This window comes from Phyllobacterium sp. MT110 (assembly GCF_058792715.1).
Window position 1 is genome coordinate 1,151,060 of the sequence record NZ_JBXAFE010000001.1, and the last position, 452,992, is coordinate 1,604,051.

At 59.0% G+C, this 452,992-nt stretch carries 445 protein-coding genes, 11 tRNA genes, 1 pseudogene and 1 riboswitch (2 of these 458 cut by a window edge); of the genes and pseudogenes, 196 read left to right on the plus strand and 261 right to left on the minus strand.

The window, feature by feature from the left end; translation table 11 throughout:
* Both mfd and AC1Q5O_RS06035 read right to left on the minus strand, forming a co-directional pair.
* Window positions 1–1,549: the 5' portion of a transcription-repair coupling factor gene (gene mfd, locus AC1Q5O_RS06030; RefSeq protein WP_492562131.1), read on the minus strand. The gene continues 1,949 nt to the left of window position 1, outside the view; the window shows 1,549 of its 3,498 coding nt (coding positions 1–1,549); the start codon lies at window positions 1,547–1,549; the stop codon falls past the left edge of the window.
* A 6-nt stretch (window positions 1,550–1,555) separates the two neighbouring features.
* A complete protein-coding gene (locus AC1Q5O_RS06035; protein ID WP_105732742.1) occupies window positions 1,556–1,843 on the minus strand; it encodes an FAD assembly factor SdhE in 288 nt (95 codons plus the stop codon).
* Window positions 1,844–1,973: 130 nt separating this feature from the next.
* On the opposite strand from AC1Q5O_RS06035, the gene recG reads away from it, so the two are divergent.
* Entirely contained in the window at window positions 1,974–4,082 is a 2,109-nt protein-coding gene (gene recG, locus AC1Q5O_RS06040) for an ATP-dependent DNA helicase RecG (protein ID WP_492562132.1), read from the plus strand.
* Between the two features lies 1 nt (window position 4,083).
* On the opposite strand, the gene glmS is transcribed toward recG, so the two are convergent.
* The 3 genes from glmS to AC1Q5O_RS06055 all read right to left on the minus strand — a co-directional run bounded on the left by glmS (window position 4,084) and on the right by AC1Q5O_RS06055 (window position 8,218).
* Window positions 4,084–5,907, minus strand: a complete 1,824-nt coding sequence (glmS, locus tag AC1Q5O_RS06045; RefSeq protein WP_492562133.1) for a glutamine--fructose-6-phosphate transaminase (isomerizing) — start codon at window positions 5,905–5,907, stop codon at window positions 4,084–4,086.
* A 106-nt stretch (window positions 5,908–6,013) separates the two neighbouring features.
* Window positions 6,014–7,378, minus strand: a complete 1,365-nt coding sequence (gene glmU, locus AC1Q5O_RS06050; protein WP_464660471.1) for a bifunctional UDP-N-acetylglucosamine diphosphorylase/glucosamine-1-phosphate N-acetyltransferase GlmU — start codon at window positions 7,376–7,378, stop codon at window positions 6,014–6,016.
* Between the two features lie 93 nt (window positions 7,379–7,471).
* On the minus strand, window positions 7,472–8,218 hold the full coding sequence (locus AC1Q5O_RS06055; RefSeq protein ID WP_105732738.1) for a cytochrome c biogenesis CcdA family protein: 747 nt from the start codon (window positions 8,216–8,218) through the stop codon (window positions 7,472–7,474).
* A 291-nt stretch (window positions 8,219–8,509) separates the two neighbouring features.
* Between AC1Q5O_RS06055 and AC1Q5O_RS06060 the strand changes: the two genes are divergently transcribed.
* The 4 genes from AC1Q5O_RS06060 (at window position 8,510) to AC1Q5O_RS06075 (ending at window position 10,579) form a co-directional block, all read left to right on the plus strand.
* Window positions 8,510–8,585 (plus strand) — tRNA-Lys (locus tag AC1Q5O_RS06060).
* 147 nt (window positions 8,586–8,732) lie between these two features.
* Complete coding sequence (locus AC1Q5O_RS06065) at window positions 8,733–9,203, plus strand: hypothetical protein (RefSeq protein ID WP_223613308.1); 471 nt, start codon at window positions 8,733–8,735, stop codon at window positions 9,201–9,203.
* Between the two features lie 185 nt (window positions 9,204–9,388).
* Window positions 9,389–9,850: a GNAT family N-acetyltransferase gene (locus AC1Q5O_RS06070; RefSeq protein WP_472461122.1), complete on the plus strand. Its 462-nt coding sequence runs from the start codon at window positions 9,389–9,391 to the stop codon at window positions 9,848–9,850.
* Between the two features lie 237 nt (window positions 9,851–10,087).
* A complete protein-coding gene (locus AC1Q5O_RS06075) occupies window positions 10,088–10,579 on the plus strand; it encodes a histidine kinase (protein WP_223613306.1) in 492 nt (163 codons plus the stop codon).
* 35 nt (window positions 10,580–10,614) lie between these two features.
* Here AC1Q5O_RS06075 and AC1Q5O_RS06080 read toward each other — a convergent pair whose 3' ends face one another.
* Complete coding sequence (locus AC1Q5O_RS06080) at window positions 10,615–11,466, minus strand: LysR family transcriptional regulator (protein ID WP_492562134.1); 852 nt, start codon at window positions 11,464–11,466, stop codon at window positions 10,615–10,617.
* Window positions 11,467–11,556: 90 nt separating this feature from the next.
* Between AC1Q5O_RS06080 and AC1Q5O_RS06085 the strand changes: the two genes are divergently transcribed.
* From AC1Q5O_RS06085 to AC1Q5O_RS06095, 3 genes are all read left to right on the plus strand, one after another.
* Window positions 11,557–12,021: a RidA family protein gene (locus tag AC1Q5O_RS06085; RefSeq protein ID WP_492562135.1), complete on the plus strand. Its 465-nt coding sequence runs from the start codon at window positions 11,557–11,559 to the stop codon at window positions 12,019–12,021.
* Between the two features lie 26 nt (window positions 12,022–12,047).
* Complete coding sequence (locus AC1Q5O_RS06090) at window positions 12,048–12,836, plus strand: SDR family oxidoreductase (protein WP_492562136.1); 789 nt, start codon at window positions 12,048–12,050, stop codon at window positions 12,834–12,836.
* A gap of 80 nt (window positions 12,837–12,916) precedes the next feature.
* On the plus strand, window positions 12,917–13,294 hold the full coding sequence (locus AC1Q5O_RS06095; protein WP_472461118.1) for a nuclear transport factor 2 family protein: 378 nt from the start codon (window positions 12,917–12,919) through the stop codon (window positions 13,292–13,294).
* 9 nt (window positions 13,295–13,303) lie between these two features.
* Here the strand turns inward: AC1Q5O_RS06095 and AC1Q5O_RS06100 are convergent, their stop codons facing one another.
* Window positions 13,304–14,785, minus strand: coding sequence for an MFS transporter (locus AC1Q5O_RS06100; RefSeq protein WP_492562137.1), 1,482 nt, complete (start codon window positions 14,783–14,785; stop codon window positions 13,304–13,306).
* 119 nt (window positions 14,786–14,904) lie between these two features.
* On the opposite strand from AC1Q5O_RS06100, the gene AC1Q5O_RS06105 reads away from it, so the two are divergent.
* Window positions 14,905–15,444 carry a TetR/AcrR family transcriptional regulator gene (locus AC1Q5O_RS06105; RefSeq protein WP_492562138.1) on the plus strand — a complete coding sequence of 180 codons (540 nt, stop codon included), beginning with the start codon at window positions 14,905–14,907 and terminating at the stop codon, window positions 15,442–15,444.
* Between the two features lie 3 nt (window positions 15,445–15,447).
* Here AC1Q5O_RS06105 and AC1Q5O_RS06110 read toward each other — a convergent pair whose 3' ends face one another.
* Both AC1Q5O_RS06110 and AC1Q5O_RS06115 read right to left on the minus strand, forming a co-directional pair.
* The gene (locus AC1Q5O_RS06110; protein ID WP_346305117.1) at window positions 15,448–16,860 is read right to left on the minus strand and encodes an ATP-binding protein; all 1,413 of its coding nucleotides are present in this window, start codon (window positions 16,858–16,860) and stop codon (window positions 15,448–15,450) included.
* Entirely contained in the window at window positions 16,857–17,573 is a 717-nt protein-coding gene (locus tag AC1Q5O_RS06115) for a response regulator (protein ID WP_346305116.1), read from the minus strand. The genes AC1Q5O_RS06110 and AC1Q5O_RS06115 overlap by 4 nt, the downstream gene beginning before the upstream one ends.
* 319 nt (window positions 17,574–17,892) lie before the next feature.
* Between AC1Q5O_RS06115 and AC1Q5O_RS06120 the strand changes: the two genes are divergently transcribed.
* The 3 genes from AC1Q5O_RS06120 to AC1Q5O_RS06130 all read left to right on the plus strand — a co-directional run bounded on the left by AC1Q5O_RS06120 (window position 17,893) and on the right by AC1Q5O_RS06130 (window position 19,057).
* A complete protein-coding gene (locus AC1Q5O_RS06120; RefSeq protein ID WP_346305115.1) occupies window positions 17,893–18,186 on the plus strand; it encodes a hypothetical protein in 294 nt (97 codons plus the stop codon).
* 42 nt (window positions 18,187–18,228) lie between these two features.
* The gene (locus tag AC1Q5O_RS06125; RefSeq protein WP_403174638.1) at window positions 18,229–18,456 is read left to right on the plus strand and encodes a hypothetical protein; all 228 of its coding nucleotides are present in this window, start codon (window positions 18,229–18,231) and stop codon (window positions 18,454–18,456) included.
* A 346-nt stretch (window positions 18,457–18,802) separates the two neighbouring features.
* Complete coding sequence (locus AC1Q5O_RS06130) at window positions 18,803–19,057, plus strand: GlsB/YeaQ/YmgE family stress response membrane protein (RefSeq protein WP_105732726.1); 255 nt, start codon at window positions 18,803–18,805, stop codon at window positions 19,055–19,057.
* A gap of 78 nt (window positions 19,058–19,135) precedes the next feature.
* Here the strand turns inward: AC1Q5O_RS06130 and AC1Q5O_RS06135 are convergent, their stop codons facing one another.
* Both AC1Q5O_RS06135 and AC1Q5O_RS06140 read right to left on the minus strand, forming a co-directional pair.
* Window positions 19,136–22,219, minus strand: a complete 3,084-nt coding sequence (locus tag AC1Q5O_RS06135; RefSeq protein ID WP_492562139.1) for an efflux RND transporter permease subunit — start codon at window positions 22,217–22,219, stop codon at window positions 19,136–19,138.
* Entirely contained in the window at window positions 22,216–23,439 is a 1,224-nt protein-coding gene (locus AC1Q5O_RS06140) for an efflux RND transporter periplasmic adaptor subunit (RefSeq protein ID WP_464660492.1), read from the minus strand. The genes AC1Q5O_RS06135 and AC1Q5O_RS06140 overlap by 4 nt, the downstream gene beginning before the upstream one ends.
* A gap of 173 nt (window positions 23,440–23,612) precedes the next feature.
* On the opposite strand from AC1Q5O_RS06140, the gene AC1Q5O_RS06145 reads away from it, so the two are divergent.
* Window positions 23,613–24,191 (plus strand): TetR/AcrR family transcriptional regulator, encoded by a 579-nt coding sequence (locus tag AC1Q5O_RS06145; RefSeq protein WP_223613294.1) that lies wholly within the window; start codon window positions 23,613–23,615, stop codon window positions 24,189–24,191.
* Here AC1Q5O_RS06145 and tgt read toward each other — a convergent pair whose 3' ends face one another.
* From tgt to coaD, 5 genes are read right to left on the minus strand one after another with little or no spacing between them, the layout of a single operon-like run.
* The gene (gene tgt, locus AC1Q5O_RS06150; protein WP_492562140.1) at window positions 24,192–25,325 is read right to left on the minus strand and encodes a tRNA guanosine(34) transglycosylase Tgt; all 1,134 of its coding nucleotides are present in this window, start codon (window positions 25,323–25,325) and stop codon (window positions 24,192–24,194) included.
* Window positions 25,322–26,401 carry a tRNA preQ1(34) S-adenosylmethionine ribosyltransferase-isomerase QueA gene (gene queA, locus AC1Q5O_RS06155; protein WP_492562141.1) on the minus strand — a complete coding sequence of 360 codons (1,080 nt, stop codon included), beginning with the start codon at window positions 26,399–26,401 and terminating at the stop codon, window positions 25,322–25,324. The genes tgt and queA overlap by 4 nt, the downstream gene beginning before the upstream one ends.
* 17 nt (window positions 26,402–26,418) lie before the next feature.
* Window positions 26,419–26,928 (minus strand): peptidylprolyl isomerase, encoded by a 510-nt coding sequence (locus AC1Q5O_RS06160; protein ID WP_199537961.1) that lies wholly within the window; start codon window positions 26,926–26,928, stop codon window positions 26,419–26,421.
* Window positions 26,929–26,950: 22 nt separating this feature from the next.
* Window positions 26,951–27,535 (minus strand): peptidylprolyl isomerase, encoded by a 585-nt coding sequence (locus tag AC1Q5O_RS06165; RefSeq protein ID WP_105732720.1) that lies wholly within the window; start codon window positions 27,533–27,535, stop codon window positions 26,951–26,953.
* A gap of 38 nt (window positions 27,536–27,573) precedes the next feature.
* A complete protein-coding gene (coaD, locus tag AC1Q5O_RS06170; RefSeq protein WP_288191578.1) occupies window positions 27,574–28,065 on the minus strand; it encodes a pantetheine-phosphate adenylyltransferase in 492 nt (163 codons plus the stop codon).
* Between the two features lie 197 nt (window positions 28,066–28,262).
* Here coaD and AC1Q5O_RS06175 point away from each other — a divergent pair, with 197 nt between their 5' ends.
* Window positions 28,263–28,418, plus strand: coding sequence for a hypothetical protein (locus tag AC1Q5O_RS06175; RefSeq protein WP_492562142.1), 156 nt, complete (start codon window positions 28,263–28,265; stop codon window positions 28,416–28,418).
* Here AC1Q5O_RS06175 and gyrA read toward each other — a convergent pair.
* Window positions 28,415–31,135 carry a DNA gyrase subunit A gene (gyrA, locus tag AC1Q5O_RS06180; protein ID WP_492563096.1) on the minus strand — a complete coding sequence of 907 codons (2,721 nt, stop codon included), beginning with the start codon at window positions 31,133–31,135 and terminating at the stop codon, window positions 28,415–28,417. The genes AC1Q5O_RS06175 and gyrA overlap by 4 nt on opposite strands.
* A gap of 316 nt (window positions 31,136–31,451) precedes the next feature.
* Here gyrA and AC1Q5O_RS06185 point away from each other — a divergent pair, with 316 nt between their 5' ends.
* A complete protein-coding gene (locus AC1Q5O_RS06185; RefSeq protein ID WP_105732717.1) occupies window positions 31,452–32,081 on the plus strand; it encodes a MarC family protein in 630 nt (209 codons plus the stop codon).
* A gap of 1 nt (window position 32,082) precedes the next feature.
* On the opposite strand, the gene AC1Q5O_RS06190 is transcribed toward AC1Q5O_RS06185, so the two are convergent.
* Together AC1Q5O_RS06190 and AC1Q5O_RS06195 are read right to left on the minus strand one after the other, a co-directional pair.
* Complete coding sequence (locus AC1Q5O_RS06190; protein WP_492562143.1) at window positions 32,083–33,378, minus strand: NAD(P)/FAD-dependent oxidoreductase; 1,296 nt, start codon at window positions 33,376–33,378, stop codon at window positions 32,083–32,085.
* 51 nt (window positions 33,379–33,429) lie between these two features.
* On the minus strand, window positions 33,430–34,323 hold the full coding sequence (locus tag AC1Q5O_RS06195; RefSeq protein ID WP_492562144.1) for an AraC family transcriptional regulator: 894 nt from the start codon (window positions 34,321–34,323) through the stop codon (window positions 33,430–33,432).
* 19 nt (window positions 34,324–34,342) lie between these two features.
* On the opposite strand from AC1Q5O_RS06195, the gene AC1Q5O_RS06200 reads away from it, so the two are divergent.
* A complete protein-coding gene (locus AC1Q5O_RS06200; protein ID WP_492562145.1) occupies window positions 34,343–34,750 on the plus strand; it encodes a DUF2000 family protein in 408 nt (135 codons plus the stop codon).
* An 8-nt stretch (window positions 34,751–34,758) separates the two neighbouring features.
* Here AC1Q5O_RS06200 and AC1Q5O_RS06205 read toward each other — a convergent pair whose 3' ends face one another.
* Window positions 34,759–35,196: a YqaA family protein gene (locus tag AC1Q5O_RS06205; protein ID WP_464660508.1), complete on the minus strand. Its 438-nt coding sequence runs from the start codon at window positions 35,194–35,196 to the stop codon at window positions 34,759–34,761.
* Between the two features lie 31 nt (window positions 35,197–35,227).
* Entirely contained in the window at window positions 35,228–35,755 is a 528-nt protein-coding gene (locus AC1Q5O_RS06210; protein WP_464660510.1) for a single-stranded DNA-binding protein, read from the minus strand.
* A gap of 435 nt (window positions 35,756–36,190) precedes the next feature.
* Here AC1Q5O_RS06210 and uvrA point away from each other — a divergent pair, with 435 nt between their 5' ends.
* The 4 genes from uvrA to glnA all read left to right on the plus strand — a co-directional run bounded on the left by uvrA (window position 36,191) and on the right by glnA (window position 42,071).
* Complete coding sequence (uvrA, locus tag AC1Q5O_RS06215; RefSeq protein WP_403174707.1) at window positions 36,191–39,112, plus strand: excinuclease ABC subunit UvrA; 2,922 nt, start codon at window positions 36,191–36,193, stop codon at window positions 39,110–39,112.
* Window positions 39,113–39,190: 78 nt separating this feature from the next.
* Window positions 39,191–39,991 (plus strand): DUF72 domain-containing protein, encoded by an 801-nt coding sequence (locus tag AC1Q5O_RS06220; RefSeq protein WP_492562146.1) that lies wholly within the window; start codon window positions 39,191–39,193, stop codon window positions 39,989–39,991.
* A 258-nt stretch (window positions 39,992–40,249) separates the two neighbouring features.
* Window positions 40,250–40,588 (plus strand): P-II family nitrogen regulator, encoded by a 339-nt coding sequence (locus AC1Q5O_RS06225; protein ID WP_008123000.1) that lies wholly within the window; start codon window positions 40,250–40,252, stop codon window positions 40,586–40,588.
* Window positions 40,589–40,661: 73 nt separating this feature from the next.
* The gene (gene glnA, locus AC1Q5O_RS06230) at window positions 40,662–42,071 is read left to right on the plus strand and encodes a type I glutamate--ammonia ligase (RefSeq protein ID WP_223613278.1); all 1,410 of its coding nucleotides are present in this window, start codon (window positions 40,662–40,664) and stop codon (window positions 42,069–42,071) included.
* Between the two features lie 441 nt (window positions 42,072–42,512).
* Here glnA and AC1Q5O_RS06235 read toward each other — a convergent pair whose 3' ends face one another.
* The 3 genes from AC1Q5O_RS06235 to crcB all read right to left on the minus strand — a co-directional run bounded on the left by AC1Q5O_RS06235 (window position 42,513) and on the right by crcB (window position 44,792).
* On the minus strand, window positions 42,513–43,307 hold the full coding sequence (locus tag AC1Q5O_RS06235; protein WP_492562147.1) for an ATP12 family chaperone protein: 795 nt from the start codon (window positions 43,305–43,307) through the stop codon (window positions 42,513–42,515).
* 81 nt (window positions 43,308–43,388) lie between these two features.
* Window positions 43,389–44,378, minus strand: coding sequence for an RluA family pseudouridine synthase (locus AC1Q5O_RS06240; protein WP_403174733.1), 990 nt, complete (start codon window positions 44,376–44,378; stop codon window positions 43,389–43,391).
* Window positions 44,379–44,414: 36 nt separating this feature from the next.
* Complete coding sequence (gene crcB, locus AC1Q5O_RS06245; RefSeq protein ID WP_492562148.1) at window positions 44,415–44,792, minus strand: fluoride efflux transporter CrcB; 378 nt, start codon at window positions 44,790–44,792, stop codon at window positions 44,415–44,417.
* Between the two features lie 205 nt (window positions 44,793–44,997).
* Here crcB and AC1Q5O_RS06250 point away from each other — a divergent pair, with 205 nt between their 5' ends.
* Window positions 44,998–46,776 carry a glucan ABC transporter ATP-binding protein/ permease gene (locus tag AC1Q5O_RS06250; protein ID WP_223613274.1) on the plus strand — a complete coding sequence of 593 codons (1,779 nt, stop codon included), beginning with the start codon at window positions 44,998–45,000 and terminating at the stop codon, window positions 46,774–46,776.
* Window positions 46,777–46,867: 91 nt separating this feature from the next.
* Here AC1Q5O_RS06250 and AC1Q5O_RS06255 read toward each other — a convergent pair whose 3' ends face one another.
* The 39 genes from AC1Q5O_RS06255 to AC1Q5O_RS06445 all read right to left on the minus strand — a co-directional run bounded on the left by AC1Q5O_RS06255 (window position 46,868) and on the right by AC1Q5O_RS06445 (window position 73,111).
* Window positions 46,868–48,178 (minus strand): replication-associated recombination protein A, encoded by a 1,311-nt coding sequence (locus AC1Q5O_RS06255; protein WP_288191595.1) that lies wholly within the window; start codon window positions 48,176–48,178, stop codon window positions 46,868–46,870.
* Between the two features lie 17 nt (window positions 48,179–48,195).
* A complete protein-coding gene (locus AC1Q5O_RS06260; protein ID WP_374042635.1) occupies window positions 48,196–49,623 on the minus strand; it encodes a DegQ family serine endoprotease in 1,428 nt (475 codons plus the stop codon).
* Between the two features lie 98 nt (window positions 49,624–49,721).
* On the minus strand, window positions 49,722–50,144 hold the full coding sequence (locus AC1Q5O_RS06265) for a type II toxin-antitoxin system VapC family toxin (RefSeq protein WP_492562149.1): 423 nt from the start codon (window positions 50,142–50,144) through the stop codon (window positions 49,722–49,724).
* Window positions 50,144–50,386 carry a type II toxin-antitoxin system Phd/YefM family antitoxin gene (locus tag AC1Q5O_RS06270; RefSeq protein WP_492562150.1) on the minus strand — a complete coding sequence of 81 codons (243 nt, stop codon included), beginning with the start codon at window positions 50,384–50,386 and terminating at the stop codon, window positions 50,144–50,146. The genes AC1Q5O_RS06265 and AC1Q5O_RS06270 overlap by 1 nt, the downstream gene beginning before the upstream one ends.
* 136 nt (window positions 50,387–50,522) lie before the next feature.
* On the minus strand, window positions 50,523–50,951 hold the full coding sequence (rplQ, locus tag AC1Q5O_RS06275; RefSeq protein WP_223613272.1) for a 50S ribosomal protein L17: 429 nt from the start codon (window positions 50,949–50,951) through the stop codon (window positions 50,523–50,525).
* Between the two features lie 67 nt (window positions 50,952–51,018).
* A complete protein-coding gene (locus tag AC1Q5O_RS06280) occupies window positions 51,019–52,032 on the minus strand; it encodes a DNA-directed RNA polymerase subunit alpha (protein ID WP_112526662.1) in 1,014 nt (337 codons plus the stop codon).
* Window positions 52,033–52,141: 109 nt separating this feature from the next.
* Window positions 52,142–52,531, minus strand: coding sequence for a 30S ribosomal protein S11 (rpsK, locus tag AC1Q5O_RS06285; RefSeq protein ID WP_008124952.1), 390 nt, complete (start codon window positions 52,529–52,531; stop codon window positions 52,142–52,144).
* Between the two features lie 130 nt (window positions 52,532–52,661).
* Window positions 52,662–53,030 (minus strand): 30S ribosomal protein S13, encoded by a 369-nt coding sequence (gene rpsM, locus AC1Q5O_RS06290; protein ID WP_008124949.1) that lies wholly within the window; start codon window positions 53,028–53,030, stop codon window positions 52,662–52,664.
* A gap of 211 nt (window positions 53,031–53,241) precedes the next feature.
* Complete coding sequence (locus AC1Q5O_RS06295) at window positions 53,242–53,892, minus strand: adenylate kinase (protein ID WP_464660524.1); 651 nt, start codon at window positions 53,890–53,892, stop codon at window positions 53,242–53,244.
* Entirely contained in the window at window positions 53,889–55,229 is a 1,341-nt protein-coding gene (gene secY, locus AC1Q5O_RS06300) for a preprotein translocase subunit SecY (protein WP_492562151.1), read from the minus strand. The genes AC1Q5O_RS06295 and secY overlap by 4 nt, the downstream gene beginning before the upstream one ends.
* A 218-nt stretch (window positions 55,230–55,447) precedes the next feature.
* Complete coding sequence (rplO, locus tag AC1Q5O_RS06305) at window positions 55,448–55,924, minus strand: 50S ribosomal protein L15 (RefSeq protein WP_105732698.1); 477 nt, start codon at window positions 55,922–55,924, stop codon at window positions 55,448–55,450.
* A 20-nt stretch (window positions 55,925–55,944) separates the two neighbouring features.
* Window positions 55,945–56,145 (minus strand): 50S ribosomal protein L30, encoded by a 201-nt coding sequence (rpmD, locus tag AC1Q5O_RS06310; protein ID WP_105732697.1) that lies wholly within the window; start codon window positions 56,143–56,145, stop codon window positions 55,945–55,947.
* Window positions 56,146–56,211: 66 nt separating this feature from the next.
* Complete coding sequence (gene rpsE / locus AC1Q5O_RS06315; RefSeq protein WP_105732696.1) at window positions 56,212–56,775, minus strand: 30S ribosomal protein S5; 564 nt, start codon at window positions 56,773–56,775, stop codon at window positions 56,212–56,214.
* A 101-nt stretch (window positions 56,776–56,876) separates the two neighbouring features.
* On the minus strand, window positions 56,877–57,239 hold the full coding sequence (gene rplR, locus AC1Q5O_RS06320; RefSeq protein WP_105732695.1) for a 50S ribosomal protein L18: 363 nt from the start codon (window positions 57,237–57,239) through the stop codon (window positions 56,877–56,879).
* Between the two features lie 12 nt (window positions 57,240–57,251).
* Entirely contained in the window at window positions 57,252–57,785 is a 534-nt protein-coding gene (gene rplF / locus AC1Q5O_RS06325) for a 50S ribosomal protein L6 (RefSeq protein ID WP_105732694.1), read from the minus strand.
* A gap of 25 nt (window positions 57,786–57,810) precedes the next feature.
* Window positions 57,811–58,209 (minus strand): 30S ribosomal protein S8, encoded by a 399-nt coding sequence (rpsH, locus tag AC1Q5O_RS06330; protein WP_091876988.1) that lies wholly within the window; start codon window positions 58,207–58,209, stop codon window positions 57,811–57,813.
* A gap of 12 nt (window positions 58,210–58,221) precedes the next feature.
* Window positions 58,222–58,527, minus strand: coding sequence for a 30S ribosomal protein S14 (gene rpsN, locus AC1Q5O_RS06335; protein WP_223613268.1), 306 nt, complete (start codon window positions 58,525–58,527; stop codon window positions 58,222–58,224).
* Window positions 58,528–58,552: 25 nt separating this feature from the next.
* On the minus strand, window positions 58,553–59,116 hold the full coding sequence (gene rplE / locus AC1Q5O_RS06340) for a 50S ribosomal protein L5 (protein WP_223613267.1): 564 nt from the start codon (window positions 59,114–59,116) through the stop codon (window positions 58,553–58,555).
* The gene (gene rplX / locus AC1Q5O_RS06345; protein WP_105732691.1) at window positions 59,109–59,423 is read right to left on the minus strand and encodes a 50S ribosomal protein L24; all 315 of its coding nucleotides are present in this window, start codon (window positions 59,421–59,423) and stop codon (window positions 59,109–59,111) included. The genes rplE and rplX overlap by 8 nt, the downstream gene beginning before the upstream one ends.
* Window positions 59,424–59,434: 11 nt before the next feature.
* Window positions 59,435–59,803 (minus strand): 50S ribosomal protein L14, encoded by a 369-nt coding sequence (gene rplN, locus AC1Q5O_RS06350; RefSeq protein WP_008124924.1) that lies wholly within the window; start codon window positions 59,801–59,803, stop codon window positions 59,435–59,437.
* An 85-nt stretch (window positions 59,804–59,888) separates the two neighbouring features.
* Complete coding sequence (gene rpsQ, locus AC1Q5O_RS06355; RefSeq protein WP_099999158.1) at window positions 59,889–60,131, minus strand: 30S ribosomal protein S17; 243 nt, start codon at window positions 60,129–60,131, stop codon at window positions 59,889–59,891.
* A gap of 11 nt (window positions 60,132–60,142) precedes the next feature.
* The gene (gene rpmC / locus AC1Q5O_RS06360; RefSeq protein WP_105732690.1) at window positions 60,143–60,343 is read right to left on the minus strand and encodes a 50S ribosomal protein L29; all 201 of its coding nucleotides are present in this window, start codon (window positions 60,341–60,343) and stop codon (window positions 60,143–60,145) included.
* A 12-nt stretch (window positions 60,344–60,355) separates the two neighbouring features.
* Complete coding sequence (gene rplP / locus AC1Q5O_RS06365) at window positions 60,356–60,769, minus strand: 50S ribosomal protein L16 (protein WP_091877000.1); 414 nt, start codon at window positions 60,767–60,769, stop codon at window positions 60,356–60,358.
* 41 nt (window positions 60,770–60,810) lie between these two features.
* Complete coding sequence (gene rpsC, locus AC1Q5O_RS06370) at window positions 60,811–61,518, minus strand: 30S ribosomal protein S3 (RefSeq protein WP_105732689.1); 708 nt, start codon at window positions 61,516–61,518, stop codon at window positions 60,811–60,813.
* A complete protein-coding gene (gene rplV / locus AC1Q5O_RS06375; RefSeq protein WP_008124914.1) occupies window positions 61,518–61,907 on the minus strand; it encodes a 50S ribosomal protein L22 in 390 nt (129 codons plus the stop codon). Before rplV ends, rpsC begins: the two co-directional genes overlap by 1 nt.
* Before the next feature lie 2 nt (window positions 61,908–61,909).
* The gene (gene rpsS, locus AC1Q5O_RS06380) at window positions 61,910–62,188 is read right to left on the minus strand and encodes a 30S ribosomal protein S19 (RefSeq protein ID WP_008124912.1); all 279 of its coding nucleotides are present in this window, start codon (window positions 62,186–62,188) and stop codon (window positions 61,910–61,912) included.
* 15 nt (window positions 62,189–62,203) lie between these two features.
* Window positions 62,204–63,037 carry a 50S ribosomal protein L2 gene (gene rplB, locus AC1Q5O_RS06385; RefSeq protein ID WP_112526650.1) on the minus strand — a complete coding sequence of 278 codons (834 nt, stop codon included), beginning with the start codon at window positions 63,035–63,037 and terminating at the stop codon, window positions 62,204–62,206.
* Between the two features lie 20 nt (window positions 63,038–63,057).
* Window positions 63,058–63,351: a 50S ribosomal protein L23 gene (locus AC1Q5O_RS06390; RefSeq protein ID WP_223613265.1), complete on the minus strand. Its 294-nt coding sequence runs from the start codon at window positions 63,349–63,351 to the stop codon at window positions 63,058–63,060.
* The gene (rplD, locus tag AC1Q5O_RS06395; protein WP_223613264.1) at window positions 63,348–63,968 is read right to left on the minus strand and encodes a 50S ribosomal protein L4; all 621 of its coding nucleotides are present in this window, start codon (window positions 63,966–63,968) and stop codon (window positions 63,348–63,350) included. Before rplD ends, AC1Q5O_RS06390 begins: the two co-directional genes overlap by 4 nt.
* Window positions 63,968–64,705 (minus strand): 50S ribosomal protein L3, encoded by a 738-nt coding sequence (rplC, locus tag AC1Q5O_RS06400; RefSeq protein WP_105732685.1) that lies wholly within the window; start codon window positions 64,703–64,705, stop codon window positions 63,968–63,970. The genes rplD and rplC overlap by 1 nt, the downstream gene beginning before the upstream one ends.
* 25 nt (window positions 64,706–64,730) lie before the next feature.
* A complete protein-coding gene (gene rpsJ, locus AC1Q5O_RS06405; protein WP_008124902.1) occupies window positions 64,731–65,039 on the minus strand; it encodes a 30S ribosomal protein S10 in 309 nt (102 codons plus the stop codon).
* Between the two features lie 62 nt (window positions 65,040–65,101).
* Window positions 65,102–66,277: an elongation factor Tu gene (gene tuf, locus AC1Q5O_RS06410; RefSeq protein ID WP_105732669.1), complete on the minus strand. Its 1,176-nt coding sequence runs from the start codon at window positions 66,275–66,277 to the stop codon at window positions 65,102–65,104.
* Between the two features lie 65 nt (window positions 66,278–66,342).
* Window positions 66,343–68,430, minus strand: coding sequence for an elongation factor G (gene fusA, locus AC1Q5O_RS06415; RefSeq protein ID WP_403174869.1), 2,088 nt, complete (start codon window positions 68,428–68,430; stop codon window positions 66,343–66,345).
* A gap of 33 nt (window positions 68,431–68,463) precedes the next feature.
* Complete coding sequence (rpsG, locus tag AC1Q5O_RS06420; protein WP_105732683.1) at window positions 68,464–68,934, minus strand: 30S ribosomal protein S7; 471 nt, start codon at window positions 68,932–68,934, stop codon at window positions 68,464–68,466.
* Between the two features lie 60 nt (window positions 68,935–68,994).
* Window positions 68,995–69,366, minus strand: coding sequence for a 30S ribosomal protein S12 (gene rpsL / locus AC1Q5O_RS06425; protein ID WP_008121760.1), 372 nt, complete (start codon window positions 69,364–69,366; stop codon window positions 68,995–68,997).
* A gap of 501 nt (window positions 69,367–69,867) precedes the next feature.
* Window positions 69,868–71,097, minus strand: coding sequence for a YcaO-like family protein (locus AC1Q5O_RS06430; protein ID WP_492562152.1), 1,230 nt, complete (start codon window positions 71,095–71,097; stop codon window positions 69,868–69,870).
* Window positions 71,024–71,830, minus strand: coding sequence for a nitroreductase family protein (locus tag AC1Q5O_RS06435; RefSeq protein WP_492562153.1), 807 nt, complete (start codon window positions 71,828–71,830; stop codon window positions 71,024–71,026). The genes AC1Q5O_RS06430 and AC1Q5O_RS06435 overlap by 74 nt, the downstream gene beginning before the upstream one ends.
* Window positions 71,831–71,849: 19 nt before the next feature.
* Window positions 71,850–72,716 carry an McbB family protein gene (locus AC1Q5O_RS06440; RefSeq protein ID WP_492562154.1) on the minus strand — a complete coding sequence of 289 codons (867 nt, stop codon included), beginning with the start codon at window positions 72,714–72,716 and terminating at the stop codon, window positions 71,850–71,852.
* Window positions 72,717–72,829: 113 nt separating this feature from the next.
* Window positions 72,830–73,111, minus strand: a complete 282-nt coding sequence (locus AC1Q5O_RS06445; protein ID WP_492562155.1) for a phazolicin family TOMM bacteriocin — start codon at window positions 73,109–73,111, stop codon at window positions 72,830–72,832.
* A gap of 82 nt (window positions 73,112–73,193) precedes the next feature.
* On the opposite strand from AC1Q5O_RS06445, the gene AC1Q5O_RS06450 reads away from it, so the two are divergent.
* Together AC1Q5O_RS06450 and AC1Q5O_RS06455 are read left to right on the plus strand one after the other, a co-directional pair.
* The gene (locus AC1Q5O_RS06450; RefSeq protein WP_492562156.1) at window positions 73,194–74,936 is read left to right on the plus strand and encodes an ATP-binding cassette domain-containing protein; all 1,743 of its coding nucleotides are present in this window, start codon (window positions 73,194–73,196) and stop codon (window positions 74,934–74,936) included.
* Between the two features lie 24 nt (window positions 74,937–74,960).
* The gene (locus tag AC1Q5O_RS06455) at window positions 74,961–75,242 is read left to right on the plus strand and encodes a hypothetical protein (RefSeq protein WP_492562157.1); all 282 of its coding nucleotides are present in this window, start codon (window positions 74,961–74,963) and stop codon (window positions 75,240–75,242) included.
* Between the two features lie 110 nt (window positions 75,243–75,352).
* Here the strand turns inward: AC1Q5O_RS06455 and rpoC are convergent, their stop codons facing one another.
* The 11 genes from rpoC to AC1Q5O_RS06510 all read right to left on the minus strand — a co-directional run bounded on the left by rpoC (window position 75,353) and on the right by AC1Q5O_RS06510 (window position 90,121).
* Complete coding sequence (gene rpoC, locus AC1Q5O_RS06460; RefSeq protein ID WP_223613256.1) at window positions 75,353–79,561, minus strand: DNA-directed RNA polymerase subunit beta'; 4,209 nt, start codon at window positions 79,559–79,561, stop codon at window positions 75,353–75,355.
* A gap of 143 nt (window positions 79,562–79,704) precedes the next feature.
* Window positions 79,705–83,856, minus strand: coding sequence for a DNA-directed RNA polymerase subunit beta (gene rpoB, locus AC1Q5O_RS06465; RefSeq protein ID WP_472461097.1), 4,152 nt, complete (start codon window positions 83,854–83,856; stop codon window positions 79,705–79,707).
* Window positions 83,857–84,050: 194 nt separating this feature from the next.
* Window positions 84,051–84,428, minus strand: a complete 378-nt coding sequence (gene rplL, locus AC1Q5O_RS06470; protein ID WP_223613254.1) for a 50S ribosomal protein L7/L12 — start codon at window positions 84,426–84,428, stop codon at window positions 84,051–84,053.
* Between the two features lie 47 nt (window positions 84,429–84,475).
* On the minus strand, window positions 84,476–84,994 hold the full coding sequence (rplJ, locus tag AC1Q5O_RS06475) for a 50S ribosomal protein L10 (protein ID WP_105732675.1): 519 nt from the start codon (window positions 84,992–84,994) through the stop codon (window positions 84,476–84,478).
* 348 nt (window positions 84,995–85,342) lie between these two features.
* Window positions 85,343–86,041, minus strand: coding sequence for a 50S ribosomal protein L1 (rplA, locus tag AC1Q5O_RS06480; RefSeq protein ID WP_182552812.1), 699 nt, complete (start codon window positions 86,039–86,041; stop codon window positions 85,343–85,345).
* Window positions 86,042–86,045: 4 nt separating this feature from the next.
* Window positions 86,046–86,474: a 50S ribosomal protein L11 gene (rplK, locus tag AC1Q5O_RS06485; RefSeq protein ID WP_105732673.1), complete on the minus strand. Its 429-nt coding sequence runs from the start codon at window positions 86,472–86,474 to the stop codon at window positions 86,046–86,048.
* Between the two features lie 138 nt (window positions 86,475–86,612).
* Window positions 86,613–87,143, minus strand: coding sequence for a transcription termination/antitermination protein NusG (gene nusG / locus AC1Q5O_RS06490; protein WP_223613252.1), 531 nt, complete (start codon window positions 87,141–87,143; stop codon window positions 86,613–86,615).
* A 23-nt stretch (window positions 87,144–87,166) separates the two neighbouring features.
* Window positions 87,167–87,367 carry a preprotein translocase subunit SecE gene (gene secE, locus AC1Q5O_RS06495; protein ID WP_091886799.1) on the minus strand — a complete coding sequence of 67 codons (201 nt, stop codon included), beginning with the start codon at window positions 87,365–87,367 and terminating at the stop codon, window positions 87,167–87,169.
* Between the two features lie 225 nt (window positions 87,368–87,592).
* Window positions 87,593–87,668: transfer RNA gene (locus AC1Q5O_RS06500), tRNA-Trp, on the minus strand.
* 144 nt (window positions 87,669–87,812) lie between these two features.
* On the minus strand, window positions 87,813–89,099 hold the full coding sequence (locus tag AC1Q5O_RS06505) for a COG3904 family protein (protein WP_492562158.1): 1,287 nt from the start codon (window positions 89,097–89,099) through the stop codon (window positions 87,813–87,815).
* A gap of 74 nt (window positions 89,100–89,173) precedes the next feature.
* Window positions 89,174–90,121: a COG3904 family protein gene (locus AC1Q5O_RS06510; RefSeq protein WP_492562159.1), complete on the minus strand. Its 948-nt coding sequence runs from the start codon at window positions 90,119–90,121 to the stop codon at window positions 89,174–89,176.
* A 341-nt stretch (window positions 90,122–90,462) separates the two neighbouring features.
* Between AC1Q5O_RS06510 and AC1Q5O_RS06515 the strand changes: the two genes are divergently transcribed.
* Window positions 90,463–90,990: an STM3941 family protein gene (locus tag AC1Q5O_RS06515; RefSeq protein WP_346306323.1), complete on the plus strand. Its 528-nt coding sequence runs from the start codon at window positions 90,463–90,465 to the stop codon at window positions 90,988–90,990.
* Between the two features lie 80 nt (window positions 90,991–91,070).
* On the opposite strand, the gene tuf (AC1Q5O_RS06520) is transcribed toward AC1Q5O_RS06515, so the two are convergent.
* From tuf (AC1Q5O_RS06520) to AC1Q5O_RS06530, 3 genes are all read right to left on the minus strand, one after another.
* A complete protein-coding gene (tuf, locus tag AC1Q5O_RS06520; RefSeq protein WP_105732669.1) occupies window positions 91,071–92,246 on the minus strand; it encodes an elongation factor Tu in 1,176 nt (391 codons plus the stop codon).
* Between the two features lie 239 nt (window positions 92,247–92,485).
* Window positions 92,486–92,559, minus strand: a tRNA-Gly gene (locus tag AC1Q5O_RS06525).
* Window positions 92,560–92,681: 122 nt separating this feature from the next.
* Window positions 92,682–92,766: transfer RNA gene (locus tag AC1Q5O_RS06530), tRNA-Tyr, on the minus strand.
* 259 nt (window positions 92,767–93,025) lie between these two features.
* Between AC1Q5O_RS06530 and rlmB the strand changes: the two genes are divergently transcribed.
* From rlmB to AC1Q5O_RS06545, 3 genes are all read left to right on the plus strand, one after another.
* On the plus strand, window positions 93,026–93,889 hold the full coding sequence (gene rlmB / locus AC1Q5O_RS06535) for a 23S rRNA (guanosine(2251)-2'-O)-methyltransferase RlmB (RefSeq protein WP_492562160.1): 864 nt from the start codon (window positions 93,026–93,028) through the stop codon (window positions 93,887–93,889).
* Between the two features lie 113 nt (window positions 93,890–94,002).
* Window positions 94,003–94,617, plus strand: coding sequence for a cytochrome b (locus AC1Q5O_RS06540; RefSeq protein WP_492562161.1), 615 nt, complete (start codon window positions 94,003–94,005; stop codon window positions 94,615–94,617).
* Window positions 94,614–95,207 carry a YceI family protein gene (locus tag AC1Q5O_RS06545; RefSeq protein WP_492562162.1) on the plus strand — a complete coding sequence of 198 codons (594 nt, stop codon included), beginning with the start codon at window positions 94,614–94,616 and terminating at the stop codon, window positions 95,205–95,207. The genes AC1Q5O_RS06540 and AC1Q5O_RS06545 overlap by 4 nt, the downstream gene beginning before the upstream one ends.
* A 16-nt stretch (window positions 95,208–95,223) precedes the next feature.
* Here the strand turns inward: AC1Q5O_RS06545 and olsE are convergent, their stop codons facing one another.
* Both olsE and AC1Q5O_RS06555 read right to left on the minus strand, forming a co-directional pair.
* On the minus strand, window positions 95,224–96,210 hold the full coding sequence (gene olsE, locus AC1Q5O_RS06550; RefSeq protein ID WP_492562163.1) for an ornithine lipid hydroxylase OlsE: 987 nt from the start codon (window positions 96,208–96,210) through the stop codon (window positions 95,224–95,226).
* Window positions 96,211–96,586: 376 nt separating this feature from the next.
* Window positions 96,587–97,591 carry an alpha/beta hydrolase gene (locus AC1Q5O_RS06555; protein ID WP_492562164.1) on the minus strand — a complete coding sequence of 335 codons (1,005 nt, stop codon included), beginning with the start codon at window positions 97,589–97,591 and terminating at the stop codon, window positions 96,587–96,589.
* A gap of 288 nt (window positions 97,592–97,879) precedes the next feature.
* On the opposite strand from AC1Q5O_RS06555, the gene AC1Q5O_RS06560 reads away from it, so the two are divergent.
* Window positions 97,880–98,455 (plus strand): transglycosylase SLT domain-containing protein, encoded by a 576-nt coding sequence (locus AC1Q5O_RS06560; protein ID WP_403174967.1) that lies wholly within the window; start codon window positions 97,880–97,882, stop codon window positions 98,453–98,455.
* A 97-nt stretch (window positions 98,456–98,552) separates the two neighbouring features.
* Here AC1Q5O_RS06560 and AC1Q5O_RS06565 read toward each other — a convergent pair whose 3' ends face one another.
* Complete coding sequence (locus AC1Q5O_RS06565; RefSeq protein ID WP_464660545.1) at window positions 98,553–99,656, minus strand: ABC transporter substrate-binding protein; 1,104 nt, start codon at window positions 99,654–99,656, stop codon at window positions 98,553–98,555.
* A 273-nt stretch (window positions 99,657–99,929) separates the two neighbouring features.
* Complete coding sequence (locus AC1Q5O_RS06570) at window positions 99,930–100,451, minus strand: cupin domain-containing protein (protein WP_492562165.1); 522 nt, start codon at window positions 100,449–100,451, stop codon at window positions 99,930–99,932.
* Between the two features lie 239 nt (window positions 100,452–100,690).
* On the opposite strand from AC1Q5O_RS06570, the gene AC1Q5O_RS06575 reads away from it, so the two are divergent.
* Window positions 100,691–101,221, plus strand: a complete 531-nt coding sequence (locus AC1Q5O_RS06575) for a cytochrome b (RefSeq protein WP_492562166.1) — start codon at window positions 100,691–100,693, stop codon at window positions 101,219–101,221.
* A gap of 234 nt (window positions 101,222–101,455) precedes the next feature.
* Window positions 101,456–101,950, plus strand: coding sequence for a class I SAM-dependent methyltransferase (locus AC1Q5O_RS06580; RefSeq protein WP_463012396.1), 495 nt, complete (start codon window positions 101,456–101,458; stop codon window positions 101,948–101,950).
* Window positions 101,951–102,235: 285 nt separating this feature from the next.
* Here AC1Q5O_RS06580 and AC1Q5O_RS06585 read toward each other — a convergent pair whose 3' ends face one another.
* On the minus strand, window positions 102,236–103,048 hold the full coding sequence (locus tag AC1Q5O_RS06585) for a class I SAM-dependent methyltransferase (protein WP_492562167.1): 813 nt from the start codon (window positions 103,046–103,048) through the stop codon (window positions 102,236–102,238).
* A gap of 165 nt (window positions 103,049–103,213) precedes the next feature.
* Between AC1Q5O_RS06585 and AC1Q5O_RS06590 the strand changes: the two genes are divergently transcribed.
* On the plus strand, window positions 103,214–104,521 hold the full coding sequence (locus tag AC1Q5O_RS06590; RefSeq protein WP_492563098.1) for an Nramp family divalent metal transporter: 1,308 nt from the start codon (window positions 103,214–103,216) through the stop codon (window positions 104,519–104,521).
* 51 nt (window positions 104,522–104,572) lie between these two features.
* Here the strand turns inward: AC1Q5O_RS06590 and AC1Q5O_RS06595 are convergent, their stop codons facing one another.
* Entirely contained in the window at window positions 104,573–104,800 is a 228-nt protein-coding gene (locus tag AC1Q5O_RS06595; protein WP_492562168.1) for a hypothetical protein, read from the minus strand.
* A gap of 239 nt (window positions 104,801–105,039) precedes the next feature.
* On the opposite strand from AC1Q5O_RS06595, the gene AC1Q5O_RS06600 reads away from it, so the two are divergent.
* A complete protein-coding gene (locus AC1Q5O_RS06600) occupies window positions 105,040–105,426 on the plus strand; it encodes a YkvA family protein (protein ID WP_492562169.1) in 387 nt (128 codons plus the stop codon).
* Between the two features lie 113 nt (window positions 105,427–105,539).
* On the opposite strand, the gene AC1Q5O_RS06605 is transcribed toward AC1Q5O_RS06600, so the two are convergent.
* A tRNA-Thr gene (locus AC1Q5O_RS06605) sits at window positions 105,540–105,615 on the minus strand.
* A 155-nt stretch (window positions 105,616–105,770) separates the two neighbouring features.
* On the opposite strand from AC1Q5O_RS06605, the gene AC1Q5O_RS06610 reads away from it, so the two are divergent.
* From AC1Q5O_RS06610 to AC1Q5O_RS06625, 4 genes are all read left to right on the plus strand, one after another.
* Complete coding sequence (locus AC1Q5O_RS06610; protein WP_223613234.1) at window positions 105,771–106,544, plus strand: NAD kinase; 774 nt, start codon at window positions 105,771–105,773, stop codon at window positions 106,542–106,544.
* Window positions 106,545–106,606: 62 nt separating this feature from the next.
* Complete coding sequence (locus tag AC1Q5O_RS06615; RefSeq protein ID WP_492562170.1) at window positions 106,607–107,044, plus strand: cupin domain-containing protein; 438 nt, start codon at window positions 106,607–106,609, stop codon at window positions 107,042–107,044.
* Window positions 107,045–107,214: 170 nt separating this feature from the next.
* Window positions 107,215–108,744 carry a DEAD/DEAH box helicase gene (locus AC1Q5O_RS06620; RefSeq protein ID WP_288191616.1) on the plus strand — a complete coding sequence of 510 codons (1,530 nt, stop codon included), beginning with the start codon at window positions 107,215–107,217 and terminating at the stop codon, window positions 108,742–108,744.
* A gap of 9 nt (window positions 108,745–108,753) precedes the next feature.
* Window positions 108,754–109,155, plus strand: coding sequence for an NUDIX domain-containing protein (locus AC1Q5O_RS06625; RefSeq protein ID WP_492562171.1), 402 nt, complete (start codon window positions 108,754–108,756; stop codon window positions 109,153–109,155).
* Window positions 109,156–109,192: 37 nt separating this feature from the next.
* Here the strand turns inward: AC1Q5O_RS06625 and AC1Q5O_RS06630 are convergent, their stop codons facing one another.
* Entirely contained in the window at window positions 109,193–109,516 is a 324-nt protein-coding gene (locus AC1Q5O_RS06630) for a TfoX/Sxy family protein (RefSeq protein WP_492562172.1), read from the minus strand.
* 79 nt (window positions 109,517–109,595) lie between these two features.
* The gene (gene sufA, locus AC1Q5O_RS06635; RefSeq protein WP_492562173.1) at window positions 109,596–109,970 is read right to left on the minus strand and encodes a Fe-S cluster assembly scaffold SufA; all 375 of its coding nucleotides are present in this window, start codon (window positions 109,968–109,970) and stop codon (window positions 109,596–109,598) included.
* Window positions 109,971–110,095: 125 nt separating this feature from the next.
* Between sufA and AC1Q5O_RS06640 the strand changes: the two genes are divergently transcribed.
* Window positions 110,096–110,701: a hypothetical protein gene (locus AC1Q5O_RS06640; protein ID WP_492562174.1), complete on the plus strand. Its 606-nt coding sequence runs from the start codon at window positions 110,096–110,098 to the stop codon at window positions 110,699–110,701.
* A 7-nt stretch (window positions 110,702–110,708) separates the two neighbouring features.
* On the opposite strand, the gene AC1Q5O_RS06645 is transcribed toward AC1Q5O_RS06640, so the two are convergent.
* The 7 genes from AC1Q5O_RS06645 to AC1Q5O_RS06675 form a co-directional block, all read right to left on the minus strand.
* A complete protein-coding gene (locus tag AC1Q5O_RS06645; protein WP_223613228.1) occupies window positions 110,709–110,963 on the minus strand; it encodes a hypothetical protein in 255 nt (84 codons plus the stop codon).
* A gap of 144 nt (window positions 110,964–111,107) precedes the next feature.
* Window positions 111,108–111,521 (minus strand): SUF system Fe-S cluster assembly protein, encoded by a 414-nt coding sequence (locus tag AC1Q5O_RS06650; protein WP_492562175.1) that lies wholly within the window; start codon window positions 111,519–111,521, stop codon window positions 111,108–111,110.
* Entirely contained in the window at window positions 111,521–112,762 is a 1,242-nt protein-coding gene (locus AC1Q5O_RS06655) for a cysteine desulfurase (RefSeq protein WP_223613226.1), read from the minus strand. The genes AC1Q5O_RS06650 and AC1Q5O_RS06655 overlap by 1 nt, the downstream gene beginning before the upstream one ends.
* A gap of 78 nt (window positions 112,763–112,840) precedes the next feature.
* Window positions 112,841–114,112: a Fe-S cluster assembly protein SufD gene (gene sufD, locus AC1Q5O_RS06660; RefSeq protein WP_492562176.1), complete on the minus strand. Its 1,272-nt coding sequence runs from the start codon at window positions 114,110–114,112 to the stop codon at window positions 112,841–112,843.
* 11 nt (window positions 114,113–114,123) lie between these two features.
* A complete protein-coding gene (gene sufC / locus AC1Q5O_RS06665) occupies window positions 114,124–114,879 on the minus strand; it encodes a Fe-S cluster assembly ATPase SufC (RefSeq protein ID WP_492562177.1) in 756 nt (251 codons plus the stop codon).
* Between the two features lie 93 nt (window positions 114,880–114,972).
* Entirely contained in the window at window positions 114,973–116,502 is a 1,530-nt protein-coding gene (gene sufB, locus AC1Q5O_RS06670; protein ID WP_464660570.1) for a Fe-S cluster assembly protein SufB, read from the minus strand.
* Window positions 116,503–116,670: 168 nt separating this feature from the next.
* A complete protein-coding gene (locus tag AC1Q5O_RS06675; RefSeq protein WP_492562178.1) occupies window positions 116,671–117,846 on the minus strand; it encodes a cysteine desulfurase family protein in 1,176 nt (391 codons plus the stop codon).
* A 138-nt stretch (window positions 117,847–117,984) separates the two neighbouring features.
* Here AC1Q5O_RS06675 and AC1Q5O_RS06680 point away from each other — a divergent pair, with 138 nt between their 5' ends.
* Window positions 117,985–118,728: an alpha/beta hydrolase gene (locus tag AC1Q5O_RS06680; RefSeq protein WP_342588452.1), complete on the plus strand. Its 744-nt coding sequence runs from the start codon at window positions 117,985–117,987 to the stop codon at window positions 118,726–118,728.
* A 117-nt stretch (window positions 118,729–118,845) separates the two neighbouring features.
* Here AC1Q5O_RS06680 and AC1Q5O_RS06685 read toward each other — a convergent pair whose 3' ends face one another.
* Complete coding sequence (locus AC1Q5O_RS06685) at window positions 118,846–120,024, minus strand: anhydro-N-acetylmuramic acid kinase (protein WP_492562179.1); 1,179 nt, start codon at window positions 120,022–120,024, stop codon at window positions 118,846–118,848.
* Window positions 120,025–120,133: 109 nt separating this feature from the next.
* Between AC1Q5O_RS06685 and tyrS the strand changes: the two genes are divergently transcribed.
* A complete protein-coding gene (gene tyrS / locus AC1Q5O_RS06690) occupies window positions 120,134–121,387 on the plus strand; it encodes a tyrosine--tRNA ligase (protein ID WP_492562180.1) in 1,254 nt (417 codons plus the stop codon).
* A 167-nt stretch (window positions 121,388–121,554) separates the two neighbouring features.
* Here tyrS and AC1Q5O_RS06695 read toward each other — a convergent pair whose 3' ends face one another.
* Entirely contained in the window at window positions 121,555–124,893 is a 3,339-nt protein-coding gene (locus AC1Q5O_RS06695) for an RNA-binding protein (protein WP_492562181.1), read from the minus strand.
* 208 nt (window positions 124,894–125,101) lie between these two features.
* Between AC1Q5O_RS06695 and bcp the strand changes: the two genes are divergently transcribed.
* Together bcp and AC1Q5O_RS06705 are read left to right on the plus strand one after the other, a co-directional pair.
* Window positions 125,102–125,569 carry a thioredoxin-dependent thiol peroxidase gene (bcp, locus tag AC1Q5O_RS06700; protein ID WP_492562182.1) on the plus strand — a complete coding sequence of 156 codons (468 nt, stop codon included), beginning with the start codon at window positions 125,102–125,104 and terminating at the stop codon, window positions 125,567–125,569.
* Window positions 125,570–125,675: 106 nt separating this feature from the next.
* Window positions 125,676–126,968 carry a M23 family metallopeptidase gene (locus tag AC1Q5O_RS06705; RefSeq protein WP_492562183.1) on the plus strand — a complete coding sequence of 431 codons (1,293 nt, stop codon included), beginning with the start codon at window positions 125,676–125,678 and terminating at the stop codon, window positions 126,966–126,968.
* Between the two features lie 90 nt (window positions 126,969–127,058).
* On the opposite strand, the gene prfB is transcribed toward AC1Q5O_RS06705, so the two are convergent.
* The 3 genes from prfB to AC1Q5O_RS06720 form a co-directional block, all read right to left on the minus strand.
* A protein-coding gene (gene prfB / locus AC1Q5O_RS06710) for a peptide chain release factor 2 (RefSeq protein ID WP_346308020.1) occupies window positions 127,059–128,187 on the minus strand; the annotation gives its coding sequence in 2 pieces (ribosomal slippage) (window positions 127,059–128,117 and window positions 128,119–128,187; 1,128 coding nt in all).
* 113 nt (window positions 128,188–128,300) lie between these two features.
* Window positions 128,301–130,760: a penicillin-binding protein 1A gene (locus tag AC1Q5O_RS06715; protein WP_472461076.1), complete on the minus strand. Its 2,460-nt coding sequence runs from the start codon at window positions 130,758–130,760 to the stop codon at window positions 128,301–128,303.
* Window positions 130,761–131,049: 289 nt separating this feature from the next.
* Entirely contained in the window at window positions 131,050–132,318 is a 1,269-nt protein-coding gene (locus AC1Q5O_RS06720) for an N-acetylmuramoyl-L-alanine amidase (protein ID WP_492562184.1), read from the minus strand.
* Between the two features lie 767 nt (window positions 132,319–133,085).
* Between AC1Q5O_RS06720 and AC1Q5O_RS06725 the strand changes: the two genes are divergently transcribed.
* The 8 genes from AC1Q5O_RS06725 to AC1Q5O_RS06760 all read left to right on the plus strand — a co-directional run bounded on the left by AC1Q5O_RS06725 (window position 133,086) and on the right by AC1Q5O_RS06760 (window position 142,181).
* Window positions 133,086–136,007, plus strand: a complete 2,922-nt coding sequence (locus tag AC1Q5O_RS06725; protein ID WP_492562185.1) for an Rne/Rng family ribonuclease — start codon at window positions 133,086–133,088, stop codon at window positions 136,005–136,007.
* A gap of 185 nt (window positions 136,008–136,192) precedes the next feature.
* Window positions 136,193–137,587: a M48 family metalloprotease gene (locus tag AC1Q5O_RS06730; RefSeq protein WP_403177643.1), complete on the plus strand. Its 1,395-nt coding sequence runs from the start codon at window positions 136,193–136,195 to the stop codon at window positions 137,585–137,587.
* Window positions 137,588–137,639: 52 nt separating this feature from the next.
* On the plus strand, window positions 137,640–138,428 hold the full coding sequence (locus tag AC1Q5O_RS06735) for a DsbA family protein (protein WP_492562186.1): 789 nt from the start codon (window positions 137,640–137,642) through the stop codon (window positions 138,426–138,428).
* A 239-nt stretch (window positions 138,429–138,667) separates the two neighbouring features.
* Window positions 138,668–139,111 (plus strand): type II 3-dehydroquinate dehydratase, encoded by a 444-nt coding sequence (gene aroQ, locus AC1Q5O_RS06740; RefSeq protein ID WP_105732638.1) that lies wholly within the window; start codon window positions 138,668–138,670, stop codon window positions 139,109–139,111.
* Between the two features lie 38 nt (window positions 139,112–139,149).
* Entirely contained in the window at window positions 139,150–139,626 is a 477-nt protein-coding gene (accB, locus tag AC1Q5O_RS06745) for an acetyl-CoA carboxylase biotin carboxyl carrier protein (RefSeq protein ID WP_346306235.1), read from the plus strand.
* 12 nt (window positions 139,627–139,638) lie between these two features.
* On the plus strand, window positions 139,639–141,003 hold the full coding sequence (gene accC, locus AC1Q5O_RS06750; protein ID WP_403175109.1) for an acetyl-CoA carboxylase biotin carboxylase subunit: 1,365 nt from the start codon (window positions 139,639–139,641) through the stop codon (window positions 141,001–141,003).
* Window positions 141,000–141,614 carry a leucyl/phenylalanyl-tRNA--protein transferase gene (gene aat, locus AC1Q5O_RS06755; protein WP_492562187.1) on the plus strand — a complete coding sequence of 205 codons (615 nt, stop codon included), beginning with the start codon at window positions 141,000–141,002 and terminating at the stop codon, window positions 141,612–141,614. Before accC ends, aat begins: the two co-directional genes overlap by 4 nt.
* Window positions 141,615–141,773: 159 nt before the next feature.
* Window positions 141,774–142,181 carry a VOC family protein gene (locus tag AC1Q5O_RS06760; protein ID WP_464660589.1) on the plus strand — a complete coding sequence of 136 codons (408 nt, stop codon included), beginning with the start codon at window positions 141,774–141,776 and terminating at the stop codon, window positions 142,179–142,181.
* Window positions 142,182–142,225: 44 nt separating this feature from the next.
* Here the strand turns inward: AC1Q5O_RS06760 and AC1Q5O_RS06765 are convergent, their stop codons facing one another.
* The 5 genes from AC1Q5O_RS06765 to gatB form a co-directional block, all read right to left on the minus strand.
* The gene (locus tag AC1Q5O_RS06765) at window positions 142,226–142,600 is read right to left on the minus strand and encodes a DUF2155 domain-containing protein (RefSeq protein ID WP_346306276.1); all 375 of its coding nucleotides are present in this window, start codon (window positions 142,598–142,600) and stop codon (window positions 142,226–142,228) included.
* A gap of 147 nt (window positions 142,601–142,747) precedes the next feature.
* Entirely contained in the window at window positions 142,748–143,146 is a 399-nt protein-coding gene (locus AC1Q5O_RS06770; RefSeq protein ID WP_223613204.1) for an NADH:ubiquinone oxidoreductase subunit NDUFA12, read from the minus strand.
* Between the two features lie 70 nt (window positions 143,147–143,216).
* Window positions 143,217–143,705, minus strand: coding sequence for a GNAT family N-acetyltransferase (locus tag AC1Q5O_RS06775; protein ID WP_492562188.1), 489 nt, complete (start codon window positions 143,703–143,705; stop codon window positions 143,217–143,219).
* The gene (locus AC1Q5O_RS06780) at window positions 143,702–144,211 is read right to left on the minus strand and encodes a GNAT family N-acetyltransferase (protein ID WP_464660592.1); all 510 of its coding nucleotides are present in this window, start codon (window positions 144,209–144,211) and stop codon (window positions 143,702–143,704) included. The genes AC1Q5O_RS06775 and AC1Q5O_RS06780 overlap by 4 nt, the downstream gene beginning before the upstream one ends.
* A gap of 3 nt (window positions 144,212–144,214) precedes the next feature.
* Window positions 144,215–145,717, minus strand: coding sequence for an Asp-tRNA(Asn)/Glu-tRNA(Gln) amidotransferase subunit GatB (gene gatB, locus AC1Q5O_RS06785; protein WP_492562189.1), 1,503 nt, complete (start codon window positions 145,715–145,717; stop codon window positions 144,215–144,217).
* 201 nt (window positions 145,718–145,918) lie between these two features.
* Between gatB and AC1Q5O_RS06790 the strand changes: the two genes are divergently transcribed.
* Window positions 145,919–146,554: a cysteine hydrolase family protein gene (locus AC1Q5O_RS06790; protein WP_472461070.1), complete on the plus strand. Its 636-nt coding sequence runs from the start codon at window positions 145,919–145,921 to the stop codon at window positions 146,552–146,554.
* 708 nt (window positions 146,555–147,262) lie between these two features.
* Here the strand turns inward: AC1Q5O_RS06790 and AC1Q5O_RS06795 are convergent.
* Window positions 147,263–147,910, minus strand: a complete 648-nt coding sequence (locus AC1Q5O_RS06795; protein ID WP_492562190.1) for a TetR/AcrR family transcriptional regulator — start codon at window positions 147,908–147,910, stop codon at window positions 147,263–147,265.
* Window positions 147,911–148,017: 107 nt separating this feature from the next.
* On the opposite strand from AC1Q5O_RS06795, the gene AC1Q5O_RS06800 reads away from it, so the two are divergent.
* The 5 genes from AC1Q5O_RS06800 (at window position 148,018) to AC1Q5O_RS06820 (ending at window position 150,845) form a co-directional block, all read left to right on the plus strand.
* Entirely contained in the window at window positions 148,018–148,875 is an 858-nt protein-coding gene (locus AC1Q5O_RS06800) for an NAD(P)H-binding protein (RefSeq protein ID WP_492562191.1), read from the plus strand.
* A gap of 1 nt (window position 148,876) precedes the next feature.
* Window positions 148,877–149,362 (plus strand): anthrone oxygenase family protein, encoded by a 486-nt coding sequence (locus tag AC1Q5O_RS06805; RefSeq protein ID WP_346305993.1) that lies wholly within the window; start codon window positions 148,877–148,879, stop codon window positions 149,360–149,362.
* 131 nt (window positions 149,363–149,493) lie between these two features.
* Window positions 149,494–149,808 carry an ArsR/SmtB family transcription factor gene (locus AC1Q5O_RS06810; RefSeq protein ID WP_105732628.1) on the plus strand — a complete coding sequence of 105 codons (315 nt, stop codon included), beginning with the start codon at window positions 149,494–149,496 and terminating at the stop codon, window positions 149,806–149,808.
* Window positions 149,805–150,185, plus strand: a complete 381-nt coding sequence (locus AC1Q5O_RS06815; protein ID WP_492562192.1) for an SRPBCC family protein — start codon at window positions 149,805–149,807, stop codon at window positions 150,183–150,185. The genes AC1Q5O_RS06810 and AC1Q5O_RS06815 overlap by 4 nt, the downstream gene beginning before the upstream one ends.
* A gap of 36 nt (window positions 150,186–150,221) precedes the next feature.
* Complete coding sequence (locus AC1Q5O_RS06820) at window positions 150,222–150,845, plus strand: ATP-dependent Clp protease proteolytic subunit (RefSeq protein WP_492562193.1); 624 nt, start codon at window positions 150,222–150,224, stop codon at window positions 150,843–150,845.
* Between the two features lie 9 nt (window positions 150,846–150,854).
* On the opposite strand, the gene AC1Q5O_RS06825 is transcribed toward AC1Q5O_RS06820, so the two are convergent.
* Window positions 150,855–151,496: an HD domain-containing protein gene (locus AC1Q5O_RS06825; RefSeq protein ID WP_492562194.1), complete on the minus strand. Its 642-nt coding sequence runs from the start codon at window positions 151,494–151,496 to the stop codon at window positions 150,855–150,857.
* A gap of 114 nt (window positions 151,497–151,610) precedes the next feature.
* Here AC1Q5O_RS06825 and AC1Q5O_RS06830 point away from each other — a divergent pair, with 114 nt between their 5' ends.
* On the plus strand, window positions 151,611–152,564 hold the full coding sequence (locus tag AC1Q5O_RS06830) for a GlxA family transcriptional regulator (RefSeq protein WP_492562195.1): 954 nt from the start codon (window positions 151,611–151,613) through the stop codon (window positions 152,562–152,564).
* 212 nt (window positions 152,565–152,776) lie between these two features.
* On the plus strand, window positions 152,777–153,034 hold the full coding sequence (locus AC1Q5O_RS06835) for a YjhX family toxin (RefSeq protein WP_492562196.1): 258 nt from the start codon (window positions 152,777–152,779) through the stop codon (window positions 153,032–153,034).
* A gap of 237 nt (window positions 153,035–153,271) precedes the next feature.
* On the opposite strand, the gene AC1Q5O_RS06840 is transcribed toward AC1Q5O_RS06835, so the two are convergent.
* From AC1Q5O_RS06840 to AC1Q5O_RS06870, 7 genes are all read right to left on the minus strand, one after another.
* Entirely contained in the window at window positions 153,272–154,516 is a 1,245-nt protein-coding gene (locus AC1Q5O_RS06840) for a Y-family DNA polymerase (protein ID WP_492562197.1), read from the minus strand.
* Between the two features lie 98 nt (window positions 154,517–154,614).
* The gene (gene recJ / locus AC1Q5O_RS06845) at window positions 154,615–156,405 is read right to left on the minus strand and encodes a single-stranded-DNA-specific exonuclease RecJ (protein WP_223613191.1); all 1,791 of its coding nucleotides are present in this window, start codon (window positions 156,403–156,405) and stop codon (window positions 154,615–154,617) included.
* 71 nt (window positions 156,406–156,476) lie between these two features.
* Complete coding sequence (locus tag AC1Q5O_RS06850) at window positions 156,477–157,118, minus strand: hypothetical protein (protein ID WP_223613190.1); 642 nt, start codon at window positions 157,116–157,118, stop codon at window positions 156,477–156,479.
* A gap of 151 nt (window positions 157,119–157,269) precedes the next feature.
* Window positions 157,270–158,259 carry a class II fructose-bisphosphatase gene (gene glpX, locus AC1Q5O_RS06855; RefSeq protein WP_105732619.1) on the minus strand — a complete coding sequence of 330 codons (990 nt, stop codon included), beginning with the start codon at window positions 158,257–158,259 and terminating at the stop codon, window positions 157,270–157,272.
* A gap of 214 nt (window positions 158,260–158,473) precedes the next feature.
* Entirely contained in the window at window positions 158,474–159,790 is a 1,317-nt protein-coding gene (locus AC1Q5O_RS06860) for a homoserine dehydrogenase (protein WP_492562198.1), read from the minus strand.
* A gap of 74 nt (window positions 159,791–159,864) precedes the next feature.
* Complete coding sequence (locus AC1Q5O_RS06865) at window positions 159,865–161,082, minus strand: LL-diaminopimelate aminotransferase (RefSeq protein WP_105732616.1); 1,218 nt, start codon at window positions 161,080–161,082, stop codon at window positions 159,865–159,867.
* 186 nt (window positions 161,083–161,268) lie between these two features.
* On the minus strand, window positions 161,269–161,613 hold the full coding sequence (locus tag AC1Q5O_RS06870) for a flagellar basal body L-ring protein FlgH (protein ID WP_223613186.1): 345 nt from the start codon (window positions 161,611–161,613) through the stop codon (window positions 161,269–161,271).
* A gap of 515 nt (window positions 161,614–162,128) precedes the next feature.
* Between AC1Q5O_RS06870 and phaC the strand changes: the two genes are divergently transcribed.
* The 9 genes from phaC to AC1Q5O_RS06915 all read left to right on the plus strand — a co-directional run bounded on the left by phaC (window position 162,129) and on the right by AC1Q5O_RS06915 (window position 170,654).
* Window positions 162,129–163,949 (plus strand): class I poly(R)-hydroxyalkanoic acid synthase, encoded by a 1,821-nt coding sequence (phaC, locus tag AC1Q5O_RS06875; RefSeq protein WP_223613185.1) that lies wholly within the window; start codon window positions 162,129–162,131, stop codon window positions 163,947–163,949.
* Window positions 163,950–164,271: 322 nt separating this feature from the next.
* On the plus strand, window positions 164,272–165,498 hold the full coding sequence (locus AC1Q5O_RS06880; protein ID WP_492562199.1) for a YcbK family protein: 1,227 nt from the start codon (window positions 164,272–164,274) through the stop codon (window positions 165,496–165,498).
* A 145-nt stretch (window positions 165,499–165,643) separates the two neighbouring features.
* A tRNA-Glu gene (locus tag AC1Q5O_RS06885) sits at window positions 165,644–165,718 on the plus strand.
* Between the two features lie 685 nt (window positions 165,719–166,403).
* A complete protein-coding gene (locus tag AC1Q5O_RS06890) occupies window positions 166,404–166,526 on the plus strand; it encodes a hypothetical protein (RefSeq protein ID WP_264319114.1) in 123 nt (40 codons plus the stop codon).
* Between the two features lie 56 nt (window positions 166,527–166,582).
* Window positions 166,583–167,284, plus strand: coding sequence for a DNA/RNA nuclease SfsA (sfsA, locus tag AC1Q5O_RS06895; protein WP_492562200.1), 702 nt, complete (start codon window positions 166,583–166,585; stop codon window positions 167,282–167,284).
* Window positions 167,285–167,302: 18 nt separating this feature from the next.
* Window positions 167,303–168,133 carry a type I methionyl aminopeptidase gene (gene map, locus AC1Q5O_RS06900; protein WP_492562201.1) on the plus strand — a complete coding sequence of 277 codons (831 nt, stop codon included), beginning with the start codon at window positions 167,303–167,305 and terminating at the stop codon, window positions 168,131–168,133.
* 14 nt (window positions 168,134–168,147) lie between these two features.
* Window positions 168,148–168,939, plus strand: coding sequence for a RadC family protein (radC, locus tag AC1Q5O_RS06905; RefSeq protein ID WP_463012365.1), 792 nt, complete (start codon window positions 168,148–168,150; stop codon window positions 168,937–168,939).
* Window positions 168,940–169,023: 84 nt separating this feature from the next.
* A complete protein-coding gene (locus tag AC1Q5O_RS06910) occupies window positions 169,024–169,857 on the plus strand; it encodes an AraC family transcriptional regulator (protein ID WP_492562202.1) in 834 nt (277 codons plus the stop codon).
* A gap of 80 nt (window positions 169,858–169,937) precedes the next feature.
* Entirely contained in the window at window positions 169,938–170,654 is a 717-nt protein-coding gene (locus AC1Q5O_RS06915; RefSeq protein ID WP_492562203.1) for a 3-keto-5-aminohexanoate cleavage protein, read from the plus strand.
* Window positions 170,655–170,660: 6 nt separating this feature from the next.
* Here the strand turns inward: AC1Q5O_RS06915 and AC1Q5O_RS06920 are convergent, their stop codons facing one another.
* Both AC1Q5O_RS06920 and tig read right to left on the minus strand, forming a co-directional pair.
* Window positions 170,661–171,305 (minus strand): HD domain-containing protein, encoded by a 645-nt coding sequence (locus AC1Q5O_RS06920; protein ID WP_492562204.1) that lies wholly within the window; start codon window positions 171,303–171,305, stop codon window positions 170,661–170,663.
* A 119-nt stretch (window positions 171,306–171,424) separates the two neighbouring features.
* On the minus strand, window positions 171,425–172,849 hold the full coding sequence (tig, locus tag AC1Q5O_RS06925; RefSeq protein ID WP_492562205.1) for a trigger factor: 1,425 nt from the start codon (window positions 172,847–172,849) through the stop codon (window positions 171,425–171,427).
* 696 nt (window positions 172,850–173,545) lie between these two features.
* On the opposite strand from tig, the gene AC1Q5O_RS06930 reads away from it, so the two are divergent.
* From AC1Q5O_RS06930 to AC1Q5O_RS06945, 4 genes are all read left to right on the plus strand, one after another.
* Window positions 173,546–174,652 (plus strand): efflux RND transporter periplasmic adaptor subunit, encoded by a 1,107-nt coding sequence (locus tag AC1Q5O_RS06930; protein WP_464663265.1) that lies wholly within the window; start codon window positions 173,546–173,548, stop codon window positions 174,650–174,652.
* Window positions 174,649–177,822, plus strand: a complete 3,174-nt coding sequence (locus AC1Q5O_RS06935; RefSeq protein ID WP_492562206.1) for an efflux RND transporter permease subunit — start codon at window positions 174,649–174,651, stop codon at window positions 177,820–177,822. Before AC1Q5O_RS06930 ends, AC1Q5O_RS06935 begins: the two co-directional genes overlap by 4 nt.
* Before the next feature lie 142 nt (window positions 177,823–177,964).
* Window positions 177,965–180,046, plus strand: a complete 2,082-nt coding sequence (locus AC1Q5O_RS06940; RefSeq protein WP_492562207.1) for a prolyl oligopeptidase family serine peptidase — start codon at window positions 177,965–177,967, stop codon at window positions 180,044–180,046.
* Between the two features lie 89 nt (window positions 180,047–180,135).
* Window positions 180,136–180,218 (plus strand) — tRNA-Leu (locus AC1Q5O_RS06945).
* A gap of 62 nt (window positions 180,219–180,280) precedes the next feature.
* On the opposite strand, the gene AC1Q5O_RS06950 is transcribed toward AC1Q5O_RS06945, so the two are convergent.
* Both AC1Q5O_RS06950 and AC1Q5O_RS06955 read right to left on the minus strand, forming a co-directional pair.
* The gene (locus tag AC1Q5O_RS06950; protein WP_492562208.1) at window positions 180,281–180,838 is read right to left on the minus strand and encodes a GDYXXLXY domain-containing protein; all 558 of its coding nucleotides are present in this window, start codon (window positions 180,836–180,838) and stop codon (window positions 180,281–180,283) included.
* Window positions 180,835–181,947, minus strand: coding sequence for a DUF2157 domain-containing protein (locus AC1Q5O_RS06955; protein WP_492562209.1), 1,113 nt, complete (start codon window positions 181,945–181,947; stop codon window positions 180,835–180,837). Before AC1Q5O_RS06955 ends, AC1Q5O_RS06950 begins: the two co-directional genes overlap by 4 nt.
* 269 nt (window positions 181,948–182,216) lie before the next feature.
* On the opposite strand from AC1Q5O_RS06955, the gene AC1Q5O_RS06960 reads away from it, so the two are divergent.
* The 3 genes from AC1Q5O_RS06960 (at window position 182,217) to trmFO (ending at window position 185,107) form a co-directional block, all read left to right on the plus strand.
* Complete coding sequence (locus tag AC1Q5O_RS06960) at window positions 182,217–182,363, plus strand: DUF1127 domain-containing protein (RefSeq protein ID WP_091878374.1); 147 nt, start codon at window positions 182,217–182,219, stop codon at window positions 182,361–182,363.
* Window positions 182,364–182,659: 296 nt separating this feature from the next.
* Window positions 182,660–183,604 carry an aldo/keto reductase gene (locus AC1Q5O_RS06965; RefSeq protein WP_492562210.1) on the plus strand — a complete coding sequence of 315 codons (945 nt, stop codon included), beginning with the start codon at window positions 182,660–182,662 and terminating at the stop codon, window positions 183,602–183,604.
* An 81-nt stretch (window positions 183,605–183,685) separates the two neighbouring features.
* Window positions 183,686–185,107: a methylenetetrahydrofolate--tRNA-(uracil(54)-C(5))-methyltransferase (FADH(2)-oxidizing) TrmFO gene (gene trmFO / locus AC1Q5O_RS06970; RefSeq protein WP_492562211.1), complete on the plus strand. Its 1,422-nt coding sequence runs from the start codon at window positions 183,686–183,688 to the stop codon at window positions 185,105–185,107.
* 133 nt (window positions 185,108–185,240) lie between these two features.
* Here trmFO and AC1Q5O_RS06975 read toward each other — a convergent pair whose 3' ends face one another.
* Genes AC1Q5O_RS06975 through yajC form a run of 4 tightly spaced genes read right to left on the minus strand, consistent with a single transcriptional unit; the run spans window position 185,241 to window position 189,155 of the window.
* Entirely contained in the window at window positions 185,241–186,077 is an 837-nt protein-coding gene (locus AC1Q5O_RS06975) for a phytoene/squalene synthase family protein (RefSeq protein WP_492562212.1), read from the minus strand.
* A 27-nt stretch (window positions 186,078–186,104) separates the two neighbouring features.
* On the minus strand, window positions 186,105–186,494 hold the full coding sequence (locus tag AC1Q5O_RS06980; RefSeq protein ID WP_492562213.1) for an Mth938-like domain-containing protein: 390 nt from the start codon (window positions 186,492–186,494) through the stop codon (window positions 186,105–186,107).
* Between the two features lie 4 nt (window positions 186,495–186,498).
* Window positions 186,499–188,760, minus strand: coding sequence for a protein translocase subunit SecD (secD, locus tag AC1Q5O_RS06985; RefSeq protein ID WP_492562214.1), 2,262 nt, complete (start codon window positions 188,758–188,760; stop codon window positions 186,499–186,501).
* A gap of 56 nt (window positions 188,761–188,816) precedes the next feature.
* Window positions 188,817–189,155, minus strand: a complete 339-nt coding sequence (yajC, locus tag AC1Q5O_RS06990) for a preprotein translocase subunit YajC (RefSeq protein ID WP_346307354.1) — start codon at window positions 189,153–189,155, stop codon at window positions 188,817–188,819.
* 163 nt (window positions 189,156–189,318) lie between these two features.
* Between yajC and AC1Q5O_RS06995 the strand changes: the two genes are divergently transcribed.
* On the plus strand, window positions 189,319–190,182 hold the full coding sequence (locus tag AC1Q5O_RS06995; RefSeq protein ID WP_492562215.1) for an ATP-binding protein: 864 nt from the start codon (window positions 189,319–189,321) through the stop codon (window positions 190,180–190,182).
* A 56-nt stretch (window positions 190,183–190,238) separates the two neighbouring features.
* Here the strand turns inward: AC1Q5O_RS06995 and AC1Q5O_RS07000 are convergent, their stop codons facing one another.
* From AC1Q5O_RS07000 to AC1Q5O_RS07060, 13 genes are all read right to left on the minus strand, one after another.
* A complete protein-coding gene (locus AC1Q5O_RS07000) occupies window positions 190,239–191,579 on the minus strand; it encodes a peptidoglycan DD-metalloendopeptidase family protein (RefSeq protein ID WP_492562216.1) in 1,341 nt (446 codons plus the stop codon).
* Between the two features lie 145 nt (window positions 191,580–191,724).
* Complete coding sequence (locus AC1Q5O_RS07005; RefSeq protein ID WP_223613165.1) at window positions 191,725–192,378, minus strand: protein-L-isoaspartate(D-aspartate) O-methyltransferase; 654 nt, start codon at window positions 192,376–192,378, stop codon at window positions 191,725–191,727.
* Entirely contained in the window at window positions 192,375–193,133 is a 759-nt protein-coding gene (gene surE, locus AC1Q5O_RS07010) for a 5'/3'-nucleotidase SurE (protein ID WP_223613164.1), read from the minus strand. The genes AC1Q5O_RS07005 and surE overlap by 4 nt, the downstream gene beginning before the upstream one ends.
* A 9-nt stretch (window positions 193,134–193,142) precedes the next feature.
* Complete coding sequence (gene serS, locus AC1Q5O_RS07015; RefSeq protein WP_492562217.1) at window positions 193,143–194,426, minus strand: serine--tRNA ligase; 1,284 nt, start codon at window positions 194,424–194,426, stop codon at window positions 193,143–193,145.
* A 69-nt stretch (window positions 194,427–194,495) separates the two neighbouring features.
* Window positions 194,496–195,326 carry a twin-arginine translocase subunit TatC gene (gene tatC / locus AC1Q5O_RS07020; RefSeq protein WP_403175326.1) on the minus strand — a complete coding sequence of 277 codons (831 nt, stop codon included), beginning with the start codon at window positions 195,324–195,326 and terminating at the stop codon, window positions 194,496–194,498.
* Complete coding sequence (gene tatB / locus AC1Q5O_RS07025) at window positions 195,323–195,973, minus strand: Sec-independent protein translocase protein TatB (protein WP_492562218.1); 651 nt, start codon at window positions 195,971–195,973, stop codon at window positions 195,323–195,325. The genes tatC and tatB overlap by 4 nt, the downstream gene beginning before the upstream one ends.
* A 64-nt stretch (window positions 195,974–196,037) precedes the next feature.
* Window positions 196,038–196,259 carry a twin-arginine translocase TatA/TatE family subunit gene (locus AC1Q5O_RS07030; protein ID WP_223613161.1) on the minus strand — a complete coding sequence of 74 codons (222 nt, stop codon included), beginning with the start codon at window positions 196,257–196,259 and terminating at the stop codon, window positions 196,038–196,040.
* A gap of 190 nt (window positions 196,260–196,449) precedes the next feature.
* Window positions 196,450–197,181 (minus strand): SMC-Scp complex subunit ScpB, encoded by a 732-nt coding sequence (scpB, locus tag AC1Q5O_RS07035; RefSeq protein WP_464660679.1) that lies wholly within the window; start codon window positions 197,179–197,181, stop codon window positions 196,450–196,452.
* Entirely contained in the window at window positions 197,174–198,004 is an 831-nt protein-coding gene (locus AC1Q5O_RS07040) for a segregation and condensation protein A (RefSeq protein WP_223613491.1), read from the minus strand. Before AC1Q5O_RS07040 ends, scpB begins: the two co-directional genes overlap by 8 nt.
* 58 nt (window positions 198,005–198,062) lie before the next feature.
* Window positions 198,063–199,082 (minus strand): beta-N-acetylhexosaminidase, encoded by a 1,020-nt coding sequence (nagZ, locus tag AC1Q5O_RS07045; RefSeq protein WP_492562219.1) that lies wholly within the window; start codon window positions 199,080–199,082, stop codon window positions 198,063–198,065.
* A gap of 75 nt (window positions 199,083–199,157) precedes the next feature.
* Window positions 199,158–201,695, minus strand: a complete 2,538-nt coding sequence (locus AC1Q5O_RS07050) for an SPOR domain-containing protein (RefSeq protein ID WP_492562220.1) — start codon at window positions 201,693–201,695, stop codon at window positions 199,158–199,160.
* A gap of 168 nt (window positions 201,696–201,863) precedes the next feature.
* Window positions 201,864–203,621, minus strand: a complete 1,758-nt coding sequence (argS, locus tag AC1Q5O_RS07055) for an arginine--tRNA ligase (RefSeq protein ID WP_288194484.1) — start codon at window positions 203,619–203,621, stop codon at window positions 201,864–201,866.
* A 63-nt stretch (window positions 203,622–203,684) separates the two neighbouring features.
* The gene (locus AC1Q5O_RS07060) at window positions 203,685–204,893 is read right to left on the minus strand and encodes a deoxyguanosinetriphosphate triphosphohydrolase (RefSeq protein WP_492562221.1); all 1,209 of its coding nucleotides are present in this window, start codon (window positions 204,891–204,893) and stop codon (window positions 203,685–203,687) included.
* 159 nt (window positions 204,894–205,052) lie between these two features.
* On the opposite strand from AC1Q5O_RS07060, the gene erpA reads away from it, so the two are divergent.
* Both erpA and xth read left to right on the plus strand, forming a co-directional pair.
* Window positions 205,053–205,388 carry an iron-sulfur cluster insertion protein ErpA gene (erpA, locus tag AC1Q5O_RS07065; RefSeq protein WP_162800193.1) on the plus strand — a complete coding sequence of 112 codons (336 nt, stop codon included), beginning with the start codon at window positions 205,053–205,055 and terminating at the stop codon, window positions 205,386–205,388.
* A gap of 51 nt (window positions 205,389–205,439) precedes the next feature.
* On the plus strand, window positions 205,440–206,219 hold the full coding sequence (gene xth, locus AC1Q5O_RS07070; protein ID WP_403175380.1) for an exodeoxyribonuclease III: 780 nt from the start codon (window positions 205,440–205,442) through the stop codon (window positions 206,217–206,219).
* Window positions 206,220–206,267: 48 nt separating this feature from the next.
* Here the strand turns inward: xth and AC1Q5O_RS07075 are convergent, their stop codons facing one another.
* The 4 genes from AC1Q5O_RS07075 to AC1Q5O_RS07090 form a co-directional block, all read right to left on the minus strand.
* Window positions 206,268–207,062 carry a tetratricopeptide repeat protein gene (locus tag AC1Q5O_RS07075; protein ID WP_105732580.1) on the minus strand — a complete coding sequence of 265 codons (795 nt, stop codon included), beginning with the start codon at window positions 207,060–207,062 and terminating at the stop codon, window positions 206,268–206,270.
* Window positions 207,049–207,438, minus strand: coding sequence for a hypothetical protein (locus AC1Q5O_RS07080; RefSeq protein ID WP_492562222.1), 390 nt, complete (start codon window positions 207,436–207,438; stop codon window positions 207,049–207,051). Before AC1Q5O_RS07080 ends, AC1Q5O_RS07075 begins: the two co-directional genes overlap by 14 nt.
* 234 nt (window positions 207,439–207,672) lie before the next feature.
* Window positions 207,673–208,941: an OmpP1/FadL family transporter gene (locus tag AC1Q5O_RS07085; RefSeq protein ID WP_464660693.1), complete on the minus strand. Its 1,269-nt coding sequence runs from the start codon at window positions 208,939–208,941 to the stop codon at window positions 207,673–207,675.
* Window positions 208,942–209,338: 397 nt separating this feature from the next.
* A complete protein-coding gene (locus AC1Q5O_RS07090) occupies window positions 209,339–212,125 on the minus strand; it encodes a valine--tRNA ligase (RefSeq protein WP_223613151.1) in 2,787 nt (928 codons plus the stop codon).
* Between the two features lie 168 nt (window positions 212,126–212,293).
* On the opposite strand from AC1Q5O_RS07090, the gene AC1Q5O_RS07095 reads away from it, so the two are divergent.
* Entirely contained in the window at window positions 212,294–212,635 is a 342-nt protein-coding gene (locus AC1Q5O_RS07095; protein WP_223613150.1) for a hypothetical protein, read from the plus strand.
* Between the two features lie 14 nt (window positions 212,636–212,649).
* On the opposite strand, the gene AC1Q5O_RS07100 is transcribed toward AC1Q5O_RS07095, so the two are convergent.
* The 3 genes from AC1Q5O_RS07100 to AC1Q5O_RS07110 form a co-directional block, all read right to left on the minus strand.
* Complete coding sequence (locus AC1Q5O_RS07100; RefSeq protein ID WP_492562223.1) at window positions 212,650–213,477, minus strand: PopZ family protein; 828 nt, start codon at window positions 213,475–213,477, stop codon at window positions 212,650–212,652.
* Between the two features lie 216 nt (window positions 213,478–213,693).
* Complete coding sequence (locus AC1Q5O_RS07105; protein ID WP_492562224.1) at window positions 213,694–215,073, minus strand: TolC family outer membrane protein; 1,380 nt, start codon at window positions 215,071–215,073, stop codon at window positions 213,694–213,696.
* Window positions 215,074–215,233: 160 nt separating this feature from the next.
* Window positions 215,234–215,908: a protein-L-isoaspartate O-methyltransferase family protein gene (locus AC1Q5O_RS07110; protein ID WP_464663267.1), complete on the minus strand. Its 675-nt coding sequence runs from the start codon at window positions 215,906–215,908 to the stop codon at window positions 215,234–215,236.
* 572 nt (window positions 215,909–216,480) lie between these two features.
* Here AC1Q5O_RS07110 and AC1Q5O_RS07115 point away from each other — a divergent pair.
* The 4 genes from AC1Q5O_RS07115 (at window position 216,481) to AC1Q5O_RS07130 (ending at window position 219,190) form a co-directional block, all read left to right on the plus strand.
* Complete coding sequence (locus tag AC1Q5O_RS07115) at window positions 216,481–217,032, plus strand: GGDEF domain-containing protein (RefSeq protein ID WP_223613146.1); 552 nt, start codon at window positions 216,481–216,483, stop codon at window positions 217,030–217,032.
* A gap of 43 nt (window positions 217,033–217,075) precedes the next feature.
* Entirely contained in the window at window positions 217,076–217,513 is a 438-nt protein-coding gene (locus tag AC1Q5O_RS07120) for a hypothetical protein (RefSeq protein ID WP_492562225.1), read from the plus strand.
* Window positions 217,514–217,730: 217 nt separating this feature from the next.
* The gene (locus AC1Q5O_RS07125; protein ID WP_223613144.1) at window positions 217,731–217,892 is read left to right on the plus strand and encodes a hypothetical protein; all 162 of its coding nucleotides are present in this window, start codon (window positions 217,731–217,733) and stop codon (window positions 217,890–217,892) included.
* Between the two features lie 167 nt (window positions 217,893–218,059).
* Window positions 218,060–219,190 (plus strand): hypothetical protein, encoded by a 1,131-nt coding sequence (locus AC1Q5O_RS07130; protein ID WP_492562226.1) that lies wholly within the window; start codon window positions 218,060–218,062, stop codon window positions 219,188–219,190.
* A gap of 109 nt (window positions 219,191–219,299) precedes the next feature.
* Here AC1Q5O_RS07130 and AC1Q5O_RS07135 read toward each other — a convergent pair whose 3' ends face one another.
* The 4 genes from AC1Q5O_RS07135 to AC1Q5O_RS07150 form a co-directional block, all read right to left on the minus strand.
* Window positions 219,300–219,791 (minus strand): SRPBCC family protein, encoded by a 492-nt coding sequence (locus tag AC1Q5O_RS07135; protein WP_492562227.1) that lies wholly within the window; start codon window positions 219,789–219,791, stop codon window positions 219,300–219,302.
* Window positions 219,788–220,168, minus strand: coding sequence for an ArsR/SmtB family transcription factor (locus tag AC1Q5O_RS07140; RefSeq protein ID WP_492562228.1), 381 nt, complete (start codon window positions 220,166–220,168; stop codon window positions 219,788–219,790). The genes AC1Q5O_RS07135 and AC1Q5O_RS07140 overlap by 4 nt, the downstream gene beginning before the upstream one ends.
* 118 nt (window positions 220,169–220,286) lie before the next feature.
* Complete coding sequence (locus AC1Q5O_RS07145; protein WP_492562229.1) at window positions 220,287–221,315, minus strand: Ldh family oxidoreductase; 1,029 nt, start codon at window positions 221,313–221,315, stop codon at window positions 220,287–220,289.
* Between the two features lie 8 nt (window positions 221,316–221,323).
* Window positions 221,324–221,395 (minus strand) — tRNA-Gln (locus AC1Q5O_RS07150).
* A gap of 116 nt (window positions 221,396–221,511) precedes the next feature.
* Here AC1Q5O_RS07150 and AC1Q5O_RS07155 point away from each other — a divergent pair.
* Both AC1Q5O_RS07155 and AC1Q5O_RS07160 read left to right on the plus strand, forming a co-directional pair.
* The gene (locus tag AC1Q5O_RS07155) at window positions 221,512–222,057 is read left to right on the plus strand and encodes a hypothetical protein (RefSeq protein ID WP_492562230.1); all 546 of its coding nucleotides are present in this window, start codon (window positions 221,512–221,514) and stop codon (window positions 222,055–222,057) included.
* A 178-nt stretch (window positions 222,058–222,235) separates the two neighbouring features.
* Window positions 222,236–222,309, plus strand: a tRNA-Cys gene (locus AC1Q5O_RS07160).
* A gap of 190 nt (window positions 222,310–222,499) precedes the next feature.
* Here AC1Q5O_RS07160 and AC1Q5O_RS07165 read toward each other — a convergent pair.
* A complete protein-coding gene (locus AC1Q5O_RS07165) occupies window positions 222,500–223,249 on the minus strand; it encodes a GNAT family N-acetyltransferase (RefSeq protein ID WP_492562231.1) in 750 nt (249 codons plus the stop codon).
* A 117-nt stretch (window positions 223,250–223,366) separates the two neighbouring features.
* Between AC1Q5O_RS07165 and AC1Q5O_RS07170 the strand changes: the two genes are divergently transcribed.
* Window positions 223,367–224,263: a LysR family transcriptional regulator gene (locus AC1Q5O_RS07170; RefSeq protein ID WP_492562232.1), complete on the plus strand. Its 897-nt coding sequence runs from the start codon at window positions 223,367–223,369 to the stop codon at window positions 224,261–224,263.
* Window positions 224,264–224,300: 37 nt separating this feature from the next.
* Here the strand turns inward: AC1Q5O_RS07170 and AC1Q5O_RS07175 are convergent, their stop codons facing one another.
* Complete coding sequence (locus tag AC1Q5O_RS07175; protein ID WP_492563102.1) at window positions 224,301–224,564, minus strand: hypothetical protein; 264 nt, start codon at window positions 224,562–224,564, stop codon at window positions 224,301–224,303.
* A gap of 226 nt (window positions 224,565–224,790) precedes the next feature.
* Here AC1Q5O_RS07175 and AC1Q5O_RS07180 point away from each other — a divergent pair.
* Window positions 224,791–224,865, plus strand: a tRNA-Asn gene (locus tag AC1Q5O_RS07180).
* Between the two features lie 154 nt (window positions 224,866–225,019).
* Window positions 225,020–225,637: a LysE family transporter gene (locus AC1Q5O_RS07185; protein ID WP_492562233.1), complete on the plus strand. Its 618-nt coding sequence runs from the start codon at window positions 225,020–225,022 to the stop codon at window positions 225,635–225,637.
* 247 nt (window positions 225,638–225,884) lie between these two features.
* On the opposite strand, the gene AC1Q5O_RS07190 is transcribed toward AC1Q5O_RS07185, so the two are convergent.
* Window positions 225,885–226,145 carry a DUF982 domain-containing protein gene (locus tag AC1Q5O_RS07190; RefSeq protein WP_223613138.1) on the minus strand — a complete coding sequence of 87 codons (261 nt, stop codon included), beginning with the start codon at window positions 226,143–226,145 and terminating at the stop codon, window positions 225,885–225,887.
* Window positions 226,146–226,263: 118 nt separating this feature from the next.
* Window positions 226,264–226,464 carry a hypothetical protein gene (locus AC1Q5O_RS07195; RefSeq protein WP_492562234.1) on the minus strand — a complete coding sequence of 67 codons (201 nt, stop codon included), beginning with the start codon at window positions 226,462–226,464 and terminating at the stop codon, window positions 226,264–226,266.
* A gap of 115 nt (window positions 226,465–226,579) precedes the next feature.
* Here AC1Q5O_RS07195 and AC1Q5O_RS07200 point away from each other — a divergent pair, with 115 nt between their 5' ends.
* Window positions 226,580–227,458 (plus strand): LysR substrate-binding domain-containing protein, encoded by an 879-nt coding sequence (locus tag AC1Q5O_RS07200; protein ID WP_472461026.1) that lies wholly within the window; start codon window positions 226,580–226,582, stop codon window positions 227,456–227,458.
* A 19-nt stretch (window positions 227,459–227,477) separates the two neighbouring features.
* Here the strand turns inward: AC1Q5O_RS07200 and bla are convergent, their stop codons facing one another.
* Window positions 227,478–228,476 carry a class A beta-lactamase gene (gene bla, locus AC1Q5O_RS07205; protein WP_492562235.1) on the minus strand — a complete coding sequence of 333 codons (999 nt, stop codon included), beginning with the start codon at window positions 228,474–228,476 and terminating at the stop codon, window positions 227,478–227,480.
* A 198-nt stretch (window positions 228,477–228,674) separates the two neighbouring features.
* Between bla and AC1Q5O_RS07210 the strand changes: the two genes are divergently transcribed.
* Together AC1Q5O_RS07210 and AC1Q5O_RS07215 are read left to right on the plus strand one after the other, a co-directional pair.
* Window positions 228,675–228,929: a hypothetical protein gene (locus AC1Q5O_RS07210; protein WP_464660720.1), complete on the plus strand. Its 255-nt coding sequence runs from the start codon at window positions 228,675–228,677 to the stop codon at window positions 228,927–228,929.
* A gap of 63 nt (window positions 228,930–228,992) precedes the next feature.
* Window positions 228,993–229,298 carry a DUF6665 family protein gene (locus tag AC1Q5O_RS07215; protein ID WP_492562236.1) on the plus strand — a complete coding sequence of 102 codons (306 nt, stop codon included), beginning with the start codon at window positions 228,993–228,995 and terminating at the stop codon, window positions 229,296–229,298.
* Between the two features lie 33 nt (window positions 229,299–229,331).
* Here the strand turns inward: AC1Q5O_RS07215 and AC1Q5O_RS07220 are convergent, their stop codons facing one another.
* Window positions 229,332–229,580 (minus strand): DUF2171 domain-containing protein, encoded by a 249-nt coding sequence (locus AC1Q5O_RS07220; protein WP_492562237.1) that lies wholly within the window; start codon window positions 229,578–229,580, stop codon window positions 229,332–229,334.
* Between the two features lie 189 nt (window positions 229,581–229,769).
* On the opposite strand from AC1Q5O_RS07220, the gene AC1Q5O_RS07225 reads away from it, so the two are divergent.
* On the plus strand, window positions 229,770–231,260 hold the full coding sequence (locus AC1Q5O_RS07225) for an NAD(P)H-hydrate dehydratase (protein ID WP_492562238.1): 1,491 nt from the start codon (window positions 229,770–229,772) through the stop codon (window positions 231,258–231,260).
* Between the two features lie 361 nt (window positions 231,261–231,621).
* Here AC1Q5O_RS07225 and AC1Q5O_RS07230 read toward each other — a convergent pair whose 3' ends face one another.
* The 4 genes from AC1Q5O_RS07230 to AC1Q5O_RS07245 form a co-directional block, all read right to left on the minus strand.
* Window positions 231,622–232,590: a Csu type fimbrial protein gene (locus AC1Q5O_RS07230; protein WP_492562239.1), complete on the minus strand. Its 969-nt coding sequence runs from the start codon at window positions 232,588–232,590 to the stop codon at window positions 231,622–231,624.
* Window positions 232,587–234,911, minus strand: a complete 2,325-nt coding sequence (locus tag AC1Q5O_RS07235) for a fimbria/pilus outer membrane usher protein (RefSeq protein ID WP_492562240.1) — start codon at window positions 234,909–234,911, stop codon at window positions 232,587–232,589. The genes AC1Q5O_RS07230 and AC1Q5O_RS07235 overlap by 4 nt, the downstream gene beginning before the upstream one ends.
* A 73-nt stretch (window positions 234,912–234,984) precedes the next feature.
* Window positions 234,985–235,704, minus strand: a complete 720-nt coding sequence (locus tag AC1Q5O_RS07240) for a fimbrial biogenesis chaperone (protein WP_492562241.1) — start codon at window positions 235,702–235,704, stop codon at window positions 234,985–234,987.
* A 24-nt stretch (window positions 235,705–235,728) separates the two neighbouring features.
* Window positions 235,729–236,235: a Csu type fimbrial protein gene (locus AC1Q5O_RS07245; protein WP_492562242.1), complete on the minus strand. Its 507-nt coding sequence runs from the start codon at window positions 236,233–236,235 to the stop codon at window positions 235,729–235,731.
* A 652-nt stretch (window positions 236,236–236,887) separates the two neighbouring features.
* On the opposite strand from AC1Q5O_RS07245, the gene AC1Q5O_RS07250 reads away from it, so the two are divergent.
* Both AC1Q5O_RS07250 and AC1Q5O_RS07255 read left to right on the plus strand, forming a co-directional pair.
* A complete protein-coding gene (locus AC1Q5O_RS07250) occupies window positions 236,888–238,150 on the plus strand; it encodes a class I SAM-dependent methyltransferase (protein ID WP_492562243.1) in 1,263 nt (420 codons plus the stop codon).
* Window positions 238,147–238,509, plus strand: a complete 363-nt coding sequence (locus AC1Q5O_RS07255) for an MmcQ/YjbR family DNA-binding protein (RefSeq protein WP_223613126.1) — start codon at window positions 238,147–238,149, stop codon at window positions 238,507–238,509. The genes AC1Q5O_RS07250 and AC1Q5O_RS07255 overlap by 4 nt, the downstream gene beginning before the upstream one ends.
* Here AC1Q5O_RS07255 and AC1Q5O_RS07260 read toward each other — a convergent pair.
* Window positions 238,499–240,475, minus strand: coding sequence for a bifunctional 2',3'-cyclic-nucleotide 2'-phosphodiesterase/3'-nucleotidase (locus tag AC1Q5O_RS07260; protein WP_492562244.1), 1,977 nt, complete (start codon window positions 240,473–240,475; stop codon window positions 238,499–238,501). The two genes, AC1Q5O_RS07255 and AC1Q5O_RS07260, sit on opposite strands and share 11 nt — an antisense overlap.
* A gap of 95 nt (window positions 240,476–240,570) precedes the next feature.
* Window positions 240,571–241,059, minus strand: coding sequence for an Lrp/AsnC family transcriptional regulator (locus AC1Q5O_RS07265; protein ID WP_223613124.1), 489 nt, complete (start codon window positions 241,057–241,059; stop codon window positions 240,571–240,573).
* 154 nt (window positions 241,060–241,213) lie between these two features.
* Between AC1Q5O_RS07265 and ald the strand changes: the two genes are divergently transcribed.
* A complete protein-coding gene (gene ald, locus AC1Q5O_RS07270; RefSeq protein ID WP_223613123.1) occupies window positions 241,214–242,329 on the plus strand; it encodes an alanine dehydrogenase in 1,116 nt (371 codons plus the stop codon).
* A gap of 59 nt (window positions 242,330–242,388) precedes the next feature.
* Here the strand turns inward: ald and AC1Q5O_RS07275 are convergent, their stop codons facing one another.
* From AC1Q5O_RS07275 to AC1Q5O_RS07325, 11 genes are all read right to left on the minus strand, one after another.
* The gene (locus AC1Q5O_RS07275) at window positions 242,389–242,880 is read right to left on the minus strand and encodes a DUF1203 domain-containing protein (protein WP_492562245.1); all 492 of its coding nucleotides are present in this window, start codon (window positions 242,878–242,880) and stop codon (window positions 242,389–242,391) included.
* Between the two features lie 396 nt (window positions 242,881–243,276).
* Entirely contained in the window at window positions 243,277–243,834 is a 558-nt protein-coding gene (locus AC1Q5O_RS07280; protein WP_492562246.1) for an OmpA family protein, read from the minus strand.
* Window positions 243,835–243,943: 109 nt separating this feature from the next.
* Window positions 243,944–244,480: a GNAT family N-acetyltransferase gene (locus tag AC1Q5O_RS07285; RefSeq protein WP_223613121.1), complete on the minus strand. Its 537-nt coding sequence runs from the start codon at window positions 244,478–244,480 to the stop codon at window positions 243,944–243,946.
* Window positions 244,477–245,334, minus strand: coding sequence for a 3-mercaptopyruvate sulfurtransferase (gene sseA / locus AC1Q5O_RS07290; RefSeq protein ID WP_492562247.1), 858 nt, complete (start codon window positions 245,332–245,334; stop codon window positions 244,477–244,479). The genes AC1Q5O_RS07285 and sseA overlap by 4 nt, the downstream gene beginning before the upstream one ends.
* A 2-nt stretch (window positions 245,335–245,336) precedes the next feature.
* Window positions 245,337–246,083 (minus strand): alanyl-tRNA editing protein, encoded by a 747-nt coding sequence (locus tag AC1Q5O_RS07295; protein WP_492562248.1) that lies wholly within the window; start codon window positions 246,081–246,083, stop codon window positions 245,337–245,339.
* Window positions 246,083–247,117 (minus strand): cysteine synthase A, encoded by a 1,035-nt coding sequence (locus tag AC1Q5O_RS07300; protein ID WP_492562249.1) that lies wholly within the window; start codon window positions 247,115–247,117, stop codon window positions 246,083–246,085. Before AC1Q5O_RS07300 ends, AC1Q5O_RS07295 begins: the two co-directional genes overlap by 1 nt.
* Before the next feature lie 190 nt (window positions 247,118–247,307).
* Window positions 247,308–248,642 carry a DEAD/DEAH box helicase gene (locus tag AC1Q5O_RS07305; protein ID WP_223613487.1) on the minus strand — a complete coding sequence of 445 codons (1,335 nt, stop codon included), beginning with the start codon at window positions 248,640–248,642 and terminating at the stop codon, window positions 247,308–247,310.
* A gap of 332 nt (window positions 248,643–248,974) precedes the next feature.
* Window positions 248,975–250,171: an HPP family protein gene (locus tag AC1Q5O_RS07310; protein ID WP_492563104.1), complete on the minus strand. Its 1,197-nt coding sequence runs from the start codon at window positions 250,169–250,171 to the stop codon at window positions 248,975–248,977.
* Between the two features lie 141 nt (window positions 250,172–250,312).
* Window positions 250,313–250,603, minus strand: a complete 291-nt coding sequence (locus AC1Q5O_RS07315; protein WP_223613116.1) for a HigA family addiction module antitoxin — start codon at window positions 250,601–250,603, stop codon at window positions 250,313–250,315.
* A gap of 13 nt (window positions 250,604–250,616) precedes the next feature.
* The gene (locus AC1Q5O_RS07320; protein ID WP_223613115.1) at window positions 250,617–250,895 is read right to left on the minus strand and encodes a type II toxin-antitoxin system RelE/ParE family toxin; all 279 of its coding nucleotides are present in this window, start codon (window positions 250,893–250,895) and stop codon (window positions 250,617–250,619) included.
* Between the two features lie 70 nt (window positions 250,896–250,965).
* Window positions 250,966–251,829 carry a DMT family transporter gene (locus AC1Q5O_RS07325; RefSeq protein WP_492562250.1) on the minus strand — a complete coding sequence of 288 codons (864 nt, stop codon included), beginning with the start codon at window positions 251,827–251,829 and terminating at the stop codon, window positions 250,966–250,968.
* A gap of 129 nt (window positions 251,830–251,958) precedes the next feature.
* On the opposite strand from AC1Q5O_RS07325, the gene AC1Q5O_RS07330 reads away from it, so the two are divergent.
* The gene (locus AC1Q5O_RS07330) at window positions 251,959–253,383 is read left to right on the plus strand and encodes an aminotransferase-like domain-containing protein (protein ID WP_492562251.1); all 1,425 of its coding nucleotides are present in this window, start codon (window positions 251,959–251,961) and stop codon (window positions 253,381–253,383) included.
* Here the strand turns inward: AC1Q5O_RS07330 and AC1Q5O_RS07335 are convergent.
* The 6 genes from AC1Q5O_RS07335 to AC1Q5O_RS07360 all read right to left on the minus strand — a co-directional run bounded on the left by AC1Q5O_RS07335 (window position 253,351) and on the right by AC1Q5O_RS07360 (window position 259,484).
* Window positions 253,351–253,887 (minus strand): DUF1697 domain-containing protein, encoded by a 537-nt coding sequence (locus tag AC1Q5O_RS07335; RefSeq protein WP_464660751.1) that lies wholly within the window; start codon window positions 253,885–253,887, stop codon window positions 253,351–253,353. The two genes, AC1Q5O_RS07330 and AC1Q5O_RS07335, sit on opposite strands and share 33 nt — an antisense overlap.
* On the minus strand, window positions 253,884–254,432 hold the full coding sequence (locus tag AC1Q5O_RS07340; RefSeq protein ID WP_492562252.1) for a DUF1697 domain-containing protein: 549 nt from the start codon (window positions 254,430–254,432) through the stop codon (window positions 253,884–253,886). Before AC1Q5O_RS07340 ends, AC1Q5O_RS07335 begins: the two co-directional genes overlap by 4 nt.
* 9 nt (window positions 254,433–254,441) lie before the next feature.
* Complete coding sequence (locus tag AC1Q5O_RS07345) at window positions 254,442–254,687, minus strand: RDD family protein (RefSeq protein WP_223613110.1); 246 nt, start codon at window positions 254,685–254,687, stop codon at window positions 254,442–254,444.
* Window positions 254,688–254,765: 78 nt separating this feature from the next.
* Entirely contained in the window at window positions 254,766–256,025 is a 1,260-nt protein-coding gene (ilvA, locus tag AC1Q5O_RS07350) for a threonine ammonia-lyase IlvA (RefSeq protein WP_472461006.1), read from the minus strand.
* Window positions 256,022–257,836 carry an adenine deaminase gene (ade, locus tag AC1Q5O_RS07355; RefSeq protein WP_464660755.1) on the minus strand — a complete coding sequence of 605 codons (1,815 nt, stop codon included), beginning with the start codon at window positions 257,834–257,836 and terminating at the stop codon, window positions 256,022–256,024. Before ade ends, ilvA begins: the two co-directional genes overlap by 4 nt.
* Before the next feature lie 151 nt (window positions 257,837–257,987).
* Window positions 257,988–259,484, minus strand: coding sequence for an ArnT family glycosyltransferase (locus AC1Q5O_RS07360; protein ID WP_492562253.1), 1,497 nt, complete (start codon window positions 259,482–259,484; stop codon window positions 257,988–257,990).
* A 639-nt stretch (window positions 259,485–260,123) separates the two neighbouring features.
* Here AC1Q5O_RS07360 and AC1Q5O_RS07365 point away from each other — a divergent pair.
* From AC1Q5O_RS07365 to map (AC1Q5O_RS07375), 3 genes are all read left to right on the plus strand, one after another.
* A tRNA-Leu gene (locus tag AC1Q5O_RS07365) sits at window positions 260,124–260,209 on the plus strand.
* A 106-nt stretch (window positions 260,210–260,315) separates the two neighbouring features.
* Window positions 260,316–260,528, plus strand: coding sequence for a ParD-like family protein (locus AC1Q5O_RS07370; RefSeq protein ID WP_492562254.1), 213 nt, complete (start codon window positions 260,316–260,318; stop codon window positions 260,526–260,528).
* Window positions 260,525–261,319, plus strand: a complete 795-nt coding sequence (map, locus tag AC1Q5O_RS07375; RefSeq protein ID WP_492562255.1) for a type I methionyl aminopeptidase — start codon at window positions 260,525–260,527, stop codon at window positions 261,317–261,319. Before AC1Q5O_RS07370 ends, map (AC1Q5O_RS07375) begins: the two co-directional genes overlap by 4 nt.
* A gap of 5 nt (window positions 261,320–261,324) precedes the next feature.
* Here map (AC1Q5O_RS07375) and wrbA read toward each other — a convergent pair whose 3' ends face one another.
* Window positions 261,325–261,924 (minus strand): NAD(P)H:quinone oxidoreductase type IV, encoded by a 600-nt coding sequence (wrbA, locus tag AC1Q5O_RS07380; RefSeq protein ID WP_223613104.1) that lies wholly within the window; start codon window positions 261,922–261,924, stop codon window positions 261,325–261,327.
* 173 nt (window positions 261,925–262,097) lie between these two features.
* Between wrbA and AC1Q5O_RS07385 the strand changes: the two genes are divergently transcribed.
* The 6 genes from AC1Q5O_RS07385 to AC1Q5O_RS07410 all read left to right on the plus strand — a co-directional run bounded on the left by AC1Q5O_RS07385 (window position 262,098) and on the right by AC1Q5O_RS07410 (window position 270,263).
* Window positions 262,098–262,847, plus strand: a complete 750-nt coding sequence (locus AC1Q5O_RS07385) for a competence/damage-inducible protein A (RefSeq protein ID WP_492562256.1) — start codon at window positions 262,098–262,100, stop codon at window positions 262,845–262,847.
* Window positions 262,848–262,973: 126 nt separating this feature from the next.
* The gene (locus AC1Q5O_RS07390) at window positions 262,974–263,816 is read left to right on the plus strand and encodes a universal stress protein (protein ID WP_223613102.1); all 843 of its coding nucleotides are present in this window, start codon (window positions 262,974–262,976) and stop codon (window positions 263,814–263,816) included.
* Between the two features lie 159 nt (window positions 263,817–263,975).
* Window positions 263,976–264,473 (plus strand): xanthine phosphoribosyltransferase, encoded by a 498-nt coding sequence (gene gpt / locus AC1Q5O_RS07395; RefSeq protein ID WP_223613101.1) that lies wholly within the window; start codon window positions 263,976–263,978, stop codon window positions 264,471–264,473.
* Window positions 264,474–264,831: 358 nt separating this feature from the next.
* On the plus strand, window positions 264,832–265,266 hold the full coding sequence (locus tag AC1Q5O_RS07400) for an NUDIX hydrolase (protein ID WP_492563105.1): 435 nt from the start codon (window positions 264,832–264,834) through the stop codon (window positions 265,264–265,266).
* Between the two features lie 17 nt (window positions 265,267–265,283).
* On the plus strand, window positions 265,284–265,883 hold the full coding sequence (locus AC1Q5O_RS07405; RefSeq protein ID WP_492562257.1) for a tetratricopeptide repeat protein: 600 nt from the start codon (window positions 265,284–265,286) through the stop codon (window positions 265,881–265,883).
* A gap of 597 nt (window positions 265,884–266,480) precedes the next feature.
* Window positions 266,481–270,263, plus strand: coding sequence for a vitamin B12-dependent ribonucleotide reductase (locus tag AC1Q5O_RS07410; RefSeq protein ID WP_492562258.1), 3,783 nt, complete (start codon window positions 266,481–266,483; stop codon window positions 270,261–270,263).
* A 279-nt stretch (window positions 270,264–270,542) separates the two neighbouring features.
* Here AC1Q5O_RS07410 and AC1Q5O_RS07415 read toward each other — a convergent pair whose 3' ends face one another.
* Window positions 270,543–270,848, minus strand: coding sequence for a hypothetical protein (locus tag AC1Q5O_RS07415; protein ID WP_492562259.1), 306 nt, complete (start codon window positions 270,846–270,848; stop codon window positions 270,543–270,545).
* A gap of 93 nt (window positions 270,849–270,941) precedes the next feature.
* Between AC1Q5O_RS07415 and AC1Q5O_RS07420 the strand changes: the two genes are divergently transcribed.
* Window positions 270,942–272,489: an arylsulfatase gene (locus tag AC1Q5O_RS07420; protein WP_492563107.1), complete on the plus strand. Its 1,548-nt coding sequence runs from the start codon at window positions 270,942–270,944 to the stop codon at window positions 272,487–272,489.
* Window positions 272,490–272,833: 344 nt separating this feature from the next.
* On the opposite strand, the gene AC1Q5O_RS07425 is transcribed toward AC1Q5O_RS07420, so the two are convergent.
* Window positions 272,834–273,529, minus strand: coding sequence for a hypothetical protein (locus AC1Q5O_RS07425; RefSeq protein ID WP_492562260.1), 696 nt, complete (start codon window positions 273,527–273,529; stop codon window positions 272,834–272,836).
* A 292-nt stretch (window positions 273,530–273,821) separates the two neighbouring features.
* On the minus strand, window positions 273,822–274,808 hold the full coding sequence (locus tag AC1Q5O_RS07430; protein WP_492562261.1) for a hypothetical protein: 987 nt from the start codon (window positions 274,806–274,808) through the stop codon (window positions 273,822–273,824).
* Between the two features lie 492 nt (window positions 274,809–275,300).
* Here AC1Q5O_RS07430 and AC1Q5O_RS07435 point away from each other — a divergent pair, with 492 nt between their 5' ends.
* Window positions 275,301–275,450 (plus strand): hypothetical protein, encoded by a 150-nt coding sequence (locus AC1Q5O_RS07435; protein ID WP_492562262.1) that lies wholly within the window; start codon window positions 275,301–275,303, stop codon window positions 275,448–275,450.
* Window positions 275,451–275,877: 427 nt separating this feature from the next.
* A complete protein-coding gene (locus tag AC1Q5O_RS07440) occupies window positions 275,878–276,975 on the plus strand; it encodes a helix-turn-helix transcriptional regulator (RefSeq protein ID WP_492562263.1) in 1,098 nt (365 codons plus the stop codon).
* A gap of 198 nt (window positions 276,976–277,173) precedes the next feature.
* Here AC1Q5O_RS07440 and AC1Q5O_RS07445 read toward each other — a convergent pair whose 3' ends face one another.
* Entirely contained in the window at window positions 277,174–279,153 is a 1,980-nt protein-coding gene (locus AC1Q5O_RS07445) for a BTAD domain-containing putative transcriptional regulator (protein ID WP_492562264.1), read from the minus strand.
* Between the two features lie 176 nt (window positions 279,154–279,329).
* On the opposite strand from AC1Q5O_RS07445, the gene AC1Q5O_RS07450 reads away from it, so the two are divergent.
* The 6 genes from AC1Q5O_RS07450 (at window position 279,330) to AC1Q5O_RS07475 (ending at window position 285,591) form a co-directional block, all read left to right on the plus strand.
* Window positions 279,330–279,572 (plus strand): YjiS-like domain-containing protein, encoded by a 243-nt coding sequence (locus AC1Q5O_RS07450; protein WP_492562265.1) that lies wholly within the window; start codon window positions 279,330–279,332, stop codon window positions 279,570–279,572.
* Between the two features lie 287 nt (window positions 279,573–279,859).
* Window positions 279,860–280,435 (plus strand): dihydrofolate reductase family protein, encoded by a 576-nt coding sequence (locus AC1Q5O_RS07455; protein WP_492562266.1) that lies wholly within the window; start codon window positions 279,860–279,862, stop codon window positions 280,433–280,435.
* A gap of 334 nt (window positions 280,436–280,769) precedes the next feature.
* Window positions 280,770–281,252 carry a DUF2867 domain-containing protein gene (locus AC1Q5O_RS07460; protein ID WP_492562267.1) on the plus strand — a complete coding sequence of 161 codons (483 nt, stop codon included), beginning with the start codon at window positions 280,770–280,772 and terminating at the stop codon, window positions 281,250–281,252.
* 723 nt (window positions 281,253–281,975) lie between these two features.
* The gene (locus AC1Q5O_RS07465) at window positions 281,976–283,382 is read left to right on the plus strand and encodes a DUF1254 domain-containing protein (protein WP_492562268.1); all 1,407 of its coding nucleotides are present in this window, start codon (window positions 281,976–281,978) and stop codon (window positions 283,380–283,382) included.
* 14 nt (window positions 283,383–283,396) lie between these two features.
* The gene (locus AC1Q5O_RS07470; RefSeq protein WP_492562269.1) at window positions 283,397–284,407 is read left to right on the plus strand and encodes a DUF1254 domain-containing protein; all 1,011 of its coding nucleotides are present in this window, start codon (window positions 283,397–283,399) and stop codon (window positions 284,405–284,407) included.
* Between the two features lie 200 nt (window positions 284,408–284,607).
* Window positions 284,608–285,591, plus strand: a complete 984-nt coding sequence (locus tag AC1Q5O_RS07475; RefSeq protein ID WP_492562270.1) for a SphA family protein — start codon at window positions 284,608–284,610, stop codon at window positions 285,589–285,591.
* Between the two features lie 190 nt (window positions 285,592–285,781).
* Here the strand turns inward: AC1Q5O_RS07475 and AC1Q5O_RS07480 are convergent, their stop codons facing one another.
* On the minus strand, window positions 285,782–286,528 hold the full coding sequence (locus AC1Q5O_RS07480; RefSeq protein ID WP_492562271.1) for a spermidine synthase: 747 nt from the start codon (window positions 286,526–286,528) through the stop codon (window positions 285,782–285,784).
* A gap of 253 nt (window positions 286,529–286,781) precedes the next feature.
* Between AC1Q5O_RS07480 and AC1Q5O_RS07485 the strand changes: the two genes are divergently transcribed.
* The 3 genes from AC1Q5O_RS07485 to AC1Q5O_RS07495 all read left to right on the plus strand — a co-directional run bounded on the left by AC1Q5O_RS07485 (window position 286,782) and on the right by AC1Q5O_RS07495 (window position 287,928).
* On the plus strand, window positions 286,782–287,177 hold the full coding sequence (locus AC1Q5O_RS07485) for a DUF983 domain-containing protein (protein WP_492562272.1): 396 nt from the start codon (window positions 286,782–286,784) through the stop codon (window positions 287,175–287,177).
* On the plus strand, window positions 287,174–287,701 hold the full coding sequence (locus tag AC1Q5O_RS07490) for a GNAT family N-acetyltransferase (RefSeq protein WP_492562273.1): 528 nt from the start codon (window positions 287,174–287,176) through the stop codon (window positions 287,699–287,701). The genes AC1Q5O_RS07485 and AC1Q5O_RS07490 overlap by 4 nt, the downstream gene beginning before the upstream one ends.
* Window positions 287,702–287,805: 104 nt before the next feature.
* Window positions 287,806–287,928: a hypothetical protein gene (locus tag AC1Q5O_RS07495; protein ID WP_464660790.1), complete on the plus strand. Its 123-nt coding sequence runs from the start codon at window positions 287,806–287,808 to the stop codon at window positions 287,926–287,928.
* A gap of 21 nt (window positions 287,929–287,949) precedes the next feature.
* Here the strand turns inward: AC1Q5O_RS07495 and AC1Q5O_RS07500 are convergent, their stop codons facing one another.
* Both AC1Q5O_RS07500 and AC1Q5O_RS07505 read right to left on the minus strand, forming a co-directional pair.
* Window positions 287,950–288,162: a hypothetical protein gene (locus AC1Q5O_RS07500; RefSeq protein ID WP_464665203.1), complete on the minus strand. Its 213-nt coding sequence runs from the start codon at window positions 288,160–288,162 to the stop codon at window positions 287,950–287,952.
* A gap of 11 nt (window positions 288,163–288,173) precedes the next feature.
* Window positions 288,174–288,425 carry a rhodanese-like domain-containing protein gene (locus AC1Q5O_RS07505; protein ID WP_492562274.1) on the minus strand — a complete coding sequence of 84 codons (252 nt, stop codon included), beginning with the start codon at window positions 288,423–288,425 and terminating at the stop codon, window positions 288,174–288,176.
* Between the two features lie 83 nt (window positions 288,426–288,508).
* Between AC1Q5O_RS07505 and AC1Q5O_RS07510 the strand changes: the two genes are divergently transcribed.
* Both AC1Q5O_RS07510 and AC1Q5O_RS07515 read left to right on the plus strand, forming a co-directional pair.
* Window positions 288,509–288,772, plus strand: coding sequence for a helix-turn-helix domain-containing protein (locus AC1Q5O_RS07510; protein WP_113095787.1), 264 nt, complete (start codon window positions 288,509–288,511; stop codon window positions 288,770–288,772).
* An 80-nt stretch (window positions 288,773–288,852) separates the two neighbouring features.
* A pseudogene (locus AC1Q5O_RS07515) lies at window positions 288,853–289,593 on the plus strand (YoaK family protein); the annotation flags it as partial.
* Window positions 289,594–289,659: 66 nt separating this feature from the next.
* Here the strand turns inward: AC1Q5O_RS07515 and AC1Q5O_RS07520 are convergent.
* Window positions 289,660–289,953, minus strand: a complete 294-nt coding sequence (locus AC1Q5O_RS07520) for a multicopper oxidase domain-containing protein (protein WP_492563108.1) — start codon at window positions 289,951–289,953, stop codon at window positions 289,660–289,662.
* Between AC1Q5O_RS07520 and AC1Q5O_RS07525 the strand changes: the two genes are divergently transcribed.
* Entirely contained in the window at window positions 289,843–290,106 is a 264-nt protein-coding gene (locus AC1Q5O_RS07525) for a hypothetical protein (RefSeq protein ID WP_492563159.1), read from the plus strand. The two genes, AC1Q5O_RS07520 and AC1Q5O_RS07525, sit on opposite strands and share 111 nt — an antisense overlap.
* A 536-nt stretch (window positions 290,107–290,642) precedes the next feature.
* On the opposite strand, the gene AC1Q5O_RS07530 is transcribed toward AC1Q5O_RS07525, so the two are convergent.
* Window positions 290,643–292,073 (minus strand): cation diffusion facilitator family transporter, encoded by a 1,431-nt coding sequence (locus AC1Q5O_RS07530; RefSeq protein ID WP_492562275.1) that lies wholly within the window; start codon window positions 292,071–292,073, stop codon window positions 290,643–290,645.
* A 77-nt stretch (window positions 292,074–292,150) separates the two neighbouring features.
* Window positions 292,151–292,246: riboswitch (yybP-ykoY riboswitch) on the minus strand.
* Window positions 292,247–292,541: 295 nt separating this feature from the next.
* On the opposite strand from AC1Q5O_RS07530, the gene AC1Q5O_RS07535 reads away from it, so the two are divergent.
* The 5 genes from AC1Q5O_RS07535 to AC1Q5O_RS07555 all read left to right on the plus strand — a co-directional run bounded on the left by AC1Q5O_RS07535 (window position 292,542) and on the right by AC1Q5O_RS07555 (window position 296,695).
* Window positions 292,542–293,138 carry a TetR/AcrR family transcriptional regulator gene (locus AC1Q5O_RS07535; protein WP_492562276.1) on the plus strand — a complete coding sequence of 199 codons (597 nt, stop codon included), beginning with the start codon at window positions 292,542–292,544 and terminating at the stop codon, window positions 293,136–293,138.
* 30 nt (window positions 293,139–293,168) lie between these two features.
* Entirely contained in the window at window positions 293,169–294,506 is a 1,338-nt protein-coding gene (locus AC1Q5O_RS07540) for a glycosyltransferase (protein ID WP_492562277.1), read from the plus strand.
* Window positions 294,503–295,348, plus strand: a complete 846-nt coding sequence (locus AC1Q5O_RS07545; protein WP_492562278.1) for an arylamine N-acetyltransferase family protein — start codon at window positions 294,503–294,505, stop codon at window positions 295,346–295,348. The genes AC1Q5O_RS07540 and AC1Q5O_RS07545 overlap by 4 nt, the downstream gene beginning before the upstream one ends.
* 400 nt (window positions 295,349–295,748) lie before the next feature.
* Window positions 295,749–296,306 carry a DJ-1/PfpI family protein gene (locus tag AC1Q5O_RS07550; RefSeq protein ID WP_464660804.1) on the plus strand — a complete coding sequence of 186 codons (558 nt, stop codon included), beginning with the start codon at window positions 295,749–295,751 and terminating at the stop codon, window positions 296,304–296,306.
* Between the two features lie 26 nt (window positions 296,307–296,332).
* Window positions 296,333–296,695 (plus strand): ribbon-helix-helix domain-containing protein, encoded by a 363-nt coding sequence (locus AC1Q5O_RS07555; RefSeq protein WP_492562279.1) that lies wholly within the window; start codon window positions 296,333–296,335, stop codon window positions 296,693–296,695.
* A 174-nt stretch (window positions 296,696–296,869) separates the two neighbouring features.
* Here AC1Q5O_RS07555 and AC1Q5O_RS07560 read toward each other — a convergent pair whose 3' ends face one another.
* The gene (locus AC1Q5O_RS07560) at window positions 296,870–297,754 is read right to left on the minus strand and encodes a LysR family transcriptional regulator (protein ID WP_492562280.1); all 885 of its coding nucleotides are present in this window, start codon (window positions 297,752–297,754) and stop codon (window positions 296,870–296,872) included.
* A gap of 154 nt (window positions 297,755–297,908) precedes the next feature.
* On the opposite strand from AC1Q5O_RS07560, the gene AC1Q5O_RS07565 reads away from it, so the two are divergent.
* Entirely contained in the window at window positions 297,909–298,562 is a 654-nt protein-coding gene (locus AC1Q5O_RS07565) for a hydrolase (RefSeq protein WP_464660808.1), read from the plus strand.
* A gap of 104 nt (window positions 298,563–298,666) precedes the next feature.
* Here AC1Q5O_RS07565 and AC1Q5O_RS07570 read toward each other — a convergent pair whose 3' ends face one another.
* The 9 genes from AC1Q5O_RS07570 to AC1Q5O_RS07610 form a co-directional block, all read right to left on the minus strand.
* A complete protein-coding gene (locus AC1Q5O_RS07570) occupies window positions 298,667–298,939 on the minus strand; it encodes an usg protein (protein WP_346306607.1) in 273 nt (90 codons plus the stop codon).
* 416 nt (window positions 298,940–299,355) lie between these two features.
* The gene (locus tag AC1Q5O_RS07575; protein ID WP_492562281.1) at window positions 299,356–299,976 is read right to left on the minus strand and encodes a 3'-5' exonuclease; all 621 of its coding nucleotides are present in this window, start codon (window positions 299,974–299,976) and stop codon (window positions 299,356–299,358) included.
* Between the two features lie 101 nt (window positions 299,977–300,077).
* Complete coding sequence (locus AC1Q5O_RS07580; RefSeq protein ID WP_492563110.1) at window positions 300,078–300,821, minus strand: hypothetical protein; 744 nt, start codon at window positions 300,819–300,821, stop codon at window positions 300,078–300,080.
* A gap of 113 nt (window positions 300,822–300,934) precedes the next feature.
* Window positions 300,935–302,386: a metal-dependent hydrolase family protein gene (locus AC1Q5O_RS07585; protein WP_492562282.1), complete on the minus strand. Its 1,452-nt coding sequence runs from the start codon at window positions 302,384–302,386 to the stop codon at window positions 300,935–300,937.
* Between the two features lie 185 nt (window positions 302,387–302,571).
* On the minus strand, window positions 302,572–303,981 hold the full coding sequence (gene chrA / locus AC1Q5O_RS07590; RefSeq protein WP_492562283.1) for a chromate efflux transporter: 1,410 nt from the start codon (window positions 303,979–303,981) through the stop codon (window positions 302,572–302,574).
* 1 nt (window position 303,982) lies between these two features.
* On the minus strand, window positions 303,983–304,801 hold the full coding sequence (locus AC1Q5O_RS07595) for a chromate resistance protein ChrB domain-containing protein (protein WP_492562284.1): 819 nt from the start codon (window positions 304,799–304,801) through the stop codon (window positions 303,983–303,985).
* Window positions 304,802–304,963: 162 nt separating this feature from the next.
* Complete coding sequence (locus AC1Q5O_RS07600; protein WP_492562285.1) at window positions 304,964–306,283, minus strand: MFS transporter; 1,320 nt, start codon at window positions 306,281–306,283, stop codon at window positions 304,964–304,966.
* 13 nt (window positions 306,284–306,296) lie between these two features.
* On the minus strand, window positions 306,297–306,575 hold the full coding sequence (locus tag AC1Q5O_RS07605) for a metal-sensing transcriptional repressor (protein ID WP_492562286.1): 279 nt from the start codon (window positions 306,573–306,575) through the stop codon (window positions 306,297–306,299).
* Window positions 306,576–306,607: 32 nt separating this feature from the next.
* Entirely contained in the window at window positions 306,608–307,123 is a 516-nt protein-coding gene (locus AC1Q5O_RS07610; RefSeq protein ID WP_492562287.1) for a DUF8737 domain-containing protein, read from the minus strand.
* A 133-nt stretch (window positions 307,124–307,256) separates the two neighbouring features.
* Here AC1Q5O_RS07610 and AC1Q5O_RS07615 point away from each other — a divergent pair, with 133 nt between their 5' ends.
* Window positions 307,257–308,186 carry a LysR family transcriptional regulator gene (locus tag AC1Q5O_RS07615; RefSeq protein WP_492562288.1) on the plus strand — a complete coding sequence of 310 codons (930 nt, stop codon included), beginning with the start codon at window positions 307,257–307,259 and terminating at the stop codon, window positions 308,184–308,186.
* Between the two features lie 78 nt (window positions 308,187–308,264).
* Here AC1Q5O_RS07615 and AC1Q5O_RS07620 read toward each other — a convergent pair whose 3' ends face one another.
* Window positions 308,265–309,002, minus strand: coding sequence for a pentapeptide repeat-containing protein (locus AC1Q5O_RS07620; RefSeq protein WP_464660824.1), 738 nt, complete (start codon window positions 309,000–309,002; stop codon window positions 308,265–308,267).
* A 106-nt stretch (window positions 309,003–309,108) separates the two neighbouring features.
* Here AC1Q5O_RS07620 and AC1Q5O_RS07625 point away from each other — a divergent pair, with 106 nt between their 5' ends.
* Window positions 309,109–309,582: a VOC family protein gene (locus AC1Q5O_RS07625; protein ID WP_492562289.1), complete on the plus strand. Its 474-nt coding sequence runs from the start codon at window positions 309,109–309,111 to the stop codon at window positions 309,580–309,582.
* A 26-nt stretch (window positions 309,583–309,608) separates the two neighbouring features.
* Here AC1Q5O_RS07625 and AC1Q5O_RS07630 read toward each other — a convergent pair whose 3' ends face one another.
* Both AC1Q5O_RS07630 and AC1Q5O_RS07635 read right to left on the minus strand, forming a co-directional pair.
* Window positions 309,609–309,767 carry a hypothetical protein gene (locus AC1Q5O_RS07630; RefSeq protein WP_492562290.1) on the minus strand — a complete coding sequence of 53 codons (159 nt, stop codon included), beginning with the start codon at window positions 309,765–309,767 and terminating at the stop codon, window positions 309,609–309,611.
* Window positions 309,768–309,826: 59 nt separating this feature from the next.
* A complete protein-coding gene (locus AC1Q5O_RS07635) occupies window positions 309,827–310,465 on the minus strand; it encodes a hypothetical protein (RefSeq protein ID WP_492562291.1) in 639 nt (212 codons plus the stop codon).
* Window positions 310,466–310,682: 217 nt separating this feature from the next.
* Between AC1Q5O_RS07635 and AC1Q5O_RS07640 the strand changes: the two genes are divergently transcribed.
* From AC1Q5O_RS07640 to AC1Q5O_RS07660, 5 genes are all read left to right on the plus strand, one after another.
* Entirely contained in the window at window positions 310,683–311,408 is a 726-nt protein-coding gene (locus AC1Q5O_RS07640; protein WP_492562292.1) for a response regulator, read from the plus strand.
* Entirely contained in the window at window positions 311,405–312,664 is a 1,260-nt protein-coding gene (locus tag AC1Q5O_RS07645; protein ID WP_492562293.1) for an ATP-binding protein, read from the plus strand. The genes AC1Q5O_RS07640 and AC1Q5O_RS07645 overlap by 4 nt, the downstream gene beginning before the upstream one ends.
* 238 nt (window positions 312,665–312,902) lie before the next feature.
* On the plus strand, window positions 312,903–313,505 hold the full coding sequence (locus AC1Q5O_RS07650; protein WP_492562294.1) for an invasion associated locus B family protein: 603 nt from the start codon (window positions 312,903–312,905) through the stop codon (window positions 313,503–313,505).
* A gap of 212 nt (window positions 313,506–313,717) precedes the next feature.
* Window positions 313,718–316,096, plus strand: a complete 2,379-nt coding sequence (bamA, locus tag AC1Q5O_RS07655; protein WP_492562295.1) for an outer membrane protein assembly factor BamA — start codon at window positions 313,718–313,720, stop codon at window positions 316,094–316,096.
* 120 nt (window positions 316,097–316,216) lie between these two features.
* Window positions 316,217–316,957, plus strand: coding sequence for a polysaccharide deacetylase family protein (locus tag AC1Q5O_RS07660; protein ID WP_492562296.1), 741 nt, complete (start codon window positions 316,217–316,219; stop codon window positions 316,955–316,957).
* Here the strand turns inward: AC1Q5O_RS07660 and AC1Q5O_RS07665 are convergent.
* Window positions 316,942–318,333, minus strand: a complete 1,392-nt coding sequence (locus AC1Q5O_RS07665) for a sensor histidine kinase (RefSeq protein ID WP_492562297.1) — start codon at window positions 318,331–318,333, stop codon at window positions 316,942–316,944. The two genes, AC1Q5O_RS07660 and AC1Q5O_RS07665, sit on opposite strands and share 16 nt — an antisense overlap.
* Window positions 318,320–319,003, minus strand: a complete 684-nt coding sequence (locus AC1Q5O_RS07670; protein ID WP_464660842.1) for a response regulator transcription factor — start codon at window positions 319,001–319,003, stop codon at window positions 318,320–318,322. Before AC1Q5O_RS07670 ends, AC1Q5O_RS07665 begins: the two co-directional genes overlap by 14 nt.
* Window positions 319,004–319,134: 131 nt before the next feature.
* Here AC1Q5O_RS07670 and AC1Q5O_RS07675 point away from each other — a divergent pair, with 131 nt between their 5' ends.
* The 5 genes from AC1Q5O_RS07675 (at window position 319,135) to AC1Q5O_RS07695 (ending at window position 326,326) form a co-directional block, all read left to right on the plus strand.
* Window positions 319,135–319,836 carry a response regulator transcription factor gene (locus AC1Q5O_RS07675; RefSeq protein WP_464660843.1) on the plus strand — a complete coding sequence of 234 codons (702 nt, stop codon included), beginning with the start codon at window positions 319,135–319,137 and terminating at the stop codon, window positions 319,834–319,836.
* 290 nt (window positions 319,837–320,126) lie between these two features.
* Window positions 320,127–321,368 (plus strand): efflux RND transporter periplasmic adaptor subunit, encoded by a 1,242-nt coding sequence (locus tag AC1Q5O_RS07680; RefSeq protein ID WP_492562298.1) that lies wholly within the window; start codon window positions 320,127–320,129, stop codon window positions 321,366–321,368.
* Complete coding sequence (locus tag AC1Q5O_RS07685) at window positions 321,365–324,478, plus strand: efflux RND transporter permease subunit (RefSeq protein WP_492562299.1); 3,114 nt, start codon at window positions 321,365–321,367, stop codon at window positions 324,476–324,478. Before AC1Q5O_RS07680 ends, AC1Q5O_RS07685 begins: the two co-directional genes overlap by 4 nt.
* Before the next feature lie 194 nt (window positions 324,479–324,672).
* Window positions 324,673–325,083, plus strand: coding sequence for a DUF2147 domain-containing protein (locus tag AC1Q5O_RS07690; RefSeq protein ID WP_492562300.1), 411 nt, complete (start codon window positions 324,673–324,675; stop codon window positions 325,081–325,083).
* Between the two features lie 100 nt (window positions 325,084–325,183).
* Entirely contained in the window at window positions 325,184–326,326 is a 1,143-nt protein-coding gene (locus tag AC1Q5O_RS07695; protein ID WP_492562301.1) for a PQQ-dependent sugar dehydrogenase, read from the plus strand.
* Window positions 326,327–326,365: 39 nt separating this feature from the next.
* Here AC1Q5O_RS07695 and AC1Q5O_RS07700 read toward each other — a convergent pair whose 3' ends face one another.
* The 3 genes from AC1Q5O_RS07700 to AC1Q5O_RS07710 form a co-directional block, all read right to left on the minus strand.
* Window positions 326,366–327,214 (minus strand): universal stress protein, encoded by an 849-nt coding sequence (locus tag AC1Q5O_RS07700; RefSeq protein ID WP_492562302.1) that lies wholly within the window; start codon window positions 327,212–327,214, stop codon window positions 326,366–326,368.
* Window positions 327,215–327,360: 146 nt separating this feature from the next.
* Window positions 327,361–328,203, minus strand: a complete 843-nt coding sequence (locus tag AC1Q5O_RS07705) for an NAD(P)-dependent oxidoreductase (protein ID WP_492562303.1) — start codon at window positions 328,201–328,203, stop codon at window positions 327,361–327,363.
* A 72-nt stretch (window positions 328,204–328,275) separates the two neighbouring features.
* A complete protein-coding gene (locus AC1Q5O_RS07710) occupies window positions 328,276–329,157 on the minus strand; it encodes a LysR substrate-binding domain-containing protein (RefSeq protein ID WP_492562304.1) in 882 nt (293 codons plus the stop codon).
* 63 nt (window positions 329,158–329,220) lie between these two features.
* On the opposite strand from AC1Q5O_RS07710, the gene AC1Q5O_RS07715 reads away from it, so the two are divergent.
* Window positions 329,221–330,195, plus strand: coding sequence for a DMT family transporter (locus AC1Q5O_RS07715; protein WP_492562305.1), 975 nt, complete (start codon window positions 329,221–329,223; stop codon window positions 330,193–330,195).
* On the opposite strand, the gene sugE is transcribed toward AC1Q5O_RS07715, so the two are convergent.
* The 4 genes from sugE to AC1Q5O_RS07735 all read right to left on the minus strand — a co-directional run bounded on the left by sugE (window position 330,152) and on the right by AC1Q5O_RS07735 (window position 332,681).
* Window positions 330,152–330,469 carry a quaternary ammonium compound efflux SMR transporter SugE gene (sugE, locus tag AC1Q5O_RS07720; RefSeq protein ID WP_223613041.1) on the minus strand — a complete coding sequence of 106 codons (318 nt, stop codon included), beginning with the start codon at window positions 330,467–330,469 and terminating at the stop codon, window positions 330,152–330,154. The two genes, AC1Q5O_RS07715 and sugE, sit on opposite strands and share 44 nt — an antisense overlap.
* A 28-nt stretch (window positions 330,470–330,497) precedes the next feature.
* Window positions 330,498–331,247: a F0F1 ATP synthase subunit A gene (locus AC1Q5O_RS07725; RefSeq protein WP_492562306.1), complete on the minus strand. Its 750-nt coding sequence runs from the start codon at window positions 331,245–331,247 to the stop codon at window positions 330,498–330,500.
* Between the two features lie 221 nt (window positions 331,248–331,468).
* Entirely contained in the window at window positions 331,469–331,783 is a 315-nt protein-coding gene (locus AC1Q5O_RS07730) for a PepSY domain-containing protein (protein ID WP_288193173.1), read from the minus strand.
* Window positions 331,784–331,856: 73 nt separating this feature from the next.
* Window positions 331,857–332,681, minus strand: a complete 825-nt coding sequence (locus AC1Q5O_RS07735; protein ID WP_464660859.1) for a mechanosensitive ion channel family protein — start codon at window positions 332,679–332,681, stop codon at window positions 331,857–331,859.
* Window positions 332,682–332,987: 306 nt separating this feature from the next.
* Here AC1Q5O_RS07735 and ftsZ point away from each other — a divergent pair, with 306 nt between their 5' ends.
* Window positions 332,988–334,022, plus strand: coding sequence for a cell division protein FtsZ (gene ftsZ / locus AC1Q5O_RS07740; RefSeq protein ID WP_223613037.1), 1,035 nt, complete (start codon window positions 332,988–332,990; stop codon window positions 334,020–334,022).
* Between the two features lie 57 nt (window positions 334,023–334,079).
* Here the strand turns inward: ftsZ and AC1Q5O_RS07745 are convergent, their stop codons facing one another.
* The gene (locus tag AC1Q5O_RS07745; RefSeq protein ID WP_492562307.1) at window positions 334,080–334,688 is read right to left on the minus strand and encodes a PadR family transcriptional regulator; all 609 of its coding nucleotides are present in this window, start codon (window positions 334,686–334,688) and stop codon (window positions 334,080–334,082) included.
* A gap of 313 nt (window positions 334,689–335,001) precedes the next feature.
* Between AC1Q5O_RS07745 and AC1Q5O_RS07750 the strand changes: the two genes are divergently transcribed.
* Entirely contained in the window at window positions 335,002–335,643 is a 642-nt protein-coding gene (locus AC1Q5O_RS07750) for a glutathione S-transferase family protein (RefSeq protein ID WP_492562308.1), read from the plus strand.
* A gap of 79 nt (window positions 335,644–335,722) precedes the next feature.
* Here AC1Q5O_RS07750 and AC1Q5O_RS07755 read toward each other — a convergent pair whose 3' ends face one another.
* From AC1Q5O_RS07755 to AC1Q5O_RS07770, 4 genes are all read right to left on the minus strand, one after another.
* Entirely contained in the window at window positions 335,723–335,941 is a 219-nt protein-coding gene (locus AC1Q5O_RS07755; RefSeq protein WP_492562309.1) for a YjiS-like domain-containing protein, read from the minus strand.
* A 10-nt stretch (window positions 335,942–335,951) separates the two neighbouring features.
* Window positions 335,952–336,542: a TetR/AcrR family transcriptional regulator gene (locus tag AC1Q5O_RS07760; RefSeq protein ID WP_492562310.1), complete on the minus strand. Its 591-nt coding sequence runs from the start codon at window positions 336,540–336,542 to the stop codon at window positions 335,952–335,954.
* A gap of 117 nt (window positions 336,543–336,659) precedes the next feature.
* Window positions 336,660–337,154: a hypothetical protein gene (locus AC1Q5O_RS07765; RefSeq protein ID WP_289015974.1), complete on the minus strand. Its 495-nt coding sequence runs from the start codon at window positions 337,152–337,154 to the stop codon at window positions 336,660–336,662.
* A gap of 110 nt (window positions 337,155–337,264) precedes the next feature.
* Entirely contained in the window at window positions 337,265–337,639 is a 375-nt protein-coding gene (locus tag AC1Q5O_RS07770) for a hypothetical protein (protein ID WP_223613031.1), read from the minus strand.
* A gap of 189 nt (window positions 337,640–337,828) precedes the next feature.
* Between AC1Q5O_RS07770 and AC1Q5O_RS07775 the strand changes: the two genes are divergently transcribed.
* The 4 genes from AC1Q5O_RS07775 to AC1Q5O_RS07790 all read left to right on the plus strand — a co-directional run bounded on the left by AC1Q5O_RS07775 (window position 337,829) and on the right by AC1Q5O_RS07790 (window position 341,225).
* Entirely contained in the window at window positions 337,829–338,476 is a 648-nt protein-coding gene (locus AC1Q5O_RS07775; protein ID WP_288193163.1) for a response regulator transcription factor, read from the plus strand.
* Window positions 338,477–338,514: 38 nt separating this feature from the next.
* The gene (locus tag AC1Q5O_RS07780; protein WP_289015972.1) at window positions 338,515–339,132 is read left to right on the plus strand and encodes a hypothetical protein; all 618 of its coding nucleotides are present in this window, start codon (window positions 338,515–338,517) and stop codon (window positions 339,130–339,132) included.
* A gap of 2 nt (window positions 339,133–339,134) precedes the next feature.
* Window positions 339,135–340,370 (plus strand): sensor histidine kinase, encoded by a 1,236-nt coding sequence (locus tag AC1Q5O_RS07785; RefSeq protein ID WP_492562311.1) that lies wholly within the window; start codon window positions 339,135–339,137, stop codon window positions 340,368–340,370.
* A 111-nt stretch (window positions 340,371–340,481) separates the two neighbouring features.
* The gene (locus AC1Q5O_RS07790; RefSeq protein ID WP_464660873.1) at window positions 340,482–341,225 is read left to right on the plus strand and encodes a GGDEF domain-containing protein; all 744 of its coding nucleotides are present in this window, start codon (window positions 340,482–340,484) and stop codon (window positions 341,223–341,225) included.
* A gap of 586 nt (window positions 341,226–341,811) precedes the next feature.
* Here AC1Q5O_RS07790 and AC1Q5O_RS07795 read toward each other — a convergent pair.
* Complete coding sequence (locus AC1Q5O_RS07795; protein ID WP_464660876.1) at window positions 341,812–342,513, minus strand: antifreeze protein; 702 nt, start codon at window positions 342,511–342,513, stop codon at window positions 341,812–341,814.
* A gap of 453 nt (window positions 342,514–342,966) precedes the next feature.
* On the opposite strand from AC1Q5O_RS07795, the gene trhA reads away from it, so the two are divergent.
* The 6 genes from trhA to AC1Q5O_RS07825 all read left to right on the plus strand — a co-directional run bounded on the left by trhA (window position 342,967) and on the right by AC1Q5O_RS07825 (window position 349,043).
* Window positions 342,967–343,617, plus strand: coding sequence for a PAQR family membrane homeostasis protein TrhA (gene trhA / locus AC1Q5O_RS07800; RefSeq protein ID WP_492563111.1), 651 nt, complete (start codon window positions 342,967–342,969; stop codon window positions 343,615–343,617).
* Between the two features lie 210 nt (window positions 343,618–343,827).
* A complete protein-coding gene (gene osmF / locus AC1Q5O_RS07805) occupies window positions 343,828–344,739 on the plus strand; it encodes a glycine betaine ABC transporter substrate-binding protein OsmF (RefSeq protein WP_492562312.1) in 912 nt (303 codons plus the stop codon).
* Between the two features lie 71 nt (window positions 344,740–344,810).
* The gene (locus tag AC1Q5O_RS07810) at window positions 344,811–345,968 is read left to right on the plus strand and encodes an ABC transporter permease (RefSeq protein ID WP_492562313.1); all 1,158 of its coding nucleotides are present in this window, start codon (window positions 344,811–344,813) and stop codon (window positions 345,966–345,968) included.
* Entirely contained in the window at window positions 345,965–346,906 is a 942-nt protein-coding gene (locus tag AC1Q5O_RS07815; protein ID WP_403175904.1) for an ABC transporter ATP-binding protein, read from the plus strand. The genes AC1Q5O_RS07810 and AC1Q5O_RS07815 overlap by 4 nt, the downstream gene beginning before the upstream one ends.
* On the plus strand, window positions 346,903–347,655 hold the full coding sequence (locus AC1Q5O_RS07820) for an ABC transporter permease (RefSeq protein WP_492562314.1): 753 nt from the start codon (window positions 346,903–346,905) through the stop codon (window positions 347,653–347,655). The genes AC1Q5O_RS07815 and AC1Q5O_RS07820 overlap by 4 nt, the downstream gene beginning before the upstream one ends.
* Before the next feature lie 65 nt (window positions 347,656–347,720).
* The gene (locus AC1Q5O_RS07825; RefSeq protein ID WP_492562315.1) at window positions 347,721–349,043 is read left to right on the plus strand and encodes an LLM class flavin-dependent oxidoreductase; all 1,323 of its coding nucleotides are present in this window, start codon (window positions 347,721–347,723) and stop codon (window positions 349,041–349,043) included.
* Here AC1Q5O_RS07825 and AC1Q5O_RS07830 read toward each other — a convergent pair.
* The 3 genes from AC1Q5O_RS07830 to AC1Q5O_RS07840 all read right to left on the minus strand — a co-directional run bounded on the left by AC1Q5O_RS07830 (window position 349,040) and on the right by AC1Q5O_RS07840 (window position 351,723).
* On the minus strand, window positions 349,040–349,696 hold the full coding sequence (locus tag AC1Q5O_RS07830) for a methionine ABC transporter permease (RefSeq protein ID WP_492562316.1): 657 nt from the start codon (window positions 349,694–349,696) through the stop codon (window positions 349,040–349,042). The two genes, AC1Q5O_RS07825 and AC1Q5O_RS07830, sit on opposite strands and share 4 nt — an antisense overlap.
* A complete protein-coding gene (locus AC1Q5O_RS07835; RefSeq protein ID WP_492562317.1) occupies window positions 349,677–350,759 on the minus strand; it encodes a methionine ABC transporter ATP-binding protein in 1,083 nt (360 codons plus the stop codon). The genes AC1Q5O_RS07830 and AC1Q5O_RS07835 overlap by 20 nt, the downstream gene beginning before the upstream one ends.
* 118 nt (window positions 350,760–350,877) lie before the next feature.
* Entirely contained in the window at window positions 350,878–351,723 is an 846-nt protein-coding gene (locus AC1Q5O_RS07840; protein ID WP_464660888.1) for a MetQ/NlpA family lipoprotein, read from the minus strand.
* 304 nt (window positions 351,724–352,027) lie between these two features.
* Between AC1Q5O_RS07840 and AC1Q5O_RS07845 the strand changes: the two genes are divergently transcribed.
* On the plus strand, window positions 352,028–352,549 hold the full coding sequence (locus tag AC1Q5O_RS07845; protein WP_492562318.1) for a hypothetical protein: 522 nt from the start codon (window positions 352,028–352,030) through the stop codon (window positions 352,547–352,549).
* Between the two features lie 62 nt (window positions 352,550–352,611).
* Here AC1Q5O_RS07845 and cml read toward each other — a convergent pair whose 3' ends face one another.
* A complete protein-coding gene (gene cml / locus AC1Q5O_RS07850; RefSeq protein ID WP_492562319.1) occupies window positions 352,612–353,817 on the minus strand; it encodes a CmlA/FloR family chloramphenicol efflux MFS transporter in 1,206 nt (401 codons plus the stop codon).
* A gap of 438 nt (window positions 353,818–354,255) precedes the next feature.
* Here cml and AC1Q5O_RS07855 point away from each other — a divergent pair, with 438 nt between their 5' ends.
* Both AC1Q5O_RS07855 and AC1Q5O_RS07860 read left to right on the plus strand, forming a co-directional pair.
* On the plus strand, window positions 354,256–354,564 hold the full coding sequence (locus tag AC1Q5O_RS07855; RefSeq protein ID WP_223613014.1) for a PsiF family protein: 309 nt from the start codon (window positions 354,256–354,258) through the stop codon (window positions 354,562–354,564).
* 160 nt (window positions 354,565–354,724) lie between these two features.
* A complete protein-coding gene (locus tag AC1Q5O_RS07860; RefSeq protein ID WP_492562320.1) occupies window positions 354,725–356,266 on the plus strand; it encodes a malonate--CoA ligase in 1,542 nt (513 codons plus the stop codon).
* 169 nt (window positions 356,267–356,435) lie between these two features.
* On the opposite strand, the gene AC1Q5O_RS07865 is transcribed toward AC1Q5O_RS07860, so the two are convergent.
* Window positions 356,436–357,107, minus strand: coding sequence for an HAD family hydrolase (locus tag AC1Q5O_RS07865; RefSeq protein WP_492562321.1), 672 nt, complete (start codon window positions 357,105–357,107; stop codon window positions 356,436–356,438).
* 149 nt (window positions 357,108–357,256) lie between these two features.
* Between AC1Q5O_RS07865 and AC1Q5O_RS07870 the strand changes: the two genes are divergently transcribed.
* Both AC1Q5O_RS07870 and AC1Q5O_RS07875 read left to right on the plus strand, forming a co-directional pair.
* Window positions 357,257–357,694 carry a VOC family protein gene (locus AC1Q5O_RS07870; protein WP_492562322.1) on the plus strand — a complete coding sequence of 146 codons (438 nt, stop codon included), beginning with the start codon at window positions 357,257–357,259 and terminating at the stop codon, window positions 357,692–357,694.
* 129 nt (window positions 357,695–357,823) lie between these two features.
* On the plus strand, window positions 357,824–359,116 hold the full coding sequence (locus AC1Q5O_RS07875; protein WP_492562323.1) for an MFS transporter: 1,293 nt from the start codon (window positions 357,824–357,826) through the stop codon (window positions 359,114–359,116).
* Window positions 359,117–359,119: 3 nt separating this feature from the next.
* Here the strand turns inward: AC1Q5O_RS07875 and AC1Q5O_RS07880 are convergent, their stop codons facing one another.
* Entirely contained in the window at window positions 359,120–359,794 is a 675-nt protein-coding gene (locus AC1Q5O_RS07880; RefSeq protein WP_223613010.1) for a GntR family transcriptional regulator, read from the minus strand.
* Window positions 359,795–360,123: 329 nt separating this feature from the next.
* On the opposite strand from AC1Q5O_RS07880, the gene AC1Q5O_RS07885 reads away from it, so the two are divergent.
* Window positions 360,124–361,137 (plus strand): TRAP transporter substrate-binding protein, encoded by a 1,014-nt coding sequence (locus tag AC1Q5O_RS07885; protein ID WP_492562324.1) that lies wholly within the window; start codon window positions 360,124–360,126, stop codon window positions 361,135–361,137.
* An 8-nt stretch (window positions 361,138–361,145) separates the two neighbouring features.
* Complete coding sequence (locus tag AC1Q5O_RS07890; RefSeq protein WP_492562325.1) at window positions 361,146–363,023, plus strand: TRAP transporter large permease; 1,878 nt, start codon at window positions 361,146–361,148, stop codon at window positions 363,021–363,023.
* 50 nt (window positions 363,024–363,073) lie between these two features.
* On the opposite strand, the gene AC1Q5O_RS07895 is transcribed toward AC1Q5O_RS07890, so the two are convergent.
* Entirely contained in the window at window positions 363,074–364,006 is a 933-nt protein-coding gene (locus AC1Q5O_RS07895) for a LysR family transcriptional regulator (RefSeq protein ID WP_492562326.1), read from the minus strand.
* 245 nt (window positions 364,007–364,251) lie between these two features.
* On the opposite strand from AC1Q5O_RS07895, the gene AC1Q5O_RS07900 reads away from it, so the two are divergent.
* Entirely contained in the window at window positions 364,252–365,361 is a 1,110-nt protein-coding gene (locus AC1Q5O_RS07900) for an OmpA family protein (RefSeq protein WP_492562327.1), read from the plus strand.
* Window positions 365,362–365,501: 140 nt separating this feature from the next.
* Entirely contained in the window at window positions 365,502–366,452 is a 951-nt protein-coding gene (locus AC1Q5O_RS07905; RefSeq protein WP_492562328.1) for a hypothetical protein, read from the plus strand.
* A 62-nt stretch (window positions 366,453–366,514) separates the two neighbouring features.
* Here the strand turns inward: AC1Q5O_RS07905 and AC1Q5O_RS07910 are convergent, their stop codons facing one another.
* On the minus strand, window positions 366,515–367,891 hold the full coding sequence (locus AC1Q5O_RS07910) for an aminotransferase (RefSeq protein ID WP_492562329.1): 1,377 nt from the start codon (window positions 367,889–367,891) through the stop codon (window positions 366,515–366,517).
* A gap of 339 nt (window positions 367,892–368,230) precedes the next feature.
* Entirely contained in the window at window positions 368,231–369,145 is a 915-nt protein-coding gene (locus AC1Q5O_RS07915; RefSeq protein ID WP_288193125.1) for a GntR family transcriptional regulator, read from the minus strand.
* A gap of 293 nt (window positions 369,146–369,438) precedes the next feature.
* Here AC1Q5O_RS07915 and AC1Q5O_RS07920 point away from each other — a divergent pair, with 293 nt between their 5' ends.
* The 4 genes from AC1Q5O_RS07920 (at window position 369,439) to AC1Q5O_RS07935 (ending at window position 374,424) form a co-directional block, all read left to right on the plus strand.
* Window positions 369,439–370,059 carry a hypothetical protein gene (locus tag AC1Q5O_RS07920; protein WP_346307819.1) on the plus strand — a complete coding sequence of 207 codons (621 nt, stop codon included), beginning with the start codon at window positions 369,439–369,441 and terminating at the stop codon, window positions 370,057–370,059.
* 223 nt (window positions 370,060–370,282) lie between these two features.
* Entirely contained in the window at window positions 370,283–370,585 is a 303-nt protein-coding gene (locus AC1Q5O_RS07925; RefSeq protein WP_492562330.1) for a hypothetical protein, read from the plus strand.
* Between the two features lie 98 nt (window positions 370,586–370,683).
* A complete protein-coding gene (locus tag AC1Q5O_RS07930) occupies window positions 370,684–372,477 on the plus strand; it encodes a chloride channel protein (RefSeq protein WP_492562331.1) in 1,794 nt (597 codons plus the stop codon).
* A 147-nt stretch (window positions 372,478–372,624) separates the two neighbouring features.
* Window positions 372,625–374,424, plus strand: a complete 1,800-nt coding sequence (locus AC1Q5O_RS07935) for a GGDEF domain-containing protein (protein ID WP_492562332.1) — start codon at window positions 372,625–372,627, stop codon at window positions 374,422–374,424.
* Here AC1Q5O_RS07935 and AC1Q5O_RS07940 read toward each other — a convergent pair.
* Window positions 374,421–375,281 carry a LysR family transcriptional regulator gene (locus tag AC1Q5O_RS07940; RefSeq protein WP_463012256.1) on the minus strand — a complete coding sequence of 287 codons (861 nt, stop codon included), beginning with the start codon at window positions 375,279–375,281 and terminating at the stop codon, window positions 374,421–374,423. The two genes, AC1Q5O_RS07935 and AC1Q5O_RS07940, sit on opposite strands and share 4 nt — an antisense overlap.
* A 92-nt stretch (window positions 375,282–375,373) precedes the next feature.
* Here AC1Q5O_RS07940 and AC1Q5O_RS07945 point away from each other — a divergent pair, with 92 nt between their 5' ends.
* Window positions 375,374–376,393 carry a bile acid:sodium symporter family protein gene (locus tag AC1Q5O_RS07945; protein ID WP_492562333.1) on the plus strand — a complete coding sequence of 340 codons (1,020 nt, stop codon included), beginning with the start codon at window positions 375,374–375,376 and terminating at the stop codon, window positions 376,391–376,393.
* Here AC1Q5O_RS07945 and AC1Q5O_RS07950 read toward each other — a convergent pair.
* The 6 genes from AC1Q5O_RS07950 to AC1Q5O_RS07975 form a co-directional block, all read right to left on the minus strand.
* A complete protein-coding gene (locus AC1Q5O_RS07950) occupies window positions 376,390–377,553 on the minus strand; it encodes a TDT family transporter (protein ID WP_492562334.1) in 1,164 nt (387 codons plus the stop codon). The two genes, AC1Q5O_RS07945 and AC1Q5O_RS07950, sit on opposite strands and share 4 nt — an antisense overlap.
* Window positions 377,554–377,637: 84 nt before the next feature.
* A complete protein-coding gene (locus AC1Q5O_RS07955) occupies window positions 377,638–378,522 on the minus strand; it encodes a LysR family transcriptional regulator (RefSeq protein WP_492562335.1) in 885 nt (294 codons plus the stop codon).
* A 146-nt stretch (window positions 378,523–378,668) separates the two neighbouring features.
* Window positions 378,669–380,063, minus strand: coding sequence for a virulence factor family protein (locus AC1Q5O_RS07960; protein WP_492562336.1), 1,395 nt, complete (start codon window positions 380,061–380,063; stop codon window positions 378,669–378,671).
* Window positions 380,060–382,591 carry a bifunctional lysylphosphatidylglycerol flippase/synthetase MprF gene (gene mprF / locus AC1Q5O_RS07965; RefSeq protein ID WP_472460923.1) on the minus strand — a complete coding sequence of 844 codons (2,532 nt, stop codon included), beginning with the start codon at window positions 382,589–382,591 and terminating at the stop codon, window positions 380,060–380,062. Before mprF ends, AC1Q5O_RS07960 begins: the two co-directional genes overlap by 4 nt.
* Window positions 382,592–382,888: 297 nt before the next feature.
* On the minus strand, window positions 382,889–383,371 hold the full coding sequence (locus tag AC1Q5O_RS07970) for a hypothetical protein (RefSeq protein ID WP_223612993.1): 483 nt from the start codon (window positions 383,369–383,371) through the stop codon (window positions 382,889–382,891).
* A 316-nt stretch (window positions 383,372–383,687) separates the two neighbouring features.
* Window positions 383,688–384,383, minus strand: a complete 696-nt coding sequence (locus AC1Q5O_RS07975; protein ID WP_492562337.1) for a fumarylacetoacetate hydrolase family protein — start codon at window positions 384,381–384,383, stop codon at window positions 383,688–383,690.
* A gap of 154 nt (window positions 384,384–384,537) precedes the next feature.
* Here AC1Q5O_RS07975 and AC1Q5O_RS07980 point away from each other — a divergent pair, with 154 nt between their 5' ends.
* The gene (locus AC1Q5O_RS07980; protein WP_492562338.1) at window positions 384,538–385,842 is read left to right on the plus strand and encodes a glucoamylase family protein; all 1,305 of its coding nucleotides are present in this window, start codon (window positions 384,538–384,540) and stop codon (window positions 385,840–385,842) included.
* Window positions 385,843–385,911: 69 nt separating this feature from the next.
* Window positions 385,912–386,823, plus strand: a complete 912-nt coding sequence (locus tag AC1Q5O_RS07985) for a diacylglycerol/lipid kinase family protein (protein ID WP_492562339.1) — start codon at window positions 385,912–385,914, stop codon at window positions 386,821–386,823.
* A gap of 47 nt (window positions 386,824–386,870) precedes the next feature.
* On the opposite strand, the gene AC1Q5O_RS07990 is transcribed toward AC1Q5O_RS07985, so the two are convergent.
* The 8 genes from AC1Q5O_RS07990 to AC1Q5O_RS08025 form a co-directional block, all read right to left on the minus strand.
* Window positions 386,871–387,317: a hypothetical protein gene (locus AC1Q5O_RS07990; protein WP_105732466.1), complete on the minus strand. Its 447-nt coding sequence runs from the start codon at window positions 387,315–387,317 to the stop codon at window positions 386,871–386,873.
* Between the two features lie 128 nt (window positions 387,318–387,445).
* Window positions 387,446–388,324: an alpha/beta hydrolase family protein gene (locus AC1Q5O_RS07995; protein WP_464660933.1), complete on the minus strand. Its 879-nt coding sequence runs from the start codon at window positions 388,322–388,324 to the stop codon at window positions 387,446–387,448.
* 15 nt (window positions 388,325–388,339) lie between these two features.
* A complete protein-coding gene (locus AC1Q5O_RS08000; protein WP_492562340.1) occupies window positions 388,340–389,959 on the minus strand; it encodes an NTP transferase domain-containing protein in 1,620 nt (539 codons plus the stop codon).
* Window positions 389,956–390,669, minus strand: coding sequence for an XdhC family protein (locus AC1Q5O_RS08005; RefSeq protein WP_492562341.1), 714 nt, complete (start codon window positions 390,667–390,669; stop codon window positions 389,956–389,958). Before AC1Q5O_RS08005 ends, AC1Q5O_RS08000 begins: the two co-directional genes overlap by 4 nt.
* A 9-nt stretch (window positions 390,670–390,678) precedes the next feature.
* Window positions 390,679–391,011: an XdhC family protein gene (locus AC1Q5O_RS08010; protein ID WP_223612986.1), complete on the minus strand. Its 333-nt coding sequence runs from the start codon at window positions 391,009–391,011 to the stop codon at window positions 390,679–390,681.
* Between the two features lie 19 nt (window positions 391,012–391,030).
* Window positions 391,031–392,287: a vWA domain-containing protein gene (locus AC1Q5O_RS08015; protein WP_492562342.1), complete on the minus strand. Its 1,257-nt coding sequence runs from the start codon at window positions 392,285–392,287 to the stop codon at window positions 391,031–391,033.
* Between the two features lies 1 nt (window position 392,288).
* The gene (locus AC1Q5O_RS08020; protein ID WP_403176049.1) at window positions 392,289–393,215 is read right to left on the minus strand and encodes an AAA family ATPase; all 927 of its coding nucleotides are present in this window, start codon (window positions 393,213–393,215) and stop codon (window positions 392,289–392,291) included.
* Between the two features lie 18 nt (window positions 393,216–393,233).
* Complete coding sequence (locus AC1Q5O_RS08025; protein WP_374042771.1) at window positions 393,234–393,734, minus strand: flavin reductase; 501 nt, start codon at window positions 393,732–393,734, stop codon at window positions 393,234–393,236.
* A gap of 237 nt (window positions 393,735–393,971) precedes the next feature.
* Between AC1Q5O_RS08025 and AC1Q5O_RS08030 the strand changes: the two genes are divergently transcribed.
* From AC1Q5O_RS08030 to purB, 5 genes are all read left to right on the plus strand, one after another.
* A complete protein-coding gene (locus tag AC1Q5O_RS08030; RefSeq protein ID WP_492562343.1) occupies window positions 393,972–395,045 on the plus strand; it encodes a branched-chain amino acid ABC transporter substrate-binding protein in 1,074 nt (357 codons plus the stop codon).
* The gene (locus AC1Q5O_RS08035; protein WP_492562344.1) at window positions 395,045–396,052 is read left to right on the plus strand and encodes a P1 family peptidase; all 1,008 of its coding nucleotides are present in this window, start codon (window positions 395,045–395,047) and stop codon (window positions 396,050–396,052) included. The genes AC1Q5O_RS08030 and AC1Q5O_RS08035 overlap by 1 nt, the downstream gene beginning before the upstream one ends.
* A 68-nt stretch (window positions 396,053–396,120) precedes the next feature.
* Window positions 396,121–396,795: a ribulose-phosphate 3-epimerase gene (gene rpe, locus AC1Q5O_RS08040; protein ID WP_492562345.1), complete on the plus strand. Its 675-nt coding sequence runs from the start codon at window positions 396,121–396,123 to the stop codon at window positions 396,793–396,795.
* Window positions 396,795–397,532, plus strand: a complete 738-nt coding sequence (locus AC1Q5O_RS08045) for a DUF2259 domain-containing protein (RefSeq protein ID WP_492562346.1) — start codon at window positions 396,795–396,797, stop codon at window positions 397,530–397,532. The genes rpe and AC1Q5O_RS08045 overlap by 1 nt, the downstream gene beginning before the upstream one ends.
* A gap of 110 nt (window positions 397,533–397,642) precedes the next feature.
* The gene (gene purB, locus AC1Q5O_RS08050) at window positions 397,643–398,950 is read left to right on the plus strand and encodes an adenylosuccinate lyase (protein WP_492562347.1); all 1,308 of its coding nucleotides are present in this window, start codon (window positions 397,643–397,645) and stop codon (window positions 398,948–398,950) included.
* Between the two features lie 63 nt (window positions 398,951–399,013).
* Here purB and AC1Q5O_RS08055 read toward each other — a convergent pair whose 3' ends face one another.
* Complete coding sequence (locus AC1Q5O_RS08055) at window positions 399,014–399,913, minus strand: VOC family protein (RefSeq protein WP_492562348.1); 900 nt, start codon at window positions 399,911–399,913, stop codon at window positions 399,014–399,016.
* 172 nt (window positions 399,914–400,085) lie between these two features.
* Here AC1Q5O_RS08055 and AC1Q5O_RS08060 point away from each other — a divergent pair, with 172 nt between their 5' ends.
* Window positions 400,086–400,634, plus strand: coding sequence for an RBBP9/YdeN family alpha/beta hydrolase (locus AC1Q5O_RS08060; protein WP_223612977.1), 549 nt, complete (start codon window positions 400,086–400,088; stop codon window positions 400,632–400,634).
* On the opposite strand, the gene AC1Q5O_RS08065 is transcribed toward AC1Q5O_RS08060, so the two are convergent.
* Together AC1Q5O_RS08065 and AC1Q5O_RS08070 are read right to left on the minus strand one after the other, a co-directional pair.
* Window positions 400,629–401,393 carry an HpcH/HpaI aldolase family protein gene (locus AC1Q5O_RS08065; protein ID WP_492562349.1) on the minus strand — a complete coding sequence of 255 codons (765 nt, stop codon included), beginning with the start codon at window positions 401,391–401,393 and terminating at the stop codon, window positions 400,629–400,631. The two genes, AC1Q5O_RS08060 and AC1Q5O_RS08065, sit on opposite strands and share 6 nt — an antisense overlap.
* Before the next feature lie 195 nt (window positions 401,394–401,588).
* Window positions 401,589–401,906 carry a DUF1476 domain-containing protein gene (locus tag AC1Q5O_RS08070; RefSeq protein WP_223612975.1) on the minus strand — a complete coding sequence of 106 codons (318 nt, stop codon included), beginning with the start codon at window positions 401,904–401,906 and terminating at the stop codon, window positions 401,589–401,591.
* Between the two features lie 355 nt (window positions 401,907–402,261).
* Between AC1Q5O_RS08070 and purC the strand changes: the two genes are divergently transcribed.
* From purC to AC1Q5O_RS08095, 5 genes are all read left to right on the plus strand, one after another.
* On the plus strand, window positions 402,262–403,026 hold the full coding sequence (purC, locus tag AC1Q5O_RS08075; protein WP_105732451.1) for a phosphoribosylaminoimidazolesuccinocarboxamide synthase: 765 nt from the start codon (window positions 402,262–402,264) through the stop codon (window positions 403,024–403,026).
* A 33-nt stretch (window positions 403,027–403,059) separates the two neighbouring features.
* Window positions 403,060–403,299, plus strand: coding sequence for a phosphoribosylformylglycinamidine synthase subunit PurS (purS, locus tag AC1Q5O_RS08080; RefSeq protein WP_105732450.1), 240 nt, complete (start codon window positions 403,060–403,062; stop codon window positions 403,297–403,299).
* Window positions 403,300–403,302: 3 nt separating this feature from the next.
* Window positions 403,303–403,971 carry a phosphoribosylformylglycinamidine synthase subunit PurQ gene (purQ, locus tag AC1Q5O_RS08085; protein ID WP_130270331.1) on the plus strand — a complete coding sequence of 223 codons (669 nt, stop codon included), beginning with the start codon at window positions 403,303–403,305 and terminating at the stop codon, window positions 403,969–403,971.
* 77 nt (window positions 403,972–404,048) lie between these two features.
* Window positions 404,049–404,708: a glutathione S-transferase family protein gene (locus AC1Q5O_RS08090; protein ID WP_105732448.1), complete on the plus strand. Its 660-nt coding sequence runs from the start codon at window positions 404,049–404,051 to the stop codon at window positions 404,706–404,708.
* 32 nt (window positions 404,709–404,740) lie between these two features.
* The gene (locus AC1Q5O_RS08095) at window positions 404,741–405,157 is read left to right on the plus strand and encodes a hypothetical protein (protein WP_223612973.1); all 417 of its coding nucleotides are present in this window, start codon (window positions 404,741–404,743) and stop codon (window positions 405,155–405,157) included.
* Between the two features lie 45 nt (window positions 405,158–405,202).
* On the opposite strand, the gene AC1Q5O_RS08100 is transcribed toward AC1Q5O_RS08095, so the two are convergent.
* Window positions 405,203–405,424: a DUF1127 domain-containing protein gene (locus tag AC1Q5O_RS08100; protein WP_223612972.1), complete on the minus strand. Its 222-nt coding sequence runs from the start codon at window positions 405,422–405,424 to the stop codon at window positions 405,203–405,205.
* A 146-nt stretch (window positions 405,425–405,570) separates the two neighbouring features.
* Window positions 405,571–405,825, minus strand: a complete 255-nt coding sequence (locus tag AC1Q5O_RS08105) for a DUF1127 domain-containing protein (protein WP_492562350.1) — start codon at window positions 405,823–405,825, stop codon at window positions 405,571–405,573.
* A gap of 84 nt (window positions 405,826–405,909) precedes the next feature.
* On the opposite strand from AC1Q5O_RS08105, the gene AC1Q5O_RS08110 reads away from it, so the two are divergent.
* The 3 genes from AC1Q5O_RS08110 to AC1Q5O_RS08120 all read left to right on the plus strand — a co-directional run bounded on the left by AC1Q5O_RS08110 (window position 405,910) and on the right by AC1Q5O_RS08120 (window position 410,145).
* On the plus strand, window positions 405,910–407,331 hold the full coding sequence (locus AC1Q5O_RS08110) for an aminotransferase-like domain-containing protein (protein ID WP_492562351.1): 1,422 nt from the start codon (window positions 405,910–405,912) through the stop codon (window positions 407,329–407,331).
* Between the two features lie 305 nt (window positions 407,332–407,636).
* The gene (gene purL / locus AC1Q5O_RS08115) at window positions 407,637–409,868 is read left to right on the plus strand and encodes a phosphoribosylformylglycinamidine synthase subunit PurL (RefSeq protein ID WP_492563113.1); all 2,232 of its coding nucleotides are present in this window, start codon (window positions 407,637–407,639) and stop codon (window positions 409,866–409,868) included.
* A 43-nt stretch (window positions 409,869–409,911) separates the two neighbouring features.
* Complete coding sequence (locus tag AC1Q5O_RS08120; RefSeq protein ID WP_223612969.1) at window positions 409,912–410,145, plus strand: BolA/IbaG family iron-sulfur metabolism protein; 234 nt, start codon at window positions 409,912–409,914, stop codon at window positions 410,143–410,145.
* Window positions 410,146–410,158: 13 nt separating this feature from the next.
* On the opposite strand, the gene AC1Q5O_RS08125 is transcribed toward AC1Q5O_RS08120, so the two are convergent.
* Complete coding sequence (locus AC1Q5O_RS08125) at window positions 410,159–410,902, minus strand: phosphodiester glycosidase family protein (protein ID WP_403176100.1); 744 nt, start codon at window positions 410,900–410,902, stop codon at window positions 410,159–410,161.
* Between the two features lie 175 nt (window positions 410,903–411,077).
* On the opposite strand from AC1Q5O_RS08125, the gene grxD reads away from it, so the two are divergent.
* Window positions 411,078–411,410, plus strand: coding sequence for a Grx4 family monothiol glutaredoxin (gene grxD, locus AC1Q5O_RS08130; RefSeq protein WP_105732441.1), 333 nt, complete (start codon window positions 411,078–411,080; stop codon window positions 411,408–411,410).
* 140 nt (window positions 411,411–411,550) lie between these two features.
* Entirely contained in the window at window positions 411,551–412,756 is a 1,206-nt protein-coding gene (locus tag AC1Q5O_RS08135) for a multidrug effflux MFS transporter (protein WP_223613479.1), read from the plus strand.
* A 9-nt stretch (window positions 412,757–412,765) separates the two neighbouring features.
* Here the strand turns inward: AC1Q5O_RS08135 and AC1Q5O_RS08140 are convergent, their stop codons facing one another.
* From AC1Q5O_RS08140 to rpsD, 4 genes are all read right to left on the minus strand, one after another.
* Window positions 412,766–413,593, minus strand: a complete 828-nt coding sequence (locus AC1Q5O_RS08140) for an inositol monophosphatase family protein (RefSeq protein WP_492562352.1) — start codon at window positions 413,591–413,593, stop codon at window positions 412,766–412,768.
* Window positions 413,583–414,446, minus strand: coding sequence for a tRNA 2-thiocytidine(32) synthetase TtcA (gene ttcA, locus AC1Q5O_RS08145; protein WP_492562353.1), 864 nt, complete (start codon window positions 414,444–414,446; stop codon window positions 413,583–413,585). The genes AC1Q5O_RS08140 and ttcA overlap by 11 nt, the downstream gene beginning before the upstream one ends.
* Window positions 414,447–414,517: 71 nt before the next feature.
* Window positions 414,518–415,447 carry a glutaminase gene (locus AC1Q5O_RS08150; RefSeq protein WP_346305292.1) on the minus strand — a complete coding sequence of 310 codons (930 nt, stop codon included), beginning with the start codon at window positions 415,445–415,447 and terminating at the stop codon, window positions 414,518–414,520.
* A gap of 76 nt (window positions 415,448–415,523) precedes the next feature.
* Window positions 415,524–416,141, minus strand: a complete 618-nt coding sequence (gene rpsD / locus AC1Q5O_RS08155; RefSeq protein ID WP_105732437.1) for a 30S ribosomal protein S4 — start codon at window positions 416,139–416,141, stop codon at window positions 415,524–415,526.
* 295 nt (window positions 416,142–416,436) lie between these two features.
* Here rpsD and AC1Q5O_RS08160 point away from each other — a divergent pair, with 295 nt between their 5' ends.
* Window positions 416,437–417,333 carry an extensin-like domain-containing protein gene (locus AC1Q5O_RS08160; RefSeq protein ID WP_492562354.1) on the plus strand — a complete coding sequence of 299 codons (897 nt, stop codon included), beginning with the start codon at window positions 416,437–416,439 and terminating at the stop codon, window positions 417,331–417,333.
* A 193-nt stretch (window positions 417,334–417,526) separates the two neighbouring features.
* On the opposite strand, the gene AC1Q5O_RS08165 is transcribed toward AC1Q5O_RS08160, so the two are convergent.
* Window positions 417,527–417,943 carry a winged helix-turn-helix transcriptional regulator gene (locus AC1Q5O_RS08165; RefSeq protein WP_472460900.1) on the minus strand — a complete coding sequence of 139 codons (417 nt, stop codon included), beginning with the start codon at window positions 417,941–417,943 and terminating at the stop codon, window positions 417,527–417,529.
* Window positions 417,944–418,092: 149 nt separating this feature from the next.
* On the opposite strand from AC1Q5O_RS08165, the gene AC1Q5O_RS08170 reads away from it, so the two are divergent.
* On the plus strand, window positions 418,093–418,734 hold the full coding sequence (locus AC1Q5O_RS08170; protein WP_492562355.1) for an NAD(P)-dependent oxidoreductase: 642 nt from the start codon (window positions 418,093–418,095) through the stop codon (window positions 418,732–418,734).
* 138 nt (window positions 418,735–418,872) lie between these two features.
* Entirely contained in the window at window positions 418,873–419,937 is a 1,065-nt protein-coding gene (locus tag AC1Q5O_RS08175) for an LLM class flavin-dependent oxidoreductase (protein WP_492563115.1), read from the plus strand.
* 42 nt (window positions 419,938–419,979) lie between these two features.
* On the opposite strand, the gene murI is transcribed toward AC1Q5O_RS08175, so the two are convergent.
* On the minus strand, window positions 419,980–420,780 hold the full coding sequence (gene murI / locus AC1Q5O_RS08180; protein ID WP_288192477.1) for a glutamate racemase: 801 nt from the start codon (window positions 420,778–420,780) through the stop codon (window positions 419,980–419,982).
* Window positions 420,773–421,642, minus strand: a complete 870-nt coding sequence (locus tag AC1Q5O_RS08185; RefSeq protein WP_464660978.1) for an RNA methyltransferase — start codon at window positions 421,640–421,642, stop codon at window positions 420,773–420,775. Before AC1Q5O_RS08185 ends, murI begins: the two co-directional genes overlap by 8 nt.
* A gap of 214 nt (window positions 421,643–421,856) precedes the next feature.
* On the opposite strand from AC1Q5O_RS08185, the gene AC1Q5O_RS08190 reads away from it, so the two are divergent.
* Window positions 421,857–423,071 (plus strand): NADP-dependent isocitrate dehydrogenase, encoded by a 1,215-nt coding sequence (locus AC1Q5O_RS08190; protein ID WP_223612958.1) that lies wholly within the window; start codon window positions 421,857–421,859, stop codon window positions 423,069–423,071.
* 333 nt (window positions 423,072–423,404) lie between these two features.
* On the opposite strand, the gene AC1Q5O_RS08195 is transcribed toward AC1Q5O_RS08190, so the two are convergent.
* From AC1Q5O_RS08195 to recA, 3 genes are all read right to left on the minus strand, one after another.
* On the minus strand, window positions 423,405–423,959 hold the full coding sequence (locus AC1Q5O_RS08195; RefSeq protein ID WP_492562356.1) for a hypothetical protein: 555 nt from the start codon (window positions 423,957–423,959) through the stop codon (window positions 423,405–423,407).
* Between the two features lie 166 nt (window positions 423,960–424,125).
* A complete protein-coding gene (alaS, locus tag AC1Q5O_RS08200; protein ID WP_464660980.1) occupies window positions 424,126–426,783 on the minus strand; it encodes an alanine--tRNA ligase in 2,658 nt (885 codons plus the stop codon).
* Between the two features lie 348 nt (window positions 426,784–427,131).
* Entirely contained in the window at window positions 427,132–428,226 is a 1,095-nt protein-coding gene (gene recA / locus AC1Q5O_RS08205; RefSeq protein ID WP_182549139.1) for a recombinase RecA, read from the minus strand.
* Window positions 428,227–428,544: 318 nt separating this feature from the next.
* On the opposite strand from recA, the gene AC1Q5O_RS08210 reads away from it, so the two are divergent.
* Both AC1Q5O_RS08210 and AC1Q5O_RS08215 read left to right on the plus strand, forming a co-directional pair.
* Window positions 428,545–429,495, plus strand: a complete 951-nt coding sequence (locus AC1Q5O_RS08210; RefSeq protein WP_492562357.1) for a carbohydrate kinase family protein — start codon at window positions 428,545–428,547, stop codon at window positions 429,493–429,495.
* Between the two features lie 32 nt (window positions 429,496–429,527).
* On the plus strand, window positions 429,528–430,457 hold the full coding sequence (locus tag AC1Q5O_RS08215; protein ID WP_223612954.1) for a pseudouridine-5'-phosphate glycosidase: 930 nt from the start codon (window positions 429,528–429,530) through the stop codon (window positions 430,455–430,457).
* Here AC1Q5O_RS08215 and AC1Q5O_RS08220 read toward each other — a convergent pair.
* A complete protein-coding gene (locus AC1Q5O_RS08220) occupies window positions 430,450–431,109 on the minus strand; it encodes a YiaD family glycine zipper/OmpA-like lipoprotein (protein WP_403176163.1) in 660 nt (219 codons plus the stop codon). The two genes, AC1Q5O_RS08215 and AC1Q5O_RS08220, sit on opposite strands and share 8 nt — an antisense overlap.
* Window positions 431,110–431,179: 70 nt before the next feature.
* Window positions 431,180–431,704 carry a GNAT family N-acetyltransferase gene (locus tag AC1Q5O_RS08225; protein ID WP_492562358.1) on the minus strand — a complete coding sequence of 175 codons (525 nt, stop codon included), beginning with the start codon at window positions 431,702–431,704 and terminating at the stop codon, window positions 431,180–431,182.
* A gap of 322 nt (window positions 431,705–432,026) precedes the next feature.
* Here AC1Q5O_RS08225 and AC1Q5O_RS08230 point away from each other — a divergent pair, with 322 nt between their 5' ends.
* Window positions 432,027–432,740: an SDR family oxidoreductase gene (locus AC1Q5O_RS08230; protein ID WP_492562359.1), complete on the plus strand. Its 714-nt coding sequence runs from the start codon at window positions 432,027–432,029 to the stop codon at window positions 432,738–432,740.
* 180 nt (window positions 432,741–432,920) lie between these two features.
* On the opposite strand, the gene AC1Q5O_RS08235 is transcribed toward AC1Q5O_RS08230, so the two are convergent.
* Together AC1Q5O_RS08235 and cckA are read right to left on the minus strand one after the other, a co-directional pair.
* Window positions 432,921–433,616 (minus strand): ArsR/SmtB family transcription factor, encoded by a 696-nt coding sequence (locus AC1Q5O_RS08235; protein WP_492562360.1) that lies wholly within the window; start codon window positions 433,614–433,616, stop codon window positions 432,921–432,923.
* Between the two features lie 88 nt (window positions 433,617–433,704).
* Entirely contained in the window at window positions 433,705–436,293 is a 2,589-nt protein-coding gene (cckA, locus tag AC1Q5O_RS08240; RefSeq protein ID WP_492562361.1) for a cell cycle histidine kinase CckA, read from the minus strand.
* 337 nt (window positions 436,294–436,630) lie between these two features.
* On the opposite strand from cckA, the gene AC1Q5O_RS08245 reads away from it, so the two are divergent.
* Window positions 436,631–437,719: a hypothetical protein gene (locus tag AC1Q5O_RS08245; protein WP_492562362.1), complete on the plus strand. Its 1,089-nt coding sequence runs from the start codon at window positions 436,631–436,633 to the stop codon at window positions 437,717–437,719.
* A 73-nt stretch (window positions 437,720–437,792) separates the two neighbouring features.
* Here AC1Q5O_RS08245 and dksA read toward each other — a convergent pair whose 3' ends face one another.
* Window positions 437,793–438,209 (minus strand): RNA polymerase-binding protein DksA, encoded by a 417-nt coding sequence (dksA, locus tag AC1Q5O_RS08250; RefSeq protein ID WP_091877580.1) that lies wholly within the window; start codon window positions 438,207–438,209, stop codon window positions 437,793–437,795.
* A gap of 638 nt (window positions 438,210–438,847) precedes the next feature.
* On the opposite strand from dksA, the gene AC1Q5O_RS08255 reads away from it, so the two are divergent.
* The 4 genes from AC1Q5O_RS08255 to AC1Q5O_RS08270 all read left to right on the plus strand — a co-directional run bounded on the left by AC1Q5O_RS08255 (window position 438,848) and on the right by AC1Q5O_RS08270 (window position 442,636).
* Window positions 438,848–439,363 carry a SixA phosphatase family protein gene (locus AC1Q5O_RS08255; RefSeq protein ID WP_472460888.1) on the plus strand — a complete coding sequence of 172 codons (516 nt, stop codon included), beginning with the start codon at window positions 438,848–438,850 and terminating at the stop codon, window positions 439,361–439,363.
* Between the two features lie 78 nt (window positions 439,364–439,441).
* Window positions 439,442–440,905, plus strand: coding sequence for a YcjX family GTP-binding protein (locus AC1Q5O_RS08260; protein ID WP_492562363.1), 1,464 nt, complete (start codon window positions 439,442–439,444; stop codon window positions 440,903–440,905).
* On the plus strand, window positions 440,902–441,987 hold the full coding sequence (locus AC1Q5O_RS08265; RefSeq protein WP_492562364.1) for a YcjF family protein: 1,086 nt from the start codon (window positions 440,902–440,904) through the stop codon (window positions 441,985–441,987). The genes AC1Q5O_RS08260 and AC1Q5O_RS08265 overlap by 4 nt, the downstream gene beginning before the upstream one ends.
* A gap of 106 nt (window positions 441,988–442,093) precedes the next feature.
* Window positions 442,094–442,636: a hypothetical protein gene (locus AC1Q5O_RS08270; protein ID WP_223612944.1), complete on the plus strand. Its 543-nt coding sequence runs from the start codon at window positions 442,094–442,096 to the stop codon at window positions 442,634–442,636.
* Here the strand turns inward: AC1Q5O_RS08270 and folK are convergent, their stop codons facing one another.
* Together folK and folP are read right to left on the minus strand one after the other, a co-directional pair.
* The gene (folK, locus tag AC1Q5O_RS08275) at window positions 442,637–443,161 is read right to left on the minus strand and encodes a 2-amino-4-hydroxy-6-hydroxymethyldihydropteridine diphosphokinase (RefSeq protein ID WP_492562365.1); all 525 of its coding nucleotides are present in this window, start codon (window positions 443,159–443,161) and stop codon (window positions 442,637–442,639) included.
* Window positions 443,158–443,997: a dihydropteroate synthase gene (gene folP / locus AC1Q5O_RS08280; protein WP_492562366.1), complete on the minus strand. Its 840-nt coding sequence runs from the start codon at window positions 443,995–443,997 to the stop codon at window positions 443,158–443,160. Before folP ends, folK begins: the two co-directional genes overlap by 4 nt.
* A gap of 138 nt (window positions 443,998–444,135) precedes the next feature.
* Between folP and AC1Q5O_RS08285 the strand changes: the two genes are divergently transcribed.
* Window positions 444,136–444,756, plus strand: coding sequence for a DUF922 domain-containing Zn-dependent protease (locus tag AC1Q5O_RS08285; protein WP_403176209.1), 621 nt, complete (start codon window positions 444,136–444,138; stop codon window positions 444,754–444,756).
* A gap of 31 nt (window positions 444,757–444,787) precedes the next feature.
* Here the strand turns inward: AC1Q5O_RS08285 and AC1Q5O_RS08290 are convergent, their stop codons facing one another.
* The 3 genes from AC1Q5O_RS08290 to AC1Q5O_RS08300 form a co-directional block, all read right to left on the minus strand.
* On the minus strand, window positions 444,788–445,813 hold the full coding sequence (locus AC1Q5O_RS08290; protein ID WP_492562367.1) for an NAD(P)/FAD-dependent oxidoreductase: 1,026 nt from the start codon (window positions 445,811–445,813) through the stop codon (window positions 444,788–444,790).
* 109 nt (window positions 445,814–445,922) lie between these two features.
* Window positions 445,923–446,243 carry a 2Fe-2S iron-sulfur cluster-binding protein gene (locus tag AC1Q5O_RS08295; RefSeq protein ID WP_240370589.1) on the minus strand — a complete coding sequence of 107 codons (321 nt, stop codon included), beginning with the start codon at window positions 446,241–446,243 and terminating at the stop codon, window positions 445,923–445,925.
* A 105-nt stretch (window positions 446,244–446,348) separates the two neighbouring features.
* Window positions 446,349–446,723: an Hpt domain-containing protein gene (locus tag AC1Q5O_RS08300; protein WP_346308035.1), complete on the minus strand. Its 375-nt coding sequence runs from the start codon at window positions 446,721–446,723 to the stop codon at window positions 446,349–446,351.
* 301 nt (window positions 446,724–447,024) lie between these two features.
* On the opposite strand from AC1Q5O_RS08300, the gene AC1Q5O_RS08305 reads away from it, so the two are divergent.
* Window positions 447,025–452,253 carry an apolipoprotein A-IV repeat region-like domain-containing protein gene (locus AC1Q5O_RS08305; protein WP_492562368.1) on the plus strand — a complete coding sequence of 1,743 codons (5,229 nt, stop codon included), beginning with the start codon at window positions 447,025–447,027 and terminating at the stop codon, window positions 452,251–452,253.
* A 320-nt stretch (window positions 452,254–452,573) separates the two neighbouring features.
* Window positions 452,574–452,992 carry the beginning of an FAD-dependent monooxygenase gene (locus tag AC1Q5O_RS08310; RefSeq protein WP_492562369.1) on the plus strand. Its footprint extends 1,114 nt past the window's final position, so only the first 419 of its 1,533 coding nucleotides appear in the window; it begins with the start codon at window positions 452,574–452,576; its stop codon lies off the right edge, out of view.

Here is a 452,992-nt window from a genome sequence, read left to right on the forward strand (position 1 = left end):
AGCCGACAAACCGGCCGATGCCATGGTCGACGTGCACGACAATATCGCCCGCATTCAGCGCCGCCACTTCGCTGATGAAATCCTGATCGCGCTTGCGGCGCTTGGACCGGCGAATGAGCCGATCGCCCAGAATATCCTGTTCGGCGACCACAACGAGATCGCCCGCATCGAAACCGGTTTCCAGCGACAGGATGCCCGCCGTAATCTTGTCGCGCGCCAGCGCCTTGACCGTGCGCAGGTCTTCGACCAGCTCGATTTTTTCCAGCCCGTGCTCGTTCAGAACCTGGATGAGCCGGTCACGCGAACCTTCGCTCCATGCCGCCAGCAGCACTTTTTTGCCGGCTGCCCGCTCATCGGCGATATGCTTGACCACGCTGTCAAACACATTGGCGTCCTTGGCCGTGCGTTCCTCGACAAAGGTGCGCCCGCGATGGGCGCCGGCGTGAATGACGGAGCGGCCGGTCGCGAACGGCGCATCGAATGGCGAGAAGTCAACGCGCATGCCCGAGGCCACCGCCGCAGCTTCCACCTCTGCCGGTGTCAGGTAGAGCGAGCCCGGCTCGACGGGCTTGTAGGGCACCGCCTCGCCCGGTTCCGTGCCATCCGACTGCTTCTTGCGCGCCTCATAGTGATCGACCACCATCTTGTGACGTTCGGCCATCGCCTCATGCGCCAGATGATCGAAGATGACGGGCATCCGGCCCGCATGGTCGAAGACGGTTTCCATGCGCTCGTAGAACAGCGGCAGCCAGTGTTCCATGCCGGCAAAGCGGCGGCCTTCCGATATCGCCTGATACAGCGCGTCATCGCGCGACGGCGCCCCGAATTTCTGCACATAGTGCGAGCGGAACCGGCTGATCGTCTCAGGCGAGAGCGTGATTTCGCTCATCGGCTGCATCGAGAATTCGGTTTTCTGGCTGGATGTGCGCTGCGATGCGGCATCGAATGTACGGATGGATTCCAACGTATCCCCGAAGAAATCCAGCCGCAGCGGCTCTTCGGCGCCGGGCACGAACAGATCGAGAATACCGCCGCGCACGGCATACTCGCCCACATCCCGCACGGTTGAAACGCGCTCAAACCCATTGTTTTCAAGGCGTTGAACAAGCGCGTTCATGTCAATTCTGTTGCCGGGCTTCGCGAGAAAGAGCTGTTCGGCCAGGACTTTGCGCGGCGGCAGCTTTTGCAGCACCGCATTGGCAGTCGCAAGGATGACGCCGGGGTGTTTCTGGTCGTGCAGCGCGGCAAGGCCGGCCAGAGCCGCCAGGCGCCGCGCCGCCGTGTCCGATCCGGGCGACACGCGGTCATACGGCAGGCAGTCCCAGGCGGGCAGTTGCAGCACCGGCAGATCGGGCTGAACGAAGCTGAGCACCTGTTCGATGTCGGCAACGCGCTGACCATCGCTGGCGATGAACAGCACGGGACCGCCTGCTCCCGCCTCGGCGACCACCTTGGCAAGCGCAAATGCTTCATATCCGTCGACCACACCATCGATGACGACGTGTCCGTTGATATCCGGTTTCAGTCCGAGTTTGGAAAAGGCATTCATGTCGAATCAGAATTTCATTGCGTTGCGGGAAGCCAGAATCCTGTGAAAGATCGGCGTATTGAATTCTTCGGGAACCTCAGCCTCCCCGGTAACCCATTTCAGCAGGTCGCGGTCGAGCGCTTCCATCAGCGCTTCATACTGATCAAGTTCCGCCTCCGTCAGGCTTTCGATGTGCGCATCGGCAAACTGCCCGAGAATCAGATCCATCTCGCGCATGCCGCGATGCCAAGAACGGAAGAGGATTTTGCGCTGTCTTGGCGGCAGATCAACTGTTGAACGACTGCTTCCGGTCATGGACAGTCTCCCTTGAAATATCGTGAAAAGGCTTCGATGGGCGGGAAGCCAAAGGATTGCGGCTGGGTATAGCGCGCATTGACGCCGCTGTCAGCCTTGCAACACGCTTTGAAGACGTTAAACCTAGGGAATGCGTCCTTCACTGCTCGATCCCCTTTTTGCTTCCGTTCGCTCGCTGCCCGGCATCGGGCCGAAAGTGACGGGCCTGCTTGCCACGCTGCTGGGAACGCAGCCACCCGGAACCGAACCGCGCGTCGGCAATCTGGTCTACCTGCCGCCCAACAGCGTCATCGACCGGCGCAATCGTCCCGGTATCGCCCATGCACCGGAAGGCGCCATCGTCACGCTGGAACTGCGTGTCGACCGCCATCAGCCGGCACCAAGCGGGCGAAGCAATGTGCCGCACCGGGTCTTTGCCCACGATGACACGGGAGAAATAGGGCTTGTCTTCTTTCACGCCCAAAAGGCATGGCTCGAAAACGCTCTGCCCGTGGGTGAAACCGTCATCGTCTCCGGCCGCATGGAATGGTTCAACGGCCGTCCGACCATGGTTCACCCCGACCATATCGCCAGCATCGCCGATGCAGCGTCGCTGCCGCTGGTCGAGCCGGTTTATCCGCTGACGGCCGGCCTGTCGCCCAAGTTCCTGGCACGCGGCATACACGAAGCGCTGGCACGCACACCGGAAATGCCCGAGTGGATCGAAGCGCCCGTGCTGGCAAAACATGACTTTCCCGCGCATCGGCAGGCGCTTGAAACGATTCATCGTCCGCAGGACCCTTCCGATATCGCACTGGATCATCCCGCGCGCCAGCGGCTTGCCTATGACGAGTTTCTCGCCGGTCAGCTGGCTCTCGCGCTTGTGCGCCTGAAAACCCGCCGGCTGTCCGGCCGCAAGCTGGAGGGCGACGGCAGCCTGAAAGCCAGGGTCATCGCTGCTTTGCCCTATGATCTGACGGGCAGCCAGCAGCAGGCGATCAAGGAAATCATCGCTGACCTGCGCCAGCCGGAACGGATGCTCAGACTGCTGCAGGGTGACGTGGGATCCGGCAAAACCATCGTCGGCCTGCTGGCCATGGCGCATGCCGCCGAATCCGGCGGACAATCCGCGCTGATGGTGCCCACGGAAGTTCTGGCCCGGCAGCACTATGCCACCATTGCGCCGCTTGCGGCCAAGGCGGGCCTGCGGACAGCCCTGCTGACCGGCCGGGAAAAAGGCCGTGAGCGCGAAGACATTCTTGACGGCCTGCGTTCTGGCGCTATCCACATCGTCATCGGGACGCATGCGCTCTTTCAGGAAAAGGTGAACTACCACGACCTTGTCTTTGTAATCATTGATGAACAACATCGGTTCGGCGTACATCAACGTCTGCTGCTTCAATCCAAGGGATCCGCACCGGACATGCTGGTCATGACAGCGACGCCCATTCCACGCACGCTGGTTCTGACCGCTTTCGGCGATATGGATGTCTCAAAACTGACGGAAAAACCCGCCGGACGCCGGCCGATCACCACCGCCATCCTGCCGATGGAGCGCTTGAGCGAACTGGTCGACCGCATGCGCCGCGCCATCGCCGACGGCCAGAAAATCTACTGGATCTGCCCGCTGGTCGAGGAATCGGAGCTGGTCGACCTGGTTTCGGCCGAAGAGCGTTTCCAGTCGCTGCAGCCCTTGCTGGGCAATCAGATCGGCCTTGTCCACGGCCGCATGACCGGGCCGGAAAAAGACGCCGCCATGCTGGCCTTCAAGAATGGCGAGACACGCCTGCTGATCGCTACCACGGTCATCGAAGTCGGTGTGGACGTGCCGGATGCAACGATCATCGTGATCGAGCATGCCGAGCGGTTCGGTCTTGCCCAGCTGCATCAGCTGCGCGGGCGTGTCGGGCGCGGTGACAAGCCATCGACCTGCCTGCTGCTCTACAAGGGCCCGCTCGGCGAAGTGGCACGGGCGCGCCTGGAAATCATGCGCGAGACGGAAGACGGCTTCCGCATTGCCGAGGAAGACCTGAAGCTGCGCGGTGAAGGCGAATTGCTGGGCACCCGCCAATCCGGCACGCCGGGCTTTCGCCTCGCCAGCATCGAGGCGCATCAGGAGCTTCTCGAAATTGCCAGAAAGGATGCGCGCTATATTCTCGGGCGCGATCCGGAGCTGCAGAGCGCGCGTGGCGAAGCCTTGCGCGTCCTGCTCTATCTCTTCGAGCGCGATGAAGCCGTCCGGCTGCTTCGCGCCGGATGACCTATTCCACCGTGACCGATTTCGCCAGATTGCGCGGCTGATCCACGTCGGTTCCCATGAACACCGCCGTGTAATAGGCCAGCATCTGGATCGGCAGCGCGTAAATGATCGGCGTGATGATTTCGGGCATATCCGGCAAAATGACCGTATGCATGGTTTTCAGCGTGCTTGCCGCCGCGCCGCGCTCATCGGTGATCAGGATGATCTTGCCGCCGCGCGCCGCCACTTCCTGCATGTTCGATACGGTCTTTTCAAACCAGTGATCGTAGGGGGCAATGACGATGACCGGCATGGATTCATCGATCAGCGCGATCGGGCCATGCTTCAACTCGCCCGCCGCATATCCCTCCGCATGAATGTAGGAAATTTCCTTCAGCTTCAGCGCGCCTTCCAGCGCCAGCGGGAAACTCGTGCCACGGCCGAGATAAAGCGCGTGCTTCACCTGCGAGAGATCGCGGCTGATCGCCTCCATCTGCTGCTCGAGTTTCAGGGCCTGCGTGGCATAGCGCGGAATTTCTGACAGTTCATGCACCAGACGCCGCTCGTCTTCTTCCGAAATGGTCCCGCGCATCTTGCCGGCAATAACCGCAAGCGACGCAAGCACCGACAACTGGCAGGTGAACGCCTTGGTGGAGGCAACGCCGACTTCCGGACCGGCCAAGGTCGGGAAGATGGTGTCGGACTCGCGCGCCATGGTCGATTCCCGCACATTGACCACAGAGCTGATGGTCAATCCCTGCTGCTTGCAGTAGCGCAGCGATGCCAGCGTATCGGCGGTTTCACCGGACTGGGAGACAAACAGCGCAAGACTGTCCTTGGACAGGGGCATTTCACGATAGCGGAATTCCGAAGCCACATCGATATCGACGGGAAGCCGCGCGATCTGCTCGAACCAGTATTTGCCGATCAGTCCGGCATAATAGGCCGTTCCGCAGGCGGAGGCTGCAATCCGGTCGACCCTGGCAAAATCGACGGATGCCGCATCGCTGCGGATAATGCCCTTGGAAAAATCGAGATAATTGGCCAGCGTGTGGGAAATCACTTCGGGCTGTTCATGGATTTCCTTTTCCATGAAGTGCCGGTGATTGCCTTTGCTGACGAGGAACGCCGTACCGGCTGATTTTTCGATACGGCGCTGCACGGTTGCACCGGCCTCGTCATAGATCACCACACCCTTGCGCGTCAGCACGGCCCAATCGCCATCTTCCAGATAGGACAGGCGGTCAGTGAACGGGGCAAGCGCAATGGCATCCGAGCCCAGATACATCTCGCCGTCGCCGTAACCGACCGCAAGCGGCGGACCGTTGCGCGCCGCGATCAGCAGGTCGTCTTCGCCCTTGAACATGATGGCAATGGCAAAGGCACCGCGCAGTTGCGGCAAGGTCTGGCGAACGGCTTCAACGGGCGCAAGACCGCGATCCAGCGCACGTGTCACCAGGTGCGCGACCGTCTCCGTATCGGTTTCGGTCTCGAACACGTAGCCGTCTTTTTCCAGCATGCTGCGCAGTTCGGCAAAATTCTCGATGATGCCATTGTGAATGACCGCAAGACGCGGCGTGGTATGCGGGTGCGCATTGCGCACCGTCGGGGCGCCATGCGTGGCCCAGCGGGTGTGGCCGATGCCGATGGTTCCGGAAAGCGGCTGGTCTTTCAGCAGCGTATCGAGATTGACGAGCTTGCCTTCGGCGCGCCGCCGGTCGAGGACACCCTCGTCCAGCGTTGCAACACCGGCGGAATCATAGCCGCGATATTCCAAGCGTTTCAGCGCGTCCACCAGCAAAGGCGCAACCTGCTCGCGTCCGATAATTCCTACAATACCGCACATAAAAAGCTCCGATGGCTCAGGGTCTCGATTTCAACCTGCCTAAAGGGAATCCGTACAGGCAGGAAGTCAAATTCCGTTTCAATGTCTGGCATGAACTGCCAATGCGTTATTCCGCGGCCTTCTTGGCCTTTTTCTGCGCGGCATAGCCTGCGCGCAGCTGAACCGCCCGGCCTTCCTTGTTGACCTGATGTGCCCGGCCAAACGCCAGCGCATCCGCCGGGACATTCTGCGTAATCACGCTGCCCGAAGCGACATAGGCATTGTCGCCAACCGACACCGGCGCGACCAGCGACGTGTTGGAGCCGATAAAAGCACCGACCCCGATCTCCGTCAAAGCCTTGTTATAGCCGTCGTAATTGCAGGTGATCGTTCCGGCACCAATATTGGCATCGGCGCCGACCGTGGCATCGCCGAGATAGGTCAAATGGCTGACCTTTGCGCCGACGCCGATCCTGGTGTTCTTGACCTCGACGAAATTTCCGACCTTGGCATTGGCAGCAAGATCGGCGCCCGGACGCAGACGGGCGAACGGGCCGACATTGGCGCCCGGCCCCACCTTCGCCCGTTCCAGATGGGAAAAGGCATGAATGACGGCGCCTGTCGCCACCGACACCCCCAGACCGAAGACAATATGCGGTTCCAGCACCGCATCGGCTTCAATCAACGTATCATGCGCAAAAAACACGGTCTCCGGCGCCTGCATGCTGACCCCGGCGAGCATCATTGCCCGCCGCTTGCGGTTCTGCCAGATGGCTTCGGCTTCCGCCAGCTCGACGCGGGTGTTGATGCCGATGACATTGTCGACGGCAATATCGATGGCAACGACGGATTTTCCCAGTGCATTGCCGATTTCAACCACGTCCGTCAGATAATATTCGCCCTTGGCGTTGGCATTGGTGACTTTGTCCAGGAGCTGCAGGGCACTGTCGCCACGCAAGGCCATCAGGCCGCCATTGCAGAAACCGATTTTTTTCTCGTCTTCGCTGGCATCCTTGTCTTCGCGGATGGCGATCAGCTTGCCGCCCTTTTCGACCAGACGGCCATAACCCGCCGGGTTGTCCGGCCGGAAGCCCATGACAACGACGTCGGCACCCCGGGCCAATTTGGCCCGTGCCCGATCCAAGGCTGCAGTTTCAATGAGGGGCGTATCGCCGAACACCACAAGGATATCGTCATAGCCGCGCGCGATTGCATCGCGGGCGGCGAGAACCGCGTGGGCGGTGCCGAGCCGTTCAGTCTGTTCGTGCACCGTGACATGGGAAACCACCGATTGCACCGCGTCACGCACCGCATCGGCGCCACGGCCGACAACCAGAGCGATATCGCTGCCCCCGGCGCTGTGAACCGCCTTCGCCACATGCGCTACGATGGGCAGACCGGCGATCGGATGAAGCACTTTCGGCAGCGCTGATTTCATGCGCGTGCCCTCACCGGCGGCAAGAATGACCGAGAGGCAGGTACGTGATGTCATTGTCAGAATTCCGGATCCGTTTTGGCTCGACACAGTTTTACGCCCGATCGTGGCATAATCCCGGTTGCCAATGCATGAACAAGTTCCGCTTCTTTAGCCGAGTTGGCCAAGGATGGGAAATGTTTCAAGCAGCCAGAAAGAGAATGTCTGCAATCCGCCGGTCAGGAACAACACGCCGGTGATGACCAGCAGCCCGCCCATCACCTTTTCCACCTTGCCGAGATGCATGCGGAAGCGCGTGAGGAACCGCATGAAGTAGCCGGAAAACAGGGCGGCGATGATAAAGGGAATGCCGAGGCCCAGCGAATAGATGGCAAGCAGCAGTGCCCCGTCGGAAACCGTATCGCGGCCGCCCGCAAGGGCAAGGATCGGCCCGAGAACCGGCCCGATGCAGGGCGTCCAGCCGAAGGCGAAGGCCAGTCCCATGACATAGGCAGCCAGCGGGTTTGCCGGCTTGCCCTTGGTCTGGAACCGCGCTTCGCGCGACAGGAAGGCAAGGCGGAACACGCCGAGGAAATTCAGCCCCATCAGGATGATGACGACACCGGCGGCAATGGCGATCTCCTGCTGCCACATGCGCAGCAGTCCGCCGATCGTCGAGGCGCCCGCCCCCAGCAGCACGAAAACAGTCGAAAACCCGAGAACGAAACAGAAGGATGAAAGCAACAGCGCCTGCCGCACCGGTGAAACGCGGGCAGCGGGCTGATCGGAACGGAAATCCTCCACGGTCACGCCGGCCATGTAGCAGAGATAAGGCGGTACAAGCGGCAACACGCAGGGAGACAAGAACGACAGCGCACCGGCACCGGCAGCGGTCAGATAGGATACATCAAGCGCCATATGCGCTCCTCGTTTGGCATTTCAATTCTGATGGAAGCTGCCATAGGCCGAATCCCCCACAAATTCCAATCACCTTTTCGCCAGTTCGGCACACGGATGCGCTGTGATTGTCGCCACCAGCAGCGCCAACCCCGCGTAAAATGCCTCCGATGCCCGGAAAAACCGTGGGCAGGGCAAAAACAGGGCTTAATCTTGCAAAATCAGTGCACAATAGCTGTTGACCAATGCCGATGTCATCCCTATGTTCCGCCGCAATTCCCAAGGGGTAGCGCAAGCGCCTTCCCTGCCTGGGAGCGCGTAGCTCAGCCGGTAGAGCAACTGACTTTTAATCAGTAGGTCCGGGGTTCGAACCCCCGCGCGCTCACCATCAGCTCAACCATTCACCTCTACCAATTGCCAATCGGCCGCCCAAGCGCCCGACAGGGACAGGCGTGGGCCTATACCCGTCGATCAGACCGCAGTAAGATTGGGCCGGAACCGTCAATAAGCGGTGCCGTGGGGACCAAAACAAAAAATGAACGGAAACATCAAGGACAAGAACAGAGCCCTGATCCGGCTCGTCTACGAAAAAACACGCAGCGACGGGCCGCAATCAATGGCCCCGTTGCTTGACAGTGATTTCGTGGCCCGCATCGGCGACAGCGTGCCATGGGGTGGCGTTTACACCGGCCCGGAACACTATCTGAGCACGTGCGTGCGCCAGTATTCGCTCTACCTCGAACCGACATCCGTCGTCTATGAAACCCTGAATTGCCAGGATGACGAAGTACACGCACTCGTTCATCTCAAGATGCATGAAGGCGATGCGACGGTGCCCTTTCTCCACACCTGGACGATTCGCGGTGAAAAGCTCATCCATCTCAATTCCGTCTGCCTGCAGCCGGCTCTCCTGTCCGGCTCCCTCCTGTCGATCCGCAGAAGGCGGCCAAAACGTCTGAAACTCTACGAACGCCTGATGACGATCAAGCGGCGTCAGAATATATGAGCGCGCGAGCTGGACTAGCTGTTCTGGCACAAGATCAATAAAACCATCGCCGGCACGCGCGCCTGCCCCGCGCGCCGGCAACACCAAAAATATCTGAAATACCCATTGTCCCCGGGCCGTTTCGTGTTTTAGCTTCCTTTCGGCCGACCGCCCCTACACTTTCCCCGAGAATGCAGGATGAACACATGACCAACGATCTTCTCGTTCGCCCCGTCACCCGTCAGGATTATGACCAGTGGCTACCGCTTTGGGATGGTTACAATGCGTTTTACGGACGGTCGGGCCCGACAGCGCTGGCGGCGGACATCACCCGCACAACCTGGGAACGATTCTTCGATGCCTATGAGCCGGTCAATGCCCTTGTTGCGGAGAGCGGCGGACAGCTTCTGGGGCTGACGCACTACATCTTTCACCGCAGCACCATTTCGATTGCGCCAAACTGCTATCTGCAAGACCTGTTCACCACTGAGGCGGCACGAGGAAAGGGCGTCGGCAGAGCCCTGATCAACGGCGTTTACGAACGGGCGCAGCTTGCGGGGTCCCCTCGGGTTTATTGGCTCACCCACGAGACCAATCACACCGCCATGGAACTCTACAACAAAGTGGCGGATCATTCCGGCTTTGTAGTTTATCGAAAGATGTTTTGAAGGCGCCACTCCTGCTAAAGGTCAATCTTCAACCTATGGGCTGATATTCAACATACTCAGAAATAAAAAATTTTGTTCTTGGTGAAAATTACCACGAATTACTATTGTTATTGTTCATATATGTGCAATAACTTACCGATATACTTCTGATATATCCAGAAAACCTGAAAGAAAAAAGCGAATTGGGAATAGTCCGCAATTCGTGATGCTCTGCGTTACAACCCAAGGGGAATTCATATGAAGAAAATTTTGCTGGCGACCATGATCGCACTGGCGCCTGCTGCGGCGCCCGCCGCGACCCTCACCTTTCCGAGCGAGGCGCCGGTCGCGTCGATCACCATTCCGAATAGCTGGGGACCCAAGGAAACCGAAGGTGGGATCGACGCCACATCCGATGATTCGGCCATCTATCTCTCCGTCGATGTGGCCGATGCCAAAACATCCGACAAGGTGATCAGTGACGCCATCGATTTTCTGACGGAAAACGGCGTGAAGATCGATGACTCCACCAAGAAGACCTCAACGGACCAGATCAACGGAATGGACATGACCAATCTGGACTGGAGCGGCACGGACAAGGAAGGTGCCGTGAACATCGGACTGTCATTTGCCGCGCCCACACCGGACAAGCTCCTTGTCATCACCTATTGGGGTTCCAAGGGCACACAGGAAAAACACGCGCCCGAACTGCTGGCAATCATCGGTTCGCTCAAGCCGGCCGCAAAATAACATAACCCAAGACGGGAGTGTCCTGACTGCGGAAGTCAGGACACCAGTTTTTCCCGCAGAAACACCCCGAGTTCCCGCACGATCTTGGATGGGTCCTTGCCGACGAACAGTCCGAAATCGGCGCTTGGCGCCTCCGGCAGGTTGCGGCCGCTGTCAATCGTTTCGCAATCAGCTGGTATGCTTTCCGGCAGCATGAGACTGTAGCCAAGTCCGGCACGCAAGGCGCCGATGAGAGCACCATAGCTCGAGACCCGGCACGCCATGGACCATGCGACCCCGGCGCTGGCAAACGCCACCGTTGTCTTGTCCTGCCAGGTGCAGGAACCTTCGAAGACGATGAGCGGGATGGGATCACCCTCACCGACGTCGATCAAACGGCTGCCGCTCCAGACCAGTTGCCGCGACCAGTGAAAAAACGGCGCAAACGAAAAGCGCGATGGATCGGCAACAACAATATCCAGCTTGCCCGCCTGAAGATCATGGCTGAGCTCGCCGCTGTGCGCCGTGACGAGATCAAGTTCCACCTGTGGAAATCGCTTGCGAAATTCCGCCAGCAGAATGGGCAACCGTGTAACGACAAGGTCTTCAATCAGCCCGAGCCTCACCCGCCCGACCAGCTGGCGTCCCTCGATCTGCTGACGTGCATCTTCGCCAAGCGCAATGAGCCTGCGGGCGTAAGCGACGAGAATTTCGCCTGAATCGGTCAGTGACACACCGCGTGACGAACGCTTGAGAAGCTGCGTGCCGAGATCCGCCTCCAGCCGTTTGAGCTGCATGCTGACTGCCGCCTGCGTGCGCGCCAGTTTCTCCGCCGCACCGCTGACGGTACCCGTTTCGGCAACCACGAGCAGCGCTCGCAACAGGTGCGGATCAAGATTCATGTCCATTAAGAAACCTTATATCGATATAAGCAATATCAAGATACATTATCTCTATCAGGCATGGCAAGAAATGCTCCCCAGCATAAGGAGATTGCCTTGACGAGTTTCCGTGACCGTTTTGAACAGACCGGCCTGATCTGGCCGGATATCGTACCAGCCGACTTTCCCTTCGCACCGGCTATCCGCGTCGACAATGTCGTCTATATCTCCGGCCAGATACCCGAGGCGGGAGGAGACATCGCCTACACAGGCAAAGTCGGCGAAACGATCAGCCTCGAAGAGGCGAAACAGGCGGCCGCGATGTGCGCTGCCAACATCCTGTTCTGGCTGAGCCGGGAATTGGACGGCGATCTGAGCCGGGTCGTCCAGGTAGCCAAGATCACGGTTTACGTGAACGCCGTCGCCGGGTTCAGCGATTATTCAACGGTTGGCAATGGCGCATCCGAACTGTTGCTCAAAGTGCTGGGTGACAGGGGCAGACATGCCCGTGCGGCCATCGGCATGGCGGGCCTGCCCCTGAATGTCCCGGTCGAAGTGGATGCCATCATCCATGTCCGCTAACCCATTGAAAAAGTGAGAACTCTACCATGAACCTTGGACTGGAAGGAAAACGGGCGCTTGTGCTCGGCGGTAACAAGGGGCTCGGCCGTGGCGTCGCCAGCGCCCTGGCCGAAAACGGCGCGGTTGTCGCCATCGCCGGACGGGACGATGCGGCGTTGAACGCCACGGTCAGTGCGCTGCGCGTGCATTCGCCCCGCTCCTTCGCCCTCAACGCCGATCTTGCCGATCCGGTGGCTTTGGCTGCCATGCTTGATCGTGTTGATGAGGCGATGGGCGGCATCGACATCCTGCTGCTGAATGGCGGCGGGCCGCCGCCGTTTCCGGCCGCCTCGCTGAATATTGTCCAATGGCGCACCCAGTTCGAAGCCATGTTCCTGTCCGGCGTGCGTATCGCCGCGCATTTTCTGCCGGGGATGCGCGAGCGGCATTGGGGCCGCATCCTCGTGGTGTCGTCCACCAGCGTCCGGGAGCCGATTGCCGGCCTGACCGCATCCAACGCGTTGCGCGCTGCCGTTGCCGGCTGGGCAAAGAGCCTTGCCGGCGAAGTCGCTGCCGATGGGATAACGGTCAATCTGCTGCTCGCGGGACGCCTCGCCACGGCACGCACCGACATGCTGGATCGCATGGATGCCGAAGCACGGGGTGTTGACGTCGCCGTCATTGCCGCAGAGAGCCAGGCGGATGTGCCTGTCGGCCGCTACGGAACGGCGGATGAGTTCGGCGCAGTGGCTGCCTTTCTCGCCAGCGAAAAGGCTTCCTACGTCACCGGGGCGGCAATACCGGTGGATGGCGGCTTGTCGCACGCGATCATCTGAATGAAGCTTTGTTTATGCGGAGCCGGACCTGTATCATGGGCCGGCCACCGCAAAAATCATCCAATCGAAGGAACAGCCCCATGCCGGAACGCAGCCGCGTCGATGCTTTTGTTGCAACTGTCGTCAGCGGTGATCATGTGAAAGCAATCACCGATTTCTATCATGAAAATGCCTCCATGCAGGAGCCCGGCAAGGAACCGCGCCGCGGCCGCGAGCTGCTTGAAAACCACGAACAGAACGCGCTCGACCGGCTGGACCGGATGTATACGCACCCGGCCCGCGCCGTCCTCATCGACGGCGACACCGTCGTCATTCAGTGGATATTCGACGCGACATCCAGGGATGGCGTGACCCGGCGTCTCGAAGAACTCGCGCTGCAGCGCTGGCAGGGTGACCGCATCATCGAAGAACGTTTCTTCTATGACACCGCGTCGGCATGGGCCGTGGTCCAGCCATAACGCTGCAAATCAGCTTCTGCCTGCCCGTGTTGCCAGCTTGATTGCCGTTGCCGTGAGGATCAGCGTGGCGGAAGCCACAACAATGACCGAGGTGAACGCGCTTTCGAAGGCATCCCGGGCAAAGCCGACCAAGGCGGATGCGACGTCCGGTGCGAGCCCCTTCGCATAGATCAACGCCTCATCGAGGCTGTCATAGACCATCACCGGCGCATTCATGCTGTCAGGCAGCGTCAGGCTGATGCTGTAGATCGTCGACATGAGACTGCCGAGCAAGGCGACACCCATGGCACCGCCGAGTTCGTAGGACACTTCTTCAATCGAGGCCACCGTACCGGCGCTTTCTTCCGGCGTGTTGAGCATGATGGCGCTTGACGCCGCCGTCATGGCCGCACCGAAACCGAAGCCGAGAACGGCAAGGCTTGCAATCTGCACGAGCGGCCTCGCGTCATGGACATAGAGCAGGCTGGCAACGCCGAGCCCCGCCGCTGCAAGACTGACCCACATGATAGGTTCCGAGCCAAGGCGCGGCAGCGCCAGGCCCGCCAGCGGACCCGCTGCGAAGGCAGCGAGCGGCACCGGCAGGATCAGAAGCCCCGCTTCGAGCGGCGACAGGCCCATGACCAGCTGAAAACGCTGGCTCAGCACCAGTTCCATGCCCACGAGCGTGAGCGAGGCGATGAAGGCGGTCGCGACACCCGACGAGAATCTCCGGTTCCGGAACAATCTGAAATCAATCATCGGTTGCGCCGAGCGTCCCTGCCGCCGGACAAACAGCCACAGGAAGACGATGCCAATCATCGCAGCAACCAGTGCCGCCGCGTAAACCGGTGTTTGCTTGCCGAATTCCTTGATCGCATAGGTCACGCCGACAAGCCCGACCATGATCTGCGCGGACGCGACGAGATCCCAGGGGCGCGTCTTATCGCCCGCGCGGTTGGGAATGATCCACAGCGTGAAAACCAGCGCCACGACGACGATGGGGACGTTGATCAGGAAAACCGAGCCCCACCAGAAATATTCGAGCAGGACACCGCCCAGCACGGGGCCGACGGCCGCGCCGCCCGATGCAATTGCCGCCCAGATGCCAATGGCAAAAGCGCGCTCCCGCTCGTCGGCAAAGGTCTGCCGGACGATGGAAAGCGTGGCCGGCATCATCATGGCTGCACCCACGGCCAGCAAGGCGCGCGAAGCGATGAGCACCCCGCTTGTCGGGGAGAATGCGGCTGCCAGCGAGGCAACGCCAAACACGACGAGGCCGCCGGCAAACAATTTCTTGTTGCCGATCCGGTCACCAAGCGCGCCGGCACCGGGCAGTAAGCCGGCGACAACCAGCGGATAGGCGTTGACGATCCACAGCTTGGCCGAGGCCGAAGCATGAAGATCACGGGTCAGACGCGGCAGAGCCGTGTAGAGAACTGTCATGTCGATGACGACGAGGAACAGCGCGCTGGAGACGATCGCAAGGACCAGCCAGCGGTTTTGGGGTAGCATTTTTTCACCATTGGAGCTTTTGCCGCTCCCGTTATATTTGCGGTCATGCATTGATTGGATATCGCTGCATCGCGGTATATATAAATACGTTCGTATTGAAATGGAAGAGGAAGACTGTTTTGGGCCGGAAACGCACGATTGATCGGGGCAAGGTTCTCGATGCGGCAGAAGCCGTGGTGAGCAAGGTCGGCGCTGCGGCGCTCACCATCGATGCGGTGGCGAAAGCGGCCGGGATCACCAAGGGCGGCGTGCAATATTGCTTCGGCACCAAGGGCGCCCTTATTGATGCAATGCTGGAACGCTGGGGTGAAGCCTATGATGCGGAAGTCGTGCAACTCACCCAGGGAACCCCGGTTTCGCCGATCCGCGCCCATCTGGAAGCCACGCGCAAAGGCGACGAAAGCTCCAACGCCAAGGCGGCAAGCCTGATGTCATCCCTGATCCAGACACCGGAGCACCTTGCAAGCACCCGCGCCTGGTACAAAACCAGAATGGCGGATTTCGACCTGTCAACCGAAGCGGGCCGCCGCGCGCGCATCGCCTTCATCGCCACGGAAGGCATTTTCATGCTGCGCTTCTTCGGCTTCATGGAAATCGGCGACCGGGACTGGAACGCCGTCTTTGACGACATCCAATCCTTTGTGCTGGCCGGGCAATAGGCGTCAGGATGCCAGAGGGATTGTCAGCTCCGCCCGCAATCCGCCCTCGGGATCGTTTTCAAGCTTGATGTCGCCGCCGCTGCGCCGGGCAATGTTGCGAGCGATGGTCAGGCCAAGACCAAACCCGCCCGTTTGCCGGTTGCGCGACCCCTCCACCCGCCGGAATGGCTGGAACACCTCGTCCAGCTTGGCCTGCGGAATACCGGGACCGTGATCCTTGATAACCAGGACAATCTCATTACCGGCCAGCTTCAGACTGACATCAGCCCTTTCGCCGTAGGCCACCGCATTGTCAATCAGATTGGTGACACAGCGGCGCAAGGCGATCGGCCGCCCGGTGCAGATGAGCTTGCGCGAGCCGATGCCCTTCTTTTCAAACGTCACTTGCGGATAATTATCGACGATTGAGTCGACCAGAGACCAGAAATCGATCTTTTCCTGTTCTTCATCGACCACTTCATAGGTGGCGAAGTCGATGACCGAACGGGAAATCGCCTCGATATCGTTGAGATCCTGCATCAATGACTGGCGCAGCTGGGATTTGCGCAGCAATTCAAGCCGCAGGCGAATGCGGGTCAACGGCGTGCGCAAATCATGGGCAAGCGCCGCTGCCAATTGTTCACGGTCAGCCACATATTCGCGCAGTTGGGCCTGCATGGCATTGACGGCCCGCGCCGCCGATTTGTACTCGGTGCTGCCGAATTCCGGCAAAGGTGGAATTTTGACATCCTCGCCGATGCGCTTGACCGCGCTTTCCAATGCGCGATACGGCGCCGTCAGCCGGCGCATCGCCCAGATCGACAAGATGATGACAATGGCCGCGACCGCGCCGAACAATGGCAGTGTCTGCACGGTGAGGATCGGATCGATGGGCGAAACCGGCGTCACGAAGTTCAGCCATTGGCCGTCGCTGAATTCGATGGATGCGATCAGGCCGCCGCTCTTGCTGAAATCCTGCGCGAGCGCCGACAGCTGCTTTTCGACGACGCCGACATCGGCACCGGGCGTGCTGGAATCCGTATCGGTTTCCGGTGTGGCGTTGGGCGATTCGCGGCGAACCCGAGCATCCGTCACGCCAAAGGCTGAAAACCGCGCGACAAGCACGTCTTCAAGCTCGGCCAGATTGTCATCGGATGCAATCGCCGATGTCACGGCCGGATCATCCGACATATAGAGCGGGCTGGACGCATTCGACATGGCGCCGGCAAGACGGGTGCGCTCCGGCGGTGGTGCGGCGTAGAGCAGCTTGACCAGCGTGTACGCCCGCTCGCTCAGGCGAAACAGCTCAAGGATGTTGTTGCCTTCGCTGCGGTCACGCGAGACGATGGACAGTGTGGCGATCTGCGTGGTGATCAGTCCGGCAATCAGGATCAGCAGGATCCAGCTTGGCAGGGACTGGGGCAGAAACCGCTTCATTCCGCCACGACTTCCGGCACGAACTGATAACCGCCGCCGCGAATGGTCAGGATCAGTTTCGGCGACCGCGGATCGTCTTCCATCTTGCGGCGCAGGCGGCTGATCAGAATATCGATGCTGCGATCATATCCGTAAGCGACATTGCTCCCCGCAAGCTCCATCAACTGATCGCGGCTGAGCATGCGCTGCGCACTCTTGACCAGCGTTTCCAGCAGATTGAATTCGCCGCTGGTCAGTTCCACCCGCACATTGTCGGGCGACACCAGCCGGCGGCGCGAACAATCCATCGTCCATCCGGCAAATTTATAAACCTGCGGCTCGATCCGCCGGTCCGGGCCCGGGCCGTCCAGACGGCGCAGAACCGCCCTCACCCGTGCCAGCAGCTCGCGCGGATCGAACGGTTTCGACACATAGTCATCTGCCCCCATCTCCAGCCCGACGACGCGGTCTGTGGTTTCCGTGATGGCCGTCAGCATGATGATCGGCACGCGTGAGTGCATGCGGATATCCCGGCAAATCTCCATGCCGCTCTTGCCCGGCAGCATCACATCGAGAATGAGCAGGTCGACGGGCGTGCGCGAAAAGATGGCCTGCATCTCTTCACTGTCCCTGGCGACGGAGACACGCATGCCGCGCTTTTTCAAAAACTCGTGCAGCAGATCGCGAATGGCATCGTCATCGTCGACAATCAGGATATGCGGCTCAGATTTCATGCGAATCTTTCAACGTGTCAGGCCTAGTGGAACGAATTTGACATTCGCATCCCATTTGACATCACGCGGAACATGCAAATGTCAGAATCGGACCACTAGCTTTGATTATCCGGCAACAAGATAAAGGCCGAAATCCGCATTGACCAGCCGCCCCTGATCACTTCCCGGCGATTTACCGCCGCTTCCCGCTTTCAGAAACAATCCAGAAACAAAACACTACAGAGCGGAAAAACGCGCGCAATAGTCATGCCCGATAACAGGCACACCGGACCTGTTCGCAACCACTGAACAGGACAACACTCGAACGCCAAAGGGTTTTATGCGCAACGTTCTGACCATATCGACACTCATTCTGACCGGCGCGCTGTATGCCGCTGCGCCAGTCGACCTGTCGATGGCTGATGAAACGCTGACCCGTTCCGAGCTTTGCGGCAAACTTCAGCTGCAAACTCAACAAGCCATCACCGAACACGCCGAGGCAAAACGGGCAGCCAAGGCGAGAGCACTTCAACGCAGGGCGACAAGGTTTTGTGCAAGCAACAAGCAGGCACAAGGCATCAGAACGTTCGCACAAGCGTTGAAACTGCTCGGTGTGCAGCCGATTGATGACTGATCGACTGTGTCCCATGAGCCCACATCAAAAGGAAACTGACCTATGAAAAAGTCCCTCTACACAGCTCTCGGCCTTGCTGTTGCTCTCGCTGTTTCGGCTCCGGTTCTGACAGCTTCCAGCGCCAACGCAGCCACTGCTGCCGCACCGGCAGCCGCAGCAGCACCAGCTGCTACCAAGCACACTGCAAAGAAGCATGCTGTTAAAAAGACCCACAAGCACAAGACCCACAAGAAGGCCGCTGCCAAGAAGGCCCCTGCCAAGAAAATGTAATCTTCCTGGCCCGCAATTCTTGAATTGCCTGCAACTATGCCGGTCGTGGGAAACCATAGCCGGCATAGCTTTTTCAAGCGTTTCTCGCTTCTTCCCAAATTTTGCTGAGACCGCAAGAAGCGCAATGATTTCCGGGTGATAGTGCCTTGGCTGCCCGCCAGATTGCTTCAATGCACTATATATTGCGGTGTTTGATCGCCATCCATACAAGTTTTATTATCCAAAACAGATTTCCCATCGTAAAATCCTTGTGATGATTCTACGGCCGATCCCGGATCGCCCATGAAGAGCGGCATCCACGGTCTGCAGGACCATCGTAACGCAACCGGCATGTGGAGAGACGACTATGGGTGGAGAATCACTTCTTATTTTCCTGTTAGTGGGACTGATCGCTGGGTGGCTGGCGAGTCAGCTTGTCAGTGGGGGCGGCTTTGGCCTCATCGGCGATCTGATCATCGGCGTTATCGGCGCATTCATAGCGGGATATCTCCTGCCGCGTCTGGGCATATCGCTGGGTGCCGGAATTCTGGGCGCCGTTATTTCGGCGACAATCGGCGCCGTCATCCTCCTCATCATTCTTCGCGCCGTTAAGCGAGCCTGACGATACCAGCCATTGAAAACGACAAAGCCTCCGAACCGGCAAGGTTCGGAGGCTTTTTGTTGTGCAGCGTTCAACCGGTCAGGTACGGCCGAATTGCGCATCCCCGTTCGGCACGGGCGCCGCGGCTGGCTCAGCCGTGTGATCCCTGTGCGAAATGAAGGTGTAGAACATCGGCACCACGAAGAGCGTGAAGATCGTGCCGACCAGAATGCCGGAGAAAATCACCAGGCCGATGGAATAACGGGCTGCCGCACCCGCACCGGTCGCCGTGATCAGCGGGATAACGCCGAGCGCCATGGCGGCCGTCGTCATCAGGATCGGGCGAAGACGGGTCTTGGCAGCCAGAATGATCGCATCATGCCGCGATATCCCATGCAGTTCCCGCTGCTGGTTGGCAAATTCCACCATGAGAATACCGTGCTTGGTAATCAGCCCGACCAGTGTGATCAGCCCCACCTGCGTGTAGATGTTCAGCGTTCCCAGCCCCATGTTCAGCGGAACAATCGCACCGAAGATCGACAAGGGCACCGACATCATGATGATGAACGGATCGCGGAAGCTTTCGAACTGCGCCGCAAGCACCAGGTAAATCACGACAACCGCCAGAATGAAGGCAATGAGGATCGTGTTGCCCTGGGTGATTTCCAGACGCGACTGGCCGATGTAATCGAGGAAGAACCCATCCGGCATCAAGGGACGTGCCGTATTGATGACCGTCTGCAGGCCTTCACCTGTGGAGACGCCCGGCATCGGCAAGGCACTGATCGTTGCGGAGTTCAACTGATTGAACTGCTCGATGGCTGCCGGTGCCGCATTCTGCACGATTTTGACCACGGCCGACAAAGGCACCATGTCACCCGAGGCGCTTTTGACAAAATACTGGCCGAGGCTTTCAGGATTCGATCTGAAATCCTGCGGCACCTGCGGAATGATGTCATAGCTGTTGGAATCGCGGTCGAACTTGGCGATCTTGCCGCCGCCGACCAGCAATCCAAGCGTCTGGCCGATGTCACTCACCGGCACGCCAAGAGCCGCCGCACGGTCACGATCGATCGTTACCGTCGTCTGGGGTGCATTGAAGGACAGGGAATTCTGCACGACAATGAACTTGCCGGACGCCTGAGCCTGCCGCTTTACCTCTTCGGCGATTTCAAACACCTTGTCCGACGGACCGGTCGATTGAAGAACCACGGAGATCGGCAAGCCGCCGCCGCTGCCCGGAAGGGTCGGCAGGGCAAAGATATAGGCCTGCGCACCCGCCACCGGAGCAATCATCTTCTGCAGTTCCTGCTGAAGCTGCTTCTGCGACTTGGTGCGCTGTGACCAATCCTTGAAGACCCAGATGGCGAAGGCGGAATTCGTCGTGCCAAGGCCGGCAATGTTGAAGCGGGCCTTGAGCTCCGGCAGATCCTTCGTCAGCGCATCGATCTGGTTGGCATAGAGCAGCGTATAGTCGGTCGTTGCATATTGTGGAGCATTGACCAGCGAGACCAGGAAGCCGCCATCTTCTTCCGGTGCCAGTTCGGATGCCGTTTTGGTAAACAGAAATCCTGTCAAAGCCACCAGAATGATAACGATCAGCAATGTCACCGGCCGGAAGGCCAACGACCCGGCAACGCGCCGTTCATAGACACCTTCAAGCCAGCCGAAGCTTCTGTCCACGATGCGCTGGAAACGGCTGTGATTACCGGGTTTCAGCAGCAGCGCGCACATCATCGGCGAAACCGTCAAAGCCGCGACACCGGAAATGATCACCGCACCGGCGAGCGTAAAGGCGAACTCGCGGAACAGCGCCCCGGTAAGACCGGCGGTAAAACCGAGCGGTGCGAACACGGCAGCGAGCGTGATCGTCATCGCGATGATCGGCCCGGTGATTTCCTTCATGCCCTTGAGCGAGGCATCGAGCGGCTTCAGCCCCTCTTCGATGTGGCGATGGATGTTTTCCAGAACAACGATCGCGTCGTCCACCACGAGACCGATGGCCAGAACCATCGCCAGCAGGGAGAGAAGGTTGATCGAATAGCCCAGCAGGAACAGGAAGAAGCACACGCCGACCAGCGAAATCGGAATCGTGACGACCGGAATGATGACGGAACGGAACGAACCAAGGAAGAGAAGGATCACCAGAACAACGATGAGCACGGCTTCACCGATGGTCTTGTACACTTCATCGACCGACGAACTGATCTGTTCCGTCGAATCGTAAAGCATGATCATGGTCATGCCATCGGGCAGAGTTGCCTGGATCGCCGGCAATTCCTTGCGCACGGCCGCCGTCATATCCAGCGGGTTCGCCGAAGGTGTCGGGAAAATACCGATAAACGTACCGCTCGAGCCGTTGAAGGTCACGCGCGTATCCGTGCTCACCGCGCCAAGCTCGATCCGCGCGATATCGCGCAACCGCACGATGCTCTTGGCGTCGGATTTGATCGGCAGGGCACCGAATGCCTCTGGCGTCTGCAATGTGGTCTTCAACGTGATCGGCGAAGCCGTGTACAGGTTCTGCACCTTGCCCGGCGCCGACAGGAAGTTGGACTGATTGATGGCAGCCAATACTTCCGAAGCCGTCGTCGTATGCGCCGCCATCTTGACCGGGTCGATCCAGACGCGCATCGAGAAAACCTGACCGCCCAGAATCTGCGCGTTGGCAACGCCCTGAATGGTCGACATGCGCGGCTGGATGACGCGCTGCAGATATTCGGTGATCTGCTCGCTCGTCATGTTCGGGTTCTGCACGGCGAGGTACATCGTCGCAAAATTCTGCCCCGTGCCCTTGGTGATGACCGGGTCGTCCGCCTCCTTGGGCAGATTGCCGCGCACCTGGTTGACCTTGGAAATGACCTCGGTCAAAGCCGCATCAGGATTGGAGCCAAGCTTCATGTGAACGGTGACGGTGCTCGACGACGGTGACGACGATGACGTCACGTAGTCGATGTTTTCCGTCGTGGTCACCGCATTGGCGATGGGCGCAGAGATGAATCCCTGAATAAGATCGGCACTTGCCCCAGCATAGGCCGTTGTAACGGTGATGGCCGTTTCCTCGACCTTCGGGTATTGGCGAATCGAAAGGTTCGTCAAACCCTGCGCGCCAAGCAGAATGATCATCAAAGCGACAACCGTCGATAGAACGGGGCGGCGAATGAAAACTTCTGAAAAATTCATTTCTTGGGCAGTCCTGAATCGGTTGTATTTGCTGGGTTCACGTCATTGGCGATTGTGACCACCGAACCGGCATTAAGGCGGTTCTGACCGGCTGTCACAACGATATCGCCCTGTTTCAGACCCTTGGTGATTTCAACCAGAAGGCCGGAACGGCGGCCGGGCTTGACGAAAACCTGTGCAACGACAAGCTTGGGCTCTTTCTTCTCTGCAGTCGCACCGGCGGCAGCAGGCTTCGCCGCATCGGCAGGCTTGGCCGCATCCGCTGCGGGCTTTGCCGCATCTGCCGGCTTGGCTGCATCGGGTGCCGGGCGAACGACATAGATGTAGTCGCCGTAAAGGCTGGAGACGAGCGCCGTCTGCGGCAAGGTGAATACGCCTTCTTCCTTGGGAAGCTCGACACGAACCTGCGCGAACTGGCCGGGCCGCAACTTGCCTTCGGGATTATCGACTTTCGCCCGCACCGACACCAGACGCGTCGACGGATCAATGCGCGGTTCGATCGCCGTGATCTGGCCTTCATAGGGCTGATCGGCATCCGAAAGGCTCAGCTTGATCAACTGGCCCATCTTGATCAGATTGAGATTCTGTTCGTTGACGGTGAAATCCACACGCATGGTGGACAGGTCCTGCAGCGAAACGACGACCGTGCCCGGCGACAGATACTGGCCGAGCTCGATGCGCGGAATACCGACTGTGCCCTTGAACGGTGCCTTGAGCAGCTTCTGCTCCATGACAGCTTCCAGCTTGGCGATTTCAGCCTTCTTGGCCAGCGATGCGGCCTGGGCCGTATCCACATTGGATTCCGCGCCGACACCGCGTGTATTCAGGGTGCGGGCACGCGCCAATGTCTGGTCGTTCAGCACATCCTGCGCCTTGGCGGCGACGATATCGGCCTTTTCGATGGCGTCATCCAGCTGCAGCAGCGGTGCGCCCTTCTCGACGATATCGTTGGCTGTAAACGGGATGTCCTTGACAATACCCGCAACTTCCACGGCCAGCTCGACGCCCTGAATGGCGCTGACCGTGCCGATGGCTTCGATATTCGGCGTCCAGACGGCAGGCTCGACCGTGTAGGTCGAGACGGATTGCGCCGGCTGCTGCATGGTCGCGAAGAACTGCTTGATCATTCCGTCGCGGAAAAAGTTGAACCAGACCAGCCCTCCGGCAAGCACCACGACCAAAATGAGAATGATCACGGGTAGAATGTAGCGCTTAATCATCAGGAACCGCTCCGCAACAAAACAATGGCCAGCAAAGTTTGTTGCTAGCCTGTCAAATGAGAATAACGTGATGTGGACTTGATTGCCACGCGCACTTTACTGTACCGTCCGGACGGTAAAGTCAATAGAAGCGGAATCCCTTATGGACGCAAAGTTGTAGAAAAAGGAACGGAATGCGGGCGGCCACACTCACCACCAAAGATAAGATTCTGCAGGCTGCTGCGGAAATTGCCATGGAGGTTGGTCCGGTCCATCTCTCCCTTGATGCCGTCGCACGGCGCGCCGGGCTGTCGAAGGGCGGCCTGCTCTACACCTTCCCGACCAAAGCCAAGCTTCTGGAAGCGCTGGTCGAACACCACGTCGCTGAATTCGACGAATCCCTGCGCATGCAGGAAGCACGCCGCAACCACAAGGTGAACAGTGTCGTTCAGGCCTGTATCGAGGTCTATCGCGCTGAATTTGTGCTCAACGAGCCGGAGCCGTCAGGCATTCTGGCAGCCATTGCCAATGATCCAAGCTTCATTGATCCGATCCGCCGCTACAACAAGCAATTGCTGGACCGCATGAAGGAGAACTCGGAGGACCCGACCATGGCCCTCATCGCGTTCCTGACCATCGAGGGTTTGCGCAGTTTGAAACTGCTGGATATGGACACCCTCACCCACGAAGACCAGATCGCGGCCATTGACGGCCTGCGTCAGCTGTTCGCGCCGTGCGACCCCGACAAGCCGTCCCAGCCGGCTACCGGCTGATCAGGCATAGGGCTTGATGTCGCCCTCGGCCCAGGCAGCCTGGGTTTCCGCGCTGAAAGCATCAAAGCGCTTTGCTTCGATGGCATCGCGGATACCCTGCATATGCCGCTGGTAATAGGCCAGATTGTTCCATGTCAGCAGCATGCCGCCCAGCGCTTCACCCGATTTGACCAGATGATGCAGATAGGCGCGGCTGTAATCGCGTGCGGCCGGGCATGAGGATTCCTCATCCAGCGGGCGCGGATCATCCGCATGGCGCGCATTGCGCAGATTGACCTTGCCGCGGCGGGTAAAGGCCAGGCCATGCCGGCCCGCCCGTGTCGGCATCACGCAATCGAACATGTCGATGCCGCGCGCCACGGATTTCAGGATGTCGTCGGGCGTGCCCACCCCCATCAGATAGCGCGGCTTTTCCTCCGGAAGCTCGGGACAGGTCACATCCAGCATGTCGAGCATGACCTCCTGCGGTTCGCCGACAGCAAGGCCGCCAACGGCATATCCCTTCAGATCCATCGCCTTCAGCGCCTGCGCCGAGCGGATGCGCAGATCCGGCACATCGCCGCCCTGCACGATACCGAACATGGCTTTCCCCGGCTGGTTGCCGAACGCCGTCTTGCAGCGTTCGGCCCAGCGCAGCGACAGTTCCATGGCGCGCTGGATGTCTTTCGGTGTTGAAGGCAGGGCAACGCATTCATCCAGCTGCATCTGGATATCGGAGTCGAGCAGCCCCTGGATTTCAATCGAGCGTTCCGGGCTCATCTCATGGGCACGCCCGTCGATATGCGAGCGGAAAGTCACGCCCTTTTCGTCGAGCTTGCGCAGTTGCGCCAGGGACATGACCTGGAAACCGCCGGAATCCGTCAGGATCGGTCCGGGCCAGCGGGCAAAATCGTGCAGTCCGCCGAGTTTTGCAATCCGTTCGGCGCTCGGGCGCAGCATCAGGTGATAGGTATTGCCGAGAATGATATCGGCGCCGAGCTCGGCAACCTGGTCCATATACATGGCCTTGACCGTGCCCGCCGTGCCGACCGGCATGAAGGCCGGCGTGCGGACAGTGCCGCGCGGCATGGTGATTTCACCGCGCCGGGCCTTGCCATCGGTTGCGATCAGTTTGAATTCAAAATTTTCTGTCATGATGCGGATCGCCATAACAGGCTTGCATCGCCATAGGAATAGAAGCGGTAGTGATTTTTGATCGCATGGGCATAGGCCGCATGCATGCGCTCGAAGCCGCTGAAGGCTGACACCAGCATGAACAGTGTCGATTTCGGCAGGTGGAAATTGGTCATCAGCAGGTCAACCGCCCGGAACCTGTAACCCGGCGTGATGAAAATATCCGTCGGGCCCGACCATGCCCGGATAACGCCATCTTCGCCAGTCGCGCTTTCCAGCAGACGCAGCGAGGTCGTGCCGACGCTGACAATGCGGCCGCCCCGCGCCTTCACGGCATTGAGTGCATCCGCCGTCTTCTGGTCCACATGGCCGATTTCCGCATGCATCTTGTGGTCTGCAGTATCGTCCGCCTTGACCGGCAGGAATGTGCCCGCGCCCACATGCAGCGTAACGAAGTGCTCTTCGATGCCGCGCTTTTTCAGATCGTCCAGCAAATCAGGGGTAAAATGCAGTCCCGCAGTCGGTGCTGCAACGGCACCTTCCTCGCGGGCATAGACGGTTTGGTAATCCTCCTTGTCGCGGCCATCTTCCGCCCGTTTGGAGGCGATATAGGGCGGCAGCGGGATATGCCCGACCGCCGCAATGGCCTGATCAAGATCGGCGCCGCTGAAATCAAACACCAGCAGGACTTCACCCGCGTCGCCCTTTTCGGCGACTGTGGCCTGCAGCGACCCCAGCAGACAGGCATTGTTGCCGTGACCGAAATCGATCCGCTCGCCCTGCCTGATGCGTTTTGCCGGGCGCAGGAAGGCTTTCCAGCGATCCGGTCCCGTCCGCATATGCAGCGTCGCACTGATCTGAGCCTTTACACCCTCGCGCTCGCGAAACCCTTCAAGCTGTGCGGGTATCACCTTGGTATCATTGAAAACAAGAGCGTCACCCGGGCGCAGAAAATCGCCGAGATTGCGAACGGCACTGTCGTCAAATCCGGAACTGTCCGCTTTCACAAGCAAAAGCCGCGCTGAATCGCGCGGCTCTGCAGGTCTCAATGCGATGTTTTCTTCCGGCAGATCAAAATCGAAAAGATCAACACGCATGGTCTGTCAATGCGATCTTATTCGGCGTCTGCGGCAACGCGCATGGAAACGATCGAATCCGGATCCTGCACGGGCTCGCCGCGCTTGATCTTGTCGACATTGTCCATGCCTTCGATGACCTGGCCCCAAACCGTGTACTGGCGATTGAGGAAGCCCGCATCGTCGAAGCAGATGAAGAACTGGGAATTGGCCGAATTCGGGTTCTGCGAACGGGCCATCGAGCAAGCGCCGCGGCCGTGATTGGCGTTGGAGAACTCTGCCTTCAGGTCCGGCTTTTCCGAACCGCCCATGCCCGCACGCGACGGATTGAAGGACGAACCGCCCTTCTTGCCGAACTTCACGTCGCCGGTCTGCGCCATGAAACCATCGATGACGCGGTGGAAGACGACGCCGTCATAGGCGCCTTCGCGTGCCAGTTCCTTGATGCGCTCGACATGGCCGGGTGCGAGATCGGGGTAAAGTTCGATGACGACATTGCCCTTGGTGGTTTCGAGCAGGATCGTGTTTTCTGGATCTTTGTAAGCCATTTCCGGCATCTCCTTTGTTAGATTATTTTGCCGGACCGACAGTGACCTTGATCATCTTGTCCGGATTTTCAACGGCGCCATTCTGCGCTTCATTGCCTTTTTTGATCTTGTCGACCGCTTCCATGCCGCTCGTCACCTTGCCGACGACCGTATACTGGCCGTTCAGGAATGCGCCCTTGTCGAACATGATGAAAAACTGCGAATTGGCCGAATTCGGGTTGGAGGAACGCGCCATGCCGACGGTGCCGCGCACGAAGGGTTCCTTCGAGAACTCGGCAGGCAGGTCCGGACGCTTCGACCCGCCGGTTCCTGCGGCAGCCTGATTGTAGCCCTTTTCGGTATTGCCATACTGCACGTCACCGGTCTGGGCCATGAAGCCGGGAATGACGCGGTGGAACACGACACTGTTGTAGGCACCTTCCTTGGCCAGCGCCTTGATCTGCTCGACATGTTTCGGCGCAAGGTCGGGACGCAGCTCGATCTTGACGTCGCCGTCCTTCAGCTTGATCGTCATGGTGTTCTGGTCATCGGCCCAGCTTGGGGTCAATGCAGCAAAAGACAGGGAAGAAACGGCTGCTACAAGAAGCGCAGTGCGAAATACGGACATACAGAAAGTCTCCAACGGATGGGGATGAGAAGAAAGCCCTATTTGAATTTGGCCCTGAGCGCCTCGGCGACAAGAGCGGGAGCAAAATGCCGGACGTCGCCGCCCATGGCCGCAATCTGGCGGACCAATGTGGCAGTAATCGTGCGGACCGAAGGATCAGCCGGCAGGAACACGGTCTGCAGCTCCGGCGCCATCGTGCCGTTCATGCCGGCCATCTGCATCTCGTAATCGAGATCCGTGCCGTCCCGCAGGCCACGCACCATCAGCGAAGCGCCGTGTTTGCGGGCGGCATCAATCAGCAGACCATCGAAGGACACCACCTCGAGCCGCTGGCTGTCCTTGCCGAAAACATCCGCAGCAACCCGTTTGATCAGGTCCACGCGCTCGTCGAAGGAAAACAGCGGCGCCTTGCCCGGATGAATGCCGATGGCCACGAATACCTTGTCAGCAAGGCGCAACGAGCCCTGCAGGACATCCATGTGTCCATTGGTGATCGGGTCGAAGGATCCGGCGTAGATTGCGATTGTCATACCGTCTCCTAGCCGTTTTATCGGGCGCTTTCAATGGCCGGAAACAGTCCTCCCTTCATGATAAATGAACGGAAGATGAACGGGCACATCAGCAAGCATTCAGTTCCCGCCAACTATAAAGAACGCAGAAAATGAAACCTTTCGGCCCCTATTGCGTTGTTAATCACAGGAAAGCTGAAGATTGAAGGGATAAATGAATGTTTGTACTTCTGAGTGTAGGCATGATGATTGCGATGATGGTTTCCGCCGTCGTCATGATTCTGGAAGAAAACAAAAAGCGGGAAGCCAAAGTTAAGACATCCCGCTTCGGTGTTTATCCCATGAACGGCCAGAACGACCATCCGCGGTTCTAACTTTCGTCAGAACCGCTTTCCCCTGCCGTCTCGGCGCCGCCTTCGGCGGGAATGACTGCCTCAAGCTCTTCGTCATCGCTATCGGTTTCTGAAATCCGCTCGACCGACACAACCTTCTCGCCATCGGCTGTATTGAAGATCGTCACGCCCTTTGTGGAGCGTCCGGCGATGCGAATGCCGTTAACCGGAACGCGGATCAGCTGACCGCGGTCAGAGACGAGCAGGATCTGATCCGAGGCCTCGACCGGGAACAGCGACACAAGCTTGCCGATTTCATCGGTCTTCGATGTATCCGTTGCGCGAATACCCTTGCCGCCACGTCCCGAGACACGGAATTCGTAGGATGACGACCGCTTGCCATAACCGAACTCACTGACGGTCAGAACCGTCTGCTCGCGGTCGCGCAATTCGGCATAACGCTCGGCATTGAGATCAGCCACTTCCGTGGCTTCTTCGCCCACCAGTGCCACTTCCTCAACGTCATCCGCACCCTGTGCACGCCGGTCAGCCGCTGCCTGCTTGAGATAAGCGGAGCGTTCAGCCGGGCTTGCATCCACGTGGGCGAGAATTGCCATCGAGATAAGCGTATCCCCCTTGGCCAGTGTGATACCACGGACACCGATGGAGTTACGGCCGGCAAAGACGCGTACGTCAGTGACGGGGAAACGGATGCACTGGCCGCCGGCAGCGGTCAAAAGCACATCGTCAAACTCGTCACAGGTATCGACGCCGAGGATTTCATCGCCCTCTTCTTCCAGCTTCATCGCAATCTTGCCGTTGCGATTGACCTGAACGAAGTCAGAGAGCTTGTTGCGGCGCACGGTGCCGCGCGTCGTGGCAAACATGACGTCGAGATTGGTCCAGCTTGCCTCGTCTTCGGGCAGCGGCATGATTGTCGTGATGCGCTCGCCCTGTTCCAGCGGCAGCATGTTGATCAGTGCCTTGCCGCGGGACTGCGGCGTGCCGATCGGCAGGCGCCAGACCTTTTCCTTATAGACAATGCCGCGCGACGAGAAGAACAGCATCGGCGTGTGGGTATTGGCCACGAACAGCCGTGTGACGAAATCCTCGTCCTTCATGGTCACGCCGGAGCGGCCCTTGCCGCCACGGCGCTGCGCGCGATAGGTGGTCAATGGCACGCGCTTGATGTAACCCGCATGGCTGACGGTCACGACCATGTCTTCCCGGGCGATCAGGTCCTCGTCATCCATATCCGCGCCGCCATCGGTCAGTTCCGTGCGGCGGGGCGTGCCGAACTCGTCGCGGATGGCGGCAAGTTCGTCCTTGACGATGGTCATGATGCGCAGGCGCGATGCGAGGATTTCGAGATAATCCTTGATTTCAACGCCGATCCTGTTGAGCTCATCGGCGATTTCATCGCGTCCGAGGGCGGTCAGGCGCTGCAGGCGCAGATCGAGAATGGCGCGTGCCTGCTCTTCCGACAGATTGTAGGTGTTGTCGTCATTGAGCGTGTGGCGCGGATCGGCGATCAGCGTGATCAGCGGTGCCACGTCGTTGGCCGGCCAGCGGCGTTCCATCAACTGATCGCGCGCCGTTGCCGGATCCGGCGCCTGGCGGATCAGCGCGATGATCTCATCGATATTGGCAACGGCAATCGCCAGACCGACCAACACATGCGCGCGGTCACGCGCCTTGCGCAGCAGGAATTTCGTGCGGCGGCTGACAACTTCCTCGCGGAAGGCGACAAAGGCGCGCAGAATGTCCATCAGGTTCAGCAGGCCCGGCTTGCCGCCGTTGAGCGCCACCATATTGGCGCCGAACGAGGATTGCAGCGGGGTAAAGCGATAGAGCTGGTTGACGATGACATCGGCAACGGCATCGCGCTTCAGCTCGACGACCACGCGGTAACCGTCACGGTCGGATTCGTCGCGGATGTCCGAAATGCCCTCGATGCGCTTTTCACGCACGAGATCGGCCATCTTCTCGATCATCGTCGCCTTGTTCACCTGATAGGGCACTTCGGTGATGATGATGGCTTCGCGGTCGCCGCGCATGGCTTCGATGGCGACCTTGCCGCGCATCAGAATCGAGCCGCGACCGGTGCTGTAGGCGGAATGAATGCCGGAACGGCCGAGAACAATGCCGCCCGTCGGGAAATCCGGACCCGGAATGATTTCCATCAGTTCCGCCAGGTCGATGGCCGGATTGTCGATCAGGGCAATACAGCCATTGATGACCTCAGCCAGATTGTGCGGCGGAACATTGGTCGCCATACCCACGGCGATACCGCCGGAGCCATTGACCAGAAGGTTGGGGAAACGGGCGGGAAGAACCACCGGCTCCTGCTCACGGCCGTCATAATTGTCCTGGAAATCGACCGTTTCCTTGTCGATATCCTCAAGCAGGGATTCCGTCACTTTTTCGAGACGGCACTCGGTGTAACGCATCGCCGCCGGGGAATCGCCATCGATGGAGCCGAAATTGCCCTGCCCGTCGACCAGCGGATCGCGCAGCGACCAGTCCTGCGCCATGCGCACCAAAGCATCGTAGATCGAGGCGTCGCCGTGGGGATGGTATTTACCCATGACCTCACCGACCACACCGGCGGATTTACGGTAGGATCTGTTCCAGGATAGGCCCATTTCGTTCATCGCATGCAGGATACGCCGGTGCACCGGCTTCAGACCATCACGCACGTCAGGCAGTGCGCGGCTGACAATCACGCTCATGGCATAGGAGAGATAGGAGCTTTGCATCTCCTCGATAATGGAAATTGGCTCAATGCCGAAATTTCCGCCTGGTTTATCGTCTTCTGGGCCGGATGGTGGGGTTAGTTCAGACACGAGGCACTCATCTTTCGTATAGAATCAATCTTCATCTTATAGCGGCTTTTCAACGTAAAAGCCAACCGGTGGCACCACAGTACACAGATGAAAACCCTTTGTTTTCAATAGGATACAACAGTTCATTTCAATCGGTGAAAAACTTGGTTGCAAAATCCCAACTTTATCGACGCTTAACCCCGAATCCGCTACTCTGGCTCAGCTTCAATCAGAGAAGAAAAGCAAAATCGTGGCGCTTTATGACACCCTGCTCAATGCGCTCGTTACCCTCATGGTGACGATCGATCCACCGGGACTGGCGCCGCTGTTTCTGGCGCTGACCAGGGGCATGAATCGCAAGGAGCGCGGCCAGGTTGCCCTGCGCGCCAGCATCACCGCCTTTGTCGTGCTGACGATCTTCGCCATAGCGGGCGCACAGATCCTGGCGCTGTTCGGCATCACCATCGGCGCCTTCCGCATTGCCGGCGGCCTGCTCCTGTTCTGGATCGCCTTCGAGATGATTTTCGAAAAACGCCAGGAGCGGCACGAGAAGAGCGCCACCGTTGCCATCACCAAGGATCATATCCGTAACATCGCCGCCTTTCCGCTCGCCATTCCGCTGATCGCCGGCCCCGGCGCTATCTCCGCGACCATCCTGCTGGCCGGCACCTTGTCCGAGCCGACATCGCGGCTGGCGCTGATCGGCATCATCCTGATCTGCATCGCCGCATCCTATGTCGTGTTTTTCCTCGCTGAGCGCGTCGACCGCTTTCTGGGTGAAACAGGCCGCTCGATCCTGACACGCCTTCTGGGGGTCATCCTGGCGGCATTGGCAGTGCAATTCGTGGCGGACGGCATCAAGACCTTCATCACGACATGAATCATTTCAGGTGATCTTCCTCCGCGGCATCCTTCTGCGTGATCAGGCGGGCGCTGCGCGTGCCGCTGACGGAAATCCACAGCCAGCTCATGGCCACGGCGAGACGGTTGCGCACGCCGATGAGGAAGTAGATATGGGCAAGTCCCCATAGCCACCAGGCGACATAGCCCTTGAGCTTGATCCAGCCGAAATCCGTCACCGCCGCGCGCTTGCCGATCGTTGCAAGATCGCCCGCATGGCGATAGCGGAAAGGCTTTGGCGCGGCATCGCCGGCCAATCGCGCCCTGATGGTTTTTGCCACATGGATTCCCTGCTGCTTGGCAGCTGGCGCAATGCCGGGAACCATGCCCTTGCCGCCATTTTTGACCGTTGCCGTATCGCCGATGACAAAGATATCCGGATGCCCCGGAGCGGTCAGATCGTCGTTGACGGCAACACGCCCTGCCCGGTCCGCTGGTACGTCGAGCCATTTTGCCGCCGGAGAGGCTTGGACACCCGCGGCCCAGATGATCGTCGCCGCGCCGACAAATTGCCCGGCATATTCCACGCCATCCGCGGTGCAGCTTGTCACCGGATTGCCCAGATGCACCTGCACGCCGAGCTTTTCGAGCGCCCGCTGCGCATAGGCGGAAAGGTCAGGCGCGAAGGCGCCAAGCACGCGCTCCCCGCCTTCGATCAGGATCACCCGCGCCGTGGCGGGATCAATCACCCGGAATTCACCTTTCAGCGTATCCCTTGCCAGATCGGCAATCGTTCCGGCGATTTCCACACCCGTCGGCCCGGCGCCGATGATGACGAAGGTCAGCAATGCCGCCCGGCGCGCCGGATCGGGCTCGCGTTCGGCCTTTTCAAAGGCGGTCAGAATACGCCTGCGGATCGTCGTGGCATCTTCAAGCGTCTTCAATCCCGGCGCAAAGGGCTCCCAGTCGTCATGGCCGAAATAGGCATGGCGGGCTCCTGTCGCCAGCACCAGCGTGTCATAGGGGATGACCTCGCCATCGGCGGTCGAAATGGTGCATGCAGCCGTATCCACGCTTTCAACAGTTCCAAGCAATGTCTTGATATTGCTGTATTTGCGCAGGAGATGCCGGATAGGCCAGGCAATTTCCGAGGTCGCCAGCGTCGATGTGGCGACCTGATAGAGCAGCGGCTGGAAAAGATGGTGATTGCGCTGGTCGACCACGGTGACGGCGACATCCGCATTGCGCAGGGAATTGGCGGCTTCCAGCCCGCCGAATCCGGCTCCGACGATGACCACCCGGTGCGGGGTGTTGAGGGGCGTTGCGGTGTCTGTCATGACAGGCTCCTTGTGCACTGCACAACACGTATCAGACCTCGGGTGGAAAGGTCAAACATCACGGCTTGCGGTGGTCAACGCGGCCCACCGGCCTGGCGTGATGCCATAAGCTTTCTTGAACTGCCGGTTGAGATGGCTTTGGTCGGTGAATCCGGTTTCCACCGCGATTTCCGCCAGTGGTACGCCCAGTTTCATCAGATCCTTCGCGCGCTGCAGGCGGCGCATCAGCAGGAAGCGATGCGGGCTCGTGGCATAGAGGGCGCGGAAGTGCCGCGACAGCGCATAACGGTCAAGGCCGCTGACGGCCTCCAGCTCCCGCGAGCGCACCAGCCGCAGGGCATTGTCCGCAAGATAGTCGCGGGCCATGCCCGCCTGCCGCACTGCAGGTCTGCCCATCGGTTTCAACGGCTGCTTCGCGTGGCGCGCCAATCCCAGCGTCAGCCGCGATACGATGTCATCTACCAGCAGTTCATCCATTTCCGCATCGGGATTGCCGAACGCGGCGGATATGGCCGAGACAAGCGGCGCATCGGAAAAGACCGGCTCCCGCACGAAAGGCAGCGCACCATGATTGCCGCCAAGCGCCGCGATGGCCAGCGCCGGCTCGAGATAGATCATCCGGTAACGCAGGCCGTCCTCGGTGCCTGCCCCGCCATCATGCACCTCGTCGGGATGCAGGACCATGATGTTGCCGGGAAGGCTTTGCCGCTTTTCCCCGCGATAGCGGAATGTCTGAACGCCGTGCAGCGTTACGCCGATGGCATAGGTATCGTGCCGGTGCGGTTCGAAGGCATCGCCGGTGAAGCGCGCTTCCATGCGCTCGACACCCGGATTGGATGGCGCCGACAGGATGGCATCGTGCGCCGGACGCTCGCACAAACGTCCAAGACCGCGCAGCACTTCCTCTTTTAGATTTTCACCCGGCATCCGGCAGACTCGATCCATGAATGGAGACCTAGATTTGGTGTTTGATACGAAAATTACAATTGTCGTGCGTGACGATCTTGCGACATGGCAGAAACTCAACGTTTCGTCGTTCCTGGCAAGCGGCGTTGTCGCCCAGTCCCCCGGATTGATCGGCGCCCCCTATATGGATCGGGCCGGCCATCATTATCATCCCTTGCCCATCCAGCCGATGATCGTGCTCACGGCGGATCAGGCAACCCTGTCGGCCATCCACCGCCGCTCGCTCGAACGCGAGGTCAAATCCTGCCTGTATATCGAGGAGATGTTTTCAACCGGATATGATCAGGCCAATCGCGCCGTGTTTGCCCGGTTTGCACCGGATGATGCGAGGGTTGTCGGCATTGCGCTGCACGCGGAGAAGAAGATCGTCGACAAGATCACCAAGGGCGCCAGGATGCACCCCTAGCACCGGCGCTACCAGCCGGATACAAGTGCGAATACAACGAGATACCGCACAGTCTTGGCAATGGAGACCAAGAGCACAAAACTCCAGAGCGGCTCGCGCAACACCCCGGCAATCAGCGTCAGCGGATCGCCGATCACGGGTGCCCAGCTCAACAGCAGGGTCCACTTGCCATAGCGCTGGTACCAGCCCGTGGCACGGTCGAGCTGCGCCTCGCTCGCCGGGAACCATTTGCTGTGGCGGAACTGATCGATCCCGCGCCCGAGCAGCCAATTGACCACCGAGCCGAGGACATTGCCCACGCTGGCAACGGCGATCAATGCGACGGCTGGATAGGAATGCGAGAGCAGCAGTCCGGCAAGCAACGCCTCCGACTGCATCGGCAAAATGGTTGCGGCCGCAAAAGCGGCCGCGAACAATCCGGCATACACGCCCAGATCAACAAGCATGATCAAACCGGTAAAGGCTTACAGAACAGGCTCAGAACGGGATCTCGTCGTCGAGGTCACGCGAGAAATTGCCACCTGCATTGCTGCCGCCGCTGGACGGCGAAGCGCTGGAACGGCCGAAATCCGAACCATAATCGCCATTGTCGGAGACCTGGCCCCGGCTCGAATTGTCGAACGAGCGGCCGCCGCCAGAACCGGCACCCTCGCCACGTGAATCGAGCATCTGTAATTCACCACGGAATTTCTGCAGGACGATTTCCGTCGAATAGCGGTCATTGCCGGTCTGGTCCTGCCACTTGCGGGTCTGCAGCGCGCCTTCCAGATAAACCTTCATGCCCTTCTTGAGGTACTGTTCAGCCACCTTGGCCAGGTTGTCGTTGAAAATGACGACGCTGTGCCATTCGGTCTTTTCCTTGCGCTCGCCGCTGTTCTTGTCGCGCCAGCTTTCCGAGGTGGCAATGCGCAGATTGACCACCGGATCGCCTGAACCGAGACGCCGGACTTCCGGATCAGCGCCAAGATTACCGACCAAAATTACCTTGTTGACACTGCCAGCCATAAAAATACTCCACAAAATTAGCTTTTCGATTTGGCGCCATCATACAGAAGCCGCTCATTGCGCGGGCAACTGTCTGGCTCTATCCACAAAATACTGCTCGCCTCGACCTTCAATGCCGCCAACCTCCTGACAATTCAGTGGCAACTGACACTCTCCTGACAAATCTGTCAGTAGGCTTGCACGCGCACCTATCCGTTCACTGCCCTTATCCCGTATCAGTCTGGCTTGTCAGGCATGGAACTCCCGGATTTTACGCCGGTTTTACCCTGCCCGCAATATTTGTTCTTTTTTTGTTCTATCACTTGCTCTATGGATGTCAACATGGCTATGGTGATTCCAACCCAGGTACGGCCTCGCAATCTGCTGGAAACTTTCTAAATAAGGGAAAGACTCCGGCCAGCGAGCCAGTTCCTCCCCCATAACGGCGTGACAGTCATGAGCGATCAGAAATTTATATCCATTCGTGGTGCCCGCGAACACAATTTGAAGAACATCGACCTCGATCTGCCGCGCGACAAGCTGATTGTCATGACGGGCCTGTCGGGATCGGGCAAATCTTCGCTTGCCTTCGATACCATCTATGCGGAAGGCCAGCGGCGTTATGTCGAGAGCCTGTCGGCCTATGCCCGGCAGTTTCTGGAGATGATGCAGAAGCCCGATGTTGACCAGATCGACGGCCTGTCTCCGGCCATCTCCATCGAGCAGAAGACGACGAGCCGCAACCCGCGCTCCACCGTCGGCACCGTCACGGAAATCTACGATTATCTGCGCCTGCTCTATGCGCGCGTCGGCATCCCCTATTCACCGGCAACCGGCCTGCCGATTGAAAGCCAGACCGTCAGCCAGATGGTGGACCGTGTTCTGGCACAGGATGAAGGCACCCGCCTGTTCATCCTCGCTCCCATCGTGCGCGGCCGCAAGGGCGAATACCGCAAGGAACTGGCCGATCTGCAGAAGCGCGGCTTCCAGCGCGTGAAGGTCGACGGGATATTCTACGAGATCGCCGACGTTCCGGCCCTCGACAAGAAATACAAGCACGACATCGATGTGGTCGTCGACCGCGTCGTCGTCCGCCCGGACATCTCCGCACGTCTGGCGGACAGCCTTGAAACCGCGCTCAAACTCGCCGACGGCATCGCCCTGGCGGAGTTCGCCGACAAGCCGCTGCCCGCCGACGAGACGTCCGGGGAATCCGCCAACAAATCCAAGAACGAGACGCACGAGCGTTTGATGTTCTCGGAAAAGTTTGCCTGCCCGGTTTCCGGCTTCACCATTGCCGAAATCGAACCGCGCCTGTTCTCGTTCAACAATCCGTTCGGCGCCTGTCCGACCTGCGATGGTCTCGGCACCCAGAAGGCCATCGATCCCAACCTGATCGTGCCTGATGAAAGCCTGACGCTGAAGAATGGCGCCATTGCCCCGTGGTCGAAGTCGAGCTCGCCCTATTACAACCAGACATTGGACGCCCTGGGCAGCAGCTACGGCTTCAAGCTGGGCGACCGCTGGCGCGACATCAATGAAGACGCGCAAAAGGCCATTCTATACGGCACCGGCAGCCGCGAGGTGCATTTTTCCTATGATGACGGCTTGCGCTCCTACAAGACGACAAAGCCCTTCGAAGGTGTCATTCCCAATCTGGAGCGCCGCTGGAAGGAAACGGATTCGGCCTGGTCGCGCGAGGAAATCGAGCGCTTCATGTCCGGCACGCCCTGCCCGGCCTGCGGCGGCTATCGCCTGAAGCCGGAAGCGCTGGCGGTGAAGATCGGCGGCCTGCATATCGGCCAGATCACGGAAAAGTCGATCCGGCATGCGGATGCCTGGTTCAGTGACATCGACAAGAGTTTCAACGACAAGCAGACGGAAATCGCGGCGCGCATCCTCAAGGAAATCCGCGAGCGCCTGCGCTTTTTGAACGATGTCGGCTTGGATTACCTCGCCCTGTCGCGCAATTCCGGCACGCTGTCGGGCGGCGAGAGCCAGCGCATCCGGCTGGCGTCGCAGATCGGCTCCGGGTTGACCGGCGTGCTCTACGTCCTGGATGAGCCGTCCATCGGCCTGCATCAGCGCGATAACGAGCAGCTTCTGAAGACGTTACGGCATCTGCGCGATCTCGGCAACACGGTGATCGTGGTCGAACACGACGAGGACGCGATCCTCACCGCCGACTATGTCGTCGATATCGGGCCGGCTGCCGGTATCCATGGCGGTGAAATCATCGCTTCCGGGACGCCAGCCGATATCATGGCAAGCCCGAAGTCGCTGACCGGCAAATATCTGTCCGGCGCCATCGAGGTCGCCGTGCCGTCCGAACGGCGCAAGCTGAACAAGAAGCGCATCAAGATTGTCGGCGCGCGCGGCAACAACCTGAAGAATGTGTCGGCGGAAATTCCGCTTGGCACGTTTACGGCCGTGACCGGTGTTTCCGGCGGCGGCAAATCCACCTTCCTGATCGAAACCCTGTTCAAGTCGGCGTCGCGCCGCATCATGGGGTCGCGCGAGCAACCGGCAGACCACGACCGGATCGACGGCCTGGAATTCCTCGACAAGGTCATCGATATCGACCAGTCGCCAATCGGCCGCACGCCGCGTTCCAATCCGGCTACCTATACCGGCGCCTTCACCCCGATCCGCGACTGGTTTGCCGGTCTGCCCGAGGCCAAGGCGCGCGGCTATCAGCCGGGCCGGTTCTCGTTCAACGTCAAGGGCGGCCGCTGCGAGGCCTGCCAGGGCGATGGCGTGATCAAGATCGAGATGCACTTCCTGCCCGATGTCTATGTCACCTGTGACGTGTGCCACGGCAAGCGCTACAACCGCGAAACACTGGAAGTGCTGTTCAAGGGCAAATCGATTGCCGATGTGCTCGACATGACGGTCGAGGAAGGCGCGGAGTTCTTCGCTGCCGTTCCCGCCGTGCGCGACAAACTGCAGACGCTGGCAAAAGTCGGCCTTGGCTACATCCATGTCGGCCAGCAGGCCAACACGCTGTCCGGCGGCGAGGCCCAGCGCATCAAGCTCGCCAAGGAATTGTCGCGCAAGGCAACCGGACGCACGCTCTACATCCTCGACGAGCCGACAACCGGCTTGCATTTCCACGATGTGGCCAAGCTTCTTGAAGTGCTGCATGAGCTCGTCGACCAGGGCAATACCGTGGTGGTGATCGAGCACAATCTCGAAGTCATCAAGACGGCGGACTGGGTCATCGATCTTGGCCCCGAAGGCGGTGATGGCGGCGGCGAGATCGTTGCGGTCGGGCGTCCCGAGGATATCGTGGCCGAGCCGCGCTCCTATACCGGCAGGTTCCTGAAGGAATTGCTGCAACGGCGACCCGGCAATCGCGCCCAGGCGGCGGCGGAATAACAGACAAACCCGCCGGAAACGGCGGGTTTTGTTTATGGGCCGGTTTGAATGAATACGGATTGACGGGAGGACACCATCATGACCGCAAGCGGAACGATCAGAACAGGTATCGGCGGCTGGATTTTCGAACCCTGGCGCGGCACGTTCTATCCCAAGGGCCTGTCGAAGGCCAAGGAGCTCGAGTATGCCGGGCAGCACCTGAGCACGATCGAGATCAACAGCACCTATTACGGCACCCAGAAGCCGGAAACCTTTGCCAAATGGGCAAGCTCGGTGCCGAACGGTTTTATTTTTTCGGTCAAGGGCAACCGGTTCGTCACCAATCGCCGTGTTCTGGCGGAGGCTGGCGAGTCGATGGAACGTTTCATCAAGTCCGGCATCGCCGAACTTGCCGACCGGCTCGGACCGCTGCTCTGGCAGTTTGCCCCGACCAAGAAATTCGATGCCGAAGATTTTGGCGCCTTCCTTGATCTCCTGCCGGAGAAGGAAGGCGGTATTGCCCTGCGTCACGCGGTCGAGGTGCGCCATCCCTCGTTCATCGATCCCGATTTCATCGCGCTCCTGCGCCAGAAAAATGTCGCCGTGGTCTATGCCCATCATTTCGACTACCCCGAGATCGCCGATGTGACTGCCGATTTCGTCTATGCCCGCCTGCAGAAGGGCGACGATGCCGTCGAGACCGCCTATCCCGCCAAGGAGCTCGATCAGTGGGCAAAGCGGGTTAAACTTTGGGCAAAGGGCGATGCGCCGGATGACCTGCCGCTAGCCGCTCCCTTGGTCAAACCGGACAAGCAGCCACGCGATGTTTTTGCCTATTTCATCCATGAGGGCAAAGTGCGCGCGCCGCAGGCAGCCCAGGCGCTGAAGGACCGTCTCTGACGATTGGCAAGTCAAGTCGAAGGCCATGCAGCATAAAAAACAGGCAGATTGATTATAATTTAATCATAGCTGCCTTTTTCTGAATGTTTGTTGCCGTGGCTAAATGGCAGGGAGTTCAGAAAACTCCCCGCTCTGTCATCGGTAAAATCCCATTCCTCGAATAAATTCGCTTTAGGGGTCGACTTGGCATGCTTCCTGCTTTTTGTTGTGCAAGCGGGCAAGAGGTCCGCTCGCCATACATAGGGAGTTTATTCTCTGATGAAGAAAATTGAAGCCATCATCAAACCATTCAAGCTGGATGAGGTGAAAGAGGCACTGCAGGAAGTGGGGCTTCAGGGCATTACCGTGACGGAAGCCAAGGGTTTTGGCCGCCAGAAAGGCCATACGGAACTGTATCGCGGCGCTGAATATGTCGTCGACTTCCTGCCAAAGGTGAAAGTCGAGATCGTTCTGGGCGACGAGTCTGTCGAAGCAGCCATCGAGGCGATCCGCAAGGCCGCACAGACCGGCCGTATCGGCGATGGAAAGATATTCGTTTCCAACATCGAGGAAGTCGTGCGCATCCGTACCGGTGAATCCGGTATCGACGCCATCTAGTCCTGCTATCCCATTGCCGGTGCTCCCGCACCGGCCCATCCGCTATCATCGTCGCTGAACAAGGAAAATTGACATGACGACTGCAAAAGACATTCTCAAACAGATCAAAGACAATGATGTAAAATTCCTTGACCTTCGCTTCACGGATCCGAAGGGCAAGCTGCAGCACGTGACGATGGACGTCGCCGAAGTCGACGAAGACATGTTTGCCGATGGCGTCATGTTCGATGGTTCCTCCATTGCCGGCTGGAAGGCCATCAACGAATCCGACATGGTTCTCATGCCTGACACCGACACGGTGCACATGGACCCGTTCTTCGCGCAGTCGACCATGGTCATTCTCTGCGACATTCTCGACCCGATCTCCGGTGAAGCCTACAACCGCGACCCGCGCGGCACCGCCAAGAAAGCCGAAGCCTACATGAAGGCGGAAGGCGTCGGCGACACCATCTTCGTTGGCCCGGAAGCTGAATTCTTCGTCTTCGACGACGTGAAGTACAAGGCCGATCCGTACAACACGGGCTTCAAGCTCGACTCCACCGAACTGCCGTCCAACGACGACACCGACTACGAAACCGGCAACCTTGGCCACCGCCCGCGCGTCAAGGGCGGTTATTTCCCGGTTCCTCCGGTCGATTCCTGCCAGGACATGCGCTCGGAAATGCTCACGGTTCTGACCGAAATGGGCGTTCGCGTTGAAAAGCATCACCACGAAGTGGCGGCAGCACAGCATGAGCTGGGCATCAAGTTCGACGCCCTCACCCGCAACGCCGACAAGATGCTGATCTACAAGTACGTCGTGCATCAGGTTGCCAATGCCTATGGCAAGACAGCCACCTTCATGCCGAAGCCGATTTTTGGTGACAACGGCTCGGGCATGCACGTGCACATGTCCATCTGGAAGGATGGCAAGCCAACCTTCGCCGGCAATGAATATGCCGGTCTGTCGGAAAACTGCCTGTTCTTCATCGGCGGCATCATCAAGCATGCCAAGGCCATCAATGCCTTCACCAACCCGTCGACCAACTCCTACAAGCGTCTGGTCCCAGGTTACGAAGCTCCGGTACTGCTGGCCTACTCCGCCCGCAACCGTTCGGCGTCCTGCCGTATTCCGTTCGGCTCCTCGCCGAAGTCGAAGCGCGTTGAAATCCGCTTCCCGGATCCGACAGCCAACCCCTATCTCGGCTTTGCCGCGATGCTGATGGCCGGTCTCGACGGCATCAAGAACAAGATCCATCCCGGCCAGCCGATGGACAAGGATCTCTATGATCTTCCTGCCAAGGAACTCAAGAAGATCCCGACCGTCTGCGGTTCGCTGCGTGAAGCGCTCCAGAGCCTCGACAAGGATCGCGGCTTCCTCAAGGCCGGCGGCGTGTTCGACGATGACCAGATCGACAGCTTCATCGAGCTGAAGATGGCCGAAGTGATGCGCTACGAAATGACCCCGCATCCCGTCGAATACGACATGTACTACTCGGTCTGACGGGACCGGTCTGTCGACAGGGAAACCCCGGGCATGCCCGGGGTTTTTCATTAGACCAAGGTATGGTCTTTAAAATTCGCGGAAGAATGATATATTTGCCTTGGAGTGAGAGGCGAGCTTTCGCCCGCCTCCCTCTTCCTAGATGATGAATCGAACCCGGAGCAAGATTTGCAAGCCTGTCCGGGTTCTTTTCATTTCCAGGGTGATGACAAGCGGTTTAAACCACATCGCTTCACCTCCAAGTTCAAAGGCAAGGCCATTGCCATGGTCGAGAGGCCCGTCTTCTCGATGCACTGCTTGCTCAGTACTTGCTGCTTCGCCCTTGAAACCCTGTATTGAAATTATTGCGCTCAGTTTTGGTGAAAGCAATAAACGTACAGTTGAATCAACGCGATACGGGAAAGTTCTGATAGATCTTGGATAAAAATTCGGCTTCTTTGATTAAGAGCCGGAGAGCGCCTGAAGCACCTTCACGGCGGCAACCATCTCGCGCTCACGCAAAGCCCGCCGGGCTGATGCTTCCGCATCTTCGCCCCACTGCTCGATGGTCCAGTCTTCATCGACATGCGCCAGCATCCAGGCTTCATCGCCGGTGATACGGCCCTTTGCCACGGCAAGCGCCAGAATGGCCGATCCGGTCAGAGTCGTGATCGTGTGCAGGGCGGCAACGGTAAAGGCATCCCTGAATTGCCCGAGATGCACGCCGAGCGCGGCAAGCGTCTCGCGCGGCTGTTCCACATGCATGACGCCCTCGGCAAGGACGAAACGTGCGCCGAGATCGGAGGCAGCCCAATCGACAATGGGATCCCAGAGTTCCGTCTGGCGCTTGACCAGCCGTTCGGGCGAACCCGCGCGGTAGCACAGCATGTCCGAGGAGGCGAAACGCAGCACGTCCTCCAACACGACCTGGGGATCGCTGACAATGCCATCGATCGCCGTGTTGGCCAGACGGGTGGCAGGCATGCGCGCCGGGACGATATCCTTGTCCTGCGCCGCAAATTCATCGGCAATCATCTGCGCCAAAGCGCGGTTTGGCAGCAGCAGATCCTGCCGTGCCGGCGTCTTGACGCGTTTGCCATCCAGTTCAACGGCAAACTGACCATCCCGCTCCGCAACCGCTACTGCGTTGTAGAACCGTTTGGGAAACGGCAGGTTCGACTGGACCTGCGCCCGGCGCACCGGATCTGCATCCGACGGACCGTCCGGCGTGTCCATGTTGAAAAGATCATTGTTCATCGTCATCGTCCGTAAGCCTTGCCGGATTGCTGCAACCGCCGATTTTCCCGACCGACAGCCACACCTTGCAATCGGCCTGTTCTAATTCTCTTCGTCGCCGTCACTTTCGTCGAGACCCAGAAGGTTCCACGTCTGCACCATATGCGGTGGCAGTGGTGCCGTGACATCGATGATCCCGCCCGACGGATTGGGAATGCGGATACGGCGCGCGTGCAGGTGCAGGCGGTTCTGGATACCACCGGGGAAAGACCAGTTAGTGTCGGCCTCGAAATATTTGGGATCGCCGATGATCGGGCAGCCGATATGAGCGGCATGGACGCGCAACTGATGCGTACGGCCCGTATAGGGCTCCATTTCCAGCCAGGTCAGCACCTGCCCGGCGGATTCGATGACCCGGTAATAGGAAACCGCGTGATCGGAGTCCGGCTCCCCGTGCTGGGCAACGCGCATCCGGTCGCCATCGGGCGTTGTTTCCTTGACCAGCCAGGTCGTGATCTTGTCCTCGCGCTTGCGTGGAATACCCTTGACCAGTGCCCAGTAGGTTTTCTTGGTTTCGCGCTCGCGGAACGCCGCGGTCAAAGCCTGCGCGGCACCGCGCGTGCGCGCAACCACGAGAACGCCCGACGTATCACGGTCAAGCCGGTGCACAAGCCGGGGTTTTTCACCCTTCTTGTTGCGCCAGGCTTCCAGCATGTCGTCCACATGGCGATTGACGCCGGAACCGCCCTGCACCGCCAGGCCAGCCGGCTTGTTGAACACGAAAACCTTGGGATCTTCGTAGAGCAGCATCTGGGAGAGGACGTCACCATCTTCCCGGCCGCGAATGCTCTTGCCGGTCAGATGCTGGCCTTCAGCCTTGGCGTCCACCTGCAATGGCGGAATGCGCACGGTCTGGCCAGCCTGTAGCCGCGTATCGGACTTGGCGCGCGAGCCATCCACCCGGATCTGCCCGGACCGCAGCAATTTCTGCAGGTGTCCGAAGCCCAATCCCGGATAATGTACCTTGAACCATCGGTCGAGGCGCATTTCCGCTTCGCCGGTGTCAACTGTCTTCTGCTCTACCACTGCCATAAGTCATACCTTGTCTAATCAGGCATGCGCTTAGCACTAAGCGACCGCTCTTGCGAGCCATAATCCGAAAAACAACGCCCCAATGCTCAAGATGACGCTCGCAAGCACATAAAGCAGCGTGAAAAGTGCTTCTCCGCGGTTCCACAGCAGCGCAACGTCGAGCGAGAACGAGGAAAAGGTGGTGAAGCCGCCCATAATGCCAACCGCAACAAACAGGCGCAGCTCGGTGGAACCGTTGAAACGCCGGGCCAGAAGCTCAATGAACAGGCCCATCAGCAATCCGCCGGCCACATTCACGGTCAGCGTTCCCCAGGGAAAAGCCATGCCAAAAATCCGGGTCATCAGCACGCCGACGAGATATCGGGCAACCGAACCGATAGCTCCGCCTGATGCAACCAGTAATATTGCGTTCACTTTGCCTCACCTCCGGCAGTTTATTCTATGAAGTCAAATATTTGACTCATCACGGGACGTTAACAAACGTAGAAAAATGTTCCTTGAACAGACGCGGAACTGACACAACTTTAGAGCATTGAATATTGCAGCGCACAAGCACCTCATGCAGAGTCAAAAATTGAGGAATGTGCGCAGAAGCGGGCATAACGAGCGGAGTGGCAAAGTGTCATTGATACAGATCTATTGGAAATCTCTCCAATATCTTGGGGCGGAAAAGCGTGCAACCACGTTTATCTGCCTGGTCAACGTTGCGTTGGCCCTGACCATGCTGTTTGAGCCCGTACTTGTGGGCCGCGTCATTCAGGCTATCTCGACCAAGACAGCCATATGGCCGCCTCTGAGCCAGCTGGCTGGTGTTGGTTTGTTCCATATCGTCGCCAACGTTCTGGTTTCGCGTGAAGCGGACCGGCTTGCGCATCGCCGCAAACTGTCGGTGCTGACGGAATCGTACAACCGCGTGATCAGCATGCCGCTCGCCTGGCATCATCAGCGCGGCACATCCAACGCCATGCACACCCTTCTGCGCGCGATTGAAACCCTGTTCAGCCTCTGGCTTGAATTCATGCGCACGCACCTTGCCACCACCGTTGCTCTGGTCGGGCTTGTTCCGCTGGCTTTGGCCCAGGATTGGCGCCTCGCTTCGGTTCTGGCCGTGCTTGGCGTCATCTATGTCATCGTCAGCCGTGTTGTCACAGCCAAGACCAAGGACGGTCAGGCTCAGGTCGAGCGTCATCATATCAAGGCATTCAGCCACGTGACCGACTCCATGGGCAATATCTCCGTCCTGCAGAGCTATAACCGCATCGACGAAGAAACCCGTGCCTTGCAGTCCTATACAAAGCAGTTGCTGGATTCGCAGTATCCGGTTCTCAACTGGTGGGCCCTGGCTGCCGGTATCAACCGCATGGCGTCCATCATTTCGATGGTCGTCATCCTGTTCCTCGGCTCCTATTTCGTCATGCACAACCAGATGAATGTCGGCCAGGTTGTTGCCTTCACCGGCTTCGCCGCCCTGCTCATCGGCCGTCTCGATCAGCTCAGCGCCTTTGTGAACCAGATCTTTGCTGCCCGCGCCAAGCTGGAAGACTTCTACGAAATGGAAGATTCCGCTGCCTACCAGGCCGAACCGAAGGCCGTGCATGACCTCGACAACATCAGCGGCGAAGTCGAATTCCAGAACGTGTCGTTCGAATTTGCCAAGTCCACACAGGGCCTGAAGAATGTATCGTTCAAGGCGAAAGCCGGCCAGACGGTCGCCATCGTCGGTCCGACAGGCGCAGGCAAGACGACGCTGATCAACGTTCTGCAGCGCGTCTACGATCCCAAGGAAGGCCGTGTGCTTGTCGATGGCATCGATACCCGCACGATCAGCCGCCGCTCGTTGCGCAATGCAATCGCCACGGTGTTTCAGGATGCAGGCATGTTCAACCGCAGCATCGAGGAAAACATCCGCGTCGGCCGTCCGAAGGCTTCGGACGAGGATGTTGCGGCAGCGGCGGCAGCAGCCGATGCCAGCGACTTCATCCTGTCGAAGTCAGCCGGTTTCGACACGATGGTTGGTGAACGCGGTTCGCAGCTTTCCGGCGGTGAACGCCAGCGTGTTGCCATTGCCCGCGCCATCCTGAAGGACGCACCGATCCTCGTTCTCGATGAGGCAACCAGTGCGCTTGACGTCGAAACCGAGGCACGCGTCAAGGCGGCGGTCGACAAGCTGTGCCAGAACCGCACGACCTTCATCATCGCCCACCGCCTGTCGACGGTTCGCGACGCTGACATCGTGCTCTTCATGGATCACGGTGAGATCGTCGAGTCCGGCAGCTTTGACGAGCTGGCACATCAGAACGGCCGCTTCACGGCGCTGCTCAAGGCCGGTGGCCTGAAGCTGGATGATGACACGGCAAACGTCACGCCCTTCCCGCGCAAGCCGCCGGAAGCCGCGTAAGCCTGAAGATGATCAACCCGATAAAAAGGCCGCTTCCGATGAAGCGGCCTTTTTCTTGATTCCAGTCGGACGTGCAGACGCCAGGCGCGCGCTATTCGCCGCGCTCGACCCTCAGCCGGTTCCAGTATTCGATCCGTTTGCGGATTTCGCGTTCGAAGCCGCGCTCGGGCGGATTGTAAAAGGTCTGGCGGCCAAGCGCGTCGGGAAAATAGTTCTGCCCGGAAAATGCATCCGGCTGGTCGTGGTCGTAGGCATACCCCTTGCCGTAGCCCTCACCCTTCATCAGCTTGGTCGGCGCATTCAGAATATGCTTGGGCGGCACAAGCGAGCCGTTTTCCTTGGCCGTGCGCATGGCCGCAGCAAACGCCGTATAGACCGCGTTCGATTTGGGAGCTGTCGCCAGATAGACGCAGGCCTGCGCCAGGGCGAGTTCGCCCTCGGGTGAACCGAGATAGTCATAGGCATCCTTGGCCGCATTGCAGATGACCAGAGCCTGCGGATCGGCGAGCCCGATATCCTCACTTGCCATCCGCACCAGACGCCTGCCGATAAACAGCGGGTCTTCCCCCGCATCGAACATGCGGCAGAGATAATACAGCGCCGCATCGGGATCGGACCCGCGCACGGATTTGTGCAGGGCCGAGATCAGATTGTAGTGCCCGTCCTGCCCCTTGTCATAGACAGGGGCGCGGCGCTGCACGATCTGCTGGACGCGCTCGACATTGAAGATTTCGCCCGTGCGGGCCGCGCGCCAGACTTCCTCGGCCAGTGTCAGGATCGCCCGGCCATCGCCGTCCGCCATGCGCACCAGGCTCGCCCGCGCTTCCTCGTCCAGTGGCAGCGGCTTGCCTTCATGTTCCTCGGCGCGCTGCATCAGCGCCATCAGGCTGGCTTCGTCGTGCGGATGAAACACAAGGACGCGCGCACGTGACAAGAGAGCGGCGTTGAGTTCGAAGGACGGGTTTTCCGTGGTCGCACCGACGAGCACAATCGTCCCGTCTTCCATGACAGGCAGAAACGAATCCTGCTGGGCACGGTTGAAGCGGTGAATCTCGTCGACGAACAACAGGGTCTGGCGGCCCGACATTTTGCGGGCGCGGGCCATGTCAAAAACCTTCTTCAGGTCGGCAACACCGGAAAAAATGGCCGATATCTGTTCGAAGGCAAGATTGGTCTCACCCGCAAGCAGCCGCGCCACGGTGGTTTTACCCGTTCCGGGCGGTCCCCAGAAAATCATCGAACCCAGCGAACCGGATTCGATCATGCGCGTCAGCGCGCCTTCCGGTCCGGTCAGGTGCTCCTGGCCGGTGACTTCGCCAAGCGAGCGCGGACGCAAACGGTCAGCAAGCGGCCTGCTCCGGTCCGAAGCCGGATCCTCCTTTGCTGCAAACAGATCCGTCATTGTCCCATCTGCCTCATCTATCGAATGATCTGCCGGATGATTGCACCATCCCGCTCGAATTCAAAGCGCCACAGGACCGGCTTGGTTGCCATCACAGTCGCCAGATCGGCAGCGGTCGCAATATCACGACCATTGACCTTGCGCACGATATCGCCGGGCTGCAAGCCGATCCGTGCTGCCGGTGTATTGGCAAAAATCTTTTCCACCGCAACGCCGGTCGTTTCCGCCGACAGGTGCAGTCTTGTCGCGCTGCTGGGCGTGAGTGTGATGACCTGCGCGCCGGAAAGCGGATTCTTGCCCTGGATCACCGTCTTGTTGGCGGGATCGTCCGGCCGCGGCTTTTCCAGAACGAGGGAAATCACCTTCTCCTTCGACCGGCTCAAGACATTGAGCTTGACGGTCTTGCCGATCCCGGCAGTCGACAGGCGGTAACCCAGGCCGTCGAAATTCTCGATGCGGAAATCATCAACCGCCAGAATCACGTCACCAACCTGCAGTCCGCCTTTCTCAGCCGGTCCATCCTTGGCAACATTCGTGACGAGCGCGCCATAGGGCTGCTTCATGCCCAGGCCTTCGGCCACATCGGACGTCACGTTCTGGAAGGTTGCGCCGATATAGGGGCGCTCGAACTTGTCGCCGCCTTGCTTTGCCGTTTCAACCACTGCCCGCACCATATTCGACGGGATGGCGAAGCCGATCCCCACCGAACCGCCGGAGCGGGAAAAGATCGCCGTGTTGATGCCGACAAGCTTGCCATCCATGCCGATGAGCGCACCGCCGGAATTGCCGGGATTGATCGCCGCATCCGTCTGGATGAAGAAATCGAAATCCGAAATCCCCACCCGGGTACGTGCCTGCGCCGAGACGATGCCGCTGGTGACGGTCTGGCCCACGCCAAAGGGATTGCCGATGGCAAGAACCAGATCACCCACTTCAACCTTGTCCGAATCCGCCAGCTGCAGGATCGGCAATTGCTCCCCGGCCTCGATCTTGAGGATGGCGAGATCCGTTGATTCATCCTTCAGGAGAATGCGCGATTCAAACTCGCGGCCATCCGAGAGGGCAATCTTGACCGTTTCCGCATCGCGGATGACGTGGTTGTTGGTGACCACGATGCCCGAGGCGTCGACGATAACGCCGGAACCGAGCGATGACTGGATGCGCGGCGGGCCATTGAACTGGCCGCCAAAGAACTGCTCGAAAAACGGATCACCGGCAAAAGGCGAACGCTGCTGCACTTCCCGCGCCGCATAGACGTTGACGACCGCCCCGGCAGTCTGCTTGACGAGCGGCGCAAACGACAATTGTGTATCGACACGTGATGCCGGAACCTGCTTTGCCGTATCGGCCGCCGTCTGCGCATGCACCGGGACGATCATGGCCGAAACGAGTGCGGAGGTGACGAGCAGCGCCCGGGCCGATTGCGCGATTTTGGAACAACTCATGTCGATCTCCCGAACTGATGAATCAGTGAAACGTGTTAACCCAATGTGCTGAATTTCAACGCGGATACCAGCCATGAAACAAAGCAAATTTGAGACATTCAAAGCAGCTTCGTCATTGCGCCCATATTCTCGCCCGCTTCAGCAAATTTGCGGTCCAGGGTATAGATGGTGGCGCCGTGATGAATAGCAACCGCCAGATGGAGCGCACCACCCGCTCTTACCCCTGACACATGGCGATCTGCGATCTGAGCAGCAGACCGAAACATCAATGCCGTGATTGGCAGTGTTTCAAAGGATTCGCTCACGAGACGATGAAAGGCGGCAAGAGAACTGTTGCGATGCTGCACCTGCAGTTGCTGGGTGCGTACCTTGAGCGACAAGGCTGACGAGAACTCGGTGATTGTCCAATCGCTCACGGCCATTTTTTCGTTGTGCTGGCTTGCAAGCCAGTCAAGCACGCGTGCTGTCTGGCTTTCTGATGTCAGCGCAGCGACGAGAACGGATGTGTCGAGGTAAAGCATCAATAGCGGTCTTGATCACGCATCTCGCGGACAAAGTCACCCCCCGAGACCGGCTGTTCCGGCATATTTTCCGTGAGCTGTCGCAATGCCGCTATATCGATCGGCTTGCGCGGCGCGCCGGCTGGCACCAGTTGGGCTACCAGTTTGCCCCGGCGCAAAATCTGCACGGTCTCTCCCGCTACGACCTGATCGATCAATTCGCTGAGATGCGCTTTCGCTTCAACAAGATTGACTGTGCCCATCGGGCTCTCCTGACCATTTAACTAGTCATATATAGCGTCAATACAGTCCGATTTCAACGATGCGAAAGTCGAGCAAAAACAGAAAAGGGGCCCGCAAAGGCCCCTGTCCCAAAATCATCGATGCGGAAGCGCTGGATTATGCGGCTTCGGCTTCGTTTGCCTGTTCGGCAGCAACGCGGGCCAAATCCTTGGAACCCTTGGCGCTGACATCGCGGTCAACGAATTCGACAACGGCGAGCGGTGCATTGTCACCGGTGCGGAAGCCTGCCTTCATGATGCGGATGTAACCGCCGTTGCGCTGACCGTAGCGCGGAGCAAGCGTGTCAAACAGCTTTGCTACGAGCTTGGCATCGCGGATCGCCGAAATGGCCTGACGACGGGCGTGCAGATCACCGCGCTTGCCGAGCGTGACAAGCTTTTCAACGATGGGACGAATTTCCTTGGCCTTGGGCAGCGTTGTAACGATCTGCTCATGCTCAATCAATGATGCAGCCATATTGGCAAACATCGCCTTACGATGGCTGGCAGTCCGGTTAAGCTTGCGGCCTGAATTACCGTGGCGCATGAGCCTTCTCCTTCAATTTCTCAGTTCGGGCTCATTGCCCGGGCTTGGTTGTCGGGCAGAGCCCGGATTAATACTGGTCTTCGTAACGCTTCGCGAGGTCTTCAATGTTTTCTGGCGGCCAGGATGGGACTTCCATACCGAGATGGAGACCCATGGAAGCCAGAACTTCCTTGATTTCGTTCAGCGACTTGCGACCAAAGTTCGGTGTGCGCAGCATTTCTGCTTCTGTCTTCTGAATAAGATCGCCGATATAGACGATGTTATCATTCTTCAGGCAGTTTGCCGAGCGTACGGAAAGTTCGAGTTCGTCGACCTTCTTGAGCAGAGCCGGATTGAACGCAAGTTCAGTGACCTGTTCCTGCTGTACTTCCTTCTGCGGCTCGTCAAAGTTGACGAAGATCGCCAGCTGGTCCTGCAGGATGCGTGCTGCATAGGCAACGGCATCTTCGCCGGAGATCGAACCATCGGTCTCGATGGAAAGGATCAGCTTGTCATAATCGAGAACCTGTCCCTCGCGGGTGTTTTCGATCTTGTACGATACTTTGCGAACCGGTGAGTAGAGGCTGTCAACCGGGATCAGGCCGATTGGCGCATCTTCTGCACGGTTGCGGTCAGCCGGAACGTAGCCCTTGCCGGTGTTGACGGTGAATTCCATGCGGATTTCAGCGCCTTCGTCCAGCGTGCAGATAACGTGTTCCGGATTGAGGATTTCGATATCGCCAACCGTCTGAATGTCGCCAGCCGTCACAACGCCTGGGCCTTCCTTGCGGACGACCATGCGCTTGGGACCGTCGCTTTCCATGTGGATCGCGATTTCCTTGATGTTCAGGACGATATCCGTCACATCTTCACGAACGCCGGGGATCGACGAGAATTCATGCAGAACGCCATCGATCTGTACGGCAGTCACGGCAGCGCCGCGCAGCGAAGACAGAAGCACACGGCGCAGAGCATTGCCGAGCGTCAAGCCGAAGCCGCGTTCAAGCGGCTCGGCGACGACCGTTGCCTTTGTCTTCGAGCCGGAGGTCTGAAACTCGACCTTGTTCGGCTTGATCAGTTCTTGCCAGTTTTTCTGGATCATCTAGTTTTTCCCTATCCTTGCCTTGCCACCATCCAATCGTGGCAATGAAGCGTGGAAACCGCAGAGGAGCTGAATGTCAGCTCATGCGGCCAAATCTTGTCGAAACAGATTAGACGCGGCGACGCTTGCGCGGGCGGCAGCCATTGTGCGGGATCGGTGTCACATCGCGGATCGACGTGATCGTGAAACCAGCAGCCTGGAGCGCGCGCAGAGCCGATTCACGGCCGGAGCCCGGTCCGCAAACTTCAACTTCGAGCGAACGCATGCCATGTTCCTGTGCCTTCTTGGCACAATCTTCAGCAGCCATCTGTGCAGCGAAAGGCGTGGATTTACGCGAACCCTTGAAGCCCTGCGCACCGGCGGAGGACCAGGCAATCGCATTGCCCTGCGCATCCGTGATGGTGATCATCGTGTTGTTGAATGTCGAATTAACGTGGGCAACGCCCGACGAGATATTTTTACGCTCGCGGCGGCGAACGCGTGTGGCTTCCTTGGCCATAATAGTCCTTTCAGTTGATCTCGACGCCTCCGTATTTCCAGAGGCTCCACCATGGTTTCAGTTAAAGTGCGAAACCAGCACTTGTCTCTGCAACAGCAGAACCGGCGCAGCGAACCGCGCCGGCGTGATCTTACTTCTTCTTGCCGGCGATTGCCTTGGCAGGACCCTTGCGGGTACGCGCATTGGTATGCGTACGCTGACCGCGAACCGGCAGGGAGCGGCGATGACGCAGACCGCGGTAGCAGCCCAGATCCATCAGACGCTTGATGTTCATCGAAACTTCACGACGCAGATCACCCTCAACGTGGTAATCGCGGTCGATCGTTTCACGAATCTGCAAGACTTCGGCATCGGTCAACTGATTGACACGACGCTCCGCAGGAATGCCGACTTTCTCGACGATTTCCTGTGCAAACTTTTGACCAATCCCGTGAATGTACTGAAGCGCGATAACAACGCGCTTGTTCGTCGGGATGTTGACGCCAGCAATACGAGCCACGTCTGTTCTCCTTGTTAACCGGCAGAGCTGGGCAGTCAACGCGACCGGCCAGATGACGGGATGAAAATGATATCCGGGACAAACACAAACGATCAGCCCCGAACCTGCTTTACCGGATCGGCGCCGATCGCTTCATATCCAAGCGAATTTCCGCCGTCTTTGAAGGAATCGCTTCGAAAAGTCAACTCCTCCCGTACATTTTTGTCGGAATCTAAAGTTCCGCCAAAATCTTTTCGATCGATTTGGTGACTTCTTCGAAGTCCGCCATGCCATCGACCTTCTTCAACTTGCCCTTGGCGTAGTAATAGCCGATCAGGGGCGAAGTCTGCTTGTAGTAAGCCTCGAGCCGCGTGCGGACCGTTTCAGCATTGTCATCGGGACGCCGCTTGAATTCCGTCGAACCGCATTTGTCGCACACGCCCGGTACCTTGGGCTGCTTGTTGGTGTCGTGATAACCGGTGCCGCACTTGGCACACGTGTATCGACCCGAGATCCGCTCGACGAGCACATTGTCGTCGACCTCGAGCTCGATGACGCAATCCAGCTCAAATCCCTTGTCCGACAACATCTCCTCGACCGCATCCGCCTGGACGAGTGTCCGCGGATAACCATCGAGAATGAAGCCATTGGCTGCATCGGGCTGATCAATGCGCTCGGAAACGATCGCATTGACGATTTCGTCGGATACCAGCTTGCCGGCATCCATCACAGCCTTGGCGCGCAAACCGACATCGGTTCCGGCTTTGACTGCATCCCGCAACATGTCCCCGGTGGAGAGCTGCGGTATCCCTAGTTTTTCTACCAAGCGCTGAGACTGAGTTCCCTTACCTGCCCCCGGTGGTCCGAGAAGTATTAATCTCATCTGTTCCGCTTCCCTCCACGGAGCTTAGACTTCTTGATAAGCCCCTCATATTGATGCGCGATCAGGTGACCCTGGATCTGTGCAACCGTATCGAGCGTAACGCTCACGACAATCAGCAGCGATGTACCGCCGAGATAGAAAGGAACGCCAGCCCAGGAAATCAGGAACTCCGGCAGCATGCAGATCAACACGAGATAGGCTGCGCCAAGAACTGTAATGCGGGTCAGAACGTAGTCGATATATTCGGCTGTGCGTTCGCCGGGGCGAATGCCGGGAATAAAGCCGGAATGCTTCTTCAGCTGATCGGCCGTGTCCTTCGGATTGAAGACGAGCGCCGTGTAGAAGAAGGCAAAGAACACGATCATCGCGGCATAGGACGCCATATAGAGCGGCTGGCCATGGCCGAGCGAGGAAAGGATCGTCGTCGCCCAGCCGGGAAGACCTTCACTCTTGGCGAAGCCGGCAATGGTCGCAGGCAACAGCAGCAGCGAGGACGCGAAGATCGGAGGAATGACACCCGCTGTATTCAGCTTCAGCGGCAGGTGCGACGTATCACCCTGGAACATGCGGTTGCCGACCTGGCGCTTCGGATACTGGATCAGCAGGCGGCGCTGCGCGCGTTCGACAAAGACAATGATACCGATGACGGCGATGGTCAGGATGATGATCGCCAGAATGACCGGAGTCGACAGGGCGCCGGTACGGCCGAGTTCCAGCGTGCCGGAAATCGCCTGCGGCAGGTTGGCGACAATACCGGAGAAGATGATCAGCGAAATACCGTTGCCGATACCGCGTGCCGTGATCTGTTCACCCAGCCACATCAGGAACATGGTTCCGCCGACGAGCGTGATAACGGTGGAAAACAGGAAGAACGGTCCGGGACTGGTGACGATACCCTGACTTCCCTGCAGGCCGACGGCAATCGCATAGGCCTGCACCGTTGCCAGAAGCACCGTGCCATAGCGCGTATACTGATTGATGACCTTGCGGCCCTGCTCTCCGTCCTTCTTCAGCTGTTCCAGAGCCGGGATGACCGAGGTCATCAGCTGAACTATGATCGATGCGGAGATGTAGGGCATGATGCCCAGGGCAAAAATCGCCATGCGGGCCACGGCACCGCCGGCGAACATGTTGAACATGCCGAGGATGCCCTGCGCCTGATGGTTGAAGGCCTGGGCATAGGCGCCGAGATTGATACCCGGAAGCGGGATGTAGGTGCCAAGCCGGTAAACCAGCAATGCCCCAAGTGTAAACCAGATGCGCTTTTTAAGCTCTTCAGCTTTGGAAAAAGCAGAGAAATTAAGATTGGAGGCGAGCTGTTCAGCGGCTGATGCCATAAGTAGTCTCCGGTCTGCGCCCGTCAGGCACTGACGGTCCTACCCAGATATGTGCCGTTACTGCGCCGTGCTTTCCCAAAACGTGCAGGGAATGCATCAACACTAAGATTTACCCATCATATTTACCAAAAGAATGATGCGGGATTGTTTTGGTAAATATGATCGGGGAAGACAAGATACAAGCGGCGACCCGGAGGGCCGCCGCTCATTCAATAGAATTATTCTGCAGCCGCTGCAACAGCAGGAAGCTTGACCGAACCGCCAGCCTTTTCGATCTTTTCGATCGCGGCCTTGGAGGCACCGGCAACTTCGATCGTTACCGCAGTTGTGATGTCACCACCGGAAAGCAGACGGACACCGTCCTTGGCGCGGCGGATAACACCGGCAGCCTTCAGGGTTTCAATCGTGATCGCAACCTTGGCATCGAGCTTCTTGGCATCGATGGCAGTCTGGATACGGCCAACGGATACTTCATTGAAGTTCTTCATGAAGATGTTGGTAAAGCCGCGCTTTGGCAAGCGGCGGTAAACCGGCATCTGGCCGCCTTCGAAGCCGTTGATGGCAACGCCGGAACGCGACTTCTGGCCCTTCACACCGCGACCGGCAGTCTTGCCGGAGCCGGAACCGATACCACGGCCAACGCGCTTGCGCGCTTTGGTGGCGCCTGGGTTTTCACTCAGATCATTGAGTTTCATTTGATCAATCTCCGGAGTTCTTAAGCCTCGTCCACAACGCGGACGAGATGCTGAACTTTCGCAATCATGCCACGGACGGAAGGCGTATCTTCCAGAACCCGGCGACGATGCATCTTATTGAGGCCCAGGCCGATCAGCGTTGCGCGCTGTTCTGCCGGACGGCGGATAGGGCTGCCGATCTGTTCGACCGTAACCGTCTTACCCTTCTTCTTCTCAACCATGACTTATATCCTTTAGTCTACAGCTAGCGGGACCGAGATCCCTGCCCTGCTGCGCCAGCTTCTGGCCTATTCTTCCGAACCGACCACGTCGCGGCGACGAGCCTGCAGTGTGGAGTACTTGATACCGCGCTGGGCAGCGATGTCCTTGGGGTGCATCTGGTGCTTCAAGGCATCGAATGTCGCACGAACCATGTTGTATGGGTTCGACGAGCCGAGCGACTTGGCAACAACGTCCTGTACGCCCAGTGTCTCGAAGACAGCGCGCATTGGACCGCCGGCGATGATACCTGTACCAGCTGTGGCTGCACGAAGCAGAACCTTGCCGGCGCCATGACGGCCTTCAACATCGTGGTGAAGGGTACGGCCCGAACGCAGCGGTACGAAAATCATTTCGCGCTTGGCGGATTCGGTTGCCTTGCGGATGGCTTCCGGCACTTCGCGCGCCTTGCCATGACCGAAACCAACGCGACCCTTCTGGTCGCCAACGACGACGAGAGCTGCGAAACCAAAACGCCGGCCGCCCTTGACGACCTTGGCGACGCGGTTGATGTGAACAAGCTTGTCAACGAATTCGCTATCGCGCTCTTCGTTGCGGCCGCGATCCTCGCGGTTCCGTTTTTCCTGTGCCATGCTCCTAATTCCTTTTTCTTTTCCGGTAGCACGAATGATAGTAACGAAATCCGGCTTGCAGGAGACAAGCTCCTGCAGTTCCGGATTTCGGATGTCTTGCCTTAGAAGCTGAGACCAGCTTCGCGAGCAGCTTCAGCAAGCGCCTTTACACGGCCGTGGTAAATATAGGCGCCACGATCGAAGACAACTTCCTTGATGCCAGCCTTGACGGCGCGCTCTGCAACGAGCTTGCCGACGAGTGCTGCTGCACCCTGGTCTGCACCGGTCTTGAGCTGACCCTTCAGGTCAAGATCAAGTGTCGATGCGGATGCAATTGTATGTCCACGCGCATCATCGATGATCTGCGCATAGATATTCTTTGAAGAACGGTGGACGCTGAGCCGCGGACGGTCACCGGCAACCGCCTTGAGCTGGCGGCGAACACGCGCAGCGCGACGCTGAATAATTTCTTTCGGCGATGCCATGACACGAATTCCTTACTTCTTCTTACCTTCTTTGCGAACGATCTTCTCGCCCGCATATTTAACGCCCTTGCCCTTGTAGGGTTCTGGACCACGATATTCGCGGATCTCAGCGGCGACCTGGCCGACCTGCTGCTTGTCGATGCCCGTGACGACGATTTCCGTCGGCTTCGGTACAGCAACTGTGATGCCAGCTGGTACGTCATAGATCACTTCGTGGCTGAAACCGAGCGACAGCTGCAGGTTCTTGCCCTGCATGGCCGCACGATAACCAACGCCGTTGATCTCAAGGCGCTTTTCAAAACCGTCCTTAACACCTGTGAAGATGTTGACGATCATCGTGCGGCTCATGCCCCACTTCGACCGGGCGGTCTTGCTGCTGTCACGCGGATCAACGCGAACGGCATTATCTTCGAACTTGACCAGAACTTCGTCGTTGGCGACAAAGCTCAGTTCACCTTTGGGGCCCTTGGCCTTAATGGTCTGGCCGTCAACGCTGGCTGTTACGCCTGGCGGGACTGCCACTGGTTTTTTACCGATACGAGACATTTTTCAAACCTTTTCAAGCCAGCGGTTAGAATATACGGCAGAGCAATTCGCCGCCGACATTCTGTTCACGTGCCTCGTGGTCTGCCATCACGCCCTTCGGCGTCGACAGGATCGAAATACCAAGACCGTTAGCAACCTGCGGAATCGACTTGACCGAAACGTAAACGCGACGGCCAGGCTTCGAAATACGGGTAATCTCACGGATTACAGGTACGTTCTCAAAATACTTCAGTTCGATTTCGATCTCGGACTTGCCGTTTTCAAAATCTACCTGGCTGTATCCGCGGATATAACCTTCAGACTGCAGAACATCCAGAACGCGTGCGCGCAGCTTGGAGGCAGGTGTGGAAACCTTGCCCTTTTTGCGCATGATGGCGTTGCGGATACGTGTCAGCATATCGCCGAGAGGATCTGTCATAGACATCCGTCTTCTCCCTTACCAGCTCGACTTCACGACGCCGGGCACCTGGCCGAGCGAACCCAGCTGGCGCAATGCGATACGCGACATTTTCAGTTTGCGGTAATAACCGCGTGGACGACCGGATACTTCGCAACGATTGCGAATGCGAACCTTGGTCGAATTCCGTGGCAGTTCTGCCAGCTGGATTGTCGCGCGGAAGCGCTCATCCAGCGGAAGCGACTGGTTCATCACGATTGCCTTCAAACGGGCACGCTTTGCAGCATACTGCTTGACGAGCAAACCACGGCGCTTGTTCTTTTCGACTGCGCTAGTCTTTGCCATTTCAAATACCTCGCTACGCTTGCCGTTACTGCCGGAAGGGGAAGTTGAAGGCGCGCAGGAGAGCGCGGGCTTCATCATCCGTCTTTGCAGTCGTGCAAACGATGATGTCCATGCCCCAGATCTGATCAACCTTATCGTAGTTGATCTCCGGGAACACGATGTGTTCCTTGATGCCCATGGCGAAGTTGCCACGACCGTCAAAGCTCTTCGGGTTCAGACCACGGAAATCTCGAACGCGCGGCAGCGCGATCGTGATCAAGCGATCCAGGAATTCATACATGCGCTCTTTACGAAGGGTAACCTTCGTGCCGATCGGCATATTCTCACGTACCTTGAAGGTAGCGATCGAATTACGCGCCCGGGTAATAACCGGCTTCTGACCAGCAATCAATGCCAGATCTTCAGCTGCGACAGTTGGCTTCTTGGAATCAGCCGTAGCTTCACCAACGCCCATGTTGAGAACAACTTTGGTGATGCGGGGAATCTGCATCTCGTTGTCATATTTGAACTGCTCGAGAAGGTCTTTACGTACCACTTCCAGGTACTGCTTCTTCAAGCGTGGTTCGATCTTTGCACTGGTATTAGCCATCGATCAGGTCTCCTGAGCGCTTTGCTACACGTACCTTCTTGCCGTCTTCAAGAACCTTGAAGCCAACGCGGGTCGGCTTGCCATCCTTGGGGTCGGCGATCGCGAGGTTCGACAGATGGAGCGGCGCTTCTTTCGAAATGATGCCGGCTTCCTGGGTCTGTGTCTGCTTCTGGTGACGCTTGACAACATTAACGCCGCGAACGAGCGCCTGCTCGTCCTTCGGCAAAACTTTGATTACTTCGCCGGTACGGCCCTTGTCCTTACCAGCAAGAACGACAACGCGGTCGCCTTTACGGATCTTCTGCATCGTCTGCTCCTTTAGAGTACTTCTGGAGCCAGCGAGATGATCTTCATATGGCTCTTTGCGCGGAGTTCGCGCGGAACCGGTCCGAAGATACGCGTGCCGATAGGCTCTTTCTTGTTGTCGATCAGGACGGCGGCGTTCTTGTCGAAACGAATAACGCTCCCATCCGCGCGACGGATATCCTTGGCGGTACGAACAACCACCGCCTTCATCACGTCACCTTTTTTAACACGGCCGCGCGGAATTGCTTCCTTGATCGAAACGACAATAATGTCGCCGACCGAAGCATATTTCCGCTTCGAGCCGCCCAGCACCTTGATGCACATGACACGACGTGCGCCGGAATTATCCGCGACGTCGAGGTTTGTTTGCATCTGAATCATGACTAGCCGCCTTCTTCTTGTTCAACCGGACTGGGCTTTCCTTGCCCCTCGCGATTGTTGCGTACTTACATACAGATAATTAATATTAACTTGCTGGGGCGTCTGTAACGACAACCCAACGCTTGTCTTTCGAAATCGGCTTCGATTCCTGGATGGAAACGGCATCGCCGACTTTGAACTGGTTATTCTCGTCGTGCGCCTTGTACTTCTTGGACTGGCGCACAGTCTTCTGGAGGAGCGGGTGCGAATAGCGCCGCTCGACCTTGACCACGACGGTCTTGTCGTTTTTGTCGCTGACGACAACGCCCTGCAGAATGCGTTTAGGCATGGTTTTCTTCCTTAAGCCTTGCTCTCGACCGCTTTCTGGCGGGCGACTGTCTTGATGCGCGCGATATCACGGCGGATCTGCCGGACACGTGCGGTTTTTTCCAACTGGCCAGTCGCCTTCTGGAAGCGCAGGTTGAACTGCTCTTTCTTCAGCGTAGCCAACTCTTCATTCAACTGATCGAGGCTCAAGGCCCGGACTTCTGCGGATTTCATAGCATCCACCCCTTATTCTGCGATGCGCTGAATAAAGCGCGTCTTGACCGAAAGCTTGGCAGCACCAAGGCGAAGAGCCTCACGAGCCACATCTTCCGGAACGCCGTCGAGTTCAAACATGACGCGGCCTGGTGCTACACGAGATGCCCAGTAGTCCACGGAACCCTTACCTTTACCCATGCGGACTTCGGTAGGCTTCGATGTTACGGGCACATCCGGGAAAATCCGGATCCACACACGGCCGGCACGTTTCATGTGACGGGTAATTGCACGGCGAGCGGCTTCGATCTCACGCGCGGTAACGCGGTTCGGCTCGAGGGCCTTCAGGCCGAAAGCACCAAAATTAAGATCCGTGCCGCCTTTCGACGCGCCGTGGATACGGCCCTTGAACTGCTTGCGGAACTTTGTGCGCTTAGGCTGCAGCATTGTTCTCTACTCCAAAATTCTCTTTCCGGAAAGACGCTATTTTAAGCGTTTTCGCGGCGACGGTTCTGACCCTGATGACCATCACCTTCAACAGCGCGACGTTCGGAGGCCATTGGGTCATGCTCAAGGATCTCGCCCTTGAATACCCAGACCTTGACGCCGCAGATGCCGTAGGCGGTGTGTGCTTCAGCAGTTCCGTAGTCGATATCGGCACGAAGTGTATGCAAAGGCACGCGACCTTCGCGGTACCATTCCATACGCGCAATTTCCGCGCCGCCGAGACGACCCGAGCAATTGATACGAATGCCTTCTGCACCAAGACGCATGGCCGACTGAACGGCACGCTTCATGGCACGGCGGAATGCAACACGGCGTTCCAGCTGCTGAGCGATGGACTGCGCAACCAGGACTGCATCTGTTTCCGGCTTGCGGACTTCAACAATATTGAGCGCTGTTTCCGCGTTTGTCATTTCTGACAGCTTGCGGCGCAGCTTCTCGATATCGGCGCCCTTCTTGCCGATGATCAGACCCGGACGGGCAGCATGGATCGTCACGCGGCACTTCTTGTGCGGACGCTCGATCACCACCTTGGAAATGGCAGCCTGCTTCAGCTCGTCCATCAGATACTTGCGGATCTTCAGGTCTTCATGCAGCAGCTTGCCGTATTCACCTGTGTTCGCGTACCAACGCGAGTCCCAGGTCCGGTTGATGCCAAGGCGGAAGCCAACCGGATTAATCTTCTGGCCCATTATGCGGCCTCCCCTTTTTCCTCAGCTTCGCGGACAACGATCGTCAGATGCGAGAATGGCTTCTCGATCCGGCTTGCACGACCGCGACCACGAACATGGAAACGCTTCATCACGATTGACTTGCCAACGTAGGCTTCAGCAACAACCAGAGCATCAACATCCAGGTCATGGTTGTTCTCTGCGTTGGCGATAGCTGATTCGAGAGTCTTTTTCACCGTCCCTGCAATCCGCTTGCGCGAAAATTCCAGATCGGCAAGAGCGGCGTTAACCTTCTTGCCACGGATCAAAGCAGCCACCAGATTTAGCTTCTGAGGGCTGATACGGAGCGTACGGGCAACGGCTTTCGCCTCGTTGTCCTTAAGCTGGCGCGGAGCCTTAGCCTTGCCCATCTTTATTTCCTCTTCGCTTTCTTGTCCGCGCCGTGACCGTAATAGGTACGCGTCGGAGCGAATTCACCAAACTTGTGTCCGATCATCTCTTCGTTGACCGAAACCGGCACATGCTTGTTACCGTTGTACACACCGAAGGTCAGACCGACGAACTGTGGCAGGATCGTGGAGCGACGGCTCCAGATCTTGATAACTTCACTGCGACCGCCCTCACGTACCTTCTCAGCCTTCTTGAGAAGATAGCCATCGATGAACGGGCCTTTCCAAACTGAACGAGCCATTTCAGACTACCTCTCTTACTTCTTGCGCTGATGACGCGAACGAGCGATGAACTTGTCCGTCGACTTGTTGGAGCGCGTCTTCTTGCCCTTCGTGGGCTTGCCCCACGGAGAAACAGGATGACGACCACCTGACGTACGACCTTCACCACCACCGTGCGGGTGATCAACCGGGTTCATGGCAACACCGCGAACGTGCGGGCGCTTGCCAAGCCAACGGCTGCGGCCGGCCTTACCAAGGCTGATATTGCCATGGTCAGGATTGGATACTGCACCGACCGTGGCGAAGCACGAACCGTGGACGAGGCGCTGTTCACCCGAATTCAGGCGAAGAATTGCCATGCCCTGGTCGCGGCCGACGAGCTGCGCATAGGTACCGGCGGAACGGGCGATCTGACCGCCCTTGCCTGGCTTCATCTCCACATTGTGGATGATGGTGCCGACCGGGATCGACGACAATGGCATCGCATTGCCTGGCTTCACGTCCGTCTGTGCGCCAGCGATAACGCTGTCGCCGACAGCCAGACGCTGCGGAGCCAGGATGTAGCTCAGCTCACCGTCTTCGTAGCGGATGAGAGCAATGAATGCGGTCCGGTTCGGATCGTATTCAAGGCGTTCAACCTTGGCAGCCACGTCATGCTTGCGGCGCTTGAAATCTACAAAGCGGTATGTGCGCTTGTGACCACCACCCTGGTAGCGTGCAGTGACGCGACCGGAGTTGTTACGACCACCCTTTGAATGAAGACCTTCGGTCAGAGCCTTGACAGGCTTGCCCTTGTAGAGCTCCGAGCGGTCCACGATGACCAGCTGACGCTGGCTTGGTGTGGTTGGATTATAATGTTTGAGTGCCATTGTCTTTACTCCACGGCCCCTCAGAGACCAGTCGAAACATCGATCGACTGCCCTTCGGCAAGCGTCACGATAGCTTTCTTGACATCACTCTGGCGCCCGACGATGCCGCGGAACCGCTTCACCTTGCCTTTGCGCACAGCTGTATTGACTGCAGTTACCTTCACGCGAAACAGCGCTTCGACTGCGGCCTTGATTTCCGGCTTCGTTGCCTTGCGGGCCACGTTGAAGACGACCTGGTTATGTTCGGAAACCAGGGTCGACTTTTCGGTGATAACCGGGCTGACGATCACGTCGTAATGGCGAAGATCGGTCATTTGAAACGCTCCTCGAGAGCTTCCACTGCAGCCTTGGAAAGCACGAGCTTGCCGCGACGCAGGATGTCATAAACATTGATGCCCTGAATTGGCAGAACATCGATGTTCGGGATGTTCGAAGCAGCGCGACGGAAATTCGCATCAATCTCGGCACCGCCGATGAGAAGCGCATTTTCGAAGCCCAGCTTGGCGAACTGCGAAACAAGTACCTTTGTCTTGGCATCGGTAGCGGCCAGCTCATCAATGATGATGAGCTCGGAAGCCTTTACCTTGGCAGACAGGGCATGACGGAGCGCAAGAGCGCGCACCTTCTTCGGCAGGTCATGTTCGTGGCTGTGAACAACCGGACCATGCGCCTTACCACCGCCGCGGAACTGCGGAGCACGTGCCGAATGGTGACGGGCGCGGCCCGTACCCTTCTGCTTGTACATCTTGGCGCCGGTGCGTGCGATTTCCGAACGACCCTTTGCCTTGTGTGTTCCCTGCTGCTTGCGGGCGAGCTGGTAACGGACCATGCGCTGAAGGATGTCGTCGCGTGGCTCAAGGCCGAAAATCTCTTCCGAGAGCTTCACCTTGCCGGCGTCTTTGCCTTCAAGTGTTGTAATTGTGAGATCCATTATACGGCTCCCTCAGTCGTCTGAGCTACTTCTGCATCAGACACAGCTGCTGCGGCGTTTGCGGCCTGGCGAACACCAGCTGGCTTGGGGGCAGTTGCCGGCAGCGCTACCTTGACGGCATCGCGTACCAGGATCCATGCACCCTTGGAGCCAGGAACAGCACCACGAACGAGAATAAGACCACGATCCAGATCCGTCGAAACGACTTCGATGTTCTGGGTCGTCACGCGGGTCTGACCCATGTGACCGGCCATCTTCTTGCCCTTGAACACTTTACCCGGGTCCTGACGCTGACCGGTCGAACCGTGAGCGCGGTGTGTTACCGAGTTACCGTGTGTGGCGCGGTGACCACCGAAGTTGTGGCGCTTCATCGAACCGGCAAAACCTTTACCGATCGACGTACCCGTCACATCAACCTTCTGACCAGCAACGAAATGCTCGGCCGTGATCTCAACACCGACATCCAAGAGGTTGTCGGCAGAAACGCGGAACTCAGCCACTTTCGCCTTTGGCTCAACGGAGGCCTTCGCGAAATGACCGCGCAATGCCTGCGTTGTATTCTTTACTTTGGCCAGTCCAACACCGAGCTGAACAGCTGTGTAGCCATTCTTCTCGACTGTACGCTGAGCCACGACATGGCAATTCTCCATACGAAGAACTGTCACAGGTACATGCTCGCCTGCGTCATTGTAGACGCGAGTCATGCCCAGCTTCTGTGCAATTACACCTGAACGCATCGGTTCGTCCTTCCGTCCTCAAGCCTTACAGCTTGATCTCGACATCAACACCAGCGGAAAGATCGAGCTTCATCAGCGCGTCTACTGTCTGCGGGGTTGGGTCTACGATATCGAGAAGACGCTTATGAGTGCGCATCTCGAACTGTTCGCGGCTCTTCTTGTCGATGTGCGGCGAGCGGTTTACTGTGAACTTCTCGATCCGTGTAGGAAGCGGGATCGGTCCGCGCACATTGGCACCGGTACGCTTGGCAGTCGACACGATTTCCCGCGTCGAATCGTCAAGGATCCGATGATCAAACGCCTTGAGGCGAATGCGGATGTTTTGACCGTTCATTTCATCTTTTCCTTGTTTAGCGGAGACGCCTATAGCAGGCGCCTCTGCATAAAACCTTAATATTATTCAATGATCGAAGCGACGATGCCTGCACCGACGGTGCGGCCACCTTCACGGATAGCGAAGCGCAGCTTCTCTTCCATTGCGATCGGCACGATCAGCGTCACATCAACCGAGATGTTGTCGCCGGGCATGACCATTTCCGTGCCTTCCGGCAGCGTCACCACGCCCGTCACGTCGGTCGTGCGGAAGTAGAACTGCGGACGGTAGTTGGAGAAGAATGGCGTATGACGGCCACCTTCGTCCTTCGTCAGGATGTAGGCTTCTGCCTTGAACTTCGTGTGCGGCTTGACCGAACCTGGCTTGGCAAGGATCTGGCCGCGCTCGACGTCTTCACGGCCAACGCCGCGGATCAGCGCGCCGATGTTGTCGCCGGCCTGGCCCTGGTCGAGCAGCTTGCGGAACATTTCAACGCCGGTCACCGTCGTCTTCGTCGTCGGCTTGATGCCGATGATTTCAACTTCTTCACCAACCTTGACGATCCCGCGTTCAACGCGGCCCGTCACAACCGTACCACGACCCGAGATCGAGAAAACGTCTTCGATCGGCATCAGGAACGGCTGGTCAACCGGACGCTCCGGCGTCGGGATGTACTTGTCGACTTCCGCCATCAGCGCACGCACCGCGTCTTCGCCGATTTCCTTGTTGGAATCTTCCAGTGCGGCCAGCGCCGAACCCTTGACGATCGGCACATCGTCGCCCGGGAAGTCGTACTTCGACAGAAGCTCGCGCACTTCCAGTTCAACCAGTTCCAGAAGCTCGGCATCGTCAACCTGGTCGACCTTGTTCAGGAAAACCACGATCGCCGGAACGCCAACCTGACGGGCCAGCAGGATGTGCTCGCGCGTCTGCGGCATCGGGCCGTCGGCTGCCGATACAACCAGGATCGCGCCGTCCATCTGCGCCGCACCGGTGATCATGTTCTTCACATAGTCGGCGTGGCCGGGGCAATCGACGTGCGCGTAGTGGCGCGCTGCCGTCTCGTACTCGACGTGCGCCGTCGAAATGGTGATGCCGCGCGCCTTTTCTTCCGGTGCCGCGTCGATCTGGTCGTACGCCTTGAACTCTCCGAAATACTTCGTAATCGCTGCCGTCAACGATGTCTTGCCATGGTCAACGTGACCAATCGTGCCGATGTTGACGTGCGGCTTGTTACGTTCAAACTTGCTCTTAGCCATCTGAGCTCTCCGTTATATGTTCGCCTGCTCAGGCTTAACTCAACTGTCACGCGCAACCGTCAGGGTTACGCAAACTTCTTCTGAATTTCCTGTGCGACTGCTGTCGGAACAGGTTCGTAGTGATCAAACTGCATCGTGTACTGTGCACGACCCTGGCTCATCGAACGCAGCGTGTTCACATAACCAAACATGTTGGCCAGCGGCACGTTTGCATTGACGACCGTAGCAATGCCACGGGCTTCGGTACCCGAAATCTGACCACGACGTGAATTCAGATCGCCGATTACGTCACCGACATAATCTTCAGGCGTTACAACTTCGACCTTCATGATCGGCTCGAGCAGCTGGGCACCGGCTTCGCGGGCAGCTTCGCGGAATGCCGCACGGCCTGCGATTTCGAATGCCAGAACCGACGAGTCGACATCATGGTAGGCACCGTCGATCAGCGTGGCTTTCACGCCGAGCATCGGGAAGCCTGCGAGCGGACCCGCACCCATGACGCTTTCAATACCCTTCTGAACGCCCGGAATGTATTCCTTCGGTACAGAGCCGCCGACGATCTTCGATTCGAAGATGAAATCGTCGCCATCGTGGGGTTCGAAGATGATCTTGACGCGAGCGAACTGACCCGAACCACCCGACTGCTTCTTGTGGGTGTAGTCCTGTTCCTTCTTGCGTGTGATCGATTCGCGGTAGGCAACCTGCGGCTGACCAACATTCGCCTCGACCTTGAACTCGCGACGCATACGGTCAACGAGAATGTCGAGATGAAGTTCGCCCATGCCGGCGATGATTGTCTGACCCGACTCTTCATCCGACTTGACGCGGAATGAAGGATCTTCAGCAGCAAGACGGTTCAGCGCAATGCCCATCTTTTCCTGGTCGGCCTTGGTCTTCGGTTCGATCGCGATTTCGATAACCGGATCGGGGAATTCCATGCGTTCCAGGATAACCGGCTTCAGCGGATCGCAGAGCGTGTCACCTGTCGTTGTTTCTTTCAGGCCCGCCAGAGCAACGATGTCGCCGGCAAACGCTTCTTCAATGTCTTCACGCGAGTTGGAATGCATCTGCAGCATACGGCCGATACGTTCGCGCTTGTTCTTGACTGTGTTGTCGAGCGAAACGCCCTTGGTCAGCTTGCCGGAATAGATGCGGCAGAAAGTCAGCGAACCAACGAACGGATCGTTCATGATCTTGAATGCGAGCATCGACAGAGGCTCTTCATCCGAAGACTTGCGGGTTGTTTCGCCATCGGTCTTCGGGTCGATACCCTTGATCGAAGGAACGTCAACCGGCGAAGGCAGGTATTCAACAACACCATCAAGCAGAGGCTGTACGCCCTTGTTCTTGAAGGCCGAACCGCAGAATACCGGGTGGAACTCAACACGGCAGGTGCCGGTGCGGATCAGAGCGCGCAGAGCATCATTGTCAGGCATGTTGCCTTCCAGATACGCTTCCATCGCAGCTTCATCGACTTCAACGGCAGCTTCGATCAGCTTTTCGCGGTATTCTTCAGCCTTGGCTTGCAGATCAGCAGGGATCTCAACGACATCCCACTGCGCACCCAGCTGCTCATCGCGCCAGACCAGAGCCTTCATTTCGATCAGATCGACAACGCCCTTGAATTCTGTTTCTGCACCGATCGGCAGCTGCATGACAACAGCCTTGGCACCAAGACGGGTCTTGACCATTTCAACGCAGCGATCGAAATCGGCGCCGGTCTTGTCCATCTTGTTGACGAAGATCATGCGCGGAACATGATACTTCTCAGCCTGACGCCAAACGGTTTCCGTCTGCGGCTCTACGCCGGCATTGGCATCGAGCAGTGCAATCGCACCGTCGAGAACGCGCAGCGAGCGTTCGACTTCAATCGTGAAGTCGACGTGGCCTGGCGTGTCGATGATGTTGAAGCGACGCTTCTTGCCATCGCGGCCTGTCCAGTAGGTGGTGGTTGCAGCGGACGTGATCGTGATGCCACGTTCCTGCTCCTGCTCCATCCAATCCATGGTTGCAGCGCCATCATGGACTTCACCGATTTTGTGCGACTTGCCGGTGTAATAAAGAATACGCTCGGTCGTCGTCGTCTTGCCGGCGTCGATGTGCGCCATAATACCGAAATTACGGTAGTCTTCGATTTTATATTCGCGGGCCATGATATGGTGCCTTCAAGAATAGGGTTTCGACGATTACCAGCGGTAATGCGAGAATGCGCGGTTGGCTTCTGCCATGCGATGCGTGTCTTCACGCTTCTTCACAGCCGAGCCACGGTTGTTTGCCGCATCCAGGAGTTCGCCGGACAGGCGATCAATCATCGTGGTCTCATTGCGACCGCGAGCAGCATTGATCAGCCAACGGATGGCAAGAGCCTGACGACGCTCTGGACGAACATCGACCGGAACCTGGTATGTTGCACCACCAACACGGCGCGAGCGCACTTCGACGTGCGGCGCAACATTGTCGAGGGCCTGATGGAACAGGGCAACCGGCTCCTGCTTGCTCTTGGCTTCAACCGACTCAAGCGCACCGTAAACGATACGCTCAGCGATCGACTTCTTGCCATGATGCATGACTGCATTCATGAACTTCGTCAGAACGAGATCGCCGAACTTTGGATCCGGGTTGATCTCACGCTTTTCTGCACTATGGCGTCTGGACATACTTTTTGTCTCTTATCTGCATCGGGTTGACCTACCTGGTGGCCAAAGTCCCGGAAAATCTTACTTCGGACGCTTTGCACCGTACTTGGAACGGCGCTGCTTACGGTTCTTGACGCCCTGCGTATCGAGAACACCACGGATGATGTGGTAACGAACGCCCGGCAAATCCTTGACACGGCCGCCGCGGATCATCACGACAGAGTGTTCCTGAAGGTTGTGGCCCTCACCCGGAATGTATCCGATAACTTCGAAGCCATTCGTCAGACGCACCTTGGCAACCTTACGCAGAGCCGAGTTCGGCTTCTTCGGGGTCGTCGTATAGACGCGGGTGCACACGCCGCGCTTCTGCGGGTTTTCCTGCAAGGCAGGAACTTTATTGCGCTTTACCGGCGCAGTGCGCGGCTTGCGGATCAACTGGTTTACGGTAGGCATTCAACCTTCCCTCTTTGTAATGCGTATCAAAGCGCACGCGCTTCGGCACAAATCTCGTATCTTCGCCCGTCAGGGCCGTTTCAGCGCCATGCTCATGCACGAATTCGGGCAACTAAACCACCGCGAGGGTGGTTGCCCGAATAAAAGCAGAGGAAGCCTTAAGAGCTTCATGCGAGCGGCAAATTGCATTTCGATCGTAAAACGAACCCTGTTTGAGATGAACTCCAGAGCGTGTCGCTCCGAAACAGCCAATCTCACATCGGCTCAGATGTGCTGCTGATACTTTGTCCCCTGCTCCACGTCAAGCCTGAACACCAAATTTTATTAAGGTTTGGAGCGTTTTGGGGCGCTTTGCGGCCTGATGGTAAGATTGTTTCGCCGGACTGCCGTTAATTCAAGTTAAATTTCTCTTTCTTCACAGCGATTTTGAATGCCGCGGCAACAGGCAACACCGGCGAGTCGCAGAGCTGCTAGAATCATGACCTTCCGCACATTCTTGCACTAGCTGAAAGGCATAGACGTCAGCCGCAAGGGCCTATCCTTGGCAATTGTTTGAAGCCAGCGGTTCTGGTTGTTGTTGCCTGCCCCCGGATTCATGTGGATGAAGAAGTCCGGAGAGAACAATTTACAGAATGTGAGTTTGTTAAGCCCCATGTATTGGCTTTGTGAAAAGGCAAATATGCTCTTGCTTACGTCCAGCAGAGATTGCCTCAGTTCAACCAGAGACCCATCTTCACCGCTCATACCAGACAATGGAGCTACCTCCAGATCTAGGTCATAGTCGCTGCGGTTGGCTTTCTCAAAACGTTCCTTGAGTTCACCCCCGCCATACTCCGTGGAATCGAAGAAATTCATCTGTGGAAGTAGGACACTCGTCTGCCAAACCTCCGTGAGCGCCTTTGCAAGCGCGGCATGCCAAGAAAAGGCTGCTGAAGCGCCGCATGCAAATTGCACGAAGTCGGATTCGGACCGCGCCTTGTAGACCACAAACAAGACATGCGCGCCCTTGAGAAATGAAATGTTGTAGCAGCTCAGCATTCCCCGCATGCTCAACCGCAGCAACAATGTTTTGATCCTCCGATCTGCAACGTTGTCGGGCTCCAGCACGGACAGTGCCTGACATCGCCTCGAAGCCCACATCGCGGCCAGACTTTGCCGTTCGACAAATTCAAGGACAGCATTTTGGAACGCTGCCTCCTTGTTGACGTGAAGCGCGGATCCGGATGTGTCGCGGGTTGGAACAAATTGCTGATCCTTCGTAGGGTGAAGGGAAAACAATATCCGTGGTAGCCGCACTTTCTCGTCCGAGTTCAGATCAAGAACCTCAACAGTATCAAACCTGTGCCTGGCAACGAATTGGCTGGTTTGCTCGTCGCCACACGCCTCGGTTATCGCGGCGTTCAATGCATTCTTCGTTTCCAGCGAGACGTTCAATTCATCGATGGTCGCACAACCGTTTGACCTGATACTTCGGTAGGCAACAAAGCGCTCCATATACTCTCCGAAAGCCTTGAGATGTATATCTGGTCCGTAGCCAAATCCGTGTCCTTGTATACGGCTACTATCGTGCGCTCCAAAAACGCAAGGTTCCGATATGAGTGGCGGGCTCGATGCCTCAACGGCAAAGTGCGGTACCTCTGTGATCACCGGTCGAAATCTATGCTGGATTGTCATCTTGTTTCTTTTCGAACCCGAATGCCTGAACAATAGTCGGCAGCAGCAATCGGCCATCCAGATGACACATGTGTGCAATCTGGCGCTCGGGGAAGCCTGACAGGACGCGCGATGAAACGCCCGCTGATTGGGCGCAAGACAGCATGTTCTGGTACATCGATCCCACTTCAAGAAGTGAGAGCCTGTAACCGCGCGTACGATATTTGAAGATCGATTTTTTCAGGTTGACGCAGTAGAGAACATAGAAAGACGGATTTGGTACGTCGCTCAGGCTGGAAAAATCAGACGCTGAAACATGCGCGGTCAGTTGTTCGAATGCGTTTGACACGGGAAGAAAATGGAAGGCTGACAACCTCTGCCCTTCCTGAACCCGGGGGCCGGTAATCAAGATTGCCTCTACCGCATAGAGCGCTCCGCCGGAAGGATAGGGTCGCCGCTTCCGCTGATCGGCTGCCAGTGCCTGACTGAATATGCGGCCGATCAATGAAAACGCAATCTCAAGGCCTTCATCGCCATGGTGCAGAGACTCGAAACGTGTGACATCGCAAATGGGCTTTTCCTGCGGGATATCGATGGTCTGGGTAAGGTGCGAAAATCTCGCTTCGGCAAACTCGGCACGTTTCAAATGGCGGATTGTCACCGCGGAAGAACCAAACAGACTCTCAAATCCAGACCCGACGGGAGTCATGCAGGCCTGATGGAATTCCCTCACTTGGTATTCCACATCAGCATCAACGAACTGACTGGCGAAGCCGATTTGATTGAACGATGCGGTTTCGTCCGTTTTCATGATTGCTCCTCCCGGTTGGCTAGGTCGACGAGACGGCCCAGTCGCGCATGGACGAGCTGAAACTTGAGTGATTGGCGCGATGGCGTTGAATATGTCCGCTATCCAGATTCATCTCCGTGACTGTACCCAGATCGTCGGAGAAGACGGGAACCATTTCAGACGCGATCAATTGCCGGAAGCGGGTATAAAGCAAATGCAGGGCGGCGCTCTCTTCAAGCGACGACCTTGGCAAGGTTGGGATAGCAGTGGCGCTGACCGCGCTGGCATGAGCGAAGAAAACATCCGCCCAACTGGAGGGTTTGAATTTGGATGATCGATCGAGACCCGCAAGATTGTAGAGCGAACTGAAGTGGTCGGGCAGCGCCATCCGCACCGAATAAAACCCGTCAATCACAAAGTGCCTCATTACAAAGTAGGCGTGCAAAAGGAACAGATCCGGCTTTCGATGACAGAGATCGACAATGGCGCGCGCCAATCCATGATCATATTGCGCCTGGACACAGATGAGTATTGCTGACCCTGAGATGTCACCAAGGTTGTCGATGCTGATGACGTCGACAGCATCATTTCTCTCGATTTGCGCGGCAACCATTGCTGCAATGGCCCCGTCCGTTGAGTAGACCAGAACCCTCACATCATCACGATACCGCTTCAGTATGTTTATTCTTTCAAGAAAACTCCGGCCAGCCCTGGGGTCAATATTCTGATCTGCAAAGAGCTGATCAATGGCTGGTTGATTTGTCGAGACGCCCAATGCCTTGAGATGCGTCAGCACATCGATCATCGAGTGGTCATGCAGGCGTGTGACACCGGATGGCGTGCATATGAAAGGTATCCCGTCATCATCACCAACGATTTTGGCATAGGGCTGAATGTTAAATCGCATCCTCAACCTCCAGATTTGGAGTAGTCGGTGGCGCCTTGGATCAATGCAATGATGTTGTCAGCCAGAAAGAGGCTGTACCCGCAGCTTGGGTACCGCCCTTGGGCTTAGATGCTTCACCCCTTGCTAGAGGCCGAAGAACTGCTGCTTTTGCCGGATGCACCGCATCTGCTGCTGCTATCACATTTTGAGCTGCTATTCGATTTCGAGCTACTTGGGCTTACTCCACTCAGTCCACCGCTTGCCATGGTCGCGTTGTCATCATCATCGAACTCAACTTGATCGCCGAATTGTCCTGGGCTCAGAAAATGGATCAACATCCCATACCTCCTTGGAAATTTTGTAACAAACACACCATATCGAATTGTACCACGATGTATATTATACGTTAGTCGCATGGATAAACGATTGGAATTCAGCCAATATGGCTCGTATAATTACGATTGTAATAATATATTTCTTATATATTGGGGAAATTTCGTGAATGAATCCGCCGTGTTCAAATATTCTATTTTAATAATATTCAAAAACAGTAGGCAGCTCTTACTATTGCTGATCTTGATCGGAACAATCACTATAGTAAGCGCAGCGATGTCTGCTATTCCGATACTGTTCGCAAAGGGCATCGATCTCCTATCTGAGGGGCATGACATGGAAACCGGCATATCTCTTATTCTTGCGTTTTCCGTGAGCTTGCTTATCACCTCCATCATCTCGCAATTCGAATGGCTGACATTTGGTCCATTCAATCTCCGTTTGCAACGCCACCTGACACTGAACGTCTTCAACCATGCGTTGTCGCTTCCCTATCATGCGATGCGGGAACACACGTCTCATGAGCTAGGCCGTATCGTTGAAAAGGGGCTCGATGCCATCCGGGATATTACATCGAGCCTAGCCTTTTCCGTTGCACCGACGATCGTCGAGCTGATGATTGCGGGATTTGTCATCGCAGTCATGGTCGATCCATGGATTGCAGTCGTGTTGATCGCCGCCCTATGCGTCTATGGATACCTGGCAAACCTGTCGGCGATCCGCATACGGGCAGCGACTGAAGACGCCATGGAAAGCGGCACAGCCGCCTGGACATATGGGCTTGATGCCCTCGTTAACGCAGATCAAGTACAGCAAGCGAACTTACGCACGGCAATCATCGGACAGCTCAACAAAAAGCTGAAGACAAATGACCGGCACTGGAAAGTGACCTTTACCCAGCGTGTTTACTACGGCGTATTGCAGACGATCATATTCGGCGGCGTCGTGATTTGGGTTCTATGGCGCGGTGCGCTCGACATCTCAGTGGGCTCGCTTACGGTTGGCGAACTTGTGTTGATCAATACCTACATTATCCGGCTCTTGCAGCCCGTCGAGACATTGGCGCGTGTCTACCGGGAAATACACGCTTCTGCAGGAGAGGCGACTTTGTTGATGCGTCTTCTCGCGGAAAATCCGGTTCCTGCAGCGCAGAGTTCTGATTTACCGGTAGCCGACAGACCCTGGGCTTTGCAACTCACCAATCTGGGGATCACGATAGGCGCGACTCCCGTGATTGTCAGCCTGGACCTTTCAATCGCCGCAGCCGGCCGACTGTTCATCGTCGGTGCTTCCGGCACGGGAAAAAGCAGTCTTCTACGTGTTCTGGGGTGTCTGGTTCCCCCATCGACCGGACATTTCACCATTGAGAACGTCGATCTGACGCAGACCAACGCTGAAGCATTCCGCAATGGTATCGCGGTGGCTTACCAGGACAGTCTCTTGTTTGATATGACAATCAGAGAAAATATCACACTTGGTTCCGGCGCATCGAACGATGCAATTGAAGCCATCATGTCGGTATTGGGATTGCGTGAGATCCTGGACCGGCATGATGGCAGGAACGAGCCGACCGTGGGGGAACGCGGTAACAGACTATCGGGCGGCGAGAAACAACGCATATCCTTGGCTCGTGCACTCCTGAAACCTTCCAATCTCTTGCTGTTGGATGAGCCGACAACCGCACTGGATGAAGTAAATCGCTCGCGCGTGGTCCTGGCATTGAACAATCGTAAAAACAGGCAGACCGAGATTATAGTAACCCATGACATAAAGCTGATTGGACCAAATGACACCGTCCTCTATTTGATTGGACCGGGAAAAACTCTATGTGGGACCCATATCGATCTGCTTGGCCGCAAAGAATATTCTGATTTCATAAGTGGTACGATTTCAGTACAGAGAGAATGACGATTAAACTCTGGAATCAATTCTATGCCAACAGATAACCTCGAGCCAAAAACAGTCCACCTCATCGTTGCCGACGTCTGGAAGAAAGGCGAGGAAGAGCCGCTGCAGGTGCATGTTCTCCTGATGAACGACGATGCCGACGGGCTGGTTGAAACCGCCCTGCAGATTCTGGCCAATGAAGGCTATGAAGAGGCTGAACTCCTGGAGATCGGCACGCTGACAAGCGAGCCGGAGGAAGAACCCCACCTCTCCGCCTGGAAGACCGCCCTCACCGGCCAGGCCGCGCTGATCGAGTTTGACCAATGAACTAGAGGGGCTGGCATTACGCTCACCTGCCCATCAGCATTCACCTCACAGCTCAAACAAAAAGGCCGCCCCGAAAGGCGGCCTTTTCAATGTTGTCATGTGCAACCGGCTTATTCGGCCGGGGTGCCTGTCATGTCGGTCAGCATGGCGTCGACCTTGGCAGCACCGGCTCCGCTTTCCTTGCGGCGCTCGTCGATGATCAGCTCGTCGCGGGCACCGGCAATGCGGCGGATCTGCTTGACCGTTCCACCCGTACCAGCCGGGATCAGACGGCCAACGATGACGTTTTCCTTCAGGCCCTGCAGCGCATCCATCTTGCCGGCAACGGCAGCTTCCGTGAGGACGCGTGTCGTTTCCTGGAAGGACGCAGCCGAGATGAAGGACGGCGTCTGCAGCGAAGCCTTGGTGATACCCAGGAGAACCGGAGTACCATAGCCTGGCTTCTTGCCATCTTCCTCGAGACGTTCGTTGATCTCGTCCAGCTCGATCCGGTCGACATGGTCACCGGCGATGAAGCCAGTGTCACCGGATTCGGTGATTTCGACCTTCTGCAGCATCTGGCGAACAATCACTTCGATGTGCTTGTCGTTGATCAGAACGCCCTGCAGACGATAGACTTCCTGGATTTCATTGACGAGATACGAAGCGAGTGCTTCCACGCCCTTGATGGCCAGAATGTCATGCGGTGCCGGGTTACCGTCGAGGATGTAATCGCCCTTTTCGATCGCATCGCCATCCTGAAGATGGAAAGGCTTGCCCTTGGGGATCAGATACTCAACTGGCTCGAGCGTCTCGTCGTTCGGTTCGATGACGATGCGGCGCTTGTTCTTGTAGTCGCGGCCAAAACGAACCGTACCATCGATTTCGGCGATGATCGCGTGGTCCTTCGGACGGCGTGCTTCGAACAGTTCCGCAACGCGCGGCAGACCACCGGTGATGTCCTTGGTCTTGGCGCTTTCCATCGGGATACGGGCAAGAACGTCACCCGCCTTCACGTGCGAGCCGGGCTCAACCGACAGGATCGATTCAACCGACAGCTGGAAGCGTGCATCGCCGCCCTTTGCCAGTTTCAGAACCTTGCCGGCCTTGTCCTTGACAACGATGCAAGGCTTCAGGTCCGAACCGCGCGGTGTCGAACGCCAGTCGATGACCACGCGCTTGGTGATACCGGTGGACTCGTCCGTCGTTTCCGAAACGGAGAGACCGTCGACCATGTCTTCGAATTCGACATGACCTTCGACTTCCGTCATGACCGGGCGGGTATAAGGATCCCACTCGGCAACACGCTGGCCGCGCTTAACCGTATCGCCGTCATCGACATAGATGCGCGAACCGTAGGTGACGCGGTGTGTCGCCCGTTCCTTGCCTGTCGCATCAAGAATGACAACAGCCATGTTACGGCCCATGACAACCAGATGGCCGTCGGAGTTGCGAACCACATTGCGGTTACGGATCTGCACCGTGCCTTCATAGCTGGCTTCGAGGAACGACTGATCCACAACCTGCGCCGTACCACCAAGGTGGAACGTACGCATCGTCAGCTGCGTGCCTGGCTCACCGATCGACTGAGCGGCGATAACGCCGACAGCTTCACCCTGGTTCACTGGCGTACCACGGGCCAGATCGCGGCCGTAGCACTTGGCGCAGATGCCGCCACGGGTCTCACAGGTGAGAGCCGAACGGATGCGGATGGACTGAACGCCCGCCTTTTCGATGGCATCGATATCGAACTCGTCGATGATGTTGCCGCCGGTAACCAGAACGTCACCCGTCAACGGATGCAGGATGTCTTCGAGCGCCGTACGGCCGAGAACACGCTGGCCAATGGTCGCAACGACCTGACCGGCATCAACGATCGGCTGCATGGTGAGGCCCGTTGTCGTGCCGCAATCCACGGAGATGACGATGCAATCCTGCGCGACGTCGACGAGACGGCGTGTCAGGTAACCGGAGTTGGCCGTCTTCAAGGCGGTATCGGCAAGACCCTTACGGGCACCGTGGGTCGAGTTGAAGTACTCGTTCACGGTCAGGCCTTCCTTGAAGTTCGAAATGATCGGCGTTTCGATGATTTCGCCCGAAGGCTTGGCCATCAGTCCGCGCATGCCGCCCAGCTGGCGCATCTGGTTCGGCGAACCGCGGGCACCCGAGTGCGACATCATGTAGATCGAGTTCATCTGCTTCTGGCGGCCAGTGACAGGATCGAACTCGACAGCCTTAATGCGGGCCATCATTTCGTCAGCGACCTTCTCGGTGCACTTGCCCCAGGCGTCGACGACCTTGTTGTACTTCTCGCCCTGGGTGATCAGGCCGTCATTGTACTGCTGTTCGTATTCGGTCGCCAAAGCTTCGGTCTCGGCAACGAGCTTCGCCTTGGTTTCCGGAATGACCATGTCGTCCTTGCCGAAGGAAATACCGGCACGGCAGGCGTGGCTGAAGCCGAGCTGCATGATACGATCGCAGAAAATGACCGTCTCTTTCTGTCCGCAATGGCGATAGACCGTGTCGATCATCTTGGAGATGTTCTTCTTGGTCATTTCCTGGTTGCAGATGTCGAAAGGCACGTTGTGGTGCTTCGGCAGCAGCTCACCGATGATCATGCGGCCAGGCGTCGTGTCGAAAATCTTCGACGTCGGCTTGCCGTCCGCATCAATGCTCTTGAAGCGGCCCTTGATCTTGGTGTGCAGGGTGACAGCACCGCTGCCAATGGCGTGATGCAGTTCACCGATATCGGCAAAAGCCATGCCTTCGCCCGGCTCTTTCGCCGCAACGATCGACAGATAGTACAGGCCCAGAACCATGTCCTGTGACGGAACGATAACCGGCAGACCGTTTGCAGGGTGCAGGATGTTGTTCGTCGACATCATCAGAACGCGGGCTTCAAGCTGCGCTTCCAGGGAAAGCGGAACGTGAACAGCCATCTGGTCACCGTCGAAGTCCGCGTTGAAAGCGGTACAGACGAGCGGATGCAACTGGATAGCCTTGCCTTCGATCAGGATGGGTTCGAACGCCTGGATGCCAAGACGGTGCAGCGTCGGCGCACGGTTCAGGAGAACCGGGTGCTCGCGGATGACCTCGTCAAGGATGTCCCAGACTTCCGGCTTTTCCTTTTCAACCAGCTTCTTCGCCTGCTTGACGGTCGAGGAATAACCCTTGGCGTCGAGACGGGCATAGATGAACGGCTTGAACAGTTCGAGCGCCATCTTCTTCGGCAGACCGCACTGGTGCAGCTTCAGTTCCGGACCGGTCACGATGACCGAACGGCCGGAATAGTCGACGCGCTTGCCGAGCAGGTTCTGGCGGAAGCGGCCCTGCTTGCCCTTGAGCATGTCGGACAGCGACTTCAGCGGACGTTTGTTGGCACCGGTGATGACGCGGCCGCGACGGCCGTTGTCGAACAGTGCATCAACCGATTCCTGAAGCATGCGCTTCTCGTTGCGGATGATGATGCCAGGTGCGCGCAGTTCGATCAGGCGCTTCAGACGGTTGTTGCGGTTGATCACACGACGATAGAGGTCGTTGAGATCGGACGTCGCAAAGCGGCCACCATCCAGCGGAACAAGCGGGCGCAGGTCCGGCGGAATGACCGGAACGATCTTCATGATCATCCATTCCGGACGGTTACCCGATTCCAGGAAGTTTTCGACGATCTTCAGACGCTTCATCAGCTTCTTCTGCTTCAGATCCGAAGTCGTTGTCGCCAGCTCTTCACGCAGATCGCCGGCAATCTTCTCCAGATCCATGGAAGCCAGAAGCTCATGGATAGCTTCCGCGCCGATCAGTGCCGTGAAGGAATCTTCACCGAACTCATCGACAGCGATCATGTATTCTTCCTCTGAAAGCAGCTGATGCTCTTTCAGGGATGTCAGGCCGGGTTCGGTCACGATGTAGTTCTCGAAATAGAGAACGCGCTCGATGCCCTTGAGGGTCATATCGAGCAATGTGCCGATACGGCTTGGCAGAGACTTCAGGAACCAGATGTGCGCAACCGGGGCTGCGAGTTCGATATGGCCCATGCGCTCACGGCGAACGCGCGACAGCGTTACTTCCACGCCGCACTTTTCGCAGATGATGCCCTTGTATTTCATGCGCTTGTACTTGCCGCACAAGCATTCATAGTCCTTGATCGGCCCGAAGATCCGAGCACAGAAGAGACCATCCCGCTCAGGCTTGAATGTGCGGTAGTTGATCGTCTCCGGCTTCTTGATCTCACCGTATGACCAGGACAGAATCTTCTCAGGGCTGGCAATCGAAATCCGGATGGAATCGAATGCCTGTACAGGCACCTGAGGATTGAAAAGATTCATGACCTCTTGGTTCATGCCGTTTCTCCATGGGGCAAAAATTGCCCTCTGCTTGCGATGGAATAATCCGCCGTCGCGGGTCCATCTAGATCAAATGCCGCTTCTGCAGCGGCTCGAAACAAAATGGTCGGGTGCGCGGCAAACCGCGCACCCCAACTTTTTTACTCTGCCGCGTCAGGCAAAGCCTGCTGCTCTTGCTGGCGTGTATCGTCCAGCTCGACATTGAGACCGAGCGAACGCATTTCCTTGACGAGAACGTTGAAGCTCTCCGGAATACCGGCCTCGAACGTATCGTCACCGCGGACGATCGCTTCATAGACCTTGGTACGACCGGCGACGTCATCGGACTTGACCGTGAGCATTTCCTGCAGCGTGTAGGCCGCACCGTATGCTTCCAGGGCCCAGACCTCCATTTCACCGAAACGCTGACCGCCGAACTGGGCCTTGCCGCCCAGGGGCTGCTGTGTCACGAGCGAGTATGGTCCGATCGAACGGGCGTGGATCTTGTCGTCGACCAGGTGGTGCAGCTTCAGCATGTAGATGTAGCCGACAGTCACCTGACGATCGAAAGTTTCACCCGTACGTCCGTCATAGAGCGTCGACTGACCGGAAGCCTTCAGACCCGCCTGCTCCAGCATCACATTGATGTCCGGCTCATGCGCACCGTCAAACACCGGCGTTGCAATCGACACGCCGCGCTTCATCTGCTCACCAAGACGCACGATGCTTTCGTCGTCATAGTTGCGGACTGGCTCGTTCCGGTCGTTGTCGGGGATGATCGACTCAATCGTCGCCCGCAGCGGCTGGATATCGCCCTGACCACTGGCCGCATACTGTGCCTTGTAGGCCTCGATCAGATCGCCGATCTTCTTGCCCATTCCGGCGCAGGCCCAGCCCAGATGCGTTTCCAGAATCTGGCCAACGTTCATGCGGCTTGGCACGCCAAGCGGATTGAGCACGATGTCGACATGCGTTCCGTCTTCGAGGAACGGCATATCTTCAACGGCGGCAATGCGCGAGACAACACCCTTGTTGCCGTGACGGCCGGCCATCTTGTCGCCTGGCTGGATCTTGCGCTTCACAGCAACAAAGACCTTGACCATCTTCATGACGCCCGGAGGCATCTCGTCGCCGCGCTGTACCTTTTCGACCTTGTCCATGAAGCGCTGTTCGAGCAGCTTCTTGGAGTCGTCGTACTGGTTGCGCAGAGCTTCGATTTCGCCCTGAAGCTTTTCGTCCTCGACAGCGAACTGCCACCACTGGGAACGCGGGTGTTCACCCATGACTTCCGTCGTGACAACAGTGCCCTTCTTGAACGACTTCGGTCCGGCAACGGCAGGCTTGCCATTGAGAACGTCAGCCAGACGGCCATAGACGTTGCGGTCAAGAATAGCCTGTTCGTCGTCGCGGTCCTTGGCCAAACGCTCGATTTCCTCGCGTTCGATCGCCATGGCGCGTTCGTCCTTTTCAACGCCGTGGCGGTTGAAAACGCGAACTTCCACAACCGTACCGTAAGTCCCGGGCGGCATGCGCATCGAGGTGTCACGGACATCGGAAGCCTTTTCACCGAAGATGGCGCGCAGAAGCTTCTCTTCCGGCGTCATCGGGCTTTCACCCTTCGGCGTGATCTTGCCGACGAGAATGTCGCCGGGCTGAACTTCCGCGCCGATGTAAACGATACCGGCTTCGTCCAGGTTCTTCAGGGCTTCTTCCGAAACGTTCGGAATGTCGCGCGTGATTTCTTCCGGTCCGAGCTTCGTATCGCGGGCCATGACTTCGAACTCCTCGATGTGGATCGAGGTGAAGACGTCATCCGAAACGATCTTTTCAGACAGAAGGATGGAGTCTTCGTAGTTGTAGCCGTTCCAAGGCATGAACGCGACGAGCACGTTGCGGCCGAGCGCCAGATCGCCCAGGTCCGTCGAAGGACCATCGGCAATGATGTCGCCCTTTTCGATCCGGTCGCCAACGCGAACCAGCGGACGCTGATTAATGCAGGTGTTCTGGTTCGAACGCTGGAACTTCATCAGGCGGTAGATATCGACGCCTGATTTGCCCGGTACGAGATCTTCCGTCGCACGGATAACGATACGCGTCGCATCGACCTGATCGACGATACCTGTGCGGCGTGCACCGATGGCGGCGCCGGAGTCACGGGCAACGATCGGCTCCATGCCGGTACCGACGAACGGTGCCTCGGCGCGAACCAGAGGTACGGCCTGACGCTGCATGTTCGAGCCCATCAGAGCGCGGTTGGCGTCGTCGTTTTCCAGGAACGGAATGAGCGCTGCGGCAACCGATACGAGCTGCTTCGGCGACACGTCCATCAGATCCACGTTTTCACGCGGAGCCATCAGAACTTCACCCGCATGACGGCAGACAACGAATTCGTCCGTGAAGGCGCCGGAAGCGTCGAGTTCCACATTGGCCTGCGCCACGTGATACTTGGCTTCTTCCATCGCCGAGAGATAGACGACGTCGTCCGTGACCTTGCCGTCAACGATCCGGCGGTACGGGCTTTCGATGAAGCCGTACTTGTTGACCCGGGCAAAGGTTGCGAGCGAGTTGATCAGACCGATGTTCGGGCCTTCCGGCGTTTCAATCGGGCAGATACGGCCGTAGTGCGTCGGATGAACGTCGCGGACTTCGAAGCCGGCACGCTCGCGGGTCAGACCACCAGGTCCAAGTGCCGAAAGACGGCGCTTGTGGGTGATTTCCGAAAGCGGGTTGGTCTGATCCATGAACTGCGACAGCTGCGAGGAACCGAAGAATTCGCGAACGGCGGCGGCTGCCGGCTTCGCATTGATCAGGTCCTGCGGCATCACGGTGTCGATCTCGATGGACGACATGCGTTCCTTGATGGCGCGCTCCATGCGGAGCAGACCAACGCGGTACTGGTTTTCCATCAATTCGCCGACCGAACGCACGCGGCGGTTGCCGAGATTGTCGATGTCGTCGATTTCACCGCGACCGTCGCGCAGATCGACCAGCATCTTGACCACGGCAAGGATATCTTCCTTGCGCAGGATGCGGACAGTGTCTTCCGCATTCAGGTCGAGACGCATGTTCATCTTCACGCGGCCAACAGCCGAGAGATCATAGCGCTCGCTATCGAAGAACAGCGACTTGAACATGGCTTCAGCCGAGTCGATTGTCGGCGGCTCACCGGGACGCATGACGCGATAGATGTCGAACAGGGCGTCCTGGCGGCTCTCGTTCTTGTCGACGGCCAGCGTGTTGCGGATATACGGTCCGATATTGACATGGTCGATATCGAGAACGTTGATCTCGGCTACACCCGTGTCGAGCAGAACCTTGAGGGTCTTCTCGTCCAGTTCGTCACCGGCTTCGAGATAAACTTCACCGGTTTCCATGTTGACGATGTCTTCGGCAAGATACATGCCGAACAGGTCGTCTTCCGTTGCCTTGATGAACTTCAGACCCTTTTCAGCAAGCTGCTTGGCAGCGCGGGCTGTCAGCTTCTTGCCGGACTCGAGAATGACTTCACCGGTATCGGCATCGACAACGTCGGTTGTCGCCTTGAAACCGCGGAAACGATCGACGGAGAACGGAATGCGCCAGGTGTCGCCGTCACGGCTGAACATCAGCGAATTGTAGAACGTCGACAGGATTTCTTCGCTGTCCATGCCCAGCGCCATCAGCAGCGATGTCGCAGGAATCTTGCGGCGGCGGTCGATACGCGCATAGACCACGTCCTTGGCATCGAACTCGATGTCAAGCCAGGAACCGCGGTAAGGAATGACGCGCGCAGCAAACAGCAGCTTGCCCGACGAATGGGTCTTGCCCTTGTCGTGATCGAAGAAAACGCCCGGCGAACGGTGCATCTGCGAAACGATGACGCGCTCGGTACCGTTGACGATGAACGTGCCGTTATCGGTCATGAGCGGCATGTCGCCCATGTAAACGTCCTGTTCCTTGATGTCCTTGATCGACTTGGCGCCCGTATCCTCGTCAATATCGAACACGATCAGGCGCAGCGTGACTTTCAGCGGTGCAGCATAGGTCAGATCGCGCTGACGGCATTCGTCAACGTCGAATTTTGGAGCTTCAAATTCATACTTGACGAATTCAAGCATGGAAGCGCCGGAGAAATCCTGGATCGGGAACACAGACTTGAACACAGCCTGCAGACCTTCATCAAGACGCCCGCCTTTCGGCTCCTCAACCATGAGGAACTGATCGTAGGAAGCCTTCTGAACCTCGATGAGGTTCGGCATCTCTGCGACTTCAGGGATCTTACCGAAAAACTTGCGTACGCGCCTACGACCGTTAAAAGTATGGGTCTGAGCCATCGTCGCTCCTCGTCTTTGCGCCAGCGGAAACTGGCATGTTTCTTAAAACCGCTTTTGCGGCCCCGTGAACGGGACAAAACCCGTTTCCTGAAAGCATCGGAATTGCCGTCAGGAAAAGGGTTCAGTACCGGGTTGCCCAAAAAGGGCAGATCAGCGGACAGGGCTTGTCGCCCTGCCCGCCGAAAATGTTGGACTTACTTGAGTTCAACCTTGGCGCCAGCTGCTTCGAGCTGTGCCTTGATCTTGTCAGCTTCGTCCTTGGTAGCAGCTTCCTTGACTGGCTTGGGAGCAGCTTCAACGAGGTCCTTGGCTTCCTTGAGACCGAGACCGGTGATTGCGCGGACTTCCTTGATCACGTTGATCTTGTTAGCGCCGGCTTCGGTCAGAACGACGTCGAATTCAGTCTTTTCTTCAACGGCTGCAGCAGCTGCACCGCCGCCAGCGGCAGCAGCAACAGCAACAGGAGCAGCAGCAGAAACGCCCCACTTCTCTTCAAGAAGCTTGGAAAGTTCAGCAGCTTCCAGAACAGTCAGGTTGGACAGGTCGTCTACGATCTTTGCGAGATCAGTCATTTTGGTTTTCCTTTACAAGGTTCGATATATTGACAGCGAGAACGGCCTTATGCCGCTTCGTCCTTCCGGGCATAGGCGCCGAAAACGCGGGCAAGCTGGCCTGCCGGTGCGTTTACGATCTGAGCGATGCGCGTTGCTGGTGTCTGGATCATACCAACCAGCTTTGCACGCAACTCGTCGAGTGACGGCAGTGCGGCAAGAGCCTTCACGCCATCAGCGTCGAGAGTTGTTGCTCCCATCGAGCCACCGAGGATGACGAGCTTCTCGTTACCCTTGGCAAATTCGATGGCGATCTTTGGTGCCGTAATCGGATCATTCGAATAGGCAACAAGTGTCTGACCTGTGAACAGGTCAGAAATGCCTTCCGATTCCGTGCCCTGAAGAGCGATCTTGGCAAGGCGGTTCTTCGCGACTTTAACGGTGCCACCAGCATCACGCATCTTGGAGCGAAGATCGCTCAGCTGCGCAACGGTGAGACCGGTATAGTGGGCCACGACAACTGAACCGGAGTCCTTGAAGACGCCGTTCAGCCAAGTGACAAATTCGCGCTTTTCCGCTTTTTCCACTGTCTCTCTCCATTTGGCAGAAACGCACGGTGCGTCCCTGCCGGGTTGCCTTTTGTCGCAAGGCTTCAATCCGAAAACTGAAACCAAACAACACTTGAGGATCCTGTCCCCCCTGCTTCGCCGGAAATCCGGCTGCAAGCGAAAGGCAACTACGGTTCGAACCTTGTCTCGGTGGATTTTTCCACCCTAACAAAGCTGTTCCACGTCTCATGCAGGCTCATGACAATTAAGGCGAGCCACCTGCAATCTCGGACAGGATAACCGGACTTTCATCCGGTTATCCAGGCCCCGAAAGGCCTGGAATTCTTTAGAACTCAAGCCGTTAGGCTCGAGTTTTCACATCAGCTGTTACGCAGGGCGTACAGTCGACGGATCAACCTTGACGCCAACGCCCATCGTCGAAGAAATCGCGACGCGCTTGACATATTCACCCTTGGCGCCTGCCGGCTTTGCCTTGGTGACGGCATCGGTGAATGCCTTGATGTTTTCTTCCAGCGCCTTGACATCGAACGATGCCTTGCCGACGCCGGCGTGAACGATACCGGCCTTCTCGACGCGGAACTCGACAGCGCCGCCCTTGGAAGCCTTGACCGCCGCCGTAACATCCGTCGTTACGGTGCCGACCTTCGGGTTCGGCATCATGCCGCGCGGGCCGAGAACCTTACCGAGACGACCGACGAGCGGCATCATGTCCGGAGTGGCAATGCAGCGATCGAAATCGATCTTGCCGCCATTGACGATCTCGAACAGATCTTCCGCGCCAACAATGTCAGCACCGGCCTTCTTGGCTTCTTCAGCCTTGTCGCCGCGAGCGAAAACAGCAACGCGAACCGTACGGCCTGTGCCGTTTGGCAGATTGACTACGCCGCGAACCATCTGGTCCGCATGGCGGGGATCAACGCCGAGGTTCATCGATACTTCGATCGTCTCGTCGAACTTGGCAATGGCACGTTCCTTGACCATGGCAACAGCCGAAGTCAGATCATAGAGCTTCTCGCGGTCAACGCCTTCACGAACCTTGGCTACACGCTTTGATACTTTTGCCATCGTCTCAGCCCACCACTTCCAGGCCCATCGAACGGGCAGAACCTTCGACCATGCGCATGGCGGATTCGACATCCGCTGCGTTCAGGTCTTTCATCTTCGCCTGCGCGATTTCACGGACCTTGTCGCGCGAGATCTTGCCAGCAACCACCTTGCCTGGCTCCTTGGAACCGGACTTCAGGTTTGCAGCCTTCTTGAGGAAGTAAGACACCGGCGGCGTCTTCATCACAAAAGTGAAGGACTTGTCCTGATAGTATGTGATCACGACCGGAATGGGCGAACCCTTTTCCAGTTCCTGCGTGGCCGCATTGAAGGCCTTGCAGAATTCCATGATGTTGATGCCACGCTGACCAAGTGCCGGTCCGATGGGAGGAGACGGTGTTGCCGATCCTGCCGAAACCTGCAGCTTGAGCTGGCCTGCAATTTTCTTAGCCATAACTTCTCTGCCTTATCATTATGCCGGAAAACCGGCGGTTGCAGTTTGGTGGTACGGATTGAAGACCCGGCTAAAGGCCGCCTCACCTCCCACCATTGGCCACTGACGTGGCTGGCCGCCCGTCGGGCGGCCGATTGATCAGATCTTTTCGACCTGGCCAAATTCCAGATCGACCGGCGTAGCGCGGCCGAAAATCGAAACTTCCACCTTGAGGCGCGAACGCTCTTCGTCGACTTCCTGAACAACACCGTTGAACGAAGCAAACGGACCGTCGGCAACACGAACGCTTTCGCCGATCTCGAACGAGATCGAAGCCTTCGGACGCTCGACACCTTCCTGAACCTGCATCAGGATCCGGTCGGCTTCCTTGTCGGAAATCGCAACCGGCTTGTTGTCGGAACCGAGGAAACCCGTCACTTTCGGCGTGTTCTTGATCAGATGATACGCATCATCCGTCAGATCGGCACGAACAAGGACATAACCCGGGAAGAACTTGCGCTCAGCATCAACCTTGCGGCCGCGGCGCACTTCAACCACCTTTTCAGTCGGCACGAGGATCTTCTCGAAAAGATGCGACAGACCCTTCTGCCTCGCCTTTTCTTCGATCGACTCGGCGACCTTCTTTTCAAAGTTCGAATAGGCGTGAACGATATACCAGCGCGCGGTCATTCAAATTTCCTTGTCAGCCTGCGTTAACGACCAAGACCGAGAACGAGATCAATCCCGAAGGCCATCAACTGATCAGCTGCGAAGAAGAAAATCGCAGCAAAAAACGCCATCACCATCACCATAGCGGTGGAAATGAGCGTCTCACGGCGTGAAGGCCAGGTGACCTTTGCCGTTTCCGCGCGCACTTGCTGAAAAAAACTTATCGGGTTTGTCTTGGATGCCATTTACCGCTCGTGCGTGTCATGTTGTTGTAAACTCAATATGTTGCCATGGTAACAACACGCTTTGTTCACACCATTACGGCCCGTAAAGCTGATCGTTCAGCTCCACGCACCGCGTGTCTGTTGATGTTACATAGAACCGATTCCGGTAAAACACAAGTCCCCGGTTTCGTTTCTTTCCAAACATCTGTCAGCACACCATCCAATCGTGTGCGGGCAGACTATGAGTGGCAGGGGAGACAGGATTCGAACCTGCGACCTACGGTTTTGGAGACCGCCGCTCTACCAACTGAGCTACTCCCCTACAGTCCGGGGCGTACATTCCACAAAGCGCTGCGCTTTTCAAGCCCCTATTCCCGCCGCGCGCTGCTTTATGAGAAATTCGTCGCGTGACGCGCAGATTTGACGGTTTTCCCGCGCCGGCAGAGATGAAAGCCGCTGCCTTTTCTCAGGCTTTCGGTGGAACAGGCTTCAGTTCCACACAGTTGCCGGGCTTTGGATCGCGGTTGCAAATCCTGCCGGCAGTGAATGCACGAGAATCACCCTCGTCCGTCGCAAATTTGAAATCCGACAGCTCGTTATACTGCAATATGTAGATATCGCTGGCGGAAACGGCAAGCATCCGGTCGACGAGGCTGGGTTTGACGCCCATTTCCACGAAATAGGCAACGAGTTGCTTGCGATAGCCTTTACGCACCTCCGTGGTTTCATACGTCCCGGTTGGTTTCCGGCTGACAACTTTCCGATCAATGATTTTCTTCTTGCCGTTCACGATCCTGTAGCGCGTCTGATAGGTAATCATGAGATTTGTGACCGTGGTGGTGATCTGGTGAATCCCGACCCGCGCCTCATATCCGGCCAATCGCTTTAAGCCGCCCGCGGCAAAAAACGGACAGGCGGACAGACAAATCCCGCCGCCTGGAAAAGCATAACCGGCATAAGCCCCATCGGCAAAATCGGGTTTGCAACTCTTCGCGCCTGGCGTGCACCCCAAATACATCGTCTTGCCGATGGCAACGTCCAGACCGCGCTTGCGGATGATCCGCCCCATCTCGATGGCGGCATTCACGGCACCTCCCCTCGAGTCGATCACAAGTGGCAGCCGCCGCTTGCCGGCCTGGTTCAGGATTTTCCGCAGCTTTGCAGGCGTATCGGGCTTGATCGTCCCCGTAGCCGCAATCCATTCCGGGCAATTCGGCCTGCAAACCTCCACGTCGGCGCGCACAATCGCGAACGCCATGGGACTATCAGCCACGAGAAGATTCGACTGATACGTGTCTGGCAGTGGTTGGATCGGTTCTGGTCTGGGGATATTTCCCGCCTGCGGCGAAAAAAGCGGAGCATAGGCGGGCACGCCCGCCACACAATTCCTCGTCGGGTTGCAAATGGACGCGCGATCCGGCGTCCAGGCCGGGCATGACATATCGCAGAAGGGGCCGGTGCTGGGCGCCGATTGCTCTGGAGAGCTATACGACGGACCGGTTAGGTCAGCATCGCGCAGGATCGGCTGCACCGTTGTTGCCGGTCCCGAGGCAAGGCCGAGCGGTGGTGGAACATATGGCTGGCTGGTCGAGCCCGGGCCGGGCAACGCGGGCCGTTCGGCATCCGCGGCAAGCAACGGCGTTGTCAAACCTGCAAACAGAGCAAAAGCGAGGCTGAGAACAATCAATAAACGGGAAAAGCCATCGTGGCAGCGCAACCGGCAATCATCGAACGCAACTTTCGTCAACGCCATGCTCTTCCCCACAAGCAATTCCCCTGCCTATCTACAAGCGGAACGGCTTCGCTATCAATGGGGTGTCAGAAATATCAGTCCATTCTCGAAACAATCTTGGAACCGGCAGATTTGAGCTCAACGCAGTTTGCGGCCTTGGGCTCCTGCGCACAGATGCGCGTGGCCGCGAGATCGCTGACATCCCCCGTTCCCGACACGAGCTTGAACGCAACCAGTTCATCCTGCGTCAGAACCGAGATATCCTTGGCCGGGATGGAGAGCATCCGGTCGACAATGGCCGGGTCGATGCCCATGCCGGTGAAATAGGCGAGCAGCTTCTGGCGATATCCCTTGCTGAGATCGGTGCGTTCATAGGATCCGGCAGGCTTGCGCCCGACGATCTTGGTATCAAGAATCTTCTTCTTCCCGTTCACCATCCGGTAGCGCGTCTCATAGGTGATGCGTGTCTGCGTATAGACCTGCGTGATCTGGTGCACGCCGATCAGGGCCCAGGGGCCGACAAGACGCTTTTCGCCCGCCGCGAAGATATAGGGACAGGCGGAGAGGCAATAGGCGCCCGCCGGATAGGGAAACCCGGCATAGGCCCCATCGGCATAACGGTCGGGCTTGCACTTCTGGTCGGGGCTGCATCCTTCAAAGCGGGTCCTGCCGATGGCAATGTCGAGGCCGCGTTTGCGGATCATGCGGCCGACCTGCATGGCGGCGTCCACATTGCCGCCATTCGATTCCATGATGATCGGCAGGCGCCGTTTGCCCATGACCTTCAGAATTTTGCGCAGCTTGGCCGGCGTGTCGTCCAATATGGTGCCGGAGGCCCATATCCATTCCGGACAGGCGGGCTCGCAACTGGGCACCGCGCTGCGGACTATGGCAAAGCGCATGGACTGCAGGACGGGTGCCCCGGCCTGCTTCTTTCCCGCCAGAACGGGCGCAACAAGCGCCAGTTGGAGCAACAATGCCAGGAGAACACAGGCAGCCATGCCTGAAAGAACGCTGCATCCGGCCAAACGATAACCAAACATGTCAATCCCGATAACTACCAATTGCCCGCTGCCGGATCGCTGCGGTATCCTTGGAGCCGAATATGCTCTGTTGCGGCAAGGATAGACCAAGGGTCCGGAAGGGTAAACAGCAAGCATCTGCCCATTCGCCGCAGGGGCGCATTGCCCACGGCAGCAGCGTGTTGAAGCGCTAGCTCTCGATAAGTGTACAATTGCAATAAAGTGTGAATTGACGCGTCATAGGATTGTCATGCTCACGTCATGCATTTACGTCATCACATTTTCGTGAATTCAACCTGTCCCTTCCCGCGACCGGGCCCGGCATCGACCGGCCGTCACGGGGATTGACGAAAGAGATCAAAATGGACGCGCGCCAAACGATCAAAATCAAATCCTCGTTCTCGAAGCCATTGCAGCATATTGCCATGACGAGCATGCTGTCATTCTATTCAATCGGGGTCGTTATCTATGAATTGCTCGGCAGTGAGCCGGAAAACCTGATCGAGTACATCGCCTGTGCCGGTTCCGTGGTTTTCCCGCTTCTGACGGGTCGCCTGGTCTGGCGGCTGCTCAAGACCCGCGATGCAATCACCATCTCGCCGGAAGGCCTGTGCGACAGACGCCTGGCCGACGAGACCATTCCCTGGAAGAACATCAACGACGTGGCGTCATGGAATGACAACCGCGAACAGACAATCGTGCTGGGTATCGATCCCCATCAGGTGGATCAGCTCGGCCGGGGCATCAAATCGAGGATCGTCCGGGCATCGCTGTTCCGCATGCCGAAGGGCATCTACATCGATGGCCGGGTCCTGTCGATCGACTTCGATCGCCTGTTCGAACTCGTTGCCGCTTACCATCGCACCTACGGCAAACCGAAATCCGTCTGATTTCATCAGGCAATAGCTGCAGGCAAACAAAAAAGGCGGCCACTGGCCGCCTTTTCCGCATTCAACTTGTCTTGCGACAATTACTCGATGATCGAAGCAACAATCCCTGCGCCAACCGTGCGGCCACCTTCACGGATAGCGAAGCGCAGCTTCTCTTCCATTGCGATCGGCACGATCAGCGTCACATCAACCGAGATGTTGTCGCCGGGCATGACCATTTCCGTGCCTTCCGGCAGCGTCACCACGCCCGTCACGTCGGTCGTGCGGAAGTAGAACTGCGGACGGTAGTTGGAGAAGAATGGCGTATGACGGCCACCTTCGTCCTTCGTCAGGATGTAGGCTTCTGCCTTGAACTTCGTGTGCGGCTTGACCGAACCTGGCTTGGCAAGGATCTGGCCGCGCTCGACGTCTTCACGGCCAACGCCGCGGATCAGCGCGCCGATGTTGTCGCCGGCCTGGCCCTGGTCGAGCAGCTTGCGGAACATTTCAACGCCGGTCACCGTCGTCTTCGTCGTCGGCTTGATGCCGATGATTTCAACTTCTTCACCAACCTTGACGATCCCGCGTTCAACGCGGCCCGTCACAACCGTACCACGACCCGAGATCGAGAAAACGTCTTCGATCGGCATCAGGAACGGCTGGTCAACCGGACGCTCCGGCGTCGGGATGTACTTGTCGACTTCCGCCATCAGCGCACGCACCGCGTCTTCGCCGATTTCCTTGTTGGAATCTTCCAGTGCGGCCAGCGCCGAACCCTTGACGATCGGCACATCGTCGCCCGGGAAGTCGTACTTCGACAGAAGCTCGCGCACTTCCAGTTCAACCAGTTCCAGAAGCTCGGCATCGTCAACCTGGTCGACCTTGTTCAGGAAAACCACGATCGCCGGAACGCCAACCTGACGGGCCAGCAGGATGTGCTCGCGCGTCTGCGGCATCGGGCCGTCGGCTGCCGATACAACCAGGATCGCGCCGTCCATCTGCGCCGCACCGGTGATCATGTTCTTCACATAGTCGGCGTGGCCGGGGCAATCGACGTGCGCGTAGTGGCGCGCTGCCGTCTCGTACTCGACGTGCGCCGTCGAAATGGTGATGCCGCGCGCCTTTTCTTCCGGTGCCGCGTCGATCTGGTCGTACGCCTTGAACTCTCCGAAATACTTCGTAATCGCTGCCGTCAACGATGTCTTGCCATGGTCAACGTGACCAATCGTGCCGATGTTGACGTGCGGCTTGTTACGTTCAAACTTGCTCTTAGCCATAGCTGTCGTTCTCTCGTCATCACAACCGGTCTAGGGCCGGTACCATGTTTGTAGCTCAGACGAGACAGCAAGCCGTCCGTCAGCTCAGTCGCCCGCCCGGTCTGATCAACCGGATCGGATTGGTTTCGTCTTGTTCATGCTCGTTCATATGGGGACACATGAGCGGCGTGCAATGCTCAAGACAAAAATCGAAGAGCACCTCTGCGCGCTCACGCGTGCACGCGGTGCTCTTGCAAATCTGGAGCGGGTAGCGGGAATCGAACCCGCATATTCAGCTTGGAAGGCTGCTGCTCTACCACTGAGCTATACCCGCACATATTACAGTGCCGTGCGTGCGAAACGCACTGGAACCACCGTAACATTTTAAACGGCGCACAAGCCATACCAAAACCAGTTCCGGTTTTGGCTTGTGCATCAGGCGCTCGGTTCCGGCAGTGGTGGAGGAGGTTGGATTCGAACCAACGTAAGCCAAGCTAACGGATTTACAGTCCGTCCCCTTTAACCACTCGGGCACTCCTCCGGTCACTACCGATAGAACCGCGCCATCAGGCACTCTGCAAACCAGCTGCCGGATTTGTTTTCCAGCGGCGGCTTGCGGGTGGCCTTATGCCGACTAGCTTTCGTGGTGTCAACAGTCTGCGGAAGAAAATGACGGGTCCTGTGAAAATCATTGTCCCGGGCCGTTCGCCGGCACGGCCAAAGCGATCAAAGCGGGAGCATCTGCATTTTCGCCAAGAAGCATATATCGCCGGGCGGCATGAAGGGTTATAGGTTGCGGCATGAGCGAAGAAAAACCATCCCGTACACCCAAAGATTCCCACTATGCCACGCTGCGCCGCCAGTTTCGCGACAAGAAGGCCGGAGGGCTGCCGCAGGCCCAGCGTCCCACGCGGCCCGCTGCGGAAGGCACACAGGCGCCCGAAGGGCTCGTGCGCCTGTACGGCCTGCACACGGTGCGCGCCGCGCTGGACAACCCCCAGCGTCAGATCAAGCGCATGCTGGTGACGAAGAATGCCCTCGACCGGCTGGAGATCGCTGATTCGTCCGCCCTGCCCTTCGACGTCGATATTGTCGATCCGCGTGCGATTGATCGCGAAACCGGCTCCGAAGCCGTGCATCAGGGCGTCATGATCGAAGTCAAGCCGCTGAAGACCCAGTCGCTGAAGGCTTTGAAAGACAGCCAGCTCCTGCTGATTCTCGACCAGGTCACCGATCCGCACAATGTCGGCGCGATCATGCGGTCCGCCGTTGCCTTCGGCGCCGGTGCCATCGTGACCACCGCCCGCCACAGCCCACAGGAATCGGGCGTGCTGGCCAAGGCCGCATCGGGCGCGCTTGAACTCATTCCGCATATCGAGGTGCGCAACCTCGCCGACGCCATCCACGAACTGCACGAACTCGGCTTTGCCACCATCGGTCTTGATTCGGAAGGCCCGCTCGAACTCGAAAAAACCATGGCGCATGACCGCATCGCGCTGGTTCTGGGCGCCGAAGGCAAGGGATTGCGGCAGAAGACCCGTGAAACGGTGACCCACCTCGCCCGACTCGACATGCCCGGCGCGATCAAATCGCTCAATGTTTCGAATGCCGCAGCCATCTCGCTGTATGCGGCGCAGCGGTTTCTGAGCACAAAAGCCGGATAATCCGCGCCGCCGAACAAAAGAATCGGCGGACCGAATAATTTTCACCGCTGCGGTGTTCATTCCACATCAGGGTAGCCCCTCCCCAGGGGCTGCTTGTGCGATGGAGTGTACCGATGCTGCGAAATGATGCGGAATCCTATGGCGTGGTGACGATCCTCTTCCATTGGATCATTGCTGCCATTTTCCTTGGACAGATTCTGCTGGGCTATTTGATGGTCCGCACGGGCAATTACGCCCTGCAGTTCAGCCTTTTCCAGTGGCACAAATCCCTGGGCTTTCTCATTCTGCTGCTCTCGGGCGTGCGGCTTCTCTGGCGGATGGCAAATCCGCGGCCACGTGCGCCCAACAGCATGAGCCGGATCGAGCGCGCCGCAGCGCATGTGGCGCACGCGTTCCTCTACATCGCCCTCTTTGTCATTCCGTTGACCGGATGGGCGCTCGCCTCCAGTTCGCCTTTGCAGATACCGACCTATGCCTTCAATCTGGTGGTGATACCGCCATTGCCTCTGACGATCTCGGATCAGGCCGAAGCATTCTGGACAGCCAGTCACGCCTGGCTCGCCTATCTCTCCGCCATTGTCGCTGCCACGCACATTCTGGCAGCCCTGCACCATCACCTCTGGAAAAAGGACACTGTCCTCCTGCGCATGCTCGGCGCGCGCCGCCCGGCCCCAGTTCGGTCGCGTGCCGATCCCCTGCGCATTGCAAACAAGGATACTCGATCATGAAAATCGCCCGGGCTTGCATCAGCGCCGTTCTCAAGGCCGTCATACCACTTCTGCTTGCAATAGCGCCCGCACTGGCAAATGCCGACACGCTGGCCGATGTGGCAGGCCGTTACAAGATCGATGCATCGTCCCGCATCGGCTTCGTCGTCGAGCAAATCGGCGGCGGAGGCATATCGGGCGACTTCAAGAAGTTCTCGGGCGTGTTTTCCTTGAACAATGGCGATATCGGCCGGTCGAGCATTGAGTTCACGCTGTTTCCCGAAAGCGTCAACACCGGCCAGTCGCGGATCGAAAGTTTCCTGCGTTCCGACGCCGTGTTCGACGCGCAGAACTTTCCAACCGTCACCTTCAAGTCAACGCATATCACCCAGACCAGCCCCAACACGGCGACAATCGACGGAATATTGACAGCCCGCGGCAAGAGCAGCCCGGCCAGTTTCCAGGCCAGCCTGGCCACCCATGACCGCAACGCCATCGTCTTTCATGTCGAAGGCAAGGTGATGCGCTCCAGATACGGCATGGATGTCGGCACGCCGATCTATTCGAATGTCGTGCAGTTCAACATGATCATCCACGGCCAGCGCGGTTGAATGCGCGACTGCTGCCTCAATCCTTTTCGCCGGCCTTGTCGCCGGCGAGCACGTTCGCCGTGACCGATGAAGCTCCGGCCTCATCGCTCTTCTTCGGGGCATAACCGAGAATCTGCCGGACCCCCTTGGACGAAAAGGGTTGCGCAAGCTGGCCGAGAAAGCTCTTGGCCACCTTGCCGCTGATGCCGATATCGACAGGCGATGGCCGCGGCGGATTGAAATAGGTTCCCAGAATCTGATCCCACAGCACCAAATTCTCACCGTAATTGGTGTTGCCTTCCGACAATTCCTTGGAATGGTGCCAGCGATGCAACCGTGGCGTGCTGAGAATCCAGTCGAGCGGCCCGGTGCGCACGTCGACATTGCAATGGGTCAAAAGCCCGGTAAACGCGGTCACGGCGCTGATCCACAGGAACACTGGCAGCGGCGCGCCGAGCAGATAGAGCGGTATCTGGCTGAGTGCGATCTTGAACAGCGAATCGATCACATGGAAGCGGCCCGTGTTGACCACCCACAAACGCTCGACACTGTGATGCAAGGCGTGAAACCGCCAGAGTGCCAGTTTTTCATGCGCCAGCCGGTGCGCGATATACAGCCCGAATTCGGCGATGATCAGGCCGAGGACGACCTGGATCGCCAAGGGCCACTCGCTCGGCCAGATATGTGCCGACGTGCTGAGCACCGGCTGAGCGACGATGGCCACAAGCATGGGAAACGATGCGCCAATGGCCGCGGCGATCTGCACGGCGCCCTTTGTCAGCAACGTATGGGCGATGTCATTGAAGGTTTCGCCGTCGCGTTTCAGCCAGGTTTCCTCGTACGGCATGATCCGTTCGAAGACGGCAATGAGTGCCACCACCGAAAAATACACCACATTGAACCACAGAAGCGGCGCTTGCGTCTGAAACGCCGCATAGGTTCCGGCGAGACCGACGCAATAGAACAAGGGCCACAATGAATAGGAGAGTGCTGCGTAGAGCCATGAATTCCTGGGGATCAGCATAGGATTATTCCCCCGGCATGAATCATTGCTATCAACCTGTATTCGATGTTTGTCGCAGTCATAATGGGTTCACGTGGTTTTTCATCGGCTCAATTTCTGGCGCCCGCAGGATGCGGCTTCATCTGAAAAGCAGGTTGCGAGGCATCGGTCAATTCTGATCAGCAGATCAAACCGGGTTGCTGCCACAATCGGGTTGTCACCACATTAGATTGCAAGAACATTGCATAAAACCCCATTTGTCCGATTGCCAACCGGAACTTTCGTTCCGTGGCGGCGTTGCCTTGGCGCTGCCCTCCAGCACAAGGGCCTGACCGGGATACCTGCTCACCATGCTGGTTGCCCGGTCGGGCCTACCCTATCTGGGTCGCCGGACGCCTCAGCTCAAGGCCTTGGCAAGAAAAGGCAGGCTGACATCCATGCGATAATCGACAGCCGAATGATTATCGTCAAATTCGTCATAACGGTGAACGACGCCAAGCCGGTCAAGCGTGCGGTGCACCCGGCGCGACCCGTAGAGAATGTTGTACTGGTCCTTGGTCCCGCAATCGAAATAAACCGCTTTCAGTTTCGCCAGATTGTGCCCATGCGTTTCCGCCAGCCGCGCCGGATCCCAGGCCAGCCAGTTCGCCCACCGCTCCTCGATCAGTTCGCAGGTTTCCAGATCGACGGGCAGCCTCAGCCCCAGGAAGGCCCGCGGATCCGGATCGAATGTTGCCGCCTGGGCCAAGATCATGATGACCAGCGTGTCGCTGTCGCTCTTTTTCGGTTTCGCCTCGAAAGCCTTCATCCATGCTTCAATCGAGAGGTCATGTTCGGCGAGCGCCCGCAGCACGCCGGGAAATTCCGGCAGATAAAGCTGTTCAAACCCCGCATCGCCGGAATGGCTTGCCGCCGCAGACCAGATATCGGATCGCCGCATGGCATGCACGTGCGTGCCATAGCCGCCTGAACTCTTGCCGAAAACCCCGCGCTTGCCGTCACCGCCGCAGCGGAACCGCCCTTCGACCGCCGGCAGCATCTCGTCGATGAGAAAATCCTCCCAATTGCCCATTGCCGCACTGTTGATGTACTGGTTGCCGCCGAGCCGGGTAAAGCAGTCCGGGAAGGCAACGACGACCGGAGGCATGGCGCCCGAACCGATCAGCCGGTCAAGCCGTTCCGGAACGTTCTCGCCAAAACCCTTCCAGTTGGTGTGCGCGGGACCGCCGGCGGTGAACCCGACGAGATCGACAAGCAGCGGCAGACCGGTGCCGTCGTGCCCGGCGGGCACATAGACATCGACCACGCGAGCGGTCGGATCGCCCAGCAGGTTGTTGCGAAGGGAAACTCCGTCGATGATCAGTCGATGCACGGTTCCGGCGGGATGATGAGTGGCACGCATGGGGAAAACCTCTGGAATGGTGACCGGCGACCTCCATTGCATGGAACGGATTCGCCGGGCCAAACGTGATCCCGCTGCGGCACGAAGGCAAGTCTCTTTCTCGCCCGGATACATCGGGGTACCGCCTCGCCCCCGCACCGATCCTGTTCATGCGGCGGCAGGCAGCGTTTAAGAAACAATAAATTGTCATATCAAATTTGATCGAATGTGATCGGCCCCCAAGGCCATTTGGTAAGATTCCATTAGGAATTGAGGACTAGTTGGTTGGGCAAGACAAAGGACTTGCCCATGCGCCGCATCATGATGATACCCTTGTTGTTGCTGGCAGGCTGCGCCTCGGCGCCCACCCAGACCAGCAATGTTTGCGCCGTATTCGATCAAAAGGACGGCTTCTTCAACAATTGGTATTCCTACGCCAAGGGCGCGGAAGCGCAATATGGCGTGCCGGTTCCCATTCTCATGGCCACGATCAACACCGAATCCGGCTTTCAGGCCCGGGCAAGGCCGCCACGCACCAAATTGCTTGGCTTCATTCCATGGACGCGCCCCTCCACCGCCTACGGCTACTCACAGGCACTTGACGGCACCTGGGCGGAATTCCAGCGCAGCACCGGACGTTATGGCAGCGGCCGCACCAGTTTTGCCGATGCGGTGTATTTCGTCGGCTGGTATCACGCGCAAAGCAACAAGAAGAACGGCATCCCGCTCAACGACGCCTACAATCTCTACGCCGCCTATTACGCTGGTCCCAAGGAATATGCGCGCGGAACATGGCGCAACAGGCCAGGTGTCGACCGGGCAGCGCGGCGCACGGCCGCCATGGCAAGCCGGTATGCCGCACAGATGCAAAGCTGCGGACTGTAGAATACGTCTTGTTGGCCAAGAAAAACGGGCGCCCGAGGCGCCCGTTTTCATTTTGACCGGTACAGGTGGACGAAACGACCGCCTGCCCCTTGCTGTCTTACGGCTTCATGGCCGAATAAGCACCGTTGTGCCAGATATTGATGTCATATTTGGCATCCTTGATATCGCCCTTCTCATCGAAAACCACCGGGCCAATGACGGTATTGACCGGCTTTCCATCCTTGAGCGCCGCGGCGACCTTGACCGGATCATCACCGCCGGCACGCTCGATGCCTTGTGCGAAAGCTTCAACAACCGCGTAGGAGAACAGCGTGAAACCATCGGGTGTGAAGCCGCTGGCCTTGATCTTCTCAACAGCCGCTTTCGCCTCCGGCCGGGCCTGCGGGTTAGCCGGGAAGGTGAACATCACACCCTCGCCTGCCGGGCCTGCCACCGCCCAGAATTCCGGCGAGGCAATCGCATCGCCCATCATCAGCTGAAACTTGAAGTTCTGGTCGGCCGCCTGACGCAGGATGAGGCCCGCTTCGGGATGATAGCCGCCGAAATAGACGAAATCAGCCTTTGCTTCCTTCAGCTTGGTGATGAGCGCCGAATAATCCTTGTCGCCGGCGTTGATGCCGTCATACAGCACTTCCTTCAGCCCGCTCTCGTTCATCTTGGCTTTCACCGCGTCGGCCAGGCCCTTACCATAGGCGCCCTTGTCATGCAGGATCACGACGCGCTTGCCCTTGTATGTCTTGGCGATCCATGGACCGACAAATTCACCTTGGCCGTCATCGCGCGTATAGAGGCGCATGATCGTCGACCAGCCCTTTTTCGCTGCGGCATCGGTCAGGTCGGGGTTGGACGACGCCGGTGTCATCATCAGCACGCCAGCCTCGGCATAAACCGCCGACGCGGGGATGCTGGAACCCGAGCATGCATGCCCATCGACGAACTTGATCCCTTCGCCGACAATACGGTTGGCAATCGAAACGGCCTGCTTCGGATCGCAGACATCATCTTCGAACACCAGTTTGATCTGCCGTCCCTTGATGCCGCCCTTTTCGTTGATCGCGGCGGCCGCGGCCTGTGCGCCCTGCTTGAACTGGTCACCGATATTGGCAAGCTGGCCGGTCATCGGGCCTGCGACCGCGATCTTCAGATCATCAGCCAAGGCAACTGGAGCGCCCAAAGCAACGCTCAGTAACGCAGCCTGCATTATTCTCTTCAAAGACATGGTTTTTCCCCTCATTTTTCTTCAATGGTCCGCAAGGACGAGCGAACCGTACTATAAGTAAAAATGAAATGCCACGTCCCGCCAGTGCTCATTTAGTATGAAAAATCTGGCTTGGTTTATCGGAACAATACGGCGGCTTTCCCGGCGCAAGCCGGCTGCGGATTTCACGCGTTTTTCCGCAAATCCCCATGATCAGCAAGTACTTCTGCAGGAACCTGCTTTGCGTTCTCTTCTTCCCGCGGTCGGGAAGTCCGTCTACACGTGCCGCGCTTTCCAGATACGGACTTTGTCCGTCATGCCGTCGTGGTCGCCGAGCGGGCGCTCGGGCGGATTGTCCCACCAGTCGGAACGCAATGCCTTCCGCTCGGGATGGCGCGGATAAAAGATCAGATTCTCCGGTTTCGGTGTTTCGCCAACCACGAGAAGACGGACTTCCTCCTCGGTATTGTTGAGAAAACTATGGGCAATTCCGGTGCCCGCCGGAAAACCAACCGCATCGCCCGCCTTCAAACGGCAGAGTTCGCCATCCAGCCAGACATCGGGCGTGCCCTCGATGACGTAGACGAACTCCTCTTCCGCGCTCTCGGCATGCGGGAAAGATGTCCGCCGCCCCGGCAGGAGGCGCTGGTGATGAATGCCGATCCTGCCAAGCCCGAAATGCCGTCCGAAAGCCGCGTTGATGGCGAGCAATTCGTCATCACCCTTGTAGTGGTTTTCATCAGTCCCTTCGATCTCGGACCAATGCGCAACACAGGACGGCCGGTCTTTCATTGTCATGTCAAACTCCCGATGGAACAAACGGCGCGAACGGGCCGTGTGTTCACGAATCCAAGCGGAATGGTATGGGACCGGTGATCCGGTTTCAAGCCGTCCGGCGATGGGAGGACGCGCATGCACCTCGCCGGGAAACCACAGTCCGGAACCTTACGAATTGTTAAGAAAAAAACCGTTGCCGCCGTGCCGCGTTTCGCGCCAATGTGGAAACATTAGAATGATTATAAAGTGGAGTGCCTCCCATGGCGGTCAATGGATATTCACCGGTGCAGAAGACCCTGCACTGGTCGCTGTTCGTTCTGGTCCTGCTCATTTATGCGCTGACCTATGGCAACGATCTCTTTCCGAGAGGTGATCCCAACAGGGTCCTGGCGTGGTGGCTGCATATCTCATTCGGCTTGCTGCTCGCCGCACTCGTGTTCTGGCGGGTGGCTTTGCGTGTCGCGCGCGGCGCCCCGGCGCTTCCGCCTTCGATGACAGGCCTTGAGCGTCCGCTGGCAAAGGTCGGGCATCTTTTGCTCTATGCCTTGCTGATCGCCATTCCGGTCCTTGGCATATTGCTCACCTGGTTCAGAGGCGACGCCTTGAGCTTCTTCGGCCTCTTCACCATTCCCGCGCCATTTGTTCCCAACAGGGAAACCGCACGATCGATCAGGGAACTGCACAGCCTTTGCGCCAACGGAATACTCATCCTGGCCGGCATTCATGCCCTGGCCGCACTTTGGCACCACTTCATTCGCAAGGATGAGGTGATGCAGAGAATGCTGCCGTGATCCGCCAGGGCGGATCACCCGAACCTTGCTATTTCAAGGATCATAAAATACCTGTTCGATATCAGAACGACGGGGTTTGACATGTCACTTTGGCCATTGTTCCTGAATAATCAGGGCCGCATCATTCATAAATGGAAACACTATTTCCCCAGCTATGAACGGCACTTTTCCAGATACATCAATCGTCCCGTAATATTTCTTGAAATCGGTTGTGGCGAAGGCGGGTCACTGCAAATGTGGAAGCAGTATCTGGGCCCTCTTGCGACGATTGTCGGCATCGATGTCAGGGCCGAATGTGCAAACTTCGAGGAAGACCAGATCCACATCAGGATCGGTGATCAGTCGGACACCGGTTTTCTGGCTTCCGTTCTGGCGGAGTTTGGCGCACCCGATGTGGTGCTCGATGACGGAAGCCATGTCATGGAGCACCTGTCGGCAACGTTTCAATTCCTCTATCCGCGCATGGCGAGGGACGGCGTCTATTTCGTCGAGGATCTGCACACCGCCTATTGGGAAGAATATTCCGGCGGATACAAGCGGCCCGGATCGTTCATTGAGCATTGCAAGGACATGATCGACGAATTGAACGCCGAACATACACGCGGAGCGATTCCAGAAAGCGACTTTTCGAAAGGGACGCTTTCGATGCATTTTTATGATAGCTGCGCGGTCTTTGAGAAGGGTCGTACCGGAGAAAAATTTGCTCCACAGATCGGCACACCGATCTAGTTCAACCCGAATGAATGGCGTTTGCCGGCACCCCGATCCAGAAAGATAAAAAGCCCTCGCGTCTGGAGACACACGAGGGCCCTAGTTTATTCCAGCATGCGCTTTTCCAGCACTTTGCTTCATCGTCAGATCAATGCACCACATTCTCGACAGTGGACCGGGGCATGATCCCCTATTCTTCAGTTCTTGAGACGATCATGTCTGTCCACTCCAGGACCGACAAAAGCAAATCCAGCGTGACGCGCCAGTGACGAAAAGCTGCGGCAAATGCTGTGTCTCGATCCGCTAGGCCCGTGCAACAACGATATGCGCCTGGATTTTTCCGGAAACCGGGCCATCGCCGTACTGCTTCGCAATCGCTTCGGCGGCACGGTCGGTAACGGTCTGCAGCGCCTTCGGGTCGCGGGCTTCGATTTCGTTGCGCAATGGCGTGCCCTGGCAGTAGGCAATCGCCGCGCTGCGCGCGCTTGGCGCATCGCTTCGGTGTTGGAGCGTCATGATCTCGATGGCCGTGAAGCCGGCCGCGCGCAATTCTGCTTCGATCAACCCGACATCGTGATAGCCGTGCGGCGTTCGGGCAAGGAACCGGGGCGGATCGCTGGGGAAAACGGCGGATGCAGCATCCGTGACGATGCGGGCAAAATCGTTTTCCTCGATGCGATCCCACACGTTGAAGACAAAGCGGCCGCCAGGTTTGAGGACGCGAAGCGCCTCCCGATAGCCGGAGACCCTGTCGGGGAAGAACATCGCGCCAAACTGACAGACAACCGCATCGAAACTGTCCTGCTCGAAGGGCAGGCAAAGCGCGTCCGCCTGTCGCCAGGTGATGCGCCCGTCCGCTCCCTGCCGGATGGCAGCTCTGTCGAGCATCGGCTGGTTGAGATCGCTGACGATGTAACTGGCTCTCGCGCCGAGAAGTGGAGCCAGCGCACGCGTGACGACGCCGGTTCCCGCCGCCGTTTCCAGAACCTGGGCAGGCGCCGCACCTGCGACCCGCCGGGCCAGGTCAGTGGCATAGGCCTGAAAGATGAGAGGCACCAGACAGGTGTCGTACATCTCCGGGATGGATCCCGCGAACAGCTTGTCCATGGCAGGCATAGGTGATGATCCTGTCGCGCCTCAGGCTCCAATGGCCAACAATCAGAACTATACATCGGTTGAGCCGCTGATGCCATCAGCGGCCAGCGTCGTCCCCCCCGTCAAGGAACGAATTCCTGTTCTGGCCGTTGCTGAGCACCGTTGCAGCGGCCATTTCGGGAGGACATCGTCGTGGCGAAGAAAACCAGGGATCCGGAAAAGAATCCAGTAGTGGCAACATCGAAGCCGAAGCTTTTGAGCGCTCTGGGGCCCGGTCTTATTACGGGTGCGGCGGATGACGATCCCAGCGGCATCGCCACCTATTCCCAGGCCGGCGCGCAATTCGGATTTGCGATAACATGGACCATGCTGTTCAGCTATCCGCTGATGGCCGCCATTCAGGAAATCAGCGCCCGGATAGGACGCACGACGGGCCATGGCATCGCGACAAATCTGCGGACATATTATCCTCCCTGGATTTTGCCGGCGATCGTCGCCCTGCTCTTCATCGCCAATACGATCAACATCGGTGCCGATCTCGGGGCGATGGGCGACGCGGTCGGATTGCTCATCGGCGGCAGGGTCGCACTTTATGTGGTTCTGTTTGCGATTTTTAGCGCCTGCCTGCAGATATTCCTGCAGTACGCCCGCTATGTCTCCGTGTTGAAATGGCTGACATTCTCGCTGTTCGCCTATTTCGGGACGGTTATGGTCGTGAAAATCCCTTATGGCGAGTTGGCGCTCGGGCTTTTTATTCCCACCTTTTCGGCAGACACGACATTCTGGACGACGGTCGTGGCCATTCTGGGCACAACCATCAGCCCCTATCTCTTTTTCTGGCAGGCCTCACAGGAAGTCGAAGACGAAAAGGAGAGCGCGTCCCGCCAGCCTCTCGTTGATGCACCGGAACAGTCGAAGGCTGCCATCCATCGCATTCGTTGGGATACCTATGTCGGCATGGGCTTCTCGAGCCTGGTCGCCCTGGCCATCATGGTGACGACTGCAGCAACGCTGCATGTGGCGGGAAAAACCGACATTCAGACATCGGCTGAGGCAGCAGAGGCGCTCAAACCGATTGCCGGCCAGTTTGCCTTCACGATCTTTGCGCTGGGCATCATTGGAACCGGCCTGCTTGCCATTCCTGTGCTGGCGGGATCGGCGGCCTATGCCCTCGGTGAAGCCCGCAAATGGCCGATCGGCCTCGCGCGCAAGCCGAAGGAAGCAAAAGCGTTTTACGCGACCATTGCAGCGGCGACACTCATTGGCATTCTCGTTGATTTTTCGCCCATCGACCCCATCAAGGCATTGTTCTGGAGTGCCGTCATCAATGGCATCGTATCCGTCCCGGTCATGGTGATGATGATGTTGATGACGGCCAGAACCGACATCATGAAGAAGAACACGGTGAAGGGTCCGCTTTGCTGGATAGGCTGGCTCGCCACGGCCGTTATGGCTGCTGCCGTGATCGGCATGATCGTGACATCATTCCTGTAAGCACGCATCGACGACAGCTTTCCCGGCTAAACAGTCATTGTTGCGAAACTTTCAGATATCCCCGGACGGAAACAAGGCCACAAGGGTCTCTTCAGACGTCCTTTTCCACTTAAGCGCCAGACTGGAGCCGGCATGGCCCGCCAGTGCCTGAACGATGTAGGTCTTCACCTCATCGGATAAGTTTGCTTTTGCCAGAGTTGTGTCAAAATCCGTCCAAAGACGGGAAGAACGAATGACAAGCGGGAAATGCCCAAAGTGTGCACGTGAACTGACGTCCATCACTGTTCAACAGGTTGATCTGGTGGATGGCACGAAGCATTTGCGCGGCGGGATGTTTGTCTGCCCGCATTGCGATACGGTGATCAACGTTTCGCTTGATCCCAGTTTGGTCGCTGCCGCATTGCATCGCAGCGCGAAGCGTCGAACCACCATCCGATGATCTGCGCTTCTGCTCGGGCCATGCCGCGAATGGCCCGAATGGACTAGCCATGGACTGAAATTCGTTGCTAATTGCTCCGATGGCCTGGACAACAGATATCAAACAATGGGCGCGGCGGATAAAGCGCGATGTCGTGGCGCTTTGGATCGCGGCGCGCGATCCGCGAACACCAACGCTGGCAAAGGTCATTGCAGGGTTCGTGGCGGCCTATGCCCTATCGCCGATCGATCTCATACCCGACTTCATCCCCGTCGTGGGATATCTGGATGATCTTTTGATTGTCCCTGCCGGTATCCTGCTGGCGATAAAGCTCATACCGGCGCCGTTGATGCAGGAATTCCGCCACGCCGCCGACCAGCGATCCGATCGCCCCACGAGCAAGACGGGTCTCGCATTCATTCTGCTGGTTTGGGCTCTGGCTGCGCTGGCTCTTGCAGCGTTCGCTTACAGCCGTTGGTGGGGATAAGGCCTATGGCGCGGATCGGATGAAGAACGCTTTGACCCGCACTTCACATCCCGGCCCCGCACCTTGAAAAAGGTGCTGGATAAACAACCACTTGAAAATGAAGGAAAAACAGGTGGTGCCCCCGGAGAGACTCGAACTCCCGACCCTCTGATTACAAATCAGATGCTCTACCAACTGAGCTACAAGGGCAGCGGCGTCCGATTAGCATAAACCTCCCCGATGTAAAATGAAAAAACAGCACTTGGCGCATTTTTTCCGGTTTTTTTGCCTGCACCGCATTTTGCCAGATCAAGCGCGCCGTGCTAGGCGATACATCCTCGACATGCTCGGACACGCAGGCAGCCATGACCCGGAATATTGAAACCTTTGCTTTTCTTTCCTCCGGAACACCGGAATCCGACGAGGCCATGGCGTCTCTCGTCAACGTCTACGGGCAGACGGCCCCCAAGGATGCCGACGTCATCATTGCGCTCGGCGGCGATGGCTTCATGCTCCAGACGCTGCAGAACCACATGAACCAGGGCAAGATGACCTATGGCATGAATCGCGGCTCCGTCGGGTTTCTCATGAACGAGTACAGCGAGACCGGCCTGAAGGAACGTGTGGAGGCGGCGCAGGCCGAAACCATCCGCCCGCTCAAGATGGTGGCGGAATCGCTGGAGGAAGGCACCGTGACCTCCTTTGCGCTCAACGATGTCTATCTGCTGCGCCAGTCCTATCAGGCCGCGAAGATCAGGATCACCGTCGACGACCAGGTTCGCCTGGAGGAACTGATCTGCGATGGCGTGATGGTGGCAACACCAGCGGGTTCAACCGCCTACAATCTCTCGGCGCAAGGGCCGATCCTGCCGCTCGATGCCCGTTTGCTGGCCCTCACCCCGGTCTCACCCTTCCGCCCGCGTCGCTGGCGCGGTGCGCTCCTGTCGAACAAGGTCACGGTGCGGCTTGATATCCTCGAGCCGGAGAAGCGTCCGGTCAATGCGGTCGCCGATCACACGGAAGTGAAGTCGGTTCTTTCGGTCACCATCGAAGAAGCCTCGCAACTGCGTGCAACCATCCTGTTCGACAAGAACCATTCGTGGAATGAACGAATTCTCAAAGAACAGTTCCTTTATTAGGATTTTTCTTTGCCACTCAAGGTGCGGGAGGCGCACTTTGTGAACCAGAAGGGCCAGCCGCAATGAAGTGCCTGCGCATCTATGCCAGCCCGGATGGCGAGTCGCATTTTGACGAAGTCGAATTGCCGACAACCAAGAGGTCGGTGCATCCCGATGCCGTACCGTTCGATGTCACGGCCAGTTATCCGGCGTCCCGCGTCCGCCTCACCCATATCCCGGCAGGTATGCGCGAGGTTGCCTGGCACAGGGTCCCGGAACCGGTGCTTACCGTCCGGCTGGATGGATCGGTTGAATACGAGACGAGCGACGGAGAGGTGCGTCATGTTCCGGCGGGCAGCTTCGTGCTGGTGGAGGACACACACGGCAAGGGCCATCTGTCGCGCCATTCCCCAGAGGCGCAAACCGTCATCTGGATATCACTGCCGAACGGCCTCGATTTGCCAAAGGATGTTTTCACGACAATGAACAGTTCCTTTATTGACAACATTAGATTAAAGTGATGCACAATTGTAACAGACTCTTAAATCTCACGGGATGCGAGAGTTGACTTTTGCTGGCATGAGCCCTAACGCCATTCCTGCAAGACAATGTGCAATACAAAGCACCCATTCCATTGGCAAAAATGACGGACATGTGCGGCATCGACTGCAGATAGAAAGTTAAACCTCCATTGACCACGTTCGCTGATCTGGGCCTTTCGCCGAAAGTGCTCGACGCTGTCGAAGCAGCAGGATACACAATCCCCACTCCGATCCAGGCAGGCGCCATCCCGCATGCGCTGCAGCGCAAGGATGTGCTCGGCATTGCCCAGACAGGGACCGGCAAGACAGCCTCCTTCGTGCTGCCGATGCTGACGCTGCTGGAACAGGGCCGCGCCCGCGCCCGCATGCCGCGCACGCTCATTCTGGAGCCGACACGCGAACTCGCGGCGCAGGTCGAGGAAAACTTCGTCAAATACGGCAAGAACCATCGCCTCAACGTTGCGCTGCTGATCGGCGGCGTCTCCTTTGACGACCAGCTGCGCAAGCTGGAACGCGGTGCCGACGTTCTGATCGCCACGCCCGGCCGCCTGCTCGATCATTTCGAGCGCGGCAAGCTGCTCCTGACCGGCGTCGACATTCTCGTCATCGACGAAGCCGACCGCATGCTCGACATGGGCTTCATCCCCGATATCGAGCGCATCTGCAAACTCATTCCGTTCACGCGCCAGACGCTGTTCTTCTCGGCCACCATGCCGCCTGAGATCACCAAGCTGACTGAACAGTTCCTGCATGCGCCGGTACGTGTTGAAGTCGCCAAGGCGGCGACGACGGCCAAGACCGTCGAACAGCAGCTGGTCAAATCAGGCAAGAAGGATTGGGAAAAGCGCGCCAAGCTGCGCGATCTCATCCGCGCCGAAGAGGATGGCCTGAAGAACGCGATCATCTTCTGCAACCGCAAAAAGGATGTTTCGGAGCTGTTCCGCTCGCTGGTCAAGCATGAATTCGATGCCGGTGCCCTGCACGGCGATATGGATCAGCGCGCCCGCACGACGATGCTGGCCAATTTCAAGGACGGCAAGCTCAAGATCCTCGTTGCCTCCGATGTGGCTGCCCGCGGTCTCGATATTCCCGATGTCAGCCACGTCTTCAATTTCGACGTGCCAATCCATTCGGAAGATTACGTCCACCGCATTGGCCGCACGGGCCGCGCCGGACGCTCGGGCAAGGCTTTCACGCTGGTCACGCCATCCGATGTCAAACATCTCGCCTCCATTGAAAAGCTGATCGGCGAAGACATCAACTGGTATGACGGCGATCTTACCACCCTGCCCGTTTCGGAAGAAACCGACGAAGCGCCGCGCCGCGGCCGTAGTGCCCGCGGCAAGAGCGAAAGCAAGCGCAAGCCGCGCAATGAGGGCCGCGAGCGCGAACGCCCGCAGTCGGAAATCGACATCATTGCCGCCGCCGAGCGCGCCAAGGAAACCGGCGAACAGCCGGTTGTCGCCGAAGCGCCCGTCAAGAAGACGGCCGAGAAGCCGCAAAAGGCTGCGATCAAGGCTGACAATGAACAGCGCCGCGCCCGCCCTGCCGCTCAGCAGGAACAACCGCGCCGCGAACGTGAGCGCGAATACCGCCGCGACCGGGGCGACAATGAACCGTCGCCGGTCGGCTTTGGCGATGACATTCCTGCCTTCATGCTGATCGACACGAAAATCTGAGGTTTTGGTGTGGATTCGCCGGGCGTCGGATGCGGAATCGTTTTCATAAGAGACGGCCACATCCTCTTGCTGCAGCGCAAGAAAAGCCCGGAGACCGGTGCCTGGGGCATTCCCGGCGGCAAGATCGATTTCCTGGAAACCGCCGAACAGGCGATCCGGCGCGAGGCGCTTGAGGAAACCGGGCTGGAAGCCGGTGAAATCAAGTTGCTGGGCCTCAGCGAGCAGCTTTTTCATGATGAAAAGCAGCATTGGTTCGGCGTTCTGTTTCAAGCGGAAAGCTTTTCCGGCGAAATGCAGCTGCTTGAACCGGACAAACACGGCGGTATCGACTGGTTTCCACTCGATAGGCTGCCGGACAGACTGACACTCCCCACCGTTCATGCCCTGGACCTGATCCGTCAGATGGCCTGACAGGCCCGTGGAAGCCCGACAGCGCGGTTCTCGACGTCTATGCTTGCCTTGCCACGCGCAGCGAGGCCTCATAGGCCCTGCGCGCCCATTCGGTCATAACATCGGGATCATCGAACGCATCGGCGGGAATGGACCAGTACGGCATATCGACGGGCTTTGACTTGCCTTCGTAACTCCAGCGCCGGCAGCCTGCCGCTTCGAAGTCGGGCGCGGAAATCGCATCGGCCTTGAGCAGGATTTCGTCGGCCACCTCAAGCGCAATGATCAGGCCGTTGTGATAGATGCCCTTGCCGCCAAACATGCGTTTGATGGTGACAGGCCCCAGCCCGGAAAACAGATCGTGAATCGCGTCATTGTCCATGCCCGATTATTGCAGGCGCACAGGAAGACGTCACGCCCAAAAAGCGTTCCGTCCGTCCCGGATAGCGATTTCTGAAAAATCAGGAAGCGGCAGGTGCCAGGGCTTCCGGCTTGGCCGGTGTCAGTTCAACCGACTCACCGCAGCCGCAGGCGGACGTCTGGTTGGGATTGTTGAAGACAAAGCCCGTGCGCAGGGTCGTGACCTCGAAGTCCATCTGCGTTCCCAGGAGATACAGCACCGCTTCCGGCGCAACGAAGACCTTGGAGCCTTCCTTTTCAACGATATCGTCGCCAGGCTTGGCCTCGGTGACGAGGTCGATGGTATATTCCATACCGGCGCAGCCGCCCTTCTTGATGCCGACGCGAATGCCGAGCGCATTCTCGCGCGTCGCCACGATCTCGCTTACGCGGGCAGCGGCAGCGTCAGTCAACGTCATGACAGAAAAACGACCCATTTCTCATCTCTCTTGGTTCGGATCGTGTAATGATCCGTCTGTACCATAGTTAGTGTTACACAACCGTCACCGCAAGTGTTCAAACTCGTCCCGTCCCAAAAACCCGCACGCAGAAGGCAGAAATCATGAATTACCGCCATCTCATTCTCACCAGCCTTGCCGGTATGGCGCTGAACCTGACGCCTGCACTTGCTCAGGAGACCAAGAAGCCCGAGCCGAAGCAGGAAACCGGAACGAAGCCGGCAGCAGCGCCCGCCGAGGCCGCCCCGGAAGCACCTGCCCCCAAGGAATCGGCTCAAGCGCCCAATCAGTCCGTACCGGACTATCTCGACGACCGCAGCACGCCGGAGCAACTGGTCAAATCCTATTACAATGCCATCAACCGCCAGGAATATGCGCGCGCCTACAGCTACTATGCCGAGGAAGGCCATAGCCAGCCGTTTCCGCAGTTCCAGGCCGGGTACGAGAACACCGTCTCGGTGGAACTGCGCCTTGGCAAATCCGAAAGCGAAGGCGCGGCTGGTTCCACCTATTGGAGCCTGCCTCTGGCAATCGAATCGACGCAGAAGGACGGGAAACACACCGTCTACAACGGTTGCTACCGCCTCCGGCTGGCGAATGCCGCCATCCAGGGCGTTCCCTTTGTTCCCTTGTCCATTCTCGACGGCACGTTGCAGAAATTCGAAAAGCCGCTGGATCAAAGCGTTCCGGAAGGCTGCGAAGCGCCCTGAGGGCGCTTCAAAACCAGCTGGCGATGCCGACGATGGCGGCCAGCACGCCCGCCCAGGCGGCGGCCCTGGAACCCCGCGCGTTCTGCCGCGCCTGTTCCAGCGCGGACTCGGCAACGACGCCCATGGCCGACCGGGCGTCGAGCAGCCCGGCAATATCCGCTCGCGTCAAAACGACAGTCGATGCCTGCCAATGCCACGCTGCTTTGAGCGCAAAGAAGATCACACCTGCCATACCGAGGCGCACGATCCAGAAAGCACTCATCGCGGACCTCCTGAGGGGCTGTTCCGTTAATCGGCGGCCCACACGCTGCGGCATGGGACACCCCACAGTGACGAGCCGCGACGTATCTGACAATTAGACATTAGGAGAGGATATCAGCCGAAAGCGCAATGCAGCCGGAACGGATCAGTACCAGCCGACGGCGACCTGCGCCTCTTCCGACATGCGGTCGGGCGTCCAGGGCGGATCGAAGGTCATCGTGACGTCGACAAAGCCGACGCCCTCGACCGAGCTGACCGCATCCTGTACCCAGCCAGGCATTTCACCGGCAACCGGGCAGCCGGGTGCGGTCAGGGTCATTTCGATCTTCACGGAGCGGTCGTCTTCGATGTCGATCTTGTAGACGAGGCCAAGCTCATAGATATCCGCCGGAATTTCCGGATCATAGACCGTCTTCAGCGCGCCGATGATATCATCGGTCATGCGGGCGAGTTCATCGGCTGGAATGGCGGAAGCGGAAACCGCGCCGCTCACCGCGGAAGCCTCCGGCTTCAGCGTTTCGTCTTTTTCCAGCGTTTCGACTTTGTCGGTCATCGTCATCACCCAAAGAATTTCCGCGCCTTTTCCAGCGCATCGGCGAGAACATCGATCTCGTCTCTCGTATTATACATCGCAAACGATGCACGGCATGTGGACGTTACACCGAACCGTTTCAAGAGCGGCTGGGCACAATGTGTGCCCGCGCGCACGGCAACACCCGCCCGGTCGATCACCATGGACACATCGTGCGCATGGATGCCTTCGAGCTCGAAGGAAATGATCGCGCCCTTGCCCTTGGCATCGCCAAAAATGCGCAGGGAATTGATCTCACGCAGCCGTTCATGCGCGTAATCGCGCAAATCTTCCTCATGCGCGAGAATGGCGGCGCGGCCGATCTTCTCGACGTATTCGATGGCAGCGCCGAGGCCGATGGCCTGGGCAATCGGCGGCGTGCCCGCCTCGAAACGGTGCGGCGGGTGATTGTAGGTAACGATATCCTCCGTCACCTCTTCGATCATCTCGCCGCCGCCCTGGAACGGGCGCATCGCTTCCAGCTTTTCCTTGCGGCCATAGAGAACACCGATACCGGATGGACCATAGATCTTGTGGCCGGTGAAAATGTACCAGTCACAGCCGAGATCCTGCACGTCAACCGGCAGATGCACGGCGCCCTGGCTGCCGTCGACAAGCACCGGAATGCCGCGCGCATGGGCAATGCGGACGATGTCCTTGATCGGCGTCACGGTGCCGAGCACATTCGACATATGGGTGATGGCCACCAGCTTGGTGCGTTCCGTCAGCCGTGCCTCGAATTCCTCGATATGGAACGCGCCCTGCTCGTCGACCGGGACCCAGACCAGCTTGGCGCCCTGCCGTTCCCGGATGAAATGCCATGGAACGATGTTGGAATGGTGCTCCATGATCGACAGGACGATCTCGTCGCCCTCGCCGATATGCGGCATGCCATAGCCATAGGCAACCGTATTGATCGCCTCGGTCGCCGATTTGGTGAAGACGATCTCGTCGACCGAACCGGCGTTCAGAAAGCGGCGAACGTTTTCGCGCGCCTTTTCATAGGCATCGGTGGCCGCGTTCGACAGGAAATGCAGGCCGCGATGCACATTGGCATATTCGTTCGAATAGGTATGGGTGATCGCGTCGATCACCGCCTGCGGTTTCTGCGCGGAGGCACCGTTGTCGAGATAAACCAGCGGTTTGCCGTAGACTTCGCGCGACAGGATGGGAAAATCGCGGCGGATCGCCTCGACATCATAACCGCTTCGAATGATCTTCGTATCCATGTTGCCCGCGCTTTCCTGCGTTTCAGTCGGGTGTTTCACCTGAAATAATGCCCGCCGGACCAGCCGGCAGGCAAACGATCAGACATGCGCCGCCAGCCACTTGTCGAGAATGGCTTCCAGAGCCTCGACCAGTGGTTCGCTTTCCAGTTCTTCGACGATCTCAGCCACGAATGCCTTGATCAGCAGGCCGCGTGCCTCGCTTTCCGGGATACCGCGCGCCTGTAGATAGAACAGGTGGTTTCCGTCGATCTCGGTCACCGTCGCCCCATGGCCGCACGCCACGTCGTCGGCAAAGATTTCCAGTTCCGGCTTGGCATCGAATTCGCCGTCATCCGACAACAGCAGGGTGTTGCAGGCCATGCGCGCATCGGTCTTCTGGGCGATCTTGTTGACCTTGATCTGCCCCTGGAAAACGCCGCGCGCGCGGTCCGTCACCACATTGCGGATGATCTGCACCGACGTGGTGTTCTCGACGAGGTGGCCGAGCGTCATCGTCACGTCCGTGTGGCTGTCACCGCCAAGCAGGTTGACGCCGCGCAACTGGAAGTCGGAGCCTTCACCCTTCGACAGCACATGCACTTCCTGCCGCACCAGCTTGCCGCCGGCATTGACGATATAGAGCGTCAGCTTCGCATTGCTGCCGATGGTCGCGGTGAACTGGGCAAGCTGCGTTGCGTCGACACCCTGCTCGCGCAGGATGATCCAGACGATCTCCGCATCGTCGGCAACGGTGACGTTGCTGACACTGGTCGAGAAGCCCTCGCCCGCGCCGCCTGTCTGGCGTTCGATCACGGTTGCCTTGCTGCCCTTGCCGAATTTGACGGCAAACCGCACGTGGCCCTGTCCGCGCGCCTGCGCATTCTGCAGTTCGAGCGGCGCCTGAAGCTCCGTGCCATCGGCAATGGAGACGGCCCAGCCGTCGGTCACGTAGGCTGCGTTGATCTGGCCGATCGCATCGTCACCGCCACGAATGGCGAGATCGCGGATCACCGATCCGTCAGCCAGCCTGTCGCTGTACTTGGCAAATTCGACACCGGCGACCCGCGGTGATGTCAGCGCCACACCGTTGGAAACCGTTGCAACCGCCGATCCCGGGATGACCGCCGGCAAGGCGTTGGTGCCCGCCGTGCCATCATAGGCAGCGACACTGCGCAAAAGGGTGCGCAGATCGGTATAGTGCCAGGCTTCGACGCGGCGTGACGGCAGGCCCTGCGTCTTCAACGCCTCGATGGCGTTGTCACGCGCGCTGACGATTTCCGCATCGCCGGGCAGTTCGCCCATCCGGTCGATGAAGGAGTCGACCAGCGCCGCTTCTGCGGTTGTCGGCTGGCGTCCTGTATGAACATTCATGACGTCGCTCCTCAGGCTGCCTCGCCGATGATATCGGCGTAGCCGTTCTCTTCGAGATGGAGGGCAAGGTTCTTGTCGCCTGACTTGATGACCTGTCCTTTGTAGAGAACGTGCACACTGTCCGGAACGATATAGTCGAGCAGGCGCTGATAGTGGGTGATGACGATCACGGCACGGTCAGGTGAGCGCAAGGCATTCACACCGTCGGAAACGATCTTCAGCGCATCGATGTCGAGGCCCGAATCTGTTTCATCCAGCACGCAAAGCTTCGGCTCCAGCAGTTTCATCTGCAGGATTTCCGCACGCTTCTTCTCACCGCCGGAGAAACCGACATTGAGCGGACGCTTCAGCATGGCGATATCCATGTCGAGCGAGGCGGCAGCCGTCTTCACGCGGGCGATGAATTCCGGGATTTTCAGCGGTTCTTCGCCGCGCGCCTTGCGCTGCGAATTCATCGCCACTTTCAAAAACTCCATCGTGGCAACGCCGGGTATTTCCATCGGATACTGGAATGCCAGGAAGATGCCCTTGGCAGCACGTTCCGACGGGTCGATCTCGAGAATGGACTCGCCGTTGTAAAGGATGTCACCCGCGGTGACTTCGTAGTCTTCGCGGCCCGCAAGAATATAGGACAGTGTCGACTTGCCCGAACCGTTCGGTCCCATGATGGCCGCCACTTCGCCCGCCTTGACCGTAAGGTTCAGGCCGCGAATGATCTCGGTGTCCGTATCTGCGATCTTCGCATGAAGGTTTCTGATTTCCAGCATTCTATTACCCTTTGAATTCCTCGGGATCAGCCTCGGCGATCCCAACAATAATCTTGTTTGGCGAGTGACGGGCCGATGATGGCCGTCCCATGGCTATCCGACTGAGCCTTCGAGGCTGATGCCGATCAGTTTCTGCGCTTCGACGGCAAATTCCATCGGCAGTTCCTGAATGACTTCCTTGACGAAGCCGTTGACGATCAGCGCAATCGCCTCCTCTTCCGGAATGCCGCGCTGCATCACGTAGAACAGCGCATCTTCGGAAATCTTGGAGGTGGTGGCTTCGTGCTCGAACTGCGCCGTGGCGTTCTTCGCCTCGATGTAAGGCACCGTATGCGCACCGCAATCATTGCCGATCAGCAGCGAGTCGCACTGGGTGAAGTTGCGCGCGTTCTCCGCCTTGCGGTGCGCCGAAACCTGGCCGCGATAGGTGTTGTTCGACTTGCCCGCCGAAATACCCTTGGAGATGATGCGGCTCGACGTGTTCTTGCCGAGGTGCAGCATCTTGGTGCCGCTGTCGATCTGCTGATGACCGTTCGAAACGGCGATGGAATAGAATTCGCCGCGTGAATTGTCGCCGCGCAGGATCACCGACGGATATTTCCAGGTGATCGCCGAACCGGTTTCGACCTGCGTCCAGGAGATCTTGGAATTGACGCCGCGGCAATCGCCACGCTTGGTGACGAAATTGTAGATGCCGCCCTTGCCTTCCGCATCGCCGGGGAACCAGTTCTGCACGGTCGAGTACTTGATCTCGGCATCGTCCAGGGCAATCAGCTCCACGACAGCCGCGTGCAGCTGGTTTTCATCGCGCTGCGGCGCGGTGCAGCCTTCGAGGTACGACACATAGGCGCCCTCTTCGGCAATGATCAGCGTGCGTTCGAACTGACCGGTATCCCGCTCGTTGATGCGGAAATAGGTCGACAGTTCCATCGGGCAGCGGACACCCTTCGGCACGTAGACGAAGGAGCCGTCCGTGAAGACAGCCGAATTCAGCGTTGCATAGAAGTTGTCGGAAACCGGCACCACGGACGCCAGGTACTTCTTGACCAGTTCCGGATGTTCGCGGATCGCTTCGGAGATCGAGCAGAAAATGACGCCGGCCTTGGCCAGTTCCGCCTTGAAGGTCGTAACCACGGACACACTGTCGAACACGGCATCCACCGCCACGCGGCCGGACTTGTAGACATTGTCGCTGGCTTCTTCGTTCTCGTCCGAAGGGCTCGGTTCGCCCATCTTGCGCACACCCGCAAGGATTTCCTGCTCTTTCAGCGGAATTCCCAGCTTCTCATAGGTGCGCAGCAGCTCGGGATCGACCTCGGCAAGCGATGTCGGTCCGGTCTGATTCTTCGGCCCGGCATAATAGACCATGTCCTGGAAATCGATTTTCGGGTAGTTCACCCGCGCCCATGTGGGCTCTTCCATCGTCAGCCAGCGTTCATAGGCTTTCAGACGCCATTCCAGCATCCATTCCGGCTCGTTCTTCTTGGCCGAAATAAAGCGGATAATGTCTTCGCTGAGGCCCTTTGGCGCCTTATCCATTTCGATAAGGGTCTCAAAGCCATACTTGTACTGGTCCACGTCCAGGGTGCGGACCTGATCAATAGTTTCCTGCACGGCAGGCATTGGCGTTCTCCATCCTCGCGGGATTCAAGGTCCCGCAGTTGCAAACGTCAAGGCGTGTGTCGTCTTGAATATTTGCCTCAATGTAGTGTGCAATCGCACGATTTAACACCGGTATTCACCGGATTCTTTTGCATTTATCGACTATTTATTGTCGATATCTGCGATATTTCACGCCGCATCGGCAGAAACCGGCTTCGTCCGGTCCCGCCGCGCGACAATTTTTGTCAGCGCCTCAAGGAAAAGCGCAATTTCGTCCTGCGTGGTTTCCGGCGCTGTGGAGACCCGCAGGCCCCCGGTTCCATCGCCAAATCCCATGGCCGCAAGCACATGGCTTGGCCCGACTTTTCCCGAAGAACAGGCAGAGCCTGCCGATAGCGCAATTCCCGCCAGATCGAAAGCGATTTGCACGGTTTCCGCCTTCATATCCGTCAGGCTGAAGAAGGTCGTATTGGCGAGCCGCCCGGCCGCATCGCCATAAATCACCGCATCGGGTGCAACCGCCCGGATGCCGTCCTCGATCCGCTGCCGGTTGGCAAGCCCCCAGCCGCCAGCCAGCAGCTGTTCGCGGGCAACCCGCGCCGCAGCGCCGAAACCCGCTATAACAGGCAAGGCTTCCGTCCCGGCGCGATGGCCCTTTTCCTGTCCGCCGCCGCGCACCAGCGCCTTCGGCATGACCAGATCGGACACCGCAATGATGGCGCCGACGCCCTTCGGACCGCCGATCTTGTGCGACGAGAGAATGAGGTAATCAGCGTAAGCTGTTGCAATATCGAGAGGAATCCGCCCGGCCGCCTGCACCGCATCGACGACAAGAAAGCCGCCGAACGCTTTGACAAGCCTGCCGATCTCATCGATGGGCTGCAAGACGCCGGTCTCGTTGTTGGCGGCCTGCACGGCGACCAGCGGCAGACCTTCGCCCTTGTCATGGGCCGCCAGCAGCGCACGCAGCCGCTCAAGGTCGAGCAGCCCGTTGCGATCCACCGGAACCGTATCGATCTGGTCGGCGGCAAACTGCCCGCCCGCCAGCACGCAGGGGTGCTCGCTGGCGCTGACATAAAGCCGCGACAGGCGCACAGGCGCCCGTCCCATCATATAATGTGGCGTCAGCAGGGTTGAAGCAGCCTCGGTGGCACCCGATGTAAAGAACACATGATCAGGTTTGGCATTCACAAGAGCGGCCACGTCGCGGCGGGCGCGTTCGAGAATGGCTTTTGAAGCACGGCCTTCCTGATGAACAGACGATGGATTGCCCGTTTGCGCCAAAGCATCGACAACAGCATCGCGCGCTGCCGCAAGAAGCGGCGCACTGGCGTTGTAGTCGAGATAGGCGCGTTTTTGGGCCATACCTGTCGTGATTCCTGTTCTTTTGAACTCAGCGCCGGCAAAAAGCGCAATTTTCTTGAAATTCAACCTCGGACCGGCCTATGAAGCCGCTTCGAGACAAAATCCTACACCAGTTTTGAACGGTTCTAAACTGGTTTTATGGGTGCTGTTGATCGCCGTCAAGTCCGGCTGATCGACAGACGCCCTGTGGCGAAGAGTGGAGTACACATGCCTGAAGTAATTTTCAATGGACCTGCGGGGCGTCTTGAGGGCCGTTATCAGCCTTCGATGGAAAAAAATGCACCGATAGCGATTGTCCTGCACCCGCATCCGCAGTTTGGCGGCACCATGAACAACAAGATCGTCTACGATCTGTTCTACATGTTCCAGCAGCGCGGCTTCACGACATTGCGGTTCAACTTCCGTGGCATTGGCCGCAGCCAGGGCGAATTCGACCATGGCTCGGGTGAATTGTCCGACGCGGCCGGCGCGCTTGACTGGGTGCAGTCGCTGCATCCGGATTCCAAGACCTGCTGGGTCGCCGGTTATTCCTTCGGCGCGTGGATCGGCATGCAGCTCCTGATGCGCCGTCCGGAAATCGAAGGGTTCATCTCGGTCGCGCCACAGCCGAACACCTATGATTTCTCGTTCCTCGCACCCTGCCCCTCATCCGGCCTGATCATTCATGGCGATCAGGACAAGGTGGCTCCGGCCAAGGATGTGCAGGGACTGGTCGACAAGCTGAAGACCCAGAAGGGCATCACCATCACGCAGAAGACGATGGTCGGCGCCAATCACTTCTTCACGGGGATGACCGATGAAGTCATCGGCGAATGCTCCGAATATCTCGACCGCCGCCTGAACGGCGAGCTGGTCGAAGCCAAGCCGAAACGTCTGCGTTAAAAAACGCGCTGCACTGGAATTGTGCGTGGTTCGACAAGCTCACCATGAGGAGAGGCATGGTCTGCAATGATAGTCTCAGAGGTTGCAGAAATGGCTTTCTGCCACCCTCCATATCCCTCATGGTGAGGTTGTCGAACCACGCACAATGTTCCTGCTAGCCTCCTGCGGGTTAGGCTTCCCCACCACCCCGCCCGAAACAGCCGCATCACAACCCGTCGTGGTCGGAAATGTCAGCGGCAGGCCATCGAGGGCCCGCACGGCGAGATAGGCCCAGGCCTCCGCCTCCATCGAATCGCCGTTCAGGCCCAATTCCTCGGCAGCAATCACAGCAGCACCCGATTTGGCCGCGCCCTCGACAAGATCAGCCATGACGGTCGCATTCTTGCGCCCGCCGCCGCAGATCACCCAGAGCGCCGGTTGTTCCGGCGCATAGGCGCCGGCCTGGAGAATGGCATCGGCCGTCACCCTGGCGAGCGTGCGGGCGCCATCGGCCAGTTCCGGATTGCCAAGGTCCTCAAGCGTGAAATCATTGCGGTCGAGCGATTTCGGCGGCTTCAGCGCGAAAAACGGCTTTGCCATGTAGCGCGCCACGGCGCCGGCCAGCACCTGGCCCTCGCTGGCAATCATACCGCCCGCATCATAGGCGATTCCCGCCTTGTCGGCGACCCACTGGTCGATCAGCGTGTTGCCCGGCCCGGTATCGAAGGCAATCGGATCTCCTGTCGCCGAAACGATCGTGACATTGGAAATACCGCCGATATTGACGAAGACGACCGGCTTGCCCCTGCCGAGCCCGACCGGAACCCTTGCCGCGAGTGCCTGATGATAGACCGGAACCAGCGGTGCCCCTTGCCCGCCATGCACCATGTCATTGGCGCGCATGTCATGGACAACGGGAATGCCTGTCATATCAGCCAGCAACCGCCCGTCACCCAGCTGGACGGTCAGCTGTTCCTGCGGGCGATGCAGAACGGTCTGACCATGAAAACCAATGATATCAATGGTATCGGCGTTTAACTTATAATCCGAGAGGAAGCCGAGCACCGCCTCGCCGTGCCGCCGCGTCAGTTCCCGTTCGATGGCGGCAAGAGCGCCGGGGCGCTGATCGCGCTTGCGGATGGATTTGGCATCCTCGAGCCCTGCCTCGATCTGCCGCCGGAATGCCGGGTCATAGCCGACAAAGCCCGAAGGTCCGCGCTGCACCGCGTTTCTGCCGTCGGTTTCGATGAGCGCGATGTCGATTCCATCCATGGATGTTCCGCTCATCAGGCCAATTGCCCGCCTTGTCGCTGTCACGTCACACCCTTTCTTGTGATTCGGCCCCGAATGATGTTAAACGGCCACGTCTTGTTCGGCACGTTCTTCATGCCGGACGCTTCCCTACGTAAAGTTTCAGGAAAAACTCATGTCTGCCTTCAAATCCGACTTTCTGCACACGCTTTCCACGCGCGGCTTCATCCATCAGGTCTCCGACGAGGCCGGTCTGGATGCGCTTTTCGCCAAGGAGACAGTGACAGCTTATGTCGGCTATGATGCGACGGCGACGAGCCTGCACATCGGCAACCTCATTTCCGCGACCATGCTGTACTGGCTGCAGGAAACCGGCCACCGGCCGATTGCGCTGATGGGCGGCGGCACCTCGATGGTGGGCGACCCCTCTTTCCGCGATGAACAGCGCAAGCTGCTGACACCCGAGGCGATCAACACGAACATCGAAGGCATCAAGCGGATTTTCGCCCGCATCCTGCGCTTTGGCGACGGTCCGACCGATGCTTTCCTCGTCAACAATGCCGATTGGCTGATGGGACTGGGTTATGTCGAGTTCCTGCGCGAGGTCGGCCGCCACTTCTCCGTCAACCGCATGCTGTCATTTGACAGCGTCAAGCTGCGGCTGGACCGGGAGCAGTCCCTCTCCTTCCTCGAATTCAACTACATGATCATGCAGGGGTACGATTTTGTCGAGCTCAACCGCCGCCATGGCTGCGTTCTGCAGATGGGTGGTTCGGACCAGTGGGGCAACATCATCAACGGCGTCGATCTCGGTCACCGCATGGGAACGCCGCAGCTCTACGCCCTGACGACGCCGCTCTTGACCACCAGCTCCGGCGCCAAGATGGGCAAATCGGCCACCGGCGCGGTCTGGCTGAATGAAGATGTCTTCAGCCCTTATGATTTCTGGCAGTACTGGCGCAACACGGAAGATGCCGACGTCGGCCGCTTCCTGAAAATCTTCACGCGCCTGCCGCTCGATGAAATTGCCCGGCTGGAAGCACTTGGCGGTTCGGAAATCAACGAGGCGAAGAAAATCCTCGCGACCGAAGCCACCGCCATCGTTCATGGCCGTGAAGCCGCCACCATGGCCGCAGAAACCGCGCGCACGACCTTTGAGGAAGGCGCGCTTGCTGCCAACCTGCCATCCATCGACATCGCCACCAGCGAGCTCGAGGGCGGCATCGGCATCCTGACGCTGCTGGTCAAAGCCGGCCTGGCCGGTTCGAATGGCGAGGCCCGCCGTCACATTCAGGGCGGTGCAGTCCGGGTGAATGACGCCAGCGTGTCCGATGAAAAGGCGCAGGTTTCGACCGCTGACGTGACAGGCGACGGCATCGTCAAGCTGTCGCTGGGCAAGAAGAAGCACATTCTCGTTCGCCCGGTCTAAGACCGGACTGACAGTGCGGTTGTGCGTGGTTCGACAAGCTCACCATGAGGAATGGAGTGGGCTGCAGGGAGCACTATTGTGCAGCGTTTGCGATTGACCTGCACCAAACCACTTCCCTCATGGTGAGCTTGTCGAACCACGCACAATGATTCTACTACCAGAGCTTCTCACTGAAACTCGAAAATCGACCGGAAAATACCCGGTGCGATCACCGAAATCGGATTGACGATGATCTGCGGCTGCTTGATCGGCCCCTGCAACTTGTAGGTGATGCCGATCAGGCCGCGATCCCGTCCATTGCCAAGCAGAAGGCCGAGGACGGGCAATTCGCCAAAGATGCGGTTGATGCCATAGGCGGGCATGAAGGTGCCCGTCAGCGCCATGTTGCCCTGAGGATCGCTGAGCACGCCCTGGAAGGTGGTGCCAATGGTCGAACCGCGGACCACGCCATTGGCAAGATTGATGTAGTTCTTGCCCTTCTCGATTTGCGAAAAGCCGCGCTCGAAGGTCACCACCGACACATCGATGTTCTTTTTCACCGCATCGTTGAGGCTCGTGCCATTCGGCGAGGATGACACGAGACTGGCCAGCCTGGGCTCGTTGACGAGGGTGAAGTCGCGTGCATCGATCTGCCCGCGCAAGGGGCCATCCCCCTTCGAATCCAGCGCGACAAGAATGCTGCCGCCCTGCATCTTGTCATAAAAGCCGGTGAAACGAAGCACGGCACCCGCGTCCTTCGACTGCAGGCTGACGGAACGGGCACCGCTTTCCGAACTGTCCGTTGCGATCACCTTCTGGCCGGATTTGGTCACGGCGTTGAAGGCAAGGCCCGAGACATGCGATCCGACGCCCTCATAGGACAGCGAGACATTGCCGAAACTTTCGGAATAGAAGCCCTGGACATCATCGATATCGGCATTGACCAGAATGCGCTTCTTGTCATTGCTGTCGCCTGCCTGCTTCTTGTCGGTCACCTGGTTCAGCAGCGACCGTGCATCGAAGGATTTCCCCTTCACGTCGGCCCGGTAGCCATAGCCGGTGCGCGATATTTTGACGGCGATGTCATCCGTCCGGTTGAGACTGACCTGGCTGAAATCCGCCGACACCAGATCGCCCTTGACCACGGAAATGTCACCGCGCAGCCGGAACGTCTCTCCCGCGATATCGAGATTGCGGATGCTGATATTGTCCGCATCCTGCTGCAGGCTGAACTTGGCGGTGGCCTTCACCCCTGCGCCCTTGGTCCAGCCGAGTTGCGCCAGCTTGACCTCGGCCTTGGACAAATCCGCGACAGCGACCTGCGAACCATCCGCCGACTTGTCGATGTTGATGCTGATCGGGCCGGATATGAACGGATCGAGACTTGGGAACAGCGTGTTGCGCGTCTTGTCGTCCAGCTGCAGGGAAACCGATTGTTTGCGCTTGGCCGGATTGCTGCCGAGCGGCTCGAACATGGTGATATCGGCCGGCACGCCATTCAGCTGTGCTTTGACATCGATATTCGCCTCGGTGTCGTTGACGTTCAGCGTCCCGTTGGCATTGGTTATGGTCTGGCCATCGACCTTTTTGGCAAGGTTGACGCCGTTCAGGGCGATCTCCGCCGACCATTGCAGGCTTCCCTCCGGCGCATGGCGAGTGACCGGAAATGTCACGAGCACATGGGTTTTCACATCGCCGCTGATATCAGCGGGTGCAAAGGGCACGCCTTTCACCGCATTGATCGGTTTGAAACCGGCGATTTCGGCGATGGCCGAGGCGTCGCCGGCAATATTCAGATCAAGCTCGGACAGCACCGGACGCTGCGGGCCCCACGGGATGATCAGCGTGCCGTCCACAATATGCGCTTCCCGGTTACCGGGCGTAAACGCCGAGCCCTTCAGCAGTTTGATCGTGGTATAGGCGCCGCGCACGCTGATTGCACCATCCGCATCGCGAATGGGCGGCAGATCGCCGACAATATCGAAACGGGTGTTCTGCACATTGAAATCGACCTGCACTTCGTCCGCCGTCAGCGGCGGCGGCTTGCCGGGACCGTCGAAACGGCCGGCGGCAAACATCACGTCCACCCGGCTGTCCCTGACATCGCCGCCGAACAGATTGTCGAGCACCCAGCGGCGCGCGCCGGTCGCCACCCAGATCGGCCAGAGCTGCTTCACCTGTGCGGTGGGCATTTTCGGTATGCGCAGCGCCAATGTCATGGCTGGCGAACCCTTGCCGAACACCACACTGCCCTGCCCGTAAAGTTCGCTTTCGCCATCGGCGCGCACGGCAATCTCGGAAATGTCCAGCTTGGCCTCCCCAGGCGCAAACCGGCCGGCAATGCGGGCATTGAAGGCGAGCGGCGGCTCGCTCGAATCCGCTGGAGCGGAAACGGCTTCCTGTGTGATCAGTTCAAAACGATAGCCGGGATTGGCAACGGCAGCGACAGCCGTCGCGTCCTCCGGCAGCGGTTCGGGTCCGACCGCCCCCTCGACAACCCCTTTGAAACCGCCGAAATGTATGGCTGACGGCGTAATCTCGACCTTTTCAGTACCGAAAACATGCTCGAAATTGATCTGGGCACCGGCACCCATATCTTCCACATTGCCGATGCTCACCGGTCCTTCGCTCACATTGAGCGAACCGGAAATCCGCATGGGTATGGTGTCCGCTCCCGCAACGCCGTCCAGCCGGATTTCGGCTTCATTGTTATAGGCGAGATAGGATGTATCCGGCTTTATGCCATCGGCATCGGGAACAGGTGCTTCGCCCTGTTTGCCGATCAGCGGAATCCTGCTGATCGCCAAAGAGAACGAATCGATTCTGGCGCCAAGGGCCGCGCGCTTGACCTGTGCCGAGACGTCGATGACCTTTCCCCGCCATTCCACCGTGCCCTTGATGGCAACAGGGCCGCCGGTTTCCGTCAGTTCCAGATGGATGATGCGCAGGTTTTCCGGCCGGCCTGCAACGGTGAAATCAAAGCGTGTATCGGCAACCGTGATGTCACGGGTTTCCCGCTGATCCAGCAGCGAAACGGCATTTTGCAATCCGGTGAAAATGAGTTGGGACACACCGTCGAGGTTGACGAGGCCGCGATCATCCTGCGGCAGGATCGACATGAAGTCGAACGGCTCCTGGCTGGCACCAACCGTGATCTGCGCGCCGGTGAGTTCAAGGCTCTGCACTTTGACGTCGCCTTGCAGCAGCGGCAGGGTGGCCAGACCGATGCGCACGGAACGGATATTCTTGATCTCCACCCCGCGCTTGACGTCCGAAATATTGACGTTGCGCGCCTCAAGCGCGACGTGCTTGCGCTGGTCGAGGGAAATTTGCGCCGACTGGATCGTCGCGTCTGTATCGGGACCGACAACGGATTTGAGCGCGGTCTGCGCGCGCTGGGTCAGGGCCTCGCCGCCGATACCCACCCGCAGGACGACAAAAGCTATTCCGGCCAGAACCACAAGGAGAATCAGGAATGACGCAAGTGCCCCGCAGGCGAAACGAAACCGCGAGCGGCGCGCGGGCATGGCCACGGGCACCTCGCCTTGCTCGACTGCAGAGGGGTAATGATGAAATTTTAGAAAGTCCCGCTTTGTAAAACGGACTCTTTTCGGTTTCTCTGTCAAATTCCCAAGCCAATTGAGGAATCATGTGGGAAACCGTAGACGATTCCCGTGCCTCTCTTATAGTTGCCTAACTGAGGCGCGCATTCAATGATGAAAGAAAGGCTTTCCTATGACAACGCTCGATATCGGCAGTTCCGCCCCGGATTTCACCCTTCCCCGCGACGGCGGCGGAACGCTTTCCCTGGCTGAATTGCGCGGCAAACCCGTCGTTCTCTATTTCTATCCCAAGGACGATACGAGCGGCTGCACCCAGGAAGCCATCGAGTTTTCCGGGCTGAAGCCGGAATTCGACAAACTTGGAGCCAAGGTCATCGGCATGTCGCCCGATCCGACCAAGAAGCACGACAAGTTCAAGACGAAGTACGATCTCAAGGTGGATCTGGTCGCCGATGAGCAGAAGACCATTCTGGAAGCCTATGGCGTGTGGGCCGAAAAAAGCATGTATGGCCGCAAGTATATGGGCGTTGAACGCACCACCTTCCTGATCGATTCGCACGGCAGGATCGCAAAAATATGGAACAAGGTGAAGGTTCCCAATCACGCGGCCGAAGTTCTCGAAGCAACCAGGGCTCTCTAGACCGAACTCAACCGCTTTCTACCTGAAATTGATGGAAAATCGGCGCTCCGTCAGGATTTGTTAACCATAACGGGGTGTAATGCCTTCTATAAATTGAAGCTGCAAAATGACGAGCGAAGCGGCCATGAAGAAGGCAAAACACTCCCCCATCTTCAGCAACCAGCAGGAACCCCACACGATCATCATCGCGCGGGGCGAAACGATCCGTCATTTCACCCTGCGCCCCTGGGCCGCCATCCTTGGCGGCACACTGGCCTTTGCGCTGGCGGGCACCTACCTCATTGCCACCTCCTATCTGGTTTTCCGCGACGACCTGATCAATGGCAGCGTCGCGCGTCAGGCGCGGCTGCAGCAGGCCTATGAAGACCGTATCGCCAGCCTGCGCACCCAGCTCGATCAGGTTACCAGCCGCCAGCTGCTCGACCAGCAGGCGATGGAAGGCAAGGTCGCCGAACTCATCCAGCGGCAGAAATCCCTTACCGAACGCCATGCCAAGCTTGCCCCCATGCTGCAGCGGGCGGAACATGCCGGCGCTGCCATTCCGCCCGAGGCGGACAGCAATGCGCCGATGGACAGCAACGGCCAGGATATCGTCAAATCGAACGACGATGATGCCTTCTATGGCATCGATCCGATCATCACCGGTCCGACCAGCGTGACCCGCAAACCGGCACCGCGCGATGACAAGCCGCGCAAGAGTGTCGACAAGGCCGAACTGCTGCTGAAATCGGTCAATACATCGCTGACGGATATCGAGACCAAACAGATCGCCCAGATGCAGGCGCTGTCCAATACGGCCTACGAGAATGCCGACAAGATCATGGAAGCGCTTGCCGCAACCGGGGTGAAACCCGTTCTGGATGAAAAGTCGGATACGGGCGGCCCGTTCATTCCCGCCGGCAGCATTGCCCCGTTTGACGCCAAGCTGAACGATCTTGATCAGGCGCTCGAACGGCTGGAAGGCGCCAAGGCCCTTGCCAAATCCATCCCGATTTCCAATCCGGTCCCCGGCATGCCGGTTTCCAGCACGTTCGGCGTGCGCAAGGACCCGATCATCGGCTCGATGGCGTTTCACTCCGGCATCGACTTTCGCGCCATGAGCGGCTCGTCGGTGCGCGCCACAGCCAACGGCACGGTCACCGAAGCGGGCTACAATGGCGGCTACGGCAATATGGTGGAGGTCGACCACGGCAACGGCCTCTCCACCCGCTACGGCCATATGAGCCAGATTCTCGTCACCCCCGGTCAGAAAATCAGGATCGGCGACGTCGTCGGCAAGGTCGGCAGCACCGGGCGCTCGACCGGCCCGCATCTCCACTACGAGGTGCGCCGGAACGGCAGCGCCGTCAATCCTGCGGGTTTCCTGACCATCGGGCGCGAGGTCGCCGCGGAACTTTAAACTCCTGGATGCAGGAGCTCGGATCATCATAAAAAATCCCCGGCAGGACATCTCCAGCCGGGGATTTTTATTCAGACAGTACGCCTGGATTTAAGCAATATCCTGGACTTCCACATCGCTGCCGTGCACGCGGTGCGCGAGAGCCGCTTCCATGAACATGTCGACGTCGCCGTCGAGCACATCCTGCGGGCTGGTGCTTTCGACACCGGTGCGCAAATCCTTGACCAGCTGATAGGGCTGCAGGACGTAGGAGCGGATCTGGTGGCCCCAGCCGATATCCGTCTTGGAGGCGGAGATGGCATCGGCCGCCTGCTCGCGCTTTTCCAGTTCCGCTTCGTAGAGCCGCGCACGCAGCATCGACCATGCCGTGGCACGGTTCTTGTGCTGCGAGCGTTCCGCCTGGCACTGCACGACGATACCGGTTGCGATATGCGTGATGCGCACCGCCGAGTCCGTCGTGTTGACGTGCTGGCCGCCGGCACCCGATGCGCGATAGGTATCGATGCGCACATCCGATTCCGTCACCGCGATCTCGATATTGTCATCGACGACGGGATAGACCCAGATGCTGGAGAAGGATGTATGCCGCCGCGCATTGGAATCATACGGCGAGATGCGCACCAGCCTGTGCACGCCCGATTCGGTCTTCATCAGACCATAGGCATTGTGGCCCTTGATCAGGATGGTGGCCGACTTGATGCCCGCTTCTTCGCCGTCGTGGATTTCGAGCAGCTCGACCTTCATGCCCTTGCGGTCGGCCCAGCGTGTGTACATGCGCAGCAGCATCGACGCCCAATCCTGGCTCTCCGTGCCGCCTGCCCCCGAATGCACTTCGACATAGGTGTCATTGGCATCGGCTTCGCCCGACAGCAGCGTATCGATCTGGCGCTTGTCCACTTCCACCTTGATGGCGCGAATGGCTTCTTCCGCCTCGGTGACGATGGACTTGTCGCCCTCTTCGTCACCCATGGCGATCAGCTCGATATTGTCTTCGAGCGACTGGCTGAGCGTGCGGATGGAGTTGATACCGTCTTCCAGCTGCTGGCGCTCGCGCATGAGCTTCTGGGCTTCCTGCGCGTCATTCCACAGTGCGGGATCTTCGGCAAGCTGGTTCAGATAGCCAAGGCGTTTGATTGACGTATCCCAGTCAAAGATGCCTCCTCAGCAGGCTTATGGCCTGCTTGATCTCGTCGACCAGCGTCTCGATTTCAGCGCGCATTGGCTGTCCGTTCCTTCTGCTTTTTCATTGTTTTCGAATTGCGGCGGACCATATTCACTGGTCCGCGCGATGTAAAGTCTTCAGACTTTACGAAAGTTCACCGGCTCGATCGGTCAGAAAAGTCCGCCGCCGCCGCCCTGAATGACCCTGTTGACGTTCGGAGACTGCACCTCCATGGGCGCTCCTTCCGAGAAGGAATTCGCGCCAATGACGGAATAGCTGTCCGCAGGGCCTGTGCCCGGCTTGAAGGCTTCCATGATCACATTCGGCTGGCCTTCGGTGGCGCGCATACCGGTCTTGCGATCAATCGCCACAACGGTCATGCCTTCCGGCACACGGAAGTCAACCGAACGCTGGCCCTTCAAGGCAGCATCCATGAAATCCTTGAAGACCGGGGTCGCAAGGCCGCCGCCGGTGCCGCCATGGCCCATGGGCGTCGGCGTGTCGTAGCCGAGATAGAGGCCGACAACGAGGTCCGGTGTGAAGCCGATGAACCAGGCGTCCTTTTCGTCGTTCGTCGTACCGGTCTTGCCGGCGATCGGACGGTTGAGGCTCTTCAGGATGGTTGCCGTACCGCGCTGGATGACGCCTTCCATCATCGACGTGATCTGATAGGCGGTCATCGGGTCGAGCACCTGATCGCGGTCATCGACCAGCTCCGGCTCCGGCTGGTTCTTCCAGTCCTCGGCAGAGCAGTTGTCGCATTTGCGTTCATCGTGCTTGAAGATGGTCTTGCCGTAACGGTCCTGCACGCGGTCGATGATCGATGGTGTGATCTTGCGTCCGCCATTGGCGATGATCGAATAGCCCGTCACCATGCGCATCACGGTGGTTTCGCCCGACCCGAGCGCCATGGCCAGAACCGGCAGCATCTTGTCATAGATGCCGAACCGTTCGGCATATTCGGCAACGAGCTTCATGCCCATGTCCTGCGCCAGACGCACCGTCATCAGGTTGCGCGACTGCTCGATGCCGTAGCGCAGGGTGGACGGGCCGGCAAACTTGCCGCCATAATTCTTCGGTGCCCAAATGCCGAGGCTGCCGCCCTGGTCGATCGAGATCGGGCCATCCAGCACCACCGATGCCGGGGTGTAGCCATTGTCCAGCGCGGCCGAATAGACGAACGGCTTGAAGGAGGAACCCGGCTGGCGCATGGCCTGCGTGGCGCGGTTGAATTCCGATTCGGCGAAGGAGAAGCCGCCGACCATCGCGAGCACACGGCCGGTATGCGGATCCATGGCAACCATCGCGCCTTCGATTCCCGGCACCTGGTGCAGATCGAAGGCCGTATCGCTGCCTTCCTTCTTCTGCACGAACACCACGTCACCGGGCTTGAACACGCCCTCCAGTGATTTCACCGATGTGCGCCTGCCATCCTTGTAGAGATTCATGGCCCATTTGATATCGGCAGCGGCAATCGTGCCCTTCTTGCGCGCGGTAACCAGACTGTTGGCATCGTTGCGCTCAGGCTGCAGGCCAATGACCGCCTGTGTCGGCGTTACCTCGAGAATGACCGCGAGCTGCCAGTCCGGAACATCGGAAAACGGCTTGATCTCGGCCAGAGGAATACCCCAGTCGCCGATTGTGGAAATCGTCTTGTACGGGCCCCGGTAGCCCTTGGCTTCGTCATACTTGAACAGCCCGTGCTGCAGGGCGGCGCGGGCCTGCACCTGCATCTTGGGGTCAAGTGTGGTGCGCACGGACAACCCGCCCTCATAGAGCGCGTTTTCACCATACTTGCCGATGATCTGGCGACGGACTTCTTCCGTGAAATATTCGGACGCGAACAGGTAGTTACCGGTATGGCGCGGCGTAACACCGAGCGGTTCGGTCTTGGCCGTCTTGGCTTCGTCCGTTGTGATGTAGCCGTTCTCGGCCATGCGGTCGATCACCCAGTTGCGGCGCTCCAGCGCCCGCTCCGTCTGGCGGAACGGATGATAATTGGACGGTCCCTTGGGCAGCGCAGCCAGATAGGCCGCCTCGGCGATGGTAAGCTCATTGACCGACTTGTTGTAATAGGTCAGCGCCGCACCGGCGATACCGTAGGAATTGAGACCGAAGAAAATTTCGTTGAGGTAAAGTTCGAGAATGCGGTCCTTCGAATAGGCCTGCTCGATGCGGAAGGACAGGATGGCTTCCTTCACCTTGCGGCCCATCGTCTGGTCGGACGACAGGAGGAAGTTCTTTGCCACCTGCTGGGTAATGGTGGACGCACCAACCGGGCGGCGCGAGCCCCAATTCTGCACGTTGACGATAACGGCGCGGGCAAGACCGCTGATGTCGATACCCGGATGCTGATAGAAATTCTTGTCTTCCGCCGACACGAATGCGGCCTTCACCCGGTCCGGAATGGCCTGGATCGGCAGATAGAGGCGGCGCTGCCGGGCGAATTCAGCCATCAGCGCTCCATCGGACGCGTGAATGCGCGTCATGACAGGCGGCTCGTATTTGGCCAGAACTTCATAATCGGGCAGGTCTTTGGATACTTTGACCACATAGAGCGCTGCCCCGCCCGCGGCCAGCAGCGCGACGACGGTACCGATTCCGAAAAAATATCCGATCAAGCGTATCATTTGTATCCGGAACCCGTTTCATCCATTTGGCATGTCGATAATCGATGCACGATCTTGGTCAATGCAAATCGCACTCCGGGAAGCAGTTTCCCGGTACTCCAACCGGAATACACAACGCCCGGCAAATTCAGTGACGCAATTGAGCGACAAATGTGACAAAGGCAAGGACAACCCGGTTCTGCGCACAATTTAAATACCAATTGTGGAGTTTCGGCAACGCACAGACAAGTATATTAGGCGCCGCGAACTGTCGGATGGTCAATCGTTGCATAAACGCTGTCGGAAACTGTCAATTCGATGCGCCTGCTGTCTTTTTTCCTGAAAATTCGCCAACGGCCGCAGCAAGCCGTTCCGCCACATGGGTCCGCCATGCCGGGTCGAGCATCAGTTTTGCGTCTTCGTCATTGGACAAATAGCCGATTTCAACCAGCACAGACGGCACATCGGGCGCCCGCAACACCTGGAACCCGGCGAAACGATGCGGATTGTTGATCATGTTCACATCGCCCTTCAGTGCCCGCACCACGCCCTTGGCGAAACTGAGCGAGAATGTATGCGTCTCGCGCCGGGTCAGATCCATGAGAATATCGGCAATTTCCGGCGTCTCATTGTCAAAGGCAACACCGGCAACCGCATCGGCCTTGTTTTCGCGGTCGGCCATGGCGCGCGATGCGGCATCGGACGCCTTGTCGGAAACCGTATAGACCGTCGCGCCGCGAATGTTGCGCTGGTTGATCGTATCGGCGTGCACCGAGATGAACAGATCAGCCTCATATTGCCGGGCGATGCGCACACGTTCCGGCAGGCGCAGGAATTCGTCGCTGTCACGCGTCATCTCGATCCGCAGGCCGGGAATCTTGCTCAGCTGATCGCGCAGCTCGCGTGCGAACATCAGGGTGACATCTTTTTCCATGATGCCGCCGGTGCTTTCCGCTCCGCTGTCTATGCCGCCATGCCCCGCATCCACGACAACAGTGAACGGCTTGGGCGCCTTGCTGACTTCCACGGGCGCAGCACTGGCAACGCGGTCGCCCTTGGGGCCAACCTGCGTGGATGCGGTGGGTGCATTCTGGTTTTTGAGGGCATCGGCAAACTGCCGGTCCGACGAGGCGACAAGATCGGCAACAAGGCGATAACCGGGACTGTTGTCATTCTTGAGCACGTCGACGCGTTCGACACTGAACGGGCCCTTCATGGTAAAGATCAGCCGCGAACGGGCATCGCTGATCATCCCGTAACGCACATTGTCGATCAGTCCGCGCGGCTCCAGTGATTTCTTGTCAAAGGCAAAGACGGCTTTCGGCAAATCGATCACCAGGCGATGCGGCTCGCCGAGCAGCAGCGTCGACACTTCTGGCTCATGGTCGAAATTGATCACGACGCGGGTGCGCAGTTCGTCGCCAGCCGCCTGATAGGTCAGCGCCGCCAGTTCATCGGCCGCAAACGCGCCCTGGCCGGATTGCGCGACAGCAATCGAGACCAGAAAGACTGTTACCAAAAACCGGCAGATCACATTCATGTCATTGCAGATGGACGCCGGCGCGTGCCGGGCAATCATCCCCTCTGGTGCTATTTCGTATCAGACGGAGCCACATTATATGTGAATGATAGGTAACTCGTCGTGGTTAATTTAATCTTATTAACCGCCTATCCCCGTTATCCCGCTGTTATCGTGACCGCCACTTCTGTGCCATAGCGATGACACGATTATGAAGAAGGCCTTGTCATAACGCGACACACCTCCTAAAAGCAAAGGTGGGTTACTTTCCGCCATCCGGAATCATGCTCGCTATGTCACGGCAATTGGCCGGCTGACACTGAAGGCAGAGACACGGAGTGGCAGAAGCGAAGCATCGCTGTGGTAACCGGAAAAGAATTTGGCGTGAGCAGACAGGGAATGTCGGCTGCGCTTTGTGTGAACGGCAGATGGCGCAGACAAGGCGCGTCGAGCCAGCCCTTTCGAGGGTGTTACCGCATAACCCCAAAGATCATTTTCGATTTTTGGATAAGGATTATGCGCAATCTTAGTTGTTACTGCGCCTCTGTGCGTCCGAAAAGACGCACGGCGCAGTAACGGGTCGGCAATGCTTCAGAGCATGCCATTCGTAGAGGTCGTTTCGTCAGGAACAGAAATGTTTGACACAGGCGTGACTATTACCGGCTTGAAAGCCGCGGGTGCTGAAAAGCAACACCGCGTGATGCCGTGTCTGTCTGTTTCTGCGAACCTTAATATATCCGGCAAATGTGAAACCGCGGCTCCGGCACCCCTATGGGCGTCCCGGTTGTCCCGCGTTTTGAGCGTTTCAGCCGGGGAGAAGAATCATAATGTCGGACAAAATGCTAATCGACGCCTCCCACCAGGAGGAAACGCGCGTTGTCGTGGTTCGCGGCAACCGGATTGAAGAATTTGACTTTGAGTCGGAACACAAGAAACAGATCAAAGGCAATATCTATCTCGCGCGTGTCACACGTGTAGAACCATCGCTTCAGGCAGCTTTCGTTGAATATGGCGGCAATCGCCATGGCTTTCTCGCGTTCAGCGAAATCCATCCTGACTACTATCAGATTCCGATGGCGGATCGTCAGGCCCTGATCGACGCGGAAGCCGAGGCAGCCAGCCAGGACGAAGACCACGAAGAAGCAGCCGGCGAGCAGCGCACCCGCGATCGCAACGATCGCGGACAGCGCAATCGCCGCCGCAGCCGTCGCGGCACGCGCCAGGGCGACGAATCGGTCAAGCTCGATTCGGCGGATGACGAGAACGCTGCCGCCGATGAAGCTGGCGACAGCCACGAATCATCGGAGCAGGCTGCATCGGATGAAAACCCCTCTTCCGAAAACAATGGCGGGCAGACACTTGCTGCCGCCATCGACGCCGATGTCATTTCGGAAGCCGTTGTCGTTGACACCAACGATGCGGCCGACGCTGCCACGGATGCCGCTGAAAGGGCTGACGACGGCGACCACCAGCCGCGCCGGTCGAAGCGCCGGTCGCAGGACGACAAGGAAGAGCCGCATGACGAGCTCGACGAAGTCGATTCCATCGGTGCCGAAGATGCCATGGAAGAAGTTCCGACGCATCAGCGCTTCCAGCGCCGCCAGTACAACATCCAGGACGTGATCAAGCGCCGGCAGATCCTGCTGGTTCAGGTTGTCAAGGAAGAGCGCGGCAACAAGGGCGCAGCCCTGACCACGTATCTCTCGCTCGCTGGCCGTTATTCGGTCCTGATGCCGAACACCGCCCGTGGCGGCGGTATTTCGCGCAAGATCACCAGCATCCAGGACCGCAAGCGCCTGAAGGATATCGTCAAGGATCTCGAAGTGCCCAAGGGCATGGGTGTGATCCTGCGCACGGCCGGTGCGATGCGCACCAAGCCGGAAGTGAAGCGCGATTACGAATATCTGATGCGCCTGTGGGAAAATGTCCGCAGCCTCACCCTCGCCTCCAGTGCGCCGACCCTCGTCTACGAGGAAGGCAGCCTGATCAAGCGCTCCATCCGCGATCTCTACAACAAGGACATCACGGAAGTGCTCGTCGCCGGTGAAAACGGTTACCGCGAGGCCAAGGACTTCATGCGCATGCTCATGCCGAGCCATGCCAAGGTGGTGCAGCCCTATCGCGAATTGACGCCGATCTTTGCGCGCAACGGCATCGAAGCGCAGCTCGACCGCATGCTGCAGCCGCAGGTGACGTTGAAATCCGGTGGTTACATCATCATCAACCAGACGGAAGCTCTGGTGGCGATCGACGTCAACTCCGGACGGTCGACACGCGAACATTCGATTGAAGATACGGCCTTGCAGACGAATCTTGAAGCGGCAGATGAAGTCGCGCGCCAGTTGCGGTTGCGCGATCTTGCCGGTCTGATCGTCATCGACTTCATCGACATGGAAGAAAACCGCAACAACCGTGCGGTGGAAAAGCGCCTGAAGGATTGCCTGAAGGACGATCGCGCCCGCATTCAGGTCGGCCGCATTTCCCACTTCGGCCTGCTGGAAATGTCGCGCCAGCGCATCCGCGCCAGCGTGCTGGAAAGCACCACGCAGATCTGCTCGCATTGCGGCGGCACCGGCCATGTGCGCTCCGCCTCCTCCATCGCACTGCATGTCATGCGTTCGATCGAGGAATATCTGCTGCGTCATTCGCAGAACAACATCATCGTTCGCACCACGGTTGCAACGGCGCTCTATGTGCTCAACCACAAGCGTCAGAACCTTGCCGATCTGGAAGCGCGTTTTGGCCTGACGATCAGCATCGAGGCCGACGAGAGCGTGGGTGCGCAGCATTTCGCCATCGACAAGGGTTCCATTGCGCTTGGTCCGATTGTTCCGCTGACGGAAACGCCGGCCCTTGGCATTGTCGACGATTTCGACGAGACCGATCCGGTGATCGAGGAGATCGACGAAGACGCCGACAGCGAAGCCCAGCCCGGTGAAACCGCCCGCACCGGCGATCAGGACGAATCATCCCGCAAACGCCGGCGCAAGCGGCGGCGGCGCGGCGGTCGTGACCGCCAGGAAGCGGCAGCCGGCGAGCCCGGCCAGGCCGTGCGCGGTGACACCGATGGTGATGATGCGGATGTTCCGGCCGTCGAAGGCGAGGATGCAGCAGCAACCAAAGCCCGCGAGGAAGAGAACGAACGCCGCAAGAAGCGCCGGCGCGGCCGTCGCGGCGGACGCAAGAACCGTCGTCCGGAAGATGGCGATGATCAGGAGATTGCTGCCAAATCCGTGCCCGATGCGGAACCGGTCTTCGTGACCATCCCTCTGCCGGATTTCAGCAAGCCAGCGGCCGTTGAAACCAAGGCGACTGCGGTTGAAGAGACGGTTGTCGTTGCTGACATCGTGGTTGAAGCGGAACCGGCGGTTGCCGAAGACGCACCGGCCAAGAAGCCTTCCCGCCGCAAGCCGCGCGCCAAGGCCGAAGCCGAGCCGGTCGCAGAAGCCACAGCCGAGACTGCGCCCGTCGAAGCCGAGGCTCCAGCCAAGCCGAAACGCGCACCGCGCAAGACCGCCAAGAAGGCGGTTGCCGAGGAAACGGTTGCCGAGCCTGCACCGGCAGTCGAGGCGGAGGCGCCAGCTGCCGCTCCGGCGGAAATCCAGCCGGAGCCCGCTGCCCCGGCAAAGGCGGAATCGGCAAAGGTGGAAAACAGCACGCCAGTCGTCACGTCCACCTCCCCCAAGGACAAGAAGGACGGCGAAGCGTCGCCGAAGCGCGGCTGGTGGCAGAAGAAGGGTTTCTTCTGAGAGCCAGAAACGCGTGGATAACTGAACTGAAGAACCGGCATCTTTGCCGGTTCTTCTTTATCAAGGCCCGCGCTATCCTTAAGCCGGGCCTCAGATTTGCCGGAATAATCCGCCATCTCACAAAAAAGAGAACACGGTTTGCTTCTCTTTCCTTCAAAGACCGACTTCGATACGAATAAGCCATGATGACAGTTCGACAGATCATTTCCCGTCAATCGTTGACTGCCATGGCGCGCAGCACGGTCGCGGCTCTCGTTGCGGGCGCTGTCAGCCTGGTCCAGACGAGCATTGCTGCGGCACAGTCCAACGTTCCCATCGTCCGCGATGCTGAAATCGAAGCGCTTGTAACCGACTACGCCACGCCGATCATCAACACGGCGGGTCTGGGCAAACGCGCCATTCGCATCGTTCTCGTCAACAACAGCAGTTTCAACGCGTTTGTGGATGGCCGGCGTATTTTCATCAACACCGGGGCGCTGCTGCAGGCCGAAACACCCAATGAGATCATCGGGGTGCTGGCCCATGAAACCGGGCATCTGGCGGGCGGGCACCAGTTCCAGTTGCGGGAACAGATGGCGCACGCCAAGACCATGGCGGTTGTTGCCGGGCTGGTTGGCCTTGGTGCCGCCGTTGCAGGGGCCGCGACCAAGCAGGGCGGCATGGCGCAGGCCGGGACAGGCGTGGCCATGGGCGGTACGGAGATGGCCATGCGCAGCCTGCTGAGCTATCAGCGCACGGAAGAAATGGCAGCGGATCGCTCGGCGATCACCTATCTCGCCAATACCGGGCAATCGGCGAAGGGCATGCTGACGACATTCGAGCGTTTCTCCAATGCCCTGTCGCTCAGCGGCACACGCACCGATCCCTACCGCATCAGCCATCCCATGCCGCGCGAGCGCATTGCCAATCTGGAAACGCTCGCCCGCGCCAGCCCCTATTTCGACAAGACGGACAGTCCTGCTCTGCAGCAGCGTCATGATCTGATGCGCGGCAAGATCGCCGCCTATACCGGCGGCGGCGCCAGCGTGCTGCAGAACTTCCGCAAGGACCCGAACAATATCGGCGCCCGTTACGGCAATGCCATCGCCACCTACCTCAACGGCTCGTCGCAGGAAGCACTCGGAAAGATCGATGCGCTCATCCGCGAGCAGCCGAAGAATCCCTATTTTCACGAAATGCGCGGCGAAATCCTCCTGAAGCAGAACAAGGTGATGGAGGCAGCGGCGGCCTACCAGAAGGCCAGCACGCTTGATCCGCGCAAATCGGGCCTGATCCGCATGGCCTATGGCCGCGCGCTGATGCTGAGCGGCACGCCCGCCAACCTGAAGGCTTCGATCAAGGAAATTCAGGCCGGGATCGACCGGGACCGCGAATTCCCCGACGGCTACGGCTATCTGGCGCAGGCCTATGGCCAGCTTGGCGACGGACCGCGTTCGGACCTCGCCGCAGCTGAGGAAAAATACTATTCCGGCAAGATCCAGGACGCACAGATCTTCGCCATACGGGCCCAGCGCGCCCTTGCAAAGGGATCGCCAGACTGGGTTCGCGCCCAGGACATCATCAATTCCAAGCGCAATTGAGCATGATCATCCTGCTTTTTGCCAACACCGATATAAACAAGGACATGACGTTATGAAAAAAGTCGCTCTGGTAAGTGCATCCGCAGGCCTCGCGGTCCTGACCGCACTCGGTTTCAGCCAACAGGCTGTCATGGCACAGACCAGCACGGCTGCAACGCCGCAGCCTGCCATGTCCTCCACCGTCAACCGCGCCGAAGTTGAAGCCATTATCAAGGATTACCTGATCAAGAACCCGGAAGTGCTGCTTGAAGCGCAGGCGGCGCTCAGCGCCAAGCAGGAAGCCTCGCAGCAGCAGGCGCAGGGTCAGGTCATCAGCCAGAACCACGACAAGCTGTTCAACTCGTCGCTCGACGCCGTCTTCGGCAATCCCAAGGGCGATGTCACCGTCGTCGAGTTCTTCGACTACAATTGCGGCTACTGCAAGCGCGCCCTGCCCGATATGGATGCCCTGCTCAAGAGCGACCCGAAGCTGCGCTTCGTGATGAAGGAATTCCCGATTCTGGGACCTGACTCCACCAAGGCCCACATTGTCGCCAAGGCGTTCAAGGCCTTGATGCCGGAAAAATACCTGGAATTCCACCGCGACCTTCTTGGTCGTGACGGCCGCGCCACGGAAGACGCGGCGATGCAGATTGCGGTCAAGCTCGGCGGCAACGAGAAAGCGATCCGCGAAAAGATGAAGTCACCTGATATCGCCCAAGCCTTCCAGCAGAACTACGACCTCGCCAATGCCCTGAACATCAATGGCACACCGTCCTACATCATCGGCAACGAGGTGGTTCCGGGTGCCCTCGGTGCCGATGCACTGGCGGAAAAAATCAGCCATATTCGCAACAAATAGCGCTGCATTCATGCCAATGACTGCAGAAACCATTTGCGGACAGGCAATCGCGTGATTTTTCGGCTGGCGAACACCCGCTTTGTCAGGCAGTTTCGTCCGGTGGAGAAACATCGGACCTGCTACCTTCCTTGTGGATTGCTTCGCCATCCGGAAAAGAGAACTAGTTCCATTTGGCTATCCATTGCTCTATATGGGACCCGTCATCGGGTTCCGAAACCCGTCACTATGTCCGGTATGGTATGAAACAGCTGATCTTTGTCCTCAATGGCCCGAACCTGAACATGCTGGGAAAGCGTGAGCCGGGAATCTATGGCGCTTCCACGTTGAGCGATATCGAAGCTCTCTGCCGTGCCGAGGCGGAAAAGCTGGGCGCCGGGATCGAATTCCGCCAGTCCAATCATGAGGGTGATCTGGTCTCCTGGATTCAGGAGGCAGGCGAGAAAAACGCCGCTGTCCTGATCAATCCGGCTGCCTATACGCATACATCAATCGCATTGCATGATGCCATCCGCGCGGCTGCCGTCACGCTGGTGGAAGTTCATCTGTCCAATATTCACGCGCGCGAGTCATTCCGCCATCACTCCTACGTTTCCCCTTTGGCCAAAGGGGTGATATGTGGCTTCGGAGTGGATGGCTATGTGATGGGCTTGCGCGCACTCGTCAAAGCAGCGGCACCGCAATAACAAGGGCTGCCGAACAGAAATAAGGGGCTTGAAAAAGCATGGCTAGCAGAAACAACGGGATCGACAAGGTCATGATCCGCGATCTCGCAGAAATTCTGAACGAGACGGATCTTACCGATATCGAGATCGAACAGGGCGACCTGCGTATTCGCGTATCGCGGCAGATCACGATGCAGGCTGCAGCACCGCAGGCCGTCTATGCGCAGGCTCCCGCCGCCATCGCTGCGCCAGCCGCCTCCGCGGCGCCGGCCGATGCCGCCAAGCCTGCCGGTGATCCGTCAAAGAATGCGGTTCCCTCGCCGATGGTCGGCACGGCCTATCTCTCCCCGGCGCCGGGCGCCCGCGCCTTCATCGAAGTCGGTTCGAAGGTCAAGGAAGGCCAGACACTGATGATCATCGAGGCCATGAAGACGATGAACCAGATTCCATCGCCGCGCGCCGGAACCGTCACGGCCATTCTCATCGAGGACAGCCAGCCGGTCGAATACGGCGAATTGCTAGTTGTGATCGAATAAATCGAGAGCGTGATGTTTCAGAAAATTCTCATAGCCAACCGCGGCGAAATTGCCCTGCGCGTCCTGCGCGCCTGCAAGGAGCTCGGCATTCAGACTGTCGCGGTCCATTCGACCGCCGACGCCGACGCCATGCATGTCCGCCTGGCGGACGAAAGCGTCTGCATTGGACCGCCCCCTTCGCGCGAAAGCTATCTGAATATTCACCAGATCGTTGCCGCTTGCGAAATCACCGGCGCCGATGCCATCCATCCCGGCTACGGCTTCCTGTCCGAGAACGCCAAGTTCGCGGAAATCCTCGAAGCGCACGGCATCACCTTCATCGGCCCCACCGCGGCGCATATCCGCATCATGGGTGACAAGATCGAAGCCAAGCGCACCGCAAAGCGCCTGGGCATCCCCGTCGTTCCCGGCTCCGATGGCGGCGTGACCGATGACAAGGAAGCCGCGCGCATCGCCGCCGAAATCGGCTATCCCGTGATCATCAAGGCTTCGGCCGGTGGTGGCGGACGCGGCATGAAGGTGGCGCTGAGCGAAGACGAATTGTCCATCGCCCTGTCGACCGCCCGCTCCGAAGCCGGCGCAGCCTTTGGCGACGACGCCGTCTACATCGAAAAATACCTGCAGAAGCCACGCCATATCGAAGTTCAGGTGATGGGCGACGGCATGGGCAAGGCCGTGCATCTGGGCGAACGCGACTGCTCGTTGCAGCGCCGCCACCAGAAGGTCTGGGAAGAGGCCAACTCCCCCGCTCTGAATGCGGATGCGCGCGACCGCATCGGCATGATCTGCGCCAACGCCATGGCCGATATGGGCTATCGCGGCGCGGGTACGATCGAATTCCTCTACGAAAACGGCGAGTTCTATTTCATCGAAATGAACACCCGCCTGCAGGTGGAGCATCCGGTCACCGAAGCCATCACCGGCATCGATCTCGTGCATGAACAGATCCGTGTCGCATCCGGCGGCGGTCTCTCCGTCACCCAGGACGATATCCGCTTCCATGGCCATGCCATCGAGTGCCGCATCAATGCGGAAGATCCCCGCACCTTTGCGCCCTCGCCCGGCAAGATCACCCACTACCACACGCCAGGCGGCCTCGGCATCCGTGTCGATTCCGGCGTCTACACCGGCTACAAGATTCCGCCCTATTACGACAGCCTCATCGGCAAGCTGATCGTGCATGGCCGCAACCGCGTGGAATGCCTGATGCGTCTGCGCCGGGCGCTGGATGAATTCGTGGTGGATGGCATCAAGACGACGCTGCCGCTGTTTCAGGACCTGATCAACAATCCTGATATCGCCAACGGCGACTACGATATCCATTGGCTCGAAAAATATCTGGCCGGCGATACCGCTATTGCCGAAGAAGAGGCATGACGGGCAAGGACCCGGCAGAGACCTTCAAAATAGACCCCGAGTTGCTGCTGCGCGCCTATGCAACCGGGGTCTTTCCCATGGCCGAAGAGGCTGACAACCCGGAAATCTTCTGGGTTCGTCCGGAACGGCGCGGCATCATCCCCTTCGAGAATTTTCACGTTTCGCACAGCCTGCGCAAAACCATCCGCCAGGGGCGCTTCGATATCCGTTTCGATACGGACTTTACCGGCGTGATCAACGGCTGCGCCAGCGGCAGCGGCGAACGTGCCCGCACGTGGATCAACCAACCCATCCGCGAAGCCTACGGCAAGCTGTTTGCCCTTGGCCACTGCCATACGGTCGAAGCGTGGCAGGAGGATCGGCTTGTCGGCGGTCTCTACGGCATCTCGCTGGGATCGGCATTTTTCGGCGAAAGCATGTTCTCGCGCCAGCGCGATGCATCGAAAGTCTGCCTCGTTCATCTGGTCAGCCATTTGATCGAAAAGGGCTTTACCCTGCTGGACACCCAGTTCACCACAACCCATCTGGAAAGCTTCGGCGCCGTTGAAGTTCCCCGCCGGCAATACCAGAAGATGCTCGACAATGCCCTGGCGCAGTCAGCAGAGTTTTGAAACGTCATAGTCCTCGGATGAATCTGTAGTATTGTGCCCTTGGCCGTAACTGTCGACGGGAGCAGACCGGCCGAATATTTTTCTGATGAACAGTGTCGGGTTGTGATCTCTCCATACGTCCTTGGACGGGAAGACCCAATCCATGCGAGGAGAACTGTTATGAAAATCAATGCCTATCTGAATTTTGACGGACAATGCGAAGAAGCATTCAAATTCTACGAGAAGGTCCTGAACGGTAAGATCCAGTTCATGGGCCGCTTCGGCGATATGCCGGAAGGTGCCCAGATGCCCGGGTCGGAACATCTGATCATGCACGTCCATATGACGGTCGGCGACAATTCGTTGATGGGTTCAGATTCACCGCCACCATACTTCCAGAAAATGCAGGGTATGCAGGTTGCCCTTCATCTCGACTCCCCGGAAGAAGCCGACAGGATCTATGGTGCATTGAGCGAGGGCGGCAACGTCACCATGCCTATCGGCGAAACCTCCTGGGCGATACGCTTCGGCATGCTGGTGGACCGTTTCGGCACACCCTGGATCATCAACCACGCCAAACCGATGTAATCTGGTTTGGGCAGTTGATCCCGGTGCTCAAGTGCCGGGATCGATCAGCTTTTGGCTGGCGCGGGAACGTCCGAGGACTGCTTGCAGCCTTTGAGCCAGACGTCATACACCGGATGCTCGACGGCATTGAGACCGGGGCTGTCGGCAAACATCCAGCCCGAGAAAATCTTGCGGATCTTGCGGTCGAGGGTGATTTCATCCACTTCGACAAAGGTATCGGTTTTCGGTGTTTCCGTATCCGGACGCGTGTAGCAAACGCGCGGCGTCAGCTGCAGCGCGCCGAACTGCACCGTCTCGTCGATATAGACGTCAAACGAGGTGATTCGTCCGGTGATCTTGTCGAGCCCGGAAAAAACAGCGATCGGATTGGAAATCTTGTCGTCAGCGGCATGCGCCGGTGCGCAAAGGCCGGCAGCCATCAAACCGGCCGCGAGAAGACGGGCTTTGTTGTGGAACAGAAAGGACAAGTTGGGACGGATCATTTCAATTCCGGCTGTGTTCAGGCTGACGGGACAGGTTCATACCAGCCCGTCGATAATCGCCAATTGTGGCAGAAGAAAATCCGCTCAGGATCCCGGTGTCCACGCATCATAATCGCCCGTTACCGCAGGACGATTGTCGCCATGGGCAATGGAGCCCTTCGGACGGTAGGCAGCGGCGGAACCGGTCAGGTTCGGCTGGTGGGTCTTTTCCCAGGCATGCGCCTTGTAGGTTTCACGCGATGGCGGCGTTTCGGCGCGATGATGGATCCAGCCGTGCCAGCCTGCAGGAATGGCTGAGGCTTCCGCATAGCCCTTGTAGATCACCCAGCGGCGTGTGCGGCCTTCGGAGTCCTGCGTGCCTTCGTAATAGACATTGCCGAACTCGTCCTCACCGACTTTCGTACCCTTGCGCCAGGTAAAGACGCGCGTACCGATCGTCTGACTGTTCCACCAGGTGAAAAACTGTAAAAGGAAGGTCTTCATTGCAATCCTGCTTCGAACTATGTCGTTCAACTCTTCGGGTTATGGCCGTATCGCCAGGGGATAGCAAGGGTCAAGTTGCCGCTGGCACGGCTTCCACGAGCATTTTGAAACCGGCATGGCTCTTCTTGAACCCCAGCCTTTCATAGAACCGATGCGCATCCACACGCTTGGCGTTCGACATCAGCTGGATCAGCCCCACGCCGCGCGCCTTGCCCAGCGCAACGCAATGCTGGATCAGCTTGGCGCCGATCCCCTTGCCGCGCAGGTCGCTGCGCGTCTGCACCGCGCCGATGGTCATGTTGGTGGTACCGCGGCTGGGCAATGTCGTGGTGAACGTTACCTGCGCCGTGGCAACCACGTCCCCCTCCAGCACGCCGACAATCAGCTCGTCGCAATTGCTGGCTTCAATCGCATCGAAGGCACGCGCATAGCGCGTGAAAAATTCGGGATCCGTCGTGTCGCCATGGCCGCCAAGCACATCCTCGGCGAAAATTGCAATCAGCGCCGGCAAGTCCGCGCGCTCGGCGCGGCGAAAAACGGGCTCAGCGGCAGAGGTCACGGCGCAAGCTCATAGCCTGACAGGGATTTTTCCATGACCAGCACGGAAATACCGGAATTGGCTTCCCCCCAATTGTCCGTCCGCGCGCCGGTCAGATCAAAGCCCCGGCTTGCATAGAAGCGGCGGGCCTTCTGGTTCGATTCGATCACCTCAAGCTGCAGCATGAACACGCCGGGGAAAGCGCTTTCCACTTCCGCCAAAAGCAGCGAACCCACGCCGTTGCTCTGTTTTTCCGGGTGCACATAGAGCTGGTTGAGCAGCGCCAGCTTGTGATCCCTCTGCGAGGCATAGGCCATGCCATAGAGATCGGCGCCATCATCGGCAAGAATGAACTCGGAATAGGGTTTTGCCAGCTGCTTTTTCAAGGCATCCAGCGAGTGGTAGCGATTGGTGACCGCATTGACCTTTTCGACGCCGTAGACATCGTCATAGGTGGCGTGCCAAGTCTCTACGAGCAATTCACGGACAGTTGCCAGATCGTCCTTCGTCGCGCTTCGAATCCACATGCTTTAATCGACAATCCCGAGTTTTGCCTTGACCAGATCGCTGACAGCCTGCGGATTTGCCTTGCCACCAGTGGACTTCATCACCTGCCCGACAAACCAGCCGGCCATGGTGGGCTTTGCCTTCGCCTGCTCGACCTTATCAGGATTCGCGGCAATGACATCATCGACGGCTTTCTCGATGGCGCCAGTATCGGTTACCTGCTTCATGCCGCGCTCTTCGACCAGCGCGCGCGGATCGCCGCCCTCGTTCCAGACAAGCTCGAACAGGTCCTTGGCGATCTTGCCAGAAATCGTGCCGTCCCTGATCAGGTCGATAATACCGCCAAGCTGATCCGGCGACACAGGGGATTCCTCAATGCCCTTGCCGGCCTTGTTCAGCGCGCCGAGCAGATCGTTGATCACCCAGTTGGCGGCAAGCTTGCCGTCGCGGCCTTCAGCCACCGCTTCGAAATAATCGGCAATCGCCTTTTCCGTCACCAGAATGGAGGCGTCGTAGACGGAAAGGCCGAGCACTGAAACAAGCCGCGCCTTCTTGTCGTCCGGCAGCTCCGGAAGATCGGCCCGCAGCTCGTCGACATAGGACTGCTCGAATTCGAGGGGCAAAAGGTCGGGATCCGGGAAATAGCGATAGTCATGCGCTTCTTCCTTGGAGCGCATGGAGCGCGTCTCACCCTTCACCGGGTCGAACAGGCGCGTTTCCTGATCGATCGATCCGCCGTCTTCCAGAATGGCAACCTGCCGGCGGGCTTCATAGTCGATCGCCTGGCCGACAAAGCGGATGGAGTTGACGTTCTTGATCTCGCACCGCGTTCCGAATTCCCCGCCCGGCTTGCGCACCGAGACATTGACGTCGGCGCGCATGGAACCTTCGTCCATGTTGCCGTCGCAGGTGCCGAGATAGCGCACGATGGTGCGCATCTTGGTGAGGTACGCCTTAGCTTCGTCGGCCGAGCGCATGTCCGGCTTGGAGACGATTTCCATCAGCGCCACGCCGGACCGGTTGAGGTCCACGTAGGACATGGTCGGATTCTGGTCATGCAGGGATTTTCCGGCATCCTGTTCCAGATGCAGACGCTCGATGCCGATCTCGATATCCTCGAACTGGCCCTTATTGTCGGGGCCGACCGAAATGATCATCGTGCCTTCGCCGACGATGGGCTGCTTGAACTGCGAAATCTGGTAGCCCTGCGGCAGATCCGGATAAAAATAGTTCTTCCGGTCAAAGACCGATTTCAGGTTGATCTGCGCCTTCAGGCCAAGACCGGTGCGAATCGCCTGGCGCACGCACCATTCGTTGATGACGGGCAGCATGCCGGGCATGGCGGCATCGACCAGCGAGACATTTTCGTTGGGTTCGGCACCGAATGTCGTGGAAGCGCCGGAGAACAGCTTCGAATTGGATGTGACCTGCGCATGCACTTCCATGCCAACGACAATTTCCCAGTCGCCTGTGGCACCGGAAATGAAACGCTTGGGTTCGGGCGTACGGGTATCAACGAGAGTCATACTGGGCTGTCATTCCTGGCTAAATTTGTCTGTCTACTGGCTAGTCGAAACAGCCCCGTGAGGCAAGTGTTTCTCCATCCCGAAGCCGCGCGATTGCGGAAATGCGCCGCTTCGGCCTGTTTTTCCGGCGCAGCAATGCTAGGCTCGATTCCAGGCAGCGGTCATCGGGAGAGGATCGCCCGCCACATTCGGAGGACACCGATGCAGAACATTTATGGCCTTGCCATCCCCGAAACCCTTGCCGAGACGGTCAGGCCCGAGACAACGGCGCTGGTCGTCTATGATATGCAGGTCGGCATATTGCGGCAGATGCAGGACGGCGGCGCCATTCTGGAAAAGGTGCTGCAAACCCTCGATATCGCCCGGTCCGCCGGTATCCGCATCTTTTTCATGCGCCATATGTCCCTGCCCAAGAAAATGGCTGGCGTATTTCAGTACAGGCAGATGATGGCGTGGCAGCGCCAATCATCCGCTCAAAATGTCGAGCCATGGTTCCTGCGCGACAGTCCCGGCTTTGCACTCGCCCCGGAACTGGCCGTCCGCGACGACGAAGCCATTCTCGACAAGATCACGTTCTCGGCGTTCGAAGGCACGCCGCTGGCCATCGCCATGCGCGACTGCGGTCTCAAAAGTTTCATCATCTGCGGCATTGCCACGGAAATCGGCATTGATCCGACGGTTCGTCACGGCGCCGATCTTGGCTTCATCCCCGTCGTCCTGACCGATGCCTGCGGCGGCGGCCACGCGGAAGCGGCGGAGCGGTCAATGGCCAACCTGGCCTATATGGGCGACGCGATGCTGTGCACGGTCGAGGAACTCTCTGCAGCGGTTCGATAGACCAAGGGATATCACGTGCGTGGTGCGTGGTTCGACAGGCTCACCATGAGGGAGGTGGTTTGGTTGCAATGCCAATCGCAAAAGTTGCGAGAATAGTGCTCCTTGCAATCCTCAACTTTCCTCATGGTGAGCCTGTCGAACCACGCAGGATTGTTCTGCAACGCTCTTCTCCGTTGCCACGCCCGCAATTGCGTCTGGCCGTTGAAAGATGGGAAAGACGGGCGGTCCCTGGAACGCGGGTCTTGGGTATTCTGGTATGCAATGCTTGCGATCCTGGGGACCACCCGCCCCGGCGTTTTTGAGGGTTTTACCCAATGCGCAACCATTGAGCCAAACCTCCCCGGCCGCACAGGTTTTCCTCCCTGTGAAGCCGAAGCACCGATCCTTTCCCGACTTGCGAAGGTTTCCGGAAGCATTCCCGCCGGAAAGGACACGAGAAGGATAAGCGCGGATGGGAGAACGTGGATAAGTTGGCGGTGAGTTTCTTATAAAACAACAGCTTGGCTGTTCCCACCCCCCTCTGGGCTGTCGCCCATCTCCCCCACAAGGGGGGAGATCACATCGGCATGAACGCTTGTGCGTTATTTTCAATGTTGAAGATTAGCTGAAACGGTTGTGACAGCTGATCTCCCCCCTTGTGGGGGAGATGTCCGGCAGGACAGAGGGGGGTGAAAATCACACAAAAGGCTTGGCGCATGCATGCCTTTTCTAGCCCGCCAGCATTTCCCGCAGCACCATCCGCTTGAACGTTTCGACCAGCGCATCGCCTTCCCCGCGGTCGACGGAAATCGCCAGATGCATGGTGGCTTGGCCCAGATGCATGATCAGGAAGCTGGAGCTTTCGAGCGTCGCCCTGTCCGCCGCCGGGTTGATGCGCAAACGCGCCTCGGCAAGCACGGCGCCATTCAGGCGGCTGTCATGCAGATCGATATCGCGCAGCGCCTTGTCCGCCTGCGTTCCCGACCAGATGTCGCGCATGACGGGTTCGGCCAGAAACATCGCGTGATAGGTATCGATCAGTTCTGCAAAAGATGACTGCAAGCCCTTCATATCACTGACGTTTTGCAACGCGTCCGCAATGCATTCGCGCCCGAGTGCATTGTACCTTTCCGCCAGCGTCCGGATGATCGATCCCTTGTCCGGAAAATACTGGTAGAGCGACCCGATCGATATTTCCGCCATCTGCGCCACATCGCTCATGCGCATGGCGTCGCTGCCGCCCGTGGCGATGAGCGTCGAGGCACAGGACAGAATACGCTCCACCCTCTCCCTGCTGCGCCGCTGCGTCGGCTCCTTGCGCGGCATGGTGGCTTCCCTGTCGCCGGAGGCAGGCACAACAGACGCAATCTCGTTCATGGGCAGGATCTCCAAGGTTCTCAAATTCCGCTTGACTCGCAGAATATGAGGATTTATCACATATTGCAAATGTGAGTATTGCTCATATTTACACAAGGGAGATCACCATGACCAGCAGCAGCATATCGACAGCAAAACCCATTCTCATCGTCGGCGGTACGGGCAAGACCGGACGCCGTGTGGCGGAACGGCTCACGGCGCAGAATGTGCCCGTGCGCATCGGTTCGCGCAGCGGCAACCCGGCCTTTGACTGGGAAGACCGCAATACCTGGCTTCCCGTACTTGAGGGCGTAAAAGCCGCCTACATCACCTATTATCCGGACATTGCCATTCCCGGTGCGACACAAACCGTCGAGGCGTTCGCGCGGCTTGCCGTGGACAATGGCGTGAAACGGCTCGTGCTCCTGTCGGGACGCGGCGAACACGAAGCCCAGCGTGCCGAAAAGGCATTTCAGCAGTCCGGCGCCGACTGGACCATTGTCCGCGCCAGCTGGTTTGCCCAGAATTTCAGCGAGAATGTCATGCTGGCCTCCATTCTTGCCGGCGAACTCGCCCTGCCGGTCGGCGATGTGGGCGAGCCGTTCATCGATGCGAACGATATTGCCGATGTGGTGGCGGCAGCGCTGACCGACGACCGTCATATCGGTGAGCTTTATGAGGTCACGGGGCCGCGTCTCTTGACTTTTGCGCAAGCGACGGAAGAAATCGCCAGCGCCGTCAAACGCGATATCCGCTATGTGACGATCACGCCGGAACAGTTCGCGCAGGGGTTGGCGCAGGAACAGCTTCCGCCTGAGATCGTCGGCCTGCTCAACGAGCTCTTCACCCAGGTGCTTGACGGGCGCAACGAATATCTCGCCGATGGCGTGCAACGGGCGCTGGGCCGCGCCCCGCGTGACTTCTCGCACTACGTTCAGGAAACAGCAGCAACCGGCATCTGGTCGGATATTTCGGAGGGACAGTAACATGTGGCTACCTATTCTCACCCTTTTGGCCGCCCTGGGAAGCGGCCTGATGGCAGGGTTGTTCTTCGCCTTTTCAAGCTTCGTCATGACCGCGCTGGCCAAACTGCCAGCCGAACAGGGTATCGCCGCGATGAATTCGATCAACGTGACGATCCTCAATTTCTCATTCTCCCTGGCGTTTTTCGGCACCGCGGCGATCTGTGTCGTCCTCGGCGTGGTCAGTGTCATGCGCTGGGGTGAATCCGGGTCGCTGGCGCTGCTTGCCGGCAGCGTGCTTTTCCTTGTTGGCACCATCATTGTCACCATGGTGTTCAACGTGCCGTTGAATGACACACTGGCTGCAATCAGCCCGACAAGCGCCGAAGGCGCGAGTGCGTGGACGACCTATCTGAATGACTGGCTGCCGTGGAACCATGTGCGGACAGTGGCAAATTTCGCAGCCCTCGCCGCCTTCATCTTCGCTTTCGCCCAGCAATCGCAGGCTTAGGCACTGGCGGCCTCAAGCATTCACCCGCTCCTATGCCATCGAACCCGGCCGTCCCCACGGCCGGGTTTTCATTTCCTTCGCCCGCAAAAATCACGCTTGCGACTCACATAAGTCTATGCTTATGTATCGGCATGTCCGAAGTCGATATATTCAAGGCCCTTGCCGACCCCACCCGCCGCGCCGTGTTCGAACGGCTGGCCGATGGCGAAAAGAATGCGACCGAGCTGCGCGAGGGGTTTTCCCTTTCACAGCCCGCCATGTCGCAGCATCTGGCCGTCCTGCGCTCCGCCGGCCTTGTCGCCGAGCAGAAGTCGGGCCGCCATGTTCACTACCGGGTCAATCCCGACGGCCTGGCGCAACTGCACCAATGGCTCCACCGCTACCGCGCCTTCTGGCCGCAGCGCGTCGATGAGTTGAAACAGCTTTTGAAGGAAATGGATCAATGACCAGCGAGACCGCGGAAGCCGATACCGCACTGCGTTATGAATATGATCTGGATGCCGCGCCTTCAAAAGTCTGGCGCGCGCTGACCGTACCGGAGTTCGTTGCCCGCTGGCTGCTGCCCGACCCGCAGGCGCCGCAGGAGCCACCGCGCATTTCGCTTGAAATGATCGAAGCCGACACCGAGCGTTTCGTCCGCTATTCCATGCGCGAAGAGGATGATGCCGTGGCTGACAGCATCGTCACCTTCCGGCTCAATCCCAATGGATCAGGCGGGACCATTTTCAGCATCGTGCATGAACCGGTGCTGGCGGTGAAGCCGCTTGGTCGCACCGCGGCCAATGGCAACGCGCCGCCGACCACCATGCGCCTCGCCGCTTAAACATACAGAAATACAACTGATGAAGGAGTGTTCGCCATGCGCGACATGATGCAGCTCGTCCCTATGGTCGTGGAACAATCCAGCCGTGGTGAACGGTCATTCGATATTTTTTCCCGCCTGCTGCGCGAACGGATCGTCTTTTTGAACGGTCAGGTGGAGGACGGCATGGCAGCGCTGATCTGCGCGCAGCTGCTGTTTCTCGAATCCGAAAATCCGAAGAAACCCATTTCCATGTATATCAACTCGCCCGGCGGGGTCATCACGGCGGGCCTTGCCATCTATGATACGATGCAGTTCATCACCTGCCCGGTCGCCACGTTGTGCATGGGCACGGCGCGCTCCATGGGTTCATTCCTGCTGATGGCGGGCGAACCCGGCCACCGCGCCGCCCTGCCCAATTCGAGCCTGCATGTGCATCAGCCGCTCGGCGGCTTTCAGGGACAGGCCTCGGATATTTTCATTCAGGCGCAGGAAATGGCGGTGGTCAAGCGGCGTATGACCCGGCTCTATGCCGAGCATTGCGGACGCACCGTGGAAGAGGTCGAGAAAACCCTCGACCGCGACCATTTCATGACCGCGCAGGAAGGCCTCGACTGGGGCCTTGTCGACACGATCATCAGCAAACGCGACGGTCATCCGCTGCAACTCACCAAGGACTGAGGAAACCGTTCAGGCCTTCCAGTGCGAGCAGCGGATCACGTCGCAGAAATTGCCGCGATGGAAATGCGGATCCTTGTCCGCCAGCACATCGGCCTTGACGTTGCCGAACGTCGTCTGCGGCTTGTGCTTGATGCCGTCATAGAAGGCCTGAATGATATCCTCCTTGAAATGCGCGCTGCGCGGGAAAGCCCTGACCACGGCCTCGCGCTCCGCATCGCTGTACTGCTTGTACGTCAGGCCCAGCACGTCCATTTCCACGCCAGCGGTCACGAGAGCGACGACGGGATGCATGTGCTGCGGAATACCCGGCGTCGTGTGCAGGGCAATCGCCGTCCACACCGTGTCGATATCCGCCTGTGCAATGCCGTGGCCGTGCAGAAAATCGCGGGCGGCATTGGCACCATCGACTTCGAACCGCTCATCGGCGCTGGAGTGCTGATGGGTCAGTCCCATGTCGTGGAACATGGCACCCGTATAGAGCAGCTCGGCATCGAATGTCAGGCCTTTCTGCTGCCCGGCAATCGCACCGAAATAATAGACGCGGCTCGAATGGTTGAAGAGCAGTTCGGAGGCGGTGTCACGCACCAGTTCGGTCACGCCGCGCGCCAGTTTTGTGTCGGGAATGGCGATACCGCCGATAGGGAGGGACATATGAATTTCTCCTTGTCTTGGGAGCCTCAATCTACGGGGTACACTTTATGGCAGCAATTGACTGGACACGTCATATTCTGCCAATGTACGACCTCCGATGCCATGGAGCGAGACATGCGAACCATTACCCTTCTGGCCATGCCCGGCGTTCAGCTTCTCGACGTCTCCGGGCCGATGGACGTCTTTGCCGAGGCGAATGTGCAGGCTGGACGCGCGGAATATCAACTGCAGGTGGTCGGCGCAGAAGCCGGACCGATCCGCAGTTCGTCCGGGGTACGTCTGCTACCGGACCGCGTCACGACGGATATTCAAACCGATATCAGCGATACGGTGCTGGTTGCCGGTTGCCCGCATGCAGCCGACATCCGCCTGACCGCGGAGCAGCGGCAATGGCTGCGGACCTCCTGCCTTCAGGCGCGGCGTTTCGGTTCGGTGTGCAGCGGCGCTTTCCTTCTTGCGACTGCCGGGCTTGTCGATGGCAGGCGGGTGACCACGCACTGGGCCATGGCGGATGTGCTCGCGGCAACCTATCCCGCGCTGCGGGTGGAGGCCGATGCGCTGCATGTGCGCGATGGCCCTGTGCGCACGGCGGCTGGTGTCACCGCCGGTCTCGACATGGCGCTCGCCCTGGTCGAAGAGGATCTTGGCCGTGATATCGCCCTGAAAGTCGCCGCGCAGCTGGTGATGTTCTTCAAGCGGCCCGGCGGACAGATGCAGTTCAGCCGCCGCGGCGAAGCGGAACCGGGCGGGCGCTCCGTCTTGCAGGAGGTGCAGCGCTGGGTTGCCGCCAATCCTTCGGAAGATCACTCCGTCGCCAGCCTGGCACAGCGTACGGGTCTCAGCCCCCGCCATTTTGCCCGCATCTTCCAGCAGGAAGTCGGCGTTACACCCGCGGCGTGGGTGGAAACGGCACGCATCAACACCGCTCGCCAGCTTCTGGAAACCAGCCACCGGCTGCCGAAGCAGGTTGCCGTTGACTGCGGTTTTGCCGATGCCGACACACTGCGCCGTGCCTTTGTCCGCCATGTGGGCGTGACACCAGCGGAGTACAGGCGCCGGTATCTGTAGCGGTGCCGTGCCCGGCGCTTTGACATCGCCGTTTTCTTCTTTTATACGGCTCGTCCACACCGATGGAGTGTTTATGTCTAATCAGTCTGAGTCCCGCTAAAGCCCCAGCTTCTTTGAAGGTTGGGGCGTGAAAACAGGAGCCCCGCGCCAAAGTTCTTTGGCAGCGGACGTGTTCTCATGGGCTTTTGCCCGTTTTCCCAGGACTTGGATCAATGGACATTTCGCGCGACGAACAGCGCATACTTCACCTGCTCGCCCAGGGCGGCAAAATCTTGCTTGAAAAAGATGAGCGCAAGGCCATCACGGATATCATCTGCCTGACCCGCGATGGTGCCCGCTACACGGCCTGTGACATCAGGCTCTTCCGCAAGCTCAAACAGAAAAAGGCCATCGCCTCCTCCGGCGGCGGCCCTTACCGGGTGACCCGGCGCGGCCTGCAACTGGTGCGCGCAGAACTGGACAACCGGTAATGGCATGGCCGGCGGCGTGGAAACACGCCGCCGGTTTTATGCAACGAGTTTCCACAAACCATGCGTTTGCAGAGCCATATTGTGCGTGGTTCGACAAGCTCACCATGAGGGATGTGGTTTGGTGCAAGATCAATCACAAACGTTGCAGAACTTAGCTCCCTGCAATCCTCACTCTCCCTCATGGTGAGCTTGTCGAACCACGCACGATGCTGATGCAAATATGGCCCGTATCTCTCCTCAAAAATCTTCCGGTTCCGGAATCCGGCCAAAGGCAATCTTGGAGCCGATGTAATTGCCGGGCCCGGTCGTCAGCCCGAGATTGAGCGCCTTGGAGCCATGGCGCACCCGCACCCTGTCGAGCAGGTCCGAAACGCGCTCCCATTGGCCGCGCTGCTCGGTCATCCCCCGCGTGTCGAACAGATCAAGGCTTGCTTCCGTCTCGCCGGAAAGATCATGCAGCACGACGGTGACCGAATTGACCTTCTTCATTTCACCTGCCTTGATCAATTTCTCATGCAAATCATTGAGACAATTAAGAAAACTGTGATCATCCCGCGCCGGGCGGAACTGGCCTTCCACCGTCACGCGGCTATCCCAGCGTGTCCCGACGGTGTAGCTGAGCGCTCCGGCACGGTAATGCGATCGGCGCAAACGCCGCGCGGCGCTGAGGCACAGCAGCCGCGCGCATTGCAGCACCTTGTCCGGCGCCCGCCAATCCGGCGGCAGATTGCGGCCGTGACCGAACATGCGCTTGACCGTCTCCGGCTTTTCCACGGCATAGCCATGCAGCGCCGAGACGAAACGCTCGCCCTCGACACTGTTCCAGATGGCGCGGGCATGTTTGGGCGCCAGCGCCCAGAGACCGCGCACATCGTTCACGCCGGACTGCCCCAGGCGCTGTTCCATCCCCTTGGAGATACCGGGCAAATCCTTCAACCGGAGGTCGAATAGCCGCCCCGGCAGGTCATCATGATCCAGCACGACACAGCCGTCTGGCTTGTCCATTTCGGCCGCGATCTTGGCAAGAAGCTCGTTGAGGGAAACGCCGATCGAACAGGTCAGCACCGCGCCCATTTCCTCGTGCAGCGCCCGCTTGATGCGCGCCGCCAGCCCCTGCGGGTCCCTGGCTTCGGAGGCCAGCAGCGTGCACGCCACCTCATCAATCGAGCGCACGGCGGCAATCGGCACGCAGGTCTCGATGGTCGACAGAATCCGGTTGTGCATCTTCACATAGACATCGGGCCGCGCTTCGAGAAACACGATATCCGGGCAGAGCGCACGGGCATCGCGCACAGAGGTGCCCGTCTTGATGCCGAAGGGTTTTGCCTCGCGGCTGGCGGCAATGACGCTTGTATGCGGCGAATCCAGTGGCACCACCGCGACCGGCCGGTTGCGCAACGCCGGATCGAGCTGCTGCTCGGCGCTGGCAAAAAAGCTGTCGAAATCCAGATAGAGCTTTTCCAGATGGGTCGGTTTACGCATGGGTTCTGTTCTCGCTGCAGAATGAGAACAAAAATAGAACATGCAACCGTTCAATGCAAACTGAATCGGGAAATGCCGCTATCCCTGCTGACACACGGTCAAGCCCGCGCGGCATCCATGATGCGGAACTGGGTGGTTGTCGAGCCGTTCCAGTGGTTCAAGGCCAGATTGCCCGCCACATGCATGGACTGGCCGAGATTGCCGAACAGGAAATCGCCCAGCGGCCCGCCCGTTGCACGGAAGGCAATCGCGTTGATACGCTTGCCGTCGGCGCCCGCCAGCGTCGCCTTGACATGGTTCGTCCCGACGGTGCGGGCATCGACGAGCCGGTGGTGCGGCAGCACCAGCACCGGCTGCGGATGGCCGGAACCAAACGGCCCGGCCCGCTCCATGGTCTCGTAGAGCGGCACCGTTGCGCCGGATGCGCTGAGCGCACCGTCAATGGCCAATGACTGGTTCTCGCGCAGCTGGCCGACCATTTCGGCCGCCTGCTCCTCGAAAAAGGCCCGCAGCGCGCCCATCTTGCCGCGCTCCACCGTGATACCAGCCGCCATGGCATGGCCGCCGCCTTTGACCAGCAGCCCGGCATCCACGGCGCTGCGCACCAGTTTTCCCAGATCAAACCCGCTGATCGAACGGCCGGAACCGCTGCCGGTGCCGTTGACATTGAAGGCGATGGCAAAGACCGGGCGCCGGGCCCGTTCCTTCAGCCGCGCCGCGATCAGGCCGACAATGCCCGGGTGCCAGTCGTCGCTGGCCGTTACCAGAACGGCGGGTCCGCCACCGCTCGACATTTCCAGCATGGCTTCGGCTTCCGCCTGCTCCAGCATCACGGTTTCCATCGCCTGCCGCTCGGTGTTGAGCCGGTCAAGCTCGGCGGCAATCCGCGCTGCCTCGTTCGGATCGTCCAGTGTCAGCAGCCGCGCGCCAAGCCCGGCATCGCCGATGCGCCCGCCCGCATTGATGCGCGGACCGATGAGATAGCCGAAATGAAAGGCGCTGAGCGGTTCGCCGATGCGCGACACCCGCGCCAGGGCGGCCAGCCCGGCATTCTGCTGCGCCCGCGCGACGAGCAGGCCCTTGACCACGAAGGCGCGGTTCAGCTCCTTCAGCGGCACCACATCGCACACGGTGGCAAGCGCCACCAGATCGAGCATCGACAACAGATCCGGCGCCAGCGTTCCCGTTGCAATGCGCTGCGCGCGCAACGTGCGCAGAACCTGCACCAGGGTGAGGAACACCACCCCTGCCGCGCAAAGATGGCCCTGCCCGGACAGATCGTCCTCGCGGTTGGGATTGACCACCGCCGTGGCGGCAGCCGGCAATTCGCCGCCGACCTGATGATGGTCGAGGACAACCACGTCGGCACCCGCCTCGCGCGCAGCCTCGATGGCCGCTGCACTGTTGGTGCCGCAATCCACCGTCACGATCAGGGAAGCGCCATTTTGCGCCAGTTCGCGCATGGCCTGCGGATTGGGTCCGTACCCCTCGAAAATCCGGTCAGGGATATAGATATGGTTGGCAACGCCGTAATGGCTGAGAAAACGCGAGAGAATGGCCGATGAACAGGCGCCATCCACATCGTAATCCCCGAAAATCGCCACCTTCTCGTGTTTGCCGATGGCCTGCGCGATACGACCGGCCGCCTTTTCCATATCGGTCAGCGATGCGGGATCGGGCATCAGGCCCTTGATGGTCGGGTCCATGAAAGCGGGCGCATCGTCCACTCCGACGCCTCGCCCGGCGAGAACGCGGGTGACGAGATCGGGAAAACCATGGTTCTGCGCCATGGCGAGCGCAATATTGGCTTCACGCGGCCCCAGCCGGTCAACCCATTTCAGACCGGTTGCAGAATGTTCAATGCCGAGGAAAAGCCGTTCTGGTGCCATGCAAGGGTTCAATCATCCGGCTGCGCCGAATGCAATGCTTCGAACGATCAATCCGGTGCACAAACCAGCAATTACTGCGGGGCTGTCGCGGGTGCGACCTGACCATTGACCGCCGGTGCCCCCAGATCGTTCATCGTCGTGGCAATCGACGTCGCGAAATCGGCAAGGCTGCGCTCGGCCGCATCCTTGCTGCCCTTGGCGTAGTTGGCAACGGGCTGGATCAGCAGATAGCGGCTGTGCATGCCGATCACGCAGACCAGGAAGGCGTGCTTCTCCTGTGCCGCATCCGCCGTCACGCACGGCATTGCCCGGCCTGCGCTGTAGGGCAGCGTTGTCTGCACCGCGATTTCGCCGGGCTGGGTCGAATGGTACTGGGTGGCCTTTTCAAAGAGATCGCGCACAACGGGATCGTCGGGACCGTCCTTGATCGGATAGGCGGCATCCTTGTTGCTGGCCCTGACGCCAGCCATCGTCACCGTCGCCCTGGCGTCAACGGCTTCATATTCGGCCGTCACACTGAAATCCTGCGGATTGACGCTGTGTTTGACGAGGGTAAAGGGTCCGACCATCTGCGGAAACCGGTCGGCAATCGAATTGGAGCGATAGCCTTGAATGAGATCAAGGTATGGGTCCTGCGCAAAAGCACCGTTCAGCGAGCCCAGAAGAACGAGCGTTGATACAAGGCAACCGGTTATTTTCGTTCGGATATTCATGGCTGTTCCACCGATCTGAACTCCCGCTCTGAAAATACCTCAAAAAGCATGGCCTCAATAGGGCATTTCCTATTGAGCCATCAACGCAGTTAACAAAATGCCCTGCAGCCCGAAGGAACTGCAGGGCAAAAAGTGTTTCAAATACCAGTTCTTACTGGAATTTTGTCATGTCCTGGTGTTTCGCCTTGATCTCGCGCACGGTCTGCGAATGCGAACGCATGACGATCGTGTGGGTCTGGATATAGTCGCGGGCGAATTTCACGCCGGACAGCATATTGCCGTCGGTGACACCCGTGGCCGCGAACAGCACGTCGCCCTTGGCCATTTCTTCCATGGTGTAGATCTTCTTCGGATCGCTGATGCCCATCTTGGCGGCACGGGCAATCTTGTCGTCGCTGTTGAGCTGCAAGCGGCCCTGCATCTGGCCGCCGATGCAGCGCAGAGCTGCTGCGGCAAGAACGCCTTCCGGGGCGCCGCCGATGCCAATGTAGATATCGATGCCGGTTTCATCGGGATCGGTCGTGTGGATCACCCCGGCAACGTCGCCATCACCGATGAGGCGGATGGAGGCGCCGGTTGCGCGCACTTCCTCGATCAGGCGCGCATGGCGCGGGCGGTCCATGATGCAGGCGGTGATCTCGTTGACCGGAACGCCCTTGGCCTTGGCCACAGCAGCGATGTTCTCCGCCGCAGGCGCATCCAGCTGGATGATGCCGGCGGGATAGCCAGGTCCGACGGCAATCTTTTCCATGTAGACGTCGGGTGCGTAAAGCAGGTTGCCCTTTTCGGCAATCGCGATCACGGCGAGTGAGTTGGGCAGATTCTTGGCGCAGATGGTGGTGCCTTCAAGCGGATCGAGCGCGATATCGACCTCGGGGCCTGTGCGCGTGCCGACTTCTTCACCGATGTAGAGCATCGGGGCTTCGTCGCGCTCGCCCTCGCCGATGACAACGGTACCGCTGATGGGAAGACGATTGAGTTCCTGACGCATGGCATCCACGGCAGCCTGATCGGCAGCCATTTCATCGCCGCGCCCGCGCAGACGGGCAGCGGCAACGGCGGCACGCTCGGTCACGCGGACGAGCTCAAGGGTCAAAATACGGTCGAGGCCCATCGAAGTCTGGTCAGAAGTTTTCGGCATAATCTATCCTGCGTTCGTGTGGGAATTACCCTTTTGCGGATCAACAGGGTACTTCCTAGCATTGCTGTGCAAACCTTTTGTCAAAGTCGCAGAGCAGCGGCAAGACCCCGCCGGCAGGAAAGTGCCTTCACCGAAAAAGCTAATCGATTAAACGGGGTAGCGGCCGTTCACGAAGCAATACAAGCCTTTTACAAACGGTCATGGGCCGGCTGTGTCAGCCGGCGCGTTCGATGCGGATCATCTGCGGCTTGTCCGTGGAATGACCATCCTTCACGATGCCCTCAAGCGCCTTCTTGACGGCTGCCTCGGTGGTTTCGTGCGTGACGAGGATGACTGTCTTGGTCGCATCCGGGTGGCTTTCCGCACTCTGACGCTGGACGATGGATTCCAGCGAAATGTCATTGTCGGCCATGCGCTTGGCAATCGCCGCAAAGACGCCGGCGCGGTCATGCACGGTCAGACGGATGAAGTATCCGCCCTCGTGCGAGCGCATTTTGGCGCGTTTGTAGGGCGCCAGCGATTTTGCCGGCGTGCCGAAGACGGGGCCGTGCTGGAAGCCCGGACGGCTCTTGGCGATATCGGCGAGATCACCGATGACGGCGGATGCCGTGGCGGCACCACCGGCGCCCGGACCCGACAACAGCAATTCGCCGAGAAGATCGGTTTCGATGGCAACCGCATTGGTTACGCCATGCACCTGCGCAATCACCGATTCGACCGGCACCATGGTCGGATGCACGCGCTGTTCGATGCCGCTGTCTGTCTTCAGCGCAACGCCAAGCAGCTTGATGCGGTAGCCGAGTTCATCGGCGGCCTTGATATCGGCCAGCGAGATATTGCTGATCCCTTCGAGATAAATGTCATCGGCGGCAATCTGCGTGCCGAAGGCAAGGCTGGTCAGGATCGCCAGCTTGTGCGCCGTATCGTTGCCCTCGATATCGAATGTCGGATCGGCTTCCGCATAGCCGAGACGCTGGGCATCGGCGAGGCAATCCTCGAAGGAAATGCCTTCATCCCACATCCGCGTCAGGATGTAGTTGCAGGTGCCGTTCATGATGCCGTAGACGCGCGACACGGTGTTGCCGGTCAGGGACTCGCGCAAAGCCTTGATGACGGGAATGCCGCCAGCCACCGCCGCTTCGAAGTTGAGCAGGACACCCTTTTCCTCGGCGATCCTGGCGAGCGATACGCCATGCTTGGCCAGAAGCGCCTTGTTGGCGGTGACCACATGCCGTCCCGACTTGAGAGCCGCCTCGACGGCAGCGCGCGCCGGACCTTCGTCGCCGCCGATCAGTTCAATGAACACGTCGATATTGTTCGACTTGGCCAGGGCAACCGGATCGTCGAACCATGTGGCCGACGAGAAGTCCACGCCACGATCCCGCTTGGCATCACGGGCGGACACGGCGGTGACGATGATTTCCTTGCCGCACTGACGGGTGAGCATATCGCCCTTGTCCCGCAAAATTTTCAGGACCGAGGCACCAACAGTGCCCAGTCCGGCGATTCCCACGCGCAGCGCATCACTCATCGTTCATTTCCCTGAAGTGTTTTAGCCTGAAGCGGCGCCCGACGGCGCCGCGAATTCCGATGTCGGCATGCCGCTCAGCGGCGTGCGTTCAATGGAATGACGTTGTGCAGCTTTTCATCCGCCGTTGCAAGGAACCGCTTGAGGTTGCGGGCTGCCTGACGAATGCGATGTTCGTTCTCGACCAGCGCGATGCGGATATAGTCATCGCCATGCTCGCCGAAGCCGATGCCGGGCGCCACGGCGACATCCGCGTGCTCGATCAGCAGCTTGGAGAATTCCAGCGAACCTAGGCTACGGAACTTTTCCGGGATCGGCGCCCAGGCAAACATCGTCGCCGCCGGTGACGGAATATCCCATCCGGCGCGGGCGAAACTGTCGACCAGGACATCACGGCGATGCTTGTAGACCGCACGCACTTCCGCGATATCGGAACCATCGCCATTCAGAGCGGCTGCGGCGGCAACCTGAATGGGCGTGAACGCGCCATAATCGAGATAGGACTTGACCCGGGTGAGCGCCGAGATCAGGCGTTCATTGCCGACGGCAAAGCCCATGCGCCAGCCCGGCATCGAGAATGTCTTCGACATGGAGGTAAACTCCACGGCGACATCGATCGCACCCGGCACCTGCAAAACGGACGGAGGCGGCGCGTCGTCGAAATAAATCTCGGAATAGGCCAGATCCGACAGAATGATGATTTCATTCTTGCGGGCAAAGGCAACCACATCCTTGTAGAAATCCAGCGATGCCACGTGGGCGGTCGGATTGGAGGGGTAGTTGAGGATCAGCGCCAATGGCTTCGGAATGGAATGGCGGATACCGCGTTCCAGCGCCGGAATGAACTGGTCATCGGGCATGGCCGGAATCGAACGGATGACGCCGCCGGACATGATGAAGCCGAACGCATGGATCGGATAGGTCGGATCAGGGCACAGCACGACATCGCCGGGCGCGGTGATCGCCTGCGCCATGTTGGCAAAACCTTCCTTGGAGCCAAGGGTCGCCACAACCTGCGTGTCGGGATTGAGCTTCACGCCGAAACGCCGCTCGTAATAGGCGGCCTGGGCACGGCGCAGACCGGGAATGCCTTTCGAGGAGGAATAGCGATGGGTGCGCGGGTCCTGGACGGCCTCGCACAGCTTGTCGACAATGCCCTGCGGCGTCGGCAGGTCAGGATTGCCCATACCCAGATCGATAATGTCCGCACCGGCCGCTCGCGCGCTCGCCTTCAGGCGATTGACCTGTTCAAAAACGTAAGGTGGCAGGCGGCGAACTTTATGAAATTCTTCCATAGGTTTGGGTCCGGTAAAAATGGGTTCAATGTGCGGGTGCGCTATACACCCAAACTGTACGGCGGTCGAGCGATCATTGACACCGCGCCTTGCGCGCCGGGTCAATCGCGCTCATGCCATCCAGCCCGGGATTCTCCTGAGCAAGACACCCATTCGTGGTGTCTTCATGACCTTGCCGGCAATGGGCTATTGCCCGCTTTCAATAGCCTTCAAATCGTCCTGCTGCTGCTGGACCAGCTTCTTCATCTCGGCCTGGCGCCGGGCAACGGCTGCCGGATCGGCGGTGGCATTGCCCTGCCCGCCTTTGGCCGCGACGAGCTTCTTCTGCAGATCGTCCTTCTGCTGCGGCGTCAGCTGTGCGGTCTCGCCCTTCGGATCTGGCGTGAAAACCGGAAAAGTGCCGGTGTTGACAGGACCGGTCAGAGGCGAATTCGACATGGGCTCGGGCGGCGTGTTCGCGCAGGCGCTCAAACCGGCAATCAGAACGGCGCCAACCGAGAAGCGGATGATGGTTTTGACCGAGATATTCATTGTTTGTCCTGACTGCCGGAATCGATATTCATCATAGTGATATGAAATGCACGTTAGAGGGATAGCATTAGAGCAACCGACATTCAAATGGGTTCAATTCCGTTTCTCCCATGGAAATACAATCTGCGAAGATGGTGACAAGGCCGTGATCTTTCCTGCACAATGACCGCAATTGAATGTCCGTTGCTCTGACTTGTGGTATCATGTCTGGTATGCTGATCGGGAGGATGAGGTCGTACACTCATAAATCCGGTTGAAATGGTATGAGGCCATTTGTTCGGATACGAGGAACAAAGACGAGGGAAATGTGGTTCATTTTTGAGGCTTTGCGACGAAGTAGCCGGGCAAATGGACCATATCCTTCGGACGCCGAAACGGCTGCAAGCTGCAGTGTCGAACCGCTCGGTCGGGGGAAAGACCCCGCCCTTCGCGCTTCTCCTCGCATCTTCTTGCCGTTTCAGGCGCCATTTCGACCAGATTTGTGAGTGCACGACCTAACGGGAGGGAACGAATATATGGATAATCCAGGCGACAAGAGTGCAAAAACGCCGAACCTCGACAAATATGTCATCAAGGATCCGGAAGCTTTCGCGCGCAATGTCGCCCATATGATCGAACAGGCCGGTAAGGCCGCCTCCGCCTGGGTCGAGCCGCGTGAAAAGGGCTTGAAGCGCGACACGATCGCCGATCCCGTCACCGATGTGGTGAAAACCCTCTCGCGTGTTTCCGAATACTGGCTGTCCGAACCGGGTCGCGCGCTGGAGGCGCAGACCAAGCTGTTCGCCAGCTATATGGCCATCTGGTCCAATTCCATCCGCCGCATGAGCGGTGAACAGGTCGATGACGTCGTCAAGCCCGACAAGGGCGACAAGCGCTTCGCCGACGAGGACTGGGGCAGGAACGCTTTCTTCGACTTCCTCAAGCAGGCCTATCTCGTCACGGCAAACTGGGCCGGCGAACTGGTCACCCATGCCGAAGGCCTCGACGATCACACGCGCCACAAGGCGGCGTTCTACGTCAAGCAGCTGACCACGGCGATATCGCCCAGCAACTTCCTGCTCACCAATCCGGAACTCTACAAGGAAACGGTCGCCAGCAATGGCGAGAACCTGGTCAAGGGCATGAAGATGCTGGCGGAAGACATCGTTGCCGGCGGCGGCGACCTGCGCCTGCGGCAATCGGATATGACCAAGTTCGCCCTTGGTGAAAATGTCGCGACCACTCCCGGCAAGGTTATCGCGCGCAGCGATGTCGCCGAAATCATCCAGTATGAACCCTCGACGCCGGATGTGCTGAAACGCCCGCTGCTGATCTGCCCGCCGTGGATCAACAAATTCTACATTCTCGATCTGAACGCGGAAAAATCCTTCATCAAATGGGCCATCGACCAGGGGCACACCGTGTTCGTGATCTCCTGGGTCAATCCGGACCATCGTCACGCCATGAAGGACTGGACCGCCTACATCAATGAGGGCCTGCGCTTCGGCCTCGACACCATCGAGAACGCAACGGGCGAAAAAGCCGTCAATGCCATCGGCTACTGCGTCGGCGGAACGCTACTGAGCGCCGCCCTCGCCCTTTTTGCCCAGGAAGGCGAAAACAGGATCAGGAGCGCGACCCTTTTCACCACGCAGGTCGATTTCACCTATGCGGGCGATCTCAAGGTTTTCGTCGACGAGGATCAGATTCGCGCCCTGGAAGCCGCCATGTCCGCCGAAGGCTATCTGGACGGCACACGCATGGCGACGGCCTTCAACATGCTGCGTTCCGGCGACCTGATCTGGCCCTATGTCGTCAACAATTACATGCGCGGTCGCGATCCTGTCCCATTCGACCTTCTCTACTGGAATGCCGATGCCACGCGGATGAGTGCGGCCAACCATTCCTACTACCTGCGCAACTGCTATCTCGACAACAATCTGGTGCGCGGGATGATGAAGCTCGCCGGGCAAAACCTGTCACTGGGCGATGTCAAAATCCCCATCTACAATCTCGCCGCCAAGGAAGACCATATTGCGCCGGCATTGTCGGTTTTCACCGGCTGCAAATATTTCGGCGGCGACGTCACCTATGTCCTGGCCGGCTCCGGCCATATCGCCGGCGTGGTCAATCCGCCCGCCAAGAACAAGTACCAGTATTGGACCGGCGGTTCGCCCGTCGGCGCGTTCGACGAATGGCTCACCAACACGTCGGAACATCCCGGCTCCTGGTGGAATCATTGGCAAAAATGGATCGAATCGCAGGACGACGCACGCGTTCCCGCACGCCAGCCCGGTGAAAATGGTTCGGAAATTCTCGGTGAGGCGCCGGGAACCTACGTACGCATCCGCGTGTGAAAATTCGCCGTTTTGCTGGCTTTTGAGCCTATCCTGGTCGTGAAAACCATGGCAGGAAGGTGGCCAATCACGTTTTCGCCTCATTCTGGCTATAGCCCGGAGCTTGTGGAGACGTTTAAAAATCGTTAACTTTGCGCTCTCTCTGCCGGTGTTTTTGCACTTCAACTAAACTTCGCGAGCATCCTGCTCATCTCAAAGCGGATTGGACTGAACCATTGCAAGAGCCGGAAAAGACGAGACGGGGGAATCGTTGAACAAGCTGTCAGCCTCAGTAGCAGCCTTCCGGGCAAGCACCGCTATTTGCTTCGTAACGATTTTTGCGATGGCGACAGCATCCTGCACGTCGACAGGATCGGCACCGACTGCCGGCTCCGTCCTCAACGTCGCCTCAGCCACCACAAGCACCGCGACAGCCAGCGCCAATGCGAATGCGATTCCGGCAGCCGGATCGGAAAAAGCATCACCCGAAGCACTGGCCCTTGCGGGCGGCGCCGAGACAAACGCCGCCAAAGCAGCCAACCAGGCCGCCGCGTCGGCGGAACAGGGCAAAACCGTTGCCGCCCATCCGCAATCACCAAAGGAGGCAGCCGCCGCTGAGGCCGCAGCCAAAGCGACTGTGGAAACCGGGCAGCACGTCACAGCCTTCGCGCCCGCGGTGGTAAAGCCGCCGGTAAAGACATCGCTGTTCGGAAGCGCCGCGCCTGAAACGGTCGAGCAACCGCAAGCAGCCGAATCGCATGCCGCTCCGGAAACCGGCGCAAAGCCAACCAAGGCGGACGCGGAAGCCAAGGCGGCACAGGTTGCATCGGCCGGTGCCGGGCAGACAATCACCGTTCCCGAAGCCAAACCGGCAGCGCATGCACCGGCAGCCGGCAAGGACAATGGCTTGCTGGTGCGGCTCTTTGCCAACAATGCAGGAGCTGCCGCATCGAAACGTCAGGTGGCCGTCATTCAGCCCAAGGCGCAGGCGCAGCTCAAGGCCCTCAGCGGCAACGCGCCGGTACAGGTGGCCAGCGCCGCCGGATTGCCGTCGCCGTCGAACTACCGGCCGACCGAACATCTGTCGTCCCTGCCCGGCGTGCGCCCCAATGGCGGCATCCAGATCATGCAGCGCGACAGTCTTTATCAGGACGACGACGAATCAGCCGCCGCACCCGTGATTCTGGCTTCGGCGGCCGGACTTGCCCGGCTGGCCCCCAATGGGCTCAAGGTTCAGCGCGAAAGCGTGGATGTTGCTTGCCTGAAACCGCAACTGGTCGGCATGCTAAAAACGATCGAACGCCGCTTCGGCAAATCGGTGATCGTGACGTCAGGCTATCGCAGCCCGCCTTACAACCGGCTCGTGAACGGCGCCAAGGCCTCGCTTCACATGTCCTGCGCGGCGGCGGATATCCAGGTTCCCGGCGTTTCCAAGTGGGATCTGGCGAATTTTGCCCGGACAATGCCGGGTCGCGGCGGCGTTGGCACCTATTGCTATACCGAATCGGTTCACGTCGATATTGGCCCGACTCGCGACTGGAACTGGCGCTGCGGCAGCCGTCGCGGCTGATCCGGGTCGATTGCGGCCGTTCGCGGCCGCCCATATGCACTGCATTTGTGCACAGCCCCACGAAGAATTTTCACTTTTCCCAAAAAAGAATGAAATATGGGGTTGCAGTCGAAAAACTGTTTCACTATAAGCCGCTTACCTGCAGGCGCCCATCGTCTAGCGGTTAGGACGGCGCCCTTTCACGGCGCAAACAGGGGTTCGATTCCCCTTGGGCGTACCAGGCTTTCTCCCTGTAAAATCAGTATATTGTTGAAGCCGGCTCATACGCCTGCGCTTTATCCTTTCATGCAAAACGGCCAGCCCCCGCAAGAGCCGGCCGCGCTGTCTTTGGTCCTTACAGCTAGTTGGCAGGGGCCGGCTTTGCCGGTTCCGGTGCCGGAGTGGTTGGAGCTGCGCCGGGTTTTGCGGGCTCCTGGGTGGTCGCAGGCGGCTTGCTGCCGCCCTCAGATGGCTTGTTGTCGCAAGCTGCCAATGTGAACGCAGCGACCGCTAGAACGGGTACGAAAAACTTACAGTTCATCATGTCTCCTCCTACGCGTTTCACCCGCCTTGGGCAGGCGCATACAGGATGAGACAGCACAGACGATGAGAACAGACCTGCATGTTCAAGCTTTGTCACCGGCTGTTAAAGAAAGTTATGAGGCTCCATACCTGACCTGACCTATCATCAATCACTGCTGAGATTCCGATCTCCGGCAGTAGGGTTCGGTTTAACCTCCAAACCAACCCGAATTCTCCCACCCCAGAGCAAATTTGCCTGCCTTTCCCAAGGCAGGCCTTTTTTGTCTGCGGCCTGACCTGTCCGCCGCCTTCGGTCTCAGTTCAGTGCCTGCGAATAGGCACAGACGAGCCACAATCTAAGCATGTTTTTCCCATCCTATGTCACCATGCAGGAAAACATATTCATGAGCAGACAAACGAAGATAACAGTGACGTTCTTTCTGGCCGGCCTTGCTGCGACGGCCGCCATGCTCATGGCCAATCTGTCCCTGGCCGATGTGATCAGGACGGTTCAGGGCCTGTCCTGACGTTTCAGGCGCGATTTGCGATTGTCCGGCCTTCCCCGGTCGGGTAGATCTCGCGGATGATTTTCCCTGCCCCTCTCGTCACCGGCCGACTGGTCCAGCGTTACAAGCGCTTTCTTGCCGATATCATCCTCGATGATGGTAGCCCTATCACCAGTTCCGTACCCAATACCGGCTCCATGCTCGGGCTGACCGATCCCGGCATCCGCGTCTGGCTGTCTTTGTCCGATGACGGCAAGCGCAAATATGCCCACACGCTGCAGATCGTCGAAGCGCAGGGCACGCTGGTCGGCATCAATACGGGCCTGCCCAACCGGATCGCCGAGGAAGCCATTGTGGCGGGGCTTCTGCCCGCCCTCGGCGGTTATGGCGCGCTCAAGCGCGAGCAGAAATATGGCGCGAATTCCCGCATAGACATTTTGCTGACCGATCCGGAACGGCCGACGGCCTATGTCGAAGTGAAGAACGTGCACTTCTCCCGCACGGCAAATCTGGCGGAGTTTCCCGATTCTCCGACCGCCCGCGGCGCAAAACATCTGGACGAGCTTGGCAACATGGTTGAGAATGGTCACCGTGGTGTCATGCTTTACGTGATCCAGCGCGATGACTGCGACCGCTTGCGAATCTGCGGCGACCTAGACCCGGTCTACGCAAGGGCGTTCGAGCGGGCAATGCGCCGCGGGGTTGAAGCTTACGCAATAAGATGCCACATCACGCCTTCGGGCATTGCTGCAACAACTGCGATACCCATTATTGATTGACGCCAAGCGGAAAGCACCATGGTCACCTATCTCGATGCGCAGACAGCGCCCCTGAAGAACACCGGACAGATCAGGCTTCACGGCCCCGAAGGTTTCGCCGCCATGCGCAAGGCCTGCCAGCTCACGGCGCGTTGCCTGGATGAGCTCGCCGGTCTGGTTGAACCGGGTGTGACCACCAATACCATCGACCGCTTTGTCTTCGAATTCGGCGCCGATCACGGTGCCCTGCCCGCAACCCTCAACTATCGCGGCTACACGAAATCGTCCTGCACGTCGATCAATCACGTCGTCTGCCATGGTATCCCTGATGACAAGCCGCTGCGCGAAGGCGATATCGTCAATATCGATGTCACCTACATACTCGACGGCTGGCACGGCGATTCCAGCCGCATGTATCCCGTGGGCGAAATCAAGCGCGCGGCCGAACGCCTGATGGAAGTGACACATGAAAGCCTGATGCGCGGCATTGCGGCCGTTCGCCCCGGCGCCCGGACCGGTGCCATCGGCGCCGCCATCCAGAACTATGCCGAAGCGGAGCGCTGCTCCGTCGTTCGCGACTTCTGCGGCCACGGTGTCGGCCAGCTTTTCCACGACGCACCGAACATTCTGCACTACGGCACGCCCAATGAGGGCGTTGAACTGCGCGAAGGCATGATCTTTACTATCGAGCCGATGATCAATCTCGGCCGCCCGCATGTGAAAGTCCTCGCCGATGGCTGGACAGCCGTCACCCGCGATCGTTCGCTGACAGCGCAGTATGAACATACGGTCGGCGTCACCAGGGATGGTTGCGAAGTCTTCACCCTTTCACCCGCAGGCCTGTTCGCTCCGGGTTTGAAACTCGATTAGGAACGCCTAGGCCCATGAGCGAAGACGAGCCACCCAAGACTTTCTTCCTCAAAGAGCCCTCACCAAAATCGCTGCAGAAACAACCTGGTGTTGAGAAAACCGCCGATACAGCCAACGCTGCCAGCCAGGCCGCGGAACCGCATTACACCGGCCACCGCGAGCGGATGAAGGAGCGTTTCCAGAAAGTCGGCCACCAGGGCTTTGCTGACTATGAAATGCTGGAGATGCTGCTGTACCGCCCGATACGGCAAGGCGACACCAAGCCACTGGCCAAGGCGCTTCTGGCCCGCTTCGGCAGTCTGGCGGAAGTTCTGGGCGCGCCGGAACATCTCCTGCAGGAGGTAAAGGGCTGCGGCCCGACCGTGGCCTTTGATCTCAAATTCATCGCCGCCCTTGCCCACAGGGCCATGCGCAGCGGCATTGGCGAACGCACGATGTTGGGCTCATGGAGCAAACTGATCGACTACTGCACCGCGGCCATGGCGCACGAGCCGCGCGAGCAGCTGCGTATCCTCTTTCTCGACAAGAAAAACATGCTGATCGCCGACGAGGTGCAACAGGTCGGCACCGTCGACCACACGCCGGTCTACCCGCGCGAGGTGATTGCCCGGGCCCTGCAATTGTCCGCGAGCGCTCTCATTCTCGTCCACAACCATCCCTCGGGCGACCCGACACCATCCAAGGCGGATGTCGAGATGACAAAAACCATTGCCGGCATCGGCGGACAGATGGGAATCATTGTTCACGACCACATCATCATCGGCAAGAACGGCCATGCGAGCCTGAAGGGCATGAAACTCTTCTAACCCTGGAGGGCCGAACCGCAATCGCGATCAAATGCACGCCGCCGACGATGTGTATTGGTATGCCGTGCCCCAATGGAGAGTTGCATGAATTCGGTTGAGAAAGCGATCTGGTATGTGGAGGGTCATTTCGCCGAGGAGATCACCCTCGACGATATCGCCGATGTGGCGGGCCTGTCACGGTTTCACATGTCCCGCGCCTTCGGCATCTTTGCCGGCCGCTCGGTCAGCAGCCACATCCGTGGCCGCCGGTTGACCGAGGCAGCGAAATCCCTGTGCGAAGGTGCTCCGGATATTCTCAGCGTCGCGCTCGATGCCGGCTACAGCTCCCATGAGGCATTCACGCGGGCGTTCCGCGATCAGTTCGGCCTGACACCCGAACAGGTCCGCGCACAGCGCCATACCCGTAACATCCCATTGGTGGAGCCGATGAAAATGGACGAAAAGTTTATTACCGATATCGAAGAGCCGCGCATCGCGAACGGCAAACCAATGCTGGTCGCCGGCATAGGCGAACGATACACCTGCCAAACCAGCAGCGGTATTCCGGCGCAATGGCAGCGTTTCAACCCCTATTTCGGCCATATCACCGGCCAGATCGGCGCTGTGGCCTACGGCGTCTGCTGCAACAGCGATGACGCCCAGAATTTCGATTACATCGCGGGCACCGAGGTTGCCGATTTCTCCGACATCCCGCAGGAGTTCGCTCGGCTGCGCATTCCAGCGCAGACCTATCTGGTGTTTTCGCATCGCGACCATATTTCGACCATTCGCAGCACGATCATGACCATCTGGGGCAAATGGTTGCCGGAATCCGGCCATGCCCTGGCCGATGCACCCAATTTCGAACGTTATGGTCCGGAATTCGACCCGCGGACCGGCAATGGAGGAATGGAGATATGGATTCCGATCAAGGTCTGAACCGGCATCGAATCCATACTGACGGGGTGCTGTCAGGAGGAAATCCGCTATGATAGAGCCGTCATAGCGGAGACACCACCATGTTGCAGGCATGCCTGAACGGCGGGCGCATGCGGGATTTTCACCCTGCGCTCCCCTTTACAGCCTCGGAAATTGCCAGGGACGCGGCGCTTGCCGTAGCCGCTGGCGCCCGCGAGCTGCATATCCACCCACGCGGACCGGATGGAATGGAAACGCTGGAGCCGGACCATATCGCCGAGACCCTGCAGGCGGTTCGTTCGGCCGTGCCGGGCATTCCCGTCGGCCTTTCCACCCATTGGCGCATCCCTCCCGGCGGCTTTTCGCGGCAGGAACCCATCCACCGCTGGACGACCTTGCCCGACTACGTCTCGATCAACCTGATCGAAGAGGACGCTGAGGATGTGATTGCGCACATTCTCGGCAGGGGTGTCGGCGTCGAAGCGGGGCTCTGGTCCGTCAGCGATGCGGAGCGCTTTGTCGGCCTGAGGGATGCGGCAAAATGCTTGCGCGTGCTGATCGAAATCAACGAGCAGGACATCGACGAGGGATTGCGGGCCGCCGATGGTATTCAGGCGGTTCTGCGCAAGGCAGGCAATACACTGCCTATCCTCATGCACGGCGATGAAGCCAGTGTCTGGCCCATCTACAGCGAAGCCATGGCCAAGGGCTTTGACAGCCGTATCGGCCTGGAAGACGGCAATCTCCTGCCGTCGGGACAAATGGCTGAGGGCAATGCCGATCTGATCCGCGCCGCGCTCGACCTGGTGTCTCGCTGAGATCGCTTATATCTCATCAAGAAACTCGCCCAGGAACCGGCGGAGTCGCTCCTGTCGCACCTTGGCGATCTGCGCACCCCTGACCGTGTTGAACCCCGCAGTCAACTTGAAAAGCTTGACCTCAAAATGATCGATGGCAAAACTCTTGTCATCGAGGTTACGATCGATTGCCATGGGATCCAAGGGATCATAAAGCCCACTCCCCATACGGCCTGCGATGTAGAAACATCGTGCAGCGCCAACCATGCCAATGGCATCCAGACGATCCGCATCCTGCAGGATTTTCGCCTCCAAGGTGCGTGGAGGGATGTTTGCCGAAAAGCTGTGTGCTTCGATGGCGTGCGCTGTGGCAGCAACGCGCGAGGATTGCCAGCCAATATCGGCAAGAAGCTTCGATGCCTTTTCAGCAGCCAACCGCGAGGCCTGCGCGCGATGCGGTGAATTCTTTTCGATGGCAACGCAGTCATGCAGGATTGTCGCTGCGGCCAGTATTTCGCGGTCCCCACCCTCCTCGTCATGAATTGCTGTTGCATTTTTCCACACACGCAAGAGATGAGACTGGTCATGCGACCCATCACTCGTCCCATCGGTTGCATGAGGCAGAAGGTGTTCGGCAAGCGCCTCGAACGGCGCAAAGGCAGCAATGGACATCGGCGAAATCTCTGCGGAATCAGTTGGACCCGCAGCATACGCTGCCCCGCGATTACCGCGCACCAGAAATGAAAAAGGCCGCTCGAAAGCGGCCTTTTCCAATGTGAGATGTAGGAAGCTTACGCTTCGTCTTCGGTCTTCTTCTTGGCGGCCTTCTTCGGCGCTGCCTTCTTGGCAGGCTTCTTGGCTTCGCCGGACTTTTCATCCGACTCGTCTTCAGCCATCAGCTCTTCCTTCGTCACCTTCTTGTCGGTGACGTTGATGGAGGTGAGAAGGTGATCGACAACCTTTTCTTCGAAGATCGGAGCGCGCAGATTGTTGATCGCTTCCGGAGTCTTGCGGAAGAATTCATAAATCTGCTGTTCCTGGCCCGGATACTGGCGAACCTGATCGTAAACGGCGCGCTGCAGTTCCTCTTCGGTCACTTCGATGCCGGCCTTGTTGCCGATTTCGGAGAGAACGAGACCAAGACGAACGCGGCGTTCGGCCAGCTTGCGATATTCTTCGCGTGCTTCTTCTTCCGTGGTCTCTTCGTCTTCGAACGTCTTGCCGGCCTGTGCGAGGTCCTGGCCGATCTGTGCCCAGATGTTGTTGAACTCGGCATTGATCAGGCGTTCCGGCGATTCGAACTTGTACTCGCCGTCGAGCGCATCGAGAATCTGACGCTTGACCTTCTGGCGGGTGAACGAGCCGTACTGACTTTCGATCTGCTCGCGGATAACCTGACGCAGACGGTCGGCGCTCTCGATGCCGAGCTTCTTCGCCGTTTCGTCGTTGATTTCGAGTTCGCCGGGCTTGCCGATTTCCTTGACGGTGATGTCGAAGGTCGCATCCTTGCCGGCGAGGTGCGCTGCACCGTATTCAGCCGGGAACGTAACCTTGATCTGCTTCTCGTCGCCAGCCTTGGTGCCGATCAGCTGATCTTCAAAGCCGGGAATGAACTGGCCCGAACCGAGGATCAGGGTCGCATCGGTATCGGCGCCGCCGTCGAACGGTACGCCGTCGATCTTGCCGAGATAGTCCATGATGACTCGGTCGCCGGATTCGGCCTTGCCCTTCTTGGGCTCGAACGTCTGGGCGGAGCTGGCAACGCGCTTGACCTGCTCCTCAACTTCCGCGTCAGTCACATCGACCACTTCGCGCGTGACGCTGATCTTGGAAGCGTCCTTGAGTTCGATAACCGGCAGGACTTCGTAGTTCAGCGTGAATTCGAAATCGGCTTCGCCGTTCAGAACCTTGTCCGCTTCCTTCTCGTCTTCCGTCATCGCGACTTCCGGCTGGGTCGCCGACTTTTCGTTGCGCTCCGCAAGGATCGTGCGCGAGGAATCGCTGAGAATCTCGTTGACGACTTCAGCCATGAACGACTTGCCGTACATCTTGCGCAGGTGATTGAGCGGCACTTTGCCGGGGCGGAAGCCATTGATGCGCGCCTTGGCGCTGGCACCTTGGAGGCGTTCGGAAAGCTTTGCTTCCAGATCCTTGGCCGGAACGACGACCTTGATCTCGCGCTTCAGCCCTTCATTGAGCGTTTCAGTAACCTGCATGTCCAAACCTTCACTTTTTTTAACATTTGTCCCGCCGTCGCCGGCCTGTGAGCCAAATTGCGGGAGAAAAACTGTCTGCCATCGTGGCTTCTGGTGCAGATGGGGCGAGCCATGCCCTCACCATCCACGTTGATTTTATTGCTTTATTTCTCTTTCAGCTCATTTTTTGTGACACAATTCATATCACAGAACCTGTCACAGAGCCGCGCAAGAAATTGCACCCTTACCGATTGGTGGCTCCATTTACTTGCACTGCGTACAAAAATCAATGGCACAGCCTCAGGGTCGGGCAAACTTCTGCACGGCAAGTCAGGCACTTTCATGATCACAACAACAGGTGAAATATTTGCCTGATGACAACGATGTGCAACTGTGCAAATCTTCCCGGTGTGGGGACCATCGATAGCCAACTGGAAATATGCCTCAACGGAATTTGGAACTGCCCTTGCGCTGGTCCCTATCGAAACTAAATACTAAATCGATACAATCTGAGAAATTGACTTGTTTGTCTGCGGCGCCAGCATTCCAGCTGTTCTGGTCAGCGCATCACCTGACCCGTAGCCGTACGATGAATCACCAGCGCTGACGGCGATGCCCAGGCATCCCCGAGACGCCTGGAAGTCTGATCGTCATGGAGGCCTGCCCTTGTCACGGAATTCTCTCTCTACCTTCAAAATCGGCTTTGCAATCGCGCTCATGGCAGCCTCTCCGGCACTGGCGCAGAATGCGCCCCCGCCTCCAACCGTCACGGCAGCCAAGCCTGTCGTCCGCGACGTGATCGACAGCGATGAGTTCATCGGCCGCTTCGAAGCTGTCGACCAGGTCTCGGTGCGCTCGCGCATCGACGGCTATCTCGATACGGTGCATTTCAAGGACGGATCGTTGGTCAAGAAGGGCGATCCGCTCTTCACCATCGACCAGCGCCCCTACATATCCGCCCTGGCGCAGGCCCAGTCCGCACTGGAAGTGGCCAAAACAACGGAAACCTATGCGGAGGCCCAGTTCAAGCGCACCCAGTCGCTCACCGGCAGCGGCACGCTGTCCGTATCCACACTGGATGACCAGCGCCGCGCCTATCTCGCCGGTCAGGCCAGCGTGGCCGGCGCCCAGGCCGCCGTCGATGCGGCCCAGCTCAATCTGAACTACACGCAGATCACGGCGCCGCAGGATGGCCGCATCGACCGCAGGCTCATTTCCGTCGGCAATCTCGTCAATGCCAACAACACCATCCTGACGACCATCGTTTCGCTTGATCCGATCGATTTCTATTTCGACGTGGATGAGCGCAACCTTTTGTCCTATGCCAAGACCGCCCGCGAAAACGGCAGCAATCTGCAGGAAGGCGGCGGCGGCCTCGAAGTGACGGTGCGGCTGACCGATTCCAACCAGCCGCCGTTCAAGGGCAAGCTCGATTTCGCCGAGAACCGGCTCGATGATGCCACCGGAACGATGCGGGTGCGTGCCCGCTTCAACAATCCGGATTTCGTGCTGCAGCCCGGACTGTTCGGCCGGGTCGAAGTGGCCGCCTCCAACACCTATAAGGGTATTCTGGTGCCCGACGAAGCGGTTGGTTCCGATCAGAACGAGCGGGTTGTCTATGTCCTCAATGCGGACAACTCGGTCACGACCAAGCCCGTGCGTCTCGGCCCCAAACTCTACGGTTATCGGGTGATCCGCAGCGGCCTGACCGGTGACGAGACCATCGTGGTCAATGGCCTGATGCGGATTCGCCCGGGTATCAAGGTCAAGGCCGACGTTATCCAGCTTCCGCCGGAGGTGAAGGCTGCGGAGGCAGGCCAATGAGATTTGCGCATTTTTTCATCGACAGGCCGATCTTCGCATCCGTCCTGTCGATTGTGCTGCTGATTGTCGGCGGGATCGCCTACACCCAGCTCCCTGTCGCCCAGTATCCGGAAATCGCGCCGCCTACCATTGTCGTGCGCACAGCCTATCCCGGCGCCGACGCCGAAACCATTGCCAACACGGTCGCCACCCCCATCGAGCAGCAGATCAACGGCGTCGAGGACATGCTCTACATGTCTTCCTACTCGACCGCCGATGGTTCGATGGCGCTGACCATCACCTTCAAGCTCGGCACCGATCTCGACAAGGCACAGGTTCTGGTACAGAACCGCGTCGCCATTGCCGTACCGCAATTGCCGCAGGACGTGCAGCGCAACGGCATCACCACGACGAAAAGTTCGCCCGACCTGATGATGGTCGTGCACGTGCTTTCGCCCGACAACCGTTACGACCAGCTCTATGCGTCCAACTACGCCAACACCCGCATCCGCGACGTGCTGTTGCGGCTCGACGGCGTCGGCGAAGTCACCATCTTCGGCGAGCGGCAGTATTCCATGCGCATCTGGCTCGATCCGCAGAAACTCGCCGCCTACTCCATGACATCAGCCGATGTGGTTCAGGCACTGCGCGACCAGAACGTGCAGGTCAATGGCGGTGCCATTGGCGGGCCGCCCACACCGGGCACAAGTGCCTTCCAGTACACGGTCACCATGCAGGGCCGGTTCAGCGATGCGCGGCAATTCCGTTATGTCATCGTCAAAACAAGCGGCGATGGCCGTCTGGTACAGTTGCAAGACGTCGCCCGCATCGAACTTGGCGCCAAGGATTATGTGACCAACAGTTATCTCGATGGCAGTCCTGCCGTTGCGCTGGGTATCTTCAGCCGTCCGGGCACCAATGCCCTTGCTGCTGCCGCATCCATCCGGTCCACCATGGAGGAACTCTCCAAGGATTTCCCTCCGGGCCTGAAATACGACATCGTCTATGATCCGACGGAGTTCATCGCGGAATCGATCTCCGACGTTTACAAGACGATCTTCGAAGCCGTGATTCTCGTCGCGCTGGTCGTTCTTGTCTTCCTGCAATCCTGGCGGACGGCGATCATCCCGATCGTGGCCATCCCGGTCTCATTGATCGGCACCTTCGCCATCCTCTCGGCCTTCGGCTTCTCGCTGAACATGCTCACCCTGTTCGGCCTCGTCCTCGCCATCGGTATCGTGGTGGACGACGCCATCGTGGTGGTGGAGAACGTCGAGCGAAACCTTGCGGCGGGCATGAGCCCGAAACAGGCCTCGCACACGACCATGGACGAGGTGGGAACCGCCGTTATCGCCATTTCACTGGTGCTGATCGCGGTGTTTGCCCCGACAGCGTTCATTCCCGGCATATCGGGCCAGTTCTACATCCAGTTCGCCGTGACGATCTCGGCAGCAACAGCCATTTCGGCCATCAACTCGCTGACGCTCTCTCCTGCGCTGGCGGCAATTGTGTTGCGTCCGCATGACCACGCGGTCTCCAGAAACCCTCTGGCGCGGGCTGGCCGGGCCCTGGCCAATGGCTTCAACACCGGCTTCGACAAGATGGCGAACGGCTATTCCTGGATCGTCCGGCACCTCGTCGGATCGACCATCGGCCTCCTCTCCTCCCTGCTCGTGTTCGCGGGGCTGCTGGTCGCCACCTGGTTCATGGCGGTCACGATCCCGCGCGGCTTTGTGCCGCCGATGGATCAGGGCTATGCCATCGTCGTCGTCCAGCTTCCGGACGGCGCTTCCCTCGCCCGCACGGACGCGGTGATCGAAAAGGCATCGAAGATCATCAAGGGCATTCCGGGCGTGCGCAACGCCATTGCCTTTGCCGGGTTCAACGGTGCAACGTTCACCAATGCGTCGAATTCCGGCGTGGTGTTCGTTCCGTTCCAGCCGTTCGCAGAGCGGATCAAGAACGGACAAACGGCCAATTCCATCATCGGCCAGGTCTATGGCAGCCTGCAAAGCATCCAGGAGGCCTTCATCATCGCCGTGCCGCCGCCGCCGATCCGCGGCGTCGGCAATGCCGGCGGCTTCAAGATGCAGCTCCTCGACCGCGACAGCTCCGATATGCGCCGTGTCCTGGGATTGGCCTATCAGATGATGGGCGAAGCCAACCAGACCCCGGGCCTGACCGGCGTCTACACCACGTTCTCCGCCAACAGCCCGCAATATTTCCTGGAGGTGGACCGTGACAAGGCACAGGCATTGAACGTGCCGATTCCAAACATTTTCGAGGCGCTTTCAACCAACCTTGGCACGTCCTATGTCAATGACTTCAATGCCTTCGGCCGCGTCTATCAGGTGCGGGCACAGGCCGACCAGCAATACCGGCTTGATCGAACCGACATCCTTGCCCTGAAAGTACGCTCGGCAACGGGTGCGCTGGTTCCGTTGGGCACGCTGATCAACATCAAGGACACCAACGGCCCCTCGCTGGTGCAGCGATACAACATGTACGTATCGGTGCCGCTGCAGGGCAACGCCGCGCCCGGGGTTTCCACCGGTACGGCGCTCGACAAGATGGAGGCCCTTGCCACCAAGACACTGCCCAGCGGAACGACATTCCAGTGGACGGAACTGGCGCTTCAGGAACGGCAGACCGGAAACACGGCGATCCTGATCTTCGGACTGTCCGTGGTGTTCGTCTTCCTCGCCCTTGCCGCACAGTATGAAAGCTGGGTGCTGCCGCTGGCGATCATCCTGATCGTGCCGCTGGCGGTTCTGGCCGCGCTGATCGGTGTGTTCCTGCGCGGGATGGACAACAACATCCTGACGCAGATCGGCCTTGTCGTCCTGATCGGCCTGGCGGCGAAGAACGCGATCCTGATCGTGGAATTCGCCCGCCAGCATCAGGCGGAAGGCGCAACGCCAGTGGAAGCCGCGATTGAAGCCAGCCGTCTGCGGCTTCGCCCGATCCTGATGACCGCCTTTGCCTTCATCTTCGGTGTCGTGCCGCTGATGATTGCCCAGGGCCCCGGCGCGGAAATGCGCCAGTCACTCGGCACGGCTGTGTTCTCCGGCATGCTTGGCGTGACCTTCTTCGGCCTGTTCCTGACGCCGGTGTTCTACGTCGCGCTCCGTTCATTCGGACGCAGGAAGGCACCGGTTGAAAAGCCGGCGGAAGAAGCCCCGGCCCACTAGGCTTGAAACGCCCAACACGAGGATCGCGCCGGCTCATCACCGGCGCGATTTTTCATGGATGCCGAATTTGATGGTGTGAGGCATTGCAAAATACCGCGCTTTCAAGAAACTGCGCGGCAGATTCCAAGGGAAAGTGACGCTCATGATCAATCAGGATATTCGCCCGACCATCGATGCTCCCGATGACGATCCGCGCATCTGGCTCGAAGAGATCGACGGCGCAAAGCCGCTTGCATGGGTGGAGAAGCAATCCGCCGCAACCATGCAGCGCTTCGGCGGCCGGCAGTTCGAGCATGACCGCGACGTCCTGACCGCCATTTTGAACCGGCCGGACAAGATCCCGATGGTCGGACGGCGCGGCGATTATCTCTACAACCTCTGGCAGGACGAGAAGAACCCGCGCGGCCTGTGGCGCCGGACCACCATGACATCCTACAAAACGCCCGAGCCAGAATGGGAACTTCTGCTCGATATCGATGCCTTGGCCACAGCCGAAAATGACGACTGGATCTGGGCGGGCGCGCAGATCGAACAGGAGGAGCGGCAGCGGGCCATTCTCTCCCTGTCGCGCGGCGGCAGCGATGCGGTTGTCAACCGCGAGTTCGACCTGGACACGCTGCGGTTCATCGAAAACGGCTTCAATCTTCCCGAAGCGAAGGGTGGCCTCGGCTGGCTCGACCGCGATACGGTTTTGATATCGAGCGCCCTTGGCGAGGGCATGGCCACGCAATCCGGCTATGCGCGCACCGTCCGCCTGTGGCGACGCGGGACCGACCCGCTGGCTGCACCGGTGATTTTCGAATGCGCCGCGGATTCCATGGCCGCCGGTGTCGACATTGATCACAGCAGCGGCAGCGAGCGCCTCTGGTTTGTCGAACAGCATTCCTTCTTTGAAACCGCTGGCTGGCTGGGCGATCGCGGCGGACCCGGGCAGCGCGTGGACGTACCCGCAACGGCATGGTGGAATTCCTACGACCAGTGGCTGACGGTCAAGCCGAGAGAAGACTGGACAGTCAGCGGCGTTACCTACCCCGCCGATACGCTCCTCGGCATTTCGCTCCAGGCATTTCTTGCCGGAGAGCGTGATTTTCAGGTTCTGTTCGAACCGGGTCCGCGCCGCGCCCTGCAGGGGTTCTTCTGGAACGACAAGAAGCTGGTCGTCTCCTATCTCGACAATCTTGCGCCACGCTTCGAGATTTTCGAGCCTGCGCTTGGCAAATGGGCAAAGAAGCCCATTTCGGTTGTGCCAACCGAGGGCATCGTTCATATCTGGTCGCTGGATGTCGAGGACATCCATGCCAATGGCGAACTGCTCGTCGCCGCGCAGGACCCGATAACCCCGGCGCAGGTCCTGCTTCTCGACATTGCCGAGCCCACCACACTGGCTGCCCCTACGCTGCTCAAACAAAGCCCTGCGGTCTTCGATGCGACCGGTCTTGTCGTCACGCGGCACGAGGCGATCTCCAGCGATGGCGAGTCGATCCCCTATACGCAGATCGGACCCAAGGGCGAAACCGGTGATGCACCGGTGCACATGACCGGTTACGGCGGATTTGGCGTGTCGATGGAGCCCTACTACAGTGCGTCCGTTGGCAAGTTGTGGCTCGAGCGCGGCGGCACAAGCGTGGTCGCCAATCTGCGCGGCGGCGGCGAATTCGGCACCGCATGGCACGACGCCGGGCGCCGGGCAGGCAAAAAGCTCTCGCATGACGATTTTGCCGCCATTGCCGCCGATCTGGTGCGGCGCGGCGTCACGCGGCCGGGCCGTATCGCGGCGGAAGGCGGTTCCAATGGCGGCCTGCTGATTTCCAACATGCTGACGCGTTATCCCGAACGCTTCGGCGCTCTGTTCTGCACCATTCCGCTGATCGACATGCGCCGCTACAACAAGCTTCTCGCCGGGGCGAGCTGGGTGGACGAATATGGCGACCCGGACAAGCCGGAAGACTGGGCTTTTCTGAAGGAAATGTCGGCCTATCACGCGGCTGTGCCCGGCCGGCCCTATCCGCCGATCCTCATTGCCACAACCCGCAGGGATGACCGCGTGCACCCCGGACACGCCCGCAAGATGGCGGCAAAGCTGCAGGAGCTCGGCTACACCGCCTCTTTCTATGAACCCGAGGCGGGCGGACATGGCTATGGCAAGGACAACAGGGAGCGCGCCAGCTTCATTGCGCTGGGCTACGCCTTCCTGCGGGATGCGATCGGCTGGACGCAGGCGTAATCCTGTTCAAACGGCGGCTTTTTCCTTTGACCCCTGAGAAGAGGGTGATATAGAGACCGGCGCTTGAGGGCCGGATACGGCCCTCATCTGCGGATATGGCGAAATTGGTAGACGCACCAGATTTAGGTTCTGGCGGGAGACCGTGGGGGTTCGAGTCCCTCTATCCGCACCACTCTTTCTACACATATTTCAATAGGTTGACGGGCTTTTTCAAAGCTGCGCGATGACGGCTGTTCAGTAGGCCGGTTCCTGGTAAAGCAGGCGTCCATTGTACTTGAGCGAACGAATCTGAGCTTCACCCGCGCTGGAGACGGCAATCACCGCATCAACCCCGCGCTCACTCTGCACCTTCTCGACCGCACGGCCCCATCCTTCGGGGAGATAATAGCGTTCGATGCCGTACTGCACGGCAAAGACGCCCATGGCACTCGTCAGCGTCTGGCCATGCATCTGGACTTCGCCAGCCGCCAGATCCCGGCGTTTCTGCCAGGAGGCCCCGGTGAAACCCCACCGGCCATCCGCGCCCTCTTTCAGCGTGACATAGATGTCGGCAAGGCCTGCCGTATCCGGCTTCGTGCCACTCACCTTGTCAGCTTCGACCGAAGAAATCCCGTAGCCAAGCCGCACATATTCGCCGCGCAACAGGTCGCGCGGATCAACCGGCTGCGTGGCCAGCGTGATCATTGTGCCGTGGCGCAAAATCATCGCGTGCTTTTCTATCATGGCATAAAGCGCGCCTGACTGCAGGAGCGCAACGATCAAAGCCGGCAGCAAAAAATACTTTGTTTTCATGATGCTGCACCCTTCACCAGACTCTTCCTGTGAAGACGGCGTTCCATACGGATAACGAACACTGCAAGCAGCAGCACGAGCACACCGACGGTCAGGAAGAAGCCAGCGGTACCGATCATCGTGCCGATGGTCTCGAACGCGATATAGAGAACCTCCAGCGAAAACAGCCCATAGGCACTCCACCGTATGGCAAGATTGCGATGCCCCGACAAAGCCAGACCGGCGATCGCCACGGCAAGGATGACAACACCCGTCATGACATCGCGAGTCTGGGCAAAGATGTGGTCGTTGAACTGGAAAATCAGCAGCACCATCTGCACCGCCAGAAATCCGTAGGCGCCGAGACTGATGCTCCATCCGGTCGCGCGGTCCAGCACAGCCGGATGCAGTGCGTCCAGCAGAAACAGGCCGAGGCCGGCAATCAGCGTCATCCATAGCACGACGCCGGCATCCCGGTCGAAGTGAACGATACAGACAAAGAGCAGCACAAGAACGGCGAGGAAATGCCGGGCCACCTGCGCGCCCGCATACCAGATCAGGCCTGCCGCAATCACCGCAAAGACCGGGATGATCCAGACATAGGACAGGCGCGAGGCCGTTTCCGGTTCCAGGCTGGCCACGAGATAGAAACCGGCAATCACGATGCTGGTGGAGACGAGTGTCGACGAGCGCAACAGCAGCGCGGCGACAACCGTCCCGCCCGCCCAGAGCAGCGCAGCGGACGCCACGTCACCCGACAGATGATACATCTGGCCGACCAGTGCGATCCCGGCACCAAAGGCGATGGCGCCCAGGAGATAGAGCGCCTCACTGAAAATCCTGTCGCCCTTGTTCGCCCGCCACGCGCCGCCGAGATAGCCGCACCAGAGCACGGCAAAGATCAAACCGACGCGAACAAGGCGCGGCATGGCTTCCCAATTGGCGGCAATCAGCGACAGCAGCGCCGCGCCGAGGAGAATGACGCCCAGTATGGCCAGGACATTCCCCAGCCCGAAACCCGGGCCCTGCCCGGCGATATCGGCGCGCAGGCGGTCCGCCGTGGCGTCATCGATCAACCCGTCACGCTGCCACCGTGCAATGTGCTTGCGCAGGGTAAAACCGACTATCATGCATTCTGCTCCCGACTCGAGCTGTAAGATTAGGGCTCCGCCCCTGATAAGGCCAGCCACATTGAAAACGCAATTGCAGCCGGATTCGGGCCAAAGGCCATGAAGATGACGTTTGTGCGACGCAGCAATTAAAATCGATTAATGATGCAATGCAACATACGCATAGCTGATCTGCAAACTTGGCTCTGCACATTCGCCAAGGCATCCACTATCTTCAGGTCAACGATCAAGAGTGATCAACGAAACAACTGAACCGAATGGTGAATGAAATGAACCTTATCCGCTCCTACAGCAACTGGCGCCGTTATCGTGACACGGTTTCCGAGCTGAACCGTCTGTCGACCCGCGAACTGAACGACCTGGGCATCTCCCGCTCGGACATCCCGTTCGTCGCCAAGAAGTCCGCAGTACGCTAATCGCATAACAGAATATCGCCGGGGTTCATCCTCCTCCCAGAGCCCCCGCGATCAAAGGCCGGCACTCCTCCTCCCAGCCGGTCTTTACAAAACGGCACCCACCGCACCTCCTCCCGCGGTGGGTGTTGTTGTTTCCGGGGTATGCGGTTCGAGACGTCTGCTCACCGCCTCCCTTTTCAAACTGCTCCCTTTGCGATCCATGCCTGCGACCATTCGGGTCAAAGCCGGGCTGGAAACATGCATCCTGGAGTTCTACAGTCCGAGTCCCCCTTCACATCCTCCCCGGGAGACTTACCATGCAAAAACGCCCTCTTGGCCGCACAGGCCTGTCGATTGCTCCGCTGGTTTTCGGCGGCAACGTCTTCGGCTGGACCGCAGACAAGAAAACCTCCTTTGACCTGCTTGACCGCTTTGCCGATGCGGGCCTCAACACGGTCGACACGGCCAATGTCTATTCAAGCTGGGTTCCGGGAAACAGCGGCGGCGAATCGGAAACCATCATCGGCGAGTGGATGAAATCCCGCGGCACACGCGACAGGATGATCATCATCACCAAGGTCGGCGGCGACATGGGCAAGGGCAAGAACCTCAAGGCCGCCAATATCGCCGAGGCCGTCGAAGCATCTCTGAAGCGCCTGCAGGTGGACGCCATCGACCTCTACCTCTCCCATTGGCCGGATCCCGCAACGCCGCATGCGGAATCGCTTGCCGCTTATGACAAGCTGCTGAAAGCCGGCAAGATCAAATCCATCGGCGCGTCCAATTACGATGCAAACCAGATGCGCGCGGCGCTCGACACCGCCAAGGCGGATGGCCTGCCGCGCTATGACGTGCTCCAGCCGGAATACAATCTCTATGACCGCGCCGGCTATGACGGCGCGCTGCGTGACCTGTGCATGGCCGAGGATATCGGCGTCATCACCTATTTCAGCCTTGCGCGCGGGTTTCTCTCCGGCAAATACCGCAGCGAAGCCGATCTTGGGCAGAGCCAGCGCGGCGGCGGTGTCAAAGCCTATCTCAATGCGCGCGGCTACCGCATTCTGGAAGCGCTGGACGCGGTTGCGGCCAAGCATGGCGCCAAGCAGGCCGAGGTTGCCCTGGCCTGGATTATCGCACGCCAGGGCGTCACCGCCCCCATCGCCAGCGCCACATCGCTGCAACAACTGGAAAGCCTGATCAAGGCGGCATCCCTGACGCTCGACAAGGCGGACATCGCCGAACTCGACAAAGCCAGCGCCTGACACACCGGCAAGCCGCTGCGGATCATCCGCAGCGGCGTTTGCACCATTGAAGCCGGACGCCAAACGGTTTATTGGGGTGCTATGTCAAACACACCCGTACATATCATTGGCGGCGGTCTCGCCGGTTCCGAAGCTGCATGGCAACTCGCCGAGGCAGGCATTCCCGTCATCCTGCACGAGATGCGCCCCGTTCGCGGCACGGACGCGCACAAGACACAGGATCTCGCCGAGCTCGTCTGCTCCAATTCCTTCCGCTCCGACGATGCGCAAACCAATGCCGTCGGCGTGCTGCATGCGGAGATGCGCCTCGCCAATTCGCTGATCATGGCTTCGGCCGATTCCCATCAGGTTCCTGCAGGCAGCGCGCTCGCCGTCGACCGCGACGGTTTTGCCCAGGCTGTGACGGCCAGGCTGGAAGCGCACCCGCTCATCACCATCGAGCGCGAAGAGATCACCGGCCTGCCCCCCGAAGATTGGGACAAAGTGATCATCGCCACCGGGCCGTTGACGGCACCGTCGCTGGCCGAAGCCATCGGCAGGCAGACCGGCGCCGATGCCCTCGCCTTTTTCGATGCCATTGCACCCATCGTGCATTTCGACAGCATCGACATGAACACCTGCTGGTTCCAGTCGCGCTACGACAAGGTCGGACCCGGCGGCACCGGCAAGGACTACATCAACTGCCCCATGACCAAGGAGCAGTATGAGGCTTTCGTGCAGGCGCTGATTGCCGGCGACAAGACCGAATTCAAGCAGTGGGAAGGCACGCCCTATTTCGACGGCTGCCTGCCCATCGAAGTCATGGCCGAACGCGGTGTGGAAACCCTGCGCCACGGCCCGATGAAGCCGATGGGGCTGACCAATGAGCACAACCCGACGGTCAAGGCCTATGCCGTCGTGCAGCTGCGGCAGGACAATGCGCTCGGCACGCTCTACAACATGGTCGGCTTCCAGACGAAGCTGAAATACGGGGCGCAGACCGAGATTTTCCGGATGATCCCCGGCCTCGAGAACGCGGAATTCGCGCGGCTGGGCGGCCTGCACCGCAACACCTACCTGAATTCGCCCATCCTGCTCGACCCGACGCTGCAGCTGAAATCGCGCCCGGGTCTGCGCTTTGCCGGGCAGATCACCGGTTGTGAAGGCTATGTGGAATCGGCAGCCATCGGCCTGCTTGCCGGACGTTTCGCCGCCGCCGAGCGTCTCGGACATGTTTTGACACCGCCGCCGCTCACCACGGCCTTTGGCGCGCTGCTCGGACACATCACCGGCGGTCACATCGTCAGTGATGAAGAACCCGGCAAGCGATCCTTCCAGCCGATGAATGTCAATTTCGGCCTGTTCCCGCCGATTGAGGCGCCGAAGTCGGAAGGCAAACGGCTGCGCGGCAAGGAAAAGACCAACGCCAAGAAACGCGCCATGAGCGCGCGTGCGCTTGCGGATTGCCGGGCATGGCTGGGCCTGCCTGCGGTGGCCGAGGCTGAAGCTGAGGCTGCGGAGTAACGAGCACAGCTTGTTGCATTCCATTGTGTGCGTGGTTCGACAAGCTCACCATGAGGGAATCCGGTGCATTGCAAAATGCGACTTCCTCATGGTGAGCTTGTCGAACCACGCACAAGGCTAATGCCATCCAAGGCTAGCGCATGGACGCCCTGAGCATCACCCACTGGCGCTTCAACGGTGAAATTACCGCTGTTTCATCGGCTGCTGCGGCGCCACTGGCCCTGATCCCCTTCAGATAGGTTCTGGTCAGGCTTACCGGCAGATAGGCCGGACGCAAAGCGGCGGGGAGCGATTTTGCGCCGGCTTCGTATTTCCCGAGATGATCTTCCGCCAGCGCCGTCATCGCATCGATGGCGCGCTTGACCGCGTCCTTGTCGGCGCCCTCAAGCACTGTTTCGGCACTGCAGCCGACCGCTGCCAGAATATCGGCCGGGATATAGACCTGTCCGCGCCGGCGGTGCAGCGGCAGGAGACGCAGAAGTCCGGTAATGGCCTGGGCAACCCCCGCATGCCCCGCCATATCCGCATGGGCCGGCGCCTTTTCCGCGTCAAGCACAAGAGAGGCAAGCTGGATCAAGGCCGAGGCCGTCTCGCCGCAATAGCCCTCAAGATCGTTGCGGCTGGGCATGGGATCGTCATAGAGATCGAAAATGCGGGCTTCGCAGTAATTGTCGAAGGCGGCGCGCGGCAGATTATGCGCCTTGATCGCCTCCAGCAGGGCCGCCGCCACCGGATTGCCAACGGCCTCGCCATGCTCGGTACCGTTGATCAGGTCACGCCACCACTGCAGACGCACCTCGCCCGGCAGCGGATCGTGGATCAGGTCACGGATGCGGGCGATCTCGACATTGAAGGCGTAAAGGGCGGCCAAGGCACCCCGTTTGCCCTCCGGCGCATAAAGCACCGAGAGGTAGCGGTCGGGATCGGTATCGCGCAGTAGTTGCAGGCAGTGGGTCTGGTTCGCGTTCATGGGGCTGAGATACAGAGAACCGCCGGTTTAATCCACTGCAATCAGTGCCGCAGCGACGGCGCGGTCTTCCGCCAGCAGAACATTATAGGTGCGCACGGCCGCGCCGGTGCTCATGGGATCGGAGGAAATGCGGTGCTCGCGCAGCACGTCACGCAGGGCCTGCGGCAGACGGCGCAATTCGGTGCCCGTTCCCACCAGCAGAATCTCGATATCGGCCGCCTGTTCGAGCACAAGCGCCAGATCCTCCGCCGTCAGCGCGGTTTCGATCTTCGGCGCCCAGCCATGGATACCCGATGGCAGGCACAGGATCGATCCGCGATGCGACATGTCGGCAAACCGGAACCCGCCATTGCCATAGGCGTCGATGGCTGCACGGCCCGGAAAATGCGCGTCGCGGATTTCAATGCCCTTAGCCACGGCGCTATGCTCCGCTCTGCCTGGCGGGATGAGCATCGTCAATCACATCACGTCCCTTGAGCCCGAACAGCATCAGCAAGGGTCCGGCAACGAAGATCGACGAATAGGTGGCAACGACAATGCCGACCGCGATGGTCAGCGCAAAGGAGCGGACATCATCGCCGCCATAGGCATAGAGCACGACCAGCGCGAGGAAGGTGGCCAGCGATGTCAGGATGGTGCGCGACAATGTCTGGTTGATCGAGGCATCGAGAACCGCCGACAGCGAAACGCTGTTGCCATGCCGCCGCAGGTTTTCCCTGACGCGGTCGTAAATCACCACCGTATCGTTGAGCGAATAACCGACAATGGCCAGAAGCGCCGCAATGCTCCACAGATTGAACTCCATCTGGAAGACAATGAACATGCCGAGCAGCAGCACCACGTCATGGATGGTCGCGATGATCGCGCCAAGGGCAAAGTGCCATTCGAAGCGGAACCAGACATAGGCGAAGATCGCCACCAGGGAGAGCGCGACCGCCAGTCCGCCCGCCTTGGCAAGCTCGCCCGATACGGTCGGGCCAATGACATCCACCCGGCGGAATTCATAGTCCTGATCGAGCTCACCGCGGATTTTGACACCGACGGTCTGCTCGGCGTTTTCGCCCTCGCGCTGGCTACCGACCGTAATCAGCGCCCGGCTGTCCGATTTGAACGGTTCGATCTTCACATCGCCGATGTTCAGGTCATCCAGCCGGCTATAGACATCGTCCAGATCGATCGGCCCTTCATTGGAGGCGATTTCGACCATGGTTCCGCCCTTGAAATCGATGCCGAAATTCATGCCGACGACAAGGAACAGCGCGATGACGGCAACACTCGACAGCGCGGAGAAACCCAGCGTCAGCCCGCGCAGGCGCATGAACGGAATCCTGGTGTTGTTGGGAATGAGCTTCAGCGGTGCACGCGGCACTTCCTTGGGCTTCGACCACTGCACCCAGGCCGACACCATCCAGCGCGTCAGCGTGAATGTGGTGAACAGCGTCGTGACGATACCGATGGTGACGGTTACGGCAAAGCCATGCACCGGCCCGGTACCCAGGATGAACAGGACGAGCGCGGCGATCAGTGTTGTCACATTGGCATCGACGATCGTGGCCTGCGCGCGGGCAAATCCGGAATCGATGGCCTGGATGACCGAAAAGCCGGCACGCCGGTCTTCGCGAATGCGCTCGTAGATCAGAACGTTGGAGTCCACCGCCATGCCGATGGTCAGGACGATACCGGCAACGCCGGCAAGGCTCAGCGGCACGCCGAATATGGTCAGAACCGCCAGGATCAGGACGATGTTGACAACAAGCGCGATGCTCGCAATCACGCCCAGCAGGCCATAGGTCAGCAGCATGAACAGGATGACGAGACCGGCGCCGATGAGCGCAGCGATCTTGCCCGCGGCCACGGCAGCAGCACCAAGATCTGTACCGACAGAGCGTTCTTCAATCACGGTAACAGGTGCAGGCAGTGCGCCGGCACGCATGACGATGGCAAGGTTGCTGGCGCCGGACAGGTCGAAATTGCCGGTGATCTGGCCCGTATCGCCGGGAATGGCTTCGCTGATCACCGGTGCCGACAGCACCTGATCGTCAAGCACGATGGCAAAGGACTTTCCGATGTTTTCCTTGGTCGCCCGGGAGAACCGTTCCGCGCCCGCGCTGTCCAGCTTGAAGGTGATGACGGGCTGCTGGGTCGCCGTATCGACACCCGCCTGCGCCCCCACAAAATTCTGGTTGGTGACGATGGCCTCCTTCTTGACGAGGTAGGCCACGGGCGGATCGTCAAAGGAATAGACAACATCAGCGCCTTCCGGCGGCGTGCCGTCAATCGCCTGCTGGACCGGCACGGATGTATCGATCATGCGGAAGCTCAGCTGGCCGGTCAGGCTCAGAATATCCTTGAGCAGCTGCGAGTCATACAGACCCGAAACCTCGACCAGCACACGCCCGCTTCTCTGGCTCTCCACATTGGGATTGGTGTAGCCGAGCTCGCTGAGACGGCGGTTCATCACCTCGATGGCCGCGCCGGTCTGCGCCAGCTTGTCCTTGTCGACCTGCAGCCGGATGCGCGAGCCGCCTTCCAGATCCAGTCCGAGGGCGAGCTGCTTCTTCGGCAGCCAGTTGGGCAGGTTCGCCAACTGGATGGGGGTAAAGAGATTTGGCAGAGCCAGGATCACGCCGACCAGAACAACGGCCCAGATGAGAAGTGTCTTCCAGCGGCTAAAATAGAGCATGCAATCCCGACCTCAAGAATCAACAGGGCGGCCTGATGCCGCCCTGTCACTATGACTTATTTCTTGTTATCGGCAACCGGTTCACCTTTGATGCGCACGTCGGACACCAATGCGCGGATGACGCGGGCCTTGACGCCCTCGCCGATTTCGACCTCGAGTTCACCGCTGTCTTCGAACACCTTCGTCACCTTGGCAACGAAACCACCGGTGATGATCGTATCACCGCGACGGATGTTCTTGAGCTGCTCTTCGCGCTTCTTCATCTGCGTGCGCTGCGGACGGATGATCAGGAAGTACATGATCACGAAAATCAGGATGAATGGCAGGATGCTCATCAGCATTTCCGGCGCACCACCGATACCTGTTGTCTGTGCATATGCGGGAGTTACGAACATAGAGACAATCTCCAGAGTAATACGTGTTTGAAAGTTTATAGAGCCTGCGCAATACAATGTTTGGAATGGGAAAAGCAACCGTGCAAAATCCCGTAGCGCGCTTTTCGATTTCCCATCAACATGATAGTGGCTTGAACGCAGAAAAAACAAAGGCTTGATAAGAATGTCCGAGGAATTGCTGACAGATAAACTTGACCGTCTGATTGCAGTGCTGGAGCGCATGGCACCGCCAAAACCGCAACCCGTTGATCTCGACGCGGCGGATTGCTTTGTCTGGAACCCGGACAAGCTTGCCTTCGACCCCGTCAAGAAGGTCAACCGGGTCGATATTTCACTCATCCGCGGGGTCGATCGCGTCCGCGATATTCTCTTCGACAACACCAAGCGCTTTGCCGACGGATTGCAGGCCAACAACGTGCTTCTGTGGGGTGCGCGCGGCATGGGCAAGTCATCCCTGGTGAAGGCCGTCCATGCCTCCGTCAACATTGCCGCGGCTGACGACACCGGTACGCTCAAGCTGGTTGAGATCCATCGCGAGGACATCGACAGCCTCCCCTCCCTGATGGCGGCCATCAAGGACACGAAATATCGCTTCATCCTGTTCTGTGACGATCTCTCCTTCGACCATGACGATACGTCCTACAAGTCCTTGAAGGCGGCGCTGGAAGGCGGCGTCGAAGGCCGCCCCGACAACGTCATCTTCTACGCCACCTCGAACCGCCGGCATCTGTTGCCGCGCGACATGATCGAGAATGAGCGCTCGACGGCCATCAATCCATCCGAAGCCGTTGAGGAAAAAGTGTCCCTGTCGGATCGTTTCGGCCTGTGGCTGGGTTTCCACAAATGCAGCCAGGACGATTATCTCTCGATGATCGACGGCTATGCCGCGCATTTCGATCTGCCGATGCAGAAGGAACAGCTGCATGCGGAAGCGCTGGAATGGTCGACCACGCGCGGTTCGCGCTCGGGCCGCGTCGCGTGGCAGTTCACGCAGGACCTGGCCGGACGGCTCGGCAAGAAGCTCTGAGAAACGAAAAGGCCCGCGCATCGCTGCGCGGGCCTTCTGATTCAAACCTGAGCTGATCAGGATTCGAGATATTTCGACGGATCGACCGGGGTCGAGTTCTTGCGCACTTCGAAGTGCAGCTTTGGCGATGTCGCATTGCCTGTCATGCCCGACCGGCCAAGTTCCTCGCCGCGCTTCACCTTCTGGCCGCGCTGCACGTTCAGCTTGCTCGCATTGCCGTAAACCGTGACCAGACCATTGTCGTGCCGCACGAGAACGGTGTTGCCGAACTCCTTCAGGCCATCGCCGGAGTAGATGACCACGCCGTTTTCAGCGGCCTTGATCGGCGTGCCCTCGGGAACCGAAATGTCGATACCGTCATTGCCCTTGCCGTAATTGGCGACAACGCGGCCGCGAACCGGCCAGCGCATCTGCGATGCACCGGTGGCGGACGGTGCCGATGCAACATCCTTCTCCGCATCGTTGATCACCTTTTCACTCGCCTGCGGCGGCGTGTAAGGCTTTGTCTGACCGTCAGCCTGCGGCGCAGCAATCGCTGCAGTCGGTGCCGTGCTTGCAACAACCTTTGGCTGTTCGACTGGCGGCGTCGCGGCGGTCTTCACCTGATCGACGGAACCCTTCGACTTCATGTTGTTGGCGACATTCTGCGCCAGCGAGGAACTCGATGCCGGAATGACCAGCGACTGGCCGACCCGAACGGTGCCCTCTTTCATGTTGTTGGCCTGCTTGATGGCCTCGACATTGGTGCCCGTCTTGCGGGCAATGGCATGCAGCGTGTCGCCGCCCTGAACCGTGTAGGAACCGGGATGGCTGGGTGGCGTCGTATTGTTTGCCGTCGTCGTTGCCGCGCCGTTCCGGTCCTTGACCTGCGGGGCCTGCGGAAGAATGGCTGCCGTGTTGGCGGATGCCTGTCCCGGTGTCGCCGGCTTGGTCGGCATGCGCGCTTCGCGGCCATCCGGTGTCTTCAGCGTTCCGGCTGGCGCGGCAAGCGGCGGAGCCTGCACATTGCCCATGGGCTGGACCGATGCCACCTGCTGGCGGACGGGCGCGGTGTTGGCGAGCTGACGTGCCGGCTGCGAGGAGACCGGCGGCAGTGTCGAGGCGCTGACCGCACCAACCGGCGGCAAGGCACCGCGCTGGACACCGCCCGCGGCTGGAACCGCATTGCGGTTGACCGACGCCGTATAGCTTGCATCGACTGGAGGCGTGTAACCCCTTGCACCCGCATTCTGCGGTTGAATGATTGCACGCTGGTTGTCGCTATAGCCGGAGCTGAAGTCAGCACTGGTAAAGCGCGATACTCCGGAGCTGCAGCCTGCAGCCAAACCGGCAATCATGAGAATGCTGGCATTCAGTGCCAGCCGCCGTGACGCTTTGTCTAGTACACTCAAACGCATCGCTTATCCCGCCCGTACTCAATACAAGAATATGGGGCTATTAAACCGCGTTAATGTTACCCGACCGTTAAAACGAGCAGAAAATTTGTAAAAGATTCACCAAACCCGTAAAGGGTTGCGCCTGCCCTGCGGCAGAACGTCCGTGTCAAAGGGCTGTGGCAACACCGTCAAGCAGCGGTAAAAAGCGCGCGGGCATCATATCCTCACGCTCGAAACGGCTCCCGATCTTCGACAGGCGTGACACCACCTGCTTGCCGTCAACCGGACCAATCGGCGCAATCATGACGCCATTGGACGACAGAAGCTCGACGAACTGGCGGGGCATGCTTTCAAAAGCCGCCCAGACGACAATGCGGTCAAACGGCCCGTCATGGGTCAGGCCAAGCTTGCCATCGGCATGTTTGATGAAGATATTTTCGATCTTCAATGTCTGGTGGCGCTGCTGCGCGAGTTCAACCAGAGTACGATAGCGCTCGATGGACAGGACCCGGCCGGCCAGCCGGGCCATGATGGCAGCGGTAAAGCCGGTGCCCGTGCCGATTTCCAGAACGCGGTGCGCCGGCTCAAGATCGAGGGCCTTGATCAGGCGCGCCTGCAGGTCGAGCCCTTCCATGAACTCACCGCATTCGATCGGCAGCATCCGGTCGCCATAGGCCAGCGTTCCCAGATTGCCGGAAACAAAGGCCATGCGGGACGTCGCCTCAAAAGCCGTCATGAGCCGCTGGTCCGTCATTCCCAAAGACCGCATCCGCAGGACGAAGGCGGCAAAGCCCTCCCGTTCTGAAAGCGCAGGCTTCATGCGAACGCATCCTCCAAGGTCTGGCGCATCTCGTGCGCTGTCAGATCGAGTTGAAGCGGCGTCACGGAGATGTAGTTTTTGCGGATGGCGGCAACATCGCTGTTTTCCGCCGGCTCATCCTTGCCGCGGCCGTAGCGCAGCCAGTAATATGGCAGGCCGCGTCCATCCTGCCGCTCTTCAATGGTCAATCCATGGGAAAGCTTGCCCTGCGCCGTGACGCGGACACCGGCCAGTTCCCCGCCGCTGCAGCTCGGGAAATTCACATTGAGAAGCACGCCCTTGGCCAGCGTGACAGCCAGAAGCTTCTTCAGGAGAGCCGGTGCGCGCTGTTCGACGATGTCCCACGGCAGGACGCGTGTCCCGCCATCGAGATTGTATTCCTGCGACAGGGCAATGGAGTTGATGCCAAGGAGCGTGCCCTCGATGGCCGCGGCAACGGTGCCGGAATAGGTGACATCATCGGCGGTATTCGAGCCGGAATTGACACCCGACAGGATCAGGTCCGGCGGCTCAGGCATCAGATGCTTGACGCCCATGATCACGCAGTCCGTCGGCGTACCGCGAACGGCGTAGTGCCGGTCATCGATCTCGCGCAGGCGCAGCGGCGTCGACAGCGTCAGCGAATGGGCCAGACCGCTTTGGTCGGTTTCGGGCGCGATCACCCAGACATCGTCGGAAAGCTGGCGGGCGATACGTTCCAGAACAGCCAGACCTTCCGCATGAATACCATCATCGTTGGTCAGCAGAATGCGCATCGCCCTCTCCTATGCAGCTTTTTCGATTCGTTTCAGTCCACCCATGTAAGGCACAAGTGCTTCAGGAACTGTGACACTGCCGTCCTCATTCTGATAATTTTCGACAACAGCAATCAGGGCACGCCCGACTGCGGTACCGGAACCGTTGAGCGTATGGGCGAAACGCGTCGATTTCTCCCCTTCCGGCCGGTAGCGCGCATTCATGCGGCGTGCCTGGAAATCGCCGCAGACGGAGCAGCTGGAGATTTCGCGATAGGCCTTCTGGCCGGGAAGCCAGACTTCCAGATCGTAGGTCTTCTGCGCGCCAAAGCCCATGTCGCCCGTGCACAGCGTCATCGTGCGGAACGACAGGTCGAGGCGCTTCAGCACTTCCTCGGCGCAGGCGGTCATGCGCTCGTGCTCGGCAATAGAGCTCTCGGCATCGGTGACCGACACCAGCTCGACCTTCATGAACTGATGCTGGCGCAGCATGCCGCGCGTGTCGCGGCCGGCCGAACCGGCCTCGGAGCGGAAACAGGCTGTCAGCGCCGTCATCCGGATCGGCAGATCGCGAATGTCGAGGATTTCTTCGCGCACGAGGTTGGTCAGCGGCACTTCGGCCGTTGGAATGAGATAGCGGCCATCGGTTGTCTTGAAGAGATCCTCTTCGAACTTCGGCAGCTGGCCGGTGCCATAAAGCACGTCCGCATTGACCAGAAGCGGCGGATTGACCTCGGTATAGCCATGCTCGGTCGTGTGCAGATCGATCATGAACTGACCGAGTGCACGCTCCAGCCGCGCCAGCTGGCTCTTCAGGACGGTAAACCGGCTGCCGGACAGCTTTGCTGCACGCTCGAAATCCATGTAGCCGAGGTTTTCGCCGATCTCGAAATGCTCCCTGGGTTCAAAGGAGAAGTTCTTGAGATGACCGACGCGGCGCGTCTCGACGTTGCCGCCCTCGTCCTTGCCGACCGGGACACTGTCGAGGGGAAGATTGGGAAGCACGGCCAGCGCATCGTTCAACGCACGGTCAAGCTGGCGCTCTTCTTCTTCAGCACTCTGCAGGAAGACCTTGATTTCGGCGACTTCGGCCTTCAGACGGTCGGCCGTGGCCTGGTCCTTGGCGCCCATGGCCTTGCCGATCTCCTTGGAGGCGGCATTGCGGCGTTCCTGCGCGTCCTGCAGCTTGGCGATATGCTGACGACGCTTCTCGTCCAGCTCGATCAGGCGGGACGACTGCGGCTCGACGCTCCGTTTCGCCAAAGCTGCGTCAAGCGCCTGAGGATTCTCGCGGATCCATTTGATGTCGAGCATGGTAATAAAGCCGTCTTGAAGTGTTCGTTGGATTGAGGACGTGATTGTCCGGCGAAAGCTGGAGCTGCGTCAGGACGAGATATCGCTATCGCTGGACCCTGATTGTGCTTCGGCTTCAGCTGCCTCACGCTTTTTCTCGATCAGACGCGCCATCCAGATGGAAACCTCGTAGAGAAGGATCGTCGGGAGTGCAAGACCGATTTGGCTGAGGGGGTCCGGCGGTGTGATCACCGCCGCGACGATAAAGGCAATGACGATGGCATATTTGCGCTTCGAGCGCAGGCCTTCATAGCTGACAAGCCCAACCCGGGCGAGCAACGACGTCACCACCGGCAACTGAAACACCAGGCCAAACGCGAAAATCAGCGTCATGATCAGGCTCAGATATTCCGAAACCTTGGGCAGAAGCGAAATCTGCACTTCGCCAGCGCCGCCGGTCTGCTGCATGGCAAGGAAGAACCACATTACCATGGGGGTGAAAAAGAAGAACACCAGTGCGCCGCCCATCAGGAACAGCACCGGCGACGCGATCAGGAACGGCAGAAATGCCATCCGTTCATTCTTGTACAGACCCGGCGCGACAAACTTGTAAATCTGCGAGGCAATGACGGGAAAGGCCAGAACAATGCCGCCGAACATGGCGATCTTGACCTGCGTGAAGAAAAACTCCTGTGGCGCCGTATAGATCAATTGCGCCTTTGCCGGATCAAAGCCGGCCCAGGACACGGCCCACTGATACGGGATGACCAGAACGTTGAACAACTGCCGGCCAAAATGGAAGCAAACCAGGAAAGCCACGAAAAACGCCACCAATGCCCAGATCAGCCGGCGGCGCAATTCGATGAGGTGTTCGATCAGCGGGGCCGAGCTCTTATCAATGTCGTCGTCGGTCTTGCTCAAGATTTTGTCCCCGTATCGCCAGCTTTGGCCTTGGCACGCGGCTTGGCCGTTCTTTTTGCTGGTGCAGTCTGTGCAGGCGCTTCTGCCGGTGTTTTGGCGGCAGATGGCTTGGCTGCAACCTTGGCGGGCACAGCGGCCTTGGCCGCTGCCTTGGCTGGTGCCGCCTTCCCGGATACAGCGGCGGAAGCCGGTGTTTCAGCCGCAGCCTTGGGCTTGCTGGCCCGGCGGGTTTTCTTTGGCGCTGCGGCCGTCATCAGCGGAGCGACGGGCTCCATCGTCTGCGGCTGCAGCTGCGTCGCGCCGGGAGCGGAGGGATCGGGTACGGCAATGTTGTCTTTGCCGGCCGTACCGCCATCCTTCAGGCTTGAGCGGATTTCCTCGCCAATCGTGCGGACGGGATCGAAAACCTTGCGGATATCGTTGCGCGGATCGAGGCTCTTGGCATCGTTGATGATATCGCGCACGTCATCGAGCTCGGCCTCTTTGAGGGCTTCATCGAATTGACGCCGGAATTCACCTGCAGTCGCGCGAAATTTGGCCGTCGCCTTGCCAAAGGCGCGCAGCATTTTCGGCAAATCTTTTGGCCCGACCACCACGATCACAACGATCACGATCACCAGGATTTCCGACCAACCAACATCAAACATTCATCATGCTCCGGCCGCAGCGAGACAGCAAAGCCCCGCGCAGGAAAAAACTAAATCAAGCCGCTCAGGACTTCGTTGTCTTTTCCTTGACGGAATTTACCGGCTGGTTCGGCTGATTATCGATCGTCTTGGAATTGTCAGCCGCATCATCATCGGCCATGCCGCTCTTGAAGTTCTTGATACCCTTGGCAACGTCGCCCATCAGTTCGGGAATCTTGCCGCGACCAAAAACCAGAAGCACGATCGCCAATACGATCAGCCAGTGCCAGATTGAAAAACTACCCATTTTACCCTCGCATTCGCTCAACAGTTTGAGCTCATCTATGCCTTTTCCCCGTGCTTTTCAAACACAAGTGCATATTGTTGTTTCACATTCATGTAAGTTCGGCGCAAGTGCGAATTGAAATCTTCAGCACGAATTTTCCGAACCGGCATCGTCTGCGCCACCATTGCGCACAAATATGGCAAATAAAAATTCAATCGTGTTCGACACGCGGCGTCAGAAGTCCAAGTTCTTCCAGATCGATATCGGTCAACGGATCTTCGTCTTCGGTCAATTCATCGGGATCATTGACCGGGATGGGAATGGCGAAATTGGCGGGCATGCGCGCGGACAACAGTCCGGCACCGCGCAATTCGTCGATCCCCGGCAGATCGCGCACTTCCTGCAGGCCGAAATGATCGAGGAACGAGGATGTCGTGCCATAGGTGATCGGCCGCCCCGGCGTGCGCCGGCGCCCGCGGAACTTGATCCAGCCCGTCTCCATCAGCACATCCAGCGTGCCCTTTGACGTCTCCACGCCACGAATATCTTCAAGCTCCGCCCGCGTCACCGGCTGGTGATAGGCAATCACGGCGAGCACTTCGAGTGCGGCGCGCGAAAGCTTCTTCTGCTGCACTGCCTCGCGGTTCATCAGGAAGGCAAGATCGGCTGCGGTGCGGAAGGCCCATGCGCCGCCAACCTGCAGGAGATTGATGCCGCGCTTGGAATACACCGACTGCAACTCGCCAAGCAGCGCCGGAACGTCGATCCCGGAGGGAAGACGCTCTTCCAGCGCCCTCACCGTTACCGGCTCGGCTGAGGCAAACAGGATGGCCTCGGCCATGCGCAACGCATCGGCTACGGAGATCGTTGATTTCCAGTCCGCCTCGCGGTTGTCGCTTTCATCGTTGTCAGGCTGGATATGCAGGGGACCGGTTTCAGCCATTGACCACGTCCCTCATCGTTGTCAGCGGCGGCTGATCCGTCTTTTCGGCCGGCCTTGGCGGACGATCCCGCAGGAAAATCGGCTTGAACGCACCCGTCTGCTGGATTTCCATATGCCCTTCCCGCACCATTTCAAGGCTGGCGGCAAAGGAGCTGGCAAGCACGGTGGCGCGCTCGCTGGGCGACGCGATGAAGTCGAGGAGGTATTGATCCAGTGCGGTCCAGTCTTTCATCTCGCCGACAAGGCGCATGAGAATGGTACGCGCTTCCTTCAGTGACCAGACGCTGCGGCGGGCGATCTGCACATGGGAAATCGCCTGCTTCTGCCGTTGCGAGGCATAGGCGGTCAGGAGTTCGTACAGCGTTGCCGAATAGATGTTGGTCTGATCGACAATGACGGCTTCGGGCATGCCGCGGGCAAAGACATCGCGGCCAAGGCGATTGCGGTTGACCAGCTTCGTGGCCGCATCGCGCATGGCTTCCAGCCGCTTCAGGCGGAATTGCAGCGTCGCCGCCAGCTCCTCGCCGCTCTCGCCCTCGTCGCCGGGGGTCTTCGGGATCAGCAGCTTGGACTTGAGGTAGGTCAGCCAGGCCGCCATGACCAGATAGTCGGCGGCAAGCTCCAGCCGCAGCGCTTGGGCCTGGCGAATGAAGATCAGATACTGCTCGACAAGGGCAAGCACGGAAATGCGAGCCAGATCGACCCGCTGGTTGCGCGCCAGATGCAGCAGCAGATCGAGCGGGCCTTCAAAACCCTTGATGTCGATCAGAAGCGATGGCTCGCTGACACCACGATCGGATGCACTTTCCCACAGCGCCTCCATGGGTGCCGCGGTCTTGCCATTGGTTTTCTGTTCCGTCGCCGTCAACTCTCTCTCGCTTCTATGCCACCGCTTCGAAGAAACGCTGGAATTCTTCCCGGATTTCCGCTTCAACCGAAGCATCCGGCTTTCTCGCATATTGGATCGCCCGCTGTGCCCGCTCCAGCGCCTTGCCGCTCAGTTCAGGTGTGCAGGAAGCAACCGCCGTCATCTGTTCCATAATGCCGTGACAGTGAAGCACGATATCGAGGCCCGCCGCAAAGATTGCTTTGGTCCGGTCAAAATAATCCCCAGAAAGTGCGTTCATCGACACGTCATCGCTCATCAGCAGCCCGTCAAAGCCGATATGGCCGCGAATGATCTCTTCCACAACCTTGCCGGATGTCGTCGCCGGATGCTTCGGGTCGATGGCCGAGAAGATGACATGGGCGCTCATCGCCATGGGCAGATGCGCCAGAGCCCGGAACGGGGCAAAGTCGTGTTCCGCCAATTCGTCGAGCGGCGTTGTCACGGTCGGCAATTCGTGATGGGTGTCGGCAAATGCGCGGCCATGGCCGGGAATGTGCTTCATCACAGGCAGCATGCCGCCCGCCAGAAGGCCTTCGGCCGCAGCCCTGCCCATCGCCGTGACGATTTCCGGATGCTTGCCATAGGCGCGGCTGCCGATGACCTCGTTGGCGCCCTCAACCGGAACATCGAGAACCGGAAGACAATCGACATTGACGCCAAGTTTCATGAGATCGAACGCGTGAAGGCGCGAAAGCAGCCAGGCCGCGCGCAATCCCGCCTCCTCGTCCTGCTTGAAGAGGGCACCCAGCGCCGATCCGGCGGGATAATTGGGCGCCAGCGGCGGCCGCAGACGCTGCACCCGCCCGCCTTCCTGATCGATCAGCACCGGGGCTTCGTCACGCCGCACCAGATCACGCAGATGCGCGGTCAGATCCTCGACCTGTGCCGCTTCGCTGACATTGCGGGCAAACAAGATAAAACCCCACGGGCGTTCATCGCGGAAGAACGCGATTTCGTCGGGGGTCAGTTTCAGACCGGACGTGCCGGCAATCCATGCTTTTGATTCGCTCATGGGTAAAGTCTACTGCGGTGATGCAAAAAAGGAAAAGGCGGCCATTGGCCGCCTTTGTCTGGTTATGTGGCGGGCTTACTGCGTCACGAAGCAGCTGCCGCCCGCCGACTTGAACTTGGTGCACAGATTGACGGCAGCGTCCTTTGTACCGGCCGGGATACGAACACGGTAGAATGTACCCTTGCCGGCAATCTCGGCCTGCTTGATATCGACACCACGACCGGCGATCACGCCGGGATAGCGCTGGGCGAGCGAAGCATAGGTCTTCTGCGCGCCTTCCGCCGTCGGCTGCGAAGCAACCTGGATCAGATAGGTGCCCGGTGCCACGGCAGAAGCAACCTGCGGCTGCGGCTGACCGGCCGGCTTTTGCGGCGCGACGCGATCAACAACGTTCAAGGGCTGGTCGGCCGGACGGGAGTCGACAATCGGGACATTCTTCGGCGCAACGGAGGCAACCGTCTCTGCCGTGATCTTCTTCGTCTCGACCGCCTTGGCCGGCAGCTTGCCGGTTGCCGGAGCCTGCGGCTTGGCAACCAGGGGCTCAACCGCCGGTTTTGGCGTTGCAGGATTGCTGGCCGCCGCAAGCGAGCCGATCTGATCGTTGCCGTCGGGCATCGCATTGACCGGTGCCGGGGCCGCCGGAGCCGGACGCGCCATGGGCGCGGCGGCAGGACCCGAAGCGACGGGATCGGCAGCCTGCGGAATGGCGGCTACCATGGTACCATCGGGCTTCACGACCATAGTCTGAACCTTGCGCGGTGCGATGGCGCCATTCGGCTGGGCCTGCTCCTCGCTCGAAGCCATGTTCGCAGCGGCGGGATCGACCCTCTCCTCTGCCTTGGTTCCGGCAATATCCTCATCCGTATCGGCGGTCAGATCGACCGGTTTTTCCTGGGTCGTGACAAGCTGCTGCTGTTTTGGCGGCGATGTATCCGCCGTCGCACCCTTTTCATAAACGATCTTGTCCTGGACGGGCGCTGTCGTGTTCGCCGTGCTTTCCGGCTGAACCTTGATCGGGGCTTTGTCGGCCATAATCACCACAGGCGCGCCACCCGATCCGCTGGTCCATTTATAGGCAACGGCACCGGACACCGCGAGAAGAACGGCTGCCGCTACGGCCCCCGGCACAACGAAGCTGCGTTTGCGGCTCATCGGCTGGGCATAGGTGGTCGCCGCCATGCCGACATCGTCGCGTTTTGGATCGTAGCCAAAATCCATGTCGTCTTCAGGACCGTTGCTGTAGCTGCTGGCAACCGGGCGGGACTGATGCGCGCTGGCAGCAGCCACTCCGACAGCTGCCGCTGCGGCGACACCGGCTCCGGCAGCCGCATAGTTTGCCGGGGTATAATGTCCCTGCTCAGCCTCATTGCCGAAGACATCGGCAAAAATATCGGCATATTCATCCTTGGCGGCCGGCGCCGGCTGCTGTGGCTCCTCCTGCGGCGCCGTATAGGCCGCACGGGTATCATCCGCCTCGATCGAGCCGAAGACTTCTGCAAATTCGGTTTCAAGCTCGCCCAAGCCATTGTACTGCGGAACATCGTCTTCGTAGTGCACTTCAGGCAGATCGAGCGACTCCGTGTACTCGACCCGGTTCTCGGTGACCGCCACGGTGTGAACATCGGGCGCAGAGGAGATTGACGAGGCCGCGCGATCCAGCTCATCCGCATAGCCGCTCAAATCCTGCGGCTCCGGCAGATGGTGGGTTTCTGCAGCAGCCAACGGCGCAACTGGAGCAAGCTCCGGCTCGCGAACGGCCGCATAGGAATGCACGGGGCTCTGGTAACGGGGCAGCTCTGCGTCCAGCGCGTGCGCCGGAACAGCTTCGTCTTCCACATCCAGCGGCACTTCGAAATCGTCGAAGGCGGCCATCAGTTCTTCCGTGTCGAAATCCTCCAGCGGATCGCCTTGGGCCGCTGCGGCTTCTTCGTGCACCGGAACTGGCGCGTAGGCAGCCGATGCCAGAACAGGCGCAGCCTGATAGGCGGCAGGTTCCGGCGCATAGGCCGGCTTCGCCTCGGCAACCGGCTGGGTGACGGACGGCGCATAAGAGGTTGCGCGGCTGATAATGGGAGCAGTTTCCGTACGACCGATGACCGGCGCTTGCGAACCATACCCCCAGGAAGCGTTTGCCGAGCGCTGAACCACAGGCTTCGCCGCACCGGCAAGAAGCGTCTCAAGTTCATCTTCAAGGCTTAAGGACGGCGCCGCAACGACAGCGCGTTCCGGCTGCGCCTGTTCGGGTACAAAGCTGACAGGCTCGTGCCCATCGCGCCCCTCGCCCGTTTCACCGTCGGCATAAACGGCGTCCGGCTCGTAATCGGCGTAGTCAGGTTCCTCATAGATCGCGACGGGCTCGACTGCGGCATGCGCATAATCCGCATTCGACATCAGTTCCCGTTCCACCGCATCCTGAATATCGAAGTGAGCAAACCGATCCGGCTCAGCATGACTGTGCACTGGCTCCGGGGCTGCCGCCGGGGCGGCACGCTGAGGATGCTCCTCAAAATCGCCCATGAGCTCGCGCTCCAGATCCATAGCAAAATCCTCGCCCGATCCGGTTGCCGTGTGTTCCTCTTCGGCAGGCGTTCCCATGATACGGGAAAGCTCCATCAGAGGGTCGTCATTACCGAATCGCGAATCATCCTGCCGGTGAGAACGCTGAAGATAGTTGTCCGCCATGGCGTTAATCCTGTACTCTCAACTATGGACGTCAAAAGACGTCACGCATTGGCCATACCAGCGCAATGTGGGCAAAAGTTGACAGGATTTCCGCGCCTTTCAGCGCATTTCGGTTGGGGCGTCCGCACCAATGATAGACAATCCGGACGCCAAAACCTTAGAAACAACCTGCACCAGCCCTAGCCTGGCTTGGGACAAGTTTGGATCGTTAACCTTAATAAAACGTAAGTCCGCGTTTTCGGTCCCCTTATTCCACTGCGCGTGCAGCGAACTTGCCAGGTCGTAGAGGTAGAAAGCAAGGCGGTGCGGCTCCTGATGGACGGCCGCCGTTTCAATCAAACGCGGATATTCGGCGAGCTTGCGGATGAGCGCAATTTCGCTTTCGTCCGTCAGCAAACCGAAGTGCTGGGCACTGGCCGCCAGTGATTCTTCACCCAGCCCAAGCTGTTCGATCGCCTGCCGGAACACGGAATGGCACCGGGCGGAGGCATACTGGACGTAGAAGACCGGATTGTCCTTGGAATGTTCGGTGACCTTGGCGAAGTCGAAATCCAGCGGCGCGTCATTCTTCCGGTACAGCATCATGAACCGGACGGGATCGCGCCCGACTTCTTCCACGACATCGCGCAGGGTAACGAACTCGCCCGAGCGTTTCGACATGCGCACCGGCTCGCCATTGCGATAGAGCTTGACGAGCTGGCAGATGAGAACCGTCAGCTTGGCCGTACCGCCGGAAACAGCGCGTGCCAGCGATTCAAGCCGCTTGACGTATCCGCCATGATCGGCCCCGAGCACATAGATCATCTCATCGAAGTGCCGGTCGTACTTGTCCTTGAAATAGGCAACGTCGGCGGCAAAATAGGTGAACTGTCCGTCGGACTTCACCAGTGGCCGGTCGATATCATCACCCACATCGGTCGAACGGAACAGGGTCTGCTCGCGATCTTCCCAGTCTTCTGGCAGCTGGCCCTTGGGCGGCGGCAGCTTGCCCTTGTACACGTGTCCCTTCAGCGTCAGGTCGTTGATCGCCGACCTGATCTGCTTGGCATTGTCCGCATGCAGCGTCCGCTCGGAGAAAAACACATCGTGATGCACGTTAAGCGAGGCAAGATCGTCGCGGATCATCACCATCATGGCATCGATGGTCCGGTCCTTGATGATCGCGGTCGCTTCTTCTTCCGGCATTGCCAGAAGTTTCGTGCCGTAATCGGCGGCAAGCGCCTGCCCGACCGGAACAAGATAGTCGCCGGGATAAAGGCCAGCCGGAATCTCGCCGATATGCTCACCCAGTGCTTCGCGGTAACGCAGCATCACCGAATTGGCGAGCACATCGATCTGCGCGCCCGCATCGTTGATGTAATATTCCTTGGTCACGTCATAACCGGCAAAGGACAGGAGATTGGCCAGCGCATCGCCGACAACGGCGCCCCGGCAATGCCCCACATGCATCGGCCCGGTCGGATTGGCTGAAACGAACTCGACATTGACCCTGTGACCATAGCCCAGCTTCGACCGGCCATAGTCGAGACCGGCGCCCAGCATGCCGGCCAGTTGCCCGTGCCAGTACGTATCCTTCAAGCGCAGGTTGATAAAACCCGGTCCGGCAACGTCAACAGAGCCGACATCCGGGTCATTTTTCAGCGCGTCGCCGATCCGGATCGCCAGTTCGCGCGGGTTTTGGCCAACGGCTTTCGACAGAACCATCGCGGCATTCGTTGCGATATCACCGTGGCTCGGATCGCGCGGCGGCTCAACGCCAACGCGGGACAGATCCACATCGGCGCCATCAATGGTTTTCAATTCAAGCGCTTGCAGGGCTTTTTTAATCCGCGCATCGAAATCGGCGAAGATGTTCATGACGTTATACTCGATCGGGTTTTTCACGTTGGTGCGGTCGTGTGACCGCGATTGGCCCTTCGCTTAAGCCAATTCGGGCGTATGGTCAAACAAGCGGCGATGCTCGCGCACAGCATAAGTGTCGGTCATGCCCGCCAGAAAATCCGCAACAAGCCGTGCGCGCGGCGCCAAACCGTCGTGTTTCGGCCCCTCGCGCCAGCCTTCCGGCATGGTCTGCTCGTCGGCCATATAGGCATCGAACAAATCGCGCACGATCTGATCGGCGGACTTCCTGATGCGGATGACGCTCTCGTGGAAATAGAGATTCTTGTAAAGGAATGATTTCAGCAGTTTTTCCTTGTCACGCATGGCAGCGGAAAACCCGATCAGCATGCGTCCGGCATTGTGAATATCGTCCACGCATTGCGGTTGCAGCGCTTCGATGTTGGTTTGGGCCGTGCGGATAACGTCTTCGACCATGATGGTGATCTGCCGCCGCACGATTTCGTGCGATGTACGGACGTCGTCGAGGACAGGATATTTCTGCCGCACTGCGCGCAGGATGTCGCCCGTCAGCGGAACCTCCTCCAATGCCTCCAGCGACAGCAGCCCTGAACGCAGGCCATCGTCTATATCATGCGCGTTGTAGGCGATATCATCGGCAATTGCCGCGCACTGTGCCTCCAGCGAGGCATAACGGCTGAGTTCGAGGTCATATTGGCTGTTATACTCGACAATGGCGGCCGGCACGGGGTGCTTCAGTCCCTGGCCATCCGCTCCCGTCAGCGGACCGTTGTGCTTCACCAGCCCTTCAAGCGTCTCCCAGGTCAGGTTCAGCCCGTCGAACTCCGCATAGCGCCGTTCAAGGCTGGTCACGATACGCAATGACTGGGCATTGTGATCGAACCCGCCAAACGCCTTCATTTTTTCGTTGAGCGCATCTTCGCCCGTATGGCCGAACGGCGTGTGACCGAAGTCATGCACAAGGGCAATCGCCTCGGCCAGATCTTCATCGAGCCGCATCGACCGAGCCAATGCCCGGGCAATCTGCGCCACTTCGATCGTGTGGGTCAGCCGGGTGCGGTAGTGGTCCCCCTCATGGGCGATGAACACCTGTGTCTTGTGCTTCAGGCGCCGAAAGGCGGTGGAATGGATGATACGGTCGCGATCACGCTGGAAAACCGTGCGTGTCGGACTCTCGTTTTCCGGTACGAGGCGGCCGCGACTGCGTTGCGGATCGCAGGCATAGGGCGCCCTCTCCCTGTATCCGAAGCCAATTCCCTGCATCGACATGATTGAATTGAATGCCTTCCCACTTTGCGGCCGCGCCGGTCGTTGACTTCGCGGTCGCCAATTCTTAGCTATGGTGTATGATGAATGGCAAGGTGTGACATGGCAATGTCAACTTAAGCCGGAGCGCTGCGAACTGGTTCGCATTTGGAGCGTGAAGAAATGAGCGATGCAATGAATGTTTCCGTATCCGATGCTGCTGCCAAGCGCATTTCGGCAATTCTGAAGTCCGATCCCGAGAAGACCGCCCTGCGCATTTCCGTCGAAGGCGGCGGCTGCTCGGGCTTTTCCTACAAATATGATCTGGTCGATGCGCAGGACGCCGATGACATCGTCATTGAGAAACTCGGCGCAAAGGTGCTGATCGATTCGATATCCCTGCCCTATATCGGCGGCTCCGAAATCGACTTTGTCGATGACCTGATGGGACAGTCTTTCCAGATCCGCAATCCCAACGCCACCTCGTCCTGCGGCTGCGGAACCAGTTTTTCCGTCTGACCGGCGTTTCAGATTTCGCGCAATCAAAACTCAGCAAAGTCGTTGTTTCCCATGAAAATTGTCACCTGGAACATCAATGGTGTGAAAGCGCGGATCGAAGTTCTGACAGCGTGGCTGCGGGAATCCAATCCGGACATCGTCTGCCTGCAGGAAATCAAGTCCGTCGACGAGCAGTTTCCGCGAGGTGAAATCGAAGCACTCGGCTATCACGTCGAAACCCACGGCCAGAAGGGCTTCAACGGCGTTGCCATCCTGTCGAAGAAGAGCCCGGACGAAGTAATCCGCGGCCTGCCCGGCGAGGATACCGATGAGCAGTCGCGCTTCATCGAAGCGGTATTTTCGACGGAAACCGGCGCCATTCGCGTTGTTTCGCTGTATCTGCCCAACGGCAATCCCATCGATACGGAAAAATTCCCCTACAAGCTGCGCTGGATGGAGCGTCTGGAACGCTGGGCGGAAGACCGGCTTGCCCTGGAGGAACCGCTTGTCCTGGCGGGCGACTACAATGTCATTGCCCAGCCGAAGGACGCCAAACACCCCGAAGCATGGCTGAATGACGCGCTGTTCCAGCCGGAATCGCGCCAGGCATTGCGCCGGCTGGAAAACCTCGGCTTCACCGATGCGACCCGTGCCGTCACGGATGAGGCTGGGACATATACATTCTGGGATTATCAGGCCGGAGCCTGGCAGAAGAACAATGGCATCCGCATCGACTACCTGATGCTGTCGCCGGAGGCCGCCAACCGTCTCACCTCCGCCAGCATCGAAAAACATGTCCGCGCCTGGGAAAAGCCGTCGGATCACGTGCCTGTGGCAATCGCCTTGGCATGATTTGCGGCTGAAGGTCCTATCGGGTCAGCTCAGGCTGACTCTTCCCGATCAGAAATCGCCGGTTTTGATGATGTCTTCGGCAAGCACGATGGCCGTCCGGCGGTCGGCCTCGTTGGCAATGGAAAACGCCTGTTCCTGAATATCGCCGATCCAGACGCGATCCTGTTTGGATGCCCGCTCGAATGCGGCTGTCATCATGGCCAGCCCGCGCACGGTCTTTCCGGCCTGGAACAGCAGGTTGCCCAGCATGGCCTGTGCACCGGCATGGCCCTTCTGGGCCGAAAGGCGGAACCATCGGGCCGCCTGATTGGGATTCGGCTGGCCGCCCTCACCCTTCATCAGCATCTTGCCGAGTTCGAACTGTGCGTCGGAGTCGCCGAAATTCGAGGCGGCCTGCAGATAGAGATCGCGGGCGGCGCTCGGATTGGACTTGATCGGTGAGTTCGGGATGCCGCGCTTCACATAACCGGCAAGGGCCACGAGCGCATCGGCAACATAACTCTCGTTCTGCGTGCCCTGTTCGGCGCCCTCATGCACGACCTGCTCGAACATCTTGTAGGCTTCGTAGTCGTCTTCCTTGACGCCGTCGCCATCCGCATACATGCGGCCGAGCTTCCAGTTGGCGCCCTGATGGCCCTTTTCCGCGGCAAATCTCAACGCCTTGACGGCTTCATCCTTGTCGCCCTTCTTGTAGGCGGAAAATCCGAACTTGAAGAGAGCGAAAGGGCTGGAATCCTCATTCATCTCATTGCTGGTGTCGAACGCATGGCACGGCAACGTCATGACACTCAAAGCAAGCCCGATCCCGAAAAACGGAGCGGCGAAGCGATCAACAATGAGCATGGCAATACACTTCCTTTGCCCGGACCGGATGCGTCGCAGCCTTGCTGCGCCCGGCACCCCCTGTCAGGACACGATTGACGGCGACACCGGCGAATACGCCGCCTGCCACCCCTTTTTGAGCGCGTATCATTTGCGCTGCGGATGTTCTTGACGATGAATGTGACGCATCATTCCAGCGATCGTTTGACCGCTTTCCGGCAATAGTACGGCCAGATATCAGGGAATGGGATGTGCCTGCAAAAATGGAATCATCGGGGCAGCGCGTCAGTTCCGACATCGCATAAAGGCTGTTGGTGTAAGCCAGTAAGATCGGTTTTGCGTCCATCATTGCCCCGGGCGGAACATCGGCACCATTGCACGACATTTCTTCAACCACTTATCGGTCGCCGCCCTATCGAGGTGCTCCGGGTTTGTGGCGCAAAATGGGCAAAATTGCCCCTTGCCTCCGCCTTGCAAATCATCGCTCAGAAGTGTTGCTGAATCGTCACAAAACGTAATGGAGAAACTCTTACTTTCGGATTGCCGGCATTGCAGTGCACAATAAACCAACGTCCAAATACTGAAAAAGCCCGGTACAAATACCGGGCTTTTCTGTTCGGTCCTGGTCGGATCAGAATTTCATCTTGCCGGAAAGCGATACGGCGGTGACGAGATCGTTGCCGAAGTCATAGGTGGCATCGGCACCGCAGGCGACGTTACCCGTGCACTTGGTCGGGCCGTAGGACCCGGACTTGAGGATGCCGATGGCGCCGCCCAGACGAAGCTCAACGTTCTTGTTCGGCGAGTATGCGAGACCACCGGACAGGAGGTAGGTATCTGTCTGCGTGGTCAGGCCGGTCGTCGTGCCCTTGTCCCAGCTGACCTGCAGCTGACCGCTCCACTGATCGTTGAACTTGTGGCCAACACCGCCCGTAACCGTCCAGCCGTCCTGGAACATCAGGTCGAGCGACGTTGCGCGGGCCGGAGACGATGGTCCGCAGGCAACCTTGCCCTTGGTTGCTGTCGGGCAGAAGGCGATAACGTCGAGAACGCTCCAGTCGACCCACTTGACCGAGCCATAGGCCAGCCAGTTCGGTGCAATACCGGTCTGAAGCTTGAATTCGACGGACTGTGGCATTTCGGCAGTGCCATAAACGTCCGTGATCCGGCCGGAAAGCGGGTTCGCAGGCGTTTTAGGCAGCTGGGTCAGATCGAGCGTGCCGCCGATTTCGCCGAGGTCAACAGCCGCATTGTACATAAGGCTGGCACGGAACGCGATTTCAGGGATTTCATAAGCGGCACCAACGCGCCAGCCGACGCCATCCGCGCTCAGGTTCAGCCTGCCGGTGCCATCGAGCGCACCGTGTGTCAGCAACGGAACAAAGCCGTTGACCATGCGTGTCTTGAAGCCTTCGAGTTCCTGATAGGAAACGCCACCGATGAAACGCAGCGAGCCCTTGTCCGTAACATGGAACTTGTAGGAGCAGGTCAGGCCCCAGTCATCCGATGAAATCTTGGTTTCAATGTTCGAGTTGTCGCCGGCCCAATTGGAACCGGGCTTGGTGTGAACACCCCAAGGCTGGCTGTAGGAACCCAGGCAGTCCAGATCAGGCGTGATGCCGACCTTCGCGCCAAATTTGTAGACGGAATAATCAGGTGTCTCGCTCGTCGAGGACTTCTTGAAGTTCTCATTTCCATCGAGAGGATTGGTGTCCTTGGCATTCTTGATCTTGCGATCAGGCATAACGTAGATCACGCCACCTTCGGTCACAAAACGCTCTTCGCTGAAAAGAAGGTCCCAGTTGTAACCGCCGCGTTCAAGGCCCCCCGCCTGTGCAGCAGTAGCAACACTTGTCAAAAGAAGCGCGCTGCCGATGATTGTGGAAATAGTCTTAGTCATTAAGTCCTCCCCGAGACCTGAAAACCTCTGAACCCGCGATCAAAGTCCAGCAAAATTGTTACCAATACGTAATAGGTAACAAAGCGGGCGAATCGTGCAACTTGTTTGCGAGAAGGCGTGTGAACAGGGTCGAAGCCCGAATTTTCAAAACATCGAAATTTCGTGATTTTTCGTCAGGGTTTCCCTGATTTTTTCAGCGGCAGACCCTTGCCTGAGGCCGGAAACAGCTGATTTTCAGCGAAAAAACGGCAATGTTGCTCAAATGCAACGGCCGTCAAAAATGACCGAATTGGGGCGAATGACTGTCGAAAATGGGGTGTGCTCCCCCCTCATTCAAGGGGAGCACAGAATAATTCAATCAAATTGAGAATCAATTAGCCCAAAATGATTAGTTTGATCAGCCGGCTTCGCTGACGCGGCGTATAGCCGTTGTAATCTTTTCGATGGATGCCTGCAGCTCGACCAGCCGCTCGCGCTCCGCCTCGACAATTTCCGGCTTTGCATTGGCAACAAATTTTTCATTGCCAAGCTTCTTGCCGATCTTGTCGATTTCCTCGTTGATCTTCCCGGCTTCCTTGCCAAGGCGGGCAACTTCCGCCTTCACGTCGATCAGGCTGCCAAGCGGCAGGCATGCCGTCGCCTCGCCGATAACAAACTGCGCCGAGCCCTTGGGGGCTTCATCGGCGAGCTCGATCGTTTCGACACGCGCGCGCCATTTGATCGAAGCTTCATGGCGCACCAATCGCTCCTTGGTCACGTCACGCGCCCCCACGACCACCAGCGGTGCCGTGGCAGAGGCAGGAACATTCATTTCCGCCCGGACCGAACGGATGCCCGTCACCAAATCGATCAGCCAGTTGATATCCGCGGCGGCTTCCCCATCGAGGAAATCCGGCTCCGGCCAGCCTGCATGGCAGAGCAGGGTATCGCGCATCTGTCCCTCGCCGGCCGTATGCGCCCAGAGCTCTTCCGTCATGAAAGGCATGAACGGATGCAGCAGCTTGTAGATTTCATCGAGGACATAGGCGGCGCAGGCCTGTGCTTCCGCCTTGGCTTCCGCATCCTCGCCATTGAACACCGGCTTCAGCAATTCAATGTACCAGTCGCAGAACTGGTTCCAGACGAACCGGTACGCCGCACCGGCGGCTTCATTGAAGCGATAGCTCGTGATGCCGTCCGTGACGTCGCGCACCGCATTGGTCAGCTCCGTCAATATCCAGCGGTTGACCGTGAGCTTTGCGTCCTGCGGCCGGAAAGCCGGATTGCGCGCAACGCCGTTCATCTCGGCGAAACGCGTCGAATTCCAGAGTTTTGTCCCGAAATTGCGATATCCGGCGATGCGGCTCGGATCGAGCTTCACATCGCGGCCCTGTGCCGCCATGATGGCAAGCGTGAACCGCAGGGCATCGGCGCCATATTCGTCGATCAGATCCAAGGGATCGATGACGTTGCCTTTCGACTTCGACATCTTGGCGCCGTTCTTGTCGCGCACCAGCGCGTGGACATAGACGGTGTGGAACGGCTCCTCATTCATGAAATGCAGGCCCATCATCATCATGCGGGCGACCCAGAAGAAGATGATGTCAAAACCGGTGACCAGAACATCGGTCTGATAATAGGTGGCAAGCTCCGGCGTCTTGTCCGGCCAGCCCAGCGTCGAGAACGGCCACAGCGCCGACGAGAACCAGGTGTCGAGCACGTCTTCGTCGCGCGTGAGAATATCGCCGGGCTTCAGGTCTTCGAGCAGGTTCTGCACGTGGGCCTTCATCGGCCCCTCATGCGCCAGATAATGCTGAATCGCGGCGCTGAGCGCTTCTTCCTCAGTCTTTTCAACGAAGACCTGGCCATCCGGGCCATACCACGCCGGAATCTGGTGTCCCCACCAGAGCTGGCGGGAAATCGTCCAGGGCTGGATATTTTCCATCCACTCGAAATAGGTCTTTTCCCAGTTCTTCGGCACAAAATTGGTGCGGCCCTCGCGCACGCTGGCAATGGCTGGTTTGGCGAGTTCCGCCGCGTTCACATACCACTGGTCGGTGAGATAAGGCTCGATCGGCACGTCACCGCGGTCGCCATGCGGGACCATATGCGTGTGATCTTCTATCTTTTCGAGATAGCCGCCCTCTTCCATCATCGCGACAATCAGCTTGCGCGCAGCAAAGCGATCCTTGCCATCGAGCGCATGAATCAGCTGATCGAGATGACTCGATTTCTCCAGTCCTTCGAGGAAGTCGTTGTTATCCTTCAAGAAGATCGAAGCATCGGTATTGAGAATATTGATCTGCCGCAGATCGTTGCGCTTGCCGACTTCCGCATCGTTAAAGTCATGCGCGGGTGTGATCTTGACCGCGCCGGACCCGGCTTCCGGATCAGCGTAGTCATCGGCAACGATGGGTATCAGGCGGCCAACCAGCGGCAGCAGGACATTGTTGTCGAGGACGGCATGATAGCGCTCGTCGGCCGGATTAACGGCAACGCCCGTATCGCCCAGCATGGTTTCCGGCCGGGTGGTCGCAACAACGATATAGGTATGCGGGTTTTCCGGATCGAAAGCCACGTTCTCGAGCGGATAGCGGAAATGCCAGAGATGGCCCTTGATTTCGCGCTGCTCGACTTCAATGTCCGAAATTGCGGTCAGCAGCTTCGGGTCCCAATTGACCAGCCGCTTGTCCTTGTAGATCAGCCCCTGCTTGTAGAGCGTCACGAAAACTTCCAGAACCGCCTTCGACAGCCCCTCGTCCATGGTGAAGCGTTCGCGCGACCAGTCGCAGGACGCGCCCAGACGCTTCAACTGGCCGGCAATGATGCCGCCGGACTCGGATTTCCATTCCCACACCCGCTCCACGAACTTCTCGCGGCCCATGGCGCGGCGGCCCGGCTGCTGGCGCTCCATCAGCTGGCGCTCGACGACCATCTGCGTCGCAATGCCCGCGTGGTCCATGCCCGGCTGCCACAGCACGTTCTTGCCGCGCATGCGCTCGAAGCGCACGAGAATGTCCTGAATCGTGTTGTTCAGCGCATGGCCCATGTGCAGCGAGCCGGTCACGTTCGGCGGCGGAATGACGATGGCGAAGGGATCCGCGCCGGGCTTCGAACCGGCTCCGGCCTTGAATGCGCCAGCGTCATCCCAGCGTTCTGCGATCTTCGGCTCTATGGCCGCGGCATCATAGGTCTTCTCAAGCATGCGAATAGTCCGTCATTTTTGCGGAAAAAGGTTAGCTACGGTGTAAACCGAATGGCTGGACATAAGTCAATGATGACTTGCCGAATGTCGACGATGCAATCTTGACTTAGAAGATCGGGACGCTACCGAATGAACCGTCGCACATCGCCGACTGTTCAGGGGGAAAGCATGAAATTTTACAAGCTCATCGCAGCATGCACTGCTGTGACAATTCTGGCTGGCTGCGGGGTATCTGAAGGCCGGTATAAGGAAGTACAAGGCCTGCTGGCAAAACCCGAGAGGCAAAAAGCCGAAATAGGACACTGCTCCAATATGTTCGGCAACATGCCGATGAAAAGTCGCCAGAACATAGCCGTCATATCAGGACTGAGCGTTTCGAGCATGCCAACGATCCTGTGCAAACGACTGGTTCAAGGCATTGTCAGCGGCAAGCTCACCCGTGCTGACGTCAATTCCGTGAGCAATGGCAACCTTACGCCGGGTGCGTTCAAGGTGATTCAGGGCAGATAGCCGCTGGAATGAAATCAGCGCTTGGCGCCACGCGCCACGCGCTCGATTTCCTCGCGCACCAGCCGCTCGACCAGATTGGGAAGATTGTTGTCGAGCCAGTCCTGCAGCAAGGGCCGCATGATTTCCTGCGCGATGTCATCGAAGGACCGGCGCTGCTCATGCTGAACGGCAAAGGAAAGATCGCCAAACGCGGCACTGACCTGACGTTCCGTCGCTTCCGACAGGATCGGCTCCAGCGCACGCTCGAGATCGAGCGAAACCTCGTCGCCGATGGCAGCCTCGGATGCTTCAGGTGCCGGTGCAACCGGTTCGACTTCCGGCGCCTGATCCAATGCTTCGGCCTGAGCCTCCCGTTCGACAACCGGTACCTGCGGCGGCACGGGGACAACAGGCGTTTGAATTTCAATCATAGGTTCAGGCGCTGCAAAAGCCTCGGGCTCCGGCACGGCATAATCCGCCGGTTCGTCAATGACGGGCTCGGGGGCAACCGGGGCCTTCAATACCGCCGGCTGAGGCTCCGGCGGCGTTACAACCGCTTCGCGCTCGACAAGCTTGGACTGCAGCGGCGAGAACGGCCTGCCCAATGGCGCTTCGTAGGCGTGCGGCAGCGGATGCGAAACGGCAATGCCTTCGCGCGGCGGCAGTTCCGCCTCCTCCTCGCTTGCATCATAGGCGTGAAGCGGCGCCTGGATTGCGCCGGCGGGAACGGGAACATCGGAATTGACCGGCATCGGCACACCAGCCTCTGTCCGTGTTGTATCACTCTCTTCAATGATACGACGGATCGAGGCGAGAATCTCTTCCATAGAAGGTTCACGCGCCACGCTGGAGGATTGTGCCATGATACTCTCGCCTACTACATCTTGTTTCGCTGCCGAGCAACGAATCTGCATTCAGTGTAGAGGCTTACATTGTCTTTGAGAATCCCTGCGGCGGAGAATACGGCCTAACCCACAGACTTTTCTGGAACGGCACGCAACCGGCCATCCGCTCGTGAAAATGCCGCCGGCGTGATGACACCGGCGGCATGGAAATAGTTCCAACAACAGGTTCGGGGCCTAGCGGCCGTCCGGCGTGCGCAATCCGAACCACTTGTCCTTGACGGCGTCGTAATGCTCTTCCGGCTTGTACTGGGCGACCTGCAGGCCGATCTGTTCCGGCAGCAGGCGGCCGACTGCAAGCAGAACGGCGTAGCTTGTGACAACACTGTCATGTTCAGCCTGAGCCAAGGCAATCTGCCCGGACAAAACCTGAGCCTGCTGGTTCAAGACATCGAGCGTGGTGCGCTGACCAACCTTGCGTTCCTCGATAACGCCGTTTAAGGCGAGCTGGGCGGCCGAGATCACGGCTTTCTGCGCAACAATGGATGCCTTGGCGGCTTCCAGCTGCGACCATGCCTTGGCAATCGCCTGACGCACGCTGTCGCGGGTCACATCCACCTCGATCCGGCGCTGCGCGGCGGTTTCCTTGGCCTGACGGACAAGCGCCGGCGTACGGCCGCCGCTGTAGATCGGAATGGTCAGCGTAATGCCGGCCGATGCTGCCGTTCCGTCGTTCTGCGACGAGTCATTGCCCGAAAACACATCCGTGCGGGTCACACCGCCGCTCAGGCCGATCTGCGGCAGCAAGGCGCCTTCATTCGACTTCACCGAATAGCCCGCAGCGTCAAGCGCGTACTGCGTTGCGAGAATTCCCGGATGATCCTTTGCTGCAATGGCAAAGGCCGAGTCCATCGATTTCGGCAGGTGCTTTGAGGCAATGCTCGCAGGCTTCAGCCCTGTCGGCGCTGCACCGACAATCTGGATATAGGTGGCTTCAGCGGTTTTGACGTCTGAACGGGCGACGTTCAACGTGGCCACTGCCGAGGCCTTCTGTGCTTCGGCCTGGGCAACGTCCGTGCGGGTGCCTTCACCGACATCGAAACGCGCACGGGCAGCGCGCAGCTGCTCGTCAAGGAATTCCAGGTTCTTCTGACGCAGAACCACGATCTGCCGGAACATATACACATCCATGTAGGCCTGTGCAGCGCTGAACAGCAGATTCTGTGTGTTGTTGCGCAGGTTTTCACGGGCGGCCAGAACCTGGGTCTTGGCCGACGCGACGTTGTTCTTGGTCTGGAAACCGTCAAACAGCGTCTGATTGAGGGAGATGCCGAATGTACCGACATTCGAGTTGCTGGTGCTGCCCCCATCAATCCGGCGTGAAGAAGCCGTCAAACCGGCAGTCGCCGAAACTGTCGGGCGATAGCCGGATTTGGCGATCGCAACGCCCTCATCCGTCACCCGCACACCGGCGCGATCAGCATTGAGGGTCGAATTGTTGTCATACGCCTTGGACATCGCGCCAAAGATCGTTTCTGCCATTGAAGGCGCAGAGGTCAAGACCGTCGCCGACAGCAGTGCTGCGGTGAGTACTCGCTTACCCGGTATGAACACCATAAACCCCTTCATTCTCTAAAACTTGGAAACCCCAGACCGAACCGATTGGTTCGACCACATGTCGTTCATTCGCTTTCAATTTGCAAGATGACCCACCGGCACATTTTTCGATATGCGAACAAAGTGGTCAACCGTTGCACTTTTGTCTCATGTGCGACACTCAAAATTCGAACTCAGGCACCCTCTCAAAACCGGGAAGCGGCTTCACGGCAGAGTTGAAAGCAGGACGGCCCGATACTACCCCGTCATTCTTGACATAAATCATGGCCTGACCGGAATTGCCCGCGCCTTCAACGGCAACGAGGCGTCCCCCATCCTTCAGCTGGTCAAACAATGGACCAGGAACATGATCAATGCCACCCTCAAACAGAATCACATCATAGGGCGCTTCCGCAGCATACCCTTTTTGCAGCGGCGTGCTAACCACCACCACATTATCATAACCAAGCTGCCCCAATGTGGCAGTCGCCTGCTCGGCAAGAGTCTGGTCGTTTTCAATCGCGATCACCGATCCGGCGATGCGCGAAAGCACCCCGGCCGAGTATCCGGTGGCGCAACCGACATCGAGAACCACATCCTCGGGCTGGACATTGGCCAACTGCACAAGCTTGGCGAAAGGCGAAGGCTGCATCAGGTAACGCGCACCCGATTCCGCGGTTGCACCCAACACCAGAACATCCTCGTCGATATAGGCGAGTGGCTGACGGACGCTTGGCACGAATTTTTCGCGGGGAACATCGAGGAAGGCCTGAAGCAACGGTTTGTCGGTCACATCAGTCGTACGCAACTGATTGTCGACCATCTTGATGCGAAGATCTTCAAAGTTCAGCGTCATGGTCCACAAGCTTTCCTGGCAAGGCACTTGCAACACAGAGCGCTTGCAAGCGCGTAACTGGCTCCTGCCGGATGATTTCAGCAGAAGCAATAATTTAGGACAGGATGTGGCAAAAAATTAAGCCACCGTCAATCAATGTCTGCCGTGGCGAGGCAACACACGGGCCATTTGCATGCAAATATCGCATCTTTCTCGCGCAGCGTAATCTTTGTGCAACTCTTGTCGCATTTTTTCACGGGCAAATCACCGGCAACAGCCTGTAATCAGGCGATTCTTTCACCGTGGCAGACATGAGATTCGCAACAACGGATACCCCGGCAGAAGGCCCGGCAACCGCAGGATTGGCCCCGCGCGGCATTGAAAGCGGGTGTTCTGTTGCAGCGCAAGAAAGAGGTGTCGAATTGATCGAAAATTCGTGGTAAAGTAGCGAAAGTAAAGTCCCTTTTATTTACCTTGCCATTGTTTTCCGCTCACGCATGCACCCAATTCTGTTATTGAACTGACAGCAAGCACCTGCCATTGTCACAAGCAGGCAGAAGGAATCGGTAAGCGGCGATAGGAATTATGCGTAAATGATTGATTTCAAAGGACTAGGCGATTTCCCCGTCAGTCACGACGAACTCACCGGACTGGCCGACAGGGATGCGCTCGAAGAACATCTTGATAGTCTTTGCGCATCGTACGGCGAAAGTGACTTCGTTGACCGCATTGAATTTGCCATTCTCTGCATCGATATTGACAACTTCAAGATCATCAATGAACAACATGGCCGCAGCGAAGGCGATAATCTTCTAAAACTGGTTGCTGACCGGCTTCAGTCCTGTCTGCGCAAGAACGATGTTGTGTATCGTCTTGGTGGCGACGAGTTTGCAATTGTGCTGGTCCAGGTAACGTCTGAAGAAACTGCCCGCGTTGCCGACCGGATCATCGGATCGATCTCGCAGCCCTATGATTTGGGTGGCGATGCACCGATCCGGATAACCGCAACGATCGGCGCGGCTCTGGCCCCGCGTGACGGACAGACGCCGGAGAGCCTGCTCTGGTGTGGCGATGCGGCGCTCTACATCGCCAAGAACGCCGGCAGAGGCGTCTATCGCCGCTATTCCGAACGCCGCTCCAGTTAGTTGTGCGCACCGGCCCGGCAGCTTTCATAGGGGTGCTCCAGCGATGACCCACTCCATGCACCCGAGGGAACGGGAAGCTTTCGATCAGGCCAATGAAGGCATTCGTCTCGGCGCAGCCGGCGACCATCTGCACGCGGTCAAACACTGGGAAAAGGCTTCGCGCATCGCGGACGAGCACCTGCAAGGGACAGATATCAACTTCTGGATCAAAAGCGGCTATGGCGCCGCGCTCTTCGACGTCGATCAATATGACGAAAGCATCGCAACATCCGAAGTTGCCCGTCAATGGTGCCTCGGCCACGGACAACCGCTGGCATCGCTTTCCATCGCGCGGTCTTATCTCGCCCTCGGCCAGACCGCGACGGCGCGCCCGTATCTGCGCGAAATCCACAGCCTGATCGGCAATGATATATTCCCCGCGTTCAAAGATTCAGAGGCTGAAAATATCCGCAATGCGCTCTCATCAGATGATAAAAACTGAAATAAGCGGAGCAGTAACAATACTTTAAATCGATTTTACTGACCATTTTGCAGTGGAGTGCAAATGGCATCACATCACTTGTTGAAAATTGAAATTAAAATCTCCGTCATCTCCGCTAATTTTGTAATAGACCGTCGCAATTGTTGATTTGAACTGCGGAACTCTTGCCTATTTGGATCGTTATCACGTCCGGCAATTCAATTCGGAGCATGAGAGAATGACGATCAAGACCGTTCCACAGGAAGTCTACCAGCGCCACGAGCGCGAATGGCAGCTGCTTCGCGAGGCTTTGGCCAAGAACAAATCCGCAAGCGAATCCCAACCGATCGCTGCGTCCAGCCGCCCCGCAGATCTGGTTCCCGGCGCCTTCCCTCAATAACCCCGCCTGTTGATTCGAACCCGCATGGTCCACCGCAACGGCCGTGCGGGTTTTGCTTTGCGCCGCCCTGTCATTGCATCATAAACGGTCTCGTCTCTGTACGCGCGGCCTCAGGGCACCTATCATCGCACCGAGATCTTAGGCCATTCGCGCATCAGGGGTTTGACATGCCGGACACCGTTACACTCTCCCTCACTGGTTCTGACAGTCACAAACTGGTGCTTGCCCCCGGCGCGGGCAGCCTTTCGGTCGGTCCATCCGGTGCCTTGCGGCGGCCAGACCTCGTCGTCGAACCGGATCAGATGATCAATTGGCACGTCTTTGATGCAATGCGGACGGGTGCAGGCGATAACTGGCCGCGCTATATCTCCTATGAAGGCAGCAACACTTCCTTGTTCACCTGGATGCGCGAACGTAAGACCGAGGAGGTTACTTTTGCTCCCAGCAGCAATCTGGAGATTGACGCCAGCGACGCCAATCTCGGCGGCTTGACCCTCAGGCCCGGAAGGCACCGCATCACCATGACGCTGCCACGAAAACTGCAGCGTCTCGCAATCATGGGCAATCCCAATCTGGTTGATCTGAGCCTGCCCATCGATGGCCAATGGCCGGATATGTACCTTGCGGATGACGACAGCGGCACTCTGACGAGTGCCGCTGGCCTGCCATACCTTGCTTCGGTCCGCTCCCTTGGCATCCGCAACACTGTTCTCGGCGCCCCTTTTGATTGCCGCAGCCTCCAGGCACTGCACCATCTCACCCATATACGCCTCTATGGGGCCATGGCGCATCTCCACGCTCTGGCAGAACTGCAGTTGAACGGGCTGGAGCTGCGCTTCATCTCTGATCTTGATGGCCTGCCTGATCTCAGTGTTTGGCCTGAATTGAGCTACTTTATCGCCTGGAATGTCGAGGAGAGCGTTGGCAAGACTTTGCGCAAGGCGGTCAAACAGCTGCCGGACAGCGAAGACAACTTTTTCAGCGTCAGCCAGCTGCGCAGCAAGCAGTGGTTCATCGAAGAGCATGGACTGCCGTTCGGCGCCTGGAGCAGCAAGAATGAAAAGGCCGCCAGCAAAGCCTACAAGGCAGCCAGCAAGGCCTTGAAGACCGCAGCGACGAAGGCCGAGGCAAGGACCGTGATTGTCGGTTTCGTTGACGTGATCAACGGCCTTGCCGGAATTGAGACCAGCGAACGCGACGACGCCGGTGATGCTGTCGCGATGCTGGCACAGATCAGTCCCGCGTTGACGACCTCCGAGGAAGCCCTGGCCTGGTTCGATGAAGCACGGGATTTCTAGTCCAACCGACATACCGGACTAGCCGTGTCCTGTGTCTGGCCCACTTCCGGCGTTCAATGCAACCGGCAGCGTGCCGGACACATTGAACGCCGATAGGGTCAAGCGTTCCTCAGGAATGCATGCGTCCGGTCTTGATGTAATCGACCATCTGGCTGACCACGGTGCCCCAGCCCTCGTGAAAACCCATCTCTTCATGCTTCTTGCGGTTGGATTCGTCGCCATGAAGGGCGATCGCACGATAGAGCGTGCCGTTTCCGTTGCGCGCAAGGTCGAGTGTGGCTGTGAAAAACGGATTGGCTGACGGCCGGTAACCGCCGATCAGCGCGTCGGTGATGACCAGGCGCTCGTGCGGCTTCACTTCGAGATAGCAATGGGTGTTCGGATACTCCTGGCCATCGGGCGAACGCATGGTGAAATTGACCGTCCCGCCAGGCCGCAGGTCGATGTCGCAAGCGGTGATTGACCATGGTTTTGGCGCGAACCACTGGCGCAGGTGCTCCGGTGTTGTCCAGGCGCGCCATACAAGCTCCACGGGAACGTCGAGATCACGTTCAAGCACGAGATCGAGTTTGGGATTGATCGTGATGTCGGGTAGCTTCATTTGGATTCTTCCTCCTTGAGTTTCATGAGATAACTGTCCAGTTGATCGAGGCGGCGTTTCCACAGCACGCGCTGGCGCCCAAGCCAGTCTTCCGCAAGCTTGAGCCGTTCCGCCTCGAGTTCGTAGGTCCGGACGCGTCCGGTCTTGTGTGACCGTACCAGGCCACTTCCCTCCAGCACTTTCAGGTGCTCGACGAAGGACGGCAGCGCCATGCCGTACGGCGCTGCGAGCTCGGATACCGAAGCGGGGCGGACGGTGAGCCGTTCGAGTACATCGCGCCGCGTCGCGTCGGACAGCGCGCGGAAAATATGATCCACGACAGTCGGATCGGGCATGGGCTGGCGTGGCGGCATGCCGCCGCTGGTCTGTGGTATCATGGCCCCCTCCTTTGAAAGCACCCGTGTCCATCTGAATGGAAACGGGTTATAGGTCGGATCAAAACTTAGGTCAATCCCTTAGTATTGCCCGACGACAGCGGACCGTTTCCGCAGGCATTCAATCCCGGGCGAGCGAACGAAGGCTAAAGGCCTCCAAAGCGTTGAGCAGATCAACCGGCAGATCAATCGATGGCAGGACAGGCGCGCGACCCGGAATATGAATGCCTTTGCTGTGCAGCCGGTCCAGCTGGGCGGCAAGACGTGCCGGGAAATCTGGAGCAAGCAAATTGGGTTGTATGGCAAAAACAAACAACCCTACCCCTGGCGAAAGAGCGCCTTGCGAAAAGGATGGTGCATCAAGAGACCAATTGGAACCAGTCAATCCTGCGGCAAGCGTTTCAACCATCAGTGCAATATTCGCACCTCGCGTGCCGCCAAAGGCAAGGAGTGCGCCCCGCATCGCTTCACCGGCATCTGTCGTGGAACTGCCTTCGGCGTCTATAGCCCATCCCTCAGGTATCTGTTCTCCCTGTTCGGCAAGTTGCCTTATGGTGACGAAAGCTGTGGCGCTGGAAGCTTGATCAATCACCAGCGGACGCGAATCCTCGCTTGGCGCGGCAAAAGCAAGGGGATTGGTGCCAAACACGGCCTCACGGCTCTTTCCCGATGCCATCAGGGCAGGACTGTTCGCTGCCGCGAATGCGACCAATCCGGCATCCGCAAGACGCCTGACATAATATCCCAGCTCACCTGTTGTATAGCTGTTGTGCAGGGCGAGCGCCGCGAGCCCAAATGTACGCGACCGCGTGACCAATTCATCGATCACAAGATCAAATCCAAGATGCGCTATTCCCCCCGCGGCATCAACGCGAATAAGTGCAGGTGCTGGAAATGCAACCTCTGGTTCGGCATTGCCGTTGATGCGCCCCTCCGAATATGCGGCCAGATAATCCAGAAGATGCCGAAACCCCACGGCGCTGCGTCCGTTGCATTCAGCGGCAACGGTTGCATCTGCAAGTGCATTTGCGTTTGCACTGCTTGCCCCTACGGAAATACAGGCCCGCCGGGCAAGCGCTTTCGCATCGTCAATCGTTATTTCCAATTGGCTTCCTCTCCGCTGGATTCGAATTACCGGCTTGAAATCCACCCATATGATGGTTCGCGCTCATGGGCTCGAGCCACGATTCCCGCCTTCAAAGGGCGGTGTCCTGCCATTAGACGAGGCGGGATTATGACCGATTGGTACTGTGTGAACCCTTACCTGTAAAGCAGTCAAAGCGCTGTGTTCTGAGCGCATGTATAATTGAACTTGACCATAATCTGTGATCCAGTCGGGGGAACAGATGGCAGGAACCCTTGACGCGATGAACGTGAGTGAAATTTTGCCGTTTCTTGGACATACCGAGCAAAGCGCTGGGCTCTCCAGTCTTCTCTTATCTGCCGGGTTTGATGTTGCCCAGATGCAGGGCCGCGTGCAGCGTGGGCATGGTGTCGGGCATCTTGAACTCAAGCCCCTCGGCATCGAACTCGCCTTCCAATTTCACACCGATTACAAAGAGACCTATGGAACACCAGAGGATGAAGGAAAGGCGGTTCTGTCGGGTGTCTTTGCCTATGACAAAGCCAAGAAGGATCGAAAGGCCTATAATGGCCCTGTTCCCTTCACCCGCGGTCCCCTTCGCAACCGTTCCGATGCACTGCGCGAATTCGGAGTTCCGTATCACACGGAACAGGACGACGACGAAATCGATTGGGATTACTGGTTCAAGGGTGGCGTACAGGTCGGTGCGTTCTATCGGCCAGACACCACTATAGAACACTTATCCTTTTCCGTACCATTCAAGACCACTCTCGAAAGGCTGAACCGCCCCCATACCAATAGCGATTGATCTGGCGTGGCCGGGCATGCGGCGACAGCATTGCCGTTTTGGCTGATCGCGGCCATATGGCGGTAGCGGAAGGATTTTGTCTGGAATGACTTGACGCCGCTGACTTCGTCTCATAGACAACGGCACCGGAGATTCACAGGCTTGTGTCTTGTGTCTTGTGTATTGTCTCCAGTGACGAGGCCTCGTGGCGGAGTGGTTACGCAGAGGACTGCAAATCCTTGCACCCCGGTTCGATTCCGGGCGAGGCCTCCAAATTATCCTTCAAACTGCATATCCCGACGTCAATGCGTCAGCGGATGGCGCACGGCCGGTTGCGTGATCCGACTGGAAATTTGCCGTGCACAGGTGCGGCGGTGCGCTGGTGGGACAGGCGTATCGGGCATAAGCAAGTTCGATCAAGCCCCAATACGGTTCATCGGCACCCGCATCGACAACGCCCCTTCTAAGCCGGGAAAGTCGCGTCGCCCTGCCCCAGCGGCCTTTGTATCAGCACCGTATCGACCCACTGGCCGAACTTGAAGCCGGCGGAGCGCAGCGTGCCGACCGGCTCGAAACCAAGCCGCTGGTGCAGCTTCAGCGACCCCGTATTGCCGCTGTTGCCGATGACGGCCACCATCTGCCGCCAATCGCCCGCCTCGCACCGCCGGATCAGCTCGCCGAGCAGCAGCGACCCTATCCCGCGGCCGGCCATGCCGTTGGCGATATAAACCGAATCCTCCACCGTGAATCGGTAGGCAGGGCGTGGCCGGTAGAGCGTTGCATAGCAGTACCCCACGACGCGTCCGTTCGCCACGGCCACCAGATACGGCAGCCCCGCAGCGAGCACGCCCGCCCTGCGCGTCGCCATCTCGTCCACCGCAGGCACCTCCAGTTCAAAGGAAGCGATGCCATTGAGCACGTGATAGGCATAGATCGCCTGTATCGGGTTCATATCGCGGTCTTCCGCAGTGCGCACCTGCACGGAGGCGGAATCAAGAGGCGAGGTATTTTCTGCAAGCAATTGATTATCCAATGAATGTTTCTCCGGTTTTTCGCGCCGGACATCGGTCGGCGTCAGGCCGATATCCCGCAATAAGTGGGGTTCGAGCTCCCGCAGCGCCTCAAGCTGATGGTGGCGCGATTGCGGCGCGGCGGTGAGATAGCAGTCCACCTGATGCAACAATGTGCGGATTCTGCCTGCTCGAATGCTCACACGCTGTCTCCCGCGCCTGGTTTTTGCCCGTGTTTGCCAAGGAACCCGGTGGCATTCTGCATCACAGGAGATATAAAAGAAGCTTTGAACGCCTATACGAACTATAAGGAAAGCTTTGTGTCTTCCCTCAGCCTCGATCAACTGGCCACCTTCGTCGAAGTCATCGAGCTCGGCAGTTTTTCCGCCGCCGCCGACCGGCTGAACATCAGCCAGCCGGCCGTGAGCCTGCAGGTGCGCCAGCTGGAAAAGCGGCTTGGCGTCCGCCTGATCGAACGAATCGGCCGCAAAGCCACCCCCACCGCCGCCGGTACCGAACTTCTTGCCCATGCGGGGCGAATCAACAGGGAGGTTTCGGGCGCCCTGGATGCCATGGCCAGATACACGACCGAGACCATCGGGCGGGTGCGGCTGGGAACCGGCGCCACGGCCTGCATCTATCTGCTCCCGCCGCTCCTGCGCAGCCTGCGGCAAGGGTTTCCGTCGCTGGATATCACCGTCAGCACCGGCAACACGCCGGACATGGTCAAGGCAGTGGAAGACAATGTGCTCGACATTGCGCTGGTGACGATGCCCGCTTCCGGCCGGATGCTGGAAATAAAATCGATCCTGCGCGACGAATTCGTTGCCGTCGCCCCCGCCGGCGCGGTCATGCCGCCGGAGGTGACGGCGGCGGAACTGTCGAAGAATCCGCTGATTCTGTTTGAACCGTCAGGCAATACCCGGCGGATCATCGACCGCTGGTTCGAACAAAGTGGTGTAAGCCTGCAGCCGGTCATGTCGCTGGGCAGCGTCGAGGCCATCAAGGAACTGGTGCGCGCGGGGCTGGGATGGGCCATCTTGCCCGCCATGTCGGTGCGTGACCCGGAACAGCGGCGGCCTTTTACCGTGCGCCCGCTGATGCCGCACCTGCACCGGGAACTCGCGCTGATCATTCGCCAGGACAAGACGGTCACACGCGGCCTGCGCGCATTGATCGCCGCCATCACCGAAGCCGGGACGCGCCGGCGCCTCTAAGGGACAGCATTGCAAGGGCATGCCGGTTCCGTGCGAATCAGGCCTTACCGTTCGCCGCGGCCCGGCTGCCTTTCCAGCGGCGGCCGAACTTCACTTCCAGCTGCCGGCGTTTGCGCCGGACCAGCGCAGAATCATGCGACAGCACCACAAGTCCCAGCGGAATCATCCAAAAACCCAGAATCGGCAGAAAACCGAGTGTTCCCCCGGCAATGAGCGCGCCGCCGAGCGTGCGACGCATTGCCACCGATTGTGGAATGGGCACATGGCGGCCAAAGATGCGCATATGCCGGCGCTTTGGCATGGCGGAATGCTCGTGGGCAGCATTAGGCCCATGATTACTGGCGTTTTCGGGGCGTTCGGTCACGCGGTTGCTCGTCCTTTCCGTGTTCAACAGACCCCGGATGTAGGAACGCAAAAGCGGCATGTCATCATTTGTTGTGCACATTAGATGAAAAAAAACGAAATGGTCCTTTGCAAAAGCGAAACCCTTTTGCTATAGGCCACTTCGCTGATGACTGAGTAGCTCTTCCCCGGTAGCTCAGTGGTAGAGCAACCGGCTGTTAACCGGTTGGTCGCTGGTTCGAATCCGGCCCGGGGAGCCAGTCACCTCAAAGGCTTAGCAGCTGACGCTGCTGAGCCTTTTGCTTTTCTGCCTTCCCGCCTGTGGTCATCGTGCGCCAGCACTGCCAATGCTCTTACGGCCGGAAGCCAATCGGTGCTATGAATAGCCAAGCCAAACATCCCCGTGGAGACATCATGTTCCTGCTCACCGTTGCCGCCATCTGGACCATTGCTGCGCTGACTCCGGGGCCGAATTTCTTCCTGATCGTGCGTTGCACCCTCACCGGTTCGCGCAAGATCGCCATCTCGGCGGCGGCAGGCACCCTCACGGGAACCCTGTGCTGGGGCCTTGCCGGCTGGCTTGGCGTCGGGTCATTGTTCATGGCCGCCCCGATTGCCTATATGGGCCTGAAGATCGCGGGCGGCATCTATCTCCTCTGGCTGGGCCTGCGGCTGCTGTGGCAGTTGCGCCAGCCGGCGGGCGACATGACCATCCCCGCGAGCAAGGTCAGGCTGACACCGCTGGGTGCGTGGCGCCTCGGGCTTGCCACGAACCTTGCCAATCCGAAATCAGCGTTGTTTGTCGCCAGCCTGTTTGCCGCCACCATGGCGCCGGACACGCCATGGACCCACGGTGCAGCGGCCGTCGTGGTGATGGTGACCATATCGGCCATCTGGTATGCGGGCCTGGTTGCAGCGCTCAGCCACCGCACGGTCGCGGGTGCTTATCAACGGGCACGGCGCGCGATCGATGCCTTTGCCGGGGCAATCTTCATTGGCTTCGGCCTGAAGCTGGCCCTGTCCGACCGCTGAGCGGAGCACGGCCGGCGGTGAAGCAAAGACATTGAGCTGAACTTCTGTACTTTAGTTGAATTGAAAGTTCGAAATCTCCATGTTAGTCACACGGCTTGGAGATGACATCATGTCTGTTTTTGCAATCACCACTTTATGCGTCATTGCCACGTGGCTGGCCTGCTTCCTGTTTCCGCGATTTGACTGAAACAATACTGCATGCATTCTGCTCCGTGCGCTGACGGCGGCAATCCGGAAAACCCCCGGGCTAGCGCACCCAGGTGGTGTTCTCCACATAGATATCGGCGTCCATGGTTGCCTGGACGAAAACCGAACGGGCCATGGCAGGCGAAGCATGGCCTTCCATCGCCTCATTGCAGGCCATCCGGGCGAGCAGGTAAATTCTTCCCCGCTCTCCCGGCCAGTCGCGGGACAAAAACTCAGCCGCTTCCGCGACCGAACCGATGTTCCGCAGCTTGAAGGAATGAAGTGACTCGACAGTCACCGGTTTGAACTGAGCATCTTTCATGGCCTAGAAACGCCGATCATTCAGACTGGTTCCAATCTGAAAAGCGCCTGTGGCAAAATTGCGATGGAGCAGCATTCGCGGGGCCCGATAACGACCATGTGCGGGCAATCCCGGCGGGCTAGACGGGCTGGCGGAAATCCAGCCAGCGGTGGTCCCTGTCCGGCTGCTTCAGCCGTGCGCGCATGGCGGGGCTCAGATCGACATCGCAAAGCAGATGTTCGTTAAGGTCGGCCAGCCGGCCGACGGGTCCGGCTTCCTGCTTCTTCCGTTCGGGCGGCACGCGTGACAGGTTCAGGCCCAGATATCGCACTTCGGTCATTTCAGACTCCTAAAGTCATCAATCTCATTTCTATGTCTGGATAAATAATTGTTTATTTATAGGAGAACAAACGTAAAATACGGTGTGAGCCATCAAACCATTTAATGGATAAATCATGTCCTCCCTGCCGCTGCCAGCCATCCGCGTTTTCGACTCCGTTGCCCGTTTGCAAAACTTCACCAAGGCCGCGGAGGAACTGAACATGACCCAGTCGGCGGTGAGCTATCAGATCAAACTGCTGGAGGAATTTGCCGGCGCGCCGTTGTTTCACCGGCATGCCCGCGGGGTCTCATTGACCGGCAAGGGCGAACTGGTCGCACCGGTCATCCGCCGGTCTCTGGCTGAACTCGGCGAAACGTTCCGCGCGATCCGCGAAGAACAAAACTCCGTCCTGGTCGTCTCTGTCATACACACCTTTGCCAGCAACTGGCTGACCCCGCGCATTGTCGACTTCCAGACCCGGTTTCCCGATATTTCCGTGCGGTTCGACATCACGTCGCGTCTGGTGGATTTTGCCGCCGAAGGGATCGACTGCGGGGTGCGGATGGGTATCGGGCATTGGCCCGGCCTGAAGTCGCATCTGCTGCTTCCCGGCGGCTTCACGCCGCTTGCCAGCCCCGCATACCTTGAAAAATACGGCCGTCCGCAAAAGCCTGCCGATCTGCTCAACTACCACCTGATCACGCCGGACGACGACTGGTGGCAGGTCTGGTTCCGCCAGGCGGGCGTGGAAGGGCCGTTGGTCATGACCAAACCCGGCTTCGGGATCGATACGCAGCAGATCATCGCCAATCTCGCGCTTTCGGGTGGCGGCGTTGCGCTGGTTTCAGTGGGGATATTCCAGACGGAAATCGATTCAGGCAGGCTTGTTCAACTGTTCGACACCTGCGCCTCGACCGGATGGGACTATCATCTCGTTTATCCCGAAGGCCGGCAGCTTTCGCCGAAACTGCGCCTGTTCCGCGACTGGATACTGGAACAGGCGGGCGCCTGATCTCGGTTTCTACCATGCGTCAGTGGTAGGCTTCCGTCACGGCCTGTGCCGCACCGGCGATGATGGCGGAGCGCTGCGTCGGCGTTTCGCGGGAATCGGCGACAAACACGGCGACTGCGATTTTTCCGCCATCGGGCGCGGTCAAAATCCCCACATCGTTCGTTGCGGCATTGACGCCTTTCCATGTCCGGCTCGTACCGGTCTTGTGGGCAACGGACCATCCCGCGCCCGTGCCGGCGCGCAACCGGTCTGGAAATGTCACCGTTTCGCCCATGATGGCCAGAAGCCGCTGTGTCGATCCCGCGGCGAGGAGTTTGCCATTCATCAGAGCGGCAAGAAACGCGGTCATCGCCCGCGGCGTTGCCGTGTCGCGCGGATCTTTCTGATAAGCCTCGAATGCCGCATCCCGCTCGGCCTCGGGAACAGCCTTCATGGCCTTTTGCAGCACTTTCGCATCCACATAATCCGGCTTCCAGCGCAGGCCGACGGTTTCGGTCTGCAGATGCCGTTCGTCGCGGTCAATCCGGATGCCCAATATGCCCTTTCCCTCGGCAAACTGATCGACCTTGGCCGGACCGCCAAGCCGTTCGATCAGGATATCCACCGCCGCACTGTCGCTGTCGACAATGGCGCGGCGGACAAGGTCGTCGGCATTGGTTTGAAAGACGCCCTCCCTTTCCACGATCTTGGCGAGGGGCTGTACGGATAAGCTCAGGTTTTCCGGTTTGACAACAATCGGTGCCTTGAGGTCTGCAAGCCCCCGATCCGCAGCGTCGAGAACTGCAGCTCCCACGATCAGCTTGACGACGCTTTGCAATGAGAATCGCTCCTCGCCCCGGATACAGACCATCGTGCCGCTCTGGTCCTGCGCGCAAATGCCGACACGCCCATCCTTGCCCTTGACCAGCGCTTCCAGGCGTTGCTTGAGTGCCACCGGATCGGCAATCGCACCCGCATGCGAAACGGCCGCGATACCGAATAGACCGACAACGGCGACGAGAAAACCAACTGATTTCATAATCAGATATCCCTGTTGGGCGCTCTTCACAAAAGGATAGTGCCCAAAACGCTCCTTTGGAAAGGCCATGCATGCTTCCTCCATACCGAATGAAGATTACACCAGCGTTGCTGCCACCTTACCGATAAGACAAGGATCATCCTTGCACGACCAGCAGTGGCGCGCTTAACATCAACAGCGGCGGCGTCGGGGAACAGCATGCGGGCAGTGTTGGGATATGGTCTGGTGGCGTTGGGTGCCTGTCTTGTCGCGGCGGCCATGTGGATATGGGTGGGCCATGATTATCTGCGCATCGATCCGTTCTGGATCAGCTGGCTCATTTTCACGTGGTTGCAGCCAGCAAGCATACCCCAGACCTTTTATGACATCCTTGTCGGCGTGACTGCTTCCGCCGGGATCGCCGCCTATAGCCAAGGCAAGTATCTGCTGCGGTCAGCAAAGACCGTCGAATGACTTGTTTGCACCGGCTTCCTGTGCTGAAATTCCGGGATATGCAAACAAACCTGATGTTCTGCCATGTCGCTTCGCCCGCCGCAAAACCTGACATCCCATTTTGGGGGCAGTGCGCCCAGCGCCCTTGATTATGAAATCATGGGTGAAATGGCGGCATCGCTGGGTCGGGCCGGTGAGAAAGTCGAACAGACATTGGCACAACTGGCCGCTGCCGCCATGCCGGAACGGGATATGCGGTTAAGGGCAGCGGCACGGGCCGTTCACGCCTACTTTATCCAGCGCGAACTGTGCGGCTTGAGGAATCACGATGCGGCTATCGTGGATTACAATATTCCGCGCGCCGTGCTGATACGGCTCGGCGCGAGCTGATCCCTGAAAACATCGCCGGAAACGGCCTGTTTCCTACTTGCCTGAGGATTCTTCCTCAAACATGACGGCCACATCGGCATTTGCCGACAGCCGCACCTTGTTGCCCTCGACCTCGGCAACGAGCGCTGTCGAGATATAATGATGATGGCCCCTATGAGAGCCCTCACCGCTGTCCCTTTTCGTCAGCTTGATACGGGCACCGTCCACGTGATCGACTGTTCCGACATGAACACCATCGGCGCCGATGACTTCCATATGTTCCTTGATGCGTGTTGCAGGCATGATCTTCTCCAATGTTTGCCAAGCAGAAACGCATGAAACAGGCTTTGGATGCATCGGTGGACAAGAATTGTCGATCGGCGCCCCGCCTGTCACCGTATCCCGGCAAGCACGGGAATTGCCGCTTGTGTCCCGCCCGGCGGGCCCCTACCATTTCGCGGAAAAGCGCATATCGGGAAAGCATTGTTCGACATGACTGATGAAATTCTCACCCCGGCGGAAATGGGCGAGGCCGACCGGTTGACCATCGCCGGGGGATCGATCGCCGGATACGGGCTGATGCTGCGGGCGGGTTATGCCGTCGCGCGCCACGTACTGGACCACCACGGCGATGCACCGGCCTTTCACGTTCTGTGCGGTCCGGGCAACAATGGCGGCGACGGCTATGTCGTTGCCAGCCTTCTGGCTGAAAGCGGCGGCAATGTTCACGTGTGGAGTGACGACAAGCCGCGCGCCCATTCCGACGCTGCAATCGCCCGGCGCGATTGCAGCATCGAACCGGCCGCACTTTCGGGCTTCAAACCCGGGGCCGGCAGCGTCGTCATCGACGCACTGTTCGGGGCAGGATTGAACAAGCCCTTGGCCGGCAAGGCCGCCGCCGCCGTTGAGCGGAGCAATGCGGCTGCGGTCACGCGCATCGCCATCGATGTGCCTTCCGGCCTTGACGGGGCGACGGGCGTGGCACTTGGCGCGGTATTCGAGGCCGATTGCACCATCACATTCTTTCGCAAGAAACCGGCCCATCTGCTTTATCCGGGACGCGGCCTGTGCGGCCGGATTGTCGTCGCCGATATCGGGATCCGTGACGACGTTTTGTCGATGATCAAACCCGCCTGTTTCGAGAATACACCGGGCTATTGGCGCGCGCTGCTGCCCTCGCCCGGCGTGGAAACGCACAAATACACGCGCGGCCACGTCGCCGTGTTTTCCGGGGGGGCGACGGCGACAGGCGCGTCCCGGCTTTCCGCGCTGGCAGCCGCGCGCAGTGGCGCGGGTGCCGTTACCCTGCTCTCTCCGGCGGAATCCCTTGCCGTCAATGCGGCACATCTGACGTCGATCATGCTGAGCCGCTGCGAAACCGACCGCGAGCTGCGGGCATTCCTGAGCAAACGCAAACCTTCGGCCGTGGTGCTCGGCCCCGGCTTTGGCATAGGCGCCCGCGCACGGGACATTGCGCTCCTGCTGCTCAAGGAGGAGCTCCATCTGGTATTGGATGCCGACGCGATCACCTCATTCGAAGACAACAGCGCTGCGCTTTTCGCCTCGGCGCGTGGCACCCCGGACACCCGGCTTGTGCTGACGCCGCATGAAGGAGAGTTCAGGAGGCTGTTCCCCGGGATCGGCGACGGGAATACACCATCAAAGCTCGAACGCGCCCGCGCCGCCGCCAGGCAGGCCCATGCGGTCATCATCTACAAGGGTGCCGATACGGTGATTGCTGCGCCGGACGGCCGGGCCGTGATCAACAGCAATGGCACCCCTCTTTTGGCAACCGCCGGATCGGGTGACGTTCTTTCCGGCATAACGGCGGGCCTGATGGCACAAGGCATGCCGCCTTTCGAGGCAGCTTGCGCGGCGGTCCATGTCCACGCGGCGGCAGCCAACGACCTTGGTTTCGGCCTGATCGCCGAGGATCTTCCCGCAGCTGCCGCAAAAGTGATCGAAAGATTGCATCGCATCTGATGGCAAGCCGCCTGCGCATGAGACACTATTGAGCGCTTGCGTTAACGGCACGCGGACCGCTCGCCAGGTTTTTTAAATTTCCGATTTGAATTAACCCTGTCTTTACCTTGATGGGGCACCTTGAGTTCAAGCGCGATTTTGTACTGCGTACGCGCTTCCTTAATTTACGGGCGTCATTATTCTGTCGCAATGTCAGGGTATTGCTTCTCGTGTAGCGAATAGCTTGTTTCCATTTTTGACCACGGATGTACTGGCACTGGTGTTGAGGCAAGTTTAGGAAGGTCGGGTAGCTCCCGGCCTTTTGCTTTTCAGAACTCTTTTTCTTTTCCGCGATCCCATCAAATACTGCTATGGCTGCGATCTAATACGTGACCGTCACAATGATCGTGTCGCTGTAAACACCCGGCGACGGCGTGGCTTGTGGCGGGACCCGGCCATAGACAGTGATACCCTGCGCTGTTCCATCGCCGGTGCGCGCAACTGTATTGGTCGGTATTGTATTTCCCCATGGCACAGTTCGATTTGAATCCTGGTAGAGACCATAGGTGATCGATTGCGCGCCATTGACCATCTTGCGGGCCGTTGGGCTTGTTCCCGTGTTGCCGAGGCTGAGCGAAACCGAGTACGGCACTGTTGGCGTACAGGTTACGCGCACCTGGCCAGTCTGATCGATATTCGCATTCAACAATCCATTGGGACCAAAGTCGATATTCTGCGCCGTCACTGCGCAGTCATTGGCAAGCGTAATCTGCACCGTGAAGGCTGGAGGAGACGCTGTTGCGCCCGCAGCCGTGGTGCAGCCGTTGCCATCATCATAACGGTAATTGAACGTCGCGTTCGCTCCGGTGAAGGTTGAGGTGTAGGGTCCGGCCGGCGCCGTTGCCTGATTGGCCAGCACCTGCCCGTACAGCGTGATCGTTGTCGAGCCGCTGCCAAGTATGGGGCCGAGAATCGTCGTGAAGGCGACAAGAAATCCGGGCGGCCGCGCCGCATAGGGCCAGGTTGCCGAGCCCCAGACGATGGAGCGGGCGGCATCCTGATACAGCTGGTAATTGAGCGAATTCGCGCCATTCACCATGATGCGTGCGCTGGCTGTTGCACCGCCGCTGCCTTCATTGAGGTTCGGGCAAATCAGCACTTTCTGGCCAAGCGCAAGCAGGCCAGAGCAATTCGCCGTCACGGATGTCATGCTGTTGATTGCACTTCCCGGAATGGTGCTTCCGGCAAAAACCATGCTGGGAACAGAGAAGGAGCAGGTTTGCCCCCAAGCGGTGCCTGGCAACAGCGCAGATCCGACAAGCCAGATGAAGCAGACCAGCCAGTTTCTCATGAGCACACCACCTTGCCTAGCTTCACCTGCGTTCCCGGCTGCGGCCGGTAGGAGAACTGCGCCTTGCAACTGCGTCCGTCCAGAAGATCGATGCTGATGCTGTTCCGGGCCCGCAGCTTGTCGATGAAGGCTTCACCGTCATAACCGATGACAAATTCATCCGGTGAACCGTCCAGATGCCCGCGCAGCCCCGCCTCCAGCGGCTTGCCGCCGCTATCGACCAGATCAACGACGGCCGAAGCCGATGTCTTGCTGACATGGAAATCCACCACAACGCCGCTGCGGTCGGCGGGCACAATGATGTTGCGTGTCGATCCGATGCTGGCATCGACCGGCAGATTTTTGGGGTCGATGGCAACCGTGTTGGGCTCGTAGGAATTCAGGTCCGGCACCAGGATTTTGCCGCTGCGATTGGTCTTGCCCACCGGCCGGTTTTCCGACAGAACCTCGACATCCGGTGCGCCGACATCGACCACGGCAAAGGCATCGTTGATGCGGTTGGTGGCGAATATGCCGCCGGCTGCCGCGGCAAGTGCACCGTCAATCTGGACGCTCGCGCGGGTATTGCCATCGAATTGTTCGACATCCCCCTGTACCCGTGCATAGCGTCCGCGATAGCTCGCGGAGGCCAACCGGTCAGGATTGTTGCCTTCCCGGGTCCTCAGCCGCCAGCCGTAGCTGCCCTCTTCAAGCTGCTCCGATTTGGCGACATCGACAACGCCGGAGACACCATCCGCAGTCTGCTCGACGCCGGTTGAAACCGTGATGTTGTTGTCGAAGGGGATCGTCAGTCCGGCAAAGACGCCAAAACTGTCGCTGTTTTCCAGATCGGTAAAGGCCGTCGCATAGAATGAACTGTTCTTGAAAATCGACTGGGTATAGGAGGCTCCGACGATGCGGTTCCGATCGCCATTGGCCGATTCAATCTGCGTGAAGGACAGATTGAGATTGGAACGGTCGAACGGACCCGGCCCCGACACGGTCACCTGGGCCAGCGAGCGCGGTACACGCGGGCTGAAAATCGCAACGCCCGCCGGATCGAAAACCGCCAGTTGCCGCGTATCGGCAGAAACCGAGGCGACATCGTCATAATTGCCGAAAGCCTGCTGCATCCGGGCGAAAACCGTATAGCTGTGATAGCTGAGTTCCACCGAGCCGTTGACAAGAAAGCCCGTGTCACCGGCATGACTGCTGCCGGCAACAGCCAGCGAACTGACACCATAGCCGCCGATGGGAAACGCCATGCCGATGCCGCCATTCAGCAGATCGACACCGCCTTCAAAATGCCCTTCCAGCGTCAGCCAGTCGGTAACACCGTAGCGGGCCGTGGCAAACCCCATCGCGTCGCCGACATAATCATCGGATTCCGTACCGAAATTCCGCCGCGGAAAGCCCGCTTCGGCAGAAAAATCCAGGAGTCCCCTCTGCAGCAGCAAATTGGATGAATAGAACGGCAAGGTGGTCTTTGTCTCGCGGCCTAGTGTATCGCGTACCACCACCTGTGCCTGTCCCGCGCCGGTAAACACCGGAAAATTCGTCACCTGAAACGGACCCGACGGTACCGTACCGCTATAGGTCTTGACGTTCTGGGTGTAGACCTCGAGCGTCGAGGGAACCGCGGCAGACCCGGATATGACCGGTATCGGGATGGTGACCAGATCCGAACGCAGATGGAAATTGCGCTGCACCTGCAGGCCGCCCAGATAGACCGGCCGCGTCCACTGCAGACCGCCGGAAATGAAATCACCCGCCCGGTAGGTGATCAGCCGCTCCGCATCGGAGTAGGTGTAGGTCGTGTTGAGGCGCTTGAACCCCTGAAAATCCGTGTCGCTCGCACTTGATGTGAAGGATTGCGTCAGCGTGCCGAACGGGCTGAAAAAGCGGGCATCGAAACCGCCGGAAATGCCCTGAAACGGCTTTGCATTGCCCTTGAACAGATTGTCGCTGCTGGCAAAGAGCGAGTAATTCAGGACTGCACCGTAACTGGATTGCGGCTTGGGACGGTCCTCGTCGGATTTTGGATTGAGATCAACCACTTTGGCCGCGCGCGCATTGTCGTCGGTGGTGATGTAAAGCCGCTGATTTTCCGCATCGACGCGATACTGGACATTCGGCAGGCGATCAACCCGGATCGAGCCATCCGCGGCCTTCGCTTTGGCCACCGGCTTCAGCCCCACATCCGTCAGTTCCTGCGGGCTTACCGCGAGGCCTCCATCCTCCAGCTGGTGGAAGGCGCCGACCAAACCGGTCGGCTCATCATTGATGAAGACCTCGAGATAGAGATCCTGGGAGATACCGGGCTGTGGCGCGGTCTGCTCCACGTCTTGAGCATTGGTTTCCTGTGCCCGTCCAGAGGTAAGAATACACGGGCCTATGCAGAGTGCCACAACAAGACTAGCGGCCGCTGACCGCAACGTTGACATCAAGCGGTCCAGAATCGCTTTGCGCCTTCATGGAAACAGCACCGGATGACACGGACTTGCCACCGCCAACCGGCCATTCCATGGAAGCGCCGCCCAGGACATAACCAACCAACCCCTTCCTCGTCGCGATTTCGCGGCCGTTTTGGATCAATTGCAGCTCGGAGAGGCGTAGTCGCGTATCGCCATTGTTGCGGGCGGCAAGGACAAGCCCGTTGCCGGAGCGCTTGATTGTCCAGGCCACTTTTGGCGCGGAAGCATCGGGTCCCTTGAAGAACACCGGAATGGAATAGCGCACGACCAGAGTGACCGTGCCGGACTTGCGGCGGGCAGGATCGGGCAATTCATCCACGATGACCCGGTAACTTTCTTCCCGCGTGACCGGCTTTTTACTCACCCGGATAACCCGCACGAGATAATCCTTGTTGGCGGACAAAGCCGTCGATGGCGGACTGACCACCACATCGTTGGTGGGTTCGAGCTGCTCGACGCCGTTTGTCTGCGCCCAGCGAAAGACCCGGATCTGCACGTTGATCGGCCGCTTTGCCTCGTTCGTCAGCGTCAGCACGGCTGCGCTTCCCGGCGCTATCATTTCCAGATTAGTCGGGGCCACACGCAGCGAAGTTGCTGTGGCGTTACCGTAAAGCAGCATAAAGAGCCCCATCGCTCCAATGCCTTTAAGCATGGATCGCATCCTGTCCACCTCCATATGTTATTCTCAGTAAGTGACCGTCACCGTGATCGTGTCGGTGTAGGCGCCGGGCGCCGGTGTTGTCTGGACGGGAACCCGCCCATAGACCGTATAGGATTGCGCCGCGCCGGTACCCGAGGCTGAGACCGTATCGGTACCGACGGTCTGCCCCCACACGGTGGTTCTGTTGGTATCGGAATAGAGGGTATAATTGACCAGCGCGCCGCCGGTCCCCGTCATCTTGCGCGAAGCGACCGTTGCACCGGTGCCCAACCCGGCACTCAACCCGATATTGTAGGGCGTCGTGTTGGTACACTGTACGGAAAGCGTGGTGGACGCATCGTCATTCGCCGCGATCACACCCACGGCAGTGAAGGTCAATGTGGTGGCACTGACAAAAACACAGGACGCCTGAATGGTGATCTGGACAGTGAAACTTCCCGTTGCCGTGACCGCCCATGCCGGACTGGAAAGGCCAAGCAAAGCGGCTAGCCCGACTGTCGTGAAATTGCGCACCGAATATCCGAAACTCATTCATCCTCCTCAAGGTTTGCTTGCCGCGGGCAAGCACCTCCGATTCTCTATAAATGACTCAGTAGCTCTCCACCCCATAATACTTAAGTATTACATCTTTAAAAGAACTTATCGAACAGTCGGCAATATTGCTCAGCTTTCGCGACATCTGTCGCAATTTGTACTATCACGCGAAAAAACGACATATTTCTTCCAAAAAACTGTGAATTTACGTTACATCAAAAGACTAGGTTTATTCATTGATAAAATTACATATTTCCGTCTATTGCATTTTATTTTACTATCGAAGTAATTTCTTATGAATACAGCAAGCAACAAATGTACAGGATATATTCTGCAACATAAGCATCATGATATTTTCGTTTCCCGCGTCATCATTGCGCTCGCGCATCGCGAAATGATTCTATTGACGGTGAAATGGAGAGAATCAAAATTACCCGGAAATTTACTCTTGGTGGTCCAGATGAACACGAGTGTTCTGCTGTTGTCGCAGTTCACCGGCTGAAATGATCCGTCGCCGGCAATGCGGGACGTCGGCGTAAAACTCCGTTTCGCCGCCCAATTGCAGCGCTATACTGCATCGTGATGAATTGCTCTTGAACATTTGTTTTTTGGCGGCAAAGATTGCGCCGGAAGCATGAAAGACCGCGACATGGCACAGCAAGGAATACCCACGTCATCCGATTCTCTGGCACAGCTGAAATGGCTGACACCGGAAAATGTCGGCGCGGCGCTCAAGGGCCTGCCGTTGAAGGTTCAGGCCGCTCTGAGAGCCGCAGCGCACCTCCCCCGCGGCACGCTGACCATCACCACCCCCGACCAACGGGTGTTCAAGGTGGGCGGCAAAGGCTCCGGTCCCGATGCGGCATTGGTGCTGCACAACTGGAATTTGCCGCGCCGGGCCTTTTCGGCCGGGACGATCGGCGTGGCGGAATCCTATATGGACGGCGACTGGGAAAGCCCCGATGTGACCACGTTCCTCGAGCTGTTTGTCATCAACCAGCAGATCGGCGAACACATTGCCGGCGGAGCGAACTGGTTCGCCAACACCGTGCAGAGATTGCGTCACTGGCTGAACGAGAACACGCGCTCGCGCTCGCGCAAGAATATCTCTGCGCACTATGATCTCGGCAACGCCTTCTATCGCGAATGGCTGGACCCGACGATGACCTATTCCTCCGCATTGTTTGCCGAAGGCGCCAATGACCTTGAAAGCGGGCAGACCGCGAAATATCGCGCGCTTGCCCGCAATATCGGCATTACCAGGGACAGCAGGGTGCTCGAGATCGGCTGCGGCTGGGGCGGTTTTGCCGAGTTTGCGGCGCGCGAGATCGGCGCCCGCGTCACTGGTCTGACCATCAGCCGCGAACAGTTCGATTTTGCGACGGAACGGATGCGCAAGGCCGGACTTTCCGACAGGGTTGAAATCAAGTTCCAGGACTACCGCGACGAGACCGGCCAATACGATCATATCGCCTCGATCGAAATGTTCGAGGCCGTCGGCGAGAAATACTGGCCGGTCTTTTTCGGCAAGGTGAAGGAATGCCTCGCCCCCGGCGGCAGTGCCGGCATGCAGATCATCACGATCAACGAAAACTCGTTCGAACGCTATCGCAAGCGTCCCGATTTCATCCAGCGCTATGTATTTCCGGGCGGCATGCTGCCGACACCGGCCCGTTTGAAGACGCTTGGCAAGGATTTCGGCCTCAACCTCTATCGCGAGACCATCTTTCCGCAGGATTATGCCCGCACGCTGGCCGAATGGCGCGCGCGTTTCTGGGACTCATGGGACAAACTCAAACATCTTGGCTTCGACGTCCGCTTCAAAAAGCTATGGGAGTTTTACCTCTTCTATTGCGAAGCGGGTTTCAGATCGGAATATATCGACGTACGACAGGTGTTTTACAGATCATGACAGAGATCTCGCTCAATGAAATTTTCGAGCGCATCTGGGCGCTGGCGGATGCATTGCACCTGCCGGAACTGACCCAGGGCACCCACCACGGCACACCGTCGCTGAAAGCCAGGAATGCGTTCCTGGGGCGGCTCCGGGATGTGGACACATTCGCCATCCATTGTCCGCTGGAGGAAAAGCCGCTCCTGATGGAAAGCGCGCCGAACATCTATTTCGAGACCGATCACTACAAGGGCTGGCCCTATATTCTGATCCATCTCGATACCATTTCCGATGCGGAACTTGCGCACCGCATCCGGCTCGCCTGGCTGGCAAAAGCGCCAGCCAAGCTCAAAAGGCTCGTTGAATCTACAGCGTGATGCGGTAGCGGGTGAAACCGTTTTCCCCGTCGCCCGCGTCTTCGATTTTCACGGCTTTCACATCGGCGAGGAAATTCTTGCCCTTCGGACCGGATTCGAACACCACTGAGGCACCCTTCACCGGAGCGAATTTCCAGTTGTCATCAGCCGACGGGTTGATGGTTTTCTGGTCGATGATGTAGCGCACGATCACGTCGCGATTGGTGTCAGGCGCAACGAAGATGACCTTGCTCTCGTTGATGCCGGGGAAATTGCCGCCACCACCTGCCCGGTAGTTATTTGTCACCACGACAAATTTCTGCGCCGGATCAATCGGTTTTCCATCGAAGGTCAGGTTGACGATGCGGTTGCTCTGCGCATGTGCGAGTTCACCCTTCGCGCCATATTTCGCCGGCTGCGACAGGTCGATCTGATAGGACACGCCGTCGATGACGTCGAAATTGTAAGAGGGGAAACTGGTGTCGATCAGCGGCTGGTCCGGCTTGCCCGGCTCGATGGTCTTGAAAATGCCCGATGACATTTCCAGCCATTCCTTCACATCCGCCCCGGTGATGGCAACCGCACGCACCGTGTTGGGGTAGAGGTAGAGATCGGAAACATTCTTGATGGCGATATCGCCGGCCGGCACATCCGTATAATAGTCGGCACCGCCGCGACCGCCCGCCTTGAAGGGTGCGGCTGCGGACAGCACCGGCCAATCCTTCCACTGCGTGTCCTTCAGCATGTCCTTGATGTACCAGGTCTGCGCATTGGAGACGATCTGCACCGACGGATCATCGGCGACCAGCGCGAAATAGGAATAAAGCGGTGCGGACGTCTTGCCCACCGGGCGGCGGACATAGGCGAGCGTTGCCTCATGGTCAGCCTTCGCGGCTTCCAGAACGTCGGGACGGCTTTCGACCAGCGGCTTCACCGCCTTTTCAACACGCTCGTAGATCGGGCGTGCCTCGGTGGTGAAATCGGCAACTTTCCACTTGTCGCCGTTACGCTCGAGCAGGAGGTCGATCAGGCCCATATGCGAGCCCCAGAACCCGGCCATGACGGCAGGCTTGCCCTGCAGTGTCCCCTTCTTGACGTCGACGCCCTCAATACCGGCAAAATCCTTCGGATCAGGGAAGACCAGATGCTGGTGCCCGGTGACGACGGCATCGATGCCGTCAACGCCCGCCACATAGAGCGAGGCATTTTCCATGCCGCTGCTCTGCCCCGCCGCAATGCCGGAATGCGACAGCGCAACAATGATATCGGCGCCTTCGGCTTTCATCTTCGGTACCCAGGCTTTGGCGGCCTCGACGATATCGCGCGTCACAACCTTGCCCTTGAGGTTCTGCGCATCCCACAGCGTGATCTGCGGCGGGACAAAGCCGATAAACCCAACCTTCACAGGCAGTTTCTGCCCGGCTCCGTCGGCAATCTCGTACTGCTTGATCAGGTAAGGCTTCATGTAGAGCGGATCGTCGGTTGGCGTTGCCGCGAGTTCGCCCTTGACCAGATTGGCGCAGACATAGGGATATCCGGCCCCCGCCAGTACCTTGTCCATATAATCGAGACCGTAATTGAACTCGTGATTGCCCAGCGTTCCCACTTCGTAGCCGATGGTGTTCATCGCCTTGATGATCGGATGGACGTCACCGGCCTTCATGCCCTTCTCGTAGGCGATGTAGTCCCCCATCGGATTGCCCTGCAGGAAATCGCCATTGTCCACGACAATCGAATTGGTCGATTCGGCGCGGATTTTTGCGATGATCGATGCCGTGCGGGCGAGCCCCATCGTGTCGTTCGCCTTGTCGGCATAATAATCATAGGGGTAGACGTTCACATGCAGATCGGTGGTCGCCACGATGCGCAGATGCGCCTGCGAAGCCGCTGCCATGGCCGAAAACGGGTGGAGGATTGCCACGGCCCCGGCTGCGGCCGTGCTTGCCAGGAAGGAACGGCGGGTGAGAGCGGATGACGATTCTTGCATGACGAGGCTCCAGGGCAAGGGATGATGAGCGGCTTTTTAGCCGGCGAGGATCACCGAATTATGATGAGTTTGTCACGGCCTTTCGCGGTCAGCAATCAGCTTCCGGCGATTTCAATGAGCGCGGTCTCGACACCGAGACCGGTGCGGTCCGCCACCTCGCGCAAGGCAAAGGATGAATTGATCTTGGTGACGTGCGGCATCGCCGAAAGCCAGAACTTGTGGATCCGTTCGTAATCCTCGAGGTCCTTGGCTGCAATTCGCAGGAGATAATCGTACTCGCCCGACATGAGGTAGCAGACCAGCACATTGGGGCAGCGGCGCACGGCCGTCTCGAATTCGCGCAATTGTTTGTCGGCCTGGCCCGAGAGGGATATATTGACGATCACCGTAACCGGGTGACCGAGCATCTTGTTGGAGAGACGTGCGTGGTAGCCGCGGATGACACCCGTCTTCTCCAGAATATCCAAGCGGCGTGAACAGGCGGACTGTGACAGCCCGACCTTTTCCGCCAGCGTTGCATTCGACATGCGGCCATCCTTTTGCAGGCAATCAAGGATAGCGATATCAATCCTGTCCAGCGACATTGTTCGATCTTTCTTCGACAAAGAACCAATTTGGCGCAAGAATATTCGAAAAATTGCATGCCGTCGATATTGCTTAGCAAGGACATGCGAAGCGATTCATGATGTCATACGCACCGCAAACGGGAACTTTGAGTAGACTCTAGAGGAGGCGCAAATGCGTGTAGGCTGCCCGAAAGAAATCAAAAACCATGAATATCGCGTCGGTCTCACTCCGGGGGCCGTACGCGAATACATCGCCCACGGCCATACGGTCATTATCCAGTCCGGAGCTGGAGCAGGAATAGGCGCCGACGACGGAGCCTATCAGGCGGCTGGCGCCAAGATCGTCAAAACCGCCGAAGAAGTCTTTCAGCAATCGGACATGATTGTGAAAGTGAAAGAGCCCCAGCCGTCCGAATGGGCGCAGCTGCGCGAAGGCCAGCTCCTCTACACCTATCTCCACCTCGCCCCCGATCCCGAACAGACCAAGGGCCTGCTGGCTTCCGGCGTCACGGCCATTGCCTATGAAACCGTCACGGATGATCGCGGCGGCCTGCCGCTGCTCGCGCCCATGTCGGAAGTGGCCGGACGTCTTGCCATTCAGGCGGGCGCCACAGCGCTGCAGAAGGCCAATGGCGGACGCGGCGTGCTGCTTGGCGGCGTGCCCGGCGTTCTGCCCGGCAAGGTCACCATCATCGGCGGCGGTGTTGTCGGCATCAATGCGGCACAGATGGCTGCCGGTCTCGGCGCCGACGTGACCATTCTCGATCGCTCGATCCCGCGCCTGCGCCAGCTCGACGATCTGTTCCATGGCCGCATCCACACCCGCTACTCCACCATCGAAGCGCTCGACGAAGAAGTGTTCTCCGCCGATATCGTGGTGGGCGCGGTCCTCATCCCCGGCGCAGCGGCCCCCAAGCTGGTGACCCGCGAAATGCTGTCCGGCATGAAAAAGGGCGCCGTGATCGTCGATGTCGCCATCGATCAGGGTGGATGCTTCGAAACATCCCATGCCACGACGCATTCCGAGCCGACCTACGAAGTCGACGGCATCATCCACTATTGCGTGGCCAACATGCCGGGCGCAGTACCGGTCACCTCGGCGCATGCGCTGAACAACGCCACGCTGCAATATGGCCTGCAGCTGGCGGACCGCGGCGTCAAGGCACTGGTGGACAACCCGCATCTGCGCAACGGTCTGAACGTTCACAAGGGCCGCATCACCAATCAGGCCGTCGCCGAAGCGCTTGGCCTCGAAATGGTGGAAGCCAAGGCCGTTCTCGCGGCCTGAAGCTGGCATCGCAAAAAAGAAAAGCCCGGGTTTTGCCCGGGCTTTTTCATGAGCAGCGTTCAGACAACCCAGTCGGCTTCGTGCATCTCGATGCGGCACTGGAAGCAATTGTTCCTTGCCGACCGCATGTGCACATAGGCCACGTCATCGCGCTGCAGCAGTTCAGCCGCCCGCACGGGAATAGTATCGGTGGGGATCACGCCGCCGGTGCCATAGACAATCCGGTCCTGACGGGAATAACCGCGCAGGATGTAGTCGCGCGTCTTGCGGAACATATCGGGCATGTCCGCTGTCTCCGCATAGCGTTCGCATGCTTCCGCATGCAGGAAGATCGGCCCCGTTTCCGCATAGGGTTGCGGTGCGGGGAACGGCCGGTGCGACAGGATGAGATATTTGTCGCCGGCTTTCACATTCTGCAGGCAGTGGCGGCACGGCGTGCCGTCGCCATCGGAAACATGCGTCTCCGGCGTCTGGCCGTTCGCATCCGCACCGCCCGCCTGATAGTGGCGGGCCAGCGTCGTCGGCATTGCAATAAAGCGGATCGTGCTCATGGGAATCTCCTTCGTTGACCCGAAGCAAACACCCAAATCTGCCTGCGAACCACCCGATTCCTGCCGGTCTCAGCACTCACCAGCTGCCATCGGGCCTGCGGCAGACACACGCTTGGCATCGGCTGGCGAGCCCAGAAGCATCGCCGCCTTGCGGACTATTGTGTGACAGTGATGTTGAAAGTGAAGAAGTCAAAGTTCTGCGGTTGACCTGCCAACTGAGCGGAAATGGTCACCTTATCGCTGCCAACAAATCCTGGTGCCGGCGTGTTACACAGGAAAATCACAGAAATATTGGCGGAATGAATTTTAAATGATCACGGATATGCTTGTAAAACTTTTCCGAAATGATTGAGACGATACGTGGCATCACTGTCACGTATCGTCATGTTCCCAATATTAACGAATGAAATCGGTAACGCGGCGGATGGTGACCCGGCGATTGCGCCAGTCCTCATATTCCGTTTGAACCAGAAGATATTCCTCGCCATATCCCACCGTTTCAAGCGCGCGTGGCGGAATGCCGAAATAACGCACCAGATCGCGCTTGAGGGATTCGGCCCGCTGCTCGGACAGGATCTGATTGGATTCGTACGAGCCCACGGCATCCGTGTGGCCCTCGATGAGAAAAATCTCGCCGCGACGACGGCGCAGGACCCGTTGCAGGCCATCGGCAATGCGCTCCACCTTGTCACGCTCCGAACGGGGAATGACAGCAGAGCCAAAGGCAAAATTGATCGACTGGATGTCGATGGACGGCGCATAGCGGCGCAGTTCCGGCCGGCGCTTGAACTCCCGCACCGTCACACGGCGCTCTTCCGGCACACGCATGCGCGGGGCAGCTTCCAGCCGCCGCTCGATCTCGGCAGCGCTCGGCATCTGGCGTGATTGCGCCAACGCGGGCGCGGCAACGGTTGCGGCGGCAAGACCAAGCAGCAGGCCACGGCGATTGATCATGGGTGTATTCTCCTTTCCAGACCGGCAGTTTGCACGGCATCAATTATCGAAGGAGAGATAGCGCAGTAAAAATGAAGCGTACATGAACGGGTCGTGCCGAAGTTCAACGTTACAGCCAGGCCTCGATTTCCGCATCGGCGAAGCCGACGGGATTGAACCCCATGCGCTGATACATTTGCAGGGCCCGCGGACTGTCGAGCGTGTTGGTCTCGATGATGACCTTTTCCGGGCTGCTCATCCACGCCGTGACGATGGCTTCGCTCAGGAAGAATTTTGCAAGACCCCGCCCCTGAAACTCCGGCACAAGGCCGAAATAAAGGATTTCCGCCACACCCGGCTCCTGATTGAGCACCAGCTCAAAAAAGCCGGCAGGCGAGCCGTCCACATAAAGCACATGGATTTCAACCGAATCCCGGTGAATGGCGGCAGCCAATGCTTCATCGCTGAGGTTCCGGTGCACAAACCAGTGATGCGGTTTGCCGACCTGCTCGTAGAGAAAGCGATAAAACGGCAGGGATATCCGCTTGGCCGACATGATCGCCAGTTTGAAGCTGGCAGGCGTCGGAATGGAATAGACCGGCCGGTTGGTCATTTCCAGCAGGGTCACACGCGTCTTGAGTATTTTGGGCTTTGCGGCCTCGGTCATTGCTCTGCTTCACCGGTTGCAACCGGCGTATCCTTGTGTGCACCCCACTCGCTCCACGATCCGTCGTAGAGGATATTGTCCTTGTGCCCGAGGGATTCAAGCGCCAGCGTGATCACGGCGGCCGTGATGCCTGAGCCGCAACTGGTGACAACGGGACGCGAAAGATCGACGCCCGCATCATCCAGAACCTGCCGCAGACCGGCGATATCCTTCAGATAACCCTTGTCTGCCAATGTCGAGGACGGCACGTTGCGCGCACCCGGCATATGGCCGGAACGAAGCCCTGCGCGCGGCTCCGGGTCCGTGCCGACAAAGCGGCCTGCTGCCCGCGCATCGGCAATCTGGCGTGATCCCGCATCGACGATCGTGCGCATGTCGGCAAAACTCGCCACCTTGTCCGCCTGAAAATCCGCGATGAAAGCCGATGGCGCGATCTTTGTAACGCCGCTGGTGACCGGCCGGCCATCCTTCTTCCAGTTATCGAAGCCGCCATCCAGGACAAAGACATTCTTTGCACCCATGACGCGCAGCATCCACCAGACGCGCGGTGACGTGTTCATGCCGGGCCCGTCATAGACGACGATCGTATCGCTGTTGGTGATGCCCATGCTGCTGACCGCCGCCGCGAAAGCTTCCGGCTTTGGCAACGTGTGTGGCAGGGACGATTCCGGATCGGACAGTTTTTCATGATCGAAGAACACCGCGCCGGGAATATGCGCGGTCTTGTACTCGCCCTCCGCGTCGCGGTTGAGAAACGGGAAATACCACGACGCATCGAGAATGCTCAGGCCCGGCTGGCCCAACCGCTCCTGCAACCAGTCGGGTGAAACCACAAAAGCGCTTTTGTCAGCCACGGTCATTCTCCTTCCGGCGAGGCACCGAAGCGGATACGGAACCGCCGGTTTTCCTTGCCCTTCTTTTCTATTTTTCCGATATGGATCACGCCGACTTCGCCTGTTGTTGCCACATGCGTTCCGCCGCAAGGCTGCGAGTCGATGGACGCATCCTTGCCGATGCAGACGAGGCGGATGCGCCCGGTGCCCGTCGGCGGGCGCACGTTCTTCGACTTGATCAGACCCGGATTGGCCGCCAGCTCTTCGTCGGTAATCCAGCGCGTAAAAATCGGATGGTTGGCATTGACCAGTTCCATCAGCTTTTTCGTCACGTCTTCCTTGGTCACACCGGCATCCGGCAGGTCGAAGTCAACCCGGCTGTCATCCTCGGCAACGGAAGCGCCGGTGATCGGAAACGGGCAGACAACGCTGAGCAGATGGCAGGCGGCGTGCATGCGCATGAGCTTGTAACGCCGGTCCCAATCGATACGCAGGATGAGCTTTTCGCCGATGGCAGGCACCGGCTGCTCCGGCGCCGGCACGTGGATGATTTCTTCCTTGCTTTCACCCGTCACCGTTGCGGCGATGGAAATCGTACTGCCGTCGGCCCGCACGAACACGCCGGTATCGCCGGGCTGCCCGCCTGACGTGGCATAGAAAATCGTCTGGTCCGTGAGAATGCCGCCGCGCTCATTGATGGCGAGGACAGTCGCCTCGATTTCCTTCAGATAGGAATCGTCGCGGAAGAGTATCGTCGTATCGTATGCCATCAGTGATTGCCTTCAAACGGAACGGATATGGCCGTCTTCGCTTCCATCCAGCGCGGTACCGGCAGATCTTTGGAACGCAGGAATTCAGGATTGAACATTTTTGACTGGTAGCGATTGCCGTAGTCGCAGAGGATCGTGACGATGGTGTGGCCAGGGCCAAGGTCGCGCGCCAGACGGATAGCACCGGCAATATTGATTCCGGACGAACCGCCCAGGCAAAGCCCCTCTTCCGTCACCAGATCAAACACCACATCCAGCGCGTCCGCATCGGGTATCTGATAGGAAAAGTCCGGGGTAAAACCGTCCAGATTGGCCGTCACGCGGCCCTGCCCGATACCTTCCGTGATCGAGCTGCCTTCGGCCTTGAACTCGCCCGACGTGTAGTAGGAATAAAGCGCTGCCCCCAGCGGATCGGCAAGGCCGATCTTGATGTCCTTGTTGCGCGCCTTGAGCCCGGCTGCCGTTCCCGCGAGGGTTCCGCCGGAACCAACGGCGCAGATGAAGCCGTCGACCTTGCCATTGGTATCGCGCCAGATTTCCGGCGCGGTCGTTTCCACATGCGCCAAACGATTGGCAACATTGTCGAACTGGTTGGCCCAGACCGCACCATTCGGCTCGGTCTTTGCCATCTGTTCGGCAAGGCGGCCGGAGACTTTCACGTAATTGTCGGGGTTCTTGTAGGGAACCGCGGGAACCTCGACCAGTTCAGCCCCAAGCAGCCGCAGGGCGTCCTTCTTTTCCTGGCTTTGTGTCTCCGGGATAACGATGACCGTGCGGTAGCCCAGGGTCTTGGCGACCATGGTCAGGCCGATGCCCGTATTGCCCGCCGTGCCCTCGACGATGACGCCGCCCGGACGCAGCAGGCCGCGATTTTCCGCATCGCGGATGATATAGAGCGCCGCCCTGTCCTTGACCGACTGTCCCGGGTTCAGAAATTCGGCCTTGCCGTAAATATCGCACTCGGTCAAAGCCGATGCCTTGCTCAGGCGGATAAGCGGCGTGTTGCCGATGGCGTCGATCACTGAATTCAACATGGGCCAAGTCCTCATTCTGCTTGGCCTGAACCTATTTGCCCGCAGCACACCATTCAAGCACCGAATGGCAGAAAGTCATGCAAATGCAGGTCTTTATTTCCCGGCATTGCCGCATCACGGCAAGCCGATGCCAACAAAAAGGCCGCCGGTACATCGTACCGGCGGCCTGATTGATTCTTTGTCGCGAGGTTTAGGCTGCCTTGGCGCCGAAGCTCTTGCGCTTGTTGCGGCGCATCGGGCGTTTCTGCGCCGGGGCGCCGCCATCATTGCTCCAGACCTTTTCGCCGCGCGGTTCGCGTGGCTTGCCGGGTGCCTGACCGCGATGCGGCTTCTTGGCCGGTGCGCCATTGCCGCCTTCGCGGCGTGCCGGACGCTGATCATTGCTGGCAACACGTGCCGGCAGGCTCGACAGATCAATCGGCGAATCGGCAAGCGGCAAACGCATGCGTGTGACGCGCTCGACGGCCTTGAACTTGGATGCTTCTTCAGCCGGATCATAAAGGGTGATCGCATTGCCCGATGCGCCGTTGCGGCCCGTGCGGCCGATACGGTGCACATAGCTTTCCGGCTCATCCGGCAGGTCGAAATTGATCACGTGGCTGATGCCGACGACATCGATGCCGCGCGCGGCAATGTCGGTGGCAACCAGAACACGCACCGAACCGTCCTTGAAACCGTTGAGGGCGCGCTGGCGGGCGTTCTGCGACTTGTTGCCGTGAATGGCAGCCACATCATAGCCGTCCTTCTCCAGAACACGGGTGACGGCATCGGCACCATGCTTGGTACGGGTGAAGACGATGACCGAAGACAGCGTTTCGTCCTTCAGCATGGCCGACAGGACCTGCTTCTTCTGCTTGGTCGGGATCATGTGCACGACCTGCTTGATCTCGGCAGCGGTGGTGCCCTGCGGCGCCACTTCCACGCGGATCGGGTTGCGCAGCAGGCTTTCAGCCAGCGTTGCCACTTCCTTCGGCATGGTTGCGGAGAACAGCGCGGTCTGGCGGTCCTTGTGCGTGCCCTTGGCAATGCGCTTCACATCATTGATGAAGCCCATGTCGAGCATGCGGTCGGCCTCATCAAGCACAAGCCAGCGTGTTTCCGATAGGTCAATGCGGTTGTCGCGCACCAGATCGGTCAGGCGGCCGGGTGTGGCGATGAGAACGTCAACGCCGCCCTGCATCTTGTTGATCTGCGCCACGCGCGACACGCCGCCGAGCACAAGCGCGGTCGAAATATGCGCGCCCTTGGAGAGCTTGCGGACCGTTTCTTCGATCTGCACGGCAAGTTCACGGGTGGGTGCGAGGATCAGCGCACGGGCGGTCTTGCCCTTGCGCTTGTCGCCGATGGTCAGGATCTTCTGCAGGATCGGCAGGCTGAACGCCGCCGTCTTGCCGGAGCCCGTCTGGGCGATGCCGAGAATGTCCTGACCAGCGAGCTGTGCCGGGATAGCCTGCTGCTGGATGGGCTTGGGAGTAGCCATTCCAGCTGCCTCGACTGCTTTCAGCAGGATGGCATTCAGACCCATGGCGGCAAAGCCGGTGTTTTCAATATTTTCCAATTCAATCTTCTTTCATTGGCCAGACGCGATGGGAATCACGGGCCATAAACACATCACAGGGCGCAACCTGCATGTAACATATTCGGGATGAACGACGAGACGCGGGGAACCCTTCGGTTCCATGCGACTTGCGCAGCCGTGCCTGTGACAGTGTGCCAGCAGGTCTTAGACGCCACGAAGTCCGCAATCGGAAGACCGGAGTGTCCGGTCCAAGCGCCTGACTGGCATATGGGCCCTCTTGGGCAAAAAAGCAAACGATTTTATTGTGCGCCGCAAAATAGCGCTTTCGGTGAAACGATTCATCCGGCCAAAGTCAGTGGCTCGTCCGGGCGCCCGGCAGTGAGGTTGCCGCTGTAGAGCGCGGCAATGAGGTCGGACTGGGTGACCATGCCGACAAGTTTGTCATTGTCGTCGGCGACGGGTAAATGGTGCAGCCCCCGGTCCGCCATGGCTGGCACGAGGTCCGTCACCAGTGTTTGCGGACGGACGAACTGCACCTCGCTCGTCATGATATCGGCAACCGTGCGGTGCGCCCGGCGATCCAGTTTGACGGCGCGGCGCAGGCGGCGTGCCAGACCGATATGCAGATCACCATCCCGATCCCAGTTGGCATTCTCCATGAAGTCGGTCTGGGTGACGATGCCGATGATGTTGCGGTGAGCGTTCACGACAGGCAATGCCTTGATGCGATGCTTGACCAGCAGGGCCCAGGCGAGATGCAATGGTGTGTCGGCTTTCACCGTGGCAAGGTCGGTGGACATGATCTGCTCGCAGCGCACTTCACCAAAACGCCTGCGATAGGCCTGCATCTCGGTCTTGTGCAGGATGGCATCGAGATCATCCGGGCTGATGTTGAGCACTTCGTCATACTGCCGCAGCACGGAATCGAGGTCGGCGGGGGTAAAACCGATACGGCGCGTCGGCAGCGGATCGGCCGTCTTGTGCACATTGGCGGCCGGAACGGGCACGATGTGCGGATAGCGGCGGCCGGTCAGATTGTTATAGGCCAGAGCTGCAATCAGCAGCAGCAGCGAGTTGAGCCCGACCGGCCACAGCACAAAGCCATAACCGAGATTATGCACGACAGGACCGCCGAGGACGGCGGTCAGGGCGACAGCTCCGCTTGGCGGATGCAGCGAACGGGTGGCGATCATGGCGAGGATTGCCAGGGACACGCCAACCGCCGAGGCGATGACGAGATCAGGAATCCAGATTGCACAGGTCACGCCGATCAGCGCAGCGACCATATTGCCAACGATGATTGACCAGGGTTGGGCCAGCGGGCTGGAAGGAACGGCAAACAGCAGAACCGCCGAAGCGCCCATCGGCGCGATCAGCAGCGGCACGGCCGTTGTCGCGCCCAGCGCCTGCTCGCTGACGACACCGGTGACAAAGACGCCCAGCAGAGCGCCGAAGCAGGCGCGCAGGCGTTCCATGGTGCTGACCGGCGCCAGCGCGGGCAGGAATCGCTTCAGATTGGACAGGAGTGCTTTCATCATGCGTTCTCGACGTTGCGCTTCAGCGCATACCGCCTGACACGCGCGCTGGCAAAGAATGATTTTCTTGAAAACGGCGGAAAAACAGAAAAAATGACCACGACTGGCTGGCGTGAGACCTTGGACAGGGCCTGATTTCCGTCAAGCAGCGTCCGGCACCTGAATGGCTTTGACGGGAGGCTGCTCGTGCTGCAGAGCCTTGGCGAGTTCATAGCTGGTCTGCAGTGTCAGCCAAAAGCGCGCTGTACTGACACCCGCCCGCTCCAGCCGAACGGCAAGATCCGGGCTTATTCCAGCCTTTCCGTTCAGAATGCGCGAAAGCGTAACGCGCGAAATGGCAAGTCGGCTTGCCGCCTCGGTAACGTTCATGCCGAGTGGTGCCAAGACATCTTCGCGGAGCAATTCGCCGGGATGAGGTGGTGTCTTGATCATTTGCAGCATCCTCTCAGTGGTAGTCCAGATAATCCACGAGTTCCACGTCGTTTCCATCAAAACGGAATGTCACGCGCCAATTGCCATTGATCCAAATCGACCAGTGGCCTTTCAATGCGCCCTTTAGCGGGTGCAGCCGGTAAGCAGGCAAGTTCAATTCTTCCGGGCGAACAGCGTTCTCGAGAGCGTATAGAACACGCAGCAACTTTGGCGCATGGGCCGGTTGTATACCTCGGGTCGATCCTGTGCGGTAGAAAGTTTCCAGTCCCTTGTGTCGAAAGCGCAAGATCATAGGTTTTTGTAAACTGTAACGATACACTTTGCAAGGGGATCGGTTGAAATCCTGCGCTTCACCCCAGCGTTTACCGGGCGAAATGCTTTGCGCCGGCAACGCACAGGATAACGGCCATCGTCACCAGGATCATCGACCAGCCCACGGTCTCGTGCAGCAGCGTGGCTGCCAGAACCAGCCCGAAGAAGGGCTGCAGCAGCTGCAGCTGCCCTACGGCGGCGATGCCGCCCTGCGCCAGACCGCGATACCAGAAGATGAAGCCGATCAGCATGGAAAACAGCGAGACATAGGCAAGGCCAAGCCAGGCGCCCTGCCCGATCACGCTCCAGTCATGCGGCATGATGTAGAGTGTCAGCGGCAGCATCAGCGGCAATGACACGACAAGGGCCCAGGAGATGACCTGCCAGCCGCCAAGCCGGCGCGACAGCCGCGCGCCTTCCGCATAGCCAAGGCCGCAGACAATGATGGCCGCGAACATCAGGAGATCGCCGGTCAGCGAGGCTGAGCCCCCCTGATAAGCCGCAAAACCGACAACACACAGACTGCCGAGACAGGAAAAAACCCAGAAAACCGGGCGCGGACGTTCGCCGCCGCGCAGCACGCCGAAGATCGCCGTCGACAATGGCAGAAGACCGATGAACACGATGGAATGGGCTGACGTGACATGACGCAGGGCCAACGCCGTCAACAGGGGAAAGCCGACGACAACACCGAGCGCCACCACCAGCAAGGACATGAGATCCGCCTTGGCCGGGCGCTTCTCGCGAAACGCCAGCAGCATGGCCAGCCCGAGCAAAGCGGCAATCGTGGCACGGGCAACCGTCAGGAACACCGGATCGAAATCGGCGACCGCCACGCGCGTCGCGGGCAGCGAACCGCTGAAAATCACCATTCCGACGAATCCGTTGATCCAGCCGCTCGTCATCTTGTCCATCAGTACACCTCGTTTTGCCCGAAACACCCTTGTCCGAACAGCCACCAGCCGATACCTCACAGCCATGGATTTTCCAGAGACGGTACAGTACAATATAGAAAAACTGTCATGGTATGTTGAGCGGTACAGATGGATGAAAAAACCGAAATTGCCGGACGTGACGCGACGCTTGTCGAGCAAGTGATGCAGGCCATTCGTCAGCGGATTGCCGCGCGCACGCTTGGCCCCGGCGCGCGCCTGCCCTCGATCCGCAGCTTTGCCGCAACGATGCAGGTATCGAAATCCACCATTGTCGAAGCCTATGACCGGCTGGCGGCAGAAGGCACGATCCAGTCGCGCCGCGGCTCCGGCTTTTATGTTGCCGGGCACATGCCGCCGCTGTCCCTGGCGGAGATCGGCCCGCGGCTTGATCACGCCATCGACCCCCTGTGGGTTTCACGCCTGTCGCTGGATGCCGATGACGGCATGCCCAAACCCGGATGCGGCTGGCTGCCGGCGTCGTGGATGCCGGAGGCTGGCGTACGCCGCGCGCTGCGGACACTGGCGCGCGCCGACGACGCCCTGTTGACCGACTATGCGACACCCCTGGGATTGAAGCCGCTGCGTCAGCTTCTGTCGCGGCGCATGGCCGAACATGGGATCGAGGCAGCCCCGGACCAGATCATGATCACCGAATCCGGCACGCAGGCCATCGATCTCCTGTGCCGCTCCCTCGTCGGACCGGGTGACGCGGTCATTGTTGACGACCCCTGCTATTTCAATTTCCACGCCCTGCTACGGGCGCACCGGGTCAAGATCATCAGCGTTCCCTATACGCCGCATGGACCTGACCTCGAGCGATTTGCCGAAGCCCTGGCGGAACATCGCCCGCGCCTCTACATCACAAACTCGGCCCTGCACAATCCGACCGGCGCGGTGCTGTCACCCGTCATTGCCCACCGCCTGCTCAAGCTGGCGGAACAGCACGACCTCACCATCGTCGAGGACGATATTTTTGCCGATTTCGAGCATGAACCAGCGCCGCGCCTTGCCGCCTTCGACGGGCTGGAGCGCGTTATTCACATGGGCAGCTTTTCCAAATCCCTGTCGGCCTCCGTGCGCTGCGGCTTCATTGCCGCCCGCCGCGACTGGATCGACGGCCTGGTCGACCTGCGCATTGCCACCTCTTTCGGCGGCGGACGCCTGTCGTCGGAACTCGTTCTGCTGATGCTGAAGGATGGCACCTACCGCAAGCATATGGACCATCTGCGGGCTCGCCTCGCCCACAGCATGGGTGAAACCAGTGTAAAACTCAAAGCGCTCGGCGTGATGCCATGGATCGAACCGCGCGGCGGCATGTTTCTCTGGTGCAAACTGCCGGAGGGCATCGACGCCGGAAAAGTCGCTCAGGCAGGCCTGAGGGAAAAGATCGTTTTTGCGCCCGGCAACGTGTTCAGCCAGACGCAGTCGGCCAACAGTTACATGCGCTTCAACGTCGCCCAGTGCGCAGATCCGCGCATCCTGCGCGTGCTGGAAACAGCGCTAAATGGCCGCGAGCATGCTCTGCAGCGTTAGAACCGTCCGCCAGTTGCGCGCCGTAAGCGGTACTTTCAGTACCTTGTCGAGCGCCTCGGCCATTTTCGACCGGCCAAAACCATCGGGCGTGTAGAGATAGAGCACCCTGTTGCGCACGGTGAACTCCTCGGTTGCAGCGGCCCGGCTGGCGAGCTCCACCAGCGCCGCATCCGTCGGATCATCATCCATGATCACCGCATGCAGGTTCTTCGGGTTGTCAAGCGCCTCCGGATAGGCGTTCTTGCTCACCATGGCGTTCCACTCGTCCACAGTGCGGATCGTTACGCGCGATGGAAAGCCAAAGGTACGCGGAAAGATTTCCCCGATGATCTCCGCGACGCGACGCGCGGTCTGATCCGACGATAAAATCACATTGCCGCTCTGCACATAGGTTTTGACATCGCCAAATCCCGCCACGGCCAGGACGGTCCGCAAGGTCTCCATCTTGACGATCTTGTTGCCACCGACATTGATTCCCCTGAACAGCACCACATATTTTGTCATTCTGCTCCCCTGTCGATTTGTTCCGCCAGTTGCGCGAGTTTCAGCACCGTGTTCCAGTTGCGTGCCGTCGCGGCGACTTTGAGCGTCGTCTCGATCTTGCTGAAAAGTTTTGATTCCGGGGCACCCTGCGGCGGATAATAATAGAGCACAAAGCCATCGATGGCGAACTGCTCCGGCCCGGCATTTTTCCGCTCCAGGGCTTCCATGGCCTCCCGGCCGGGATGCTTCTCCAGAACATAGGCGTGCAGTTTGTTGCCTTCGACGTCAGGAAACGGATTGCCCGCAATCAGCTTCTTCCATCCAGTCTTGCTGACGATCATGATGGATTTGGAAAAAGCAAATTTTTCCAAAGCGATAGCCGCGACTCTTGCGACGATCTGCTTTGGCGTCCGGTCCGAAACCAGAACCACGTTACCGGTATTGATGTAGGTGGCAACCTTCTCGAAACCGTCGGCGAGAAGCGCGGCCTTCAACGGCTGCACCGGCAGCGATGTTGCACCGCCGACGCCGCGAAACAGAATGATGTAGGTCGTTCTGCGCCCCATACAGCCTCATTACCTGACGCCGAGAATGCGCTTCCACAGCGTCCCGCCGACCCGTTTCCCCACAACGAAATAGGCAATCATCAATGCGAAAAAGACCAGCGCCGGCCATCCATTGAGAGAAAAGCCGTTTTCGGTCTTTCCACCCAGAAAACTCGCCACGACATAGCCGAGGACGGCAAAGGCGGTGATGAAATCAAGAATAAAAGCAAGAATGATGCGCCAATGCGATGTTGGCTTCTGTTGAATATCAGTCATTTGAAAACATACCCCGTTGGACTATCGCCCCAGTGAATAGTCTGACATTCGATAAAACGAACTGCAACTATAAGTAGCTTAAATAATCAACCCCGCGATCGTTTCGTTGTCGGTGATGTCCTGATAGGCCCAGCCCGCTTCGTCAAAGCGCTTGAACAAGGCGTCGAAGTTCGCCTTGTTCTTGGTTTCGATACCGATCAGCACCGAACCGAAATTGCGGGCCGATTTCTTGAGATATTCGAAGCGCGCCACATCATCCTCCGGACCGAGCAGATCGAGGAATGACCGCAGCGCACCCGGACGCTGCGGGAAACGGAAGATGAAATACTTCTTCAATCCCTCATAGCGCAGTGAACGTTCCTTCAGTTCCGGCAGGCGTTCGAAATCGAAATTGCTGCCTGAGATCACCAGGATAATGCGCTTGCCCTTCAGGTCGCTCTTCCTGAAATCCTTGAGGGCATCGATGGCGAGCGCCCCGGCGGGTTCGACAACGATGCCTTCGATGTTCAGCATTTCGATAATGGTCGAACTCAAGCGGTTTTCCGGAATCAACATCACAGAATCCGCGGTGAACTCCTTGAGAAGCTTGAAGTTTTCCCGGCCGATCTCCGCAACGGCAGCGCCGTCGACAAAGTTGTCGACCGTATCGAGCTTGACGCGTTTTCCCGCTTCCAGACTGCGCTTGAGGCTGGGCGCACCGGCAGGCTCGACAAAACGGAACCGGGTTTCCCAGCCAAGGTCGGTGAGATAGCGCGTCACACCGGCAGAAAGTCCGCCGCCACCCACCGGCAGGATGATCAGGTCCGGCTTGCGCTTGTCGGGAAGCTGCGCTGCGATCTCGTGCGCGACGGTCGCCTGCCCGGTGATGATATCCGTATGGTCGAAAGGCGGCACCATGACCGCACTGTTGTCGGCGGCAAAATCCTGCGCCGCCGCGTAGCACTGGTCGAAAATGTCGCCGACGAGGCGGATTTCGATGAACTCGCCGCCGAATGTCCGGGTTTTGTCGATCTTCTGCTGCGGGGTTGTAACCGGCATGAAGACCACGCCATGCTTGCCGAAATGGCGGCAAATGAAGGCAAAACCCTGTGCGTGATTGCCTGCCGATGCGCACACAAAGGTCGCATCTTCCGTTTTGTGTTCGTTCAAGTAATGCGCAATGAAATTGAAGGCACCGCGAATCTTGTAGGATCGCACCGGCGACAGATCCTCGCGTTTCAGCCAGATCTGCGCGCCATATTTTTGCGAAAGATAATGATTGAGTTGCAGCGGTGTTTCCGGGAACAGCGCGCGCATTTTTTCCGTCGCGCGGTCCACAGCCTTGATGAATGCAGTCATAGGAACAGGTCAACCTTTTCGAATGTTCTGACATCGATAATGCCGACATCGGAAATACGCAATTCGGGAATGACCACCAGCGCCAGCAGCGAGTGCTGCATATAGGCGTTGTTCAGGCTGCATCCCATGGCGCGCATGGCATTCACCAGCTTGTCCGCCTTGGCCGCAACGACTTCCGCCCGCTGGTCCGACATCAGTCCGGCAATCGGCATTTCGACCAGCGCCAGCTCGCGTCCCTTGGAGAACAGCACCACGCCTCCGCCGACTTCGCCGAGGCGGTTGGCGGCTTTTGCCATGTCATCCTTGTTGGTGCCGACAACGATCATGTGGTGGCTGTCATGGGCAACTGTCGACGCCATGGCGCAATCCAGCGTATAGCCGAAGCCGGAGACAAAACCGTTGACCACCGCTCCGGTGCCGCGATGCCGCTCCACCAGAGCGATCTGGCACACATCATTGCGCCGGTCCATCTGCACGATGCCGTCGGACACCGGCAGTTCGGCCTCCAGCGCCTTTGTCGGCGCCTGGTTCTCGATGACGCCGATCACCCGCGCCGTCACCTGCTTGCCGGGTTTCGGCGCCTTGATGTCGAAATCCCTGGCATTGAGTTTCTTGCCGAGCTTGATCGTATTCTTGGCAAAGGCCGGATAGTCATAGGCCGGAATGTCGGCGGCAAGCTTGCCCTTTTCCGCCAGGAGGACGCCGCGGCCATAGACCCGGTCGATGGTCAGATTGGCGAGATCCGAAACAATCAGGAAATCGGCAAGGCGGCCGGGGGTAATGGACCCGATCTCGCGCTCCATCCGGAAATGCTGGGCGGTGTTGAGCGTCGCCATCTGGATCGCCGTCACCGGTTTCAATCCCTGTGCGATCGCGTGGCGAACCACCCGGTCCATGTGACCGTCATTGACCAGCGTGCCGGAATGGCTGTCGTCGGTGCACAGGATGAAATTGCGCGGATCAATCCCCTGCTCCGTCACCGCCTTGATCTGGCTGGCGACATCGTACCAGGCCGAGCCGAGGCGCAGCATGGCGCGCATACCCTGGCGCACGCGGGCAATCGCATCTTCCATGCGCGTGCCCTCGTGATCGTCCTCCGGCCCGCCCGCCACATAGCCATGGAAGGCACGGCCGAGTTCCGGCGAGGCAAAATGCCCGCCCACCGTCTTGCCCGCCTTGACCGTCGCATCGATACCGCCGCGCATGGTTGCGTCATTGTTGGCAACGCCGGGGAAATTCATCACCTCGCCAAGCCCGACAATGTTCGGCCACGTCATGGCCTCCGCCACGTCGGCCGGGCTGATGGCCGCGCCGGCATTCTCAAGACCCGGCGCCGACGGGACACAGCTTGGCATCTGCACATGCACGTTGATCGGCATGGCCAGCGCCTCGTCATGCATCAGCCGGACGCCCTCCAGACCAAGCACATTGGCGATTTCATGCGGATCGATGAACATGGACGTCGTGCCATGCGGGATGACGGCGCGGGTGAATTCGGTGACGGTGACCATCCCGCTTTCCACATGCATATGCGCATCGCACAGGCCCGGCACGAGGTAGCGGCCGCCCGCATCGATCACCTTGGTCTTCGGTCCGATGCAGTGTTCCGCACCATGACCGACAAAGGCAAACCGCCCGGCAACAACGGCGATATCGATGCCCGCAATAATCTCGCCGGAATACACGCTGACAAGGCGGCCGTTGCGCACGACAAGATCGGCATGACTGCGACCCATGGCGACATCCACCAGCAAGGGCGCTGCTTCTGTCCATGCCTGCGGCTTGTTGCTGGTTCTCGCCTGTCTGCTCATCTCATCACCTCACTCATTACGAATATAATCCATATACGAAAAAGACGCCTGCAACCGTGATTCCAGCGCAATCGTTGAAAAAAACCTGAAATCTTGGGCAATCGCCGCACGGCGTCAGACGATAAGGGCGGCATGCCTATCCGTCTGCTTGTCAACGCGCCGGAACAACCACGTAGCTCACAACCTTGGTCTGATCGGGATAGTATTTGTAACCGAGCGTTATGTGCTTGATGTTCATGGGCGGGTTGGTCATGCCGGCGCCTTGCATCAGCCCCTGCACCACCGGGTTCGGAGCTTCGCCGAACCAGACAAACAGCGCGGGAAAACGGATACGAGCCGCCGCATTGGGCATTTCCCAGTGGATCGGGCTCAAGGACTGATCGTAAAGACGCAGATTCCCCGGCAATTGCGGACCGTCGGAAACGACGGTCACATAATGTCCGTCGGCTCGCGTCGCCGCGTAGAGCTTGCCATAGTCGAGCTGGCCGATGGACGGAGCGCCGCCCTCATAGGCATAGAGGATATTGACGGCCAGTATCGGAATGACCGCAAGTCCGCACAGCGCACCGACAATGGCGAAGCGTTTCAGCGGCAGATCCGACGCGATGTAACGGCCAAGCAGCATTGCCAGATAAAGCGGCGACAGAAAAAGCACCGGTTGCAGCCAGCGATCCTTGACCTCGGCGGCACCGCTCACGAGCACGCCGACAAAGACGGCTGCCAGGGCGAAAAACAGAACACGGCCGAGAAAGGTTTCGCCGTCGCTCAAACCTGCCTTCGGTGTGACCTGCTGCGCACGACTCCGCCACCAGGCGACGGCAAAGAATACCAGCGCGACGCCTGAGAAGAGGACGCCATTGAGGAACAGTTTCCATTCGCCGTGCAATCGGCTGGCGATGAACTGCCCGCCCTCGTTGATCTGGAACTTGTGCGAGCGCGCCAGAAGGTTGTCCATGTGGGAGAGCGCCCAAAGGGCAGTCGGGGTCACGGCGGCAAAAAAGGCAACGAGTGTCAGAATGGACTTGGACGACAGAAGAACGGCCCGGTAGGCCGGAACAGAAAGCCCGGCCAGGATCAAGCCGACGAGAAAAAAGCCCGCATTGAATTTTCCGAGAAGTCCGGCCGCGATGCCCAGCCCCAGCAAGGCGGCAGACAGCCAGGAGCGCGATTTCATGTGCCAGGCGAAGGCAAGGAATGCCCAGGCGCAACCGGTGGTCGCGCCGACGGAGTGCGTCAGGGTTCGCTGTGATTCCCAGGCGATCTGCGGCAGGAGAAACACGCCGACCATGCCGGCCGCTGCAACGGCTTTGCGCATTCCCAGCAGCCGGGCGCCGGCATAAACGCTGACAAAGAGGCTCGCCAGCATGCCGAACTTCACCAGGAAGACGGTCGACATGCGGATGCCGAGGATATCTCCCGCCACACTGTTTATCCAGGTATAAAGCGGCGGCTGCGAACCGCCATAGCCCCATTGCAGCGCGCCGACATAGGCCAGCTGCTCGGCATCGTCGACACCGGCGCCGTTGGAAATGATCGTCAGGAACACCACCTGAAAGGCGAAATACAGCAGAACAAACAGCAGCCCCGGATTCTCCGACGCCAGCTGTCTGACACTGCGCAATGGAGATTGAAGCGGAATAGCGGACATTGTTCTCTCATACTTTTGGATAAGCCGCTTCTAGTCCAACTGGATGTGGAAATCCACCAGTACGTGCAGTCGATGATCGTGCCGCACATCCCGTTGCACGAAATGCTTCGCGCACGTTTGGGTCGGCGCAACGGGCATATTTCAAAAAGGGACAGCAGCGTCCCTTTTCAAGTCTATGCAAGTGGCTAATGTCGCTAACTGTAGTTGCAATGTTCAGGGAGAGATCGAGCATAACGTCTACGATTAATGCGGTCGGCAGCCTGTGAGTGGTGAAACGACAGAGCGCTGAGTACTTCGTGCGCTTGGAATGCAAGATTGACGGCGGCATCTGAACAGCAAATCTCACACGAATATTCAAGCCTCACCAAAACAAGAACAATTCCTGGGGTGGGGTGAAGGGGCGGGATCGGTCAGTATCCCGCCCTTTCCTTTTGCGCTTTTTTGTGAAGACAATAGCGCCAAAAATTAAACTGAACTTTCAACTAAATTTCCGTGCCCTTCATCCGTCTCTGTCATGCCGGTTGCTTTCGGCTTCGGGGCCCGGTCATTGGACCATGGGCGTGGGAACGTGATCGAGCCCCGATTTTCCGGCAAACGGCTGTTGACGGAATCGTCCGAACCGTTGAAAAGCATAGGCGCGCGGACGTGGCGAAACTGGTAGACGCAAGGGACTTAAAATCCCTCGGCCATAGGTCATGCGGGTTCGACCCCCGCCGTCCGCACCATTTCCCATCCCCGCGCGTTTCATCATGCTGCTGTGCAACGTTGCCCTTGGCCTTTTCATATCCATATTATATACGCTTCATTTACGAACCATATATGGAGATACCCATGGGTATTGTGAGCATAGATGACGATCTGCACGATCAGCTGCGCAGGGCGAGCAAAGTATCGTGCCGCTCAATCAATGCGCAGGCCGCCTATTGGATCAAAATCGGCATGCTCTGCGAGACCAATCCGACGCTCAGTTTCACCGCGATCATCGAGCGCGAGCTCAGTTCCGCCGGCGTTTCCGTGCAACCGCTGGCCGCGAGTGAAGCATGACGAAGCAGCCCCAGGAACTGGCATTGCTGGCCGAATCCGGCCGGCTGCTGGCGTCCGTGTTCGGGCTGCTGGATCGAACCTCGCTGATCGGCATGTCGACACTTCAGATCAATGCAATGGCCGAGCGGTTCATCGTCCATGATCTTCAGGCCCGCCCTGCGAGCAAAGGTCAGTACGGCTATGGTTTTGTGCTGAATTCCTCGGTGAACGATGTGGTCTGCCATGGCGTCCCGTCCCAATCGGAGATGCTTCGGGACGGCGACATCGTTAATTTCGACATCACGCTGGAGAAGAACGGCTATATCGCAGATTCCAGCAAGACCTATCTCGTTGGCAGCGTCAATCCGGCCGCAAGGCGGCTGGTCCACACCGCTTACGAAGCCATGTGGATGGGCATCCGCACCGTTCGACCGGGTGCGCGGCTTGGCGACATCGGCTGGGCAATCGAACGCCATGCCAAGCGCCATGGCTATTCGGTAGTGCATGAATATTGCGGTCACGGCATCGGCCGGGAGATGCATGAGGAACCGCAGATCCTGCACTTCGGAAAGCCGGGAACCGGCCTCACCCTGCGTGAGGGCATGGTTTTCACCATCGAGCCGATGCTCAATCAGGGCCGCCGGACCGTAAAAACACAAGCCGACGGCTGGACTGTCGTAACGAGGGACGGGTCACTTTCCGCACAGTTTGAACACACCGTAGCCGTTACAGCCTCCGGTGTGTCCGTACTGACGCTGCGTCCTGACGAATGGACGGCAGGACCGCTCAGGCGGCTTGCGCTGGTGGGCTGATTCAATCAGCCGTGCAGCTTGATGGTGATCTCGGCAACACGCTTGCCCTGGAATTTTGCGCCTTCCAGTTCCTGTGCCGAAGGCTGCCGCGAGCCGTCGCCATCGGCCGTCGTGGTCATGCCGTAGGGCGCTCCGCCGCGCACGACGTCATTGCCCATCTGCGCCTGATAGGCATAGGAGAGCGGTACGATGATCATGCCATGGTGCTGCATCTGCCACTGGGTGGAAACCAGCGCCAGTTCCTGGCCGCCATGCTGGGTGGCGGAAGACGCCATGACCGAGCCGACCTTGTTGATCAGCGCGCCCTTGACCCAGAGACCGCCGGTCTGGTCGAAAAAATTCTTCATCTGCGCCGACATCGAGCCAAAGCGCGAGGATACGCCGACAATGATCGCGTCATAGGTTTCGAGCTCGTCCACCGTGGCAATCTCTGCCTTCTGGTCGAGCTTGTAGTGATAGGCCTTCGCCACATCGAGCGGAACCAGTTCCGGCACACGCCGGACAGTGACCTCGGCGCCCGCTTCCCGTGCGCCGTCCGCAGCGGCATAGGCCATCTGCTCCATATGTCCCCAGCTTGAATAATAAAGCACCAACACCTTGGCCATGATCGTCTCCATCGTTGACATCGGTTGGACGGGAAAATGCCGCCATGTCCCATAGGTTAAGCTTTTCGCTGTTCGTTAAAACAGACATTGTCGTGACAAACTGTTCACCATTTGAAATGGCTTGCGGCGGCTGTTTGCGCCCATTACGGTCGCCCCGCGATAGGAGAATCCAGATGACGAATGAAGTCGTGAGCGCTGCCATGCTTGCCATTGGCGACGAGTTGCTGTCCGGCCGGACCAAGGACAAGAACATTGGCCATCTCGCCGATATTCTGACGGCGGTCGGCATCGATCTGAAGGAAGTGCGGATTGTTCCGGATGAGGAAGACCGCATCGTTGACGCGTTGAATGCCCTGCGCGGCGCCTATGATTATGTCTTCACCTCAGGCGGCATCGGCCCGACCCACGACGACATTACGGCGGACGCCGTTTCCAAGGCATTTGGCGTGCCTTGCGAGCATGATGCCAAGGCCATGCAGCTGATGGGCGACAATTACGCGGCGCGCGGCATGGAGTTCACCGAAAGCCGCCAGCGCATGGCGCGCATGCCGCGCGGTTCCGTGCATATCGACAATCCCGTCTCGACCGCGCCCGGGTTCAACATCGGCAATGTCTACGTGATGGCGGGTGTTCCCTCGATTTTTCAGGCGATGCTCGACAACGTGATTCCCACGCTGAGGGTCGGCAAACAGCTGCTTTCCCGTTCGGTCAATTGCCCCTTCGGCGAAGGCACGATTGCCATACCGCTGCGCGATATCCAGGCGGCGCACCCCGATACGATCATCGGCTCCTATCCGAAGTATGAAAACAACAGGTTTTCAACGGAATTGGTTGTCCGCGCCCGTGACGAGGACAAGCTTGCCGCCGCAGAACAGGCCGTGCGCGCCATGGTGGAACAACTCGTATCAGCCAAGCAAATCTGAGGAACCATAGGCCTGCGGCCAACGTTCCGGTTCGCACCTGCGATAAAATCACACGCGCCGGTCTTGCGTTCGGAGCGTATAATGCTCTGAATAGCAAGATCGACCTGTCAACCGATGGAGGCCCGCATGGCATTTCGCACGATCATCGCTTTTATCCGCAGCGAGCGCGAGGCGCCAAGGGTTATGGGCGCGGCAAAGCTGATCGCCTCTTCAAGCGAACGAACCCACATCATCGGCCTTTACACGATCCCCTCTCCCATCGTTTACGCAGATCCCACCGGTTTTGCCGATACGACCCTGTTCGAGGCGCATGAACAGCGCCACAAGGAAAATTCGGAGGCGATCTCTGCGCTGTTCAACAAGGAAATGGGCAAGGGCAGGATTTCCCACGAGTTCCGCATCGTCCGCTCGGAGAGCAGCAGCCCGTCGGCCGGTGTCACCCAAAGCGCCCTGCGTGCGGATATCATCGTGGCCGGGCAACCGGACCCGGATGATCCGGACAGCGTCAACGATGTCACCGACCCGCTTGTCATGGAAAGCGGGCGTCCCGTGCTGTTTGTCCCCTACAAGATCGAACTCCCCACGAAAATCAACCGCGTGCTCGTTGCCTTCAATGGCAAGCGCGAGGCTTCGCGGGCAGCGTTCGATTCCCTGCCCTTCCTGATCAAGGCCGAGCGCACGGACGTCGTCTGGATCGATCCGAAGAAAACCACCGACCCGAATATGGATATTCCGGGCACCCCGCTCTCGGACGCCCTGCGCCGCCACGGCGTCAACGTCAATCCTTTCACGATTGAATCCAATGGCGAGGCCGCCGACAAGATCCTGCGTCGCAAGATTGCCGACGACAAGGTGGATCTGATCGTCATGGGTGCCTATAGCCAGTCGCGCCTCAAGGAATGGGTATTCGGCGGCGTGACGAGCTCGTTCATATCGGACATGCCCTGCCTGACCCTGATGTCACGCTGACGATTGAGCGGATAAAGCCGTAAATCACATGTTTCTGCCCCCTTGCAAAGGGCAGGCCGCGCAAGCGGCTTGCCATGGGCAGGCATTTCCCGCTATTGCGAGACGCATTCCCTAGCGGATTAGCTCCGCCTGTTTCGTGTTTTCTTGATGGAGTGCGCCATGTCTCTTCCCGATAAAGCTTTTCCGGTGTCCTGGGACCAGTTCCATCGGGATGCCCGTGCCCTTGCCTGGCGTGTAGCGGGCATGCAGCGCGAATGGCGCGCCATGGTTGCCATCACCCGCGGCGGCCTCGTGCCGGCGGCAATCATCTGCCGCGAGCTGGGCATCCGCATGATCGAAACCGTCTGCATTGCCTCCTACCATGACTATGAGGAACAGGGCGAACTCAAGGTGCTGAAGGACGTCGATCCGCGCCTTCTGCAAGATGGTGGCGAGGGCATTCTCGTCATCGACGACCTGACCGATACGGGAAAAACCGCTGCCGTCGTGCGCGCCATGATGCCCAAGGCGCATTTTGCCACGGTCTACGCCAAGCCGAAGGGCCGCCCGCTGATCGATACGTTCGTCACGGAAGTCTCGCAGGACACCTGGATCTATTTCCCCTGGGATATGGGCCTGACCTATCAGGAACCGATCACCAAGGGACACCGGGGCTGACCAGCCATTTCCTGCGGGGGTAGCTGGAACCGCCCCGCCCAAACACGAATGGAACCATGACCTCGCTGGAGGCCATGGTATATCCTGACCGGCGCCGTTCATTCCGGCTGCCTCTCATTCTTCCGTAGAATGGATTCCCTGCCTTCGAAGTGATATTGCCTCCGCGGGATCCGCTGTGGTTTTTTTGCACTGCTGTTCAAAAAATCGACACAAGTCGCATATAAGCTAGGAACAGTAGCCTGAGAGTGATTGCGATTTGCAAGAATCGGTTCACAATCATTGAAACAAATCGCAAAAAAAGAGCGGAGCATTGAACTTAAATTACGCCAACGAGATCGTGACGGAAAAGCGGATTGAAATGCCGGACGGCAGAATCCGCCAGGTTGCCGCGCTCGTTTACCGGGTCAAAAAACACCAGACAGAGATTCTTCTGATCACCAGTCGCGGCACGGGGCGATGGGTGCTGCCCAAGGGCTGGCCGCAGGTTGGCAAGACCTTCGCCCATTCGGCCAAGACCGAGGCCTATGAGGAAGCCGGTGCGCGCGGTGATATCGCCCCCTTCTCCATCGGTGTCTATCGCTATGAAAAGCACGACATGTCGGAAGGCGAATGCGGCGATTTCGTCGTCGACGTCTTTCCCATGCATTTTTCCCATCAGGAAAAGAGCTGGCCCGAACGCGGCGAACGCCGCCTCGAATGGGTCAGCGTCGAAGAATGCGCCCGCCGGGTCGAAGAACCGGAACTGAAGGCCCTCATTGCGAGTTTTAATCCGGCTCTCGTCACCCCACGCTGATGGTCGGGACGAGCGATATGATCCGCCTCAATCTTTCGCTCGCCATCATCGCCATCCTTTCCAGCCCTGCCCTCGCTCTCGACAATACGCAATTGCAGAAGATCGAGCATGGCTGCATCGACGAGACCGCATCATCATCGCCGGAAGAGCGAATCAGCAACTGCAACAACTGGATTGACAGCGCGCCGGATAAGCTGCGCGCGAAGGCCTATTATGACAGGGGCAACGCCTATCTGGATGTCCAGAAGCTTGATCTTGCGGTTACCGATTATTCCCATGCCATCACCCTGAAGCCGGACTTCAAGGATGCCTGGTACAGCCGGGGTTATGCCAGGCACGACCTGGGCAATTACGATCAGGCGATCGAGGACTACGACACGGCGCTCAAACTGGCCCCCGAAGACATCGACAGCCTGTATGGCAAAGCCTATGCCTCTCAAAAGAAAGGCGATCTCGACGCGGCGATTGCCGGTTACACCGCCGTTATCCGTCTCAAACCGGACTATCCCACCGCCTTTTACAACCGTGCCATCGCCTACAACGCCAAGGGCGATACGGAAAATGCCACGCGCGACGCCCTGGAATATGAGCGACTGAAGGACAAGAACCCACAATAGGTGGTGTTGGACGCCATTGGCGCCACGTTTCCATGCGTAGCCAGCTACCGGAAAAACAAGCGAAAGTTCTCCCCGTTATCCACATATGTGACACACAAGATGTTGCGGTCACAAATATGTAAAAAACTAATTCTTGACGCTCGACCCCGAGTCACTTTTTATAGGGCAGTCGTTGCGTTTGTGGCGTGACCGGGGAGTAATGTGACCGGTCTTTTTCCCAGTTTATGCAGTGTTTTTCACAGCTTGCGCCCTATGGCGCACGCCGGTGATGACCTGTGTCTGCAGCCGGAAGAATACCATTGTGCACAGAGAAATATTTGTTGGGTAAATGGTGTCTTAACACAATATTTAGTGTTTACAGGTACGTTCGACACCAGATAATGTGACATTCTCATTTGGGGCGAGTCACAAAACAGGCGTCAAAAAAGGGCCGCCGGGCCCAGGACTGAAGCGGTGAAAACCGCATCGAGGACAGGTCGCGGCGACAGCACCGGATTCAAGGACTGAATCCGGATAGGACGGGTGTGTGTTCTTGATGCGCGCAGCTCTTCACATGGCGCCCAACGAACACTATATATAGAGACAAGGACGAAGCAGATGCGGATCGAACGGCGTTTTACCAAAGAGAATCAATCAGCCTATGCGGACATCGAATTCCGCGTAGCGACGAGCGAGATCAAGAATCCCGACGGCTCTGTTGTGTTCCGTCTGGAGAATATCGATGTGCCGGCCCAGTTCAGTCAGGTCGCGGCCGACATTCTCGCGCAGAAATATTTCCGTAAGGCAGGCGTACCGGCCAAGCTGAAGAAGGTTGAGGAAAATTCCGTCCCTTCATGGCTGTGGCGTTCGGTTGCCGATGAAGAAGCTTTGGCAGCGCTGCCGGTCGATGCACGCTATGGCTCGGAAATGGATGCGCGTCAGGTTTTCGATCGCCTTGCCGGCACCTGGACCTACTGGGGCTGGAAGGGCAAATATTTCGATTCGGAGAAAGACGCCCTCGCCTTCCGCGATGAGCTCGCCTATATGCTCGCCACCCAGCGCGTCGCCCCCAATTCCCCGCAATGGTTCAACACAGGCCTGCATTGGGCCTATGGCATCGACGGCCCCGGCCAGGGCCACTATTACGTCGACCCGGATACCGGCAAGCTGACGAAGTCAAAATCGTCCTATGAACATCCGCAGCCGCATGCCTGCTTCATCCAGTCCGTCGCCGACGATCTGGTCAATGAAGGCGGCATCATGGACCTGTGGGTTCGCGAAGCCCGCCTGTTCAAGTACGGCTCCGGCACCGGCTCCAATTTCTCGTTCCTGCGCGGCGAAGGCGAAAAGCTTTCCGGCGGCGGACGCTCCTCCGGCCTGATGTCCTTCCTCAAGATCGGTGACCGCGCTGCCGGCGCCATCAAGTCAGGCGGCACGACCCGCCGCGCCGCCAAGATGGTGGTGGTTGATGTCGATCACCCCGATATCGAGGAATATATCGACTGGAAGGTGAAGGAAGAGCAGAAGGTTGCCGCTCTCGTTACCGGTTCCAAGATCGTCAAGCAGCATCTGGCTGCCATCATGAAGGCCTGCGTCAACTGCGAAGCCGACAATGGTGATTGCTACGAACCCGCCAAAAACCCGGCGCTGAAGCGCGAGATCAAGGCGGCCAAGAAGAACCAGGTCCCGGAAAACTACATTTACCGGGTTATCCAGTTCGCCAAGCAGGGCTACACGGATATCGATTTCAAGACCTATGACACCGACTGGGATTCGGAAGCCTATCTCACCGTTGCCGGCCAGAATTCCAACAATTCCGTGTCGCTCAAGGATGAATTCCTGCGCGCCGTCGAGAACGATGGCGACTGGAGCCTGACCGCCCGCAAGGACGGCAAGGTCATGAAAACCCTGAAAGCCCGCGACCTCTGGGAAAAGATCGGTTACGCCGCCTGGGCGTCCGCTGATCCGGGCCTGCATTTCAACACCACGATGAACGATTGGCACACATGCCCGGCGGCCGGCCCGATCCGCGCCTCCAACCCGTGCTCGGAATACATGTTCCTCGACGACACGGCCTGCAACCTCGCATCGATCAACCTCCTCACCTATCGGGGCAAGGACGGCAAATTCGACGTGACGGGTTATGAGCACACGGCCCGCCTGTGGACCATCGTCCTCGAAATCTCCGTGATGATGGCGCAGTTCCCGTCCAAGGAAATCGCCCGCCTCTCCTATGAATACCGCACGCTCGGTCTCGGCTACGCCAATATCGGCGGCCTGCTGATGACCTCGGGCATTCCCTATGACAGCGCCGAAGGCCGCGCCATCGGCGGCGCCCTCACCGCCATCATGACCGGCATTTCCTACGCGACCTCGGCCGAAATGGCCAAGGAGCTGGGCGCTTTCAACGGTTATGCGCCGAACGCCGCCAACATGCTGCGCGTCATCCGCAACCATCGCCGCGCTGCCCATGGCGAAACCCAGGGTTATGAAGGCCTCGCCGTCAACCCGGTTGCGCTGATTGCTTCCGACTGCCCGGACCAGGACCTGATCGCCCATGCCCGTTCGGCCTGGGACAAGGCGCTGGAACTCGGCGAAAAGCATGGCTACCGCAATGCGCAGGCCACCGTCATCGCGCCGACCGGCACGATCGGTCTCGTCATGGACTGCGATACCACGGGCATCGAGCCGGATTTCGCTCTGGTCAAGTTCAAGAAGCTCGCCGGTGGCGGATACTTCAAGATCATCAACCGCGCCGTGCCGGAAGCCCTGCGCACGCTCGGTTATTCCGAAAGCCAGATTGCTGAAATCGAAGCCTATGCCGTCGGTCACGGCAATCTCAACCAGGCACCCGCCATCAACCCGGGTTCGCTGAAGGCCAAGGGCTTTACGGACGAGATCATCGCCACGCTGAACACGGCGTTGAAGTCGGCCTTCGACATCAAGTTCGCGGTCAACAAATGGACGGTCGGCGAAGACTTTGCCAAGAATGTTCTCGGCTTCACCGATGAACAGCTCAACGATTTCTCCTTCGAAATGCTGCCGGCACTCGGCTTCTCCAAGAAGGAAATCGAAGCCGCCAACATCCACATCTGCGGTGCGATGACACTGGAAGGCGCGCCCTTCCTGAAGGAAGAGCATTATCCGGTTTTCGATTGCGCCAATCCGTGCGGCAAGATCGGCAAGCGCTATCTCTCGGTCGACAGCCACATCCGCATGATGGCCGCCGCCCAGCCCTTCATCTCCGGCGCGATCTCCAAGACGATCAACATGGCCAATGAAGCAACCGTCGACGACTGCAAGTCGGCTTACATGCTGTCATGGAAACTGGCACTGAAGGCCAATGCGCTCTACCGCGATGGCTCGAAACTGTCGCAGCCGCTGAACTCCTCGCTGCTCGCCGATGTGGATGACGACGAGGACGATGCCATCGAGGCGCTGATCGAGGCGCCTGCCGCCGCCCGCGCGGTGCAGGTCACCGAGAAGATCGTCGAGCGCATCGTCGAGAAATATATCCACGACCGCGAGAAACTGCCGAACCGCCGCAAGGGGTACACCCAGAAAGCCGTCGTCGGCGGCCACAAGGTCTACCTGCGCACCGGTGAGTTCGATGACGGCCGTCTCGGTGAGATTTTCATCGACATGCACAAGGAAGGCGCTGCCTTCCGGGCGATGATGAACAACTTTGCCATCGCCATCTCGCTCGGCCTGCAATATGGCGTGCCGCTGGAAGAATATGTGGAGGCATTCACCTTCACCAAATTCGAACCGGCCGGCATGGTTCAGGGCAATGACGCGATCAAGAACGCCACGTCGATCCTCGACTATGTGTTCCGTGAGCTGGCTGTCTCCTATCTCGACCGCCACGATCTTGCCCATGTCGATCAGTCCGACTTCTCCAATACTTCGCTGGGCCGCGGTATTTCCGAAGGCAAGACCGAGCCGGTATCCAAGGGCCTGACCCGCGGCGCCGTCCTGAAGATGGTCAGCCCCGGCGCTCCTGATCCCAAGGGTTTCGGCTCGGGTGCACCGAAGGCCGTCATGGCGTCGAATGTCACGGCCCTAGCGACCCGCTCCGCCGTTGCCATCGCGACCAAGCCGGCCATTGCCCAGGCGCAGGACGAGGCCACGGGCTTCAAGCGTGACTATGAGGAACGCGCCAAGGACCAGCTGGAAGAAGACACATCCGCTGCCTCCGCCCTGTTTGGGGATGCCAGCGCCGAAGCCGCGGCGGAAGAAGCCAAGGCCGAAGCAAAGAAGGTGATGTCCGACCGCCGCATCAAGTCGATGATGCAGGGCTATACCGGCGACAGCTGCTCGGAATGCTCGAACTTCACCATGGTGCGCAACGGCACCTGCCTGAAGTGCGATACATGCGGAAGCACGTCCGGCTGCAGCTAAACCAGCCGAGTTGTTGGTGGGAGACCCAAAGTTCTGTATTTAGGACCCAATGTTCCGTTCTGCCACCAACGAAGTCAAAGGCTTAGCTGAAAAACTATTTCCAGAGAAAACGGGTTTCCCAAGGGTTGGGGAACTCAAGAAAGCGAAAAGCCCAAACTCATGGTTTGGGCTTTTTCTTTTTGAATGACGTTCCCTGAGGCCGCGTCGGATTGGGCAACATCAACGCCACAAATGGCAAGGAATCTCCTCACGGTGCAATTTCACTCCGCGTGGTGTCCGTCAAGTTTGGTGCTCAGCCGAGGTCAAAGACCATATCTGTTTGATTGATAAACTGGCATCAGCCATATCGATTTCTATGATCGGTTTGACGCATTGAGCTTCGGTTACGCAGCGCGACACGCGAGCCTCCAAATTTCGTTGACAGGCTGCCCCCTCCGCCAGAGCCATGTTGAAGGGCGACATTAACAGTAACGTACTTGTTTCCTGGGTTTCGTCGATCACTATCCGGATGCTGAATTTCCAATTTGTCCGGCCAACGGTCTGAACCAAGGAGAACAAGCCATGAGCGCGGCTGACGACGTCCACGAGACCTCCCCTACATCTGAGACAGACATCTCTCCACTCAATCTCAGTCGCCGCAGACTTCTCATGGGCGGCACGGCACTCGCAGCCGCATCGATGATGGCGTCAAGCGCGTCAGTCGGCACCGCACAGGCTCAACAGCAGCCCGCGATCCCGAGCGGCAAAAAGCCGAATATTCTCGTCATCTTTGGCGACGATATCGGCCAGACCAACCTCAGTGCCTATTCGTTCGGCTTGATGGGATATCCGACGCCCAACATTGATCGCGTCGCCCGCGAAGGCATGATGTTCACCGATTACTATGCGGAGCAGAGCTGCACGGCAGGCCGTTCGACCTTCATCACGGGCCAATGCACTCTGCGCACCGGACTGTCAAAGGTGGGCCTGCCCGGCGCGAGCGTGGGTTTGCAAGCGAGAGATGCGACCCTCGCGGAACTGCTCAAGCCGCTCGGCTATGCCACCGGGCAGTTCGGCAAGAACCATTTGGGCGATAAAGATGAATATCTGCCGACCAATCACGGCTTCGACGAATTCTTTGGCAATCTTTACCACCTTAATGCCGAGGAGGATCCAGAGAACCACTTCTATCCTCAGGACCCGGAATTCCGCAAAAGGTTCGGTCCCCGCGGCGTGCTCAAAGCATCTGCCGATGGCAAGATCGAGGACACCGGGCCGCTGACGAAAAAACGCATGGAGACGATTGACGACGAGACGTCGGCCGCCGCGATTGATTTCATGCAACGCAAGGCGAAGGCGGACCAGCCATTCTTCTGCTGGTTCAACTCAACGCGCATGCACTTTCGCACACATGTGCGCGAATCGCATCGCGACAAGCCGGGCCTCAATTCGAGAACGGAATACGCCGACGGCATGATCGAGCACGATGCGACCATCGGCCAGGTTCTCAAGGCAGTGGACGATCTCGGCATCGGCAACGACACCATCGTCATCTATACCACCGACAACGGCCCGCATCAGAACTCCTGGCCGGATGCCGGGACGACGCCGTTCCGCAGCGAGAAGAACACCAACTGGGAAGGTGCATTCCGCGTGCCTTGCATGATCCGCTGGCCGGGACGGATCAAACCCGGTTCGGTCTCCAATGAGATGATCAGCGGGCTTGACTGGCTACCGACCTTGATGGCAGCGGCGGGTGATCCCGACATCAAGGACAAGCTGCTCAAGGGTTATCAGGCCGGAAACAAGACCTTCAAGGTGCATCTCGACGGCTATAACCAGCTCCCCTACCTCACGGGCAAAGAGGAACGCGGGGCTCGCAAGGAATTTATCTATTTCAATGATGATGGCGCGGTCGTGGCGCTGCGGTTTGAGAACTGGAAGGTCGTGTTCGAGGAACAGCGTGTCGAGGGCACGTTACGAATCTGGGCCGAGCCGTTCACGCCCCTGCGTGTCCCAAAACTATTCAATCTGCGATCCGACCCCTATGAACGCGCCGATGTCACGTCAAACACCTACTACGACTGGCTCATGTCGGACGGCGCGGGAATTTTCCTGGCCGCACCACCCATCGTCGGTGCGTTTCTGGCGACCTTCAAGGAATATCCACCCAGTCAGCGCCCATCGAGTTTCAGCATCGATCAAATGGTCGAGAAGTTGCAACGGAGTTTCGACACCGCAAAATAGCGATGCGGCAGCATCCGGCCAAAGAAAGGCCTTTGGACGGATTGGATACGAGGATCACGGTGGAGAACGTGCGTTCTCGGGCATCGAGACCTCCATCGTGCCGAATTCCAGCATGGATCGCGATGTCCGCCACGCCCAGCCTAATGGCTTGAAATGGCGCGGCCAAGTCCTTCGGATAACAGAACACGGATTAGACAAACAAGAGGCTGTCGCGGTCATAATCCTGTTGCCAATCCAAAAACATGAGGAACAAAGGCCGGACAACATCAGAATTCAAGGCTAGTTCAAAGAGAAAGAAATTCTGACACTTTTGGCTTTGTAAGATTCCTGTGGTCCCGATTTTTTCAATGACGCTTGGCCGCCGTTCCGGAAAGTGACATCAGCTTGTAGGCCTCTCCACCAGGAAACCTCGGATAGCTAAGTTTATAAAACATTCCATAATCCGCAAAGTAGCCCATTCGCAGTGTAGTGCTGTAAGGGCCTGTGCCAATGTTTTGTTCTATGGCTTTTGTACAGTCGTAAATTCGCACCATTCCGGAAACCGCGCCGGTCACGACGCTCGACGCTCGCCTCTCGGATTTGTAATTGCACACCCTTGTTTCGTTGACAGTAGTCTTGTCACGATCAGAAACCGTAGAATATTTTATCGCAAACACGTCCGACAAATATATGGGAAGTGTCTTTGCTCTGATCTGAATAGTCTCGACACGGTTTCCGCGCTCGCCGATAAGGCCACGCAAGAAAAACCGCTGTACGCCATGATTTGCGGAGCCGCATTCATCTGCATAGCTCCAATTATCCTCGACGTACGAATCGCCGTTTTTCGGCTTCCAGGTATGTTTGGTGAACTTTCTTGTACATAGATTGTCATAGAAGTCGGTGGTTAGCATGGTAACCATCGGAGGCGCGCCACTGAACCATCGTGAATCCGTGACGGTTTGCCATTGGCTATCTGTAAAGAAATTTCCGGCATTCGCTTCGATGGGAATGAGCATCACGGAGGCAACGAATAGGAGAGCGGTTTTTTTCAAGAGCAGCATTGTAATCCTCGTCCATCTATCGGCTGCGATCATTTCGGATGCTAAATGGCCCCATTTGGCTCGAGGCTTATTGAACCAACGGAATGTGATAACGCCTGATCAGGCTATCCTGCCGGCTTTGGCGAAACTCCGGCAGCAAGCAATTACAGACAACCCCGAGGCCTCGTGATCTTCCAGATCAGTGTGACACCGATGCTCTCTACACAAAATAGCTGGTACGGTTGTCAGCCTTGGCCCGTGGGATCCGGCAAAAGGCGGGTATCTCAACGGCTATCAGATTTCGATCTGCCGCTCAAAAGCGCGCATCAAAGCGTTGAAATGCGCAATTTACCGCAGGGTTGCCTGTTTTTTCATTTTTCTGAGTACATTCCGTAACGCCATCTGCACCGGGCGGTACAATTAACCAGCCAGTTGCACCGCTGAAAAACACTTCGCCCTGAACGGCTCTTTTGCAACTGTTATGATAAGTTAAGACGATCTTTGTTCCGACACAGAATTTTCGATTGGGTATCATGCAGAACTCTGGCGTTCCTCCAACAGGGTGAAGTACAACAGAACCTACCTGCTTCGCGCAATCATCCGGCGACATTCCAGTTTCTGCATCGATAGTCTTTGTCTTTCCACCACCAACACTCTTAAAGCCAGGAGACAGTCCCTCTGAGGGCTTTATTTCTACAAAGTTTGATTTGTTGGGCTTCGGTCTGGCTTTCATCGCATAGGCATTTGCGAGTTCTCGGCAAACAGCGGTTGAAGCTGTCTTTGCATCCTTGCATTTATGGCTCTTGTATTGGCGCTTGATATCCTCGAGCGACATGGCTGTAGGCGGGGTTGTTTTGGTCGATGTTCCATTGGACGGCGAGACACGATTGTTTGCGCCGGATGGGTGCGATACCGGCAAATTATCAAAACTATTGTCTATCTCTTTGTTTTTTTCCTTGATTTGTGCGTAAACGCGGTCGATGCAAATCCCCTTGGCTTTGAAATTGTATTGGATGAGATTGCACGTGGCGATGTCCGTTGCCGTATTGGCTATACTCAATTCGCTTTGTTCAATTTTGGCACGATTCAACGGCTGTGGCTCTGGTGTTTCAGGCGTTGCTTCACTATCGCTGGGCCTTCTTACAATCGTCTGAAGGGCGTTGTTAATGCTGTTGTAAATTACAGCGTTGTTCCCGCTAGTCCCGCCTCCCCCGCACTTGGCGGTACCGTCACAGCCCCTGGTACCCGCATACGTACTTGTGACAAATAGCTGTGCCGCCAAAAGGGGCATGACGGCCATTGCGCGAACCATCCCACCATTGCACTGCATTCATTCCCCCATTTTTGACACTGATCTTATTGCACCGGCTGATCCTTTATCGCCGTATCAGTTCGAAGCGGCGAAAACGGATAACTCGGAGAGCAGAAGCTGAAATAGTGGCGATATACGATCAAATTTGCCCAATTTCGTCCAAATCGATAACCGAAACCCCGCCGCAAGATTATTTCGCGCTTGGTTTGTGCGCTGAAATCGGCAACGGATAAGCCATTGTTACAGCTGAATTATTCGGGAGATAACTCTATCTGTTGTTTCAATGGCCCCATTCGTAGGTTCGAGCCGATAGGGCCTAAAAGCAAGCCTACCTGCCCAACCCTTTCCGCTTTGATTTAAACTCACAACGCACCTACTGGCATCCTCTATTGCCACCGCCAGAAGCTCGGCCACTACCGCCACAAGTGTATTTGCCAGATTGTGGCCGATATGCTGGTGTGCGGTGCACTGGTGGTCGGTATGCAGGCGCATGCGTTGCCGGTGACCGATATGCTGGTGCGCGGTACGCGGGCGGCCGATATGCTGGTGCATGATGATACACGGGTGCCCGATATGCGGGCGCATGGGTTGCCGGTGATCTGTACACAGGCGGACGATAAGGAGCATTGACACTACTTTGTGGGATGTACACATTGCGTGGTCTGACGACCTGTACCTGCAACGGATTATACATGGCCAGTGCAGGCATGGTCAGGCAAGATAGGGCGATCATCGCAACAGCCCCTTTAATCACAAAACTTTTCATACTGCGCTTCCACTCCGTTCGAGAAGTACTGGTCGCTGCCAAATCGACTTTGAGAGCAAATTGTTTTGCCGGGTTGGAACAACGCGACGCTCTTCACTGTAGATCAGTGAGAATACCGCACATCACTCAATTGGGTGATGCTGACGAGATTACCGTATGGTCAGCCTGCATTTGTTTTCGATTGACTTGACCCGTTGAGACGACTGTACAATGCATCCGACGGATCCTTAGCGCGCAGCTATCTGTCAGGGATTGCGGATAGTTGATCTTCAAAATTGCAGGAGAATAATTATGCCTGTGAATGCGCTAGCTTTGGACACAGCAGCGGATCTGCTTCTTGAGGCGGCTCTCGGTACGTTGAGCTGGCCGCAAGCGTTACATTCCATCGCGGAAGCAAGCGATGCCATGGGCGCGAACACCATGCCCATTCGCAGCCAAATTCCTGCAGCCATTCGGTATACGGACAATCTCGAAGGTCTCACCGACTACTATTTCCAGCACGAAGCATATCGTTGGTGCATTCGTCAGAAGGGTTTACCGCTTCTGGAAAGCAAGGGCATTATGGTGGACCAGGATTGCTCGACCGTCGAAGAGCGAAAAAACTCCCTGTTCTATCAGGAGTTTCTGGCAAGGTTCGGCATTCACTGGAGCGCATATATCGGATTTGAAGTCGGCGCTGATCTTTGGAGCTGCCTACTCCATCGATCGCCTGCAGCCGAGCCATTTAGTCAACCGGAACAGGAACTTCTCATCCGGTTGAGATATCCGATGAAAGCGGCAGCAAGCCTAGCTTACAAAATTGGTCTCAACCACATCACCGGAATGAAGGAAGCGTTTGAGCTTGGAGGCGTGGCAGCACTGTTCTTCAATCGCGCTGGCAAGGTATGTCATGTGACGACCAAGGCAGGAAAACTGCTTCATTCTGGCATCGCCATCGCGAATGGTGAACTCTGCAGCAATCGTGCTGGGGACAACGGTACGTTACGCAGACACATCTACAGCATGATCAACAGCGGATTGATTGGTGATCTTGCCGCCAGCAAGCCGGTCACACTGCAACGCGACGTCGGCCGCCCGTTGATCGTGCAAGTCCAACGCGTGAGAGGCAACGTGCAGGATCTATTTCCCGCAGTCTCTGCAATTGGTTTGCTGACGGATCCCCAAGTATCAGTTCAACCCCAAGAGCAAATCTTGCAGTCTGTATACGGCCTCACTCACGCCGAATGTCGTTTGGCCATATCCTTGGCCGCGGGAGAGGATCTCACAGCCATCGCTGATAATTTCAACGTATCTTATCATACCGTTCGCGCGCAGTTGAAAAGCATCTTCATAAAACTGGGTGTGAGCCGACAGGGCGAGTTGGTGTCACTACTTTTACGGCTCAACTGATCGAAGGGCGATGTCGTTAGTACCAATCTTACAATGAAGCGCTGAGTCCCAAAAACTCGAAAGCTATGAGAAAATGATCGTTTAGAGTGGCAATGCATGAATGCACCACCAGCCCTTGAGGACAGTACCCCCCAACCATCGCGGAAAGGTTGAACGCGCTGTTCGACACTGTTCCGGTCGCAACCGGACGATACGCTGCTACTCAGGGAGTCCCGCCATCCTGAGCGCTTCGATATATCGATTGCGATCGTCCGGTCGCCGGAACGGTGGGAGCACGCCGGCAAGATTGGACAGCCGCAGAGCGGGTTGCATCAGGCACAGGCGAGCGATCGTTTCCCGGGCTTCACCGATCCGCCCGGCCATGGCATGGCCCGCGGCCATCACGCGCATTGCGCTCGGGTAGTTTGGCTGGTGCCGTAACGACTTTCCCGCCCAGGCGGCAGCGTCATCATAGCGGCCGGCGCAAAAATGAGCGAGCCCGGTGTTGAACTGCCAGGCAAACAGACGTGGATCCAAAGGGCTGAGGCACATGGCAAGAGCCGCGTGTTCGACGGCCTTGTCCGGCTCGCCGAGACATGCCCTCACCCAGCTGCTGGCCCCGGCGGCCGCGGCCAGATTCGGGTTGAGAAGGAGGGCGCGATCGATGCAGGCCGCACTATCGTCGAGGTCGCCGGCGACATAGCCGAGGACATATCCGGCATAGGTGAGCGCAACCGCATCGTCCCAGCCGAGTTCGACCGCTCTCCTGGCCAGCCGGGTCGCTTCCGCAGTTTCCTCTGCGGGATCGCGCATCCAGCCGTTGCTCTTTCGGGTGGCGTAGCACCGTGCCGCCCGGGCATGGGCTGCGGCGAATTCCGGGTCGCGCTCGATCGCCGTCATGAAAAACCGCAAGGCCTCGTCAACGACCGATCTGTTGGTGACCGTCCGGTCAAAGGCCGCCAGGCCGCGCAGATAATGGTCATAGGCGTCGAGGCTCCCGGTCGGCTTGCGTTTGGCACGCTCGATCTCGGCCTCTTCCACTTTCGGTGTTATGGCCCCGACGATGCTCGAGGCGACCTGGTCTTGAAGGTCGAAAACATTCGCCAGGGTTCCGTCAAAACGATCCGCCCAAAGGTGCACGCCCGTCGACGTGTCGATGAGCTGCCCGGCGATGCGCAGCCGGTCACCCGTCCGGCGCACGCTTCCCTCGACCACATAGCGGACGTCCAGCTCGCGCCCGACCTGCTTTATGTCGACCGCCTGCCCCTTGTACGTAAAGCTCGAGTTTCTGGCGATGACATAGAGGTGCCGGAATTGCGCCAGCGCGATGGTGATGTCCTCGACGATGCCGTCGGCAAAATATTCCTGCTCCGCATCGCCGCTCAAGTTCTGAAATGGCAGTACCGCAACCGAGGGCCGATCGTGATGCTTCAGCGAAACTGGGAAGACCTCCTGCTGCGATGCGGAGCCAGGCCGCGCTTGCAGTGAAGCGGCCAGGGCAGACGTCTCTGCCTCAGGCTCTGCTTGAAGATGCTTCTTCAAAAGAGTCCGGCATACCTCGAACTGGCGCAGGGCCGCATTCTCGTGTCCCCTGAGCGCATGGATCCGCATCAACGCCCGATGGGCGGGCTCCACGGTCGGATCCGCAGCGAGCAGCCTCTCCGCCAGCCCTTCGCAGGCCGTTTCTTCCGCCGAACCCGGCTCCTGGAGCGCGAGGCTCAACCGCTCCACGAGCTGCAGCGCCTTGCGCTGATAGGCGCTCCGATAAGGTCCGAACCATTCGTCCAGTTCGCCCGGAATGGTCTCCCCCGCAAGCACCTCGCCGCGATATAGATCCGCGGCCAGGGCGAGATCAGCAGCACGGCCCGCCTCCAGTCTCAGGTCGAAGACCGAAATGTCGGCTTCATCCGGACTGGCAATCAGCGCGATGGTCTCATGATCGCCGTCGATGTAGACGGCGGCATCCCCACCGGCCGCAAACGATCGCCTGATATCGACCAGCGCCTGGCGCAAACTGTTGCGGGCCTGTTCATTGCCTCGCCCCGGCCAGAAGGCCTCGGAAAGCAATTCCCTGCGATAACCGCGGCGGCCACCAAAGACAAGGGCTGCAAAGAGTAGCGCCGTCTTGCGCGTGGTGAAGCGGACTTGCCGGTTCTCCGGCGAAGTCACTTCAAGACCACCGAGCAACCTGATGCGCAAAGACTGTCTCCCAGATTTGGACTGCCGCCGCAGAATAGCATTTCGGCAGACAGATTTAACGTCGATTTAGCGGCGGGTTGTCGACGTTTTCCTGGCTGTTCACGCTGAGCCGAACAGCACCCAAACGCCCGTGTGTCAGGCTTCCACTCACAAACCGCAACCATGGGAGACTGAAAATGGCTCAAATCGAAACGCACACCGGTATCCGCGCACCGGAAAAACAGGTGTCGGGATCCAGGTCGAACCCCGTAGCCGCAATGGTTGCTGCCCTGAGGGCGTGGCAGAGCGCCGGCGCGAGACGCAAGGCACTGGCAGACCTGACACCCGATCAGCTTAGGGACATCGGCTATTCCGAAGCCAATCGACCCATACTCGAGGTCAAAGCAGGTCTGATGACGACGTTGATGTCGATGCGGTAGGATCGGCAGAACCCACGGCAGGCAAGTGCCGGCTGTGGGTCTGTGACCAGTCGCAACCGAAGAAACAATCGTCGGATACCCCGATGCAACGAAGTTGATCGAGCGCGCACGACCAACAGATGGGCGCTCCCCACAGATGCAGTAGTTCAAAATATCTGATGGTGCAGTACCAGCCATTCGTTCAAAATTACTCGTTTGATATAAGTGCAATGCTGACTAAGCATGCTTCGACATAACCTTGCATGGCGTCGTTCATTTACATTCCTGATAAACTGGGAGGAAATTGCATGAGCAAAGTTGTGCTCTTTTTCGCCATGTCGCTTGATGGCTTCATTGCCGGTCCTGATATCAGTTCAGTTCATCCCATGGGTATAGGTGGTGAGCGGCTGCATCGGTGGATGTTTGAGAATGTTTCTCCTATCGACATGGAACGGATGCGAGAGCCCGCTGAGCGCGTAGGTGCCGTCATCGTCGGCAGGCGGACTTACGACGTCGGCATCGATTTGTGGGGCGACACGCCATATCCGGTTCCGACCTTCGTCCTGACCAATGAGAAGCGCGATCTGAAACAGATGAAAAGCGCGGCCTTTACTTTTGTCAATGATGGGATCGGGAGCGCCCTTCGGCAGGCACAGATGGCGGCCGGTGCGAAGGATATCATGCTTATGGGTGCCAATACCGCGCAACAGTTTATCCAAGCCGGACTGGTCGATGAAATGATCTTGCAGATTGTCCCGGTTTTGCTTGGTGCGGGCAGCCGGCTATTCGATCATATCGGTTCTGAGATGATCGAACTCGAAATACCGCAAGTTGTGGCATCCCCCGCCGTCACCCATCTGAAATTCATTGTCCGAAAACCATGAAAAGGCAGCATGAACTAAATCGGTCCTGTCACGATCATCTGCAGTAGTCTTGCCGCCATGCCCCCGCCCGAGGACATGGATGCTTAGCTATGTGCAGAGATGATAACACATCGGGCCGGAGCACGCTGGTCACCATTCTCTTCACTGAAGACTACCCCTCACTGAGAGCGTTCAAATGGTCATTTTTTTAACTTCGGGCCAGTTAGGCTTTGTACGCGCCCGTCCGATTGCACCGAGTTGGCTCTGAAGCACATTGTCACAGCCGCCGGTTTGTCCACGGCAGAGTTTTCGAGTGTGGTAGATTTCGGCAGCAACGCAAGCAAAAGGCCCACTCGTGCGCGACCTCCAGAAACCAACCAAGGTCCATCCAAGATTGCCGCATCCGGCATTGGCCGAGGCCGATTGGGCGGATTGTTACCAGTTGCGTATCAAAAACCCTGATCTGACGGCCATGGATGCCGCTAGATTGGTGCTTGGGCATTTTCCGCGATGGGTACGGGTGCTGATGGCGATCCGGAATACAATTGTTGCGCCCTTCGGCATCAAGTCTTCTGCGGCCCATTCTCCCACCGAGATGGAAATGGTTGGCGTCTTTCCCGTTGTCAGCCAGTCCGTGCACCAAGTGGTGCTTGGCTTCGACGATCGCCATCTCGACTTTCGCGCCGTGATCGATGTCCGCAATGATGGCGGGGAAAAGCTTGTCGGCGTGATGACGCTGGTCAGGCGCAAGAACCTGTTCGGCAAGCTCTACCTTCCTGCTATCATACCGTTTCACAAGCTCATTACCTTGGCATTGATCAACAATCTCAATCGATAACCCTCCCCGTAAAATAGTGGCTTTAGTGACTTCGTAATTGATAGCAGGCGTTTAGACGCCTATCTGCCAATATTGGGGGCATTCATCGGTGCGGGGATATGCATCCGTAGTCATTCAACTAAACCGTGCGCTGAAGCCCGTTCTGCCGGGAATGATCATTCGTCAGAGTGGCCAGGTTATTACGCTCGTCGCTGGAAAGCTGGAATCCGGCGGCAAAACAGCCTTCCACGCAGCCATCACTGCGGCGGCAAGCCAAGACGCCCCATGCTGACAATGAGCTGCCAAGCACGCCAAGTAAGATGATCGCGCAGATATAGAGGAGTACAGGCGCGCCCTGGCCCGTTCTATCATGTGGAGTTGGCAGATCCTGACGGACAGCCCCCAAACAACGACCCTGCAACGTATGTAACAGTTACGTACTTCCTCCCTCGGCCATTTCCATATTCAAATCATGCCACCAGCACTTCGATGTGAACCGTAAGCGGTGTCCCGGTCGCACCTTGACCAAGATGCTTTCGGGGGGGGCGAAGATTGCCGCTATGCTGGGCATAGGATGCACGCTCGTGGGAGGCGTCGGGTACAAATGGAAGGAAACGGTTTCGGCTGTGATCGGCTATCGCGCCCTTGGCGTGAACTACTCCAACGGCAGCCCGACCAACGGCATCGTCAAGCATGGCCCGATCCTCGGACTTGTGTTCCATTTCTGGCCTATCGGAGGACAAGATGAAAGCGTTTGCGGTGGCGCTCCTGGCAGGCGTCGTATTTTTCCTTCCACATTCGGGAATCGCAGCAGAAGGCTCGGAGGGCAAGCAGCGCGCAAGCCGGGCGATCGAAGCGGTCGTCTGGGGCATGCCCGCAGTCAACTTTGACTTGATGTTCCAGGCGATGACAAAGGCGGGCGGCAAGGAGAACCAGATCGTTCTTTGGTCAAGGATACCGGACTGGCGAAATCAGACGCTCACGCCGAACCCCAGCACCATCTATCTGATGCCGTTCATCGACACGAAAAACGTCGGGCCAATGGTTCTGGAGATTCCTGCAGCGAAGGACGGCGAAATCACCGGCACGATCATGGACGCCTGGCAGGCCGCGCTCGAAGACGTCGGACCAGCGGGTGTCGACAAGGGCCGTGGCGGCAAATACCTGATCCTGCCTCCGGGCTACTCGGGCAAGGTTTCGAAGGGTTACATTCCACTTCGTTCCGACACCAACATGGCCTACGCGCTTTTGCGCTCCAATGTCGGCAGCGGCAGCGCGGCCGATGTCGCCAAGGCCGTCGACTATGCTCGCAAGATCAAGCTCTATCCGCTGTCACAGGCTGGGAATCCTCCCGCAACCACGTTCGTGGACGCCGCCGACACTGTCTTCGACAGCACGATCCCCTACGATCTGCGCTTCTTCCAGGCACTTGACCGTTTCGTGCAGCGCGAACCCTGGCTCGAACGAGACAAAGCGATGATCGACCAACTCAGATCGGTCGGCATCGAGCAGGGAAAGCCGTTCACTCCTGACGGAGACGCCAGCAAAACCTTGGAGCGGTCAGCGGTCGAGGCTCACGGGCTGCTGGAGAAGCAGTACGAAGCCCTGTTCCAGCCGCCCTTCTATGAAGGCGCTCAATGGGCGCTCCCGGTCCCTCACGACCTGAGCGAGGGCCTGTCCAACCTGTTCAGCACGCCGGGCGTCTATCCCCTCGACAGCCGCGGCACGTTCTTCTCGTTCGCCTTTTCCAGCATCAAGCATCTCGGCACCGGGCAGTTTTATCTGGTGACGATCAAGGACAAGGATGGCAACGCTCTTGATGGCGGCAGTACTTATCGCCTGACGGTGCCTGCGGACGCGCCCGTATCGCTCTACTGGTCAGGCACCGTCTACGATCGCGAGACCCACGGCCTCATTCGAGACCAGAAATGGTCGAGCCGTGGCTCCAACACGCCCGGCCTCCAGAAGAATGCGGACGGATCGGTGGACATCTATTTCGGGCCCAAAGCCCCGGAAGGTAAGGAAATGAACTGGGTGCCGACGAAGGACGGTTCCGGCTGGGAGATCATCTTCCGGTTCTACGGGCCGAAGAAGCCGCTCTTCGAGAAGACATGGCGGCTCCCGGACATCGAAAAAACATCAGCAAGGTGACGACGAGGGAGACCATGCAAATCAGAACCTTGATTGCCTTCACGGCGACATTACTGTTCTCGCCGGCAGTATTGGCGGAGACGCCGGTTCCCGTCACCGTCGACAACTTCGTTCGGGCAGAAACAGACCTCTACTTCACCAACTCCGTCAAAGGAGGAGGATTTGGAGGATGGCATCACATCCGCGAACTCCTGCCGATCGACAAGCAGACCGTGATCCGCGGCAACAGGGACACGCTCTACTCGACGCGGGTGTTCGATCTTGACGCCGGGCCCGTGACGGTGACGCTTCCGGATGCCGGGAAGCGCTTCATGTCGATGCAAATCATCAGCGAGGATCAATACACGACCACGGAATACGGAGCTGGGGCGCACAAGCTTGACAGGGAGAAGATCGGCACCCGGTACGCGCTGGTCGGCGTCCGGACGCTCGTCGATCCGAACGATCCCGATGATCTCGGACGGGTCCACGCGCTACAGGACGCTATCAAGGTTGAGCAGCCTGGTGGCCCCGGACAGTTCGAAGTTCCGAACTGGGACAAGGAAAGCCAGAAAAAAGTGAGAGAGGCGCTGCTGGTTCTGGCCAGCACCGTCACCGATACCCGCAAGGCTTTTGGAACGCGGGAGGAAGTCGATCCGGTGCAATACCTGATCGGTGCCGCTTCGGCTTGGGGCGCGAATCCGCCTCGCGACGCAATCTATCTCAACGTCGTCCCCCCAAAGAATGATGGGAAGACAAACTACACGTTGCAGGTCAAGCACGTTCCGGTAGATGGCTTCTGGTCGATCAGCCTTTACGACGAGAACGGCTATTACGTTAAGAACGAGTACGACGCCTACTCGCTTAACGACATCACCGCGAAGAAGGAAGGCGACGGGTCCATCATCGTTCATTTCGGCGGTTGCGACGGAAAAGTGCCGAACTGCCTGCCGGTCATGAGGGGGTGGAACTACATGGTCCGGCTTTATCGCCCCCAACAGCCGATACTCGATGGAAGTTGGACTTTCCCCGTTGCCGAACAATAGCCCGCAGCCGAAAAACACAAAGGAGAAAAGCAGGTGCTTGACCACAACACCAGACCCGAAACATCCATACAAGGCGGGTCAAATCTCGGTGGACATGCCGGGTCACTTCTCAGGGGAAATCAACATCCTATGTACGGCCGGGCGTTGGGATAGGTTCGGATCGGCCTTACCACGCAAACATTGAGCCTGGGATTACACTGATGAATTTTAAGCAGGGGAACGAGGGGATGAATTCAAGAGCGATGTCGCGCATATTCGGTATGGCAGCCATGGCCGCTGCGGCGACTGTTTGGGCAGGCGATGCGCGTGCCACCGAGGCCGTGGCGGGCCGCTACATTCCCGGCGTCTACGCCGGGCCTGGAGAAGGTGTCGTCCCGCCCGTTCCAGGCGTCTATTGGGGCATTTCGAACATCTATTATCATGGCAAGGCGGGCAGCGACGTGCCGATCGGCAGGAATTCGGTCGCAGTCGGGCTCGAGGCCGATATCTGGACCACCGCCCTGGCGGCGGTCTATGTTCCCGACCTGCATCTTCCCGGTAACTGGACCTATGCGGTCCAAGCCGTCATCCCGATCGGCTGGACGAGAGCGCAGGCGACACTGGGGCGGTTCGGGACTGAGCAGGAGGTCGGAGCCTTGGGCGACATATCGTTCGCTCCCGTCGTGCTCGGCTGGCACAATGATGCGCTGAACACGTTCTTCTCGGCGTCACTGACGGTTACCGCGCCAACCGGCGAATGGAAGGAAGGCGATCTTGCCTTCATCGGCCTCAATTATTGGACGTTCACGCCAGCGGTCGCGTACACGCGGCTGCTGCCCGAATACGGCCTGGACCTCTCAGCCAAGCTCGGCGTCGACATCAACACCAAAAACAACGACACCGATTACTATAGCGGGGCCGTGGCCCATCTGGACCTGGCGGTCACCAAAAGCCTGAGCGAGAATTTTTCGGTGGGCGGCCTCGCCGGCTTTCTGCATCAGATACAGGATGATCGTGGCACCTTCGCCGACGCCCATGACGGGTTCCGCGGGCGTTCCATCGCGATTGGTCCATTCGTGAAATACAAAGCCAAATTCGGCAAGACAACAGAGGTCGATTTCGGCCTGCGCTGGGCGCATGAGGTCGAGGTCGAGAACCGGATGAAAGGCGACGCCGTCTTCTTCGACATCAGCGGCAAATTCTAACCGAACGCGGTGGATAGTCGCTCTATGAGTTGCTATCTCACCGAACTTTCCCGCTGCGCTCGCACGAGGACCACGCGGAATTCGTTGCGAAGCTCCAGAAAGCCATTGCATCCGACGACAAGGATGAGGCAACAAGGTTTGCAGCCGACGCAATGCTGTTGTGTTGACGGTTGAAACCGCCCAAAGACTTCTACACCAACTGTTCAGGTTGCTGCCAGGGGATAAACCTGAAACGCTCAAGGTCACGTGCAACATCATCTGCCACCTCTGTTGGCGGCATTAAAAGCGTTGGCTCGTCGAAATGCTCAACCTGCCCCGCCACGAGCAGGGTGTTACGATCCCACAGGCCAGGGGTATCCAGAAGACGCACGTCCGCCCAGAAATTGCTGAGTTTTGCCGCCATCCGTTTGGGAAACAGGTCGCGATCATTGTGCGCCCAGATATTGCTGATCAAACAACCGTTGGTTTCGTCAAGACGTGCATGCGCGAGTTCAAAAAAGGTTTCGGTGCATAGGTGATCAGGGATATCCCCTCCCGTATAGGCATCCAAAATGATCGCATCGTAGCGATGGCGAACAGCATGTAGAAAGTTCAAACCATCCGCGACGTAACATTCTATGTTGCGCGGTAAGTTGAAATATTTCCGGGCGATGAAGAAGGCGGTGGGATTGATGTCCACGATCGTCACCCGAACACCCGTCTTGTCGAGCATCGTAGCCAGGCTGCCGCCGCCACAACCGATCATCAGGACATTCCTGGCCTGTGTTTGAGCAAGAAGGCCAAAAATCGCATGAATATAGGGCGCGACACTGACCCCGTTTATGTCGCTTTCGGATTGGTAGAAACCGCCCTGGCGGTAAATAACCGAGCCGGTGTTCTTGGCTCGCAATACTTCGATTTTGCCAAATTCGGAATGAAACTTCGCCAGCCGGATCATTATGCCGTCAACCTCAATAATCTTGCCATCGACCGGCCTCGGCCGGAGACCCCGCGCATGCGTCAATTCATTCAAACAATCTGATCTCAGCACCTGGAATCAATTATGATGTATAAAACATCACTAATTGACTATAAAACGTTCCTATATATGCTGCAACTGGCAAACATCAATTTCCATCCGGGATAAACCGCACGGGTGTAGCATAGGTGCAGAAACCTCGGTGCCGTTTGAGAAACAGCAAGGACAAATCATGAGTGAAGACAAAGCGCTCTACCCGCCAGTTGATCCCGTCTCGGCAGGGATCACGGGCCGCTGTCCACGCTGCGGACAGGGCAAAATGTTTGACGGCTTCATTAAGCTGCCCAAACACTGCACGAATTGTGGCCTCGATTATACCTTTGTCGACACGGGCGAAGGGCCCGCAGTCCTGGTGATGCTGCTCGTCGGCTTCATTGTTGTCGGCCTTGCCCTTTGGATGGAAGTAACGCTCGCCCCGCCCCTGTGGCTGCATTTCATTCTGTGGATACCCCTTGCACTTGCTCTGTGCCTCACGGCGCTGCGCACAATGAAGGGAATTCTGATCGCGCTCCAATACAAGCACAACGCGGCCGAAGGGCAGATCGACCGCTCGGCAAAATCCGAATGATGTCGCATCCAGATGATACAGATGCCCCAAAAGGAATACAGCCGATGACTGGCTTCAGGCCGATGCGCCAAGACGAGTTTTCGAACTATCTCGATTATTTCATCCCTGACTATGCTGCGGAGATCTCGGCAAATTACGGCCTGTCCAATCCAGAAGCAGTGGTGCAGGCGAAACGCGAAATCGCCAAAGACCTGCCCAACGGTCCCGATACATCCGGACAGGTCTTGCTCTGCATAACGGATGGCGAAAGAGAAAATGCCCAAACCATCGGCTATCTTTGGTACCGCGCCGATACGGATTCCAAGATGGTGTTCATCAGTGATTTTCATATCCTTCCCGCCTATCAGGGTAACGGCCATGGCAAGCAAGCATTGCAGGCTCTGGAAAGTGCGCTCGCCAGGGAAGGATTTGAGCAGATCCGGCTGCGCGTCGCCGCGGACAACACGCGCGCCCAGCACGTCTATCAGGCCGGGGGATTCCGGACGACTGGTATCAACATGAGCAAGCGCATCAAAACGGCATGATAGTCAGATTGGCGCGTTCGAATTGTCGATGCAATCCTCCCGGTCAACGGGATTTTCGAGCGCCGCCGTGCTAAATTCAGCGCCTTTCACCGGAGGTTGCGGAGATGGCCTATCTGGACAGGGATGATCGTCAGAGGGACTGGGAAACGATCGGTTATGACACTCTTCTGGCATTGAGCATCGCGACACCAATTGCCTTGCTGGTGTTCTTCGTCTTGCGGATGTAACCGCGCATCGGCCGATTGCGATCAACAGGATTGTGGTTCCAGTTCCGCTCTGAAGCGGTCAACCCATTTTGCGACTTCAGCCTGCGCTTGTTCACGGGTTCTAAACGGCCCAATGAGTTCATGCTTTACGCCGCGGTCATTGACTTGCACGTAATGAAGACCCGTCGCCACAACGATGCCCACGGACGAGGCTGCGGACGTTTTGATCTCGACCGACGTTTCATTGATCGCCATGTTCATCCCCTTCAGTCGCAGCCGCTGCCTTGATCAGGCTGGGTTACCGGCTTTTGCGCTTCCAGCCTATTCAAAAGCTCGGCAAGTTCCTCGGCATCCCGCCGGTTCATGCCAATAATGGTACGGCTGCCCATCTCGGCGGCCCGTGCCGTGCGCGCGTCGATGATCGTCCAGGTATCATTGAGATCTTGCTGTGGTTTGTAACGTTGAGTCATAAAGATGAGAATAACGCCCACTTTCATTCCTGCCAAGAGGGCGCGCATATTTTATCGTTTCATATTGATGTTTTATACATCAGTGGTAAGGTGATGCAGCTAACTACTCAATGATAAAAGTGGATACGATTTTGATTACTGCAAACCAAATGCGGGCAGCGCGAGCACTTCTCGGTATCGATCAGAAAGCCCTCGCGGAAATGTCGGGTGTTTCCCTGCCAACCATTCAACGGATGGAAGCCAGTGAAGGCGATGTGCGCGGCATTGTCGACAGCCTGATGAAGGTCGTCAACGCCCTTGATCGCGCAGGTATTGAGCTGATTGGCGAACATGCGCGCAGCGAAACGGGTGGCAGAGGCGTAAGGTACCGTCAACCGTCGCAAAAGTTCAACTAAATGCCGATGCTGTGGGATGCACCGTGCAGCGGCAGGACTTTCACAACATACCTGTGCAACTCAATGCCTGTCGCTGTCGATTGATGATCCCCTATTTGCGCAAGATTGCCGGGAGAGAACGGTTTGAAAAGACCGATCGGCATCTTGCGCGGTTCCTGACTTTTGTGGCTGGAGCTGCAAATGCCGGAGGCTTTCTGGCCGTTCATCAATACACCTCTCATATGTCAGGGATTGTCTCTGCCATGGCCGATAATCTGGTGCTCGGTGACACAAGTCTGCTGCTTGCAGGCCTCGCTGCCTTTCTCTCCTTTGTGGCCGGAGCCGCCTGCTCAGCCATACTGGTCAATTGGGCGCGGCGGAAAAGACTCCAGAGCGAATACGCTCTGCCGCTTATGTTTGAAGCCATGTTGCTGATCTGCTTTGGACTGCTCGGCCGCAACCTGGAGCACCGTGAATGGCTGTTCGTTCCGGCAACAGTCATGCTCTTGTGTTTTATCATGGGCTTGCAGAACGCCATCATCACCAAACTCTCCGGCGCACGCATAAGGACAACCCATGTGACGGGTCTGGTGACAGACATGGGCATCGAATTGGGCAAGCTCTTCTACTGGAATGCATCACCCAGCAGCCCCGATACGCCTTTCGTCAAGGCTGACCGCAAAAAGCTCAAGCTGCTGGCATCCCTTGTCGCGCTGTTTCTTGTTGGCGGTATCGCCGGCGCAATCGGTTTCAAGCATCTCGGTTTTGCCGCATCGCTTGCGCTTGCAGCCATCCTTCTCGTATTGGCGATTGTGCCTGTGCTTGATGATCTTAAAACCAGGTGGAGCAAGCTTGGTCTTGGACTCGACTGAATTACACTTTTGCGAGCCCCATTCTCCCATCAGCGCTCATCCCAGACATTTTTCAGGAAACCCGACACGATTTACTCGACTGTGCCCTTTGGTGCGAACAGAATGGTGTCGCTCCATTGGCGGTGCGGGACGGGCAGCCCTTTCGCTCAGCACCTTGAGGGCGTGTCCGTGGCAATGCATCGGGTGCCACCGAGCCGTCTCATTCCGGATTATCAGAATATGACTGCGCCCGCGTTGAAGCGTGAGCAGCGGCGCCATGCCGGCATGCCCATCAGGGAAAACGACGGGCATCCAATGAGAAATACAGGATTGAAGCAATGGGGTAATCATGAAAAGACCACCATTTTTCGTTATCGAGATATCTGCATTGCAGGCCTCACAGGCGGGACGCTGGAGCAATTCGACATCTTCGAGGCTCAAGTTTTGTGCCATGCAATTGCCGTTGCGTGTTTTCTCCGCCTGAAGTTGCAAGGCTATTGTTAGCAAGCAATATGAAAGGAGTGACGGATATGAGAGCGTTCGTACTATCCCTGGCAGCAGCATTGTCTGCCTTTTCCTTCGGTGCCGAAGCCTCTCCTCGCATCCCGCTAAACCCATCGGATCATGGTGTTTTGGTGCAGCGTGCCGACTATTGGTGCGGTCCGGGCGCGTATTTGTCACAGAGGGGCTACTGCGTGCGCCGCTACTACCGCCCGCCACCACCGCCTTTCTGGGGTTGGGGGCCCCCGCCCCCGCGGTGGCATCGCTGGGATGACTGGCGTTACGACAACGGCCGACACAAGGGTTGGTACAAGCACAAGTGGAGGCACCGCGACGAAGATGACGATTGAATTGAGGCGCTCGGGCATCGTCGTTGCGATCAGGATGCAATCAGCAAAGAAGCAATGCGGATGGTCGTCGAATGGCCGTCCATCCCTTTGAGGCGAAGAGCTATTTCTCTGTGGTGGGAATGCTTTTGATCGCTGTTCATCGGTTACCGATACCCTCCCCAGGACAAGATCAAATGCGAACGGTTGCGATCATGACTCTTGGGACAGGATTGTCGCCAAGCGCGGCTCGGCATGGCCGACCACCCGGACCACTCCCGGATACTGCCTTCTGAAACGGCGTTCGAGCAGGTCGACGTTCTTGTGCATGGTGGCTACGTCAAGCGCGTCATCGAAATAGCAATGATAGTTGACCACGAGCCCGGCCGGCGTACGCCGTACACGCACATCATGAATACTCTCGATGGCTGGTATCTTGGCAGCGGTCGCTTCCAAGATACCGCTGACTTCAGATGCTTCACTTTGGGGCACATCCAGACCGGAGAGATGTGAGACTTCCAAGGGTTCAATATGGGTCTCGACCTCCGTCTCAGGCCCCAGTTCATCCCGGATAGCGATTTCGAGCCTGGTTGCTTCGACGTGGGCCGCGCCAAGGCTCAATCGCCCGTCGACCTCCAGATCAAGACTGATCGACAGGCGGTTTTCCACATCTTGAACAGTGATGTGATGCACCAGCAATCGCCGCTTGGCGGCCGCAATCAAGACGCGATCAAGCACCGTTTCATCGTCGAGGGCTCTTGGTTCGGTGGTCACCGTCAGGGTTGTGTCGGCGAACTCCTCCCGGACCGCTTTGGTAATGCGCTCCTTGATCGCGACCACCCTCTCCAGCGGCAGTGTCCGTGAGATTGCAACGGCAATCTCGCCGAAATTCCCGGTCCCTCCTGGCCGCAACCGGACGCCGGCAACCTCGACGACACCTGGCACATCATTCACGATTGCCCGGACCCGTTCGGCCATGCCTTTCGGAGCGGTATCGAGAAGGGTGTCGATCGTGCTGCGGCCAAGACGCCAACCCGCAATGGCGACGAACAGCGCAATACCGATTGCGGCAAGCGCATCGCCATATTTGAAGCCGAAAAGTGCAGCGACGAGTCCGAGAAGCACCAGTGTCGACCCGGCCAGATCGGATGCAAAATGCAGCGCATCGGCCGCAAGTGCCTGACTTCCGGTTTCGCCTGCCACTTTGCGCAGGGTGTAGACACGGTTGATATCGATAATGATCGAGACGATCAGCACGGAGAAGGCCAGAATGGTCGGCTCGAATTCACCGCCGCCCTGCATCAGGCGATCATAGGCATGCATGATGACGACCGTCGCCAGGATGAACAGGATGACGGTCTCGGCCAGCGCCGCAAGGCTTTCGAACTTGCCATGCCCGTAATGATGTTCTTCGTCGGCAGGCTTGTTGGCTGTGCGCACGGCGAAATAGGTAATGATTGTCGCGCCCGTATCGACAAGTGCGTGTGCTGCTTCCGATATCAGCGCAAGCGATCCGGAAAGAATACCGGCGACAAACTTGCCAATCGCAATCGCGGCACTGGCCAGGATCGATAACAAGGCCACGCGTTCTTTGCGTGCCGCGTTGTCGTTGGAGATCTGAGTATCGCTATGATTTCGGGACATGGAATTTGCTCCAGTCGAGCCTTGGACCGGGCGAAGACACACCCCGCTCGTCTGGTGCTTTCGCCACGGTCTTGCTTGGCCGACAGATCGGCTGATCGCACCACGCGCCTTTGCGCAAGTGTGTTGACGCGACCCCGCCCAATGGACGGTAGCTACTCCCCGATGGCACCCATCTAGTTGACAATGAATAAAAAGTCAAAGCAAAATCAATTAGTTAGATGCATGTGATATTCATTTGCAGATAGATGCAGCCAAAGACAGCTCACACCTTGACCAAGATGCTTTATACCGCGTCTAGGACTACAGCGATGACCGAGCCGATCATGGCGCTCGATGCATCTGAAGGGCGAAGTGGTGCTGGCGGGCAACAGACCACGCAACGTCGCAACTGCGCGCGTTGCCAACCGCCGTTGACACCTCCTTCAGTTTGGAGTTACTGTTTGTAACATGAAATTGAGGGCGACAACCATGTCTCCACGAGCCTATCGCCAGTCGGCGCGCGCCAACGCTGTTCAGGATACCGAGCAACAGATCGTCGACGCCTTGATTGCGCTCCTCGGCGAATGCTGGTTCGACGAGATCACTCTCGACGACATCGCTGCCGCGGCAGGCACCACCCGTCAAACTGTGATACGGCGGTTCGGCGGCAAGACCGGCGTGCTCAGCGCCATGGCGGCCCAGATGGATGTCTCGATCCGGGCCCAACGCTGGAGCACGCCGGCCCAAAGCGTGGCGGACATCGTCGCACTCCTGATGGACGATTATGAACGCACGGGCGACATAATCGTGCGGACACTCGGGCAGGAAGCGCGCATACCCGAGTTCGCCGCGGTCCTCGATCGCGGACGCAAAGGTCATCGCGAGTGGATCGGGGACATGTTCAAAGGCTGGCTCGACAAGCTCGACGGCCAGCCTCGCGCGGATCGGCTCGCGCAGTTGTTGGCCCTGACAGATGTTTGGATCTGGCATCTGCTGCGCCGGGCGCAAGGGCACTCGGCCGAGCAGACACACCGGCTCATGACGCAGGCGATCGAACGCCTGCTGCGTGAGGATAAGACGAACTGATCCGGTCTTCATCGAGAAAGGAGCAAGGCAATGATGAAGACGACAGATGCGGAGGCCCATCTGCGCATCCTGGCAGTCTGCTGGGAAGGCGGCGGCAACGTGCCGCCGACGCTCGGGGCCGTGCGCGCGCTCGCTGGCCGGGGCCACGATGTGCGCCTTATCGCCGACGACACGATGAGAGCGGAGGCGATCGAGGCGGGAGCTCGCTTCCTCCGATGGACGCGCGCGCCGAACCGTCCTGATCGCTCACCCGAGAGCTGCTTCGTGCGTGATTGGGAAACCGCCGATCCCTTGGCCGGTTTCCAAAGAGGGTGCGAACGGATCTTCGTCGGACCAGCGCAATCCTATGCCGAGGATATTCTCGAAGCACTGGCAACGGAGCCATCCGACATCCTTCTCGGCTCGGATCTGCTGTTCGGCAGCATGCTCGCGGGCGAAATTGCGAAGGTTCCGACGGCTCTGCTCGCAAGCAACATCTCGCTCTGGCCTCTCCCCGGACATCCGCCGTTCGGTCCGGGCTTTCAGCCTGCCCGGTCGGCGGCGGACAGAGCGCGCGACACCGAGGTTTCGGCAAGGGTCGAGCAAGTATGGGACGCCTTCCTGCCTTGCCTCAACGCTGCCCGTGCTCATTTCGGCGCCGCGCCGCTGGCCCATGTACACGAACAGCGCTTGAGCGCCGGCCGCCATCTCCTTGCCACCAGCGCCAGCTTCGATTTCCCCACCGAGCGCCTGCCGGACCGCGTGCGCTATGTGGGGCCGCTTCTGGAGATGCCGAGCTGGGCGCACGAACGCTGGACGGCCGCATCAGCGGGCGAGATACGGCCACTCGTGCTCGTATCGTTCAGCACCACCAATCAGGGGCAGGCCGACGTGCTCCAGCGGGTGATATCCGGTCTGGCCGGGGAGCCGGTCGAGGTGGTCCTCACCCTCGGCAAAGCACTTGAGGGACTTCGCCTTCAATCGCCGGCGAATGTCACCATTCTTGCCAATGCAGCGCATGACGACATTTTGACCAAGGCCCGCGCCGTCGTCACCCACGGCGGACACGGCACGATCATGCGATCGCTGCGCCATGGCGTCCCCCTCGTCGTTCTTCCGATGGGGCGCGATCAGAACGACAACGCCGCGCGTGTGGACTATCACGGCGCGGGCCTGCGCCTCGACCCTTCGGCACCTGCGCAAATGCTCGGCGAGGCCGTGCGGCGCGTCCTTTGCGAGCCGAGCTTTGCCGAGCGGGCGTTGGCACTTGGGCATGCCATCGCCGAGGAAGGCCCGGGACCCGCACGTCTCGTGGCAGAAATCGAGAACTTCGCAGCGGGGTCTTCACACAGAGCTCGACCCGTCCATCGAAAGGAAACAGAAGCATGACGCACGCCTCTTCAAGCGAAAGTGGAATGATCCTGACGTCCGGCCAACTGGATGCCTATCTTGCAAGGATCGGGGTCGAACGGCCGTCTTCTCTCGACGTCGCCAGCCTGTCGAAACTTCACCGCGCCCATCTCATGGCCTTCACCTGGGAGGCACTGGATGCCTTCATGGGATGGCCGTCCTTAATTGTCCCGGCCGCAGCCTTCGCCAAGATGGTGGAGGGCAAGCGCGGCGGCTGGTGCTACGAGATGAATGGCCTGTTCGGTGCGGCGCTCGCCGCGCTCGGATTCCGCGTGACCCGCCTGTGCGGCGGCGTCAATCGTGAAACGCTGGGCGACAACGCTGTCGGCAACCATCTGACTCTGCGTGTCGATCTCGATCGCCCTTACCTTGCCGAGGTCGGCTTGGCGGACGCCATCGTCGAGCCTGTGCCGCTTGCCGTCGGGCCGATCAGCCAGCGCGGCTTCGATTTTTCGATCATGCCGACGGACGACGGCTGGCTGCGTTTCAGGAACCATGCGCGCGGCATGGCGCACAGCTTCGATTTCCGGCCCGATCACAGCGACGAGGCCGCCATAGCCGCCACGCTCGGCTGGCTGACGCAGGATCCCGGCTCGCCGTTCACGAACGCGCTGGCGATCCTGCGGCATACCGCGGATGGCTATGTCGCCCTGAAGAACGATTGCCTGTGCAGCGTGACGGCAGAGGGCGTCAGTGAACAGCGCATCACGAGCGCGGATCATCTTGCCGACACGTTCGAAACGATTTTCAGCCTGGACGTTCCCAAGCCTGCAAAGATCTGGGACAAGATCCAGACGATCGGCCGCGATAAGAGCGACTGACGCGACATCGTTATCCTGCATCCCGGAGATTATCATGGGCATCAGATTACATTCTTCATTTTATTGCGGTCCGTATTTCAGACTACTTCCGGAGAAGATGCGGCAAGACATCGGACAGCAAGGAATGGCGACTTTGGGACATGTAGGGATTACCGCCGCATTATATCGCTGCTTAATTTAGTACGATAAATGTACCGCTGGTGGCGATGCATGATCCAATAGCGGGGAGCGCGCCATCTGTTCTTTCAAATGATCAAAATCGCATGTTCGGGCCGGTGAGGCCCAACAGTAATGGCCGAGAGGGCCATGTCGAGTGTTCCCGTAGTATCGGGTTAACACCTGCCTTCTCCCCTTACGGCCTATCCTTGCCGCCTCATCCATCAGCAAGGGAGGATATGCGATGGCGAAGATTCTGATGATCACCGGCGATTTCACCGAGGACTATGAAACCATGGTCCCGTTCCAGACGCTGCTTGCAACCGGCCACAGCGTTGCTGCGGTTTGCCCCGGCAAGAAGGCCGGCGATACGGTCAAGACCGCGATTCATGACTTCGAGGGTGACCAGACCTATTCGGAAAAACCCGGCCACAATTTCGCACTGAATGCGGATTTCGATGCCGTCGACCCCGCAAATTATGATGCGCTGGTCGTTCCCGGCGGCCGCGCGCCGGAATATCTGCGCATGAACCCGGACGTCATCAAGATGGTGCAGCACTTCTTCGAAGCCCGGAAACCCGTTGCCGCCATCTGCCATGGTGCGCAATTGCTCGCCGCTGCCGGCGTTCTGAAGGGGCGGACCTGCTCGGCCTATCCTGCCTGCGCGTACGAGGTGACGGCATCGGGCGGCACCTTTGCCGATATCCCGGTGACAGAGGCTGTCACTGATGGCAATCTGGTGACAGCACCTGCGTGGCCTGCCCATCCGGCATGGCTGAAGCAGTTTCTGGCGATCCTCTGACATCCAGAAGACGGGAGGCCCTTACGATGTGCGAGCTCTTCATCAAGGCCGATGCCAGTCAATGGCAGAGCCGTACGCACAGCCTGCGCATAGATGGGGTCGCCACATCGATCCGGATCGAAAACCATTTCTGGGATACGCTCACCGAGATCGGCCAGCGCGACGGCATGACCGTCGCGCAACTCATCACGCGGCTCTGGCACGAGGCGATGGACGCTGACCACGACCTCGGCAACTTCACATCGTTCCTGCGCGTATGCTGTGCGCGTTACCATGCCCTGATCACCGCTGGCGAAATCTCACAAGACCTCAACATCCCAATCGCTGACCACGCCGCCCGTGAAATCCTTGCCCGTGAAACGGCCCGGCGCAATACCATCATGAATTGAGCTCGTTGCGACACGCTAGCCGATTGCGGCATGGGGCTGGTAGCGCCGCAGCCAAGAGCAGGAAATGGCGGGAGGCGGCCAAACAGCCAATGCTTCTTGCTCGACAGTCTTCATCCCCTTCGTGATCCAGACCGTTATAGTCGAACGCACCACGCCGGCAGGTGCCAGTGTCATTCACCCGCGGGGTGCTTGAGCAGGGTCGCAATATTCAATCAGCAATTCGGTGAGGACCCGTATCTTCCGTGCGGGATGCTGACCTGGCGGGCGAATGACATAGGCACCTGCCGGAGGCGGTGGATAATGCGTCATGACCGGCACGAGCGCGCCGGAGGCTATATACTCATGGGTAAGGCAATCGGGCAGGTAAGCGATCCCGAGTCCCGCCACCGCGGCGGCGACCAGTGCAATGCCGTTATCGGCTTTAAAGCGCCCCTGCGGACGAACCGTGATGATCTTGTCGCCATCCAAGAGCTGCCAGGCTTCGGTGCCCTGCATGAGGGCCTCATGGGCGACGAGTTCCTCCGGCGTTTCGGGCGACCCATGCGCCTTGATATAGTCCGGGCTGGCGACGAACTTCCCATGGATCGGCCCGACCCGTCTTGCGATCAAGTTGGAGTTCTGAAGATAGCCAACCCGTATCGCACAATCGTAACCTTCTGTGATGAGATCGACGAAGCGATCACTATAGCAGGTATGGATTTGGAGCTGGGGGTGGCGTCGCGCCATTTCCGCAAGGATGGGAGCAAAATGGGTCGATCCGAAAGAATGCGGCACAGCAACGCGCAAGCGGCCGCGAAGGTCACCGGCGGGTAGGATCGCTTCCTTGGCCGCGTCGACCTCGGCGCACACTCTTGCTGCATAGTCCCGGAACGTGGCCCCGGCTTCTGTCAGAGCAGCCCCGCGGGTGGTACGTGCAAGAAGCTGGACGCCAAGTTCCGCTTCAAGCCGGACGAGCCGACGACTGACAATCGACTTGGAGACGCCGAGACGCAGCGCAGCGGGCGAAACGCCCCCAGCGTCAGCAACTTCGACGAATGTCTCTAGCTCTTCGATATCCAATCCAGCGTTCCTCATTTCGCGACACAGCTTGCCATAAAGGGACACTATCGCATCGCGTCCGGGAACGGCAATGTCCCTTTCAGGCAACGTCGCCGCTGGCGCATGTCTTCCCGCAAACCAACCTCACCAACAACGGCAGCATAAGGAAGCAATAATGACCTTTCGTAACGGCCTTGATTCTCTTCTACGTCCCGAAGATTCCGTACTCGTTCTTATCGACCACCAGCCCTACCAGCTCGCCAATCTGAACAGCCACGACCCGCAGGCCGTGGTGAACAACACGACCGCCCTGGCGAAGGCCGCCAAGGCTTTCGGCGTCCCCACCATCCTGACCAGCGTGATCGCGGCGCGCGGCGGTCTGATCTTTCCGCACATCACTGACGTGTTCCCCGGCCAAGAGGTGATTGATCGGACCTTCATCAACACCTGGGAGGATCGGAAGGTCGTCGATGCGGTCAAGGCGACGGGCCGCAAGCAACTGATCATCGCCGGCCTGTGGACCGAGATCTGTGTTGCGATGCCGACAATCCAGGCGCTGGGCGAAGGCTGGGATGTGACGGTGGTCACGGATGCGTCGGGCGGCACTTCGGTTGAGGCCCACGAGGTGGCGATCCAGCGCATGCTCCGCGCGGGTGCGAACATGATGACGTGGTTGGCGGTGGCCTCGGAGTGGCAACGTGACTGGGCCAGGACGGAGCACGCCGCAGAGCTGACCGAAGTTCTCAAGCAGCACGCCGGCGGCAGCGGCATCGCCTATCTATGGGAGCAGCAGCTGCTCAACACGCCGGTACCGCGCACCGCGGGTTGATTTGGGCGGGGGTGACGAAAGGCTTGAGCGATCCAGCGCCAACACGCAGACTGCTTATCGAACTGCGTCATCCCCGTTCCGTGCCCAGGAGATCGCCAGGTCACTCAGTTCAACTTGAACTCACCATCGACATGACGCCACTCACTGGGGCCAATGAGGCGTCGATGGCAGTAGCGAACGGAATGCAGCGGGCCATCCAGTTTTCTTTGCCAGAAGTCCAGGAATTTCCTCATCTCGGGAAATTCCGGAGCAAGATCGTAGTCCTGCCAGATATAGGTCTGCAGAACGGATTGAAAATGGGGAATGCGGTATAGAATATGAGCAGTTGTGATACCGTAGCCCTTCAGCTGGCGTTCCATCTCTGACGAAAAATGCATCGCAATCTCCGTTGTTCTCACATTGGAAATATGATGCCGCACTTGTTCGCCGACTTCAATGAAAAATCGATGGAATACACATAATAATCATTATAATACAATATATTAGCAGCGATCGACGGTGACTGCTAATGTCTCGAGATTGCCACCTGTGTGCCTATCCCGGTGAATGGCAATTCACGTGTCAAATCTCCTTGGCGCGGCCAGGTCTTTACCCCGTGGGGTATCAGAGATGGTTGTTGCTATCCACGGCTTGCCCGCAAGGCAAACCTCTCTCGGTGGCAGCGGCTATATCGAGACTCAGGTCTGTAATGCCCAGCCAATCCGGCCATTCCTTGGCCGTCCATAAAAGATCGCGCTCCCCCCTGTCTCCATCGTGAGCTGACGCATGCGATTGGGCACCAAGCGGCTGACTTTCAAGGCTCGCTGTGATCGAAAAAGTCTGGCTGCAATTTCCCAGATTTCAACAGATATTGGAGCGTGTATGCCACGGAAAGGGCATCATCGAGTGCATCGTGTCCCCGCAACGGGGGATGTTTCACACCATAGTAATCAGCAAGCCTGTTGCTGGGCGTCTTGGCCAAATCCTCAATTGGCATCCCAGCCGCAATCAGCAGCTTTACCGCATTGTCGAACCGGCCAGCCGGAATGGGTGGCTGAATGCCGGCGACATAGCAACTGATGGCAACCATGTTCAGCTCATCCTTCCCCCACGACCAGAATCGCGCACCATTTGAGAAGTAATCGACGCCTGCCAGTGCGTCCTGCAGCGATACGCCTTCCGCTTCCATGGTTTCATCGGTGATCCCCGTCAGCTTGGTGAAAAACGGATCGAGTGCATACCTGTCGCCAAATCGGTCGACTGGCAGAACGTGAGATCGGTACGTATCCAAAAGAGGGAAATCTCCCTCCAGCCCCAGTTTCACCGCCCCGATCTGTGCAATAACCGGATCAGGATCATCAGCCGCACACCAGAATCGACGCTGGGACCCTTCGCGGCAAAGAAACTCGCAATCGAAAATGATGGCAGTCTGCATGGCTAGCGCTTCCGGTTAAAGCGGTGATTGACTATGATTGTCACGGCGGCTGACAGCATCCCATTCATCTCCTTGCAGCCGCCGTGGGCCGTGGCCTCGTCTCAAAACCGGTATGTCAAGCCCAGAACTGGCCCGGACAACCGCGTGTCATAGACATGCCCGCCGTGCTCGTAGTCGACATCAAGCACCTTGTAGCCTGCCGAGGCTGACAGGTGATCGTTGACGAGGTAATTGACCGTCGCGAGCGCCGACCATGTGAGCTTCGACCCTGCGCCAAAGCCGCCGATATCCGCCTGAGCCTGCACGGAGAACTTGTCCGTAACCGGAAGGAATGCCCGCGCGCCGATCACCGGATCCACCCAGCCGAAACTCTCGCCATAGCTGCGGGTCACACTGCCGCCGCCGAGCCCTACGGTGAGCGTCACATCGTTGGAGATATGCCAGAAACGCGCACCGGCGAGCGCGTCAAGCGTGAAGCTCGGCCTGTCAACGACACGGTAGCCTCCCTGCAATGTCGCCATGAACTGCTTCGTGTCGACCGTCGCATCGATGCTGGTTCCGGCAGGCACGACAATGCCACCGGGAAGCTGCAACGAGGGCAACGGCCCGGCACCATGGCTGTCGGTCGTATCGACATACATGATGTCGCCGGAGAAGACGAACCGATCGTAGCGCGCCCACACATTGACAAAGCCGCCGATGTTGAAGTTGTCCAAAACGTCCGAGAATGATTTCTCGACGCCGATGGTCGGGCCGCGACGGAACGGCGATACGTTTCCGTTCAGACCAGCCGCCCACATATATGGAGAAATCTGCAAGGCCCAGTTCGGACGTTCGACGGGCATCGCCGCCGCTTCTTCTGGTTGGCTCGGAAGCACATCGGCAGCATATGCAGCCTGAACGCCGCACAGACCCAGGACAACGGCAACGGCAAATCTGTTCAAGGCCCCCTCCACGCTTACAGTGTATTCTTGTGGATGCGCCCGTCCTTCATGATGAGCTGCATCGTTCGCTCAGGATCGGCGATCAAGGCGATGTCTTTGAGCGGATCGCCGTTGATCACGAGAATATCTGCATAGGCACCCGGCTCGATCCGGCCGAGCTTTCCCGGATAGGGATTGCGCGGTCCGGAAAGACCTGCAAGCTCGGCATTGCCGCTGGTCAGAAGCCGCAACACGTCGGCGTTGTCATACCACCGGGCGAACTTGGCAAGCTGCTTGCCCTGCGTGGCGGTGCCCTTCGGGTTGAACAATATGTCGGTGCCAAGCGCCATCCGTACGTTGTGCTTGCGTCCCAGTTCGACCGCCCGGGCCGTTCCGTCTGCGATCATCTGCTGCTGTGCGCGCTGTTCGGGCGACGCGTAGGTGTTGGCATCTTCATCGGCAAGAAATGGCTGGATGCTCCACCATGCACCCGCATCCGCAATGCGCCTGACGGTATCCTCGTCGGCAAGTTGGCCGTGCTCGATGGATTGGACACCGCATGCGAGGGCGCGCTGAACGGCGGCGGAGGTGTAGGCGTGGATGCACACATAGGTGCCCCAGTCCGTCGCCGCAGACACTGCCGCCCTCATCTCGGCTTCGGTATATTGGAGCGCATCAATGGGGTCGTAGGCAGAAGCAACGCCGCCGCCGCCCATGATCTTGATCTGGCTGGCGCCCAGCATGAGTTGCTCGCGCACCCGGCGCAGCACTTCCGCTTCTCCTTCGGCGATAGCCGAAATGCCCGCCTGCTCGGCCACGCTGAGATCGCTTTGCGCCGTTCGCGGCAGATCCGTGCGCATGCGAAAGTCGCCGTGTCCGGACGTCTGCGAGATCATGGCGCCGGAAGGATAGATGCGCGGCCCCGCAATGCGCCCCTCGTCGATGGCGCGTTTCAGGGCGAATGAAGGACCGCCCACGTCGCGGACCGTGGTGAAGCCACGCAGCACCGTGCGCTCTGCCTCTTGCGCGGCGACAAGGTGGACGTAAGGGATATCGGCGGTCATTGCCGCAATCTGTGAAATGCCCGCCAGGATCGAATGCCAGTGCGCGTCGATCATGCCCGGCATCAGCGTCCGTCCGCCGCAGTCAACGACGTCGGCATCGGCAACCGTATCTGCGGACGTGACCAGGGCCTTGATGAATTTACCTTCGACCAGGACACCCTGACCTTCGACAAGTTTTCCGCTTGTCCCGTCGAAAATATTCACATTGGTGAGCAGGATCGGTTTGGCAGGAGTCTGCGCGAAGCCAGGGCTGACCATTCCAAGCACAGGAGCGGCAAGGCTCGCTGCGACACCTTTCAAAACGGAGCGGCGCGACAGTCCCTTGTCGACGCGTGCAAATAGCTGCTGTGCTCGCAGGCTGTGGCAGGCGCAGCCCCCGTCATGGGTCAAGTGCTGATATTTCTGGCCCAGCCAAAACAGCAAGCGATACACTCCCACCCGGTCCCAGGCTCAAGCCTGGTCGATGATCGATAAGGCAATTAAGCCAATTTGACTTCCTTTAACAAGGAGACCTTCCAGTATGTGGTGGTAAATACTTTGCTCTGCGGAATGAAAGACGACCATTTTGCATTTCAGCCGACCTTCGTCTTCCATTTTCCTATCAGTACTCAAATATAAGCCATGACAAAATACCACCCAATCCCCGTTGCTGACGAAATCAGAAGCGTCGGGATCATTCCAAGCTTGAAGCGGAAGATGGCAACAACGGAAGCAAGCGTTAGCAGCAACGATGGCACATTGATTGAACGCGCCACGGGAACATCCAGATTGATGCCATATGCCTGCCAGTGGATGATTTCGCTGAACAGCAGGTGAAGGGCAAACCAGATTGCCAGGTTCATGATCACGCCAACAACTGCCGCCGTGATTGCTGACATGGCTCCCGTCAGCGCTTTGTTGTTGCGCAAGCCTTCGATGAAGGGGGCTCCAAGAAATATCCAGAGAAAGCACGGAACAAAGGTCACCCAGGTCGTCAGGATCGACGCCAGTGTGGCAGCGGTCAGCGGAGACAGCGTACCCGGATCACGAAATGCGCCGATGAAACCGACGAATTGCACAACCTGTATTAATGGCCCCGGCGTGGTTTCAGCCATACCAAGGCCGTCGAGCATTTCACCCGGCTTGAGCCAGCCGTAATTCTGAACGGCTTCCTGTGCCACATAGGACAGCACAGCATATGCGCCGCCGAAGGTCACCATCGCCATCTTGCTGAAAAAGATACCGATCTGGCTGAACACGTTATCCGGCCCGAGGATCAGTAGAAGGGCTGCCACGGGGATGAGCCACAGGAGCAGGAAGGCGGCCGAAATCTGCAACGACCAGAGAAGGTTTGGACGCGCGTGGGCCGGCGTCTCCTCGCCAAGGGCAGAATCCCGATCCGCAAGTCCGGGACCCGAACGTCCATGTCCGCCACCCACCTGAAACAATGGCGATCCCGCACGGCCGCCAAAATATCCAATGATTGCAGCGGCCAGAATGATGAGCGGGAACGGTACACGGAATGCAAATATTGCCAAGAACGCCGCGACGGCGATAAGCACCATCACCCTATTCTTGAGCGCTCGTCTGCCGATCCTTGCGACCGCCTGCAACACGACGGCGAGGACAGCTGCCTTCAGGCCGAAGAACAATCCCTCGATGACACCGACACTGCCAAAGAGGACATAGACGTAGCTTAGGGCAAGTATCGACAGGAAACCCGGCAGCACAAATAGAATGCCTGCGACAAGGCCGCCCCTGGTCTTGTGCAGAAGCCATCCGATGTAGATGGCAAGCTGATGGGCTTCAGGCCCGGGCAACAGCATGCAATAATTGAGCGTGTGCAGAAACCGGCCCTCGCCGATCCATCGTTTCTCATCGACAAGGATGCGGTGCATCACCGCTATCTGCCCGGCTGGACCGCCAAAGCTCAATGCGGCAATACGCACCCAGACACGGACAGCTTCACCAAAGGAAATATCGTGGTTCCCGGAGGTTGCCGAAGCAACCTCCCTTTCAGCGCTGACAATCTGGACCATCTCACGCTCCCGGCCTTCTGTTGGGCCAGTTATGTGTTTCGTCGGTGGCATCCCGGCACCATCGGTAAAACGCGTCGTAGAGTATCATGCCGGCTTCAAGCTGCTCCAGATCGTCGGAGTACATGCGCGACAGACCCAGTGATGCTGCCAGCAGCCCGGGTGCTTCCGGTGCGAGATCGGGACGGGCCGTATCGGCACCCCGCACAATGGCCGCCAGCCGCGACAGCGGCTCGGCGTTCAATCCGAATTCTTCGATCATGACATCGAAGGTGCACAGCGCGCCGCGATGGCTCCAGAAGACATTCTCGATGTCGAAGGGTGCCGCGTTGAATCGGTCGGCAACCGCTTCCACTTCCGCGGGCGTGACGAAAAGGAAGACTGCATCCGGATCAACAAAACGCCGGATCAGCCAGGGACAGGCAATCCTGTCCACCTTCGGCCGTGCCCGTGTCACCCATACCGTCCTTCCCTTCGGGTCGAGAGCAGGCAATTTTGCCACGGGAACGAGAGGAAGCCCGGCATTGCTCCAGGCTTCATGGCCGCCGACCAGGTTTTCCGCAGCGACACCATGATACCGCAACAGGGCTGCGGTGCCCTCGCTCAGTTTCTTGCCCTGCTGGCAGATGATGATTGACCGTTTGCCCTCAAGCTCATTGGCCCAGGTGTCGACGTTCCTGTGGGATCGCCGGCGCGCGCCGGGGATCAATCGCGGGTCAAGGTCAAAGTCCTCATCGATCCGCACGTCAATGAGAACCGGGCTGCCGGGTGTTCCGATCAGCCGTGCCAATTTATCATGTGTAATAGTTGTGGTCGAAGACATGTCGCGTCCTTCCGTCAAATCGGGTTTCTTGGACGCGATACTTGGGCTGACGCCTCGTGGGGAGATCGCAATCCCCATACATATTAAATTGGCACGAACCGGAATTATGTCAAGTATAACCGAGCGGACATATGTTTCGGGGATAGGCACTCCGTGGCAAGTTCAGAAATCACGCGGCCACACATCATGATAACGGTCTATAACAAAGGCATGTGCGTGTTTGAAACCCCTTCTGCCGGTTCCCTCCTCCCAGTGCGGATGATCATGCGCAAGACCAGCATGACTGTGCTCAACGACATCGGGATCGCCTGCGGGCCAAACAAGGGCGGCCAACAGGAGAGAGAAACCAGCGATGCCTGCCAGTACGACGAATGTGAATGAAAGCCCGAATTCCGCTCCAAGCCATCCCGCCAGGGGATAAGTGATCAACCAGCACGCGTGGGAAAGGGCAAACTGCGCTGCAAACAGTGCTGGCCTGTCCTCGGCATGTGCGGAGCGCCTGAGCAGGCGGCCCGATGGTGTCTGCGCAACCGAGTAGCCAAGACCGAGCAAAAACCACAACACCAACAGTGGCACAAATGACGGCATCACCACACCGGCAAGCAGGCCGGCGAACAAGACGACAACACCTGCCAGCATCGCCCTGCGATCCGGAACTGTCTCAAGCAGACGAGGCAGAAGAAGCGCGGCAAGCATGGAACCGCCGCCAAAGGCTGCAAGCGCCAGTGCAGTCGACCGCTGTGTCAGACCAAACTCGGATTGGATGATGACGACCGTGTTGACAATGACCATCGCCCCGGCAGCAGCAACACCCAGATTAATGGCAAGCAGTCCACGCAAGCGTGGTGTCGCCATGTAAATGCGCATCCCGCGTGTTGTACGGTCATAGATGCCACGCCGTTCAGATGGTTTCGGGCTGGGAAGCGTGACGGAGACAACAAGTGCAGCCGAAAACAGAAACCCGATAACCGTGCCGGCAAACAGGCTATGGAAACTGATGACCGTCAGAAGCGCCGCCGCCAGCATCGGACTGACAAGACTTTCCATATCATAGGCGAGCCGCGACAGCGAGAGTGCCCGTGTGTAGTCCTTCTCTTCGGGCAGAACATCGGGGATCGTTGCCTGAAATGTCGGCGTGAAGGCGGCCGATGCCGACTGAAGCACGAAAATCAGCACATAGACCTGCCAAATCTCGCTGACAAACGGCAAGGCCATCGCAACGGCGGCGCGGACCAGGTCAAGACTGACAAGCATGGCACGTCTTGGCAACCGCTCGGCAAACGCGGCGGCAATCGGCGCAACCCCCACATAGGCAATCATCTTGATGGCCAGGGCGGTACCAAGAACGGCGCCCGCGTCTTTTCCAGCAAGGTCATAAGCGAGTAGTCCGAGGGCAACCGTCGCCAGCCCCGTACCGATAAGGGCAATGACCTGTGCCGCGAACAAATGGCGGTATGTCCGGTTATGGAGAACAAAAAGCATCGTCGATCACGCCTTACAGATATTTGGTGATGGTCTTGAACTCATCAATCGAACCACGCTGTTCAGACGAAATCGAACTGACGGCATCTTCCAGACAATGATCGATGTGATCCTGAATCAGTGTCTTTTTGGCCTGGCCGATGGCCTTCTCGACAGCATGCAACTGCTGGGCGATGTCGACACAGGCTCGGCCGGTCTCGATCATCTCGATGACTTTCTTCAAATGGCCATCCGCCCGCTTCAGGCGAAGAGCTATTTCTCTGTGGTGGGAATGCTTTTGATCGATGTTCATCCGCCGTTCATATCCTCCCTGGGGGGATATGGTCAAGTGCGCGGCTCAGGGTATCGGACGACGCTGAACTGAGAACGCATCAGCAAATACAGTGCGGCGACGTGTGTGATCATCAGCAGGGGGACATAGATGATCGGAATCCAGTACGCGCCGGCCAACTGCCCCGCGAGCGCGGGAAGACCGAGCTGGATGCCGTGGTAATAGTCAATGAGGATGTCGGCCGCCCCCACCAGATTGAATGCAACGACAAACAGCTGGAAAAGCGGACGCGTCCTGACGCTGAGAAGAGCCAGCATGGCCAACAGGCCGGTGGCAAAGTCGCCATAGGCGGCGACTGTTGCGAAGTCGGAGGGCAAATTGGGGCCAACAACGCCCGGAATCATGAAGACGAGACCGAAGAAGCGAAAACTGTGCAGCGTGGCGATGGCGCGTTGCGCCTCGGCCTGGTCCATGGACTTGAGCCTGGGCCAGACATAGGCGCCAAAGCAAAGCAGCCACGGGATGTAACCGAGAACCAGATGCACATTGAAGATGAATGCCGGGGACATTTGGGTTCCTATCCATTCTGCCGGATGTCAGGTGGCATAGTGGCCAAGGCCGGCCGCCGCGTGATGCCCTGACCTGCATACCGGTATAGGACCACTTCCCGCGATCGACTATTCGCGATAATGTTGACGGGTTATGAAACAGAACTTCACAGTCAGGCAGGGTGCACTCGACGGCGTCGAGGCGTTCCTGAGCGTCGCGCAGCACCGCAATTTCCGCAAGGCGGCTGCGGATCTTGCGGTGACGCCGTCTGCGATCAGCCAGGCGGTGCGCACGCTTGAGTCGCGTCTTGGCGCGGCACTCTTCATCCGCACGACGCGCAGTGTCGGCTTGACCGAAGTCGGCGAACGGTTCCTTTCGCGCGCAAAACCCGCCTTCGAGGAGCTTGTCGCGGCAAGCGAGATTGCACGCGATCTTGGGCGGCGGCCGGCCGGACTGCTGCGGCTTGCGGCCCCCCGGGCCGTGGTGCCGATCCTGCTGGAGCCGCTGATCGCTTCCTTCTGCCAAGCCTATCCCGATGTCGAGGTGGAGATCGCCACGGGCGCGGAGCTGGTCGACATCGCTGCGGAGGGATTTGACGCCGGCATCCGGCTCGGCCAGTTCATCCAGGCCGATATGATCGCGGTACAGCTGACGCCATCGCTCCCGCTGGCCGTGGTCGGCAGCCCCGACTATCTGTACCGGCGGGGACGGCCTGAGCGCATCGATGATCTGCGCCATCAGGCCTGTATACGCATGCGCCGCTCGAACGGGTCGATCGCTCCCTGGTCCTTTGTCAGCGGCAACGAGCCGGTCGACGTCATGGTTTCCGGACCTTTTATCGCCAACGACATGCCGACGGTGCTTGGTGCGGCGGTGGAAGGATTGGGGCTCGCGCAGGTGCCCGGGCCCGTCGCCTCCAGCGCGGTGAAAGCGGGCAAACTCATCGGGGTGCTCGACCGGTTCGCGCCGATGATGCCCGGTGTCTATCTCTACTATCCCAGCCGCCATCAAATGCTGCCGAAGCTGCGCGCTTTCATCGATCACGTGAAGAGCCGCCCGGGTGCCGGCAACAAGCCGCAGTGATAGAGACGGCAAGCCCAACACGCGAGATGACAGTGCTGACATTGGGGCCGGTTTCCTGAGGAAGCGGTAATCCCGGTGTCAGTTGAGCGTCACGATGCCAATCGACGCCAGAATATTCTCGTGCTGGTCGCGGCTCACCACCATTGCCTTATAGGAAAACATCGACGCAAGGTCGATCTCATCAAAAGTTGCGTTTGCGAGAACCGCATTGTCGAGCGTGGCCCCCGACAGATCGATATTGTTGATGCTGGAACCGATAAAACTTGTTCGGGTCAGGTTGCTTCCAGCGAGGGAGACATCGCGGAGATCGCAATGTTCAAACCTGCTCTCCTCGTAGTTTCCAGGCACAAAAACCGCATACTGCATTTTGCAATCGGAAAAGCGCACTCCCCCGGTCAATATCCGTTTGCCGACCTCTCGATGGACCCCAATTTCCAATGACATGCCGCTGGCTGCGCATTCCATGCACTCGAGGAGATAAGCATCGCATTTATCAAGTTTGTTCAGGCTTAAATTGCTGCGTGAAAACTTGGCCTCGGTCAGATTGCAAAACGACCATTGGGATCCCGTTTGTTCGACCTCATCGTAGAATGAACAGTTTTGAAATTCGGCCTCGCGAAATGAACAATGAACAAAACGGCAATTGATAAATTCGGACGAATGGATTTTACTCAGGTCAAAATTGCAATTCTTGAAGTGACAATTGCGGAATTGCGCTTCTACGATGTGATATTCACTCACGTCATCGCCATTGAAGCTCAGATTTTCGATCAAACCGGCTGATTGCAACGCGGTCTCTAAAGCTTCATTAGTCATTTTATTCGCGCCCTTGGCTCCGCGTTACGAAATCCGCTTCTCTTTTATGCGCATGGAAGGCTCAAACAAGACGGAAAACTTAGTTCCACAGCGAAAGGATCGCGCAATGGCAAAGAATACGATTTGTCTCTGGTTCGATAAGGATGCCGAGGAAGCCGCCCGCTTCTACGCCGGGGTGTTTCCTGACAGCACGGTGCGTGCCGTGTTTCGTTCACCCAGCGACTACCCATCCGGCAAACAGGGCGACGTGTTGACGGTCGATTTCACGGTTGCTGGCATTCCTTGTCTCGGTCTCAACGGGGGCCCCGTGTTCAAGCATAACGAAGCCTTCTCGTTCCAGATCGCCACCGACGATCAGGAGGAAACCGACCGCTACTGGAATGCCATCGTTGACAACGGCGGCGAGGAAAGCGCCTGCGGCTGGTGCAAAGACAAGTGGGGGATTTCCTGGCAGATCACGCCGCGCGTGCTGACCGACGCGCTGGTGGCTGGCGGCGGCGAAGCAAAGCGCGCGTTCGATGCAATGATGGACATGAAGAAAATCGATGTCGCGGCGATCGAGGCAGCGCGGCGTGGTTGACGCTGCAACGCGATCGCCAAAGACGCCTATGTCCTGACTTTGGATGTCCCGGTGCCGAGCTCCGCATCCGCACGCTTGCTGCGGATGCGCAAGACACCCAGCCCCGACCGGACATAGGGCGCGCACGCCGCTTTGAGAAACGCAATCGCCAGGCCGCAAAACGTCAAAATCAGACTAGCGTCCATCTGTGCCGTCCATTTGCAAACATCCTATGAAAATCGGGCGCTGCCCCGGGGAAAACAGCTCATGGCGCCCGCGGCGGCACACGATGCGGCGCCCACGGGTATTTCCGCTCGGAATCGAGAAACATCGCCTGTTGATCAGGCGTCAACACCTCAAGCAATGCCGTTCTGGCTTGCTTGAACGTTTGCGCTTTCGCACCGCGCTCTATCGCAAGGTCCGCCATGCGATCCGCCGTCAATGGTGGCCTTTCATGCGGCTTGCCGGGTTCATCTCTTGGTTTTTCCGGCGAGGATTCAGTGCCGCGACCAAACGGCGGCCGATCGACAAACGCCAGGAGCGTCGACGTATAGCGTCTCCAGGCATCCAGTTGCGCACTCTGGATGCCGACCATGGTCTCCTGGGCCGACAGCCAGCTTGCCAGGGGAAAGGCGCCATCCTTCGGCGGCCCCGCATGCCGCTCGCGATTGTGCTGGGGGGCAGCGGACTTGTCTGCCGGCTCCCCGCCGCAGGCGTTCTCGCCGTTGTAATCGTCATCATCGCCGAGAATGGACCGGGCGAGCTGGGTGAAGGATATGCGGGCAACGGTTTTATCCGGGATCACATTGTCCGGACGAACCATCGGGGCCGCCCCGCTCAAGCCCGTTGAAAGGCCAAGTACCATCGCTGCGGCCAATCCCGCAGTCAGAACCGTATGTGTCATTCGTCACCTCGCATCAGGGGAAAGTCTTGTTGCTGGAACATGAAACGTGCGGGCGTCGGAAATCCGTCTCAATCATTTCGGAAACTTGCTCGCGGCCTTATTTTTGTAACCGAACGTAAACAGGCGCATACCCGGCAATGTTTCGTTACAAAATTGTTCTGCGGGGCCTTTGGAAAAACCGTTAGGAACGGCGATGCGATTAGAAATGCGTTGAGCGATGCAAACTGCAGCCCATATCATGGTCGTCGATGACGATGCCGAAATCCGTTCGCTTCTCGGGCGCTATCTGAGGGAGCAGGGTTTCCGTGTCTCAGTGGCCGCCAACCGGCGCGAGTTCGATGCGCTCTTCGCCGAGCGCAACCCGGACCTGCTTGTGCTCGATGTCCTGCTGCCGGATGGGTCCGGTCTCGATATCTGCCGGGTCATGCGCAGCCAGAGGCAGCAGGTTCCGATCATCCTGCTGACCGCGCTCAAGGAAGACGTCGATCGGATCATCGGCCTCGAAATCGGTGCCGATGATTATATGAGCAAACCGTTCAACCCGCGTGAGCTGACCGCCCGGATCAAGGCAGTGCTGCGCCGGTCAAACGGTGACAAGCCGGCTGAGGAAGAAATCAGCACGTTCGAATTTGCCGGCTTTGTCGTCGAGCCGCGATTGCGCCGGGTGCTCGGTCCGTCGGATAGTGCGGTCGATCTGACCGGCGCGGAATTCGACCTCCTGAAGGTTTTCCTGGAAAGAGCGGGAAAACTGCTGTCCCGCGACCAGCTGCTTGATCTGACACAGGGACGTGACCGCGATCCGCTCGACCGGTCCATCGATGTCCTGATGAGCCGCCTGCGCAAGAAACTTGGCGACTGCGAGCAGCGTCCCTTGTTCAAGACCGTGCGCAACGGCGGTTATCAACTGACTGTTCCCGTCAAACGCATTGCCGCCGAACCATGAACTCCCTGCGCAACCGGATCGCCCTTCTGCTGTTTCTGGCGATTGTCACCGTGGTGCTTCTGGCCACGCTGACAGCTGTGACCGTGCTGCGCGGGCCGCCGCCCGAAGCCGTGCTGTCGCCGGTCATCCAGAAGATCAGTCCCGTCATCCGCATGATCGAGGCAAATCCGGCCAGCGCTGCGTCGCAGGAATTTGCAATACAACCCATGCAGGCCCCCGGCTTTGACGACAGGCGGTTGTCCGGCATGTTCATGCGCGAGCTTGCCCAAGCCGGGCTTACCCGGACAGTCATCGTCACCCGCAATGCCGGGCAGCAGGGCCTTGCCGCTTCGGTCAGGCTGCGGACAGGCATGTGGCTGGTTGTCGATGTTCCGGATATGACACCGCGCATGTGGTGGATACTGACGGCATGGATAACCCTCATCACCCTGGGCAGCACCGCCGTATCCATCTTTGCCGCATCGAAAATCACCAAGCCGCTTCTGCTCCTGGACAATGCGGTGACGGCGGTCAGCGCTGACGGGACCCTGCCCCATGTTCCGGAGACCGGTTCGCAGGAAGTCCGCGCCACGGCGCAGACGATCAACCGGCTGTCGGAGAGGCTGAAAACCGCCACGGAAAGCCGCATGAGGCTGATTGCAGCGGCCGGTCACGACATGCGCACCCCGATGACCCGCATGCGGCTGCGCGCCGAATTCCTGCCGGATGATCCTGACCGCCAGAAATGGCTGAATGACCTGGAGGAACTCAGCAATATCGCCGACAGCGCGATCAGTCTTGTTCGCGAGGAAACAGTCCGGGATACATTCGCAAGCACGCGGCTCGATCTCACCCTGCAGGAGATAGCCGACGAACTTTCCGGTCTGGACATGAAGGTGAATGTCCAGAACCTTGCGCCGCTGTCGATTGCGGCGAGCCCGCTGGCGCTGAAGCGGGCCTTGCGCAATCTCATCATCAACGGCGCAACCCATGGCAATGGTGCTGACATCGCCATGGAACAGCGGCAGCAAGCCGCTGTGATCACCATCAGCGACAATGGGCCCGGAATTCCGTCCGAACTCCTGGACAAGGTGTTTGAACCATTTTTCCGTGCGGACCGTTCACGGCGCAAGACCGTGCTTGGCGCCGGTCTCGGGCTGGCAATCGCCAAGGAGATCATCGAGCGTTTCGGCGGTACGGTCACCATTGCCAACCGCGAACCGTCGGGTCTTCTCCAGACCATCTTGTTCACCGTCGAAACGCGTCCGCAAGCTTAGATTGGCCGGCGGCACGGGAAACACTGGTTAACGAAACCGCGACGGCCAGAAATCTTCTGAAACCGGCGGAACGCATTCTCAACATCGTATCCTGCAACTTTTGACCGACAGGCCACCGTTGGACCGACAGGGTCCAGCCGTTGCCCGTACAGGTTAAACGGGCCGCTCGAATGCGGCGCAAAGCGATTTGCGGAACGCCATGACGCCAGATCATCCATGCCGGAACAGTGCGAGATTCATGCGCGGCGTCTGCCTCGTCTTCGCCCTTGCCGGACTGTTGCCGATGTCCGCTCAAGCGGGTGTCGACAACAAACCCCTGCTTGATCAGGTGCTCGGCGAGCGCAGGCAGGCATCGGGACCCAGACAGGCTCATGCGAGCCCGCAGGATCCGCTTACCGTCAAGCTGTTGTCGCCGTCGCAGGAGGAAACATTCCAGAACTGGTCGCTGCTTTGCCAGGCAATGGAGGTCGGGAATGATTGTTTCCTGTCGCAGACCCTTGTGGACAATCGGGTGCCCGACGGCAAAATCCTGTTGCAGATCAATGGCATTGATGAAAACGGCGCGCGCGGACATGTGATGCTGCCATCCGGCTTCCTGCTGCAGGAAGGCATCACCATCCGCATTGGCGCAACATCCCTGCAATTCCCCCTGATGTCGTGCATACCGGAAGGGTGCGTTGCCGATATCCGTTTCAACCAGCAGCAATTGGCGCTGCTGCAAACCAGCACGCAGGTCGACATCGCGATCATGCTCAGATCCGGCGAAGCCATGCATTTCCCGTTCGCACTGCAGGGGTTTCAATCGGCATTCCAGAAGATGAGCGCGGCCATCCGTCCATAGGACCTTCGCTGCACCGCGCCAAAACTGTTTCCGATACAGCCCGCCCACCAGCAATGTTCGATTACAAAACGGTCGCCTGCAGCAAAAGTTCGAGACAATACGGACTGATTTTGGACATCGCCCGCAGGGAATCTCAAGCCCAACGCGCGCATCCGGTTGCCGCAATTCTTGAGTGCCCTTCCCGGAATGACAAGACAGAGTTTGGATAGTTGATGGCGGCAAGTTCAAAATTCACTGGTGCAGCGTCGGCGCTCGCCATTTCAGCGGTTCTGATAAATTCGGCAGCGATCGTTACGACGGTCGCGGGGACGACGGCGGCGCAGGCGGCAACCGTCAGCCGCATCGACGTGCGCGGGAATGCCCAAGTGGATGCCCAAACGGTCAAGGACAATCTCGGCATCACGCCGGGCAAGCCATTTTCCAGCACCGATATCGATGCGGCAACCAAACGGCTGTTCAATACCGGCTTGTTCAGCGATGTGCGCATCACCCAGTCCGGCGGTGTGCTGATTGTGACGGTGTCTGAACACCAGATTGTCAATCAGGTCATTTTTCAGGGCAACAAGAAGATCAAGGATACGCAGCTTGCCCAAGCGGTAAAGCTGAAGCCGCGCAGCCCGTTTGATCAGCAGACGCTCGATGCCGACACCGAGGCCGTCCGCGCCGCTTATCACAATATCGGCCGCAATGACGCGACGGTCAGTTCACGCCTCATGAATCTGGATGGCGGCCGCGTCAACGTTGTCTTCGACATCAACGAAGGCGACCGCACCAAGATCGCCAACATCGTGTTTGTCGGCAACCGCGCTTTCAACACGCGCCGGCTACGCGATTTGATGACAACACGCCGATCCAATTTCCTGTCCTGGCTGACGCGCAATGACGTCTACAGCGAAGAGCGCATGCGGGCGGATGAAGAAATCCTGCAGCGGTTCTACTACGAGCACGGCTATGCGGATTTCCGCGTGATTTCATCGACGGCCAATCTCGATGCGGCAACCAATGAATATACGATCACCGTTACGGTCGACGAAGGCGAGAAGTACACGTTCGGCGGTGTCGAGATCCAGAGTTCGGTCGACGGTGTCGATACATCGAAACTTGGCGGTTTGGTGCACACAGCGGAGGGTACGACCTACAACGCCAGGGAAGTCGAGGATTCCGTCAGCAAGCTGTCAGAGCAGGTTGCCGGCCAGGGATATGCCTTTGCCAAGATCGACCCTCGCGGTGACCGCAACTTCGAGAACCACACGATTTCGGTCGTCTACAACATCGACCAGGGTCCGCGCGCCTATCTCGAACGCATCGAAATCCGCGGTAACGCGAAAACCCGGGATTACGTCATCCGCCGTGAATTCGATGTGAGCGAAGGCGACGCGTTCAATCAGGTTCTGATCCAGCGCGCCAAGAAGCGCCTGGAGCGGCTCGACTTTTTCCAGAGCGTCAATATCTCGACGACACCCGGCTCACAGCCCGATCAGGTCGTGCTCATCGTCGATGTCGTCGAGAAATCATCCGGCGATTTTTCGATCGGCGGCGGCTACACCACCAGCGGGGATCAGTCCGGTCCCTCAGTTGAGGGCTCGATCACCGAGAAGAACTTTCTCGGGCGCGGTCAGTATCTGCGTCTGTCGGCTGGCACAACGCTCTTCAACAGCCAGAATTATCAGTCCTATGCCCTGTCCTTCACCGAGCCCTATTTCCTCGGCCAGCGCATTTCAGCCGGCTTTGATATCTACAAGCGGCAATCGGGTGTAACCGACAAATACCTGACGGACACAACGGGCGGATCGATCCGGTTCGGCCTGCCGATCAGCACGGATCTCACCGCCGGCGTGGCATACAACCTGTCGCAGCAGAAAATAACCATTGACGATGCGGCCCTGACCGCAAGCGGCGTTCCTGACCCGACACTGGTGTCGCAGGCCTATATCGATGCCGCCAGTCAGGGAACGTGGATCAAGTCGTCGGTCAGCTGGTCACTTGTCTACAACACCATCGATGATGGAAAAAACCCGCATGACGGCCTCTACGCGAAATTCGAACAGGAGGCGGCCGGGCTTGGCGGCGATGCCAGCTTTCTCAAAACCACCTTCAAAAGCAGCTTCTACAAGACGCTGTCGGCACAGCAGGATATTGTCGGTCTTGTTCGCGTCGGCGGCGGTTACATCAAGGAGCTCGGCAACAACGGTCTGAGCGTCTTTGATACGTTCCAGAGCAGCAGCGACATGATCCGCGGCTTCAGCTATGCCGGAATCGGCCCCCGCGACTCCCGCGTTACCGATGCGGACGGCAGTTTCGTCGGCGGCACGACCTACGTCAATGCAACCGCCGAAACCCAATTCCCCGTGCCTTTGATACCCGAAAGCGTTGGAATCAGGGGCGCTGTCTTTTCCGATGTCGCCACCCTGTTCGGCAGTGACAATGCCTACGCCACCAACACGGACATGCAATGGCGCGCTTCCGTTGGCGCCGGCATCATGTGGGCATCGCCATTCGGCCCCCTCCGGTTTGACTACGCCATTCCCGTGCTGAAAGTCGATGGAGACCAGGTGCAGAACTTCAGCTTCAACATGTCGAGCAAGTTCTGACGGCTCGTTTGATATGCGCCGGTGTCTCGCTTGACAGTCTCCTGCCCCGCATGAAACAAATCCGCGTACCAATTGCTGAAAGCAATCACATTGTACTTTGCTGCCGTTTCAGAGAAACCCATGCGGACCGTATTTCTGTGCCTGATCCTATGCATATTCTCGTCCGCTGCTTTCGCACAACGAACGATATACCTTACCTTCGATGATGGCCCGCTTGAGGGAACGTCGAACATCCTGGACGTCATTCAAGCGCAAAACGTTCCGGCCACGATGTTCATGGTGGGCTTGCATGCCGACGCGAGCAGCGAGCGGGCAGCATTGGTGACAAAGGCCAAGTCGATACCCTTCATCACGGTGGGCAACCACAGCTACACCCATGCGAACAATCACTATCGCCTTTTCTATTCCTCCGTTGAGGAGTTGCTGGCCGATCTGGCGCGCGCCAACACGGCGCTGGGGCTGACTGGCAACCCAATCCATGCGCGCTTGCCGGGACGCAATGTCTTCCGCCTTCCAGACCTGTCATCGGACGATCTATCGATTGGCAAGCCGGAAGACCGGCGTGAAGAACCGGGCTTCGAATTTGTCGCGGCGAGCGGTTATTTTCTCTACGGCTGGGACCATGAATGGGTGCATGAAAACAGCGGCAAACCTGTCCAGACCGTCGATCATTTGCTCGGTGAAATCGATCACCTCTTCGGCTTCGGCAAACTGGCCCGGCCCAACAAGCTGATACTTCTGATGCATGACGAGATGTTTCAGGACACGTTCAACGGTGCGGACAATCTGAAAGTGCTGATTACAAGACTGAAGGCCCGGGGTTATAGCTTTGGCCGGATCAGGGATTATGACGCCGGCTGAACCTGCCCTGGCGTGCGCCCCTGCTCATGGCTGTTGAACTCCAGTATCACGTTGCAGCCGGTTTTCTGCTCCCCAAGGCTCAAGTCGATGCCATGCAGGCGCGCGATCGCTGCCACGAGGCTCAAGCCAAGCCCGTTGCCCGGTTCATGGCGGCTTCTTTCACCCCGGTGAAACCGCTGCAGCACCAGTTCCTTTTCCTGTGGGGGAATGCCGGGGCCGGTGTCTTCCACTGAAAGCCGTGGCCGCTTCAGATGTCCGTCCAGGGTGACTTTGACGGCACCGCCACGCGGCGTGAATTTGATGGCGTTGTCGACAAGATTGCCCACGGCTTCAAACAGCAGGCTTGGATCGCCGAGAATGCTGAGGGGAACCGTACCGAAATCAACGGACAGTTCGACCCCGCGCTCCTCGGCAAGCGGCTCGTACAGGTCCACTGCGTCCGATACGACGGTCTTCATATCCACCGGCACAAACCCTGCCCGGCGCGCACCGTCTTCAATCTCCGAAATACGCAGGAGCGCGCTGAACGTCTTCAACATTGATTGCGTTTCCACAATCGCGCCATCGACATATTCGGCATAATCATCCGCCGTAACTGCCCTGCGGCGGGCGCGCTCAAGTCCTGCCAGCATTCGCGTCAGCGGGGTCCGCATATCGTGCGCGATATTGTCACAAACCCCTTTCACTTCGTGCATCAGCCGCTCGATCTCGTCGAGCATCGAATTGACGACCTTCACCAGCCGGCGCACATCGCCGCTGCCGCCCAGGGCGGGCAGCCGCTGTGTCAGATCTCCGCTCATGATGGTGCGGGTCGCATCTGAAATCGTGTGGATCTGCCTGACGGAACCGGCACCGATAAACGCCGCGCCAAGCAAGCCCAGGGCCGCCGTCACGGCAGCGCCAAGGATCATGGCGTTGGTAAGGACATCGTTGAATTCGCGCAGCTCCCCGACATCCTGCGCAATGAGAAGCATGTTGCCGGATGGCAATGACCTCATAACCCCGCGGAAATGCGCACGTTTGCCAGCCCTCAATGTCGCGAAATTGTGGGGATCTGGTTTGGTCTTGTCCGCTGCAGGCAAAGTCATCGGGCTGCCTGCAAGAAGCACACCGTGCGGATCGAACAAGGAAATCGGGCGTTCCTTGACGGCGTTCACGGATTCCCTCGTCGCCAATCGCGACGTGATGGCCTGATCGTCAAGCGGGGAAAAGGTAGTGACCTCCCGCAGCAGCCACTCATCCGTGCGGTCTGTCAGAAAGTCGCGGGTCTCCCATGAAAGAAAGGCAAACAGCGCCCCTGACGCGACAGCGAAGAGAACCAGAAAAGCGATAGCCAGCCGGAAACTTGTTGTGTGGACGAGTTCAATCAGGCGCATCAAGCACATATCCCGAGCCGCGGACTGTTCTGATCACCGCCACCGCTCCGGTGGCTTCGATCTTCTTGCGAAGCTTGCTGACATGGACGTCGATGACATTCGTCGGCTCGTCATAACGATAGTGCCAGACTTCTTCAAACAGCATTGTACGGGTCACGATCTGGCCCGCATGGCGCATCATGTATTCCAGCAACCGGTACTCTCGTGGCAGGAGATCGATGAGTTTTCCGGCCCGCTTCACGGTATGGGTCAGGAGATCGGCTTCCAGATCACCGGCGCGAAGCGACGTTTCCGGCATGGCGACCGACCGCCGCCGTGCCAGCACGTCGATGCGTGCCGTCAACTCCAGGAACTCGAACGGCTTGGTCAGGTAGTCATCGCCCCCTGCCTTCAATCCCCTGACCCGCTCGTCCACGGCGGAAAGCGCACTCAGGATCAGCACCGGCGTGTGGATGCCGGCAGCTCTCAGGGTCGACAGGACGCCCAGCCCATCCAGTTCTCCCGGCAGCATGCGGTCAAGAACGATGGCATCATATTTGCCCGTCACGGCTTCGAGCAGCCCCGCTCGGCCATCGGCGGCTATTTTGACAGCACAGCCGTTGTCGATCAGCGCCGCTTCGATTTCGGACGCTGTCCGGACATCATCCTCGATTACAAGAATTGTCGACACGTCACCTCCATGAAAACGCCCAATTGAGATTGAATCTGAGAGGCGGGCCTTTGCTATACACCATAATTGGTGCGACCCTGATGCGACTTCGCCAAAACATTAAATGCATTTTATAAATGGAAACGTCATCCATGCGAATACTGATCGTCGAAGATGACAAAAAGACGGCGCGCTTCCTGACGCGCGGCCTGAACGAAAGCGGCCACGTGGCCGATCATGCTGCGGGCGGCGAACTCGGGCTGACCCTTGCAATGGAGGGCATTTACGACGTGGCCATCATCGACCGCATCCTTCCGGGCCTGGACGGCCTGGCCGTCGTTGCGGAACTGCGCCGGCTGAAGATCAACCTGCCGGTACTGATGCTCAGCGGCATCGCCACCGCCAAGGACAGAATTGAGGGATTGCGCAGCGGCTGCGATGACTATCTCGGCAAGCCCTACGCATTTTCGGAAATTCTTGCCCGCGTCCAGGCATTGCAGCGACGAAACGACCGGACCGCTGGGGCCGATATACTGAGCGTCGGAGATTTGACGCTGGACGTGAAGAAGCGGCAGGCCGCGCGCGCCGGTTCCCCCATTGACCTGCAGAACCGCGAATTTCTTCTTCTGCGCACGCTCATGCAGCATGCCAATGCGGTCGTCACCCGGTCCATGCTGCTCGAGGCGGCTTGGGATTATGATTTCGAGCCGAAGGGCAACATCGTCGACATGCATATTCACCGGTTGCGGAAGAAGCTGAACTCCGGTTTCGAAGAGTCCATTCTGCATACCATCGCCGGTGCCGGTTATCTCATCGGGCGGATGCCGGAAGACCAGGCGCTCGGCGGCGATTGACCTCGCACGGTGCCCGGCACGCACTTTCTAAAATACATTTCATGTTCGCGCGAAGTCGAGAGCATGACCAGGCATCCATTATCGGGGCAGCAGCAAAATTGATTGCCGCATTTTCTTGCCTCGGTGGTGCCAAAGATGGAATTAGACGCTGTTGTTTCTGTACAGAACCCCCGCCGGTTCTGGCCTATCGGGCACTTTGGCCGAAAACGACCCCATGGGCCGCCATCTGTTCCTCACGCGGCACGCTCGCTATCGGTTGATTGCGCCTTTGCCTATCTTGGTGCTTGCCCATGCTGAACCGCGGCCCCAATGAATTCCGTCAGGACGATGGTCATCTGAACGAGCCCGCCGGGCCGAAGCCGGGTGGCCGCAGCCGCCGCCGGTTTTTTGTGATCGGCGGCCTTGTCGTGCTGGCCGCAGCCGGTTTCGCCGGACAGCACTATTGGCCGTCCCTGAACGGTCACCCGGTAAAATCAGCTTCCGCGCCGACTGCTATCCCCGTCACCACCGGGAAAACCGACATTCGCGATTTGTCGATTGAGCGTTCCGCCCTTGGCACCGTGACAGCGCTGTCCACCGTGACAGTGCGAACCAAGGTCGACGGCCAGCTGCTCAATCTGGCCGTTCAGGAAGGTCAGGATGTCAAAGCCGGCGACGTGCTGGCCCGGATTGATCCGCGCCCTTATGAAGCTGAACTCGCCCGTGCCCAATCCACGCTGGCCAAGGACAGTGCCCAGCTGATTGTTGCAAAGGCCGATTATGACCGCGCGTCCAAGCTATCGAGTTCGGGCTATGGTGCAGTCCAGATCGCCGATACCGCCAAAGGTCAGGTGGCTATTCTGGAAGCAACGATTGCCGGCGATCAGGCCGCCATCGATGCCGCCAAGCTCAATCTGGAATTTGCGACGATCACTGCACCGGTGAGCGGCCGCACCGGCCTGAAGCTGGTCGACGAAGGCTCGATGCTTCATGTATCGGACGCCGCGGGTCTCGTGACCATCACCAAGATGAAACCGATTGCAGTCCAGTTCTCACTGCAGCAGGACGACCTTCCCGACCTCCTGGCCAGCCAGAACAGCGGCGAGCTGACGGTCGCCGTCGACAGCCGTGACGGCCGGCAGCATCTTGCTGACGGCAAGATCACCGCCATTGACAGCCAGGTGGACCAGAATACCGGCATGATCAAGCTGAAGGCCACCTTTCCCAATGAAAACCTGAGCCTGTGGCCCGGCGAGCTGGTGACGGCGCGGGTGGTGACACGAACGGACCGCAACGTTGTCGCCGCTCCCGCCTCGGCGATCCAGAACGGGCAGAGCGGACCGTACGTCTTCGTTGTGAAGCCCGACAACAAGGTGGCGACCGTTTCCGTCGAAGCGGGTGTGACTGCGGGCGGATTTACCGCCTTGAAATCCGGTCTCGGGCCGGAACAGGACATCGTCGTCAGCGGACAATCCCGCCTGAGCGACGGCGCTTCGATTTCGGCAAAGAACGCCAAGCCGAATGTTGCAAGCGCAGCGGAGACAAAGCCATGAGCATCTCCGAGGTATTCATCCGCCGCCGCGTGGGAACATGTCTGCTTGCACTGGGAATGATGCTTCTTGGCGCGGTCGCCTACTTCATGCTTCCCGTCGCCTCGCTGCCCCAGGTGGACTTTCCGACCATTCAGGTGGAAGCCACCCTTCCCGGCGCCAGTGCCAACACCATGGCCACGTCGGTCGCCACGCCGTTGGAAAACCAGCTCTCCAATGTTTCCGGGGTCAATCAGATGACCTCGACCAGTTCTTCGGGCCGAACCAACATCACCATTGAATTCGATCTGTCGCGGGACATCAACGCCGCGGCGCAGGATATCCAGGCGGCCATCGGCGCGGCGGCTGGCAGCCTGCCCAAGAGCCTGCCAAGCCCTCCCACCTATCATAAATCCAATCCCGCCGAAGCCACGGTGCTGACGCTGGCCTTGACCTCCGACCGCCTTCCGCTCACCGAACTCGACCACTACGCCGAAGACATCGTTGCGCAGCAGGTGTCGCAGATGAACGGTGTGGGGCTCGTGGATTTTCACGGACCGCAGCGTCCCTCCGTGCGCATTCAGATCGACCCGGACAAACTGGCCGCACGCGGGCTCACCCTGGAGGATGTCCGCAGCATCGTTGGCAGCCAGACAGTGAATACACCCAAAGGCTCGATCAGCGGCGACGGCCGCACCACCGTCCTCGACGCCACGGACCAGATCGTCGATGTTCCGACCTACCGCAACACCATCATCGCCTACCGCAACGGCGCTCCGATCTACCTCAAGGATGTAGGCAAGGTGATCGCGGGGCCTGAAGACAACAAACAGGCCGCATGGCTGCAGACGAAACGCTCGGTCATGATCGATGTGCACAAAATGGCCGGATCGAACATTCTCGAAACCATCAGCAACATAAAGGCCAGGTTGCCCGCACTGGAAGCCGGGCTGCCAGCTGGCGTCAAACTGTCAGTCGTCGGCGACCGCACGCAGATCATCGACGCATCGGTGTTCGACGTGCAGATCACGATGCTGATCACCGTCGCGCTCGTCGTCATGGTCATCTTTTCGTTTCTGCGAAACTTTTGGGCAACGCTCATTCCGAGCATAACCATCCCGCTGTCGCTGCTCGGCACGTTTTGCGTCATGTACCTTCTCGGCTACAGTCTGGACAATCTGTCGCTGATGGGACTGACAATTGCCGTCGGCTTTGTCGTGGACGATGCCATCGTCGTCATCGAAAACATTGTGCGCCACCTCGAAAACGGAAAATCCAAGCTGCAGGCTGCCATCGAAGGCGCGCGTGAAGTCAATTTCACGATCATCTCGATGACCATTTCGCTTGTTGCCGTTTTCATCCCCATCCTGCTGATGGGTGGTATTGTCGGGCGCCTGTTCCGCGAATTTGCCGTTACCGTCAGCGTCGCGATCCTGATGTCCGGCCTGATATCCCTGACCGTTACGCCGATGTTGTGCGCCTGGCTGATCCGCGACGAAAAACACACATCGCACGGGCGCATCTTCAACTGGTCCGAGCGGCTGTTCAATTCGATCACGCGCGCCTATGGCCGTGGACTGGATTTCGTTCTCCGGCATCACAACATCACGCTGGTGGTCACCTGCATTACCCTCGTGTTGACGGTGTGGCTCTACGTCATCGTCCCCAAGGGATTCCTGCCCGAACAGGATACGGGTTTCATTCAGGCGCAGGCACAGGCCGCAACAGATATTTCCTTCGATGCGATGTCTGTCAAAATGCAAGACCTTGGCGATATCATCATGCGTGATCCGGCGGTCGACAATGTGGCTTACTGGATCAACCCCAGCCCTTCCACCGCCGTGGGACAGGTCCAGATCAATCTGAAGCCGTTCGGCCAGCGCAGCGCCGCCCAGGCGGTCATAGCGCGCCTGAAGAAAGCCGTCGCGGGCATGGAGGGGCTCACCCTCGGCATGCGGATACGTCAGGATATTCAGGTCGGCGGCCGCTCATCAGCATCGCAATACCAGTACACGCTTCAGGCTCAGGATACGGACGAACTGACCAAATGGGCCGCCGTCATGTCCAAGGCCCTCAGTTCATTGCCCGAGGTCCAGGACGTGATCTCCGACAAGCAGAACGAAGCCACGAGCGCAACACTGAACATCGACCGTGCCACCGCATCGCGTCTCGGCGTGAGTGTTCAGGCCATCGATGACACGCTCTACGATGCATTCGGACAACGTCAGGTCGCAACCCAGTTCACACAGGTCAGCCAGAACCACATCGTGCTCGAGGTCGACCCGCGCTACAGCCTGTCCACCGATGCACTCAATCATCTGTTCGTGCGCTCGTCGACGCTGAACCAGCTCGTTCCGCTGAGCCTGCTGGCATCGGTGAAAACAACCGTGTCGCCGGTGACGATCAATCATCAGGGGTCGATGCCCGCAACGACACTCTCCTTCAATCTGAAGCCCAACATAGCCCTCGGCGACGCGGTGACCGCCATCCACACCGCGGAGTTGAAGGCGGGGCTCCCGATCACCGTCACCGGCACGTTCCAGGGTACGGCACAGGCCTTCCAGAGTTCCCTGAGCACGCAGCCATGGCTCATCCTGGCGGCGGTCATAGCGGTCTACATCGTGCTCGGCGTTCTCTATGAAAGTGCCATTCACCCGCTGACGATCATATCCACCCTGCCCTCGGCCGGTCTCGGCGCCTTGCTGGCCCTGCTGCTGTTCGGCCAGGACCTGTCCATCGTCGGGATGATCGGCATCATTCTCCTGATCGGGATCGTGAAGAAGAATGCCATCATGATGATCGACTTTGCCCTTGAAGCCGAGCGCCATCAGGGTCTGGCCCCGGCCGAGGCGATCCATCAGGCCTGCCTGCTGCGCTTCCGGCCGATCATGATGACGACCATGGCCGCCCTTCTCGGCGCATTGCCCCTGGCGCTCGGCACAGGCCCCGGCGCGGAACTGCGCACGCCGCTTGGCATTGCCATCGTCGGCGGACTTGTCGTCTCGCAGATCCTCACGCTCTTTACGACGCCGGTCATATATCTGGCGCTCGGCGGTTCGGGCAAAAAGGATTATGCGCTGGACGATACAACACCTGATATGGTTCCTGGCAAAGGAACAGTTCTAACCCATTGATACAGAATATATTTTCAGGCGGCGCTCCCGGGATGACCGGAGAGCACGCCCGATTGTTTTTGTTCTCCTCGTGGCGGCGGCCGCGCGCCCCGTGTGCACAGGAATGCCATACTTGTCCTGTAAGGGTGCGCAGGATACGGTTGTTAACCGGCTTGCAAACCCAACGGCCCGTGATGGCCAGGAGATACCCATTGATGATTGTGCGAAACGCTATTTTCTCGTGTCTTTTTCTTGCGGCGTTGACTGGCCAGTCCGTCGCCGAGACACAGGATATTGCCGGAACCTATGTCAATGATACCGGCCGCACGAAGGTTCGGCTCAGCGACTGCGGCGCCGGGATTTGCGGCACGGTCGTCTGGATGAGCGCGCCCGTCAACGATGTGAAAAATCCCGATGCGTCCAAGCGCAACCGGCCAGTTGTCGGCATTCAGGCCGTAACGTTGAAGCCAAACGGCGAAGGAACCTATTCCGGAACCCTCTACAACACCGAAAATGGCCAGACCTATACGGGTAAGGCAAAGGTTTCGGACCAGGGCATAGAACTGTCCGGCTGCGTCCTTGGCGGATTGATCTGCAAGGTCTCGGTCTGGCGCCGCGCCGACTGAGCCACCGCCAACCTCTATCCGCTGGCCAGCGCTTGCATGCCGCCGACAGCACACCTATGTGCAACATGAGGCATTAACCGGCATTCACTGGAGGGCTTTCATGAGTCGTCGTGCTGTAGCTGTCGTCCTTGCAATCCTTGGCATTGCTGGTTCAAGCTCGATTGCATGGGCTGCCCCATCGGTCAATGCGGGCAGGAATGCGCCGAGCACCACCACGCCTTTCACGGCAACGACCGTTGCACGTTTTGACACGCCGTGGGCCATAGCCTTTCTCCCCGATAGCCGCATGCTTGTTACGGAAAAGCCGGGCCGGCTTTTTCTCGTTACCCGCGAGGGAAGCAAGACGGAGATAAGCGGCGTTCCCAAAGTGGCCTATAGCGGCCAGAACGGCCTGCTCGACGTGGCGGTCGCGCCGGATTTTGCAAAGAAACCCGTCATTTACCTGACCTATGTGGAACCGGGCGCTGGCGGCAGCAGTCTCGCCCTCGCCCGCGCCGAACTCTCGCTGGCCGGAAAGACCGCCGCATTGAAGGGGCTCGACGTCATCTGGCGGCAGATGCCGAAGGGCAGCGGCGGCCAGCCCGGCGGAATCATCGCGTTCTCCCCTGACGGTCGGCACCTGTTCCTCACATCGGGGGATCGCATGCGGCCAGACACCGCTCAAGACCCCGATCAGGCGCTGGGAAAAGTGCTGCGGCTCAATCTCGACGGATCAACCCCTCCCGACAATCCCTGGGCCAAGCAAGGCGGTATCAGAGCACAGATCTGGACCCTGGGGCATCGCAACCCCTACGGCCTCGCCTTTGATGCCAAGGGCAGGCTCTGGCTGGATGAAATGGGTCCGAAGGGCGGCGATGAACTCAACCTCCTGAAGCCGGGACGGAATTACGGCTGGCCGATTGTCTCCAACGGCGACAATTACAATGGAACGCCCATCCCGCGCCATGATACCCGCCCGGAATTCGAAGCTCCTCTTGTCTACTGGACGCCGGTCATCGCTCCCGCCGGTCTTGCATTTTACCAGGGCGACCTCTTCCCGCAATGGAAAGGCTCTGCCTTTATCGGCGGATTGGTTGAGAAGGGCTTCGTGCGGATCAGCTTCGACGCCAATGGCGGCGCCAGGGAAGCGGACCGATGGGTGCTTGGCCATCGCATCCGCGATGTCGCCGTGGCACCGGACGGCGCGCTCTGGCTGATCGAAGACGAAAGCAACGGCCGCCTGCTGCGGCTGACGCCGAAATAGGAGAATGGCGTCTTCAGCGCCATTGCTTTGACGCAATGCTCAACGCGATATGAGCATCGGCAGTTCGGTGTTGGACAACAGCGATCGCGTCACGCCGCCAAACAGGATTTCGGTGGAGCGCGGGTGACTATAGGCGCCGATGACAAGCAGATTTGCCCCTACCCCACGGGCTTCCCGTACAATCGCGTGGGCAACCGGTTCATTTGACGAAACGACGAGAACGGTTGCCGGCACATCGTGCTTTGCCAGATGACTCAGGAGATCCGCGCCCGGCTCATGATTGTAATCGACCGCAGCGCGACCGTTTTCGATGACCAGTATCGTGACCTGCTTTGCCGTCACGATAAACGGCATGGCATCGTAAACCGCCCGGCGCGCCTCGCGGCTGCCATTCCAGGCGATAACCACCTTGTCACCGATAGTCCCTCCGTCCCACTCCCGCGGAACAACCAGAACGGGAATTCCCGTTGCAAGGAGCAATTGTTCGGCCGACCAGCTCATCGGAAGATCACCCAGCGGCGGTTGCGCGGCAACGATCAGGTCCGCATTCAGGCCGCGGACCATGTTCTGGTCGTCAAGCCTGTCCTGCCATGCAACACGAAATTCGGAACCGACGCCCTCGGCTTCGGTTATCCGGGCGAAGTGCCGGCCCGACCTGATCAGTTTGTTCTCATCAGCGCTTCTTTGGCGAACGATCACCTGTCGGATTGCTTCCGACCCGCGCGCAAAATTTTCGGATGCCGAGCCGTAGGCGGCCCGCGTCAAACCGTAAACACCGACGAGATAAGCCCCATGCTTCTTGGCGAGGCGCGCCGCGTGCGCACCAACTTTCTCGCCGGGGAGAGAGGCATCCAGGAAAACGACGATATCACGCCACACGGAAAGCATCGGAATACTCCTTGAACCATGTCCTTCTCAAGATATGGTATCGGGATTTCCGTTTGTCACCCATCATGGGGCGTGCGGCGTGTTAAATTGTCGATATGGTTGAAATGCTTGACCACCTGTCTGTCAGGTGTCATTCGCCTTGCGGCTTACTTCCCGGCAAGCACACCATCCAGCGTTGAAGCGAGACGTCCATCGCCGTTCTCATCACCGGCCATCCTGGCAAAAACCTCAGCCATGGCCTGAAAAAGCGCCGCGCCGGGATCGTCAGGTCCAAGGAATTCGGCAATCTCTTCCATCTCGGCAACCCATCGATAGGCCTTGGGATACATATCGGGTATTGAGCGTTGAAAACGGGCGAGAAGCTCCGGCATGCTCTCCGCCATCTCGGCGTGCAGGCTTGCCGCGGAACCCGATCCGGCTGCGGCCAGCAGCATGGTCGTTCCAAGCCCGACCAGTCCCTTGTTGATGCCGGCATAGACCATCTTCAGGGCGGAGGCTGCACCGATCGAACCGTCAACGCGGTGCGTCCGCAGGCCGAGCGCCTTGAGACGATTGACAATCCCATCGTCACCGCCGCTCACATAGAATTTCGGTCCTGCATTATCGGGTTTCGGCGGCGGGCCGATAATGGCGCCATCGAGTATATCCCACCCTGTTCCGGACAGAACTGATGCGACTTCGCGCATCGAATGCGGATTGATCGCGTTGAAATCGATGAAGGTGCCTTTGGCACCTGCTGCCGACAAAACCGGCGCGAACCCGTGCGCGACGCCGACTGCCTCCGCCGGAGGAACAATGGAAAATATCAGGTCGGCCCCGGCGATATCGGCGATGGCTGCCGGTTCAATGCCCGCCGCCCGGACGCGATCCAGTGTCCGTTGGCTTCGCCCTTCGGTGAAGGAAAGGACGCGGGCTCCGCCCTGTATCAGACGTTGCCCGACGGCGCTGCCCATGGCCCCGGCTCCGATGATGGCGATGGTTGTCGGCATGGGTTCGTCCTCGCATGATCTGAACACTCCGACCAAGCCTCGCCAAGCGCCGTTCGATTGTCAACGGCGCAATCACGACGAAGAGAGCCAGCGGATGCGCTCCAGCAGCGTGCGGACGGCACGCCGTTGGCTCCCCCGTTCCGTGATGGCATGGAATTTCAATTGGCTGGCTACCGGAGCGCTGGAAATCGGCACAAGGCTGCCGTTTTGGACGAATACCTCGCCATAGGGCGCGCGCAGGAGGGCCACACCGCTTCCCGCGGCCGCCGCATGCAAACCCAGATCATAATCCGGATAGCGGCGATCCTGCGGACGCGGGCGATACCGGTGCCCGCGCTCGGCCAGCCAGATACGCCACGCATCGGGATAAGCGTCGTGAATCAGGGGATGGCGGAGAATATCGGCTGGCTCAGGTTCATCTCCCAAGACGAGAGCCAGTTCGGGCGATGCGACGGGAAGGAGGACTTCGTCGAAGAGCGGCATGGCCACACCATCGCTCCAGTCACCCCGGCCATAGCGTATCGCCACGTCAACCTCGCCGAGCGGCGCATACCGGCGGTCAAGCTCCAGTTCGATCCGCAGATCGGGTGGAGAGCCTTCCAGTTTGCCAAGGTTCGGCAAAATCCACAGCCGCGCAAAGGACGGCAGGACACTGATCCTGACGGTTTCGGGCTGGCGGTTCTCCCGCCATTCGGCTGCCCCGCTATCGATCAGATCAAGCGCCTGCTCGAACAGCCGCACAAGCCGTTGCCCTTCGATCGTCAGGCGAACCCCGCGCCCATGCCGTTCGAACAATGCCGTCCCGGCCCAGGCCTCGACAATGGCGACGCGCCGGCTGATAGCTCCATGCGTCAAATCGAGTTCATCGGCGGCGCCGGAGAACGAGCCGGTGCGATTGGACGACAGAACCGCTTGTATGGCGTCGAAAGACGGAAGATCCGAGCTGTGCTTCATTCTCACAGCTCACGCCATATCAGCACTCTATGTCAAGTCTGGAACGTGTTTTACAGTCTCCCCATGACCTCATCCCGCCCCACACTTTTGCCGATCCTGGCTATCTCCACGACCATTCTCGTCTGGGCGACAGCTTTTCCCGCAATCAAGCTTGCGCTCACACAACTGGAGCCCTTGCCACTCGCATCGATCCGCTATGCCATCGCCGCACTGCTGGCGGCGATATGGCTGGTCTGGAAGCGCCCTACCCGCATGCCGCTGCCGCATCTCCTGCTCTGTGCCGGTTGTGGCATTGTGGGCGGCGCCGGTTACAGCGTTCTCCTGAATATCGGACAGCAAACCGTCGCGGCGGGCGCAGCAAGTTTCCTCATCAAGACTGAATCGCTCTGGATGGCGACATTCGCCGTCGCGCTCCTGAAGGAGCGGTTCCCGCCCATTGCCTGGGGCGGAACCCTGTTGTGCATTATCGGCATTGGCTTGATAGCCAGCGCACAGGCTGGCGGGCTGACCCTGAACTCAGGTGCCGCCTTTGTACTCGGCGCTGCCTTGTGCTCGGCAACGGGCTTCACGGTGCAGCGCCAGCTGGTTTCGCGCTATGGTGCCCTGCATGTGGCGGCCATCATGTTTATATCAGCTGCGCTCGCGCTTTCGCCATGGCTGTCGCAGGCCATCGCGCAAACCGGCAATGCATCGCTTGCCGTACGGGGCTGGATCGGCTTCCTCGGCATTTTTCCCACCGCAATCGGTCTGGTTTGCTGGGCCTATGCGCTCGGCACGTTCGGCGTCGCCCGGGCCGGAAACTTTCTCTACCTCATTGCCCCCATCGCCATGCTGATCGCCTGGCTCATTGCCGGCGAACCGCCGAAAATGAGCACGGTCCTTGGCGGCATGCTCATCCTGGCCGGGGTTGTGATCGTGAACATGCGCGGCAAGACGGTGCAGACACCGGTTGACGTCCGCACCGAAACGCCGGCGACCGATACCGCACCATTGCCTACAGCGTCGATAGTTTCAGACCAATCAGTCCCGCAACGATGAAGCCGACGCTTGCAAGCCGGAAAAGCGTGACCGCTTCACCGAGGAAGAATATGCCGACAAGGAATGCGCCAACCGCTCCGATGCCCGTCCAGATGGCATAGGCGGTGCCGAGCGGCAGGGATTTCATCGCCACCGCGAGCAAGCCGAAGCTGATGATCATCGTGACGATGGTGATGACACTCGGCACAAGCCGCGTGAAACCATCGGACTGTTTCATTGTGGAAGCCCAAATCACCTCAAACAGGCCAGCAAGGGCAAGATAGATCCATGCCATGATCGTTCCTTTCACATGGGTATTGGTTTTAGTGGCCGGGATGAAGCGCGTCGTTCAGATACATGCATGTCAGCATGGCGAAGACGTAGGCCTGGATGAAGGACATCAGCAGTTCAAGACCGGTCAGGGCGACGGCCATGGCCAGCGGCAGAACGGCGGCCAGAAGTCCGACGCCACCCGCGTCAACCAGATCAGCCACAAAGCCGGAAAACACTTTCAGGGTGATGTGTCCTGCCAGCATCACCGCAAACAGGCGCACCGAATGACTGAGCGGGCGTGACAGGTAGGAGATGATCTCGATGGGGATAATCACCGGTGCGAGCACAACCGGCACGCCAGCCGGCATGAACAGCCGCAGGAATTTCAAGCCGTGCCGCCAAAAGCCGTAAATGGTGACCGTGAGGAAAACGAGAATTGCCAGGGCAAAGGTGACAATGATCTGGCTGGTCACCGTAAAGGCATAGGGAAACATGCCGATCAGGTTTGCCACGAGGATGAACATGAACAGCGAGAAGACAAACGGAAAGAACCGCATCCCCTGTTCGCCCGCATTCTGCCGGAGCAGGCCGGCGACGAACTCGTACAGCATCTCCGTCGTGGACTGCAGACGCCCCGGATTGAGCCTGCGTTTGCGTATGGACATCATCAGGAACGCACTGGAAACAGCAACGGTCAGGACCATATAGGCGGACGCGTTGGTGAAGCTGATCTCATGGCCCGCGATCTCGGCCAGGCGGACGAGCGGCTTGATTTCGAATTGTTCGATAGGGCCAGCCATCACAGACCTCGCCCGGTCTGACGATGGGAGCTGGCTGGAACGGCGACAGTCAAATAGGAAAAATTCAGTCCGGTGTGGGACACCATCATCTCCTTCAATCGAGATAACGGGGCCGTCCCCATGCGCAACCATGACACAGGTCGTCCTGTGCATGGCTGTCCTAGCCGCCAATCCGCAGCAATTCAAGTCAACAAATCGTCAGATACGGATCGAAGGGCCCGCTAGTCGACGGAAATCACTTCGCCCGTGCGCCGGTCGACGCTGACGCGAACATCATTGCCGCGCCGGTCAGTCCCCTCCACGATGAAACGGGACCTCGTCCGGTCTATGTTATCCACATTGCGCAAACCTTCGGCGCGGGCGATCCGCACTGCTTCACGCTCGCTGATATCCATGCCGCGCCGCATGGGCCGCTCGGCACCCGGTTCGACAAGACGCACACCGCCCGGCCCGATTTCGAGTGATTGCGCGAAAGACGGGGCTGCCGACAGGACTGTCGCCGCCGCAATGGCTGCAATAGCAAAATGTTTAAACATGATAGCCTCCCAAAGAACATTGTTGAAATGCATGGTCACCAAGGGAAACGCCAAGCGAGGGATGTTGTTCCATTCAAATGCCCGAGGCTTGCTGATCTGCCGGCTTCTTGTCGTAGAACAGTTCTCCCGTTCCCATGGTCAAATCGGCTTTCACCGCAGCGAAGTCGCTCGCCGATGTCCAGTATCGCAGGGTGATGGCCATGGATTCATCCGTGAGATCCGAGGCGAAGACCTGCGGGGCCGGATCCCGCAAGATGCGCTTGTCATTGGCGGTCAGCGCCACCAGGCTCTTGCGCATCCGGTCGATATCCTCGCCATGATCGGCCCCGAGTGTAATATCATTGCGGCGGACACCGTTGCGCGTGTAGTTTTTGACAGGCTGGGTCCAAAGGGTTGAATTGGGCGCGAGGACATAGACACCGTCCGCAGCCCGCAAGCGGGTGGCAAACAGCCCGATTTCCTCCACCGTGCCGGAAATGCTGCCGACTTCGACATATTCCCCGATACGCAGCGGCCGCAAGGCGAGGAGCATGATCCCGGCCGCAATATTCTGCAACGTTCCCTGCAGGGCAAGGCCGATGGCCAGGCCGACAGCGCCGATGGCGGCAATGACCGACGCGGTCTGAATGCCGAACTGGCCGAGCACCATGACCGCCACCAGTCCCAAAACCGCATAGCGGGCGATTTTTGAAAAGAAGCGGCGCAGCGTCAGGTCGAATCCGCCGACCTTCCCCAATCCGGCATAAAGCCAGCGTTCCACCAGTCCGGCAACGATGTAGCCGATCACCAGCAGCAATATGGCGCCAAGGACCGAGAATGAATAGGTGACAACAAGCGCGCTTGCCTGGTGAATACCGGTCTGTATGGCGGTGACAGCGTTTTGGGGATCAAGTTCCATAGGCCAATTCTCCTGATCAGAAACTGTGGAGGGAAACATCAGAGTGCCGGGATGGTTCCTTCGTGAACTATTGCGTCAATCTCAAGGACATTGCATCCGCGATGTCCGTTCGCCCGTCGTTCCGGACATACTTTTGACAACCCATCCGGGCGATATGCCATTTCAGGGCTTGCGCCGAAACCCGCTGTCTGATTCTTTGCCGGACATTGGGGTACGGAGAGGCTTTGATTCTCCGAGTGAGCTCCGTCATAACATTACGTACCTGCACGCCGATACAGACCATCGGCCGGGAATAAGGATTGCACGATGTCAATTAACCTCAAGAAGCCGGAAATTTCCGAGATGAAGCCGAATATCACCGTGTTCGGTGTCGGCGGCGGCGGCGGCAATGCGGTTAACAACATGATCCGTGAAAACCTGCAGGGCACGCAGTTCATTGTGGCCAATACGGATGCCCAGGCACTGGCCATGTCCAAGGCAAGCCGGCTGATCCAGCTCGGCGCCAATGTGACGCAGGGGCTTGGCGCAGGCTCCCATCCGGAAATCGGACGGGCTGCTGCGGAAGAAAGCATCGACGAAATCATGGATCACCTTGCCGGCACGCACATGTGCTTCGTGACGGCAGGCATGGGCGGCGGCACCGGAACCGGCGCTGCGCCGGTCATTGCCCGCGCAGCCCGCTCGGCCGGCATCCTGACGGTTGGCGTCGTGACAAAGCCATTCTCGTTCGAAGGCACGCGCCGCATGCGCATGGCTGAAGAAGGTCTGGAAGAACTGCGCGACAGCGCCGATACGCTGATCGTCATCCCCAACCAGAACCTTTTCCGCGTCGCCAATGCGTCCACGACCTTTGCCGATGCCTTTGCCACCGCCGACCGCGTTCTCTATTCCGGTGTGGCCTGCATCACGGATCTGATGGTCCGCGAAGGCCTGATCAATCTGGATTTTGCCGACGTGCGCTCGGTCATGCGCGACATGGGCCGCGCCATGATGGGAACGGGCGAAGGCACCGGCGAAGGCCGTGCACAGGCGGCCGCCGAAGCTGCAATCGCCAATCCGCTTCTCGACGTGGAATCGATGAAGGGTGCCAAGGGCGTCCTGGTATCGATTTCCGGCGGACGCGACATGACCCTGTTCGAGGTCGATGAAGCCGCAACCCGTATCCGCGAAGAAGTCGACGATCAGGCCAACATCATTCTCGGCGCGACCTTTGACGATGCGCTGGAAGGCGTATTCCGGGTATCGGTGGTTGCAACGGGCATCGATGTTGCCCGCGCTGCCGCACTGTCTGATGCAGGCACACCCGGCTCCGTCCTGTCGATGACAAGACGCCAGGCCTGAATTCCCTTGCATGAACTCCCATGCGGCGCCGTTTCCGGCGCCGCATGGGTTTAGACATCAGTCTTTTTTCTTGCCTGATTCTATATCCAGCGCCGCCTGTTCGAGGATCTTGCGAACCCGGTCCGCCTCTTCCGCATCCCAGCCGTGACTGTGCAGGTGGAGCGCGGTGCGCAGCGTGTCCATCGCGTGGGCAACCGCTTCCGGTGCGCGCTGTCCGGCCATGGAACGGGCAACCATGCCCATCCGCGTGCGGACCGCATCCACCAGGTTCTTGTTCTCGGCGAGATAGGCAAGCCCCTCCTCCGTGATGGTATAGAGCTTTTTCGAGCCTTCACTCGCCGCAGCCGTTACCTGCCCGATTTCCTCGAGGAACGTCAGGGACGGATAGACGGAACCGGGGCTCGGCGCATAGGCGCCGCCGAACAGCTCTTCGATGTCCTTGATCAGTTCATAGCCATGGCGCGGCCGCTCGGCGACCAGTGCCAGCAGAACCAGACGCAGGTCGCCCGATGCGAACACCCTGCCTCCGCCGCCCCTGCGGCCGAAACGTCCGCCGCCGCCGGGGCCATCGTGACCGCCGCCGTGGCGGCCAAAGCCGCGTCCCATGCCGTACATGACAAAACGCTCATCGCGTTCGTGCCGTTCGTGATGACAATTTCGAAACATTGCAAATTCTCCTTTCATACACAAACGATATATCTTTTGAGTCTATCTGTAAATACAAACTTCAATATGCATCGGGCGTTTGCTCCGTTGGAAGAGCTACGTGCATGATTGTGCTGAGGAAAAAGTTGCAATGCGAACCGGCAGAATGGCTCGGAAACCGCGAAAACAGGCTAGGCCGTGAACGGAGGACCGGCGCTGCATGATGCCGCGTGTATGACGAGCCTTGCGCATATCGTCACCTGGCGATAGCAGTATATGCGGAAATCTCGCTCCTGCGAATGAAGCGCTTAAGCCAACGTAAGGACGCTCAAGTATGCTCACTGTCTATGGCGAAGGTCGTGGGTTCCGTGTCGTTTGGCTGCTCGAGGAATTGGGAGTGGCGTATCGGCTGCGCCCGGTTGATCTGCTCACTGTCGGGAATGATCCCGATTTTCTTGCCATCAACCCCGCCGGCTTTATCCCGGCGCTACAGGACGGCGAGACGATCATGGTCGAATCGATCGCGATCCTCGAGTACCTGCTCGCCCGCCACGGCCCGAGCCCGCTCGCCGTTGCCCCGGATGATCCGGCTTTCGCCGCTTACCTGCAATTCCTCCATTTGGGAGAGGCTGGGCTCGCGGAACCAATGAACGCCGTCTTTGTTGGTCGCGCGCTCGCGCCCGAAGCGGAGCGAAATGCCAGGGTCACAAACTGGGCCCTGGAGACCTTTCATAGCCGGCTGGGATTGGTCATCCGGCGTCTCGCAGATCGCCCGTTTCTCACCGGAGACCAGTTCACCGCTGCTGACATTTCAGTGAGCTACGCTCTCCTGCTTGGTCTGCGCACCGGCAACTATACGCCGGGTTCAGTCGAGCGTGCCTATCTCGCCCGCACGACGGCACGCCCCGCATACGCCCGAGCGATGGATATCTGCCAAGCAACCAAAGCTTGGGCGGAGCGATCACCGACGTTGTAGTGCCACTTGCCCCCTGAGCCGATGGAGAGACGTGCCGCGGCGTATCGGTGACCGCCGCACACATGCGTCTGTGGCCTCATCAGCAGCGACGGCGATCAATTTCCCGGGCTTGCTCCCGCGTTATCCCGATATCGTCGAGCAGATGATCGCTGAGCTTGCTGACCCTCGGATCGCCTGCCCGTTCTCCGCGATAACGCAGATGGATGTTCCAGATAGCCGTCGCGGCGGTTTTGACGAATGCCGCAAACCCTCCGCCGCTACGCGCTTGTAGTAGACCAGTCGTCTCTATATGGGACATGATAAATCTCCTATGGATGGTTTTTGAGCAAGCAATCGAGCGTCATGGTCGTGAACCGCTTGAGCGGTGCGATGCTGCCTTCCGTCTTCATGCGGACCAGCGCCCCTTCATAGGCATCGATGAGGAAGGCTGCCGTCTCGTCGGGATCGAGATGCGCGGGCAGTTCGCCCTGCGCGCGCGCCTGCCGCAGAACCGTCTGGAAATCGCGTTGCCACGCGGCGAAAGCCCGGTGCAGTTCCTGCCTGAGGACGTCGCTGTGGGCGGCAATCGATTGGGCGAGATTGCCGAGCAGGCAGCCGCCAATCGGATTCTCCCGGGCGAATTCCTGCTCATAATATTCGAAATAGGCACGCAGGCGTTTGAGCGGCGTCTGGCTTTCATCGCCCAGTATCCGTGTCCGGACAATCTGGTTACCCTCGGTATAAAAGCCGAGAACTGCGGAGGCAAATTCCTCCTTGCTGGCGAAGAAATGGTAGAACGAGCCCTTCGGCACGCCAGCCGATTTGAGCACGGGGCCGATGCCCGCCCCTTCATAGCCGTGCGAAAGCAGCGCTTTCAGCCCTTCCTCAATCAGTACGGTGCGTGTGTCGATCTTTGCCATTCCGGCAGAATAGACCAGTCGTCTAGTAAAGTCAAACACCCGGATGATGTGCATAAAAGCAAAGAGGCCTGCCGGTCGGCAGGCCTTGTGCACCCCTCGTGGAAAACGGGGCGAAAATTACCGATGCCGGCCCGCAGCCGCCGCCCGAAGAAACCGCCGGTCGACAGGCTCGCTGTGCGTCGCCATATCGGGCGAAGCATCTGCCAATCTGCGCAGGTTGCGCTCGCTTTCAAATTGCATCACCGACAATGCAATGCCGACGGAGGGCTTGCAGCGCCCGTGCAGGGATGCCACCAGAATTTCGCGGCAGGAGAAAAAAGTGCTCAGATCACAGTTGGAGAGATAGGCATCCACGGCGGCCCGTGCATTCAGAAACGCCGATTTCCAGACTTCCATGATCTCACTGTGCAGGGCGACCGCTAGCCGCCATCGCTCGAGACGCTCAGCTGCATTGGCGGCACTGTGGTACGAATCCAGACGCAGGCGCAACGCGTCACAGAGCGCGGCCAGCGGTCCGATCTCCTGCTGAATGACCGCTTCCGCACCCTGGATCAGTTTTGCGGTTTCCGGATGGGCATCTATAGGTTGGGATTTATCCCAATTGCTCGGCATAGTGGTCGATTCCCTCGAAAATGGAGGCACTTGAGGAGGCGTTTTCCTATGCGGTGCGAAGTCCTGTCAGGCGTGCAGGACCAGAATTTCACCGCATGTACCGGTTCGATTTACTGGCATTCCGACTGTGGTTGTGCGATCAGCCTCTGCAGGATTGAAAACAGTTCGTACTTGTCCAAACTGTCATCGTCCTCCAGCAGAAGAGAACAGATATGCTGTGCCTTCGCCGCAAATTCTTCCAGCGTTTTTGCCGGATACCGCAACATGGCAACGCGCGCACGATGTTCCGCGTCGGTTGCCGCCGCCAGGCGCCGGTCTGACGATGCGTTGTCCTGTTCGGAGTCCGCACGATCGGTGCATGTCCGGACAATCCATTGCAATTCACGTCTGGAATGTCTGTGCCATTCAAGCACAGTTGCAATCGAAGCAACGCGTTCGGTCGGATCAACCCGGACACCATCGATGGTAATGATAGCCAAAGTCACGCCGCATACCCTCTCAATGCAACTCAATGCACCGTTTCGCGTTTCGGTCGGAACACTATGCGGTTATGTCCAGAAAAATAGGGACAACCCTGTCCCTATTTTGCGCTTTGCATAAATCGCACTACTCTGTAGACGCAACTGCTGTAATTTGATCAGAGTGGCGCGCAACTGTTGGTACGCGTGAGAGCGATGTCGGAACAAACGTCCAAGCATACACATGTGCTGGTCATTGAAGATCAACACCTCATGAGGCTGGCCCTGATCCATGAATTGCAGGCAGCATTGCCGGCATCCATTGTTCACGGCGCGGCCAATGTCACCATTGCACTGGACCTGCTGGAGTCGCATCAGTTCGACCTTGTGGTCATTGACCCCGGCATGCCCGGCTATGACCCCAAATCACAGGACGACCGCCTGGACGTTGTACAAGTCATCCTCGATCTTTCACCGGACGCAATCCATTTTGTCGTCACGGGTTCCGATACGGATGAAGAATGGGAGCATTGTCAGAAACTTGGCGTGGTTGGCTACCTCGCCAAGAACAATATAAGGCCCGGAGCCCTCGTAGACGTTCTGCAGGAGGTTGCAGAACGTGGCTACAGCGTGAGGTTGTCCAATGAAACAACGGCTCCACCGGAATTCTACCATTCCGGCCTCACGCCGCGTGAACAGGAAATACTCGGCTGGATGCGACAAAGACCGTCGGGGATCAGCCGCAAGGAAATATACGAACAGCTTGGGGAACGCTTTGATATAGACGCGGCATCGGCAGAAAAATACTACAAGCGAGCACGCGCAAAGCTTTTAAAAACCGGGCTCCTACCAAAGGGGTTATAATGGGGTTGGCTCTGGACATTAAAAAAACTGAAGAATCGATGGCAAAGGCAGTGTCGGAAGAACCCTTCCCTGCCGCCATCTCCAACGAAGACAAAGGCGCATCGCGCGCCTGGAAATATCTTGCAGTCTTTTTCGCGGCACTGTGGATCGGATCGCCGCTCTGGTACGGCACGGCATCCGCCAATGACGACCCTGCGGTCATTCAAATGCAGGACACGTCAGGCAAGCCCCTGGGGACCTTTACCCAGGAGCAGCTGAGACAGCAGTTTCCCATGCATGATCTGGTCACGGAAACGCCTTGGACCAACGGGGCAAAGGTGCATTTTCGCGGCCCTTCCCTGCAGGAAATGATTGCGAAATACAAAATCGGCGACAAAGCCAATCTCGAAGTTGCTGCATTCGACAATTTCATTGTAAAAGTCACGATGGAAGAAGTTGTTGAATTTGCGCCCATCATCGCAATCGAGAGAGCTTGTACCGATGCCGACAAGCAAAGCGGGGCCTGTACCAAGGATCAGGATTTCAGACCGTTGTCGCTCGATGATGGCGGCCCGTTCTACATTGTCTGGCCACTCTCCAAGCTTCCGAAAGCTTACGTCCCCGCACGCAACACCATATGGGTTTGGTTTGTTACCTCGATCCGTCCGGTTGACTGAACATGAAGCTGGATAAATACCTCGATCCGCTCTTCTACATCATTCTGATCAGCGCAGCTTTGGTGTGTTGCTGGTCATTCATCCGGGCGGACACGTATCGTATCCAGTCAAACGAAATCATGAGCCAGAGCTTCGAGGTCCAGGTCCGGGCTTCGCAGGCGCGCGAAAAGATTGCCAGCATCAAGGGTTACCTGACGCTGGCAACCCGGACAGGTGAAGTCGAGCCGCGCCTGCTGTCGGAGGTCACGCTCATGAACTTCAACCTCAAATCGCTGCAGCAGCTGGACTATGCCGACCGGTTCCTCGATGCACCCGATATTGCGGCTCTGCAAAAGACGATCTCGACGGTGGATACCGTACTGGTTCCGCAGATCAAGGCGGGAAACCAGTTCGACAAGGCGCTGAAAACCATACTGACAATCGAAACGGACATTTTTCGCACTGCCGGTTCGACACTGGCTCACAGCATCACCCTTCAGGGAACCGCGACAATCGCTGCGGATGTCGCCAGAAACAAGCTCCTGGGCGCCGCCGGCGCACTTATCCTGGTGGGATTGCTCATGCATCAGCGCAGCCTTCTGGCGCGGCGCAAGGATCAGCATATCCGCTCTTTCTCCACCCTGTTTGCCCACATGACCCGGACGCGGATTGCCGCCCTGCGCCTTTTTCTCGGCTATGTCGGCAACAACGCCATTCCGTCCTCTGAAATGACCGCGGCGGCCCGCAACACCATTGCCGAGCTTGAAAGCATTAATGAGGGATTGATGATGATCGGACACTCCAAGACGCAGTTCCGCAAGGTGCCGTTGGGCGAATTGCTTGCGGACATCGTGTCGAAGAGCGCGGTCAACCTGCAGCTGGACATCGATCAGGCCGCGCGCAATTCGCTTATTCCGGCATCGCAGTTCCACCTGATCATCGATGAACTTGTCCGCAATGCAATCAATGCCGTCGCTACCCGCGCTACCCCTGTCATTGCCATCAAGGCCAGTATCCACCGGCGCTTTCTGCAGCGCCCGCGGCTGATACTAGTCGTTGCCGACAACGGCATCGGCATGAGCCCGTCGACGCTTGCCAAGGCCAAGGAGCCGTTCTTTTCAACCAAGGCAGGCGTTCATCTTGGTCTCGGACTGACCAACTGCATGGAACTGGTGAAAACCATGGCCGGCAAGTTCAAAATCACCTCGACGCCCGATGTCGGAACCACCGTGCGCATCAGTTACGCCCTGGACAGTTAGGGTGCTGGCCATTTCCGAACAGAATAATTCGAATTAAACACAAGCGGGCATGGCTTTCTTCATTTGTTTCGGGCTTGAATACCGGTGCTTTCAACCGGCCCGGCAAATCAGATGAACATCTACACTCTATGGATGACCAAATTCGGCGCGCTCTCGCCCTTGAGACAGGTCGCGATCATGGTTGGCATGGCCACCATATCGTCGGATATTCTGGCTGCTCTGGCCTTTTTCGTGATTGGCCTGCAAACGCCCTATCGCGTTGTCGGCGTCACCACCGTCATCGTTGTGCTGGTCAGCCTCCCGCTGGGCGCATTCCTTATCGGCCTGAACTTCAAGCTGAAGCAGCTTGCCGCACAGCTTGATCTGGAATCCCGCCGTGACGATCTGACCGGGCTTCTCAACCGGGCGGAATTCTATCTGCAGACGCAGCGCTTGTTTCTCGCATCGAGGCCCATGGACAGTGCCGGGGCCCTCCTCTACATCGACGCCGATCATTTCAAGGCAATCAACGACCGGTTTGGCCATGCCACCGGCGACGAGGTCATCCATGAGATCGGCCAGGTGATCAAGGCGAACATCGGCGGACGGGATTTGGCGGCGCGGATCGGCGGCGAGGAATTTACCGTATTTCTGACCGATGCGGATCTTGGCCGGGCCAACTGGATCTCGCATAAAATCCTCATTGCAGCCCGCACCATCGGCAGGGAACTGGAACTCGACAGAACGCCAACCACCGTCAGCATCGGCATTGCCCTGCATGAACCCGGACAATCGCTCGAGGAAACCTTGGCGGTGGCCGACAAATATCTCTATTCAGCCAAGCATCAGGGCCGCAACCGCGTGGTTTACGGCTAGGGCATTTTCGTCCGGTTCAGGTGTTCCCGTTGCAGATTTTTGGTGCGTGGTTCGTGGTTCGACAAGCTCACCATGAGGGAGATTGACGCTCGCAGGGAGTGTCATTCTGCAACGTCTGCGATTGGCATGGCAGCCAAGCCACATCCCTCATGGTGAGCTTGTCGAACCACGCATGACGGCTTCTGCAGCCAGTCGATTCACAAAACCCAAACCATCGCCGCAAACTGGCGCCCTAACCCCTTCCGCCCGCTTCACTTTCCCACTATGGTCCGCGATGAGGCCGGTCGAAACGGATCGGTCTTGGGGCTCGTAACCCCTCCGCAAGCGGTCGGTGTCGACCGCAAAGGCACCTCCTCAGCCCTATGGCCGGGAGGGCCTCGGCGTATGTCCAGAGCTTCGGCTTAAAGGCCGTGGCGGTCGTCTTGCGGCGGCTTACGAACCTCCCGGTCACCAGAGGCCAAACCTCGGGTGACCACCTTCCTCGCGAGACAAGGGAGTGCACATGGACAATTACAATTTCTGGCAGGATTTGTTCGAAAGGAAAAAGCGGGACATTCATCCCGCTTTTTGTTTTGGTCTGCTGTGATCAGCCCTTCAGGCGGGAATTGCAGAGGCTGTAATAGCCGCCGCCCTTCTGGATCCACTTGAGGCCGCCAAGCGTGTTGTTCTGCTTGTTGGCGTAATACTGCTCAAGGCACGTCTGCATACGGGCCTTGCCGGCGCTTTCGGTGGAATATTTGCTGGAAACGGCGCTCGGGAAAACAACGCCCTTTGGAGCAGCGGTCGTGGCTGCCGGCGGTTCATCCTTGTAGGTCGCCGTCTGCGGTGTCGGTGCCGTCTCATCGGCAGCAGCAGGAGCAGCGGCAGCCGTTGCACCGGCGGCGCACTGTGCCTTGCGGAAATCATTCCACTTCATGCCGCCAAGTGTACCGGCGGTTTTTGCAGCCTGATACTTGGCACTGCAGTCCTTCATGCTCAGGCCCGTGGCTGTCGCAGCCGGTGCGGCTGCAGCGGCTGGAGCGGCGGCCTTGGGTGCTGCGGCTGTCGCCTTGGCAGCGGGCTTGGTCGTGGCAGCAGGAGCCGCCGGCGCTGCTGCAGCGGCCGGTGAAGCATCGGCGCACTGGGTCTTACGGAAGTCGTTCCACTTCACGTTGCCGAGCGTACCGGCTGTTTTGGCCGCCTGATATTTGACACTGCATTCCTTCGCGGTCAGTGCATAGGCTGGCACAACCGTAAATGATGCCGCGCCAATAATTCCGGCGAGTATGAGATTCCGAGTGATAGTCATTTTTGAACTCCCTCAATTTCAACAGTGCAGATTCAGAAACTGTCACCAACTACAGGTTTCCCCAGAACCCATAGTCTTCCCATGTGATGAAATGATTATGGCTTAAATTGGAGAAGTAACCAACCAGAATCGTTCAGGAAAAATATTCACCAAACATGACAAATTATTACAAGATTTCAAATGATTACGAACGAGTTTTGTTAAAATACTACTTTATCAAACATGTCCGGCAAATAACAAGAAAATGGCCGGAGAAAAAGCAATCGGACCAGATCGAAAGAATCGCCTGCGAATAACCGTCCGCAGGTGCGCAGATCAATCTGCAGTTGCTGAATAGATCCTTGCCGCCAAGACACATTTATGCGGCATTTACGCAGCACGGTCTTTCGTTGTTATATGGGATAAACGCCTAATCTCCAGAAAAACTGTTTCATCAAGGACGCCGCATTGCCCATCTCCTCGCCCCGCCCGCTGCCGGTTTTCACCTTCCGCAACTATAGCGTGGCAGAATTGTGGGCCGATGGCGTCGTCCACATAGCGGGTGTCACGCTGGCAATCGTCGGATCGATTCTGCTGCTTGCCTTTGTTCCTGAGGAAGCAACCGCCGGCGCCTATGCGGCAACCGCCATCTATCTGGCGACCCTCGTTCTCTCCATGGCCTTGTCGGCGATGTACAACATATGGCCGATTTCCCCGACCAAGGGTCTTCTGCGGCGCTTTGACCATTCGGCCATCTATCTGCTCATCGCCGGTACCTACACCCCCCTCATGGCCAAGAGCGGCACGTGGTGGCTCCTGTCCATCGTCTGGTCGATTGCCATAGCCGGCGTCCTGTTGAAGCTGCTGATGCCCAACAGGTTCGACAGGCTTTCCATTGTTCTCTATCTCGCCCTGGGATGGAGCGGCGTTGCCGCCTATCAGGAATTGACGATTGCCCTGTCCGCCACGGTCTTGTGGCTGATCCTCGCCGGCGGCCTCGTCTACTCCTTCGGCGTCATCTTTCATATGCTGGAACGGCTGCCCTTTCACAATGCGATATGGCACGGCTTCGTTCTGACGGCGGCAAGCATTCACTTTGCCGCCATATGCACGGCGGTCGCCTGAGTCCGCCCGGCACACTCCTGCCATTCCGGTGATAAATGCTGACATATCAGGCTTGAGACATCGCCTGAAATAGGACAAGCTCACGGGCGAACGAAAAGCTGCAAATTTTTCGTTGCATGATCTTTTCGCGAAAATAAATGCCCGGACCGATCACTGTAATCGTGATTAAAAGGTCGCCTCAACTCGGGATATGCAAAGGGAACGAAAAGAATGTCTACCAGCAAAACCTTTCTCGGCGTGGCGCTTGCTCTGGCGCTTTCTCTCGGATCTGCCAGTGCGCAGGTCGTTGTTTCTTCCAAGATCGATACCGAAGGCAGTGTCCTCGGCAACATTATCCTGGCCGTTCTCAACGCGAACAAGATTCCAACCACCGATCGCATCCAACTGGGCGCCACCCCGATCGTGCGCAAGGCGATCACGGCCAAGGAAATCGACATCTATCCCGAATATACCGGCAATGCCGCGTTCTTCTTCGAGAAGGCCGATGATCCAGCCTGGAAAGACGCGGCCAAGGCCTATCAGACCGCCAAGAAACTCGACTACGATGCCAACAAGATCGTCTGGCTGACACCCTCGCCCGCCAACAATACCTGGGCCATTGCCCTGCGCAAGGAAGTGGCGGACGCGGAAAAGCTGGCAACCCTTTCCGACTTCGGCAAATATGTCACCAAGGGCGGAACGGTGGTGCTTGCCGCCTCCTCCGAATTCGTCAATTCGGCTGCCGCCCTGCCGGCGTTCCAGACAACCTATGGCTTCAAGCTGAAACCCGAACAATTGATCACCCTCTCCGGCGGCGATACTGCCGCGACCATTGCCGCTGCGGCCAACAAGACCAACGGTGCCAATGCAGCCATGGTTTACGGCACCGATGGCGGCATTGCGCCGTCCGGGCTTGTGGTGTTGCAGGATGACAAGGGTGTTCAACCGGTCTACCAGCCGGCGCCGATCATTCGCGAAGCGGTTCTGAAGGAACATCCGCAGATCGAAGCCCTGCTGAAGCCGGTGTTCGAAAAGCTCGATCTTGTCACGCTGCAGGAACTCAACGGCCGCGTACAGGTTGGCGGTGAACCGGCAAAGGTCGTTGCGGAAGACTTTCTGAAGAAAAACGGCTTCCTCAAGTAAATCCGCTCTTTGCCGGAATAGGGTGCGCCAATCGGAATCTCACTCTGTTCCGGCGAAAAGGAGGCCATGCCGTGCGTCTGGACAAACTCGGTGTCGCGATTGCCCTGATCGCCGGATATGCCGTAGCGGCGGCACCCTTCGCCACGTTCCGTGCCAACCGGATCGTCGCCGGTGAACCGCAAACGCTGTTGGCGGCCTTGCCCTCCTGGGCGGGCCCCACGCTTCTGGCGGTCATTGCAGCAGTGGTTCTCATTGGACTGTTCCGCACGCCCTCGACACTGCGGCTGGCAGCCAGCTTTGCCGCCTTGGCTGCCCTCCTCCTGTTGATTGGCACGGCGGCCGACCATCTGACACCGCCTGGCAACACCTATGCGCGCGTGTCTCCCGCATCGGGCTTCTGGCTGCTGCTCTTTGCCTTCGCCCTGCTTGCGGCGGATGCCCTGACGCGCCTGCGCCCGACACCGCCGTTCCGCATCCTCGTCCTGGTCCTGGCCGGGGCCTTCCTCGGTTTTGTCCTGTTCACCGGCAGCTGGGACAAGTTGTCGATTCTCAAGGAATACAGCGCCCGCGCCGACAGTTTCTGGGCGGAGGCCAGCAAGCACGTGACGCTGGCACTCGGCTCGCTCGCCGCTGCCGTGATCGTCGGCATACCGCTTGGCGTCCTGTGTCACCGGGTGCAGAAGCTGCGCGCTGTCGTTTTGAACGTTCTCAATATCGTCCAGACGATCCCTTCCATCGCTCTGTTCGGCATTTTGATCGCCCCGCTTGGCTGGATCGCGGCACACGTGCCGGGTGCAGCGGAAATCGGCATTAAGGGCATAGGCATGGCACCGGCCTTCGTCGCGCTGTTTCTCTATTCCCTGCTGCCGGTGGTGGCCAACACGGTGGTCGGTCTGGCTGGCGTGCCGCCACAGGCCAATGATGCCGCACGCGGTGTCGGCATGACGGAATGGCAGCGCCTGTTCCGGGTGGAATTTCCCCTGGCCTTTCCCGTGATCCTGACCGGCGTGCGCATCGTCCTTGTGCAGAACATCGGCCTTGCCACCATCGCCGCGTTGATTGGCGGCGGCGGTTTCGGTGTCTTCGTGTTTCAGGGCATCGGCCAGACCGCCATGGACCTGGTTCTGCTCGGAGCTGTGCCCACCGTGCTTCTCGCCTTTGCCGCGGCCATCATTCTCGACGCGGCGGTCGAACTCAGCTCCCCCTTTCACTCGAGGACATCCGCATGATTGAAATCGAGAACATCACCAAGCGCTATGGTGCTGCAACGGTCGTCAACGACGTCTCGCTGGTCGTCCAGCCGCGAACGATCACCGTCATCGTCGGCACGTCGGGCTCGGGCAAGACAACGCTGATGCGCATGATCAACAGGCTGGTCGAACCGACAGCGGGGGTGATCAAGCTCGATGGCGAGGACAACCGCACCCTCCCCGGATACGAACTGCGCCGCCGCATCGGTTACGCCATTCAGGGGCATGGCCTTTTCCCGCACCGCACCGTGGCGCAGAACATCGCCGTCGTTCCCGAGCTTCTCGGCTGGGACAAGGCCAGGATCGATGCCCGCGTGCGTGAACTGCTCGCCCTGTTCCAGCTCGACCCGGAAACATTCGGTCCGCGCTATCCGCATGAACTCTCCGGCGGCCAGCAGCAGCGCATCGGCGTTGCCCGGGCGCTGGCAGCCGAACCCAATGTTCTGCTGATGGATGAGCCCTTCGGCGCGCTCGATCCCGTCATACGCTCGAAGGCGCAGGAAGATCTGCTTGCCATCCAGAAGCGCTTCGGCACCACGATCATCCTCGTCACGCATGACATGGAGGAAGCGATCCATCTCGGCCACAAGATCGCGGTGATGGATGGCGGCAACCTGCTGCAATATGCGACGCCAGCAGAAATTCTCGCCAATCCCGCAACCGATTTCGTCGCGACGCTGGTCGGCACCGGTGACCGGCCGTTCCGCTTCCTGTCCCTCAGCCCCGCAGGTGATGCGGTGGAACCCGGCACAGCCGAGGGCGAAGCCATTCCGGCCTCCGCCACCCAGCGCGATGCCCTGGCCGAGCTTCTCTGGTCGGGCCGACCTGCCCTGCCCGTGGTCAATGAGGCCGGTAAAGCCATCGGCCGGGTCACCGTCGATGGCCTGGTCAAGCGGGCATCGAGGCCCGCCGCATGAAACTGCGCCTGCCCACCATTCTGCGCATCGGCATTCTGGCGCTGCTGATCGTGTTTCTCCTGCGGCCCGATTGGTTTGAACCCATCTTTCGCCCGCTGACACAGAACAACGCTCCGGTGATCTACAATCAGGGCAGCCTGCTGACCCTGACGCTGCTCCACCTGCGCACCGTTGCCATTGCAACGGCGGGCGCGACCATTGTGGCCGTCGCGCTGGCCATTCTGGTCACGCGCCCCTTCGGCGCGGAGTTTCTGCCGCTGTCCCGCAGTCTGGTGAACATCGGCCAGACATTTCCGCCCGTGGCCGTGCTCGCGCTTGCCGTCCCCGCCGTCGGCTTTGGTGAAAAGCCCACGCTGATCGCGCTGTTTCTCTATGGATTGCTGCCGATCTTCGAAAATTCGCTGACCGGCCTGACCACCCTGCCGCCGACCGTCACCGATGCGGCGCGCGGCGTCGGCATGACCGGCTGGCAGCGGCTTGTCAAAGTAGAGCTGCCGCTGGCGATGCCAATCATTCTTGCCGGCATACGCCTCTCCGTAACGATCAATCTGGCGACGGCCACCATCGGCTCAACGGTTGCCGCCAAAACGCTGGGCGAAGTGATCATTGCCGGGCTGCAATCCAACAACCTTTCCTTTGTTCTGCAGGGCGGCCTGATCGTCGGTGTTCTCGCCGTCATGATCTATGACGGATTGTCGGCGATGGAACGTTTCATTTCGCGGCGCATGGGCCTTCTCCCGCAAAGCTGACCACCCCATATGCAAACGAGCCACAGACTGTTTCCCTCACAGGCAGGATTGTAAAAGGACATGCGATGAGCACGACACGCAAGCTGCATCTTGGCGCCTTCATGCGGCCCGTCAGCATCCACACTGGCGCATGGCGGTATCCCGGTGCCTATGCCGATGCCAACTTCAATTTCACCCACCTCAAACGTTTCGCCCAGACCTTGGAGCGCGGCAAGTTCGACGCCTTCTTCATGGCCGACCATCTGGCCGTCTTGAACATGCCGGTGGAAGCGCTGAAGCGCAGCCACACCGTGACATCCTTCGAACCGTTCACCCTGCTGTCCGCGCTGGCGGGCGCCACCGAGCATATCGGGCTGATCGCCACGGCTTCGACGACCTTTGACGAGCCCTATCACATCGCCCGCCGCTTCGCCTCGCTCGACCATATCAGCGGCGGACGTGCCGGCTGGAACATCGTCACCACCTCCAATCCCGATGCCGCGCTCAATTTCGGGCTGGAGGATCACATGGAGCATGATGAGCGCTACCGCCGCGCCCGGGAATTCTTCGATGTGGTTACGGGGCTGTGGGACAGTTTTGCCGATGACGCCTTTATCCGCGATGCGGAGAGCGGCATCTATTTCGACCCGGAGCGCATGCACGTCCTCGACCACAAGGGCGAATTCCTCTCGGTGCGCGGCCCGCTCAACATCGCCCGTCCTGTGCAGGGCTGGCCGGTCATCGTGCAGGCGGGCTCATCGGAGCCGGGACGCCAGCTTGCGGCCGAAACCGCCGAACTGGTCTTTGCCGCACCAGCCCGTCTTGCCGATGGTCAAAGCCTCTATGCCGATATCAGGTCCCGCATGGATAAAATCGGACGCCCGCGCGATCGGTTGAAAATTCTCCCCGCTGCCTTTGTCGTGGTGGGCGATACGGTTGAGGAAGCCAAGGCAAAGCGCACGCATCTCGACAGTCTCGTGCATTATGCCAACGCCGTCGGCTCCCTGTCGATTGCACTTGGTCATGATGCCTCAGGTTTCGATCCCGATGGGCCGTTGCCTGAGATCACCGACACCAACGCCAGCAAGAGCAGTCTTGAACGCACGGTCAATCTGGCGCGGCGGGAGAACCTGACGGTGCGCCAGCTGGCGCAGCGGCTCGGCGGCTATGCCGGTCTCGCCTTCGTCGGGACGCCGGAAACCATTGCCGACGAGATGCAGCAATGGCTTGAAGAGGAAGGCTCCGACGGTTTCAACGTCATGTTCCCCTATCTGCCGGAAGGTCTTGATGATTTCGTCGAAAAGGTCGTGCCGGAACTGCAGCGGCGCGGCATTTTCCGCACCGAGTATGAAGGCAGGACGCTGCGCGACAATCTTGGCCTGCAGCGCCCCGCCAACCGCTTTTTCTAAATCCGGTGATCGAGCCGCTTGACCAGCCTGTCGCCCACCCACTGGATGCCGCAGACGAGGACAATCAGCACGATCACCACGGCAATCATGATCGAGGTTTCAAAGCGCTGGTAACCGTAGCGGATGGCCAGATCGCCGAGCCCGCCGGCGCCGATGGCACCGGCCATGGCCGATGCGCCGATCAGGGTGACCAGCGTTACCGTGAAACCGGCAACGATGCCAGGCAGCGCTTCGGGCACCAGCACTTCGCGGATGATAGTCCAGCGGTTGCCGCCCATGGCGCGCGCCGCCTCGATCAGCCCGCGATCGACGTCCCGCAGCGACACCTCGGCGATGCGGGCATAATAGGGTGTCGCGCCGATGGACAGCGGCACGATGGCCGCCCACGTGCCGATGGACGTTCCGACAATGAGCCGCGTCACCGGGATCAGCGCCACCAGCAGGATGATGAACGGCACGGACCGGAAGGCGTTGATGACAGCGCCGAGCACGCTGTTGACCCAGGGATTGGGCGCAATGCCGCCACGGTCCGTTGCCACGAGAGCGAGGCCCAGTGGCAAGCCGGCCGCCAGCGAGATCAGACCGGAGGCGCCGGTCATGACAAGCGTTTCCCAGATGGATTGAACGAGAAGATCAAGCATGACCGGTGACATAGCCGAGCACCTCCACACGGGCCGAACGGGCCTCGAGAAATTGAATGAATGTCTGGACGGCACCGGCGGGCACTGCCGGAACCGCAAGATAAAGCCGGGCAACCGCCTGGTCCTGCACATGATCGACACCGCCATGCAGCAGGCGGAACGGCCGTGGCAGCTCGGCCAGCAGGGTGCCCTGCGCCGCCGCACCGGCGAGATCGACGCCCAGCACGGCTTCGCCGCCGGGTTCCGGCGATAGGGCATCGGCGATATACGCCGGAAGCTGCGGGCGAATACCCGCCAGCAGGCTTTTGGTGATATCCGTCTGCGGATCCGCGAACACCGACCAGACGGGGCCCTCCTCGACGATCTTTCCGGCATCGATGACCGCCACGCGGTCCCCGATGGAGCGGACCACTTCCATCTCATGCGTAATCAGCAGAATGGTGAGGCCAAGCTTGCGGTTGATATCCTTCAGCAGCGCAAGAATCGAACGGGTTGTCTCGGGATCAAGCGCGGATGTCGCTTCGTCCGAAAGCAGCAAGGCCGGGCGCGCCGCCAGCGCCCGCGCTATGCCGACGCGCTGCTTTTGCCCGCCGGACAGGGAGGATGGATAGGCCTTTGCCTTGTCGGAAAGGCCGACAAGGTCGAGCAGTTCGCGCGCGCGGTTGAGACGTTCCGCCCTCGGCCGGCCCTCGATCTTCAGCGGCAGCGCCACATTTTCTTCCACCGTCTTGGCCGACAGCAGGTTGAAGTGCTGGAAGATCATGCCGATACGGCGGCGGAAGGGCTGCAGCTCCCGCTCGCTGAGCCCGGTGATCTGCCGGCCTTCGACGAAAATGGCGCCGGATTCCGGCCGTTCCAGCCCGTTGAGGCAGCGGATCAGCGTCGACTTCCCCGCACCGCTGCGCCCGATGATGCCGAGGATTTCACCCTTGCGGACGGTCAGGGACACACCGTCCAAAGCCGGTGTGTCCCCAAAATGCCGTTTGACATTCTCAAGCCGCACGACAGCGTCGGCAAGCGGCGTATCGGCTATGATTGCACCCGTCTGGCCGGGAACGGAGACATGCGAGTTCATATGTTTTCCTCTTGGAGGGATGCCGCAACGACACCCGCCTCAACCGGGAAAGCGGCTCGCGGCATATATCGATGCTGCGAACCGCTTTGTCGTGATTGCTTGCAAGATCAACCGGTTATCAGTAAGCGCTGATACCTGTTCCCTTGTACACCTTGTCGAATTCAGCCTTGACCTTATCGTTCTGATAGGACGACACGAGGGTTTTCACCCACGGCTCCTTCTCCTGCCCGGCTTTCACAGCAATGAAGTTGCGGTAAGGATTGTCGGCAATCTTTTCCTGGGCGATACGGTTTGCCGGTGTCAGGCCGCTCTTCAGCGCCCAATCGGTGTTGACCACGGCTGCATCAAGATCTTCGACCGAACGCCCGACAATACCGGCGTCGAGTTCCTTGATTTTCACCTTCTTCGGGTTCTCGGCAATGTCGGCGATGGTGGCAAGAATGCCCGTGCCGGGCTTGAGCTTGATGACGCCCTGGTCTTCCAGCACCCGCAGGGCGCGGCCTTCATTCGATGGATCATTCGGCACACCGATCACGGCGCCTTGCGGCAGTTCGGCGATTTTGCTGAACTTCTTGGAATAAAGGCCGATGGGCCAGACGCCGGTATAGCCGACCGGAACAATGTGGTAGCCCTGTGTCTTGATCTGGTTGTCGAGATAAGGCTTGTGCTGGAATGCATTGGCGTCGAGATCGCCACGTTCCAGCGCTTCGTTCGGCTGGGTATAGTCATTGAAAACGACTGTCTGGATTTTCAGGCCGTTCTTGGCCGCTTCCGCCGTCACGACTTTCCAGACATCTTCGTCCTCACCGCTGATGATGCCGACCTTGATGGCCTTGTCAGCCGCCTGGGATGGCTGTGGCGCGGTGAAGCTGGCAATGGCGATGGCCGAAGCCACTAGCGCAAACAGGCCCGCGCGCCGCGTGATTTTCCCGTTGTTTCCGAGATTTTCTATGGTTTTTGTCATGTGCTGGCCCCCGTAGGCAGTGTGAATAGCGAAAAGAGAAACGTCTTGTTTCGTCCCGGATATTCGCGAATGCACACGGATTGAGCGAGGGATGGCTATCTTTTGTGCAGAGCAGCAGGCGAAAAACCTTTCAACAATTGCCGCAACCGGAGCTAGAATTTTCCACAATGTGGAATACATCCGGGTTTTGCCGCGAAATGAATCTGCCAGCGGGTTTTGCGTGGCGCACCGCCGCCAGAAAATATATGCCTTTGAGCATCCTGCCCCGCTACCCCCGCAAACCTGTTACAGAGGGATATTTCCCATGAGCCGCATTTCCCCGATCGTTTATGAACACGCTGCACCGGATGTTCGCGCGGAGCATGACCGGGAGCTGCAGTTGCGCGGACGCATGACCAATATGAAGCGCATCATGCTGCATTCACCCGTCGCCCACCGCATCTATGCCGAATGGTTCACCTTGCGCGACCTGCTGCGCCCGGCCCTGCCGGATCGCGCCATCTGGCTTCTGTCGCTCTCCATCGCGCAGGCAAGCCATGCGGATGTGCCCGTTGCCTTTTTCCGCCGCGCCCTGATCGATTCCGGCCTGCAGCCCGAGACCATCGTCCCGGATGCGGATGAAACGGTGCTGATGGACTTCGGCAAGGCCGTCGTTGCCGATGCCAATGCGGTACCCGAGAGGCTGTGGAGCAAATTGGCCGCGCGTTATGACGAGCCGACGCTGGTCAACCTGGTCGCCTTTGCCGGCATCATGATCGCCACGGCGGTCTTTACCAATGTGGTGGAGGTGGAGCTTGATCCGGAACTGCATTCCTACAGGGCATAAGCCGATTGCCATATCCGCGACCCCGGCACTCATCCTGCCGGGATCGCGAATTATCTTAGGAATTAAAGGGTTACAGGTCTTTCATCACGTCCGGACAGGCTCACCAGGCCAAGCGTGGCAACGGCCGCGACGGCTGCAAACACCGCAACAGGCCAAAAGCTCGCCTCGGGAAGCAGGACCACAGCCAGTGTCCCAGCAGCCCCGACAATCACACTTTGGATGAAATAGTAGATGGCTGTCGCCGTTCCCGCTATATCGCCAAAGTCGTGCAAGGCCCCGTTTGCCGCAACGGCGGATGTCAATGATATGGCGCACGCCATGATCCACATCGGTACCATGAACGTTGCAATGGAGATTGGCAGGACCATCTGCCCCGCAATCAGCAACACCGCGCCGGCCAGGAACAATGCCATGCCCCTGACCAGACATCCCTGCTGCCCCCAACGCCGGACGAATACACCGCCGAAGCGGCTGCACACGATCATGACAAGGGCAACGGTTGCAAAGACGAGACTGAACATGGTCGAGGACAAGCCAAGCGCCTGCATGAGAATGCGCGGCGCCGTCGAGAAATAGGTGAAGAATGTCCCCATGGCCGTGCTGAAACCCATTGTATAGGTCCAGAACGTGACGCTGGAGAACACCCTGCCAAAACTGCCTTGGAGTGTCGCGGGATGTGTCTGTACCGGACATGTTTCGGGCCAACGCAGAAACGCATGCAGCCCGGACAAAACAGCAAGGCCGGCAAGCAGCCAGAAAATGGCCCGCCAACCGAACATATGGTCAACCAGCGCGCCGAACATGGGTGCAAAAGCCGGGACGAAGGCCAGCATGGAGCCGAACAGGCCATAGATGATGGCGCCTTCCGGCCGCGCCGCATAGACGTCGCGGACAGTGGCAAAGGTTGCCACCAGGGCCGCCGCCCCGCCCGCCGACTGGAGAACACGCAGCGCTATGAAAACGCCGGCCGAACTGGTCATGGCCAATCCGGCGGAGGCAAGCGCGAACAGGAATGCCCCGCCGAGCAGGACGGGCCTGCGCCCGATTCGGTCGGCCAGCGGGCCGAACAGCAGTTGCCCGCAGCCAAGGACGATCATGTACAGGCTGAGTGTCAGCTGGATTGTTGCCGGTGTGGTTCGGAGAACCGCGGGCATGCGGACGACGACGGGCAGATAGATATCCATGCCCAGCGAAGCGAGCAGATCAAAGGGAGCCATCAGCAGCAAGGCCGCCGGCAGCGAATAAGTCCAAACTTTGGGGTAAAGCATAACAAAAAATCCCACGCGAACAGGAAAGTTCGGCGGCGATCATTGATCCCAACGCAAGAAGCATGGTGAGAGCTTTGAATGCCGCAACAACGGTTGAAAACGGTTGTTACGGCCTAGCGGGTTGCGAGCGTGGTGGCTTTCATCGTCGGTGCAGCTCTCGGTTGAAGCGCCGATATAGAGCCGTGATGGGCAAGCGTCAAGCAGCTGCAAAACATGGCCGTTTCATGGAAAAAAATTAATGTTGATGCACACAAAGAAAACACGGTCGATCAATATTCTGTGACTCGAGCAATGTTGGCATGACGTATAGCGCCGCGCATCTCATTGATTTGCAAGGGCTTGGCGAAATGCAAGCAGTGCTCAGGTGCAACCGTAGCGCGAGAAAACTTCGCGTCATGACGCGCTACAAAACGGGTTTGTAACTCAAAGGAAACGACCATGAGACTAGTTGCCACCCTTACCGCCACCGCGATCCTTGCCTTTGTCGGCACAAGCGCGATGGCACAGACTGCAGCCCCCGCAACGACAGCGCCAGCGACCACAACCGCACCGGCAACCACGATGAAGCCGCCGGCCAATTCCATGGCCAAGAAGCCCGCTACTGCCCCGGCTGCCACAGCAACAACCACTCCGGCCAAGACAGCCATCTCCAAGGCTTGCTCGGCTCAGGCTGATGCCAAGGGCCTGCACGGCAAGGAACGCCACAAGTTCCGCGCCGAATGCAAGAAGAACGGCGGCAAGAGCTAACGCCCGATCTCTCTGCTGGCGGGAGCGGCAAATCCGCTCCCGCCAGTTATACCGGCCTGTCAGGCTTTCAGCCCGATATCGCTTGGGCGGTATCGTTTGCGTTCTGCTACAGTCGTTTGCGCCGCGGCAAAAACACAGCAAACGACGAGGAACTGAGTTCATGAGCAACCACCTGTTTGACGCCATCCGGCATGCCATTCCAGCCGGCAACACGGTGTTCATTGAAACAGGCAACGGCCGCACATGGACCTATGGCGACATGCTGCGCTGCTCCGGCCAGTTTGCGGGCGCCCTCAGCGACCTGGGCGTTGTGCCCGGCGACCGGGTGGCCGTTCAGGTGGAAAAAAGCGCCGAAGCCTTGATGCTCTATCTCGCCTGCATCCGCTGCGGTGCGGTCTATCTGCCGTTGAACACCGCCTACACCCTCGCTGAACTTGACTACTTCATCGGTGACGCCGAACCGCGTCTCGTCGTGGCAACGCCGCAGGCAGCCGATGGCATCAAGGCCGTGGCATCGAAATATGGAGCATTGGTTGAGACGCTCGATGACCACGGCGGCGGCTCGCTCATGCATATCGCAAGCGGTCAACCGGCGGATTTTCCCGACAATCCAAGAGCACCGGACGATCTCGCCGCCATCCTCTACACATCGGGCACGACAGGCCGTTCCAAAGGCGCGATGCTGACCCATGACAATCTCCTGTCGAATGCCCTGACATTGCGGGCCTACTGGCAGTTCACAGCCAAGGATCGCCTGATCCATGCCCTGCCGATCTTTCACACCCACGGGCTTTTCGTCGCCACCAACGTCATCCTGATGTCCGGCGCATCGATGTTCCTCTTGCCGAAGTTCGACCCGGCGGAAATCCTGTCACTGATGCCGCGCGCCACCACCATGATGGGCGTTCCCACCTTTTATGTCAGGCTTTTGCAGAATGAAGGACTGACCCGCAATGCCGTCCAGGGAATGCGGCTGTTCATCTCCGGCTCGGCGCCTCTGCTTGCCGATACGCACCGGGCATTCCAGCAGCGCACCGGCCATGCCATTCTGGAGCGTTACGGCATGACCGAAACCAATATGAACACCTCCAATCCCTATGACGGCGAGCGGATTGCCGGAACGGTCGGTTTCCCGCTTCCAGGCGTTGCCGTGCGCATCACCCATCCGGAAACCGGCGCGATGCTCCCGGCCGATGCAACCGGCATGATCGAGGTCAAGGGGCCGAATGTGTTCAAGGGGTACTGGCGCATGCCGGAGAAGACCAAGGCGGAGTTCCGCGATGACGGCTTCTTCATCACCGGCGATCTCGGCAAGATCGATGCGGGTGGCTATGTGCACATTGTCGGCCGCGGCAAGGATCTGGTGATATCGGGCGGCTACAACATCTATCCCAAGGAAGTGGAAACCGAAATCGATCAACTGCCGGGCGTCGTGGAAAGCGCGGTGATCGGCGTTGCCCATCCGGATTTCGGCGAGGGCGTGACCGCCGTCGTGGTCCGGCACCCCGGCGCCGACATCGATGAGAAAGCCATTCTCGACGCGCTGCAGGATCGCCTTGCGCGCTACAAGCAGCCCAAACGGATCATTTTCGTCGATGACCTGCCGCGCAACACCATGGGCAAGGTGCAGAAGAACGTGCTGCGCGAACAGTATGGCAATCTCTATGCAAGTGGTCCGATTCTGACATTTGCATCCCGTTGATACCGGCCGTTCAGGCAAATGTCAGAATCAAAGGACCACTAGCAGCGATAAGATTCTAGTGGAACTTTGAATTCGACATTCGCATGCTGCGCGTCATGTGAAATGGGATGCGAATGTCAAATTCGTTCCACTAGCCGGGCGAACGCCTGAACGCCCGGTCCCGTTCGCCCTACCGGCTGACGATGGAGATTTTCCCGTCAGTGCCGACACTGGCGGCGATGGTGTCGTAGCTGGCGATTGTCGGGTGAGCGGTGGCAATCGCGTGCACCTGCGTCGCCGTCACCACGATGACCTCGGCACCTGCCGCCTCACCGGCTTGAATACCGGCTGGCGCGTCTTCAAAAACCAGACAGTCCGCAATATCCACGCCGAGTTTTTCGGCACCGAGCAGATAGCATTCCGGATTCGGCTTGCCGACCGACACGTCTTCGGCCGTCACCATGGTCCGGGGTACGGCAATGCCTGCAGCCTCCAGCCGCCGCTGTGCCAATGCAAGGGGCGCTGAGGTCACGATCGCCCAGCTCTGCGGCGGCAGAGAGTTCAGAAACGCCACTGCTCCGGCAATCGCGACGATGCCTTCGACATCGTCGATTTCCTCCCGCTCGATCTCCGCTGCCTCCGCTTCCGGGTCCACCCCCGGCAAAGCCAGCCGGCGGATCGTGTCGACACCGCGAACGCCGTGCATGGTTGGCAGGAACGTTTCCACATCAAGGCCCCGGCGGCGTGCCCAGTTGCCCCATATGCGCTCGGCGGAAGCCAGCGAATTGAGGATCGTGCCATCCATGTCGAAAAGCAGTGCCGCAAACGGCTTGCTGAAAACGGCGGAAGTGGTTGGAGACAATTTGAATTTCCTTTCATGGGCAAAACCACCGATACACAATTGCAGCGCTTGCCCGCAACGCCCGCCGTGCTAATTTCCGGCGCAAATCCGAATCTGAGGGTGCTGTGCAGCCCTACAACCGGAGCGCAGGGCGACCAAGGGGGACATCCATGTTTTCGCATGTTTACGTCGGCACCAATGATTTCGCGCGCGCGGTCGCCTTCTATACCCCGATCATGGAGATATTGGGCAATCGGCTGCGTTTTTCCGATCCGCAGAAACCGTGGGCGGGCTGGCAGCCGCGGAATGGCGGGCGCCCGCTCTTTCTCATCGGAATGCCTTTTGACGGGGAACCGGCCCAATCCGGCAACGGTCAGATGATTGCATTTCTGGCGCCGGACCGGGCAAGTGTCGACAGCATCCATGCCCTGGCTCTGGCCAGCGGCGGCCGTTGCGACGGTCCGCCCGGCCTTCGGCCACATTATCATGCGCATTATTACGGCGCCTATTTCCGCGATCCGGACGGCAACAAAATCTGTGTTTGCCACCACGATGCGCCAGCGCTGCCGCATGAACATCACGCTTCTGGCGCAGTTCCGGATCGGTGATCCTAACAATGGCCGGATCGCCATCATTTCTGATATCAATGAGATGATTCTGCAGGAATTCAAGAACAAGACGATCGATCTGGCCTGACAAAGAAGCGGCAGATCACGACAGTGGGTTGGGAGGCACGCATGTCACTGAACGAAACGGTAGATCCGTACCGTAAAATAAGCCTGCGCATCATTCCTTTCATGATGGTGCTCTATCTCGTCGCATTTCTCGACCGGGTGAATATCAGCTTTGCGGCCCTCACCATGAACGATGATGTCGGTCTGACGCCCTATGTCTATGGATGGGGTGCGGGCATCTTCTTTCTCGGCTATTTCCTGTTTGAAGTGCCCAGCAACGTCATTCTCGAGAAGGTCGGGGCGCGGCTGTGGATCGCCCGCATCATGATCACCTGGGGACTTGTCTCTGCCGCCATGGCCTTTGTACAGGGGCCATGGAGTTTCTTCATCCTGCGCTTTCTGCTCGGCCTTGCCGAGGCGGGCTTTCTTCCCGGCATGATCCTTTACCTCACCTACTGGTTTCCGGCGGCGCAACGGGCAAAATTCATCGGCCTGTTCATGGCGGCGGTGCCGCTGGCCAGCGCCGTCGGCGCACCACTTTCCAGCCTGATCATCGGGATCGAGCACGCCTGGGGGCTGAAAGGCTGGCAGTGGCTGTTCATCATCGAGGGCATCCCGTCATGCCTGCTCGGCCTTGCGGTGCTGCGCCTGCTGCCCAATGGCCCGGCGCAGGCACCCTGGCTGACACTGACCGAACGCCGCATCGTCCAGGAGAGACTGGACAAGGATCACCTCGCCCATTCCGGCCGCGCCCAGCACAGGCTCTGGCCTGCCCTGGTCGACAGGCGGGTGCTGCTCCTCGGCCTTGTCTATTTCGGCATCGTGATCGGGCTCTACGGCATCGGCCTGTGGCTGCCGCAAATGATCAAGGCAATGGGTTTTACCAACACGCAGGTCGGCTTCATCACCGCGCTCCCCTATCTCGTCAGCGCCATCGCCATGCTGCTCTGGGGCAGGCACAGCGACAAAACCGGCGAGCGGGTCTGGCATGTCGCCATTGCCGCGGCTGTCAGCGCCATCGGCTTCATCGGCAGCGTCTATCTCCAGTCCAATCTGGTGGCCCTGCTCTGTCTTGGCATTGCTTCCATCGGCATCTATGCGAGCCTCGGACCCTTCTGGGCCATGCCACCGGTCTTCCTGCAGGGAACGGCGGCGGCCGGCGGCATCGCGCTGATCAATTCTGTCGGCAATCTCGGCGGTTTCGTCGGCCCCTATCTCGTCGGCTGGATCAAGCAGAGTACCGGCAGTTTCCAGATCGGTATGGGCGTGCTTGCCTGCTGCCTTGCGGCAGCGGCAGTCATGGTCCTGCTTCTCGGCCGGGAGCTGAAGTCGAGCCGGCACGATGCGATAAGCTGACCCTTATTCGAACAGGTCCGGATGGTTTTTCTCGACCTCCGGCAGAGCCCGCAATATTTCGGTGAGGTGGTGGCGCATGGCCGCTTCCGCCGCTTCCGGATCGGCCGCATCGATGGCGGTGACGATCGCCTGATGCTGCTGGATGAGAAGCTGCATGGCTGCCGCATTCAGCAGGGTAAGCTGACAGGCCCGATCCATATGCGCCTTGAGGTTGCCGACAACCGACCACGCCATGGGACAGCCCGCGCCTTCCGCAAGCGCAATGTGGAACTGCTCGTCAAATCTCTGGAAAGCGCTGTGGTCGGTGCGGGCGGCCGCACGGGCCTGCGCTTCAAGCGCCTCGTCGATCTTTTCCCGGCTTGCCGGATCAAACGCTTCACAGGCGCGGCGCACAACGGCGCTTTCGATCACCTCGCGCAGAAACCGTGCCTCGCGCATCTTGGCAATGGAAATCTTGACCACCATCGTGCCCCGCTGCGGCAGCACTTCGACAAACTGCTGTTTGCTGAGCGCGATCAGAGCTTCGCGCACGGGCTGGCGCGAAACGCCGTAGCGCTCGGCAATCTCCTGCTCCGACAAGCGCACGCCCGGATATAACTCCAGCGAAACAATGGCCCTGAGCAGCTCCTTTTCGAGCCGGTGCGCCGTTGAGCCACCACGGCTGAGATCAATCGTCAAACCTGCTCCTCCAATCCGCTTGCATTGCATCGATTACCATATCATACTACCATACTAGTATATGCCGTGCCAGCCGCGGTCAAGCGACGGCCTGTTTGTGAACCAGAATCCGGTGCCGGATAAACATGGCACCCATGCTGTTTCGCACAGGAATCCGCCTGAACCAAGCAAAGCCTGCATAGAGCCGGCAACACGGCAGGCGGGTTGAGGAGTCCGCCATCGTGTCCGAAGCCGTCCTGAGGAAGAACGGCAGCATGGGGTGACGCCGATCATGTCTGGCGTCGGGAACAATCAAGGCCACGGGGAGTGGCCGATGTGGAGGAGAGACTATGAATGATTTTCGCCTGACACGCCGTGCATTTGGCTTTGGCCTTGCCGGTGCCGGAACATTTGCCATTCTTGGCCGCGTGACACGCGCCGAAGCCGCCCCGGTGACCCTGCGCATGTCGTCGTCCCTGCCCGCCGATCCGAACTCGGCGCACTGGCTGTGGTATGACCGCTTCCAGAGCAGCCTGAAGAACAAGGTCGGCAATGCCGTCGAGATCAAATATTTCCCCGACAATCAGCTTGGCAAGGAAGCCGACATTGTCGGCCAGGTGAAGCTCGGCATTGTCGACATGATGATCTCCGGCTCCTCCATCTGGGGTACGCTCGCGCCGGAAATCGGTGTTCTCGATCTCGGCTATCTCTTCAATTCGATGGATGCGGCCGGACCGGTACTCGATGGCAGCGCGGGCAAGGTGCTGAACGGCATTTTTGCCGACAAGATTGGCGTCGAGGTAGTCAGCTGGGCCTATAGTCTTGGCGGGCGCAATGTAACGGCGCGCCAGCCCGCCAACACGCCCGAACTGCTCAAGGGACAGAAGATTCGCGTCCTGCCGGTCGCCAATTTCGTCGCGACGCTGAAGGCGATGGGGGCTTCGCCCACGCCAATGTCGCTGGGCGAGGTCTACACCGCCCTGCAGACGGGCGTCATTGACGGACTGGAGCACGATGCGCCGACCGTCCTGGCACTGAAATGCTACGAGGTGGCCAAGCACATCTCGCTCACCCAGCATATCTGCAATCCGCAGACCATCGTTATCGGCAGGCGCGCCCTGTCCAAAATACCGGCGGAACACCTGCCCGCCTTCCGCGAGGCGGCGGCGGAAGCCTCCGCCTTCCAGCGCAGCAAGGCAAACGAGATTGAAGCCAGCGCGCTGGCAAAACTGCGCGGCAATGGCGTGACGACGCACGAGGTCGACCGTGCCGCCTTCAAGCAGCTTGTCATGCCGCTCTGGGACGAGTTCGCCAAGGCCTACCCAAGCACCAAGCCCGTGCTTGAATCCATCACCAAGGCCTGAGGTCGCCCATGTCAGTCGAGGCCGCCTTGCCCACCGCCCATGCACCAGCTGTCAGGGGCGCGCCGTTTGTCGGCGCTCTCCTTCGCATCGTCGAAATTCTTGCTGCCATCGCCCTGGCCGCCGATCTCGCGCTGGTCATCATCGCCGTCCTCTGGCGCTTTGTCTTCAACGACACCATTCTGTGGGCCGATGAAGTCGCGCGCATGCTGCTTATCACCGTCGCCTTCCTGGGCGGCGCTGCAGCGGTCGCCAAGGGCAATCATGTCGGTATCCGTATCCTGCGGGACAAGCTGGCGCCGCAGCGTGCATCCCGCGTGGAAGCGGCCGGCTTGTGGATCGAACTCGGCGTGACACTCGCCGTGGCGGTTTTCGCCATTGAATATTGCGAATCTGCCTCCACGCAGGTCACCTCCACCGGCCTGCCGCAAAACCTCTTCATGTATCCGCTCATTGTCGGCGGTTTCTGCATGGCCATTTTCACCGCAGCACGGCTGCTGGCCTATCCCCGGGCGGATATCGCAATGGGCCTGGCCGGGCTTCTTGTTCTGGCGGGTGTGGTGACGCTCTGGACAACGCTTCTGCCTGATCACGCGCCCAGCCCGCTCGTTCTCATGCTTGGCGGGTTTGCCATTTGCCTGTCCAGCGGTGTTCCCATCGCCTTTTCGCTGTGCGTCGGCGCCCTGCTCTACATTCTGGGCGATGGCTTCATTCCATTTGCGGTCTTTGCCCAGCAGGCATCCAGCGGCATCGACAATTTCGTGCTGCTTGCCGTACCGTTCTTTGTCCTGACCGGCCTTGCCATGGAAGTGAACGGCATGTCGGTGCGGCTGATTGAGTTGCTGCGCCGGGGTGTCGGCGAGCGCAAGGGCGGGCTCAACATCGTCACCATTCTCAGCATGGTGTTGTTTTCAGGCATTTCCGGCTCGAAGCTGGCGGATGTGACCGCTGTCGGTACGGTCATGATCCCCGCCATGCGCCGATCGGGCCATGATCCGTCGGAAGGCGTGGCCCTCCTGGCGGCCAGCGCTGTCATGGCGGAAACCATTCCGCCCTGCATCAACCTGATCATTCTCGGCTATGTGGCCAACCTGTCCATCGGCGGCCTGTTTGCCGCAGGCATTTATCCGGCGATCCTGATGGCCGGTGCCCTGATCCTTGGCGTCATCATCTTCTCCAAGAAAGCGCCACCCGCCCCGGTGGAAACCTCGGGCCGCAGCCTCAACAATCTCCTGTGGAGCGGTGCCGTCAGCCTTGGTGTCATCGTCATCATTTTCGGCGGCTACCGTTCCGGCTTTGCAACGGCGACTGAAATCGGCGCCTTCGCCGTGGCCTATGCGCTGCTGGTCGGACGCATCGTGTTCCGGGAGCTGACATGGCGCAGCACGGTACACCTGTTCATCCGCTCCGCGACGCTTGCCGGTATGATCCTGTTCGTGGTGGCGGCGTCCCAGACCGTTGCCTTCTCGCTGACCATCGACCAGGTGCCGCACATGCTGGCGGAAGCCATGATCAACCTCAGCCACGGCGCAGGCTCCTGGGCGTTCATCGTCGCCTCCATCCTGATCCTCATCGTCATGGGCGCGGCACTGGAAGGCGCTCCGGCCCTGATCATCTTCGGCCCGCTGCTCATTCCGGTGGCGCAGAGTTTTGGCATCCATCCCCTGCACTACGGCATTGTGCTCATCGTCGCGATGGGGCTCGGCCTGTTCGCGCCGCCATTGGGGCTCGGGCTCTACACGAGTTGTGCGGTGGGCGGCGTGTCCCTGGAAGCGACGGTCAAGCCAATCGCCAAATATCTGGCGATCCTGTTCATATGCCTCCTGCTGATCGCGTTCATCCCGGACATCACATTGTCGCTGCCGCGCCATATGGGCTTTGTGCATTAGCCGGTAACCACGGCAAGCTCGATCCCTTGCGGGAGGGATCGAGCCCCGCGTCAGGCCGTCTTTTCCTCGATTCTGGCGTCGTCCTGAATTGCTTCGTCAGGCAAACAAAAAGCAAAGCTGCATGAAGCACGCCTGAACGCGTCAGCCACCGCCCGGGCAGACGAGTTCAGGCTGGCATCGCCGTGCATCAGAAACAGCTTCCGGGAAAATGGCGGATCAAGAGGACGCACGACACAGCCTTCGACAATGGCCGGCAGCGCCAATTCAGGCACCATGGCCAAGCCGACATGGGACCGGACCATCGAAAACAGTGTTTCCTTTTCCCGCACGCGCACGACAACATCGATTGCAACACCGGCCTCCTCAAGCATCGCGTCGATCTGCGGTCCGCACCCCGTTGCCGATACGACAAAGCGGGCATCCTGCAATTCGGCCAGGAATACGGTCTCGTGCCCGGCCAGGACATGATCGTGCGGAACGAGGAGAAGCAGTTTGTCCTCCATGAAGTGCTCGGCATTCAAACCGTCGCATATACCGGCTATACCGATGTCGATCAGGCCATTTCTGACCCATTCATGCACTTCCTGATCAGTTCCGTCCCAGATATCGAGCCGGATATCGGGGAAATTGCGGCGCAGGTCGCGCAAGGCTGCCGGAGTAATCCGCGACGCGATGCTGGCGACAACGCCGACGCGCACCGTGCCGCAGACATTCCGGTTCTGGCCGAGTTTCCGCAGCCGCTCGATGGCCTGCAGCACGCCGCGCGCTTCCTCGGCAACTTTCTGGCCCATCGCCGTCAGCTCCATATTGCCCCGCTGCCGCTCGATCAGCGGTGCGCCTATCGCGAGTTCCAGGCCGCGGATGGCGTGGCTGACGGCAGACTGGCTTACGCCGATCCGGTCGGCGCCGCGGGAAAACCCGCCTTCTTCCACGATAGCAATCAAAGCCTTCAGCATGGTCAGGTTGATATGAATCTTGCTCATGATGCGCGTCCAGAAGTTTTCATTTTACATGTTTCGATGGCCTATCTATCAGCTCCCCTTGTTTCCGGGCAAGTCAATTTTTTGTATTATAACCCTGTAAAATGCAAAATGAGGCGGCGCCATCCCTAACAGTCTCCCAGGAATCGCGGATTGCACCCCCCATCGCCAAGCCACCGATGAACACCCGGCGGCACAGGCTCATACCTTGGCGAATACAACTCAACTGACCATTGACAGGAAAAATCATGTTCAACCACTTCACGAAACTATGTGTCCGCACCAGCCTGATCGTGGCCGTGATGGCCACAGCCGCATGGGCGCAGGAAACGGCGCTGCCCAAAAAGGATATTGCGGGCGCATCGGACAGCCCGGCGCTCAAGCGCTATGAGGGTTCGCTCATCCTGAGCCATCTCCATCAAAAGTTTACCGACTTCACCTTTCCGCTGTCTCCGCTGGTCGACACGGGCGAGAAGACCGAACAGAGCTATATGGAGATATTCAAGCCCAAGCTGAAGCAGACGGTCGAAGGCGAACTGACCCGGCTCATTTATCTCACCCCCGAAGGCCGTTCCACGCTCGAGGTTACGCGGAACTATCAGGATGAAATCGCAGCGAAGGGCGGCAAGGTTCTCTATTCCTGCAAGGGCGAAGAATGCGGCGGCAGCGCCGATCTGTCGGCCCGTGTCCCTACGGGCGGCAATGAAGACACCAGCCTGATGATGTACTTCATCGACGAGAGCAAGCTGCAGGCGAAATTCGATGATGCGTTGGGCTGCTCGGCCCTGCCGTACAAGATCGATGATCAGCGCTTTTTTGCAGCCAGCTTTCCGCAGGGCGGCGCGGATGCCTATGCGACGGTCCACACCTATCGCATTGCCAAGAGCTTCACCGACGATTGCGCCCGTTTCACCGACCGGACGATCGCCCTCGTCAATGTTGTGGAACCGGAAAAGCGTGAACAGAAAATGGTCACCGTCAATGCCCGCGAAATGGCAACGGCCCTCGATACCAGCGGCCGCGTTGCGCTCTATGGCATTTTCTTCGACACCGACCGGATCGATATCAAGCCGGAATCCGACGCTGCATTGGCGGAGATCGCCAACATGATGAAATCGAACCAGGACCTGAACGTTCTGGTCGTTGGCCACACCGATGACGTCGGCAATTTCGACTACAATGTCGACCTGTCCAAGCGCCGGGCAGCATCGGTGACCAGAACGCTGGCGGATCGCTACGGTATCGCGATCGGGCGGCTGCGCTCCTTCGGTGCGGGCATGTCTGCCCCCGCAGCAAGCAATGCAACCGAGGAAAACCGCTCAAAGAACCGGCGCGTTGAACTCGTCAAAATGCGCTAGCGCGCACAATCCGTTGGCGGCGCAAATGCCGCCAACGCGATGTGTTTCAGAGCTTCTAATCTCCGCAGGCGGGTGAATGGCCGAAATGGCAATCAGGCACGCCAGCAGGTGCACATTCTCAAAGATCAAGCAGGACACTCATGTGGAACTTCAGTATCAGCCGTTCACTCGGCCTCATGGCGCGCACGGCCCCGTTCATCGCGCTTAGAATTGCGATCTATTTCGGCATTGTCATCGCCTATGTGCTTGTCACATCAACCGGCGCCGGTATCGGCTGGGGTATCGGCGGCCTCGGCGACGAAAACTTCCGGGCCAATTCCATCTTCATCGGCGGGCTTGCGGGCTTCTGCATGACTGCCGGGGCTCTCTATCTCATGCGGGAATATATCCTCTACGCCGTCAAGGCGGGGCATATTGCCGTGCTGGTGGAGCTTCTCGACGGCAGGCCATTGCCGGACAATCAGGGACAGATCCAGTATGCCAGGGGCATCGTCGCAAACCGGTTTGCCGAGGCAAGCGTCCTTTTTGCCGTTGACCAGCTGATAAAGGGCGTGCTGACGGCCATCACCGGGCTGGTGCAGGGTATCGCAGCCATTCTGCCCCTTCCCGGCCTGGACCAGCTCATGTCGCTGATCCGGGCATTCCTGCGCATCGCCGTCGGCTTCATCGACGAGGTCATGCTTGCCTACATCATCCGGACCCGCAGCCCCAATCCCTGGCAATCGGCACAGTCGGCACTGGTGCTCTACGGCCAGAATGCGGGAACGATGCTGCGTAACGCCGCGTTTCTGACCGTCATTGTCTACGGCCTGTCGATCGCCGTATTCCTGGTGATGCTGGCGCCGGCAGCGGCCCTGCTCTACTGGATTCCGGGCAGCTGGACATCAGGCGGTTTTCTTCTCGCCCTCATCTTTGCCTGGGCCGTCAAAGCCGCGCTCATCGAACCGTTTGCCATCACATGCATGATGCAGGTGTTTTTCCGGACGATTGAAGGTCAATCGCCCAATCCCGAATGGGAAGCCAAGCTGTCGCAAATATCCGGCAAATTCCGGAAGCTCAAGGAAAATGCCGGTCTGGCGGCAGCGGCATAACCTGTCAGGATACAGCAGGGCCTGCACCCGGACGGGAATGCCCGGGAGCAGGCCGCAATACCTCACGCGTGATGCCTGCTCACATCCGCATGAACGTCGTCCAGAATCTGCTTCAGGACATCCAGCAACTGCCAGATCTGGTCAAGCGTGGCAATGAATGGCGGCGCCAGAACCACGGAGGCACCGAGCGGACGAATGATGAAGCCGAGATCCCGTGCCGCCTTGGCGATCCGGTCCCCGACGCGATACTCCCCCGCATAGGCGGTCTTGGTTTTCTTGTCCGCCACCATCTCCAGCGCCCCCATCAGGCCAAGGCCCCGCGCCTCCCCAACCATGGGATGTTCGGCCAGCGTGCGCAATCCGGCCTGGAAAACCGGGCCGACCTTGCGAATATTGTCGAGAATGCCCTCTTCCGTGATGATGCGGATCGCTTCCAGCGAAATGGCGCACCCGACGGGATGACCGCCGGTGGTATAACCATGCGGAAACTCTTCCCAGAGTTCGCAGGCCGCGGTCGCCCGCTTGTCCATGTCGGCCGACAGCATCACGGCGCCCATCGGGAAATAACCCGCCGACATGCTCTTTGATGCCACGATGATATCCGGCCGCAGGCCGACCGCCTGCGCACCCCACAGATGCCCCGTCCGGCCGAAGCCGCAGATCACCTCATCGGCGACGAGCGGGATGCCATAACGCTGCAGAACCGGCTGGATCATGCGGAAATACCCATCCGGCGGCACGATGACGCCGCCGGCGCCCATCACGGGCTCGGCGAACATGCCGGCGATGGTCTCCGGGCCTTCCGCCAAAATCTGCTGTTCGAGCCGGGTAGCAAGCCGGGCGGAATAGTCCTCGTCGCTTTCACCCGGCAGCGCAAAGCGCCAGCTATGCGGACAGTCGAGGGTGACGATCTCGGCATTGGGCAGGCCGAAGGCCCGCACGTAATCCTTGCCCGTCAACGCCGAAGCCATGACGGTGGCGCCATGATAGGCGTTCTTGCGTGTCAGCAGCTTGCGCCGTCTGGGCTGGCCTTCTGCCGCCCACATCATCCACAGGAGCTTGATGACGGATTCATTGGCATCCGAGCCCGAGTTTGTGAAAAAGACACGGCTCATCGGCACCGGCGCCAGTTCAAGCATGCGCTCGGCCAGGGCCACCGTCGGCTTCGAGTTGCGGCCAAAGAAGGTGTGATAACCGGGAAACTGCGCATATTGCCGGGCCGCAACGTCGGCCAGGCGCGTTTCTGAAAATCCCAGCGTCATGTTCCAAAGGCCGGAGTTGCCCTCGAAATAGCGCTTGCCGGCGGTATCGAAGATATAGGCGCCATCACCTTTCTCGACGATGGCCGGTCCATCCTCCCGCAGCGATACCAGATCCGAGAATGTGTGGAAGAAGCTGCCAAGTTCCCGGCGCTCCCAAGACTGTACTGTTGCGTCCATGAATCCCTCCAGAAGTAACGATGCGTTGATCGCATCTGCGCTTCATGAGAATTCACATATTGCATTTTGTCAATATAAAATGCTTTTCTGCTATTACAGGTATCGTCACCTCAACGAACCATACCTCGCAACAGTACCTTACAGGTCGCGTAAAAACGTCCATTTATCGGCATATTCACTATGATGTTTCTTGAAATAGGGATTTCTCCCGACATCAGGCGATGCCAGCGTGAAAATTCTCTATTGCACTATACTTGAGATAAATACGGAAACGACCCAAACAGAACATCGGTATCCTGCCCGCGGATCAGCTCGGTGCCGCGACCGGCGGGTGACGTATCAGTCCTGCTCCAGGGAAAGATGCAAATCCCCTGCCCGGACCCGCTCCAGATCGTCCTCGATGTGCTTGAATGTCTCATCCCTGGAAATTTGCAGATGCAGCCGCATCAGGGCCGCAGCCACCTGCCTCTCGCCGCGCAGCAGGGCCGCGATGATGTTGCGGTGCTCACCGAGGGATTCGCGGATGCGGTCGAGCCGGACAAACCCGATATATTCGTTGACCCGCCGGATATTGTTCTGGCGCTCGATGGCGTCAACCAGATGCGCAGACTTGGCGCCGAGCGCGATCAGCCGGTGAAATTTGGCATCCAGATCGAAAAGCCGGCGCTGATCAACCTTTTCGATATTGGCGATTGTATTGGCATGGTCGCGGTCAATCGCCTGAAAGGCCTCGACATCAACGAAGTAGGGATCGGCCAGAATGGTGGCCGGTTCAAGAATCTGGCGGAACTTGTATCCGCTCTCCAGGGCGGTGGCACTGACGTCGGCAAAAATCCATCCGTGACCGACGGAAGGCTCGACCAGCTGGTCGCGCATCAGGCGGCGCAGGGTTGACATGAGAATGCCGTGCGGGACCGCATATTTCTGCATCAGCGCCCGCTCGCTGATCACGCTGCCGAGCTGGCCGAGCGCCATGTCGCGCATCACCCTCTCATCCAGCAGCTCATTCTTCTCGGCATCCGTATCAAACACGTCGGCGCTTGCATCCGCGAGGCGAAACCCGCGATGCTGCTCGTAGCTGACGACACCTTCATTCTGCAGCTGCCAGAGCACCTTGCGCACGGGCGTGCGCGAAATCCCCAAGGCATCGGCAATTTCCGCCTCGTTCACCCGGTCGCCAACATGCAGGTCCTCACCGAACCGTCGTTGCAATTGATCGCGAATCCGTGTCTGAAGTGGTGTGTGCTTGGTCAAGTTCCAATACCCCTTGTAATATTAATTGTACTTTTTCCCAACAAAGAACTTTTATCAATCCTTATACGGTCATTTCCAACATAAAAACGCACTTTTCTGCTTCAAATCATCACATTTGTTCAATTGCGGACCGCAATGGGGATATCTCCAGGCTGGCGCTACGGCATTCATCCATCCGGATCATGGCATTGGCCCATGTCCCAGCCTGCATGCCCTGACGGGTTGCCGCTCGAAGAATCCTGTAGCGCTTCCATGTTAGCCGGAATAGGTATTGGCAAAGGAAGGAATCAACCATGGCTCTACGCTTATTCGGATCACTCACCGCAATTGCCATGCTGGCTTTGACAGCCGGCACGGCGCCCGCCTGGAGCAGCGACAGCGTCCAGACGATCGCCTTTATCAGGCATGGTGAAAAGCCGGAAAAAGGCCTGGGCCAGCTCAATTGCCAGGGGCTGAATCGCGCCCTCGCCCTTCCCCCGGTGATTGCCAGGACACTGGGCAAGCCCGATTATATTTTCGCACCGAACCCCTCCGATCAGAAGGAAGACGGCGGCGAGAACTATGACTACATCCGCCCTCTGGCCACGATCGAGCCGACGGCCATTTCGTTCGGCCTGCCGGTCAACGCAAGCATCGGCGTGTCCGAGCGCAAGGACCTTACCAAGGCCCTGAGCAAGCAAAAATTGCGCAATGCCCGCATTCTGGTCGCCTGGGAACACAAGAAAATCGACAATATCGTCAGCGACCTTCTCGAAGCCAACAATGGCGACGCCGGAGCCGTGCCGAAATGGCAGAAAGATGATTTTGACAGCATCTATGTCGTCACGATCACCCGAAACGGCGAAACGTCAAAATCGACGTTCGAAATCAAGCATCAGGGCTTGAACGGACAGCCGCAGACCTGCCCGCACTGACGGCACAGGCGTCGAATTCACGCCATCGCATCAGCCCATCAACGGTCGTTGCAATGGGCTGCATGCCTCAGCGCAATTTCCAGTTGTTCTCCGCGCCTATTACCAATAGTTTGGTGACGGGCTGATTGGGTTGTGACGGCATGCTTTGCGTGCCGTTTCGGGGGTAAAAATGATTTTTTGCGATTCAGCGGGACCGGTCTACTCGCCGCAAGACCTGGCAATCATGCGAAAGGCTTATGCTGAAGCTTTCCGCATGCTGGATCTTGGCCCGCGCTCAAAGGTCTATGCGCAGGAAATCTCCCTCATCATCCTGCAGATCTATACGTCAGGTGTATCGGATGTGACGCGGCTTGCCGCACTTTCGCTTGACCGTGCGGTCCGCAGGAATTTTGAACTGCGCCTGACGCTCGATGCTGCAAGAGCCCATCAGCTGCGCCGCGAACAGGCCGAGGCGGCGGCACGCAAGGCTGCCCTGGTGAAGCCGGGGCCCAGCGCGCCGTACCGGCCCGGCTACACACGCGGCTGAAGCCAAAATCCGGTCGCTTGGCGTGCCTCTTGTTTTGACGTGGCAGCGCCTTGGGTATAAACCTGCACGGGCAACTTTCCTCGTCCCTGCAGTCTAAAATGCTCCGAAAATTCAACATTCGCCGCCTCGGTGTCCTTTCCATTCTTCTGGCACCCAGCCGGCTCCGGGCCTTTGCGCGCGGCAGCGAGCTCGGGCTTGTTCTGGCCGCTGCGCTGATCGGTCTGGTTGCGGGCGTCGTGGTCACGGGCATGAGCCTGATCACCCAGGAAATGCATCAGCTCATTTTCAAGATCGAAGAAGGCGAACGCCTGAGTTCCATGAGCGCGCTGGATCAGATGATCGTTTTTTCCGCTCCGCTCGCCGGAGGCATTCTGCTCGGAATTCTGGTGCTGATCCTGGCCCGCTGGCGCAAGCGTCCCATGGTCGATCCCATCGAAGCCAACGCCCTGCATGGCGGCCGCCTTTCCCTCAACGACAGCATCATTGTCGCCGTGCAGAATATCATTTCCAATGGTTTCGGCGCATCCGTGGGATTGGAAGCCGGCTATACCCAGCTGGCATCGGGCCTGGCCTCGAAACTTGGCCTGTCCCTGCAGCTGCGCCGGGCTGAACTGCGCATTCTCGTTGGATGCGGCGCAGCGGGCGCCATTTCAGCGGCCTTCAACGCACCGCTGACCGGATCGTTCTACGCCTTCGAGCTGATCATCGGCTCCTACACCATCACCAGCCTCGCGCCGGTTGTCGTGTCCGCCCTTGTCTCCACTATCGTTGCGCGCGCCCTTGTCGGCAGCGATTTCATGATTGATGTCGGCAGTTTCGGCACCGTCGTTCCCGCCGATTATGTGCCGGCCCTGCTGCTCGGCATCCTCTGTGCCGGTGCAGGCATCCTGCTGATGAAGGGCGTCTCCTTTGTCGAGGAACTCGCCCGCAAGAGCTCGGTTCCCTCGTCCATACGTCCGGCAATCGGCGGCGCTGTGGTGGGCGCGCTTGCATTGATTTCACCGCAGGTTCTGTCCGGCGGCCATGGCGCCCTGCACCTCAATCTCGGTCATACCGCAACCATTGCCTCGCTGCTTGGCATCCTCCTGCTCAAATCGACGGCGTCAGCAGTGTCCATCGGCTCTGGCTTTCGCGGCGGTCTGTTTTTCGCGTCGCTGTTCATGGGGGCATTGCTCGGCAAGATATTCGCCTATTCCGCTCCCTTCATTTTCGCCCACGCCACGCTGACACCGGTGATCTACGCCGTGGTCGGCATGAGTTCCCTTGCGGTCGCCGTCATTGGCGGACCATTGACCATGACCTTCCTGGCTCTGGAAATTACCGGGGATTTTCCGATCACCGCGCTGGTTCTGGCCGCCGTCATCACCGCATCGCTGACCGTGCGCAACACCTTTGGCTATTCCTTCGCCACGTGGCGCTTTCATCTGCGCGGCGAAAGCATCCGCAGCGCACACGATGTCGGCTGGATCCGCAATCTCACCGTCGACCGTCTGATGCGCCGGGATGTGCGCACCGCATCGACGCATATGACCATCGCCGATTTCCGCCACGACTTTCCCCTCGGCTCCACCCAGCGCGTCGTGGTTCTCGACGATGCGGGCAAATATGCCGGTATTGTTCTCGTACCCGAAGCCCATTCGGAAATTGTCGATGAATCGGCCAGTACCCAGGAAATCGGCAGCCTGATGAAATACCAGAGCGATTATCTGCACCCGCAGATGAATGCCAAGCAGGCGGTCGGCATCTTCGACAAGACGGAAAGCGAAGCGCTGGCCGTCATCGACAATCTCATCGAGCGCAACGTCGTCGGGCTTCTTACGGAAAGCCATACGTTGCGCCGCTACAGCGAAGAACTCGACCAGCGGCGGCGGGAGATTTCGGGTGAACTGTGAGGCCGGAAACGCGCTGAAACCACCACCGGCACGCCCCGGCCCAATACCTGCGGCAAACTTCATAAAACTGTCATCTGGCAGAAACGGAATATTCAAGGATAGGCGGAAATTATCCGGCGGCAATTTGCATCCATGCCGGAGTACCTCATGTCCTTCCAACCTGCCGAAATGCTGGTCCTGCGCCGTTTTGGTGACGATCAGCTCGTGACCCTCGCCAAGCTGGCCATAGAAACCGCTTTCCAGCCCATCGTCGAGGCGGCAACGGGAGCGACCTTCGGCTATGAATCGCTCATGCGCGGGTTTGACCGGCTGGGTTTCGGCTCGCCGCCCGAACTGCTCGACAAGGCGCATGATGTCGGCCAGCTGGCCGAACTGGAACAGATGATCAACGGCCGGGCCTTTGCCGGGTTTTCCGGCCTGCCCGGCTTCACCCACCGCATGCTGTTCATCAACATCGATGCACGCCTGATCAGCCTGGGCACCAATTTCATCGAACGTCTGACCCAGCAGCTGATCAAGGCCGGCATCCGCCCCTCCTCCATCTGTTTCGAACTGTCCGAGCGCTTCGACAACACCAAGGATGCGGCGTTCACCGCGCTGATCAACAAGCTGCGCCATGGCGGCTTCAAGCTTGCCATCGATGATTTCGGTGTCGGGTTCAACGGGCTGAAACTGCTTTGCGATTATCCGACCGACTATGTGAAGATCGACCGCCACTTCATCTCAGGCCTCGATGCCAGCCCGCGCAAACGCCACATCGTCAAGCAGATTGTCCAGATGGGGCATATGCTGGGCGCACGCGTCATCGCTGAAGGCGTGGAGACCGAAGCGGAGTATATTGTCTGCCGCGATCTCGGCTGCGATCTCGTTCAGGGATATTACATCGCGCGCCCCACCACCAATGTCGGGGAGCTGCAGGATATCTATCCCCATCTGGAACAGGCAGGTAGCGGGCGCCGCCAAACCACGACGCTCGACAGCATTCTCATCCGGGCGCAGGTGCAGCGCCTTCCCGCCGTGCGCGAGAACGACGATCTCGACAATGTCTTCGAGCTGTTCCGCAAAAACCCGCAGCAGAGCTTTTTTCCGGTGCTCAGCGCCAATGACGAGCCGCGCGGTGTTTTGCACGAATACCACGTCAAGGCGATGATCTATCATCCCTTCGGCCGCGATCTCCTGAAGAACCGCATTTATCAGCGCGGCATCTCGCACTTCGTCACCGGCACCCCCATCGCCGATCTCGATACGCCCGCCGAGCAGATGCTCAAGATTTTTGCCGGGATCGACGGCAGCGACTGCGTGATCCTTACCGAAAACCTGCGCTATGCCGGTGTGCTATCCGCCTCGTCCCTGCTGAAAATCATCAACGAAAAGCAGCTGAAGACGGCACAGGACCAGAACCCGCTGACCGGCCTGCCGGGCAACCGGTCCATCCGCGACTACGTGCAGGACATCATGCGGGACAGTTCGTCGACCCGCTTCTTCTGCTATTGCGACTTCGACAATTTCAAGCCGTTCAACGACCATTACGGCTTCCAGAAGGGCGATCTGGCCATCGGCCTGTTTGCCTCACTGCTCCGCCATCATTTTGTCGGGGAAGACAAGTTCCTCGGCCATGTCGGCGGTGACGACTTCTTCATCGGCATGAGCGGCGGCGGCCGGGCGGAAATCGAGGAGCGGCTGACCGCGCTCTTGAGTGATTTCCAGACCAATGTGCTCGATCTCTATACGCCGGAAGACCGCGTCGCCGGCGCCATCCGCGCCCACGACCGGTCCGGCGGCGAGCGCCACTTCCCGCTCATGCGCTGCAGCATTGCCGTGCTGGAGATCGCCGAAGGCCTCATGCATGCCGATGTCAATCGGGTCAGCGCATCCATCGCTGCGATCAAGGCTTCAGCCAAGGCCAATCCGTCGGGACTGGTGTTCAGCAGCCTTACCGAGGTTTAGCCGGCGCTCTGGAAATTGCGGACATTCGACAGGATTTCCTTCGACAGCGCCGCGATCAGTTCGCCGTCGGCGCCCTTGCGCGGAACCAGCACGAATTCCACGTCCTCGAGTGTGGGCAACCGGCCCGCGGGAAGCTCCTGCAAGCCTGCCGGAACCATGCTGCGCGGTTGCACCAGAACACCCATGCCGGCTCTCGCTGCCGCAATCAGCCCGCTGAGGCTGCCGCAGGTGCAGACGATGCGCCAGGGAATCTGGTGCTTTTCCAGGGTTTCCAGCGCAACGCGGCGGGTGATGCTTGGCGGCGGAAAGGCGATCAGCGGCAGCGCCTTCTGCTTTCCGCCAAGACGCGCCGGATCGCGCGCCAGCCAGACCAGCGGCTCGCGATAGACCAGCTCGCCACGCGGATCGCCAAGGCGGCGCTTGGCCAGGACCAGGTCGATCTCGCCCCGGTCCAGCATTTCATAAAGGACACCGCTCAGGGATACCGTGAGTTCCAGGTCGACAGACGGGTGCGCCCGGCCAAAATCCTCCAGCACGTCAGGCAGACGGCTGGTGACAAAATCCTCGGAGACGCCAAGGCGCAGATGGCCGCGCAAGCTGTTCTCGGCGAAAAGCGCCTGCACTTCGCCATTGATCGTCAGCATGGTCCGCGCATGGGCAAGCAGCGCCTCGCCATCCGGCGTCAGGGCAAGACGATGCGTATCGCGCTGCACCAGACTGCGGCCAAGCTGCGTCTCCAACCTTTGGATGTGCTGGCTGACCGTGGACTGCCCCAGCCCCAGCTTTTTCGCCGCCATGGAAAAGCTGCCCATCTGCTCCAGGGCGACGAAACTGCGCAATTGCATGAGATCAAGCATTTGAAATCCTGAATCATGATAAGTGTTATTCCTTGCATCCTATATCATGATAGTGGATGCTGCCGCAAATCTATCGTACCGGAATAACAGCCATGTCCCGTTTCCTGCCTGACAATTTCACCCTGATGCTTGTTGCGACCGTCGTGCTGGCATCGTTTTTTCCTGTCAGCGGCGTCGCCGCCGATTATTTCGGTCTGGCGACGAAAGTGGCCATCGGGCTTCTATTCTTCCTGCACGGCGCACGCCTGTCGCGGGATGTGGTCATTGCCGGGTTTCTGCACTGGAAGCTGCATCTGACGATTCTCGCGGCCACCTTCGTGCTGTTCCCGATTTTCGGCCTGGCTGCCGGTGTGCTTGTTCCGACAATGCTGCCGCCTGCCTTCTATACGGGTATCCTGTTTCTGTGCGTGCTGCCTTCAACGGTGCAATCGTCCATCGCCTTTACATCGATTGCCGGCGGCAATGTACCGGCCGCCATCTGCTCGGCATCCGCCTCGAATATTTTCGGCATGTTCCTGACGCCGCTTCTGGCCGGCGTATTGTTTTCCGCCAGCGGCCATGCCGGGTTCTCGCTGGATGCGCTGCAATCCATTCTGCTGCAATTGCTGGCGCCCTTCATCCTTGGACAGGTGCTGCAGCCATGGATCGGCGATTTCATCCGCAGCAAGAAGAAAATCCTGATGCCGGTGGATCGCGGCTCCATTCTGATGGTGGTCTATCTCGCCTTCAGCGAGTCGGTGAATGAAGGCCTGTGGAAGACCATGTCGCTGCGAGATCTCGGCGTGGTCATTGCCGTCAACATCGTGCTTCTGGCGCTTGTGCTGCTCACGACCATGTATGGCAGCCGCTGGCTGGGTTTCTCCAAGGAGGACGAGATCGCGATCACCTTCTGCGGTTCGAAGAAGAGCCTTGCCAGCGGCGTACCCATCGCCACGGTGATCTTCGCCGGACAGAACATCGGCAGCATCGTGCTGCCGCTGATGCTCTTTCACCAGATCCAGCTGATGGCCTGTGCCGTCATTGCCCAGCGCTATGCGGATGCCCGCAAGAAGCAGGCATCCGCGGTCCAATCCGCCGGGGATAAAAAGGCTGCCACCAGCGCTGCCGGTTAGGCAGCACGGGTTTCCAGGCTCGGATCGGCAAACACCTGACCGAGCCAGACGCCGCGAAGCGTGCGCGCGCCGACAACGAGCCAGACCATGGCAAGGGTGATCACCAGCACTTCCGCAAACAGGCCAATGCTGGCAACCGGGAAAATATGGCTCAGGCGCAGGGTTGCCACCGCATAGACGCCCAGCGGGAAAGTGTAGCCCCACCAGCCCATGTTGAATGGAATGCCGTCACGGAAATACCGGATGGTGATCATCACGGCCATGGCCAGCCACCACAGGCCGTAGCCCCAGAGGATCACGCCGGCAAGCAGGCTCGCGCCGGAGACAGCACCGGCGACAGCGCCCAATCCGTGGGCGGTGAGGATGTCGGGTGCATTGGCGCTGAGCACGAACATGCCGAGCGCGCCGGTCCCGATCGGTCCGAGGGCAAGCCAGCTCGATGCGGCCATGTTCGGCGCCGGCAGCTTGTGCAGCGCCATGCGCAGGAACAGTACAACGAGAATGCACATCGCCAGCGGCACGGACAGGGCCCAGAGCACATAGCTGGCAAGAAGGACGGAGAGCTGCGTGGAGGCATCGGCAAGGTGCGGCAGGAGCAGGCCGCCGCTGACCGCCGCAACTTCGCTGGCAACCACCGGCAGAAGCCAGACGGACGTCATCTGCTCCATCGCGTGGGATTGCCGGGTGAACATCATGAGCGGTATGGCAAGCCCAATTCCCACGGAAAGGACCACGTCAAGCCACCAGAGCGCATAGGCAATGGCAACGGCACTTTCACCCAGCCTGGCAATACCAAAGACCAGAAAACCGTTGACGATGGTCGCAAGCCCCATGGGAATGCAGCCGAAGAACATCGACATGACGGGATGATCGAACACCCGCTTCGCCTCTTGGCGATAGCGGAGCCAACGGGTGACATAGGCCAGGCTGCAAGCGGCGAAGAGCAGCATATTGCCCAGCCACAGCGCCTCACCCAAGGCGAACACCGCAGCTTGGTCGGGGAATTGCCCCAAGGCAATGGAAAGAATGCCCGTCCCCATCGTCGTTGCAAACCAGTTGGGCGTGAACTGGCGGACAATACCCAGTCTTTTGGGCGCAATCGAACGGGGAACGGAGCGTGTGGATGTATCGAGCGTGGTCATGATGAATCTCTGCGTCATTGGCAGAGCATCCTTAGCAAGCGCCAACCCATCAACTCCAACGCATTAAACTTGTCAAACCAATCGACAAAATCGAATGAATGCCTATACCCGCTCTTCCGCAAGGGAAACAAAGGCATCCGCAGCCTTGCTGCGATAGCGCTCGCGGTGATGCAGGAGATAGAACGGCCGCGGCATGGTCGGATAGGCAATTTCCCGCAACAGCTTGGCGCGAAGCTTGGACGAAGCAACGCTGCGCGATATCAGCGTCGCCCCCGCACCGGCCTCGACCGCTCCGATCACTGCCTCGTTGCCCGGCAGCACCATCGCGATATCAAGCATCGTCAGATCCATACCCACGGAACCAAGCAACTGTTCAAAAGCCGAGCGGGTACCGGAGCCCTTTTCGCGCAGAACCCAGGCGACATCGCGAAAATCCCTCGCGTCAACAGTGCGGTGCGCGGCCCAGGGCTGACCGGCAGCAACCACGATCACCATGTCATCCGTCGCCACGACCCTGGTCGACAGCAGCGCATGCTCGACCCTGCCCTCCACCAGCCCCAGTTCCGCCTCGCCCGCTTCCACGGCCGCCGCAACCTGCCGGGTGTTGCCGATGCGGATATCGAGCGTAATGCCGGGATAACGTTTCCTGTAGGCGGCAAGCATGTCCGGCAGCCAGTACCCGGCAATCGTCTGGCTTGCCATGATCGAGAGCTCGCCGCGCATCAGACCGGCCAGGTCGGTCAATGCGGTTTCCGCGGCCTTGGCCCGCGCAACGACGGCGATAGCTTCCTTCAGAAACACACGCCCGGTCTGGTTGAGAACGATGGAACGTCCGATCCGGTCGAACAGAGTGACGCCATGCCTGGTCTCAAGCGCGGTAATGGCTGCACTCACCGCCGACTGGGTCATGTTGAGAGCCGCCGCCGCATGGGTGATGTGCTCGCGCTCGGCAACCGCGATGAAGATGCGCAACTGGTCCAGCGTCATAAACAGTCTCTCAGCAAAGATTCGGCAACAGCTTTGCCAGATTACACATATTGCCAAGCCGCGCGGGGCCTAAATTTCCGGACGGCAGACAAAACAAAGGGGCCGCACACCGTGCAGCCCCTGTTTCGTCCAGCCCGGCCCGCCTATTACTGGGCGGCCGGCTGTGCCTGCACGCGGGATGCAATGGCTTCCATCAGCTTGGCAGCCAGGGTGTCATATTTTTCATCGTAGTGATGATCGCCCTGCAGCTGTATCTTTTGCACCGTGCTGAGCGACGGGTCGTTGCAGGCGGTGTCATCCTCCTGCGTGCCATAGACGCACAGCACCTTTGCCGGCGGCAGTTTGGCAACGGCGGGTGCCACCTCGTTGTCGCCGCCAAGACCGAGCCACGCGCCGACCGAAACCTGGAACGGCGTGGTTTCCTCCGTGCCGATCAGACCGACCATGGCGATGCGCTGCTGCAGATGCTCGGGAATGAACGGCCAGGCGAAAGGTACCGTGTTGGCCCCGAAGGAATAGCCGAGAAGGACCACCGGCAGCTTGCCTGTCGGATCGGCTTTCTTGATGATGCGGCCGATATCCTTGGCGATGTCTTCCGGCTTGCGCACCGACCAGTAATAGCGCAGGGAATCGACGCCGACGACGTGCACACCCTCCTTGGCGATGATATCACCGACGGATTTGTCGATATCGCGCCAGCCGCCATCGCCCGAGAAGAACACGGCGAGATATTTCGCCGGGCCGTTGCTGCTCGGAATATCGACGATCGGCAGGGTGTCGGCGGAGGCATCTTCCTTGGCAATTTCCACCGCCGCATCGGCGGCCATCTGCATGCGCTCAGGCTTGCCTGCGGCCAGCTTCTCCTGCGCCTTGAAATAACCGGGGGTCGGCGGGCCGGACGGTGCCGGATCGGCCTTTTCCCGTACGATGACCGCCGGATTGGGCAGGTCGGCATCATAGGAATAGCTGTAGCCCTGTCCGGCCACGGGCTCGAAATCCGCCCCTTCACAGGACGGCAGCTTGGTGTTGAGCGCAACGGTCGGATCGAGCGCGACAGCCCCCGCAAGGGTTGCCGCCGGTGAATTGGCGACCGAGGCGTAGGACATCACGCCGCCTTCACCAATGCCGATCATCACAGGATGCATATAGGTATCAAGAGAAATCATGCGCTGAGCTTCCTTCGCAAGGCCCTCAAGATCGGAGACGAAATAGGTGCATTCGCCCGTATCCTGATTGAGTTGCTGACGCCATCTTTCCAGATCGACCGTCAGGACGAGAAATCCGCGATCAAGCAGCAGCTTGGACAGCGCCTCGTCATCGGCACGGATACCGCCGGTCTGCGACACGAGGATGGCAATACCGGTTGGCTTCATGCTCGGCTGCAGCAGCGGGACTTCGCTCAGGCGTTCGGACGTGACCAGAATGCGTCCGGATGTCCAGAAAGCAAGCCTTGGCACATAGCGATAGGTGACGGAAAGAATGATGCTGATGATCACAAGCGCAGCAACAAGATACAGATAAGGCCTGCGTAGAAATTTCATCGTTTAAAGACCTCGAAGGGGCTGCCGCTCACCAGATTCGTTGCATCGATCAGGGAACGTGGTGTGGCAAGGCCTGGGGGGCAAATCAGATAATAGGGTGTCCATTTCGGACCGAACTTATCCTTGAACGCGCGCAATCCGTCAAATCGATAAAATTCAGCACCGCGCCGGTAGATGAACGAACCGATGCGGTTCCAGCGGGACGCAAGATGGCTGTCGGAAAGGCCGGACAAGGGAGCCGCACCAAGATTGAACCACTCATAGCCCTCTGCCTTCGCCGCCATCAGCAGATTGGCAAACAGGCCATCCATGATGACGCTCGACGCATCGGGCCGGTGCCGCATCAGGTCAACAGCAATTTCCTTCTGCCCCGCGCCGCGCCAGACATTGGCAAAGGCGACGATCGCGCCATCCTTGCGCAGGACCGCAATGTCGAAATGCGAGAGGTAAGCCACTTCGAACGAGCCGAGCGAGAAACGCTTTTCGGAACCTGATTTCATTTCCAGCCAGGCATCGGACACCTCGCGCAATTCATCCATGACCGCCGGCGTCTGCTCCTTGGGCAGGATTTCAAAGGAAATGCCTTCCTTTTCCAGCCGCCTCGCCGCATAGCGCAGCGGCTGGCGTTTTGAACCCTCCAGCGAAAAATCGCGCAGTTCGACGCGCGCAACTTCGCCCAGCTTGAGCGCCGTCAGGCCCATGTCGAGGAACAGTGGCAGGCGTTCCGGTCCAACGCCATAGAAGACCGTACGGGCGCCGGTGCGGTCCGCCATGTCGCGAAATGCCCAGGCAAGCCCCCCGACGACCCCGTCATCCCCGCCGACCGGTTCGCCCATCGATACCAGGCTGCCACCGGAGCGGGCGAACATCACAAACCCACGCCCCTTGCCGTCCATCAAAAACCGTTTGTCGCCCAGAAGCGCCAGCGCATCGGAGGCGCGCGGCGACTGCGCCACCAGATCCGGCACATCTTCCGGAATGGGTTGGGCACGCAATTTACCGCGCCCGACACCATTGATCACGGTGTTGATGGTGATCGCCGCCAGCAGGGTCAGCAGCAGCACGCTGCCGCGCAGGAAGCGGGATGCCTGCGCATCCCAGGCAAATTCCCACCAGAGCTGGTTGGCATATTCCACATGGCGATAGGCGAAGAAGCCGAGCCACAGCACGGCAAAGGCCGTGGTGCCGATACTGGCGAGCCAGCCCCAGGTCAGCTTGAAGCTTTCCCCCATCGGCTTGCGGTAAAAGGAATCGCCGAACAGCAGGAGGACGCCTGCCATCAGGGTCAAGGCCAGTGCTTCTTCCCAGTCGAGCCCCTTTGCCAGGGAGAAGACCGCTCCAAGGCTGAAGAGAACAACGGCCATCACCCAGGCGCGCCACAGCCGCCGCGCCAGTCCCCGCGCCACGATGAGCAGCGCCAGACCGACGAAGCTCGCACCGAGATGCGACATTTCCAGGAACGGCATCGGCACGAAATCGGAGAGCACCTCCAGGCGGCGAGTGAAGTCCGGCGTAACCGAAGAAATCAGCAGCACAATACCGCCGAGAAAGGCGATACCGGCGGAAAGCGGCGGTATCAGTGTTTCGAACACCCGCACGGCCAGCATGGTCGGCCCGGCAATAAGGTGACGGCGGCGCAGTATTTCCGAGATGACAAAGCCGATGATGGCGACAAGGAACGGAATGAGGGTATAGATCGCCCGGTACGCCAGCAACGCAGCAATCGCGTCGGGATTTGTGCCAATCCCCAGACCGGCAATCATCGTGGCTTCAAACGCACCGATACCACCCGGCGCATGGCTGATGATGCCGAGGGCCACGGCGACCACATAGATCAGCGCAAAGGCGGCGATACTGGGCACGGCCCCGTGGGGCATCAGGACATAGAGGGTTGCTGCCGCTGCGGCCACGTCGATCAATCCCGCAATGATCTGCAGCATGGCGCCCTGCGACGACGGCAGGCGCACGGAAACACGGCCGATACGCAGCGTGCGCTCGCGGCGCGACAGCCAGAAGAGCAGCACCGCGACCGCAAGAAGAACCGACGCACCGATCATCTGGTCGATCGCCGGACCGAACGACACAATCCAGGGAATACGCGTGGGGTCGATCACCAGCGCAACGGCAATCATGATGGTGAAGGCAAACCAGATCGCCAGCCATGACGTCCCGATGATCCGGCCGATATCGGCCACATTGATGCCTTCGGCGGCATAGACCCGGTAACGCAGCGCGCCGCCGGTCAGCAGCGAGAATCCGAGCGCGTTGGAAATGGCATATCCGGCGCCGCCGGCCATGGCGGAGATATAGTAGGGCACACGCTTGGGCGCGATGGTCTCCACCGCCACCACGTCATAGAGCGCGACCGCAGCAAAACTGACAAAGGTAAAGAACAGCGCCAGCAGCAATGTGCTGTTCGGTATCGCATGGATCGAATGCTTGACGGCCTTGAACGAAATCTCGCTCGACAAATGCGTCAGGACCAGCAGGCTGAGGACAGCCACGCCGACGCCGAAGAAGGCGAACATCGCCGATTTCGTCCGTTTTCCCCACGGCAATTTGAGCTGCGAGCGCGCGTTAATTCTCTGCAGCGCTTTCTCGTTGCTATGAACCGGAGACGTGGCGGGGTCAGAAATCAATGCGTCGTCTTTCCAATGGCGCCAAAATCCCCATGACTTTGGCCAGGCGTGATAAGCTATGTAATAATGGCGGCAGTATGCCACAACAGAAACGCTCGATTTTGGCCGGGCCAAAATCGAGTGCACTATTGTGTGCTAGTTATTGCATTCTGATGAATTGCGCTACTGGGAGTCGGATTTGCTGCGCTAGGCCGCCTGATCCAGTGCAAGGTGGCGGTACGACCCCGGAGCCCGTACTCTTCCGACAGCTGCGGATGGCGGAGCAAGCCCCATTCCCTCGGCAATGGCCGTTGCCACCGAGTTGCTGTTCTGGATCAGGAACGAATAACCCAGACCGGATGCGCGGATGCGCGACGCCACATCCACCGCCGCACGCCATTTTGTGGCGATGGCCGTATAATTTCCTTCGAGCAGCAGTGTGGTGCGCGATGTCGGGCGCACATAGAACTCGGGGCAGTAGATCAGGTCGCGCTTGGAATAGTCGGTTACCACAGCTGTCAGCCGGCCGCGAATGGCGCAGTAGTTGAAACTGCCGTCTGCATTGGCTGCACCGCCATTGATCTCATAAAGCGGCCTGCCCGTCTCGTCGGTCCACACCACAAAATTATGGCTCGCAATCCCGGCAAAGCGCGGGATCGGATAGGAGCCAAAGAGAATGCGGTGGTTCATAAACGGATGCTCTGGAGTTCTGGTTCGAGGAAATCAGAATCTTCAATAGACCATTTGATTTCAAAGACAACAGGGGCGTTTCTAACAAAAATGTTATACGGATTTGTTTAGCCGGAACACCATCAGCGTATAGACACAAAACTGTCAAACTTGAGTGCCTGCCGGTCCATTTTGGACCGGTTTGACGCTAACCCGCATAAAACTGATCGAGATATTCTCGCAGATCAGCGTCAAAATTTATTTTGCACGTTTTCGCTGCTGACACCGCGAAAACACTTCCCTTCGCTGGCAAAATTCAGCGCAACGGCTCTTGAGATCAGACGACCCGCGCCCGAATCTCGCCGATACCATCGACACCGCCATGCATTTCATCGCCGCGGACGATGGCGCCCACACCGGCAGGCGTGCCGGAAAAGATCAGGTCGCCCGCCTGGAGTGTGAACAATGTCGAGAGATAGGCGATGGTTTCCGGGACATTCCAGATCAGCTGCCTGAGATCGCCACGCTGGCGCTCCTGACCGTTCACCTTGAGCCAGATGGCACCGGACGACGGATGGCCGATTTTTGCTGCCGGAACGATAGCGGAACAGGGTGCGGAAGCCTCGAATGCCTTGGCCACGTCCCACGGGCGCCCCAGTTTCTTGGCTTCCCCCTGCAAGTCGCGCCGGGTCATATCGAGGCCGACCGCGTAGCCGAAGACGTGATCGAGTGCGCTGTCGACGGCGATGTCGGTTCCGCCCTTCCCCAGTGCGATGACCATTTCCATCTCATAGTGAACATCGCTCGAGCCGCTGGGATAGGGAAAATCGCCATTGCCGGTGACCAGCGCATCCGGATTCTTCTGGAAGAAGAACGGCGGCTCGCGGTTCGGATCATGACCCATTTCGACGGCGTGATCGGCGTAGTTTCGCCCGACACAGTAAATCCGGTGCACGGGGAACAGCTTTTCCGAACCGGTCACATGCAAAACCGGCTGGGAAACGGGCTGGAAAACAAATTGATCGTTCGGCATTATGGGCCCTTCACATGAGATTGATGACCGTGATCGGATTCGATCTTGGCAAGCTGTTTGGCACGCTACACATGGTATAGAAGTCAGACAATCGTCCAATGCAATCCGGCAAATGCAGCGTCATTGTGCCCTGTAGCAGGAATGTTCAGCCTTTATGGATCAAAGATTCGTGCATGAAAGAACAGGCGTCACCGACGATGACGCGGGGTTGCTGGACCGGGTCCAGCACGCGTGCTTCCAGTATTTCTGGGACGGTGCTCATCCCCGAAGCGGGCTGGCCCGCGACCGCACCGGTAAAAGTGCCGACCCGAAGAACGATCTCGTTGCCGCAGGGGCGAGCGGGTTTGGTTTCATGGCTATTCTGGTGGCCATCGAGCGCGGCTGGATCGAGCGGCAGGCGGCTATCGGCCGGATCGCCACAATGCTGACGGCGCTCGAACAGACCAAACGCTATCACGGCGTGTTTCCGCATTTCTTCCATGGCGGCGACGGGTCCACCATCCCCTTTTCCATGCGCGATGATGGCGGCGATCTGGTCGAAACCGCGTTCCTGCTGCAGGGTCTGATCTGCGTGCGGCAGTATTTTGCCGCGCCGGCCCCGGAAGAGACGGCGCTGCGCGACCGGATCAACCATCTCTGGCACGCCGTCGAGTGGACAGCGCACATCAAGCATGACGAAAAGGTCCTGTACTGGCATCACAGCCCTCGCTATCACTTCGCCCGCAATGTACCGATCCGCGGCTGGAATGAAGCGCTGATCGCCTATGTCCTGGCGGCAGGTGCCCCCAGGCACGGCATTGATGCCGACATCTATCATGAGGGCTTTGCCACCGGCAGCCAGTTCATCAACGGGCGGGATTATTACGGTATCACCCTGCCGCTCGGCCCCGACTATGGCGGGCCGCTGTTCTTTGCCCATTATTCGTTCTGCGGCCTCGATCCGCGCGGGCTTTCCGACCGCTATGCCGATTACTGGCAGCAGAACTGCAACCACGCCCGCATCAATTACCAGCACTGCGTCGAGAACCCGCATGGGTATCGCGGTTATGGCCCGGACAGCTGGGGCCTGACCTCGAGCCACGGCCCCACCGGCTATGTCGTCAGCTCTCCGGCCTCGGATTTCGGCCTGATCGCGCCCACGGCCGCCCTTTGCAGCCTACCCTATCTGCCCGAGGAGGCCATGAATGCCTTGCGGCACTTTTTCCAGCTTCCCCGGGCAAAGATGTGGGGGCGTTTTGGCTTTGTCGATGCGTTTTCACAGACCAGCGGATGGTTTGCCCGTACCTATCTCGGTATCGATCAGGGACCCGTGGTTGCCATGATCGAGAACCATCGCACCGGCCTGTTGTGGAACTTGTTCATGAGCGCCCCGGAAATTCAGGACGGGTTGCGCAAACTCGGTTTTTCCAGCCCGCATCTCGCCGCTGCCCGGCAGGAAATTTTGGAACCATTGGGCTGATTGTGCATTGCCACAAGCGGAGCGGCCGGCCACATTCTGCCGGATCGCGGCAGCCATCGGGGAGTATTCATGCAGGTTCATGCCGTTTTCAACCGCGATGGCGGCACCTTTCGCACCCTCGACATTGCGGCATTCGCCCTGAAGGCGAAAGAAATCTTCGAACAGCACGGGCATGCCTTCCAAAGCGATATCGTGGCCGGCAAGGATATCGTGAAGGCGCTCGATAATGCGGCCACGAGGGATCGGGACGGCGTGCTGATGGCCGGTGGCGGCGATGGAACCATTTCCGCCGCTGCAGCGGTCGCCTGGAAGACCGGAATTCCGCTGGCAGTGCTGCCCGCCGGAACCATGAACCTCTTCGCCCGGTCGCTGAAAATACCGCTTGAGCTGAATGCGGCGCTCGAGAGCCTCGCCAGCGGTGTGATTAGCGCAGCCGATATCTCGACCGCCAATGAGCGCGCTTTCGTGCACCAGTTCGCCATCGGCTTTCAACCGCGGATGATCAAGCTGCGCAACACGCTGGAATACAGTTCCCAGTGGGGAAAGCGCCTGGCCAGCATGCGGGCATTTGCCAAGGTGATAGGGCGCCCGCCCCGCTTTGCCGTGCGGCTGACCATCGACGGCGCGTCAAACGAGCGGACAGTCTCGGCGATTTCCGTCTCCAACAACCCCTATGGCCGGGGCTTGCTGCCGATCGCCGACAGCCTGGATCAGGGGAAGCTCGGCGTCTACATCGCCGACCGGATATCGCTTTCATCCCTCGCCAAATTGGCCGCCACCGTCCTGATGGGGTCATGGCGCAACAACAATGACGTGGACGAGATATTGGCCGGGGAAGTCGATCTGCATTTTCCGCATCTTCATGGCCGTAAAAGAGCCACCATAGATGGCGAGCTCGTCCCGCTGGAGCGCGACGTCGTCATCAAGGTGCATGCAGGCGCGTTACGGGTGCTGGTTCCGGCAGAGCCTTCACCCAAATGAAAACGGCGTGACTCTCGTCACGCCGTTTGAACAAAAGCTGGAGGCAATCAGCCTTCCTGCTGCTGCGCCTGCTTCTTCTTCGACTTCTTGGCTGGAGCTGCCGTGCCGCCAGCGGCTTTCTTGGCAGCAGCCGCCTCTTCCGCAGCAACCTGATCGGCGCTCTTCGGCATGGTGTCGACGACGGAGCGGACTTTCCCCTTGTCGGTGACGGTGCACAGCGCATTGCGGATATCGACTTTCAGGGAGACTTCGTTGACGCCACCGCCGACAGCGCGTTCATCGACGGCCTTGATATTGCTCGCCGAAAGCACGTATTTGCTCGCCGCGGCAGCAATACACGGCGCTGCGAGTTCCGAACTGACGGGCGGGCGGACGGGAGAGAATGTTGCAAATGTCGGGCCTGCACTCGGCTCGCCGGTTGTGGAACATGCGGCAAGGGGAATGAGAACTGCCAGGGGGGCAATCCGGCTTAGAATAGAGGTAGGCAGGCGCATGGCTTTCTCCGCAAAGTCTCGTCGCAGGATGATGTCTGTTTAGGCCGGAAACTATTCGCTTTTACCCATTTGTCTAGTGGCACAATCGCCACAATGGGACTTTATTGCCACAATCCCCAGATCGCTCCCTAAGGTGAAACGCTAAGCATCCAGTTCAGAACGCCGCGCCAATCCGACATGCGGATGGGCGTTCCGTGGTTGCCTGTCTCGAAACGGACGAACCGCACCGGATAACCTTTCGTGGTACTGCGTATTTTCTGGTAAAACGCTTCCTGATTGTCGATCGCGAACACCGGATCGCGGCTGCCGTGACCGAAGAAAACCGGTATACGCCGCTTGTAGGCGGGCGAACCGATGAACTTGTCCTCCCACAGGGAACCCAGCATCACCAATCCGGCAATGTTTTTCGCTGCTTCCGCATCCTGCGCCAGTCCCCAGCACAGCGAGCCGCCCATGGAACCGCAGGCGACGAACAGCTTTGCCTGCGGCGATTGCGACTTGAAGTAGGCAATGAGCCCGGCAACCTGCGCCACACCCTTGTCGCCAAAGTCGCGGAAATCGGGCGTGAGATAGAGCCCGCCATTGAGAACCATCAGGTTCTTGATGCGGTTGAAATTACCGCCGAAGGTAAAATCATTCATGCCCTGCTGGCGGTTGCCACCCTGCCCGTGCAGATAGATCGTGATCACGGATGCGCCGGGGTCGATTTTCCCGGCAGCCATCACCTTGACCGGCCCGCTGGCGGTGGTCACCACCAGATCCTTCTGCATCCGTTTGGCGGCCAGATCGATATACCGGCGCTTGACCCGCAGTTCCGGCACATCGTCGCGGCCATTGATATCGCGCATCTCATTGTAATCGACCACCGTGTAGTCGCCGCCATCGGCTGTCTTCATGATGCCGGGATAGGCGAACAAGTCATCCTTGAAAGGCGCAAGCTGCGCGGCAAGTGTCGCGCTGGAAAGACCGATGGCAGCCAGCGCGCCAAGAAAAATAGTCCTGAACAAATGCAAATCCCCTGATTATCGTGCCGCTGCCACGATGGTGCCGCCGGCCAGCCGAAGCATATCGGGCGTGTCGACGTCAATGGCCGCCGCTTCGCCAAGCTCTACATCAATGACCGGAATATCGCCACGCTCCACCAGATGCCGTGCGCCGACATCGCCGGCCAGCGTAAAAACCTCGTCGAAGAGGAAGCGCGGCAGGATGACGGGATTGCCCCGTTTGCCCTTGAAGGTTGCGCGGACGACCGTTTGCCCGCCGACACCCTGGAATTGCCGGATCATGGTTTGCAGATCGGATGCGGACAAGGCAGGCATATCCGCGAGCATGATCATGACGCCGTCCGAGGATGCCGGAACGTGACGGATGGCCGCGTGCAATGACGAGGCAAGCCCGCTGGCATGATCCGTGTTGAGCACGATGTTCACGGGCAGCCCGTCCAGTGCGGCGCTGCATTCCTGCGCCATGTAGCCGAGTACGGCAATCACCGGCTCGCCTCCGGCCTGGACTGCCAGTTCCGCTGAACGGCGGATCAGCGGCACGCCATCGAACGTGGCCAATAATTTGTTGGCGCCGCCCATGCGGCTCGACCGCCCGGCGGCAAGAACAGCTATGGCGACCGCCGGCCTTGGCAGCGGCGGCCTGGGGTCTCTTGGCTGTGGCCGGGTCGGAATTTCCATCAGCAGGCCACCAACGCCCATACCGACAATATCCGCCTTGGTGACCGGAATATCGGCCAGGAGCCGGTCGATCACCCAGTCAAATCCATTTTCCTTCGGGCTTCGGGCGCAGCCGGGCGCGCCGATAACCGGCTTGCCGCCGAGTTCGCCCAGCACCAGCAGGTTGCCGGGATCGACGGGCATGCCAACATGATGAACAATGCCCCCCACGTCCCGGATGGCTGCGGGAACCACGTCATCCCTGTCGACCACGGCGGACGCGCCGAAAATGATCACCATATCGCTGTTGCGATGCATCTGCCGGATGGATGCCGCCAGCGCCCCTGTCTCGTGGACCGGGCGCAATTCTCCGATCAGGGTCCCGCCACTGGCGCTCACGCGCGCATCGACAACCCGCATGGTCTTGTCGAGCACGGAGGGTTTCACCGACGCAAGCGTCGTCTGGATCAGGCCGACGCGGGCACCGGAAAAGGCATGAACACCAAAAGCATCACGCTGGTGTGCAAGCGTGGCGATTTCATCGAGAACGGCCTTCGATACGGCAAACGGGATGATCTTGATGGTGACAACCATCTGCCCCGGCTCGACCCGCTCGAATGGTTTCAGCGTGGCTATCGTGACCGATGCATCCACCGAATTGATCGCATTGATCAGATCCGCATCCACTGTAAAAAGCCCGGCGGTCTGCGCGTAGCAGTTCACCCGTCCGGTGGAGGCAGGGCCGGCCTGAATGCCGAAGCACCGCAGGACAGCGGTTATCTGCCGGGCGGCGGCATTTTCCTCGACGTCACCGGCATCAAGGCGCGCTGCCGTGACATGAGTAACACCGGCACCGCGCAATTGCGCGATATCGTCGCCCGTCAGGACATGTCCCTTCTTCAGCTTCACCGCGCCCGCATGGGTGGAATGGGCGAGAATGGCACCGATGGCCTGATCGAGAGGTATATCGCCGAAAATCATGCGGTCTTTTCCAGTGTTTGGGCCGTGCGCAGCCGGCGTGCCCGGAAGGCCTTGATGACTTCAGCCAGCACGGCGACGGCAATTTCCGCCGGACTTGCCGCACCGATGTCGAGGCCGATCGGCGCATGGATGGCGGCAATGCTTTGCTCGTCCAGGCCGAGTGCCTGCAACCGCTCCACCCGTTTGGCATGGGTTTTGCGGCTGCCGAGCGCACCGATATAGAAGCATCCGGCCTTCACGGCCTGTTCCAGCGCATAATCGTCAATCTTCGGGTCGTGAGTCACCACGGCAACAGCCGTATAGGCATCGAGCGGGCGGGCTTTCAGCGCATCCTGCGGCCATTCGGCCAGAAGCCGCACATCGGGAAAACGGTCCGGCGTGGCGAAAGCCGTGCGCGGATCGATGATCTCCATGTCATAGCCCGCCAGCCGTGCCATCGGCGCCAGCGCCTGGCTGATATGCACGGCGCCGATCACCACGAGACGCGGCGGCGGCAGGTGGACGTTGAGAAAGAACGACCGGCCGTCCACTGCGGCGACACCGGACTGTCCGGACAGGAATGCCTTCGCGATCACTTCGCCGAGTTGCCCGGCGACGGGATCGCCCTCCCTGATGACCCGGTCGCGGCCGTCGCCGAGATCCGTCAACAGCAGCGCCGCCCTGCGGGCCTGGCGTTCAATATTCAGTTTCTTGAGGCAATAGGGATCCATGATGCAATCTCAGCCAAGCCGTTCAACATAGACTTTGATGCGGCCGCCGCAGGACAGCCCGACCTGCCAGGCCGTTTCGTCGGCAACACCAAACTCCAGCAGCCGGGGTTCGCCGGTGGTGATCACATCCATGGCCTCGGCGATCACCGAACCCTCGACGCAGCCGCCGGAAACCGAGCCTTCAAAATTGCCCTTTTCATCAATGACAAGGTGACTGCCGACCGGACGCGGCGCCGATCCCCAGGTTTCGATGACCGTGGCAATGGCAACGTCACGCCCGCCGGACATCCAGCGCTCGGCAACGAGCAGCGGATCGTGTTCACTTGTGCTTTGCTGTGTCATGACCATGCCTCCCGCACCATTATGCGTATAAGCTGGGTTGCTGGGAAGAACTTTGCAACCAGCGCTTGGGATCATCGCGCTTTTCCGATGGGCGGCTCAATATCTCGCACAAATCCTCCAGCGCATCGAGATTGTGCACGGCGCGAAAATCATCGACATAGGGCAGCATGGCCCTGACGCCGCGGGCGCGCGGCTCGAAACCTTCAAAGCGCAGCAGCGGGTTCAGCCAGATCAGGCGGCGGCAGGATTTTGCCAGCCGTTCCATCTCCGCCTCAAGCCCGCTGGTTTCCTCACGCTCAAGGCCATCGGTAATCAGCAGCACCACCGCCCCTTGCCCGAGCACCCGGCGCGACCACTGACGATTGAACACACGCAGGGTCTCGCCGATGCGCGTTCCGCCCGACCAGTCGTGCACGGCGCCGGTGCAGTGCGCAATCGCATCGTCCGGGTCGCGGTAACGCAGCGGGCGGGTGATGTTGCTGAGGCGCGTTCCGAAGACAAAACAATGCACGCGGCGGCGCTTGGCCATCATCGCATGCATGAAATGCAGGAAAATGCGGGTATACTGGCTCATCGAGCCGGAAATATCCGCAAGAACCACCAGGGGCGGGTGAATTTCCCGCCGCGACCGGAATTTCGGCAGGATGAGGTCGCCGCCGGTTTTCAGGCTCGACCGCATCATCGCCCTGGGATCGATGCGTGGGCCCTTCGGATCGGCCCGGAAACGGCGCGTGGGCACTTCATCGACCGGCAGGCGGAGCTGATCCATGGCGCGCCGCGCCTGCGCCAGTTCATCGGCTGTCATCTGGGCGAAATCCTTCGACCGCAGCACTTCCCTGCCGGAAAAGGTGAAACGCGCATCGATATCGATATCCGGCGGCCGCTCTTGCGGCACATTGCGGGCAGTTCCCTTGAACAGCGCTTCGGCAACACGCGCTTCCGCCGCCTTCGGCTTCGGCCGTTCCCGTGCCACGGCAACCGGCGAGAACATTGCCAGCATTTTCTCGATCAGCTCGCGCGAGCGCCAGTACAGCCGGAAAGCCTCGTCAAAGGTGGCGTGATCCTCGCGTCTGGTGACAAGCACGCTGTGCAGCGTCCAGTAAAAATCGTCGCGCGAACCGATGCCGCCGGCAAGCACCGCCTCGATGGCATCCTTGACCGCGGCCGGGCCGACCCGCAAACCTGCCTTGCGCAGGGTCCTGGCAAAATAGACGATATTGTCCGCCAGCCGGCTGTCCTGCCGGGGAGTTTGCGGGGAAGAAGCAAATGTCTCCATGTCAAGCCGCGTTCAATTCTGCCTTGACCTCATCGAGAATGCGCCGTCCTTCGCCCGTTGCGATGCGCGCAATATCGTCCTGATATTTGAGCAGCACACCGATGGTGTCGGAGATGGTTTCCGGATCGAGCGCCAGCTTGTCCATCTCGGTCAAGGCCCCCGCCCAGTCGATGGTTTCGGCGACGCCGGGCAGCTTGAAAAGGTCCATGTCGCGCAATTTCTGCACGTAGCGGACAATTTCCGCCGACAGCCGCTCATTGGCGGCAGGCACCTTGCGCCGGACGATTTCCAGCTCCCGTTCCGCCGAGGGATAATCCACCCAGTGATAGAGACAGCGGCGCTTCAGGGCGTCGTGGATTTCCCGCGTGCGGTTGGTGGTGATGATGACAATCGGCGGTTCGGCGGCGACAATGGTGCCGAGTTCCGGCACCGTCACCTGATAGTCCGACAGAACTTCCAGCAGAAAAGCCTCGAAGGCCTCATCGGTCCGGTCCAGCTCATCGATCAGAAACACCGGTGCCCGGCCCGGTTGGCCCGAAAGCGCCTGCAGAACCGGCCGCCGGATCAGGAATTTCTCGGAAAAGACATTGCGTTCGATGGCTGTCTTGTCGGCTATGCCTGTCGCCTCATCCAGCCTGATCTCGATCATCTGCGCGGCGTAATTCCATTCATACACGGCGGAGGAAATATCGAGGCCTTCATAGCATTGCAGGCGGATCAGCGGCCGATCCAGCGTCGACGCAAGAACCTTGGCAATCTCGGTCTTGCCGACACCGGCTTCGCCTTCGAGAAACAGCGGCCGTTTCATCCGCAGGCTGAGAAACAGCACCGTCGCCAGCGCCCGGTCCGCCACATAGCCGCCGGTTTCAAGCAGTGCCAGCGTCGCGTCGATCGATTGCGGCAATGATGAAACAGTCTGGTCGGCCATGAAATCTCCGTTTTGGACCTATTCCCCTACACCATGATAGGAGCGGTTGAGATAGACAAGCGACTGGCCGCGCTCCCCGGTGTTGAGCGCGGTGACCTTGCCATAGATGACATAATGCGTGGCAACCTCATGGGTGGCAATGATGCGGCAATCAAAACTGGCCAATGCATTCATCAGCACCGGCGCACCGGTCTGCAGTGTTTGCCACTGCCCGAGGGCAAACCGGTCTTCCTGCGGCAAATCCCCCTTGCCGGAAAAGGCCTCGGAAATCGCCCGCTGGTCCGCCGAAAGCACGTTCAGCGCGAAAACCTGGTTTTCGATGAAAAGATGATTGAATTCGTGCTGCCGGTTCAAACAGACCAGAATGGTGGCCGGATTGTCGGACACGGAACATGCGGCAGAAATGGTCACGCCGCGTCTGCCCGCCGGTCCATCGGTGGTAATGACGTGGACTGCTTCCGCAAAATGACTCATGGCATTGCGGAATGCGAGAGGTTCTATTTTCTGGTCCTTGGCGATGAGCACAGTTTTATTTCCGTTGTCCAAATCATCACTAACGCAACACGCGCCCGAACTATAGCTGTAGAATATTTTTTCTGCGGCTTGGACTCTTTCCGGCGGAACGAGCCAATATTATCGCGCTATGCTTACCCTTTTATATAGAGCCGGATTGCACAGAGTGAAGGAAACAGTTACCCAAATCGAAAGTTTCGTCATCCGCCATCTCGAAGGTACGGCAATATCGCAATGAATCCCATGATACGAGCCGCGACGCTTGGTCTGTGCCTGTTGTTCGGCAGCGTCGCCAACGCACAGGACAAGATCGGCGTCATTGCACCGCTCTCCGGCTCCTTTGCGCGGCTTGGCAATCAGTTGGTCGACGGTGCCAATGCCGCGGTTGCCGGCAATAAGCAGGGACAAGACATCAGCGTTGTGACAGCCGACGACAAATGCGATGCGGCAGGCGGGGCCGCCGCCGCCCGGGAAATGGTGCTGGCCAATGCGACGATTGTGGTCGGCTTTCTCTGCACGGAATCGCTTGAAGCCGCCCTGCCCATCCTCGGGCAGAAAGGCATTGCCGTCATTACACCCGGGGTTCGGGATTTGACCCTGACCGAAATGCGCGCAGATACACCCTATCCGGTGTTTCGCATTGCCTCCTCCGAACGCAATGCCGCGCGCGAGACCGGCGACATTCTGGTGAACCTCTGGCGGACCACGCCCTTCGCCATCATCGATGACGGCACGATTTTCGGCCGTGAGATCGCCGCCACGGTGCGGGCGCGCCTCGAGGAAAAAGGTCTGAAGCCTGTGTTTGCCGATACCTACCGCCCCGGCCTCGACAATCAGAATGCGCTGGTCGGGCGCCTGAAGCGGGCCGGAGCGACACAGGTTTTCGTCGGCGGCGAACGGGATGACGTCGCTGCCATCGGCCGCAGCGCCGTGGCGCTCAACTATCCCCTGACGATCATCGGCGGTGAATCGCTGAAAGCGACCGCCAGCGGCGGTGATCTGTCCGTGGGAACGCTGATGATTGCACCGCGCGATCCGGAGACCCTCGAAAGCGCCCGCAATGCCAGCAACGCTATGGAACTCGCCGGCAAAGTGCCCGAAGGTTATGCCATTCCCGCCTACGCCGCAGCGGAAGTTGCCGTCCAGCTGCTGACAACCGCGCAGGCCCAGGCCGCTTCCCTATCCGATCTTCTCAGGAAAAACGTCTTTGAAACCGCCATCGGCCCCGTGCAGTTCGACGCTCGCGGCGAGCGCATTGCCGATACGTTTCGCCTGCAGCGCTATGATGGAAAACAGTTCGTGCAGGAGACCAACTGATGCCGCTGAAGACAGGGCCGCGCAACCTCATCACCGATGTCGCTGGTCTGAGCATCGGCAATGCCGCGGATGCAACCATCAAATCGGGAACCACCGTCATCCTCTGCGATGAACCCGCGACGGCCGCCGTACAGGTTCTTGGCGGCGCGCCCGGCACCCGTGAAACCGATCTGCTCGAGCCGCACAACACGGTTGAAACCATCAATGCACTGGTTCTGTCAGGCGGTTCGGCCTTTGGCCTCGATGCCGCATCGGGCGTGCAGGCGGCCCTGCGCGAAAAGCGCATCGGCTTCAAGGTTGGCGGCCAGCGCATTCCGATCGTCCCTGCCGCTATCCTGTTTGACCTGATCAATGGCGGCGACAAGGATTGGGGCCTTTATCCACCCTATCGCGAGCTTGGCTATCAGGCCGTGCAGTCCGCATCGCGCGATTTTGCCCTCGGCAGCACCGGCGCCGGTACGGGCGCGCTGGTGACCGGCCTGAAAGGCGGGCTCGGTTCGGCCTCATCCATCCTGCCGAACGGCGCGACAATGGGCGCGCTGGTGGTCGTCAATGCGCTGGGATCGGTCACAATCGGGCGCAGCCGCCACTTCTGGGCAGCGCCCTTCGAAATTGGCGACGAGTTCGGCGGACTTGGCCTGCCGCATCCGCTTCCCGCCGACGCGGCGGAGATCAAGACAAAATTCAAGGAAGCGGCAACAGATACCAACACGACCATCGGTGTCATCGCCACGGACCTGCAATTGACCAAGGCGCAGGCCAAACGTCTCGCCATTGCGGCGCATGACGGGTTTGCCCGCGCCATCTGGCCCTCGCATACGCCATTCGACGGCGATCTGGTGTTTGCCCTTGCAACCGGCACCGCCGGGCGGGCGCCCGAGATCGACGAATTCATCGAATTGTGCGCAGCAGCGGCTTCCACCATGGCACGGGCCGTCGCGCGTGGCGTGTTTGCGGCAACAGCGGCTCCAAACGACCTGTTTCCTGTGTGGAACGCCCGGCCCTGACGGTTTTCATTGTGCGGTCCGGACGCGCGTGGTAACGGGCGCGCACAACATTTCTACCGGAGAACGCCATGAGCCGCCCGCTTGTCATCGCCCCGTCCATTCTCGCTTCCGACTTTTCGAAGCTCGGTTCGGAAGTCACCACCGTGCTCAAGGCGGGTGCTGACTGGGTGCATATCGACGTCATGGACGGCCATTTCGTGCCGAACATCACCTTCGGCCCCGAAGTGGTCAAGGCAATCCGCCCGCTGACCTCTGCGGTTTTCGACACCCATCTGATGATTGCGCCGTGTGATCCCTATCTCGAAGCCTTTGCCAAGGCCGGATCGGACATCATCACCATTCATGCCGAGGCCGGACCGCACGTCCACCGCTCGCTGCAGGCCATTCGCGCCCTTGGCAAGAAGGCCGGCATCGCCATCAATCCGGGAACGCCGGAATCTGCCATCGAATATGTCCTGAACGACGTGGATCTGGTGCTGGTCATGACCGTCAATCCCGGCTTTGGCGGCCAGAAATTCATTTCCGAGACCCTGGAGAAGATCCGCAAGGTCAAGGCGATGATCGGCGACCGCCCGATCGATCTGGAAGTGGATGGCGGAATTACCGCGGACACCGCCGGATTGGCAACACAGGCAGGCGCCAATGCGCTTGTTGCCGGTTCTGCCGTGTTCAAGGGCGGATCGGAAGCAAGCTACCGCGCCAATATCGAGCTGATCCGCAACGCAACCATCAAGGGCTCGTGATGCGCCTTTCCCGCCTGCTTCGCGCCGCCCTCGCCATTCTGGTCGTGGGTTTTTCGCCAGTGGCGGCACGGGCAGGAGATGTTGCAAAACTTGACATTCTTGGCTTTTCCAAAGACGGCAAGGTTTTTGCCTTCGAGGAATACGGCGTCCAGGATGGTTCCGGCTTTCCCTATGCCAACCGCTATTATATCGACACGGCAACCGACGCCCTTCTTCCCAAGACACCGGTGCGGGTGCGCCTCGACGATGAAAAGGCCTCTCTCGCCGATGCCCGCGAAAAGGCTGGCCGGGATGCACAGGGGCTGACCGGGCTTGCCGACACGGAACTGCGCGCCAATGCCGGCGATACGGTTGCAGCCAACCCGATCACCGAACTGTCGGCCGACAAGTTCAAGACAACGTTCAATCCGCGCCCGGTTTTCCCGCCCATGGACGAGCCGCTGACGGTGCAACTGCAGGAAATCGATGTCCCGCGTCCGGACAAATGCCCGGAACCGGAGATGTACAAAGGGTTTCGCCTGACGATTCAGCAGGGTACATCCGCCGATGTCAGGACACTGCACGAAGACAAATCCATCCCGTCGAGCCGCAATTGCCCGCAAGGCTATAGCATCGGCGCCGTCCAGACCTTCTATCTGGCAGATGGTAAGCCTGCCCTCGCCATTCTGATCGCCGTCCGTTCCATCGGCTTTGAAGGCCCCGATTATCGCTGGCTGGCGGTCACCGCACGTTATTGATGCCGGTCATTTCGCTGTTCATGCCGAAAAGGCGCGTTGAGTACGGCGTCTTGGTCTGTTAGAGCAGGTCTCACACTCATCCGCCCACCGATTGCCTATAGGAACACACAATGATCCCGCGTTATTCGCGGCCCGAAATGGTCGCCATCTGGTCCCCGGAAACGAAATTCCGCATCTGGTTCGAAATCGAGGCCTATGCCTGCGATGCGCTGGCGGAACTCGGCGTCATTCCCAAGGAAGCTGCTGCGACAATCTGGGAAAAAGGCGGCGCCGCGACATTCGATATCGACCGCATCGACGAGATCGAGCGCGAGACCAAGCACGATGTCATCGCCTTCCTGACGCATCTGGCTGAGATCGTCGGTCCCGACGCGCGCTTCGTGCATCAGGGCATGACCTCGTCCGACGTGCTCGATACCTGTTTCAACGTCCAGCTGATGCGCGCCAGCGACATCCTTCTGGCCGACCTCGACAAGCTGCTGGCAGCCCTCAAGAAGCGTGCCTTCGAGCACAAGGACACGATCACCATCGGCCGCAGCCACGGTATCCATGCCGAGCCGACCACGTTCGGCGTCAAGCTGGCACAGGCCTATGCCGAATTCGAGCGCTGCCGCACCCGTCTCGTGGCCGCACGCGCCGAGATCGCCACCTGCGCCATTTCCGGCGCTGTCGGCACATTCGCCAATATCGATCCCTATGTCGAAGAACACGTGGCCAAGTCGCTGGGCATGGAGCCGGAACCGGTCTCCACACAGGTCATCCCGCGTGACCGCCATGCCATGTACTTCGCCACGCTCGGCGTCATCGCCTCGTCCATCGAGCGCCTTTCCGTTGAAATTCGCCACCTGCAGCGCACGGAAGTTCTGGAAGCGGAGGAATATTTCTCCCCCGGCCAGAAGGGTTCCTCCGCCATGCCGCACAAGCGCAATCCGGTGCTGACGGAAAACATGACCGGCCTCGCCCGCATGGTGCGCGCCTTTGCCCTGCCCGCCATGGAAAACGTGGCGCTCTGGCACGAGCGCGACATTTCGCATTCATCCGTCGAGCGCATGATCGGCCCGGACGCGACGATCACGCTTGATTTCGCCCTTGCCCGCATGACCGGCGTCATCGACAAGCTGCTGGTCTATCCGGACAACATGCTGAAAAACATGAACAAGTTCCGTGGCTTGATCCACTCCCAGCGCGTGCTGCTTGCCCTCACGCAGGCCGGTGTGTCCCGCGAGGATTCCTACCGCCTCGTTCAGCGCAATGCGATGAAGGTCTGGGAACAGGGCAAGGATTTCCTCGAGGAGCTGCTGGCCGACGCGGACGTCCGCGCCGCGCTGCCAGAACAGACGATCCGCGAGAAATTCGACCTTGGCTATCATACCAAGCATGTCGACACGATTTTCAGGCGCGTGTTCGGCGAAGCTTGAACATGCCCCATTGATCAAAAGAAAAGCCCGCGGTTTCGCGGGCTTTTTGTTGGCGGAAAACGGTCAGGCCTTTGCCGGTACGATGCGCATGACATTGCCCCAGGGATCGACGATTTCCCGCTCGTCCCGGGCATCGCTCGACACGAATTCGGCCCAGGCGAGACCGGAACGGTCATTGTCCCGCTTGCCCGCACCCTTGCTCTGCCAGGAATTGGCAGCAACATGGTGATGGTAGCCGCCGGTCGACAGGAACACGGCACTGCCGCCGAAACCGGCAACAGTCTGCATGCCGAGCTCACGATGCCACCATGCCTCCGCGTCCCCGGCATTGCCGACCCGCAGATGCAGATGGCCAACCATGGCGCCATCGGGCGCACCATTCCATTCCGCCGTATCCGGCTTCAGCGCGCCAAGCAGATTACCGACATCCAGCGCAGCGGTGCCCATCTCGACGGATGAACCGTTCCATTTCCAGTTCTCATGCGGGCGATCCGCATAAATCTCGATGCCATTGCCTTCCGGGTCCGTCAGATAGATGGCCTCGCTGACAATATGGTCCGATGCGCCGACAATCGGCGTGCGCTGGTCGATGGCGCGCCGCGCCCACCGGGCAAGATCGACCCGGCGCGGCAGCAGAAAAGCCGTGTGATAAAGTCCGGCGCTGTGCGGATCGTCGGCACGGATCGCCGCCGCCTGCTCGATTTCGAGCAAGGGCGTCTCACCTGCTCCAAGAATGACCGTCTGCCCTTTGCGGGAGAGTTCCCGCAAGCCGACAACCTCGCTGTAATATTTCGCCAGCTGATCGGCATCCCTCGCCTTGATGCCAACTTTTGACACATGGGTCGGGGCCGTTGCTGCAAAGGGAACACTGTTCATATCTGTCTCCGCGCGGGCTGATCCCGCAATCGCCTGGAAAGCCAATATTCCGGCACCGCCGACAACATCTCTGCGTGTGACCTTCATGTGCACTCCCGGCGATCCACCTGTTACATTGCATCTAAAGTCGGTCGTTACATCAACAGATACAAGCCGTGCAGCGGCGAACAGCATGTTCACCATTCGCGAACCATCAAATCCGGATTGTTTACAATCTTGTGGCGTTGCGGTTCCCCGATATTTTTCCTAAATGGGGAGCATGAAAGTCAAAGACGCTGATATCCTCATCATTCCCGGTTACACCAATTCCGGTCCCGATCACTGGCAGACGCGCTGGGAGGCCAAGCTTTCCACGGCGCGGCGCGTCGAGCAGAAGGAATGGTCGAAGCCTGTGCTTGCGGACTGGGTGGCGGAAGTGGTCAAGTCCGTCAACGAAGCGACCCTGCCCGTTGTCGTTGTCGCGCATTCCCTGGGGGTGCCGACCTTTGTGCACGCATTGCCGCAGATCGGCAGCAAGATCAAAGGCGCTTTCCTGGTGACGCCGCCCGACGTGTCGAACCCGAAAATCCGGCCGAAGCACCTGATGACATTCGGCCCCTACCCGCGCGAGCCGTTCACATTTCCATCCATCGTCGTTGCCAGCCGCAATGATCACTATTGCGAATATGCCGTTGCAGAAGACCTGGCAGCGGCCTGGGGATCCCTGTTCATCGATGCCGGTGAATCAGGCCACCTCAACGCCGAATCCGGCCATGGACCCTGGCCGGAAGGCACGATGGTCTTTGCGAAATTTATTTCGCAATTATGATTTAATCGCTGCCAGCAATGTCTGCACGCCCAGTTGCAGATAGGCCGTGTCGACGGAGATCGGCACATAGGTGAAACCGAGACCGGTGAAACGCTTTGCCAGTTCGGCATTGGGCGCGTAGATGCCGCAGAGTTTGCCTGCGGCGCGTGCCTTGGCGGCGATTTCCCGCAGCGGCTCGATGATCGCCTGCGATCCGGCATCCACCTCGGCTCCGTTGCTCCAGCCGATGGAGAAATCCGCTGGGCCGACAAAAACGCCGTCGATACCATCGATGGCCAGAATGCCGTCCAGCGCGGCAAAGGCGGCGCGTGTCTCGATCATGGCGAAAGCCAGCGTCTTGGCATTGACCTCACTCAGATAGCCGCCGGAACCGCTGGCGCCATAGCTTGCCGGGCGCCCGCGCAACTGTCCCCACGACCGCTCGCCGACCGGCGGGTATTTCATCGAAGCAGCAAAACGCCGCGCATCTTCAACCGAATTGATCATCGGGGCGATAATGCCCTCGGCGCCGAAGTCCAGTGCCCGGCTTGCCATGTCGAACCGGTCGACGGGAATGCGCACCACCGTATGCTTGCCTGCGCTCTGGATGATACCGATGCTTTGCAGAACCGATTCCGTATCGAACGGGCCGTGCTGCATGTCGAGCATGAAGGCGGTGAAATCCGTCCGGCACAGGGTTTCCATGACCAGCGGATGAGGCAGGTTGCACCAGGCGGAAAAAACCGTTTCTCCCGCCCTCAGACGTGATGCTAGCGACATGATCTCTCCCGGAAATTGTTGCTGATGGCCGACTCGGCTTGTGGTCCGATTCTGACATTTGCCCCCCTTTGATACAAGCCACTCAGGCAAATGTCAGAATCAAAGGACCATTGGGAGCGAAGCAAAAACAACGGGATAGTGCCAACAAAAAACCGCCCTGGAAGGGCGGTTTTTACGAAGACCGATCAGGACAGATCAGGATCCCTGGATCTGGCGGATGGCTTCTTCCAGCATTTCATCCATTGTACGGCGGATGCGGTGGTCGGATTTGTCGACACCTGCCGCATCGAAATCGGCACGGATCTTGCGGAAAACGTCGTCATCACCGGCTTCCTGGAAATCCGCCTTGATGACTTCAAGCGCATAGGCTTCCGCTTCTTCGCCGGTCTTGCCCAGCTTTTCCGCTGCCCAAAGGCCAATCAGCTTGTTGCGCCGTGCCTCTGCCCGAAAGCGAACCTCCGCGTCATGCGCATATTTGCTTTCAAAGGCATTTTCGCGATCTTCCATTGTCATCCTCTCTTGCTCCCGCAAAATGAATTGGTCATTCCGGTGAAAGATGCCTCCCCGGTCTTGGCGTTTTTAGGGCAAGTCCCTGATAGGCATTGTTTCTTAGGTTCATATAACCATTCTGCACGAAATCGGAAGTCTGAAATGAACCTCTTCAGGCAAACATGGGTCACATTGTCGTAAAAAGCCCATATAACCCATAAATCCGGGGACCAACCAAAGGATCGGCCGCATTAATATGATCAAAATGGTGCCGATCCCTAAAGTATCATTGTAGAATGCTTGCTTTTACGATAGTTAGCGCGCCAACATGACGGCTGTGACCAAGGCCGACCGATAACTCCAATACCAGAGACCTGCAATGAACCGTCGCCGCCGTGTCTACGAAGGCAAAGCCAAAATCCTTTACGAAGGACCCGAGCCAGGAACGCTTGTCCAACATTTCAAAGACGACACCACCGTGCTGCATCCAAAGAAGCACGAAGTCATTGATGGCAAAGGTGTTTTGAACAACCGGATTTCCGAGTACATTTTCACCCAGCTCAACCGCATGGGTATTCCGACGCACTTCATCCGCCGCCTCAACATGCGTGAGCAGCTGATCAAGGAAGTCGAAATCATTCCGCTGCAGGTGGTCGTCCGCAACATTGCGGCGGGTTCGCTGGCAAAACGTCTTGGAATCGAAGAGGGCACGGTTCTGCCGCGCTCGATCATCGAATTTTACTACAAGAACGACGTTCTGGACGATCCTATGGTCTCCGAAGAGCACATCACGGCCTTTGGCTGGGCTGCGCCGCAGGAAATCGATGACATCATGGCACTGGCCATTCGCGTCAACGACTTCCTCAGCGGCCTGTTCCTCGGCGTCGGTATCCAGCTCGTCGATTTCAAGATCGAATGCGGCCGTTTGTGGGAAGGCGATATGATGCGTATTGTCGTCGCCGACGAGTTTTCCCCCGATTCCGCCCGCCTGTGGGACAGCCAGACCAGCGAAAAGCTGGACAAGGACCGGTTCCGTCGTGATATGGGCGGTCTGATCGAGGCCTATCAGGAAGTCGCCCGCCGTCTGGGCATCATGAATGAAAATGAACAGTTGCGGCCGACCGGGCCGGTTCTCGTTAAATAATCGCTGATTGAACAATCTCGGAGAAGACGATCGATGAAGGCACGTGTCACTGTAACCTTGAAGAATGGCGTTCTTGACCCGCAGGGCAAGGCAATTGTCGGCGCGCTGGGCAGTCTTGGTTTCGATGGCGTTGCATCCGTACGCCAGGGCAAGATCTTTGATGTGGAGATCGACACCAAGGACCGCGCCGTTGCCGAAGCCAACGTCAAGGCGATGTGCGAAAAGCTGCTCGCCAATACGGTCATCGAAGATTACGCGGTGGAGCTCGTTTAAGCGATGAAATCAGCTGTCGTTCTTCTCCCGGGCCTCAATCGCGACCGTGACATGATTGCGGCGCTGACGAAAATCTCCGGCCAGGCACCACAGACGGTCTGGCAGACGGACACCGAAATTCCCGATGTCGATCTGATCGTCATTCCCGGCGGGTTCTCCTATGGCGACTATCTGCGCTGCGGCGCCATTGCCGCGCGCATGCCCGTCATGCAGGCGATCCGCGAGAAGGCCGACAAGGGCGTCATGGTCATGGGGGTGTGCAACGGCTTCCAGATTTTGCAGGAAGCAGGCCTGCTGCCCGGCGCCCTGATGCGCAATGCGTCGCTCAAATTCGTCTGCCGCGAAGTGAAGCTGGAAGTGACCAATGCCAACACCGCCTTCACCCGCGGTTATTCGCATGGCCAGATCGTCCGCTGCCCGGTTGCCCATCATGACGGCAATTTCTTCGCTGACGAAACGACTTTGGCCCGCATCGAAGGCGAAGGCCAGGTGGTTTTCCGCTATGCGGAGGGTACAAACCCGAACGGCGCCATGAATGACATCGCCGGTATCATCAGCGAAAAAGGCAATGTTCTCGGTATGATGCCGCATCCGGAGAACCTGATTGAAGCTGCCCATGGCGGCTCCGATGGCCGCGCCCTGTTTGCGGGCATTCTTGGGATTGCCGCCTGAGTAAAATTCTATACGCTTGAGCAATGCCGTTCCGCCCCGCCATGGGCCGGAACGGCACTCAAACGGAGGAATTGAGAATGAAACTGTATTCGCGGCCGCTCTCCCCCTACTCCTCGATTGTTCGTTGCATCGCCTACTACAAGAAGGCACCCATCAAGGTCGTAGCGCCGCCGCCGGGTTTTCCGATACCCGAAGAGTTCCGCAGCATTTCCCCGTTCAACCGTATTCCGGTGCTGATTACAGGCTCGGGCCTGACCATCATCGAAGCGACGGTAATCTCCGAATATCTCGAAGAACATTTTCCCGAACCGGTTCTGCTGCCGGCGGACTCGCGTGACCGCGCCGTGGTGCGCATGGCTGCCCGTATCGCCGAACTGGAAATCCTCGTTCCCGTCATGGAGCTTTTCGAGCTCGTTCACACCAAATCCAAGGACGATGCGCGGATCACCAAACTATTCGCCAAGCTGGAAGCCGGTTTGCGTGAAATCGAACACCGCATGGGAGATGGCCCCTATGCGCTGGGCAAGCAGATGACCATGGCGGATGCCTGGCTGACGCCGATCCGCTTCCTGTTCAACCATTTCCGGGTGATGACGCGCCGTTCGCGCCTGCTCGAGCCATTTCCGAAATTCGATGCCTATGAGCAACTGATTGTTCAGGATCCGGTGCTATCGCTGGTCTGGTTCGAGATGACGGATGCCTTGAAAGTGTTCCTCGGGGAACTTGAGGCAAGCTGATCAACCGCCCTTGTATCATTGGAGATAGCTGGATGAAAATGCAGACGATTGGCGTTGCCATGATGATTTCGCTCGTGGCGCTCGCCGGATGCCAATCACCCAGCAAGCCGGGGCCTGGCTCTCTGGCCTTCGGTTCGGACAAGGCCGCCCTCGCCACCATGGAGAGGGTGGCCCTTGCCGCCAACAACTGCTGGTTCAAGTCGAAGGATTCGGCGTTCAAGCCCTACCATCTCGCGCCGGAGCTCAATTCCTATTCCGGCCGCCCGCGCATCCTGGTCGTCCCGGCGGGCAATCCCGGCGGCCGTCCGCTGCTGGTTGTTCACGCGGAAGGCAACCCGGCCAAGGTCGAAGCCTTCGGCCCGCTGATGGGACATTCCATGGGAAATCGCATTGAATCCGACATACGCCGTTGGGCAGCAGGGCAACCGTCCTGCACCGCGCGCGGCTGATAAATGGAAACGCAAGCCGGTGCGGTCATGCGCCGGCTTGCGGCATCACATCGACAGATAACGGTCGAGATCGGCTTCGACGTGATCGCGGGTCAAGGCAAGATCCTTGAGCCCTTCGTCGCTCAGCTTGCCGAGCTGAAGCCGCGTACGCCGTTTCATCAGGGCGCTTTCCACCCAGCCGGCAAACTGTGACAGGAAGTCCGGCTGTGAAGCATAGGTCAGCCCCCGGATAGCGGGACGGTTAGGTTCTACAAAAGTCGTACCCATATGCGCCTCCCTGAAACGATTGAATATGCAATATATAGGTAAATCACAAAAGATTCATTCAATATTACTGAGGGCGGGTATCAGTAATTCTCATTGGCAGTGACGGCGGTTGCTCAACTCAAGAAGCAGCCAGCCATACCGGATGTTCAATCCCAGAAAAACCGCTTGGACTCCTGCCGTGCCTGCGCTGGCGATACACCGATATCCAGCAATTGCTCGTCGCTGAGTTCGCTCAAATGCACGCGGCTGCGCCGTTTTGCGGCAGCATGCAACATCCAGCCCAAAATTTGACGCAGGACTGCCGTCCTGCTCCGGGACAATTTGGGCAAAGCAATGCCACGTGCATCGCTTACACCGGCGGATTTTCTTCTGATTGCACCAATTGTACTCATCATATCCATCCTATCAAGCCGAATTGACTCGAATTGTATCGCAAATTGTAATGGATTGACTCAATTGGAATCGCAATATACATAATTGTCACCATGACAAATTGGCTTCCGGAACTGAAACACGGCAAAGGCCCGCTCTATCTGCAGCTAGCGGAGCGGATTGAATCGGACATTGCCGGCGGCGTGCTTGCACCGGGCACGAAATTGCCTCCGCAGCGCAATCTCGCCTTCGATATCGGGGTGACAATCGGCACGGTTGGTCGGGCGTACAATCTCATCCGCGAGCGCGGTCTTGTCAGCGGCGAAGTGGGTCGGGGCACCTATGTCATTGACCACAAGGAGACGAAGCTGATCCAGCTTCCACCCGCCCAGCACTCCGAACCCTTCGGCGGCACGCGCAGCGCGGTCATTGCGCCCGGCAATATCCGGCTCGACAGCACGGCGGCAATCGATGTCGGGCAATCGGTTGTGATGGACCGCTTTCTGCGGGATATCACCCGGTCCTATCCCGGCGAAATCGCCAGCTATTCCCGCACCCTGCCCCCGTCATGGCAATTGGCGGGAAGCCGCTGGCTCGGGTCGGCGGAATGGCGGCCCGACGCCGCTTCGATTGTACCGACGCTCGGCGCGCATTCCGCCATTCTGGCGATCATTGCCGCGGTTACCACACCGGGTGACCGTATCGCCTTCGAGGATTTGACCTATTGTTCCGCCGCGCGCAGCGTCAATCTGATGGGTCGGCGCAGCATCATCATGAACACCGAGAACGGCAGCGCCACTCCGGATGACTTTGAACGGCTCTGCGCCCAGCAGCACCCGAAGCTCGTGTTTCTGATGCCGTCGCTGCAGAATCCGACGGCCACAACCCTCTCCGAGGAACATCGCCGCGCCATTGTCGAGATTGCCCGGCGGTACAATGTCTGGATCATCGAGGACGAGATTTACGGATCGCTGCTCTGCCTTGATCACGTCAAGCTTGCCGAACTGGCGCCGGAGCGAACCTTCCACATTGGCGGCCTATCGAAATCCGTTGCGGCGGGTGTGCGTGGCGGCTGGGTGGCCTGCCCGCCGCATCTGGCATCGCGCGTGCTGACGGCCCACAAGATGGTCACCGGCGGCATGCCGTTCCTCATGGCGGAACTCGGGGCGCAACTGGTCAATTCCGGCGAGGCCGACGCTATCAGGGTCAAGGTCCGGGAAGAAACCACCGAGCGGGAAGCACTGGCGCGATCGATCTTTGCCGGTTTCGATATCAACTCGCATCCCTATTCGCCGTTTATCTGGGTGAAACTGCCGGAACCATGGCTGTCGGCGACCTTCAAGAGCGCTGCGCTCAATGAAGGTGTCCTCATTGACGACGAGGACGAATTCAAGCCGGGCCGGACGGAAAAGACCTTCCACCGGGTGCGGTTTGGCTATTCGGTACCCGCAACGCGCGGTGAAGTGGAAAACGGCCTGTCCATCCTGCGCCGTCTGATGGAAACCGACAATGCGAGCTATGACAGCTATTCGTGAGTGCTCTGAAGGCTATTGCGTAAGCATTGTGCGTGGTTCGACAAGCTCACCATGAGGGAGGGTCAGGATTGCAAGGAGTTATATTCTGCAACCTTTGCGATTGGCATTGCAGCCAAACCACTCCCCTCATGGTGAGCTTGTCGAACCACGTACCAAGCGCCACGCAAGGCTGATACGATTTACCATCCGACACCACCTGTTGACGAAACGCGGCAAGCGACAATTTTTCCGCGTTAGACGGTGTATTCCCCGTGCAAATTGCTCTAAGAGAACCCAAGAAAAGCGCAATGGAATTGGTATTACCGATGGTTCTCTCCAACACAATCCAGATCACGCCGGAACTCGTTGCTTCGCACGGGCTCAAGCCGGACGAATATCAACGCATTCTCGACCTGATCGGACGTGAACCCAGCTTTACCGAGCTCGGCATCTTCTCGGCCATGTGGAACGAGCATTGCTCCTACAAATCCTCGAAGAAATGGCTGCGTACCCTGCCGACAACCGGACCGCAGGTCATTCAGGGTCCCGGCGAAAACGCCGGTGTTGTCGATATCGGCGATGGCGACTGCGTTGTCTTCAAGATGGAGAGCCACAACCACCCGTCCTATATCGAGCCCTATCAGGGTGCGGCGACCGGTGTCGGCGGTATCCTGCGCGATGTGTTCACCATGGGTGCCCGGCCCATCGCGGCCATGAATGCGCTGCGCTTCGGCGCTCCATCGCACCCGAAGACGCGCCACCTCGTATCGGGTGTGGTCGAAGGTGTCGGCGGTTACGGCAATTCCTTCGGCGTTCCCACTGTCGGCGGTGAAGTCAATTTCGATGCCCGCTACAACGGTAACATCCTGGTCAACGCTTTTGCCGCCGGCCTTGCCAAGACCAATGCGATCTTCCTGTCCGAAGCCAAGGGCGTCGGCCTTCCCGTTGTCTATCTCGGTGCCAAGACCGGCCGCGATGGCGTCGGCGGTGCCACGATGGCGTCGGCGGAATTCGATGAATCGATCGAAGAGAAGCGTCCGACCGTTCAGGTCGGCGATCCCTTCACGGAAAAATGCCTGCTCGAAGCCTCGCTGGAACTGATGGCATCGGGTGCCGTCATCGCCATTCAGGACATGGGCGCGGCGGGTCTCACCTGCTCCGCCGTGGAAATGGGCGCCAAGGGCAATCTCGGCATCCGGCTGAACCTCGATGACGTGCCGGTGCGCGAAGAGCGCATGACCGCCTATGAAATGATGCTGTCGGAAAGCCAGGAGCGCATGCTCATGGTTCTGCGTCCGGAAAAGGAAGCGGAAGCCGAGGCGATCTTCAAGAAATGGGGCCTGGATTTCGCCATCGTCGGCTATACCACGGACGATCTGCGCTTCCGCGTCATCCATCAGGGTGAGGAAGTCGCCAATCTGCCGATCAAGGATCTTGGCGACCAGGCGCCCGAATATGACCGTCCGTGGATGGAACCCGGCAAGCATGCACCGCTGCCCGCCGCCAGCGTTCCCGATGTCGACGATTACGGCGCCGCACTGCTGAAGCTGATCGGCTCACCCGATCTATCGTCGCGCCGCTGGGTCTACGAACAGTACGACACGCTGATTCAGGGCAATTCGCTGCAGGTTCCCGGCGGCGATGCCGGTGTGGTGCGTGTCGAAGGTCACCGCAGCAAGGCGCTTGCCTTCTCCTCCGACGTCACCCCGCGCTACTGCGAAGCCGATCCCTATGAGGGCGGCAAGCAGGCTGTCGCCGAATGCTGGCGCAACCTGACGGCCGTCGGCGCTGAACCGCTCGCTGCCACCGACAATCTCAATTTCGGCAATCCGGAACGTCCTGAAATCATGGGACAGCTGGTCAAGGCCATTGGCGGCATCGGCGACGCCTGCCGCGCGCTCGCCTTCCCCATCGTTTCCGGCAACGTGTCGCTCTACAACGAAACCAACGGCCAGGCGATCCTGCCGACACCCACCATTGCCGGCGTCGGACTGATCCCTGACTGGTCGAAGACAGCCAAGATCGGCGGCATGCACGAGAGTGACGTGCTGATCCTGATCGGCGGCGACGGCACGCATCTCGGCCAGTCGGTCTACCTGCGCGACCTGCATGGCCGTGCCGACGGCCCGCCCCCGCCGGTTGACCTCAACATCGAGAAGCGCAACGGCAATTTTGTCCGCTCGGCCATCCGCAACGGCCAGATCACAGCTTGCCATGACCTGTCCGATGGCGGGCTTGGCATTGCGCTCGCCGAGATGTGCATGGCTGCAGCCAAGGGCGCCAAGGTCACCGTCGGTGAAGGCCCCGCACATGCCCTGCTTTTTGGTGAAGATCAGGCGCGTTATCTCATTGCCGTTGCGCCTGACATGGCCAACTTCGTCACGCTCAATGCCGAGGGGTCGGGCGTTCCGTTCCGCAAGCTGGGCACTGTAGGTGGCAGCACATTGACGATCGAGGGCCTCGCCTCCATATCAGTAGCAGACCTGACAAAAGCACACGAATCGTGGTTCCCTGACTACATGAGCGGTCAGGACGGCGAAGAAACACAGGCTGCATGATCCTGTCCCGGTAAAGGACAGGCGAAAGTTTGGGAGACAGAACATGGCTATGGACGCGCGCGACATCGAGAAAATGATCAAGGACGCGATTCCTGACGCGCAGGTGACCATCCGCGATCTGGCAGGCGATGGTGATCACTATGCCGCGGAAGTCGTCGCCGAGAGTTTTCGCGGCAAGTCGCGCGTTCAGCAGCACCAGATGGTCTATGATGCGCTCAAGGGCAATATGGGGGGCGTCCTGCACGCCCTCGCCCTGCAGACCAGCGCCCCCGAATAATCACTTCGAATAATCACTTCTTTGCGAACACGGCGAGAATCGGCCCCACCGGGTCGATCCCGCCAATCAGGGTCTTGCGGTTGTTGGCGACTGCCGAGATCGTACCGTCGAGAAAGAGCGCGTTGGCGCAATTCAGCCCGTCCCTGAACAGACGGGCGAAACTTCCCAGACTCACCGGCTCGATGGATATTGCCAGAATGACCGTGTTGGCGTCACGAACGCCGACGGCGTTGCGGATCAGGCGTGATGTTCCGTTCGGCTCGAACCGCGGATGCACCTGCCCGTTGATGACCAGCATTGGCCCCGACTGGGTGGCGATGCGGACATCGGGTTTTGCCGCATCAAACGCCGCCGTTTCCAGAATGCCGGCGGAACCGTCCTTCCCGATGAAGAAAACCCCGTTCGGCTTCATGTAGAAATTGCCGTCGCCGTCATCGGTCTGCAGTTCCGATGTCTCCTTGCCATCCTCGACATAGAGGCCGACCGGAGAAAGGTCCTTTTCATACATGCCTGCATTCATCGCCAGGATCGGGCGTGTGTCCAGCAGACGGGATTCCATGAATGTCTTCAGCGATCCGTAGGGTTCGCCGTCGGTGCCCGTACGCACCAGATCGATGCGATGCGAGCGCAGGTCGATCTCGCAGACGATGGAATCGACATCCTCGAAGGTCATCTTCCGGCAAATGTCGGGTAGATCGCCATCGGAGATATTGATCGGCGGGTTGGGGGCAGGCTTGGGCGGTGATACCGGGCGCATGAACCAGAAAATTCCTCCCAAAATTGCCAGAACGACGAAGCTGACCGCTATAATGATACGAGATGACACAGTGACCAGCCTTGTTTTGCCAGATTTGAAGCGCTATTTGTTTAAACGAGATCAATTTGGACCATTGATGACGATTCGTTGTCATTTGGTATGAAAGGTTGCCGAAATGAGCGGTATCAATGAATTTATCGACAATGAGGTCAAGAGCAACGACGTCGTCCTTTTCATGAAGGGAACGCCGGGCTTTCCGCAGTGCGGCTTTTCGGGCCAGGTCGTGCAAATTCTTGACTACATCGGCGTCGATTACAAAGGCGTGAATATTCTGACATCCAATGAACTGCGTCAGGGTATCAAGGATTATTCCAACTGGCCGACCATCCCGCAGCTTTATGTGAAGGGCGAATTCGTCGGCGGTTGTGATATCATCCGTGAAATGTTCCAGGCAGGCGAGCTACAAACCCTGCTCAGCGAAAAAGGCATCGCCACCAAGGCGGCCTGACTACGCAACAGTTTCAATCGGTTCCGGGGAAATCCGGAATCATTTTCTCAAGGCGTCGGCTATTCCGACGCCTTTGTCTTTGTTTTGCAGGTCTCATAATGGATACCACCACACCAACGACAGCGCCGCGCCTGATGGGCATGGGCAAGGTCGAATTCATCGGAATGATGGCCATGCTCATGGCGATCAACGCGCTTGCCATCGACATCATGCTGCCCGGCTTGCAGCAGATCGGCGCGAGCCTCGGTGTGACGAATGAAAACCACCGGCAATATGTGATTTCGGCCTATCTGCTGGGCTTCTCGGTATCGCAGCTGTTCTATGGTCCGCTGTCCGATCGCTTCGGCCGCCGCAAGCCGCTTCTGTTCGGCCTGGTTGTCTATGTCATCGCCGCAGCCAGCGCGGCCTTCGTGCCAAGCTTTGCCTCCCTGCTCCTCTTCCGTCTGATCCAGGGTATCGGTTCGGCCGCCACCCGCGTCATCACCATTTCCATCGTCCGTGACGTCTATGGCGGGCGGCAGATGGCCGAAGTCATGTCGCTGATCATGATGGTGTTCATGATCGTACCGGTTATCGCACCGGGCACGGGTCAGGCCGTCATGCTGTTCGGCGACTGGCACCTGATCTTCATGTTCATGGCTGTCGTGGCGGCGGCTGTGACCGTCTGGATGTATTTCCGCCTGCCGGAAACCTTTGATCCAGCCGACCGGCGTCCGTTTACGCTGGCATCGGTTGCGCAGGGCTTCAAGATCGTTCTGACCAACCGGGTGGCGCTTTGCTATACGCTGGCCAGCGCCTTCCTGTTCGGCTCGCTGTTCGGTTTCATCAACTCGGCCCAGCAGATCTATATCGGCATCTATGATCTCGGCATCTGGTTCCCGGTGGCGTTTTCATCCATCGCGATCATGATGGCGTTTTCGTCCTTCGTGAACTCGCGCTTTGTCGGCCGGTTCGGCATGCGCCGCCTGTCGCATGGTGCGCTGATGGGCTTCCTGACGATCAACACGGTCTGGCTGCTCTTGACCATATTCGGTCCGCATCCGACACCGTTCCCGATCTACCTCCTGCTCTTCGCCATGGCGATGTTCCAGTTCGGTTGGATCGGCTCCAACTTCAATGCGCTTGCCATGGAGCCGCTCGGCCACGTCGCCGGCACGGCGTCGTCAGTGCTTGGGTTTATGGGCACGGCAGGCGGCGGTGCCATCGGCGCCATCATCGGCCAGTCCTATGACGGGACAACCCTGCCACTGGTCCTGGGCTTCTTCGTTGTTTCGGTGATCGGCCTGATGTTCGTGCTGATTGCCGAGAAGGGCAAGCTCTTCCATCCCCACAATCCGCGGGTTTAGATCCGCGGATTATTCAGACCAAAGAGTCCGGCGCAAGTCCTGCCAGTTCGCCTTGTCGGGCGCAATCAGCAGGCCGCCGTCCAGATGCCTTGGAAGATAGGCAGAACCATCGAAGCGGGCCGCATGGCCGCCCGCTTCCTGATGGATGAGAACACCGGCCAGATGATCCCACGGCATCAGCTTGTTGAAGATGGCGAAGTGCGCATTGCCCGAAGCAATCAGCCGGTACTCATGCGCGGCACAGCGGAAACCGAACGATGCCTTGCATTTGGCATGGTTACGCGCCAGCGTCGACCGCAGGGGATCGGCGAGGAACTGCCACGAAATCGCACCCAGCATCTCGTTGACCGCTGCTGGCGGCGTGACAGACACTTTCTGCCTGATATCAAAGGCCGAGCGGATGTGGCTGCCCGCCCCTTTGACGCCGATGATCCAGTCCTTGCCGACGGGATCGTGAATGATCCCGGCCACCGTCTCGCCATTGACCACGACCGCAAGCATCACACCGAACAGCGGCACGCCGGTGGCAAAATTATAGGTGCCGTCGACCGGGTCGATGATGAAAGCCAGCGGCGCGTCCTTCAGCTTGCCGAGCAGCGATGCATCGAGTTCGCAGGCTTCCTCCCCCAGCACGAAGGCATCGGGGTAACGCTCGCGCAGACGTTCTGTGATCACCCGCTCCGCACTCGTGTCGGCTTCCGTCACCAGATCAAGCGCCGAGGTCTTCTGCTTGATATCGCCGGTGCCGAGCTGGCGAAAGCGCGGCATGATTTCCTGAACCGCAACGGCGGCAAGCAGATCACTCAACCAATCGACGTCATTGTCATTAAACTGCACTGGCTTCGGCTCCCTGTGTGGCAAGACCGGCAAAGTCAAAGATGCTCCGGTCGAGAAGATGGCTCGGTCGCGTATTGGCAAGCGCGCGGATCATGATTTCCTTGCGGCCCGGCATGCGCTTTTCGATATCGGTCAGCATTGCCTTCATCATGTTGCGCTGCAGGCCGTCCTGACTGCCGCAGAGATCGCAGGGGATGATGGGAAACTGCATGGCGCCGGCAAACTTTTCCAGATCATCCTCGGCGCAGTAGCTGAGCGGCCGCAGCACCATGACATCGCCCTCATCATTGAGCAGTTTCGGCGGCATCGCTGCCAGTCTGCCGCCGTGGAAGAGGTTCATGAAGAAGGTTTCGAGAATGTCCTCGCGGTGATGGCCGAGCACCAGCGCCGAACAGCCCTCTTCCCGCGCCACACGGTAGAGATGGCCGCGCCGCAGACGCGAACAAAGCGAGCAATAGGTCTGGTTTTCCTGCACCTTGTCCGTGACGATCGAATAGGTGTCCTTGTACTCGATACGGTGTTCAATGCCGTTCTTTTCAAGGAATTCAGGCAGGATATGCTTGGGGAAATTCGGCTGTCCCTGATCGAGGTTGCAGGCCAGCAGTTCCACCGGCAGCAGGCCCCGCCATTTCAGATCGAGCAGCAATGCCAAAAGCCCGTAGGAATCCTTGCCGCCGGAAAGCCCGATCAGCCAGCGCTCACCCGGCTTGACCATGGCGAAATCGTCGATGGCCTGCCGCGTATTGCGCAACAGGCGCTTGCGCAGCTTGTTGAACTCGACGCTGGACGGCACCCCGAGAAACATCGGGTGGCAACCGGCTGCATCAGTCAATTCCTGATCGTGAATGGTCATCGTAACACCTCTGGCGCCTTCATTGCCTTGGCTTGAAGGCGAAGGCAAGGGATGATTGCGGCTCAATCACCCTAATGCCCGAACACCGACCAGCCTGTTCTTTGCGCCAGCAGTTCCAGTGCAGCCGAACCAAGCAGTGAATTGCCGTTCTCGTTCAGGCCCGGCGACCAGGCGGCAATCGATGCCTTGCCGGGCGCAATGGCGAGAATACCGCCGCCAACGCCGCTCTTGCCGGGCAGGCCGACGCGATAGGCGAAATCGCCCGAGCCGTCATAGTGCCCGCACATCAGCATCAGCGCATTGATGCGGCGTGCCCGGCCGGATGACACGACACTGCCGCCGCTCAGCGGATTGCGGCCAGCCGAGGCCAGATACAGCCCCGCATGGGCCAGTTGCCGGCAGGACATGGCGATGGCGCAGTGGTGGAAGTAGACGCCGAGCACGTGTTCGGCCGGATGGTTGAGATTGCCGAAGGAGCGCATGAAATTGGCCAGCGCCACATTGCGGTAACCCGTATTGGTCTCCGACCGCGCCACATCGTGATCGATGGCGATGGTCTCGTCATCGGCGAGATAGCGGATGAACTGGACGATTTCGCCGATTGCCTCCTTCGGCAGGTGTCCGGCCAGGACAACATCGGCCACGGCGATCGCTCCGGCATTGATGAACGGATTGCGCGGCTTGCCCTTCTCCTGCTCCAGCTGGACGATGGAATTGAAGGCATTGCCCGAGGGCTCGCGGCCCACGCGCTTCCACAACCCGTCGCCGATCTTGCCGAGCGCCAGCGTCAGCGTGAACACCTTGGAAATGCTCTGGATGGAAAAGGACGTATCCGCATCGCCTGCTGTATGCACCTGACCATCGACGGTGCACAGGGCCAGCCCGAACTGTTTCGGATCGACCGTGGCCAGTTCCGGAATGTAATCCGCCAGCTTGCCCTCGCCGATGCGGCTGGCAAGATCCTGATAGACACTGTCGACGACATCCTGAAGATCGGTCATGCGCGCTCCGGCAAGGGATAAGACAAAAAAAGCCGCCCGGATTTCTCGGGGCGGCTTTTCTTAAACTCAGAACTGATTAACGCGAATAGAATTCGACAACCAGGTTCGGTTCCATCTGTACGGCGTATGGCACATCGGAGAAGGCCGGAACGCGGGTGTACTTGGCAACCATCTTGTTGTGATCAACTTCGAGATATTCAGGAACGTCACGCTCAGCAAGCTGAACGGCTTCCAGAACGATCACGAGCTGCTTCGACTTTTCGCGCACTTCAATCACGTCACCTGCCTTGCAGATGTAGGACTGGATGTTGACGCGGCGGCCGTTGACGTTGACGTGGCCGTGGTTGACGAACTGGCGCGCAGCGAAGATCGTCGGAACGAACTTGGCGCGGTACACCACTGCATCCAGGCGCGACTCGAGCAGGCCGATCAGCTGTTCGCCGGTATCGCCCTTGCGGCGGGCGGCTTCTTCGTAGGTCTTGCGGAACTGCTTTTCCGAGATGTCGCCGTAGAAGCCCTTGAGCTTCTGCTTGGCGCGCAGCTGTACGCCGAAATCGGAAAGCTTGCTCTTGCGGCGCTGGCCGTGCTGGCCGGGACCATATTCACGACGGTTAACCGGGGACTTCGGACGACCCCAGATGTTTTCGCCCATACGGCGATCAATTTTGTACTTGGACGATTCGCGCTTGCTCATCGCATTTCCTTTCAACCAAACACAAATCGAAGCTTGCGCCCCGATTCAAGGAAACGCGCCCTCCTCTGCCTCCTGTTTTTGAAGACTGACAGAATGATTCACGCACGCTTTGCGAAATCACTCACGGGACACGTCAAATGAAACGCAGAGCTGTTAAGCCCTGCGCTGGGGTGGCTTCTAGTGTGAAGGTTTCGCGATGTCAAGCGAGACGGCGCATTTCACGGGTTTATAAAGTTTGAAACCGATCCGGCGCATCAGACGTTAGGCTAGACGCTTAACAGGAGTGGAGCCGGAAATGACCCTATCCTTACAGCAGTCGCGCTGCTCGACATTGATCCTTTTATCCCTCACCGCATGTTTTGCAACAACGGCTTTGCTCGGCACGGCTGACATTGCCGATGCGCGCCAGCGGCGGCATCACAATGCGACCAGCCGGCCCGCGTTACCCGTCGCACCACCGGTCCCGCAAAGCAAACCGGGCAGCGAACCTGCACAAGAAGCGCCCAAACCGGAAGAAAAGCCCGAGGTAAAACCGGTGGAACAGTTTGGCCCGGATCGTCCGGCGGATGCCAAGGCTGATTCAAAGCCGGATGACGAGGACACGGCGGAGAAAGCCGATCCCGCAACATCGCCCGACCGGGTATACCAGAATGCCTGTCCCGCGCTGATGAACGGCGATGTCCAGGGCGAAATCGTCCCGCCGCTTGCCGAAGGCACCTGCGGCGAACGCTCGCCGCTCAGGATCACCGCCATCGGCAAGGACAATCCTGTAAAGTTTGCCGCACCCATCACCACCAACTGCACCATGGCCGGAACGCTCGCCGGCTGGATCGGCGATGTGGAGAAAGCCGCACAGGCATCCTTCGGCGCCGGGATCGCAAGCATTGCAACCGGTTCCGACTACCAGTGCCGCAAGGTCAACAACGGCAATAAGGGCCGCGTATCGGAACACGCTTTTGCCAATGCGCTCGATATCGTTTCATTCAAGTTCACCAACGGCAAAACCACGGAACTCGGCTCCGGCTGGAAAGGCACGCCGGAAGAACAGGACTTCTGGCGCTCGATCCACAAGACGAGCTGCGAGCGGTTCATGACGGTGATCGGACCGGAGGGTGACGCCGCGCATCAGGGCAATCTGCATCTTGATCTCGGCTGCCACGGCAAGGCATGCAAGGCGCGCATCTGCCAGTAGCGGCGGGAGGGTTCGGGGATAGCAATCTGCAAAAACACTATGCGTGGTTCGACAAGCTCACCATGAGGGAAAAAGTGCGTTGCAACGCCAATCGCGAACATTGCAGAAATAACTCCCTGCAATCCACACTCTCCCTCATGGTGAGCTTCCTGAGCTTGTCGAAGGGCGAACCACGCACGGGTTTAACTGCCCTCTAGCTCTGCTGCGCCTCGTCGAAAACCGTGCGGGCTTGCCGCAAATGATCACGATTTTTCACCGCCCAGTCGCCCAGGGCACCGATGGGAACGGCAATCGAATGGCCGATCGGGGTCAGCGCATAGGTGACCTCCGGCGGCGATGTCGGCTTGACGGTGCGCAATACCAAACCGTCACGCTCCAGCGAACGCAGCGTGACCGTCAGCATGCGCTGCGAAATCCCCTCCACCATGCGGCGCAGCACATTGAAGCGGCGCGGACCGTCCTGAAGATTGATGATCACCAGAAGGCTCCAGCTGTCGCCGACAATGTCGAGTACTTCCCGCATCGGGCATCTGCCTGCACTGTCGGCGACCATCGCGGCCGAGGTTGACAGCAGAGGCACATCGCCATCGGGTTTCGCATGTATACTCATCGGATAAAATCTCCAGTGTCTCCAGGCCGGTTACTTCCGTGTTCCCTGAAACGGAAAAAGTGCGTTCTTCACAGGAAGCGACTTCTAGCATAGATGGTTATCAATAGTAACCAGAAAACAAACCGTACCCAAGCACCCAGGAGATCAAAATGAAAATCGCACTGATCGGCGCCACCGGCTTCATTGGCAAGGAACTTCTGCCGGAAGCTGTCTCGCGCGGCCATAGCGTGACAGCGCTCGTTCGCAATGCCGACAAGGTTGAAAAGCGCGAGGGCGTCAAGGCCGTCAAGGCGGATGTGCTCGATGTCGCCGACCTCACTGAAAAGCTGAAGGGCCACGACATCGTACTCTCGGCCTACAATCCGGGCTGGGGCGAGCCTGATATTCAGGCCATTCATATCAAGGCGAGCAAGGCAATCACCGAGGCCGCCAAGCAGGCGGGCGTCAAGCGCCTGATCGTCGTCGGCGGCGCCGGCAGCCTGTTGAATCAGGAAGGCAAGCAATTTGTCGATGGCCCTGATTTTCCTGCCGAATACCGTGAAGGCGCCCTCGGTGCCCGTCAGGCCCTGAACGACCTGAAGACGGAAAACGGTCTGGACTGGAGCTTTGTCTCTCCGCCATTCGCCCTCGTGCCTGGCCCACGCACCGGCACCTACCGGCTTGGCAGGGACAATCCCGTGGTCAACGCCGAAGGCCACAGCACCGTCAGCGTGGCTGACCTTGCCGTCGCCATTCTCGATGAAGCCGGGACGCCAAAACACGTCAGGCAGCGTTTCACCGTCGGATACTGATACCTGATGGCATGACCACACAGCCGCCCCATCCGGGGCGGTTTCCTTTTGGTGCCTCGGCAACCCCAATGTGCGTTCTTCACAAGCAACCGGGCTGTGCTTACCTAAGCAGCAACACAAGACATGAAGGTGAAGATCATGGAACTCGGCATCTATACATTTGCGGGCATGAGCCCTGACCCGACGAGCGGCGTTGCCATCGATGCGCACCAGCGCATGCAGAACCTGCTGGAAGAGATGGAGCTGGCGGATCAGGTTGGCCTCGACGTGTTCGGGATCGGCGAGCATCACCGCCCGGATTTCGTCATTTCCACGCCCGCCGTGGTTCTGGCAGCGGGTGCTGCACGCACCAAGAACATCCGGCTGACCAGCGCCGTGACCGTCTTGAGCTCGGAAGACCCGGTTCGCGTGTTCCAAGAATATGCGACGCTCGACCTGATCTCCTCGGGCCGTGCGGAAATCATGGCGGGGCGCGGCTCGTTCATCGAGTCCTTCCCCCTGTTCGGCTATGACCTCAACGACTACGACGAGCTATTCACGGAAAAGCTCGATCTCCTGTTGAAACTGCGTGCCAGCGAACGCGTGACCTGGAAAGGCAATCTGCGTGCGCCAATCAGCAATCTCGGCGTTTATCCGCGCCCGCTGCAAAACCCGCTGCCCGTATGGATTGCCGTTGGCGGCACCCCCGCTTCGGTCATCCGCGCGGGCACGCTCGGCCTGCCGCTCGCCATTGCCATCATCGGCGGCGAACCGCATCGCTTTGCTCCGCTGGTCGATCTCTACCGTGAAGCCGGGGCAAAGGCCGGTCATGCGCCGGAGACGCTGAAGGTCAGCATCAACTCGCATGGCTATGTCGCCGAGACATCGCAGGCCGCAGCGGATGGCTACTGGCCGTCCTACGAGGTGGTGATGAACAAGATCGGCCGCGAACGCGGCTGGCCGCCAAGCAACCGGGCGCAGTTCGAAGCAGGCCGCACGCCGCGCGGTGCCCTTCTGGTCGGCTCACCGCAGGAAGTCATCGACAAGATCATGCTGCAGCACAGCTACTTCAAGCATGATCGCTTCCTGCTGCAGATCGATCTGGGCAGCCTGCCGCACGGGAACACGCTGAAGGCCATCGAACTGTTCGGAACAAAGGTTGCCCCGGTCATCCGCAAGGAGCTTGGCCAGCCCGTGAAGGCGGAAGAAACGGCATTGGCTTAGAGCCAATGCCGGCGGGGCTTCGGTCCCGCCGTTCACTGAAAATCAAGCCATGGCGAGCCCGAAACCCTGCATCAGGCGCCGGGTGGAAAAGTCGGGATTGCCCGAGGTGAACACGGCGATGTCGTCGCCATGCTCCGGTTCGCTGCCCGCACCGTTTGGCTTGAGCAGCGACAAGGCGCGGCGGGCGATCGCTTCGGCCGGATCGAGCCAATCCACCGGCCACGGCGCAAGGCGACGGAACACATTGGCCAGAAACGGATAATGCGTGCAGGCCAGAACGACGATATCGGTGCGCTTGCCATCCATTTCGACAAAGCACGGCGCGATTTCCGCCTCTATCGCCGCATCGTCGAGATGATCGCCGCGTATATGCGCTTCCGCCATGCGCGCCAGGTTCTGGCTGCCGACCAGCCGCACATGGCATTTCGTGGCGAAGGATTGGATGAGATCACGCGTATAGGCGCGCTTGACGGTGCCCGGCGTTGCCAGAACGGTGATGAGGCCGGACGAGGTGCGCTCTGCCGCCGGTTTGATGGCGGGAACAGTGCCGACAAAAGGCACCGCCGGAAAGGCCCGGCGCAGATCATCCAGCACCAGCGTTGACGCCGTATTGCAGGGAATGATCACGATCTCCGGATCGTATGTGGCAATGAAGCCCTCGAACAGGCCGAGAATGCGGGCGCGCAGCGGCTCTTCATCCCAGTCGCCATAGGGGAAACCGGCATCGTCGGCGATATAGACAAAGCGCCGGTCGGGGATCAGCACCCGCGCCTCGCGCAGGACGGTCAAGCCGCCAATGCCGCTGTCAAACGCAATGATCGGCCGGTCCGCTGTGTCATTCATCGCCTGGTATGTCCTCGCGTCCCGCTGGCTTGGCGGCCGTTTTCCTGGCCGCCGGCTTTTCCCGCTTGCGCCCTTCCGGTGCACCGGAGCCGCGCGGCGTCTTCGGGCTGAAATAATCCAGCGAGACAACGACACCGCGCAACAGCTTCAGTTCCGAGTCGGAAAAACCGGCACGGGTCAGCACGCCGCGCAGATTGTTGACCATGATTTCCTTGCGCGCCATGGGCCGGAAATAGCCGCGCGCCTGCAGCGCGTCTTCCAGATGGTTGAAAAAGCCCTGCAGCTGTTCCTTCGGCGCGGGCTCGAGTTCGGGACCACGAAAGGCCGTGTCCGTTTCCTTCTCCAACCCTGACTTCATCCACTCATAGGACATGAGCAAAACCGCCTGTGCGATGTTCAGCGACGAAAATGCCGGGTTGACCGGAAATGTCACCAGCTCATCGGCGAGGCTGACTTCGTCATTATTGAGGCCGAAGCGCTCACGCCCGAAAAGAATCCCGGTTTTCTCGCCCCGGTTGAAGCGCTGGCGCAGTGTCTGCCCCGCCTCGACGGGTCCGCGCACCTGCTTGAAGGCATCGCGTTCCCGCGCCGTCGTCGCGTAGACGAAATGCAGATCCTCGATAGCCGACGGCAGATCGTCATAGACCTTCGCCCCGTCGATGATGTGGTCGGCACGGCTTGCGGCGGAGCGTGCCTTGTCGTTGGGAAATTCCTCGCGCGGCTTGACGAGGCGCAGTTCCGCCAGCCCGAAATTGGCCATGGCCCGCGCCACCATGCCGATATTCTCCGGCAATTGCGGCTCGACCAGGATGATCGCCGGCCCTTCGGCAATGAGTGTGCGCTGTCTGTCTGTACCTGCCATGATCAATCCATTGTGAATGCCGCCCTCATACAACGCGTTTTTTCAGCGGGCAATCGTGCATCGGGCCTATGCCCGGCTCATATTCCGCCAAGATTGCGATTAAACACTTAAAGCCAGTCTTTGCGTTCTGGTTTGCGAGTGCTATAGGGGCGCGAACCCTCAATGAAAACCGATGCTGGCATTCCCAGACCAGTAATAAAGAGGCTGATTATTCATGGCAAAGATCAAGGTTGCAAACCCGGTCGTCGAACTTGACGGCGACGAGATGACCCGCATCATCTGGCAGTATATCAAAGACAAGCTGATCCATCCCTATCTCGACATCGACCTGAAGTATTACGATCTGGGTATCGAACATCGCGATGCGACCGACGATCAGGTGACCATCGATGCGGCGAATGCAATCAAGCAGTATGGCGTCGGCGTCAAGTGCGCCACCATCACGCCGGACGAGCAGCGCGTTGAGGAATTCGGCCTGAAGAAGATGTGGAAGTCGCCCAACGGCACGATCCGCAACATTCTCGGCGGCGTTATCTTCCGCGAACCGATCATTGCCAAGAACGTTCCCCGTCTGGTTCCCGGCTGGACCCAGCCGATCATCGTTGGCCGCCATGCCTTCGGCGATCAGTACCGCGCCACCGATTTCCGGTTCCCCGGCAAGGGCAAGCTGTCGATCAAGTTTGTCGGCGAAGATGGCAAGACCATCGAACATGACGTCTATGATGCGCCAAGCGCCGGCGTTGCCATGGCCATGTACAATCTGGATGATTCCATCCGCGACTTTGCCCGCGCCTCGCTCAACTATGCCTATAACCGCGGCGTCCCCTGCTATCTGTCGACCAAGAACACCATCCTCAAGGCCTATGACGGCCGCTTCAAAGACATTTTCCAGGACGTGTTCGACGCCGAGTTCAAGGACAAGTTCGCCGAGAAGAAGATCACCTATGAGCATCGCCTGATCGATGACATGGTTGCCTCGGCGCTGAAGTGGTCCGGCGGCTATGTCTGGGCCTGCAAGAACTATGACGGCGACGTGCAGTCCGACATCGTGGCACAGGGCTTTGGCTCGCTCGGCCTGATGACCTCCGTGCTGATGACGCCGGATGGCCAGACGGTGGAAGCGGAAGCCGCCCACGGCACCGTGACACGTCACTACCGCCAGCACCAGAAGGGCGAGGAAACCTCGACCAACTCCATCGCCTCGATCTTCGCCTGGACGCGTGGCCTTGCCCACCGCGCCAAGCTCGACGGCAATACCGAACTCGACCGCTTTGCCAACACGCTGGAAAAGGTCTGCGTCGATACGGTTGAATCCGGTTACATGACCAAGGATCTGGCGCTGCTGATCGGTCCGGACCAGCCCTGGCTGTCCACCACGGGTTTCCTCGACAAGATCGACGAGAACCTGCGCAAGGCCATGGCTGCCTGATCTGGGGCTGCCTGATCAGGCATCGCCATCGAACAACACAAGCCCCGGTTCGCCGGGGCTTTTCTTTGATCGCCTGGCCTTCCGACAGGTTCGTTCCTCTCCCCAGCTTTCCCGGCGGGTCCCTCTCCCTGCGGTTTGCCGATCCGGAAGCCCTTTTCACAGAATCTCCGGCTTGCCGGATTCCTCATCCGATCATCCGGCTATCCCGCAGTTTCTTTCGCCGTTATCCTGATCAGCCGATCTCCTAATCTCCCCATCCCTCGCTGCCCATCCGCCGAAATCGCCTCCTGTTTACTGCACCAAGCGATACCGCAAGCCGAGGTTTACGCGGCACTAGTCGTCGTCAATATTCGTGTCCTCGTCGGCAGGCGCCTGCGCTTTTGCCGGTGGCGCACTGTTTGCGGCCGTGGACGGCAGCTTCATGCTCGATTTGAGATCCAATACCCTGCGGAAGGCATGGGCCGGAATCCTGCCGACAATTTTCCCGGCCTTGCCCGCCAGTTCAAAGTCGAGCCCCTTCGTGGCCGCGGCAACAAAATCGGCCTCATCCATGGCCACCACGCCGGTTTCCTCGCGTGTGGGCAGGCAAGGCCGAAAGAAACAGGCCGCCCGTCTGCTCACTCCCCTTTCGAACCGCATCTGCCGGCCATAGCTCCAGGCCTGGGAGAGGTGACTTTTGCCCTGGCCGGTATAAAGCGTCTTGAATCCATATCCCACGGTGGTCGAATAGTAGGGCTGCGCGTTCAGCGACATGAACAGATCCAGATAGGCCAGGACATCCGGCCCGAAGGCCGTATCGCTGCGCATGTGAACATCCTTGACGACCCGCGAGGTCTGGCAGGAAACAAGCAGCACCGCGGCGAACAGAAGAGCCAATATTGTCTTCACGACGGTTCTCGAAATGAATTGCTAAAAACAGTTTTTGAAAATGCGAAACAAAATTGCGATGCAGCAAAAATACCGGAAAATCAATCTCTTGCCCACCCAGCAATTAGTATGAGCGGGTGGCATTTCCGGCCGCATCACGCTGCAGCCGGAAATACGATGCCTGGTGTCAGCCGGCGAGCGCGTCGCGCACGGCAGCCACGGCAGCCTCGGCCTTGGAGCCGTCGGGACCGCCGGCCTGCGCCATATCGGGACGGCCGCCGCCGCCGGCACCGCCGAGCGCGGCGGACGCGATCTTGACCAGATCGACGGCGCTGAACGTGCCGACGAGATCGTCGGTGACGCCGACGACCGCGCTGGCCTTGCCGTCTTCCGAGACGCCGATGAACGTCACGATGCCGGAGCCGACGGTCTTCTTGGCATCGTCGGCCAGCGGCTTCAGGTCACGCGGATTGACGCCGGTGACCACCTTGCCGATGAAGCCGACACCATTGACCGTTTCGGACTGCGCGGCGCCATTGCCGGAGCCGCCAAGCGCCAATTGCTTGCGCGCCTCGGTGAGTTCGCGTTCCAGCTTGCGGCGCTCATCCAGCAGCGCCGTCACACGCGCCAGCGCGTCGGCAGGCGTGGACTTCAACGCACCGGCAATCGCCTTGACCCGGTCGTCCTGTTCTTCGAGGTAGCGGCGCGCGGCTTCGCCGGTCAGCGCCTCCATGCGGCGCACACCCGCCGCCACGGCGCTTTCCGAGACAATGCGGATCAGGCCGATATCGCCGGTGGCGCGCACATGCGTGCCGCCGCACAGTTCCGTCGAATAGCTCTTGCCCGATTTCTCGCCATGCAGCGCCGTTCCCATGGAAACCACGCGCACTTCATCGCCATACTTCTCACCGAACAGCGCCATGGCGCCTTCCGCGATGGCATCGTCAACCGCCATCAGGCGGGTGCTGACCGGTGCGTTCTGCAGGACGATTTCATTGGCGAGGTCTTCGATGACGGCCAGTTCCTTGTCCGAAATCGGCTTCGGATGGGAAAAATCGAAACGCAGGCGATCCGGCGCAACGAGCGAGCCCTTCTGCGCGACATGGGTGCCAAGGGTTTCGCGCAGCGCCTCATGCAGCAGATGCGTCGCCGAGTGATTGGAGCGGATACGCGTGCGGCGCCCGCTGTCGACCGTCAGCTCCACCGGAACATCCAGCTTCACCGTGCCCTTGAGCACCTTGCCCAGATGCACGAACACGCCGTCATTCTTCTTCTGCGTGTCGGTGACAACAACGGTGAAGCCGTCACCGGAAATGATGCCGGTATCGCCCTGCTGGCCGCCGGACTCGGCATAGAACGGTGTCTGGTTGACCACGAGGGCAATGGCCTCGCCTTCCCCAGCGCTATCCACCTGCGCACCGTCCTGCACCAGCGCGGTGATGACGCCTTCGGCCTTTTCCGTCTCGTAGCCGAGGAATTCGGTAGCGCCGACCTTGTCGCGCACCGCGAACCAGACCGTTTCTGTCGCTGCATCGCCCGAACCGGACCAATGGGCGCGGGCTTCCGCCTTCTGCCGCTCCATCGCCGCCGCAAAAGCATCGGTATCGACAGCGATACCGCGCTGGCGCAGCGCATCCTGGGTGAGATCCAGCGGGAAACCGAAGGTGTCATAGAGCTTGAACGCGGTTTCGCCGTCGAGCCGATCGCCTTCGCCAAGACCTTCCGTGGCATCGCTCAGCAGGCCGAGGCCGCGGTCCAGTGTCTTGCGGAACCGGGTTTCCTCGAGCTTCAGCGTTTCGGAAATCAGCGATTCCGCGCGGATCAGTTCCGGATAGGCCTGGCCCATCTCGCGGATCAGTGCCGGCAACAGGCGCCACATCAGCGGCTCCTTGGCACCCAGCAGCTGCGCATGACGCATGGCGCGGCGCATGATGCGGCGCAGCACATAGCCGCGGCCTTCATTCGACGGCAGCACGCCATCGGCAATCAGGAAGCTCGATGAGCGCAAATGATCGGCGATCACCCGGTGGCTGGCGCGGAATTTTCCTTCCGCCTTGACGCCGGTCGCATCTTCCGACGCGCGGATAAGCGCCCGGAACAGGTCGATATCGTAATTGTCATGTTCGCCCTGCAGCACCGCCGCCAGGCGCTCCAGCCCCATGCCCGTATCAATCGACGGACGCGGCAACTCGATGCGCTCCTCCTTGGTGATCTGCTCGAACTGCATGAACACAAGGTTCCAGATCTCGATGAAGCGGTCGCCATCCTCGTTGGCGCTGCCGGGAGGGCCGCCCCAGATGTCTTCGCCATGGTCGTAGAAAATTTCCGAGCACGGGCCGCACGGGCCGGTATCGCCCATCGCCCAGAAATTGTCGCTGGTGGCGATACGGATGATGCGGTCATCGGACAGGCCGGCAATCTTCTTCCAGAATCCGGCAGCCGCATCGTCCGTATGATAGACGGTGACGAGCAGCTTGTTCCTGTCGAGGCCATATTCCTTGGTGATCAGGTTCCAGGCGAGGCTGATCGCCTCTTCCTTGAAGTAATCGCCGAAGGAGAAATTGCCGAGCATTTCAAAGAAGGTGTGATGGCGGGCGGTATAGCCGACATTGTCCAGGTCATTGTGCTTGCCGCCGGCGCGCACGCATTTCTGCGACGTCGTGGCCCGGCTGTAGGGCCGCTGCTCCAGACCGGTGAAAACATTCTTGAACTGCACCATGCCGGCATTGGTGAACATCAGCGTCGGGTCGTTGCGCGGCACCAGCGGGCTCGACGCCACGATCTCATGGCCGTTCTTCTTGAAATAGTTCAGAAATGTCGACCGGATTTCGTTGACGCCACTCATGTGCATTGCCTTCTGACTTGTCTCTAACCAAAGCGAAATAGCCCCTTTCTGCAACAAAGGGCGGAACGCAACGCTTGTAGCGATGCGACCGCGGCCTGTCCAGAAAATCCCTGTGATAATAGGCTCCGCTTATGAACAGCACAGTCTTCGAATGCGTATGCTCTCCCTCATGCTGAGCTTGTCGAAGCACGCAGAGCGGTTGTGCGTGCTTCGACAAGCTCAGCATGAGAGAAGTTAGCCCCAATATGAAAGACGGTCTTACAGCGTGAGAGCATTTTAAAAGAAAACCCGCATCCGGCAGCCGGATACGGGTTTGAATTGCAGACCGGAACGGTCCGTCCTGGGAGATCAGCCTTCGGCGGCCTCGGGTCCGTCATTGTCCTCGACATCGTCCGGGCCCTTGTCCAGCATCTGCTCGGCAATCAGACCGGCATTCTGGCGCAGGACCAGCTCGATCTCATTGGCGACTTCTGGATTGTCCTTGAGGAAGAGTTTTGCATTGTCGCGGCCCTGCCCCAGACGCTGGGAATTGTAGGAGAACCACGAACCCGACTTTTCAACGATACCCGCCTTGACGCCGAGATCGACCAGTTCGCCGGTCTTGGAAACGCCTTCGCCATACATGATGTCGAATTCGACCTGCTTGAAGGGCGGCGCAAGCTTGTTCTTGACCACCTTGACGCGGGTCTGGTTGCCGACCACCTCGTCACGTTCCTTCAGCGCACCGATGCGGCGGATATCGAGACGCACCGAAGCATAGAATTTCAGCGCATTGCCGCCCGTCGTGGTTTCAGGCGAACCGAACATCACGCCGATCTTCATGCGGATCTGGTTGATGAAGATGACCATGCAGTTGGAACGGGAAATGGATGCGGTCAGCTTGCGCAGCGCCTGGCTCATCAGGCGGGCCTGCAGGCCGGGGAGAGAATCGCCCATCTCGCCTTCGATTTCCGCACGCGGGGTCAAAGCGGCAACGGAATCGACCACCAGAACATCGATCGCACCGGAACGCACCAGCGTGTCGGTGATCTCCAGCGCCTGCTCGCCCGTATCGGGCTGCGAGATCAGAAGGTTCTCCAGATCCACGCCCAGCTTGCGGGCATAGACCGGGTCCAGCGCATGTTCCGCATCGACAAAGGCGCAGATGCCGCCCTTCTTCTGGGCTTCCGCAATCGTATGCAGCGCCAAGGTTGTCTTACCCGAGCTTTCCGGCCCGTAAATCTCGACAATGCGGCCTTTCGGCAGACCGCCAACGCCAAGGGCTATATCCAGGGAAAGCGACCCGGTCGAAACCGTCTCAATTTCCACAACCTGCTCATTGCGTCCAAGCCGCATGATCGAACCCTTACCAAAGGCTCTCTCGATCTGTGACAATGCCGCATCCAGCGCTTTCGTTTTATCCACCGAATTACCCTCAACTAACCGCAAAGAATTTTGAGCCATGTTACACCACCCCTGTGCTATCCATGAAGCCCGGATGCTCCGGCCTTTGAAGATATTTGTATCTGTTTTGTTCTCATTTGGCAATATGCACAAACCATTGAAAAACAATAATAACACAAAAATGTTCTTAAAATGTTCCGGAAGTTGGCTGCCTGCGCTTGTCCACATGTTCCTCATGTTCGGGCCGCATGAACGGGAAAACCGCGGCCGGCAAATTCGAATCGTTGCGGCGATTGCGTCAGGCCAGCAGGCCATCTAGAGAAGGAAAGGACCAAGTGTCTTGCAACCGATCATTTTGTTCAGCAAAAGCCACCAACCATGACTCAGGATTACACACCGCTGCTGTTTGCTGTCGGCGGCGCCCATATGGACCGGCGCGGCCAGAGCAGCGTTCCCTTCATTCCCGGCGCGTCCAACCCCGGCATCATGCGCGAAGAGCCCGGCGGCGGCGTGTTCAATGCTTTGCGCCTTGCCGTGCGGCGCGGGGTACGGGCTGAAATGCTGTCGGTGCGCGGCGGCGACCGGGTTGGCGATGTCATCGCCACCGCCTTTGAGGCCGCCGGAATCAAGGACAGTTCCGCCGTGTTCATCGACCGGGCAACCCCGAGCTATACGGCGATCCTCGATGAACAGGGCGATGTGGTTGCGGCCATTGCCGACATGGCGCTGTATGAACTCGCCCTGCCCCGGCAGCTCAGGCGGCGCAAGGTGCGCGATTCCATCGATGCCGCCGATGCGGTTTTCGGCGATGCCAATCTGCCGTCGGAAGCGTTGCAGAAACTGGCGGAGCTTGCCGGCGGCAAACCGCTCTATGCGCTGGCGATTTCCCCGGCCAAGGCGGTGCGGTTGCGGCCGGTTCTCGGCGATCTCGCCTGCCTGTTCCTCAACCGGCGTGAAGCCTTTGCGCTGACGGGACTGGGCGCCGATGCCAGCCTGCCCGATCTGCACCGTGCCCTGACGGCAGAGGGTCTGCACACTGCCGTTGTCAGCAATGGCGGGCAGGCTGCGCTGGTCTATTCCAGCGGCGGTGCATTCTCCCTGCTTCCGCCCGCGCTGACCGGTATTGCCGATGTGACCGGCGCGGGTGATGCGCTGGCCGGCGGCACCATATCGGCGCTGATGCGCGGCCTTCCCCTCGCGCAAGCCGTGCGCGAAGGCTTTGCCGCCTCGGCGCTGACACTGCAAACCCATTCGGCAACGCCGATCTTCACATCCAGGATTTTCGACGCGGCCCTCGCGACCATACCGGAGGCCATCCCGCTCGCATGAGCCAACGGCCTGATACGACAAAGGAAAGAACCATGACCACAACAGCCCTCAACCCGTTCACCGACATTGCACCGGAGGTGCAGAAAGCACTTGCCGCCGGGCAGCCGGTGGTGGCGCTGGAAAGCACGATCATCACCCACGGCATGCCCTACCCGGACAACAGCCGCATGGCCGCCGATGTCGAGACGATCATCCGCGATGGCGGCGCCGTCCCGGCAACCATCGCCATTATCGATGGCCGCCTGAAGATCGGCATTTCGGCTGAGGAACGCGAGGCGCTGGCGCAGGTCAAGGGCGCCATGAAGCTGTCGCGCGCCGATCTGGCGTTTGCGCTGTCGGAAGGCCGCACCGGCGGCACCACCGTTGCCGCCACCATGCTGGCCGCACACATGGCCGGCATCAAGGTGTTTGCCACGGGCGGCATCGGCGGCGTGCACATGGGCGCGGAGACCAGTTTCGACATATCGGCCGATCTGGAAGAATTGGGCCGCACCCCGGTGATCGTCGTCTCGGCGGGCGCCAAAGCGATTCTGGATATTGAAAAGACGCTGGAAGTGCTTGAAACCAAAGGCGTACCCGTTGTGGTGCATGGAGCGGATGTTCTGCCGGCCTTCTGGTCGCGCCAGTCGCATCTCAAGGCCCCCTTGCGTCTCGACACGCCGGAAGCCATCGCCAGGTTCCAGGCAACGCGCAGCGCCATCGGCGTCAACGGCGGCATGCTGATCGCCAACCCGATTCCGCTGGAAAGCGAAATTCCGGCCGACATCATGGGCGGATACATCCGTGAAGCCCTGTCGCGCGCCACAAAAAATGGCATCACGGGCAAGGCCGTAACGCCATATCTTCTTTCGGAAATTCTCGACATCACCAAGGGCGAAAGCCTGAAGGCGAATATCGCCCTGGTGGAAAACAATGCACGCCTTGCAGCGCGCATTGCTGTCGCGCTGACACTGGTCAGGTAAGCGGCGAAATCTGCAGTTCGACGCGGCGATTCTGCGACCGGCCGGCTTCCGAATTGTTGGAAGCAATCGGCCGGTCCATGCCCAAGCCGCGAACGGAGAAACGCCGGTTGTCGATGCCCTGCTGGGTCAGGTAGTTCGAAACGGACAGGGCCCGGCGCTCGGACAGGAGCTGGTTGTACTGCTGGCCGCCGACATTGTCCGTATGGCCATAGACATCGATGATGCTCCGGTCGAACTTGCGCAGCACCACTGCAACCGAATTCAGCGTAGCAAAGAACTGCGGCTTCACCGCATCCTGATCAGTGGCGAACGTGATGTTTGACGGCATGTTCAGGATGATCTGGTCGCCGTTACGGGTCACCGATACGCCGGTGCCCTGCAGCTGGGCCCGAAGTTCCGATTCCTGGCGGTCCATGTAATTGCCGACGGCACCGCCGGCCAAGGCGCCGATACCGGCACCGATCAGCGCCGCGTTGCGGCCGGATTTGCCACCGCCGCCAACGGCGAGACCACCCAGCGCGCCAACCGCTGCGCCGATTGCCGCGCCACCGGCCGTATTCGATATTTTTTGCTCGCCGGTATAGGGATCGGTGGTGGTGCAACCGGCCAAAAACGTCGCGGCAAGACAGCCGATGGCAAACTTCTTGATCATGGAATCAGGTCCCCGTTGGAAATGTAGCGAAATATAGCATCGAATACGGCAAAATATGGAAAGCAAACGGCTAAATCAGCCGTAGCCGCGCCATGGCCAGGGCATCGACAAATCGCCCGTTCTTGAAGGCATAATCCCGGTGCACGCCTTCCCGCTCGAAGCCGCATTTTTCGTAGAGACCGATGGCTTTGACATTGTCGGCATGGACCGTCAATTCCAGGCGCCGGATGTTGAGCCAGTTGTCCGCCGCATCGATCAGGGCAAGCAGCAGCGCCTTGCCGATGCCGCGCCCGGTGAAAGCGTCATGCACGCCGAGCCCGAGATGCGCCGTATGGGCCCGCCTGCCATCGGAGCGATGCAGGCCCGCGTGGCCAACGATCTGCTGATCGATCTCGGCTACGATGCTTGTCGTCCCCGCGCCCAGACTTTCGAGCCATTTGCGGGTCTGCTCCGCACTTTGAAAGGGCAAACGCAGCGTACCGGCACGAAAACCGGGTAAATTGGTCAATGCGTTGATCTGTTCAAAATCGGCAACACGCGCCGCCCGGATCGAGAATGCGCTATCGTGGGGTGGTGATAAAGGTTGGTCTTGCATCTTGCTCTCCGTTTGTTCGAGGAGAGCGAAGGTCAGACCCTGCTCGCCTCGTGGCAGGGTCTGGTGAAAGATCGCGTCGACGTCAGCGCAACAGCTCTCCACCACCCCTGAAAAGGAGTGCGGTGTACAGCATCACGATATTCGAACGACGGATCATGCCGCCATCTTTCACCACAATATCAGTGATTTCAAGAGAGTTTCTGATTCAAAACCTGATCCCGGTTCAAAAATTTTGACTGATATGCCGGGCGGAATTCGTTTGCGCCGCCGGTTTTATTCCAACATGCTCCGCCGCACCCAAACGACATCGACAGGATTTCGCATGACTGAGACCTCACAATCACCCGTAGCAATCATCACCGGCGGCGGACGCGGCATGGGCGCAGGCATCGCCCGCGAGCTGCACGCCAGAGGCTACCGGCTCGGCCTGATGTCGCCATCCGGCAGCGCCATCGAGCTGGCAGCGGAATTGGGTGCAATCGGCATCAAGGGTTCGGCTGGAGAAGCCAAGGATCTGGAAACGCTCGTCGCCAGGACAGCGGAAGCCTATGGGCGCATCGACGCCGTGGTCAACCATACGGGCCATCCGCCGAAGGGTGACCTCATCGACATCACCGACGAGAAATGGGCGCTTGGCAATGATCTGATGGTGCTGAGCGTCGTGCGCATGGCGCGGCTCGTCACACCCTATATGCTGAAGCAGGGCAAAGGCGCCTGGGTGAACATCACCACCTTTGCCGCCTTCGAGCCAAGTCTCGTCTTCCCGGTGTCCTGCGCCTATCGCGCCGCCGTCGGCGCCTATACAAAACTCTACGCGGATCGCTACGCCGCCGACAATATCCGCATGAATGCGGTGCTGCCAGGCTTTATCGACAGCCTCGATCATAAGCCGGGCACCGAGAGCGGTATCCCGATGAAGCGCCTCGGCACCATGAACGAGATCGCCAAGACAACCGCGTTCCTGCTGTCGGACGATGCGGGCTACATCACCGGGCAGAACATTCGCGTGGATGGCGGGATCACCAAGCACGTCTAGACAGCGTTAAGGGCAGCACATCGAAGGCTGCCCTGCCATATGGTGCGTGGTTCGACAAGCTCACCATGAGGGATGGAGTAGGTTGCAGGGAGCTAATCCTGCAATGCTTCCTAGTAGCCTTGCAGCCAAACCACTTCCCTCATGGTGAGCTTGTCGAACCACGCACCTCTTAATCCCGATCTACACCAGGTTGACGCCGAGGGCTTCACGCAGATGCCGCTGGCCATTCGGCGTCACGGATACGGCGCGCGTGCCGTCAACGCGCCGGATCCACCCCTTGTCGAAGCAGTGGCTGCACAATGCGGCGCCGATGGCACCGGCCAGATGCGGGCGCCGCTCGCTCCAGTCAAGACAGGGGCGGCACAGGATGCGCCCCTTCTTCTGATGGATCGAACCGACATCCATGCCCAGCCTGTCGAAAAGCGACAGGCCGCTATCCGTCAGTTCACCCGCATCGAGCCCGAGTTCCAGATGCCCGGCCCCGACGAGCGCATCGGTGATCGACACACCGAGCTTTCCCGCCAGGTGGTCATAGCAGGTGCGCCCGGCCCGCAATGCGGCATCGCGCGGCCCGGTGCGCACGGTCTTGCTGGGTGTGCCGGGTGTTGCAATCTGCATGATGCTTTCGATCATTTGCGCAACCGCTGGTGATGCCAGCCGGTGATAGCGGTGCCTGCCCTGCTTTTCCACCTGCAGAAGCCCGGCCTCCGTCATGCGCGTGAGATGGCTGCTGGCCGTCTGCGCCGTAATCCCTGCAAGCTGCGCCAGTTCGCCCGCGGTCAGCGCCCGTCCATCCATCAGGCCCGTGAGCATGCTGGCGCGGCCGGGATCTCCGGCCAGAGCGGCGATTTCGGCAAATCTGGCGGTGTTCGACATGGCATTCTTCCGTGGCTGCTTCCGGGCCGATACTGGCCTATCCACGGCAAGGATGCTTCGAAAACGCTCGAAGTATCAAGTGCGTCCTCTATTCGCTTTCCAGCATTTCCTTGACCGACGTCGCCAGCTGCTTCAGCGAGAAGGGTTTTGGCAGGAAGCCGAACTTGGCATCTTCCGGCAGGTTGCGGGCAAAGGCGTCTTCCGCATAACCCGACACGAAGATGAACTTGATATCCCCGTATTCCTTGCGCAGTTCGCGCAGCAGCGTCGGGCCGTCCATCTCCGGCATCACCACGTCGGACACGATGATATCGACCTTGCCGCCCAGTTCCTTCATCACTTCAAGCGCTTCGACACCGCTGGACGCCTCGTGCACGGTATAGCCGCGCGACTGCAGGGCACGGACACCGCCCATGCGCACCGCATCCTCGTCCTCGACCAGGAGAACCGTTGCGGAGCCGGAAAGATCGGTGGCCTTCTCGACCTTCTTTTCCTTCTTCGGCGCTTCGACCGCGACAACTTCACCTGCCGCGTTGAGGACTGGAGCCTCCACATGGCGCGGCAGGAAGATGCGGAATGTGGTGCCCTTGCCAAGTTCGGACTCGCAATGGATCGAACCGCCGGTCTGCTTGATGATGCCGTAGACCATGGAAAGCCCGAGACCGGTGCCCTTGCCGACTTCCTTGGTGGTGAAGAACGGTTCGAAAATCTTCTCGATGACCTCGGGCGGCATGCCGGTGCCGCTGTCCTGCACCTCGACCAGGACATAGTCGCCCGGCAGGAGATCGCGGTAGTTCAGCGCCGCGCTTTCGCTCTCGCCGATATTGCGGGTGCGGATGGTCAGATCGCCGCCTTCCGGCATGGCATCGCGCGCATTGACGGTCAGATTGACCACCACCTGCTCGAACTGGCCGAGATCGGCGCGCACCGGCCACAGGTCGCGGCCATGCTCGATCTTGAGGTTGACCTGCGTTCCCGCAAGCCGTGTCAGCAGCATGCGCACATCAGCGATGACATCGGTGAGGTCAAGCACTTCCGGACGCAGGGTCTGGCGCCGCGAGAATGCCAGGAGCTGCCGCACCAGCGATGCCGCGCGGTTGGCGTTCTGCTTGATGTTCATGATGTCGGCAAAGGACGGATCGGACGCCCGGTGATTGGTGAGCAACAGGTCGGACGACATGATGATTGCCGTCAGCACATTGTTGAAGTCGTGGGCGATACCACCCGCGAGCTGGCCGACGGCCTGCATCTTCTGGCTCTGGGCCATGGTGGCTTCCAGCGCCTTTTGCTCCGTGGTTTCCACGACGGAAACGATGGCAGCCTCCTCGGCGCCCTCTTCCGAGCCGGCATCGAAGACCGGACTGATATAGAAGCGTAGATGGCGCTCCTCATGCCCGGGAATGACCGTATCCACCGGCGAAATCTCCGCCTTGCCGGCAAAGGCAGCGGCCAGCGCCCGGTCGAAAGCTTCCCTGTCGCGCTCATGCACGACGGTTTCCAGCGGCGCGCGCCGGTCGATGGCATCGCGGTCCACCACGGGCGAGAACAGGCCGAGGAACCGCGCATTGGTGCGCAGGATCTTGCCGGACGCATCGACGGCGGCGATCGCCATGGACGCCGAGTTGAAAAAGCGGGTGAACCGCACTTCCGCGGCGCGCAGGGCGGCGGAATTGTCCTCGCCCTCTGCGCGGTTGAGCACGATTGTGCGGGTCGGGCCGCGCTTGCCGTCGCGCTGCGCCTGCACACGGTGATAGAAGCGCACGGCGAGGCTCTGGCCGTTCGCCTTGGCCAGATCGAGATCGATCACCGTGTTGCGGCTGGTACCCGGTTCCGTCTTCACCGCATTGATCAGCGCCATGCCGTTGCCCGCGACGATATCGCGGACCGTCATGGAACCCGGCGTGAACTTGGTCAGGTCAATCCCGAGCCATTCGGCCAGTGTCGCATTGATATAGGTGATGCGCCCGTCAGGGTCGGCGGAGAAAAAGCCCGCCGGGGCATGGTCAAGGTGATCGATAGCCTCCTGAATATCCTGGAAATAGCGCTCCTGCTCGGCGCGCTCGGCGGAAATATCGGCAATCTGCCATGCAAAAACCGGCGCTGTCTGACCGGGAATACCCGCAACGGCACGGGCCTTGACGCGATACCAGGTCGGTATCGGCGCGCGCGCAGGGTCGAGCGGCCGCGACAGGCGCAGCTCTTCCTGGCCGGAAATACCGTCCCGCACCGCATTGGCCAGCCGGTAGATCGGATCGGAAGCGGCGCTTTCACTGGAAAGTATGTGCTCTATCGCCCGGACATCACTGGAATTGGTCACGCCCGTCAACTGGGCATAGGCGCGGTTGGCGTAGACGATACGGCCCTTCTGGTCGGTGACAACCGTGCCCTCGGGAAACGTATCGACAAAGGCGCGCGTCAGTTCATCGCTGGTGCCGCGCGGTGTGAACTGAATGACATTGATGGCCGAACCGAAGAGATAGAACACGCCGGTCATGGCCAGCGTGCCGAGCAGTCCCAGCAGAAACTGCTGCCCCAGCTGGTCGCGGTAGATGAAATAAAGGATGGAAACGCCGACCAGCACAATGCCGAGAATGACAAGACGCAAGGCCGCCTTGATCGACTTTGTGTTGGCAATGATCGGTTCTGGATAAAGATCGTTGTTCGTCTCTTGAGACATCCGTCTCAAACCCCTTCTTTTCATCGCGGAAGCTGCCCGGGCAGGCCACAATATTTTGAACCGGCTGAGGTCCGTATGACCAATGCTGGTTCCGAATCGTTTGGATCATATCTTTGATGCCGTATAAACCCCAAGCGCGCAGAACCAGCCATTATTCCACGGTTTCGCACGGCAATTGCGGCACAAGATCGGCGGGACCAGCCGATAGCCACAGGCCAGACGATGCGTCAGGGTTGCAGCAGGCAAAGGCTCGCACTAGTGTCACACAGATTATTGCTCCGGGTTCCATGTCGGGGGACGTGCGTTTTGGCCCGGAGAATGTATAGGAGAGTTCGTCATGCATAATTGGCTGGTCGCTGTCGTCGGCGAAACCGCTGCCCCGATTGTCGGGTTCATCCTTCTTTTCGCACTGGTCATTGTCCTTCTGCTGCTCGTCTTTGCCGTTCTGCGGCGCGTCACCGGCGGAACCTTCGTCGCCGGGGGGCGCAACCGTCAGGTCCGCCTGTCGGTGACCGATGCGGCCGCTGTCGATAATCGCCGCCGCCTGGTTCTGGTGCGGCGCGACGACGTGGAACACCTGATCCTGATCGGCGGCCCCAGCGATTTGGTGATCGAGCAGAATATCCGTCAGTTTGCCAAGCCGCAGTCCCGCGTCGAACCCGCGGCCACCATCGCTCCGGCGGATGCCGAGCCGAAAGCCGAGGCGCGGCCGGTTGAGGCACCCCGCCCGCAGCCCGTGGCTCCGGCGCGCGTTTCACCACCCGTCACTCCGGTCAGCCGGCCCGTAGCGCCGGTGCAGCCTGCAACACCGCCCGCGCCGGTTCGTCCGGCCGCTCCGGTTCAAGCGGCGGCTGCGCAACGCGAAACGATGCAGCCCGAACCACAGCGCCCCATCACGGCAGCAGCGCCGCTGCCGCCCGTTCCACCCATGGCGCCCATTCCTCCGATCGCCAGTGCGCCCGATGCCGTATCGCCACCCGCCGCCGCGCAGCAGCCTGCCGGGACACCCCATATCGAGGCGCCGCATAGGGACAATGGCTGGCAGCGGACGGCCTCGCCGTCCTTTGGTGCAAGCCAGCGCAGTGAACCGCACATCGATGCCCTGCCGCATTTTGACGAGACACATCCGGAAACCAAGACGCCTGTGGAAACCAGAACCACCACGGCGGCGGCGTTCCCCTTCGCCGTGCAGAGTGAAGGCGTAAGGTCCATCCACGAAGATTCGTCGCTGGAAATTCTCGGGCCGGCCAAGGCGAAGGAACCGGACATCAATCTGGCGGACCTTGATTTCGGCGATGCTTTCGAGTCGGATCTCGAAGGCGAACTCCACATCACGCCCGATGAGGAAGTGCGCAAGGAGACCGGCAGCATCGAGGACGAAATGGAGCGCCTGCTCGGGGATCTGTCCAGGCCGGAAAAGCGGTAGTCTTCAAAGAGGCTTCTCCAATAAAAAAGCCCGGAACGATCCGGGCTTTTTTATTGGTTTCATCAAGGTCGCATCAATCGTCGCGGTAGACTTTCTCGCGTCGTTCGTGACGTTCCTGCGCCTCGATGGAAAGTGTAGCTATCGGCCGTGCATCCAGACGTTTCAAGCTGATCGGATCACCGGTCTCCTCGCAAAACCCGTATGTTCCGTCATCAATGCGCTGCAAGGCTGCATCGATCTTTGAGATCAGTTTGCGCTGCCGGTCACGCGCCCGCAACTCGATCGCACGGTCCGTTTCGGACGATGCACGATCAGCGATATCTGGCAGGTTCGCATTTTCCTGCTGCAGGATCTCAAGCGTTTCACGCGCCTCCCGCAGAATGTCGTTCTTCCAGTTGATTAGTTTTTCACGAAAATAGGATTTCTGCCGATCACTCATGAAAGGCTCGTCATCCGTGGGCTTATAGTCAAGATCGATAAGTTTATTCATCTTTGAATCACCCTGCACCTATGAGACGCGAGGAGGCCTATATAGGTCGTGTCACAAAGCCGCACAACTGCAAAACGACAGGCTGTTAAGGGATTCGAACAAAGCGATTTTGCTTAAATAATCGGCAAACAATCCGCCAAATGCGGGCCATCTCGACATAAAATGCGATATTCCAGCCGAAAATACGGCAAAATACCGGTTTTGGTCGCCTGTACCCGCTGGCACTGTTTAACCAATGCCTCGCAGAAATGCAGGCCGCCCATAAATAGGACAGGCCGGTTTTGCACAATTATTTGAGAATTGCGTCATTTGCCGCAGAGGTTTATCCATTCATTGTGTCCTAAAATAAGCAAAACACGGTGGGGTTAAGGGTCCAGACCCATTAATCTGATCGAAAGGGCGCCTGAAACGGCAAGAAGATGCGAGGAGAGATGCGAAGGGCGGGGCCTTTCCCCCGACCGAGCGGCTCGACACGGCAGCTTGCAGCCGTTTCGGCGTCCGGAGGATATGGTCTTTTCGCCCGGCTACATCGTCGCAAAGGCTTGAAAATGAACCATATTGCCATCGCCTTTGCTCCTTGTATCCGAACGAAAAGCCTCATACCATTTCGACCAGATTAACGGGTCCGGACCCTAAAGATGAGCCAGGTCTATTTACTCCGCCATGCCAAAGCAGTCTGGCCATCTCCCGGGCAAAAAGACTTTGACCGGACGTTGGACTCCGTCGGGATTCAATCGGCAACCGTTCTGGGCGAAGAGATGAAGCGGTTCGGGCTGCGGCCGGACATCGTCCTCTGTTCGACCGCCGTTCGGGCAAGGCAGACACTGGAGCATATCGCCCTGCAACCCTCCTTCATTCTGGAAGATCTGGAAAAACTCTATTCCGGCAGCGCCGACAACTATCTGACAGCCATCCGCATGGCGGGGCTTGAGCATGAAAATGCCCATTCCGTCATGCTGGTCGGCCACAATCCGATGATGGAGGATGTGGCCATTGCCCTTGCCGGGCGCGGCGATCCGCCCGCTCACCCCACCTTCGCAGCCGGTTTTCCCACGGCGGGGCTCGCCGTCATTGATTTTGCCGCTCCGCTGGCGGAAATCCGCCATGGAACCGGGACACTGAGCACGTTCCTGTCGCCGTCCGAGCACCTCTGAAAAAAGCCAACGTCTTGTCATTAGACGTGTCACCCCTATATCCGGGCCGAGAACGGGCGAAAGTGCAGGACGATTGACTTGGGAACATTGACAACACTGACCGACGAGGCAAAGATCGCCCTCGATACCCTGGCGGATCGGACCGCGGGGCTGGTTTCGCCCTCGCTCCGGCTTGGTGTGACCGGCCTTTCCCGGGCGGGCAAGACCGTTTTCATCACCGCGCTGGTGCACAATCTCATCCACGGCGGCAGGTTGCCGATGTTCGAAGCGCAGAAATCCGGCCGGATCGCCAAGGCCTATCTGGAGGAGCAGCCGGACGACGCCGTGCCGCGCTTCCAGTATGAGGACCACCTCAAGGCGCTCATCGAGGACCGTATCTGGCCGGATTCCACCCGGGCCATTTCGGAGCTGCGGCTGACCATCGAATACGAATCCGCGTCGATGTGGAACCGCATGTTTTCCGGCGGCAAGCTTTCCCTCGATATTGTCGACTATCCCGGCGAATGGCTGCTCGACCTGCCGCTCCTCAACAAGTCCTATGCCGAATTCTCCAGCGACTCCTTCGATCTGGCGCGCCTTGAAAGCCGCCGCGAGCTGGCAAGCGAGTGGCTTGCCGTGGCGGACGCCATTGATGCCGATGCGCAGGCCGACGAAGTAACGGCGCAGCGACTTGCGCGCAGTTTCACCGGCTACCTCAAAGCAGGAAAGGCCGACGAGCGCGCATTGTCGACGCTGCCGCCCGGCCGTTTTCTGATGCCTGGCGATCTCGACGGCTCACCCGCCCTCACCTTCGCACCCCTGCCCAATCTCAAATCCGGCAAGTTCCGCCCCGGCTCGCTGGCCGCCATGATGGAGCGCCGCTACGAGGCCTACAAGACCCATGTGGTCAAACCGTTTTTCCGCGAGCACATTGCCCGGCTCGACCGGCAGATCGTGCTGGTCGATGCCATGCAGGCGATGAATGCTGGATCGTCCGCCATTGCCGATCTCGAGCGTGCCCTGACGGAAATCCTCTCCTGCTTTCGTCCCGGCAGCACCAATTTCCTCACCGGGCTTGTCCAGCGGCGCATCGGCCGCATTCTGATTGCCGCAACCAAGGCCGATCATCTGCACCATGAAAGCCATGACCGGCTGCAGGCCATCGTCCGCCGCCTGGTGGACCGGGCCGTCGGCCGTGCCGACTTTTCCGGCGCGAATGTCGACGTGCTGGCCATGGCGGCGGTGCGCACCACGCGCGAGGCAACCGTTACCCAGGGCAAGGAAATCCTCCCCGTCATCGTCGGAACGCCGCTGAAGGGCGAAACGATCGACGGCGAACACTTCGACGGCAAGACGGAAACAGCCATATTTCCCGGTGACTTACCGGAAAGACCGGATTCAATTTTCGAAGGACCGGAATCGGCTTCTGAAGATCCGGCCATTCGCTTCGTCCGTTTCCGTCCGCCGGTACTCGAAAAGACCGCAGAAGGGTTTACACTGTCGCTGCCGCATATCCGGCTTGATCGCGCGCTTCAGTTCCTGATCGGAGACCGCCTCGCATGACCGACAGCACCCCACGCAAACCTGCAGCCTTCCGCATGGCCCCGCCGGAGGCAACCGCGCGCGCCAGGACGGAAACGCCGCACAAACCCGCCGAAGCCCGCAGGCCCACCGCAATCAGGGATATCGCGGTGATCACACCGGCACCCGTTGATGTGTTCGACCTCGATGCCGCAACGGCAGATGAACTGGATGCCTTGACCCCGCCACCAGCGCTGCCGCGCAAGAAACGGTTCTCCTTTGCATCCGTGCTGACCGGCTCCCTCGGCGTATTGGTATCGCTCGCCGTCGGGCTATGGGCCGATAATCTCATCCGCACCCTGTTCGAGCGCGCGCCCTGGCTTGGCTGGGCGGCGCTTGCCGTCGGCATCGTCGCCGCCCTCTCGCTTCTGGCCATCGTCATCCGCGAAACCCTTGCCCTGCGCCGCCTCGCGTCGGTACAATCGCTGCGCGATGAGGCGGCCAAGGCGGCGGCCGATAATGACGCACGGCAGGCCAAGACCGCCGTCGCGCGGCTGGTCACCATCGCCGAGACCATGCCGGCGACCGCCAAGGGCCGTGCCCTGCTGCACGACCTGCGCGACGACGTGATCGACGGACGCGATCTCATCCGCCTGACGGAAACCGAATTGCTGCGCCCGCTCGACCGGCAGGCGCGCGAGCTCATTCTCGCCGCAGCAAAGCGCGTTTCGGTTGTCACCGCCGTCAGTCCGCGCGCCCTCGTCGATATCGGCTATGTTATTTTCGAGTCGGCCCGGCTGATCCGCCGCCTGTCGGAACTCTATGGCGGACGCCCCGGCACGCTGGGCTTCCTCAAGCTGACCCGCAACGTGATCGCCCATCTCGCTGTCACCGGCACCGTGGCCATGGGCGACAGCATCGTCCAGCAGCTTGTCGGCCACGGGCTCGCGGCAAAGCTCTCGGCGCGGCTGGGCGAAGGCGTCATCAACGGCCTGATGACCGCGCGCATCGGCATTTCCGCAATGGATCTGGTCCGCCCGTTTCCGTTCAATGCGGAAAAACGCCCGGGGATCAGCGATTTTATTGGGGATCTTGCCCGTATCGGCGGCGGGAAAAAACAATAATCCTGTGGACGGGGTTGCAATTTCGGCAGGAATGGCAACCATCCGTTAACCATTCCAACCGATGATCGGTCATCGTCATTTCAATGATTTGTGTTGAGTAACCCCAATGAAAACACGCGCAGCTGCCGCTACCATATCTTTGTTCGCATGCGCGCTCTTCGCGTTTTCCGCACAAGCCAAGGACAAAGACAAGGACGCCGAGTTCTTTCAGACCGTCGAAGGCCAGTGGGTTGGTCCCGGCGAGATCGTTGCCGGCAAGTACAAAGGCACGAAATTCACCTGCACGCTCGACGGTTCAACGCCCGATGAGACCGCAGGCATGACGCTGGACGGCAATTGCCGTGTCGGCATTTTCAACCAGCCGATGAAGGCAACCATCGCCCGTTCCGGCGGCACCTACAAGGGCACGTTCCTCGACGGTGCGGCGGGCAAGGGCCTTGATATCACCGGCGGCAGTGTTGCCGGCGACCGGGTTGTCCTGAACATCACCCGCAAACAGCTGACCGGCGCAATGCTGGCCAAGTTTACCGGCGACAACACGCTGAACGTCACCATATCCGTGCGGCTGGAAGATACGCTGATCCCGGTTGTCGGCATGACCCTGAAGCGGGTGGACAACACCGCGGTCAGCAGCATCGCCAAGAACTGATCAATCCGTTCGGTTGTCGCGCCACCAGCCCGCCTCGTCGCGGGCTTTTTCTATGCCGGAACGGTCACACAGGACGGCCCATCCGGCAATGCTTTTGCCGCTGACCACAAGATCCGGCGCGATATCGCCGAGCGGCACCAGCACAAAGGCCCGTTCCGTCATGCGCGGATGCGGCAGTGTCAGCGTCGGGCTTTCAAAGTGCTCCCTGCCCTCATAGGCCAAAAGGTCGATGTCGATGATGCGCGGTCCCCAGCGTTCGATCCGCTCCCGTTTCATCCGGCGCTCGATATCCAGCGTGGCCGCCAGCAAAGCTTCCGGTTCGAGGGATGTTTCGACACAGGCGCAGGCATTGTGAAACCACGCCTGATCGATCTTTCCCCACGGCGGCGTCCGGTAAACCGGCGAAACGGCAGTGACCCGCGTATCATCGCGGCGGTCGAGGGCCTGCAGGGCTTCCGCCATCGACTGAACGGGTTCGCCGATATTGCCGCCCAGTCCCAGCCACGCCTTGTGCACGAGGCTCATGTCCCGGCACTCCGGGTTGCAAGCATGGCATCGGCAATGGCCAGCGCATCCCGGTTCATCCTGACGTCATGCACGCGAAACACATCCGCACCGGCCAGCCGCAGGATCGCGGATGTCGCGGCCGTGACCACGTCGCGCTGGTCCGCATCGCGCCCTGTCACGGCGCCGAGGAAACGCTTGCGCGACGTACCCGCCAGGAAGGGATAACCAAAGGCCTGCAGCTCGCCGAACCGCCGCATCAAAGCAAGGTTTTCCTCGGTTTCTTTGGCAAAGCCGAAACCCGGATCAAGCACGATCTGCTCGCGCGCCACGCCGGCCAGCCTGGCGATCTCAAGTGACCGGTTGAGGAAAGCGAATTGGTCAACGATGACATCCGGATCGCGCTCCCGCTCCCGGCCCGTATGCATGATGACAAGCCCGGCACCGGTTTCCGCCGCAAGATCGGCAATCGCCGGTTCGCGCTGGACACCCCACACGTCATTGACGATATGCGCACCGGCGGCAACGGCCAGCCGCGCGGTTTCCTCGCGATAGGTATCGACGGAAATGAGGACATCGGTTTCCCCTGCGAGGGCCTCGATGACCGGAAGTACCCGCGCCTGTTCGGTCCGGGGATCGACGCGGGTTGCGCCGGGACGGGTCGACTCGCCGCCGACATCGATGATGGTTGCCCCCTCGGCAATCATCGCCCTCGCCCCCTCGATGGCCTTGTCCAGCGCCAGATGCACGCCGCCATCGGAAAACGAATCCGGCGTGACATTGAGGACACCCATGATGACAGACACCGGCCCGAGGGTGAGGGATCGCCCATGCGCCAGACGCCACTCTCTTTGCATGGGATGCTCCTTTCAAGACTGTACTGCTGCTGTTGTTTTTGAACAGAACGGCCGTCACGTCAATTCATCCGCAACGTTTTTGGCGCTACAGTATCGGGAGCACAGGCAGGCTTTGGCCGAAATGAAGGACCAGTCCCCATGAAAACGATTGTCAGAACGGCGGCTCTCGCACTTGCATGCCTGCTCGCGACAGAAAGCGCCAATGCGGCCGTGGTCCTGCGCAATTACAAGTATTTCACGCTGTCCGGCACGACCGCCGCCGATCTCGACCGCGAGTTGAGCCGGCGTGGTCCGCAACTGCACAAGACCGGGCCTCGCCATCCCGGTGCGACACAGATGCGGTTCAACACCAAGGTCAAATACGGCTCCGACGGCAAGAGCTGCCGGGTTGTCGAGGCAAACATCACCATTCACGCCCAGGTCCACCTGCCGCGCTGGAAACAGCGCGCTTCGGCCAAGCCCGATCTCGCCATGATCTGGGATACGCTGTCGGCCGATATCAAACGTCATGAAGAGAGCCATATCGTGATCGCCCGCACCGCTGCCGGCGATATGGAACGGGCGATGAAAGCCCTGCCCTGGCGCAGCAATTGCGAAGAGATGAAAGCCGATGCGGCCAAGCTCATGGTCAAGCTGATGAAGGAGCAGGACGCTGCGCAGATTCAGTTTGACCGCGTGGAGGGAAAGAATTTTGAGCGCCGCTTCGAACGGCTGCTCATATTCCGCATCCAGCGCGAGATGGAAAAGAAAAAGGGATAGTGTGACCGGCGCTGACGCGCCGGTTCATCTTTCAAGCGACGCCCAGCTTCTTCTGCAGGCTGGTCGATGAGGTCGTATACTGGAACACCACCCGCTCGCCGGGGCTGACGATGCGCTTGGCCGCCTGGGTCATCAGCGCCGCCTCGTGGAAACCGGACAGGATCAGCTTCAGCTTGCCGGGATACCAGTTGATGTCGCCGATGGCGAAAATCCCCGGTTCAGAGGTTTCGAAGGTCTCGACATTCACCGGTATGAGATTTTCATGCAGGTTGAGCCCCCAATCGGCAATCGGGCCGAGTTTCATCGTCAAACCGAAGAACGGCAGCAGGCGGGTGACCGGAATCTCCGTCTCTCCCTCCGCAGCCTTGATCGTGGCGCTGGACAGCTGCCCGTCGGTGCCCGTCAGTCCGGAAACCTGTCCAAGCTCGAACCGCACGCTGCCGCGCTCGACCAGTTCGAACATTTTCTTGACGCTGTCGGGCGCCGCGCGGAATTCGGCACGGCGATGCACCACGGTCAAACTGCGGGCGATTGGTTGCAGGTTCAGCGCCCAGTCCAGGGCCGAATCGCCGCCGCCGACAATCAGCACGTCTTCGTCACGGAACTCCTCCATGCGGCGCACCGAATAAAAGACGCTCTTGCCCTCGAAGGCTTCGATGCCGGGAACCGGCGGGCGCTTCGGCTGGAATGAGCCGCCGCCGGCGGCAATCACCACCACCTTGGTTTCGAAAACCTCGCCTTCGTCCGTTTCCACGTGGAACTGGCCATCGGGCTGGCGTTCCAGCCGGGTGACCATGCGATTGAAATGAAATTGCGGCGCGAACGGCTTGATCTGCTCCATCAGCTTGTCCGTCAGACCCTGCCCGCTGATCTCGGGCCAGGCCGGAATGTCATAGATCGGCTTTTCCGGGTAGAGCTCGGCGCATTGGCCGCCGGGACGGTCGAGAATATCGATCAGATGGCATTTGAGATCGTAAAGGCCGAGTTCGAACACGGCAAAGAGGCCAACAGGCCCGGCACCAATGATCACAACGTCCGTTTTGGTTATTTCACTCATCGACAATTCCTCATGACAAACCAGTGCAGTATTTCATACCCGCCCGCGGTCTGGAATGGAGCAATTCTAATCGGTCGGTGAGAAAATATCAGGCAAAATATGCGGAATGTCAGGCCTGACGTTCCGGAACATGCACGACAAGCCCGTCCAGTTCATCGGAAACGCGAATCTGGCAGGACAGGCGCGAGCTCGGACGCACGTCATAGGCGAAGTCCAGCATGTCTTCTTCCATGGCTTCCGGTTCTCCGGCCGCGTCCTTCCATGCGCCGTCGACATAGACATGGCAGGTCGCGCAGGCGCAGGCACCGCCGCATTCCGCGTCGATGCCCGGCACGGCGTTGCGGATGGCACTTTCCATCACGGTCGAGCCGTTCTCGGCTTCCGTTTCAATCCGGACGCCATCGAAAGTGACAAACGTGATCTTTGCCATGAAAAAAGCCCCAAGCAGAAAAGTTACCGCTGAGATAGGGATTTGGGCAGGGAAGTCAATTGCACTCCCTGACGCAGCCTGGGGGCCCGCCCCCGGACTGAGGCCCTAGCGCGTGATCGCCGCTATATAATCACGCACACCGTCGATTTCGGGATGAAGTTCGCTGAGCAGCTTCGTGTTGCCCGGCGACTGTTCAATCGATTCGGCCAGATCGGCCACGCGGAAGGCACCGACGGCGCGCGCCGAACCCTTGAGCGATTTGGCGAGACGAACCCGTTCATCCGCATTCGCCTGGCTCAGCCGGTTGACGATTCCGGAGATCTGCCGGGAGAACAGGCTGAGGATTTCGGTCTCGAGTGCCCGGTTGCCGAATGTCTCGCGGGTAAGATGCACAAGATCGATCGGCCGTTTGCGCGATGGTTTGGACGTTTCGCCGCCCGGCAGCGCAAAAGCCATTGACGCTTGTTGTGGCAGTGCCATGATACTCTCCTGAACTCAGACTCAAATGAATGCACAAGTTTAATCAAATGCCGGATATTCTGGGTTAAAGCGTGGCCGCTACCCCCCGAATTGGCCCGATGTGGTGAACGAAGGGTTAATTCAGGCATTCCGGCAAAATTTGGTTCGGGCCAAAAAAATTAACCTTGTGTTTAAACTTTTAAGCATTTCCCGAATCCATTGTTTCTTTCCAATCCATGTGCCAGTACGATAGACTTAAGGCGTAAAGAGTATGGCGCAGTCGACTCCACATGTGGTCACTGCCCAATATTGCGAGGTAAACATGGCCACAGCCCCGAAGAACAAAGCAGCGAAAGCCGAGGATGAACTTGGTGAAGCTCTTGAAAAGGCTCTAGAAATTGATTTCGATGAGTCCACACTCGGCATGGATATGGATCTTTCGCCAGTCGATGACGATCTGATCTCTTTCAACGATCTCGAAGCGCAGATTTCCCAGGCAGCGCAGGAACTGGCGGCGGAAAAACACAATCCGCCCGTCGTTCCGGAACCTGTAAAGCCCGTGGAAATCAAGGAAAGCCTTGCCGCGGAGAACACGATTCCGCTGCCGGCGCCCAAGCCGCAGATCCAGGCTGCCAACCCGATTCCCGCTGCTCCGCCCGCGCCGCCAAAGGCGCCCGCCGTGCCGCCGCAGACATTCAAGCCGGCAAATGACGATTTGCTGCAGAATACCCAAACGACCCGTTCGCCGGTTTCAAACCAGGCGCCGCGCTCCTATGGACTGGTCACCGCAATCGTCAGCGTGCTCTGGGCCGCCGGCGTTCTTGCGCTTGGTCAGGCGCTCTACGGCTCGTCCCTGTGGTCGATTCGGTCCTTCGCCGATTTTGCCGCCGCGCCCTATGCGATTGCCCTCGCCGTCGCGATCATCGTTCCGATCATGCTGTTCTGGGCCTTTGCCCTGATGGTGCGCCGCGCGCAGGAAATGCAGTATGCCGCCCGCTCCATGGCCGAAGCCGCCATGCGTCTTTCCGAGCCGGAAATGCTCTCGTCCGACCGCGTGGCCTCGCTGGGCCAGGCCGTTCGCCGTGAAGTCGCCGCGATGAGCGAAGGTGTCGAACGCACCCTCGCCCGTGCCGTTGAGCTGGAAACGCTTGTTCAGACCGAGGTCAACCAGCTGGAACGCGTCTATACCGACAACGAACACCGCATCCGCACGCTGGTCGACCGTCTTGGCGGCGAACGCGAATCGGTCATCGGCCATGCCGAACGGGTTCGTGCTTCGATCTCCAGCGCACATGAACAGCTGAAGGATGAACTGTCCCTGGCTGGTGATTCGCTGCGTGACAATCTGCTCAATGCCTCGACCAACCTGACCATGTCGATCAACCAGTCCGGCGACACGCTCATCGATCGCCTGACCCAGAGCGGGCACACAATTGCCGAATCGATCGGTTCGCGCTCCGACGACATCTCGGCCAAGATCACCACTTCGGGCGAAGCCTTTGCAAATCTTCTGGAAATGCGGATTGCAGCGCTGTCCGAACAGACCGATTCGGTGACGATGAAGCTGGCCGATACGCTGGATGGCCGCACCAACAGCATGCTGTCGCTGCTGGGCAACGCCACCCAGACTCTGGTCGGTGAATTCGATACGCGTCTCGCCGGGCTCGACACGACAATCAACGAGCGCGGCCGTTCCCTGCTCGCTGAATTCGAAACCCGCGCCCAGTCGCTGGATGCCAGCACCGAACGCCTGAATTCAGCGCTGGAAGCCCGTGCGCGCCAGATCAATGAACAGTTGATCGAACGTACCCGCGACATCGCCAAGACCTTCACTGACGGCCGCGCTTCGATTGACGGTATCGTCGACGAGACGAAGGCAAAGATCGGCAATGACCTCTCGAGCCTTTCCGAATCGGTTGGAAGCCTGCTGTCCACCAACACGACGCTCTTTGCCGACAGGCTGGCCGAAAGCCGCGAAGCCCTCGCTGCGACCCTTTCCGGCGAAACAGAACGGGCTGCCTCGATCATTCGCGATCAGGCCGGACAGCTTGGCGACCATACGTCGACACTGCGCTCCGTTCTCGAAACCAGCACGGCAGCCATCGGCCAGATCATCGACGGTCACACCGCATCGATCGATGACCGCACCTCCGGTCTGCGTGCGGCACTGGCTGACAATGATGCCCGCATCGGCGCGACGCTCGATTCCCATGCCAAGGCCATCGAGGACCGTACGTCGGGCATGCACGCTGCATTCTCCGACACGGATGAAAAGATCCGCCAGACCCTGGACGAACACGTGCGCAGCATCGATGCCCGCAGTGCCGGTGTTGAAGCCGCGATCCTGGCTGGCGATGCCCGCATCGGCCAAACGCTCGAAGCCCATGCCAAGATCATGGACGACCGCACGTCCGGTATGCGCGCCGCCTTTGTCGACACGCACGCCAAGATTGCCCAGACTCTTGACCATCATGCCAAGAGCCTTGATGAGCGCAATCAGGACATCCAGCTCGCTCTGGCTGGCAGCGACGCCAAGCTTGACGAGACGCTGGCCGCCCACACGCAGGCCATTGACGCCCGCAACGCGGAAATCCAGTCGACCCTGCTCAACAGCGGTGCGCGCATCGACGGCACGCTCAGCGGCTTCATTGAATCCGTTGATGGCCGTACAAGCCGCATTGAAAGCGCCCTGACCAGCAGTGACGAGCGCATCAGCAATGTTCTGGCATCGCATGCCAGCGCCATTGAGGACCGCACCGCCGGTATCGAACAGGCGCTCGCCAACAGCGATACACGCATCGGCAACACACTTTCTTCCCATGCCTCGGCATTGGATGAGCGCACCGCGGCCATCCAGGCGGCGCTTGAAAACACCCATGCGCAAATCGGCCAGACCCTGGCCGGTCATGCGTCGATCATCGACGAACGCACTGCCGGCATCCGCTCTGTTCTCGACAGCAGCAATGCCCAGATCGGCAATGTGCTCACCTCGCACGTCACGGCCATCGACGAACGTGCCGCCGGAATCCGGGCAACGCTCAACGACAGCAACGCCCAGTTCGGTGATACGCTTGCCTCGCATGTCAATGCGATTGACGAACGGGCAGCCGCAATCTCGGCAGCGCTTTCGAACAGCAGTGCGCGCATCGACGACACGCTCGCCTCGCATGTCGGCGCCATTGACGAGCGGGCTGCGACGATCACGTCGACGCTTGCCAACAGCACCGCCAAGATCGGCAGCACACTTGCCTCGCACGTCAACACGCTCGATGAGCGCGCGGCAGCCATCCAGGCAACGCTTGCCAACAGCAATGCCGGTATCAGCGATACGCTTGCCGCCCATGTCGGCACGATCGACGAGCGGGCCGCGGCCATCGCGGCAAGCCTCGCCGACAGCGATGCCCGCATTGGTGAGACACTCAACACCCATGCCAGCGTGCTCGACGACCGTATCAGCGGTATTCGCGCAGCGATGGAACATGGCAATACGACGCTCAGCCAGACCCTCGACGGTCAGGCCAGCGCCATCAGCGATCGTACCGTTGCCCTGCAGGCCGTTCTGCACGACAGCGCCGAAGTGCTCGCCAAGGCCTTCGAAACCCATGGCGGCACCATCGACGAACGCACGACGACCATGCAGAGTGCGCTCGCCATGGGTGTCGACAATGTCCGCAAGTCGCTTGAACAGAGCGCCTCGGTCGTTGCCCGCACCCTGCGCGACAAGATCACCGAAGCCGCTTCCACCCTCACCGGCGAAGCACAGAAGGCCGGTGAAGCGCTCGACGGTCACGGCGAGGCATTCAGCCAGCGGATGAACGAAAGCCTGGCTGAAACCGAGAAGCGTCTTGGTCAGCGGGCAACGGAAGCCGCAGCCAATCTGGAAGCACTGGAAGCCCGCTTCACCGCGGCCACGGATTCCACCGCCTCCAAGCTGGCCGAAAGCACCCGCGAACTCAACGAAGTGCTGGCGGCCCGCTCGCAGGAGATCATCAGCATCCTCGACAACACGGCGCAGCCGCTCGTCGAGAGCCTTGCTGACAATGGCCGTACGCTCGCTTCGCAGCTTGTCGAAGCCACCACGGCGGCGACAGAACGCCTGCGCGTGGAAAATGCGGCCCTGATCAATGCCATCGCCAGCCGCACCGCGGAAACCATCACCGCTGTCCAGGAAGCCAAGGCAGGCCTGACCGACGACGTCAGCAACCTGATCGACCGCCTCTCCTCTTCCAATGCGAAGCTGGGCGAGCTGATCGACATGGCCACCAAGAACCTTGGCGACATCGACGGCCGCCTGCTCGACACGACAACCACCTTTGCCGAAAACGCAACGCGTGCTGCCGAGTCCTTCCAGTCTTCGACACGCCTGATCGACGGCAATATCGGCAAGCTCTCGCAGCTGTCGAACACGACACTCGTCGACATTGCCTCCATCGCCAAGCGTTTCGACGAGCATGGCAAGATGCTGGGTGCTGCATCGGAACTGATCAACTCGTCGCAGTCGAACCTCGCTTCGACCTTCGACGAACGTCAGGCTGCCCTGCAGAATCTGGCAACCGGTCTGGTGGAGAAATCCGAGCACATCGAAAAGACCATGCGGTCGTTCGAATCCCTGGTCTCCTCCGCCTTCGACCGGGCCGAAGGCCGTGCCACGCAGACAACCGAACAGATCCGCAATTCGATCGCGGAAGTTGTCGAACAGGCATCGCAGAAGTTCGCCAATGCGACGGACGAAATCCGCCGCTCCTCCGCTGCCATCCGTGCGGAACTCGAAGAGACCCGCTCCGAACTGCAGCGTGGTGTCATGGACATGCCGGAAGAAGCCAAGCAGTCGACAGCGCAGATGCGCAAGGCTGTTTCCGAGCAGATCAATGCGCTGAAGGAACTATCGGAAATCGTGCAGAAGTCCGGACGCCTGACCGACGTCGGCGAAGCCCGGGCCGCCCGCGCCCCTGCTCCTGCCCGTACGGCAGCAGCCGTTGCACAGGCCCCGCAGCCGCAGCGCAGCGAACCGGTTGCAGCACCACGCGCCGTTGCTGCGGCACCCGCTGCTCCGGCTCCGGCCATGCGCGGCAGCCTCGATGTGCGCGGCAACCCGGAACAGCCCAAGCAGGGCAATGGCTGGGTTTCCGACCTGCTCCGTCGCGCATCCAGCGATGAAGCTCCGGCCGAGCCAAAGGCAAAGGCGCCCGAGGCACGTTCGCCCGGTCAGGTGGTTGAATCGCTGAACTCGCTTTCGGTCGATATCACCCGTGCCATCGACCACGAGGCTTCGGTTGAACTGTGGCAGCGTTACCGCGCCGGTGAACGCAATGTGTTCACCCGTCGCCTCTATACGCTGAAGGGTCAGCAGACGTTTGACGAGATCAAGCGCAAGTACCAGGCAGACAGCGAATTCCGCCGCGCCGTCGACCGCTACATGGACGACTTCGAGCGCCTGCTGGAAGACGTTGCCCGCAACGATCGCGACAATGTCCTGACCCAGAACTACCTGACGTCGGATACCGGCAAGGTCTACACCATGCTGGCGCATGCGAGTAACCGCCTGCGCTAAGGCGGTGTCCTGTCAGAACTGAAAAACGCGGCCTCGGGGCCGCGTTTTTTGTTGCCCGCCCATCAGCGCCGGAGACAGGCCTGCAGCGAATGGAACATCTCCCGTTGCAGGTCGGCGGCTCCGGCGCTATATATGCCGCGTCGGAAAAGGCAGACTTGGTTTGGTAAGCCCAAGTCCTTTCGGAAACGGAAGCTCTGTCCCTGCCTCGTGCATGTGTTCCCCTCGACGAACAGCCAACGCTGTCCAAGCGTTTCTTGTTCGTCCGTGTGGTTCACAGAACGATGAACCGCTCCGGTCGAACGACCACAAAGGAGTAGTTCATGCCCGATTTTCCCAGGATTTATGATGTTGTGATTGCCGGTGCAGGTCCTGTCGGCCTGTTTCTCGCCTGCGAACTGCGCCTCGCCGGCCTCTCGGTCCTGGTGCTGGAGCAAGCCGAAAACCCGCACTCCCCGTTGAAAGGGCTGCCGTTCGGCATGCGCGGCCTTTCCGCCCCTACCGTCGAAGCCTTTTACCGCCGCGGGCTGCTGGATGACATCTCGGCCAAGCAAAAAGAACCATCGGATAGGACACCGGCTGCCGCGCATTGGAGGCAACAGCCGCGCCGCCCCGGCGGCCATTTCGCCGGCATCCAGTTTTTCCAGGACACGATCGACACCTCAAAATGGCCCTATCGGCTGCCCGGCCCAGCCGCCGCCAACCTGGCCACCACCATGCAGCAGGTGGAATCCGTCCTTTC

Coding starts and splice junctions, on each gene's coding strand:
- AC1Q5O_RS07325 (WP_492562250.1), bottom strand. CDS start 251,829: ATGGACAAGATGACGAGCGGCTGGATCAACGGATTCGTCGGAATGGTG.
- AC1Q5O_RS07490 (WP_492562273.1), top strand. CDS start 287,174: ATGATGTCGCATCCAGATGATACAGATGCCCCAAAAGGAATACAGCCG.
- AC1Q5O_RS07685 (WP_492562299.1), top strand. CDS start 321,365: ATGAGCATCTCCGAGGTATTCATCCGCCGCCGCGTGGGAACATGTCTG.
- tyrS (WP_492562180.1), top strand. CDS start 120,134: ATGTCTGCCTTCAAATCCGACTTTCTGCACACGCTTTCCACGCGCGGC.
- AC1Q5O_RS06055 (WP_105732738.1), bottom strand. CDS start 8,218: ATGGCGCTTGATGTATCCTATCTGACCGCTGCCGGTGCCGGTGCGCTG.
- AC1Q5O_RS06860 (WP_492562198.1), bottom strand. CDS start 159,790: ATGAGTGATGCGCTGCGCGTGGGAATCGCCGGACTGGGCACTGTTGGT.
- AC1Q5O_RS07790 (WP_464660873.1), top strand. CDS start 340,482: ATGAACATCTACACTCTATGGATGACCAAATTCGGCGCGCTCTCGCCC.
- AC1Q5O_RS07000 (WP_492562216.1), bottom strand. CDS start 191,579: ATGCGTTTGAGTGTACTAGACAAAGCGTCACGGCGGCTGGCACTGAAT.
- AC1Q5O_RS07505 (WP_492562274.1), bottom strand. CDS start 288,425: ATGCGCGCCCTCTTGGCAGGAATGAAAGTGGGCGTTATTCTCATCTTT.
- AC1Q5O_RS07275 (WP_492562245.1), bottom strand. CDS start 242,880: ATGAGCACGATCCGCTTTATTGCAATGCCGACGACGCTGGCCCGCCAC.
- rplA (WP_182552812.1), bottom strand. CDS start 86,041: ATGGCAAAAGTATCAAAGCGTGTAGCCAAGGTTCGTGAAGGCGTTGAC.
- AC1Q5O_RS07750 (WP_492562308.1), top strand. CDS start 335,002: ATGCTCACTGTCTATGGCGAAGGTCGTGGGTTCCGTGTCGTTTGGCTG.
- AC1Q5O_RS06505 (WP_492562158.1), bottom strand. CDS start 89,099: ATGGCGTTGACGAAAGTTGCGTTCGATGATTGCCGGTTGCGCTGCCAC.
- AC1Q5O_RS08120 (WP_223612969.1), top strand. CDS start 409,912: ATGGCTATGGACGCGCGCGACATCGAGAAAATGATCAAGGACGCGATT.
- AC1Q5O_RS07470 (WP_492562269.1), top strand. CDS start 283,397: ATGCAAATCAGAACCTTGATTGCCTTCACGGCGACATTACTGTTCTCG.
- AC1Q5O_RS07480 (WP_492562271.1), bottom strand. CDS start 286,528: ATGATCCGGCTGGCGAAGTTTCATTCCGAATTTGGCAAAATCGAAGTA.
- AC1Q5O_RS07435 (WP_492562262.1), top strand. CDS start 275,301: ATGCAGGCGCATGCGTTGCCGGTGACCGATATGCTGGTGCGCGGTACG.
- AC1Q5O_RS06195 (WP_492562144.1), bottom strand. CDS start 34,323: ATGGATCGAGTCTGCCGGATGCCGGGTGAAAATCTAAAAGAGGAAGTG.
- AC1Q5O_RS06545 (WP_492562162.1), top strand. CDS start 94,614: ATGAAAATCGCCCGGGCTTGCATCAGCGCCGTTCTCAAGGCCGTCATA.
- AC1Q5O_RS08165 (WP_472460900.1), bottom strand. CDS start 417,943: ATGAGTATACATGCGAAACCCGATGGCGATGTGCCTCTGCTGTCAACC.
- AC1Q5O_RS06770 (WP_223613204.1), bottom strand. CDS start 143,146: ATGAAGACCTTCCTTTTACAGTTTTTCACCTGGTGGAACAGTCAGACG.
- AC1Q5O_RS08125 (WP_403176100.1), bottom strand. CDS start 410,902: ATGCGCCCGGTATCACCGCCCAAGCCTGCCCCCAACCCGCCGATCAAT.
- tgt (WP_492562140.1), bottom strand. CDS start 25,325: ATGACAGAAAATTTTGAATTCAAACTGATCGCAACCGATGGCAAGGCC.
- AC1Q5O_RS08090 (WP_105732448.1), top strand. CDS start 404,049: ATGAAACTGTATTCGCGGCCGCTCTCCCCCTACTCCTCGATTGTTCGT.
- AC1Q5O_RS06640 (WP_492562174.1), top strand. CDS start 110,096: ATGAATTACCGCCATCTCATTCTCACCAGCCTTGCCGGTATGGCGCTG.
- nagZ (WP_492562219.1), bottom strand. CDS start 199,082: ATGAGCGAATCAAAAGCATGGATTGCCGGCACGTCCGGTCTGAAACTG.
- AC1Q5O_RS06220 (WP_492562146.1), top strand. CDS start 39,191: ATGACCGCAAGCGGAACGATCAGAACAGGTATCGGCGGCTGGATTTTC.
- bcp (WP_492562182.1), top strand. CDS start 125,102: ATGACAACGCTCGATATCGGCAGTTCCGCCCCGGATTTCACCCTTCCC.
- AC1Q5O_RS06730 (WP_403177643.1), top strand. CDS start 136,193: ATGACAGTTCGACAGATCATTTCCCGTCAATCGTTGACTGCCATGGCG.
- AC1Q5O_RS06835 (WP_492562196.1), top strand. CDS start 152,777: ATGGACATTTCGCGCGACGAACAGCGCATACTTCACCTGCTCGCCCAG.
- uvrA (WP_403174707.1), top strand. CDS start 36,191: ATGAGCGATCAGAAATTTATATCCATTCGTGGTGCCCGCGAACACAAT.
- AC1Q5O_RS07210 (WP_464660720.1), top strand. CDS start 228,675: ATGCGGGCAGTGTTGGGATATGGTCTGGTGGCGTTGGGTGCCTGTCTT.
- AC1Q5O_RS07315 (WP_223613116.1), bottom strand. CDS start 250,603: ATGATCAAGACACCACCTCATCCCGGCGAATTGCTCCGCGAAGATGTC.
- AC1Q5O_RS06120 (WP_346305115.1), top strand. CDS start 17,893: ATGCGCAACGTTCTGACCATATCGACACTCATTCTGACCGGCGCGCTG.
- AC1Q5O_RS06205 (WP_464660508.1), bottom strand. CDS start 35,196: ATGCTTGTTGATCTGGGCGTGTATGCCGGATTGTTCGCGGCCGCTTTT.
- accC (WP_403175109.1), top strand. CDS start 139,639: ATGTTTCAGAAAATTCTCATAGCCAACCGCGGCGAAATTGCCCTGCGC.
- osmF (WP_492562312.1), top strand. CDS start 343,828: ATGTCTACCAGCAAAACCTTTCTCGGCGTGGCGCTTGCTCTGGCGCTT.
- AC1Q5O_RS08215 (WP_223612954.1), top strand. CDS start 429,528: ATGACCACAACAGCCCTCAACCCGTTCACCGACATTGCACCGGAGGTG.
- AC1Q5O_RS07905 (WP_492562328.1), top strand. CDS start 365,502: ATGTGGAACTTCAGTATCAGCCGTTCACTCGGCCTCATGGCGCGCACG.
- AC1Q5O_RS06680 (WP_342588452.1), top strand. CDS start 117,985: ATGGGTGCTGTTGATCGCCGTCAAGTCCGGCTGATCGACAGACGCCCT.
- AC1Q5O_RS07245 (WP_492562242.1), bottom strand. CDS start 236,235: ATGAGTTTCGGATATTCGGTGCGCAATTTCACGACAGTCGGGCTAGCC.
- sufD (WP_492562176.1), bottom strand. CDS start 114,112: ATGAATGTTCATACAGGACGCCAGCCGACAACCGCAGAAGCGGCGCTG.
- AC1Q5O_RS07830 (WP_492562316.1), bottom strand. CDS start 349,696: ATGTCACCGGTCATGCTTGATCTTCTCGTTCAATCCATCTGGGAAACG.
- argS (WP_288194484.1), bottom strand. CDS start 203,621: ATGAACATCTTCGCCGATTTCGATGCGCGGATTAAAAAAGCCCTGCAA.
- AC1Q5O_RS07725 (WP_492562306.1), bottom strand. CDS start 331,247: ATGGCTGGCCCTATCGAACAATTCGAAATCAAGCCGCTCGTCCGCCTG.
- cml (WP_492562319.1), bottom strand. CDS start 353,817: ATGCTTTACCCCAAAGTTTGGACTTATTCGCTGCCGGCGGCCTTGCTG.
- AC1Q5O_RS07710 (WP_492562304.1), bottom strand. CDS start 329,157: ATGAAGCACAGCTCGGATCTTCCGTCTTTCGACGCCATACAAGCGGTT.
- AC1Q5O_RS08065 (WP_492562349.1), bottom strand. CDS start 401,393: ATGTCGCTAGCATCACGTCTGAGGGCGGGAGAAACGGTTTTTTCCGCC.
- AC1Q5O_RS07360 (WP_492562253.1), bottom strand. CDS start 259,484: ATGTCCGCTATTCCGCTTCAATCTCCATTGCGCAGTGTCAGACAGCTG.
- AC1Q5O_RS06760 (WP_464660589.1), top strand. CDS start 141,774: ATGAAAATCAATGCCTATCTGAATTTTGACGGACAATGCGAAGAAGCA.
- radC (WP_463012365.1), top strand. CDS start 168,148: ATGAGCGAAGACGAGCCACCCAAGACTTTCTTCCTCAAAGAGCCCTCA.
- AC1Q5O_RS06865 (WP_105732616.1), bottom strand. CDS start 161,082: ATGGAAGAATTTCATAAAGTTCGCCGCCTGCCACCTTACGTTTTTGAA.
- AC1Q5O_RS08190 (WP_223612958.1), top strand. CDS start 421,857: ATGGCAAAGATCAAGGTTGCAAACCCGGTCGTCGAACTTGACGGCGAC.
- AC1Q5O_RS08150 (WP_346305292.1), bottom strand. CDS start 415,447: ATGACCGATCTTCAGGATGTCGTCGACAGTGTCTATCAGGATCTTGCC.
- AC1Q5O_RS08230 (WP_492562359.1), top strand. CDS start 432,027: ATGACTGAGACCTCACAATCACCCGTAGCAATCATCACCGGCGGCGGA.
- AC1Q5O_RS07595 (WP_492562284.1), bottom strand. CDS start 304,801: ATGTCTTCGACCACAACTATTACACATGATAAATTGGCACGGCTGATC.
- AC1Q5O_RS07280 (WP_492562246.1), bottom strand. CDS start 243,834: ATGATCAATCGCCGTGGCCTGCTGCTTGGTCTTGCCGCCGCAACCGTT.
- AC1Q5O_RS07400 (WP_492563105.1), top strand. CDS start 264,832: ATGCCGGACGGCAGAATCCGCCAGGTTGCCGCGCTCGTTTACCGGGTC.
- AC1Q5O_RS07320 (WP_223613115.1), bottom strand. CDS start 250,895: ATGATCTTGCGCTTTCGACACAAGGGACTGGAAACTTTCTACCGCACA.
- AC1Q5O_RS07820 (WP_492562314.1), top strand. CDS start 346,903: ATGAAACTGCGCCTGCCCACCATTCTGCGCATCGGCATTCTGGCGCTG.
- AC1Q5O_RS07175 (WP_492563102.1), bottom strand. CDS start 224,564: ATGCCAAAGCGCCGGCATATGCGCATCTTTGGCCGCCATGTGCCCATT.
- AC1Q5O_RS07050 (WP_492562220.1), bottom strand. CDS start 201,695: ATGGAGCTTTCCCGTATCATGGGAACGCCTGCCGAAGAGGAACACACG.
- AC1Q5O_RS07980 (WP_492562338.1), top strand. CDS start 384,538: ATGGATCAAAGATTCGTGCATGAAAGAACAGGCGTCACCGACGATGAC.
- AC1Q5O_RS07715 (WP_492562305.1), top strand. CDS start 329,221: ATGACCTCATCCCGCCCCACACTTTTGCCGATCCTGGCTATCTCCACG.
- AC1Q5O_RS07305 (WP_223613487.1), bottom strand. CDS start 248,642: ATGGGTCTGAATGCCATCCTGCTGAAAGCAGTCGAGGCAGCTGGAATG.
- map (WP_492562255.1), top strand. CDS start 260,525: ATGACGAAGCAGCCCCAGGAACTGGCATTGCTGGCCGAATCCGGCCGG.
- rpsN (WP_223613268.1), bottom strand. CDS start 58,527: ATGGCAAAGACTAGCGCAGTCGAAAAGAACAAGCGCCGTGGTTTGCTC.
- AC1Q5O_RS07330 (WP_492562251.1), top strand. CDS start 251,959: ATGGATGAAAAAACCGAAATTGCCGGACGTGACGCGACGCTTGTCGAG.
- AC1Q5O_RS07495 (WP_464660790.1), top strand. CDS start 287,806: ATGGCCTATCTGGACAGGGATGATCGTCAGAGGGACTGGGAAACGATC.
- AC1Q5O_RS06100 (WP_492562137.1), bottom strand. CDS start 14,785: ATGCTACCCCAAAACCGCTGGCTGGTCCTTGCGATCGTCTCCAGCGCG.
- AC1Q5O_RS07195 (WP_492562234.1), bottom strand. CDS start 226,464: ATGACCGAAGTGCGATATCTGGGCCTGAACCTGTCACGCGTGCCGCCC.
- AC1Q5O_RS06585 (WP_492562167.1), bottom strand. CDS start 103,048: ATGCCTGCCATGGACAAGCTGTTCGCGGGATCCATCCCGGAGATGTAC.
- wrbA (WP_223613104.1), bottom strand. CDS start 261,924: ATGGCCAAGGTGTTGGTGCTTTATTATTCAAGCTGGGGACATATGGAG.
- AC1Q5O_RS07250 (WP_492562243.1), top strand. CDS start 236,888: ATGGCACAGCAAGGAATACCCACGTCATCCGATTCTCTGGCACAGCTG.
- sufA (WP_492562173.1), bottom strand. CDS start 109,970: ATGGGTCGTTTTTCTGTCATGACGTTGACTGACGCTGCCGCTGCCCGC.
- xth (WP_403175380.1), top strand. CDS start 205,440: ATGAAAATTGTCACCTGGAACATCAATGGTGTGAAAGCGCGGATCGAA.
- AC1Q5O_RS07890 (WP_492562325.1), top strand. CDS start 361,146: ATGTCAGTCGAGGCCGCCTTGCCCACCGCCCATGCACCAGCTGTCAGG.
- AC1Q5O_RS07705 (WP_492562303.1), bottom strand. CDS start 328,203: ATGCCGACAACCATCGCCATCATCGGAGCCGGGGCCATGGGCAGCGCC.
- AC1Q5O_RS06825 (WP_492562194.1), bottom strand. CDS start 151,496: ATGTCCCTCCCTATCGGCGGTATCGCCATTCCCGACACAAAACTGGCG.
- AC1Q5O_RS06455 (WP_492562157.1), top strand. CDS start 74,961: ATGCCAACAGATAACCTCGAGCCAAAAACAGTCCACCTCATCGTTGCC.
- AC1Q5O_RS08295 (WP_240370589.1), bottom strand. CDS start 446,243: ATGGCAAAGATCACGTTTGTCACTTTCGATGGCGTCCGGATTGAAACG.
- AC1Q5O_RS07310 (WP_492563104.1), bottom strand. CDS start 250,171: ATGAAAGCACTCCTGTCCAATCTGAAGCGATTCCTGCCCGCGCTGGCG.
- purQ (WP_130270331.1), top strand. CDS start 403,303: ATGAAATCAGCTGTCGTTCTTCTCCCGGGCCTCAATCGCGACCGTGAC.
- rpe (WP_492562345.1), top strand. CDS start 396,121: ATGAGCCGCCCGCTTGTCATCGCCCCGTCCATTCTCGCTTCCGACTTT.
- gatB (WP_492562189.1), bottom strand. CDS start 145,717: ATGACTCTCGTTGATACCCGTACGCCCGAACCCAAGCGTTTCATTTCC.
- AC1Q5O_RS06145 (WP_223613294.1), top strand. CDS start 23,613: ATGCGGGCGGCCACACTCACCACCAAAGATAAGATTCTGCAGGCTGCT.
- rpsD (WP_105732437.1), bottom strand. CDS start 416,141: ATGAGCAAGCGCGAATCGTCCAAGTACAAAATTGATCGCCGTATGGGC.
- AC1Q5O_RS07910 (WP_492562329.1), bottom strand. CDS start 367,891: ATGGACGCAACAGTACAGTCTTGGGAGCGCCGGGAACTTGGCAGCTTC.
- AC1Q5O_RS06780 (WP_464660592.1), bottom strand. CDS start 144,211: ATGTGGATTCGAAGCGCGACGAAGGACGATCTGGCAACTGTCCGTGAA.
- AC1Q5O_RS06140 (WP_464660492.1), bottom strand. CDS start 23,439: ATGATTAAGCGCTACATTCTACCCGTGATCATTCTCATTTTGGTCGTG.
- erpA (WP_162800193.1), top strand. CDS start 205,053: ATGAGCGATGCAATGAATGTTTCCGTATCCGATGCTGCTGCCAAGCGC.
- rplL (WP_223613254.1), bottom strand. CDS start 84,428: ATGACTGATCTCGCAAAGATCGTAGACGACCTGTCCAACCTGACTGTT.
- AC1Q5O_RS06820 (WP_492562193.1), top strand. CDS start 150,222: ATGCGCGACATGATGCAGCTCGTCCCTATGGTCGTGGAACAATCCAGC.
- AC1Q5O_RS07970 (WP_223612993.1), bottom strand. CDS start 383,371: ATGAACCACCGCATTCTCTTTGGCTCCTATCCGATCCCGCGCTTTGCC.
- AC1Q5O_RS07540 (WP_492562277.1), top strand. CDS start 293,169: ATGATGAAGACGACAGATGCGGAGGCCCATCTGCGCATCCTGGCAGTC.
- AC1Q5O_RS08225 (WP_492562358.1), bottom strand. CDS start 431,704: ATGCAAGACCAACCTTTATCACCACCCCACGATAGCGCATTCTCGATC.
- mprF (WP_472460923.1), bottom strand. CDS start 382,591: ATGTTCGCCTTCTTCGGCGTCGGCGTGGCTGTCCTCAGCCTGCTGGTC.
- AC1Q5O_RS07825 (WP_492562315.1), top strand. CDS start 347,721: ATGAGCACGACACGCAAGCTGCATCTTGGCGCCTTCATGCGGCCCGTC.
- alaS (WP_464660980.1), bottom strand. CDS start 426,783: ATGAGTGGCGTCAACGAAATCCGGTCGACATTTCTGAACTATTTCAAG.
- AC1Q5O_RS07900 (WP_492562327.1), top strand. CDS start 364,252: ATGTTCAACCACTTCACGAAACTATGTGTCCGCACCAGCCTGATCGTG.
- AC1Q5O_RS07285 (WP_223613121.1), bottom strand. CDS start 244,480: ATGACCGAGGCCGCAAAGCCCAAAATACTCAAGACGCGTGTGACCCTG.
- AC1Q5O_RS07625 (WP_492562289.1), top strand. CDS start 309,109: ATGGCAAAGAATACGATTTGTCTCTGGTTCGATAAGGATGCCGAGGAA.
- AC1Q5O_RS07855 (WP_223613014.1), top strand. CDS start 354,256: ATGAGACTAGTTGCCACCCTTACCGCCACCGCGATCCTTGCCTTTGTC.
- AC1Q5O_RS06960 (WP_091878374.1), top strand. CDS start 182,217: ATGAACCTTATCCGCTCCTACAGCAACTGGCGCCGTTATCGTGACACG.
- rplR (WP_105732695.1), bottom strand. CDS start 57,239: ATGGCATCGCCGAAAGAAATTATTCAGCGTCGCGCTGCGCGTGTTCGC.
- AC1Q5O_RS07885 (WP_492562324.1), top strand. CDS start 360,124: ATGAATGATTTTCGCCTGACACGCCGTGCATTTGGCTTTGGCCTTGCC.
- rplP (WP_091877000.1), bottom strand. CDS start 60,769: ATGCTGCAGCCTAAGCGCACAAAGTTCCGCAAGCAGTTCAAGGGCCGT.
- AC1Q5O_RS08010 (WP_223612986.1), bottom strand. CDS start 391,011: ATGACACAGCAAAGCACAAGTGAACACGATCCGCTGCTCGTTGCCGAG.
- AC1Q5O_RS08105 (WP_492562350.1), bottom strand. CDS start 405,825: ATGGATATGATGAGTACAATTGGTGCAATCAGAAGAAAATCCGCCGGT.
- AC1Q5O_RS07635 (WP_492562291.1), bottom strand. CDS start 310,465: ATGACACATACGGTTCTGACTGCGGGATTGGCCGCAGCGATGGTACTT.
- AC1Q5O_RS08135 (WP_223613479.1), top strand. CDS start 411,551: ATGGGCAAGGTCGAATTCATCGGAATGATGGCCATGCTCATGGCGATC.
- AC1Q5O_RS06070 (WP_472461122.1), top strand. CDS start 9,389: ATGACCAACGATCTTCTCGTTCGCCCCGTCACCCGTCAGGATTATGAC.
- AC1Q5O_RS07265 (WP_223613124.1), bottom strand. CDS start 241,059: ATGTCGCTGGACAGGATTGATATCGCTATCCTTGATTGCCTGCAAAAG.
- rplQ (WP_223613272.1), bottom strand. CDS start 50,951: ATGCGCCACGGTAATTCAGGCCGCAAGCTTAACCGGACTGCCAGCCAT.
- AC1Q5O_RS07340 (WP_492562252.1), bottom strand. CDS start 254,432: ATGGGGCGCAGAACGACCTACATCATTCTGTTTCGCGGCGTCGGCGGT.
- AC1Q5O_RS08210 (WP_492562357.1), top strand. CDS start 428,545: ATGACTCAGGATTACACACCGCTGCTGTTTGCTGTCGGCGGCGCCCAT.
- rpsC (WP_105732689.1), bottom strand. CDS start 61,518: ATGGGCCAGAAGATTAATCCGGTTGGCTTCCGCCTTGGCATCAACCGG.
- bla (WP_492562235.1), bottom strand. CDS start 228,476: ATGAAATCAGTTGGTTTTCTCGTCGCCGTTGTCGGTCTATTCGGTATC.
- purC (WP_105732451.1), top strand. CDS start 402,262: ATGAACCGTCGCCGCCGTGTCTACGAAGGCAAAGCCAAAATCCTTTAC.
- AC1Q5O_RS08170 (WP_492562355.1), top strand. CDS start 418,093: ATGAAAATCGCACTGATCGGCGCCACCGGCTTCATTGGCAAGGAACTT.
- olsE (WP_492562163.1), bottom strand. CDS start 96,210: ATGCTGATCCCCAGGAATTCATGGCTCTACGCAGCACTCTCCTATTCA.
- AC1Q5O_RS07605 (WP_492562286.1), bottom strand. CDS start 306,575: ATGAACATCGATCAAAAGCATTCCCACCACAGAGAAATAGCTCTTCGC.
- AC1Q5O_RS07550 (WP_464660804.1), top strand. CDS start 295,749: ATGGCGAAGATTCTGATGATCACCGGCGATTTCACCGAGGACTATGAA.
- AC1Q5O_RS08290 (WP_492562367.1), bottom strand. CDS start 445,813: ATGAGTGAAATAACCAAAACGGACGTTGTGATCATTGGTGCCGGGCCT.
- AC1Q5O_RS07565 (WP_464660808.1), top strand. CDS start 297,909: ATGACCTTTCGTAACGGCCTTGATTCTCTTCTACGTCCCGAAGATTCC.
- AC1Q5O_RS06650 (WP_492562175.1), bottom strand. CDS start 111,521: ATGACGATGACCGACAAAGTCGAAACGCTGGAAAAAGACGAAACGCTG.
- AC1Q5O_RS06555 (WP_492562164.1), bottom strand. CDS start 97,591: ATGCGTGCCACTCATCATCCCGCCGGAACCGTGCATCGACTGATCATC.
- ald (WP_223613123.1), top strand. CDS start 241,214: ATGCGTGTAGGCTGCCCGAAAGAAATCAAAAACCATGAATATCGCGTC.
- recJ (WP_223613191.1), bottom strand. CDS start 156,405: ATGGCACCAGAACGGCTTTTCCTCGGCATTGAACATTCTGCAACCGGT.
- rplD (WP_223613264.1), bottom strand. CDS start 63,968: ATGGATCTCACAATTACAACACTTGAAGGCAAAGACGCCGGCAAGGTG.
- AC1Q5O_RS06940 (WP_492562207.1), top strand. CDS start 177,965: ATGATCAATCAGGATATTCGCCCGACCATCGATGCTCCCGATGACGAT.
- AC1Q5O_RS07095 (WP_223613150.1), top strand. CDS start 212,294: ATGAAATTTTACAAGCTCATCGCAGCATGCACTGCTGTGACAATTCTG.
- AC1Q5O_RS06510 (WP_492562159.1), bottom strand. CDS start 90,121: ATGTTTGGTTATCGTTTGGCCGGATGCAGCGTTCTTTCAGGCATGGCT.
- AC1Q5O_RS07815 (WP_403175904.1), top strand. CDS start 345,965: ATGATTGAAATCGAGAACATCACCAAGCGCTATGGTGCTGCAACGGTC.
- bamA (WP_492562295.1), top strand. CDS start 313,718: ATGGCGGCAAGTTCAAAATTCACTGGTGCAGCGTCGGCGCTCGCCATT.
- AC1Q5O_RS06255 (WP_288191595.1), bottom strand. CDS start 48,178: ATGACGGATCTGTTTGCAGCAAAGGAGGATCCGGCTTCGGACCGGAGC.
- AC1Q5O_RS07845 (WP_492562318.1), top strand. CDS start 352,028: ATGAGCCGCATTTCCCCGATCGTTTATGAACACGCTGCACCGGATGTT.
- AC1Q5O_RS06270 (WP_492562150.1), bottom strand. CDS start 50,386: ATGGGCACAGTCAATCTTGTTGAAGCGAAAGCGCATCTCAGCGAATTG.
- AC1Q5O_RS06995 (WP_492562215.1), top strand. CDS start 189,319: ATGTCCGAGGAATTGCTGACAGATAAACTTGACCGTCTGATTGCAGTG.
- AC1Q5O_RS06080 (WP_492562134.1), bottom strand. CDS start 11,466: ATGGACATGAATCTTGATCCGCACCTGTTGCGAGCGCTGCTCGTGGTT.
- AC1Q5O_RS08015 (WP_492562342.1), bottom strand. CDS start 392,287: ATGGAGACATTTGCTTCTTCCCCGCAAACTCCCCGGCAGGACAGCCGG.
- rlmB (WP_492562160.1), top strand. CDS start 93,026: ATGAGCGAAGAAAAACCATCCCGTACACCCAAAGATTCCCACTATGCC.
- AC1Q5O_RS07485 (WP_492562272.1), top strand. CDS start 286,782: ATGAGTGAAGACAAAGCGCTCTACCCGCCAGTTGATCCCGTCTCGGCA.
- AC1Q5O_RS07875 (WP_492562323.1), top strand. CDS start 357,824: ATGTCACTGAACGAAACGGTAGATCCGTACCGTAAAATAAGCCTGCGC.
- AC1Q5O_RS07575 (WP_492562281.1), bottom strand. CDS start 299,976: ATGCAGACTGCCATCATTTTCGATTGCGAGTTTCTTTGCCGCGAAGGG.
- aroQ (WP_105732638.1), top strand. CDS start 138,668: ATGAAACAGCTGATCTTTGTCCTCAATGGCCCGAACCTGAACATGCTG.
- AC1Q5O_RS07955 (WP_492562335.1), bottom strand. CDS start 378,522: ATGACGCTGGACCAGTTGCGCATCTTCATCGCGGTTGCCGAGCGCGAG.
- tuf (WP_105732669.1), bottom strand. CDS start 66,277: ATGGCTAAGAGCAAGTTTGAACGTAACAAGCCGCACGTCAACATCGGC.
- AC1Q5O_RS07190 (WP_223613138.1), bottom strand. CDS start 226,145: ATGAAAGATGCTCAGTTCAAACCGGTGACTGTCGAGTCACTTCATTCC.
- AC1Q5O_RS06975 (WP_492562212.1), bottom strand. CDS start 186,077: ATGAACGCGAACCAGACCCACTGCCTGCAACTACTGCGCGATACCGAT.
- murI (WP_288192477.1), bottom strand. CDS start 420,780: ATGAATGACACAGCGGACCGGCCGATCATTGCGTTTGACAGCGGCATT.
- AC1Q5O_RS07535 (WP_492562276.1), top strand. CDS start 292,542: ATGTCTCCACGAGCCTATCGCCAGTCGGCGCGCGCCAACGCTGTTCAG.
- rplK (WP_105732673.1), bottom strand. CDS start 86,474: ATGGCTAAGAAAATTGCAGGCCAGCTCAAGCTGCAGGTTTCGGCAGGA.
- AC1Q5O_RS06065 (WP_223613308.1), top strand. CDS start 8,733: ATGAACGGAAACATCAAGGACAAGAACAGAGCCCTGATCCGGCTCGTC.
- coaD (WP_288191578.1), bottom strand. CDS start 28,065: ATGACAATCGCAATCTACGCCGGATCCTTCGACCCGATCACCAATGGA.
- AC1Q5O_RS07870 (WP_492562322.1), top strand. CDS start 357,257: ATGTTTTCGCATGTTTACGTCGGCACCAATGATTTCGCGCGCGCGGTC.
- AC1Q5O_RS06445 (WP_492562155.1), bottom strand. CDS start 73,111: ATGCGACTAACGTATAATATACATCGTGGTACAATTCGATATGGTGTG.
- AC1Q5O_RS07525 (WP_492563159.1), top strand. CDS start 289,843: ATGACTGCGCCCGCGTTGAAGCGTGAGCAGCGGCGCCATGCCGGCATG.
- AC1Q5O_RS07950 (WP_492562334.1), bottom strand. CDS start 377,553: ATGACGCAGAGATTCATCATGACCACGCTCGATACATCCACACGCTCC.
- AC1Q5O_RS06600 (WP_492562169.1), top strand. CDS start 105,040: ATGGCCTGGACAACAGATATCAAACAATGGGCGCGGCGGATAAAGCGC.
- AC1Q5O_RS06840 (WP_492562197.1), bottom strand. CDS start 154,516: ATGCGTAAACCGACCCATCTGGAAAAGCTCTATCTGGATTTCGACAGC.
- rpsJ (WP_008124902.1), bottom strand. CDS start 65,039: ATGAACGGTCAAAACATCCGCATTCGCCTCAAGGCGTTTGATCATCGG.
- AC1Q5O_RS08175 (WP_492563115.1), top strand. CDS start 418,873: ATGGAACTCGGCATCTATACATTTGCGGGCATGAGCCCTGACCCGACG.
- gyrA (WP_492563096.1), bottom strand. CDS start 31,135: ATGCAAAGCTCCTATCTCTCCTATGCCATGAGCGTGATTGTCAGCCGC.
- AC1Q5O_RS07240 (WP_492562241.1), bottom strand. CDS start 235,704: ATGCGATCCATGCTTAAAGGCATTGGAGCGATGGGGCTCTTTATGCTG.
- yajC (WP_346307354.1), bottom strand. CDS start 189,155: ATGTTCGTAACTCCCGCATATGCACAGACAACAGGTATCGGTGGTGCG.
- AC1Q5O_RS07735 (WP_464660859.1), bottom strand. CDS start 332,681: ATGGAACTTGATCCCCAAAACGCTGTCACCGCCATACAGACCGGTATT.
- rpmD (WP_105732697.1), bottom strand. CDS start 56,145: ATGGTTGAGAAGAAGAAGGGTAAGACGGTTACGGTCGAACAGATCGGC.
- AC1Q5O_RS06915 (WP_492562203.1), top strand. CDS start 169,938: ATGTTGCAGGCATGCCTGAACGGCGGGCGCATGCGGGATTTTCACCCT.
- AC1Q5O_RS07060 (WP_492562221.1), bottom strand. CDS start 204,893: ATGTCGATGCAGGGAATTGGCTTCGGATACAGGGAGAGGGCGCCCTAT.
- AC1Q5O_RS07335 (WP_464660751.1), bottom strand. CDS start 253,887: ATGACAAAATATGTGGTGCTGTTCAGGGGAATCAATGTCGGTGGCAAC.
- folP (WP_492562366.1), bottom strand. CDS start 443,997: ATGCAAAGAGAGTGGCGTCTGGCGCATGGGCGATCCCTCACCCTCGGG.
- AC1Q5O_RS08300 (WP_346308035.1), bottom strand. CDS start 446,723: ATGGCACTGCCACAACAAGCGTCAATGGCTTTTGCGCTGCCGGGCGGC.
- AC1Q5O_RS07990 (WP_105732466.1), bottom strand. CDS start 387,317: ATGCGCCTGCCTACCTCTATTCTAAGCCGGATTGCCCCCCTGGCAGTT.
- AC1Q5O_RS07475 (WP_492562270.1), top strand. CDS start 284,608: ATGAATTTTAAGCAGGGGAACGAGGGGATGAATTCAAGAGCGATGTCG.
- AC1Q5O_RS07665 (WP_492562297.1), bottom strand. CDS start 318,333: ATGCGCCTGATTGAACTCGTCCACACAACAAGTTTCCGGCTGGCTATC.
- rpsS (WP_008124912.1), bottom strand. CDS start 62,188: ATGGCTCGTTCAGTTTGGAAAGGCCCGTTCATCGATGGCTATCTTCTC.
- AC1Q5O_RS07520 (WP_492563108.1), bottom strand. CDS start 289,953: ATGATTACCCCATTGCTTCAATCCTGTATTTCTCATTGGATGCCCGTC.
- AC1Q5O_RS07920 (WP_346307819.1), top strand. CDS start 369,439: ATGGCTCTACGCTTATTCGGATCACTCACCGCAATTGCCATGCTGGCT.
- AC1Q5O_RS06125 (WP_403174638.1), top strand. CDS start 18,229: ATGAAAAAGTCCCTCTACACAGCTCTCGGCCTTGCTGTTGCTCTCGCT.
- AC1Q5O_RS08305 (WP_492562368.1), top strand. CDS start 447,025: ATGGCCACAGCCCCGAAGAACAAAGCAGCGAAAGCCGAGGATGAACTT.
- AC1Q5O_RS07755 (WP_492562309.1), bottom strand. CDS start 335,941: ATGTCCCATATAGAGACGACTGGTCTACTACAAGCGCGTAGCGGCGGA.
- AC1Q5O_RS07100 (WP_492562223.1), bottom strand. CDS start 213,477: ATGGCACAATCCTCCAGCGTGGCGCGTGAACCTTCTATGGAAGAGATT.
- rplF (WP_105732694.1), bottom strand. CDS start 57,785: ATGTCTCGTATCGGTAAAAAACCAGTGGCAGTCCCGCCAGGCGTAACA.
- AC1Q5O_RS07215 (WP_492562236.1), top strand. CDS start 228,993: ATGTCGCTTCGCCCGCCGCAAAACCTGACATCCCATTTTGGGGGCAGT.
- AC1Q5O_RS06910 (WP_492562202.1), top strand. CDS start 169,024: ATGAATTCGGTTGAGAAAGCGATCTGGTATGTGGAGGGTCATTTCGCC.
- AC1Q5O_RS06135 (WP_492562139.1), bottom strand. CDS start 22,219: ATGAATTTTTCAGAAGTTTTCATTCGCCGCCCCGTTCTATCGACGGTT.
- rpsG (WP_105732683.1), bottom strand. CDS start 68,934: ATGTCCAGACGCCATAGTGCAGAAAAGCGTGAGATCAACCCGGATCCA.
- AC1Q5O_RS06765 (WP_346306276.1), bottom strand. CDS start 142,600: ATGGCTGCCGGCCTTTGCGCACCGGCGCATGCCGCTGACGACAAGATT.
- AC1Q5O_RS07760 (WP_492562310.1), bottom strand. CDS start 336,542: ATGGCAAAGATCGACACACGCACCGTACTGATTGAGGAAGGGCTGAAA.
- AC1Q5O_RS07385 (WP_492562256.1), top strand. CDS start 262,098: ATGACGAATGAAGTCGTGAGCGCTGCCATGCTTGCCATTGGCGACGAG.
- rplO (WP_105732698.1), bottom strand. CDS start 55,924: ATGAAACTCAATGATCTGAGTGAAAACCCAGGCGCCACCAAAGCGCGC.
- AC1Q5O_RS06035 (WP_105732742.1), bottom strand. CDS start 1,843: ATGACCGGAAGCAGTCGTTCAACAGTTGATCTGCCGCCAAGACAGCGC.
- AC1Q5O_RS07795 (WP_464660876.1), bottom strand. CDS start 342,513: ATGACTATCACTCGGAATCTCATACTCGCCGGAATTATTGGCGCGGCA.
- rpsK (WP_008124952.1), bottom strand. CDS start 52,531: ATGGCCAAGGAAGCCACACGCGTTCGCCGCCGCGAGCGTAAAAATATC.
- ilvA (WP_472461006.1), bottom strand. CDS start 256,025: ATGACTGCATTCATCAAGGCTGTGGACCGCGCGACGGAAAAAATGCGC.
- AC1Q5O_RS07785 (WP_492562311.1), top strand. CDS start 339,135: ATGAAGCTGGATAAATACCTCGATCCGCTCTTCTACATCATTCTGATC.
- AC1Q5O_RS07775 (WP_288193163.1), top strand. CDS start 337,829: ATGTCGGAACAAACGTCCAAGCATACACATGTGCTGGTCATTGAAGAT.
- ttcA (WP_492562353.1), bottom strand. CDS start 414,446: ATGACCATTCACGATCAGGAATTGACTGATGCAGCCGGTTGCCACCCG.
- AC1Q5O_RS07345 (WP_223613110.1), bottom strand. CDS start 254,687: ATGACTGATATTCAACAGAAGCCAACATCGCATTGGCGCATCATTCTT.
- AC1Q5O_RS06955 (WP_492562209.1), bottom strand. CDS start 181,947: ATGATAGTCGGTTTTACCCTGCGCAAGCACATTGCACGGTGGCAGCGT.
- AC1Q5O_RS07040 (WP_223613491.1), bottom strand. CDS start 198,004: ATGGAGGCGCTGTGGGAAAGTGCATCCGATCGTGGTGTCAGCGAGCCA.
- AC1Q5O_RS07220 (WP_492562237.1), bottom strand. CDS start 229,580: ATGCCTGCAACACGCATCAAGGAACATATGGAAGTCATCGGCGCCGAT.
- AC1Q5O_RS06160 (WP_199537961.1), bottom strand. CDS start 26,928: ATGGCTTACAAAGATCCAGAAAACACGATCCTGCTCGAAACCACCAAG.
- AC1Q5O_RS08045 (WP_492562346.1), top strand. CDS start 396,795: ATGCGCCTTTCCCGCCTGCTTCGCGCCGCCCTCGCCATTCTGGTCGTG.
- AC1Q5O_RS07745 (WP_492562307.1), bottom strand. CDS start 334,688: ATGTTTCGAAATTGTCATCACGAACGGCACGAACGCGATGAGCGTTTT.
- rplE (WP_223613267.1), bottom strand. CDS start 59,116: ATGGCTAATACCAGTGCAAAGATCGAACCACGCTTGAAGAAGCAGTAC.
- AC1Q5O_RS06950 (WP_492562208.1), bottom strand. CDS start 180,838: ATGAAAACAAAGTATTTTTTGCTGCCGGCTTTGATCGTTGCGCTCCTG.
- AC1Q5O_RS07125 (WP_223613144.1), top strand. CDS start 217,731: ATGACGATCAAGACCGTTCCACAGGAAGTCTACCAGCGCCACGAGCGC.
- AC1Q5O_RS07640 (WP_492562292.1), top strand. CDS start 310,683: ATGCAAACTGCAGCCCATATCATGGTCGTCGATGACGATGCCGAAATC.
- AC1Q5O_RS06575 (WP_492562166.1), top strand. CDS start 100,691: ATGGCGGTCAATGGATATTCACCGGTGCAGAAGACCCTGCACTGGTCG.
- AC1Q5O_RS07700 (WP_492562302.1), bottom strand. CDS start 327,214: ATGCTTTCCGTGTGGCGTGATATCGTCGTTTTCCTGGATGCCTCTCTC.
- AC1Q5O_RS07500 (WP_464665203.1), bottom strand. CDS start 288,162: ATGGCGATCAATGAAACGTCGGTCGAGATCAAAACGTCCGCAGCCTCG.
- rplB (WP_112526650.1), bottom strand. CDS start 63,037: ATGGCACTCAAACATTATAATCCAACCACACCAAGCCAGCGTCAGCTG.
- AC1Q5O_RS07555 (WP_492562279.1), top strand. CDS start 296,333: ATGTGCGAGCTCTTCATCAAGGCCGATGCCAGTCAATGGCAGAGCCGT.
- AC1Q5O_RS06580 (WP_463012396.1), top strand. CDS start 101,456: ATGTGGAAGCAGTATCTGGGCCCTCTTGCGACGATTGTCGGCATCGAT.
- recG (WP_492562132.1), top strand. CDS start 1,974: ATGCGTCCTTCACTGCTCGATCCCCTTTTTGCTTCCGTTCGCTCGCTG.
- AC1Q5O_RS06675 (WP_492562178.1), bottom strand. CDS start 117,846: ATGGCCCAAAAACGCGCCTATCTCGACTACAACGCCAGTGCGCCGCTT.
- surE (WP_223613164.1), bottom strand. CDS start 193,133: ATGCGCATTCTGCTGACCAACGATGATGGTATTCATGCGGAAGGTCTG.
- AC1Q5O_RS07440 (WP_492562263.1), top strand. CDS start 275,878: ATGCCTGTGAATGCGCTAGCTTTGGACACAGCAGCGGATCTGCTTCTT.
- AC1Q5O_RS07230 (WP_492562239.1), bottom strand. CDS start 232,590: ATGAGAAACTGGCTGGTCTGCTTCATCTGGCTTGTCGGATCTGCGCTG.
- AC1Q5O_RS06440 (WP_492562154.1), bottom strand. CDS start 72,716: ATGCGATTTAACATTCAGCCCTATGCCAAAATCGTTGGTGATGATGAC.
- grxD (WP_105732441.1), top strand. CDS start 411,078: ATGAGCGGTATCAATGAATTTATCGACAATGAGGTCAAGAGCAACGAC.
- rpsQ (WP_099999158.1), bottom strand. CDS start 60,131: ATGCCTAAACGCATTCTGCAGGGCGTTGTCGTCAGCGACAAAAACGAC.
- AC1Q5O_RS08005 (WP_492562341.1), bottom strand. CDS start 390,669: ATGGATCCCTATTGCCTCAAGAAACTGAATATTGAACGCCAGGCCCGC.
- serS (WP_492562217.1), bottom strand. CDS start 194,426: ATGCTCGACATCAAATGGATCCGCGAGAATCCTCAGGCGCTTGACGCA.
- rpmC (WP_105732690.1), bottom strand. CDS start 60,343: ATGAAATCCGCAGAAGTCCGGGCCTTGAGCCTCGATCAGTTGAATGAA.
- AC1Q5O_RS06110 (WP_346305117.1), bottom strand. CDS start 16,860: ATGAAGCGGTTTCTGCCCCAGTCCCTGCCAAGCTGGATCCTGCTGATC.
- AC1Q5O_RS07405 (WP_492562257.1), top strand. CDS start 265,284: ATGATCCGCCTCAATCTTTCGCTCGCCATCATCGCCATCCTTTCCAGC.
- AC1Q5O_RS06805 (WP_346305993.1), top strand. CDS start 148,877: ATGTGGCTACCTATTCTCACCCTTTTGGCCGCCCTGGGAAGCGGCCTG.
- chrA (WP_492562283.1), bottom strand. CDS start 303,981: ATGGTCCAGATTGTCAGCGCTGAAAGGGAGGTTGCTTCGGCAACCTCC.
- AC1Q5O_RS06880 (WP_492562199.1), top strand. CDS start 164,272: ATGGCGACAGCATCCTGCACGTCGACAGGATCGGCACCGACTGCCGGC.
- AC1Q5O_RS06790 (WP_472461070.1), top strand. CDS start 145,919: ATGCAGAACATTTATGGCCTTGCCATCCCCGAAACCCTTGCCGAGACG.
- rplX (WP_105732691.1), bottom strand. CDS start 59,423: ATGCAGAAGATCCGTAAAGGCGACCGCGTTGTCGTTCTTGCTGGTAAG.
- AC1Q5O_RS08220 (WP_403176163.1), bottom strand. CDS start 431,109: ATGATCAAGAAGTTTGCCATCGGCTGTCTTGCCGCGACGTTTTTGGCC.
- rplV (WP_008124914.1), bottom strand. CDS start 61,907: ATGGGCAAGGCTAAGGCTCCGCGCCAGCTTAAGGACAACGAGGCGAAA.
- scpB (WP_464660679.1), bottom strand. CDS start 197,181: ATGGCTGAAACCGGTCCCCTGCATATCCAGCCTGACAACGATGAAAGC.
- tuf (WP_105732669.1), bottom strand. CDS start 92,246: ATGGCTAAGAGCAAGTTTGAACGTAACAAGCCGCACGTCAACATCGGC.
- AC1Q5O_RS07570 (WP_346306607.1), bottom strand. CDS start 298,939: ATGCATTTTTCGTCAGAGATGGAACGCCAGCTGAAGGGCTACGGTATC.
- AC1Q5O_RS07680 (WP_492562298.1), top strand. CDS start 320,127: ATGCTGAACCGCGGCCCCAATGAATTCCGTCAGGACGATGGTCATCTG.
- AC1Q5O_RS06570 (WP_492562165.1), bottom strand. CDS start 100,451: ATGACAATGAAAGACCGGCCGTCCTGTGTTGCGCATTGGTCCGAGATC.
- sufB (WP_464660570.1), bottom strand. CDS start 116,502: ATGCCTGCCGTGCAGGAAACTATTGATCAGGTCCGCACCCTGGACGTG.
- AC1Q5O_RS07835 (WP_492562317.1), bottom strand. CDS start 350,759: ATGAACTCGCATGTCTCCGTTCCCGGCCAGACGGGTGCAATCATAGCC.
- AC1Q5O_RS07650 (WP_492562294.1), top strand. CDS start 312,903: ATGCGCGGCGTCTGCCTCGTCTTCGCCCTTGCCGGACTGTTGCCGATG.
- gpt (WP_223613101.1), top strand. CDS start 263,976: ATGTCTCTTCCCGATAAAGCTTTTCCGGTGTCCTGGGACCAGTTCCAT.
- AC1Q5O_RS06560 (WP_403174967.1), top strand. CDS start 97,880: ATGCGCCGCATCATGATGATACCCTTGTTGTTGCTGGCAGGCTGCGCC.
- AC1Q5O_RS07185 (WP_492562233.1), top strand. CDS start 225,020: ATGTTCCTGCTCACCGTTGCCGCCATCTGGACCATTGCTGCGCTGACT.
- sufC (WP_492562177.1), bottom strand. CDS start 114,879: ATGCTGGAAATCAGAAACCTTCATGCGAAGATCGCAGATACGGACACC.
- AC1Q5O_RS07005 (WP_223613165.1), bottom strand. CDS start 192,378: ATGAAGCCTGCGCTTTCAGAACGGGAGGGCTTTGCCGCCTTCGTCCTG.
- AC1Q5O_RS07975 (WP_492562337.1), bottom strand. CDS start 384,383: ATGCCGAACGATCAATTTGTTTTCCAGCCCGTTTCCCAGCCGGTTTTG.
- AC1Q5O_RS06295 (WP_464660524.1), bottom strand. CDS start 53,892: ATGAGATTAATACTTCTCGGACCACCGGGGGCAGGTAAGGGAACTCAG.
- AC1Q5O_RS08000 (WP_492562340.1), bottom strand. CDS start 389,959: ATGATTTTCGGCGATATACCTCTCGATCAGGCCATCGGTGCCATTCTC.
- AC1Q5O_RS07370 (WP_492562254.1), top strand. CDS start 260,316: ATGGGTATTGTGAGCATAGATGACGATCTGCACGATCAGCTGCGCAGG.
- phaC (WP_223613185.1), top strand. CDS start 162,129: ATGGATAATCCAGGCGACAAGAGTGCAAAAACGCCGAACCTCGACAAA.
- AC1Q5O_RS07695 (WP_492562301.1), top strand. CDS start 325,184: ATGAGTCGTCGTGCTGTAGCTGTCGTCCTTGCAATCCTTGGCATTGCT.
- AC1Q5O_RS06890 (WP_264319114.1), top strand. CDS start 166,404: ATGAGCAGACAAACGAAGATAACAGTGACGTTCTTTCTGGCCGGCCTT.
- AC1Q5O_RS07115 (WP_223613146.1), top strand. CDS start 216,481: ATGATTGATTTCAAAGGACTAGGCGATTTCCCCGTCAGTCACGACGAA.
- AC1Q5O_RS07120 (WP_492562225.1), top strand. CDS start 217,076: ATGACCCACTCCATGCACCCGAGGGAACGGGAAGCTTTCGATCAGGCC.
- AC1Q5O_RS06235 (WP_492562147.1), bottom strand. CDS start 43,307: ATGAACAATGATCTTTTCAACATGGACACGCCGGACGGTCCGTCGGAT.
- AC1Q5O_RS06565 (WP_464660545.1), bottom strand. CDS start 99,656: ATGCAGGCTGCGTTACTGAGCGTTGCTTTGGGCGCTCCAGTTGCCTTG.
- rplC (WP_105732685.1), bottom strand. CDS start 64,705: ATGCGTTCAGGTGTAATTGCACAGAAGCTGGGCATGACTCGCGTCTAC.
- AC1Q5O_RS07410 (WP_492562258.1), top strand. CDS start 266,481: ATGCGGATCGAACGGCGTTTTACCAAAGAGAATCAATCAGCCTATGCG.
- AC1Q5O_RS06595 (WP_492562168.1), bottom strand. CDS start 104,800: ATGGACGTCAGTTCACGTGCACACTTTGGGCATTTCCCGCTTGTCATT.
- AC1Q5O_RS06810 (WP_105732628.1), top strand. CDS start 149,494: ATGTCCGAAGTCGATATATTCAAGGCCCTTGCCGACCCCACCCGCCGC.
- AC1Q5O_RS07030 (WP_223613161.1), bottom strand. CDS start 196,259: ATGGGTAGTTTTTCAATCTGGCACTGGCTGATCGTATTGGCGATCGTG.
- AC1Q5O_RS07545 (WP_492562278.1), top strand. CDS start 294,503: ATGACGCACGCCTCTTCAAGCGAAAGTGGAATGATCCTGACGTCCGGC.
- fusA (WP_403174869.1), bottom strand. CDS start 68,430: ATGGCCCGCGAATATAAAATCGAAGACTACCGTAATTTCGGTATTATG.
- AC1Q5O_RS06850 (WP_223613190.1), bottom strand. CDS start 157,118: ATGAATATCCGAACGAAAATAACCGGTTGCCTTGTATCAACGCTCGTT.
- AC1Q5O_RS07645 (WP_492562293.1), top strand. CDS start 311,405: ATGAACTCCCTGCGCAACCGGATCGCCCTTCTGCTGTTTCTGGCGATT.
- AC1Q5O_RS08110 (WP_492562351.1), top strand. CDS start 405,910: ATGACAAATTGGCTTCCGGAACTGAAACACGGCAAAGGCCCGCTCTAT.
- glpX (WP_105732619.1), bottom strand. CDS start 158,259: ATGCCGAAAACTTCTGACCAGACTTCGATGGGCCTCGACCGTATTTTG.
- AC1Q5O_RS06225 (WP_008123000.1), top strand. CDS start 40,250: ATGAAGAAAATTGAAGCCATCATCAAACCATTCAAGCTGGATGAGGTG.
- AC1Q5O_RS08265 (WP_492562364.1), top strand. CDS start 440,902: ATGACCGACAGCACCCCACGCAAACCTGCAGCCTTCCGCATGGCCCCG.
- AC1Q5O_RS07985 (WP_492562339.1), top strand. CDS start 385,912: ATGCAGGTTCATGCCGTTTTCAACCGCGATGGCGGCACCTTTCGCACC.
- AC1Q5O_RS06130 (WP_105732726.1), top strand. CDS start 18,803: ATGGGTGGAGAATCACTTCTTATTTTCCTGTTAGTGGGACTGATCGCT.
- cckA (WP_492562361.1), bottom strand. CDS start 436,293: ATGTCTCAAGAGACGAACAACGATCTTTATCCAGAACCGATCATTGCC.
- AC1Q5O_RS07690 (WP_492562300.1), top strand. CDS start 324,673: ATGATTGTGCGAAACGCTATTTTCTCGTGTCTTTTTCTTGCGGCGTTG.
- AC1Q5O_RS07105 (WP_492562224.1), bottom strand. CDS start 215,073: ATGGTGTTCATACCGGGTAAGCGAGTACTCACCGCAGCACTGCTGTCG.
- queA (WP_492562141.1), bottom strand. CDS start 26,401: ATGCGTGTTGATCTTTTCGATTTTGATCTGCCGGAAGAAAACATCGCA.
- AC1Q5O_RS06265 (WP_492562149.1), bottom strand. CDS start 50,144: ATGCTTTACCTCGACACATCCGTTCTCGTCGCTGCGCTGACATCAGAA.
- AC1Q5O_RS07765 (WP_289015974.1), bottom strand. CDS start 337,154: ATGCCGAGCAATTGGGATAAATCCCAACCTATAGATGCCCATCCGGAA.
- AC1Q5O_RS07300 (WP_492562249.1), bottom strand. CDS start 247,117: ATGTTGAATTCAGTGATCGACGCCATCGGCAACACGCCGCTTATCCGC.
- AC1Q5O_RS06165 (WP_105732720.1), bottom strand. CDS start 27,535: ATGTCCGTATTTCGCACTGCGCTTCTTGTAGCAGCCGTTTCTTCCCTG.
- secE (WP_091886799.1), bottom strand. CDS start 87,367: ATGGCATCCAAGACAAACCCGATAAGTTTTTTTCAGCAAGTGCGCGCG.
- map (WP_492562201.1), top strand. CDS start 167,303: ATGGTCACCTATCTCGATGCGCAGACAGCGCCCCTGAAGAACACCGGA.
- ade (WP_464660755.1), bottom strand. CDS start 257,836: ATGAGCAGACAGGCGAGAACCAGCAACAAGCCGCAGGCATGGACAGAA.
- AC1Q5O_RS07390 (WP_223613102.1), top strand. CDS start 262,974: ATGGCATTTCGCACGATCATCGCTTTTATCCGCAGCGAGCGCGAGGCG.
- AC1Q5O_RS07660 (WP_492562296.1), top strand. CDS start 316,217: ATGCGGACCGTATTTCTGTGCCTGATCCTATGCATATTCTCGTCCGCT.
- rpoC (WP_223613256.1), bottom strand. CDS start 79,561: ATGAACCAAGAGGTCATGAATCTTTTCAATCCTCAGGTGCCTGTACAG.
- AC1Q5O_RS08020 (WP_403176049.1), bottom strand. CDS start 393,215: ATGGCCGACCAGACTGTTTCATCATTGCCGCAATCGATCGACGCGACG.
- AC1Q5O_RS06610 (WP_223613234.1), top strand. CDS start 105,771: ATGACCCGGAATATTGAAACCTTTGCTTTTCTTTCCTCCGGAACACCG.
- folK (WP_492562365.1), bottom strand. CDS start 443,161: ATGAGCCTCGTGCACAAGGCGTGGCTGGGACTGGGCGGCAATATCGGC.
- AC1Q5O_RS06715 (WP_472461076.1), bottom strand. CDS start 130,760: ATGATACGCTTGATCGGATATTTTTTCGGAATCGGTACCGTCGTCGCG.
- AC1Q5O_RS06260 (WP_374042635.1), bottom strand. CDS start 49,623: ATGAGTTGTTCCAAAATCGCGCAATCGGCCCGGGCGCTGCTCGTCACC.
- AC1Q5O_RS07225 (WP_492562238.1), top strand. CDS start 229,770: ATGACTGATGAAATTCTCACCCCGGCGGAAATGGGCGAGGCCGACCGG.
- ftsZ (WP_223613037.1), top strand. CDS start 332,988: ATGTCAATTAACCTCAAGAAGCCGGAAATTTCCGAGATGAAGCCGAAT.
- tig (WP_492562205.1), bottom strand. CDS start 172,849: ATGCAGGTTACTGAAACGCTCAATGAAGGGCTGAAGCGCGAGATCAAG.
- AC1Q5O_RS07260 (WP_492562244.1), bottom strand. CDS start 240,475: ATGCAAGAATCGTCATCCGCTCTCACCCGCCGTTCCTTCCTGGCAAGC.
- AC1Q5O_RS07935 (WP_492562332.1), top strand. CDS start 372,625: ATGTCCTTCCAACCTGCCGAAATGCTGGTCCTGCGCCGTTTTGGTGAC.
- AC1Q5O_RS06795 (WP_492562190.1), bottom strand. CDS start 147,910: ATGAACGAGATTGCGTCTGTTGTGCCTGCCTCCGGCGACAGGGAAGCC.
- AC1Q5O_RS07200 (WP_472461026.1), top strand. CDS start 226,580: ATGTCCTCCCTGCCGCTGCCAGCCATCCGCGTTTTCGACTCCGTTGCC.
- AC1Q5O_RS07675 (WP_464660843.1), top strand. CDS start 319,135: ATGCGAATACTGATCGTCGAAGATGACAAAAAGACGGCGCGCTTCCTG.
- AC1Q5O_RS07895 (WP_492562326.1), bottom strand. CDS start 364,006: ATGAGCAAGATTCATATCAACCTGACCATGCTGAAGGCTTTGATTGCT.
- aat (WP_492562187.1), top strand. CDS start 141,000: ATGACGGGCAAGGACCCGGCAGAGACCTTCAAAATAGACCCCGAGTTG.
- AC1Q5O_RS08060 (WP_223612977.1), top strand. CDS start 400,086: ATGAAAGTCAAAGACGCTGATATCCTCATCATTCCCGGTTACACCAAT.
- AC1Q5O_RS07455 (WP_492562266.1), top strand. CDS start 279,860: ATGAGCAAAGTTGTGCTCTTTTTCGCCATGTCGCTTGATGGCTTCATT.
- AC1Q5O_RS06800 (WP_492562191.1), top strand. CDS start 148,018: ATGACCAGCAGCAGCATATCGACAGCAAAACCCATTCTCATCGTCGGC.
- AC1Q5O_RS07465 (WP_492562268.1), top strand. CDS start 281,976: ATGAAAGCGTTTGCGGTGGCGCTCCTGGCAGGCGTCGTATTTTTCCTT.
- AC1Q5O_RS08160 (WP_492562354.1), top strand. CDS start 416,437: ATGACCCTATCCTTACAGCAGTCGCGCTGCTCGACATTGATCCTTTTA.
- AC1Q5O_RS08095 (WP_223612973.1), top strand. CDS start 404,741: ATGAAAATGCAGACGATTGGCGTTGCCATGATGATTTCGCTCGTGGCG.
- AC1Q5O_RS08055 (WP_492562348.1), bottom strand. CDS start 399,913: ATGAAGGTCACACGCAGAGATGTTGTCGGCGGTGCCGGAATATTGGCT.
- AC1Q5O_RS07840 (WP_464660888.1), bottom strand. CDS start 351,723: ATGACAAAAACCATAGAAAATCTCGGAAACAACGGGAAAATCACGCGG.
- AC1Q5O_RS06075 (WP_223613306.1), top strand. CDS start 10,088: ATGAAGAAAATTTTGCTGGCGACCATGATCGCACTGGCGCCTGCTGCG.
- AC1Q5O_RS06830 (WP_492562195.1), top strand. CDS start 151,611: ATGCGAACCATTACCCTTCTGGCCATGCCCGGCGTTCAGCTTCTCGAC.
- glnA (WP_223613278.1), top strand. CDS start 40,662: ATGACGACTGCAAAAGACATTCTCAAACAGATCAAAGACAATGATGTA.
- AC1Q5O_RS06435 (WP_492562153.1), bottom strand. CDS start 71,830: ATGAAAACGGACGAAACCGCATCGTTCAATCAAATCGGCTTCGCCAGT.
- secY (WP_492562151.1), bottom strand. CDS start 55,229: ATGGCATCAGCCGCTGAACAGCTCGCCTCCAATCTTAATTTCTCTGCT.
- recA (WP_182549139.1), bottom strand. CDS start 428,226: ATGGCTCAAAATTCTTTGCGGTTAGTTGAGGGTAATTCGGTGGATAAA.
- AC1Q5O_RS07085 (WP_464660693.1), bottom strand. CDS start 208,941: ATGACTAAGACTATTTCCACAATCATCGGCAGCGCGCTTCTTTTGACA.
- sugE (WP_223613041.1), bottom strand. CDS start 330,469: ATGGCATGGATCTATCTTGCCCTTGCTGGCCTGTTTGAGGTGATTTGG.
- AC1Q5O_RS06280 (WP_112526662.1), bottom strand. CDS start 52,032: ATGATCCAGAAAAACTGGCAAGAACTGATCAAGCCGAACAAGGTCGAG.
- purS (WP_105732450.1), top strand. CDS start 403,060: ATGAAGGCACGTGTCACTGTAACCTTGAAGAATGGCGTTCTTGACCCG.
- AC1Q5O_RS06615 (WP_492562170.1), top strand. CDS start 106,607: ATGAAGTGCCTGCGCATCTATGCCAGCCCGGATGGCGAGTCGCATTTT.
- AC1Q5O_RS08030 (WP_492562343.1), top strand. CDS start 393,972: ATGATACGAGCCGCGACGCTTGGTCTGTGCCTGTTGTTCGGCAGCGTC.
- glmU (WP_464660471.1), bottom strand. CDS start 7,378: ATGACATCACGTACCTGCCTCTCGGTCATTCTTGCCGCCGGTGAGGGC.
- secD (WP_492562214.1), bottom strand. CDS start 188,760: ATGCTCTATTTTAGCCGCTGGAAGACACTTCTCATCTGGGCCGTTGTT.
- AC1Q5O_RS07600 (WP_492562285.1), bottom strand. CDS start 306,283: ATGCTTTTTGTTCTCCATAACCGGACATACCGCCATTTGTTCGCGGCA.
- AC1Q5O_RS06390 (WP_223613265.1), bottom strand. CDS start 63,351: ATGACCGATCTTCGCCATTACGACGTGATCGTCAGCCCGGTTATCACC.
- AC1Q5O_RS07255 (WP_223613126.1), top strand. CDS start 238,147: ATGACAGAGATCTCGCTCAATGAAATTTTCGAGCGCATCTGGGCGCTG.
- rpsL (WP_008121760.1), bottom strand. CDS start 69,366: ATGCCTACCGTAAACCAGTTGATCCGCAAGCCGCGCACTGCGCCGGTA.
- AC1Q5O_RS06705 (WP_492562183.1), top strand. CDS start 125,676: ATGACGAGCGAAGCGGCCATGAAGAAGGCAAAACACTCCCCCATCTTC.
- AC1Q5O_RS07945 (WP_492562333.1), top strand. CDS start 375,374: ATGTCCCGTTTCCTGCCTGACAATTTCACCCTGATGCTTGTTGCGACC.
- purL (WP_492563113.1), top strand. CDS start 407,637: ATGGTTCTCTCCAACACAATCCAGATCACGCCGGAACTCGTTGCTTCG.
- AC1Q5O_RS07075 (WP_105732580.1), bottom strand. CDS start 207,062: ATGCTCATTGTTGATCGCTTCGCCGCTCCGTTTTTCGGGATCGGGCTT.
- AC1Q5O_RS06095 (WP_472461118.1), top strand. CDS start 12,917: ATGCCGGAACGCAGCCGCGTCGATGCTTTTGTTGCAACTGTCGTCAGC.
- AC1Q5O_RS07940 (WP_463012256.1), bottom strand. CDS start 375,281: ATGCTTGATCTCATGCAATTGCGCAGTTTCGTCGCCCTGGAGCAGATG.
- AC1Q5O_RS07630 (WP_492562290.1), bottom strand. CDS start 309,767: ATGGACGCTAGTCTGATTTTGACGTTTTGCGGCCTGGCGATTGCGTTT.
- AC1Q5O_RS06720 (WP_492562184.1), bottom strand. CDS start 132,318: ATGATTGCCCGGCACGCGCCGGCGTCCATCTGCAATGACATGAATGTG.
- AC1Q5O_RS06695 (WP_492562181.1), bottom strand. CDS start 124,893: ATGCCCGCGCGCCGCTCGCGGTTTCGTTTCGCCTGCGGGGCACTTGCG.
- nusG (WP_223613252.1), bottom strand. CDS start 87,143: ATGACCGCGCGCTGGTATATCGTTCACGCCTATTCGAACTTTGAAAAG.
- AC1Q5O_RS06240 (WP_403174733.1), bottom strand. CDS start 44,378: ATGGCAGTGGTAGAGCAGAAGACAGTTGACACCGGCGAAGCGGAAATG.
- sfsA (WP_492562200.1), top strand. CDS start 166,583: ATGATTTTCCCTGCCCCTCTCGTCACCGGCCGACTGGTCCAGCGTTAC.
- AC1Q5O_RS07860 (WP_492562320.1), top strand. CDS start 354,725: ATGAGCAACCACCTGTTTGACGCCATCCGGCATGCCATTCCAGCCGGC.
- AC1Q5O_RS07135 (WP_492562227.1), bottom strand. CDS start 219,791: ATGAAGCTACCCGACATCACGATCAATCCCAAACTCGATCTCGTGCTT.
- AC1Q5O_RS08035 (WP_492562344.1), top strand. CDS start 395,045: ATGCCGCTGAAGACAGGGCCGCGCAACCTCATCACCGATGTCGCTGGT.
- AC1Q5O_RS07420 (WP_492563107.1), top strand. CDS start 270,942: ATGATGGCGTCAAGCGCGTCAGTCGGCACCGCACAGGCTCAACAGCAG.
- AC1Q5O_RS07430 (WP_492562261.1), bottom strand. CDS start 274,808: ATGGCCGTCATGCCCCTTTTGGCGGCACAGCTATTTGTCACAAGTACG.
- AC1Q5O_RS07140 (WP_492562228.1), bottom strand. CDS start 220,168: ATGATACCACAGACCAGCGGCGGCATGCCGCCACGCCAGCCCATGCCC.
- dksA (WP_091877580.1), bottom strand. CDS start 438,209: ATGAATAAACTTATCGATCTTGACTATAAGCCCACGGATGACGAGCCT.
- AC1Q5O_RS07130 (WP_492562226.1), top strand. CDS start 218,060: ATGCCGGACACCGTTACACTCTCCCTCACTGGTTCTGACAGTCACAAA.
- AC1Q5O_RS06430 (WP_492562152.1), bottom strand. CDS start 71,097: ATGGCCGATTGCTGCTGCCGACTATTGTTCAGGCATTCGGGTTCGAAA.
- AC1Q5O_RS06935 (WP_492562206.1), top strand. CDS start 174,649: ATGAGATTTGCGCATTTTTTCATCGACAGGCCGATCTTCGCATCCGTC.
- AC1Q5O_RS06735 (WP_492562186.1), top strand. CDS start 137,640: ATGAAAAAAGTCGCTCTGGTAAGTGCATCCGCAGGCCTCGCGGTCCTG.
- AC1Q5O_RS08285 (WP_403176209.1), top strand. CDS start 444,136: ATGAAAACGATTGTCAGAACGGCGGCTCTCGCACTTGCATGCCTGCTC.
- AC1Q5O_RS07110 (WP_464663267.1), bottom strand. CDS start 215,908: ATGACGCTGAACTTTGAAGATCTTCGCATCAAGATGGTCGACAATCAG.
- accB (WP_346306235.1), top strand. CDS start 139,150: ATGGCTAGCAGAAACAACGGGATCGACAAGGTCATGATCCGCGATCTC.
- AC1Q5O_RS06515 (WP_346306323.1), top strand. CDS start 90,463: ATGGACGCGCGCCAAACGATCAAAATCAAATCCTCGTTCTCGAAGCCA.
- AC1Q5O_RS08270 (WP_223612944.1), top strand. CDS start 442,094: ATGAAAACACGCGCAGCTGCCGCTACCATATCTTTGTTCGCATGCGCG.
- AC1Q5O_RS06920 (WP_492562204.1), bottom strand. CDS start 171,305: ATGTCCATTGCTGCCTTTGCGCCGTTCGAGGCGCTTGCCGAACACCTT.
- AC1Q5O_RS07930 (WP_492562331.1), top strand. CDS start 370,684: ATGCTCCGAAAATTCAACATTCGCCGCCTCGGTGTCCTTTCCATTCTT.
- AC1Q5O_RS07295 (WP_492562248.1), bottom strand. CDS start 246,083: ATGGCATACGATACGACGATACTCTTCCGCGACGATTCCTATCTGAAG.
- AC1Q5O_RS06870 (WP_223613186.1), bottom strand. CDS start 161,613: ATGAATATCTCGGTCAAAACCATCATCCGCTTCTCGGTTGGCGCCGTT.
- AC1Q5O_RS06930 (WP_464663265.1), top strand. CDS start 173,546: ATGGCAGCCTCTCCGGCACTGGCGCAGAATGCGCCCCCGCCTCCAACC.
- rpsE (WP_105732696.1), bottom strand. CDS start 56,775: ATGGCACAGGAAAAACGGAACCGCGAGGATCGCGGCCGCAACGAAGAG.
- AC1Q5O_RS06090 (WP_492562136.1), top strand. CDS start 12,048: ATGAACCTTGGACTGGAAGGAAAACGGGCGCTTGTGCTCGGCGGTAAC.
- AC1Q5O_RS07730 (WP_288193173.1), bottom strand. CDS start 331,783: ATGTTTAAACATTTTGCTATTGCAGCCATTGCGGCGGCGACAGTCCTG.
- AC1Q5O_RS07530 (WP_492562275.1), bottom strand. CDS start 292,073: ATGTCCCGAAATCATAGCGATACTCAGATCTCCAACGACAACGCGGCA.
- AC1Q5O_RS08185 (WP_464660978.1), bottom strand. CDS start 421,642: ATGGCAGGTACAGACAGACAGCGCACACTCATTGCCGAAGGGCCGGCG.
- AC1Q5O_RS06210 (WP_464660510.1), bottom strand. CDS start 35,755: ATGGCTGGCAGTGTCAACAAGGTAATTTTGGTCGGTAATCTTGGCGCT.
- AC1Q5O_RS07780 (WP_289015972.1), top strand. CDS start 338,515: ATGGCAAAGGCAGTGTCGGAAGAACCCTTCCCTGCCGCCATCTCCAAC.
- rplN (WP_008124924.1), bottom strand. CDS start 59,803: ATGATTCAGATGCAAACAAACCTCGACGTCGCGGATAATTCCGGCGCA.
- AC1Q5O_RS06815 (WP_492562192.1), top strand. CDS start 149,805: ATGACCAGCGAGACCGCGGAAGCCGATACCGCACTGCGTTATGAATAT.
- AC1Q5O_RS07155 (WP_492562230.1), top strand. CDS start 221,512: ATGGCAGGAACCCTTGACGCGATGAACGTGAGTGAAATTTTGCCGTTT.
- AC1Q5O_RS08245 (WP_492562362.1), top strand. CDS start 436,631: ATGCATAATTGGCTGGTCGCTGTCGTCGGCGAAACCGCTGCCCCGATT.
- AC1Q5O_RS08070 (WP_223612975.1), bottom strand. CDS start 401,906: ATGACAATGGAAGATCGCGAAAATGCCTTTGAAAGCAAATATGCGCAT.
- AC1Q5O_RS07615 (WP_492562288.1), top strand. CDS start 307,257: ATGAAACAGAACTTCACAGTCAGGCAGGGTGCACTCGACGGCGTCGAG.
- AC1Q5O_RS08235 (WP_492562360.1), bottom strand. CDS start 433,616: ATGTCGAACACCGCCAGATTTGCCGAAATCGCCGCTCTGGCCGGAGAT.
- tatB (WP_492562218.1), bottom strand. CDS start 195,973: ATGTTTGATGTTGGTTGGTCGGAAATCCTGGTGATCGTGATCGTTGTG.
- AC1Q5O_RS06645 (WP_223613228.1), bottom strand. CDS start 110,963: ATGAGTGCTTTCTGGATCGTGCGCCTCGGTATGGCAGGTGTGATCTTC.
- AC1Q5O_RS06725 (WP_492562185.1), top strand. CDS start 133,086: ATGTCGGACAAAATGCTAATCGACGCCTCCCACCAGGAGGAAACGCGC.
- glmS (WP_492562133.1), bottom strand. CDS start 5,907: ATGTGCGGTATTGTAGGAATTATCGGACGCGAGCAGGTTGCGCCTTTG.
- AC1Q5O_RS06190 (WP_492562143.1), bottom strand. CDS start 33,378: ATGACAGACACCGCAACGCCCCTCAACACCCCGCACCGGGTGGTCATC.
- AC1Q5O_RS07960 (WP_492562336.1), bottom strand. CDS start 380,063: ATGAAATTTCTACGCAGGCCTTATCTGTATCTTGTTGCTGCGCTTGTG.
- rpoB (WP_472461097.1), bottom strand. CDS start 83,856: ATGGCTCAGACCCATACTTTTAACGGTCGTAGGCGCGTACGCAAGTTT.
- AC1Q5O_RS07090 (WP_223613151.1), bottom strand. CDS start 212,125: ATGCTTGAGAAGACCTATGATGCCGCGGCCATAGAGCCGAAGATCGCA.
- AC1Q5O_RS07450 (WP_492562265.1), top strand. CDS start 279,330: ATGGCTCAAATCGAAACGCACACCGGTATCCGCGCACCGGAAAAACAG.
- AC1Q5O_RS07580 (WP_492563110.1), bottom strand. CDS start 300,821: ATGCCCGTCGAACGTCCGAACTGGGCCTTGCAGATTTCTCCATATATG.
- AC1Q5O_RS07610 (WP_492562287.1), bottom strand. CDS start 307,123: ATGTCCCCGGCATTCATCTTCAATGTGCATCTGGTTCTCGGTTACATC.
- AC1Q5O_RS06630 (WP_492562172.1), bottom strand. CDS start 109,516: ATGGACAATGACGCGATTCACGATCTGTTTTCCGGGCTGGGGCCTGTC.
- AC1Q5O_RS06115 (WP_346305116.1), bottom strand. CDS start 17,573: ATGAAATCTGAGCCGCATATCCTGATTGTCGACGATGACGATGCCATT.
- AC1Q5O_RS08255 (WP_472460888.1), top strand. CDS start 438,848: ATGAGCCAGGTCTATTTACTCCGCCATGCCAAAGCAGTCTGGCCATCT.
- AC1Q5O_RS06175 (WP_492562142.1), top strand. CDS start 28,263: ATGTTTGTACTTCTGAGTGTAGGCATGATGATTGCGATGATGGTTTCC.
- AC1Q5O_RS06655 (WP_223613226.1), bottom strand. CDS start 112,762: ATGGATACGAAGATCATTCGAAGCGGTTATGATGTCGAGGCGATCCGC.
- trmFO (WP_492562211.1), top strand. CDS start 183,686: ATGTCAAACACACCCGTACATATCATTGGCGGCGGTCTCGCCGGTTCC.
- purB (WP_492562347.1), top strand. CDS start 397,643: ATGATCCCGCGTTATTCGCGGCCCGAAATGGTCGCCATCTGGTCCCCG.
- AC1Q5O_RS08100 (WP_223612972.1), bottom strand. CDS start 405,424: ATGGGTACGACTTTTGTAGAACCTAACCGTCCCGCTATCCGGGGGCTG.
- AC1Q5O_RS07425 (WP_492562260.1), bottom strand. CDS start 273,529: ATGCTGCTCTTGAAAAAAACCGCTCTCCTATTCGTTGCCTCCGTGATG.
- AC1Q5O_RS06965 (WP_492562210.1), top strand. CDS start 182,660: ATGCAAAAACGCCCTCTTGGCCGCACAGGCCTGTCGATTGCTCCGCTG.
- AC1Q5O_RS06540 (WP_492562161.1), top strand. CDS start 94,003: ATGCTGCGAAATGATGCGGAATCCTATGGCGTGGTGACGATCCTCTTC.
- AC1Q5O_RS07620 (WP_464660824.1), bottom strand. CDS start 309,002: ATGACTAATGAAGCTTTAGAGACCGCGTTGCAATCAGCCGGTTTGATC.
- rpsH (WP_091876988.1), bottom strand. CDS start 58,209: ATGTCTATGACAGATCCTCTCGGCGATATGCTGACACGTATCCGCAAC.
- AC1Q5O_RS07925 (WP_492562330.1), top strand. CDS start 370,283: ATGCGAAAGGCTTATGCTGAAGCTTTCCGCATGCTGGATCTTGGCCCG.